This is a genomic window from Pandoraea fibrosis (assembly GCF_000807775.2).
Classification (GTDB): domain Bacteria; phylum Pseudomonadota; class Gammaproteobacteria; order Burkholderiales; family Burkholderiaceae; genus Pandoraea; species Pandoraea fibrosis.
Map to the genome: position 1 here is coordinate 1553391 of NZ_CP047385.1, position 461373 is coordinate 2014763.

Below are 461373 nucleotides of genomic sequence, written 5' to 3' on the forward strand. Positions count from 1 at the left end.
TCGACCGCATCGTGGCGCTGGCCGAACAATACGGCGCGCTCATCATGATCGACGAGTGTCATGCGACCGGCTTCATGGGACCGACGGGGCGAGGCACGCACGAGCATCACGGCGTGCTCGGCAAGATCGACATCATTACCGGCACGCTGGGCAAGGCGCTCGGCGGCGCGATGGGCGGCTTCACGGCGGGCCGTCGTGAGGTGATCGAGACGCTGCGTCAGCGCTCGCGTCCGTATCTCTTTTCGAACAGCCTCGCGCCGGCCATCGTCGGTACGTCGCTCGCCGTGTTCGACGAACTCGAACATTCATCTGCGCGACGCGAGCAACTGCACGAGAACACCGCGTTCTTCCGCAAGGAAGTCGCGGCGCTGGGCTTCACCATCAAGCCGGGCACCCATCCGATCGTGCCCGTGATGCTCTTCGACGCCACGCTTGCCCAGCGATTTGCGCAGCGTCTCTATGAGCTGGGCGTGATCGCTACCGGCTTCTTCTATCCGGTGGTGCCGCAGGGCCAGGCGCGCGTGCGCGTGCAGCTCTCGGCGGCGCACACCCGCGAACACCTGACCCGTGCGCTGGCGGCATTCGCCCAGGCCGGCAACGAACTCGGCATTCTCAAGCAAGGTTGAACATGGAACGCATCCTCATCATCGGCGCGAACGGGCAGATCGGCAGCGAACTCGTCGAAGCGCTGGCGGCGCAGTACGGCAACGAGAACGTCGTCGCCACGGACATTGCGCCGGGACCGTCGCGTCACCCGGTGCACTACGAGACGCTCGACGTGCTCGACGCGTCGCGACTGGCGGCGCTTGTCGAGCGCTTCGGCATCACGCAGATCTTCCATCTGGCGGCGCTGCTCTCGGCCACGGGCGAGACACGTCCGCTTCAGGCGTGGACGCTCAACATGAACGGCCTGCTCAACGTGCTGGAACTGGCGCGCGAGCGCCAAGGGCTGCGAGTGTTCTGGCCGTCGTCGATTGCCGCGTTCGGTCCGCATACGCCGGCCGTCGAAACGCCGCAACTCGCGATCATGGACCCGACCACCATGTACGGCATCAGCAAGCAGGCGGGCGAGCGGCTGTGCGAGTACTACTTCACGAAGTTCGGTGTGGATGTGCGTAGCCTGCGCTATCCGGGCGTGATCAGCTTCAAGACGCCTCCGGGCGGCGGTACGACCGATTACGCCATCGACATCTTTCAGGCGGCGCGTCGCGGGGAGACCTACACCTGCTTCCTGAAAGAGGACGCGACGCTGCCGATGATCTACATGCCCGATGCCGTGCGCGCTACGCTCGAATTGATGAATGCAGACGCCTCGCGGTTGCGGGTGCGTTCGTCGTACAACGTGGCCGGAGTGAGCTTCGACCCGGCAACGCTGGCGGCGGCGATTGCACGTCGTGTCCCGGGTTTCACGGTGAAGTACGCGCCGGACTTCCGTCAGGCGATTGCCGAGACGTGGCCGCACACGCTGGACGACACCCACGCGCGCTACGACTGGGGCTGGCAACCGGCCTTCGGTCTGGACGCCATGGTCGACGACATGCTCGCCAACGTACCGTTGGACTGGCACGCGCCGGCCTTGGGAAATGCGGCCTGAAGCCGCCTGACGGTGAGATTTGCCGCGTCGCTTACTTCGGGTGATGCACCGCGTAGTAGGCGAGTGCGGCGAACACCGCACAGGTCACGGCAAAGGCGCGACGGCGCCAACGGTGGGCTGGAGTGAAGGTGATGGCCCGGTCGCGGCCTGCTTCTTTGGAATGGTAGTAGCTCATGTTGCACCTTCTCGGGTCTGATACACGGTCTTCGCCGCGGAAAGAACCTGCCCAAGCGTGTGTCGATGCGCCCCCCGGCGCAGGACAGGCAGGTTCTGCGTCGATTATGCGACCGCACAAAAACGACTGCTAATCAGTATCTTTACCGATAGGTGTGGCCTTTTTGACACGGTCGCAACGGTCCGTCGCATGTTTCGACGACGGGCTCGACGGCTGACGACATCCCGGTCCCCCCGTCTGCGCCAACGCCCGTGGCCCGCCCCGCAGGCCACCCCGGACAGGTCTCTCGAATCACGAGAGTCTTGCATTGCGAAGGGGCGCAGAATCCACATTTCCCCGCTTGCGCACCGCGTCACGCGCTGAAACAATGCCGGAAAACGGTGACCACGCCGAGGGTCACTGCCGAGCCGTCGTTGAGATCACGCCTGGGGAGGGTCGTGCCATGACGCCGAACACGCGCCGCACCATCGTTTGCGGCCAATGCGCCACCGCCGTCGCGCGCGCCGCATTCGCTTTCATTGCCGCCGGATTCGGTGCGGCTCACGTCCATGCGCAGGAAGCCATGCTGCGCGCCAACAATCAGGTCTGGATCGATGCCGGTGCCCAGCAGTTGCACTACTGGGAGAACATCGCGCCCGGCAAGAGCGATTCCGAACGCGGTACGACCGCTGCTTTCGCGCTGGGCGCGTCGACCCAGCGTCAGTTATTCGGTGTCTCGAATCTCTATTTCAGCGGGTCGGTGCGCGTCGCGCACGGCAATGTCGACTACGGCGGCTATCTGCAAGACTTTGCGGGACGTGTCGTGCAGCCGGACTACCGGATGACGACGCGCTCGACGACCACCGACGTCACGCTCAAGGCCGGCAAAGCCTTCCCGTTCCATCTCGGGACCTGGAATGCGCAGGTGGTCCCATACGTCAGCTACAGTTACCGGGACTGGATTCGCGACAGCAGCCGCGATCCCTACGGTTTCTACGAGCGTTATCGCCATCACGTCATCGGCGGCGGCCTCATGGGGCAACTTGAATTGACCCAGAAGCTGGTGGCCACGGCCGACATCCGGGCGGGCGCCATGGTGGGGGCGTCGATGACGCAGGCCGGCTCGCAGAATACCTTCAGCCTTGGCAACAAGCCGGTCGTCGCTGCGGGGTTCGGTCTCGACTATGCGATCGCGCGCAACTTCCACGTGAACGCGACCTACGAGTGGTCGCGATTTCAGTACGGCCGCTCGAGCGTGACGCAGGTGCAGCCCGGCGTGAACGCCTATGAACCCGATTCGAAGACGATCAACCAGACGTGGATGATCGGCGCGGGCTACGCGTTCTGACAAAAGACAACGCCGCGTGCTCTGACGATGCACGCGGTGTTGCGATTCCCGACGGTCATGCGCTGACGTGCGGCGATCAGGTCGCGCCTTCCACGTCCTCGAGACTGAACGTCTCGGTGTGGTCGTTGTACGAGAAGATCTCGGCGTAACGCCCCCAGTTGATGGCGGTGTCGAGCGTTTCCTGCGCGAGATCGTCCGACATCGAATCTTCCAGTTCCTGCTCGAAGCGAACACGCGGCGCGCGTTGCCCGCGACGCTCTTGCAGCACCGCGCGGATCTTCGCGGCGAGCGGCACATGACGCAGCAGGTGCTCGGCGAACAACACCTTGCGTTCCTGCGTGCTCACGTCCACGAAGCGCTTGCCGGCGGTGGTCAGCAGAATGTCGCCTTCCTTGAGTTCGGCAAAACCCAACTGGTCGAGAATTTCCGCGACAGGGAACAGGTCATCCACTTCGAGCAGCAGCGTCTGAGCGATTTCCGGCAAGTCGGCGCGGCCGTTGTACGGCGGCCCGGCAAGCGCTTCGAGCAGACCGGCCATCAGGTTGGTCGACACCTCGTGCAGCGGACTCGACAACTCCAGCGGCATCTTCTGCGTGGTGTGCGCGTTGCGGCGCGAGGTCATCAGCGCATAGATCTCGTCGACCATCTTGCGGAAGGCCGGATCGAGACGGTTGCGGCGGTGCGCAAACGGCACCTTGATCTCGGCGACCACGCGGCCCGGGTTCGACGACAGCACCAGAATCCGGTCGCACATGAACACGGCTTCTTCGATGTTGTGGGTGACGATCAGGATCGACTTGATCGGCAACTGACGCTGGCTCCACAGGTCGAGCAGATCGGTACGCAGCGTCTCGGCGGTGAGCACATCGAGCGCGGAGAACGGCTCGTCCATGAGCAGCAACGTGGGGTTGACCACGAGGGCGCGGGCAAAGCCCACACGCTGGCGCATGCCGCCCGAGAGTTCGCGCGGATAGGCGTTTTCGAAGCCATCCAGACCGATCAGGTCGATGGCCGCCAGCGCGCGTTTGCGACGCTCCTTCGGCTCGACGCCGAGCGCTTCGAGGCCGGCTTCCACGTTTTGCAGCACGGTCAGCCACGGGAACAGGGCGAAGGTCTGGAACACCATCGCCACGCCCTCGGGCGGGCCTTCGAGGGGCTGGCCGAGATAGCGGATGTCGCCCGAGCTGGGTTGGATCAACCCGGCGATGATGCGCAGCAGCGTCGACTTGCCCGAGCCAGACCGGCCGAGCATGCCGACGATTTCGCCTTCATGCAGTTGCAGGTTCACGCCGTCGAGCACCTGGCGCTCGTCGCCGCCCTTGCGGAAACCGCGGCTGACGTTGGCGAGCGAGAAGATCTCTTTTCCGGCAATCGTGGGGTGGGTATCGTTCGGCATCACGGTCCCTTCAATTCAGGCGAAGCTTGTTTTCGGCAATGGCGTACATGGGGCGCCATAGCAAACGGTTGAACAGTACGACGAACAGCGCCATCACGGCGATGCCCAGCAAAATGCGCGGATAGTCGCCGGCCGCCGTCATTTCGGCGATATAGGCGCCCAGACCATGCGCGGCGAGCTTGTCGTCGCCCCATTGCACGTATTCCGAGACGATCGAGGCATTCCACGCGCCGCCCGACGCCGTGATCGCCCCCGTCACGTAGTAGGGGAAGATGCCGGGCAGCATGATCTGACGCCACCATTGCCAGCCACGAATGCGGAAGTTGGTGGCGGCTTCCTTGAAGTCGTTCGGGAAGGTCGTTGCCCCGGCAATGACGTTGAACAGGATGTACCACTGCGTGCCCAGCACGATCAGCGGCGAGAGCCAGATGTCCGGATTGGCGTGGAAATGGACGATGGCCACCACAAAGATCGGGAACAGCAGGTTGGCCGGGAACGCGGCGAGAAACTGCGCCAGCGGCTGAATGCGCTCGGCGAGCTTCGGGCGCAGCCCGATCAGCACGCCCAGCGGCACCCAGATCACCGAGGCGATGGCGATGAGCACCATCACGCGCACGAGCGTGATGAGACCGAGGCCGAACACGCGCAGGATCTCGGCATAGCCGACTTCGGCCAGCACGAAGGCGCAGATCTTCCACGCGGCGGCCAGTCCGAGCACCACCAGTAGCGCGGCCCATAGCCAGTCGATCACGCGCGAGAGCGGGGTTCTCGACTCGGAATGGATCGCAGCGGGAAGCGAGATCGGCATGCGCATGCGTGCGATCGTGCGCAGCAGCTTGCCGAACGGGCGCAGCAGAAACTGAATTGCCCGGGTGCGTTGAATGACGTTGAGCACCCACGATTCCGGGGTGGCTTGCGAGACGGTGTCTTCCAGACGGAATTTGTCGGACCAGGCGACCATGGGCCGGAACAGGAACTGGTCGTAAATGACGATGACGACAACCATCGCCAGAATCACCCAGCCCACCGCGTGCAGATCGCGCTGCATAATGGCCGTGGCGAGATAGGCGCCAATGCCCGGCAACGTGATGGTCTTGTCGCCGACGGTGATCGCCTCCGACGCCACCACGAAGAACCAGCCGCCCGACATGCTCATCATCATGTTCCAGATGAGGCCCGGCATCGAGTAGGGCACGTCGAGCTTCCAGAAGCGCTGCCACGGCGAGAGGCGCAGATTCACGGCCACTTCCGCCAGATCGCGTGGCTGAGTTCGCATCGATTGATAGAACGAGAACGTCATGTTCCACGCCTGGCTCGTGAAGATCGCGAAGATGGCGGCGCACTCCGCGCCGAGCACGCGTCCCGGGAATAGGGCGAGGAAGAACGTGACGGTAAACGAGATATAGCCCAGCACCGGCACCGACTGGAGGATGTCGAGCATCGGCACAAGCAGCTTCTCGGCCCGGCGGCTTTTCGCGGCAAGGGTGCCGTAGATCAGCGTGAAGAGCAGCGAAGCGACCATCGCCGCGAGCATGCGTAGCGTAGTGCGCAACGCATATTCGGGCAGATTGGCCGGATCCAGCGAGATGACTTCGGTCTGCAGATCGGCAAGCGGGGCCCAGGTTTGACGAATGCCCGACGAACTGACCATCAGAAAACCGATGATGAGCGGGAAGGCAATGAAATCCCAGCGGTTAGGCAGCAGGCGTCGCGCAGTGGCGGGGATGAACGGACGGGCTACGCGCGTCATCAAGACCTCGTGAGGATGAGGGTTCGGACGGACAACAGGACTCGGCGTCGATATGCGACACGGCAGCGACGGTGCTCGTGTGCAGGGACGGCAGCGGATGCTACCAGATTGACCCGCAAAATGATGTTAAAGCGCGGCGGCAGGCCTGGCAAATCGGGGCGTCGATGACCGACTGTGGTTTTTATGCTGCATTGCGGGAGAAGTTGGTTTTGGTAGGCGATACATGGCCGGAATGCCCTGTCGATGCGACGTTTGCGAGGCGAATGAGGTGGGCCCATCGCACGTGACGCCACGGGCAAAATGTTGCGTTGAAGATGTGAACTTTATGGGCGTTGCGAAGACCAATCCCCGCGGCTTGCTTCGCGCCGTGCGGTCGTGTAGTGTGCACCGCTTGATCGGGCCACGGCGCCTGTCGCCGGGGCGGTAAGTCGCTCCGGTGTTCGTGTGGCATGCCGGCCCGTCCCACTCATTCCCAGACAAGCAAGGATGCGCCGCATGACGACGCCATTAGACGCGCGTTGCGAGCGTGCACGACAACTGAGTGCCGCCGGCCGGCTCGACGAGGCGATCGCCGAGTTGCGCCTAGTACTGAAACAATCCCCCGAATTTCTCCCCGCCCTCGAAGGGCTTGCCTACGTTTCGTTGCGTACCAGCGCGTTCGAGTCGGCGGCCGACGCCTTCGATCGCGTGATCGCTCTGGTGCCGCAGCCGGGCGCACAGGCGACCTTCGACGCCGCGATGGCCAGCCTTCAGGCCGGTCGTCAGATGCGTGCCGAGGCGTTGTTCGAAGCCACGGTGCAACAGTCGCCGGACGTCATCGGCACGATGCACACCATTGGCATGACGTGGGCGCAGGCGGGCGACAGCGCCCGTGCGCTGGTCTGGTTCGAGCGCACGGCGGCCAAGGCCCCGGCGCTGTGGCAGGCGCATTTCAACCGTGGGCGTGCCCTCGGCGCGCTGGGCCGCTACGACGAAGAGATCGACGCTTACCGTCTTGCCAACGCCATCGCGCCTCAGCAGCCGGATCCGCTGGTGAATCTGGGGGTGGCGTTGCGCGAGCGTCATGCGTTCACCGAGGCGCTGCAATGCTTTCGCGAGGCCGTGAAGCTCGCCCCCGAGCATGCCGGGGCGCGCACCAACCGCGCGCAGACCAATTTGCTGATGGGTGACTTCGAGCATGGCTGGCATGACTATGAATGGCGTTGGCAGGATGGCGGGCAACGGCGTCGCTTCAGTGACCGGCTCTGGGATGGCCGTGCGCCGCTCGCAGGCAAGACGGTGTTCGTCTATAGCGAACAGGGGTTCGGCGACACACTGCAGTTCGTACGCTTCGTGCCGCGCCTCGTCGAGATGGGCGCCAACGTCGTGTTGTCGGTGCAGGCGCCGCTCGTCACGCTGCTGGGCGGCTTCGCGCGTGGCGTGACGGTGCTTGGCGAACACATGCCGGTACCGTCGTTCGATTGGCAACTGCCGCTGCTCAGCCTGCCGCATTTGCTGAAGGCGGGCGGCAACGTCGCCACCCATTCGCCGTATCTGCGCGCCAGCGCCGGACGGGAGATGATCTGGCGCTCGATGCTCGGCGCCAAGCCGGAAGGCACGTTGCGCGTTGGATTCGTGTGGCGCCCTCGTCCCTTCCCGCCGCATCGCGACGTGGCGCTCGAGCACTGGGCGCCGGTCTTCGGCACGAACGCGCAGTTTTTCTCGTTGCAGGTCGATGCGACCGACGAAGAGCGCGCGGAACTCGCACGGTATCCGAACGTGCGCGACATCGGTGCGAAGCTCAGCGATTTTGCCGAGACGGCGGCCGTCATTGCGCAGATGGATCTCGTGATTTCGGCCGATACGGCCGTGTTGCACGTTGCCGGTGCGCTGGGCAAACCCGTCTGGGGGCTGGTCAACTTCACCCCTGATTGGCGCTGGCAGTTGGCGCGCCGGGACAGCGACTGGTATCCGTCGCTCACACTCTTGCGTCAGCCGCAGCGTGGCGATTGGGACACGGTGATGGCGCAGGTCGGTGCGGATCTCGCGGCGGCGATACGAGGCGAATCGACGACGGACGCGCCGGCGCCGGAGACGGCGCAGTAAGGCGGGGGGCAGCGCGCGAAAGCGAGAGCGCGAGAGAGCGAGGGCCACCCCCGGGTTGGCCCGGGCTCGACGTCGTTCGGTTCAGAAAGGCGCCGAGTCCGCGCGGATCCGGTGGCGGAAAGCGTCACCCGGCATCGGCCTGCGTGTCTTCATCGTCACGCAAGCGCGTGTAGATGTTCCAGCTTGCGATGAACAGCGCAGCGATCAGCGGCCCGATGACGAAGCCGGTCAGGCCGAAAAGCGACATGCCGCCGAGGGTGGAAATCAGCACGACCCAGTCGGGCAGCTTCGTATCCTTGCCAACCAGAATCGGGCGCAGCACGTTGTCCACCAGACTGACGATGGTGCCGCAGAACAAAAACAGCACCACGCCCTTCCAGACGGCCCCCGAGAGCAGCAGCCACACCCCCACGGGCACCCACACGACTGCCGCGCCGACGGCGGGCAGCAGCGAGAGGAACGCCATCACCACGGCGGCGAGCACGTAGCCCTGAATGCCGAGCACCGCGAAGATGAAGCCGCCGAGCGCGCCCTGTGCCACGGCCACGGCGATGTTGCCCTTGACCGTGGCTCGCACGACAGTGGTGAACTGGCGGATCAACAGGTTCTTGTGACGCTCGTCGAGCGGCAGGGCACGGCGCACCATCGCGCCGAGTGCCGTACCGTCGCGCAGCAGGAAGAACAGCAGATAGAGCATGACGCCGAAGCTCACGAGCAGTTGTGCCGTGTTCTGGCCGATGCTCACGAGATACACCGCGACGAAGCGGCCGATCTGTGCAGCGCCGTCGCCGAGCTTTTGCTGGATCGCGTTGACGTCCTGCACGCCGGCCAGGTCCATCACCCGGTGCACGCTTGCGGGCAGGCGGTCGAGCAATTGCTGGAAGGCGATTGTGAGTTGCGGCAGGTCGGTGCGAAAACGAATCAGCGCCGTGCTGACTTCCTGCGTCAGCATGCCGACGACAAGCGTGAGCGGCAAGATCACGATCAGCAGAATCAGCGCAAGCGTGGTGAGGGCCGCCAGGTTCGGACGGCCGCGCATGCGCATCAAGATACGGCGCTGCACCGGTTGAAACAGCACCGCCAGGATCGTTCCCCAGAAGATGGCGCCGAACAGCGGGAACAGAATCCACCCGAACACGATCGTCACGACGAACAGCATGAGGTGGAAGAACTTGCGCTGGTCGCTACGACTTGACATGAGGTTTCCTCGCAGATGGCGGCGGCGCTGACGGCTCGCCAAGGGTTCTTATATCAGAATCGGCCGTTGCGCCGATGTCACGGAGGATTTGTGCCACGAGCGGATGCCCTTCGCCGCGTCGCGATCGAATGGCGTGAATGTCTTCGTAGACGCCGTCCGGGCGGCCCAGCCAGCGCAGGCCGCGCAGCAGCGAGACGTCGCCCGCGCCGGCTTCGCTCAGCGGAAAGACACCCATGCCGCGCGTGGCGAACACCGCCATGAGGGCGCTATCTTCGAATTCGCCGACGATATTCGGGCGAATGCTCTGCGCTTCGAACCATTGATCGAGCCGGGCGCGCAAGGCCGAGTGACCCGTTGGCAACAACACGGGCAGGTCGGACAGGCATTGCGGAAACGCGTCGCGCGAGGCGTTGCGCACGAGTGACGCCGGGCCGTACCAGTCGACCGGCGACTCGACCAGACGCTCGCTGGCCAGCCGCAAGGTCGGGTTGTACGGCGCAGGCTGACTTGCCAGCACCAGATCGAGCTTATGTAGCGCAAGTTCGGCCAGCAACTGTTCATGTTCGCCTTCGTGGCATACGAGCCGAAGCGAAGGCGTGTCGAGAATGGGCGCGAGAATTGCGTGCGCGGCCAGCTTGGAGATACCGTCCGCCAGCCCGACGGCCAGCCGCGCGACCCGCCCGCTCGCGGCTTCGCGGACTTCGTCCGGGATCGACTGACCGAGGCGGAAGATCTCCTCGGCACGGCGGAAAGCGGCCTGTCCGGGTTCCGTCATGGTGACGCCGCGTCCGGCCGGCTTGAGCAACTGGTGGCCCAGCGACTTCTCAAGCTCGCGCACCTGGGCGCTGATCGTCTGCACGGCCATGTCGAGGCGCTGCGCAGCACGAGCGAATCCGCCTTCCTTGACGACGACCCAAAAATAGTAAAGATGACGGTAGTTCAACATATCGGCTGGACTTCGGAAAAACCGAACTGTTTTGAAGTATATAACTGGTTTTTACGAAGCACGAGTTCGGAGATGATGCTGTCCTGAACCCGCATCTCACGTTGGATGCGGAATAACGAAGGGGCATGGCCGTGGTTTGCAGGCCTCGAATGCCCCGATAACCAAACGGAATCTTTGACGCACATATGGACTATCTCCTTGCTTTGGCGGTTGACCCGGCAGTATGGGCGGCGCTTGTCACGCTGGTGGTCATGGAAGTCGTGCTTGGCATCGACAACCTGATCTTCATCTCCATCCTGACCAATAAGTTGCCGTTGTCGATGCGTGCGCGCGCGCAGCGCATGGGCATCGGGCTGGCGCTGGTCATGCGTCTGGCGCTGCTCGGCACCGTGGCGTGGATCGCCAAGCTGACGACGCCGCTCTTCGAGTTGTTCGGTCACGGCTTCTCGTGGCGCGACCTGATTCTGATCGCGGGTGGCCTCTTCCTCGTGTGGAAGGCGACGAAGGAGATGCATCACCATGTGGCGTCGGCCACCGACGACGCGGAGCACGGTGAGGGCGCGTCGACAGCAGGAACGATGGCGACGATCACTACGCGTGCCGCCATCGTGCAGATCCTGATGCTGGACCTCGTGTTCTCGATCGACAGCATCGTGACGGCCGTGGGCATGACCGAGCACATCCCGATCATGTTCGTTGCGGTGATTGCTGCGGTCACGGCGATGTTGTTCATGGCAGGGCCTCTCTCGCGATTCATCGCGGCGAACCCGACGGTCGTGATGCTGGCGCTGGGCTTCCTGCTCGTGATCGGCATGACGCTGATCGCGGAAGGCTTCGGCTCGCATATTCCGAAGGGGTACATCTACGCGGCGATGGCATTCTCGGCGTTCGTGGAGGGGATGAACATGATGACGCGTCGCGCGTCGGCACGCCGCAAAGCGGAGAAGGCTCGCGTGCTGCACTAAGCCATGTGGTGATGAAGAGGTAGGCAAGGCGGCGCCGGGGGACCCTCGGCGCCGTTTTTTTTACATCTGCGAGGTTCGGTTTTTACGAACATTAACGAATGAAAAAGCAGGTTTTTTCGTGGCGCGGAGCCCGATACATTGAGGGCGTTGTCTCATTTACGTGACGGAGCGAAACGATGAAATGTCCTGTATGCGGTACCCCCGATTTGCTGATGACCGAACGTCAGGGAGTGGAGATCGATTACTGCCCGAGCTGTCGCGGCGTGTGGCTCGACCGTGGCGAGTTGGACAAGCTGATCGAGCGCACGGACGACATGGCTGGCCGGCCGGCGCAGACGGCGCGCGAAGGTGCGCTCCGGAGCGCGCATCAGGACGCCCGACATCGAGACCATCGGGATGAATATCAGCAGCGCAACATGCATCACGGCGATGACGCGCGTCGTCGTCACTACGATCAGCCGCGCAAGAAGAAGTCGTTGTTCGAGATGTTCGACTTTGATTGACGTTGAGCGCGCCGAGCGAGCGAAAGAAGCCAGTCGGATGACTGGCTTTTTCTTCAGGGCGGCGTTTTTCTACGACGCGCGCGAGGCGATCACGGCTTGTGCGGCTTCGATGAAGCCTTGGCCGCCGGGGCCGGTGGTGATCCAGTTGGGCGGCACGGGAATGTGTGGCAGATATTCCTTCACGGTGCTCATGCCGACCGTATGTTTGAAGAACGCGAACATCGGTGCGTCGTTGGTCGAGTCGCCCGTGTAGAGCACGGTGTCGCGGTCCTTGTCGATGTCGACGCCATAGACTTCGGCCATGACACGACGCGTCATCGACAGCTTGTCGTATCCGCCGAACCAGCCGAGCACCCAGAGGTTGTTGATCGTGGCGTCGGCGCCGGCGCGTTGCAACTCGCGGAGGATCTGCTCACCGGCCGCCGGATCTGCCGGACGCGAAAACGCGACGCTTGTGAGCCGGAAGACCTGATCGTCTGCCAGTTGTGCGTAGGGGAGGGCGTTGCTAACGGCGCTTGCGGCGGCGTCGAGCTCTTCGGAGACCGACTCGATCTCGGACTCGGCGTGCCAGAACGTCCGTTGAATGCCATGGCCGTCGGGCGTGCGCTGAAGGAACAGGCCGCCGTTTTCGCCGATCACGCCATCGACCGGCCACATGCGCGCCATCTGGTCGCACCAGCCGGCAGGCGCGGCCGTGACGGGAATGACTCGCACTCCGGCTTTCTGCAAGTTCTCCAGCGCGCAATACGTGTCGGCCGCGAGTCTGCCTCGATACGTCAGGGTTTCGTCCATGTCGGTGAGGACGAATCGGACATCCTTGAATTCATGCGCGGCAGCAACGGACAGGTGACGCATAACGTTCTCGATCAGGGGGACGGGGGAGCCATTATGCAATCAACGACGAAATGCCGCCGGGCGTCGCTCGGGGCTGCATGCGTAAGGCAAGGAAAGGGGGAGGGGAGCGCCGGTTGACGATCACATACAACGGCACGGCCGCCTTCTTGTCAGGGAACGACAAGGCCCGGATGTGCGGATTATGATGCTCGCGCCAAAACGTCTTGAATCATGAGGTCGACGTTCCGAATCGAGAAGGCGACGGTAGGGCGAGATCCCCACCCAAATTGGGGTTTCAAATGGTTGCGGAACGATTTTCGGTCGCAAGGCTGGACGTTTTCAAGCGGCTCACGGGGTGTTGAAACGCCCATGTGCAGGCTCTTGTGATCGATGACGTGCCTGGCCAATTCATGCGGCGCGACAGGCACGATACGGCGCTGACGATGGACTTTGCCATTAATGAACGAAAACCGCTCGCAGAACGGCGGCCTTGTGTTACTGCGAACTCTTGGTCTGTCATACGCCGTAAGCGTTTTTGCTGCGCGTCGAAACGTTTCGAGTGTCGACGCATAGTCGGGGATATTCGGAAGTTACTGAAACGCAAGGCTCGGCACTCCTGCGATGATGGATTTAGCCGCTAGGTCGGCTCAATCCACTCACATTTCAGGAGGCTTGGATGAATGATTCAACCCAAAGCGACGGAAAGGATGGAGTAAACGGCGGTGGGGCCGATGACGGGCTCGACCTTCCTAAGTCGTTGGCACGTGAAGGGCATGTGATCTGGTTCCACGAATACAAGAAGTACCTCGGTTACGCTTGGGACGACGCAGCGGGGGAAATCAGGCGAGCGCATGTGTCCAACTCCGAGCACGCGATTTACTTCGAGACGTTCGCGGAGGCGATGGTGGCGACGGATATGTTGATGGGGTCTCACGTCATTCTTCACGCGGCGAAGCGGGGCGAGAAACCAAGGCTGGTGCGCTAACCTTCGTTGCGGCCCATCCATTGCGGTGGGCCGTTATGCACAATCTCCAGATTCACCTTGCCGCGTAGTCCGCGGACGAATCAATTGTGCCGCCGGCGGCTCGGATTTTGCATCCAGCGCGTTTCGGTAGCATCGCTACACAGACGTATCCATAGATTCGAAATCGGAGACTTCACCGCCACGCCGGACGTTCGTGATGGGGCTATCTGGCTCCGACAGAACCAAGACAAGGCAGCGATTGAGAATTTCTGCGTCGGTACGTCCGGCATCGCAAAGGGAAGCTGGTCATGCCGACTAAGTGATCGGTTTGCGGAACGGAACCGTTTTTGCGGAACAAATAAAAACGGCCCCCATCGCTGGGAGCCGTTCTTAAATTTGGTGGCGAATCAGGGACTCGAACCCCGGACCTGCGGATTATGATTCCGTCGCTCTAACCAACTGAGCTAATTCGCCGAAGAAAATGATTATAGGTAGGCCCCTATAGGCTGTCAACATTTTTTTTGCGAGCCGACGAAAATTAACGGCGCGCCGTTCAGGGCAGCCTCCGGAAAGGGCCCCGGAAAAGACAACGCCGGAACCCGAAGGTCCCGGCGTTGACGATCCACTTCAACCTGTCTGGCAGGTCACCCCATCAGTCGTTGGCGTAGATGTCGACGTCCTTGGTCTCCTTGATGAAGAGCATGCCGATCACGAAGGTGATGAGCGCGATCACGATCGGGTACCAGAGGCCGGAGTAGATGTCGCCCTTGGCGGCCACGATGGCGAAGGCCGTGGCCGGCAGGAAACCGCCGAACCAGCCATTACCGATGTGATACGGCAGCGACATCGAGGTGTAGCGAATGCGCGTCGGGAACATTTCCACCAGCATTGCCGCGATCGGGCCGTACACCATCGTCACGAAGATCACGAGAATCGCCAGCAGGATCACGACCATCGGCTTGTTCATCTGGGCCGGGTCAGCCTTCGGCGGATAGCCATCGGCCTTGAGCGTGGCTGACATATCCGTCTCGAACGCCTTGGTCTTGTCTTTTGCGTCCGCTGCCTTGCCGTCTACCGACTGGATCACCTTGTCGCCGATCTTCACCGTCGCCATGGTGCCTGCCGGCGCTGCTTCGTTGTGATAGTTCAGGCCAGCGCGCGACAGGTAGCTCTTCGCGATATCGCACGAGCTGGTGAACTTCGACGTGCCCACCGGGTTGAACTGGAACGAGCACTCGTTCGGATCGGCGATGACCGTGATCGGCGAGCGTGCCGTTGCCGCTTCAAGTGCCGGGTTGGCGTAGTGCGTGAGCGCCTTGAAGATCGGGAAGTACAGCAACGCCGCCAACAAGCAGCCGGCCATGATGATCGGCTTGCGACCGATCTTGTCCGACAGTGCGCCGAAGAACACGAAGAACGGGCTGCCGATCAACAGACCCAGCGCCACCATGATGTTCGCGGTGTTGCCGTCGACCTTCAGCACCTGTGTCATGAAGAACAGCGAGTAGAACTGCCCCGTGTACCACACGACCGCCTGACCCGCCGTCAGACCGACCAGCGCCAGAATCACGATCTTCAGGTTCTTCCATTCGCCGAACGATTCCTTGAGCGGCGCCTTCGAGCCCTTGCCCTCAGCCTTCATGCGCTGGAATGCCGGCGATTCGCTCAGTTGCAGACGAATCCACAGCGAAACCAGCAGCAGCACGATCGACAGCACGAACGGAATGCGCCAGCCCCACTCACCGAACGCCTCTTCACCCATCGCCATGCGGGTGCCGAGAATCACGAGCAGCGAGAGGAAAAGACCCAGCGTGGCAGTCGTCTGAATCCACGACGTGTAGAAGCCGCGACGACCTTGCGGGGCGTGCTCGGCCACGTACGTCGCTGCACCGCCGTATTCGCCGCCGAGGGCCAGACCCTGCAGCAAACGCATGGCAATGAAGATCACCGGTGCGGCAATCCCCCACGACGCATAGCCCGGCAACAGACCGACGACCAGCGTGGACAGGCCCATCAACGTGATGGTTACGAGGAACGTGTACTTGCGGCCAACCAGGTCACCGATGCGGCCGAAAACGATGGCGCCGAACGGACGCACCGCGAAGCCCGCCGCAAACGACAGCAGCGTGAAGATGAATGCCGCGGTCGGATTGATGCCCGAGAAGAAGTGTCTGCTGATGAAAGCGGCCAACGAACCGGCCAGATAAAAGTCGTACCACTCGAACACTGTGCCCAGCGACGACGCGAAGATGACTTTGCGTTCTTCTTTGGTCATCGGCGCATGCGTAGTGGCTGTCGTTGCAGTAGCCATGCGGTTGTCTCCTGTAATGTAAGCACGCCCCTGGGTCGTGCCCGGGCCGTTGCAACTGATTATTGGAGGACAACCTTACCGCCGTCTGACGCCAAACTGACTCGAACCTTACGTGGCTAGGGACTTACCCTCGACTTTGGTGCGAAATCGACCGTATTTCGAGTGTTTTCGTCAAGCATGCGGGTTTTCGATAGGCGCGTCCGCGAGCGGTAACGTCACCCGGATGAGCGTGCCGGTTGCTTCGGGGTGCTGGGCGTCGACATGGTCGAGCACGCTCACGTCGCCGCGATGAATCTGCACGATCTCCCGCACGATGGCGAGCCCCAGACCGCTGCCGTCGCTGTCGCTGCCGAGAATGCGATAGAAGCGCTCGAAAACGCGCGGACGCTCCGCCGCAGGAATGCCCGGCCCGGTGTCTTCCACTTCCAGATGGACGAAGCCGTCAGACGCCTCATGTCGCAGGCGAACCGTCACCTTGCCGCCGGCCGGCGTGTAGCGGATCGCGTTGTCGATCAGATTGTTGAGCAACTCGCGCAGCATTACCGGTTGCCCGGACAGATGCACCGGGAATGGCGGCTCCTCGAAGCCAAGGTCGATCCGTTTGGCGAAGGCCGCCTGGAACCAGTCCTGCATCGCGCTTCGGGCGAGCACGCTGAGGTTGACCGGGGTGAACGCGGCGGCGTCGTTCGCGCTGTTCTCCGCGCGTGCCAATGCCAGCAACTGATTGACGAGACGTGCTGCCTGCTCGGAGCTGACTGCGATTTGCGAGAGCGAACGGCGTAGTTCGTCGGGAGATGTCTGGCGCAAGGCGAGTTCTGCCTGCATGCGCAGCCCGGCCAGCGGTGTCTTGAGCTGGTGAGCGGCGTCGGCGATGAAGCGCTGCTGGAGCTTCATGTTCTGTTCGAGCCGCCCGAGCAGATCGTTCAGCGAACCCACGAGCGGTGCGATCTCCGGCGGCGCCTGACGCGCTTCGAGTGGCGACAGGTCGTCGGGACGTCTGGCGCGGATATGTTCCTGCAACGCGTGCAGCGGCGCGAGACCGCGCGACAGGCCGAACCACACAAGGATGATGGCCAGCGGCAGGATCACGAACTGCGGCAGGATCACGCCCTTGATGATTTCGTTCGCCAGTTGACTGCGTTTGTCGAGCGTCTCCGCGACCTGCACGAGCGCCATGCTGCCCGGTGGCGCCATGCGGGGCAGATCGACATAGGTGAACGCGACTCGAATATCGTTGCCGCCAACGTTCTCGTCGCGAAACTGGACGACACCCGGTTGCGGACGGTCGTCTTCATGCGGCAAAGGCAGATCTGCCGTGCCGGCCACGAGTTCGCCCTTCGCGCCGAGCACCTGAAAGTAGACGTTGTCGGTGGCGTCGGCGCGCAGCAGGTCGCGTGCGGGCATGGGGAGCGTGAGCGTGACTTGTCCGCGATCCGAATGGACTTGCTGCGCGAGCACGTAGGTGTTGGTCTCGAGCGCCCGGTCGAAGGGACCGTTGGCAATCGATTTTGCGACGAGATACGTCACGGCAATGCTCATCGGCCAGAGCAGCAGCAGTGGCGCGAGCATCCAGTCGAGAATCTCGCCGAAGAGCGAGCGTGGTGGCGGCTCGGCCTCGCGTTCGAGCGGCGCGCCGAAGCCTGGGCGCACGAAAGGATCGGCGTATGGGTCGAACGGATCGGTGGCGTCGGAGGGCGAGGCGTGTGTGGGGGAGCCGCGTTGCGCCGGCATGCCGTCTGCCGAATGCGATGAGGCAGACGAGGCGTCCGGGGCCGCAGAGGTGGCGCGATGATGGTGGCGAAAGCTCAGACGCATCGGACGGGAAGACTCAAGAGGCTGGAACGGCTCGCGCCGTACGCGGCGCACTAGGCCGCATTGGCAGGCGCGGCGGCCGGCTTCTCCAGACAATACCCCAACCCACGGATCGTGGCGATGCGCACGCCGCTGGGCTCGATCTTCTTGCGCAGCCGATGCATGTACACCTCGATGGCGTTGTTACTCACCTCTTCGCCCCAGCCGCACAGATGATCGACGAGTTGCTCCTTCGAGACGAGGCGGCCTGTGCGCAACAGCAGCACTTCGAGCAATTCGAGTTCGCGGGCCGACAGGTCGAGCATCTGCTCATGAATGTAGGCGGTGCGCCCGACCTGATCGAAGCTGAGTGGGCCGTGACGGATCACGGTGGAGCCACCGCCTGCGCCACGCCGGGTCAACGCCCGCACGCGCGCTTCGAGTTCGGCCAGTGCGAAGGGCTTGGCCATGTAGTCGTCGGCGCCGAGATCGAGACCCTTGACGCGGGCATCGACACTGTCGGACGCGGTCAGGATCAGCACGGGCAGATGAGAGTTGCGCGCGCGCAGGCGGCGCAGCACTTCGTGACCGGGCAGGCGAGGCAGACCGAGGTCGAGAATCAGCAGGTCGAACGCCTGGGCGGAGAGCGCGGAGTCGGCTTCAAGCCCGGTTTTGACGTGATCGACGGCGTAGCCCCCCTGGCGCAGCGAGCGGGTCAGGGCGTCAGCCAGAATGCTGTCATCCTCTGCGATGAGAATTCGCATGGGCGTGATAGGCTTGTGTAGGCACCGGCGCCTGACGGCAGCGGTGTGTCTCCTGTGATGTTGCGGCGCGTGGTTCGCGGCTTTTTTTGTCGTTTCGGCGCTTTCGGACAACAGGCACTTGCAAAGAGCACTGGTTTTTTATACAGTACTGGCATTCACGCCTCACTCGAGCCGTCTCGCTCATCATATCAAAGGACGATTCATGGAAGAAAGCAAGAAAGGGTCTGCCAATCTGTCGGCCGAGAAAGGCAAGGCGCTCGCCGCCGCCCTCGCGCAGATCGAGAAGCAATTCGGCAAGGGCTCGATCATGCGTCTGGGCGACAGCGAGGTCGAAGCAGACATCCAGGTCGTCTCGACCGGCTCGCTGGGTCTGGACATCGCGCTGGGCGTTGGTGGCCTGCCGCGCGGTCGCGTGATCGAAATTTACGGTCCGGAATCGTCGGGCAAGACCACGCTCACGCTGCAAGTCGTGGCCGAGATGCAGAAGATCGGCGGCACCTGCGCGTTCATCGACGCAGAGCATGCGCTCGACGTCGGATACGCCAACAAGCTGGGCGTCTCGGTGCCTGAGCTGCTGATCTCGCAGCCGGACACGGGCGAACAGGCGCTGGAAATCGCCGACGCGCTGGTGCGCTCGGGCTCGATCGACCTGATCGTCATCGACTCGGTCGCGGCGCTGGTGCCGAAGGCCGAAATCGAAGGCGAGATGGGTGATTCGCTGCCGGGTCTGCAAGCGCGTCTGATGTCTCAGGCCCTGCGTAAGCTGACCGGCACCATCAAGCGCACGAACTGCACGGTGATCTTCATCAACCAGATTCGTATGAAGATCGGTGTGATGTTCGGTAACCCGGAAACCACGACGGGCGGTAACGCGCTGAAGTTCTACTCGTCGGTGCGTCTGGACATTCGCCGTATCGGCTCGATCAAGAAGGGCGACGAGGTTGTCGGTAACGAAACCCGCGTCAAGGTCGTCAAGAACAAGGTGTCGCCGCCGTTCCGCGAAGCCATCTTCGACATCCTTTACGGCCAGGGAATCTCGCGCGAAGGCGAAATCATCGATCTGGGCGTGAACGCCAAGATCGTCGAGAAGGCCGGCGCCTGGTACAGCTACAACGGCGAGAAGATCGGTCAGGGTAAGGACAACGCGCGTGAATTCCTGCGCGAAAATCCGGAGATTGCCCACGACATCGAAAACAAGGTGCGTGCATCGCTCGGCGTGACGGCGATCAACGAAACCGGCGAGATCGAAGAAGAAGACGAGGCCTGATAAGCCCCGTTTCGGAACGGCAACGCGAGGCCACATGGCATCGCGTTGCCGTTTTTGTTTTTCTAGTCCAGTCCGATTGCGCCACGATGACGTCATGATCAATCGCCGTCCTCCCCGAGATCCGAACGCACCGCCGCCCCCACCGGGTGACGAGGCCGTTTCGGTCAAGCGATCACGAAAACCCGTGCTCAGCCTCAAGGCGCGGGCACTGTCGTATCTGGCCCGTCGCGAGTACAGCCGGACGGAGCTGCGCCGCAAACTCGTGCCGTTCGCCGATGCCGAGGATCCCGAAGCGCTCGATCGTGTGCTCGACAGCCTCGAGCAGGAACGCTGGCTGTCCAACGAACGGTTTGCGGAAAGTGTGGTGAACCGGCGCGCATCGCGCCTGGGCACGACACGTATCGTCAACGAACTCAAACAACATCAGGTCGACGCCGAGACGGTCGCTGTGCTCTCGGAGCAGTTGCGCGGTACGGAACTGGCACGCGCCCGCGTCGTATGGCAAAAGAAGTTCGGCGAGGTCGCTACCACGCCCGAAGCTCGAGCCAAGCAGATGCGCTTTCTCGCCTCACGCGGTTTTTCACGTACCGTTATCAGCAAAATCGTGCGCGGTGCAGACGAGTTTTCGGACGATTGTTAACGCGCGTTGCGTCGCTTTCCTGATAGATGTGCGTGCATTCATCGGTAACGCGTCAATGACCGCCACCGTCTGGCAGGCCGCATGGATGCTGGCGTGACATGACGATGAATCTCGCGTGACGCGTCATGCCACAGTTATCGCGATATGGCGTCGCACCATGCGCCAGTCCATCTCGTGATTTTGATAACCCGACCGCCGGGTCGGGTTATTCGGCCTTATGCGGCGGGCTTCTGTTGCGCTGCGGCAGAGTGCGCCGTGGCCTATGCTAGAATCAAGATCTTTCTGCGTTCATGCATTGCACACTCTCGCATGCCGCTCTCTGAGCCTGCCTCTCGTACCTTGCGTCACCGCCGCACGATCGCTGTCGAAGCGTATTCGCGCGAGGATGGCCTATGGGACATCGAAGCCCGTCTAACCGATCACAAAGATCGGGATTTTGCATTGGCGACGGGACTTCGCAAGGAGGGCACGCCGATTCACGAGCTTTGGCTGCGTCTGACCATCGATGAGGACTTCGAGGTGCATGACGCCGAGGCCGTCTCGGACTGGGTGCCGTATCCCGGCATTTGCGATCAGATCGGCCCCGAATACCGTCAGTTGATCGGACTTAACCTGCGACGCGGCTTCCGGCACGCGGTTCGCGAGCGCCTTGGCGGCGCGGCGGGTTGTACCCATCTGACAGAACTTTGCAGTGTCCTGCCAACGGCAGCGATTCAGGCCTTTGCCGGCGTGGTGATTCATACCCCCGATACGGCGCTCAAGGCCGCCAACGATGCCGAGAGTTCGGCGCCTCCTTTCCAACTCGGACATTGTCACGCCTTGCGGTTTGATGGCGAGGCAGTGCGCCGGTTTTACCCGCGCTGGTTCAACGGCCGCGCAAACGATCGAGCGAACGAGCCCACGACGCCCGTCACAACAGAAGCGGTGCGCGATGGTGCCTCGACTCGCAAGCTCGAACCCAAACTTCCAACTCAGCAAGAAGGGAATCACGCATGAAGATTCATGAGTATCAAGGCAAGGAAATCCTCCGAAAATTCGGAGTCGCGGTGCCCCGCGGCATTCCGGCGTTTTCCGTGGACGAGGCCGTGAAGGCAGCCGAAGAACTCGGCGGTCCGGTTTGGGTGGTCAAGGCCCAGATTCACGCAGGCGGTCGCGGTAAGGGCGGCGGCGTGAAGGTTGCCAAGTCGATCGAGCAAGTGCGCGAATACGCCGGCCAGATCCTCGGCATGCAACTGGTCACGCACCAGACCGGTCCGGAAGGCCAGAAGGTCAATCGCCTGCTGATCGAAGAAGGCGCCGACATCAAGAACGAACTGTACGTCAGCCTGGTGGTTGACCGCGTCACGCAGAAGATCGTGATGATGGGTTCGAGCGAAGGCGGCATGGACATCGAAGAAGTTGCTGAAAAGCATCCGGAACTGATCCACCACGTTGTCATCGATCCGTCGGTCGGTCTGACCGATGCGCAAGCTGACGACCTGGCCAAGAAGATCAGCGTTCCCGACGCTTCGATTCCGCAAGCCCGCACGATCCTGCAAGGTCTGTACAAGGCCTTCTGGGAAACGGACGCTTCGCTGGCGGAAATCAACCCGCTGAACGTGAGCAGCAACGGCACGGTCACCGCCCTGGACGCCAAGTTCAACTTCGATTCGAACGCCCTGTTCCGTCACCCGGAAATCGTCGCGTACCGCGACCTGGACGAAGAAGATCCGGCGGAAGTCGAAGCCTCGAAGTTCGATCTGGCTTACATCTCGCTCGACGGCAACATCGGCTGTCTGGTGAACGGTGCCGGTCTGGCCATGGCCACGATGGACACCATCAAGCTGTTCGGCGGCGAACCTGCGAACTTCCTGGACGTGGGCGGTGGCGCCACGACCGAGAAGGTCACGGAAGCGTTCAAGATCATGCTGAAGAACCCGAACCTGACCGCCATTCTGGTCAACATCTTCGGCGGCATCATGCGTTGCGATGTGATCGCCGAAGGCGTGATCGCAGCATCGAAGGCCGTCTCGCTGAAGGTGCCGCTGGTCGTGCGCATGAAGGGCACGAACGAGGACCTGGGCAAGAAGATGCTCGCCGAATCCGGCCTGCCGATCATCTCTGCGGACAGCATGGAAGAAGCTGCCCAGAAGGTTGTCGCGGCTGCCGCAGGCAAGTAACCAGAACAGTCGAAGCCGCAGCGGCGCGCCGCCCCGAGGGGTTGCGCGAATGCTGCCCGGCAACCGGATGAAGGAAATCAAGCAATGTCGATTCTGATCAACAAAGATACCAAGGTCATCACCCAGGGTATTACTGGCAAAACCGGCCAGTTCCATACCCGCATGTGCCGCGAATACGCGAACGGCAAGAACGCGTTCGTCGCTGGCGTGAACCCGAAGAAGGCTGGCGAAGACTTCGAGGGCATTCCCATTTTCGGTTCGGTCAAGGACGCGAAGGCACAGACCGGCGCGACCGTGTCGGTGATCTACGTGCCGCCCGCAGGCGCGGCTGCCGCGATCTGGGAAGCTGTTGAAGCCGACCTGGATCTGGCGATCTGTATCACGGAAGGTATCCCCGTTCGTGACATGATCGAAGTGAAGGACCGTATGCGTCGCGAAGGTCGCAAGACCCTGCTGCTCGGCCCGAATTGCCCGGGCGTGATCACGCCGGACGAACTGAAGATCGGCATCATGCCGGGTCACATCCACAAGAAGGGTCGCATCGGCGTGGTCTCGCGCTCGGGCACCCTGACGTACGAAGCCGTGGGTCAACTGACCGCCCTGGGTCTGGGCCAGTCGACCGCCGTCGGTATCGGTGGCGACCCGATCAACGGTCTGAAGCACATCGACGTCATGAAGATGTTCAACGACGATCCGGATACGGACGCCGTGATCATGATCGGTGAAATCGGTGGTCCGGACGAAGCGACGGCCGCCGAGTGGATCAAGGGCAACATGAAGAAGCCGGTCGTCGGCTTCATCGCCGGTGTGACGGCGCCCCCGGGCAAGCGCATGGGCCACGCCGGCGCGCTGATCTCGGGCGGTGCCGACACGGCCGAAGCCAAGCTGGCCATCATGGACGCCTGCGGTATCAAGGTGACCCGTAATCCGTCGGAAATGGGCCGCCTGCTCAAGGCTGCGCTGTAATTCCCGCCGGATGACCGCATCACGGCCGTCGGAACCGGCGAGCGTGTAATCGGTCAGGAAAAGGGAGCCCGGAACATCGGGCTCCCTTTTTTGCTATTGCAATTCCCAAGTCATTCGCTTCATTCGTTCCCGAGGATATTCCCGCTATGCTTGCGTTTTTTGCCGAGCTGAACTGGGCCGCGGTCCTGCAGATCATCATGATCGACATCCTGTTGGGTGGCGACAATGCCGTGGTGATCGCGCTGGCCTGCCGCAACCTGCCGGCCAAGCAACGGTTGCAGGGAATCATGTGGGGGACGGTTGGCGCCATCGTGTTGCGCGTGATCCTGATCGCGTTCGCCGTGACGCTGCTCGCGGTGCCGTACCTTAAGGCGCTCGGGGGCTTGTTGTTGCTCTGGATCGGGACCAAGCTGCTGGTGCCCGACCATGACGCTCACGACAGTGTGAAGCCGGCCGACAAGCTCTGGACTGCCATCAAGACCATCATCGTGGCCGATCTGGTGATGAGCATCGATAACGTGATCGCGATTGCCGGTGCGGCAGAAAGTGCCGCCGATCATCATCAATTGCCGCTCGTGATCTTCGGTCTGCTCGTGAGCATTCCGCTCATCGTCTGGGGCTCGCAACTGGTGCTCAAGGCCCTCGACCGGTTTCCGTTCATCATCATCGCCGGTGCGGCGCTGCTCGGCTGGATCGCGGGCGGTCTGATCGTCTCGGACCCGGGCATCGGGCACCTGCTGCATTTGCCGGGGGCGGCCGCCGAATACACACATTACGTGGCGTGCGCCATCGGTGCTGTGCTGGTCGTGGTGGTAGGGCTCATCCTCAAGCGACGCAGCGAGGCACGTCAATTGCGTGCAACCTCTTCGGAATAATCGAGTCCATTGCCGGGATCATGGTTCTCGGTCGATGGTGACTTTTCGGGGGAATCACTCCCTCGATCGGACGAATCGTCCTGCCCTGGATTAGGACGATTCTCTCCACCTGTACGGCTCCGCCCGATTTTGATCTACGGCAGGGTGCTCGCCGTTGGGGCTGTGGCATACTCCGCCCACTTCCCCCCGATGTCCCTTTTGTTTTTATTGCTTTCGCAGGGAGTTACACAATGCGTCGTTTCGGCCACCGGACCACCGGTATCGCCAAATCCCGGGGTTTTACCCTGATCGAGCTGATGATCGTGCTGGCGATCATTGGCGTGTTGGTCACGGCAGGGGTTCCGTATCTGCAGAATTATCTGGTGCGCGCACGCGTTGTCGAAGGGTTGGGCGTTGCTGCCTCGGCCAAGGCACTCGTGAGTGAGAACGCCATGCATGGCGCGCCGTTCAACAGCGGCTGGCAGGCGCCGAGCGCGACCGATAACGTGAACTCGGTGAGCATCGACTCGGTGAGTGGCAACGTGACCGTCGCCTACACGCAACGCGCGGGCGATGGTGCGCTCGTGCTGGTGCCGACGAGTGCCGGCGTCGATGGTGCGCCCAAGGCGCTGACGGTCGGCAAGGCACCGGAAGGCCAGATCGTGTGGACGTGTTACGCCCAGGGCCGTGAAGGGGCGCCGAACGGGGCGACTTTGCCGGGTAAGCTGGCGCCGCAGGAGTGTCGCGGCCCGCTGGCCAAGGCGGCCTGAATCCCGTTCGCGGACGGTCGTGACATGTCGCACATCGTCACGCACCGCGATCTGCCGCGATGACGGATTCCATGACGGCGTATTGACGTGCGTCAGGCATGAAATGGCTGCCCTCGGGCGGCCATTTTTCGTTATGCTTGCGCATCTTCCAACCGGTGCACTGCACGGCGGCGATCTTGTTTCCTCCTCTGCTTCTTTCGTTGATCGGGCTCACGGTAGCCTTGATCTGGGCGTTGCCCTATAACCTCGTCAAGCACACCTACCCGATTTCCACGTTCTACTCGGAAGCGCTGACGTTTTCGCTCTTTGGTGTGCTCGGCCTGCTCGCGATGATTGCCGTGTGGCAGCGCGATGGGCGGGTGCTGCGCATGCCGCGCGTTACCTGGATGCCGCTTGCGTTCGTGGCGGTCATCCTGGTGCAGCGAGCGGTCATGCCGACCGAGCTGCCGCAACTGATGATGACGGCGCTGCTCTATGGCGTGGCCATGATCGTGGCAGTGAATGCAGGGTTCTGGCTCGCACAACTTGGCTGGCGCAATGCCCTCATGCGATGGAGCGCGGTGGCGCTCACGCTGGGAGGACTGTATGCAGTGGGTGCGCAGGTCGTGCAGGCGTTTCATCTGGAAGGCAACGTGCCCTGGCTGGTGGCCAGGTACACCGTGACGGTGGCCAGGCGACTGTTCGGCAATATGTACCAGCCGAATCATCTGGCGACGTATTTGTCGCTCGCCAGCGCAGGGGCCTTCTATCTCTGGTATCTCCGCAAGCTACCCGCGTGGCTCTGGCTGATCGCATGCGCCGCGTTCGACATCGGCATCTGCCTGACCGGGTCGCGCACGCCGTGGCTGCAACTGGCGTTGCTGTCGGCATCGGGATTGTGGCTCGTGTGGATGGAGCGTGCCGAGCCGACACGCAACATGCGCCGGTCGATGCGATGGTTCGTGCCGGTGGCGATCCTGCCGTTGCTCGCCCTGGTGACGATGTTCGTCGGCTGGGCGAACGTGGCCTGGGGATTGCAACTCGACGGCAGCGCTGTGGCCCGCATGCAGCAGGCCGGTCAGGTGACGGGGCGACTGAACCTGTGGGAGTACGGTCTGGCGATCTTCCGTGGGCACTGGTGGCTTGGGGCGGGTTGGTCGAACTACATCGACGCTCAGTTTGCTCTCGTCGACAAGCTCGGCCCGGTCGAAATGGCAGACAACGCCCACAACGTGTTGATCGACCTGCTCGCGAAGACCGGCATTATCGGCACGTTGGCGGTACTGGTGCCGCTGGCGTTCTGGTTCGTGCGCGCTGTGCGCGGCATCAAGGCGCCGCCGATCGCGCTCGCGTTCGTTCTGCTCGGCATGCTCGCCATCCATGCCATGCTCGAGTATCCGCAGCACTACGCGTTCTTCCTGCTGCCTGCATTGTTCCTGCTGGGTTTTTGCGAGACGAAGCAGATCGACAGCGTTTCGTCGACGGCGACCGGCGCCATCCATGGCGTGATCCTGTTGTTTGCGTGCGTGGCGATTCCCTGGCTCTTCCAGGACTACCAACGGGTCGAGGTGGCGTATCGGAGTGGCAAGATCGACACGTACCGCACTGATCCGGCACTCTTCTTTGCGCCTTACGGCGATTACGCGGTCACGGGCGCCTTGCTCCTGAGCCGGGATCAACTCGACGAGAAGCTGGCAGCGCATCGCGAGGCGCTGGCGCTGGGTGCAGGGCCGACGATGATCAAACGCTACATCGTGCTGCTGGCGATCGCCGGACGCGACGACGAGGCACTGGAAGACATTCGCCGTCTGAAGAACTACAACTCGGCGATCTTCCCGGGGCAGTACGCGGCACTCGTGCGCATGTTGCGAGCGCAGGGCGACGATCTGGCGCCGTTCGTCAAGCGAGTGATCGAGGTGTGGGGACGGCCGAAGGGCGATGCCGACGACGATGCCATGGTGCCTCTGCGAGGCAAGTCGCGCGTGTCGTAGCCACGCCGATGGCGTGCTGAACCCCCGCTAGCCAAGCAAAACGCCCGCGATACTCGCGGGCGTTTTGTTTTGCGGCATTTCCTGCCGGAGGTTCAGGCTTCGGGGGCGTCGCTTTCCTGATCGGTCTCTTCGCTGCGTGCCCAGAAGAACCGGTCGGGGAAATGGCGTCCCATGCCGGGGCGGAACGCATTTTCCAGCACCTGCTGCAAATACTCCTGTGCTTCGCGCACGGCCTCGGGCACGGCAAGGCCGTTGGCGAGCATGGCCGTGACGGCTGCCGCCAGCGTGTCCATGGCGCCAGCCACATTGTGCGGCGGGCGGTCCCAGGCGTCTTCGCGAACGACGCCGCCATCGGCATACAGCGTGTGCGTGAATTGCGGTGCGTTGCTGTCGCTCACCAAGATGAACTCGCAACCGTTTTCCAGCAGGATGGAGACCGCTTCGTCGAGCGAGATATTCTCGTTTTCGGTGATGGTCTGCGCTAGGGCCACGGCGCTGGCAGGGCTCACGACCAGCACACTGGCTTGCGGTACGAGAAGACTGGCCGTGGCCTCGCGCAACTCGTCGGCCGAGAGCAGATGCTCGCCCGCCAGCCCGAAGTCGGGCGCGACGACCAGAGGCGTCTCGTCGTAATCGGCCACGATCTCGGCAATCGCGGCGACATTTTCGGCGTTAATCGTGCTGCCGACCTTGAAGGCGGCGACCGGCATGTCTTCGAGCAGCATGCGCGCCTGATCGGCGATCCAGTCCGGATCGATCGGCTGCACTTCATCGCACGCGCGTGAGTCCTGAGAGGAGTAGCCGGTCAGCACCGACACGCCGTAGCCACCCATGCTGGCAAAGGTCAGCAGGTCGGCCTGGACGCCGGTTGCCGAGGTGGGGTCGGAGAGCCCGAAGGTCAGAAGAATGGGAGGGGATTCAGTGTGCATGGAGGCAGGATAGACGGCGATCTGGTCAGGCCTTGGGTTCGTTGGTACCATCACGCCTTAAATGCCCGTTTCGGAGCGCTGAAAAGCGCCGTGGGCACCCCCTGTCCGGACAATGCCCCGGCAGGGTTCCCACAACACCGCACGACATCTCTGCCGGCGGGACCCGAAGCGGTTGACAAGCCATTGTAACGGAACGCTCGTCGCTGAAGAAAGAATGGAATACAAGAGCTGGATGTGCCTCATTTGCGGTTGGATTTATGACGAAGAGGCAGGTTTGCCCGACGAGGGCATTGCGCCCGGCACGCGCTGGGACGACGTGCCTATCAACTGGACCTGCCCCGAGTGCGGCGCGCGCAAGGAAGACTTCGAGATGGTGCAAATCTGAGGATGGGCGGCTCAGCCGCCATTTCTCCGAGATGCCCGCGTGTTTGCCGCGCTCCCCGATGCCTGCCAACGCCGTTAAGCCCCGGGTGCGGCACAGCGCTCGACGATCCGCCCGGCCATCGGCCCGGCCGGTGACGCGGCGGATTTCCCGCCCGAATTCACGAAGACCGGCCGCACGGCCAGGAGATGGCCTATGGTGACGCCGCAAACGCCTTCCGACACCACCATCAACACCCCCGGAACTGCAACGCGCGAGACGCGTGACACGACCCCCTTGTGGCGTCTGCCCGAGGTGGCCGAAGCGCTGACCGAGGCGTCCGACGCCTGGTCCAACGGTCCCGCCGCTGCGCTTGGGCCGTTGCGGCGCGCCAATCGTCTGCTCCAGTCGAGCGGTCATGCCGACTGGGCGCTGCACGGCGAGCGTCTTGTGCAGGCGATCGCCGAGGCGGCATATGGGGAGCCGGGCGGCCAGGACGCACAGCGCAACGCGCTGCGCCGGTTCGAGCGCGACATCTGGCAGGCGGGGGCCATCCCTGCCGCCACGCCCGCATCGACGGATGCCGCCGCGCCTTCTGAGAACTGGTCCGGCGCCCCGTCGCCGGGCGAGCTTCGGATGGCGGGATGGGTGGTGGCACAGCCGCGACTACATGGGCTGCCCGTTGGCACTGCACCGCTGCGTGCCGACGTCGAACGCGTTCTGCTGCGCCTGTTGCGTCCAGATGCGGAGGCGACCGATACCACGGCGGCGCTCGCGCAATTGGCCGATCTTGCCGCCGACCTCCACCGCGCCGGGGCGACGGCACCGCTCGACTACTGGCGTCTGGCCGCCGCGTGGCTGCGCTTTGCGCGTGCCCCGCTGAGTCTGGCCGACAAACGCCAGATCGGGCGGATGAATCTGGCGCTGCGTAAGCAATTGACGCGTCCGAGTGCGCCGGGAGACGTTCAGAGCGCATCGTCCGCCGCGGCGGGCACAGGCGCGAAGGGCGGCGGCGAGGCGGTGCCAGGGCACGATCTGCTCGAAGCCCTCGCCACCTGGCATGCGCAGGCCCCCGATAGCTGGTTGGGTACGTTGCTGGCCGACTTCGGCGTGCTGCGCCGTCCCGGTCATTTGCCCGAGCCGTTGGTGGATGCTGCACAGGCGGCGCAGAAGCAGGGCGCGGGCAATAGCTCGCGCGACTGGCTGCGCATCGGCCCGTTGGCGGTGCGGCAGGACGTTTGCCAAACGTTTCTCAGCCTCGCCGATGAGGCACTTCCGAATTTGAACGATCCTGCGGTGGCCGCCAAGGTCGCGGAATACTCTGCGGCGATCGGACTGGCTCCGGTTGCGCGGCTTGCGGCGGCGGTCGCCGCCACGGGCGAGCGACTTGCGGCTTCGCCGCCAGCGGAGCCGGGCGGGCCCGCAGCGCTTGCGATGACCGTCAAGGCGTTGCGCGGCATGCTTCACCAGTTCGCGGCCGACACGTACCCCGAATCGCGACCTGACCTGATCGCCGACATGGCGATGTGGCGAGAGCGCGCGCTGGACGCCAGCGTGTTCGGACAGCGGCTCGTCACCGGGCGCGACGTTCCGTGATAAAGTCGGCGCAAAGGTCGCCTTTGGCGGCCGATCGCCGTACCACGATGCGGAAAAAGTTCGTCCGCTGACCGGCCGCAGGCAGGTGCTGCGAGCCCGCGCGGGGGCCATGCCCCTGCTGCGGAGTGCGACACCGCGCGGCAGACCGTCAAACAGGTTCCGATAAACTTTGGCCCTATGCCGAACGACCGTATCAATCTCACGAATCAGTTCCTTATCGCCATGCCCGGCATGGCCGATCCGACCTTTTCCGGCACCGTCGTGTACCTGTGCGAGCACAGTGAAAAAGGCGCGATCGGGCTGGTCATCAATCGTCCGACCGACATTGATTTGCAGTCGCTGTTCGAGCGTCTCGACCTGAAGCTGGAAATCGATCCACTGGCGCATCAACCGGTGTTCTTCGGCGGTCCGGTACAGACCGAGCGCGGTTTCGTGCTGCACGAGTCGACCGGCACGGCGTATAGCTCGTCGCTGTCGGTGCCGGGTGGCCTCGAGATGACGACGTCGAAAGACGTGCTCGAAGCCGTGGCCAATGGACAGGGGCCGAATCGCTTTCTGCTGACGCTCGGGCATTCGGGCTGGAGCGCCGGCCAACTGGAAGACGAGATCGGCCGCAATGGCTGGCTGACCGTCGCCGCTGACCCGGGCATCGTATTCGATGTGCCGCCGGCCGAACGCTTCGACGCCGCGCTGGCACTGCTGGGTGTGACGTCGTCGATGCTCTCCGCCGACGCAGGTCACGCATGACGGCTGGCAGTGCCACGGTACTCGCCTTCGATTACGGCGAGCGCCGGATCGGCGTGGCGATCGGCAATCTCCTGTTGCGCGAGGCTCGCGCCCTCACCGTTCTTGCCAATCTCAATCGCGAAGTTCGCTTCGCCGAGACCGGCAAGCTCATTGCAGAATGGCAACCCGAACTGATCGTCGTCGGGCTGCCGTGTCATCCGGACGGTACGCCGCACGCGATGACCCAACAAGCCAAGCGCTTCGGGAATCAACTCAACGGGCGATTTGACGTGCCGGTCGTGTGGGTCGACGAACGCTACTCGTCGGTCGCCGCTGCGGCAGCGCTGGCCGAGGCGGGCGTCAAGCTGTCCCAAAAGACATCGCTCGACGCCGAAGCCGCCCGCATCATCCTTCAGCAGTATTTCGACGAGCATGTGCCTGCCTGACCTCCCGGCGGGCATCGCGCCCCGCAGTTTTCTGAGCGACGTCGCGCCACGCGGCGTTGGCAAGGCATCTCCCCTGTATGGCTAACGGAATTCTCGGCCGACGTGGCCATCCCCAGCTCAACCGTCACGGTGAACTGAAGCATTTGCTGACGGTGGAAGGATTGCCGCGCGCCGTGCTGATGCACATTCTCGACACGGCCACGCAGTTCGTCAGCGTGAACGATGCGGACGTCAAGAAGGTGCCGCTGCTGAGCGGCAAGTCGGTCTTCAATCTCTTCTTCGAGAATTCCACGCGTACGCGAACGACGTTTGAGATCGCCGCAGCGCGCTTGTCGGCCGATGTGCTGAATCTGAATATCAACGCGTCGTCGACGAGCAAGGGCGAGACATTGCTCGACACCATCGGCAACCTGTCGGCGATGCATGCGGATCTGTTCGTCGTGCGTCACGCGCAGTCGGGGGCGCCATACCTGATTGCCGAGCATTGCGCGCCGCATGTGCATGTCATCAACGCGGGCGACGGACGGCACGCGCACCCCACGCAGGGTTTGCTCGACATGTACACGATTCGCCATCACAAGGGCGAATTCCAGAACCTGACGGTCGCCATCGTCGGCGACATTCTGCATTCGCGGGTGGCGCGTTCCGATATTCACGCGCTCACTACGCTGGGCGTGCCGGAAGTGCGCGCGATCGGTCCGCGTACGCTTCTGCCCACCGGACTCGAACAACTCGGCGTGCGTGTGTTTCACGACATGGACGAAGGACTTCGCGATGTCGATGTCGTCATTATGTTGCGGTTGCAGAACGAGCGAATGAACGGTGCGTTGCTGCCATCGGCGGCCGAGTACTTCAAGTATTACGGCTTGACGCCCGAGCGCTTGGCACTGGCCAGGCCGGACGTCATCGTCATGCATCCGGGGCCGATGAATCGCGGCGTGGAGATCGATTCGGCGGTGGCCGATGGCCCGCACTCGGTCATTCTCGAACAAGTGTCGTTCGGCATCGCCGTGCGCATGGCGGTGATGAGCATCGTCGCCGCAAACCACGGGTGAGCGCAGCATGAAATTGCATCTGAAGGGTGGCCGTGTCATCGATCCCGCGACGCGAACCGACCGGGTTCAGGACGTTTTCATCGCCGACGGTCATATCGGGGCGCTGGGCGAGGCACCCGCCGATTTCACGGCCGAACGGGTGTTCGATGCGACGGGGCTGGTGGTCATGCCCGGACTCGTCGATCTGGCCGCGCGCCGAGTGACGGCAGCCAGCGAAGCGGCGGCGGCACTCGCCGGTGGCGTGACGCGCGTCGTTTGCCCGCCGGATACCGACCCCGTGCTCGATGAGCCCGACCTTGTCGAGATGCTGCAATTACGTGCTCGTGCGGCTCATCTTGTGCAAGTCCATCCGCTGGGCGCGCTGAGCGTTGGCCTCGCTGGGCGCGAACTCACGGAAATGGCGCAGTTGACGCAGGCGGGCTGCATCGGACTCTCGCAGGCCAACGCATCGATGACCGACCCCCGCACGTTGCTGCGCGCGTTGCAATACGCGGGCACGTTCGGACTGACGGTATGGCTACGCGCACAGGATGCCGCGTTGGCTGCCGGTGGCGTGGCGGCCAGTGGGGCCGTCGCATCGCGCCTTGGCCTTGCCGGGATTCCCGTCGTTGCCGAGACCATTGCGCTCCATACGATTCTCGAACTCGTGCGCGCCACGGGTACGCGAGTGCATCTGTGTCGTCTGTCGTCTGCCGCAGGGTTGGCGATCGTGCGTGCGGCAAAGGCCGAGGGGTTGCCTGTGACGTGCGACGTTGCCGCGCACCATCTCCATCTGACGGACATGGACATCGGTTATTTTGATGTCCAGTACCGGCTCGATCCGCCGCTAAGAGGCCAGCGCGACCGGGAGGCCATCCGGGATGCGGTGCGAGACGGTACGATTGACGCCATCTGCTCCGACCATACGCCGCTGGCTGCCGATGCCCGTCTGGTGCCATTTGCAGAAGCCTCGCCGGGCGCAAGCGGGCTGGAGTTGTTGCTGTCGCTGGTGCTGAAATGGGCCGAGGAGTCGCGCGTGCCGCTGGTCGACGCGTTGGCGCGTGTGACGCACTCGCCAGGGCAGCGTCTCGCGCAAGTCGCGTCGGGGGCTGGCCGTCTTGCGCCGGGACAGCCAGCCGATGTTTGTGTATTCGCGCCGTTGGCGCATTGGACGGTGGCCGCGCCGAATTTGCGCAGCGCCGGTCATAACACCCCGTTTCTGGGATACGAATTGCCGGGGCGCGTACGTCTCACGCTGGTGGGTGGCCGCGTGGCGCACGAAGCCCCTGCCGTTTAGGATGCGATTGCCGTGCTCTTGATCAAAAAACTCCGTCTCGGTCTGCACCTCTCGCGCGGTCTGCTCACTGCGTTGTTGTGCTTCCCGTTTCTGACCGAGGCGGCGAAGCATCGCCGCATTCGCGCGTGGTCGCAGAAGCTGCTGAAGCTGTGCGGCATGCGTCTGGAAGTCGAGCAACACGCGGCGTTGCCCGACAGCGGCGTCATGCTTCTGTGCAATCACGTGTCGTGGATCGACATCTTCGCGATCAATGCGTGGCAACCCGTGCGCTTCGTCGCGAAGGCCGAGATTCGCCATTGGCCGCTGGTCGGTTGGCTGTGCGTGCAGACGCGGACGATTTTCCTGCAACGTGAGCGCCGCGCCGATGCGCGCCGCATCATGCACTACCTGTCGGATTGTCTGCGTGACGGCGACATCATTACGGTCTTCCCGGAAGGCACGACGACGGATGGCCGTAGCCTGTTGCCGTTTCACGCCAACCTGCTGCAAGCCCCGGTGAGTACCGGGAAGCCCGTGCAGCCGCTTTGCCTGTTCTACACCGATGCGTCGAGCGGACGCCATACGATGGCCCCGGCTTACATTGGCGAGATGAGTCTGATCGAGTCCATCGACATGATTCTGCGCGCACCGCCGATGACGGTACGACTGTCGGTCGGCGAGCCGCAATATCCGAGGGATGGGCAGCATCGACGCGAGTTCGCGCTCGGCGCGCAGAAAGCCGTTGGCGACGCGTTGCAGGCCTTCCTGCCGGAAGTGGTGCTTCCGCAGAGTGGTTCGGTCGGTTCGCGCGATGCGGTCTTGGGTGACGAAGAGGGCGATGCCGCACAGGCGGTTCAGGCCTGACGCGAAGTCTGGCGGAACAAAAAACGGCGCGTGAATGCGCCGTTTTTTATTTGATCGAGACGTGAGGCACAGACGTGAGCGGATGGGGCAAGTCCCGCCTCATTCGCCTTTGCGTTTCGCCGTCTTGTCGGCTTTTGCGGGTTTATCGGTCTTGTCGAGCTTGCGTGCGCCCTTGCCGATCTTCTCGGCTTTTGCAGCTTTGAAGGCCTCTTCGGCCTTATCGGCCTTCTTCATCTTGGCGCGCTTCTTGGCGTCGGCCAGCGCAAAAGGATCGCGAATCTGCGGGCAATCGATCTGAATCAGCTCGCGTTCGGCAGGGACGCTGGCGAGCTTCACCGCCGTCAATTTGCCTCCCCAGACGCAGCCGGTATCGAGTCCGAGGACGTTCTCGCGCATGACCAGACCGAGCGCCGACCAGTGACCGAACACCACGGTGACATCGGCCGTGCGGCGGCCCGGCGCATCGAACCACGGCTTGAGCTCGGTGGTCGCGGCATCGGCACCTTCCTTGATCTTGAAGTCGATGCGCCCGTCTGCCGTGCAGAAGCGCATACGGGTCAGCGCGTTGATGGTGAGACGCTGGCGATCCTCGTCGCTCAATCCCTGCTGCCACTGATCGGGCTGATTGCCGAACATGCGCGAAAGGAACGTTTTCCAGTCCGGTCCGCGCAATTGTGTCTCTACGTCACGCGCGAGCGTGATGACCTGCGTGGCGTCCCATTGCGGCAGCACGCCCGCGTGCACCATCAGATGGCCATGCGCGAGGTGTGCAAGCGGCTGATGGCGAACCCAGTCGATGAGGGCGTCGCAGTCGGGGGCGCTGAGAATGTCGTCGATGGTGTCGCTGCCATGGGCCTGACGCACCCCTGCGGCCACCGCCAGCAGATGCAAATCGTGATTGCCGAGGATGGCCGTGACGCGATCGCCCAGCGCGATGACCTGACGCAGCGTGTCGAGCGAACGCGGGCCGCGATTGATGAGATCGCCCGCGAGCCAGAGATCCGCATCCCCGGGCAGGCGTGCGAGCAGTTGTTCAAACGACGTTTGGCAACCTTGCAGGTCGCCGATGGCATAGATGTCACGCATCGCGTAGGTGGCGCTGTCTTGTCTTGTTGTCCCGATCCGGGGGATGTTGTGTGCCGTGGCGACTCACCTTCGGTGCATCACCCCCCGTGGTCGTTCATTTCTTGTAGATCAGCCAGCGTGGTGCTTTGAAGCGCACGATACGGAGGTACAGCCAGACATACGTCGCCATGAAGGCGATGCAGCACAGCGCTAGCACCAGACTATGTCGCCAGAAAACCGTCGCCGGGATCACTGCCAGCAAGCATAGCAGCCAAAGGTACGGTGAGGTCAAGGAGTTGCGTTGCGTCAAGGCGCTTGCCGTACGCGCACCGGCGGCCCAGCGCATCAGTCGCTTGTACACGAGCATGTGCAGATGTACGCCATCGGGAATGCCGGGCGAGATGCCGCGCACGAAGCGTTTGCGATAGATCGAGAAGCAGACTTCGAACGCCGGGTAAATCACCATGAGGGCCGGATACCACGGCGAGACCTGCGGGTTGCGCATGACCAGCAACACGGCGATCTCGGCCAGCATGAAGCCAAGGAAATAGGCGCCGCCGTCGCCCAGGAAAATCAGTCCGCCGGGGAAGTTGAAGATGAAGAAACCGAGAATGGCGCCCACCATGATCATCGACGTGGTGAGCACGACGGGGTCTTGTACCTGGAAGCCGACATAGCCGAGCGAGGCGAACATGATCATGGTGACCATGGCGGCGAGCCCGTTGAACCCGTCGATGATGTTGACGGCGTTGGCCATGCCGGCAACACATAGCACGGTGAGCGGTACCGAGACGGCAGCGAGCATCAGCACGCGGTCGGCCACGCCGATATCGATGCGGGTGACATGGATGTCGAGCACGAGCCATGCCAGCAAGGCGGCGAACATGGTGCAGAGGAGGCGGACCGTCGGCGTGACCTTCTTGGTCAAATCCTCGATGAGGCCGGAAAGGAACGCGGGCAGGCCGCAGGCGATGAGCAGCAGAATATCGCGCGAGACCTTGGGGTAAGAGACACCCAGCGCCGTCGCGGCGACGAGCAGGCCCATGAGGATGCCGACGCCGCCGATGCGTGGCACCGGGCGCACGTGAAACTTCTGCACCCCGGCGACATCGCTATCGCCGGAGAAGCGGGAATGGATGTGCGCGTAGCGCACGATCAGCAGCGTCGCGACAAACGACACGACGAGGGCGATGGCAAGACTCAGCATGATGCAGTGCGATAGTCGGTGATGCGGCTATCGGGAAGAGGACACGGAGAATGTCTTACTTTTTCTTAAAAATGATCCAACGCGGCGAGCGGAACCGTACGATTCGCTGATACAGCCAGACGTACACCACGATGAACACGAGACAACACGCAGCGAGCAAGCCGCTGTGCCGCCAGAAGATGGTCGCCGGGACCACCGCCGACAGACAAAGTACCCACAGATACGGTGACGTCATCGAATTGCGTCGGGCAAGTTGCGCGGCAACTTTTGAGCCAACCGCCCAGCGCAAGACGCGCTTGTAGATGAGCATATGCAGGTGCACGCCATCGGGCATGCTCGGGGAGACGCCTCGCACAAAGCGTCGCCGGTAGATCGAAAAGCAGACTTCGAAAATCGGGTAAATCAGCATGAGTGCCGGATACCAGGGAGAGACCATCGGGTTTCGCATCACCAGCAATATGGCAAGTTCTGCGAGCATGAACCCAATGAAATAGGCGCCGCCATCTCCCAGGAAAATCAGACCGTTCGGATAATTCAGAATGAAAAAACCGAGAACGGCGCCGATCATAATCATTGACGCAGAAAGCACGATGCTATCGCCGACTTGAAACGCGACGTAACCGAGCGAGGCGAACATGAAAATGCTGACCATCGCGGCAAGGCCATTGAAGCCATCGATGATATTGATCGCATTGGTCATGGCTGCCGTGCAGACAACGGTCAGCGCAACCGAGATCAATGGAATCGTGAGAAGACTATCAATCGGTGCAATATCAATTCGATTGATATGAATGCCCAGAACCCAATAGGCAATGAGTGACGACACCATCGCGCACAACAAACGAGTGCGCGGCGAAACGCGTTTGGTGATGTCTTCGATGAAGCCCCCCAGAAACACGGGAGCGGCGCAGGCGGTGAGCAGCAGGGTTTCATCGAGTCGTCCGCCGCGGTAATAGAACGTCGCAAACGTCGCTGCAACGAGCAAGCCGAGCATAATGCCCAGCCCACCAATTCGCGGCACAGGGTGGGCGTGAACCTTCTGAACCCCCTTCGTATCGCTATCGCTGGAAAAATGCGCGTGTACGTGGGCATACCGCACAATAAGCAGCGTAGTGATAAATGAAACCAGCAATGCCAATGTCAGGCTCAGCATAGTACGGACAAGTTAATCGCGTTGCTTAGTTCTTATTTGCGATTGATGTGCACGCCAAATCCCGGTTAAACGTGGGTCGGATGTCGCGGGGCCCTCCTATTGACCTCGCCAAGTATTCTGAAATACTCGGCAATCACCAATCGCTCGTCGAAATTGTGCGCTACTTTAGCACGCCCGGCCTGCCCGACCGCCGCAAGATCACGGGTTGACATGCCCGCGGTTTGCGTCATTTGTGCGGCCAATGCGGTCGAGTCCTGTACCGGCACGACCCATCCTGTCACACCCTCGGTCACCACCTCACGGCATCCATGAACATCGGAGGTGATGACCGGGCGTCCCATGGCACTCGCCTCCAGCAGCGTTCGAGAGAGGCCTTCCCGGTAAGATGGCAGCACGATGCAGTGCGCTTGTGCGATGAAAGGGCGGACTTCCTGCGTCACGCCCAGGTACTCGACGAGACCCTCCCGCTCCCATGCCGCGACCTGTTCTCGTGAAATTGCCGTCGGATTCTCTACGTCGGCGGGTCCCAGCAACTGGCATCGAACGTGCGGCATCGTTGCCTTGAGCGCCCGCGCGGCTTCCACAAATTCCAGGACGCCCTTGTCTCGCAACAGCCGCGCGATCAGCAGAAATCGGAACGAACTGTCGTTTTCCGGCCACGGGGCGAGGGCGAAGTGATCGAGATTGATGCCCTCGCCGGGAAGCAGGCGTGCCTTGCGCATATCGACCAGCCCGCCCCGGACCATGGCGTCGAAGTCCGACTCGTTGAGCAGCCAGTTCTCCAAGGTGTGCCGGAACGCATACCGGTACAGCAGGCGAACGATGTGCGTAATGAACGACTTGTTGATGAAGACGGTGCCCAGGCCGGTCGTGATGGATACCGACGGAACGCCGGCCCAACGCGCTGCCACGGCGCCGTAGATGTTTGGCTTGATCGTGTAATGGAAACAGACGGCTGGACGAATTCGCCGGTACAGGCGGTACAGGCGCATCGTCAGGGCGATGTCCTGAAGCGGATTCTGGCCTTTCGACGCCATCGGCATGATGTGCACCGTGCACCCCATGTCGCGCAGCAGGGGCGAGTAGTCGTCGTCCGGGGCGACGACATGGACCGGGTGTCCGTCGGCGAGCAATGCGCGAATCGGACCGCCACGAAAGTTGTGGATCGACCAGAAGGAGTTCGAGCAGAAAAGAACGGGTGCTTGCATGAGTTTCAGTGGGTTACGGCTCGCGCCGCAGCCAATTGGGCATAGGTCTCGAGCCAACGCGTCACGACGGCGTCGAGAGAATAATGGGCGACGATGCGTTCGCGATTGGCTGCGCCGGTGGCGTGGCGCACGCTCGCGTCGGCGCGCAGTTGTCGAATCAGGGCCTCGCCCAGCGTCCGCGAATCGCCCACGGGTACCAGGGCATTGCCGGGCACATCGCCGATCAGTTCGCGCACGCCCCCGCAATCGGTCGACACCACGGGCAAGCCACTGGCCATCGCCTCGCCGATCACGAGCGGTAATCCTTCCCACGCAGACGACATCACGTAGACGTCCGCCGCGCACATCCACTGCGCAATGTCGTTGCGACGCCCGAGCAATGTGATGGCGCCACCCAGCCCACGGGCATCGACATGTGCCTGAATCGCGGCGCGAAGCGGACCGTCGCCTGCGATGAACAAGTGGGCTTCGGGCCATTCGTGGTGGACGTGCGAGAACGCGTCGACCAGCGTCGGATAGTCCTTTGCCTCGACCATCCGTCCAGCGGCGAAGACGATGGGCCTGTCGCCGGACGGCCCGTCGGACGACCCGGATTCGCGCGTCCGAGCGGCGGCTCGCCACTGCATTCGTGCTTGTACGTCGGGCCGGTAACGCGTTGTGTCGATGCCGTTCGGCACACTCGCGATACGGGCGGCGGGCGCGGCGCGTTGCGCGACGAATGCCGCGACGGCATCGTCGCTGACGTTGGTCGTCAGGTCCGTCCACCGATCGGTCAGCCGGTAGGCCAGCATCCGCAGATGCCCGCCTTCGTGACGGCTGTGAGCGCTCGTCACCAGCACCGGCATGCGCACAAACCAGCGCGCCACGCGCGCGAGCAGATTGGCATGCACCATGTGGGCGTGCACAACGTCCGGCCGCCAGGCACGCAGATGTGAAACGAGCCGCCGCAGCGCACACGCAAGCGACCACGGTGTCTTGCTCGCTTTCAGTTCGACGAGTGTGAGTTGCGGCGATTCCGGTAAGTCGATCGCGCAGTGTCCGGTCAACGAGATCAGGTTGACGTCATGGCCGCGCGCGAGGAACCCCCGGGCGAGATCGGCCACCTGAGTCTCGGCGCCCCCCAGTTGGAGCCCGGTGACGAACAGGACAATCCTCATTGCGTCTCCTCCGTTGCCGAAGTCCCGACATGCCAGAGCGTTTCCCATCGCGCTGCGATGGCCTCGGGCCGGAAATCCTGCGCATGGGCGTAGCCGGCCAATCCGAGCTTGCGGCGCAGCGAGGCGTCGCCGATCAGGCGAGACAGCGCGCCAGCCAGTGCGGCGATGTCGCCGTCGTGCACGACGAGGCTGTCGATTTCATCGTTCAGAAGGGTTCGCGGGCCAGCGTCGGCAGCATAAGCCACTACGGGAACCGCATACGCCTTCGCTTCGATCAGCACCAGCCCAAAGCTCTCACGACGCGATGGCAGGCAGTAGATCGCTGCCCGCGCGTAGTTCTGCGCGATATCCGCGACGGCGGGCAGCACCTCGACACTGTCGCCAACCCCTGCGTCGCGCGCTTGCGCATGCAGGGCATCGCGCAACGCCCCGTCGCCCACGATGCGCACATGCCAACCGGGCGCGTGGTGGGCGATGCGTGACCATGCGTCGATCAGCCGGTCGAAGCCTTTCTCCGGAACGAGACGTCCGACGGCCAGCACGCAGCGATCGTCGTCATGCGCCGGCGGCGTATCGGGAATCGCGATGCCGAGTGGATTGGGCAGCGTGACAAATTGTGCGCGTGCATTCGGATGATGTTGCTGCCAGGCGGCGCGATCGGCATCGGTCAGCACCACGACGGCGTCGTACCTGCATGCCGCCAGCGCCCGCGCCCAGCGACGTGCTCGCCGGCCCAGGTCGCTGGCATATGTGCTGTGCTCCCAGGCGATGCGTCGCAGCGGCAAACCCAGCGTAGCGGGCACCGTGTAGAGGGCAAGCATCGGATCGACATCGATCATCACGTCGATGGCGTGCTGACGCACATAACGCCGTACCTGCTGCACGATGGACAAATAATGATGTTTGAACGGCACGCGCTCGGCGAACATCGCGTGATGCACGACTTCCGGCGTTAGTGGGAAGACGGGCGTATGTCCCCACAGCGAGAGCACATGCACGCGATGTCCGCGCGCGGCGAGCGCATTGGCCAGCGTGGCCGTCGCACGCTCGGCGCCGGCGAAGGCGGCAAGGGTGCCTGTGAAGAGGCAGACGGTGCGCGGTGCGGTGGTGTGCGGCAATGTCATCGCGTCAGTCTCGTCGGAGCAGCCAGACGCCAAGCACCAGCGCGGCCGCGTAGCCAGCGCCGAAGCCAAGCGCCCCGGCAAGCGCGCCGAGTTGAGGCGCGAGCCCACTTACGACGACGAAGGCCACCACGGCAGCGCATAGCCATTTCGCAATGACCCAACGTCCGGCGCCGCGGCGAATCAACGTCAGGTTCAGGGCGGCATCGGCAAACACGAGAATGCCCATGAGGGCCGAGACACGCAAAATCTGCGCCGACTCTGCGAATCCTGCGCCGTAAATCAGATGCACGATCCAGGGCGCGAGCAGCGCAATGGGCACTGCCAGACTCGCACCGGCGGCCACCATCAGCCACACGGCTCGCACGGTGTTGCGCGTCGCGGTGGCGTTGTCCGCCGTCTGGAAGATCAGTTGCGGGGCCAGCGAATTCGCGATGATCGGCGCGACGAGCACGAAGTTTTCCGTGATTTGCATGGCGGCGGCATACGCGCCCAGTTCGGAGAGTGGAATGAGCGGTTTGAGTACGAGCTGATCGACGCGCTTGAAAAGAATCATGAGCATCAACCCGCCCCAGAACGTCATGCCACTTGCGAGCAGATCGAACAGCAGTTTGCGTTGCCAGATCACCGGCGTACTCGGCGAATGTTTCAGGTAGTAGCGCAGGAGCAGCACGGCGGCCACGATGGCCTCGATGGCGTAGACGACCGCAAACGCGGCAACGCTGGCATGCGTGGCGAACAACACGGCCACGAGCGCGAGCTTTACCCCCAGACCGCACAGATTGGCGGTCACGCTCGGGCGGTTGAACGTGCGGGCTTGCAGCCACGCGATCACGATGCCGAACGGCTCGCGGAACCAGAGCGCCACGCCGAGCCACAACGCGACAGCTACCAGATCGGATTCCGCGAAACCGACGATATAGACGGCGAGAATCGTATAAGCGACAGCGGCGGCGGCCAGACGCAACACGAAGGCGTGCGCGATCACCGTGCGTTGATCGGCTTCGGTCTTGCCGACCAGGCGCGGCACCACGACCTCGCTGCCACACAGCAGCGTGAGCGAGGCGGCGAGGAACACAAGGGATTGTGCGTACTGAAACAGGCCGAACTGTGCGGCGCCGAGACTACGGGCAAGAAGGCCGGAGACTGCAATGCCGCCGACGATCTGCGCGCCGCGCTCGGTCAGCATCCAGAGAATGTTGCGAATGATGGTGCGATAGGGCATGTGGCGCTCGCGCGGCTCACTCGTTCTCAAAATAAGCAAAACCGGCCTTGCGAGGCCGGTGCAGATGGACTTCACGCGCTTGTCATGTCGCGCGGCTATGGATTGTAGGCCATGACTGACAAGGGTTTCGGGGTGCGCCGCAGTGCAGCGAAGTCCCGTATAATTTTAGCGTAATGCAGCCGTTCCCGGCCGGGCTTCCTGCCGGGATTTGACGTTTGCGGCGCGGCTGGCATATTCCTCGCGGCCAGAGCGTTCGCAACTTCCGGCCCGTCGCGGGCTCGGGCAGGCAACCTGACAGGCCCACCCGCCACGGACGCTAATTTCTCCCCTCGTTTCCGAGAGACGCTTTCCCATGACGCAAACCACGCAAGTTTCGCCTGCGATTTTCAAGGCATATGACATTCGCGGCATCGTCGGCAAGACCCTGGATGCCAACGTTGCGAACCTGATCGGCCGAGCGTTCGGCACTGCGCTGCGTCGCGAGGGCGGCAATGCCGTCGTCGTCGGCCGCGATGGCCGCCTGTCCGGCCCCGAACTGGTCGGTGCACTCTCCGATGGCCTGCGCGCCGCTGGTGTTGACGTGGTCGATATCGGCGTTGTCGTCACGCCGATGGTGTACTTCGCCACCAACGTCACGCTGCACGGCCGGGTCGTGGATTCCGGCATCATGGTCACGGGCAGCCACAACCCGCCCGACTACAACGGTTTCAAGATGGTGCTGCGCGGCCGTGCGATTTACGGCGATGCGATCCAGGGCTTGGCGAAGCTGATCGAACAACAGGATTTCGAAACGGGGCAGGGCACCTACACCGCCGACGAAATCGGCGAGTCGTACCGCGCACGCATCACGGGCGACGTGCATCTGGCGCGTCCGATGAAGATCGCTGTCGATTGCGGCAACGGTGTGGCAGGCGCCTACGCGCCGGCGCTGTTCCACGCGCTCGGCTGTGACGTCATCGAACTGTTCTGCGATGTGGACGGCACCTTCCCGAACCACCACCCGGACCCGGCACACCCCGAAAATCTGCAGGATCTGATCAAGACGCTGCAAACGACCGATGCCGAAATCGGTCTGGCGTTCGACGGCGATGGCGACCGTCTGGGTGTGGTGACCAAGGACGGCCAGATCATTTATCCGGATCGTCAGTTGATGCTTTTCGCCGCCGAGGTGCTGAGCCGCAACCCGGGCGAGAAGATCATCTACGACGTGAAGTGCACGCGTAACCTTGCGGCGTGGGTGCGCGAGCATGGCGGCGAACCGCTCATGTGGAAGACGGGCCATTCGCTGGTCAAGGCCAAGCTCAAGGAAACGGGCGCACCGCTCGCAGGCGAGATGAGCGGCCACGTGTTCTTCAAGGATCGTTGGTATGGCTTCGACGATGGCCTGTACACCGGCGCGCGTCTGCTTGAAATCCTGTCGAAGGCGGCTGACCCGAGCGCCGTGCTCAACGCGCTGCCCAATTCGATCTCGACGCCCGAGTTGCAGATTCCGCTTGCCGAAGGCGAGAACTTCGCGTTGATCGACAAACTGCGCGAAACCGCCAAGTTCGACGGCGCGCAGGACATCGTCAAGATCGATGGCGTGCGGGTCGAATACCCGGATGGTTTCGGTCTGGCCCGCTCGTCGAACACCACGCCTGTCGTCGTGTTGCGTTTCGAGGCCGATAGCGACGCCGCGATCCAACGTATTCAGGACGACTTCCGTCGCGCCATTCTGGCGGTCAAGCCTGACGCAAAGCTGCCGTTCTGACTGCCGTTGTGACGTCACGCCGGGGGCAGCCCCGGCGGCGCGAGGGGATCGGCAACTCTGTGACGCAAGCGTTGGTCCGGCGCGCGAGATGCCGTGAGGAGGGCGTGAAGAGAACCCGGGCAGGAATGATGTCTGGCGGGCCGGGTCGGGGTAAAATCGCGGTTTTGCTCACGAGGCCCGGCCGAACCGCCGGAGCGTTCGGTTGCAGGTTCTGATCGTCAAAGTCTCGTCGCTCGGCGACGTCGTCCATAACATGCCCGTGGTGCAGGACATCCTGCGCCAGTATCCCGACGCCCAGATCGACTGGGTGGTGGAAGAGGGCTTCGTCGACCTCGTCAAACTCGTGCGCGGTGTGCGCCGGGTCATTCCCTTCGCGTTGCGCCGCTGGCGCAAGAAGCCGCTTGCGGCACGTACCTGGCAGGAAATCGGCACGTTCCGCCGTGCGTTGCGCGAAACCCCCTACGACTATGTGATCGACACGCAAGGTCTGGTCAAGACGGGCTGGATCGCGCGCACGGCGCGCGGTCCCGTGTGGGGGCTGGGCAACCGGACCGAGGGGGCCAGCTACGAGTGGCCGGTGCGCTATCTGTACCGCCACATGGTGCGTATCGAACCGCATACCCATGTGGTGACACGCTCGCGATTGCTGGTGGCCGAGGCGATGGGCTTCAAGGTGCCGGGCGAGATCGACTTCGGCATTGCCACCGAACGGGCCGACCACAGCCAGTGTCCGGCGCGTCCATACGCGGTGTTTGTGCACGCCACGTCGCGCGACGACAAGACCTGGCCGGAAGATGACTGGGTTGCGCTGGGCCGGGATCTGGCATCGCAGGGTTTCCTGATCGTGTTGCCGTGGGGCAGCGCGGCCGAGCATGCGGTATCGGTGAGGTTGGCCGAGGCGTTGGGGAAAGACGCCTGGGTGCCGCCGAAGATGAACCTGTCGCAGGTCGTGGGTCTGATCGATCGCGGCGCGATCACGGTGGGCGTGGACACGGGCCTGGTACATATCGCCGCAGCACTGAACCGTCCCACCATCGAACTATACAATTTCAGCACTGCGTGGCGTACCGGTGGATTCTGGTCGCCGCGCATCATCAATCTGGGCGACGCCGAACATAAGCCAACCCTCGCGCAGGTGCGCGACGCCGTGCGTCAGCTTGCACCGTCGCCCGCGCCTGTGGTGAGTGGCGACGCCGCGTCCCGGGAGGACAGAAGCGCATGAGCGAAACCAACGCAAACAACCAGATCGTCACTGTTGAATCCGGCAATTGGCAGGGCGCAGAACTGTCGATACCGCGCGAGACGCTGGTGGCCGATGTCGAGGCGGGCAAGGTGCTTTACTTCCCGCATCTGGCTTTCGCCATCGACGCCGGGGAGCAACGCCTGCTCGATCCTGCGATTGCCGATCCCAAGCGCAAGAACATCAGCCTCGACCCGAAGACCGACGTGCTCGTCGGTGTGGCCGCCGACGACGCCACGCAGCGGGCAGTGCATGCGCTGATCAAGCGCTATTACACGCAAGCCTGCAGCCTGATCGACGGTCTGCTGCCCGAGTATCGCGGCAAGCTGCGCGCGGCGCCGACAAGCCTGCGTCTGCATCAGGTCGAGACGCGCCAGACGTCGTGGCGCAAGGACGATAGCCGCCTGCATGTCGATGCCTTCCCGTCGCGCCCGAACTACGGTGAGCGCATCCTGCGAGTGTTTACGAACATCAACCCGGCAGGCCAGCCGCGCGTGTGGCGCGTGGGCGAGCCGTTCGAAGACGTGGCCAAGCGTTTTCTGCCGAAGGTGCCGACCCAATGGCCGGGTTCCGCATGGTTGCAGAACGCCGTGGGGATCACCAAGCGTGTGCGCAGCGGTTACGACCACATCATGCTGCACCTGCATGACGGCATGAAGGCCGACATGGGCTACCAGCGCGACGCCGATCAGCAGACCATGCCGTTCCCGCCGGGCAGCGTGTGGGTGTGCTTTTCCGATCAGACGTCGCACGCCGTGATGTCGGGGCAGTTCATGATGGAACAGACATTCTTCCTGCCCGCCGAAGCGATGGTGCACCCCGAGTGCTCGCCGCTGGCGGTGTTGCAACGTCTCACGCATCGTGCGCTGATCTGAATGGCGCTGCGTCTCATCTATCGCGCGCTCTGGTGGATCGTTGCCCCATTGGCGGTGATCCGTCTGTGGTGGCGTGGCCGGTTTGAACCGGGCTATCGTCGTCACATCGGGGAACGCTTCGGCTTCTACGATTCACCGCCATACACCGGCCGCCCGTTGATCTGGGTGCACGCCGTCTCCGTGGGGGAGACGCGCGCGGCGCAGCCATTGATCGATGCGCTGCTCGAACGCTATCCGTCTCACGGCATCCTGCTCACGCACATGACGCCTACCGGGCGCGCGACAGGCGAAAACCTGTTTGGCGATCGTGTGTTGCGTTGTTATCTGCCTTACGACATGGTTGGGCCGATCCGGCGATTCCTGAAGCAATGGCGACCGAGCGTCGGCGTGGTGATGGAGACGGAAGTCTGGCCGAACCTGATTTTCACCTGCAGGGAAAACGGTGTGCCGCTGGTGCTGACCAATGCGCGAATGTCGGCGCGCTCCTTCCGGCGTGCCGCCCGCTTTGGCGACGCGGCGAAGCCCGTCTTCGGCGGTTTCAGCCGTGTGTTCGCACAGAGCGACGCCGATGCCGAACGCCTTCGCATGCTGGGAGCGAACGACGTCGACGTGATGGGCAATCTGAAGTTCGACATGACGCCCCCGCCCGCGTTGCTCGCATTGGGGGCGCGTTGGCGCGAGCGCTTCGGCGATCGCAAGGTCTGGCTGGCAGCGAGCACTCGCGATGGCGAGGAAGCGCTGGTGCTCCAGGCCCGCGCCATGCTCGCGGCCGCCTCGGACGTCGGGCGACGCTCGTTGCTGGTGCTTGTGCCGCGTCATCCGCAGCGCTTCGACGAAGTGGCGACGATGCTCGAGAAGGTGCGTCTCAACTACGTTCGTCGCAGTGCATGGCCCGACGACGATACGCCGCTGCCTGCCGATGTCGACGTCGTGCTCGGCGATTCGATGGGTGAGATGGCCGCGTATTTCTCCGCGGCCGATGTCGCATTCATCGGGGGAAGCCTGTTGCCGTTGGGCGGTCAGAACCTGATCGAGGCTTGCGCGGCGGGCACGCCGGTGGTCTTCGGTCCACACATGTTCAACTTCACGCAGGCCAGCGAAAACGCGCTGACGGCGGGCGCGGCGCGGCGCGTCAGCGATGCCGGCGAACTCGCCACGGCGTTGGCCGATCTGCTGCTCAACGACGACCGGCGTCTTGCGATGCGCACTGCTGCGACGTTGTTCGCGAAGCAGCATCAAGGGGCGACCGCGCGCACTGTCACGGCGTTGGGACGTTGGCTCGACGCAGGCTTGGTGGCTCCGCAGGACTGATCTGTCGAGCGTCGTCCGCGTCGTCCGTTGACGCTTATGCACGTCGATAAACAAAATGCCTCGCATGCCGAACTGGCCATGCGAGGCATTTTGCTATGCGCCTCAGCGCTATCTCAGCGCACCGTCGGTCCGATTAGCGACGCATCGGCGGCGCCGCGATGCCCGGACGGACACCGCGCGCGGGCAACCCCGTGCCGGCACCGGCGGGCGTGGCTTCGCGAGCCCCGGCCATGGCCGCGGAAGCGTCCTGATTTTCGGTGAGCAGCGCGTTGAGCAATTGCAGATCCGTGTCCACGAGGGTGGCGGCGCTGGCCTTCAGTTGAAGGCTGGAGAGCAGCGTGCTGTAGCGCGCTTTGGCGAGATCGCGCCGGGTCGTGAAGAGCTTGTCTTCGGCGTTGAGCACGTCGGCATTGATACGAATACCGACCTGATAGCCGAGCTTGTTCGACGCGACCGACGACTGCGCCGATTGCTCGGCCGCCTCAAGCGCCTTGACCTGCGCGAGTCCGCTGGAAACACCGAGATACGATTGGCGCGCGCTGAAGACGGCAAGCCGACGCGCGTCGTCCAGATCGGTCATCGCTTTGTCTTCGAGGGCGAGTGTCTGGCGCAACTTGCTTTGCACGGCCCCGCCCGAGAAGATCGGAATACTGACCTGAATGCCGATCTGTCCTGCAGAACTCGGTCCTGCGCCTTGACTGGAGGGGCTCGACATCGCCGACGACAACAGACTGTTGGCGTTGCCCACATTCGAGTGTGCGCCGGCGGCGACCAGATCGACCGACGGCATGTAGCCCGACTTTGCCTTGGACGTTTCGCGCCGCGCGGTTTCGAGCGTGAGCGTTTGCAGTTGCACGCCGTAGTTGGCCTGCTCTGCTTGCGCGACCCAGTCGGCGACGTTGTTCGGTTGCGGCGACGGCAGCGTGGCGCCGGCGCGCAGCGTGGCGAGCGAGCCGACCGGATGCCCGACGATTCGCGCAAACGCAGCACGGCGCACGTCGAGCGTGTTCTGCGCGGCAATTTCCTGCGCTGTGGCCTGATCGAAGCTGGCTTGCGCTTCGTTGGCGTCGACGATCGTGGCGTTGCCGACCTCGAAGTTCCGCTTGGCGGAGGCGAGTTGCTCGGCGATCGCTTGCTTGTGCGTGCCGGCGAGCGCCAGATCGTCCTGCGCGGCGAGCACGTCGAAATAGGCGGTCGCCACACGCAGAATCAGATCCTGCTCCGCTTGCGCAAACGATGCCTCCGCACTCGCCACCGTCAGCTTGCCTTGCTGATACGACTGCCAGCTATCCCAGTGGAAGATGGGCTGCGTGAGCGCCAGGCTGTAGCCGCTGCTGACGAACGTGTTCGAAACGTTCCCCGAGCCATAGTGCGTATTGACCGAGCCCCAGCGTGCCGTGACTTGCGGCAGGAGCGCGGCCCGCGCTTGCGGCAGCGCCTCGACATTGGCGAGATAGGCCGAGCGGGCACTGGCGATCAGCGCATCGCGGCTCTGGGCTTCGCTGTAGAGCTGGAGGAGGTCGGTAGCGCCCGCAGGGGCGGCGTGAAGCATGAAGGCTGCGAGCGTCGTCGCCAGGACGAGGGGGCTCGCAGAGAGAGTGCGCCGCGCAGGCGCACGCTTGGCCGCGCGCTCAGGCGCGGCAAGCCTCGGGGGGCGCATGGCCCTCGCTCAGTAAGTCGGCATCGACGGATCGACCTGGCGAGCCCAGGCATCGATTCCGCCGTCCAGATTGAACATCTGGGAGAAACCTTGTTGTTCCAGAAACATCGCGGCGCGCGCACTGCGCATGCCGTGATGGCAGATGCACACGATGGGCGCATCGGCGTCGAGTTCGGTCAGACGCGCGGGCACGTCGCCGAGCGGCACGTTCTTGCTCTGGGCGATGTGGCAGGTCTGCACTTCCCAATCCTCACGCACGTCGAGGAGCGTGGGTTGGCTGCGGTCCCCGTCCGCGAGCCACTGGGCCAATTGCGCCGGTGTAATGTTTTGCATGATGTTCGTGTGTCGTATGGATGGCGTCCGGCTCTCGTCAATTCCCGCACGCATTTGCCCCCACAAAAGGGCGCGGGACCGGTACGCTCGCGGCATTCCGGGAGCGCGCCATCCGTCGCCGGACAACGCATCACCCGGGCGCCGGGCTCAGAACTTGAAGCTCGACGGTTGCGGCGCGACCAGATAGGCCACTTGCGTCTCGAACAGGTTTTCCGTGCGGTACTCGGTCTCGGACATGCGCGTGATGAGCTTCGCTTCCATGACCGGGCTGCCACCGACAAACGCTGCCAGACGACCACCGACCTTCAGTTGGTCGAGGAAGGCCTGCGGCAGTTCGGCAAGCGCGCCCGAGATGGCGATCACGTCATACGGTGCGGCGGCGCTCCAGCCTTGTGCGCCGTCGGCATTGACGACTTCCACATTGGTCACGCCGTTGGCGCGCAGCGTCTGCTGGGCGGTCCGGGCGAGATTGGCGTCGAACTCGACGGTCGTCACGTGATGGGCGTTATAGGCGAGCAGGGCGGCCATGTAGCCCGAACCCGTGCCGATTTCGAGCACGTTTTCGTTCTTCTTCGGCGCCAGCGCTTGCAGAATGCGCGCTTCGACGCGCGGGAACATCATATGCTGGCTCTTGTCGGCGATGGCCGCGCCCGGCAGCGGCAGTTCAACGTCGGTGAAGGCGAGGGCGCGCTGGGCCGTCGGCACGAATTCCTCGCGCTTGACGAGCTTGAGCAGATTGAGCACTTCTTGATCGAGCACGTCCCAGGGACGGATTTGCTGCTCGATCATGTTAAAGCGGGCCTGTTCGTAATTCATCTCGGTTACCGTGGGTAGTAGGCAAACACAACCCGACATTTTACCAGTTCCGGGCGGCAGTCATGATGGCGCGTGAACTTTTGCCGCATCGGCGGCGCAGAGACGGCGCGCACAGCGGCAAAGCGGTGACTATGCCGCGGCTTTGGGGGTGCCCGGTTGGGCGACCCGGAGCAGGTACGCGCCGCACATCGTCGCCATCTGATCGGCAATCTGCCCCGCCAGCGTTTCGTAGCACGCACCGGCGGGGGCGCGGTTCTCCAGAATCGCCTTGATGGGGCCGCTCATCGAGTTCAGGAAGACGAAGGCGACCGTCTCGGGATCGTCGAAATGCGCGTCGTGCGCCGTTTTCAGCATGCCGACCACGGCCCCATGCATGCGTGTGGCCGCCCCGGCGAACACCTCCCGCCCATCCAGATCCTCCGAGAGCCGGTACAGCGCCTGTGCCTCCTCGATGTCCGTCATCTTCGCGCCGACGTATGCCTTGGCAAGCGAGCGTGCCATCACTTCCAGCGGCTGTCCGTGGGCCGACGCGCACGTCGTCTCCACGGTTTCGACGATCCGATCGATATGCCGCCCGAGCACTGCATAGAGCAGCACCTGTTTGTTCTGGAAGTACTGGTACAAGGTGCCGACCGACACCCCCGCACGCTCGGCAACGCGCGTGGTGGTCAATTGACGCCCGCCGTCGAGCAGCAAAACCTGAAGCGCGGCTTCGAAAATGGCGTCGATGGTGACCCGTGAACGCGCTTGCTGCGGCGATTTACGGGGCGTTGCGGGGGCCTGGCTGTCCGGTTTCATATGCGAATGGAAAAGCTGAAGGATTCTTCATAAACTCGATGCTAACAAATTTGCGTGCGGTCAGGCGCAGCACAACAGGGATTTCGACGGGAGCAGTGATGAAACGGGACGCAATCGAGAGCGCGGTACGCGAGGACGCCGAACGTCATCTGGGCAACGTGGCACTGGTAACGGGCGCGACGCGGGGCATTGGGCAAGAAGTGGCGCGGGCGCTGGCCGAGGCCGGCATGACAGTCCTCGTGGGGGCACGAGAGGAAGCGAAGGGTGAAGAGGTCGTCGAACCGCTGCGCAAAGCGGGTTTTCAGGCGGAGACGCTGGTGATCGACCTGTTGCGGCCTGAGACGCTTCACGCGGCGGCCTATCGCATCGGGCGCTATCACGGACGGCTCGACGTGCTGGTGAACAACGCCGGCGTGACCGATCCGCGCGACGACGCGCCGGAGAAGGCGTCCATCGAAGCGGTCGAGCGGGTGTTTGCCACGAACTTCTTCGGCACCTTGCGCGTGACGCAAGCCATGTTGCCGTGGCTGGCGCGCTCGGAGCGGGCGCGCATCGTCAATGTATCGAGTGGCCTCGGCTCGCTCGCGCACAACAGCGATCCGGCATGGGAGCATTCGGCGTTCCGCCAGATCGGCTTCAACGCCTCGAAGGCGGCATTGAACATGTTAACGGTGCAGCTATCGCACACGTTGCGCGAGACGTCGATCACGGTGAACTCGGTCGATCCGGGCGCGCCTGCCGACCTTGCGATCGATGCGAACGGCAAGCGTGTGCGACAAGGGCTGGCCGACGGCGCGCGCAGCGTGCTGATGCTGGCGCTCGGTGAGCGCGGGCCGGTCACCGGCGGGTTCTTCGACGTGGAGGGGCGTTTGCCCTGGTAAGGCAGACGCAGGGCGCCTGCGTCGCCACTCACGGTAGAATGCGCGGCCTGATACCGCGTTGTCCCGAGCGGATGACGCTGCACCTCCCGCATTTTTCCGATTCCCTCATGAATTGCCGACCCCACTGTGCGGCGTGTTGCATCGCGCCTTCCATCTCGACGCCGATTCCGGGCATGCCGCATGGCAAGCCGGCGAATACCCGTTGCGTGCAGTTGGACACCGACGATCGCTGCCGGATTTTTGGCAGCCCTCTGCGCCCGGCGGTCTGTGGCTCGTTGCAGCCGTCGGCCGAGATGTGTGGCGACGGTCGCGCGCAGGCCATCGCATGGCTGTCGCAACTGGAAGCGATGACGGCGCCGATGGCGGCGTGAGTCATGCGTATCGACGCGAATCGGCGCGTGTCGGCCGAATAGAGGCAATGCGGGGCGTGCAAGCGCGTCATCTGCGGGTGCTATAGTCGCGCGTGTCGGGCGCCGGGCGCCCTGTAGCGGAACGTGACATGCCGGATAGCCTCCCTTCAGATCAGTCCATTCTTCAGCAGTGCGAGACGCCTGCTGCACCGTCGACCTCGCACGTTTCGCGCCGTCGTTGGCTCGTGTTGACGGGCGCGGCAGTGATTGCCGCCGGGCTGGCGGCGTGTGCGGGATTGCCGTTCGGCAACGACTACACCTTCTCCGAGAGTCAGTTGCAACGTGCGCTGGAGCGCAAATTCCCGTTCGACCGCCGTGTGCTGGCGGTGCTCGACGTGAACCTCACGCACCCGAGACTGACCCTGCTGCCGGATCGCAATCGTCTGGCGGTGGCGGTCGATGCCACGGTGACGCATCCGCTCGGTGGCGCGCCGCTGACCGGCACGCTCGCCATCGACAGCGCACTCGCCTACGATCCCGCCACCCTGTCGGTGGTGCTGCGCGATCCGGAGGTCGAGACATTCACCATCGATGGCCTGCCCGAGCGCTGGTCGCGGCAACTGAACGCCGCAGGCGCCCTGATCGCGACGCAATTGCTGCAAGGCGCGCCTATCTACACGTTCAAGCCCGAGCAACTCAACATCGGTGGCGTGGCACGTCAGCCGGGCGCCATCACGGTGCTCTCGCACGGCGTGAACGTCAAATTCGATTCGCGTTGACGCGAGCGGCCGTCTGAATCGGCCAACGGCGTCGGCGGGGCTGTCTCTCCAATCCGCTATCACGACTTCTCAGGAACTCATTGCATGGACTTGTTGCTGGCGTTCAAAGCCGTCATTCTCGGTGTGGTCGAAGGTCTGACCGAATTTCTGCCGATCTCGTCGACCGGTCACCTGATTCTGGCGGGCAGTCTGCTCGACTTCAACGACGAAAAGGGCAAGGTCTTCGAGATCGTGATTCAGTTCGGCGCGATTCTTGCCGTGTGCTGGGAATTTCGCGTCAAGATTTCGCAGGTGGTGGCGGGCCTTGGCAGCGATGCAAAAGCGCGCCGGTTTGCAGTGAACGTGATCGTGGCGTGCCTGCCTGCCATCGTGCTCGGCCTGTTGCTCGGCAAGCACATCAAGGCGGCGTTGTTCAACCCGAGTGTGGTGGCCACGGCGTTCATCGTCGGCGGCGTGATCATCCTGCTGGTGGAGCGGCATAACCGTCGAAACGCTGAAGCGGGCAAGCTGCCGCGTGTGAATTCGATCGACGACCTCTCGGTGGTCGACGCGCTGAAAGTGGGCTGTGCGCAGTGTCTGGCCCTTGTGCCGGGCACGTCGCGTTCGGGGGCAACGATCATCGGCGGCATGATGTTCGGCCTTGAGCGCAAGGTAGCCACCGAATTCTCGTTCTTCCTTGCGATTCCGATTCTGTTCGGCGCCACCCTTTACGAACTGTACAAGGCGCGCGCGACGTTGTCGGTCGATGACTTCAGCTTGTTTGGCATCGGCTTCATCGCCGCATTCATCAGCGCCTTCATCTGCGTGCGCTGGCTGCTGCGCTACATCGCATCGCACGACTTCACGGCGTTCGCGTGGTACCGCATCGTGTTCGGACTGGTGGTGCTGGCAACCGGCTACAGCGGGCTGGTCGTCTGGGCTGACTGAGTCGGCGCAAGCCACACACAACGCGCAAAGAAAAGGGGCACCGTGCAGTTCAGCACGGTGCCCTTTTTTCTTTCCAACGATTTCAGCGAACTCGGAGCGCGAGGTCAGCCGCGCTTGCGGAACACGAGATCCCAGACGCCGTGACCGAGACGCAGGCCACGGTTCTCGAACTTCGTTACCGGACGATAATCCGGGCGCGGCGCGTAATCGGCCGCCGTGTTCTCCAGCGTGGCTTCGCCGCCGAGCACTTCGAGCATCTGCTCGGCATATTCCTGCCAGTCCGTCGCGCAGTGCAGATAACCGCCCGGCTTCAGACGCGAGGCGAGTAACGCCACGAACGGCGGTTGCAGCAGGCGGCGTTTGTGATGGCGCTTCTTGTGCCAGGGATCGGGGAAGAATACGTGTACGCCGTCGAGCGAGCCTTCGGGCAGCATGTGCTGAACGACTTCCACGGCATCGTGCTGAATGATGCGCACGTTCGACAGCGGCGTTTCGCCAATGAGTTTGAGCAGCGCGCCTACGCCCGGCTCGTGCACTTCGACGCCGAGAAAATCGTCTGCCGGGCGCACCTTCGCGATATGCGCGGTGCCGTCGCCCATGCCGAAGCCGATTTCGAGAATGCGCGGCGCGTTCGTGCGTGCGAACGCGGTGGGCCAGTCGAGCGGTTCGGGGGCATACGGCAGCACGAACTTCGGACCGAGCAGGTCGAACGCGCGCTTCTGCGCTTCCGAGCTGCGTCCCGCGCGACGCACGAAACTGCGAATGCGGCGCGGGTGCGCTACGCCGTCCGGGCCGACGAACGTCTCGTCATCGCCCGTGGCATGAGGTTGCGGCGCGCCCAGGTCGGCGTCGTCGTCGTGGGCCGGTTGCGCGTCGTCAGCCGGCGGATGTCCGTGGTTCGTCATGGAAACAAAAAGCCGTCTGGGACGACGGCTTGTCGAGGAGTGCTGCGGCGGGCGGCACCTCCGGCATTACTGCCCAAGTCGGCGCCCAACACGATGATTTTTCAAAGGATTTTCCCGCGCCTTGGCGTCGGGAGCGGGCTCGATTATCCACCGGAACCCCCTCCACTGGCAAGTTGACGCCCTGCTCATGCCGGCCGGACGACCTGCGTGTCTTCCGGCGCCACAGGACTGCCGTCGCGGGTGGTGGGCTGCAAATCGGCCAGCGGCTCCCCCGTGCGCGTGTCGATCAGCGTGGAATGAAGCTCGCGTCGCCCGAACCGGTGCTTCTCCCCCCATTGGCGCAGCGCCACGATCAGCGTGAAGAGTTCGCGGCCCTGGGGCGTAAGCACGTATTCCTGATACGACGTGCCGTCCGAGGCGGGTTGTACCGAGAGAATGCCCGCCTCGACCAGCGCCCTTAGACGCGTTGTCAGCATGCTGCGCGCCACGCCGAGGCTGCGCAGGAAGTCGCCGAAACGCCGCACGCCGTCGAAGGCGTCGCGCACGATGAGCAAGCTCCAGCGGTCGCCGATGATGTCGACCGTGCGCGCGACGGGACAGGTGTCGAGTGGCGGGGCGGGGGCTTCGGGGGGCGCTTGCGTCATAACGACCTCGTTTGGCGGTAACGAAATTGGTTTCATTTTAGAACTAGTTTGGCTATGATCCAACAAGTCTTAATTTGAAACCAGTTTGGGAGGCCTCATGTCATCGTGTCCATCGGCAAATGTCGCATGTGCGTCCGCGCCATCGAACGCTCAGCGTGTTGGCTATCGAATGCCGCGCGCGCTCGTCGCGATCTTCGCGTGTGCGGCCGGGCTGAGCGTGGCCAACGTCTATTACGCGCAGCCCTTGCTCGATGCACTGGCTGACGATTTCGGCATTTCGCGCGGCGCGGCGGGCGGCGTGGTCACCGCAACGCAGGCGGGGTGTGCGCTCGCGCTGCTGTTTCTCGTGCCGTTGGGCGACCAGTGGGAGCGACGGCGCCTCATGCTCGTACAACTCGCGCTGTTGACGCTGAGTTTGCTGACCGTGTCGGCGGCGACATCCGCCGTGGCGCTGCTGCTGGGCATGACGCTGGTCGGGATGCTGGGTACGGCGATGACACAGGGTCTGATCGCCTATGCGTCGAGTGCGGCGGGCGAGCACGAACGTGGGCGCGTAGTGGGCGCCACACAGGGCGGCGTGGTCGTCGGTCTGCTGCTGGCGCGGGTCATGGCGGGCGCCATTGCCGACATTGCCGGCTGGCGTGGCGTGTATCTGACGTCGGCGGGCGCCATGCTGGTGCTCGGCGCTGTACTGTGGCGCGCGTTGCCGCGTCAGACGACGTCGGGCGCACAACACCGCTACGCCGTGCTGTTGGTGTCGATGTTCCGGCTGTTACGTGAAGAACGCACGTTGCAAATTCGCGGCACCATCGCGCTGCTGATGTTCATGGCATTCAGTATTTTCTGGAGCGCGTTAGTGCTGCCGCTGTCTGCCGCGCCGTTTCATTTCTCGCATACAAGCATTGGCGCATTCGGGCTGGTCGGCGCAGCGGGGGCGCTGGCGGCTGCGCGCGCCGGGTATTGGGCGGACCGGGGATGGGCGCAACGCACGACAGGCGTTTCGCTCGCCTTGCTGACGTTCTCGTGGCTGCCGCTGGCGGGCTTGCATGCGTCGCTTGGTTGGCTCGTTGCGGGGGTACTGCTGCTCGATCTGGCCGGGCAGGCGATTCATGTCACGAACCAGAGTCTGATCTTCGCCGCGCGCACCGATGCGCCGAGTCGTCTGGTGGGCGCGTACATGTTGTTCTACGCGACCGGCAGTGGCTTGGGGGCGATGGCGGCGACGGCGACGTATGCGGCGTTCGGCTGGATCGGCGTGTGTTGGCTTGGGGCCGGCGTGAGTCTGGCCGCGCTCGCGTTCTGGGCGATGACGTTGCGCTGGATGCCGGGCGTCGACGCTGGCCGCAGATCCTAGCGAGCCTTCGCGCGAGAGGGCTTGGCGGCGGTGGTGGCGCGGGCTACGGGCTTGTTGCCGAGCACACCGGTCGTCTCCATATCTTCCAGCCACGACAGGGCGTCTGCGTGCCGCAGGAAGTGCCGCAGATAGTCGGGCGAGACGTCGTGCATGAGCGAGAGTGCGCGGTGCACGAGATGGCTGGAGTTGAGCGGCCCGGCGTTTTCCGGCACCTGGGCGAGCGACTGGCGGAGATTGCCGTCGGTGCTGAGTTTCGACCAGGTCTCGCGGAAGTATTCGAGGACATCGAGGTCCTCGAAGGCGTCATCTGTGGAGATGACCGTCGGCGTGACGGCAAGGGGCGCCGGCGTGTGCGGTACGGCGGATCGCTTCTGCAGCGTTGATGCCGCGCCCTCCGGTTGAGCGGTCTCGCGCGTCGGCGGGGGCTGGTCGGTCGACCTGGCGACTCGCAATTTGCGAGTCGCCGCCGGGGCGGTGCGCTCGCCTGTGCCGACACGTTGCGTGATGTCGGCCGTCAGTGTGGCGAGGGGCGATGCCGTCTGTGGCGAGGTCTGAGCGTCTTCGCTGGACGTCGCCGCGGGGCTGCCATGCAAACGCACGAATTCTGCGACGAGCGTATTCAACCGGTCGTCGAGCACGCGTCGCACATCGCCTGTGTACGACCGGCTGCGCAGCGCTAACGCCTCGATGCGATGAAACCGCGCAGGATCACGCTTATCGACGCCTTGCGCCCGCCACGCTGCGAGTTGCTCCGCACCCACATCCAGGGCTTCCTGTGCGGGCGCTTCTGCCGAGGCGTCTGTTGCCGCGTCTATCGCCGCGTTCATGGCGGCGGTCCCGGTGCTGTCGTCGCTCATCGCATCATGCATGGGGCTTGCCTGCACTACTGGCGCTGCTGCGCGGCATCGGCGCGATTTCGACACGCCGGTTCTTCGCTCGACCGGTCTCGTCGGCGTTCGACGTGACGGGCTGTTCGGCACCAAACGCCGCCGAGAAAATCGACGATGGCGGCACGCCCGCAGCGATCAATTCACGGGTGACGGTCAGCGCACGCTGGGCTGACAACTCCCAGTTATCGGCGAATCGCCGGTTCGTTTCGCGCACCTGTTGATCGTCGGTGAAACCGCTGACCATGAGGATCTCGTCGCTCGCGCGCAGATAGGCGCTCAGCGGGCCGGCCAGGCTGCGCAGCACCTCACGTCCTTGCGGCTGCAACTGGTCGGAGTTCAGCGCAAACAGCACGTTGCCGCTGATACCGATGCGCCCGTTCACGAGCGTGACGCGGCCACCGGCGAGCGGCCCGGCCAGCGCTTGTTCAAGTGTCTGGCGGCGTTGCGTTTCGGCGCGTCGCTCTTTCACTTCGCGTTCGAGCTTGGCAGACAGTTCGATCTGCACGCCGATCACGCCCAGCATGATGAGGACGAACGCGCCGAGCATCACCGACATCAGATCGCCGAAGACGGCCCACGTCGGCGCTGCGGCGCCTACGTCGCCGCTGTCCGCGATGTCTGCGTCGAAGTCGTCCCTCATGCTGCCACGCTACCCGGTTGTGCCCGCGTTTGCGCCAGTTCCTGAAGGTTCTCAAGGATCTGCTTCTGCGACATCACACTCAGCTCCACCACTTCGCGCGCCTGCGCAACGTAGTAGCCAAGCTGTTCGTCGCTGCGTGCCATCGACTTGTCGAGCGCCGCTTCGATGCGTTGCAGATGCTCGAGCAATTGCGCATTCGATTCACCGAACGATTGCACGGCCGCCCCGAAGGCATCGCCAAGGCTGGCGATTTCCACGGCGCTGCCGGTGACCTGCGCCGACGCGGCGGTGAGCTTCTCGGTCTGCGCGGCGATGGCGTCACCCAGATTCGTGCTGGCACGCTCGAGCAATTGTGCGGAGGTCGTGACCAGTTCATCGACGGCGGCGCGTTGTTCGTTACCGGCGTGCTTGACGGTGTCGAGCAGTGTGCCCAGCGTGTCGAGCAATCGTGAGCGCTCTTCGAGCATGGCGTTATCGCGCACCATGCTGTCCGAGAGCTTCTGACGCAATTCGCCGATGATCTCGGCCGCAGCCTTCGGCGCTTCGGACGCGGTTTGCACGAGACGCGAAATCTCGGCAATCGTGTCGCTGGCATTGGCGCGCGTCTGTTCGGACATTTCCAGCGCGGTGCGTGCGAGTGTGTCGCAGATCGCCTGTTGCTGGCTGGCCGTTTGCGCACCGACCTGCTGCCATTCCGAGCGTAGTGTGGCGAGTGTGCCTTCGAGCGTTTGCGTCCAGGCGGACAGTCGCTGTGTTTCGCGCTCGGCAGTGGCGTCGTGATGGGCGGTGCTGGCGGCGCTCAGGGCTTGCAGCAGCGACGCGCTGTGTTCCGTGAAGGCGTGGGTCGTTGCGGCCACGAGTTGCTGGTTGCCGTCGGCCAGGCGCTCGCTGGTGCGTGCGTGTTCTGCCACGGCGTCGCGCCACGTCTGCGCGACGTTTCCGGACACGGCGTCCATTTGCGCCGAAACACTTTGCAATAGCTGCGAAGCGCGCGTCTCGAAGGTGTCGGCGAAGCGTTCGAGCGCACCGGCCAGATCGCGTGTGAGCGCATCGTTTGCGGACTGTTGCGCGGTGACGGCCTGCTTCCACTCGCCGGACACGACGGCGGCGGTCTCCGACACGTTGTGCATCGCGCCTTCGGTGCGTTGGCTGACGCCGTCGATCAAGTGCGCCGAGCGTTGCTCGAAGGTCTCGGTGAAGCGGGCGAGCGCGGCGGCAAGATCGGTGTTAAGCGTGGCGTTGGCTTGCTGTTGCAGCGCGATCGATTGATCCCACGCCTGTGCAACGCGCTCGTGCGCCCCGGTGACATTTCCGCTGGCGGCATCGAGCTTGGTCGCAACGTCGGCAAGCAAGGCGTCGGCGCGCGATTCGAACGTCTGTGCGAAACGTTCCAACGCTGTGCCGAGATTTTGCGTGAGGGCGTCGTGCGAGCGCTGTTGCTGGGCGAGCGCTTGTTCCCATGCCTGGGCAACGGTGGTCTGCGCCGTTGTGATGCTGCCCGTGGCGCTATCGAGACGCGTGGTGACGTCGGCAAGCAGATCGGCCGAGCGGGTCTCGAAGGCCTGAGCGAATTGCGCGAGCGTTGCGCCAAGTTCCTTGGCGAGCGCATCGTTGGTCTGTTGTTGTGCCGCCAGCGAGGTCTCCCACGTTTGTGCGACACCGGCGTGCGAGGCGGTGACCTGTCCCGTCGCGGTTTCGAGGCGCGTAGCGACCTCGTCGACGAGCCTGGCCGAACGAGTCTCGAAGGTTTGTGAGAATTGAACCAGTGCGCTGCCGAGTTCCTTGGCGAGCGAATCGTTGGTGCGCTGCTGCGCAGCGAGCGAGGTCTCCCATGTCTGTGCGACATTGGCATGGGCGCTGCTGACTTGTCCTGTGACGGTTTCGAGTCGCGAGGCGACATCGTCGACCAGTCGCGCCGAGCGCGTGTCGAACGTGTGTGTGAACTCGCCAAGTGCGGCGCGCAGATCGGTGGCGAGCGATTCATTGGTGCGCAACTGAGCGTCGAGCGAATCCTTCCACACGTTTGCCACGCGTGCCGTGGTCGCTTCGAAGCGCTCGGACAAGCCGTCCATTCGATCCTGCATCGCGCCGGCAACCGTCTGATGCCACGACGCCGTTTCACGTGCGAGGCTCGCCATCGTCGCTTCGACTTCCGGACGGATGGCGGCGCCTGCGGCACTCGCCGTCGTCGCCACACTGTCTTTCAGATACTGCTGCATGGCGTTCGTCAGTTGCGCGTAGGACGCGTCGGTCTTCGCGTGCAGCGCATCCTGATTGGCGACGAGTCGCTCGCCAAGCGCCTGACTCTGACGCTCCATCGCAGCCATCATGTCCTGCAAACGGTCGACGAGCGTCGGCATGACGGTGGCCTGTTGCTGGAGCAGTTGCAACGTGGTTTCGCGTTGGTGCTGTTGCGAGAAGCCGCGCAACGTCGTGACGATACGGGCGTCGAGCGATTGCACGACTTGCGCGCGCTGCTTGCGCGCGAGGGCGGCGAGCAGGCCGAGCATGGCCGAGGTGGCGACCCCGGCGACCGACGTGCCGAACGCGAAGCCGAGGCCCTTCACGGGTGATGCCAGTGAAGCGCGAATCGCCTCGAGATCGGTGGCGCCTTCGAGTGCGAGACCGGTGCCGCGCAGCGTGGCAGCCATCCCGAGGAAGGTGCCGAGCATGCCCAACAGCACGAGCAGGCCGACGAGATACGGCGTGAGGGCGGGGCCGGGCAGGCCGACGCGTTCGCCTTCGACGCGCAGACGCACGGCAGTACGCAGACCGGCCGGGAGCGTGTCGAGCCACGAGGGCAGCGAGGCAGGCGCGGCATTCAGGCCGGAGACAGCATCGGCGAGGGCGTTCGTCGCCTGATGGAAGCGTTTGAGTTCGAGGGCGCCGATGAGATAGACGGCGGCGATCAGCAGGGCAACGGCCAGTGCAAGCGTATTGGTGCCCGCATAACCGATGGCGATCCAGCCGACGACGGCCAGACCTGCGATAAAGGCAACGAGATCAACGAGGTAACGAGTCATGTTGTCCGGGTTCACTAACGTTTTCAACGCGATGCACCGAGGCGAGGGCGGCGATGAGCCCTTCGATCGGTTCAAGGCGGATATCCAGTTCGGCAAGCAAGAGGCTTTGCATGTCCCGGTGGAAGGTGTCGAGCCACGTGCCGGCCGGCGCGAGCGGCGGCGAGCCGGGCACGCGCGGGGCGGCCATCGCCGCCTGTTCCGTGTCGCGCAGTCGCACGAAGTGTCCTTCGAGCAGATTCGGCACGCTGGCGAGCAGTGTGCGCTCACGTGCGCCCATGACACGTTCCATCACGGCGTCGACGCTGGCGAGGCGAGCGGCGTCTGGCGACTGTGAGGCCAACTGCCCGCGCAGACGGGTGCGCAACGCACTGATGGCGGTGTCCATCGTCTGCTGCGACGTCGCATAGCGCTGCCGATAGGCCGGGAATTCCGCGAAGGACGCGGCCCGCTGGCGCTCGGCGGCGCTCAACGCCCGGATCTGCCCACCGGGGGCGGCGGCCAGACCGCAATCGCGAGCGATGGCTGCCGCGAGGTCCGTGCGGACGCGCGCCAGTTCGCCTGCCGGGTCGTGCGCAGCCGTCCGCGCGCCGGGCATGGCGGCAGGCGGTGTGGCTTTGAGGGCCGACGACAGGGCGATGGCGTCGGTCCAGCCCACCCACTGACTCATGCGGTCGGACAGCGACGGCGCAGCCTCGGGCGGTGCGAACGTGCTGAGACGGGCCAGGGAGCGTATGAGGGTGGGGGCGCTGATTACGGGACGCCGTGACACTTGCACCATTCCACTAAGGGGTCAAAAACCCAGCAGTTTACACTGCGCGCGCCTCCCGGCCGCCACCCGCCCCTGGGGCGGGGGCTTGACGGGCGTAACGATAGCGATGTGAGAGCGATATGACGCCTTGTCGCCGTTACCCCGCGCGCTTCCGCCGCCGCATGGCGACCGTGTGACGGCACTATCGCGGTCCCCTTATCTGCCGACGAGCCCAACTGTGATTTATCTCAGTTTTCAGGACCCACCCCGAGGTTTATCTTTCACTCAACCCGCGACGAACGCGGAACAACGAAACAACGACTGGAGGTGTGACATGGGCTGGGGACTGCTTTGCGACGGGCTGGTGACGGTAGGTACGTGGGCAAGCCGGGCTGCTCCGGTGGCCAAGTTCTTCTCGGACATGGCCGATCTTCTGATGTAACTCGCGATGAGCGACATCGAACCAAACGACTAGTGGAGGTGTGACATGGGCTGGGGACTGTTTTGTGACGGGCTGGTGGCGGCGGGTACGTGGGCAAGCCGGGCCGAACCGGTGACGAAATTCCTCTCCGATGTGGCCGGCCTGTTCATGTGAGATGACTCACGAGGTGGAGCTCGCCGTCTCGGGGGCCTGTGCGAGACCCGAACGCAGGTAAGGCAGCAGGCTGGCAAGACCAAGGGCCGCCATTGCGGCACCGATCCACAACGGCGCGCGCATGCTGTAGCCCGCGTCGATCGCGGCGCCTCCGGCCCATGTGCCGAAGGCGAGCCCGGCGGTAATCACCGAGGTATGCATGGTGTTGACGAGTGGGCCAGGGGCCGCAGCACGCATCACGCGGGCCACCATGGCGGGATTGAGCGACACACCCGTCAGACCGATGGCGGCGAACGCGGCGATACCGACCGGCGTGAAGTCGGCCCAAAGCGCGAAGCTGATCAGCGCGAGGGCGAGGACTGACAGGCCGGCGACCAGCACCGTCAGTGTGTGACGGTCGGCGAGGCGTCCGATGACGGCATTGCCGATGATGTTGGCGACACCGTACATCGCCAGAAGATTCGGAATTGCCGAGGCTGAAACGTCGGCGACATTCAAAAAGATCGGCGAGAAATAGCTGAACGCGGCGAACGTCGCGCCGATGATCAACCCGCTCGTGGCAAACGCAGCCCATAGCGGACGATTGAGCAGCGAACGGAATTCGGCGGCGAGGCTAACGGACTCGCGATCCTGCTTCTGGCTCGCGGGGGCCCACAACGCAACGGCGATCGTGCACAGCGCGGCGAGCACGGCGACAAGCCAGAAGCTGGCGCGCCAGCCGTAGTGCTGTTCGATGAACGCCGTGAGCGGCACGCCGACCACGGGCGAGAACATCAGGCCACCGAGAACGAAGGAAGCGGCCCGCCCGCGAACCGACGGGGCAACGAGATCGGCACAGAGCGTCAGCGCGACGCCGAACGTCGCCGAGCTGGCCACACCCATGATGATCCGCGCGAGCGCCATCACTTCATAACGAGTCGACACGGCCGCCAGCACGCCGCCTGCGACGTTGATCGTCAGCAGCCAGACGAGGGCGCGCTTGTGCGGCGTGCGCAACGCGAGCAGCAGGGCGGTCAACACGGGGCCGCCGATGGTCATGCCGAGGGCATAGAGCGAAATCAGATTACCGATGTCACCGATGCCGACGTTCATTGCATGGGCGAGGGCCGGCATCATGCCGGCCACCATGAATTCCGCCGTGGTCATGGCAAAAACGGTGAGCCCTAATAAGTAGACGACGGGTGGCATAGCAGATTTTTGTGACATATTTTTAACGATCATTCCATATTCGGGGATGGGGGGAGAACCCCGAGGGGGTCGGGTAAGGATGTCGGGGGCTTCGGGTGTTGGTTGTGTTGACCGGGTGCGTCGGGTGTCAGAGCTGGGCGAGTGTGCCTTCCATGATGCCTTCGAGGAAGGCGCGGTCGCAGACCGTGCGGCCGAGTGCGCGCAGACCGTAGTAGCTCGACAGGAAGGTGCGTGCGATGACGACGGGAGAGCGTTCGGCGGCGAGTTCGCCATTGTGCTGACCGACGGCGATCAGATGCACGAGCACTTGCTCGAAGCGATTGAAATACGCCTGACTGATCTGACGGACCTTCGGGTCTTTGGCGCCACGCTCGAGTGCGGCGAAAAGGCTCATGCAGCCTCGTTGCTTTTGGGGATCGAGATCCTCGTCGATGCCTTTTTGCATCAGAGCGCGAAGCCGGTCCTTGACGGGGCCGGGCGCATTCAGGATGTCGGCCTGCGTCTGAAGCCCGAGCGTCTGATAGCGCTCGAGGGCTTCGTGATAGAGGTTGAGCTTGCTGCCGAAGGCGTTGTAGAGGCTGCCGCGTCCGAGCCCGGTACATTCGACGAGTGCCTGGGCCGACGTGCCTTCGTAGCCGTTCGTCCAGAAAACATCCATGGCGGCGTCGATGACGGCTGCGTCGTCGAATTCTCTCGGTCGTCCGCTCATGATGATGGGCCTCGCTGATCCGGCGGAAAGGGAATGAGCGATGCGCTTGAGGCAGCACTCGATGGCGTGACTATAGGATATTTTTGACCGATTGTTCAAATAACCGGATATCAGTTGTGGGATTCGCTGAGGGGGATCTTTGAGGCGGGGGCGGGGGCAGAAAACAAAAAAGCCGTCGCGAGGACGGCTTCTTCGAGGATTCTGGAGCGGGCGATGGGAATCGAACCCACGGCTCTAGCTTGGGAAGCTAGGGTATTACCATTATACGACGCCCGCGAAGACCGACATTCTAAGCGGGGTTGGGGGAGTTTGGCAATCTGGGTGTTTCGTAGGTGGGCGCGATTCTTCCCATCACTCATCCAAAAGTCGGGCGTGGCCCCGCACCACACGGCTGCCACCGATCAACTTATGCAGCATCAATGCGCCTGCGGCTCCGCAGGAGATACCTACCAGCCACCAGATGGCGGGCAGCTCGAAGATCGATGCGTCTTCCATGCCGTCCGGAATGCTGATGCTGCTCACGACCACCGCTGTGTTGTAGACCATGTGCAACAGAATGCCCGGGAGGATCGAGCGGGTCCGTTCGTACATCTTTCCCAGAATTAGCCCAAGCACGAGGGCGGCCACGAACTGATAGACGTTCAGGTGCGCCAGCCCGAAGACAGCCGCGGAGTGCGCGATAGCCGTGCCCGGCGGGTATTGCTTCAGGAATCCGCGCAGGATGATGCCCCGGAACAACATCTCCTCGACCACCGGCGCGATGATGCAAACCAGAACGATCGCCCCAAGTCCGGCCTGCCGGTACGCCTCGGCCGCATTGCGCAGTGCGTCCCCCGTCGGGAATATCTGCACGACACCCGCTTCGATGACATTGATGAACAGCAGCAATCCGGGCACGAGCAGCACAACGGGAACGGTAAAGAGACCCAACGTCGCCGGCATTGACAGACGGCCTTCGTGAAACAACTCCCGGTATGTGCGCTGGCTCTTGTGCAGCACGATCGCGAAGACGAGGCCATAGGCTAGTACCCGTCCGATGCTGTATGCCGCCATCGGACGAATGCCGACGACATAACTCAACTGCACAACGATTGAATTCGTGATGAGTTCGAGAAAGAACAGCGCAATCAATACAAAAAACGCGTCCAGCAAACTCGGGAAGCAATATTCCCTGGGCTTGGCTTTCATGACTTGTGCTCTTCTGATCAGTTGTTATTGTTGGTGAACCGCCGGACGTCAATGCGTTCCCGGCGGCAAAGCGCGTTTCTATACCTGAAGCCGGCATGTCGATCGCCGCGTCTGAGATAGACGTCGAAGAACCCCCGCTCTCGAACGTCCTACGGCAAATGGATGGCACCTCCCCGGTTGTACCGGACGATTGTCATGATTTGAAAGAGTTCGAATTATCGCAGGATGAGAGGAATCCCGAAAGATCGATGATTGCGATCCTCCAAATCATTCCCTTTCCTCATGTGCAGTTGCGATCAGTATTTTTGCGTACTGATCGCACGTAGCATTGCGGATTCACCGATGTTTTTTATCGGATATATCTAACCCGTAATTCAAAAGGAGATGGTTAGTTAAACGAAATAGATAAAGGGAGACGTAGATGAAAGGCATATCTCTGCACGCGCGTTGGGTAGCCGCAACCGGATTGGCGACACTGTCCTTCGGAGCGATGTCGGCGGATTCGACAGGCTCGCATAGCCCGTATTGCGAAACCGTCGCGCAATGCGTGAATCCGATGGCCACCGACGGCATGGTCACATCGTCGCACTATCTGGCGACGCAGGCCGGATTGAAAGTGCTTCAGCAAGGCGGGAATGCCGTCGATGCGGCGATTGCCGTCGCGTCCACCATCGCCGTCGTCTACCCCCAGATGAACACCATCGGCGGTGACAACTTCTGGCTCATTTACAACGCCAGAACCCACGAGCTTCGTGCACTGAACGCCAGCGGCCGAGCCGGCGAACGCGCCACCATTCAGTTCTACAGGGACAAGGGCCTGACCACGATCCCGCCACGCGGATATCTGTCGGTCAATACCGTGCCCGGCGTTGTCTCCGGATGGGACGAGGCATATCGATACGCCCACGCCAGCATGGGACGAAGCCTCCCGTGGCGCGACCTGCTGCGAGACGCCATCCATTACGCCAAAGACGGTTTCATCGTCACACCGTCGCTGGCAAAGTGGTCGGCTATCAACGTCGATACCACCGATAAAGTGTTTCGCAACCTTCAACAGTTCGATGGCTTCCGACACATCTTCCTGAAACCCGACGGCAGGCCCTACCAATCAGGAGAGCGCCTCAATCAGCCGGAGCTGGCGAACACGCTCACGCAGATTGCCGAGCAAGGTGCACAGGTGTTCTACAAGGGCGATGTCGCCGAGAAGATCGTCAAGGACCTGCAGGCCAATGGCGGATTGCTCACGCGCGAGGATTTCGCCCGTCATCGCGCCGATTGGGTGAAGCCGATCTCGGTGAAGTACCGTGGTTTCGACGCCTATAATTTTCCGCCGAATACACAAGGGTTTGCCTCACTGGAAATTCTGAACATCCTGAATCGATTCGATGTGAAGGCGTTGGGCGAAGGCTCGGCCGATTACTATCATCTCCTCGTGGAGGCGACCAAGCAGGCCTTCGCAGACCGCGACAAATATCTGGCCGATCCGGACTTCTTCGATATTCCGCTGGCCGACCTGCTGTCTGCCAAGCACGGTAAGGCGCAGGCCGCGCGTATCGACATGCGCCACGCCAACAATGAGTTCAAGCCGATGGACCCGAAGGGCGATACCGTCTGGTTCGGTGTCGTCGACGGGGACGGAAATGCCGTCTCGCTGATCCAGAGCATCTATTACGACTTCGGCTCCGGCATCGTGCCGAAGGGAACCGGCATTCTCCTGCAGAATCGCGGCTCGTTCTTCTCGCTCGACCCGAGCCACATCAATCACCTCGCCCCACAAAAGCGCACCTTCCATACGCTCAACCCCGCCATGCTGATGAAGGACGGCAAGCCGTATCTGGTCTACGGAACGATGGGAGGCGAGGGACAACCGCAGACACAGGCGGCCATTGTCACGCGCATCGTCGACTTCGGCCTCTCGCCGCAGGCCGCGATCAATGCACCGCGCTGGTTGTACGGCCGAACCTGGGGCGTGTCGTCGAACGATCTCAAGATCGAATCGCGTGTACCGGAGGCAGTCTCGGAGGCACTGAGGCAGCGAGGCCACCCCGTCAAGGTCGTTGAACCCTTCACCGATACGATGGGCCACGCGGGTGCAATCCTGATTGACCCGGCCTCGGGCATGCTGCAAGGTGCAGCCGATCCGCGCGGCGACGGATTGGCGGCAGGCTACTGAGCCCAACGCGCGTCGGACCTCGGTATGAAGAGGTCCGGCGCGCGACGCCGATGCTCGAATCATAGGGCGGAAGTGCTTACGATACCGGCAGCCGTCCAATCTGCGTGTTCTGCATGTTCTGTGTTAGGCGAACGGCCATCACTCAAATGAATGATGTGTGCACGCGCATGTGCATTTTAGAATCGCCGTACATAAAAACTCGACACGGGAGGGCACGTATGCGGAACGGTCGCGGGCAACCACTTCGACTTGTGAAGACAGCATGCGTTGCGCTCATATTGGCCGGTTGCGGTCTACCGGGTCCGACTCATAAGGGCGGCGCCCTCGTCGCCTTGGACGGGCGTCCGGATTGCGGCGTGTATGGCGTCTGGGAACGCTACACATGGTCGGGGGAGTGCCAGGGCGGTTTGACCAGCGGTCAAGGCACCTTGCTCGGCTACGGTGGTTCCACATTAATGCTGCGCTACGACGGGGAGATGAAGGCTGGTCTTCGCGATGGCGTGGGCGAAATGTGGATGAACGCCGAGAAGTTCAACGGCGGCCCGACGACGCGATCGGGACGCTTTTCACGCGGCAATCTGATGAGTGGCGCCGAAACGAATAACTACAGCGTTCGCAGCTATGCGGACGGCAAAAACGCCAGCACGGTCTACACCGCTAGCGAAAACGAATCCTCTTCCGGGGTGGGAGGTGCGCTGGCCGTTGTTGGCGCGGTGATGCAAGGTGCTGCTGCAGGGGGTGGCAAGAACGCCGCACAGCTCGCGGCGCTGGGAGGGGCCATGCAGGGTAATACTCAGGCGACAGGCGCGCAAGTTGGCTCGAACAGTGCGATGAGCTCGAACAATGATCTGAATCCTACCGTGCCTACCGTGCCTGCCGTGAATCAGTGCGTACGTACGTCGCGCACGAAATACTCGGTCAATTTCACCAATACGTGCGACTTCCCGATAGCGATCCGTTACTGCTTCACCAGTCTTTCCGGCGCGAGTCAGTTGGACGCCAGCAGCGGGACACTCAAGGACGCGCTCTGTGGTGCGAAGACCGCTTATCCAAGCGCGACGCCGTCGATCTCGCCCGGTGGCAGCGACGCACAGGCGGCGCCGAATAACGCATTGCCGATCCACTTTATCGCTTGTCCATCGAGCGATATCCGGGCGCAAAACAACATTGCGTGGGACGGCAATTCGCTTCGCGGCACCTGCGGCGGCATCATCGGTAAGAACAGTGTGCCGAATGGTTCGAGCAGGAAGGCGGGGGCCGTACGCTAGCGATAGTGCGAGGCGTGTACGCCGGACAAACCCACGACTACGGGCTTTGCCAAGAACCCATTTATCTGCCAGGCATGAAAGTGGCGGACGGCAATTTAGCCGCGATTGTCGATCCAGTCGCGTGCCCAAGTCGATGCATGCCCCAACGCTTGCATTTCGTCTTCGAAATATTCGAGCGCATGGAACGCGTAAGAGGCGGACTCGGTGTTAGCGGCATCGCTACGCACAAGCAGCAGATTGGCGGCAAACCAGCCGTCGGGCAATCGATATGCCGAAGGGGAGACGGAGTACCCGTTGTACTGATGATGATAGTTATTATTTTTCATGGATGAAGCGCGAGCAATGCGCTAGCGAAAGGCGAGCGAAGCACGTATGGCATACGCCATACAGGCGACCGAACACGGATATGGGGGCGGGAGTGAGCTTGTCGAGAGGGCAAACGGAGCGCACGAAAGGGGTGCGGTCAGATCGGGAGCGTTAAGCGCCGAGAGAGGATGCCAGACAAGTCAAGGGCCGGCGAACCGGCCCTTGAACTGCGTTACTGCGGGGTAATGTTTGCTGCCTGCATACCCTTCGGGCCACGCTTCGTTTCGTACGTCACCTTCTGGTTTTCAGCGAGCGTCTTGAAACCATCGCCTCGAACTTCGGAGAAGTGAGCGAACAGGTCGTCGCCGCCAGCGTCAGGCGTGATGAAGCCGAAGCCCTTGCTATCGTTGAACCACTTAACGGTACCGGTATCCATAATAATTCCTTGAAAATAAATCGATAGCCCCGTTGCGGAGCGAGGAAAGCTTCAAGGAGGAGGAGAGGACAGCGAATACTGCGCAGAACGCGCAGAAAAGTGATGATCAGCAATCAAGCTTCTTGAATATTTCTGAATGCACGGTACGGTTATATACCGAGGCTGTCAAGGTATTTATTGAAACGACGCCGCTGCCGAGGGAGAAAGCATTCAGCGCTCGCGTGATGATCGTCGCGTTGACACATCGATGCGCCGACGCGACGCGTGCTACATCCTTGATTCCCCATGCGCGCTCACCGCTCTCTGGGCGCTCGGAATTCATAGCGTCGGCATCATTGCGATGACAGGAGAAACGCGATGATCACCTCGGAAAATTCCTCCGCGAATTCCACATTCGACAGATGCACGGCGGGGAAGGCGTGCAGGCGCGCACCGGGAATGGTGTTCGCAATGACCTCGCCGAAAGTGGCGGCGGTCACCGTATCGTGTTCACCGACAATCACGAGCGTCGGTCGCGTGATCCGTGCGATGTCGTGTCGCAAGTCGGCGCGCTGGACAGCGGCCCACGACCCGGCGAGCCCGTGGCGATTCGTCGCGAGTAACGTCTCCCGAAATGGCACGATGAGCGGATCCTCGGCATCGAGCATGTGCGCCGGGAACCAGTTGCGCAGGAACGTCTGTGTGGTCTCACGCATGTCCCTCGCCTGAAGGACGGCGGCGATGGGGGCATCCCAGACGTCGGCTGGGCCGAGATAGGCGGCGGTGTTGCTCAGCATCAGTCGGTCAATGCGTGATGCCGCATGCACGCCGAGCCATTGTCCGACAATGCCGCCGAGCGAAAGCCCGAGAAAATGCGCCCGCGCGATACCCAGATGATCCAGCAACGCGACGACATCATCGCCCAGTTGTGCCAACGAGTAGGGCCCGGGCGGCACGCTCGATGCCCCGTGCCCGCGCGCGTCGTATCGCAGTACCCGGAAGTGTCGTGAGAACGCGGGGATCTGCGCATCCCACATATGCAGATCGGTGCCGATCGAATTCGAGAGCATCAGCACGGGCGCCTTCTCGGGACCGTCGATCCGATAGGCAATGCGGGCCCCGTCAGGGGTGTCGAAGAATGAAAGGTTGTCCATCGTCGCCTCGGGAAAGCCAGGAAAGGTGAGTTCTTGCCGTTCATTCTGGGTGAGGCGAGAAATGGTTTAAATTACAAAAATAGGACAATCTTTGTAAAAATAAATGACATGGCGGAATTCACCTTGCACGACCTGCAATGCTTCGATGCCGTGATCCGAGAGGGGAGTTTTCAAGCGGCGGCCGACGTGTTGCATCGCACGCATCCGGCTGTGTTTGCCGCCGTGGCGAGACTGGAGCGGCAGACCGGGCTCGCGTTGCTGGATCGCAGTGGCTATCGCGTGAGGTTGAGCGAGGCGGGGCAGGCGTTCTACCGGCGCGCGCAGCCGTTACTTCGCGAAGCGGCGGGCTTGCGACAGCACGCGGCACAGTGGGCAATGGGCGAAGAAAGCGAGTTGAACGTGGTGGTGGGCGACCTCTGTCCGCGGGGTTTGCTTCTGGGGTTGCTTGCGCGCTTCTTTGCGCAGTGCCCTCACACGCGTCTGCAATTGCATTTCGAGACCGTCGGTGGGCCAATGGAACGGCTGAAGGCAGGTGATGCCGATCTCATCTTGCACCGTGTGGACAAGCACGATGCCGACATTGCGTGGATCGATCTGTGCAAAGTGCGGCTTGTCCCAGTGGCGGCGCCGCAAATGCTCACCGCATCATTACCGCGTGTGGTGCGTCCGGCGGATATGCGCGGTTACACCCAGTGTGTGATGCGCGATTCGGCGCGGCAGCCAAGCGGCGAGAGCTTCTTCGTGATCGATGGAGCACATCAGTGCACGGTGGCCGATCAGGCGATGAAGAAAGATGTCATCTTGCACGGCCTCGGCTGGGGGCACTTGCCGATGCATCTGATCGAGGATGAATTACGCAGTGGGGCACTCAAATCCATCGCGGGCCGATATCTGCCGGTGCACACGGAGGATGTTGTGGCAGCGCGGCGCACCGATGGCCCTCACGGGCCGGTGGCGAACCGTCTGTGGGCATACCTCCGTCAGGAGGTGGAAGGGCTCGGTGAGGTCGTCTCGGAGACGGATTGATTCGTCTCCTACATGCGTGGCTGTGGTCAGTATTTTTGCGTATTTGATCTGACGGACCATTTCGTACCCCTGTTGTCTAGATTGACTTGGTACGAAATGTCTCGGACAGGACCGCTGTATTCAAAAGCACGGCAGCGAAGACGACACCAGTGCGCCTCAGTACAGTCCCGCCACGGTGTTCTTTTGCAAGTCGCGGTCGTAAGTTTCCGCGTCGAAATGGCCGCCACTCAATCGTCGGTGCATGGCGCCGGTACTTGGCAAGCACTCCCGCGCGATTTGTGTCGACTGGTCCCATAGCCGGGCGCGCACGATTGCCTTGGCGCAATGGAAATACACGCGATCGATCGACACGACGATGACCGTTCGCGGCAGCTTGCCGCTCACCTCGAAGCGCGACAGCAAATCGGATCTGTCGAGATGCGTGCGTGTCCGTTGACGCGCAACGTTTCGCCGATGCCCGGAATCAGGAAGAGAAGCGACACGCGCGGATCGGCAATGATGTTGCGAAGATTATCGATCCGGTTATTGCCCGGTCTGTCCGGAACTGCCAACGTTCGCTCGTCCAGAATCTGAACGAACCCGGCGGGGTCCCCCTTCGGCGAGCAATCGGTGCCTTCGTCGCCAACGGACGCGAGCACCACGAAGGGACACGCTTTCACAAAGGCCTGATAGTCCTCGTTGAGGTAAGTCAGTTCCTTCCAGACTGCGCGCTCACCCGGTTTGCCGTAAATCGCTTCGAGTTGCTCCACGCTGTTGACATCATGACTCATGTAACACCTCTCAAATTCGAGTGCCGCGCCACAACGCGCGCGTGTTCTATACCGGGTTTGGTACTACGGCGCGCGAGCGGCGCAATTCAACCACCTGCACTTCGCTAACCGCACGGGCGCGCAATTGCCCGCAGCCGCCGTCGACGTCTTGCCCGGCGCTGTTTCTCACTTTGGTCAGTACCCCGCGGCTATGCAGATAGCGGACGATCTCGCGGATGCGTTCACGATCGGGGCGCTGATAGTCGTCACCCTCAAGACTGTTGAAGGGGATGACGTTGAGCACCCCATATTTCCCTTTGAGCAAGCGCACGACGGCGTCGAGTTCATCGTCGCCGTCGTTGATGCCTCTGAGCAGGGTCCATTGGTATTGGATCGGATAGCCGGTGTCGCGGGCGTATTTCTCTCCGAGCTCGACCAGGGCGTCTGGCGCGATTTTCGGCGCGCGTGGCAGCAGATGTGTGCGCAGTTCGGCCTTGGTGGTATGCAGCGATAGCGCCAACGCGGGCTTGATGCGCTGCCGCGGCAGCGCGTCGAACACGCGCAGATCGCCCACGGTGGAGAACACGAGGTTCTTGTGGCCGATATTGCCTTCGGTCCCCAGCAGGTCGATGGCTTCGAGCACGTTTTCAAGGTTGTGCGCGGGTTCGCCCATCCCCATGAAGACGACTTTCTTCACGGTGCGCAGACGTCGCGCTAGCACCACCTGGGCAAGGATTTCCATGCTCGAGATCTGCCGGATCAGACCGCTCTTGCCGGTCATGCAAAAGCGGCAACCGACGGCGCAGCCGACCTGCGTGGAGACGCACAGTCCGTCACGCGGCAGCAGCACGCTTTCCACCATTTGCCCGTCGGCGAGTTCGACGAGCAGGCGCGATCCGTCATGGCCGGCATGCTCGGCGCGCACGCGAGCAAGCGCGTCCAGCTCAGCGGTGAGCTCGGGAAGGGCGTTACGCAGCGCCAGCGGGAGGAAGTGCTCAGAGCTTCGCCGCCGCGTGCCGGTGCCGAGCGCCTGAGCGTTCAGCCAGACGCGAACCAGCCGGCCACGATGGACGGATTGAGCACCAAGTGCGGCGAGCCGTTGATTGAAGTCGGAGAAGCGCATAAGGCACGGATTTTACGCCACCTGAGCCAAGGCCGGCCGAACGCTCGCGACGCCCGACTGGGTATCCGGGCGTCTGGCCGGGGGCGGGAGCCCCCGTTCTCACCACCGATACCGATACCCTACCTGTCCGTACACGTTCCTACGGTACTCGCCGCCCATGTTGCGGGCGTACTTCACACTCGCATACAGCGAAGACGCGCGGCCAAGCGTCGCCTCCAAACCTGCGCCCATCTCGTACCACGTCTTGGCAAGACTGCTGTCGAAGCTTGCGCCTGCCACGCTGGTCGCACCCGGCGACAGGAAGTCGTGCACCACGTCGAACGTCAGATAGGGAGACGCCGACCCAACGCCCGCAACGTTCCCCAGATCCGGGGCATTCACCTTGACGCCCAGACGGCCACGCAACGCATTCGTCGTGTTGCCCGACACCGTCGATACGCTATCGCTGAACCCGTTCAGATGCAGGTACTGATAAGCCAACTGCGCTTGCGGCTCGAGGGTGAAGCCCGAGCCGAGAATCGCGAATCGATGACCGATCTCACCGGACAGTGCTGCCCCGAAACCGTTCTGGGTGGCCCCCACGCCCTGCACGTCGCTGTACTTGTTGCGATAGTGCGAAATCTGCGTCGTCACATCGAGGTAAGCGCCCTGCGGCAAGATTCGCGTCCAGTAGGCACCCACCGACTGGGCCTGCATCGTGACCGAACCGGTGGCCGCCGAGAGCGTCGGGTCTAGCGTGCGTGCGCTGTCCGAGAACGAGGCAGATGCCGTCCCGAAGGTCGCTGTCACGCCCGCACGTGCATCTCCGCCCCAGCCCGACGCCTCGGTATTCAATCGCCACTCACGCCCGAACTGCGCCGCGAACATGCGCTCATCCGCATCGAAGCGCCCTGACATGTTGGCGTCCATCGACTTGCCGTACACGCGACCCCAGACGCCATTTGACGTGTCCTCACTGCGCGCACTGCCTGTGCGTTCCTGCAGGCGGCCCAGCATGGTGAATCCGAAATCGGTGTTCAACTGCGGCGTCATGGCGTAGCCAACCGCCGCTGCGCGGTAAGCGGTTTCGCCCGACGCGTAGGACGTCGACAAAAACCAGCTTGGGTCTCCGCCGGCCGGTCCTATCTTGCGAAGCAGATATTGATACGCGCCTGCCTGAATTGGCCCGTCAAGCTTGAATGCGCTGTCCGAGGCCGTTCCATTGACCTGCACGAGCTGGATACCGCTGCCCGAGGTTGGTGCGCCGCCGCCCGAGACCTTCAGCTTGAGCAGGGTGGTGCCGCTCGCGTTGCCGTTGATGACGAGCTTGTCCGATGCGGCCGTGCCGTCGGCGGCGATGGTGGTGCCCAACAGCGCTGTCCCGTTGTTGCCGACGTAATCGCCGGCAATCGTGAACGTCCCGAGATTGCCCGCGGTGGCGCCCGGCGACGCACTGCCGACGGCGATCATGCCGGCGTTCGTCACGCTACCCAACGTGCCACCGTAACCGGACAGCGTCGCGCCGGCAGCCACCGTCGTCATGCCGCTCCCCAACGTCGCGCTTCGATGCGCAGCATCGCCAACGATGACCGTGGCGCCACTGGCCACCGTCGTCGCGCCGGTATAGGTGCTGGATCCGTTGAGCGTGATCGTGCCGGCTCCCAGCGTCACTGCCGAGAAGTTCGACATCGCACCGTTGTAGCTGAACGCGTTGGCGCTGCCCGGTGTGATGGTCAGCGTGCTGGTGCCCGTGCCGCCGGACACATCGCCGTTCACCAAGGCCGCACCGCCAAGTATCTGGAGGCTGCTGTTGCCGCTGCCCAGGTCCACGGCTTTGCCGCTCTGGTCGGCGGTGATGGTGCCGTAGTTGATCACCGTCGCATCGTTGGCACCGGTATTGACGGCGGCCGCCGTCGCACCGCCGCCTTCCAGAACGCCGCCCGCCTGGTTGATGATCGTCACCGTCATGGCATTGCGAACGCCCGTCACGGCGATGGCCGAGTCGCTCTGACCGCGAATGAGACCGCTGTTGACGATGGTCGAGTTGACGTAGATGCCTTGCGGTGCGATGGGCAGTTTTGTGACCGGATCCTTGTCTACGCCGGCTAGCGTAATGCCGCGCCCCACGCCGCCGGGCGTATTTTCGCCGACGATGGTGCCGCTGTTGACAATAGTGCCACCGCCGACCGTCACACCCTCACTCACGTCATTGGCGGCGCTTGCGCCGCGAATCGTTCCTGAGTTCGTGATGTTGACGACACCGTCGACGTCCACCCCGTCGCCATCGCCTGTCACGCCGTTGCCGATGATCGTGCCGCTGTTGTTGATCGTGACGACTTCCTTGGCGTTGAAGCCGTCGATGTTGACGCCGGAGCCGTTCATGCCCTGAATCGTGCCGCCGGCCTGGTTCGTGATGGAGAGCTTGAACGTGCCGTCCGTGGTGGTGTCGACGCCCCCGGTAATGCCGTGACGTGCGCCCTGGATCAGGCCGGTTGCCGCGTTGACGATGGTGATGCCGCTGTTGGCCTGCGCGTCGATCCCGTCGCTGCTGCTGGTGCTGCCGGGGTTGTTGGTCGAGCGGATGATGCCCGCGTTGTTGACCACGCCGTTGACACCGGGACGCACGGCGTCGGCTTCGTTCGCCTGGATGACGCCGCCGGCAAAGTTGTTCAGCACGTTGGTGCCGGTGGTGATCGCGTTGAAATCGATTGCCTGACTGCCGCCGGCGGAGTTGTTGGTCGAGCTCAGCGTGCCGTAGTTGTTGAAGACGATATTGCTATTCGCCTTATTCATCTGGATCACGTCCGCGTCGAAGGTCGTGATACTGGCGCCGACCCCGTTGGTCACTGTCAACGTCAGGCCGCCGGTGTTGTCGCGGATGGCCCGGCCGGTGCCCGTCATATGGATCGCGCCGTTGTTGACGATGGTGGCGTTACCGGTGGCGGTGATCCCGACGCTGCTACCGCTGACCGACAGGACACCGCCGCTGTCGATCGTGCCGGTTTGCCCGCTGGAGAGCGTCTGCGGCGTGGTGGACGTCAGTCCGTTGGTGATGAGGAAGGTCGCGGCGAAGGCGTGCGGCTCGACGAAGAGCGCGATGACGCCTGCCAGAATGGCAACTGGTTTCATAAACTCCGATGTCCTCTTTGGAACTTGTTCGAAGTCGCCAAGTATTCGTCGGCGTCATGACGGATTGATGAAATGCAGTCAAAAGGTGGGGCAATTGGCGTCAATCAGGTTTCAAACGGTCTTGCCCGTGAGACCGGCGGGCAAGACCGTGCCAGCACAACATTACGTCAGCGCGCACATCACCCGTTTGCTTCCCGCAGCGCCGTCTTCAACACCTTGCCGTAGTGATTCTTTGGCAGCACCTCGACCGAGACATAGCGCTTCGGACGTTTGAACCGCGCGATGTGATCGAGGCAATGGGCGTCCAGCAGACGGCTATCGAGCGCGGCACCGGGTGTGCTCACTACATAAGCGACGACCACTTCGCCCCATTCGGGGTCCGGCTCGCCAATCACCGCGACTTCGGCCACACCGTCTGCCCGCAACAGCACTTCCTCGACCTCGCGCGGGTAGATATTCGTACCACCTGAGATGATGACGTCCTTCGAGCGGTCCTTCAGCGTCAGGAAACCGTCCTCGTCGAGCACGCCGATGTCTCCCGTCCACAACCAGCCGTTGCGAAGCGTTTTCGCCGTCGCCTCCGGATTCTGCCAATACCCTTGCATTACGACATCGCCGCGCACCACGACTTCCCCCGCCGTACCCGGCGGCATGGGCACGCCGTGCTCATCCACCACTTCGACCTCGACCATCGCGTGCGCATGTCCGACCGACGCCAACCGGTGCGCCCAGCGGGGATGCTCGCGCCCGGCAATACCGTCGCGCGGCAACACCGTAATCGTCATGGGCGATTCTCCCTGTCCGTAGATCTGAACGAACCGCGAACCCATCACACAGAGCGCACGTTCGATGTCGGCGGTGTACATCGGCCCGCCCCCGTACACGATCGTTTTGAATCCGTCGGACGACGTTCCTGTGTCCTGTGCATGACGTACAAGCCGGTTCACCATTGTCGGCGCGGCAAAGCATGAGATGGCGCCCAGCGAATCCGCCAGTGCAAACATTTCCTGCGCATCGAAGCCGCCCGACAACGGAAACACGTGTCCCGCTGCCTGCATCATGAAAACCACGCTATACAGCCCGGCGCCGTGAGACATCGGCGCGGCGTAGAGCGTGCGGTCGTCACGGCCGACATTGTCCACATCGGCGATGTAGCACGCCGAGAGCGACCAGAGATTCCGATGCGACAGCATCACGCCCTTGGGACGTCCCGTCGTGCCGGAGGTGTAGAAGATCCACGCCAGATCCCCATTCTCCCGGGAGGCGACCGCGGACGTTGGCGATGCAAGCGCTTCGGTGGCGTTCATCCACACGTCAATTCGGGGATCCTCGGGCGTCACGCGAACGGCGGAGGTCTCGAGATGTTCGGCGATGGCTTCCAGATCCTCCGCCTCTGCGAGCACCACTTCTGCCTGCGCATCGTTGACGATAAACGCCGCCTCGCGCGGGTGCAGCTTCGCGTTGATCGGCACGGCGACCAGACCGGCCCACCAAATCGCATACAGCCACTCGAGATACTCCGGGCGATTGCGCATCCAGAGTGCCACGCGCGCGCCTTCGCTCAGCCCTAGAGAACGAAGCCCGTTGGCGATTCCGACACAGCGTCGAGCCAACGTGGCGTAGTCATACTGCGGTGAATCCCCGAGATAAGTCGCGATGTGATGGGGATGGCGCACAGCGGCGCGAGCGAGTGTATTGGCAATATTCATGATCTTAGTGAGCAGTCGAGCGCGCCGCGCCGGCGGTCGCACGGGCATCTGCATCGGCGGCGCGTCGCGTTGCTACGGTCAGGAACGTGAAGAGCAGCGCACCGTAGAGCAACACCATCACGCCAAGCGTGCTCATGCTCGCACCGTATCCGCCGAAGGTGTCCTTCGCCCAACCCGTGAGATACGGGCCGACGAAGCCGCCGAGGTTGCCGACTGAGTTCACCAATCCGATACCGGCGGCAGCGGCGGCGCCCGTCAGGAACATTGGCACGAGCGGCCAGAAGAGAATGTTGGAAGCCAGAATGCCTGCCGCTGCAATGCACAGTCCCAGAATTCCGACATACGGAGACGTGGCATTTCCCGCCAGCACCAGCCCCACGGCGCCGGTGGCGGCCGGCACGAGAATGTGCCAGCGTCGCTCGCCGGTTTTGTCCGAGTGTCGCGCGTTGATCACCATTGCGATGCCCGCGCACACATACGGCACTGCGCTGAGCAGCCCCGCACGGGTATTGTCGAGGCCGCCGATCCCCTTGATGATCTGCGGCATCCACAAGGTGATACCGAACAGCGCAGTGATGTTGCAGAAAATGGCGAACGCGAGCAGCAGTACCTTGCCGGAAAGCAGCGTCTCCATCACACCGTACTGACGCGCGCTCTCCTTCGCGGCGCGCTCCTGCGCAAGCGTTCGCACCAGCCATTCGCGTTGCGCCTGCGTCAGCCATGTCGCCTTGTCCGGCGAGTTGCCGAGGACGAAATAGGCGATGACGCCGACCACGACGGCAAGTGCGCCTTCGAGCAGGAACATCCACTGCCAGCCACGCAGGCCGGCGAAATCATGAAGCGACGTGAGAATGGCGGTCGACAAGGGCGCCCCGATCAGCACCGCGAGCGGCAAGCCGAGAATGAAGATCGCCGTCGCTCGCGCCATGGCACGCCCGGGGAACCAGAGGCTGAGATAGAGCACGATGCCGGGGAAGAATCCCGCCTCGGCCACGCCCAGCAGGAAGCGCATCACATAGAACGAAGTCTCGCCCGACACGAAGGCGAAGCCGGCGGAGATGAAGCCCCACGTCACCATGATGCGAGCGATCCAGATGCGCGCCCCGACCCGGTGGAGGATCAGATTGCTCGGCACCTCGAAGACGAAGTAGCCGATCGAGAAAATGCCCGCACCGAAACCATAGACGGTTGCGGTGAACCCGAGGTCGCCGTTCAGATGCAACGCGGCGAAGCCGACGTTCACGCGGTCCAGAAACGCCACGATATAGCAGAGGATCAGGAAGGGCAGAATGCGGCGAAATAGCTGACCGATCGTGTCCTGTGCGATACGCGAGTCCAGCGCGGCGGCGTTATCGCCGCTGGTGACCGGTCCGCTCGTCTGTGATGCAAGGGTCGGGTTCAAGGGGTGTCTCCGTCATGATTTTGTGTTGAGTGCTGGTCGCTGCCAGCTGTGTCATACGTCCTGCGTGCTGCACGATCTGCTACCACTGGCTTGCGCCGACGCCCACCGGGCGGGCGTTACTGCTTATAGTCATTCCCATGGCGCTCGAGCTTGCGCAACAACGGCGGCCATTCGCGATCGCCCGAACCGCGCAAGTCCGTCACCCATTGCTCGGCCGTCAGCGCCGCAATCTCATGCGGCGGAATTCGCAGCGCGGCACCGGTCGCCTGTGCCAGCAATTGTGCGCGTGCGGCCTTCTCCAGGTAGAACATTTCCACAAACGCGTGTCCGACGGAACGCCCGACCGTGAGCGTGCCGTGATTGCGCAGGATGAGCGCGGTATGCCCGCCGAGATCGGCCAGCAGGCGTTCGCGTTCGTCGATAGTCAGCGCAATGCCCTCGTAATCGTGATAGCCGAGCCGTCCGACAAAGCGCATGGCGTGCTGGGTGATTGGCAGCAGTCCGTCTTCCAGTGCAGACAGCGCCATGCCAGCCTCGGTGTGCAGGTGCATCACGCACGCGGCATCCTCGCGTGCGGCGTGGATACATCCGTGAATGACGAAGCCGGCCGCATTGGGGCGATACGGCGAGTCGCCGATGACGCGGCCGTCGAGATCGATCTTCACCAGATTCGACGCCGTAATTTCGTCGAACGACAAACCCAGCGGATTGACCAGGAAGTGATGGGACGGTCCGGGCACGCGTGCCGACAGATGCGTGTAGATGAGATCGTCCCAGCCATTGAGCGCACACAGGCGATACGCCGCAGCGAGGTCCTCGCGCACGCGCTGCTCGGCGGGCGTCATGCCGGTATCGGCGAGCGCTTTGCCTACGGGCAGATCAAATGAAGAAAAAACTGTGTCAGACTTTGGCATTCCGTTCTCCCAACCGACGTACCGCTGGCAATGCGGTGGCGATATTTATAAACTAAACGTTCAGTTTAGTATTTGTCCGGACATAACGAATGTCAAGTCAGTTGAATCCCGAATCTGTGACGGCCGGCCGGCGCGGTCGCAAGCGAAGTGTCGAAGCGGAACGTGCCGTGCTCGACGCGGCTTATCGTTTGCTGCTCGAGCAGGGCCTGGCGGCCACAACGATGGAAGCCATTGCGACGGCCGCAGGCGTGAGCAAGGCAACGATTTACAAGTGGTGGCCCAACCGCGCGTCGGTGATCATGACGGCGTTTCTGCGCGAAGCGGGGCAGGCGCTCCCATACCCGGAGGAGCTCAAGCTCGACAGCATTTTTTCCCGGCTGCTCAAGATGGCCGAGGAGTTCTGCGGACCGATGGGCACGATGATCAGTGCGCTGATCGCGGAAGGGCAGTCCGATCCGGAGATCGCGCAAGCCTTCCGCGACGGCTACGTCTCGGCCCGCCGGGAGCAAGGCGTGCAGATCGTGCGCGACGCGGTGGCGCGTGGCCTCATCAAGCCGGGCGACCCCGATGTCGTGCTCGATATTCTTTATGCGCCGCTTTACTACCGTCTGCTCGTGGGGCACAAGCCGCTCACGCGGGCTTTCGTGCGCGAGCACGTCGACCTCGTCATGCAAGGCCTGATTGGCCCGAATGGCACGATTCCCGAACTCTCGGCGAAGCGCACGCGGGTAGCAAAGGACAGTCCGGCGAAGGTGGCGCGCGTCAGGAGCGCAGCAAAAAAATAGCTTGACGCATTCGGCGGGGTTGTGAATAAACTAAACGAATGGTTTAGAAATTAAAACCACAACACAACCTGACGGAGACGCCTGGAATGAACACAACTTCTGGCCGCGCGAAACGCCTTTCATTGGATGCTTTGCGCGATAGCGGACACGCCGTCGTGGTGACGGGCGCGAGCGGCGGTATTGGTCTGACTGTCGCGAACCGTCTGTACGACGACGGCTGGCGTGTGGTGGCGACGGACCTTGATTTGTCGCGGTTGCGCGATGTCTTTGGGGAGCGTGCCGGGCAGTCGCGATTGGAGGTCGCGGCAGTCGATGTGACCGACCACGCGGCCGTCGACGCGCTCGCTGCGTCATTGCGAGAGCGTGGGGGTGTAGCCGGACTGGTCAACGTCGCGGGCTTGCTGCAAGACGTGATGCCGATGCTCGAGATGGATGACGCCATGCAGCGCCGCGTGTGGGACGTGAATTACTTCGGCGCACAGCATTGCCTGCGCGCGTTCGCACCGCTCATGAAGCAGGCGGGCACGGGGGCGGTGGTCAACATCACCTCGATCAACGAGCTACGTCCTCTGCCGCTGCATGCCTACTCGCCGTCGAAGGTGGCGTTGGGGGCGCTTACGCAATTGGCGGCGGGGGAACTGGGCGCGTCGGGCATTCGCGTGAATTCCGTGGCGCCGGGCTTCACGCTCACGCCGATCTTCGAAGACAAGCTCGCGACGGGCAAGCGCAGCGCGACCGCCATCGAGGCGCATTCGGCGTTGGGTCGTCTGGTCGGCACCGATGAAATCGCGGCGGCGGTGAGCTTCCTGATGTGTGACCAGTCGAGCGCAATCACCGGCGTGAGCTTGCCCGTCGACGCCGGCTGGCTGGTCAGTTCACACTGGATGAATTTCCGCGAGTTGGCACATGGCAAGGCGGCATAAGCCGAACGCAGACGAGGCCGCGCCGGTATCTCAAAACCGCTGCTGCAGCCGCAGACTCCCCGTCTGCGACACGAATCGCGAGCCGGCCTGAACCTCGTAGCGTGCGCTCAGCGACAGCAGACGGCTGCGGATCAGCGTGATGCCAAGCGTCAGATCCGCGAGATCGCGCACCGGCGACGCGCCCACCGTGGTGAAGGCCGTCTCACCCGTAACGTCCCCCGCATAGCTCGCGCCCGTGACGGCCTGCGAATTCACGAACTCGTGTATCCACTGCAATTGCGCGAACGGGACAACGTCGCCATAGCGAGTCGAGACTGCTTTTTCCAAACGTGCACCCAATGCGCTGCGAAGCGAACTGGCATGCGAGTTGCCGACGGCGAGTGCAGCACCATTGCCGCCGGTCTCCGTGTAAGCGCTCTGGTGCAGATAACTGTACGTGAGGCTGGCCAGCGGTGTGAGCGTGGCGCTTCCCAGCGGTAACGGATAGCCGAACTCGGTACGAGCCACATACTGTTGCCCGGTGAACGCGCCGTTCGCGGTGCCGGAGAACCCGGTGAAGTCGACCACGCGTGTGGTGCTGTAGCGTTGCTGAACCACACCGCCGGACAGGTTGACGTACCACGGCGAACCGGCATAACTCGCATAGGCGAGCAGGCCGTAACCGTTGACCTGTGTGGTACTACCGGCATTGTCGTCGGAACCGTTGATGCGAGTGTGGCTATAGGAGAATGCGCCGCCGGCCGTCCAGCGTTCGTTGAGCGCGCGGTCGATACCGAACAGCAATCCGCCATAGTTCGCGCTGTAACCGGGGATGGCGTCGATCATGCCCTGACTGGCGTGGCCGCCGAATGCCTGTCCCCACACACCGTAAGCCGGTGCGCCATCTCCCGTCGCAATACCGTTGCGGGCATCGCTTGCGATGCGCAGGCCATCGATACGAGTGCCGAGTAGATTCAGGGCGTCGACGGTTGGGGCGGCCGCTGCACGCGACGCCGCCAGTGATTGTGTCGGCGACAACTGCGCGCCCGCGCGGTTGGCTTCGGCAGTGCTCCCCAGCGCCAGAGACGCATTGTAAAGATTCAGCAATCCGGGGTCGTTGACGCCGGTATAGCTTCGTAGCCCGCCGAGCGATGCGATGGCATTACGTGTTGTCGGGGAGACGGGGGCCGGTGCGGGAGGCACGGTGCCTCCCGGGTCCGGGGGCGTGACGGTATCGGGCAGAAGGTCTCCTACGCGCAGCACGAGGTCGTGATTGCCCGATACGGGGTCGGTCACTTCGGCGCCGGAGACCGAGTATCGCGCGCCGACAATGCCGTAGTTCAACTGGTTCACGTTGTAGTTCGCGGCGCCGGTTGCCTGAACGACCACATAGCGCTGTCCCGTGGCAAAGGCGTAGGCACCGCCGGTGCTGGTCAACTTCACCGTGGCGCCAGGCTCGATCGTCACATCGCCGTAGCGTGGGCCGGAGCCCGGAACTTGACCAGGCTGCCGGTCAGTGACCACCAACCGGCCGTAACCGATGTCGCTTTCGGCGCCCGTGGTCACCGCGCCACTGGAAACGCCGATGAGCAGCGTGCCATTGGCGCGCATCGTGTAGTTGCCAACGATCGTGAGCGGATTGTCCACTCGCAAGCTTCCCGCTTCGCTGAAGAGCGTCATTGACGAGAAAGTGACGAGGTTGACGTGATCGTTCAGGACCTGATTGCCGGTGATAGTGAGATTGCTACGGGCGTTGTCAATCACCCCGATGGCGCCGTTCGGTCCGGTCAGCGTGCCAAACACCGAGCCGGCGCCGCCGACGATGGTCATATCGTGCGGGCTGGTGTTGGCGATATGCCCGGCAATGACGCCGGTGTTCGTGATTGTGGAGAGCGATGCGCCTTCCGGAGGGGAAAATCCGGACATGATGGCTAACCAGGAACTGGATATGACGCCGGTGTTAACGATCGAGCCGATGGACCCGTTAGCGTCGTTGAATATGCCGTAGCTGCTGCCACTAATCGTGCCGCTATTGACGAGTGTGCCGGTGGATCCGAGGTTATAGATACCAATATTGCCCCCGTCAATCCGTCCGTCGTTTCGCAGCAGTGTGATGCTGCCCGAGTTCACAACGCCTGCGCTCGTGGCGCTGATGGTAGCGCCGATGTTGTTGGCCAACGTTCCAATGCTGCTGGCCGTGGCGTTGGCGAAGCCGGTCTGCCCACCAAGATACCCCCCGGTCGCATTGATGAATGCGGCGACCGTGCCCGAGCTTGCAACCGCGAAATTGTCGCTGGAAATGCTCCCGCCGTTCGAGACCGTGCCAACGCTGCTAAGGGTGCCGATAATCTGCAGCCCGATCACGTCCGAAATGTGGATAGCTGCGCCCTGCGCAATCGTGCAGTCTCCCCCCATGACGAGCACCGGGGTTCCCGCCGATCCATTCCAGGTGGCGAGACAATTCGCGGGTGGCGCGGCCATCGTCTCTTGCGGCGCACAGTTCGCGGCGAACGCGGAAATGGCAAGTGCCAAGGCTTTGCGCCTAGGCTGGAAGGTTTTGGGTGGCATCGGGTCTACCGTCGAGAGTCATGAGCGTCGCGACGAAATGCCCGACCAACCTGTCGTCGAAGGGGGGCCGATGCGTCTCGTCGCTTGTGAACACAGGCTAGCGTCGTGTCCGGGCGGGCACCATGGACTAAAGTCGTAGTTCGACGTATTTATTTTCAACCGGCCCCTGGCCTTGCCGATCAGATACTACTTCCGGGAGTCGATGCGCTTGATGCAACCCCAGTGTTTCGCCTAACCACCTTCGGAAAACCGCAACCCGGCGATCCCCACAATCGTCAGTACGAGAAACCCAACACGGCTCCAGGGGAGCGATTCGCCAAACCAGAGCACGCCGACGATCAATAGTCCGACCGTGCCGATGCCGGTCCATATCGCATAGGCCATGCCGACCGGCAATGCGCGCAGTGCGAGTGCCAGCAAGTAGATGCTGGCCAGCGCCGCGACCACGGCCATTGCGCTGGGTAACACACGGGTCCAGCCGTCGTTGAGCTTGAGCGCCAGCCCCATCGCAATTTCCAGTCCCGCCGCGAGCAGCAAATAGATCCAGGCCATGGCATTACGCCTCCGGTTCAAGCGTCAATCCCCAATCCCCGATTTGCCGCAATGCCGGACGCTACTGCCGGACGCGCGTCGATGGCGGCCAGCCAGCGTTGCACGTTGGCAAACGGTGTGAGATCGAGGCTCAGTTCACGATGCGTGCGCAACCACGCGAATGCGGCGATGTCGGCAATCGAGTACTCATCCGTGGCGAGGTAAGCCAATCTCGCCAAACGCGAATCGACTACGCCGATCAGGCGCAACGACTCCTTTCTGTAGCGTTCGATGGCCTCGCGGTTGTCGGTCTTCGACCCGTGAAGGAACCACCACAATTGACCGAGCATCGGGCCGATGCCGCCGATCTGGAAGTGCAGCCACTGATTCACCGCGAGGGCTTTCGCTGGTGTCATCGGTTGCAGCACGCCGGTCTTCTCGGCGAGGTAAGTCAGAATCGCGCCGGATTCGAACACCGTCACGTCGCGCTCGTGGTCCACGATGACGGGGATTTTTCCATTCGGATTGCGTTGCAGGAACGCAGGTTGCTTTTGCTCGCCCGCAGACAGATCGACGTTCACCTGTCGATACGCAAGCGATGCCTCGTGAAGATACAGACTGACCTTCAGGCCGTTCGGCGTGTCGGCCGTATAGAGCGTGAGTGCCGGATTCATGGGGATCCTCGGAATGTTGTCCTGCTTATAAATTGCAATTACAATCATTGCAATTGCAATCGTATGATTTTTCCAAGAGATCCACAAGGGGGCGTGATGATCGCGACGCCAGGCCGGAACCGTCCGGTGGAGATAGCGCAAAGGCACCGGGCGGCGCTCGCGTGCATCGACAAGGTGAAAGCATGGCGGGATTCGGCGCACAGGGCTGCATCGCCATCGGGGGCGTTGACACATATCGCGAGCGCTCTGACGCAAGAGGACACGCGCGATCAGGTGTGGATCGTCGACGCGGACAGGATCGCCGAGCCGTCGCCCTCGCGCAGCACGAAACGCAATCGGGCGCCCGAGGCGAGAACCGGGCCATTACCGAGCGTCGTTGCGACGTGGTTCCGTACAACACCGTCCTACGAGCGCCCGTTGTTGTATCTGCTTCATTCGCCGACATTACGTGGCGTGCTGGCGGCAGCGGTCGAAGCGACGGGCATACGGCTCCCGTCGGAGGGCGACGTTGCAGGTCGCGGCATCTTCCTGAATGACGCAACGCTTTCATCGCCCGACCGGCAACGCCGGGTCCGGCCAGAGTTGCCGTTGTGGCTCGCGGCGCAGCCGGCGTGGCTGCCTTACGATCCTGCGTCGGCGCAGGAGCTGCAAGCGTTGCTATGCGCAGCGCTCGACGCGCTGTACGTGCGCGGCGAATCCGGCTTCTGCTATCTGAGTGCGCACGATGTGCCCTCTACTGCCACGTCACCGTTAAGCCCGCAAGAGGCGTGCGACGCGTTCCGAGGCATGTATCGCCTGCGAGCGCTCCCGGACACCCATCCTCCCTATGCCATACGGCTGTGTGGCGCGGGAAGCGCGCTGGCGAGCGTATTGGAGGCGGCCCGCTGGCTTCAGCTCGATTGGGGTGTGGCGTGCGAAGTGTGGAGTTGTCCCAGTTACACGCGATTGGCGCGCGAAGCGGCAGAGGTCGAACATCGGGCGCTACGGGGCCTCGACGTACCGGCGCAGGAAGCCCACCTCACCCGCTGCCTCGCAGGGGGGCGCGCCCCGGTGCTGGCAGTGACCGGCTACGCACGCCACATCGCGAATCAGATCGGTGCTTTTGTTCCGGCACGCTTTCTGGCGTTGGGCAGCGACGACAGGGATGGCGACGAGGGTTCCGGCAAGGACGTGACTGCCGGTCATGTACCCGGTGTGCGATGGATTGTTCTCAACGCACTTCGCTTGCTCGTCGAGGACGGCGCGCTGCCGCGCGCTCGCATCGCCGATGCAACGCGCCGGTACGGGCTGGCATGAGCGTACCGACGCTTCGGCTTACCGCTTTGTCTCGGCCAGAAACGATCGTGCCGCTTCGGTCGCGCGGTCCAGCGATTCTGCCACCGGACGCACATCGCGCTCGCGAAACTGGCTGAGGAACAGCTCGGACACGGTGGATTGATACACCTTCCACATCTGCTTTCTTAGCGCGCGGCCCTTGTCGGTGATCGTGGCGTAGGCCGCGCGTCCATCGTCCGGATCGCGCATGCGCGTGACCAGCTCCTCCTGTTCGAGCCGGTCGATCAGACGCGTGAGGTTGTAGCGCTCGATGGCGAGCACATCCGCCAGCTCGTGCATGCGTCGCGTGCCTTGCGGGCCGCTCTCCAGTCCCCACAGCGCGTCGTACCACGCATAAGCGGGCAGCCCGGCCTGCGCCAGACGACGCTCGATCTCGCGAATCATCGTGCGGTGCGCACGCACGAAAGAAAACCAGAGATCGGGTTCGGTCGTACTCATGGGTGTCCTTGTCGAATTCGGATGTCAGTTGCAGTTGCAATTGTACATGGCTAGAATGCTCCTCAATACGATTGCAATTGCAATCGATCTGTTGCCCTATTTCAAGGAGGCATGTCATGACTCAACCGCCCGTGGTGGCCGACGCCGCCATGCATTCCCCCGCTGCTGGGACCGACACCGATATTCAGGAGACGCGCGAGTGGCTCGACGCGCTGGAGGGCGTCACCACGGTGGAAGGTCGTTCGCGTGCGCATTTTCTGATCGACCGGCTCGCCGCCTGGGATTTCGCGCGGCACGGCGACTTTCACGGGCGGGTGACAACGGATTACGTCAACACGATTCCAACGTCGCGCCAGCCGGCTTACCCGGGCGACCTCGCCATCGAACGTCGCCTCAACGCCTACATTCGCTGGAACGCGATGGTGATGGTGTTGCGTGCCGGCAAGCACTCGAACGTCGGCGGGCATATCGCGACGTATCAGTCGGCTGCCGTGCTCTACGACGTGGGTTTCGACCACTTCTTCCGTGGCCGCACCGACACGTTCGACGGCGACATGATCTACATTCAGGGCCACTCCGCGCCGGGCATTTACGCCCGTGCCTTCGTCGAGGGACGCATTACGCAGGCGCAGCTCGACAACTTCCGTCGGGAAGCGGGACGTCAGGGCATTTCGTCGTATCCGCATCCGCGCCTGATGCCCGAGTTCTGGCAGTTCCCGACGGTGTCGATGGGGCTCGGTCCGCTCACCGCCGCGTATCAGGCGCGCTTCATGCGCTATCTCGAGTATCGCCACCTCAAGCCGCATCAGGGCCGCAAGGTGTGGGCGTTCCTCGGCGATGGCGAGATGGATCAGCCCGAAGCGCTCGCCGCGATTTCGTTGGGCGGACGCGAGCGGCTCGACAACCTGATCTTCGTCGTGAACTGCAATCTGCAACGTCTCGACGGTCCCGTGCGTGGCAACGGCAAGGTGATTCAGGAGCTGGAGGGGACCTTCCGCGCGGCGGGCTGGAACGTCATCAAGGTGATCTGGGGCAGCGGCTGGGACGCCTTGCTCGAGCGCGATACGCACGGCCTGCTGCGCGAGCGCATGATGGCCTGCGTCGACGGCGACTATCAGACGTTCAAATCGCAAAGCGGCGCATACGTGCGTGAGCATTTCTTCGGCACGTCGCCGGAATTGCTGGCGATGGTTGCGCACCTGAGCGACGACGACATCTGGCAACTCGCCCGCGGCGGCCACGACGCGCTGAAGGTGTATGCCGCCTACGCGCAAGCGATGCGCACCGAAGGGCGACCTACGGTGATTCTCGCAAAGACGGTCAAGGGCTATGGCATGGGCGAAGCGGGCGAGGGACAGAACGTCAACCATCAGTTGAAGAAGATGAGTGCCGACGCCGTGCGCGCGTTCCGCGACCGATTCGACTTGCCTGTGAGCGACGATCAACTGGCAGAGATGCCGTACCTTCGCCCCGAGCCGGACAGTCCCGAAGGCCGTTACTTCGCGGCCCGGCGTGCCGCGCTGGGCGGACACTTACCCGCACGCTTCGGCCTGCGTGCGCCACTGGCGATTCCGCCGCTCAGCACGTTTGCCGCGCAACTGAAGGACTCGGGTGAGCGGGAAATGTCAACGACGATGGCGTTCGTGCGCATTCTCACGACGTTGCTCAAGGACCCGGAGATCGGCAAGCGTGTGATTCCGATCGTGCCTGACGAATCGCGCACGTTCGGCATGGAGCCGTTGTTTCGCCAGATCGGCATTCATTCCCATATGGGGCAGCGTTACACCCCGCAGGACGCCGGGCAGCTCAGCTACTACAAGGAAGCGCTGGACGGGCAGATTCTTCAGGAGGGTATCAATGAATCGGGGGCGATGGCGTCGTGGATAGCGGCGGGCACGTCGTATAGCACGCACGATTTCGCCACGATCCCGTTCTATATCTTCTATTCGATGTTCGGATTGCAACGCGTTGGCGATCTCGCCTGGGCCGCCGGCGACGCGCGCACACGCGGCTTCCTGCTCGGCGCGACGTCAGGGCGCACGACGCTCATGGGCGAGGGGTTGCAACACGATGACGGCCACAGCCATGTGCTGGCCTCGGTGATTCCAAACTGTGTCGCCTTTGATCCCACGTTCCAGTACGAGTTGGCCGTGATTCTGCAAGACGGCATGCGACGCATGTACGTCGAAGATGAGGACGTCTACTACTACGTCACGCTGCTCAACGAGAATTTCGCGCATCCGGCGATGCCCGAAGGTGCGCAGGCCGGGATTCTCAAAGGGTTGTATCTGTTGCGTGAGGGCGTGGAGGAAGAGGCACAGGCGCCGCGAGTGCAACTGATGGGCAGTGGCGCGATTCTGCGGGAGGTGATGGCTGCCGCCGATCTGTTGCGCGAAGACTTTGGCGTGCATAGCGACATCTGGAGTGCGACGAGCCTGACCGAGGTGCGGCGCGAAGGGCTGTCCGTCGAGCGTTGGAATCTGTTGCATCCAGAGCAGGCACCGCGCGTGCCCTACGTTGAGCAGTGTCTTGCGGGACACAAGGGGCCTGTCGTGGTGGCCACCGATTACATGAAGATCGTCGGGGACCAGATCCGGCCGTTCGTGCGCGATCGCCGCTTCGTCACGCTGGGCACCGATGGCTTCGGTTGCTCGGACACGCGCGAATCGCTGCGCACGTACTTCGAGGTGGACCGGCACTTCATCGTGTTGGCTGCGCTGGGTGCGCTGGCGGACGAGGGGGAGGTACCGCGCGAGCGCGTGGCCGAAGCGATTCGCAAGTACGGGATCGATCCGGAGAAGCTCGATCCGGCAACGGTTTGAGGGGGCGGGGCTGATGGAGAGCGCCGGGGCTGGCCCGGCGCTCTCCATTCAGTCATCCATGCCCGCTTTTTCGATAGCGGGCGAGTCCGCCGACACGACGGCCAGCGCGGCAGACTGTGGCGCTGGCCGTTAGCCAATATGCGCGGCGTAGCCCGTCTGGCCGACGGCGATATCGTCCTTGAGCGTGAGTGCAGGAATGTCGTAGGCCCCGTGGTTCTGCCGGCGATAGGGAATCGGCGCCGTGGTGGCGAGCGTGTCGAGACGTTCGCCAAGCTCGCGCTCGATCCGGGCAAAACGCTCGGCATCAACCCGGCCGGTACGGAAGGCGACAAATGGCGGCAGCACATCGAACCCGGGATAGAACAGCATGCCGTGCTGAATCGGAAACAACACGTCGTCGATGGGCCCATTGATGCCGCGTGCGCTGTAGTGCGAGTCCCAGCCGCCGGTCGTGACAATCAACATCGCACGCTTGCCCGCCATCGATCCCTCGCCGTAGCGATCGCCCCAGTGCGTGTCCGAGTGTTCGCCCACGCCATAGGCAAAGCCGTAGGCGTACACGCGGTCGATCCATCCTTTCATGATCGCGGGCATCGAGAACCACCACAGTGGGAATTGCAGGATGACCGTATCCGCCCAGCGCAACTTCTCCTGTTCCCGGGCGATATCGGCGCGCTGTGTCCCGCGCTCGAACGCCTGCTTCGAGTCGAGCGATGCGTGAAACGGCTCGCTCGGGTCACGCTCCGGCGCGTCGTGCTCGTCGATGGTGGTCTTCCATTGCATGGCATACAAATCGGACACCTGTACGTGATGCCCGCCAGCTTGCAGACGTTGCACGGCAAAATCCCGGATCGCGCCGTTGAGCGATTGCGGTTGCGGGTGGGCGTAGACGATCAGCACATTCATTTCAAACTCCATGGCCATTCGGCACATTCGATTCAGGGAACGAGTGCAGAGTAGGCGTGCGGAAGGTATATTGGAAATGAATTCCTGATATGCCAGGTATAACCATGGTTAATTTGCGCCGTATCGATCTGAATCTGCTTGTTACGCTCGACGTTCTGTTGGCCGAGCAGAACGTCACGCGCGCCGCCGAGCGTTTGTTCATGTCGCAGCCGGCCGTCAGCGTGCATCTGGCGAAATTGCGCGACTTGCTGGACGATCCACTGTTGCTGCCGGGGCCGCGCGGCATGCGTCCGACCGCGCGCGCCGAGGCGTTGCGCGAGCCGCTGCGCGACGCGCTCGAATCGCTTTCGCGGGCAGTGGCACCCGCAGCGCCCTTCGAGCCGGCGAACGCCGACCTGACCTGGCGCATCGCCGCGACCGACTACACCGAATCGACGATCGTCCTGCCGCTGTTGCAACGCCTGCGCTCGGAGGCGCCGAACACGCGGCTTGCCGCTTTCGACCTGGCGCCGTCGCGGCTGACACGGCAAGCGGAGCAGGGCGTCATCGACATCGCCTTTCACACCACGGAGAACGCACCGGAAGGGCTGCGGCGTCAGGCGCTGTTCACCGAGCGTTATGTGTTGGTGGGACGCCAGGGACATCCAAAGCTCAAGCGGCGTCCGAGCGTCCGGCAGTTCTGCGAATTGGAGCACGCCATCGTTTCACAAGACGGTGGCGGCTTTCACGCGAGCACGGACGACGCACTCGCGCAGCTCGGGGTGTCGCGCCGCGTCGTGCTGTCGGTGCCGCATTTTCTATTTCTGCGCGCCGCGCTTGCGAACACCGATCTGGTCGCCATGGCTCCCGAGCGGCTGGTGCGTGGCGATCCTGCCTTGCAAGTGATGGCCCCGCCCGTGGACGTCGCCGGTTTCGAGATCTCGATGTACTGGCATGAGCGCGTGCATCGCGATCCGGCGCATGACTGGCTGCGGGCGTGCATCGCCAGCGTCGTGTAGCGGATTCAGTCCGGGTGTCGGGGTGTCGCCGGGATCGTCAGCGAGGACGAATGAGCGTGCGGCGCTCGTAATCGAGCGATCCCATCTCTGCCAGACGACTGATCGTGCGCGACAGATCGCGCCAGTCGCTCAGGGTGTCGAGCGCGGGGATGAGCGGTGCGTCCGAGGCGATCAGCAATGTACGCTGCCGGTCGTAACCGATGTCGATCAACCACAGAAATCGTTGCAACGTGTCCGGACGTTGCAAGCGCTCGACGTGCAGGTCGTCGACAATCAGCGATTGCCAGTGCTCGGCAAGCGCAAGGTAATCGAGATGCGACCGGTGGGCGACGCACAGGTCGTCGAAGCTCGTCCACAGCACATGCTTTCCTGCGCTTCGCGCGGGCAGAGGGCGGCCGGCCAACGTGACCTCCGACGGTGCCGACGCAGGCATGCCTTCCAACTCGGTGTACCGCATTGGCAAGACGTCGCGGGCGACATCCAGCGGCGCGATCCAGCGCGGCAGTCGTGCCGCTTCGCCGCCCATGCGGTAATCCGTCGTGCCATCGAAATGAATGATCGCAAAGTGTTGCAGAATCACCGCGATGGTCGGCTCGAAGCGCTCGTGAAACTCGGGGTCGGGCAGCAACTGCTGCGGTGCATAGTTTGACGTCAGCACCAGCCGCACGCCGCGCGCCAGCGCAATGTCGAGAAAGCGCCCGATCAGGAACGCGTCGGCAATGTCGTGAACGTGAAACTCGTCGAAGCAGAGCAATTCCACTCCTTCGAGCCAGCGATTGGCGACAGCGGCGAGCCGGTCGTCGCATGTCGGTTCCCGCACCAACTGGCGATGAACGTCACGCAGGAATTCATGGAAATGCACGCGCCGCTTTTCGCACACGGCCGCAGTGAACGCCGCGTCGACAACGAGACTCTTGCCACGTCCGGGTAAGCCGTAGCAATACACACCGTCGAACGCGGCTCGAGGCGTGCCTGCGCCCGTGAACTGGGTCAGTGCGGCGATAGCTTCGCGTTGTCGAAGGTCGGGGTGAAGGTGGCGCTCGGCCAGCGCTTGCGTTACGCGCGCGGCGTCGATCATGAAAGGGAGACTCCGGAATAGCAGGGCAGACGTAGGGTCGGCCGACGAGCGCCACTATACCGGTGCCGCGCAGTGCCGGCCAATACGGAATTCGGCACGCGGCCATCGCATTTTGGCATCGCCGGTCGGCTGTCTGGGGTACGAGAAATGCTGCTAGAATCGCCGCAAGGCCGATGTTGCCTGCCGCTCGCACCCGGTTGCCGGGCACGGTGAAAGCATCGCAGGAATCGCATGTCCGTCCCGTTCATCAGGCGACGAGCATCAGTAACGCGAGCGCTGATCGAATTCGTCGCTGCCGAACGTTATCAAGGATGGCAAACATGCGAACCTATCTCGACGCCAAAATCATGGCCAAGTCCCTGCGCGAGCGTCTCGCCCGCGAGGGCATCGACATCTCCCACGCACAAGCGCTGGAATCCGTTGCCGCCCAGTTCGGCTTTGCGGACTGGAATGTGCTCGCCGCGAAGCTCGCGTCTGTCGAGGGCGACGGCATCGTCTTCGACACCGTAGCGCCGATCCATCGCATCTTCGACGAAGCGAAGGCGCGCGAATTCTATGTGGACTTTCTGGGCTTCCGGCTCGATTGGGAGCATCGTTTCGCGGATGGCATGCCGCTCTACTGCCAGGTGTCCCGTGCCGGTTTGACGCTGCATTTGTCGGGCCATTTCGGCGACGCAAGTCCCGGTGCCACGACGTTCGTCTTCATGCGCGGGGTTGAGGCGTTTCAACGCGAGCTGTCCGGCAAGCGCTATCCCAATATGAATCCGGGGATCGAGTCGCTCGACTGGGGCAAGCAGATGACGGTGACCGACCCGTTCAATAATCACATCCGCTTCTGCGAACGCGACGACTGAGCGCGTCGGCGCTTGCGACCGGTCGTCGCGCCGGATGGCGATGACCGTCGTTACCTTTCGCGGTTATTCCCCGTAGCGCGGACCATCCCAGCCATCGAGGTATTTGGGCAGATCGTCCTGCACGTCCAGCACGCGGTGTCGATAGAACAGATGCATCGTCGGTTGCAGGCTGGCGGGCAGCGCTGCGTCGTGAGCGCGTGCGAGCAACGCGTTCGGCACGACGTACATCTCCAGACGATTGGTGCCGTGCAGCGTTTCGCCGCAGTCGGCACAGAAGCGCCGCGTCATCTTGCGCGACGGGTGGGCAAACGTTTGGATCGTGCCCGTCATCGATATTTGCGAGGGCGCCCAGGCGGTTGCGGCCAATATCGGGCTGCCGTAGAAGTCGCGGCAGGCGTTGCAGTGGCACAAGGCGCGCGCGGCGGGCTCGCCGGTCAGCGACATCGAGACCCCGCCGCATTGGCAGGCTACGGTGATCGTTGTGTCTGGCGGGGTTTTCGTGACTGTCATGGAAGCCTTGAATGTCCCCGCGATTACCGGGGTAGTGCGCAAGGATACGACGAATGCGCTAACGTATGTGCTCTGCGTATGTCCGCATCCCGAACGAGGAAGTCAGGCATGTCTCATCCCTTCGATCCAGAGCGCTATTTCCGGCGTATTGGCTATACCGGTCCGCGTGAAGCGACGCTCGACGTCCTGCGTGCCGTGCACTCGCTGCACCCGTTGGCGATTCCGTTCGAAAATCTCGATCCGATTCGCGGGCGGCCGGTGGCGGTCGACTTGCCGTCGATCGTCGCCAAATTGCTCGACGGTGGGCGCGGAGGCTACTGCTTCGAGCAGAACGCGTTGTTCGCCAACGCGCTGATGCATCTGGGGTTCGTCGTGACCCCGTTGATCGGACGCGTTGCCTGGGGGCGTTCGTTCGACGTGGAAGCGCCGCTCACGCATATGCTGTTGCGCGTCGATCTGGATGGCGAGGCCTGGCTGGCTGACGTGGGCTTCGGTTCCGTCACACTCACGGCGCCGCTGCGTCTGCACTCGGCAGAACCGCAATCGACGAAGCTGGAAACGTTCCGTTTGGAAACGGTCGGCGGGGACGATGGCGCGCCGCCGGGCGAATACCGCCTGAGCGTGCGTTCGGCACAGCGATGGCTGCCTGTGTATCGCTTCACGCCGAAGCCTGCCGAGTGGATCGATTACAAGCTGGGCAATTGGTACACGTCGAGTGCGCCGGATTCGATCTTTCTGAATCAACTCATCGTGTGCCGTGTACTGCCTGAAGGGCGGATCGCGCTGCTCAACACAACGCTCACCGAACGTTCCGCGCAGGGCGAATTCGTGGCGGAAACCAATATCGCGTCGGGCGCACAACTCGCACAGATACTGCGCGAGCGATTCGGTCTGTCGCTGGACGGTATCGATACCGATGCGTTGCACGACCGGGCGAGTGCGTGCGCGGCCAAGGCGGCCGGCTGAGCCACGTCGCTGGCACGTTGACGTCAAAAGAAAAGGCTGCCTCGCTCGGGAGGCAGCCTTTTTCGTTTGCGTTGCCTTAACTCCGGCCGCGCATCAGGGCATCAGTGTGCCGAGGTTGTGCCCGGCCACATCCGCACAGTCAGAGCGCCGAGGGCGGCCAACGTGGCGAGCGATGCCACGCCCGTCCAGCCCCAGAGTGCTAGTGCCTGCGCCCCGAGGGCGGCGCCAATCGACATGCCGATGAACACGCCCACGAACAGCACCGCGTTCAGACGGCTGCGGGCGGGGGGCTCGATCCCGTACACGATGGTCTGATGTGAAACCAGCGCCACCTGTACTCCAAGATCGAAACCGATGGCGCCCAGACCGATCAACCACAACTGCGCATGCGCGCCGAGCAACGGGGCGAACAGCATGGCGGCGAATGACACGGCCACCAGACCGGCCCCTAGACGCGTCACGATCTGCGGTCCTTTGCGGTCGGCGATCCGACCGGCCAACGGTGCGCCCAGCGCCCCCGCAGCCCCCGCCAGACCGAAGGCGCCCGCCGCAGCGGCGCCGAGATGGAACGGGGCTTCGTGAAGCATGACCGCCAGCGTCGACCAGAATGCGCTGAAGCCGACTGACAGCAAGCCCTGCGCCACGGCGGCACGGCGCAGCGCCGGATGACGACGCCACAGGCTGGCGACTGAGCCGATCAATTGACGATAGGTCATTTGTGTCGTCGGATGGAACGACGGCAGGCTACGCCATGCCACCACGCCAAAGCCCGCCACGCTGATGGCGGCCACGACGTACATCGCGCGCCAGCCGAAATTCTGCGCGACGAAACCCGAGACAACCCGCGAGAGCAGAATGCCCAGCAACAACCCGGTCATGACCGTGCCGACCACGCGACCCCGGATCGATTCGGGCGCGATGGCAGCGGCGGCGGGCACGATGTCCTGTGCCATCGTCGCGGTCAGACCGATCGCCAGACTGGCGACGAGCAGCGTTCCGATGCCCGGTGCGAACGCGGCGAGCAACAGCGCGAGCGTCAGAATCGCACCCTTGACCAGCACGATGCGACGGCGGTCGACGATGTCGCCCAGCGGCACCAGCAGCAAAATGCCCAGTGCATAGCCGAGCTGCGTGAGCGTGGGCACCCAGCCGACAGTCGTATTGGCCGCGTGGATGTCGTCGGTCATGATGCCGAGCATCGGTTGGGCGTAGTACAGCGAGGCGACGGTCAGGCCCGTGCCGGTGGCCAGTAGCAGGATCAACCGGGCGGACAACTCGGGCTGCGCCTTGGTGGCAGCCGGCGGGGGGCTGTTCGTGTCGGCCGCGTCGCAAGTTTGAGCGGAACGCATGTGAGGGACTCCAGTAGCGATGTGTGGGGCGTAGTGTCCCGCTTGGTGCGGTGCAGCGGTAGACCTATAATCCGTAGAACCTTTATACGTGTGACGTATGACAGAGCCCTTTCAACCCCTGCCGCCCAGTGCCGACGCCTCCGCCAGCCGGGGCGGTGGCGCCGACCGTGTCGAACTGATGCAGACGTTTGTGCGCATTGTCGAGGCCGGGAGTCTGTCGGCCGCCGCCGCGCTGCTCGGCACCACGCAACCGACCGTCAGCCGGCGACTGCAAATGCTTGAGCGTTCGCTGGGGCTGAGATTGCTCCAACGCTCGACACACCGCATGAAGCTCACCGAAGACGGCGAGCGTTGCTTCGCGCGGGCGAAGGAGCTCGTGACAAGTTGGGCGGCGTTCGAGGCCGATCTGCGTGGCACGGGCGAGGATCCGGAGGGCACCTTGCGCGTGCTGGTGCCGCATGCGTTCGGGCAGGAAATGATGGTCGGACCGCTGGCGGAGTTTCTTGAGCGCTATCCGGGCATGAAGGTGCAGTGGTTCTTGCAGGACCGCGAGCCCGATTTCATCGCCGAAGGACTCGACTGCGCGATACACGTGGGCGAGCTGCGAGACCCATCGAACGTGGCGATCTCGTTGATCGATGTGCCGCGCATCGCCGTAGCGTCGCCCGAATTACTCGCAGGATATGCGCCGCCCGCGCACCCCTCGGATCTCACGACGTTGCCGTGGCTCTCGCACTCGACGTTCTATCGCAACGACATCACGCTCACCCATGACACCACGCGGGAATCGGTCCGCATCACATTCGATCCGCGCATGAGTACCGACAATCTCTATGCATTGCGCAGTGCCGCAATGCGCGGGCTTGGGGTCTGTGTGTGCTCCGCCTGGGTGATGGCCGAGGACGTGGCGCAAGGGCGGCTGATCCAGCTCCTGCCGCAATGGCGTCCGACGCCGTTGCCGATGTACATCATCTATCCCTACGCGAAGTATTACCCGGCACGCCTGCGCCGTTTCATCGAAGCGATGCGCTGTGCCATTCCCCCCGTGATCGACGCCGAGCAGCGCAAGGTTCGCTGATCAGCGCCACTGAAGTTGCCCGGCGGTGCCTTGCAACAGGGCGTCGTTGCGCTGCGCTGCGTCGCGCAGATAGTCCCATAGCACCGTAATGCGCTTGAGGGTGCGCAACTCTTCGTGGCAGTAGATCCAGAAGCTGCGCGTGACGACCACATCGTCGACCAGCAACGGCACCAGCCGAGGGTCTTGCGCCGCCATGAAGCAAGGCAGGATCGCTAACGCCTCGCCCTGCAATGCCGCCTGATATTGCGCAATGACGCTCGTGCTGCGCAGCACGACATCGCATCCGGGCACGATGTCTTCCAGATACCGCAATTCGTTACTGAAGCTGAGTTCGTCGACGTAGCTGATGAACCGACGTCCACGCAGATCCGCGAACGTGGCGACGTTGCCGTACTGCTTGAGATAGCCGGGCGTTGCATACAGCAGCAAACGGTAGTCGCACAGCTTGCTGCACACATACGGCCCGCGTTGTGGCCGCTCGATGGTGATCGCCAGATCGGCCTCGCGCTTCGAGAGGCTCACGAAGCGCGGCACGGGCAAGACGTCGAAATCGATGGCGGGGTATTCGCGTTGGAAGCGTGAAAGCACGGGCGCGATGAAGTAGGTGCCGAACGCTTCGGTCGACCCGATGCGCACATGACCCGAGAGCGTTTGTCCCAGTCCGGCGACTTGCTCGCAGGCCGATTGCAGCGCTGTCTCCATCTGCTCGGCGTGCACGAGAAGCTGCTGACCTTCGGGCGTGAGGGCGAAGCCCGCGTTGCGCGATTTGTCGAACAGCAGGGTGCCCAGCGACTGCTCCAGCGCGCGCACGCGCCGCGAGACGGTCGTGTGATCGACCCCCAGACGCTGCGCTGCCGCACTCACTCGCTGCGTTCGCGCGACCTCCAGAAAGTACCGGAGATCGTCCCAGTCGGGCCGCGGTTCTGCGCTCGAAGCGCCAACGATGCCCGACGGGCGTGTTGCTGCAATGCGAGCCATCGCCCGGTCTCCTATGTGCATTTATGCACAAAGTAGATGCAGATTTTCGCTATGTAAAGCAAATTCGCACAAATACAATTTATGAGCGCCACGCATAGACGATGGCGACGAAAGCATAAGAGACCTGAAAGGACCTGAAGGAGACAAAGCGATGAAGATCAAGCCGTGGCTGCTCGCGCTGGGACTCGGCGCGGGCTTGGGGTTGACGTCGGTATCGGGGATGGCGGAACTGCCGAACCGTGCGGTGAAGGTGGGCGTGCTGACCGACATGTCGGGCACGTATTCCGCAATGGGGGGCGCCGGTTCGGTCGTGGCCGCGCAGATGGCCATCGACGATTGTCTGGCGGCCGAATGCAAGGGCATGAAGATCGATCTGGTCTCGGCCGACAATCAGAACAAGGCCGACGTCGCCGCCAACAAGGCGCGCGAATGGTTCGACCGCGACAACGTCGATGCGATTGCCGACCTGACGAATTCCGCTGCCGCACTTGCCGTCCAGAAACTGGCGATGGACAAGCAGCGTGTCGTGCTGTTCTCGGGCCCGGCGACCACACGTCTGACGAACGAAGATTGCTCCCCAACGGGCTTTCACTGGATGTTCGACACGTATTCCCAGTCGGCGGCAACCGCACGCGCGGTGGTCGGCGATGGCGGTAAGTCGTGGTACTTCATCACCGTCGACTACGCCTTCGGACATTCGCTGGAGAAAGACGCCGCGGATATCGTGAAGACGCTCGGCGGCACGGTGGTGGGCCAGTCGCGGCACCCGCTCAACGCGTCCGACTATGCGTCGTTCCTGTTGCAGGCGCAAAGCTCGAAGGCGCAGGTCGTGGCACTGGCGAACGGCGGGCAGGATACCGTCAACGTGCTCAAGCAGGCGCGTGAATTCGGCATCGTGCAACGCGGCCAGAAGCTCGCCGCACTGCTGGTGTTCCTGTCGGACGTGCATGCGCTGGGACTGAACACGGCGCAAGGCCTGATGTTTACCGATGGCTTCTACTGGGATTTCGACGACGCCTCGCGCGCCTGGTCGGCACGCTTTCAGAAGAAATACAAGGATCTGAAGCCGACGATGGTGCAGGCGGGCGTGTATTCGAGCGTGCTGCATTACCTGCGCGCGGTCGCTGCATCGAAGAGCGTGGATGCCAAGGTCGTCGCGCAGAAAATGCGCGAAATGCCGATTCGCGATCCGATCATGCATAACGCGTCGATTCGCCCGGACGGCCGTGTGATCCACGACATGTACCTGTTCCGCGTGAAGTCGCCCGCCGAGTCGAAAGGCCCGTGGGATTACTACACCAAGGTCGCGACGGTGCCAGCGACGGAGGCCTTCCAACCGTTGTCGAAATCGACCTGCTCGCTCGTGAAGACGAGCACGGCAGCGAAGTGAGCCTCGGCGAATCGCCATGGCGCAGGCGATTGCCTATCTTGTAAGTGCCGGCGGCGCTGCGTGCTCACTCGCCGCAGCCCGCCATTCCCCGAACCCCGAAGTGGCATAAGCCCCAAGGGCTAGCTTGCTTCCCGCATTCGTATCGCTCTGGAGAGTCTGTCATGTCCCTACCCACCATTCCGCTGCTCATCGACGGCAAACGTGTCGAGTCGAAGTCCTCGCAGTGGCGCGACGTTGTGAACCCGGCGACGCAGGAAGTGGTCGCCCGCGTGCCGTTCGCAACGCCTGAAGAACTCGAAGCCGCCGTGGCGTCGTCCAAGGCGGCTTACAAAAGCTGGCGCAATACCTCGCAAGCGAACCGCATGCGCGTGATGCTGCGCTTTCAACAACTGCTGCGCGATCACACAGGTGAACTCGCTGCGCTCATCACGCGCGAGCACGGCAAGACGTTGCCCGACGCCGAAGGCGAAGTCGGACGTGGCCTGGAAGTCGTCGAACATGCTTGCTCGATTGCGTCTCTGCAATTGGGCGAGTACGCGCAGAATGCCGCCGGTGGCGTCGATGTCTACACGCTGATCGAACCGCTGGGCGTTTGTGCAGGCATCACGGCTTTCAACTTCCCGGTGATGCTGCCGTGCTTCATGTTCCCGCTCGCGGTAGCCACGGGCAACACGTTCGTACTCAAGCCGTCGGAACAAGATCCGAGCGCATCGCTGCGCCTGGCGGAACTGGCGTTGGAAGCCGGGTTGCCGCCGGGGGTGCTCAACGTCGTGCATGGTGGCCCGGACATTGCCAACGCCATTTGCGATCACCCGGATATCAAGGCGGTGTCGTTCATCGGCTCCACGCATGTCGGCACGCATATCTATCGTCGCGCGTCGGAAGCGGGCAAGCGTTGTCAGGCGATGATGGGCGCGAAGAACCATTGCGTGATCCTGCCGGATGCGGATCGCGAGCAGGCCATCAATCATTTGCTGGGCGCGGCGTTCGGTGCGGCGGGGCAACGTTGCATGGCAACGTCCGTTGCCGTGCTCGTGGGTGAGGCGCGCGAGTGGGTGCCCGAATTGGTCGAGCGCGCCCGCGCACTCAAGGTGGGGCCGGGTACCGATCGCAAGGCGGATCTGGGCCCGGTCGTGTCGAAGCAAGCGCGTGCCCGCATCGAGAAACTCATCGGCGCCGGCGTGGAAGAGGGGGCAAAGCTGCTCCTCGACGGTCGTGGTCACACGGTCAAGGAAGCGCCGGAAGGCAATTTCGTCGGCCCGACCATTTTCGATGGCGTGACGGCCGACATGTCGATCTACCGCGACGAGATTTTCGGACCAGTGCTGTGTATGGCGGGCGTCGATACGCTCGACGAAGCGATCGCGTTCGTCAATGCCAATCCGAACGGCAATGGCGTGGCGCTGTTCACGCAGGACGGCGGCGCCGCGCGTCAGTTCCAGAACGAGATCGATGTCGGTCAGGTCGGCATCAACCTGCCGATTCCGGTGCCGGTCGCCTGGTTCAGCTTCACCGGTTCGCGTGGCTCGAAGCTCGGCGATCTGGGGCCGAACGGCAAGCAGGCCATTCTGTTCTGGACGCAGACCAAGACCGTGACGGCCCGCTGGCAGGCCCGGGGAACAGGCCCGTCGGGCGTGAACACCACGATCACGCTGAAGTAACGCACGCTCGGAGACCGACGATGGCTACAGAGACTCAACAAGGAACACAAGGGGCGTTGCGTGTCGCGTTCATTGGCCTTGGCAACATGGGCGGGCCGATGGCGGCCAATCTGGTCAAGGCCGGACATGCGGTGCGTGGCTTCGATTTGTCCGGCAGCGCGGTGGACCGACTGGCCGCGGCCGGCGGGCATGCCGCGACGTCCATTGCCGACGCCGTGCGCGATGCGCAGGTGGTCATCACGATGCTGCCGGCGGGAGAGCATGTGCTGGCCGCCTACGACGGTCCGGACGGCGTGCTCGCGAATGCCGCGCCCGACGCCGTGCTGATCGACAGCAGCACGGTGCCGCCGGAAATTCCCCGTCAGTTGGCGAAGCTCGCGCGACCGGGCACGCGACTGCTCGACGCGCCCGTCTCAGGCGGCACGGCGGGGGCAGCCGCCGGCACGCTCACCTTCATGGTGGGGGGCGACGCGGCGCTCGTCGAGCGCATGCGTCCGCTGCTCGCTGACATGGGGCGAGCGATCCATCACGGCGGTCCGCTGGGCGCCGGGCAGACGCTCAAGCTGTGCAACAACATGTTGCTGGGCATTCTGATGGCGGGCACGAGCGAAGCGCTGCGTCTGGGCATTGCCAACGGGCTCGACCCGAAGGTGCTCTCGGCGGTCATGCAGCAAAGCTCGGGCCGCAACTGGACGCTGGAGGTTTATAACCCCTGTCCGGGCGTGATGGAGAATGCGGCGTCCTCGCGCGGTTACACGGGTGGCTTTGCCACCGATCTGATGGCGAAGGATTTGCGTCTGGCGCACGGGGCGGCCGAGGCCAGCGATGTGGCCACCCCACTGGGCGATCTGGCACGGCGCATCTTCGAGGTGCATCGCGCTAACGGCCATGGGGCACTCGACTTCTCAAGCATTTTTCAGGACCCGGTGACGCTGGCGCAGGCACTCGATGTGAAGTAATTCTCGTCGGGTCAGGCGGACCAAACGCCCGTCGGCTTTGCGGCCGACGGGCGTTGATTTTTGCAGATGGTCCAGACCGTTGGGGCGGACGCCCCCGATACGAACCGATACGAACCGACCCGAACCGGTATCTGCCGTGAGCGCCGGTCCGTAAGAGATCATATGGTGCGAGACGTTCATGATCGTGATTGGCCCGAGGCGCGCCACGACAGCGTATTGGCATTCTCGCCACGCGTGCGCACACCGGATGGCGATGTTTCAATCGGTTGCAACCATTTCAAACCCGCCAATATGGGCGTATCATCGCGCCGCAGCGGCTTCCCCCACAGCCGGTCTTCGCGCGCTTGCGAGCGCCTTTTGTTGCCATGATCGTTCGACCCAATCTGCACTGGCTGCGCATGCTCTTCGTCGTGCGCGGCTCGATCTTGCCCAAGATCGCCCCGCAGCTCATCTTCACCACGATCATTTCGATTGTCGTCACGCTCGCCCACGGGCGCATCTTCGAATGGAAGATTCCGCTGACGTTCATCCCGTTCTCGCTGATCGGTATTACGCTCGCGATCTTTCTCGGCTTTCGTAACACCACGAGCTACGCCCGTTACTGGGAAGCCCGCATGCTCTGGGGCAGCGTGCTCAACGAGACGCGCGCCTTGGCCCGCCAGTCGATGACGCTGGTGTCGGATACCTCGGATTCGCCGCGCTTCGTTGCTTATCTCATCGCCTTCGTGCACGGTATGCGCCATCAATTGCGCGGTACCGATCCCCGTGCCGACTTCGAGCGACTGCTCGGCACGGAAGACGTGGCGTGCCTCACGCGCAAGCAGTTCAAACCGATCACGATCCTCCTCATGGCGGGCGAATGGCTGCGCGAGCGCCGCAGGCAAGGGCAGATCGACGCACCGCTTGCTCAGGTCATGGAAATGCATCTGGACCGCCTCGGCGAAGCCATCGGGGGCTGCGAGCGGATCGCGACCACGCCGATTCCGTTCACCTACGGCGTGATCCTGCATCGCGTCACTTACCTCTACAGTCTGCTGTTGCCGTTCGGGCTGGTCGACTCCATTGGTCCGATGACCCCGGTGATCGTGGCCTTCATCTCGTACACCTTCTTTGCGCTCGAAGCGGTCAGCGCCGAGATCGAGGAGCCGTTCGGGCTGGAGCCGAACGACCTCGCGCTCGACGCCATGTCCGAGACCATCGAGCAATCGCTGCGCGAAGTCCTTCACCGTCAGCACACCGCCCAGGTACGGCCGCGCGATCACCACATCATCACTTGAGGCGTCGATACTAAAGTTCTTGCTTTAGTTTTTTGAACGTCTATACTCAAGCACATGCTTGACCATGACAACGCCCTCGATCTGACCTTTCAGGCACTGGCCGACGTGTCGCGCCGCGCAATGCTCGTGCGGCTCGCGCAGGGGCCGGCGTCGGTGAGTGCGCTTGCCCAGCCGTTGGCGATGTCGTTGCAGGCAGTCATGCAGCACCTGGCCGTGCTCGAGAGTGCGGGGCTGGTGCGAACGGAAAAGGCCGGCCGTGTGCGCACGTGCCGGATCGAACCCCAGGCGCTGAGCCTTGCCGAACGATGGATCAACCAGCGCCGTCACGAGTGGGAAGGTCACCTCGACCGTTTGGGCGAGTATCTGGCCAGCCTGCCCCCCGAAGGAGCGTTTCATGAGGACAGCAAGTGAAACCCAGACTGCGGCAAAGCCGCAGCCGCTAACGGTCGGCCGGACTTACGCCACCTCACGGGAAACGGTATTTCGAGCCTGGACAACGACCGAGGCGGTGAAGCGCTGGTTTTGTCCAACGGGCTACACCGTCCCGGAAGCGAAGATCGAGGCCCGCGTGGGCGGCGCTTTCGACCTGAAAATGGAATCGCCGGAAGGCGAAGCGCACTGGATTCGAGGACGTTTCCTGGAGATCGATGCGCCCCGGCGCCTCGTGATCGACATGGAAGTGACCGATGCCAAAGGGCTGGCGCTGTTCGGCGCACTCACGACGGCATCGTTCACCGATGTGGCGCAAGGTACGCGTCTGGACGTCGAGCAACGCTATACCGTGCACGATCCTGCCTATGCCTGGATGCCCGAAGGCGCGAGCGCCGGCTGGACGCAGACGTTGGACAAACTCGGTCGCGAAGTCATGCGCGAGGCTGGGGAGCCAACGCAGCGCAGTGTGGTGCACGCGACTTTCCGCATCGAGCGTCAGTACCCCGCTTCTCCCGCCCGCGTCTTTCGGGCGCTGACCGAGCGCGAAGCGAAGGATCGCTGGTTCGCCAGCAGTGAGGGGCTCACGGTGCTGGAGCGCTCGATGGATGCCCGGCCCGGCGGACGGGAGCGTGTGAGCGGGCGCTGGACAAGCGGTATGGTGTCGACGTTCGATGCGGTGTATTTCGACGTCGTGCCCGATACGCGGCTTGTTTATTCCTACGAAATGCATCTGGATACCCGCAAGATATCGGTGTCGCTCGCGACGATTGATCTTCGTGCGCACGACGGCGGCACGCATCTCGTCATGACCGAGCAAGGTGCCTTTCTGGATGGCTACGACGACGCCGGTTCGCGCGAGCGTGGCACGCAGTTCCTGCTCGACGCCCTCGGCGCATCGCTCACAGACTGAGCCGTCACCCTCTCCCTTTCTTTCGTGTCGTTGACGCCGCTTTCCCCTCGGTTTCGTGAGGGGGAGCGGCGTTTGTCATGAATGAGCGCACCGATTTGGTGCGATCGATTCTCATCGAACGACGCAATAGTTCCTCGACAAATATCGCGTTTTTCATTACTGCGGCGAGTTCTAGACTTCCTTCCATCGACGGCGCAATTCAAAACAAAGTCGTCGCAACTAGACAGGAGTTAGGAAAATGAACCGCAAGAACATCGCAATCGCCCTTATCGCCGCCGTGGCCTCGCTCGGTGCCGTTGCCAGCAACGCAGCAGAAAATGGCAACAACTATCCTGAAGTCGCTTCGCAAGGTCAGCCGCTCACGCGTGCTGCCGTGCTGGCCGATCTGGCACAGGCCCGTGCTCAAGGAGTGATCCCGCACGGCGACGCCGACTATCCGGTGTATGTCGCTTCGGGCCCGGCCAAGAGCCGCACCGACGTGAAGGCCGAACTGGCTCAGGCACGTGCGCAAGGCCTGATGGCACAGAACGACGTCGACTACCCGATCGTCGCTTCGCAAGGTCCGAGCGTGTCGCGCGCCGAGGTGAAGCAGGAACTGGCCCGCGCCCGCGCCGCCGGCGAACTGGACGTCAGCCAAGGCAGCTAATCAGCCAATCGTTCGCTGGCTGTCGTAGCAAAGTCAAAAGCCGTCCCGAGTGAGAAACTCGGGACGGCTTTTTTACATGGGTACGACCGTGGCGAGGCTCAGGCTTTCATGAACCGCAGCGCGATGCGCGCGAGCCTGGGCACGAAGGTCGGGCGCAACAGGCGCTTGTCGTAGCCGTCCATGCGTCGTGCATCTTCTTCCAGGCACAGGGCGATAAGATCGCGCGGCTTGAGCGACTCGCCGATGTCGGCGGTGCCGGTCGCGGGGAAATTGGCGTCTCGCGCCACACCATCGGTATCGATGCCGCGTGCAATCGCCATGCGATCCCAGATCAACGTGACCCAGACCGCCGCGACGCGTGCATAGAACCACGGTCGCTTCCAGAAAGGCAGATTGCGCCGGTGCCACGCCACCCAGTTCGCGAAGAACAGAATGTGGCGGGCTTCTTCCTGAATGACGGGCTCGAAGGTCTCGACCAGTGCCTCCGGAAAGTAGCCGGAGCGTTGGGCCGAACGGAACAGACCGAAGGCCACGAAACTGTCGATGCACTCGCTAAAGCCGGTTTTCATCCATGCCCATTCGGCGTCTTTGGGCGGCGGATAGGGCGGTTCGGGTGCGAGTTCGATGCCGTAGGCTTCGACCAGCTTGGAGAGTACGACCTTGTGGCGTGCTTCTTCCTCGCCATCCATGACGAGCGCCTCGCGCAACAGCGGGTCCTGAATCGTGCCGGCGTAGGTGGCCACGCGTATCGACGCACGGCCTTCGGTCTGCACGGCAATGTCCCAGATGGGCAGGGCAGTCAGCCGCTTGAGCGCATCGGCAGGCAGCGTCGGCCAGTCGATGACCGAAGGCTTGTAAGGGTTGTGGGACTCGAGCAGCATGCGGCAGAACATGCGTTTGTGGGAGTCCGAACCAATTGCCACAGGACCATCGACATCGTATTGCCAATGGCGCATGACATGGTCAGCTTCCGCGACGGCTACCGCTAGCGTGTCGGACATCTGGTCGGGATATCGCATGAGGTATGAATCTTGTCAGCGTCGGCAAAAATCATACCATCAAGCGATGGCCGGGCGTCGTGCAGGATCGCTGCCCATCGCGCCCGGCATGCTTGAACGGCGCGTCAGAACAGATACATGCCGGCGATGAAAATGACGCCCGAAAACAGCAGGGCCGTGACGCAATAGCCCATGATGTCGCGCACGCCCAACCCGGCAATGGCGAGTGCAGGCAATGCCCAGAACGGTTGCGCCATGTTCGTCCACGCTTCGCCGTAGGCAATCGCCATCGCGGCCTTGCCCATGTCGGCCCCCAGCGCTTGCGCGGCGGGCATCACGAACGGCCCTTGCACGACCCAGTGGCCACCGCCCGAAGGCACGGCGAAGTTGATCACGGCCGAGCTGAGGAAAGCGAGCAGCGGGAACGTATGCGCGTTGGCGATCTCAATGAACCAGTTCGTGATGACGCCGGCGAGTCCCGAGTGATCCATGGTTGCCTGAATGCCGGCGTAGAACGGAAACTGGATCATGATGCCGGACGCGCCGCGTGCCGCATTCGCCACGGCGCGCGCGTAGGCCATCGGCGTGCGGTGCAGCAAAATGCCGATGCCGAGGAATGCGATGTTCACGGTGTCGATATCGAGCGAGAAGCCCTTGGTGAGGGTGCGCAGTATGAGGTACCCGGCGATCAGAACGAAGACCAGCAGGGAGAGCAGGCGGCTTTCCTCGAGCTTTTCGGCGAGCGTGGCGTCGGGGCCAAGCACGCGCTCGTGGGTCGGTTCGTCGACCAGCAACTTCGGATCGACCGATACCACTTCGTTCGGGCGCGGCATCATCGCGCGCGCGAGCAACGGCAGCATGACGATCAATCCGATCGTGATGAAGGCGTTGTATCCGGTGAAAAGCGTTTGTGAGACGGGAATCAGTCCGACGACCTTTTCCATCGGATTGCCATGCGTTGCCGCTACGAGTGGTACCGAACCGGACAACCCGCCGTGCCACGTCAGAAAGCCCATATAGGCGCATGCGACGAGCAGACGATAATCGGTGCCCTTCACCTGGCGCGCGACTTCACGCGCGAACATGGCGCCGAGCACGAGGCCGAAGCCCCAGTTGATCGCACACGCCACGCCGGCGAGCAACGCGACCATCATCGTCGCTTGTGCCGGCGATCGCGCCGCGCCGGCCAGCGCGGCCATGGCACGCTTCATCGGCGCGGAGCTGGCGAGGGCGTGACCGGTCACCAGAATCATCGCCATCTGCATCGAGAAGGCGAGCAGATTCCAGAATCCCGAGCCCCACAACAACACGAGATCGCCCGGCGTCTTGGGAGTGAAACCCAAGGCCAACGCGAAGGTCATGATGGTGAGAAAAATCGCAAAGATGAGTGGGTCGGGCAAAAAGCGATGCACCACTTGCGTGAAAAAAAGGGAAATACGCTTGACCACAGTTGCCTCTTCCTTATTGTTAACATATTAATTTCGGCATTCTGCCACGCCCTCCCGGCAAGGACATGACGTAAAACTGCGTAATGCCAAAGCGGCAGCGCGTGTGGCATGCGCGCGTGACGGCGCTGTGATCCCGGTCGTGAAATATTTGGTAATTGTTGCAGTGCGTGCAACGCAGGTATTCGCCGGAGAACGTATATCGGCGACACACAGATGCTTAGACTGTGGAGTCCGCTGTGGCTGTTTCGCAGCTTTTCGTACTGGACTCATCATGACGCTGACCCTTGAGCAACTCTTCCCGCAGCATCGTCCTGAAGGTGACGCCGTAGCGACGGCGCTCGACAGCCACGCCGTCGTGCAGGCGCTGTCGCTGGCCTGTGCCGAGCATCCGCTTGTCTTGCTGCGCATGATGTACCCGGCGACCGATGCGAACACGCACCGCAGCCGCGACGAGCTGGCGGAAGTGCTGCATCGCCACGGGCTGCATCAGGTTGCGGGGTTGATCGAAGAGGAATCGCCGTATCTGATGTTCACGTCGGCCGAGCACGCGCATCTCACGCTCGTGGAAATCCGCCGTTACTCGGCGGCCATCGCCGTGCATCTTTACTATCGTGGGCTGGCTGGCAGCGATGCTGAAGCGCGCCTGCGTGCGGATGCGACGGCGCCGGCCGAAGGACATTTCCGTCCGTTCGACGGTTTCGCCCGCGCGATGTAAGCGAATCCGCAGGCACGGGCAAAGTGCCCCGGGGGCGCTGCCGGTCTGAGGGCCTGTGAGACTCAGGTGCGGCTGTCGTCCGGGGTGGGCGGATTGCCGGAAGGCCGGGACGTTACGGATGCCGATGGGTTGGACGGGGCGGGTGCCGGTGTCATGTCGGGTGCCGTTTCGCCGTCCCAGCCAAACGTGACCTGCCGCTGAGCACGACGCTGCTCGCGCTCGCGCGTCATCTGTTCCTCGAATTGACGGCGGCCTTCCTTGGCCGTGGCGATCATCTTGTTGCGATCCTGATAGGCCGGATACATCTCGTCGGTGAGTTGCAGATTGGCGCGACGAAACGCCATCGTCGCCTCGCGGGCTTCGGCAGCAGGCCAGCCCAGTTCCTCCAGCACCGAGCGCGCGCTGCGCAGCGACGACTCGAAGACCTCCCGCTCGATGTGTTTCACGCCGCGATCACGAAGCTGGAACAAGTGGCCGACGTTACGCGCCCGCGCCACCACCGGAACGTTGGGGAAGTTCTCGCGCATCAGGTCCACGATCTCCAGCGACTGATCCACATCGTCGACCGCCACGACAACGGCGCGCGCCTGCGCGACCCCCGCGATGCGCAGCAGATCGAGACGCGTGGCGTCGCCATAGAACACGCGAAAGCCGATCTGACGCAGGCTCTCGATGGTGTCGGGATCATGGTCGAGCACCGTGACCGACACGCCTTGCGGCACCAGCGCCCGGCCGACGATCTGGCCGTAGCGTCCGAAACCGCAAATCACGACGCTGGCTGACTGCGGCTCGGCAATTTCTTCCATGAGGGGCGATCCCTTCAGGCTGTAGCGCGGCAACAGCCATTTGTCGATGGCCACGAGCAGCAGTGGCGAGATCAGCATTGACAGTGCAACGGCGCCGATCAGGAACGACGACACAGCCGGCGGCAAGACTTGCGGTCCTGCCGATTGGAACACCACGAAAGCGAATTCGCCGCCCTGCGCGAGCAGCAGCGTGAAGATCGGCCGTTCCTGATAGGGCAGTTGCATCAGTCGCGATACCCCGTAAATGGCCAGCCCCTTCAGCGCCATGAAGCCGACGACCACGGCGATCATGCGAAGCGGTTGCGCAAGCAGAACACCGAAGTCGATGCTCATGCCCACGGCAATGAAGAACAGGCCGAGAAGCAGGCCCTTGAACGGCTCGATGTCGGTTTCCAGTTCGCGCCGGTATTCGCTCTCGGCGAGCAGCACACCGGCGAGGAAGGCGCCGAGCGCCATCGACAGGCCGACCCACTGCATCAGGGCGGCGATGGCGACGACCAGCAATAGCGACGCCGCAGTGAATATCTCGGGGGTGCGGCTGTTGGCGATCCAACGCAGCAACGGGCGCAACGCGAGGCGCCCGCCGAGGATGATCGCGGCAATCACGCCCACGATCTTCAATGCTTCGAGCGCACGCGCGGTGCCCGTCATTACGTGGCTGTCGACCGAGTTGGCGAGCAGCGGCAGCAGCGCGAGAATCGGGATCGCGGCCACGTCCTGAAACAGCAGGATCGAGAAGCCGGCCTGACCGCTTGGCGTGGCGAGCAGATTGCGCTCCGCCATCACTTGCAAGGCGATCGCAGTGGACGACAACGCGAGGCCGAGAGCTGCCACGAGAGCGATGCGCCACGGCGCGCCCACCACAATGGCCACCGCGAAGAGCAGCACAGCGCAGCCCAGCACCTGCGCCGATCCCCATCCGAAGATCGGTCGTCGCAAATTCCACAGTCGTCGCGGTTCCAGTTCGAGGCCGACAAGGAACAGCATGAGCACCACGCCGAACTCGGCGAAGTGCAGCACGTCTTCCACGCGCGAGACGAGACCGAGACCCCACGGGCCGATCGCGATGCCCGCGGCGAGGTAACCGATGATCGCGCCGAGCCCCAGAGCACGGGACAGCGGCACGACGATGACGGCCGCTGCGAGGTAGATCAGACTGGCGAGCAACCAGGCGGGCACATGTTCCATCAGGCGGCGCTCCCTGTGTCTGCGGTGGTGGTGGGGGCGCTGTCTGTCGCGCCACCCGGACGATCCGTTGCCGGAATGTCCTGACATTCGGGCGCGTCCGCCATCGAGATCAGCGTCGGCCACAGCGGATACGTTGCCAACCGGCCGGCGAACTCGCTCACATGCGCATCGAGGGTGGCATCGTCGCTGCGTCGCGCCCCATGAAACACATGCGGCGGGAGGAAGCGCATGCCGCACAGCCGTGCCGTTTGTTCGTAAGCGGGCAGGAAGGCCGAGAAATCATGCTGGTTGTAGCCCTCGGGGCGGTAGCTCGATGCCGGGCCGCCCGTGCTGGCCACGAGCCACAGGTCCTTGTTGGCGAGTGCATGGCCGTCGTGGCCGTAGGCCCAACCCCACGACAGCACTTCATCGAGCCAGAGCTTTTGCAGTGGCGGCATGCTGTACCAATAGATTGGATGGACCAGCACGATCAGGTCGGCCCGGGCGACACGTCGTTGTTCTGCCGCGACATCGATGCTGAAGTCGGGGTACGTCGAGTACAGATCGTTGACGTCGACACCGGCGATGCTGCGAGCGGCATCGAGCAGGCGGCGATTCACGCGTGAGTCGCGCCAGCGCGGATGCGCCACGATGACATAGATGGGACGATCCGCACCGGCATGGATCGCGGCGTCGGAGTTATGGGAAGCGCTCGAGAGGCGGGTGGATGCGGGGGCAGTCATGCCGGGGAGAATACCGCATTCGTGTGACTCCCGACATCGCTGCGTTGAGTCCGGTGATGCCGGGCAGAGGCGGTGCCGGGTTAAAGACTGCGGTAGCGAAAGCCGTTAAGTGTGGATAAGCTCAGGTCAGCAAGATTCAGCTTTCGAGGGACGCGATGCGCCGCCGGGCGCGTCGTGGTCAAAAGGACAAATAACAAGAACCTTCGCGTCAGCGCGGCTTCAACGCTCGCGCCTTCGCCATACCGACATGTCGCCGCAAGCCTTTCGTACTACCGTCAATCTGATCTATCACGGCCGCAACGTGGCGCTCGCGCTGTTGCTCGTGGCGTTGCTCTACAACCAGACGTTCTGGGTTTTCGTGAGCGCTGTCGCGGCCGCGATCTGTACCGGTGCGCTGCAAGAGGCCGCGCGCATGCCGGAAGACGACGACCTGCCGCCGCGTCCGCTTGTCATTCAGGTGTTGCGCATTTCCGTGCCGCTGCTGCTCACCATGTTCGCGATCGGCTACGGCGCGGTCTGGCTCAATCGCAATTTCGGCTAACCCAGGCAGAAGGCGGCCAGACGCAGGCGCGCGTGGCGCACAAGCACGATTTCCGGCCCGTGCGCCACGCGTGTCGCACCGTTATTTGACGAACTGGATATCGTTCGGCGCCTGAGGCGGGAGCTTCACAGCCAGCACCTTGAACTCGCCACTGGTGTTCTGCGACCCCGCGTGCACCGTGCCGCGCGGGATCACGATCAGGTCACCCGGATGCACCTCGCGCTGCTGGTCGCCCAGCCAGAAGGTGCCACTGCCGGAAATTACATACTGAATTTCGTCGGCTTCCTGGTGGGTGTGACGCGGCACGTTGCCGCTTTGCACCGCAATCGTGCCGTTGGGCGTGGCGACCAGGGTACGTGTACGCAGCGTGCCGACATTGGGCACGAGCTTGCCGATCTGGTCGTCGGTCATGGCGCCGACGTCGATGATCTGGGCAGTCAGCGCAGCGGCTTGTGCCATCGCGCCGGGCATCAGGTGGTCGGAGAGGAAGCCCGCAGCGAACGCGGCGGGTACGGCGGCAAGCAGGACATAGCGACGCATGTTCTTTTTTCCTTTGCAGGGACGTGATGAAACGGCAGCAAGGGGAGCTACGGACGAACGACTTGCGTGAAGCGAGATGCGGGAAGGCAGCGCCCGTCGTCATGACGGGGAAGGCTCGCGGCACAGCGAAGTGTGCGGCGAGCCCTGTGACGGACTATACGCGCTCTCGCGCCGGGGCGCGAGACGGCGCAGTCGATGTAACGACGATCAGGATGGCGTGTGCTGTGCGTCGCCGCGCTTGTGCAGCAGGGCGTTGCGACGGGCATACGTGAAGTAGATCACCATGCCGATGACGAGCCACACGACGAAGGCGATCCACGTGGTCGCTTGCAGGTGGGCCATCAGGAACAGGCACAGACCGGCGGAGATGAGCGGCACGACCGGCGCGCCCGGCACACGGAACGCGCGGGGCAGATCCGGACGTGTGCGACGCAGCACCAGCACGGCTACCGACACCAGCGCGAACGCGGACAGCGTGCCGATATTGATCAGCTCGGCGAGCACGCCCAGCGGCACGAAGCCGGCGATGACGGCGAACACTACACCGATGATCCACGTGCCCGCGAACGGCGTCTTGTGCTTCGGGTGAATGCTCGAGAGCATCGGCGGCAGCAGACCGTCGCGCGACATCGCGTAAGTGATGCGTGTCTGGCCGTAGGTCATCACCAGAATCACGGTCGTCATGCCGAGAATCGCCCCCAGATCGACGAAGCCCGCGACCCAGTTTTGCCCGGCGTATTGCAGGGCCAGCGAGACCGGATGGTCGACGCCCGCAAACTGCGCGAAGGGCACGATACCGGTCATGATCGCGGCGACCGTCACATACAGCAGCGTGCAGACGATAAGCGAGCCGATGATGCCGATGGGCAGATCGCGCCCCGGGTTCCGGACTTCTTCGGCGGCCGACGTCACGGCGTCGAAGCCGATGAAGGCGAAGAACACGAGGGCCGCCGCGTTGAACATGCCGCTGGTGCCAAACGGCATGAATGGCGTCCAGTTGGCGGGCTTCACGTGCCAGACGCCCACGGCGATGAACAGCAGCACCACACCGATCTTGATCGCCACCATCACGTTGTTGATGCGGGCGGACTCACGCACGCCGTATGACAGCACCCACGTGATGAGCAGCATGATGACGACGGCCGGCAGGTTGATGAACGTCGAGACGCCCGGCACGCTGCCCGGTGCGGCCGTGATCGCCGCCGGCAGTTGCAGACCGAAGCCTGCCGCGAGCGACTGGAAGTAGCCCGACCAGCCGACCGACACGGCGGACGATGCCAGACCGTACTCGAGCATCAGATCCCAGCCGATGATCCACGCGACGATTTCGCCAAGTGTGGCGTAGCTGTACGTGTAGATCGAGCCGGAGACCGGAATCGTCGACGCGAATTCGGCGTAGCACAGGGCGGCGAAGCCGCAAGCCATGGCCGCGATGATGAACGAGACGGTGAGCGCGGGGCCGGCAGTGAGGGCGCCGGTGCCTGTCAGGACAAAAATGCCGGTGCCGATGATGGCGCCGATGCCCATCAGGACGAGATCGACCGGCCCCAGCACTTTCTTGAGACTGCCGGTGCGGCTCGCGACCAGCATGTTCTCGATGTTTTTGGTTCGAAAAAGACTCATGACCTGCTAAAGGTTCCTGCAACGTGTGCCCCTGGCGTTCGCGTTGTGCGCACCATGGGGGGAATTCGCGGGAGACGTGTCCCGCGACCTGGCTGCAAGGGCACCCCGGGCTTGTGGCCGCTCGTTCCCATGCCTGGCGAATCGCCACAGGGCTTCACGAACCACGTCACTGAGCTAACGCCGCCGGTGCGCGAGGCACAGGCGTTCGGGCCGTCATCGGCGTGCGCGGATGGCGCGTGCCGGATGTGGCATGGCGATAGGCAACCGCGACGTGCGAAGGGCACGCCGGGCGGGACGAACACGATCGAGACTGACGGAGGATCCTGCCGGACTGCCGTGACCGTCGCGGTTTTCGCAACGGCACACCGGAGAAAGTGGTCTGCAATGTGAGGGCCACGTCGACGCGGGGGCGTCGGTCGGGCCAAGGCTCGCTGTCCTGCGGTCCGGCCATCGGTACCTGATCGGCACCTTCGCCTGGCCGGAATTGCTCACATTTTAAGCGTTTTTCCTAACGCTCGTGCAGCGGTTGCTGAATTTGGGGTCATATTGCCCGGGAATGGCGATGAAGCGGGAGGCCGGGCAAGCGGCGGCGGCCGTTCGCGTCGCGCTGGGGCGACACTTGCGGCCGTTCGCGTCAGCGATTCTGCCCGCCGGGGCCACCGCCCCCATGTCCGCCCCCGCCGGGTGGGCGTCCCCCATGGCCGCCTCCATGGCCACCTCCATGTCCGCCTCCATTACCACCTCCATTACCGCCACCCCCGGGAGGGCGCGGGCCGTGCCCCCCGCTGCCGCCCGGCGGGCGTGGGCCAGGCCCGGCGCCATGGCCCGGAGGCCGCGGCCCTGGGCCTGCACCATGTCCCGGTGGGCGTGGGCCGGGATAGTGTCCGGGCGGACGGGGTCCCGGTCCCGGGGAGTGACCGGGCGGGCGGCCGCCGCCCCACGACGGCGGACGAGGGCCGGGTGGCGGGCGATGCCAGTAGCGCTGATCGTGGTACCACGGGCGATTGCGGTAATAGTTGCTCCAATACGCACCGATGGAGAAGGTCACGATCGGCAGGCCGATCATCGTGCCGTAGTTGAGCACCGGCACCGGATTGCCCTGGTACGGATAGCTGAGAAGCGCCGCATAGATCCAGCCGCGTGTACCGGGCAGGCCGATGTCGCACCAGGAGTAGTCGGACAGACAGCCGTAGACCGTCACCGGCATTCCCGACCCGGCCTGAGCGACGACCGGATAGTCGGCTGCCGGACCCGCCCGCACATTGGCGGACGAATTGATCACCGCCTGTCCCGACTGCGCCGACGCCACGTCCGGCAGCGCGACCAGCGTCGTTGCGCCCGCGAGCACGAGCGGCAAAGTCCATTTGTTCATCTTCGTCTCCCTGTCATGACGCCGCACCGATGCCGCCATGCGCAAGGCCCGGCGAGCCTGTCGCGTGAGCAAACGCAGCGCATCTCTACCTGCATGCCGGTTCGACTGATCGTATCGGCTGTTGGTTTGCCGTCACACGTAACAAAACCGGCCGGCAATATTGGCTCGCGTTACGGCGCTTACAAAATACGCGGGACGCGCATGTCAAAACATCTGGCGGAAGACCCAGTACAGGCCGCCGGCGAGCAGAATGGCGGCTGGCAGGGTCAGGACCCACGCCAGTAACAAATTGCGGATGGTGTCCCACTGCAAGCCCGACCCATTGATGGTCATGGTGCCGGCAACACCGGAGGACAACACGTGGGTGGTCGAGACCGGCAGGCCGTACAGATCGGCCGCGCCGATGGTCAGCATTGCCACGACTTCGGCCGACGCCCCCTGTGCGTAGGTGAGGTGTTTCTTCCCGATGCGCTCGCCCACCGTCACGACAATGCGCCGCCAGCCGACCATCGTGCCGAGGCCCAGCGCGATAGCGACCGATACCTTGACCCAGAAGGGGATGTACTTCGTCGCTTCATCGAGTTTGCTGCGAAATGTCCGAAGCTCGCGCGCGGTGTCGGCATCGAGCTGCCCATCGCGACGGCGTTCGACCAGCCGAATGGTCTCTGCCGCGAGGTACATGTCGTTGCGCACGTTGGCGACCGACGCCGCCGGCATGCGCGCGAACGAACCGTGACCGGCCACTTCGCGGGCAATGTCGCCGGTGAGTTCCGATAGTGCCGGCATCACGCCGGGCACGAGTTGCTCGGTGCGTACAAACGTCGCCAGGACGTCGCGTGCCGGGGCTGCCGGCGCCGTGTCCGTCGTGACTGGCGCGTGTGGTGGGTGCGCGGCGAGTGCGCGCTGCGCAGCTTGGGCGCTGGCGGCAAATTGCGCGACCTGTTCGTCGGGCATGGCGTGATTGAGCGCGTAGGCAATGGGCACGGTGCCGACCAGAATCAGCATGATCAGGCCCATGCCCTTTTGCCCGTCGTTGGACCCGTGGGCGAACGATACCCCCGTGCAGGTGAGGATCAAGATTGCGCGAATCCACCACGGCGGTGGCGTGCGCGGTTCGGGCGAGGCGTAGAGCGCGGGGTTGCGCACGCAGAATTTCAGCGCGACGAAGAGCGCGGCGGCCAGCCCGAAGCCGATCATCGGCGAGAACAGCAGCGAGTAGCCGACGGTGGCGACCTGATCCCAGTCGATGCCGCTGGTGCCATCGCGCCCGTGCATGAGGGCATTGGCGATGCCAACCCCGACAATCGAGCCGATAAGTGTATGCGACGACGAGGCGGGCAGGCCGAGCCACCACGTGGCGCCGTTCCAGACAATGGCGGCGATAAGCAGCGCAAACACCATGGCGAAGCCCGCCGACGAGCCGACTTGCAGAATCAGTTCGACCGGCAGTAGCGACACGACGCTGAACGCCACCGCTCCGCTTGAGAGCAGCACACCGAGGAAGTTGAACAGGCCGGACCACATGACCGCGAGGCTCGGCGGCAGCGAGTTGGTGTAGATGACTGTGGCGACGGCGTTGGCGGTGTCGTGAAAGCCATTGACGAACTCGAAGCCGAGCGCGATCAACAGGGCGACGACGAGCAGCAGGAAGGGCAGCAACGTGATCGCGTGCTCGCCGGCGCGGCCAACATCGCGCACGAGACTGGCGGTCGTGAAGATCAGCCCTGCGACGAGCAGCGTCAGGAAGAGGGCAAGGCGAATGCGATGTCGCCGGCGGCGTGCCTGCGCCAGCGGCCCGCCGGCCATGCCGGCAGGGTCGTCGGGCGGGTCGAGCACGCCGCCGCGTGTCATGCGATCAGTACAGCACGACCGAGCGGATCGACTCGCCGCGCTTCATCAGATCGAAGCCTTCGTTGATCTGATCGAGGCGCAGGGTGTGCGTGATGAGGTCGTCGATATTGATCTTGCCTTCCATGTACCAGTCGACGATCTTCGGCACGTCGGTGCGTCCGCGGGCGCCGCCAAACGCCGACCCCTTCCACTCGCGCCCCGTCACCAGTTGGAACGGACGCGTGCTGATTTCCTGACCGGCGGCCGCCACACCGATGATGAACGACTGGCCCCAGCCCTTGTGGCAGCACTCGAGCGCCTGACGCATGGTCGTCACGTTGCCGATGCACTCGAACGAGTAATCGGCGCCGCCATCGGTCAGTTGCACGATGGTGTCGACAACGTTCTCGACGTCCTTCGGGTTGATGAAGTGGGTCATGCCGAACTTCTTGGCGAGTTCCACGCGCCCCGGGTTGATGTCGACACCGATGATCTTGTCGGCGCCGACCATCTTGGCGCCCTGAATCACGTTCAGGCCGATGCCGCCGAGGCCGAACACCACGACGTTCGCACCGGCTTCGACTTTCGCCGAATAGACGACGGCGCCCACGCCGGTCGTCACGCCGCAGCCGATGTAGCAGACCTTGTCGAAGGGCGCGTCCGAGCGCACCTTGGCGACGGCGATTTCCGGCACCACGATGTAGTTCGAGAACGTGGACGTGCCCATGTAATGGAAGATGGGCTTGCCGTCGATCGAGAAGCGCGAGGTGGCATCCGGCATCAGGCCTCGGCCCTGCGTGCTGCGGATCGCCTGACACAGGTTGGTCTTGCGCGACAGGCAGAACTTGCACTGGCGGCATTCCGGCGTGTACAGCGGGATGACGTGATCGTCTTTCTTCAGTGTGGTCACGCCCGGGCCGACGTCGACGATGACACCGGCGCCTTCATGGCCGAGGATGGCGGGGAAGATGCCTTCCGGATCGGCGCCGGAGAGTGTGTAGTAGTCCGTATGGCAGATGCCGGTGGCCTTGACCTCGATCAGCACCTCGCCGGCGCGCGGCCCTTCCAGATCGACTTCCTCGATGGTCAGGGGTTTGCCCGCTTCCCAGGCAATGGCGGCTTTGGTTTTCATGGCGATATTCCTCGTTGCAACGTCGTTCGGGGGAATCCCTTCGCGACGTACCATACCGCGTTCTAAAGTCGCGCGCGAGTCTTGACACGCCATGTCGACGGAAAAAGCGGGGCTAGACGCAAGAATTGCCGGCCTTGCGCCTACGAGGGCCGGGCCGTCGGCTCGTAGATCGTGAGCGGCCCGCAGTTCTCCTCGGTGACGAAAAACGCGAGCAGCCGCGCCGGATGCGCCGGATCGGGGTTCTCCGCCATCGTGTGCAGCGTGCCCGGTGGCTCGAACCACGTCTGATTGGCATGGTAGGTGATCGGGACTTCCGCGTTCAACTGCGAGCGAATCGTGCCCTCGAGCACGACAGCCGTGACCGCGCCGGGATGGCGATGCGCTGGCGCGAACGCGAGCGGCGGAAATTCGACGATGGCGGTGGTCACCGACTTGCCGGGTGCGTTGGCAAGCGGCTCGCACGACAGCGGTTTGACCGTCGTGGCGGGACGGGCTGCTGCGTTGCCACCGTTCGCGGCTGCCGCCGCGGTCGTCGTCGCCATTGTTGCCATCGACGCATTGCGTGGCGGCGTCGCGCCGGACGGCGAGAAGCGTTCCGAAATCGTGTGGTTGGCACTCATCGTCAGGGAGCACAGGGCGTCGAACCAGCCCGGCAGGGCGCGTTGTGCGGGCGGGGTGAGCGCGAGACCGACGGCAGCCACGCTCAGCGCAGCGAGTGTGGCGGCGGTACGGTTGGCCGGGAGACTGGCCGGGAGACTGGCCGGGCGCAGCGGACGCGGCAGTTTGGGTTTGGGTAAGGACAGCATGGCGATTCCTCCGAATGGGACTTCAGCTTAGGGAAGCGATGTCCTGTCCGGTAGCGCCAAAAATTGGCAAGTCAACTAGGCCATTCGAAGCGTCCTGCCCGTGTGTCTCAGCGGCGGGCGCCACTGCCCAGTGGCGCCACGATGTGATAGAAGCCGTGGATGTCGACGGGGCGTGCGAACCAGTAGCCCTGTGCCTCGTCGCAGCCCAATTCCGTGAGCCGTCGCGCCTGCGCTTGCGTCTCCACGCCCTCGGCCGTCACGCGCAGTCCGAGAGAGTGGGCCATGGCGATGACCGCGCTCACGATGGCATGGCTCGGCGCGTGCGTCAGCATGTCGCGCACGAAGGTCTGATCGATCTTCAGGCGATGGACGGGAAAGCGTGTCAGGTAGGCAAGGCTGGCGTAACCGGTACCGAAGTCGTCGACGGCGATTTCCACGCCCATGTCGTGCAGCGAGTGCAGGCAACCGACGGCGGCGCTGGAGTCGCCGAGCAACACGGTTTCCGTGATTTCGATTTCCAGATAGCTTGGCTCCAGCGCATGGGCGTTCAGGGCACGCTCGATCAGGCCGACGATATCCTGTCGTGCGAACTGCTGGGCCGAGACGTTCACGGAGATGCGTGGCAGTTGCCCGGATCGCCGCAACAAGCGGCTCGCTTCACGGCAGGCCGTGTGAATGACCCACTCGCCCAGCGGCAGAATCAGCCCGGCGGTTTCTGCAATCGGGATGAATTCGGTCGGGCCGACGGGGCCCAGCGATGGGGGGCGCCAGCGCAGCAGCGCCTCGGCGTTGCGAATCTCACCGGTCGCCAGACTGACCTGCGGCTGATACACCAGATGCAGTTGCGAATGCGCCTGCTCGTGCACCGCCACGCGCAGCAGGTTTTCGAGTTCGTTGCGGCGTCGCGCCTGCGCGTCCATCTCGCTGCTGAAGAAGCGCAATCCGCCTCCGGCAGCGCTGGCAACGCCGAGCGCGACGTGGGCACGACGCAGCAGGGTTTCGGGCGTATTGCCGTGGTCGGGGTAGCTGACTGCACCGATGCTCGCGTCGAGGGCGACGGAATTCTGGTCGTCCACCCACTGAGCGAGCCTTGCCTGTATCCGTGACGCCAGCAATCGTGCGCCATCGCCCGTCTCGTTGGTGACAATGACGAACTGACTGCCGCCCAGGCAGGCGAGAGCGTCTTCGGGACCGCTCGCTTCGCGCAGCCGTTCGGCGGCGATGCGCAACGCCAACTCGGCAGTGGGCGGGCCAAAGGTGCTGCGGAGTTTGCGCAGGTGGTCGAGCTCGACAAGCAGGACCGTCAGCCCAACCTGTTGACGTGCACAACGATGGATCGCCAGTTCGAGACGCTCGTTGAGCAGGGTCTGGTTGGGCAGACGGGTGACCGGGTCGTGGTGCGTGACATACCAGAGCCGCGACGCCACCTGTACCTGTTGCGAGAGGTCGAGCACGATGCCGACCCAGCGTCGCTCGCCGGGGGCATGTTCGACGCAGGAAAGCGCCAACCGGATCGGCAGCCAACTGCGCAGATGGGTGAGCAGATGCCATTCGTCGTCGTATGGCACGGCTTCGTTGGCCGACAGGCTGGCCAGCGCGGGCAACCGACGGCGGGCGAGTTCCGAGGGGTCGAGCAACGAGAGGAAGCTGCGTTTGCCCAGCAGATCGGTCGGTTGGTAGCCCGTCAGACGCGTGAACGCCGTATTCATGCGCTCGATCATGCCGTCGTCTGTGCAGACGAACATGGCATACGGCGCGCTGTCGAGCGCGGCACGGCTCAACTCGGCCTGGACGTCGGGCACCCGACGAGGCACCGGATCGTTCATGTCGGTGCCCCCCGAATACCGGCCCGGCCGGCGTTCCGGAACGTCATGCAACACCTCCCTGGCGTCGCGATTTTTATCTCGATAATCGAGCGATCGGCTCGCGCGATTCCCGTTGTTTATCAAATGGTTATGGGCAACATTCTGCCACGTCGAGAGTGCGCGTGGGCAAGGGAAAACATGGGGGGAGAAGGGGTTCCGAAAACGCCTTTGCGCGTGCATGCTGTGCATGGGTGTCCGACAGCGAAACGGCTTGAACGGCAGTCACGAGCGAAGGCAGTTTGCCCGCGCAAGCCGGTTCAGGCCATCTCATTCATATAGCTTGGCGGCGGGCCCTTCGGTATCATGCGGCCTGATTCGAGCGGGGGAGACGGTGCGAAAGCACACGCCGGACAGGGCGCTACCTGTCTGCCCGGCCCACATTTCGGCAAAGGAAGACAGCGTTGCATTGCGTCCGGACATCGACAAGCGGTATGGCGGAAGGCCACTGGCGAGAACGCCGGTCGCCTCGTCTGCACGCGCGTCTGGCGTGCCTGCTGTGGCTCGTTTGCTGGGCCGCGCTCGGCAATCTCGGGAATGCCCTCGCACAGACGTCCGAGGCTCCCGCGTCTGCCAACACGCGCGAGGGCAACGTGCGCCAAGTGGTGCTCGGCATCATCAGCTTCACCCGCTGGCCGACACCGCCGGCCAAAGTGCGCCTGTGCGTGAGCGGCAACACCGACTACGCGCGCGATCTGCTCTCTGGACCGTTACCGGGCAGTGGCCTGCCGGTCGAGGCGCAACGCATGTCCGTCGCCGAGCCCGCGATTGGTTCGCAGTGCGACGTGTTGTATCTCGGTGTCATGACGGACGCCGAGCGTCGGCAAGTGCTGGCGAACATTGCCGGTCACCCCATTCTGACCATCAGCGAGCGAAACGACTCGTGTACAGTGGGAACGATGTTCTGTCTGAACGTCGATCCCGATCGGGTGACCTTCGACATCAACCTCGACACCGTCGCGCGCAGCGGTGTACGTGTCCACCCTAACGTGCTGAAGCTGGCACGAAAGCCGGGGACACCATGACGACTCCACGCCCTCCGGCCCCCCCTATGTCTCCTGGTCCAGGCGAACCCGTTGCCGGGCTCCTGCCGCCCCATATTCCGCCCGACGCACCGGTCGGTGGCGATCATGAACCGCCCACCGCCGCTCGGCCAGCCATGATGCACGCGTCAACCCGCCGCCGTCGGCCGTCGTTGCAGCGCGTGCTGCGCCGGACCCACTTGCGTCTGGCGGTCTCCGCCGTGGTGCTCGCCGCCGTGGCACTCTCGCTCGTGGCGTGGCTTGCCTTGCGCGCGTATGCCGAAAACAATCTGCTGCTCATCGGGCGCTCGCTCGCGTATACCGCAGAGGCCGCCGTGGTGTTCGCAGACCGCGTGGCCGCACAGGAAGCGATTGCGATGATCGCCAACGATGAAGACGTCTTTCAGGTGCGCGTGCTCGACGCGAGCAACGCGCAGGTTGCCCTGTGGCGCAGGCGCGATGGTGGTACGCTGGCGCAGGTCGAGCGCATGGTGGCCGACGTTGCGCTGCCGGGGCCTGTCACGCTGCCGATACGTCATGATGGCAAGGTCGTCGGTTACGTCGAAGTACAGGGCGAGGGACATCAGTTCTTTGTCTTCCTGCTCAGTGGCGTAGGCGGGATACTCGCCTGTCTGCTGGTCACGTTTGCGGTGTCGAATGTGCTCGCGAAGCGAATGCATCGCGATATCGTCAAACCGCTGCGTGCGCTTGCCGAGGTGGCGCACGCGGTGCGCCGCGAGCGAGCCTTCCACCAGCGGGTCGCGGCCACGCCGCTGGCCGAACTCAAGGAACTCGGCGACGACTTCAACGCGCTGCTCGACGAATTCGAAGGATGGCAAAATCACTTGCGTGCGCAGAACGCCACGCTCGCGCATCAGGCCAATCACGATCCGTTGACGGGGCTGCCGAACCGATCGTATTTCGAATCGAAACTTGCGCAGGCGCTGGCCGACGCGCGCGAGCTTGGCACGCACGTCGCGCTGCTTTACCTCGATAGCGACCGTTTCAAGGAAGTCAACGACCAGTTGGGGCATGATGCCGGCGATGCGGTGCTGGTGGCGATTGCCGAGCGTTTGCGCCAGCCGCTGCGCGAGGGCGATCTGGTTGCGCGTCTGGGCGGCGACGAATTTGCCGTCATGCTGCCGGGAGTGCGACAGACGTCGAATGCGGTGCGGCTCGCGCAGAGCTTGCTCGTGGCGATGGAGAAGCCGGTGACGCTGCCCGACGGCGGCGAAATCGTCACGTCGATGAGTATTGGCGTGGCGCTGTACCCGACGCATGCCAACGACGCCCTCACGCTGCTGCGCGTGGCGGACGCGGCGATGTATCAGGCCAAGCGTGCGGGTGTCGGCACCTGGCATGTTGCGGAAAGCTCCAAGAGATAAGGCGGCGCGCAGCACCTAGTCTGAAAGACACCATAAACATAAATGACGACCGGATTACACAACGCAATGGGGAATTTGCATTGGACTTCGCTGTTGATACACACGACTCATCTTCACGCCGGCTGAGCCACGTGCTCGCGGTTTTCTTCGTTCGTGCCATCGCCCGGTGGATGCCCTCGGCGCGCAAGCTGCTGGCCGTGGTTTGCCTCGTGGGCTTCGGGGCGCTGGCCGGGTGCCAGACTACGCCGGTTCACGGGCTGACGGCGGAGCAGATCGCGGCGCTGAAGGCCGAGGGTTTCAAACAGACCGACGAAGGCTGGGAGTTCGGCATGTCCGACACCGTGCTCTTCGATACGGACAAGTTTGTGGTGCGCGAAGCGGCGCGGGAGACGGTCTCGCGTATCGGCAAAACGCTGGTGAAGGTTGGGCTGAACGAGGTTCGTGTCTACGGATACACCGACTCGGTGGGAAGCGACACCTACAACGAGCAGCTCTCGGCACGCCGCGCCGATGCCGTTGCCGGTGTGCTGGTCGATGCGGGCATGCAACGCGCCGGTATTCAGACGATCGGCGCCGGCAAGCGTAATCCTGTCGCGGATAACAGCACACCCGCGGGACGAGCGCAAAACCGACGCGTCGCCATCGTCATTTCGACACGCTGAGTGTTGTCGGGACGCCGGGTTTCGACACGTCAAACCGCGTGTTGCCCGGCATCGACGCAAGGCATGCCGATCCTTGCCATCGGCCACAATCAGGCACAATGGCGGCTGTCGCCGGACGAATCCGGCCGAATAGCCTACGTTGTCCCGATGCTCCCGACGTCTTTGATCCCCCGGTTCTCCTGTGCCGACGGTATGCGCCGAACGCCTCACGGACTTCACGTGCCTCGCGCACTGAGTACTGTACTGAGCAGCGCATGCTTTGTTGCGGCGATGATGGGCGTGCCGTCGTCGGTCCTCGCGCAGACCACGCGTGTTGGCGCATGGGCCACGGCGCCTCAGGCCGTGGCGCAGCATCCGGCCGCGCCCTCGTTCAATCGTGCCCCGGCAGTGGGCGGACGCACGGTCCGTCAGATCCTCTATCCCACTCTGTCGGGCAACGACGTTCGCGTGCGCTTTTCCAACGCTTACGGCACCCAGCCGCTGGTGATCGAGCGCGCGAGTCTCGCGACGTCGATGCGGGGCGCGGCGATCGACGCCACCAGTGCGCGTGCGCTGACATTCGGTGGCCAGCCGGTGGCGCGGATTGCCCCCGGCGCTTCCCTCGAGAGTGACCCGCTGCCCTTCGCTGTGCGTGCCGGAACGCCGCTGGCGGTCAGTCTCTTCACGCGTGAAGCCCAACCGCCGACGACGTGGCACAAGATCGCGCAGCAGACGGCGTTCCTGAGTGGCGCGGGCGATTTCGTCGAGACGGGACAGGCATCGGCCTTTCCCACGCGCTTCACGAATACGCTGTGGCTCGCCGGGCTCAGCGTGGTGCCGGAGCGTCCCGCGCAGGCCATTGTCACCATCGGGGACTCGATCACGGACGGCATGCGCAGCACGTTGAACGCCAACCGGCGGTGGCCGGACGGACTGGCGCGGCGTCTGGAGAGTGCCGGGCGACGCGATATCGCGGTGCTCAATCTCGGCATCAGCGGCAATCGTTTGCTGCACGATTCGGCCTGTTATGGCGAGCGCCTGGTGGCGCGCTTTCGGCGCGATGCGCTGGAGCAGCCGGGCGTGCGAACCGTCGTTGTGCAGATCGGCATCAACGACATCAACTTCGGATACGTGCCGCCCCACGGCGGCCTCGACTGCGACGTACCCCATGTGATCGTGACCGCGCCCGAGATGATCGCTGGCTATCAGTCGCTGATTGCCGCTGCACGCTCGCGCAACGTCCGCATTCTCGGAACGACGATTCCGCCGGGCAAGTTGCCGCCCGAGCGGGAAGCCGTGCGCGAGGCCGTCAATCAATGGGTGCGCACGGGCGGGGCTTTCGATGGGGTGATCGATTTCGACGCCGCCTTGCGCGATCCGGCGCAGCCTACGCGCATGTTGCCGCGTCTGGACAGCGGCGACGGCACGCATCCGAGCGACGCGGGTTACGCCGCGATGGCCGATGCCGTCCCGCTGCCGCTCATTCTCGGTGGTGCGAAAGAAAAATAGCGCTGAAATCGCGCCGAATCAGGCGCGTCAGCGTTCGCGCCGGACACCGACCGTGACTTGCTGCAAGCGCGCCACTTCGGGCGAACGCAGCCATTCCGGGTGCGTGAGACAGTGGCGGAACAACGCCGTGGCATCGTCGCCCCAGTAAAGCTCCCCGTCATAAGCGAACGTCGGCACGCCAAATACCCCGGCGGCAATCGCCGTTTCCGTGTTCGAGCGCAAGGCTGCCTTGGCCTCGGGCGCTTCGGCCCGGGCGATGGCCTCGTCGGTAGAGAGGCCGAGGCGCTCGCTCAGGTCTTGCCAGCCTTGCGCATCGGTGACGTCGCGTCCTTCCGCCCAGATAAACCGGAAAATCGTGCGCACGACGTCATGCGTGGCGCCAAGCGCGACCGCCAGACGCAATACCCGTATCGGATGAAACGGGTGTACCGGCGGCATGCGAAACGCGATGCCGTCCTGCTCGGCGCGAAACTGCGCCATGCGGTACGTGAAGATGCGCTTATGCGGGGTCTCGGCCGGCCCCTGCGTCTGCAAATGCGCGAGGATCGCGCCCAGCACGATCGGCTTGAGGTCGATGGCGAGCGAGCGCGGCAACGTGTCGAAGCGCTCGAATTGCAGATAGGCGAAAGGGGAGGCGAAATCGAAATACCACTGCGCGTGGCGCACGGCGGTGTCGGCAACTTGTGACATGAGGCACGGTCTCCGGATCGGGATTCTGGACGCTCTTTCTGGCGGCTTCGAAGAGTGTAGCGGGCCGTAAGTGACGGTTGTAGCCCCGATCCTCCGGGTTGCACGTGAAAAACCCTATAGATTCAGTTGGTTACGTGGCAGACAAATAAGTATCGGTTATTTGGATATATTTTATTCGATATAACGATTTTTATTATTGAAGCGGAGTTTTTAGACTTGCAGTCATTCAAGAGGAGTGCCTGCAATGACCGCAAAAACGCATACCACCCGCCCCGCCACCGCCGTTCGACCCGATACGCTGGTGCCGGATCAGCAGAATCCGTGGGCCGGTCTGGTGCTCTCGACGGTGATCGCTTTTGTGGCGTTGTTGCTCGGTCGTCAGATGCCGATCATCGGTGGCCCGGTATTCGGCATCCTGCTTGGCATCGTCGTTCGTAACGTCTTTTCGCCCGGTGTTCGCTACGAAGCGGGTATCAAATTCGCCTCCAAGTATGTGCTGCAGTGGTCCATCATCGCGCTTGGTTTCGGCCTGAGCCTGTCGCAGGTGGCGCATACGGGCCTGGAATCGCTGGCGGTCACGGCGGTCACGATTACCACTGCCGGCCTGTCGGCCTGGGGGCTGGGGCGCTTGCTGGGGGTGGGCGACAAGCTCAAGCTGCTCATCGGCGTGGGCACGGCAATCTGTGGCGGATCGGCCATTGCAGCGGTCACGCCCATCGTCAAGCCGGACGACCACGAAACGGCGTTCGCCATTTCGACCATCTTCCTGTTCAATATTGCGGCTGTGCTGCTGTTCCCGATGCTCGGTCACATGCTTCACCTGTCGGACCTCGGCTTCGGCATGTGGGCGGGCACGGCGATCAACGATACGTCGTCGGTGGTGGCCGCCGGCTACAGCTATAGCAAGGCGGCGGGGGATTACGCGACCATCGTCAAGCTCACGCGCGCCACCCTGATCATTCCGATTTGCCTGACGCTGGCGGCGATCGTGGCGTACCGCGCCAAGCGTGCCGGTGCCGGCAACTTCAGCCTGGCCCGCATCTTCCCCTGGTTCATTCTCGGCTTTCTGATCGCATCGGGGGTTCGCACGGCCGGTCTCGTGCCGGCAGAACTGCAACCCTGGATTCACGACGCAGCGGAGTTCCTCATCATCGTTGCCCTGACGGCAATCGGTCTGTCGTCGAACCTTCGCCGCATGGCATCGACCGGTGTGCGTCCGATTCTGTTGGGGCTGGGCGTGTGGGCCGCCGTGTCGGTCAGCAGCCTCGTGGTGCAACTGGCGATGGGCCAACTCTGATGCCTCCGACGTCGCTGCCGGGCCGGGCCATGAGAGACACCTCAGCCTAGGGCAGACCCGGCGGGAAAGCCGGGGCCGGTCGCCTACAATGAAATCACGGATGACCGTTGGTCGTCCGTGAAGCATTTTCCGGAGGCCGTGATGGCAACCTCATTCGGTGAGATCTGGTACACGATCGGCGCGCTGGTCGTCATTGCGCTGCTGGCTGGCATGGTGTGGGAACTGGGTGTCTGGTGGACGCGACATCCCGATCACCGTGCGGTGCAACGTCTCGAGCACGCGTGGGAGAAGATTCGCCACCCGCGTCATTGATTGCCCGCAGCAGGGCATCGTGAGGGCGGTGGGCAAGGCGGCTGACGGGTATCAGCCGGAGGGAAGGTACGTGCCGCGTGGTAAGTGGTGTGTCTGCCGCGTCGCTCAGTCGAGCTTCAGATGGCGCGGTACGTCGGTATCCCAGCGCTCGAGATCCTCGAGCGGATACGGCTTGCTGCCATGTAGTGCGCGCTTGATGCGGCTCTTGCCGCTTGGCCGGGGAACGTTGGGCAGGGAGGCACCGGCCGGCGTGCCCGCCAGATCTAGATAGTCACGCTTGAACTCCGCCTGCGTCATTCCCCACTTCATCAGAAACTCGCGGCTGCCGCGATTTTTCACGACGCGGCCGGTCGACCGGCAGCCGAAGTGATACACCACGCTCTTGCCGACAATGCGGAACGTGCGGCAGCCGACGAGCCACAACTTCATGAGAAAGTCGTCGTCGCTGCTCATCCCCGGTCCGAACTCGATGCTGTAACCGCCCACGAGATGCCACAGACTACGGCTCACGAGGGTCGGCTGCGTGGGCACACCGTTGACGTCCTGACGCTTGAGCGAGGCCGCGAAGGCGAGCAGGGCGGTTTCGTCGAACGTTTCCGTCGTCGTACCGAAGTCTTGCGAGACCACTTGTTTGCTGACACCGGCATTCGGTTCGATCATCACCGACGAGAGGTAGTACACCGGCGTGTCGAGCGCGCGGGCGGCGTCGATGAGCGCGGTATCCCAACCGGGGGTAACGAACATGTCGTCGTTCAGAAAGAGCAACTGATCGTGCGAGGCGAGCGGCGCCAACTGATTGAGCGCCAGACAAACCCCCACATTGCCGCTGCTGTGCGTGTGGCGCAGACCCTGTTCCCGAACCCATTCGAGCGTACCGTCGCTGCCATCGTTCACGTGAACGAGGATTTCGTGCGCCTCGCCGGAGTGACGGCGAACGCTATCGATGCACAACTGGAGGAACGGCAGATTGTTCCAGGTCGGGATCAGAATGCTTAGCATGTGGGGAACAGCTTGATTACCGGGTGGCAGGCGTGTCGTGGTCGATCGTGTCGACCGAATTGCCGACAGGATATGCGAAGGCAGCGAACAGAGCCACCATCGTCGAATAGAAGGCGACGGTGACCTTCAGATTGAACGTCTCCACCGTCAGACCGAAGATGGCGAAAGCGACCGCCGTCATCAGACCCATCAGCGCAGCGCGATGCTCTCGGGGGCTATGGCGGATCTTGGCCGATCGGATGAAGAAGTAGGCAGGGCCTACGTAGACACCAAGAATGCTGAGCAAGCCGAATATGAGCCCGTAGTCGACGACGTAAGCAAGGATTTGGTTATGCACCTCGCCTTTCCCGTAGTCGGCGGCCAGAGGCGTTAAAACGCCCGTCGCCGACATGGCGGGCATGGCATCGCGAAAACCGTGAGCGCCCAATCCGAGCAAAGGTTTCGCCTCGATGAGTTTCCCAGCGGCTTTCCACAGTTCAAGCCGGATACCGGTTGACGAATCGGGTTGTCCCGCATATAGGCTGGTGATATCCGTTCGAATGGCCTCGAAGCGTTCCCGCACCAGGGATGAAGCGAAGGCACTCGCCAACAGAACCACTGCGATAGCGGCAATGGCTATGCGCCGCCCGGTACTGATGGGGTGTTTGTGCCAGAAGAACCATACTGCCAGCAGGCACGGTAGTGCGACCCAGCCGCCACGCGACTGGCTCGCCCAAGATGCGTAACAACCGGCCGCGCCCCCAAGAATCTTGAAGGCAACGATCCACGGTTTGTCATGAGATAGCCAGTGAATCGAAACCAGCGACAGGATGCCGAGCAGGAGTGCGATGTCTCCGAAATGAATCGGATTCAGAAATGAGCTTTCGGCTCTCACTGCGAGAAGGTCTGTGGTTGAATACAACGCCATGATGGCGGCGCAGATGGCTCCCACCCCGAACGTCAGATCGACCCATTTCGGAATGACATTGACGATTCTGCGCAGGCTGAAAAATACGATGGTGGCGAGCACAAAACGCACGGGCGAATCGAGCGTATTCGCAACGATCTTCCCGTGGAGCACCTCGACCAGCAAAATCGCGAAGAACGGCAGAAACATCGCCAGGATGAGCACCCGGACGTGAGGGCTGGCCTTGAGCAGCGGCAAAATCTCGCCTCGCTGACGATCCACTAAAAGGATGGTCGCGCCAAGCGCCACTGTCAGGAACACAACAGTGTTTCCCCCGCGCGGGACAACAAGCGCGGCAGCAGGAAACAACAGGATCAGGATGCCGAAAATCTTGGCAAAAAGATGTCGGCTCGGAATCATTGCCGACGCTTTAGACTTACTCATTGGCTTGCAGGCGGACTTCGCAGTTTTCTTTGCACGAAGTATGCCAGAAATGCTTGCGCCAACGGGTTTTCGTAGGCTTTGTGTAACTCCCTATGGATGATCGCGGAATTGCGCGGCGTCCACGCTACAAATTCATCGCCCCCAACACCCCGCACAGATGCAGCGCCACGTGGGTCCAGGCCGCTTCATCGTAGGAACCCCCTTCACGGGCTAGCTGTTGTGCCTCGTGAAACGCGCGCCACAGGGCGGCAGCGCTCGACGGGGTGCCGCCCGCCAGTTGATATTGGCGCTGAAGTGCCTCGGCCAGCCACGGTTGGTCGTGGGCACAGGCTTCGGCATAGGCCTCGACAGCGACCCGCGCGTAGGGGTCGCCCGCCGGGTCGAGCACCACCGGGTGACTGGCGCTCGAGCGCGGCAAAGCGGACAGGGCGTGGCGCTCGACGGCGCTGTGGCGTGTGTGGTGATGTTTCATGAGGGTCTCGTCTCGTGGGGCCGAGCCAGGGCCGCTGGCGCGGAATCGCTTGCGTGGACTCAGTCGTTTTCCATATCGCGGATGAACAGCATGGCCGCGTGCTTGGCCTGATCGATGCTCGAGAACGTCCGGCCATCCATCGGCCAGACGTCGACCAGTACGGCATAGTTGCCCGGCTGATCGGCCTGCATGATGCGGATGTAGTGCTGCCGGAACACGCAGCGTGCGAGTTCCACTGTCGGGTGCGGTCGGCGGAAGTGGGCGGTTGCCATGACAGTCTCCAGAAATTCGGCCCTCCGGCCTCGACGGGCCGTTGACTGTCATTCAGCAATTCGCGTGCCAGATATCTTGAAGTGGCTAACTATATGATTTGTAAGGAGGTCGCCGGCGCATGTCCGTCACGTTCGTTGAAAAACGTTACGAAAACGAAACATGACAGGAACGTCAGCCGTAACGGACGCCGCAGCGCAACCCGGATGCCCTCGCCAATCGGCGCTGCGTCGCCGTTTTTCTGTTCCCGCTAAAATGAGACACGCTCCCGGCCGGCCCCCTCGCTCCCCATTTCCCCGATCTCCGGTACCCCCCGCATGAATCTGCGATTTCTCGAAACCTTCGTCTGGCTCGCCAAGCTGCGTAATTTCCGGCTCACGGCGGAGCGTCTGCATACGACGCAGGCGGGGGTGTCGAGCCGGATCGCGTCGCTGGAGCAGAGCTTCGGCGTGCGCCTGTTCGACCGGAGTGCGCGCGAGGTGACGCTCACGGCCGCCGGACAGAAGGCGCTGGCATATGCCGAGCGCATCGTCATGCTCGGGCAGGAGATGAAGCGGGAACTGAGCGATCCGGACATGCCACCGGGGGTGCTCAAGATCGGTGTCGTCGAGTCGATCGTCCACAGTTGGTTTCCGGATCTGGCGGCACGCATTCACCACGAATATCCGCAGCTCGAAATCGAAGTCACGAGCGAGACGACCATCAATCTGTGCAAACAACTCGAAGCGGGCACGCTCGACCTCGTGTTGCAGACCGACGTCCAGCATGGCGCGGGGATTGAAAACGTGGCGCTCGCCGAATTTCCGATGCGTTGGGTAGCGAGTCCGAAGCTCAATCTCGAAGGGGAGACGCTCGATGTGGCCGATCTGGCGGCGTACCCGCTGGTGAGCTTTTCGCGCAACTCTGGGCCGCACAAGACACTCGAGCGGATGTTTTCGGTCGCGGCGGAGCGGCCGGTGCGTGTGAATTGCATGACGTCGGTGGCGGCCATCATCCGGCTCGTGGCCGACGGCTTCGGTGTGGCCATGCTGCCCCCCGCGATCATTCAGCGCGAACTGGGGGAACACAGCCTGCATTTGCTTCGCGTGAACGCCAATTTTCCCAATCTGCCGCTCGTCGGGTCGTTCCGAACCGGGGCGCTGCTCGCCGAAAACGTTGCCCGCCTCGCGCAACGTACTGCCAGCGAGTTCGCGCTGAACATGGGGCCGGACATTGCCATTCCGCCCGCCGCCGCCATGACCGCGCCGACCTGGGGGGCGTCCGACGCCTGAGCCGTCGCCTGCCCTCCGGCCGTTATCAGGCGCCAAGCCTTCCCTCAGCCCCGTCGGGCAACGCTCACACGCTGGTCATAAGAATTTGCTGTCGCGGCGAATTTGATTTCTTGTTGGACGCCCTTCCGCCTGTTTTGCACACTCGGTCAGACGGTTGGCCCCTATGCATTTGCGCACTTGCGCATTGCGTGCGGGTCGATCCCCCGATTGTCGAAACCGATGGATTGCCTCATGACTGCCACTGCCCCCCGCGCCCAACTCTGCATCTGGACGAATATCGATCCGGCCTTCGAAGCCGACTTCAACCGTTGGTACGACCGCGAACACATGCAGGAGCGTGTGGCGATTCCGGGCTTCCAGTTCGCGCGCCGCTTCAAGGCCCTGCATGACTGTGCCCGTCCTTATCTGGCGCTCTACTGCACTCAGGACGCCGCCGTCTTCACCAGCGAGCCCTACGCTCAGGCCTTTCACCATCAGACGGAATGGTCGCTGCGCAACTTCGCACGCATGCAGGGCACGCAGCGCCGCGTGGGCACGCTCGATGTCGAAGCGGGCGAGGGCCAGGGTGGCATGCTCGCCGCGTTCGTATTGACCGAGGCAGTCGTGGCCCGGGGGCGTGCGCGTCTCGAGACGCAACTCGCCGAAGTGGCGCAGGGCGACGGCATCGTGCGCGCCACGCTGCAAGTCACCGTGCCGACGTTGTCCGTCTCGCTCACCGCCAAGGACGCCCCGTTGCCCCCCGCCGACGCTGTCGTGCTGATCGAAGGCACCGACCCCGACGCCGTGCGCATCGCCGCCGAAACGCTCGCCGCCGCCCACGGCGTGCCGGCCGGCGAAGTCACCCGTTTCGCCATGCTCTGGCGCCTTGGCGCCAACGACGACTGACGTCCCGCTGCCCTCTCGCGAGGCCCGGCCGAATGCCGGATCTCACGGACACCCTGGAGACATCCATGACAACGTATTCGAATACCCGCGACGCACGGGAAACCCCCGCCACCGCCGGCAAGTCGCGCACCCACAAAGGTCGTCTGGCAACGGCAAGCATGGTGGGCACCACGCTCGAGTGGTACGACTTCACCGTCTACAACACGCTTGCCGCGCTGGTTTTCAATCATCTGTTCTTCCCGTCGGTCGATCCGCTGGCCGGCACGATCCTGGCTTTGTCGACCTACGCGGTGGGCTATGTCTCGCGCCCGCTCGGCGGCTTCGTGTTCGGCAACCTCGGCGACAAGATCGGTCGGCGCGCCGTACTGGTCCTCACGCTTGTCGTGATGGGCCTGACCACGGGGCTGATGGGTCTGCTGCCGACGTATGCATCGATCGGCATCTGGAGTCCGGTGCTGCTCGTCGCACTGCGTTTCGTGCAAGGCGTGGCACTCGGTGGCGAATGGGCCGGCGCGGTATTGCTGTCCGTCGAGCATGGCGATCAGCACAAACGCGGGCTGAACGCGTCGTGGACGCAGGTCGGGCCATCGTTCGGCACGCTGCTGGCGACCGGCCTCATTGCGCTCATCACGTTGTCGATCTCGCCCGAGGACTTTCTGACCTGGGGATGGCGCGTGCCGTTCCTGCTGAGTCTCGTGCTGGTGGCCTTCGGTCTGTGGGTGCGCCGCGGCGTGGAGGAAACGCCGATGTTCGAGGAGATGCAGCATTCGGACCGTCAGGCGGAAATGCCGATTGCCGACGTTTTCCGTTCGCACTGGCGCAACCTGTTGGTCGCCGGTGGCTCGCGCATCGGCTCGGACGTGCTCTATGCGCTAATGGTGGTCTTCACGTTGACGTATGTCACGGGCACGCTGCATTTGTCGCGCCCGCTCGCACTGACGGCCGTGTTGGTCGGTACGGCGTTCAATGCGTTGACGGTGCCGCTGTTCGGCGCGCTCTCGGACAAGCTGGGACGCCGCCCCGTGTACGGATTCGGCGTGCTGTGTGCCGTGATCTGGGCGTATGGCTTCTTTGTGCTGCTCGATACCGCCAGCCCGGCGCTGATCGTGTTGTCCGTTGTGATCGGACTGGTGATTCACGCGATCATGTACGGCCCGCAGGCGGCCTTTGTCACTGAACAATTCCCGACGCGTGTGCGTTACGCCGGTTCGTCGCTCGCCTACACGCTCGCGGGGATTCTCGGCGGAGGCTTCGCGCCGCTCATCATCGTGAGCCTCTACAAGGAGTTCGGTACGACGGTGTCGGTGTCGCTGTATGTGACCGCAGCCCTCGCGATAACGGCCATCGCACTACTTGCCGCGCGCGAAACGGCGCACAAACCGCTCAAGGACTGATCGGCAACGGGACTTACGTCCGACCTCCAGACGGCGGCATGCCGCAGGGCATGCCGTTGTGGTTTGCAGAACGGCTCGCTGAACCACTTACGTCAGAGGCGCTGCGCACAACTCGGCCAGTCCGGCGAGATCGCCGCGCTGTGCGAGTTGATGGACGTGCCGGGCGAAGCCGTCGAATTGTGGCGATTGATCGCTCAGGTCGCGCGCCCAATCCATCAGGTCGGTAATCGCGCCCATGGCGATCAACTGCCGGGCCTGCACCAGATGGTCGCGCGACGGACGCAGCAGGGGGCCGTCGTGCGGATGACCGGCGTCTGCACGATCCTGCGCGCCGGCGAGGGCATCGTCGCGATGCAGATTGAGCAGGCGAGCGAGCGTGTTGCGCAGGTCGGCCAGTTCGATGGGCTTGAGCAGACACGCATCGTAGCCACTGCCAGCAACGATCTGCGGCGACGCCGAGATCGCCAGCACCGGCATGTCGGGCCAGCGGCGGCGTGTCGCGCGTGCGACCGCGAGACCGTCGGCATTGGGCATCATGTGATCGGTGATCACGAGATTCGGTCGCGTCGGCTCGGGATTGCCCAGTTCGGCGATGAGCGCTACGCCATCGCTGAACGTGCGCACCGTGAAGCCGAGACTGGCGAGTTCGTCATGCAGAAACTGCCGGATCTCGGGCGAATCTTCGGCGAGCCAGAGGTGGTGTCCGCTGCCGTCGAGCGGCGGCAAGGCGTGGGTCGCGCCCGCCAGCGACTGCGGCACGAGATCCGCCTCGCGCGCCACGCGCAACGGTAGCGTGAACGCGACACGTGTGCCCACGTCTGGCGCGCTGTCGAGCGTAATGGTGCCGTCCATGCGCTCGACCCATTGCTGCACGATGGCCAGCCCGAGGCCCACCCCCGGCACGCGTCGCGCCCGGTCGAGCCGCGCGAACGGTTCGAACACGCGAGGCAGATCGTCGCTGGCGATGCCGCAACCGGAATCTTCCACACAGAAGCGCACATGCAACATATCGGCGCGCGTCACGTCCGGGGTGGCCGAGACCGACAGCGTGATCGTGCCGTTGGCGGTGTACTTCGCGGCGTTGTCCAGCAGGTTGCCAAGGACCTGACGCACGCGTTTGGCATCGAACGCGAGCAGCGCGGGCAGCGGCGTCCGCACATCGAGCAGGAATGCGTTGTTGTGCTTGCGCGCGAGGCTCATGCCTTCGTGCGCCATGCCGTCGATGAACGCGTGGATGTAGACCGGGGCGACGTGCAGCGCGTCGGCCGCGCCGCCACCCGCATATTCGATCAGGTCGTTGACCATGGCGAGCATGTGATGCGCGCTGCGGCGGATGATGCGTCCCCGGTCGGCGTCTTCACGTCCGCCCGATTGCACCAGATCGGCAAAGCCGATGATCGACGTGAGCGGGGTGCGCAGGTCGTGACTGATACGGGCGAGGAAGTCGTTCTTCGCGCTGTTCGCTTCGTCGGCGGCGATGAGCGCGGCTTGCAATTCCCGCGTGCGCATATCGACGGCGTTGGCCAGTCGGGTCTGCTCTTCGCGACGCGTCTGGAGTACCTCGTGCTGTGCCGCGCGTTGTTCGCGCACGAGTTCGCGTGAGCGTCCGGCCACGATGATGGTGAGCATGAGCAGTACGGCGATGTTCGTGCTCCAGGCCATCGCGGTATTGGCGAGCCATTCCTCCGGCAGCAGGCCCTTGATGATCGCCAGCCGCCAGAACAGGACCGCGCAACCGGGGGAGAACGACAGCAGGCAGAGCCGCGCGTTGGCCAGGCCGCGCCGCCAGCCGTCGGCCAGGGAGACGACCCAGAGCACGTTGAAGGCGGTGAGCAATTGCAGGTGCGTAAACGCGGCTGCCCGGTGGTCGCCAAACGCGACCCAGAGGGCCATGCACGCCATCGCGGCGATCATCACGCGATAGGTCCAGCGCCATAGCGTGACGCGCCGCAGGCCGGTGAAAGCCAGCACCATCGCGCTGAAGAAGCCTGCGGTCAGCGTCGAGAAGAAGCTTGGCGCGCGCACGATGAATTCGCCGCCTTGCGTGAGCAGGTAGCGATACAGGAAGCCCTGAAATGCCATGTCTTGCGCGACCTGCGTGACCGTGGTGAGCGCGAGCAGGACGAACACCGCGTCGCGTCGGGCAATACCGAGCACGAAGGCGTAGAGCGCGATGGAAATCATCGAGCCCGCGAGCAGCATGGCGATCATCGCGTTGCGCGATTCGGCGACGCGGAAGTCGTCGGGACGCCAGAGCTGCGGCACGATGCTCACCGAGGAGCGTGTTTCGACGCGCAAGAGGAAAGTCATCCGCTCGCCGGGCGCGAGCGTGACCGGGAAGACCGACGTTTCCGACATGATCGGGTGACGCTCGAGCGGCACCGTGTGCCCCGCGAGCATCGCGATGGACGGTTGTGTGCTGCCTGCGGGTATCGCATAGAAACGCACATCTTCCAGCCGCACGATGCCAACACTCAGCCAGCGGGTGATGGATTGTTTTCCCGGGTTGACGAGGCTACCTTGCAGCCAGAACGCCGAGCGGCTGTAGCCGGGGTTGAGCATGCGCGGCACAACGTCGCGCCAGCCGTAAGCGGCGAGGGCCTGTGTGGCGTCGAGGCGTGCGGAAGGGTCTTCCAGCAGGCGCAGTTGGCTGTCGAGTTTGTACGGCGAGGGCGCGCTCGCGAGGTCGACGGGCGAGACCGTTGTCGCGGTCGATGCCGACGCCGGAACGCTCGCGGCGGGGGCGACGGGGGCTGCAAAGGCGAGCACGCCGTGCAGCAGCAGCGTCAGAAGGGCGACGACCAGAGCCATGCAGGTCATTCGCGACCGGCGCAGATCGCGCGTCGGCATGTCCGATGGCGCAACGCTCATGGCGAGGGCGCTGCGCCCGACGCCTCGGGAACCGGCGTGTTTTGCGCGCCAAGCTCACGGAAACCGCTCGGTGGCATGCCGAAGCGCTCGCGAAACGCCGTGGCGAAATTGGCGGCGCTTGCAAAGCCGACGGCGCCGGCAATGTCCTGCACGTCGAGCGACGTCTCGGAGAGCAGGCGGCGTGCCTCTTTCATGCGTTCTTCGCGCAGGAAGTCGAATACCGTCACGCCGACGCAGCGTCGAAACGCCAGATTCAGGCGACGCGTGTTGGTGCCGACGGCGCTCGCGAGGCCGGCAAGTTCGGGCGTGATGTCGAGCCGATCTAGCAGCAAGGCGCGCGTGGCCCGGAACAGGACGGCGTCGAGCGTGTGCGCCTGCACGGGCAACGGCGCCAGCTTGCCTTTTTCGCTGGCGTCGGAAGCCAGTGGCGCGGGTGTCGTCGCCTTCAGGTGAATCGACAGCCGCAGGCGTACCTCTTCGAAGTCGTAGGGCTTGGCGACGTAATCGACGGCACCCGCCGAGAGGCCGGCAACGCGCTCGCCGGGCAAGGCGGCGGCCGTCAGGAAGATCAGCGGGATGTGACGGGTGCCTGGGTCGGCCTTGAGCAGCCGACAGGCGCCGAGGCCGTCGCACACGGGCATGCGGATGTCCATGAGGATCAGGTCGGGCTGCACCGTGCGGGCTTTCGTGTAGCCGTCGCGGCCGTCTTGCGCGATGTAGACGCGGCACCCCTGCTGGCTGAGGAAGTCCATCAGCAGCATGCGGTCTTCCTGATTGTCGTCGACGACAAGCACGCGCACGCCCGACAACTGGCGGGCATGCGGCGAAGTGGGCCACGTCGCTCCCGAGGGATGGGGCGTGGCAGGCGGCTGCGCAGGCAGGGGACGATCGCTCATGATGGTCGCCATTCTTTCACATTCGCCTGGCTGCGCTTCGCCCGGGTGGCGCGAATTCCGGCACCCGGGAAATATTTTTCCTCCGGGCAAACATCACATGCCGTCGGGCAAAGGTGCGGTGATTTCGGGCGGGATCGGCTCAGGTAAGGTCAGCCGTCGGGTTCGCCGGGGTGAGGATCGGTGCGTGGGCGATCGGGGGGTCGTCTGCCGCCGGCGTGCCCCGTCTGGCGAACCCGGCCCCCCCGGGGGGGCGGTTACCGGCACGAGAAGAACAAGATGCGGGTGACTTACTCGGGCGTGGTCCAGACGACGTTCGCCCCCACCGAGCACAGATTTTCGACGAAGCGCGGGTGTGCACGCCGGATTGGCTGGGCGTTCTTGATGGTCGACTGGCCATCGATGCTGGCCGCCACCATCAGCAGCGCAATCGCCACGCGGATGATGTACGGACTTTCCACGACGGCCGGCGTGAGCGGCACGCCGCCAAACGTGATCAGCCGATGCGGATCGGACTGGAACACGTGCGCACCGAACTTCGACAACTCCGTCGACCAGCCCATGGCGCCGTCGTACACCTTGTTCCAGAACATCGCACTGCCTTCTGCCTTCACGCCCAGCGCGATGAAGATCGGCAGCAGGTCGACCGGGAAATACGGCCACGGTGCGGCTTCCACCTTCGTCAGAATGTTCTGCGTGAACGGCGCCTGCACCTTGAGCTTGCCTTGGGCCGTTGCCGTCGACCAGCCGTCGCGGTGCTCGACCTTCACGCCGAACTTGGCGAATGTGCGGTCGATCAGCGGGAATTGGTCCGGTGCCGTGTTCTTGACCGTGATTTCGCCGCCGGTGATCGCGCCGAGGGCGAGGAACGTGGTGATTTCATGGAAGTCTTCGGCGAAGCGGAATTCGCCGCCGCCGAAGCGCTCCACGCCTTCGATGGCGAGTTGCGACGTGCCGACGCCTTCGATGGGCACGCCCAGCATCTGCATGAAGCGGCAGAATTCCTGCACGTGCGGCTCGGACGCCGCGTTATTCAATTGCGAGCGACCCTTGGCCGAGGCTGCGCACAGCACGAAGTTTTCCGTCGTCGTCACCGACGCGTAATCGAGCCAGTGGTGGATCGCCGGGCGCGTCTCGTCGCCGTGGATCAGCAACGAGCCTTCGGTGCGTTCGACACGTCCGCCGAAATGGCGCAGCACTTCGATATGCGGGTCGATCTCGCGCACGCCGAGGGTACAGCCCTTGATGTTGTCTTCGATGCGCGCCACGCCAAAGCGTGCGAGCAGCGGCGGCACGAGCATGATCGACGAGCGCATTTCTTCCGGCAGATGGTCGGTGCGCGGGTCGAACTTCGTATGACGGTGATGAATGTCGAGCGTGCCGGCCTCGAAATCGACGCTCACATCGCTACCGAGCTGGCGGAAGATATCGAGGATCTTGCGAACGTCGGTGATCTCGGGCACGCCGATAAGGCGCACGGGCTGGTCGGTGAGCAGCGTGGCGCACAGCACCGGCAGAACGGCATTCTTGTTGGCGGAGGGGATGATGCGGCCGCGTAGGGGCTGACCGCCGTGGACTACCAGATGGGACATGGGCTTCCTTCGGGCTTCGTGCCTTCGTGCTTTCGTGTATCGGGCGGGGGGCGAAAGTGGCAGGCGGGCCGCAGGCCCGTCGCAAACAGGCGAAATATACCCCCGAATGCGGGGTGTGTGCCATGCGACCCCCACGCCCGTGGTGGGATTGCCGCGTCGCTTGACGGGCGACAGGCTCGTGGTACCGGCGAAGCGCGACGACCGGATCGCGTTGCGGTTCAGGACGTCTCGCCCGCAAACGCCTCGGCGAAGATGGCGCGAAAATCAGGCGTCTCCGCGGCGGCCGCACGGGTGAGCACGCGTGCTTCCAGTTCGTCGAGATGCGCTGCCGCGAGGGTAATGGCGGCCTGCGTCTTGTCATCGCGCAACTGGCTGACGAGTTGAGCATGCTCGGTCGGCGCGCAATGCATGAATTCCGCCGGGTCGTAGAGGGCCTTGTATAGCTCGGTCTTGGCGACGAGCTGTCGCGCGAACGCGTCGAGTTCGGCGCTGTCCGCCATACCGATCAACTTCAGATGAAATTCGCCCGCGAGGCGGATTGAACGCTCGTGCGTGCCGTCGGCATGCGAGCGGGCTTCGGTGGCGACATGCGCGTCGAGCACTGCGAGTTGCGATTCGTTCAGATGACCGCAAATGCTCGCGATCACCCCGGTTTCCAGCACGCGTCGCGCACGGTACGTCTGGCGGATGTCGTCGAGCGAAGGCTGCGGCACAAACGCCCCGCGGTTGGGTTCGAGCACCAGCTTGCCCTCGAAACCGAGCCGCGCGAGCACTTTGCGCACCGCGCCGCGCGTGCAGTCGAGCGCCTGCGCGAGATTGCGCTCGCGCAGTGGCATGCCCGGGCGAAGCTTGCCCGAGAGCAGCGCTTGCGAAATCGCCTGATAGACGCGCGCCTCGATCTGCTGTCCCGCGCTGGCCGACGAGCCATCGCCATCGGCCATGAGGTTCGGGGCCGTGTCGGGCGCGGCCTCGGTGCGGGACGCGTCGCGCGGCGACGCGGGTGCTGCGGTGCGGCTCAAGCCTGATCTCCTCGAGGGGCGCGGTTCGCGAAAGTGTGGGCCGCATTGTACCCGGCCCCCTCGAACTCCCGGCGCCCCTCCCGGAAAACCCTCGGTTCCGCCCGTCCCGGCATCGCGACCTTGCATTTCGGCAATTCGTTGCCGATAATGGTCAACAAAAATGGTTAACCATTTTATTGTATTTGGTTGATGATATGGCAAATCGATGCGATATGCCATGGCCGGACACCATCGAAGTGGTCAAGCCGTGGGGCCGCCCCGAACGTAGTCGAGCGGCCGACTGTTGAATCCTTTTTGGGTCTGGAGACGTCATGAAACCTGTACATTGCCTGGCTGCGCTTCCCATCGCGGCCTTTTACAGCGGCGGTTGGCTCGCCGAACACGTGGGTACCCGATTGGCCGGGCTGCCGTTCCTGATGACGTGGAATATCGTCTGGTTGCTGCTCACGTCGGTGGTAATGGTCGTGATGTTCCGCTTCGACGGATCGCGCGACACGGCGAGCGCTTCGGCGAAGGATCTGCGCGAGCACGACGGAGCCGCGTCATGAATGCCGCTCTGGCCGTTATCGCGGCGTTTCTCGCCTTTGCGTTGTTCGTGGGATTGCGCGCACGGCGCGGTCGCACGATGAGTCTGGAACAGTGGGCGGTGGGCGGGCGTGGCTTCGGTACGCTGCTCGTTTTCCTGCTCATGGCCGGGGAGGCCTTCTCCACGTTCACGTTCCTCGGCGCGAGTGGATGGGCGTACAGCAAAGGCCCCCCTGCGTTCTACATCCTCGCGTATGGCGCGCTGGCGTACCTGCTCGGCTACTGGATGCTACCGGCGGCGTGGCGGCATGCCACGCGGCATGGGTGCGTGTCGTTCTCGGACTTTTTCGCGACGGCATATGGTTCGCGTGCGTTGGGTGTGGTCGTCTCGCTGGTGGCCGTGCTCGGCATGACCGCGCTGCTCATCATTCAGTTGCGCGGGCTGGGCATCATCGTCTCGGAGTCGTCATACGGCACGATTCCGCCGGCCGTGGCGATCTGGTGCGGGGCTATTGCGATGGTGCTGTACATCACGGTCTCGGGCATTCACGGCTCGGCGAGCATTGCGATCTATAAAGACGTCCTGATTCTCGTGATCGCGGTGTTCCTCGGCATCTATCTGCCGTTGCATTACTTCGGCGGCTTCGGTGAAATGTTCGACCGCATCGAGGCGGCGCGTCCGGGTTTCCTGCAAATGCCCACCAGCGGGCTGACGCTGTCCTGGTACAACTCGACGATCCTGCTCACGTCGCTTGGCTACTACCTGTATCCGTATGTTTTCACATCGGTGTATGCGGCCAAGAGCGAGAGCGCGGTGCGCAAGAACACGATCCTGATGCCGCTGTATCAGATGGTCATCGCATTCATGTTCTTCGTGGGCTTCGCGGCGATTCTGCAGGTACCGGGCCTCACGGGTGCCGATTCCGATCTGGCCCTGCTGCGTATCGTGAAGCAGACATTCTCGCCGTGGTTCGTGGGCGTGATCGGTGGCGTTGGGGTGTTGACCGCGCTCGTGCCGGGCTCGATGATCCTGCTCAATGCGTCGACGCTGATCGCGAAGAACATTTATCGCGACGGCTTCGCGCCGCAGGCGAGCGAGGCCTTCGTGGGCAAGCTCGCCAAGCGTGTGCTGCCGGTCTTCGGTCTGGTGGCCGTGTTCTTCGTGTTGCGAGGCGGTGCGACGTTCGTGGCGCTGGCGCTCTTCGCATCGAGCCTGTTGACGCAACTGTTCCCGTCGTTCGTGGCGAGCTTGCTGCCGCGTCCGTTCGGTAATAAATATGGCGCGTTTGCCGGGATCGGTGCGGGCGCCATCGTGCTGGCGGCGGCCGTGGGATTCGACGTCAATCTGCGCACGCTGCTGCCCGGCGCGCCGGATACCGTGGGGTCGATCAACATGGGCCTCGTGGCATTGGCGGTCAATGCGGTGACGTTCGTGGTGGTGAGCCTGCTCACGCGCTCGCGCAACGTCGCCACGGAAATCAATTTGAGGAAGGCATGACAACACTGGACATACGCAACGCACGCGGCCTTGACGGTGCACCGGTCGAGGTGCGCGTCGAGAACGGGCGGATTACGGCCATCGCGCCGACGTTGCCCGTTGCTCAAGCGGCCGCGATTCGCCAAATCGACGCAGGCGGTGCGTTGCTGCTGCCCGGTCTCGTGGAGTCGCACACGCATCTCGACAAGACAGTGTGGGGCATGCCGTGGTACGTCAACGAGTGCGGTTCGCGATTGATCGATCGCATCGATAACGAGCGCCGGTGGCGTGCCGAGAGCGGGCACGATGCGCGCGCCGCGTCGCTCGCGCTGGGGCGGGCGTTCCTCGCGGCGGGCACCACGCGTCTGCGCACGCACGTCGATATCGATACCGACGCGGGTCTGCGCCATCTCGACGGCGTGCTCGCTACGCGCGAGGCGCTGGCGGACATGCTGGACATGCAGATCGTCGCATTCCCGCAGTCGGGCGTGCTGGATCGCGAGGGCACCGTGGCCTTGCTGGACGATTCGCTCGCGCGCGGCGCCGATGTGCTCGGCTGGCTCGATCCGTGCGCCATCGACCGCGATCCGAAGGCGTCGCTCGACGCCATGTTCGCGCTGGCCGACAAGCACGGTTGCCCCGTCGACATTCATTTGCATGAACCGGGCGAGATGGGCGTGTTCTCGCTTGAATTGATGCTCGAGCGCATCGTGGCGCTGGGGATGCAGGGCAAGGTCGTCGTGTCGCACGCGTTTTGTCTGGGAGAGTTGGACGCTGCGCGTGCCGATGCGTTGCTCGCCCGTCTGGCAGATGCCGGGGTTGCGCTGATCACCACGGCGCCGCCGTCGCGCGTTGTGCCGCCACTCATGGCGTGCCGCCGCGCCGGCGTTGCGCTCGCCGGCGGGAACGACGGCATTCGCGACACGTGGACGCCCTATGGCACGCCCGACATGCTCGAGCGCGCCATGATGATCGGTCTGCGCTACAACCTGCGCCGCGACGACGAGTTGGACATTGCGCTTGACTGCGTCACCCATCAGGGCGCGAGGGCGTGCTGGTTCGATGATTACGGCCTGCATGTCGGGGCACGCGCCGATCTCGTGCTGGTCGACGCGCTCAATGCCGCGCAGGCCATCGTCACGCGCGCGCCACGTCGCTGGGTGGTGGCGAACGGCCACGTCGTGGTGAGCGAGGGCGTGGTGGTATGACCCTTTGGCTGGCCATCGTCGCGGTCGGGCTGACCCTGCGACCGACGCTCACCTCCATCAGCCCGCTGTTACCGCAGATCCGAGACGCCACCGGGATGACCTATCCGGTAGCGGCATTGCTCACCTCGCTGCCGGTGCTGGCGATGGGCGCGGGGGCGTTTGCAGCCAATGGACTGACACGCCGCTTCGGCGAGCGTCGTGGCGTGTTGCTCGGATTGGCCGCGTTGGCGCTGGCCTGCGGCGCGCGATTCGTGGCCGACGATACCGTGACGATGATTGCCACGGCGCTCGCGTCGGGCATGGGCATTGCGATTATTCAGGCGTTGCTGCCCGGCGTGGTGAAGGCGAACTACAGTGCCGCGCGCATGACGGCAATGATGGGGCTGTACTCGGCGGCGCTCATGGGCGGTGGTGGACTGGGCGCGGCGGCGAGTCCATGGGTGGCATCCGAAACGGGGGACTGGCGCGTCGGTCTGGGCATGTGGCTTGCCCTGGTGTGCCTGGCGGCGCTTGCGTGGTGGCGAGCGCCGTTGGCCCGGGCGGCGGCGCATCCGCCTTCCGCGACGATGAGCGCGGCGGATCTGCGCACCGCGTGCCGCAAGGCGAGCGAGCGGGTCGCGTCGGCGGGCAACGGCGCGCCGTCCATGCTTGAGCTGCTGCGCAAACCTCGCGCCTGGACGCTTGCCGTCTACTTCGGCCTCATCAACTGCACATACACGACGATGGTCGCGTGGCTGCCACCGTTCTATCAGCAGCACGGCATGAGTGCAACGCGCAGTGGGGCGTTGCTCGCCGGACTGACGGCGTGTCAGGTCGTGGCGGCGTTGACACTGCCGTGGTTTGCCCGGCGCAACGTCGACCGTCGACGCTGGCTGACGCTCGCGCTCGTGGCCACGCTGGGCGGACTGACCGGATTGGTCGTCGCACCGGACGCGGCGGCGTGGATGTGGATCGGCGCCATCGGGTTCGGGCTGGGCGGTACGTTCTCGCTCGGACTGGTGCTGGCGCTCGATCACCATGCGCACCCGCGCCATGCGGCGGCGCTCGCGGCGTTCATGCAAGGCGTGGGTTTTTGCATCGCGGCATTGGCGCCGTTCGGTGCCGGCGCGGTGTTGGCGGCGACCGGCAGTTTCGTGCCGTCGTGGATCGGACTCATCGGACTCAACGTCGCGCTGATTGCCTTGACGTGGCGCTTCGATCCGGCGGGCTATGCGTCGGCGCTAAGCCTTGCACGCGACATACAAGACAGCCGCGGCGGCCGCCATCAGCGCGCCTGATGTGCGCAATGCGGGCGGTATCGCGTGCGGGCGTTGCGCACGCGAGACAGGTCTCCCGCACGCAAAATTCATGCGAGTCCCTACGCAATCCGCGCTAAGATGATCCATCGTGTGATGTCGCAGCGGGGCTTCGGCGCGAGACCGTTGTTCCCGGCCCGGCCGATAAGGCGCGGGTGGCGGTGTGCTGCCAGATACCAAGGGAGAACGGATGCTCGGAATGTCGCGCAGGGCCGTGGGACGATCGTTTGCGACGATGCTCGTCGCGCTCGGCGCCTGCAGTCTCGGCATCTCCTTGCTGGCAGCGTTTCCTTCCCCCGCCCTGGCGGCCGATACGATCCCGCCTGCCAAACCGGTGGCGACGCCTGCACCTGCTTCGGCAACCGTGTCAGCTTCCCCACCGAACGCCACGTCAGGCCCTGCGCCGACCGGCGTCGACCAGCGAGTGCTGCGTAGCGACGGCGGGTACACCTATCTCCATGTCTTCCGACCGTCATCCGCCTGTAGTGGGGTGGTCGTGCTCAGTCCCGGCGCGGGTGACGACCGCGACGCGCTGGCGTGGCTCGGTCGGGCGCTCTCCCAATACGGCTGGCTGACGCTCACCATGGCCCACAAGGAGAGTGGGCGAGACTCCTTGCGCGATCGCGTGCGCAATGGCGGATTGCGCGACGGAATGCTCGCGCTCATTACGGATCCCGAAGCGTATGACGACCGGCTCGAAGATGTTGGTGCGGCGCTGCACTGGGCGCGCACGCAGTGCCGGTCCGGGCCGGCGGTCTTTGCGGGGCACTCGATGGGGGCGATTACCGTGATGATCGAGGCGGGCGCGAAGAACAAGCTCGGGCTCGACAGCGATGACCGTTTCGACGGTTACATTGCACTGTCGCCGCAGGGGCCGGGGCCGATCTTTCCGGCGGGCGCATGGCATGACATTCACAAGCCCATGTTGCTCGTGACCGGTACACGCGACGCGCCGCTCGACGGGAAATGGCAGACGCGCACCGAGCCCTACGCGGACTTGCCCGCCGGGTGTCATTGGCTTGCCGTGGTCGATGGCGCCACGCATTTCAACTTCGCGGGTTTTGGTTACGGGCACGGCGACATCGAAGCCAAGGTGCTGCCGCTGATCCAGCGCTTTCTCGACAACCTGCGCTCGCATCGATGCGCGGTGCCCGCGCCGGCGTCCGGCGTAAAGTTCGACACCAAATAGGGCGACCATGGCCGAACAGGACCTCACACGCGGCCCCATCGGCAAGACCTTGTTCTGGTTCTCGTTGCCGGTACTTGGCAGCAACGTGCTCCAATCGCTCAACGCCTCGATCAATGCCATGTGGATCGGGCACTACCTTGGCGAGTCGGCGTTGACGGCGGCGTCGAACGCCAACATTCTGCTGTTCTTCCTGCTGGGGGTGGTGTTCGGCATCAGCATGGCGAACACCATTCTGATCGGCCAGTCCATCGGGGCGAAGAATCACGTGCTCACGCAGCGGATCGTGGGCACGAGCGCGACATTTTTCGTGTTGATGTCGACCGCTGTGGCTGTCTTCGGCTACATCTTCACGCCAGAACTGCTGAGTGCGCTGGGCACGCCGAGCGATGCGCGCGCGTTCGCCGTTGCGTATCTGCGCATCATCTTCGTCGCCTTGCCGGTGATGTACTTCTACAACTTCGTGATGATGGCGCTGCGTGGTGCGGGAGACGCACGAACACCGTTCCGTTTCATGCTGCTCTCGGCGGGGCTGGACGTGGCCCTCAATCCGCTGCTGATTTTCGGCTGGGGACCCGTGCCCCCGTTCGGCATTGCGGGCTCGGCGGGCGCAACGCTCATTGCGCAGACGATCAGTCTGGCCGCACTCATGTACACGCTATACCGTCGCCGCGATCCCTTGTGGCTGTCGCGCAAGGACTGGAAGTACCTGCGCATCGATCCGGGTCTGTTGCGACTGATCGTCGTCAAGGGGTTGCCGATGGGGTTGCAGATGGTGGTGATCTCGTCGTCGGCCATGGTGATGATGGGATTCGTCAACGGGTATGGCTCGCAAACCACGGCGGCTTACGGGGTGGCCTCGCAACTGTGGACATACGTTCAGATGCCGGCGCTCGCCATTGGGGCGGGGGTGTCGTCGATGGTGGCGCAGAACGTGGGGGCGGGATTATGGGATCGCGTCTCGCGCATTGGGCGCGTGGGCGTCGGACTGAACTTCGTCATGACGGGGACGTTGGTCGTGGCCATCCTGCTTTTCAACCGTCAGTTCATGAACGCCTTCCTGCCTGACGATGGCTACGCGATCTCCGTGGCCAAGCACATCAATGCCGTGGTGGCATGGTCGTTTGTGCTGTTCGGGGTGACCATCGTCCTTTTCGGGGTGGTGAGAGCGACGGGCGCTGTGACGGCGCCGCTCGTCATCCTGTTCGTCTCGCAGTGGGTGATCCGGTTGCCGTTCGCGTGGCAGATGCAGAAGTCGTGGGGGGCGGAGGCGATCTGGTGGAGCTTCCCGCTCGGCTTTGCCGTGTCGCTGGTCATGGCGCTCGCGTACTACCGTTGGGGGCGTTGGCGGGGTGTTCGTATGCTGCCCAAGGGTGGCCCACCGGTTATCGCCCCATTGGGCGACGGTGTGAATGCGGCCGCCGGACCGCCACCGGCGCCGCTATCGCCGCCGGCGGCGACACCTGCTACGCAGCCTGAGCGCGCGCCGGACGACCGCCGCCCTTGAGCGGCAGGTGGGGGGGACGGGGGGCTGTCAGCCGGCCTCAACGCGTGTCGTGTGAAATCCATGTCGCTGCCGATTCCGCGAGTGCGGTGCGCAGCCATTGCAAGAGTGCCGCGCATGCCGGGTTCGTGTCGAACGGTTCTCGCGCGAGCGCGACATAAGCGGACCCGTCGCGGACAAAGCCGTGGGGGGCGACGAGGCGTCCGGCGTTGAGTTCGTCGCTCACCATATACACAGAGCCGATGGCGGTTCCCAGCCCGGCGCCTGCAGCCTGCAAGCTCAAATAAAAGTGTTCGAACGGTGGTGTTGTCGGCGCGCTTGCGTTGGCGGCTGGCTGTCGGGCGGCGCGTTGCCAGTCCTGCCATGCCCCTGGGCGTGTCCGGGTATGGAGTTGCGTGGGGTGGGGCAAATCGAAGGCGGAGGCCAGTCCGACGGGGCCGATCCATTCCTCGGCCAGTGTTTCGGCGACCAGCGTATGTCCCCAGAAAAAATCATTGCGACGGATAGCAACGTCGACGCCGGCGGAGGCCAGATCGAGGGGGCCGCCAGCCGAGTGGAGATGAAGGGCGATGTCGGGGTGAGACTGGCCGAAGGCGCCGAGGCGGGGAATGAGCCAGCGCATGGCGAGGGTGGGTTCGCAGGAGACGACGAGCGTGCGCGAGGGGGACGCGGGGCGAAGGTTGGCGACGGTCGAGGCGAGCTGTTCGAACATTTGCCGGGTGGTGGCGTGGAGGCGTTCACCGGCGGGGGTGAGGAAGACGGCGCGATTCCGGCGTTCGAAAAGCGGCAGGCCGAGGGCGTCTTCGAGGGTACGAATCTGGCGACTGACGGCCCCGTGGGTCACGAACAGGCGGTCGGCGGCGCGGGCGAAGCTGAGTTCGTTGGCGGCGACGTCGAAGACGTGGAGGGCGTTGAGTGGCAGCGATCGATTCATGGGTGAGAAATTATCACGAATCACCGTGCACAAAGATCGTTTTTAAGGACAAAAAAATCCCCGGAAAATAGCAAAAAACGGGGGCGCAATAAGCAAGACAGTGCCCGAATAGCCAAATGAGACGGATCGGGGCCCTGTTCTGCCGCGAGTTGGGTCTATGTCTGAGTGGCGGAACAGGGCCCCGGTCCGTCGGGGCGGTAATCGGAAAATAAGGTGAGCAAAAGTCATGCAAGAGTTACTCGCAGTAATGACGATCACGATATTGGCGGTGATCAGCCCGGGCGCAGATTTCGCGATGGTGACGAGAGCGAGTTGGCGGCATGGTCGGCGGGCGGGATTATGGTCGGCGGTGGGGATTGCGGCGGGGGTGCAGGTTCACGTTCTGTACACGCTGGTGGGTGTGGGGTTATTGATCACGCAAGTGCCGTGGCTCTTCACGTTGATCAAGTGGATAGGCGCGGCGTACTTGATGTACATCGGTTGGCGGACATGGACGGATCGTTCGCCGGTGGCCGATGTGATGGCGGAGCGCGTGGATGCGGTGGCGGGCGGGGCCATGTCGGACAGGCGTGAGCCGAACGCATCCGAGCGCGCCCCGTGGCAGGAAGCGGTGAGTGCCTTCCGAACGGGCTTCTTCACTAACGCCTTGAATCCGAAGACCACGTTATTCGTGGTGAGCACGTTCACGCAGATTATTCATCCGGGGACGGGATGGGCGCTTGGGCTGGCGTATGGCGCGTTCATGTCGTTTGCGCACTGGGTGTGGTTCAGTCTTGTCGCGCTGGGATTCTCGGCGGGCTGGATGCGCGCGGCGATGGTACGACGACAGCATATTGTTCGACGCACCATCGGTGGGGCGCTTATCACGCTTGGCGGATTGTTGGCGTTGGCGAACCGATAAGCGCTTCGTCGGACAAGAGAAGAAGAATCCACCTCCGAATGGCGCAAAAATGGCGTGAAAATGACTTGAGGATGACCCGAACCGGGCTGAAAAGGGAGTGAAACCTTTCCATTTTGCCCATTGGTCACAAATAGTCACAAATTTATGACTCCCGGGGAGCGGCGTCCCAGCGGACGATTGGGGTAATGTGAGTGCCCGCTTCGAAGGTTTTGCCGATGCATCTTTAGTCAATCGGTGAATGAACGGGTAAAATTGCGCGTTCGGCGCACGCTGACTGCGGTCAGTACGCGCGTTACACGCTATCCCCACTGCCGATGGAATTCCTGCCCAACGCGGTTCCCCGCATGATTTCCCACCGTGCTGTGCGCCTGGCGCTCGCCAGTGTGCTGAGTCTTTGCGCGCTCGTCAGCGGCACCGCGCATGCTTTCTCGTTCGATGATGTCGCCAAACAGGCGCGCACACTTGCGAACAGCCGCTACAAGCCGAAAGACCCGAATCTGCCCAAAGAGCTGCAGAGCCTCAGTTACGACCGCTATCGCAATATTCGCTTCAAGCCCGAGAAGGCCTTGTGGCGTGCGCAGAAGCTGCCGTTCGAGCTGATGTTCTTCCACGAAGGTTCGTACTACGACCGCCCGGTCAAGATCAACGAACTCTCGGGCAACACCGTGCGCGAGTTGCGCTATAGCCCCGACATGTTCGATTTCGGCGCGCTCAAAGTCGATCCGAAGCAACTGCGCGGTCTGGGCTTCGCGGGATTCCGCGTCCACTTCTCGGTCAACACGCCCAAGTACAAAGACGAAGTGATGGTGTTCCTCGGCGCGAGCTACTTCCGCGCGCTGGGCAAGAACCAGACATACGGTCTGTCTGCGCGCGGGCTGGCGCTCGACACCGCGCTCAATTCCGGCGAAGAGTTTCCGCGCTTCACCGAATTCTGGATTCAACGTCCGGCCCCCGGCGCCAAAGAGCTGACGATCTACGCGTTGCTCGATTCGCCGCGCGCCACCGGTGCGTATCGCTTCACCTTGCGTCCCGGCGTGGACACCACCGTCGATGTGAAGGCCGAATTGTTCCTGCGCGAGAACGTGACCAAGCTGGGCATTGCACCGCTCACCAGCATGTTCTTCTTCGGCGAGAACCAGCCGGCAGCCGTGGCCGACTATCGTCCGGAAGTGCACGACTCCGACGGTCTCTCGATCCAGTCGGGCACCGGCGAATGGATCTGGCGTCCGCTCGTCAATCCCAAGCGTTTGCTCGTGTCGTCGTTCTCGTTGTCCAATCCGGCCGGCTTCGGACTGGTGCAACGCGACCGGGACTTCAGCAACTATCAGGATCTCGAAGATCACTACGAACTGCGCCCGAGCGCCTGGGTCGAGCCTAAGGGCAAGTGGGGGCAGGGCCGAGTGGAGTTGGTGCAAATCCCGACGCCCGACGAGACCAACGATAATATCGTCGCGTATTGGGTGCCCGACGCGCCACCCAAGCCCAAACAACCGTATTCGCTCGAATACCGGCTGTCGTGGCAAAAAGATAACGACAAGCGCCCGCCGATGGCGTGGGTGTCGCAAAGCCGGCGTGGGCACGGCTACCGGGGAAAACCAGACGACAGTCTGCTGTTTGCGCTCGACTTCGAAGGCCCGGCGCTCAAGAAACTGCCGGACGACGCCAAGGTCGAAGGGAACGTGTCCATCGACGGCAATGGCAAGATCCTGGAAGTGCAGACACAGCGCAATGACGTCACGGGAGGCTATCGCGTCATGCTCCGCATGCGCCGCCTCGATTCCGAGAAACCCGTCGAAATGCGCGCTTACCTGCGCAACGGCAGTAACACCCTATCCGAAACGTGGAGCTACCTGTTACCCCCCGAGTGAGCGACCGCTCCGACATTCCGGTCGACGAGCTTTACGTCGACCGGTTGCCCCTGCCCGCCGAGAAACGTCGCGCGCTGCTTGCACAAGCGCAGCGCGACGGCGGCGATTCGCTCGACGTTCTCACCCGCTTGCAGCGACTGCTCGCCACGCGTGTCACGAACGGCACGGGCGACGCGTTGCCGTCGACGGACGATACGTCCAATACGTCTGGCGGGGTCGATACCTCCGATACCTCCGATACCTCTGATACCGCAGAGGCTTCCGGTACGTTGGCGGATGCCGGCGATGTGACCGCGCCAAGCTACGCTTCAACCGCGTCCTCCGCCGTGACGGCCACCGTGTGGCATCCGCACGATATCGCCGAGATCGAATCCGACAGCGACGCTGTGCTCGCCTCGCAACCGGTGCGTCTCGCGATCACCGAGGGCGGATCGCTGGCGGCGGCTGCCGGATTGAAGGAAGTCCGCGGCGTGCAGACATTGCGCATCGCACCGCCGGTGCGCCGCGCATCGCTGATTCCGCGTGCCTGGTCCCTCAATCCGCTCACGCGGTTGTGGCGCAAGCTGATCGGCCGCAAAGACCCCGACCCGCTCGTGCGCGACGCGCCCGATCCCAAGGGCAAGTGGTCGCAGGCCGGTCGCCGCCGTCGCTGGATGCTGCTCACGCTGATGATTGCGCAGACGGCGCTGGCCACGCACTTCATGGCCTCCGTGCTGCCGTATCACGGTGCCGATCCGCTCGAATTCTCCGTGCTGGTGCTGTTCGTGCTGCTCTTCGGCTGGGTCTCCGCCGGATTCTGGACGGCGATCTTCGGCTTCTTCGTTCTGCTGTTCGGTGGCGAGCGCCACATGATCTCGAAGATGGCGGCGGGCGATGCCCCCATCGAGCCCGACGCACGAACCGCCATCGTCATGCCGATCTGCAACGAAGACGTCGGCCGCGTGTTCGCCGGATTGCGCGCGACCTATGAGTCGCTGGCGAAGACCGATTCGCTCGAGCGCTTCGACTTCTTCATCCTGTCCGATTCGAACGAGGCCGATAACTGCACGGCCGAAGTCGACGCATGGCAGGCGTTGTGCCGCGAGGTCGGTGGCTTCGGCCGCATCTTCTACCGTCGGCGCCAGCGTCGCGTGAAGCGCAAGAGCGGCAATCTCGACGACTTCTGCCGCCGCTGGGGGAGCGATTATCGCTACATGATCGTGCTCGACGCGGACAGCGTGATGAGCGGTGAGTGTCTGACGAAACTCGTGCGCATGATGGAAGCGCATCCGAGCGCCGGATTGATTCAGACTGCACCGCTCGCGGCCGGTCGCGAAACGTTCTATGCCCGCCTGCAACAATTCGCCGGTCGTGTGTATGGCCCGTTGTTCACCGCGGGCCTGCACTACTGGCAGTTGGGCGAATCGCATTACTGGGGCCACAACGCGATCATTCGTCTGAAGCCCTTCATGGAACATTGCGCGCTCGCCCCGTTGCCGGGCAAGGGCGTGATGTCCGGCGCGATTCTCTCGCACGACTTCGTCGAGGCGGCGCTCATGCGGCGTGCAGGATGGGGCGTCTGGATTGCCTACGACCTGCCGGGCAGCTACGAAGAAATGCCGCCGAACCTGCTCGACGAACTCAAGCGCGACCGACGCTGGTGCCAGGGCAACCTGATGAACTTCCGCCTGTTCCTGGCCGAAGGCATGCATCCGGTGCATCGGGCAGTGTTCGTCACGGGCGCGATGGCCTATGTCTCCGCACCGCTATGGTTCATCTTCCTGATCCTCTCGACGTGCCTGCTCGCCAAGCACACGCTGGTCGTGCCCGAGTACTTCACCACGCCGCGTCAGCTATTCCCGGTCTGGCCCGAATGGCACCCTGAGCGAGCGCTGGCGCTGTTCTCGGCAACGGCGACACTCCTCTTCCTGCCGAAGATCCTTGCGGTGCTGCTGATCTGGGTGAAGGGCGCCAAGCGTTTCGGCGGCGCGTTCGCGGTCACGGTGAGCATGTTCATCGAGATGGTGTTCTCCGCTGTGCTCGCACCCGTGCGGATGCTGTTTCACACGCAGTTCGTGCTCGCCGCGCTGACGGGAATTGCCATTCAATGGAAGTCGCCGCCGCGTGAAGACGCCGAGACGCACTGGGGCGAAGCGATTCGCCGTCACGGTTTGCAAACGTTGATCGGGTTAGGGTGGGGCGGTGTCGTCTATTGGCTCAACCCGGATTTCATCTGGTGGCTGATGCCGATCGTCGGCTCGATGATGATTTCGATTCCCGTCTCCGTGTTCTCCAGCCGCGTGTCGCTCGGACGCGGCCTCAAGCGTGCCCGTCTGTTCCTGATTCCGGAAGAGTCGTGGCCGCCGAAAGAGCTGCGCATGACGGAGAAGTACACCGACGAAGCGGCCAAGCGTATCGACTTTGTCGACGCGGTGATCGATCCGATGGCCAATGCGCTGATGGCGGCGAGTGTGGTGCCCACCCTCGACGATGCGAAGCGCGACGCCGTGCGTGCCGGCCGTGTCGAGACTGCGCTGCTCAAGGGGCCGGCCAAGCTCACGAACACGCAGAAGTGGGAGTTGCTCAACGATCCGCGAGCCCTCGCCGCACTGCATTTGCTCGTGTGGACCGACCCGCGTGCCCATCGCGATTGGCGCGATGCGCGCGCCAACGGACTGTCGCAAGGCTTTCTCGCGTCGGCCTGACCGGGCACGGGCTTCGGGGGGAGGCCCCCGGTAAGCGACTTCGGTACGCCCATGGCTTGCGGGCTCGCGCAATGAAAAACGGCAAGGCATCGTGCCTTGCCGTTGTTGTTTGCGGCGTTCGTCCGTGAAGGTGATGCCGGGGCGAGCCGATCAGCGAGACGGCAGGAAGTCGCGCGGATTGAACGGCGTGCCCTTTTGACGCACTTCGAAGTGCAGCTTCACGGTCCCTTGCGAGTCGGTGTCGCCCATCTCGGCAATCTTCTGACCCTTGCTGACCGAGGCGCCTTCCTTCACGAGAATGGCGCGATTGTGGGCGTAGGCCGTGAGATAGCCGTTTTCGTGCTGCACCATCACAAGGTTGCCGTAACCGCGCAAGCCATTTCCGGCGTAGACGACCTTGCCCGCGGCGGCGGCATAGATCGGATCGCCCGCCTTGCCGCCGATATCGACCCCCTTGTTGCTGCTGCCGTTGTAATTCGCCAGCACGGGGCCGTCTGCGGGCCAGACCATCGGAATCCGGTTGGTCGCCGTGCGCGGCGCCACCGGCGCGGGCGTGGCCTTGGGGGCCGGTTTGGCTTGTGTGCTCGGCCGGGCGGCACCCCCCGACGACGCAGCCGCAGCGGGGGCGCTGGACGCGCCGGCGGGCGGCACGACACGCAGCACCTGACCGACCTCGATCTTGTCGGGATCGGTCAGGCCATTCCACCGCACCAGGTTGGCTGTGCTGGTGCTATTGCTGCGCGCAATGCCGTAGAGCGTGTCGCCGGATTGCACGCGATAGCTGCCCGCAGGTACCGGACCATAGGTGGGCGACCCGGCGCAGGCGGCGAGCGTGGCGCAAACGGCCAGACTCAGCGCATGCGTGCGCAAACGGGCGAGCCAATGCGGTTGGCTTGACTGATTCACTTCAGATTGCGGCCTCGAAGGGCGCATGAGACGGGTAGGCTCCATCCGTTGGCAAGTTAGAGGCCCAATGGCGGTCGCTGAAAGTGCCGGTTAGGCAATGCGTCAGGCAATGCGCGTCGAATAGGGGAAAACCACAGGAAAGCGGTTTCAGACAGCACAAAACACGGGTAAGACGCGCGACAACGGCATGGGCACGGGACAAAACGCCCATTGTACGGGCAGCGGCACCCGGTCGGACACCTGAAGAGTGCCCAAATTCCCCGCTATTTGCGGAAATTGTTACTTAATTTGCGGTATTTACCCTGTTGACAAGCGTCGGCGCTACACGTATAAAACCAACTGCAGATTGTCAAGCCGCGAAGTTGTTGTCAGACGTAGTTTTCCTGCTTCTCGCTGGTTTCTAGTCCTTCATTTTCCCTTGATTGTCAGCGCTGGAGGGGTCATTCCGACCCTAGGCTATTGTTTTATTAGGAAAAAACATGGAAACCGGTATTGTTAAGTGGTTCAACGACGCAAAGGGCTTCGGCTTCATCACCCCGGACGCCGGCGGTGAAGACCTGTTCGCTCACTTCTCGGAAGTGAAGGTTGACGGCTTCAAGTCGCTGCAAGAGAACCAACGCGTGTCGTTCGAAGTGAAGACTGGCCCGAAGGGCAAGCAAGCTGCGAACATCAAGCCGATCTAAGCGGCTTCATCGCTTTCACGTGATGCTGCATCAGCCTTAGGGCGAGGCAGCGTCCCGCGACCAACAGGCCCGATGACGAAAGTCATCGGGCCTGTTTGTTTTCCGATGCCTTTTCGTTTCGCATAAGACGTGCACGCGAACGGTGTCACCGTCACGGTTCGACGCTACAATGCCTGATCGAATTCGCGTAAGCATTTTTCCGGGGCAATCATGAGCCTGCAAACGTGGTGGCTATACGTAGTCACCGTTTTTTTCGTCTCGGCGACACCGGGACCGAACATGTTGCTCGTCATGACGCATGGCGCGCGTCATGGCTTGCGCCCGTCGTTGGGGACGATGGCCGGCTGCATGACCGCACTCATCGCGATGATGTCGATTTCGGCGGCTGGCCTGGGAGCGGTGCTCAAGGCATGGCCGATGCTGTTCGACACGCTGCGCTACCTCGGCGCGGCCTATCTCATTTATCTCGGTTACAAGAGCTGGCGCTCGCCGGTGGACACCAAGGAAGCGGCTGCCAATCTCGGCGTGCCTGCACAGGTGGCTGACTCGAGCTTCGGCAAGCTGTTCAAGGCGGGCTTTCTGGTGGCAGCAAGCAATCCGAAGGCCATTCTGTTCGCCGCGGCGTTCCTGCCGCAGTTCATCGACCCGACGGTCGCCAAGCTGCCGCAATTCTCGATTCTGCTCGGCACCTTCGCCGTGGTCGAGATGAGCTGGTACATGGTCTACGCCACGGGCGGACTGCGCATTGCGCCGTACTTGCGCGAAGCGCGCGTGCTCAAGGCATTCAACCGCATTAGCGGCGGCGTGTTCATGGGCTTCGGTGCGTTGATGGCAGCGGTGCATCGCTGATCCGGCGACATCGGCAGCAAGGGCGCGCGAGCGCGCCCAGGGGTGTGGCGCACGGCACGGGGAGCAGTAGGTTCGTGCGCCGGAGCACTCAATATTTACGGCCGGCGACCGTTAACGTTCATGACCAGATGCATGAAACGGCGAGTGAGTACCTGGGGGTACGCCTCGCGCTGTGAGGCTGCAAGGTGTCATGGGTCGCAAAGGCTTTAATGCGTACGGCTTGCGTGGACTCGCGTGGCCGTCACGGGGACAAATAGAAGATCAGGTATGGAAACGACAGAACCGCAGGTGACACCGGCGCCCACGGACGAAGAGTCTCAACTACATGACTCGTACCGCATCACCAATCCGCTGGAGATCGGCGGCGTGCTGCGTCATCTGGCAACGCGTGGTGACTTCATGACGGTGTACTTCGCCAACGGCCAGCGTCAGCTCGTCACGCGTCTGCTCAAGGTCGAGCCGCAAGCCCGCGGCTTCTATTTCGACTGGGGCGGCATCGAGACCGAAAATCGGGCTCTGCTCGCCAACAAGCGCGCGCTGTTCGTCGGCGTGCCGGAAGGCATTCAGGTGCACTTCCCCATCGGCGACGTGGAAGAGCGCGAGTACGAAGGCTATCCCGCGTTCTATTCGTCGTATCCGGAAACGCTCGTGCGCTTGCAGCGCCGCGACTACTTCCGCGTGAAGACGCCGATCCTCGATCCCTACCAGTGCACGGTCAAATTCCCGGACGACACGCCGATGCGTCTGTCCGTATTCGATCTTTCATTGGGCGGTGTGGGCTTGCGCACGAAGTCCGATCTGGCCACCGAGATCCCGAAGGGCTCGATGCTCATGCACGTCGAGATCGAATTGCGCGATTACGGCACGGTTCAGGTCGATCTGGAAGTGTGCGCCATTCGTAGCGTGCCGCTCGCGAAGGACGTCGAGTATCACATCGGCTGCCGCTTTATCGCGCTCTCGCGCACCGCCGAGTCGCGTCTGCAAAAGCTCATCACGCAACTCGAACTCAATCGCAAGGCATTCGCGCGCGGTTGAGCGTTTGGCGCGTCAACCCGGCGCGTGAATCTTCAATGCCGGAATGGCGTGCAGCAAGCGGGTGAGGTCGGCCTGACGCCGGCATCCCGTCTTGTCGAAGATATGCCGCAACTGGGTGCGCGCCGTGTTGATCGCCACGTTGGCGTCTTGTGCGTACTGCGTCAGTTCGCGGCCTTCGGCCAGCGCCTGAGCAAGACGTGCCTCTGCGGGCGACAGGCCGAACAACACCTTCAGCGTATAAGGCCCAAGCGTCACGCGCCGGTCCAGCTCACCAATGGTGAGCATGACCATCGGGCGCTGCCAGGGCGCAGCGCAGGCATGCGATTCGCGCAGCGGCAGCGCCGTGATCACCCAATGCTGTTTGTCGCCATGCAGGCGATGGGTGCCGGCCACTGGCATCGGCGCCGTCGCGTTCGCAATCAACCGGCGCACCGCCTGGTCGTCGCTGGGCAACAGTGCCGTGAATTTCCCGCTGCGAATGCTGACATTGCGTGTCGCACCAAGCTGCTGATGGGCCGCCACATTCAGGTAATGTGCGTGGCTCGTCTCGTCGGTGATGACGATGGCCATCTCCAACTGATCGAGCACCGCCATGCCCATGGCCGCCTGCGCCTGCAGGTGACGCGTACCGGCCCGCAGACGCGCCGCCCGGGCGATATGCCGGGTGATGATCTCGAGCTCGGGCGTGGTGTCGGCGTCTTCAAAGGGAGAATGGTCGGGAGCACGCAGGATCGCCAGCAACTCGCTGGTGCCATCGGCGCCGTCGAGATGCAAGCCGTAGGTGTAGCGCACGCCGTTGGGAATCAGGAAGTCGTTGTACAGCTCGCTGCGCGCCACGTAGCGATCGCTCAGATGATGATGGCATCGCATGGCGTGCCCGACCGGCTGGCGCAGCATCAGAGACACGCGGGGATCGGTGGGCGCGAGCTTTTCGACAAACTCGCGAATGAGATCGGGCGAGGCTTCCAGAGAGTGAGAGTCGCGCGTGGCGCAGTGACGCGCGCGATCCCATGTCACCGAATGGAACCCCATGCCACCGGCCCACTGATTGAAATCGCGCAATGCCTGATCCCAACGCGCTTCATCGAGCACGCCGTCGTAGCAAGTGCTGATCAGCGCGTCGAGAGACAACTTCCCCGTGTCGTCCACCATCGCCTCCCCTGGCTCTGTTCCGACGAACCTTCATGTGTTGCCTTGTGCCCGCTTGCCCGCTTCAACCCTTCGCGCTTTCGCCTCTGAGGGGCGTGGTGCGCATAGCGCGTATTCTGGCAAGCGACATCATGGGGATCAATCCGGTCTTACTCGTCGCGTTGCTGCACCGCCACATGGTCTGGCGGCTCGCCACGGGCTTCGCGCACGCCATCCGGGTAGATACGCACGAGCACGATCCGGGGGCCTTGCATCTTCTTGACGACCACGGAGAAGCCGTCGAAGTCGATCTTCTGGCCTTCGTGGGGCAGATAGGCCAACGTATCCATGATGAGACCGCCCACCGATTCCGCGCGCTCGCTCGGGATCTCGATGCCTAGCGAGCGTTCCAGCGTCAGGATCGGCAAGCTGCCGCGCCCGATGAGGGTGCCGTCTTCCATGCGGGTCCAGTCGTCTTCCGTCTGACGGAATTCGTCGCGGATCTTGCCGACCAGCGCAGAGAGCAGATTGTCCAGCGTCAGGAAGCCGATGGGCTTCTGGTCCGGCCATCCCACAATGGCAAAGTGCGGCGCGCCTCGGCGGAAACGGCCGAACAGCTCGCGCGCGGGCATGTCGGGGCGCACTCGCTCGACCGGGCGCGCCATGCTGCCGAGATCCTTGATGGACTGGCCGTGATGCTCGGCGAGGAACAGATCCTTCAGGTGAACCACCCCAAGTACGGTCTCGCCATCGTTATCGAAGAACGGATAGCGGCTGTAGCGGTGGCGGTAGGCCGTGTCCATGTTCTGCTCGAAGGTCGCATTGCGGCGGAACGCAGCCACTTCGCTCATCGGGTGCATCAGATCGGATACGGTCAGGTCGCTGAAGTCGATGGCATAGGCCACCACGTTCCAGTCGTCGCGCGAGAGTTTTTCGCTCGACGCGCCACGGCGCATGATCAGCTTGATTTCATCGGCGGAGTAATGCGCGTCGGCGCCGTGCGACGGGTCGAGACCGGTCCAGCGCAACAGGCGGTTGGCGCTGTGGTTGAGCACCCAGATCGCCGGGTACATCAGCCAGTAGAAGGCGTAGAGCGGTGCTGCCGTCCAGATGGAGACGGCTTCCGGCACGCGTAGCGCCATCGACTTCGGGGCGAGTTCGCCCACGACGATGTGCAGATACGAAATCGTGAAGAACGCGATGAAAAAGGCCAGCGCGTGAATCAGCTCGGCCGAGCTGACACCCAACGCGGCGAACAGCGGCGTGAGAATGCGCGCGAATGCGGGTTCACCGATCCAGCCCAGACCGAGCGAGGCGAGGGTGATGCCGAGTTGGCAAGCCGAGAGGTAGGTATCGAGTTGGCCATGCACCTTGGCCAGGATACGGCCGCGCCAACCGCGTTGGCGGGCAATCACTTGAACGCGCGTCTGGCGCAGTTTGACGAGGCCGAATTCCGCCGCCACGAAGAAGCCGTTGAGAAACACCAGCAGGATCGCAGCGACGATCAGTAAAAGATTTTCCAAAATATATGAAATGGGACAACAGGCCCGTCAGTATAAGTGACATTTGCCCAAGGTCATAAATAACCGTGACGTTCCGGTGTTTTGCCAGCCAGTTGCCGGTGAATCGCGGGGATTTCGCGGCGGATGCAGGCAAGTCTGCGCTCGTCAGTGTCGGTCGATCGCCCGCCAGCCGGGCATCGCGAAGGCTTCGACCAGGAAATCGATCAGGGCGCGAACCTTGGCGCTCAGATATTTGCGCGAGGGATAGACCACGTAGATACCGGTTTCGGCCTGTGTGTACTCGGGCAGGAATTCGACGAGTTGGCCGCTGCGCAGCGCGTCCTGCACGAGGAATGCCGGTTGCAGCAGGATACCCGCGCCGGCGACGCCCGCAGCGAGGCAGGTGTCGCCGTTATCCGCGATGAGCCGTGCGTGGGTGCGCACGGAAACCGGGCCGTCGGGGCCGTCGAAACGCCATTCCCGCCGATGCGAGAAATAGCTGTAGCCCACCGTCTCGTGATGCGCGAGCTCGCTGGGGTGTTTCGGCGTGCCGTGTTGCGCGAGGTAGCCGGGCGAAGCGCACAGCACGAGCCGGGTGCCGGCCAGCCGGCGATGCACGAGCGACGAATCGGGCAGGCGCGTGATGCGGATCGCGAGATCGTAGCCTTCCTCGACGATATCCACGAGGCGATCGCTCAGTGTGATGTCGAGCGATACCTGCGGGTGCTGAGAGAGGAACGTCGGCCACAGCGGCGCGAGATGGAGGACGCCGAACGTGTGCGGGGCGTTGATGCGCAGCGGGCCGGCCGGCTGGCCGTCGTGTTCGCCGGCCATGGCGTCGGCCTCGTCGAGTTCCGCGAGGATCTGACGGCAGCGCTCGACATATCGTTGTCCCGGTTCGGTGAGCGACAGGCGTCGCGTGGTGCGCTGGAGCAGACGTGTGCCCAGACGCGCCTCGAGATCGGCGACATAGCGCGAGATGGCTGTCTTCGAGATACCCAGCACTGCTGCGGCCTTCACGAAGCTGCCCGATTCGACGACGGCGATGAAGCATTCGATCTCGCGAAGTTTGTTCATGCCGGGGCGGGACTCCTCAAAGATACGTATGTCGATCCGTTGTCAGGCCGAGCGGTCGCGGGCGAGGGGAGGTGCCGCCGTCCGCGGCCAGGCCATCGGATGCCAATGCCGTTATTGTGCCAGCGCCTTCACCTCAGCGAGCGTTGGAGCGGCGCTGCCGAATGCAAAGGCATCCATGCGCAGGGCGCCGTAGGTGGCGCCGGTGTCGAAGTGCGTCTGACTGGCGGCGCTATCGGCCGCGCCCAGCGCGATGTAGAGCGGCAGCAGATGCTCGTCGGTCGGATGCGCGCGCTCGGCATGCGGTGCGCGGGCACGGTAGTCGAACAGGGCGTCCAGATCCATGGTGGCGAGATGCTCAGTGAACCATGCGACGAACTCGGCCAGATAGGGCGCTTCCGCACGATCTTCGGACGGCGCGCGGAATACTTCGTGAAGATTGTGCGTGAAGCTGCCCGAGGCCAGGATCAGCACACCTTCCTGCGCGAGCGGCGCGAGTTGCTGACCGATCCGGTAGTGGTACTCCGGGCGCATGTGTCGTTGCAGCGACAACTGCGTGACGGGCACATCCGCGTCGGGATACAGATAGCGCAGCGGCACCCACGCACCGTGGTCGAGACCCCATTGGTCGTCGGTCGCGGCAGGCAGGCCCGCATCGCGCAGCCGCTGTACGGTGCGTTCGGCCAGTGCGGGGGCGCCGGGTGCCGGGTATTCCAGTGTGTAAAGCTCGCGCGGGAAGCCACCGAAATCATGGATCGTGCGCTGTTGCGCCAGACTGCCCACGCGCGGTGTCGGCGTCGACCAATGCGGCGAGATCACGAGAATCTCGCGCGGACGCGGCACCGCACGCCCCAGCGCCGTCAACAACGGGCCCGTGCGGCCCGGATCGACCGCGAGCAGCGGTGAGCCGTGGGAGACGAAGAGGGTGGGAAGGGCAGACATGGTAATCACTCCGGCAAAAGAACGTGAAGAGGCGTGACAGTACGTGAGCGGATCAGCCCGCGCGAGCACGGCGAATGGCGAAGGCGCCATCCCCGAGCAGGGCGAGCACCAGCAGCCCGGCCACCCAGAACGCCGGGAATTCCCAGCCGCCACCCTTGTTGGTGAAGAGCCAGCCGTTGTGGCCATGCACCGAGACGATGGTGCCGAGCATCAGGGCCGCCAGCGGGAGCGCGGCCCAACGGGCATAAAAGCCCGTGATCAACATCAGACCGCCGACGAGTTCCAGTGCCATCGTGACATAGGCGACGAACGGCGGCAGGCCAAGCGAACCCATGAACCCGACGAAGCCGGGCACGGTGAACACGAATACCTTGAGCGACAGGTGGGCGAGGAAGAGGATGCCCAGCGACACGCGCAGCAGCAGTGCGGCGTAAGGGGCGGTTTTGGTATCGATCATGACGGGCTCCGGTGAGAGATCGAGGTAAGGGGGCTCAGCCATCCACGGGATCGCTGACTTACCCTCGATTCTAGGGAGCGGGATCGTACAGATAAACGAGCACGTCAGGGATTGATTGTCCCGTGTGTAGGGACAATCAATCGTGGCGACGATGCAAGTGCCCTGGCGTCGCGGCGGGCCGGTGCTCAGGCCGAGGCGATCATCCGGTCGAGCAATTCGACCCAGTGTTGCACCGGAGCGTGGTCCCGGGCGTGCTCGCCCTTGGCGGTCGCCTGCAAATGGCAGATGCACCCGACGTTGGCCGAGACGACCAGCTCCGGCTCCAGCGCGTCGAGTGCCTTCCATTTGGCGTCGCGCAACTGATGCGACAGCGCCGGTTGCGTGACCGAATAGGTGCCGGCCGAGCCGCAGCAGATGTGGCTGTCCTGCGGCAGCATGACGTTCACGCCCACGCCTGTGAGCACTTTCTCTACCACGCCCTTGAGTTGCTGGCCGTGTTGCAGCGTGCAGGGCGGGTGATAGGCCACCTTGCCGGTCTTGCGATTCGGCACGCGTCGCTGCAACGCTTCGAGGTTATCGAGTAGCACTTCCGAGAGATCGCGCGCGAGTTCGGAGACGCGCTGCGCCTTGCCCGCGTATTGCGGGTCATGACGCAGCAGATGACCGTATTCCTTGACCGTTGCGCCACAGCCGGACGCGTTGATCACAATCGCTTCTGCGCCGGCTTCGATCTCGGGCCACCAGGCGTCGATGTTGCGGCGGGCGTCGTCGAGGCCGTCGTCGTGATAGTTCAGGTGAAGACGGATGGCGCCGCAGCAACCGGCTGCCGAAGGGCGCACCATTTCGATGCCGAGTGCATCGAGCACGCGCGCGGTGGCCTTGTTGACGTTGGGCAGCATGGCCGGTTGCACGCAGCCTTCGAGCATCAGCATGCGACGCGCGTGTTTGGCCTGAGGCCAACTGCCGGAGCGTTGACGATGCGGCACCTTCTCACGCAGCGAGCGGGGCAGCAGTCCGCGGAATTGTTGGCCCAGACGCAAGGCGGGTGAGAACAGCGAGCGATTGGGGAGGACGCGGGCAAGCGTCCAGCGCAGCGCGCGTTCACCGGCGGGGCGACCGACCTTGGCGTCGACATGACGGCGTCCGATGTCGGCCAGGCGGCCGTATTGCACACCCGAGGGGCACGTCGATTCGCAACTGCGGCAAGTCAGGCAACGGTCCAGATGGCGCTGCGTTTCACGCGTCACGGGCTGGCCTTCGACCATCTGCTTGATGAGATAGATGCGTCCGCGCGGCCCATCGAGTTCGTCGCCCAGCAACTGATAGGTCGGACAGGTCGCGGTACAAAATCCGCAATGGACGCATTTGCGGAGAATGGCTTCGGCTTCGTCGCCGTCCGGCGTGTGACGGAGGAATTCTGCGAGGTTCGTTTGCATCGTCTTTTTTAGCGGTACAGCCGATGGCGGTTGAAGATGCGGCTCGGATCGAAAGCTTGCTGAAGACGCTTGCCGATCGCGTCCAGCGCGGCCGATTGCGGGGTAAATACGCCGGCCGACTTATCGCCGTGGCGAAACAGCGTAGCATGCCCGCCCACTGCTGCGGCAATCGCGCGGACTTCGGCGGCGCTGCGCGAGGTGATCCACCAGCGCTGCGCACCGCCCCATTCGATCAGATGTTCGTCGCCGTGCGCGAGCGGCGGCGTGGTCGGCGGTACCGACAGACGCCACAACGGCTGGCCGTCTCCCGCGACGGGCGCAGCCGCGAAAAACGGATGCGTCTGCTCGCGCAGGGCCTGCCAGAAGCCATGCGCTTCGATGGCATCGACGGATTCGCCGCCCATGGCGGCGCGTGCGGCGTCGATGGCCGCTGCGGCGCCGCCAAGGCGCACGCTGAGCAAGCCGTTGTGCCAGGCCGAGCCCATGAGCGGCAGCGGTTGTCCGCCCCATCGGTTGAGTTGATCGATGGCCTGTGCCTGGGGCAGTTCGAAGCGCAGGGTGGCTTCGGCCACGGGGCACGGCAACACCTTGATCGAGAGTTCGAGCAGCACGCCCAGCGTGCCGAGCGAGCCGGCGAGCACGCGTGAAACGTCGTAACCCGCAACGTTCTTCATCACCTGTCCGCCGAAATGCAGCACCTGAGCTTGCCCGTTCATCACAACGGCGCCGAGTACGAAATCGCGCGGCGCGCCGACATGCGGGCGGCGCGGACCGGCAAGACCGGCAGCGATACAGCCGCCGAGCGTGGCGCCTGGGCCAAAGTGCGGTGGCTCGAACGGCAGGATCTGCGCGCGTTCGGCCAGTGCCGCCTCGATCTCGGCAAGCGGCGTACCCGCGCGAGCGGTGATCACGAGTTCGGCAGGATCGTACGAGACGATGCCGCGATACGTGCCCATGTCGAGTGGCTCGCCTTCAGGCGTCTGACCGTACCAACGCTTGGTGTTGCCGCCTTGAATGTCGAGCGGCGTGCCGTGCTCGGTCGCGGCGAGCACGCGCTCGCGAATGGCGGCGAGGGCTTGTGCTGCCGTTTGTGGAGCGGCGTCGTGCACCGGAGTGTGGAGGACTTGCGACATCAGAACCTCGGCAGATCGGGATGGGGCAGCAAGCCGCCGCGCACATGCATGCGACCGTACTCGGCGCAGCGCGCACGGGTGGGAATGGCCTTGTCCGCGTTGAGCAAACCGGCGGGATCGAAGGCGCGCTTCACGGCGAAAAACGCGTCGCGTTCTTCCGGCGAGAACTGCACGCACATGGAGTTGATCTTCTCGATGCCGACACCATGCTCGCCCGTCACCGTGCCGCCCAGTTCCACGCAGGCCTCGAGAATGTCGCTGCCGAAGGCTTCGGCGCGGTGCCATTCGTCGAGATCGTTGCCATTGAACAGAATCAGGGGATGCATGTTGCCGTCGCCAGCGTGAAAGACGTTGATGCAGCGCAGGCCGTATTGCGTTTCCATCGCTTCGATACGCTTGAGCAGCGTGCCGATGGTTCGGCGCGGGATCGTGCCGTCCATGCAGTAGTAATCCGGCGAAATGCGGCCGGCAGCGGGGAACGCATTCTTGCGTCCCGACCAGAAGCGCAGTCGTTCCGCCTCGGAAGTGGACACCTGAATGCGGGTGGCGCCCGACGCGCGCAGCACCGCCGACACGCGCGCGATTTCTTCCGCGACTTCTTCGGGGGTGCCGTCGGATTCGCACAGCAGGATCGCGGCCGCGTTAAGGTCGTAGCCCGCATGGACGAACTCTTCCACCGCCTGCGTGGCCGGCTTGTCCATCATCTCCAGACCTGCCGGAATGATGCCTGCCGCAATGATCGCGGCCACGGCGTTGCCGCCCGCCTCCACGTCGTCGAAGCTTGCCATGATGACTTGCTGAACTTGCGGCTTCGGCACCAGCTTGACGGTGATTTCCGTGACGACGCAGAACATGCCTTCGCTGCCGATGAACACGGACAGCAGATCGAGACCGGGGACGTCGAGCGCGTGCGAGCCGAATTCCACGATCTCACCGTCCATCGTCACCGCGCGTACCCGAAGCACGTTGTGCACCGTCAGACCGTACTTCAGACAATGCACGCCGCCGGAATTCTCCGAGACGTTGCCGCCAATGGTGCAGGCGATCTGCGACGAGGGGTCCGGCGCGTAGTAGAGGCCGAAAGGCGCAGCCGCTTCGGAGACGGCGAGATTGCGTACGCCGGGCTGCACCGTGGCTGTGCGGGCGTAGGCGTCGACGTCGAGAATGCGCTTGAATCTGGCGAGCGAGAGCACGATGCCGTCGGTGATCGGCATGGCGCCGCCGGACAGGCCGGTGCCCGCACCGCGCGGCACGACCGGGACGCCATGCGCGTGACACGCCCGCAAAATGCGGCAGACCTGATCTTCATCGGCCGGCAGTACGACAGCGAGCGGCAGCTTGCGATAAGCGGCCAGACCGTCGCATTCATAGGGCGTGATCTGCTCGCGGTCGGTGAGCCACTGCACGTCGGGCACGGCGTCTCGCAACGCCGAGAGGCGGGCGGCGCGGGTGCCATCGTCGAGCGTCTCGAAGACGGGCTCATTGCCGGGGGATGCCGGTGCCGACAGCGGCGAGGATGCCTTCGCGGATACCGGCGGCTGAGGGCTCAGCAGCGGGGGCGAAGTTGGCGAGTGGGGCGACGCATGCGATGCCATCGGGCTTGCTCTCGAACGTTCGTTGACGTGTAATGTGTCTATCTGGTTGATTGGTCTACTGGTAGACTGGTCGACCAGATGTCGGATGACGTCATCGTAAAGGGAATGATCCGATTTCGACTACCGGGTTAACCCTTATTTAGAAGCCGATCTTCCAGCGATACCGGGCGATGGGCCGGCCCGCTGCCCTGAGCGAAGCGCCATCCTGTATCGTGGCGTCTGTGATTTTTCTGTCGAGAACCCAAGCCGACATGTCGTCCAACGAGTCGTCCCTGCCTATGTCATCCCTACCTGCCAGCGAATCCCCGGGCGCTGTTGCGAGTTTCGCACCGGTGACGCCGCCGCCGCGGCTGCGCCTGTCCGACATGGTGTACGAGCAACTGGAGACGATGGTCGTCGAAGGCCGGCTCGCGCCGGGCTCGGCGCTACCGTCCGAGCGCGATCTCGCGCAGCAGATGGGCGTGTCTCGTCCCTCGCTTCGCGAGGCGCTACTGCGGCTGGAGTCGCGTGGCCTGATCGTGGGGCGCGCCGGCGGCGGCTATCTGGTGGCGAATGCCAGCCAGCCGTTGCTCGCCGAGCCGTTGTCGCAATTGATGTCGCGGCACAGCAAGACGGTCGACGACGTTCTCGAAATGCGCGAAGTGCTCGAGGCCAAGGCCGTGGAACTGGCTGCCGAGCGTGCGACGCCCGAAGACATTGCCCGGCTCGCGCAGGCACTTGAAGCCCTTGAGGCTGCTTTTGCTGCCGGGCGAGACGGCCTGGACGGGGAGGGGGAGGCCCGCGGGCAGTCGCTGTTGACCCGGGTGCCCGAACTTGACGCCCACTTCCATCTCGCCCTGGCCGAAGCCACACACAACCTGGTGCTGGTGCATCTGATGCACGCAATCTTCGAATTGCTGCGCGGGTCGGTCGTCGACAACTACCGGGCGATCGTCGGTCATGGCGCCGATCTGGCCGAGTTGATCGATCAGCACCGTCGCATCTTCACCGCCGTGGCGTCGCACGATGTCGGTAGTGCCCAACGTTCGCTGCGCGAACATCTGTCCTTCATCCGCAACAACGCCGGCGACGTCGAGGCAGTCTGACCCCGATTTCCGCTGTCTGACGGCGCCCGCGCCAGCGGGCAAATCGACCCCGTCAAAACGTCATCGTTTTCCCTGACCCTACGGTGCGCGGCGCCCTGCCGTGCAAGCGTGGGGTCGTCTGCGTTCTGGCATGCAACACCTTCCAACGCCATGATTTCCCTGCGTTTACCGGTTATCGAGCGCTCACCTCGGGTGGGTGCCCGCCGGCCTCAAACGCCACTCAACACCCGAGATGCGGGCGTTCTCGGGTTGACAGTGCCCCAGCCATCGACTAATTTTGGAACCATAAAAAATACTTAATTCGATATATTGAATCTTGTATATCAGATTCAAAGCGCCGAATCGGCTCCATCAAGACCCGTGAATCGAACCGGGCAGGTGCCGACCCGACGCGGGATTCATCGGAGACATCAGTTGGGTAAGCACAAATTTCCTTTCGGGCAGGCCGCATGCGACGGTTCCTTCGCATGGCCTGTCCAGTCGTATCCGCCGCAGGTGTCCGACGTTGTGGGCCGGGTGCTGCGGTGTTCCTCATCTCCCTGCCGCCTGTTGTGGGCAGGCGATCTGGCGATCACGCGTCCGCGAGGCGCGCCCGCCTGAGTGATAGGGCCCTGATCTGCGGAGGGATTCACGGAAATTCATCGTGACCTGAATAACGCAGACCGGTCCGCACTCGAATTCGTTACCTCGTCACCCTTCGGCAGCCGGCAACTTGCCGGCGCGGGCCTGAAAAGCCTGCGTCGCCGCGCCGAAGCGGGGGCCGGAAGTGTCCTTTGGCGCTTTCGAAAGTCAGTCAGCCGGGGCTCAAGCCCTGCGAGCGCGCCGCCAGGCAGCGCTCCGCGATCAAGCGGCCACGCATGAGCCGCACGTAACGCCAGGAGGCGTGCCGTATCCGCGATTCCCCATGTCGGGACGCACCACGGCACGCGATGACGGCAGGCACCGCACAACGCGCGCGGGCCGCCGCCAATCGTCTGACAGGTATAGGAGGCAAGTCATGCAAGCAGCTGCGCAACCGGAGGAGAAGACCTCTTTTCTGGGAGGGCGCTGGTCACAACTGGTGATCGGCATCATATGTATGGGCCTGGTGGCCAATCTGCAGTATTCGTGGACGTTGTTCGTCGAGCCGATGCAGGCGAAGCACCATTGGGGCATCGCGGCCATTCAGGTGGCGTTCTCGATCTTCATCGTGGTGGAAACATGGCTGGTGCCGATCGAAGGCTGGCTGGTCGATCGCTTCGGGCCCCGGCCGGTGGTGGCGGGTGGCGCAATCTGCGTGGCGCTGTCGTGGATCATGTACTCGTATGCCGAGACGCTGGCAGTGCTGTACACGGCGGCGGTCATTGCGGGTATCGGTGCCGGTTGCGTGTACGGCACCTGCGTGGGTAATGCGCTCAAGTGGTTCCCGGACAAGCGCGGTTTGGCCGCCGGTCTGACGGCGGCAGGTTTTGGCGCCGGTGCGGCGATCACGGTCATTCCGATCGCCAACATGATCCGCGAGTCGGGCTACGAGGCAGCGTTCTTCAACTTCGGCATTGTGCAGGGCGTGGCGATCTTTATTCTCGCGTTGCTGCTGGTCAAGCCACGTGCGCCGAAGGGGGTGAGCGTGTCGCGCCGCAATCTGGCGACGAAGGTGGACTACACCTCGGGCCAGATGATTCGCACGCCGGTGTTCTGGGTGATCTACGTCTGCTTCGTTGCGGTGGCCGCTGGTGGCCTGATGGCAACGGCGCAGATCGGGCCGATCGCGAAGGACTATGGTATTGCGTCGATGCCGATGACGTTGTTCGGTGCCACGCTGCCGCTGCTGACCATGACGCTGTCGATCGACAATCTGTGCAACGGCTTCACGCGTCCGCTGTGTGGCTTCGTCTCGGACAAGATCGGTCGTGAGAACGCCATGTTCATCATCTTCCTTGGGGAGGGGGTGGCGATGCTCGGCCTGATGCACTTCGGTCAGAACCCGTACATGTTCGTGTTCTTCGCCGCGATGACCTTCCTGTGCTGGGGCGAAATCTTCTCGATCTTCCCGGCACTGTGTGCGGACACGTTCGGTAGCAAGAATGCGGCATCCAATGCCGGCACGTTGTACACGGCCAAGGGCACGGCGGCGTTGCTGGTGCCGCTGGCCTCGGTGCTCGCCATCGGTGGTCATTGGGATCGTGTGTTCATCGCGGCGGCGATCATCAGCATCACGGCGGCAGTCGCGGCGAAGTTCCTGCTCGCGCCGATGCGTCGCCGCTGGATCGAGAGCGTGAACAACAACGAAGTGCAAGCGTCGGCAAAGCCCTCGGTTGCGATGAGTGCGCCTGCGAGCGAGTAAGTCAGTTTGCCTGTAGAGCGGTGCGTGAACGGATCACTATTCACGCATGGCTCGGGAGGCGACAGGGCGGGGTGTCGGAAGCGGCACCCCGTTTTTTTCATGGGGCGACAAAACACTGTCGACGGAGGCATCGACGCCGGACACATGGCGTAGGCGAGGGGGGATGGTGTCGGATCTGGCGCTGACGGCGCAAAAACAAAAAAGCCTTGCCGATCGGCAAGGCTTTTTGCATTTTGGCTCCTCGACCTGGGCTCGAACCAGGGACCTACGGATTAACAGTCCGGCGCTCTACCAACTGAGCTATCGAGGATCAAACTCGTGTGTCATACATCGTTGCGACGACGTATCGACTAAAACAAAAGCCTCGCGTGCGCGAGGCCATCGCTTCGGTATTCTTGGCTCCCCGACCTGGGCTCGAACCAGGGACCTACGGATTAACAGTCCGGCGCTCTACCAACTGAGCTATCGGGGATCAAAAGAGAAAGCGATTATAGTGGTGCTTTTTGCACGCTGTCAACACTGCGCGCGCATTTTTTCTGCACCAATGGGACGAAGTCCGCCAATAACGCTCGTGATTTAGCGCTCGAGCAGATGCAGCTTCTCGGTGACGTCCTTCCACTGGTCCGCATCGTCCAGGGACGCCTTGGTCTTCGTGATGCTCGGCCAGTTAAGCGAGAGCTCGGCGTTGAGCGCGATGAAGGCTTGTTGGTCGCCCGGCACGTCCTCTTCGGCATAAATGGCGTTCACCGGACATTCGGCCACACAGACAGCGCAATCGATGCACTCGTCCGGGTCGATGGACAGGAAGTTCGGGCCCTCGCGGAAGCAGTCCACGGGGCAAACGTCCACACAGTCGGTGAATTTACATTTGATGCAGCTTTCAGTGACAACGTGCGTCATGCCAACTCCAGAGTAGGGCGCGAAACGGCTTCGAACGGCCGTTAAAACGCGTATTGTAACGCAGCCCGCCGTCGTCGGTGCGAGAGCCGAAAGGGGGCCGGGGCAAGGCATCCTGTCATCACGCAATCTGCCGCGATGTCATGCGTGACACCGCTTTGCGGTACGATGTTCGCTGTTCCCGTGCGCCGCCGATACGGCCGTTGGTCGATCGGCGGCGTTCGCTGCTTTCTCGTGCGTGCTCCTTGCGGGGCCTGTCGTCATGATCATCACGTCGCTGCTCGATACCGATCTCTACAAGTTCACGATGATGCAGGTGGTGCTGCATCATTTTCCCGCCGCACAAGTGGAGTACCGCTTCAAGTGCCGTACCGAAGGTGTCGACCTGACGCCCTATGTCGAAGAAATTCGAGACGAGATCCGGTTGCTGTGCGGCCTGCGCTTCACCGAGTCCGAACTGCGTTATCTCGGTGCGATGCGCTTCATCAAGAGCGATTTCGTCGACTTTCTCGACCTGTTCCATCTGAACGAGAAGTACATCACGGTGCTGCCGTCGCCGAAGGGCAACGGCGAGATCGACATCACGATCCGCGGCCCTTGGCTGCATACGATCCTGTTTGAAATCCCGGTGCTTGCGATCGTCAACGAAGTGTATTTCCGCAATACGCAGCGCGCGCCGGCTTATCAGGAAGGCCGTCAGCGGCTCAAGGACAAGATCTGCATGCTCGCCGAGCGCGTGGACTATCGCGAGTGCAAGATCGCCGACTACGGCACGCGTCGCCGCTTCTCGAAGGAATGGCACGAAGAGGTGATTCTCACGCTGCGCGACGAACTGGGCGAACAGTTCGCGGGCACGAGCAATGTGTATTACGCGTCGAAGCTTGGCCTCACGCCGCTTGGCACGATGGCGCACGAGTACCTCCAGGCATGTCAGGCACTTGGCCCCCGTCTGCGCGACTCGCAGATCTTCGGTTTCGAGACCTGGGCGAAGGAATACCGTGGCGATCTGGGAATTGCCCTCTCCGATGTGTACGGCATGTCCGCATTCCTGCGCGATTTCGACATGTATTTCTGCAAGCTCTTCGACGGCGCGCGCCACGATTCCGGCGATCCGTTCGCGTGGGGCGAGCGCTTGTTGGAGCACTACGCGCAAAACCGTGTCGATGCGCATACCAAGACGATGATTTTCTCGGATGGCCTCGATATCCCGAAGGTCCTCCAGCTTTTCGAGCGCTTTCGCGATCGCTGCAAACTGGCGTTCGGCGTGGGCACGAACCTCACGAACGATCTTGGCTATCAACCGCTGCAGATCGTCATCAAGATGGTGCGCTGTAACGGCCAGCCAGTTGCCAAGCTGTCGGATTCGCCGGGCAAGAACATGTGCGACGACGACGCGTATCTGGCCTATCTGCGTCAGGTTTTCGAGATTGCACCGGAACCGGCCGCCGGCATCTGAGGCGCCGCGACAGCGGTGCAGTCCTAGCGCCGGGACAGACCATTCCGATAGTGCGCGAACGCCCGTCGCCCCGACTGGGGCAACCGCTATAATTGCGCATCGCCCGCCGGACTTATTCCGGTGGCTTCGAGAGACGACAAGCGACGCCGCCGGCGATAGACCGGCGCGTTGGCTTCACAGGACAGCTCATGGATACCTCCGACGCCCGCAATCGCATCTTTGCCCGTATTCGTAACGCACAGCATCGTCCCGATGTGGCGCGTGCGAATGAGCAGGCGGCGGCTGAGGACTATCTGGCGCGGCATCCGCAAGGGCCGCGTCCGGCAATGTCCGCCGATCTCATTGCGACGTTCATCGGCAAGGCCGAAGCGCTCTCGAGCACGATCGCGCGCGTGCCGGACATGCGCGATGTACCGGCGGCTGCCGCGACCTATTTGCAGGCTAACGGCCTCACCATGCAGGCGGTGGCTTGGCCGACGTTACGCGAGCTTGACTGGACTCGGGCCGGCTGCGACGTGGCCTTTCGCAAGCCGCACGGCGACGATATGGTGGGCATTACCGGCTGCTTCTGTGCCATTGCAGAGACCGGCGCGCTGATGATGATGTCCGGGCCGGAGACTTTCGCTTCGGCGACATTGTTGCCCGAGACGCATATCGCCATCGTGCCGGCTTCACGTATCGTCGCTGGCCATGAAGATGGCTTCGCCCTCATGCGTAGCGAGCGCGGCCAACTCTCTCGCGCGACCAATTTCATTGCCGGACCCTCGCGTACCGCCGATATCGAACAAACGCTGGTGCTGGGCGCGCATGGCCCCTACCGCGTTCACCTCATCATCGTCGACGGCGCCTGATGCGGGCGTAGTCGCCGCAGCGGCGACGTCGGGCCCGACACCGAATGCCTTCACCCATCCGCGCGTGTGTCAATTCGCGGTGGGGAGCCGTCTTTCGAAAAACGACCGACAGCTTTGGGATTCGATAGGGCGGTGGTACGCAATTTTTGTATGGGAAATCTCCCAAGCTGGCGTCATTCCGGGCACTCGGCGGCCCACGGCGACTCGTAAGGAGTTGACCATCAATCAACAGGAACCATAAACAATGCTTAAGGGGATTTGGGGAGCCTTGGTTGCGGCGGGGCTGGCATTGGCGAGTCCTGCGGCGTTTGCTGCCGGACCGGACGGCGCACAACTCATCGCCTGGTGGGGCTTGCCATTCGCAGGGCTGTTGCTCTCGATCGCGCTCGGGCCGTTGCTCGCGCCGGCGTTCTGGCATCACCACTTCGGCAAGATCGCGGCATTCTGGGGCGCAGCGTTTCTGGTGCCCTTCGCGCTCGTGTTCGGCGTGGGGGCGGCCTGGTATGGCGCGGTGCATGCCGTTGTCGCGGAATATATTCCTTTCGTCGTGTTGCTCACGGCGTTGTTCACGACGGCCGGCGGCATTTGCGTTCACGGCAATCTGCGAGGTGGACCGTGGCTCAATACGGGCCTGCTGCTGCTGGGCACGGTGCTGGCGAGCATCATGGGAACGACGGGCGCGGCCATGCTGCTGATTCGTCCGCTCATTCGCGCGAACGACAACCGCAAGCACAATGTGCACATCGTGGTGTTCTTCATCTTCCTAGTCGCGAATGCCGGCGGCTCGCTCACGCCGTTGGGCGATCCGCCGCTCTTCCTCGGTTTCCTGCAAGGAGTGGACTTCTTCTGGACGACGGCCCACATCTGGCCTGAGACGCTGTTCATCTGTGGCGTGCTGCTGGTGCTGTTCTTCCTGATCGACAGCTATTACTTCCGCCAGAAGGGCGAGCGTCAGATCGAAGAACTGGATCCGACGCCGCACGCTGCGCCGTTGCGACTCGAAGGAAAGCGCAATTTCGTACTGCTCGCAGCGGCCGTGGGCCTTGTGCTGATGAGCGGCGTCTGGAAGCCGGGCGTCACGTTCGACGTTTTCGGAACGCCAGTCGAACTGCAAAACATCGCGCGCGACGTCGGACTGATCGTGGTGACATTGATGTCGCTGGCGATTACGCCGCGCACGGCACGCGAGGGCAACGACTTCAACTGGGAGCCGATGAAGGAAGTGGCCAAGTTGTTCGCCGGCATCTTCCTGACGATCATTCCGGTAGTGGCCATCCTGCGCTCGGGCGAAGCTGGCGCACTCGGCTGGGTGATCCGTCTGGTGACCGGGCCGGGCGGCGTGCCGGACGACGTCATGTATTTCTGGGCGACGGGGCTGCTCTCGTCATTCCTCGACAATGCGCCGACGTATCTGGTGTTCTTCAACACGGCAGGCGGCGATGCGGCAACGCTGATGACCGCGGGGGCAACCACGCTGGCAGCGATTTCGGCAGGGGCGGTATTCATGGGCGCGAACACCTATATCGGTAATGCGCCGAACTTCATGGTGAAGGCCATCGCAGAGCAGCGCGGCGTTCGCATGCCGAGCTTCTTTGGCTATATGCTGTGGTCGGGCGCGATTCTGCTGCCGCTGTTCGTTGTGACGACCCTGATATTCTTCTGAGCCGCGATATTGCCAAGCGGCCAACCTTTGCGAGACCACTGGTGAAACCGAAGATCCTGGTAGCCCGAGCCATTTTCCCGGACGTGATCGAGCGTCTGGCGCAGTATTTCGATGTGGAGCGCAACGACGCCGACACGGTGTATTCGAGTGACGAATTGCGCGCCCGTCTGGCCGACAAGGCCGGGGCGATCACAACGGCGAGTGAGCGCATCGATGCGTCGGTGCTTGCCGGTGCACCGCATCTGCGGGTGGTGGCGAACATGGCCGTGGGCTACAACAACTTCGATATCGAAGCGATGACCGCCGCAGGCGTCATGGCAACGAACACCCCCGACGTCCTCAACGAGACAACGGCCGACTTTGGCTGGGCCTTGTTGATGGCGACGGCGCGTCGCGTGACCGAGTCGGAGCGCTGGTTGCGGGAGGGGCATTGGGATAAATGGGCCTACGATATGTTCCTCGGGGCCGACGTGCATGGCAGCACGCTGGGCATCATCGGCATGGGGCGAATCGGACAGGCGATTGCACGCCGGGCGATGGGTTTCAACATGCGTGTCGTGTATCACAACCGTTCGCGTCTCGACGATGCGACGGAAGGGGCCTGCAAGGCGAGCTATGTGGACAAGGACACGCTGTTGCGCACGGCGGATCACATCATTCTGGTATTGCCGTACTCGACGGCAACCCATCACACGATCGGCGCCGCGGAGCTGGCCGTCATGAAGCCGACGGCCACGCTGGTCAATCTGGCGCGTGGCGGCATTGTCGACGACGCCGCCCTTGCTGCTGCCCTGACGAAGGGGCAGATCGCAGCGGCGGGTCTCGACGTCTTCGAGGGAGAGCCGAAAGTGCATCCCGATTTGCTGAAGGTGTCGAATATCGTGCTGACGCCGCATATCGCCAGTGCCTCGGCGGCAACGCGTCGTGGCATGGCGAGTCTGGCGGCCGACAATCTGATCGCCGCACTGGGGTTCGGGGCGGCCGCCGGCAAGCCGCCGTGCCTGCTGAATTCTGCGGCACGCAAGGCGTAATCGCGAGCCATGGCGAGTCTCGGCCAGTCATGACTCGCGCGGCCATGCCAGCCTTGATGACGATGATGGCCGCTGCTGTACAAGGTTAGTTCAGGAAGCAAGACAGGAAGGCGTCTACGGGAGTCGCAACGCGATGGTGGAGATGGTGTTGATAGCGCTCGCAGCGCTGAATCTGTTGGTGATGATCGCGATTGCGGTGAAGGTTTGGCAACGCAACGGCGATACGTCACTGCGCGAGACACTCACCGGCTCGCTCACGCATGTGCGAGACGACCTGCTGCAGGCTGCCGATCGCAGCGAGCGCGGACTGCGTCAGGAGTTCGCCGAGATCGCGCGTGCCGGACGTGGCGAACAGAGCGCACAAATGGCCCAGTTCCAGCAGACGTTGGCAGCGCAAATGACCAGTGTGGCCACGGTGCAGAACAACCAGATCGACGGTTTCGCGCAACAACTGGCCAAGCTCACCGAGTCGAATGCCGCACAGCTCGAGGCGGTGCGGCAGAGTCTGGTGCTCAACGGGCAACAGATGCGCGAAGAGCAGACGTCGGCGTTGCGTCGCTTCGGCGAGGCCCAGCACCAACAACTCACGCAACTCGCCGAAGGCAACGAACGGCGGCTGGTGGAAGTGCGTGCCACGCTCGAACAAAAGCTCAAGGACATCGAGGTCAACAACGCGGCCAAGCTCGAAGAGATGCGTCGTACCGTTGACGAGAAGTTGCATGCCACGCTCGAGCAGCGGCTTGGCGAATCGTTCAAGCTGGTCTCGGACCGTCTGGAGCAGGTACATCGTGGTCTGGGCGAGATGCAGACACTCGCCGCCGGGGTGGGCGATCTGAAGCGCGTGCTGACCAACGTGAAGACACGAGGCATCTGGGGGGAAGTCCAGTTGCAGGCGTTGCTCGAACAATTGCTCACGCCCGACCAGTTTGCCAAGAACGTTGCGACGAAACCGGGGAGCGCCGAGCGAGTGGAATTCGCAATTGCGCTGCCGGGACAGGGCGGAGACAGCAACACGCCGGTCTGGCTGCCCATCGATGCGAAATTCCCGCGCGAAGACTACGAGCGTTTGCTCGACGCGCAGGAGCGCGCCGATCCGGTGGCCGTGGAAGAGGCGTCGAAAGCGCTGGAGACGCGTATCCGTCTGGAAGCGAAGACGATTGCCGACAAGTATCTCGCGCCACCGCACACGACCGACTTTGCCCTGTTGTTCCTGCCGACGGAAGGGCTTTATGCCGAAGTGCTGCGGCGTCCGGGACTCTCGGACATGTTGCAACGCGAATATCGCGTGACGGTGGCTGGTCCGACAACGTTGACCGCACTGCTCAACAGTTTGCAGATGGGCTTCCGCACGCTTGCCATCGAACGCCGTTCCAGCGAAGTCTGGCAGGTGCTCGGTGCCGTCAAGACGGAGTTCTCCAAGTTCGGCGACGTGCTCGCGAAGACCAAGGCGCAACTGGAGACCGTGACGCGCTCCATCGACAAGGCCGAGGTGCGCACGCGCGCCATGGCGCGCCAGCTCAAAGCGGTAGAAGCCCTGCCCGGTGAGCAGGCCGTCGAATTGCTGGGCGTGGAGTTGGACACCGACGACGAGGCCTGATCGCTCAGGCGCTCACGCGCTCACGCTATCGAGGGCAGAGGCGTTGTCAGTCGCCCTTGGCGAACCGGCCGAGCGCCTCGCCCGCCATGCGCACCACGCGCCAATCGGGCAATACCGTCGCGCCCTGCGACGTGTAAAAGTCAATCGCCGGCTGATTCCAGTCGAGCACTGTCCATTCGAAGCGCCCGCATTGTCGTTCTACGGCGATCCGGGCGAGCCGGCGTAGCAGCGCTTGCCCGACCCCTTTGCCTCGCATCGACGGCTGGACGTAGACGTCTTCGAGATACAAGCCGCGCCGTCCGAGGAAGGTCGAGAAGTTGTGGAAGTAAAGGGCATAGCCGACGGGCTTGCCATCCCACTCGGCGATCAGACACTCGGCCGCCGGGGCATTCCCGAACAGCGCCTCGTGCACGCTCTGCGGCGTTGCCTCGAAGATATCCAGCAGCTTTTCGAAAACCGCCAGTTCCTGCATCAGGCTGTGAATGGTGCCGACGTCCTCGGCGGTGGCTGGACGAATATGCAAAGACATGGGGCTAGGGTGTGAGAGGCGGCGCTGCCGTCGGCAGGGTGCACCGAACGCTAGCCACCGCGGGTCAGAGGGTCAATATTCGTCTTCGGGCGCGTCGCTCAGGGCGACTTCGATGCCGCCAAATCGCTCGGCCACCCAGTTGTACGCGTGGCACGCGACCCAGAGCAGCACAAAGCCGACGATGGCATTGAGCACCAGCGCGGAAATGAACGCGAGCCCCGGCAGGTCGCCATAGCGGAGGAATGCCGCCAGGAAGGCGAGCAGCACCAGCGGAATACTAAAGGTGAGATAGACCAGCACCAGCGCTTTGGCCGTCTGGCCGGGACTGATGTACGTGATCTGCTTTTTCGTTGTCATTGACGTGTGCTTTCGGTTTGTTGCCATCATCGTCGAAGCGCCGATGACGGCGATATCGTGCTGTTGCGTGGTTTCGTTGCTTCGTTTTTTGGGGACATCGGGAGCGGTGTTCGCGCTAAACCAGTCCGTCGAACACAATGACGTCGACCAGTTCGCCGGCCGCCACGTCACCGCGCGCGGTGCCAAGCGTGACGAAGCAGTTGGCTTCGCTCATCGTGCGCAGAATGCCGGCGCTTTGGGCATCGGCGACCGTGACTTGCCAACGGCCCTGAGCATCGGCGGCAAGCACGCCGCGCAGGAATTCGGTGCGGCCGGGACGCTTGGCAATGGCCGTCGTCGTCGGCACGGGCAAGCTCGGTGTGGCTTGCGGCTCGGCGCCCATCAGCGCGAACAGCCCATCGCGTACCAGATGGTAGAACGACGCCATGACGGCGGCCGGATTGCCCGGCAGTCCGAACAGCAACGCGCGTTTACCGTCGCTCTCGAGTTCGCCGAACGCGAACGGGCGGCCCGGGCGCATCGCCATTTTCCAGAACACCACATTGCCCAGACGCGTCATCATCTCGCGCGTGAAATCGGCCTCGCCAACAGAGACGCCGCCTGACGTGATGACAGCGTCTGCCTCGCGGCAGGCAGTGCGCAACGTGTCTTCGATTGCCTGTGGGTCGTCGCGCACCACGCCCAGATCCAGCACCTCGACACCCAGCCGTTGCAGCATGCCGAAGAGCGTATAGCGGTTGCTGTCGTACAGATTGCCGGGGGCGAGCGGCTCGCCGACCGAACGGAGTTCGTCGCCGGTCGAGAAGAATGCCACGCGAATGCGGCGGCGCACAGGCACTTCGGCAATGCCCAGCGACGCGAGCAGACCGAGGGCTGCGGGGCGCAGGCGCTTGCCGGCATGCAGCGCGGCGTGTCCCGTCGCCAGATCTTCGCCCACATGGCGCACGTGGCGGCCTGCGGTGACGGCGTTGGCCGCAAAGGAAATGACTTCCGTGTTGCCCTCGCGCCGTACCTGTTCCTGTGGAATGACGGTATCGCATCCGGCAGGCAGCAATGCGCCGGTCATGATGCGCACGCACTCGCCCGGCGCCGCGACACCATCAAACGGATGGCCGGCAAACGAGTGGCCTGCCACGCGCAAACGGATCTCGCCGTCGGTCGCAAGCGCGCTGCCGGCGAAGGCATAGCCGTCCATCGCAGCGTTTTCGAAAGCGGGCACGTCGAGCGGAGAGATCACATCGCGGCCGAGTACGCGGCCCAGCGCACTGCGCACGGCCACCTGCTCGATGGCGGATACCGGACAGGCGGTGCGCACAATGACCGCACGCGCCAATTCGACTGTCATGTCGTTGGGGTCGTAGTCCGGCAAGCCGGCCAGGGCTTCGTCTAGTGTTGTCATGGGTATGGCGTCGTCATCCGGCACATATCCGGTACATATCCGGCATGAATCCCGTTAAAGCGGTGGCGACGGATCTGGCCGCGTCGATGCCCGGACTTTCAGGGGGCGCGCGGCGTATCGGGATGGAGGTCGTCCAGCGTGTTGACATTGTAAAACGGACGCTCGTCGCCGAAGTGAACTTGTACGGCCTTGTGGCGTGCCAGCCACGTTCGCACGCGGTGCTCGCCGCACGCCAGCGTCGCGGTCAGATCGTCTGCCAGCGAGCGATGCAAAAGGGCGAAGACCGGATGCGGGCCACCGGTGGTGGCGGCATAGGCGGCCAATGACGGCGGGGCGCCCGTATCGGCGAGCGAAGCGCCGATCGCCGCGGTGAGTCGTTCGCCGAGGTCCTCTGGAAGGTATGGGGCGTCGCACGGTGCGGTGAGGACATAATCCGTACATGCCGCGCGCAATCCGGCGAGCATGCCGGCGAGCGGTCCCGCAAAGTCCTGCGTCTCATCGCTCACGACCGCCGCGCCGAACGCCGCATAGGCATCGCGGTTCCGATTGGCGCTGATGAGTAGCGTACCGACCTGTGGACGTAATCGGTCGGCGACATGTGCAGCCAATGGCCGGCCGGCGAACATCTGCAAGCCCTTGTCGCGTCCGCCCATGCGTTGCCCACGCCCGCCTGCAAGGATCAGACCGGTGATCGCGTGGCGGGGAATCGGAGCGGCAGTCATGGGCGTGAATTCCTGCGCGGTGGGAACGTGTGGATGTTGCTAGGAGCGATTCAAACCGATGACGCGGCCATTGGCATCGAACCAGACCGCACCGTCGCCGAGCATGACGCCCTGATCGCGGGCGAACATCAACCGGGGGACGGCGGCGCCGATGGTGCGAACGTAGCCGTCGGTGAAGATCTCGTTGTAGCGCGCGAGCAACGACTTCGGGTTCCGAAGGATCAGCGTTTTGCCACGCAGCGACACATGCAACGGATAACGGATGGATTGTGCGACGACGTCGCGGCGATCGTCGAGCACACCTTTTCGGAACTGCGTGGCGGCACGGTTGACGGTTTCATCGTCGTTCACGCCGGCCACCCCGTAGAGATGATCGATCTTGCCGTTCTGGATGCTCGTCAGCGCCAGTTCGAACGGTACCGAACGGCCATTGCGCAGATCCTTCCATTGACCGGAAATGACCTCGCAGGTGGACGACGCGCCGCGCTGGCGATTGACGTCCTCGTTGGAGGAAAACTCGCCTTCGAAGGTGGCGCGAGGCATGCCGCCGGCGTCAAACTCAGTCAGGTGCAAGCGAGACTTGGCTTCCAGCTTTCCTGTGAGATACGTATCGCTTTGCGATGACGCGTTGGCATAGCGACCTTCGAGCTTGCCGCCGGATGTGGGGCGCAACACCAGCCGCAGCGGATTGCGCTCGCCAAGCTGGCCGCTATAGGTCATCAAATGGTTCGCAATGTCGCGAGCCGACGGATCGCAATCCGCATGCGCCATCGACGGCGCAAGGGCGCTCAGCAACAGCGTCAGGGCGCTCAGGCCTACGGCGATCGGACGCCGCAGCTGGAAACGCACGCCGAGCCGCGAGGTACGTTGGGGAGCCGGCAGAGAGTCTCGGACGCGGTGAGCGTCCGGGGCAACAGGGATCATGAGTCGAGATGGAATTCGATAGTTCGAAAGCGTGCGGACGAACGAACGGGCACAACGCCCGGGACGTTCAACCGCCGATGTAGGACATCTCCACTTTCGGGGGGGCGTCTTCCGGCAGGCCAGTGGCTGCCGTTCGCAATGCTGAGTAACGGTCGGTGCGACCTTGCCAGATGTCCCCGATGACGGTCGAGATCTGGGCATCGCTCGCGCCGTTGCGCAGCAACGTGCGCAGGTCGTACCCGGCGCTGGCGAACAGACACAGGTACAACTTGCCTTCCGTAGACAGGCGTGCCCGGGAACAAGTGCCGCAAAAAGCGCGCGTCACCGATGAAATGACGCCGACCTCGCCACCGCCGTCGCGATATTGCCAACGCTGCGCGGTCTCGCCGGGATAGTTCGGCTCGAGCGGTTCGACCGGCAGCGCCTCGTTCAGACGGGCGATGACGCTGGCCGACGGCAACACGTCGTCCATGCGCCAGCCGTTCGACGTGCCCACGTCCATGTACTCGATGAAACGCAATACCACGCCGCTGCCATGGAAATGCCGTGCCATCGGCACGATCTCGCTGTCGTTGGTGCCGCGTTTGACGACCATGTTGACCTTCACCGGGCCGAGGCCGACGTGCTGCGCTTGCGCAATACCTTCGAGCACATTGGCGACAGGGAAGTCGACATCGTTCATTTGCCGGAAGATCGTGTCGTCGAGACTGTCCAGGCTGACCGTCACGCGTGTGAGCCCGGCGTCCTTGAGCGATTGCGCCCGGCGCGCGAGCAGCGATCCGTTGGTCGTGAGTGTGATGTCCAACGGTTTGCCCGACGGGGTGCGCAAACGGGCCAGCATCTCGATCAGACGTTCGATGTGCTTGCGCAGCAGCGGCTCGCCGCCGGTCAGGCGTAACTTCTCGACGCCATGTTCGACGAACAGGCGCGCAGCACGCTCGATTTCTTCGAAGGACAGCAGGGACGATTGCGGAAGGAAGGTGTAGTCCTTGTCGAACACATCCTTCGGCATGCAATAGACGCAACGGAAGTTGCAACGATCCGTCACCGAAATACGCAGGTCGTGCAGCGGCCGCGCCAGCGCATCTTCGAGCTGGCCGGTGGCTGCGCGCACTTGTGCGGGAATCTGCGGGGCGTGCGTTGCATAACGCGCGTCGCTACGCAGATCGGTGAGTCGGATGATCGTTTCAGTCATGGTGGGGCCTTAGCTTGCGTCTCCATTCTAACGAATTGGGCCGTTTGCCGCCGATGCCGACCCTTTAGGCATCGGATATCGGTACCAAGGCATTCGTTGGGGACGTCAAGCCCTTACTACGCCACAAGATACGGGCGGGGCCGTGCGGGCACAAGTCGGGACAACGCGGAGTTGCAGAGGAAAAGGCGATCCCCATGAAGTCAAAAAGGAGGCCGAAGCCTCCTTTTCTGGCATCACTTGACGTTGGGCGGTGCCTTGCCGTGAGGCAAGAACCGCCCGAACGTTACGCGCAGCCTACCTTATGCAACGTGATCCGACGAGGTGCGCGTTTCCACTTGCTCCATCGGGCCGCTGTTGATCGGCGTGGACGGACGGCGTTCGCGGCGCACTTGCGGTGCCGGTGCGGTTTGCGCCGCCGCTTCCTTGGCGGCACGATGCTTGTCGGCATCCGTGTGGACCCAGACCAGACCCACGCTTGCCAGCGTCGATTCCAGGGCGCCGCGTTCCAGCGTCGGGGCGACCGCCACCGGGGCCGGCTTGTGCGTCACGACTTCCGTGACAGCCGCTGCGGCTTCCGGCACGACCGGCACCGCTTGCACCGGCGCGGCGGGCGCCAGCGTTTGCACGGGCTTCACCGTTTCGACCATCTCGATCGGCGTGGCCGGAGCAACCGGAGCGACCGGAGCAACCGGAGCGACCGGTGCTGCGACTTCGGCAGGCGCCGTCGGCGCGGGGCTGACGTCTGCCGGGGCGCTGGCTGCGGCTGCGGTGGCGGCAATCTCGGTCAGCGCTGCGGCCGGCACCGAGGGCTGTGCCGGGCTCGGCGTTGCCACCGGCAGCGGTGCGCTGACCGGCGGGACCACCGGTGCAGCCGCGACTTCTGCTACGGGCAGCGGTGCCACGTTGACCGGGGCGACCGGCTCGGCGATCACGGGGGCGGGGACTTCCGGCGTTGCCACCGGGGCGGCTTCGCTCACGGTCACGACCGGTGCGGCGGGAGCCGGGGCTTCCGCTTGCACGGCGGGAACCTGGACCGGGGCCGACGTCGGCTCGGCTTGCGCGGCAGGTGCCGGGGCCGGCGTGGCCACGACATTTGCTGCGACGGCCGGCGCGGCAGCACGGACCAGTGCGTCGGTTGCCGCGTTTTCGCTGGCTTCGTCCGTCAGCACCGGAGCGCGCACGCCTTCGATGTCATCCGACGCTGCGCCTTCGGCCTGTTCGCCATCGGCACCCTGTTGCTGCTCATTGGCTTCACGCTCGCGACGGCCACCACGACGACCGCGACGGCGGCTGCGGCGGCGTTCTTCACCGCCTTGCTCGCCTTCTTCGCCTGCGGATACCGTTGCCCCGTCCTCGACTTGCGCCGTCAGACGATCCTGCTCGAGTTCCTCGTGTTCCGCGGTAAGCGATGCGGCCGCTTGTGCCACGCGTTGCGGTGCGGCTTGCTGGCCATCGGTGCCATCCGGCTGACGACGTTCGCGGCGCTCGTTACGATCACGACGGTTACCGCGTTCGCGACCTTCGCGCGGCTCGCGACCCTCTTCGGTGCGCACGTCTTGTGCCGGCTGACGCTGCGCGTCGTCGCGTTCGCGCTTGTCGCGGCCTTCCTGACGCTCATTGCGCTCATTACGCTCGCCACGTTCATTGCGCTCGTTGCGCTCAGCGCGTTCGCCACGTTCTGCACGTTCCGGACGCGCACCACGACCCTCGCGGCCTTCACGTGCGGGTTGTGCGGCGTTGTCCTTGCCTGACTTGTTCTCGTCGCGGGCATTACCGCGGCGATTGCGGTTTTGCTGATGCGGACGGTCATGACGTTCGCGCGGCGGGCGTGCAGTCGGCTTGGCCGGCTCTTCGACCTTGACCGGTGCTGGCGCAGCGGGTTCGAGACCCAGCAGACGCTTCACGAAGCCGATAAAGCCACCGCTGCGTGCGGGGGCTGCGGCGGCCGGTGCTGCGACAGCGACAGGTTCCGGGCGCGGTTGTGCGGCCGGGGCCGGCTGCTCGGGCGTAATGCCCTTGACGGCGGCTTCCTGGCGCGGACGCGCATCTTCCTTCTTCTTGCTGTAGCCGGCCGGATCTTCTTCCAGCGAGCGGGCCGCTTCTTCGGCGAGGGCGTAGCTGGCCTTCGGTGCATCCAGACGCGGATCGTCGAAGCGCAGGCGCTCGAGCTTGTAATGCGGCGTTTCGAGATGCTTGTTCGGGATCAGCAGCACGCCAACCTTGAAGCGCGCTTCGATCTTGTTGATTTCCTGACGCTTTTCGTTGAGCAGGAAAGCAGAGACTTCGACCGGCACCTGGCAGTGGATCGCTGCCGTGTGCTCCTTCATGGCCTCTTCCTGGATGATGCGCAGGACTTGCAGCGACGACGATTCGGCGTCACGGATGTGGCCGGTGCCGTTGCAACGCGGGCAGGTCACGTGCGTGCCTTCCGACAGCGACGGACGCAGGCGCTGACGCGACAACTCCATCAGGCCGAAACGCGAGATCTTGCCCATCTGGACGCGGGCGCGGTCGTGTTTGAGCGCGTCCTTCACACGTTGTTCGACTTCACGCTGGCTCTTGGCCGACTCCATGTCGATGAAGTCGATCACGATCAGACCGCCGAGGTCGCGCAGACGCAACTGGCGTGCGACTTCGTCGGCAGCTTCCAGGTTGGTGCGAAGGGCGGTTTCCTCGATGTCGGCGCCCTTGGTGGCGCGCGCCGAGTTGACGTCGATCGAGACCAGCGCTTCGGTGTGATCGATCACGATCGCGCCGCCCGACGGCAGCGGCACCTGACGCGAATACGCCGTTTCGATCTGATGTTCGATCTGGAAGCGCGAGAACAGCGGCACATCGTCGCGATACTGCTTCACGCGGTTCAGGTGGTCGGGCATGACCACTTGCATGAAGTTGCGCGCCTGTTCGGAGATTTCTTCCGTGTCGATGAGGATTTCACCGATGTCGGGCTGGAAGTAATCGCGGATGGCACGGATGACGAGGCTCGACTCGAGATAAATCAGCGCCGAGTCGCGCGGCAGTTCGATGTTCGAGGCGGCACCTTCGACGGCGCGCCAGAGTTGCAGCAGATAGTTCAAGTCCCACTGCAGTTCTTCCGCCGAGCGGCCGATGCCAGCGGTGCGGGCAATGATGCTCATGCCTTCCGGCAGTTCGAGCTGCGCCATCGTTTCGCGCAGTTCCTGACGGTCTTCGCCCTCGATGCGGCGCGATACGCCACCGCCGCGCGGGTTGTTCGGCATCAGCACGAGATAACGGCCGGCCAGCGAGATGAACGTGGTGAGGGCAGCGCCCTTGTTGCCGCGTTCTTCCTTTTCGACCTGAACGATGAGTTCCTGGCCTTCGGAGAGGGCGTCCTGAATGCGCGCATTGCGCACATCGGCACCTTCGCGGAAGTACGCGCGGGCGACTTCCTTGAACGGCAGGAAGCCGTGGCGACCTTCGCCGTAGTTGACGAAGCAAGCTTCGAGGGAGGGTTCGATACGGGTGATGACACCCTTGTAGATATTGCCTTTACGCTGTTCGCGGCCGGCCGTCTCGATATCGATGTCGATGAGTTTCTGCCCATCGACAATTGCCACGCGCAGTTCTTCCTGCTGCGTGGCGTTGAACAACATGCGTTTCATGAAAACGACTCCCACCCGCCGCAGTTGCCAATGCGCAGTGCGTCGGGCACGTATCACTCGAGTTATCCAACACGCGAGGTTCGAGCCGGAGGTGGAAGAATTGCCGGGGGGTCCGGGCGATGAGGCCCACGGACGCAAAGGCGCCTGCAAATACGTTATCGCGCTCACCCGGAACCGCCGAGACACCGGAAAACTCCGGCCCAGCGCAGATCACTTCGGGCTTGCAGTCCATACCAATAGAAACTGGACGAGAAACTTCATCAGCGTTTTCTCGGGGCGCCTGCCGACACTTATTCTTCTTGTGACGGCGCCTCACTATGACTATGTGCGCGAACAATATTCACAAAGCGATCAGCTCGAGCAATGGAACCCGGGCTGATCACCAAAAAATTCTATAACCACCAACTCTATCCGCGTCCCGCGCGCTGCGACCGAAGCGGCCTATGGGCCCACTTCCTGCCGACGCTGCGTGACGTGCGTGCGCTCGCTGCTCCAGGGTCACCGGACGAGCAGCCTGCCCGGGGTGCTATAAAATACCGTTTTGGGGTATGCACCGACAGAGGTGGGGATTTGGCATGATTCCCGCTACCGCCATCTCTGTTGGGCAAATTATATTCATAATGAATGAGTTAGGCAAAAGTCGGCAGAAAATGGTTTCGCCGGCATCCACACCGCAGGTTCGTCTCGTCGAGGTTGACGACGGCTCAGCCGGCCAGCGAATCGATAATTTCCTCCTGCGCGAATGCAAAGGCGTCCCGAAAAGCCACGTCTATCGCATATTGCGTAGTGGCGAAGTGCGTGTAAATAAAGGGCGTATAGACGCTTCCTATCGACTGGTTCTTGGCGATATCGTCAGAATTCCCCCCGTTCGCGTGGCCACTCCCTCCGAGGCGCCGGCCCACGTGCCTGCCGCGACCTTCCCGGTTCTGTTCGAAGACGATTACCTGATGGCGATCGACAAGCCCGCCGGCGTTGCCGTGCATGGGGGCAGCGGCGTGTCATTCGGTGTGATCGAACAGTTGCGCCGGGCTTTGCCGCATTTGAAGTTTCTCGAACTGGTCCACCGTCTTGACCGTGAGACGTCCGGTATCCTGCTGCTCGCCAAAAAGCGGGCCGCGCTCGTCGGCATGCATGAGCAGATTCGCCACAACCGGATGGACAAACGCTATCTGGCCTGCGTCACGGGGGAATGGCACGACCGTCAGCGTGCGGTCAAGGCGCCGCTGTATAAGTACGTGACGTCGGAGGGCGAACGGCGTGTGCGGGTGCAAGAGGACGGACAAGCCTCGCACACCATATTTCGCATGATGGAATCGCTGCCGCCTTATACGTTGCTCGAAGCGGAACTGAAAACGGGACGAACCCATCAGATCCGCGTTCACCTGGCGCATTGCGGTACGCCGATTGTGGGCGACGACAAGTACGGTGACTTCACGCTGAACAAGACGCTCGCCCGTCCTGGCACACGGCCTGGAATCAAACGGATGTTCCTGCATGCTTGGCGACTGAAGTTCACCCACCCTGTGTTGGATACGCCGATTGCGTTGCAAGCGGCGTTACCGCCAGAATGTGAGCAATTCCTGAATCAACTTCGAGGCGCTTCCGCCGATGCCAAGCCCTGAGTTCGACTTGGTCGTTTTCGACTGGGACGGGACGTTGATGGACTCGACGCCCACTATTACCCGTTGCATCCAGGCGGCCTGCCGCGACCTGGGCCTGCCGGTGCCATCCGATGAGGTGGCCAGTCATGTAATCGGCCTCGGTCTGCGCGACGCCCTGCAAATGGCTGTGCCGTCGCTCGACCCTGCGCACTATCCGCGCTTGTCCGAGCGCTATCGCTTTCACTATTTGATCGGTGACAAGGAAACCGTGTTGTTCCCCGGCATTCGCGAGCTGCTCGACGAATTGCGTTCGCGGGGGCGTTTCCTTGCCGTGGCGACGGGCAAGTCGCGCGTGGGCCTGAACCGGGCGCTCGAAGCCGCGGGCCTGATGCGGATGTTCGACGCGACCCGTTGCGCCGATGAGACATTTTCGAAGCCCCATCCCGCCATGCTTCAGGAACTGACGCGCGAACTCGGTCAGGATCTGGGCCGCACGGTCATGATCGGCGACACCACACACGATTTGCAGATGGCGCGCAGTGCCGGCACGGCCGGCGTGGCCGTCGCCTATGGTGGCGCACATCCGCGCGAGCAATTGATGGCGCTGGAACCGGCGTACTGCGCAGGGAGCGTGCTCGAGCTGCGCGACTGGCTGCTGGAGCGCGTGTGAGCGACGCTGTGCCGCTGCCGATCTGTCCGGGCTCGGCGCTCGAGGATGGTGGTCGAGGCGTTCGTTTTGAAGTGCTCGTCGGCGGTCGTCGCACGCCCGCGTTCGTCGTTCGCTATGACGGGCAGGTTTATGGCTATCTCAACCAGTGTGCGCATGTGCCGATGGAGCTGGACTGGTCCGAGGGCCAGTTCTTCGAGGCGTCCGGCTTATACTTGATGTGCGCGACGCATGGCGCGACATACGAGCCCGATACCGGTCACTGCGTCGGTGGTCCGTGTCGTGGCGGTGCCTTGCAGCCGGTACGTGTCGAAGAGCAACCCGCCGCCACGCAGGATGCGGATGGCGGGGGCCACACGACCGTTGTCTGGTGGCCCGACGCGTACATCGAAGCCCCCGAGCCTTCGGGGCACTGACGATGCCGCATCCCGATATCGAGCGCTTCTTTTGACCCGTTCGCCGCATTCGTGTCTTTCGCCTTTTACCCAAGTTCTCTGGATAACGTATGGCTGATTCCCTGCCGCCCGATTCGCCTCGCACCGAACCCGGTTTCCCACCGCCGGGGGGGCGTCCGCCGTCTGGGGGCGGTGCCGCAGGGCGTGATCCCCACGAGGTGAAGCTGTGGGAGCGCGAGATGCTGGAAAAGGTATTGATGGCCGGCATTCGCGAGCAACGCGCCGCACGTCGGTGGAAGATTTTCTTCCGTCTGCTGTTGCTGGCGATCTTCGCGTTTGTTGTCTGGTCGGTCTTCGATTTCGATGGCAGCACAACGTCGACGGGCTCAAGCTCTGGCAAGCACACGGCGCTCGTGACACTGAACGGCGAGATTTCGTCTGACGGACAGGCAAGTGCCCAGAAGATCAACGCGGCGCTGGAATCGGCTTTCGAAGACTCGTCGGCTGCCGGCGTGATCTTGCGTATCAACAGCCCGGGCGGCAGCCCGGTGCAAGCCGGCATGATTTACGACGATATCGCGCGGTTGCGGGCGAAATACCCGAAGAAGCCGCTTTACGTTGTGGTCGAGGAGATTTGCGCCTCCGGTGGCTATTACGTGGCGGCAGCGGCCGACAAGATTTACGTCGACAAAGCGAGCGTTGTCGGCTCCATTGGCGTGCTGATGGACGGGTTCGGTTTTACCGGTCTGATGGATAAGCTCGGGATCGAGCGGCGATTGCTGACGGCTGGCCGGAACAAGGGCATCCTCGACCCGTTCTCGCCGCAGACCGATCAGCAGAAGACCTACGCACTCGACATGCTCGAGCAGGTGCATCAGCAGTTCATTGGCGCCGTGAAAAAGGGACGTGGCGATCGCCTGAAGGACGATCCGGACCTGTTCAGCGGCTTGTTCTGGACGGGGCAGCGCTCAGTCGAACTCGGGCTGGCGGATGGCCTCGGGACCGTCGATTCAGTCGCTCGCGACGTGCTCAAGGCGCCCGATCTGGTCGACTACACCGTCAAGGAGAACTTGCCCGAGCGCGTGGCACGGCGCTTCGGTGCGGCCGTCGGTGCCGCTGCCATGAAGACGATGATGATGGGCTCGGGGTTGTCGTTGAAGTAAATCAGGCGGCGTTCGAAAAGACAAAGCCCCACGGAAAGTCAGATTTCCGTGGGGTTTGTGATTTTCGCGCGACGTTTTTGGCGTTATTGGCCCAAAAACAGAAAAATCGCGGGCCGTTTGTGTAGCTCGACACTCGTCTGAGGCCATCCCTTGACCCGATGCGTGACGATTTGCTCGGCTTCCTGGGTGACGTCGACGGCGACGCAAAGCAGGGTGGAGGCGTCGCAACTCTGCAATAGCGCATCGAGCATGGCCTTGTTGCGATAAGGCGTCTCGATGAAGATCTGCGTCTGTTTTTCCTTGCGCGAGCGCTGTTCCAACTCCCGTAACCGTTTGGAGCGCTCTGTCGCATCCGTCGGCAAATAGCCATGGAACGCGAAGCTCTGCCCGTTCAGGCCACTGGCCATCAACGCCAGAAGAATCGAACTCGGGCCGACGAATGGCACGACCCGCACCCCTTTCTCGTGGGCGCGCCGCACCAGCAGCGCGCCGGGGTCCGCGACGGCAGGGCAACCCGCTTCGGACACGAGCCCGCCATCTGCGCCCGCGAGAATCGGGGCGAGGAGGGCGTCGATGGCCGCCTCCGGCGTGTTGACGTTCAACTCGCGGATGTCGATTTCCTGAATCGGCGTCCGCACGCCGGCCAGTTTCAGAAAGGCTCGCGTGCTCTTGGCCTGCTCGCCGACGAAATAGGTCAGGCCGGCGGTGACCGCGCGGACGTCTTCGGGCAGCACGGCAGGCAGACCGCCGCGGGTGTTGGCGCCCAGCGTATTCGGGATCAGATACAGCGTGCCGCTCATGCCGTCACTCCCGTCGCGCCGGGGCCGGGCAGGGCAATGCCGGCGTGCATCAGCATGGTCGTCAGCGCGATCAACGGCAGGCCGATGAGCGCGGTGGGATCGTCGTTTTCGATGGTTTCGAGCAGCATGATGCCCAGCCCTTCGGACTTGGCGCTCCCGGCGCAATCGTAAGGCGTCTCGGCATGAAGGTAGGCGGCGAGCACCTCGTCGGGCAGATGGCGGAACTTCACTCGCGTTACCACGTCTCTGGCTTGGCTCTGGCCGTCACGGGCGTCGTAGACGCACAGCGCCGAGTGGAATTCGACAACCTTGCCGCGCATGTCGCGTAACTGCGTCATGGCGTTCTCGAAATTGCCGGGCTTGCCGATCTGGCGGCCTTCAAAGGTCGCTACCTGGTCGGAGCCGATAATGACGGCGCCCGGTTGGCGGGCGGCAACGGCTTGGGCCTTCTCGCGCGCCAGCCGCAGCGAGGTGTCATGCGGTGTTTCGCCGGGGGTTGGGGTTTCGTCGATGTCCGGTACGTCGACCGAGAACGGCAAGCGCAGGCGCTCGAGCAGCTCGCGGCGATAGCGCGATCCGGATGCCAGGATCAGCGGTGGCAGGGGTTGTGCGGTCATCGGGTTTAAGTGTTTGACGAGAAACGAAAAACTATTTAGAATTCACGGCTTTTGCAATCTGGCGCTCGGTCCCGCCAGTCTGCGCGATACAGGTTCGAACGCCCGAAAATGGCGTCAGATCAAGGCGCTGCGGGTGGCAAGGGACGTTGAAAAGCAGTCAGATGCGCCAAGGCAAGGATGAGCGTGATGAACGAATATATCGTCGATCTGTTCGAATTCGCGCGTACCGGCCGGGTGGCGGAAGGTGGCGTGCAACTTGCGGCGTTGCCGCGCATGGTAACCGAAGTGCCTGCCGAAGTCTCGGCGTCGGGGCGTGCAGAGGGGGTCTTCCACTGGCGCGCCGAAGGGGCGGAAAAGCAGGTGCTGCGTGCGGATGGCAAGCCCACCGTGGCCCAGTTCCTGACGCTCTCGGTGCAGGGCCCGATGTGGCTTGAGTGCCAGCGCTGCCTCACGCCGTACCAGGAGCCGCTCGATTCGGAAACGACTTTCGAGATCGTGCGCGACGAAGCTGCGGCGGAAGATCGCCCCCTCGATGAAGACGAACTCGAGGCGCTGGTGGGCTCCAAACATTTCGATTTGTGCGAGCTGATCGAAGAAGAATTGTTGCTGGCTTTGCCGATCGTGCCGAAACACGAGGTGTGTCCGAGTGTGCACGAGAGTCTGGCCACGGGTGAGGATGGATTGGCTGAGCCGGTCCCGGAGCCTGAAGAAGAGGATAAGCCGTCTCCGTTCGCGGCGCTGGCAGCGCTCAAGCGCTCGCCGGACAAGGACGGAAAGTAATGTGCGGCCGGGTTTCCGGCTCACCAAAGTACATGTTTGCGTTAGTCGCACAGGTCGGGCCGACAGGCCGACACCGTAGGGCGGCGCTCGAACTGTGTTAAAATTTCGCGATATTTTGAGGAGTTATCATGGCCGTTCAACAGAACAAGAAGTCGCCGTCGAAGCGCGGCATGCACCGTTCGCACGATTTCCTGACCGCACCGGCGACCGCCGTCGAGCAGACGTCGGGTGAAACGCATCTGCGTCACCACATCTCGCCGAACGGTTTCTACCGTGGTCGCAAGGTCATCAAGACCAAGAACGACTAACTCGGCCTCCCAGGCGACACGCGCCCATCATGGCGCTGTTTGATCGTCCGATGTGGCAAAAGCGGCACTTATCCTGCCGCTTTTTTTGTTACCTGTACCGCAAGCCAATCACGTCGACATGACAGTCACCCTGACGATCGATTGTATGGGCGGGGACCACGGCCCATCGGTGACGGTGCCGGCCGCGGTTCACTTCGTGCAATCCACCGACGATGTCGAACTTGTGCTGGTCGGACAGCAGGAGATCATCAACGCGCAGCTCGCGAAGCTGCGTGTGACGGATCACCCACGCCTGTCCGTAGTCAATGCCAGCGAAGTCGTTGCCATGGACGACTCCGTCGAGACCGCCCTGCGCAGGAAGAAAGATTCCTCGATGCGCGTGGCGCTCAATCTGGTCAAGGAAGCGCGCGCTCAGGCGTGCGTTTCCGCCGGAAATACCGGTGCCCTGATGGCCGTCTCGCGCTATGTGCTCAAGACGCTGCCGGGTATCGAGCGGCCCGCCATTGCGACGGTGCTGCCGAACGAGAAGGGCGGCTACACCACGATGCTCGATCTGGGCGCGAATGTGGACTGCGAGCCAACGCACCTTCTGCAATTTGCCGAAATGGGCCATGCCCTCGTTGCAGCGGTGGACGGTAAGGATCGTCCGTCGATCGGCCTGCTCAATATTGGCGAAGAAGTCATCAAAGGCAACGACGTCATCAAGCAGGCGGCCGAGCTGCTGCGCGGCTCCACGCTGAACTTCTACGGCAACGTGGAAGGCAACGACATCTACCGCGGCACGACCGACATCGTCGTGTGCGACGGATTCGTCGGCAACGTCGCACTCAAGACCTCCGAAGGCCTGGCGCAAATGCTTGGCGACATGATCCGCGAAGAGTTCTACCGCACGTGGTGGACGAAAGTGATCGCCGTCATTGCCCTGCCGATTCTCACCCGCTTCAAGAACCGCGTCGATCATCGCCGTTACAACGGCGCTGCGTTGCTCGGACTGCGTGCGCTCGTGATCAAGAGCCATGGCTCGGCCGATGCCTACTCGTTTGAATGGGCCATCAAACGCGGCTATGATGCAGTTCGCAATGGTGTGCTGGACCGTCTGTCGCACGCCATGGAAGAGAATCAGACTCAGCTCAGGGACAACAAGCCGGTCAGCGCCATTCCAGCGCTTTGATGCCGGCGGCTGCTCTTGGCGCCCTAACCGACCATAAGATGACCCAGTCCGCGATTTATTCCCGTGTCATTGGTACCGGCAGCTACCTGCCGGCGCGACGCGTGACCAATCAGCAGTTGGCCGACGAGCTTGCTACCCGCGGCATCGAGACGAGCGACGAGTGGATCGTTGCGCGTACCGGTATCAAGGCGCGCCATTTCGCCGCCCCTGATCAGACGAGCAGCGACATGGCGGTCGAAGCCGCGAAGCGCGCGCTCGACATGGCGGGCCTGAGCGCCGATCAGCTCGACCTGATTCTGGTCGCCACGTCGACGCCCGATTTCGTGTTTCCGAGCACCGCCTGCCTCGTGCAGCACAAGCTCGGCATCAAGAACGGCTGCGCAGCCTTCGACATTCAGGCGGTTTGCTCCGGTTTCGCCTACGCCATGGCGACGGCCGACAACTTCATCCGCTCCGGCGCGTATCGCAACGTGCTCGTGATCGGTGCCGAAACGTTCTCGCGCATTCTCGATTTCAACGACCGCACAACGTGCGTGCTGTTTGGCGACGGCGCGGGCGCGGTCGTGCTGCAAGCATCGAACGAGCCGGGCATTCTGTCGACCGCATTGCATGCGGATGGCAGCCACTCGAACATCCTGTGCGTGCCGGGCAATGTCAGCGGCGGCGCGGTGCAGGGCGAAGCGTTCCTCTATATGGATGGTCAGGCGGTGTTCAAGCTGGCTGTCAAAGTGTTGGAAAAAGTGGCCCACGAGGCCCTTGAGAAGGCCGGATTGGAGCAGTCGGCGATCGACTGGCTGATTCCGCATCAGGCCAATCTGCGCATCATGTCGAGCACGGCCCGCAAGCTGGGGCTTTCGGAAGAGAAGATGGTTGTGACCGTCGACCAGCATGGCAATACCTCTGCCGCTTCGATTCCGCTCGCACTCGACGTCGCGGTTCGCGACGGCCGTATCAAGCCGGGCCAGAACGTCATGATCGAAGGCGTGGGTGGCGGCTTTACGTGGGGCGCCGTGCTGTTCCGCATGTAAGCGCCCCGGCGGCCGGAGCGTCACGCGTCATGATGGGGCTCGTTTGGGGCGCTGCGCGTGGCAACGCTCCTGAGCGCGTCATGCGGGGGGCGCGACAGTGCGCCGCAATGTTTCTGAATCTGACTGCAAAACCAGGCGCTATGACATTCGCTTTCGTTTTTCCGGGACAAGGATCCCAATCGGTGGGCATGCTCGACGTTTTCGCGGACAACGCCGTCGTGCGCGAGACCCTTGCCGAAGCTTCGGATGCCCTCGGGCAGGATATGGCCAAGCTGATCGCCGCTGGCCCCGCCGAAGAACTCAACCTCACCACCAATACCCAGCCGGTGATGCTCACCGCTGCCTACGCGATGTACCGCGCGTGGCTGGCTGAAGGCGGTGCCAAGCCTGCGTTTGTGGCGGGGCACAGCCTCGGTGAATACACGGCGCTGGTCGCCGCCGGCGTGATCGCATTCAAGGATGCCGTGCCGCTCGTGCGTTTTCGCGCGCAAGCCATGCAGGAAGCCGTGCCCGTCGGGCAGGGTGGCATGGCGGCCATTCTTGGGCTGGACGACGATACCGTGCGCAATGTGTGCGCAGAAGCATCGGCGGCCGGCGTGGTCGAGGCCGTCAACTTCAATGCCCCGGCGCAAGTTGTGATCGCGGGCGCGAAGGCCGGTGTGGAGAAGGCCTGCGAACTGGCCAAGGCGGCCGGTGCGAAGCGCGCGCTCGTGCTGCCGGTGTCGGCGCCGTTCCATTCGTCGCTGCTCAAGCCGGCGTCAGATCGTCTGCGCGAGTATCTGGCGGATGTGACGTTCAACGCGCCGCAAATCCCGCTCGTCAATAACGTCGATGTGGCTGTCGAAACCGACGTGGCTCGCATCAAGGACGCGTTGGTGCGTCAGGCTGCAGCGCCGGTGCGTTGGGTCGAGTCGGTGAAGTGGCTTGCCTCGCAAGGTGTGACGCAGGTGGTCGAGTGCGGTCCGGGCAAGGTGCTGACCGGCCTGACCAAGCGCATCGACGGCAATCTCACGGGGCTGGCGATCACCGATCCGGCGTCGCTCGCCGACGTGCGCGCCCAACTCTCGTAAGCAATAGGCAAGGGTATTTCTCTCATGAGCAAGCAACTCGACAATCATGTGGCGCTGGTGACCGGCGCCTCGCGCGGTATCGGTCGTGCCATCGCCCTCGAACTCGCTCGCCAGGGCGCGACGGTCGTGGGCACGGCCACCAGCGACGCCGGCGCGCAAGGCATCAGCGATTACTTCGCGGCGGAGGGGGTGACCGGTAAGGGCATCGTCCTGAACGTGACCGACGCCGAAGGCGTTGCCGCTGCGCTCGACGACATTCTCAAGCAGTACGGCAAGCTCGACATCCTCGTCAATAACGCCGGCATCACGCGCGATAACCTCGCCATGCGGATGAAGGACGACGAGTGGGACGACGTGATCGACACGAACCTCAAGGCGATCTTCCGTCTGTCGCGCGCGGTCATCAAGCCGATGATGAAGGCGCGTAGCGGCCGGATCATCAACGTGACCTCGGTTGTCGGCTCGGCCGGTAACCCGGGCCAGGCCAACTACGCGGCCGCGAAGGCGGGCGTTTCCGGCATGTCCCGTTCGTTGGCCGCCGAGATCGGCAGCCGAAACATCACCGTGAACTGTGTTGCGCCGGGTTTCATCGACACCGACATGACCAAGGCGCTGGGCGAAGCCCAGCACGAAGCGCTCAAGGCGCGGATTCCGCTGGGCCGTCTCGGCGCACCGGAAGACATCGCCAATGCGGTGGCATTCCTTGCGTCTCCGCAGGCGGGCTACATCACCGGCACGACGCTTCACGTGAATGGCGGCATGTTCATGAATTAAGGGGTGATCGTGGAAATTGTGTTGGATTTGCACGGTTTTGAGCGATATTGAACATTATTTGGCGCAGGCTAACTTTGCTTGGCAAACCTGTTAAAATGCGCGCACTTGTCTGAACTAACTACCCCGGAGGGTTTGAATGGATAACTTTGAGCAACGCGTCAAGAAGATCGTCGCGGAACAACTTGGCGTGAACGAAGCCGACGTCAAGAACGAATCCAGCTTTGTGAACGATCTCGGCGCTGACTCGCTCGACACGGTTGAGCTGGTGATGGCATTGGAAGAAGAATTCGGCACGGAAATCCCGGACGAAGACGCTGAAAAGATCACCACGGTGCAACAGGCCATCGATTACGTTCGGGCCCATTCGGATCAGGATAAGGCCTAAGGGCCGGCGAATCGCCTGGCTGGCCGGGGTGCCGACCCGGTTCCCGGTGCCAGGTACGCCTGTCAGCCGCAGGGAGCACAGGGGCGGACCCTGTTGCCTCTGTGGCTTTTGTTTTGTATGACCCAGCAGAAGAAGGGGAGTATCGTGAGTCGTCGTCGCGTCGTCATTACCGGTCTGGGCCTGATCTCGCCGGTCGGCAACACTGTTGCCGAGGGTTGGGGAAATCTGGTCGCAGGTCGTTCGGGCATCGCCAACATCACGAAGTTCGATGCGAGCAACCATCGGGTGCACTTCGCCGGTGAAGTGAAAAACTTCGATACCGAGAAGTACATTTCCGTCAAGGAAGCCCGCCGTATGGATACGTTTATCCATTACGGAATGGCTGCCGGTATCCAGGCGTTCGAGGACAGTGGTCTGCAGATCACTGAGCAGAACGCGGAGCGCGTTGGTGTGCTGGTCGGGTCGGGGATCGGCGGTTTGCCGATGATCGAAGATACCGATAAGGCGCTTATCGAGGGTGGTCCGCGCAAGATCTCCCCGTTCTTCGTGCCGGGTTCGATCATCAACATGATCTCCGGCCATCTGTCGATCAAGTACGGTCTGAAGGGGCCGAATCTGGCGATCGTCACGGCTTGCACGACGGGGCTGCACTGTATTGGCCAGGCGGCGCGCATGATTCAGTATGGCGACGCCGACGCGGTGCTCGCCGGCGGCGCCGAATCGACGGTGTCGCCGCTGGGTATTGGCGGTTTTGCGGCCATGAAGGCGCTCTCGGAGCGAAACGACGATCCGGCGACGGCCAGCCGTCCGTGGGACCGCGATCGAGACGGTTTCGTGCTGGGCGAAGGCGCTGGCGTGATGATGGTCGAAGAGTATGAGCACGCCAAGGCGCGCGGCGCGAAGATCTACGCCGAGCTGACCGGTTTTGGCATGAGTGCCGATGCCAACCACATGACGGCGCCCTGCGAGGACGGCGATGGCGCACTGCGCGCCATGACGAACGCGCTTCGCGATGCCGGTCTCAATGCCGATGCCGTGAACTACGTGAATGCGCATGGCACGTCGACCCCGCTGGGCGATATCGCCGAGACCATTGCTGTCAAACGCCTGATGGGCGATGACGCAAAGAAGGTCGTGGTGAATTCGACCAAGTCGATGACCGGCCACCTGCTGGGTGGCGCGGGCGGCCTGGAATCGGTGTTCACCGTGCTGGCCGTTCATCACCAAAAATCGCCGCCGACGATTAATATCTTCAATCAGGATCCCGCTTGCGACCTGGATTACTGCGCAAACGTGGCTCGCGACATGAAAATTGATGTCGCATTGAAGAACTCTTTCGGATTCGGCGGGACTAACGGCACGCTGGTCTTCCAGCGCGTCTAAGTTCGCGGGACGCCGCGCAGGCGTCCCGTCCCGCTGACCCACGCTCCGGTGAGTGTGCCCGGGCGTGCGGCGTCAAAGACACTTCCAAGCCATGGCAGCAAGTGCTGCCGTGGTGCAATCGGGCTCGATCAGGGCCTGGCAGCCAGAGAAAATACGGATCCAAATCAGGTGAGTGAACGAGAAATCGACCAAGCGCTCGTCGAGCGCGTGCAAAAAGGCGACAAAGCCGCCTTCGAGCTGTTGGTCGCGAAATATCACCGCAAGATCATCCGCCTCGTATCGCGGCTCGTACGCGACGCCGCCGAGGTCGAGGATGTGACGCAGGAGGCCTTTATCAAGGCCTACCGTGCTTTGCCGCAGTTCCGCGGTGAGTCGGCGTTCTATACCTGGCTGTATCGTATTGCTGTCAACACGGCGAAGAATCACCTGGCAACGCAGGGGCGCCGTGCACCGACTTCGACTGAAGCGAACGCTGAAGAAGCGGAAACTTTTGCCGAGGCCGATCAACTAAGGGATATCAACACGCCTGAGTCGATGCTGATGAGCAAGCAGATTGCTCAAACGGTCAACACAGCGATGGAGGCTTTGCCCGATGAACTTCGAACGGCAATTACCCTGCGGGAAATCGAGGGTTTGAGCTACGAAGAGATCGCCGAAGCCATGGGGTGCCCGATCGGAACGGTCCGTTCGCGAATTTTCCGGGCGCGTGAAGCGATTGCCAGCCGGCTCAGGCCGCTGCTGGACACGCCTGACGGTAAGCGCTGGTGAGCGCGCCGCCGGGAAAGTTATTTTCGTTGGGGGATATCATGGGATCAGCGACGGTGCAAACGCAGCGGGGGCTGCAAGCCGAGCGGATTTCCGCGTTGATGGACGGGGAATTCGATCCGGACGAACTGGCCGCCCTGCTGGACGAGGCGGACACCTCGGGCCGGCCTTTGTGGGACGACTACCATCTGATCGGCGACGCACTGCGTTCCGATGAACTGACGCTGCCGCGTTCGGAGTCGGCCTTTATGGCTTCCTTCGCCGCGCGTCTCGACGCCGAGCCGCATCTGCTCGCGCCGGCCGCACTGGCCGACGCCCAGGCAAGCACCGCACAGGGTGCCAAGACGGCGGGCTCGCGAGTGACTCGCATCAACCCGTTCCTGCGTGTGCGCCGTGTGTTGCCGACGGCCGCTGCTGCCGCTGCGGTAGCCGCACTGTCGTGGGTCGTGGTGCCGCGTCTGCAGGATCATCCGGCAGGTGGCGCGCAAACGCAGGTGCTTGCGCAGAGCGCTGCGCTGGCGACAACTGCCGGTGGTTCCAGTCTCACTCGCGTAGCGCTTTCGCAGCAGCCCCAGGCCGCTGTGGCAGCCAACGGCGCGAGCGCAGGTGTCCCGAACGATCTGATCGTGCTGCGCGACGCGCGTCTCGACCAGTATCTGGCAGCACATCAGCAATACGCCCCGACCCCGATCGGCCAGAGCGTCTCCCCTTATATGCGAGCCTCGGCGCAAGCGGACGAATAAATGCAGCGCCTGAGTATCGAATCCTTGCCGCGTGCGCCCATGGGGCGCACTTTCTTCCTGTTCGCTTTCCTGCTGGCGACCACGCTGCAAACGCAAGCGTGGGCGCAGGCTTCCGCACCGACGGTCGATCCTCTGATCGAGCGGCGCGAAGTCAGTGCGTGGCTCAACAAGATCCATCGTGCGGCGCAGACGCAAAACTACATTGGCACCTTCGTTTACCAGCGTGGTTCGACCATGCGTTCGTCGAAGATCAGTCACTTCGCCGACAAGGGTAACGAGTACGAAGAGCTGGAGACGCTGGACGGACGTCAGCGCCGCATTCTTCGTCAGAACGAAGATGTCTACACGCTCATTCCCGAGCAAAAGACCGTCTTCCAGGAAAAGCGCGAGAGCAAGGATTCTTTCCCTGCGTTGCTCGCGACGCCCAATCGCGACGTCCTTGATTTCTATGCGCCGAAGGTGCTGCCCAACGAACGCATGGCAGGCTTCGATTGCATGGTGATCGAACTCACGCCGAAGGACGACTACCGTTTCGGCTACCGGTTGTGGGCCGATCGCAACACGGGCTTGCTGCTACGTGCGCAGACACTCGACGCGGAAGGTCACTTGCTGGAGCAGGCGGCATTCTCGCAAATATCGATTGGCGTGCCGAGCGAGAAGGCGCGCATCGCGCATGCGATTCAGGCCACGCATGGCTGGCACGTCATCAAGCCGCAGATTACAGCGACGAAACTGTCCGACGCCGGCTGGAGTATCGACGTCGACAAGAAGGTGCCGGGATTCAAGGCGGTGCGTGAGGTGCGTCGAACGATGCGTTCAACGGCCGACGGGAAACCGCTGGAAGTGCAGCAGGTGGTATATTCCGACGGCATGGCGGGACTTTCGGTGTTTATCGAGCCGGCCACGCGTGAACGCAAGGAAGGCCATGGCAACGCCGGTGCGACGAACATCCTCATCAAGCGCTACGGCGATTACTGGTTGACCTTGCTCGGCGAAGTGCCGCAGGCCACCTTGCAGCAGTTCGCCTCCAGCATCGAGTACAAACAGCCGGCGAAGTGACCGGCTGTCGGGTGGGTCATGACCGGCAACGGCGTGGCCCGGGCAGCGAGGCGCATATGAGACGCGATGCCGTGTCGGGTGCCGGACTGTCCTCAAGGATTCCGAGACTATCGCGCACCACGATCTTCCAATGAAGAAGACTCTCCTGCTTCGTGTCATCCTCGGCGGCGCCATTGCCGCTCAATTGGCGGGAGCGCCTGCCGCCTTTGCCGCTCCGGCCTCGGCGTCGACCGCACCGCTCGTGACCAATCTTCCCGATTTCACTCAGCTCGTCGACCGTGTCGGCCCGGCTGTCGTGAATATTCGGACGACCGAACGCGTCAGCCGCAATCAGCGTGGCCTGCCACCCGGTATGGACGACGATATGGCGGAGCTGTTCCGCCGGTTCTTCGGCGTTCCGATGCCGCAGCCGGGACCGAAGGGTGGCACGCCGCGACGCGGCCAGCCTCAGCCGGATGAAGAACAGAACAGCGGTGTCGGTTCGGGCTTCATCGTGTCGGCCGATGGTTACATCCTGACCAACGCGCACGTTGTCGACGGCGCCGACAGTATTTACGTCACCCTCACCGACAAGCGCGAGTTCAAGGCGAAGCTGGTCGGCGCGGACAAGCGTACCGACGTCGCGGTGGTCAAGGTCGACGCCAAGGATCTGCCGACCGTGCCGGTGGGCGACTCCAACAAGCTGCGTGTCGGCGAGTGGGTGGTGGCTATCGGTTCGCCGTTCGGCCTGGAGAATACGGTGACGGCGGGTATCGTGTCGGCCAAGGGCCGCGATACCGGCGATTATCTGCCCTTCATCCAGACCGACGTGGCCGTGAACCCTGGGAATTCGGGCGGTCCGCTCATCAACATGCGCGGCGAGGTGGTGGGCATCAATTCGATGATCTACAGCCAGACCGGCGGCTTCATGGGCATTTCGTTTGCGATTCCGATCGACGAAGTCATGCGCGTGGCCGACCAGCTCAAGAAGAGCGGCAAGGTAGTGCGAGGCCGGATCGGCGTGGCGATCAGCGAGGTCAGCAAGGACGTGGCCGATTCGTTGGGTTTGCCGCGTGCCCAGGGCGCGCTCGTGCGCAGTATCGAGCCGGGCAGCCCGGCCGAGAAAGCCGGCGTGCAGCCGGGCGACATCATCATGAAGTTCGAAGGCCGCGCCGTCGATCACGCCACGGATCTGCCGCGCATGGTCGGCGAGACGAAGCCGGGTTCGACTGCAACGTTGCAAGTGCTGCGCAAGGGCAAGAACCAGGATCTGCGCATCACGATCGCTGAAGCGGATACGGATGCGCCGAAGGCATCGAAGGCGCAGAGCGGCAGTGCCGATACGCCGCATCCGAACGCACTGGGTCTGGTGGTTTCCGATCTGACCGAAGCGCAGAAGAAGGACATGAAGTTGCGTGGTGGCGTGCAGGTCGAGTTGGCGGAAGGCCCGGCGGGCCGGGCGGGGCTGCAGCAGGGCGACATCATCCTGCGAGTGGGCGATGCCGACATCGTCAGCACGAAGCAATTCGAGGAGGTAGTCAAGGCGCTGGATCCGAAGCGTCTTGTGCCGATTCTCGTGCGTCGCGGCGACGCCACGCAGTTCGTGCCGCTGCGCCCGCGCGCATCCGGCAAGTAAGATCGCGGCAGTATGACCGCGCCGGCGCTGACCCTCTACGGCCGCAAGTGGTGTCATCTTTGCGATGACATGCTGGCGGCGCTGGAGGCGATGCGTCCGGCGTGGAATTTCTCGGTGACGGTCGTCGATGTCGACAGCGACCCGGCGCTCGAGGCGCAATACGACGAGATCGTGCCGGTGCTTGCACTGGGCGGGCGCGAGCTGTGCAGGTATCGTTTCGACGCAGCGGCGGTCGCTGCCGCATTGCAATCGGATTGACGTTACGCCACACCACATTCCTCGAACGACCTCAGAACCCTCCCGCCATTCCCGATGTAGCGCCGTGATCCGCGCGATTCCAGCCGGAATCGGTGCACTTTCGGCTAAAATGTCGTGTTTGCCGATTCTCTCGAAAGCCGCTGCCGAGCCGAATCCGATGGCACCGACTTTTCTATAGCCCCGCCTCATGGACCATATTCGCAATTTTTCGATCATCGCCCACATCGACCACGGGAAATCCACCCTGGCCGATCGCATCATCCAGTTGAGCGGCGGTTTGTCCGATCGTGAAATGGAATCCCGAGTCCTCGACTCGATGGACCTTGAGCGTGAACGTGGCATTACCATCAAGGCTCAGACTGCCGCGCTGCAATACAAGGCACGCGACGGCAAGATCTACAACCTGAACCTTATCGATACGCCGGGACACGTCGACTTCTCGTATGAAGTGAGCCGCTCGCTGTCCGCATGCGAAGGCGCGTTGCTCGTGGTCGACGCGTCGCAGGGCGTGGAAGCGCAGACCGTCGCGAATTGCTACACGGCCATTGAGCTGGGCGTGGAAGTCGTGCCCGTGCTCAACAAGATCGACCTGCCGTCCGCCGAGCCGGAAAACGCCATTCAGGAAATCGAGGACGTCATCGGCATCGAGGCAGTCGACGCCGTGCGCTGCTCGGCCAAGACGGGCTTCGGTGTGGAAGAGGTACTCGAATCTCTCATCGCCAAGGTGCCGCCGCCCAAGGGTGATGCGAGCGCCCCGCTGCAGGCACTGATCATCGACTCGTGGTTCGACAACTACGTGGGCGTGGTGATGCTGGTGCGCGTGGTCAACGGCACGCTCAAGCCCAAGGAAAAGATTCAGTTGATGGCCACTGGCGCCACCTATCCGGTCGAGCAGGTCGGCGTGTTCACGCCGCGCTCGCAACAGCGCGATTCGCTGTCGGCGGGTCAGGTGGGCTTCATCATCTCGGGTATCAAGGAATTGCACGCAGCCAAGGTCGGTGACACCGTGACGCACGCCGTCACCACCACGACCAAGCCAGCACCGGAACCGCTGCCGGGTTTCAAGGAAGTGAAGCCGCAGGTGTTCGCCGGCCTCTATCCGGTCGAGGCGAACCAGTACGATGCACTGCGCGAATCGCTCGAAAAGCTCAAGCTCAACGACGCTTCGCTGCAATATGAGCCGGAAGTCTCTCAGGCACTCGGCTTCGGTTTCCGTTGCGGGTTCCTCGGCCTGCTGCACATGGAGATCGTGCAGGAGCGTCTGGAGCGCGAGTTCGACATGGACCTCATTACCACGGCACCGACCGTGATCTATGAGGTGATCGAGCGCGATGGCACGCTGACGACGGTGGAAAACCCGTCGAAGATGCCGGACCCGGGCCGCATCGAAGAAATTCGCGAGCCCATTGTCACGGTCAACCTGTATATGCCGCAGGAATATGTGGGCGCCGTGGTTACGCTGTGTCAGCAAAAGCGCGGTGTGCAGATCGACATGCAGTACCACGGCCGTCAGGTCCGTCTGATTTACGAAATTCCGATGGCCGAAATCGTGCTCGATTTCTTCGATCGACTGAAGTCGGTGTCGCGCGGCTACGCGTCGATGGACTACGAGTTCAAGGAATACCGCACATCGGATGTGGTGAAGGTCGACATGCTGATCAACGGTGACAAGGTGGATGCCCTGTCGATCATCGTGCACCGTTCGGAGAGCCGTCGTCGCGGCAATCAGGTGGCGGCGAAGATGCGCGAAATCATTCCGCGTCAGATGTACGATGTGGCGATTCAGGCCGCCATCGGCGCGAATATCATTGCCCGTGAAAACATCAAGGCATTGCGCAAGAACGTGTTGGCGAAGTGCTATGGTGGCGACATCACGCGTAAGAAGAAACTGCTCGAGAAACAGAAGGAAGGTAAGAAGCGCATGAAGCAGGTGGGGAGCGTTGAGATTCCTCAGGAAGCGTTCCTTGCTATTTTGCAAGTCGAAGACAAATAACGTAGCGACAGGTCCCGCATGAATTTCGCCCTGATTCTTTTGATCCTGGTGCTGGTGACCGGGGTGGCCTGGGTGGCCGACAAGTTGGTGTTTCAACCGGCGCGCCGCCGGGCAGCACAGGACGCCGTGGCGCAATTCGATCAGCAACAGCTCTCACTGCAGGGGTCCGGTGTTCAGGGCTCTGGCACGCAAGAGGGCAATGCGCTCGCGAGTGCGCGCTCGAAGGTGCGTGACGACAAGCTGCGTCAGCCGTGGTGGCTCGAGTATTCGGCGAGCTTCTTCCCGGTGATTCTGGCGGTGTTCGTGCTTCGTTCGTTCGTGGTCGAACCGTTCAAGATTCCGTCCGGCTCGATGATCCCGACGCTGCTCGTCGGCGACTTCATCCTCGTGAACAAGTTCGACTACGGGATTCGCCTGCCGGTGATCAACAAGAAGATCGTCGAACTGGGTGAGCCGAAGCGCGGCGACGTGGTAGTGTTCCGCTACCCGAAAGATGAGTCGATGGACTACATCAAGCGAGTGATCGGTGTGCCGGGCGACGTGGTGGCATACGAGAACAAGAAGCTCACGGTGAACGGTCAGCCGGTGCCCGAGACGGCGTTGCCGGACTACTTCGACGACGAGCACATCGCTTACTTCAAGCAGTTCGAAGAGACGGTGGGCGGCGTGAAGCACCGGATTCTGAACGATCCGAATGTGCCGCCGTACATCATGGGCGCCGACGACTTCCCGAACAAACAGAACTGTCAGTACAACAGCCAGGGGGTGATCTGCAAGGTGCCGCCGGGCAACTACTTCATGATGGGCGACAACCGCGATAACAGCGCAGACAGCCGCTACTGGGGCTTCGTGCCCGAGCAGAACATCGTGGGCCGGGCATTCTTCATCTGGATGAACTTCTCGAACCTCAAACGCCTGGGCGGCTTCCAGTAAGCATCTGGCTCACCGGGGAGGACATCTCGCCGGATAGGGTAGGGTTTGATTAATGCGGAAATTGACGTAAAAATGTCAATTTCCGCATTATTGTTTTCAAAAATAAAACAATCGATGCGGCGGGTGGGGACCTTGAGGGAGATCGATACGTCGTTGCTCCGGAAATGTCCGATCCAGGCCCCTCTCGCGAGTCCGAAAAGCCCGCCGGACGGCGGTCAAGCCCGTCGTTTCTTGGCGACGACGCGCGCCGGGGCGGGAGCGCCGCGCTATACTTGCGCCATGTCTCAAACACTGAATCAACTGGAAGAACGTCTCCAGTATCGCTTCCACGATGCGGAATTGCTTCGCCAAGCCCTGACGCATCGTAGCCATAGTGCCGCCAACAATGAGCGGTTGGAGTTTCTCGGCGATTCCATTCTGAATTGTTCGGTGGCGGCAATCCTGTTCCGTCGCTACGGCAAGCTCGACGAAGGCGACCTCTCGCGTGTGCGCGCCAACCTCGTCAAACAGCAGTCGTTGTACGAAATTGCGCAGACGTTGGGCGTGTCCGATTTCCTGCGCCTGGGCGAGGGCGAGTTGAAGAGTGGTGGTTTCCGCCGTCCATCGATTCTGGCCGACACGCTTGAAGCGCTGTTCGGCGCGATGTATCTCGATGGGGGTTTCGACGCGGCGTATGCGGCGATCGAGCGTTTGTACACGCCGGTCCTCGAGCATGTCGACCCGAAGACCTTGGGTAAGGACGCCAAGACGCTGCTTCAGGAATATCTGCAAGGCCACAAGATCGCGTTGCCGCAGTACACGGTGATTGCAACGCATGGTGCGGCACACAACCAGCAATTTGAGGTTGAGTGCACTGTGCCGAAGCTCGACATCAAGGTCGGTGGCTCGGGCGCAAGCCGGCGTGCCGCCGAGCAGGCGGCGGCCAAGAAGGCGTTGGAGGAAGTGCAGAAGATGCCGGCGCTTGCCAAGCCAAAGGCCGAGAAGAGCGCCAAGGCGGCAAAGAAGCGTGCGGCGAAGGCTGCGGCATCCGAGGCAAAGAAGGCGGGGCAGATGAGCACCGCACAGCCGGGCGACGCGCGGGAGCCGAAGGACGCGAAAGACACGAAGGACAACAAGGATGCCAAAGAGCCCAAGGACACCCGAGACGCCGTCACCGGCGCGGGCAGTGTTCCGGCCATGACGGCGTCCGTCAGCAACGGCGCGGGCCGCACAGCGGCGGCCCCTGCGGAGAAGAGCGCAGAGAAGACCGCCGAGAAGACCGACGCCGCCAAGCAACCCCCGGCAGCCGCCTGAGCCCCATTCGAGGGGAAGGCGCGAGGCGCCGGCCCCCTATCAAGAGAGTTTCCAACCATGAACGATAAGACGGATTTTCGCTGCGGTACCGTGGCGATCGTCGGGCGTCCGAACGTCGGTAAATCGACGATGCTCAATGCCCTCGTCGGTCAGAAGATCAGCATTACGTCGCGCAAGGCGCAGACGACACGCCATCGCATTACCGGCATCTGCACCACGGACGATGCGCAATACATCTTTGTCGACACGCCGGGTTTTCAGACGCGTCATGCGACCGCGCTGAACCGCTCGCTCAATCGCGCTGTGACGTCCACGCTGTCCAGCGTCGACGTTGTGCTTTTCGTCATTGAAGCGGGTAACTTTGGCCCGGACGACGAGAAGGTAATGAACTTGCTGCCCGATAACACGCCAGTGCTGCTCATCGTCAACAAGCTCGATCGCATGGCCGATAAAGCGAAGGTGTTGCCGTTCCTGCAGTCGATGGGCGAGAAGCGGGATTTCCGCGAGATCGTGCCGCTCTCCGCGAAGCGCGCGGACGACATCAAGCATCTGCTGGGTGTGTTGCGTCCGTATTTGCTCGAGGGCGATCCGATCTATGGCGAAGACGATCTGACCGATCGCAGCGAGCGATTCATGGCGTCGGAAATCCTGCGCGAGAAGGTGTTTCGCTGGACCGGCGACGAGTTGCCGTACACCAGCACGGTTGTCATCGACAAGTTCGAGCAGGAGGGAAATCTCCGCCGGATCTTCGCGACGATTCTGGTCGATCGCGACAACCACAAGGCGATGATCATCGGCAATAAGGGTGCCAAGCTCAAGCAGATTTCCTCCGATGCACGCGTCGATATGGAGAAGCTCTTCGACGGCCCGGTGTATCTGGAAGTGTGGATCAAGGTCAAGGGCGGTTGGGCCGACAACGAGGCCGGCCTGCGGGCGTATGGCTACGAGTGAACTCGACACTGCCAATGACGAAGTTGCGACGCCAGCAGACGTAGCGCAGGCGGCAAGCAACACGCCGGTCGCCGACACGTCGCCTGTGTCGCGCCCGCCCCGTGCGCTGCGCACCGGCGCCACCGGAGCGCGTCCGGCGCGCCAGCCGCGTAGCGCACGGACTCGCGCTGTGGACGACGAGGCATCGGAAGCGTTTCAGGAAGCCGAAGCCAACACCGAAACCGTCAAGCGCGACATCAAACGCGCGCGGCGGGCACCTTCGCCCGCCCGGTCGGCAGAGCGCGAACAAAGCCGAATTGCCGAACAACCCGGCTTCGTACTGCACAGCTATCCCTATCGCGAAACCAGCCTGATCATCGACGTGCTCACGCGCGATCACGGTCGCATTGCGCTTGTGGCGAAGGGCGCCAAACGCCCGCACTCTGCATTGCGCGGCGTGCTCCAGACATTCCAGCCGCTCTCGCTCGCATGGCTGGGCAAGGGCGAGTTGCGCACGCTGACCAAGGCCGAGTGGGTGGGCGGTCTGCGTCCGCTAGAGGGCGACGCGTTGCTCTCGGGCTTTTACCTGAACGAATTGCTGGTCAAGTTCTGTGCACGCGACGACCCACACGACAAACTGTTCCAGCACTATCTGACGACGCTGCATCATCTCGCGCACGGCGAACCGGCGGGCATCATTCTGCGGGCGTTCGAGCGCGTGTTGTTGCGCGAGACCGGATATGCCGTCGCGTTCGACCGTTGCACGCAGACGCGTGGCAAAGTCGTGTCCGAGCGCCGTTACGTGTTTCATCCCGACTGGGGCGTTCGCCCGGCGCGCGGCGACGAGCCGCCCGATTGGCCGGTCGTCATCGGGCAGACCTTGCTCGACATGGAGCAAGACGATTACTCCCGGGCGCAGACCGTGCAGCAAAGCAAGCTGCTCATGCGCTTTCTCCTCAACCACCATTTGGGCGGTGTTCCGCTCAATACCCGGCAGATCCTGCTCGACCTGCAAAAACTATGAGCCTCTTCTTCCACGGCAACCCCATCGACCTTGGGGTGAACATCGATCATGTCGCGACAGTGCGCAACGCGCGCGGCACGGCGTATCCCGACCCGATCAAGGCGGCGCGGCTGGCCGAAGAGGCGGGGGCGGATGTCATCACGCTGCATCTGCGTGAAGACCGTCGCCATATTCGCGACGCCGATGTGACGAATCTGCGCAACCAGTTGATCACGCGCATGAACCTCGAATGCGCCGTGACGGAAGAGATGCTGGCGATCGCCTGCCGCGTGAAGGCGCACGATGTGTGCCTGGTGCCGGAGCGTCGTCAGGAACTGACCACCGAAGGCGGGCTGGATGTCGTCGGTCTGTACGATCAGGTGGCGGCCGCCACGCAACGGCTTGGCGAGGCCGGCAGCCGCGTGTCGCTCTTTATCGACCCGGACGAAGCGCCGATCCGCGCTGCCGCTCGCATGGGGGCGCCGGTCGTTGAACTGCACACGGGCCGCTACGCCGAGGCGCACGACGAGGCGACGCGCGAGGCTGAATTTGCTCGCATCGAACGTGCCGTCGCCCTCGGCCTGTCGCTCGGGTTGCGAGTCAATGCCGGTCACGGTCTGCATTATGAAAACGTGCAGCCGATTGCCGCCATCGAAGGCATCTCCGAACTGAACATCGGACACGCCATCGTCGCCCACGCCATCTTTGCCGGCTGGGAGAACGCCGTGCGCGAGATGAAAGCGATCATGGTTGCCAGCCGCATTGCGGCGCGTGGTTGAGACACTCTGTCTCGCTCGCCGTCTCTTCATCAGGCACCGTCCATGAGCGATCCGACGTCACCGTCGTCTTCGTCACCCAATCACCGTCCGGAGACGTCGCCGCAAGGCGATAACACCCTTGCGCCCGTACCGGGAGCGACGGCAATCTTCGGCGTGGGGACCGACATTCTTCAGATCAGTCGTGTCGTAGGCGTGATGACGCGCACGAACGGACGGTTTGCCGAGCGTGTGCTGGGGCCGGAGGAACTCAAGGTCTATTACGCTCGTCAGAAACGATCCGAAGTTCGCGGGCTCGCGTATCTATGCACGCGCTTCGCCGCGAAAGAGGCGGTGTCCAAAGCCATCGGGCTGGGCATGCGCTGGCCGATGACATGGCGTGCTGTACAAACGCTCAACGCGCCATCCGGCAAGCCGGTCGTGGTGGCGTCGGGCGAGTTGGTGCAGTGGCTGGCCGAGCGGCAACTGTCGATCGAGATTTCGATCACGGACGAGAAGGAATACGCGGTCGCGTTTGCGATCGCATCACGTAACTTAGGCAACATTCGCAGTATTGCATCGGAGAAAACGCAATGACGAAGCGCAGGCCGGGCCCGGTGATGCTGGACGTCGTCGGGCTGACCCTCAGCGAAGACGACATCCGCCGTATCGACCATCCGTTGACCGGGGGTGTCATCCTGTTTGCCCGTAACTTCGATGACCGCGCGCAACTGTGCGCGCTCACGAAGCAGATTCGCGACGTGCGCGACGACATTCTGATTGCGGTCGACCATGAAGGCGGGCGCGTGCAGCGTTTCCGTACCGACGGCTTCACGCACTTGCCCGCGATGGGCAAGCTGGGCAAGCTCTGGCATGACGACGTGTTCAAGGCGACGCGTGTGACGACGGCCGTAGGCTATGTGCTTGCGTCGGAATTGCGCGCGTGCGACATCGACCTGAGCTTTACGCCGGTGCTCGACCTGGACTACGGCACGTCGGCAGTGATCGGCGATCGTGCGTTCGACGCCGATCCGCGCGTGGTGGCCATGCTGGCCAAGAGCCTGAATCACGGCCTGCTGCTCGCCGGCATGGCGAACTGTGGCAAGCACTTCCCGGGGCATGGTTTCGTGGCCGCCGACTCGCATCACGAAATTCCGGTCGATGAGCGCTCGCTCGACGAAATCCTCTCGATCGACGCCCAACCGTATGACTGGCTCGGCATGTCGCTGGCGGCAGTCATGCCGGCGCACGTGATTTATCCGCAGGTCGATCCGAACCCGGCGGGTTTCTCGGCGAAATGGCTCAAGGAAATCCTGCGCGGCAAGTACGGCTTCGATGGCGTGATCTTCAGCGACGACCTGTCGATGCAGGGCGCAAGTGCGGCAGGGGATGTCGTCACGGCAGCGCATGCCGCGCTGGACGCTGGCTGCGACATGGTGCTTATCTGCAACAGCCCTGAGAAGGCGGATCGCTTGTTGCGTGAAATGAAGGCGGCGCCCGATACTGTCTCGCAGCGTCGGATCAAGCATCTGAAGGGCCGCGGCAAGGTGCATGGCTGGGAAAAGATGCTCGCGCAGCCGGAGTATCAGGCGGCGAAGCGCCTGATCGCGGAGACGTTCGGCGGGTAAGTGTCGAACGTTAGGCGTCAGGCGATAGCGGACGCATCCGTTAGCCAATCGCCGGACGTCCGGCCCAAACAAAAAGCGCTCGACCCCGAGGGGACGAGCGCTTTTTTGTTACCTGACGGCCGCTTCGTCCGAAGACGTCGCGGCGGCCCGCCGTCGCTTAGACGCGGCTGCGGTATTCGTCAGTACGCGTATCGATTTCGATCTTGTCGCCGGTGTTGACGAACAGCGGCACCTGGATTTCCAGCAGATCGTTGATCTTGGCGCTCTTCAGAACACGGCCCGACGACGTATCGCCCTTGACGGCCGGTTCGGTGTATTCCACAACGCGCACGAGCGAGGTCGGCAGGTCGACCGAGATGGCCTTTTCATTGTAGAAAACGACTTCGCACTGCATGCCGTCTTCCAGGTACTTGATCGCGTCGCCCATGTTTTCGGCTTCGACTTCGTACTGGTTGTAGTCGGCGTCCATGAACACGTACATCGGGTCGGCGAAGTACGAGTAGGTCACTTCCTTCTTGTCGAGCACGACGACGTCGAACTTGTCGTCAGCCTTGTACGAGAATTCGCCACGACCTTCGGTCAGCAGCTTCTTGTACTTCATCTTCACGACGCTGGAGTTACGGCCCGACTTGACGTATTCGGTCTTCAGCACGACATTGGGCTCACCGTCGATCATGACGACGTTACCGACGCGGAGTTCTTGAGCGGTTTTCATAAAAAACGAGATCCTGTGACGAAATAAGCGATTTGCCGCTTGTTTGAGCGCTTCCATACGCTCATTCGCCGCTTGATTCCCGCGTCCGCCCGGAACATCCGGGGCAGCAGGTTCAGCAGCAAAGCGTTGAAAAACCAGCTATTTTACCTGAATTTCCACGAAGCTTGCCAACTGTCGCGCTAGATCCGGGTGGGCCGCCTGCGCGTTTGCCCACGCACGGGCGTGGCGACCGAGTTCGGGCAGCGCGTTAGCCAGCGCCGGCCAATCGGGTGCGGTGCTGGCGTAGCCATTCCAGAGATGCCAGAAGGTGCGCAACGCCTCGCGTGCGCCGTGCGAAAGCGAGGCGGCATTGAGGGGGCTGGACGTATCGTCTTGCCGATCCGCCAGATATCGACCGAGAAAGGCATCGAGCTTCCCATGATGGGCATTCTCGTCCTGAGGATAGATGTGCCAGACGAACGGCTTGGCCGCCCACTGCGCGCGCACGAATGAGTCTTCTCCCCGGACGAAATTGAGGTCGCAGGCCCAGAGCAGGGTGTCGAATTCAGCTTGCGGCACGAAGGGCAGGCCGTACACCGTCAGTGCGCCTCGGGTCGCAGACTCCCTCGGCGCGAACGCCTCGCGGCCGAACCATTCGCCGACGGCAGGCGCGATGCGGCCTTGCGGGACGAGGCAGACGACAGGCGTCGTGCTGTCGGCCCACTGCGTGAGCAATGCCGGAAGTGCCGCGTTCTCATACGCAAAGAGCGATACCACCAGGGTGTCCTTCAGGGCGGCGGGCAGGCCGAGCGTGCGTTGCCACCAGGTGTCGCGCAACTCGGGCGACGCGAGGAAGGCATCGCGCCGGGAGAATAACTCCCGCTCTCTCGTCAGTCCGCCGGTGCGTTCGGTAAATCCGGGGAAAAAGAACGTTTTGAGAAGTCCCAACTGCGGATGCAGTGACTTTTGCAGATGACAGTCGTCCACCCAGTCTTCCGCGCTCAAATACTCGAGATTGATCCATACCGGCGCATTGCCTGCCCTTTTACGCGCATGCATTGCCTGAACGCAGACCTCGGGGATATGGCAGGCAAAGGCTTCGATGACGATATCGCCTGGCGCATTGTCGTCGGTGATGGGGCCGAAGTCGGCCTCCCAACGGCGCACATCGACGCCGTCGCAGCGTTGGCGGGCCAACGACGGATCGATGTCGGGGCGCAGATAACGAAAGCTCGCGAGATCGTCGACCCACAGCCGGACCGACCAGCCGTGCTCGCGCACGAGTTGCCGGGCAAGCCGCCAGCACACCCCGATATCGCCAAAGTTGTCGACGACGGTGCAGAACAGATCGCAACGCGGCACGAGTGGACGCGCACTCGATGCGGGAGAGGATGCAGTGGGCAGGGACATTGAGAAGCGGCGACGCGGATTGGTCTAAACTTCGGATTTTAGTCCCTGCGCCGCGCGACGATGTGATCGCGCAAGCGATGAACGGTGCCATGCCTGCCGCCGTTGCCTCGGGGACGCTCCGATTGCCAGAGTTCATGACCGAAGACGCCAACGACGTCACGCCCCCGCGCAAGTCCCGCAAAGCGAAAACCGCCCCCGGTGCGGACGTCGCATCGCCCTCGTCGCCGACTGCTCCGGCGCACGCCGACACGCCGGCCGAGGTGGCGAGCGTGCCGTCGGACACGTCGGACAAGCCAGCCAAGGCCATCAAGACCCCCAAGGCAGAGAAGACGAAGCGTACTCGCCGCCGGGACGATGACGCCGTGCCCTCCGGCGACAGGGGCGAAACCGATGACATCGCCGACAAAGCACCGTTCGACGCGCGCAAGGTACTCGCCCAGTTGCCGAATCTGCCCGGCGTCTACCGCTATTACGACGCGTCGGGCAACGTGCTGTACGTGGGCAAGGCGCGCAATCTCAAAAAGCGTGTGTCGAGTTACTTCAACAAGACACAGCTGTCTCCACGCATCGCGCTGATGGTCGCGCGCATCGCGAAACTGGAGACGACGGTCACCCGCTCGGAAACCGAGGCGCTGCTGCTTGAGAACAATCTCATCAAGGCGCTGCACCCGCGTTACAACATCCTGTTTCGCGACGACAAGTCGTATCCGTTTCTCAAGCTCACGCAGCACAAATATCCGCGCATGGCGTACTACCGGGGATCGGTGGATCGTCGCGGGCAGTATTTCGGCCCGTTCCCCAGTGCATGGGCGGTGCGCGAAAGTATTCAGATTCTGCAGAAGGTGTTCCAGTTGCGGACCTGTGAGGATTCGGTATTTGCGAATCGCACGCGCCCGTGTCTGTTGCATCAAATCGAGCGATGCAGCGCGCCGTGCGTGGGCGCCATTCGCGACGAGGACTACACGCGCGACGTGAATAACGCCGCGGCGTTCCTCTCCGGACGTCAGAACGAAGTCCTCGGGGCGCTCGAACAAAAGATGATGACCTACGCAGAGGCGCTACAGTTCGAGCAAGCGGCCGTCGTGCGCAATCAGATGCAGGCGCTGTCCGGCGTGCTCCAGCAGCAGTCGGTCGAGACGGCGGGCGACGTGGATGCCGACATTCTGGCCGTCGTCTATGCGGGTGGTCGCGCGTGCGTGAACCTGGCGATGGTTCGGGGTGGGCGTCACCTGGGCGATAAGGCCTATTTCCCGGCGCATGTGGAGCGAGGTGTCGAAGGCGGCATCGCAGACGAATTCGAGGAAGACGAGGTGCTTGCAACGGCGGCGTCCGAAGTCGATCCGGACGATTCCGTCGCGACTGCCGGCGACATGTCGAGCGACATGCCCTCGGACACCCCGTTGGCATCGCTCGAATCGCGACTGCTCGAGGCCTTCGTCGCGCAGCACTATCTGGGGCAATCGGTGCCGCCGGTGCTGGTCGTGAGTCACCCATTGCCGAGCGACGAATTGCTGACGGTCTTGTCAGAGCAGGCCGGCCGACGCATTGCGCTGGTGCGTCAACCGCAGGGGCAGCGACGCGCGTGGCTCGACATGGCGCAGCAGGGGGCGCAACTCGCGCTGACGCGTCTGTTGACCGAGCAGGGCAGCCAGCAAGCGCGCACGCAGGAATTGGTGCAAACCATCGGGCTCGAGATCGACGACCCGGCGTTGTTGCGCGTGGAGTGCTTCGACATCAGCCACACGCAGGGGGAGGCCACGCAGGCGTCGTGCGTGGTGTTCCATCACCACAAGATGCAGACGAGCGAGTACCGCCGTTACAACATCACCGGCATTACGCCGGGCGACGACTATGCGGCCATGCGTCAGGTGCTCACGCGCCGTTACGGCCGGCTGATGGAGGCCGCCGCCGCGACAGTGAGCGACGCCGCAGATCCGTCGTCCGTGGCGGCCGATGTGGCGCGCGCCGAGGCCGATACCGTCGTGCTGCTGGATAGCGAGACAACGACGCAAGCCGGTGAATCCACCGAGGCCGGGGCGCCGGCTGCTGCCGCACCGGAAGCGTCGGATGTGGAAGCGAATCTGCCGCAGTTGGTGCTGATCGACGGCGGCAAGGGGCAGGTCGAAGTGGCGCGTCAGGTGTTCGTCGAACTCGGGATCGATATCGGTCGGCTGGTCGGCGTGGCGAAAGGCGAGGACCGCAAGGTGGGGCTCGAGACGCTGATTTTCGCCGACGGGCGCGCGCCGCTGGAGCTGGGGCGAGAGAGTGCGGTGCTGATGCTGATCGCGCAGATTCGCGACGAGGCGCACCGCTTCGCGATTACGGGCATGCGGGCCAAGCGCGCGAAGGCGCGTCAGACGTCGCGACTCGAGGAGATCGAGGGCATTGGGGCGAAGCGTCGCCAGCGATTGCTCATGCGGTTTGGCGGGTTGCAAGGCGTGGCGTCGGCCAGCGTCGACGAACTGGCGAGCGTCGAAGGCATTTCGACAACGCTTGCCGAGCAGATCTATCGTCAATTGCACTGACAGCCTGACCTGCGCCTGCTACGCCAACCACACCGACCTTATTAGCACCCACGGCGATTCACGTATCGCCGTGGAACAGCAGACGCATGACGGTCTCGTTGTCGACGGTTTCACCGGATAGCGTGCGAGCGAGGAGTTCGCCGCCAACGACGGGCGGCGCAAAAATCATATCCGGCTGAACCCGCTTGAGCTTGCTCAGATGCTTGCTGTCGTTGACCGATGCGATGGTGCGCACGGTCGGCGCGATTTCCTTCGAGGCGAGCACGATGAAGGCGTTTTCCGAGTCGTCGGCGCGCAGGGCGAGCACGGCCTTGGCGTGTTCGATACCGGCGTGGGTGAGCACGGTGTTGTCGCTGGCGTCGCCATGCATGACATCGGCATCTTCCGGATAGGGATTGTCGACGCCGCTGGCGATGATGACCGTGACTGGCCAGCCTCGCTTGGTGAGTTCGTGGTGCACGTTGATGGCGAGCGGCGATGCGCCGGCCACGATGAAGTGGTTCTTGCGTATCACGTGAGTGAACCTCCCCGCGAGAATTTTCTTAAGGTTGCCGCCAACGAGCGGGCCGATGACGACGGTCAGCGACGTCGCAAACACACTGATTCCGAAGATGATGACCGATGCGGTGAAGAGTCGCGCGTCGGTAGAGTGCGGCACGATGTCGCCGTAGCCGACGGTCGTCATCGTCACGATGGAGAAGTAGAACGCCGTTGCCAGATCGGTAACGGGCGGTACGAACTCGCGCCCGAGATACATGGTGCCGAACGTGGCGTAGACCAGCAGCGCGAACACGGCGACGAGCGTGTAGAGCGTCGCGGCGGCGAAGCTCGCCCGGTCGAACTCGCGCCAGTACCAGAGCAATAGCGCGATACACACGAGCGAGAGGACGAACGTCAGATCGAAGCGGATGTCCAGGTGAAAATTGATCGCGGCGGCCAGCGCGAGCATGACGAGCGTGAAGGCCCAGGCCGTGCGTGCCCGGATGACCAGCCCACAGGCGAGCGTGACCAGCGCCAACCCGGCGAGCGCGCGGGGCAGGTGCGAGAAGTCGATGCGCTCGATGGCGTTCAGGCCGAAGAGCAGCCGGGGCAGATGCGTGGCTTCGATGTGTTCGAGCGCAGAGAGGTCGCCCCGGACGAAGAGATCGATGAGGCGTGAGCCGGGCACGCGCAGCAGCACGGAGGCCACGAGCAGCAGGCCGTCGATGCCGACCAGTGCGGCGATGATGACATGAGGGGGCAGCAGCGGTCGTCGCAGAGCGGGCAAGGGCCAGGGCAGTTTCACGAGATCGGTGCTATTGGCGGGGTGTTGCGAGCAAGATAGGGGCACACTGGCGCACATGTCAACCGCTGTGCGGTGCCTCGGCCTTGTGGCTACGGGGCATACACGGCACAATGCGGGTCTGGTACGGCTGCCGAGGGCGCCGTGTGTCGACCGCCGTTTGCCGAACTCATGCTGCCATGCCTTTTAATGTCCCCATATTCCTGACCTGGCTCCGGATCGTGCTGATCCCGCTGGTGGTCGGCGTCTATTACTTGCCTGCGACCTGGTTGTCGTCGGTCGAGATGAATTGGGTGGCGTGCGGCGTATTCGTGCTGGCGGCGCTGACCGACTGGTTCGACGGCTTTCTGGCGCGTCGCTGGAATCAGACATCGGCCTTCGGGGCGTTTCTGGATCCGGTGGCGGACAAGCTGATGGTGGCGGCGGCGCTGTTGATGCTGCTGCAGATGGGCCGGATCAACGCGTTGGTGGCGCTGATCATCATTGGCCGCGAGATCACGATTTCGGCGTTGCGCGAGTGGATGGCGCAGATTGGCGCGTCGCGCAGTGTGGCGGTGCACCAGTTGGGCAAGATCAAGACGGCGGCGCAGATGGTGGCGATCCCGTTGTTGCTCTTCAACGGCACGGTGGCGTGGAATGGATTGCGTTTCGACTCGCGCTTCTGGGGAACGTGGCTGATTTACGTGGCAGCCGTTCTCACGCTGTGGTCGATGCTGTATTATCTGCGCCGCGCATGGCCGCAGATTCGGGAGCGTGGTGCGGGCGAGATGTGAGCGTAAGTCTCTGAAGACGCGGGATTTGCGCGGTGGAGGAGAAAAAACTTCACAAATTTTCGGCGCAGGTGCTTGACACTGAATCACGGTTTCGACATAATCTCCTTCTCGCTGCTACGGCGCTAGCCCAGCAGCGAAGTTTTGAGAAGTGGTTGGATTGGTAGTACGCATGACAATGCGGGAGTAGCTCAGTTGGTAGAGCGCAACCTTGCCAAGGTTGAGGTCGCGAGTTCGAGACTCGTCTCCCGCTCCAGTTTTCACACTGGACATTAAGTGAGTTGATCCTTGGTGTTCGGTGTCATGCGGGAGTAGCTCAGTTGGTAGAGCGCAACCTTGCCAAGGTTGAGGTCGCGAGTTCGAGACTCGTCTCCCGCTCCAAATCCAGAGGGAAGCCTGGCTTCCCTTTTTATTTGCCGAAAAGCCCACGGCGATCGATCCGACGGGCGCCCTCGATGGCAACAGCGAGCGGTTACAATGCGGCATGCCAAATGGCGGGATGGCAGAGTGGTCATGCAGCGGCCTGCAAAGCCGTGTACGCCGGTTCGATTCCGACTCCCGCCTCCAAAATTCAAAAGCCCTGACTTGTCAGGGCTTTTTCTTTTTGTCGCCAGGGTTTTCGCTTGAAGACTTCGGACTGCGATACTTTTTCTTGCCGACCTCGCGACTTCGCGACCTCGGCGGCAATCGCATCGACGTCGGCGAATCCGTCACCCGCGACGGAATGTCGGTGGCTCAAAAGCCAAGCTGCCTGACGAACGCATCGACGGACCTCGACCACATTTTTCCGCCGTAGGTGAGCAGCAAATGGCCGTCATGGCCGGGCAGGTCTTCCGTGTGAACGAATTGTGCGGGACTGCCCGCTGCGGCGAATGCATCGAACCATTGCCTAGGCGCGTCGGGCCCCCAGTACTGATCGTTGTGCGCGTAAAGCCAGAGACCGGGGATCTTCGTTGTCTTGCCGAATTCGCCGTAGACGGTCTTCATTTGCTCGGGATCGCAACTGTGCCCCGGGGCGCGCTCGGGCATGCCGCCCGCGCCACCCGAGAAGTTGATGTAACCCATCACGCCGGGTGGGTTGGTCGCAGCCGTCGCCACCGTGGTGAAGCCGCCGACCGAGCGGCCTTCGAGCACGATGCGATCCTTGTCCGCCCACGGTTGTGCGCGAACCCACTTTACCGCCGCAAGGTTCGCTTGCGCCGTGACCTTGCTGAGCTTCTCGAAGTCGGGGCGGCGTGTGCACCGACCCTGCATGTCGAACGACGCGCCCGAGTTCTCCCGATCCGGCCCGCCCGTCGCGCCATAGCCCACGCGAACCGGTGCGACGATGGCGAAGCCCTTGGCGAGCCAGTAGCGCACATGTCCCTTGGGAATCGGTTGACTGAGCTTGGCCCGCACGAGGGCGTCGGAGGCGCGGCCGTGTTCGAAGATGAGCACCGGGAACGGCCCGTTGCCCACGGGCCTGTAGACCTCTGTGTGCATGGCCACATCGCCACCGAAGGTGCCCGCACCTGACACCACGATGGAGACGATTTCCGGTGTGGGATCTGCGGCAGCCGCCGGTGCAGGCGTTCCCGCTTCGGTGGCGGCGTCGTCGCTGGCGGCCATCGCCGTCGACGCGCCGCAGAAGGGCGTCGTCAGAAGAAGCGCGCAAAGCGTTCCTGCGCAGAATCGTGAGCGTGCGATCAAGCGTGTCATGGTAATGAGGCGGTCCCCGTATCGTGGCGCGTCAGTGAGGTCCGGGCGTCGGGCTGCGATCCCCGTTCGGCGCTCGGGCTGGCGCTCATACTACTGCGCGGTACACGAGCGCGGCACTCATGCGAATGACCGATAGACAGGGGCGGAACGGCCGACGTGGCTCGCTTCGCGTTTCACTCGGTGGCATCGATGCGCTCGGTCGAATCGGCGGCGAAGTATCGTCCCGGTGTCGTGTGAAACGTGCGACGAAATAGAGCAATGAAGGCGCTCGCGTTGTCGTACCCGAGGTCGAGCGCGACGGTGCCGACAGGCTGTCCCGAGGCTAGCAACTCCAGTGCGCGCAGCAGCCGCGCTCGTTGCCGCCACGCCGTGAACGTCAACCCCGTCTCTTCGACGAAGCGTCGGCTGACGGTGCGGGGTGCGGCGTTCGCCCATGCGGCCCACGCGTCGAGGGTGCGGGTGTCGGCAGGGTCGTCGATGAGTGCCGCCGCAACGCGTCGCAAACGCGCGTCGCTCGGCATCGGCAGACGAAACACGTCGGCGGGACTGACGGCGATCTCGTCGAGTATCACGTTCATGACGTTGGTCTGCACCCGATCGGGCGCCCTCAGATCCCACTGCGCCGCGCGTACGACGCCTTCCCGTAACAACCCCGACACCTCGATGGCACGCGGTTGCTCAGGCAGCCCCGCACATCGGTCCGGCCGGACATACACCGCCCAGCCGTAAAACGGCCCGTGAGAAAACGCAGCATGCGGGCAGTTCGGGGGCACCCATACGGCGCGTGTTGTCGGAATCACCCACGCGCCGAGGCTGGTGCGAACCGTCAGCAGGCCGTTGAACGAGCCGAGCAATTGACCCGACGTGTGTTGGTGTGTCTGGGAAACGCGCGGCTCGCTCTCGCGCCCGACCATCGCAATCAACGGCGGATCGTCGGGTGTCATGCGTTGCACGCGATCCATCTTCGGTTTCAGGTGCTCCGGCAAACTCATGGCGTAATTGCGCTATCAAATGGCATCAATAGTCTATCAGCGCCATGGGCGAGCGGGATATGCTCGGCGCGTGTCTCTGAAGGAGCGTTCCCATGTCTCAAGCCAATCAGCCTTCCTCGCCCGCCGTCGATCTCGACCAACTTTACGATCCACCGTCGGAGATGATCGTCAAAGGCGTCATGCCGGCACTGCTTCCGTTCCATGTCGCCTACCTCGATGTGGCCACTTTCTTTTGTCTGGCGACGGGGAGCGCGCATGGCCTCGACGCGTCGCCGCGCGGCGGTGAGCCGGGCTTTGTGCAGGTACTCGACGAGAAGAGCGTGGCGTTCGCCGACTGGCCTGGCAACAATCGCATCGCGTCGTTGCGCAACCTGACTGAGGACGATCGCGTCGGCATGTTGTTTCTGTTCCCTGGACTGGAGGTCTTCATGCGCATCAACGGTCGTGCGCAGATTCGTGTCGAACCCGCGTTGCTTGAGCGATTGAAGGAGGGGGAGCGCACGCCGAAGACCGCCATCGTCGTGACCATCGACGAGGTGCTGTTTCACTGCGGCAAGGCGATCAACCGCGCGAAGCTATGGCGAGCCGAGTTGCAACTCGATCGCAAGGCCGTGCCGTCGATGGGGGAGATGAAGGCGGCGCTCACGGGCATGGACAAAGCCCGCGCGAGCGAGATGGACGAAGGGTACTACCGCGCGATGCGCGGCGATCTCTACTGAGTTTGCCGGGGCCGACGTGACGGCTGCCGCTGGTTTTCGCCAGCTAGGGGCTTAGCTCTGCGGGTTCGCCGATTCCTGCGCGCGGCGCAGGCGTTCGCGGCTATTGGTGAGGTGTGTGCGCATCGCTGCGCGAGCCGCCTCGGGGTCACGTCGCGCAATGGCGTTGTAGATGTCTTCGTGTTCGCGATTCACGCGGTTGAGATACGACACCTGATCATCGTCGGCCAGCGCGGCGGAATTCACGCGCGTGCGCGGAATGATCGTATTGCCGAGCTGTTCCAGAATGTCGTGGAAATAGCGGTTGCCGGTCGCGCTGGCCACTTGCAGATGGAACGCGACGTCGGCGGTGACGGCATTGCCGGTGCGTTGACGAACGTGCATTTCGAAGTCGTCCAGCGCCTGGCGCATCAGCTTGAGCTGCGTATCGGTGCGGCGATTCGCCGCGAGGCCTGCCGCTTCCGTTTCCAGCGAAATCCGCAGTTCCAGAATGGCCATCACGTCGAGCATCGTCAGAATGCTGTTGGTGTCGACCTGCAGGGAATTTTCGCGCGGGGCTTCGAGCACGAACGTGCCGATACCGTGACGTGTTTCCACCAATTGGCCCGCCTGCAGTCGCGAGATCGCTTCGCGCACGACGGTGCGGCTCACCCCAAGGCTTTCCATGATGGCCGACTCGGTCGGCAGCTTGTCGCCCGGGCGGAACGTGCCGCTGCGAATCTGCTCGGACAAGGCGCTCACGACCTCTTCCGTGAGGCTGCGAGACTTGCGGCGAGGACGTGCGGGCAACGGGCTGGTCATGGACATGGCGTCGGTGAAAAGGGTGGGTGACAAAAAACGCCCCCAGTTTACCTTATCGACCGTCGCATACATACGACAACCGATAAGAATCGACCGCCAATGCCTCACCCCAATCACTGCCGGGCATCGGCGGTCCAAAGCACAACCTCGTGCGACTTCTCGCGACCACTCATCACTGTCCGGGCGGACATCCCAGGGGGTGCCCTTCCGGACAGCTTTTCTACATGCGCAAGGCGTCAGAAATCGACGCGAATCCCCAACATGCCGACGAACTGCGAACTCGTCGACGACGGCGTGCTGTTCTGCGAGTCGCCCACCACCGGACCGGCGTTGATGATGCTCGTGGCGTTTGCGCCGAGCGTCTTGCCGTTGGCGTGCTGCCACGCTTCGAGGGCGTAAAGCGAAGTGCGCTTCGAGAGCGAGTACACCTGCGCGAGCGAGACCTGATGATAAGTGGCGGAGTCGTTGATGCCGTTCGCCTTCGACGCCGCCGTGTAGCTGTACGCCGCGGCCAGACGCCATTGCGGCGCCACGATCCACGACGCATGCACGCCCGCCGTATTGAAGATCGCCGTATCGTGGAACAGCGACGCAGCGCCCGGCTTGTACTGCACATTGCTGTAGCTCGCGCCCAGCGTCACGCTGCCGATGGTATAGATACCGGCAAACGCGATGTGTTGCAGCGCGTCGGCAGACAGATAGCCCTGATTGACCGCGGACGAGCCCGGCGTGCCTGTGGATGCACCGTTCCAGCTCGTGCCCGTGCCGCCGACGTTGTTCATGCGCAGATAGCCGGCTGCCAGCGAGATCGGGCCGCCGTCGTAACGCAGGGCGCCGGAGTAGGTGTTGCCCTTGCTGAACGCGCCGGCCTGACCGCCGAAGCCGTATTGCAGGCTGGCCGTCACGCCCCACAGGACCGGCGAGGTGTATGTCACCGAATTGTTGATGCGGATGGTGGTGTCGAGACCGTCGATATCGCCCGGGTGAGCGCCGGTCGCGCCCGTCACGTAGGCGACGGGGCCGATGGTGCCGACCATCAGGTAGTAAGGCGAGTACTGACGACCGATGGTCACCGTGCCGACCTGGTCGTTCTTCAGACCCACGAATGCCTGACGGTTGAACATCACGCCCGAGGAGCTGAACGCGCCGCTATTGACGTCGAAACCGTTCTCCAACTGGAACAATGCCTTGGTGCCGCCACCGAGATCTTCGGTGCCGCGCAGGCCCCAGCGGCTGCCCGCGAGGTTGCCGTTACGCAGGTAGGTGTTCGACTTGCCGTTCTGATTGCTGCTGTAGGTCAGTGCATCGTCGACGATCCCGTACAGCGTCACGTTCGACTGCGCGAACGCCGGCACGGCGCCGGCGGCGAGACCGGCCAATGCTAGCCCGGCAAACAGTTTCGAATGTCTCACGACTTCTCCTCTTGTGATGTGTTTTGTTGGACTTCGCTTGAAACCTTGCTGCGTGCCACTGGTGCTAAAAACGAGGTGCCTTGCCGCTCCAGTCGGGTTGGTATTTGCGCATCTGAACCGCGTCGTTACGGGTGCGCAGTCCGCAACGCAGGTATTGCTCGTGGAGCTTGGCCAACTGGTCCCGGTCGATGTCGAGGCCGAGTCCCGGGGCCTTTGTCACGGCGACCGTGCCATTGCGGATCGCGATCTTGCCGCCGCGCACGACTTCTTCGTCGGCGGCTTGCCACGGGTAGTGCGTGTCGCAGGCATAGGACAGACGCGGCACGCTGGCGGCCAGATGTGTCATCGCCATCAGACTGATGCCGAGGTGCGAGTTCGAGTGCATCGACAAGCCGAGATCGAACGTCTCGCACATGCGCGCGAGCAGTTGCGTGTCGCGCAATCCGCCCCAGTAGTGGTGATCGGAAAGGATGATTTGCGCGCCGTTCAGACGCACGTTCTCGCGGAATTGCCGCAGGTCTGTGACGACCATGTTGGTGGCGAGCGGCATGCCCGTGGCGCGGTGCAGTTCGGCCATGCCTTCGAGCGTGGGCGTGGGGTCTTCGTAATACTCGAGATCGCCCGCGAGTTCGCGCCCCATGGCAATCGCCGTGGGTAACGACCAGTTGCCGTTCGGATCGATGCGCAATGGCTTATCGGGAAACGCGCGCTTGAGCGCCTTGAGACACTTCACTTCCTCGGCGGGGTCGAGCACACCGGCCTTGAGCTTGATGCTGCCGAAGCCGTAGGTATCGATCATCGTGCGGGCTTGCACGACGAGTTGCTCAGCGCTCAGCGTTTCGCCCCAGCCATCCTGCGCATAGCCGGTCACTGGGGCGTCGATGTGCTGTGCGTATTTGAAGAACAGATACGCGCTGTACTGCACTTCCTGACGCACGGCGCCACCGAGCAACTCGACGAGCGGAATGCCCAGATGACGCGCCTGCAAATCGAGGAACGGCACTTCGAACGCGGAGTAGATTTTCTCCGCGTCCTTGCGCGGATCGGTGCCCGGTGCGAGTTCGTATTCGACGCGCTCGCCGCGAACCCCCTGACGCACCACGGCCGCTACGCGGGCGCGCAGCCCGTTGGTGTCGAACGGGTCCATCCCGATCAGATGCGAGCGAGTGTTTTCGAGCAATGCCAGCACCGGCGCATCGCCATACGTTTCACCCAATCCGACATGCCCGTTATCGGTCTCGATTTCGATGATCGAGCGCAATGCAAAGGGCTCGTGAATGCCGGCGGCATTGAGCAGCGGCGGGTCGCGAAAAGCAATCGGAGTGATCGTGATGCGTTGAATTTTCACGGCGGAGGATTCCCTTTCTCGGTAGGCGCGGGCAACTAGCGGATACGCAATTTGCATTGCGTAACACCACCTTTGTGTGACTTTTACGTCATCGTATGACTGGCCGTAATTTAGGTGACGCATAGGGCGTCTCTCTATCGGTGTAATCCCTGATGAATGGCTCGGCATCCTGATGAAATCGCCTGAAAACACGCGGTAAAGCGCGAATATCTCCATTTCTAAGGGAAATCTCTGAGGTGGTTTGGCATGTCTCCTGATTGCAAATTCACCATTCGAGTCATATGATGACTTACGAGAAATTCCACTCAAAAGAGGAGACAGCATGGCCTTCAGCCGCAGGGGATTCTGGCAACGCACGCTTGGCGCACTGGCGTGTGCCGCTGCATTGGGAAGCATGGCGAGTACCGCAACCGCTGCGCCGGTCGCGCTGAACATCGTTGACGTCGCGGGCAACCTCGCGCTCACGCAGAAGGGCTTCGAGGCGTTCCGCGACAAGTACCCGGATCTCGTCTCCAAGATCACCTTCACCAATGCACCGGCCCCGCAATTGCCGGGCAAGATCAAGGCCATGCAAGCCGCCGGGCGCTCCGACATCGATATCGTGCTGACCGGGACCGATGCCCTTGCCGCCGGTATCCAGCAAAACCTCTGGCAACGCCTGCTGCCCGAGTACAGCGCGAAGTTTCCGGGCGTGCTCGACAAATACGCGCCGAACGTGCGCGCCATGCAGGAACTCTCGAAGGGCTACGGTCTGGCCGTGACGTTCATGCCGGCAGGCCCGCTCGTGGAATACAACCCGGCCAAGGTGGCCAACCCGCCGAAGTCGCCCGCCGAACTGCTGGCGTGGTGCAAGGCGAATCCAGGCAAGCTGATTTACGCGCGTCCGGCCAACTCAGGTCCGGGCCGTACCTTCCTGATGGGGCTGCCGTATCTGCTGGGCGACAAAGACCCGCATGACCCGATCAAGGGATGGGACAAGACATGGGCGTTCCTGAAGGAACTCGACGCCTGCATTCCCTACTACCCGGGCGGCACGTCGGCCGTGATGAAGGAGTTGGGGGAAGGTAGCCGCGACATGACGCTGACCGTCACGGGCTGGGACATCAATCCGCGTGCGTTGGGTATCGTGCCGGCGACCTTCAAGGTGCAGTCGTTCGACAAGTTCACGTGGGTCAACGACGCGCATTACATGGTTGTGCCCAAGGGCGTGCCGAAAGAGAAGATGGACGTTATCGTCAAGCTGATCAACTTCATGCTCGAGCCCGCACAACAGGCCCTCACGTATGACGACGGCTACTTCTATCCGGGCCCCGCGGTGAAGGACGTGCCGCTGTCCGCCGCCCCGGCGAAGAGTCAGGAAGTGATCGCGAAGTATGGCCGTCCGGAATACGCCAAGCTCATTGCCGATTTCCCGCACGCCGTGCCGCTCGACGCCACGGCGATGGTGGCGGCGTTCCAGAAATGGGATGCCGAGATCGGCTCGCTCAAATCGAAGTGACCGGAGGGATCGGAGCCGCGTATGAAGCATAACTTTCAACACCTGCGCCTCGACAACGTAGCGCGTAGTTTCACCAATGCGGAAGGGCAGTCCGTCGCCGCGCTGAACGGCCTGGATCTGAGCATCGAGCGAGGTGAATTCATTGCGTTGCTGGGGCCCTCGGGATGCGGCAAGTCGACAGCGCTCAACTGTATTGCCGGACTCACGCCGCTCACTGGCGGCGCGATCTGGCTCGACGACGAGCGTATCGACGTGCTGCCGAGCGAGAAGCGTGGCTTCGGTATGGTCTTTCAGAACTATGCGTTGTTTCCGCACATGAGCGTGCTCGAGAACGTGGGCTTCGGCCTGCGTATGCGCGGCACGCCGCGTGCGGAGATCGAGAAGCGCGCCCGCGAGGCATTGCAACTCGTGCAACTCGTAGGACATGAGCGCAAGCTGCCCGGCCAGCTCTCCGGCGGGCAGCAGCAGCGCGTGGCGATTGCCCGTGCCATCGTGATCGAGCCGCCCGTCGTGTTGATGGACGAACCGCTCTCGAACCTCGATGCCAAGCTGCGCATCGAGATGCGCGCGGAGATCCGTCGCATTCACGGCAAGCTCGATCGCGCCACGATCTACGTCACGCACGATCAGGACGAGGCCCTTTCCATGGCCGATCGCATCGTGGTGATGAAAGAGGGCGTCGTGCAGCAGATCGGCGCCCCGCGCGACGTGTACTGCCGTCCGCGCAATTTGCATGTCGCGCGCTTCATGGGCTATCGCAACGTGCTCGACGTGTCGATCACGTCGGCGCAGGGGGAGCATGCCCGCGTGTCGTGTGGCGGCGCTTCGTTCGACGGCGTGCTCATGGAGTCGCCCGGCAGCGAAGGCAAGGTCAGCGTGGCGATTCGTCCCGACGATTTCGAGCGCGCTCAGGCCGCTAACGACAACGCTTTCGAAGCAGTGGTGGAGACCGTCGAGTACGGTGGTCGCGATTCGTTGCTGCGTGTGGCATCGCCGTTCGGGCCGCTGTATGCGCGCCTGCCCGGCGACTACGCGGTCGGCGAGCGTGTGCCGCTTCATGTGCCGGCCGATCGCACGCTGGTCTATGCGGGGGAGCGCGCATGAGTGCCGCCGCAACGTCCGCATCGTTGACGCCGGCCGCGCGATTCGATCGCCGCAGTTGGCTGGTCGCACCCGCGCTGGTGTGCCTGATCGCGATGTTCGTGTACCCGTTTGTCTATGGCCTGTTCCTGTCGTTCGAGCCGATGGAGGGCGGTGGCGTCTTCGCGAACTATGTGAAGTTCTTCACCGAACCGACGCTGTGGCCGACGGTACTGATCACGCTCAAGCTCGCCGTGCCTGCCACGCTGATCAACGTGGGCGCGTCGGTGCCGGCGGCCTTCGCGCTGCGCAGAAGCACCCGGGCATCGAAGTTCGTGACGATGCTGCTCGTCGTGCCGGTTACCCTCGGCACGGTGCTTATCGCCGACGGCATGCTGACCTACTACGGTCCGAACGGCTGGTTCCCGCAGGCGCTGCACGCCTTGCATCTGTACAGCGACGAAGTGCGTCTGACGCACAACTACTGGGGCGTGTTGATCTCGCTGGTGATCTCGGGCTTTCCGTTCGCGTTTCTGTTGATCCTGTCGTATGTGACGGGCATCGACCCGACGCTCGCACGCGCTGCCGGCACGCTCGGCGCAGGTCCGTGGCAGCAGTTCCGGCTGATCTATCTGCCGTTGCTGGTGCCGGGCCTGACGATGGCCGCGTGTCTGTCCTTCGTGCAGGCGTTCTCGGTGTTTCCGTCGGCCGTGCTGCTCGGTGTGCCGGCCGGGGCGACGCGCGTGGTGTCGATTGCGGCGTATGAGGCGGCCTTCGAGAGCTACGACTACTCGCTGGCGTCGTGCGTTGCGATTGTGATGGGCTTCGTTCAGTTGCTGATCGTGGCGGGCATGCTCGGCGCGCGTCGGGCGTTTTACAGCGGTCCCACCACGGGAGGCAAGGGATGAGCGGTACGAACAAGCATCTGGCCGGAACGCTGGCCGCGCAGAAGGGGGATTTCATGACTTCGCCTTCGCCCGTGAGTCCGGCAACGGCGGCGGGCGCGACACGTCGCAAGCGGCGTCGCGAGGGGCCGGGCTCGCGTCTGTGGCGCGCGATGGTGTGGGGCGCGATGATCTTCTTCCTCGTGAACGTCGGGCTGATGATCGCCACCGTCACGATGAATTCGTTCGCCACCCGCTGGTTCGGCACACCATTGCCCGAGGGCTTCACGCTGCATTGGTACGCGCAGGCATGGCAGGACTTCCAGCTTGCGCAAGTGCTGTGGGTCACGGTCGAAGTGGTGGGCGCCGTGGTGTTGCTGTCGATCGCGCTGGGCGTGCCCGCGGCCTATGCGCTGGCGCGCGTGCAGTTCCCCGGCAAGCGGCTCGCGATGCTGGTGTTTCTGCTGCCGATGATGGTGCCGCCGGTCACCTACGGTATTCCGATGGCGACGGTGCTCTACAAGGTCGGGCTGGGAGGCACGCTCACGGGCGTGATACTCGCGAACCTCGTGCCGTCGTTGCCGTTCGTGATTCTGGTGATGACACCGTTCATCGAACAGATCGACCCGAATCTCGAAGCGGCTGCCCGCATCTTCGGCGCCAATACGGCGAAGTACTTCCGTCATGTGTTGCTGCCGCTGCTGGTGCCCGGCATCCTCGCGGCCGGACTGCTGACGCTGGTGCGCACCATCGGCATGTTCGAGCTGACGTTCTTCACGGCGGGGCCCGACACGCAGACGCTGGTTGTGGCGCTTTACTACGCGGTCTTCTCGACCGGGGTGCGAGCGCCGCAGTCTATCGACGCGATGGCCATGATCTACATGGCGATCACGCTGCTGTGGGTGCTCATCGCGCTCCAGTTCGTGAGTCCTACGCAGTTGGTAAGCCGCGTCAAGGAAGCGCCCAAGGGGGAGTAAGGCGCCAGCGGGTGCCGCAAGCCTTCGTCGTCGGAAGGCTCGCGCGGCATCCGCCATTTTGCGATTCCGCCGTATCGCTGGCCCGCCATCGTCGTCAACGATCCATTGAGGCGGCACGCACGAGCATGCGTTGTAAAGCGAAGACGGTTGCCCCCGATTGCTGCGCCGCAACGAAAAATATCGTTCGAATTCAGGGGAATTCGATGGAATAAGGCGTGGGGGCCAGGCGTTCTGAGAGTGTCGTCACCGACATTTCACTCAGGAGCCAATGTCATGAACCAACGTCATTCGATGTCCGCCGTGCTTACCGCTGTCGTGGCCGCTGCCGGTCTCTTCGCTGCTGCCGCCGCCCACGCCCAGACGCCGCTCAAGGCCATGGGCGGCATGCTGGTCGATGGCCAGAACCGTACCGTCTACACGTTCGACAAGGATGTGGCAGGCAGTGGCAAGAGCACCTGTAATGGCCCGTGTGCCGAAGCCTGGCCGCCGGTGATGGCGGCCCCCGGCGCCAAGGCCGAAGGTGACTACAGCGTGATCACGCGCGACGACGGCAAGATGCAATGGGCTTACAAGGGCAAGCCGGTCTATCTGTTCACGAAAGACGCCGCCCCGGGCGAGATGAAGGGCGACGGCTTCAAGGACGTGTGGCACGTTGTCAAGCCCTGAGCGCACGCCTAGGCAGCACTGACGGGGAGCAAGAGGGTGTTGGCGTTCCGGCCGGCCGCGCGGCGTGAGGCAAAGTCGCGGCGGCTCAGTATAATTTCGCGGCAGGCGCCGGCGGCATTCGCCGGCCATGCCTCGGACTGGCTTGCCGCCACGCACCCTCCGCCAGGAAATTTGCCGATGACCGGTCAGGATTTGCCCAGCTTGCTCCCGGGCTTGCTGCCACGCCTCTGGGCGTTCGCGCTGCGCATTGCGGGCGATCGTCACGATGCCGAGGATCTCGTGCAGCGTGCTTGCGTGCACGCGCTCGAGCGCGTGCATCAATGGCAGCCGGGCACCTCGGCATTGAGCTGGATGTACAGCATCGTGCATACCACGTGGATCAACGAGATCCGGGCGCGCCGTGTTCGTTCGCGCGGCAGCCTCGCGTGGGACGACGCCGATGTCGAAGCGATCCCCGATCTTCAGGCGTCGACGCCGGAGGACCTTGCCAGTTATCACCAGGTGTTCGGTGCCGTCGACCGTTTGCCTGAAGCACAGCGATTCGTGGTGCTGCTGGTCGCTGTGGAGGGGTTGAGCTATCAGGAGGCGGCGCTCGTGCTCGACGTGCCCATCGGCACGGTGATGAGCCGCCTGTCACGCGCGCGCCGTACCATCGGCGAGCAGTTTCGCAACGCCGAGGGGCAACCCCGCCGCACCGACGCTGTCGGCCCCGCATCCGGCGCACGTGAGGAGGATGCGTGATGAACGAAGACGATATCCGCCTGCTCGCCTACGTCGACAACGAACTCGCCCCGGCCGAGCGTGCCGAAGTGGAAGCGGCCGTGGCTGCCTCGCCGGCGCTGGCCGATGTGGTGGCCTCACTGCGTGCGTCGCGCCTGCCGTATCGCGAAATGTTCGCTGCTCAAGCCCTGCCCCCCGTTCCCGAAAACCTGAGCGCCAATCTCGACGCGCTGCTCCGCACACATGCGCAACGTCAGCAGACGGGGACGGTGCTGGCGGGTGAGATGCCGCGAGCGAATGCCCCTGTCGCAAACGATGCGCAGGTCGCATCGTCGACGTCGGCGAACGTGCCGGCACCTGGGCGCCGCGTGCGTTCGTGGTGGCTGGCAGCGGCGTTTGCGGCAGGCGTCGCGGTGAGCGCCGTCACCCTGCCGTTGCTGCCGGGCGTGCTGCAAAAGGCTGGACTGGGCGGCCCGGTGCTGACCGGTGCCGCGACGCCCCCGCCAAAGTCGCCGCAGGGCGTAACGTGGGTGCGCGCGGCAGCCGAATATCAACAGCTTTATGCGCGCGACACGGTGGCGTCGATCAATGTGGATGCCAGCGACACCGCGCGCACGGTGGCCGATATTCAACGCGACGATCAACTCGATATCCGCGTGCCCGATCTGAAGGCGCAGGGACTGACGTTCAAGCGCGTGCAGCGCTTGCGCTGGCAGGATCGTGCATTGGTGCAGATGGTGTATCTGCCGGAGAAGGGCGACCCGATTGCCCTATGCGTTGTGAAGGATCCGCGCCCCGATCAGGGCGTGGCCGAGCAGCATATCGACCGCATGGGCGTGCTCACGTGGCGCAAAGGGCAAGTGGGTTACGCGCTGATCGGGGCACCCGGTTCGGTCGATCTGAAGGCCGTGGCGAATTCTCTGGCGCAGCTTTAAAGCGCCAGAATGTCGGGGAGCAACGGCCGGCTAAGCCGCTGGCTCCACCACTTCAACGCCTCGCCCATGCGCTCGGTGCGCCACGCCAGCCAGAAGGTCTCCGGCGGGCGTGGTTCCTCGACCTGCAATTCCACCAGCGCACCGCGCTTGAGTTCCGCACACACGCAGGCGCGCGGCAGAAATCCGTGCCCCAGCCCTGCCAACTGCGCCGCGATCTTCGCCTGCATGCTGGGCACCGTGATCCGGCGCTGGCCCAGCAACAGCCCCACTGAGCGATCGACCAGAGAGCGCGCCCCGTCGCCCACGACGATGGCGGTGTTCTCCAGCAGATCGTCCCGCGTGAGCGTGCGCCCCAGCTTGGTGAACGGATGGGTGGCGCTCACGCAGAACGCGAAATCCAGCGTACCGACCGCCACGGCCTTGTAGCCACCGCTGGCCGGTCCTTCCCCGGCGGCCACGACCAGATCGGCGCGGCCTTCGCGCAACAACTCCCATGTGCCCGTGAGCGTCTCCGTGCCAATGCGCAGGCGCGTGCCGCAGCTCAGGTCTTCGAAGGCGCAGATATCGGGATTGAAGGCGCTCGTGGGGATCAGCGAATCGTGGACCAGCCGGATTTCCGCCTCGAAACCGGTGGCGATTTGTCGCATGCGCGATTCGAGCTGGTTCGCCGCCGCCAGCAGCCACCGACCCTCCTTGAGCATCTCTTGCCCCGCGTCGGTGAGCGTGACCCTCGGGCCGTTGCGAACGAATAGGGCAAGGCCGAGCTGATCTTCCAGCTTGGAGACGGCGTAAGAAATGGTCGACGGCACTTTGTGCAGCCGTTCGGCCGCCGCGGCGAACGAGCCATATCGCGCAATGGCATCGACGATTTCGATGGCTTCCAGAGACAGCTTGAGCACGGATGAGTCTCCAAAAAGTCGATCATCGAAATTTTCGATGATAAGTCGCTAAAACCTTCAACCTTGCGTGCCTTGATTCCGACGAAACTTCTTCCAACGCGGCAGGAAACACAGACGAAAGCATACATGAGCCGCAGAGTTTGATTTAGTGAATTTTATCGAACAGTAAGACGCAATTTTCCGTTGCTTTTTATCTTTTTTGTCATTTAACGCTATCAAGGAGACTTACCATGGCCCTCAACAAACCCGTCGCCGTCGCCAAGCCCGGTTCGCTGCTGCTCACGCCGCAAGACCACACGCTGATCATGATTGACTTCCAGTCGCAGATGGCTTTCGCTACGCACTCCATCGACGCTGTCACGCTGCGCAACAACGCCGCGCTGGTCGCCAACGCTGCCGCCGGTTTCGGTGTGTCGACCATTCTCACCACCGTGGCCGAAAAGAGCTTCAGCGGCCCGATGTTCGAAGAAGTGACGGCACCGTTCCCCGGTCAGGCGATGCTCGATCGCACCTCCATGAATACGTGGGAAGACGAAGCCGTGATTCACCGCGTGAACGAGATCGGCAAGTCGCGCATCGTGCTCGCGGGCTTGTGGACGGGCGTGTGCATCGTGGGCCCGGCCCTCTCGGCGATCGATCAAGGATTCGAGGTGTATGTGATTACCGACGCCAGCGGCGACGTATCGACCGAAGCCCACGAGCGCGCCGTCGAGCGCATGGTTCAGGCCGGTGCCCGCCCGATGACGGCATTGCAGTATCTGCTGGAGTTGCAACGTGACTGGGCGCGCACCGACACGTACGACATGACCACGGGGATTGCGAAGAAGTGGGGCGGTTCTTACGGGATCGGCATCCACTATGCCAAGACGATGTTCAACGCTCACGAAGGATAAACCGGAGTAAGACGATGAAGCCCTACCTGCTGTCACTGGCGCTCGGTGTCGTTGTTGGCGTGATCTATGCGCTGTTCCACGTGCGCTCCCCGGCCCCGCCGGTCGTCGCGCTGGTGGGGCTTCTCGGGATCTTGCTCGGTGAGCAGATCCCGCCCCTGATCAAAGGCTGGGTCAAGCCCGACAGCGTGCAGACGTCGTGGCTGCGCGAGCAGGTCAAACCGCATGTGTTCGGCGAACTGCCGCAATGCGCCAAGACCGACATCGCAGCGACGACCCCTGCCAAAGAAGAGCGCACGTAACCCGTGTGCCCGGTGCCGCGCTCGCCATGATGGCGAGCGCCTTGTTCCCAGAACCGAGACGTCCACTCCGCCAAGCCAAGGAAGCCAGACATGACCGCCACTCACGCCTCGAGCGCTGCTCCCGACGTCATCCTGCACAACGGGCGCTTTACCACGCTGGATCGCACCAATCCCACGGCGAGCGCCGTGGCCATCAAGGACGGCCGCTTCGTGCGTGTTGGCCGTACCGAAGACGTCCTGCCGCTGGCGGGGAGCGCCACCCGGGTGATCGATCTGAAGGGCAAGCCCGTGCTGCCCGGCCTGATCGACAACCACCTTCATATCATTCGCGGTGGCCTGAACTTCAATCTGGAATTGCGCTGGGACGGCGTGCGCAGCTTGGCCGACGCGATGAGCATGCTCAAACGTCAGGTGGCGATTACGCCCGCACCGCAATGGGTGCGCGTGGTCGGCGGCTTCACCGAGCATCAGTTTGCCGAGAAGCGCCTGCCGACCATTGCCGAACTCAATGCCGTTGCGCCCGACACGCCGGTCTTCATCCTGCACTTGTATGACCGCGCCTTGCTCAACGGTGCCGCGCTGCGCGCCGTGGGTTACACGCGCGATACGCCTGCACCCCCGGGGGGCGAGATCGTGCGCGACAGCGCGGGCAATCCTACGGGATTGCTGCTCGCCAAGCCCAATGCTTCCATCCTTTACGCCACGCTGGCCAAAGGCCCCAAGCTGCCGTTGGACTATCAGGTCAACTCGACGCGCCACTTCATGCGCGAGCTCAATCGTCTTGGCGTGACCGGCGCCATCGATGCGGGCGGCGGCTTCCAGAACTACCCCGAGGACTATCAGGTGATCCAGCAGTTGGCCGATGCCGGTCAACTCACGATTCGCCTCGCCTACAACCTGTTCACGCAAAAACCGAAGCAGGAGAAGGAAGACTTTCTGAACTGGACGGCGACGTCCAGGTACAAGCAGGGCGACGATTACTTCCGCCACAACGGTGCGGGCGAGATGCTGGTGTTTTCCGCCGCCGACTTCGAGGACTTCCGTCAGCCGCGCCCGGACATGGCGCCGGAGATGGAAGGCGAACTCGAAGAGGTCGTGCGTGTGCTCGCCCAGAACCGCTGGCCGTGGCGTCTGCACGCGACCTATGACGAAACCATCGAGCGGGCGCTCGATGTGTTCGAGAAGGTGAATCAGGACACGCCGCTCGAAGGGCTGAACTGGTTCTTCGATCACTGCGAAACGATCTCCGAGACATCGATTGACCGCATTGCGGCACTCGGCGGCGGTATCGCCGTGCAACACCGGATGGCTTATCAGGGCGAGTACTTCGTCGAGCGTTACGGCGCAGGCGCTGCGCAGGCAACGCCGCCGGTCAAGCGCATGTTGGAGAAGGGCGTGAATGTGTCGGCCGGCACCGACGCGACGCGCGTGGCGAGCTACAACCCGTGGGTGTCGCTGTCATGGCTGGTCACAGGCAAGACGGTGGGCGGCATGCAGCTCTATGCGCAGGCCAACTGTGTAGATCGCGAGACGGCTTTGCGCATGTGGACCGAGAAGGTCACGTGGTTCTCGAACGAAGTCGGCAAGAAGGGCCGCATCGAAGCGGGTCAGTTGGCCGACCTGATCGTGCCGGATCGCGACTTCTTCGGCTGTGCCGAATCGGATATTGCCGACACCACGGCATTGCTCACCATGGTCGGCGGCAAGGTGGTCTACGGTGCGGGACCGTTTGCGCCGCTCGACGAAGGCACGCCCCCGGTGGCCATGCCCGACTGGTCGCCCGCACGCACTTTCGGCGGTTACGCGGGCTGGGCTGACAAGGAGACGTCGGCACAAGGCACACCGATGCACAAGGCACTGCACAATGCCGCAGCCGCCTGTGCCTGCGCCAACAACTGCAACGTGCACGGTCACCGGCATGCGACCGCGTGGAGCAGCAAGCTGCCCGTGTCCGATCTGAAGGGCTTCTGGGGTGCGTTGGGCTGCGCGTGCTGGGCGGTGTGACGATGAACACGCGAATCATGACGCGCTGGCAACCCGCGCCCGCACTTCGGTGGATCGCGCTGCTGTTGTTGTGCGCCGCCTATTTGCAGGGCGGCCTGGACAAGGCGAACGATTTCAACGCCGCAATCGCCGAGATGCAGCACTTCGGCGTCTCGCCTGCGGCGCCGATGGCGGTTGCCGTCATCGTGCTCGAGTTGGGCGCCTCGGTGCTCATCCTCACCGGCTTTTACCGGTGGCTGGGTGCCCTGGCGCTGGCGGGGTTCACGTTGTTCGCCACTTTCGTGGCGCTACGTTTCTGGGAGATGCCGCAGCCCGAGCGCTTCATGGCCGAGAACGCATTCTTCGAGCATCTCGGTTTGGTCGGTGGCTTTTTGTTGGTGGCATGGCACGATTGGAAGGCCCGTGCGGATGCCTGAACGATCGAGAAATTTTCATGACACCTATGACGACCCCCATTCAGGTACAAGACAATCCGGCGAAGCACCGCTTCGAGTATTCGGTGCAAGGCGAACATGCCGTCGCGATCTATTCGATGGAAGGCAACGTCATCACGTTCATTCACACGCTTGTGCCCGACGCGTTGCGTGGCCAAGGCATCGCCACGAAGCTGGTGCTCGCGGGGCTGGCCTCGGCACGGGAGCGTGGTTTGCGCGTCATTCCGCAGTGCCCAGTGTTTGCGGCCTATATGCGCGCACATCCCGAGACGCACGACTTGCTGGCCGATGAAGGCCGCGCTTTGCTCGGTCTGTAACGACATGGAGCCGTCATGACATCGCCCGCCGCTACCGATTCGATTGACAATCCGCGCCCCCGCGTCCGCCTGCTCGGACTCGCGATCTCTGCCCGCGCTTTCGAGATTCGCGATTTCCTGAGTCGAAGCGTCGTCACCTTCGACTGGGTCGAGCTGGATGAGGCAGCGGCGCGTCGCATTCCCGGCATTCGTGGGCTCGACGATCCCGGGCTGCCGGTGTGTGAGTTTCCCGATGGCACCCGATTGTTCAATCCAAGCGTCGCAGACGTTGCCCGCCGGCTGGGATGGGTGGAAAAGCCTCGGCGACGGGCGTATGACGTGTCCATCTACGGTGCCGGGCCGGCCGGGTTGAGCGCGGCGGTGTATGCCGCTTCGGAAGGATTGAGCACGGTGCTGGTCGAGCGCGATGCGGTCGGGGGGCAGGCGGGCAACTCGTCGTTGATCGAGAACTACCTGGGGTTTCCGCAGGGGATCAGCGGTGGCGAACTCGCCGAGCGCGCCCGTCAGCAAGCCGTGCGCTTCGGTGCGGAAATTCTCCGGCTGCGCGAGGGGGTGTATGCCGTGTTCGCCGAGGGGGGCATTCATGTCGATCTGGCCGACGGGACACAGCTTTGCGCAAGCACCAACATCTGCGCGACCGGTATCGAGTGGCGGCGCCTTGGCCTGCCGGACGAAGCGCGGTTGCAGGGGTTGGGACTATTCTATGGTGCAGGCGCCAGCGAAGCCCCGATGTGTACCGGCGAGACGGTGTATGTGGTCGGTGGCGGCAATTCGGCAGGGCAGGCCGCCATGCATCTGGCGGCCTACGCCCGCGAAGTTGTCATGCTGGTGCGCGGCGCACGCTTGGCCGACACGTTGTCCGATTACCTGATTCAGAAGATTCAGGGCACGTCCAACGTCCGGGTAGTCACGAGCTGCGAGGTGAGTGCGTTGCATGGCGATCGCTTTTTGGAGGCGATCACGGTGCGCGAGCGCGAGAGTGGTGAGCAGCAGGTCTTGGCGACGCATCACCTGTTTGTCTGTATCGGTGGTCTGCCCAATACCGATTGGGCACGCGACACCGCGATCGCGCGCGATGGTTCCGGGTATCTCGTTACCGGACCGGATCTCACGCCGGCGATGTTGACGGCGGCGGGCTGGCCGCTCGCGCGTGCCCCGTTTCCGCTGGAAACGAGCGTGCCTGGTTCGTTCGCCGTGGGCGACGTGCGGCATGGCTCGATGAAGCGCGTCGCGTCCGCAGTGGGCGAAGGCGCAATGGCAGTCGCGTTTATCCATCAGCATCTCGCAACCTCTTGAGGAGAGATCGCCATGTCCAAACGTTGCACGCATACCGACAGCATTCAACACGTAACGCCCAGCGCACTCGGCTGCGAGGAGTGTCTGAAATCCGGTAGCCGCTGGGTGCATTTGCGGCTGTGCCGCACCTGCGGCCATGTGGGGTGCTGCGACGATTCGCCCAACCGCCACGCCAACGCGCACTTCCACGAAACCGGCCATCCGATCATCGAGGGCTACGACCCGCCGGAAGGTTGGGGCTGGTGTTATGTCGATCGCGTCATGCTGGATTTGGGTGACGATACGACGCCGCAAAACGGGCCGATTCCCCGCTACGTCTAAGTCACGATTCGAAGAGGATCTCATGCATCAAGCTGAAACCTCGGCGTTCGCCGATTCCGTGGATCCGCGCGACCCCTCGTTGCGCAGCGCCTCACTGGGTGATCTGTCGGCACGCAGTTTGCCGCGCCCCGAGAGCGTGACGGCGGTCATCGAGCATCATGTGCGAGCGCAGGCTGTCGCCGCCTACGAGGAATGGCTCAAGCGGATTGTGCCGATCGCGGAGCGATTCCCGGGTCATCGCGGGGTGCATGTCATTCGTCCCGTGTCGGGCTCGACGGTCTACACCGTGACGTTGCGTTTCGACTCGCTGGCGCATGCGGAGGATTGGTTTCAGTCGGACGCGCGGCAAACGTTGCTAAGCGAAGTGATGCCTTTTCTGGCGAGTGACGAGCGGCGTCAGACAGTGACCGGACTCGAGTTCTGGTTTCACCCGACACCGGGGCAAAAGCCTGCCAGGCGCTACAAGCAGTTTCTGCTGACGCTGTCGGTGATCTTTCCGCTCACGGTGGTCGTGCCGCTTCCCGTGCATTGGCTGGCGTCCAGCCTGCCCTGGCTGACCAATACGATCCTCGCGAAACTCGTGGTCGCCGCCATCATCGTCGGGTTGATGACCTATGTCATCATGCCGCGTGTAACGCGCCTCGCGTCACGATGGCTGTATGAATGACGCGAGGCGCGTTTCGGGAAACGTTTTGAACGACTACGCTTCCCGGAGCGCCCCTCGCGGGCCCCACATCACGTCGGTATTATGCTGGCTTTAGCGCGCCGTCGACCAGACGCCACAAACCGAGCGGATTATTCTGGCGCAACGCTTCCGGCAGCAGCGCGTCGGGCAGATCCTGATAGCACACCGGGCGCAGGAACCGGTCGATGGCGGTCGCGCCCACCGATGTGAACATCGCGTTCGACGTGGCCGGGAACGGGCCGCCGTGCACCATCGCATGACACACCTCCACGCCGGTCGGAAAGCCGTTCGCGAGAATGCGTCCGGCGCGGCGCTCCAGACTCGGCAGCAAGCGGCGTGCCGTAGCGGTGTCGCCTGCATCGAGTTGCAGCGTTGCCGTGAGCTGGCCTTCCAGACGCTCGGTAATCGCAATCATCTCGTCGACCGTATCGCAGGCGATCACGACCGATGCCGGGCCGAAGACTTCGTCGTGCAGTGCCGGCGTGGCGAGAAACGCGGCCGCCGTCGTGCGGAAGAGGGCGGCTTGCCCCTGACATCCACTGCCGGCCTGACCACGCGCAAGCACCGACACGTTCGGTTCGTCGGCCAGTCGCGCCACGCCCTTGTCGTAGGCCTGATGAATGCCCGGCGTGAGCATCGTGCCAGCGGCCTTTGCCGTGAGCGCCTCGGTCGCGGTGCGGCAGAAGCGTTCGAGCGCGTCACCTGTCATGCCGAGCACCAGACCGGGGTTCGTGCAGAACTGACCGACACCCATCGTCAGCGAATCGACGAAGCCCCTGGCAATCGCGTCGCCGCGTGCCGCAAGCGCTTCGGGCAACAGATAGACCGGGTTGATGCTGCTCATCTCGGCATACACGGGGATCGGTATGGCACGCGTCTGAGCGATGCGTTGCAATGCGAGCCCACCGTTACGCGACCCTGTGAAGCCCACAGCGGCGATCGCCGGATGCGCGACGAGCGCTTCGCCCACGGCACGCTCGCCGACCAGCAACGAGAACACGCCCTCGGGCAGTCCGAGTTTTTGCACCGCAGACCGCACGGCGCGAGCGACAAGTTCCGACGTGCCCAGATGGGCCGAATGCGCTTTGACGATCACCGGGCAGCCGGCAGCAAATGCCGATGCCGTATCGCCGCCCGCCACCGAGAACGCCAATGGGAAGTTACTTGCGCCAAAGACGGCAACGGGACCAAGACCGATCTTCGCCAGACGCAAATCGCTGCGTGGCAGCGGTTCGCGCGCGGGCTGTGCGGGGTCGATGGTCGCGCCGAGGAAATGACCGTCGCGGACCACGCGGGCAAACATCCGCAATTGACCGACGGTTCGCCCGCGCTCACCTTGCAGGCGAGCGACTGGTAAGCCGGTCTCGGCATGCGCGCGCTCGATGAGGGCGTCGCCCAGATCGAGAATCGCCTGTGCCACGGCTTCGAGAAACTCGGCGCGCTTGGCCAGCGGCGCCGCACGGAACGGATCGAACGCGGCCCCCGCCAACTGGCATGCGCGCTCGACGTCCTGCACGGTGCCTGCACCGAACACCGGTGTCAGCCGCTCGCCGCGCGACGGATCGAACGCCTCGAGCGTTCCCGCACTGCCGCGCACGTCGGTGCGACCTATCAACATCTCGCCGGTGATCTGCATGCGAACTCTCCTTAGCCTTCGACTTTCTTGATCAACGCATCGAGCGCGTCGAGTTCATCCGGCAACAGGTCGGTCAGCGGCGCACGCACCGGACCGGCGTCGTGACCGACGAGCTTGGCACCCGCCTTGACGATGCTCACGGCGTAACCCGCGCGGCGATTGCGAATCTCCAGATACGGCAGGAAGAACGTATCGAGCAGATGGCCCATCGTCTCCTGATCGTTTTCGCACACGGCGCGATAGAACGTCATCGCGGTCTTCGGAATGAAGTTGAAGACCGCCGACGAGTACACCGGCACGCCCAGCGCACGATAGGCGGCGGCATAGACCTCAGCGGTCGGCAGACCTCCCAGATAGGAGAAGCGATCGCCCATGCGGCGGCGGACTTGTACCATGCGCTCGATGTCGCCCACGCCGTCCTTGAAGCCGATCAGGTTCGGGCACTTCTCGGCCAGCCGTTCAAGCTGGTCGGCGCCCAGCTTCGAGTTGGCGCGGTTGTAGACGATCACGCCGATGTTCACCGCACGGCAGACCTGTTCGACGTGAGCGGCAATGCCGTCCAGGCTCGCTTCGGTCAGGTAGTGCGGCATGAGCAGCACGCCCTTGGCGCCAAGGCGCTCGGCTTCCCGCGCGTAATCGATGGCCATGCGCGTCGGACCACCCGCGCCGGCCAGAATCGGCACCTTGCCTGCGCAGGTGTCGACCGCCGTCTTGATCACGGCGCTGTAGTCCTGCGGCGTGAGCGAGAAGAATTCGCCCGTGCCGCCCGCCGCGAAGAGCGCCGTCGCGCCGAACGGTGCCAGCCACTCCAGACGCGCCGCATAGCCGCGCGCATTGAAGTCGCCATTGGCGTCGAAGTCGGTCACGGGAAAAGACAACAAGCCGTCGGAGACGATCTGCTTGAGTTCTTGAGGTGCAGTCATTTCAAGAGTTCCTGTCGGCCGAAGGGCCGGATTCGATGATGAAAAAGGGCGCTCAACCAGCGCTTGGCGCTGAGTTATATGTCATCGTATAACATGTGATGAGGTCGGACAAGAGGGTGGATGTTGGAATGGCAGTGGGATAAACCCGCAAAAGGCAGAGAAAGGGTTTATCCCGATTCCGTCAACGCCCTCGGGACACGCCTATAATGGCGCCTCAAGAGGTATGATGACGCATAAGTGACGGGGGGTTGAACCCACGTCAACGACGGTCAAAGGGAACGGGGCTTACGCGTTCAGGCGTGCGACAAATCGACGGCGTTCGCAAGCGTCGCATCGCGTCTCGTGAGGACAGCAGGAGGGGAAGAAGTGAGCAACATGGCATCGAAGTCGAATACGGAAGCGCCCAACGATATGCCGCGCTACATCCGGATGCAGGCGGAGGATAACGTCGCCATCGTCGTGAATGACGGTGGTTTGGCTGCGGGGCGCCAGTTTGCGGACGGGCTCACGCTCGTTGACGCGGTTCCGCAAGGGCACAAGGTCGCGCTGGTGAATCTGGCCGAGGGCGCCGCGGTGGTGCGCTACGGCGTGGTGATCGGCTACGCTGCGCGGGCGCTCCCCGCGGGTAGCTGGGTCAACGAGCGCAATCTGAACATGCCCGAAGCGCCGTCGCTGGATCGTCTGCCGATCGGCACGCGCGTGAACGCAGCGTTACCGCCGCTCGAGGGCTTCACGTTTCAGGGCTATCGCAACGCCGACGGCTCGGTCGGCACCCGCAACATCCTCGCGATCACGACCACGGTGCAATGTGTAGCCGGGGTGGTCGAATTTGCCGTCAAACGCATCAAGGACACGCTGCTGCCGCAGTATCCGAACGTCGACGACGTGGTCGCGCTGGAGCACACCTACGGCTGCGGTGTCGCGATCGATGCCCCGGACGCGATCGTGCCGATTCGCACGTTGCGCAATATCGCCACGAATCCGAATTTCGGCGGCGAGGTGATGGTCGTGAGTCTGGGTTGCGAGAAGCTCCAGCCGGAGCGCCTTTTGCCGGCGGGCAGCATCCCCATCGGCAGTGCCGGGGAGGATGGCAAGCCAGACACCGTTTGCCTGCAAGACGATGCGCACGTCGGCTTCCTCTCGATGATCGATTCGATTCTCGCGATGGCCCGCACACATCTGGAGCGGCTCAACGCACGGCAACGAGAGACGGTGCCGGCCTCTGAGCTGATCGTCGGTGTGCAGTGCGGCGGCAGCGACGCGTTCTCCGGCGTGACCGCGAACCCGGCCGTAGGCTTCGCCACGGACCTGCTGGTGCGCGCGGGCGCGACGGTCATGTTCTCCGAAGTGACGGAAGTGCGCGATGGGATCGATCAACTCACGTCACGCGCCGCCACGCCGGAAGTGGCGCAAGCGATGATTCGCGAGATGGCCTGGTACGACGCGTATCTCGAGCGCGGCCGCGTGGACCGCAGCGCCAATACGACACCGGGCAACAAGCGCGGCGGCTTGTCGAATATCGTCGAAAAAGCGATGGGATCGATCGTGAAGTCGGGCACCGGGCCGATTCACGGTGTCGTCGCGCCGGGCGCCAAGCTCGATCGTTCGCATCAGCGTGGACTGATTTACGCCGCAACGCCGGCGAGCGACTTCATCTGCGGCACGCTGCAACTCGCCGCGGGTATCAATCTGCACGTCTTCACGACGGGCCGCGGGACCCCCTATGGGTTGGCTGAGGTGCCCGTCATCAAGGTGGCGACGCGCTCCGATCTGGCGCGCCGCTGGCACGATCTGATGGATGTCGACGCGGGCCGCATCGCCACGGGCGAGGCCACGATCGAAGACATCGGCTGGCAGCTCTTTCACCTGATGCTCGAGGTGGCGAGCGGCGAAAAGACATGGGCCGAGCGATGGGGGCTGCACAACGCACTGACGCTGTTCAACCCTGCGCCGGTGACCTGACCCGGCGGGGGGGGGCTTCAGAGTTCGGCCTGCGTCTGCGCCAGTCCGAACTCGAGCATGGCCGGCACGAAGCAATGATTGAGCGTGTCGCGGCGCGAGAGCTTGGTGAGGACATACCGACGGAACGGGGTGAGCGTGGCCCAGTCCCCGATGTCGGGTGGCAGCAGATCCGCCAACTCACATTGCCTGAGCAATCCCGGCGGCAACGCATTCGAGTCCTGCCATGCCGTAGGCGCCGGATCGACGCTGCGCTCGACCGCTTGCCCGAGATGGTCGCGGGCAATCTCGTCGAGGCGTGCGGCGAAATCATCGTCGCCCGGCACACATGACGCCAGTGTCTCGCGAGCTTCCTGAGGCAGCCGCTGCCAATCGGCCAGCGACAGATGCTGGCCGTTGCGGTCCAGGTTGAAGCGGATCGCCATCGTGATGAACTTCAGGTTCTCGCAGGCTTCGATCTCGAAAACGAAGATAGGCAGACGCTGATAGAGATGCATGAGAGTCGCTCCCGGGAGCCCCATCGGAAACATTTATGGTACTTCAAGTGAGCGGTCTCATTACGGCATTCCGGGGCCCGCGATTCAGTGGCCCGTGTAGCGAAGCTGCGCATTCGGCCCGACGGGCAGTTCCAGCCCGAAGACCCACAAACAGAAGAACGCCGTCCACGCGAGCGTGAAGACAATGGCGTAGGGCAACATCAGTGCGAGCAACGTGCCCACGCCGGCATCGCGCTGATAGCGCGTGGCCACCGCAAGAATGAGCGCGAAGTAGCTCAGCATCGGCGTGACGATATTCGAGACCGAGTCGCCGATTCGATACGCGGCCTGCACAACTTCCGGTGCGTAGCCAAGCAACATCATCATCGGGACGACGATGGGGGCCATGAGCGCCCATTGCGCCATGCCGGAACTGATCATGAGATTGACGGCGGCGCAAAGCACGATGAGTCCGATGAACAACAACGGCCCGTTATCGGCAACGCCGCTGAGCCAGCCCGCGCCCTTGATCGCGAGAATGGTCCCCAACCCGCTGCGGCCGAACAGTGCGACGAACTGCGAAGCAAAAAACACAAGCACGAGGTATTGACCAAGGCTGCCCAGCGACTTCGACATGGCGGCGATGACATCGCGGTCGTTTCGGTACGCGCCGGTCATCGCGCCGTAGAGCAACCCTGGCACCGCAAAGAAGATCACGATGAACGCCACCACACTGCCGAACAGCGGTGCGCGGCTGCCGTATTCGCCGGCCGCGTCGCGAAGCGGCGAACCGTCGGGCCACGCGATCGCGAACAGTGCGGCGCCGCATGCCAGCATGCCGCCGAGTGCAGCCCGCAAGGCACGGCGCTCGGCGAGCGTGATGGGGCGGTGCGTGTGCGCGTCGGGGGAGAGTGCCTCGGGGTCGCCGTCTCGCGGATGCCAGGCACCCAGTCGCGGTTCGATGACGCGTTCGGTGACCCATGTGGCGGCCAACGTGACGAGCAACGAACTGGCGGCCATGAAGTACCAGTTGGCCACCGCGCTGACGCTGTACTCCGGCGCGAGCAATTGTGCCGCCCCTTGCGTAATGCCGCCGAGCAACGGGTCAGAGGTGCTGAGCAACAGATTCGCGCCGTAGCCGCCGGACACCCCGGCGAACGCGGCCGACAGCCCGGCGAGCGGATGCCGGCCCATCGTCGCGAAGAGCATGGCGGCCAGCGGCAGAACCACCACGTAGCCAAGATCCGAGGCGACATTCGAGATCACCGCGGCAAAGACGATTGCCATCGTGATAAATCGGCGCGGCGCAGCCACCACCAGCGCCCGGAGCGCGGTCGCCAGCAAGCCGGAATGCTCGGCGATCGAGATGCCCAGCAGGGCGACCAACACCGTTCCCAACGGTGCGTAGCCTGTGAAGTTCGAGGTCACGGTACTGGCCCAGCGCACAAGTTCGGTGCCGGTCAGCAGGTTCGTGACGTGCATGACGTCACCCGCGTTGGCCGGGCGCGGGTCGGCTGCCGACACACCGATCCATGCACTGATCGACGACAGGGCGATGACCGCCACCGTCATGAGGGCAAACAGCGTGACCGGGTGCGGGAGCGCGTTACCCAGCCATTCGACCAGGCCGAGGGCGCCACGCAGGCGGGTTTTGGCATGAGGCCTGGCGGTGCCAGGCGCGTCTGCCGAGTGGGGAGGGGCGTCGGGCATACGTAGCATCTCTGCGTTTGAACTCGGAATGCCCTAGCGTAGGGGCGATTTCCGGTATTGATACCCAAAGACGCCCATTTTTGGGGTAACCCTCGGTTCACTTTGAGCGGCCGGCTGAAGTTATCCGGCTGGCGCTCTTTGCTGCGAATACGGGAAACGCGTCGAGGAGCGACTGCGTAGCCCCGCAGCGATGCGTCTGGTTCTTGGGAATAGTCTCAAAATCGCCCGTCGTAGAGCGAATGTGGGCATTTGCCGTTCACGATGGCGACCAATACTGAACGTTCACCCTCTCGCGGGGCGCTACCGGTGGATTCCGTCACGCTGGTGGAATAACGAGGCACGAAATGACAGCGATGTGACAACGCTGTTCGCGTGCTGCTGTAGCCTCCGTTCGTTTCCGACCCCGTGAGGGATTCCTAAGGTAGACGTTTGACCCGCAGGCGTCTGCGTTCATGCCCGGCATGGCATGCGCGGCCTGTGCGGCAGTCTTTGCACCGCCTTATCCGTATTTCGAAAGGAGCCGACATGCCGTCCAATGCGCCGCCGTCACCTTTTCCTTTTCTTCCTGTCGTGCTTGAGTCGCCCGCAGGGGCACAAGGTCGCGCACGGCCCGCCGCCGAGCGCACAGGCCGTTCCTCCGACAAGGCCACGCCTGAGATATCGCGCGGCAAGGGGCGCGCGACCTGCCGTGGTGTCGCCGGCGTCGTGCAGAGCGTGCCCGGTCTGTCTCTGGACGACGGGGCTGAGGCGCTTCGTGTGGAGATCGTCCGGCGTCTCGATCCCGCAGGGGTGACCTTGCTCGGGGCCATCGTCCGATGAGTGCCTCGGTCATGTCATCGGTCACCTACCCGGCGTCCCCCTTGTCGTCCACGCCGGAAGCCTCGACCAGGGCGGTATGGGTCATCGTGTCGCCACATGCGCAATGGACGAGCGAGGCTCAGGCGGTCACTGTCTCGTCGCACGAGGTGTCGTGCACCTTGCATGGGGCGCCCGCCGATATTGCCGTCTGGCTCGACCGTCTGCGGCACGGGGTGTTGCTCGCCGAAGCGCCGGTGGCGGGCACGTGGCTCGCCACGCTCGTCGACGAATCGCTGGCGCATGTGTTGCCGGCGACGCGTCGCGATATCGTTCCCGCCTTCGGAAAGATCTGCGACGACTGGGTGCGCGGTATTTTTGCCGCCCCCTTCTGGGCACGCTTTCTGGCGGGCGAGTCGAGCGACATTCAGGTGCTGGCGTTTCTCGCGCAGCATTATCATCGCGCCGCCGGGGCGGACGTTCACAATCGCATCGCCGTCGAGCGTTGCACCGATGCGGCGCTGCGCCCGTTGCTGTTGCGCCAGTATCGCGAACAACGCGGGCAGGCGACGATGCTCGCGGCCGGACTGCTGCGCTGCGGTCCCACCGCGCGCACGTTCCTCGACAGCGGCGCGTTCGATGCGACGCACGCGCTGATCGACTTCATCATCGACGCGGCCAGCGACATGCCGACGTATGTCGGATGTTGTGCGCTCAGTCAGGCCCCGGCGACGGTGCGCGCTGCCAGCGAGATCGAAGCCCAGTTCGACGCCATGGCGCAGCGGTATCCGTCGGCTGCCGAAGGGTTTGCGGCGGTCGGTGCGCACGCGCGGCACGATGCGAGCGTGTGCGGCGGCACGTCGCTGCTCTCGCAATGGGTAGAGGAGGCCGGCGAGCCCGACGTTGCAGCTCGCTTGCGCATGTTGCGCGGCGCCTATGGGGTGGCCGCCGCCTACCGTGTGATGTTCGACGCATTGCACCGTCTCGACGAAGATTTCTGAGGTCAGCGCGGACATGCCCCCGAATGGGGCATGTGACTCGTATAATGGCGTCCCAACGGCGGGGGCGGTTGCGGCCCTGAGCCGTCCGCCCCCTGACCATGACAACCCAACTCGCCTACGTCGCCGCGCTCGGTGCCGCCCTTTGCTGGGCCTGTAGCGGCATGATCGCCATCACGCCTGTGCGCCAGGCAGGTTCTTTCCCCTTCAACTACGCCCGCATGTTGTTGGTTTTCGCGATGCTGCTTGTCGCGCTGGCGGTGCTGCGCGGCTGGCCGTCGCTTACGCCGGAGCAGTGGCTGCGGCTCACGGCATCGGGGCTGATCGGCATTCTCGTAGGCGACACGATTCTCTACACGTCGCTCGGCCGGCTCGGGCCGCGCCGCAACTCCATCATCTTCGCAACGAATGCGCCCATGACCGCCGTGCTCGGCTACTTCTGGCTTGGCGAGGCCTTGGGTTGGCGTGCCGTGGCAGGCGTCGCGCTCGTCACGGCGGGCGTGGCGTTGGCCATCGCGTTCGGTGGGCGTCGTGAAGACGCGCATCACTGGGAGTCCGTGCGCGGCGACGTGCGCGTGGGCATCGCCATCGGTCTGACGGCGGCCTTGTGCCATTCCATCGGCACATTGATCGCCAAGCCGGTCATGGCGGCCGGCGTCGATCCGGTGGGGGCGTCGGCGGTACGCGTGGGGGTGTCGGCGCTCGGGCTCACGATGGTGGCCGCCCGGCGCGGGCGCAGTCTCTTCTCGGCCTTCACGCCGGTCACGCTGGCCCTCACGGCCGCTTCCGGCTTTGTCGGTGTGGCGGTCGGTATGACATTACTGCTCTACGGCATGGGGCACGGCAACACGGGCGTCATTGCCACGCTCTCGGCGACTACGCCGGTCATGGTGTTGCCGTTGCTGTGGCTTCGCACCCGTCAGCGTCCGGCGGCGGGCGCGTGGTGGGGCGCACTGATCGCGAGTGCGGGTGTCGCGTTGATCTTCAATCGGTGAGGGTCGCGCCGCCCGGTCGTTCGTGTCAGCGCGTGAGGGGCGATTGCAGGGTGTCGGCGTTCGGATGCGAGGCGTCGACGCTCGCACTGGGCGACGGCGTCTCCTGCGCCGCTGCCGCGCGCGGCATGGACGGTGTCAGCAGACGTCGTAACCATGCGGCAAGGCGTTCGAAGACGCTCGGGTCGTCGTTGAACAGCTCGGGACGCAGCACGCGCAGGTAATCCAGAATCTGTTCGGCTTCCTGAGTACCGACCGAGCCATAGATCACGGCCAGATCGAGGAGCGCCCGCAGTTCGCCGAGGCGCTCGCGTGCTTGTAGCGACCGGGCCGTTTCCACGCTGCGTTTGGCATCGAATACACGTTCGCGCAGCACCGATGCGGTGCGCCACGCCGGGGTCTGCAACGTCGCCTCGAGTGTGCGCAGGTCTTGTGCCGAACTGACGATCTGCCCCGCGAGCGATTCGACGATGCGCTCCTCGCCCTTGGCTTCGCGCACAATCCCTTCGGCCCAGCGGCTCGCCTGACGCGACATGTCTTCGCGCGTCCATTCGGGGCGCGACACGAAATAGAACCCGTGCTGGCGTGCCTGATTCAGGATGATCGAGACGACATCCGGGAATTGTTTGTCGAACGTGCGTTTGGCCCAGGCGTAATGACCGCCGGCGAGCAGTTGCGCCACGGCGGCTTCGGTGAGCGGTACGGTGCTGTCGAGCAGACGTGCGCGCAGGAAGTCGTCGAAGGGGGGCGGTGTGAAGTGACGGTCGACTGCGGCGGAGATGCGCACGAAGGCGTCGAAGTCCTTTTGCAGATCGGCCAGTGCGGTGTCGGAGAGGGTCAGCGAAATGCGGCTCATCGTGGCAGGCTCCCCGACGTCGTGACAATGGCGCGAAGCCACGGCGCGTGCGAGCGCACGCCTGCCAGTCGAGCGTCTGTGCGAGTGCGGCGAGCCTCGGGCGCTAACGCCGAAGCTCGTGCCACGTGCATCCCCATTGCGCGTGAAGTCATGTGCAGCGATACGTCGTGTCAACGGTGCGCTGCGGTCGTGGCCGCGCGCTGTGAAGATGGCCCGTAGGGGGCACCGGCGTGCCGATGCGTTTGGTCCCCGGGCGTTTATGGCGGCGATTCTAGCGTATCCGTCGCCTGTGAATCGCCGCGCTGCTGCCGCGCCCGGCAGAATTCACCAGAATCCAAATTTCGCGGCGCGCACAGCAGAGCTCTGCATGCATCAACGGCAGGATGGTGGCAGAACTTTAGCCGTGCGCTCGAAAAATTCACATTCTCACGTTGGACGAACGGCGCTGTGGCATCGGGCGGATGCAGCACGCGGACGACGTCGGCGATAAAGACGTCGCAACGTCGCCCGCACTGCGTTCGATGGGGGCAATGCGCGCGGGGTCAGCCGCCGCTGACAGGGCGTAGCAGATAGACGGCGAAACGCGAACGAGCGTCGAGCCAGACACGTTCGACATCCCATCCCGCAGAACTCGCCAGGGCACGGAACTCGGTTTGCCCGTACTTGTAGGAATTCTCGGTGTGGATGGATTCGCCCGTCATGAACGTGAAGCGATGGCCGAGCACGCTCGCCTGAAACGGGCGCTGCGCGACCAGATGCATCTCGATACGGCTCGCCGCCGCGTTGAAGCGGGCTTCGTGGCGGAAGGCGTCGAGCGGCAGGTCGCCGTCGAGTTCGCGATTGATGCGAACGAGCACGTTCAGATCGAACTGTGCCGTGACGCCGCGCGCGTCGTCGTAGGCGGGCAACAGCACGGCCGGGTCTTTGCACGCGTCCACACCGACGACCATCCGGCGACGTGGCCCGAGCATCTTGCCGACGTGCGCGAGAAACGCGGCCGCTTGCCCGGGGGCGAAGTTGCCGATCGTCGAGCCGGGGAAGAAGCCCAGGCGTGGCCCCTGCGTGGCCTGCAATTGCGGCGGCAGGCGGAACGGTCGGGTGAAGTCGGCCCGCACCGGCAACATCAGAATGCCGGGACAACGGCGTGCCAGCGTGGCGACCGCGTCGTCCAGGAAATCGCCGGCAATGTCGACCGGCACATAGGCGCGCGGGGTGACGAGGGCGTCGAGCAGCAGTGGTGTCTTGCGGCTCGAGCCGCTGCCGAATTCGACGACGACCGCATCCGGGCCGACAACATCGGCAATGGCGGCGGCACATTCGCCGAGCAGCGCCGTTTCGGTGCGCGTCTGATAGTACTCGTCGAGGCCGGTGATCTCTTCGAACAGTTCACTGCCGCGTTGATCGTAGAGCCAGATGCTGGGCAGCGACTTCGGCGTATGACCGAGGCCGGCGAGTACATCGGTGGCGAAGGCGTTTTCCGGCAGTGACGGACAAACGAACGCCGTGGCTTGGGTAGCTTGCGACATCAGCGGTCCTCCGCGAGCCTCAGGCCGCAGAATTGCCAGCGCTGATGCGGGTAGAAGAAATTGCGATACGTAGCGCGTGCGTGTCCCGGCGGCGTGGCGAGCGACCCGCCGCGCAGCACGAACTGACCGCACATGAACTTGCCGTTGTATTCGCCGACGGCCCCCGCTGCCGTCCGGAATCCCGGGTAGGCGACGTATGGACTTGCCGTCCATTGCCAGACCGGGCCATAGCATTGCGTCATCGCATGCGGCGTTGGTGCGGCGGCGTTGGCGGCCACCTCCCACTCTTGTTCTGTTGGCAGACGCTTGCCCGCCCAGCGAGCATAGGCATCGGCTTCGAAATAGCTGACGTGCCGCACGGGCGCATCGTCGTCGACGGGTTGCATGCCGGCGAGCGTCATCGACTGCCATTCGCCGTCGTGCAGCTCCCAGTACAGCGGATGGCCCCAACCCTCGCGTTGCACTGTCGCCCAGCCATCGGACAACCAGAGGCCCGCCATGCGATAGCCGCCGTCTTCGATGAAAGCGCGCCACTCGCCGTTCGTGACCACGCGCGATGCGATCGCAAACGGGCGCAGCAACACATCATGCGCGGGCGTTTCGCAATCGAACGCGAAATGCCCGCTCGATGCATTCGATTCCACCGGATGACCGATGCGATGCTGGCCGCCGTCATGGGCAATCCAGCGTAGCGGCGCGGCGATCTCGCGCACGGACGGCGGGTGACGATGCGCGGGGCGCAGCGGGTTCTGCGCGAACAGATGCAGCAGGTCGGTGTGCATCAGTTCCTGATGCTGCTCTTCGTGATGCAGACCCAGCGTGACGAGGGCGCGAACGTCTGGCGGCAGGTCGGCATGCAACAGCCGTTCGTGCATCGCGGCGTCGACGTGTTGACGGTAGCGCAGCACATCGTCGAGCGTGGGCCGCGTGAGCAAGCCGCGGTGGGGGCGCGGATGGCGCGGGCCGGCGGCTTCGTAATACGAATTGAAGAGATAGGCGAAGCGCGGGTCGAAGGGGCGGTAGCGTCCGCCGGACAGCGCCTCCGATTCCCCGAGCAGAAACGTCTCGAAGAACCAGGTGGTGTGGGCGAGGTGCCACTTGATGGGGCTTGCGTCGGGCATCGACTGCACGGTGGCGTCGGCGTCGGAGAGGCCTTGCGCAAAGGCCACCGACGCTGCGCGCACCGCGTCGTAGCGCGCGTGCAACGGTTCCGGCGCCGTCGGCACGTGAGCCGGCGGGCCGTCGCGTGCCGTGCGCGAGCGGGGGGTGTTCTGGGAGGTGCCGGAGGGCGCCTCGGCTTGCGACGTACAACAGGGGAGGGTCATGGGACACACCGTGTTGTGAAACGTGCTGCCTATTGTAGACCGGTTGTCGGCCTCCGTCTGTGACGGTTCGTAACCGTGGTCGGCCGGCCGGACTACGCCTTACATCAGCCAGCCGGTGAGGCCGAGCAGGCTGCCGGCGGCGATCAGCCACAGCGGATTCCAGCGAGTGCGCAAGGTGATGACGACGGCCGCGAGCGTCACGAGGGCACGCGCGACGTTGACGTCGATTTCGCGGGCGAGCACGGCGCTACTGGCGGCGAGCAGCCCGACGGTGATCGGCGCGAGGCCCGCGCGCACGGCGCGCACCCATGGGGAGCGTTCGTGCCGGTCGACCCATCCGCCGACGAGATAGGCGAGCAGCGAACTTGGCGCGCATTTCGCGAGCGTGGCGGTCAGCGCGCCGGGCAGTCCGGCGGCTTGCAGACCGATCAGCGTGACGGCCATGCCGTTGGGGCCGGGCGCGGCCTGAGCGAGCGAAAAGAACGTGACGAACTGGGCGTCGGTGATCCAGTGGCGGGTTTCGACGGCGTAGCGGTGAATATCGGCCAGCGTGACGTTGGTGCCGCCAACGGCCAGCAGCGACCAGAGCGAGCCGTGCAGGAACAGGTCGATGAGCGTGCTCATGGGGCGGGTGGTCGCAGGCGGGCCAATCGATAGGCGGTGAGAATCGCACAGGGGCCGAGCACGCCGAGCACGAGCAGCAGGGGCAGGCCGAACACGAAGCTGGCGATGAATGTTGCGGCGGCGAAGGTCAGGGTGCTCCAGTGCCGTTCCAGCCCGGCGAGCAGGCGCATTGCCGTGGCGATCACCAGCCCGGTGGCGGCGGGCATGAGGCCGGAGAGCAGGTGCTGTACGACCTCGGTTTGCCCCCATTGGGCGTAGGCGAAGCCGATCAGGATGATGACGATAGTTGGGCAGAAGTAAAGACCGGCGACAGCAGCGGCGGCGCCTTGCGGTCCACGGAACCGGCGTCCGAGAACGGTGGCGATGTTGGCGACATTCGGCCCTGGCAGCAGTTCGGCGAATTCCCGATCGGTCAGCCAGCGGCGTTGATCGACCACCATCCGGCGCGCCCAGGGCAGTACACCGCCGAAGCCTGTGGCGCCGACAGTGCCGAAGGCGACGGCGAGTTGCCAACAGGTGGGGGGACGCACGGCGGCGGCGGTGTCGTCGTCAGGCGTGTGCGACGCCGGATTGGCGTGACGATCAGGATCGGCGGACATGGAGACGAACGGGAGGCTGAACGAGGGGCATCGGTGTCGTGCACATGATGCGGGCATTGGCGCATGACCACGGCGACGCGCGACGGGCGGGCGCGTCGGCGCGTAGGGTCGGTTGCGCCGGATGGGCGCTACGTTTTACCCGTTGCCGATAGGGCCGTGGAGCTCGTGTTCGAGACGCACGACTTCCTGGGCGACGAGCGCGATGGCGTTGCGAATTTCCATGAGCGCGGTGTATAGCGCTTGCGCGTTCTGGGGGGATTGCAGGGCAACGTCGCGGGCAGCGGCTTCGATGGCGTCAAGCGACAGGGCGATACGGTCGAGATTCTCCAGCATGGATCGATCTCCGTGGGTGCGCGCAGTGCGGGCATGTCCCCATGATACCTAACTGACGTATCTCGGTGGGGGATGTTAGAATGCGTGCCCTTGCCGGGGTGATGAAATTGGTAAACATAGCGGACTTAAAATCCGCCGCCTTCGGGCTTGCCGGTTCAAGTCCGGTCCCCGGTACCACTTAGGCTTTTCGCCTTGTCAACCGACACACCGTCAACGCCATCGCGTTCTCGGGGGTGCGCGCTGACCTGAAGGGCTGCTCGAGATGGCGCGACCTTGCCGTCTCCATACTCCTTCAGCACTTTCGAAATCACGACGCGATAACCATCGAGCCAGCGCGACTGGTTCGCCTTCGCTTGCGCGTGAGTGGGATGCTCGATCAATTGGCGCATCGACGCTTCCGATTCCCAGTAGTAGACATTCTGGATCAGGCCCTCGGCGTTTTCCCACGTCTCTTCCCCGAGGTAACCAGGTATGGCTTTGGCAATGGCCGCGATACGTTGATCGAGTCGATGGAAATCGTCGTCGTACTGACCGGGTTTAAAGATGAATGTCGATGTGTACATGATTCGCTGCACTCAATTTGCTATCGTTCGATCGCGCTCGCAGTGCGCATGTTCTCGCATGCCAGACACCCGAAATCACTGAATAAACGCCGTAATGGCGGCCATGGTTGCTTGCGGTTGTTCTTCCATTAACCAGTGGCCGGCATTCGGAATGACAACGCCTTGCACGTTGCTCGCCGCCGCTCGGGCGACCGTCTCCATCATGGTGCCAAACGACTTCTCTCCGCCGATAGCGAGTACCGGCATTGGCAACGGTCCTTGGGTCAGGAACGCCCGATTGTCGATCACGTCCTGATCGAAGGCGTGAAACTGCTCGAAGCCGGAATGCATGGCACCGGGCAGCGCATAGAACCGCGTGTAATGCTGACGCGAAGCCTCATTGAAATTTTTGGGGTCCGCCGAGAACTCGTTCCAGAATCGGTCGAGGTAAATGCGCTCGCGTCCCTTGACCAGCCGCTCCATATCGGGTCCGCCGAAACGGAAATGCCATAGGAGCGGGCTCTTCAGAATGTCCTCCCACGGACCGACGCCGGGGATGGGGGCATCCATGAGGACGAGCTTTGTCACGCGCTCAGGCTGCTCGGCGGCAAAGGCGTAGGCCACCATATTGCCGATGTCGTGAGCCACGACATCGACCTTGCCGATCCGAAGCGTATCCAGTACCCCCGCAATATCGCGTGCTTCGTTCTTCTTGTCGTAGCCCGTAGGTGGATGGTCGGAAAGCCCCATGCCGCGAAGGTCGGGGACGACGACCGTGTGATTTGCCGCGAGCTTCGCAGCGAGTGGCGCCCACATGTCGCCGGTCTCACCATAACCGTGCAGCAAGACGACCGCAGGTCCGTGACCGCCGACGCGCACATGAATCCTGGCGCCATTGGTCGCGATGGTCTGGTGTTTGAAATCGGCGGGAAATGAAAAGACGTCGGCCGCCGCCGGGAACGCGTGAAGCGAGACGATCAACAACAGAAACGAGAGAAGCTTCCGCATGTCTGACTCCCAAAGGTTGATCAAGCCGATCTGCCAGTGGTGCGGATAGCCTCACAAATGACTATCGACGCACCAGCGCCACCACGTACACACAGGGTTGTTTCCCTGCGTTAAAGAAAGTGCACGGCGCAGGCGGTCCGAGCTGAAGACAGTCGCCCTCCGACAACGCATACGTCAACTCTCCTTCCTCGAAAGTCAACGTGCCCTGACGCACCCAGATTTGTTGATGCTGAAACGTAAATGCCGACGACGGATACGCCACGCGCACGCCCGCCGGTAGCGTGACCTCGAGCAATTCCAGCATGCCGCCGTTGCGCGGCGACACGGCGCGGCGCAGATAGCCCGTCTCCGGGTCTTGCCAGACCAACTGATCCGCTTCGCGGCTCAGCCGCTCGCCTGACTGCTCGGCCAGCGAGAGCAACATCGACAATTGCAACCCGAATGCGCCGGACAGACGCCCCAGCAGTGCCGCCGTCGGACTGGCGGCGCCGCGCTCGATCTTGCTGATCATCGCCTTCGACACGCCAGAACGATCGGCAAGGTCGCCCAACGACCATCCGCGAGATTCGCGCTCGATACGGATGCGGTGAGAAATCGCAGGGGTGGGATCGACCATCGGGGGAGGCATGCCGTGATTCCATGGGTTCGGGTGCCGGAATTATACAAGTCGCCTCTCTCTCAGTCCGTATTCCGACGCGCCTCTCCTGCCAAAAACCCCCGACACGCCACGGCATCGACACCGCGCTATCCCCTCGAGGGACGACTCGAATCTCAGTGTTAACCCTTGTGTGAAATATTTTTGATCGTAGTCAATCGTCTACTATAGTAAACGGCAACGACGGTTGATTCCGTCCTCAATCTGTTGCAGACAAGGAGTAGACATGCCCCGTGAAATCCGACTCAACGCCTTCGAGATGAACTGCGTGGGCCACATCCAGCAAGGTCTCTGGACGCATCCTCGCGATCAATCCACCCGCTACGGCGAGTTGCAATACTGGGTCGACTACGCCAAGAAGCTCGAGAAGGGACTCTTCGACGGGATGTTCTTCGCCGACGTGGTCGGTGTCTACGACGTCTATGGCGGCAACGCCGACGCTGCGCTTCGCAACGCGGTTCAAGTGCCGGTCAACGATCCGCTGATGCTGATCCCGGCGATGGCCGCCGCGACCCAACATCTCGGCTTCGGTGTGACGGCCAACCTGACTTACGAGCAACCGTTCCTGTTTGCTCGCCGCATGTCCACGCTCGACCATCTCACCGGTGGGCGCATCGGCTGGAACATCGTGACGGGCTATCTCGACAGCGCGGCGCGCGCCATCGGCATCGAAGGCCAGATTGCCCACGACGATCGCTATGACCTGGCCGACGAGTACATGTCGCTCGTCTACAAGCTTTGGGAAGGCAGTTGGGATGACGATGCCGTTGTCGCCGACCGCGCGGGCGGTGTCTACGCCGACCCGTCGAAGGTTCGTGTCATTCATCACCACGGCAAACAGTACAAGGTCGACGCGATGCACCTGTGCGCACCGTCGCCCCAGCGCACCCCCGTGCTCTATCAGGCCGGCTCGTCGCCGCGCGGTTGCCAGTTCGCGGCAACGCATGCCGAATGCGTCTTCGTGAATGGCCAGAAGATGGATGGAGTGAAAGAGATCGTCGGCACGATTCGCGCGCAGGCCACGCAGTTCGGCCGCAATGCTGACGACGTCAAGATCTTCATGGGCGCCACGCCGATCGTGGGCCGCACCGACGCCCAGGCGCAGGAGAAGTTCGAGGAGTACCGCCGTTATGTCAGCTCGGAAGGGGCGCTTGCTCACGCCGCGGCGTCGCTCGGCATCGACTTCGCCAAATACGACATCGACGAACCCATCGATACGGGCAAGAGCCAGGCCATCGTGTCGAACGTTACGGCCATGACCCGTGCCGCCGGTCCGCAATGGACGCGCCGCAAACTGCTTGAGCAGATGGTGTTGGGCAGCCGTCAGACGCCGTGGGTCGGCTCGGCAGAGACGATCGCCAACCAGATGATGGCGTGGAGCGAAGCGACCGGCATCGATGGCTTCAACCTGTCGCGCACGGTCGTGCCGGAATGCTTCGAAGACATGATCGATCTGGTCGTGCCGCTGCTTCAGGAGCGAGGCGCCTACAAGACGTCGTATCGCGAAGGCACCTATCGCAAGAAACTCTTCGATCGTGATCGTCTGCCGCAAACGCACACCGCAGCCCAGTATCGTGCGGGCGCCAAATGAGCGTCATTCCGAATCTGAACGGTCAAGTGTGAAGCGAGTTGAGTGAGGTATCGGACATGGACAGGATCACGATGGACAAATCGATCTTCCGCGAAGCAATGGCGGGCCTCGGGGCTGCCGTCAACGTCATCACCACGAACGGCCCCGGCGGCCTCGCGGGCTGCACGGCTTCGGCCGTCTGCGCGGTGACTGACGATCCGCCGACATTGCTGGTGTGCATCAATCGTGCGAGCCGCAACAATGCCGTGATGCGCGAGAACGGCCGCTTGTGCGTGAATGTGCTGTCGGCAGATCAGCGCGACATCGCCATGCAGTTCGCGACGAAGGATCTGTCGATCGAGACTCGCTTCGCGAGCGGCGACTGGGACCAGATGGAGACTGGTGCGCCGTCGCTGCGCGGCGCGGTCAGCGCGCTGGACTGCGAGGTGGCGTCGGTCACCGAAGTCGGCACGCACACGGTGTTCTTCTGCGAAGTCAAAGCGGCACGCACCACCGATGCGCTCGATGGGCTGATCTATTTCGCGCGCGGCTTCCATCGCGTCGGACTGGCCGCACAGCCCGTCGCCGCCTGAGGAATGCCACAGCATGGAACGTGTGTCGAAGGGGGCCGATTCGCAACAGGGCATCCGGCAAGGTGCGCCGCGCGGCAGGGTAGCTTCGCTGGTGATCGTTCTGCTGGCGCAGGTGGCCGCGATGGGCGTCTGGTTTTCGTCGACGACTGCCGTGGCGCTCATCAAGCGCACGCAGGAGATCGCCTCGGCGGACGAGGCCATGCTCACCGGCGCGGTGCAACTGGGCTTCGTCATCGGCACGGTGATCTCGGCGACGCTGGCCTTGCCTGACCGTTACGACCTGCGCCGGATCTTCGCGGCGTCTGCGCTGATGGCGGCGCTGTCCACCGGCGCACTCGCCGTGTTGCCGCCGACCGGTCCCGCCGTCGTCCTGTTGCGTTTGATGACGGGCATGTGCATGGCCGGCGTGTATCCCGTGGGCATCCGGCTCGTGACGACGTGGGCCAATGCGGACCTCGGTCTGCTGATCGGCTTGCTGGTCGCGGCGCTCACGCTCGGGTCGGCCAGTCCGCATCTGGTGGGCGGGCTGCCCGAGCTCGACTGGCACTGGGTGTATCTGGTGGCGGCGCTGTTGGCGGTGGCCGCCGGTATCGCCATCGGCTTCGCCAGCATCGGGCCGAACATCAAGCGCGCCGCACGCGTCGATCTGTCGAAAGTCACGCAGGCATGGCGCAACCCGGCCGTCCGGCTGGCGAACCTCGGCTACCTCGGTCACATGTGGGAGCTGTACGCGATGTGGGCGTGGCTGGGCTTGTTCCTTCAGTACACGCTGTCGTCGCATGGCGTGAGCGACTTCCGCGAGAAAGCCGAAATGCTGACGTTTGCAGTGATTGCGTTCGGGGCACTCGGCGCCTGGGCAGGCGGTCTGCTGGCGGATCGCGTGGGCCGCACGCTCGTCACGATCGGTGCGATGGCGTTGAGCGCGACGTGCGCGGCCACCATCGGCTGGATATCCCACGCACCGCTCGCGGTCGTCGTGATCGTCGCCTTCGTGTGGGGGGCTTCGGTGATCGCGGATTCGGCGCAGTTCTCGGCCGCAGTCGCGGAGTTGTCCGATCCGACATCGGTCGGCACGTTGCTCACGGCACAGACCTGTGCCGGGTTCCTGATCACGCTGGTGAGCATCCGGCTGGTGCCGGTCGTTCAGGCGCACCTCGGGTGGCCGGGTGGCATGGGGCTGCTCGCCATCGGTCCGGCGCTTGGCTGCGTAGCGATGTGGCGCCTGCGTCAACACCCGGAAGCCCGTCGCATGGCCGGTGGAAAGCGATAGCGCCGGCTGTGCGGCACCTTGCACCTTCTGATCGTCCTTTCATCACGTAATTCGAGACGTAGACATGTATTCCTATCCAGACATCAAGATGCTGATCGGTGCCGAGTGGCGTAGCGCGCCCGGCCAACCGGTGACGAACCCGTCGGAAGGCACCGTGATCGGCACGGTACCGGTCGCCGGCGTTGCCGATCTCGACGACGCGCTCGCGGCCGCCGCACAAGGCTTTAAGGTATGGCGCCGCGTGCCGCCCGCGCAGCGCGCCGAAATCATGCTGCGCGCGATCGCGTTGCTCAAGGAGCGGGTCGAAAGCATTGCGTTCGCCATTTCGCTGGAACAGGGTAAGACGCTGGCGCAAGCGCGCGCCGAAGTGCTGCGCGGTTGCGATCTGATGACGTGGGACGCCAACGAAGGCAAACGACTCTACGGTCGCGTCATTCCGGCCGAGCCGGGCATGCGCCACACGGTGATCCGTGAACCGGTCGGGGTAATCGCCGCTTTCACGCCGTGGAACTTTCCGATGAGTTCGCCGGCCCGCAAGGTCGGCGGTGCGCTCGCCGCGGGTTGCTCGATCATCCTGAAGGCAGCGGAAGAGACGCCCGCCGGTGCGGTGCTCATGGCACAGGCGTTCCGCGATGCCGGATTGCCCGATGGCGTGTTCAATCTCGTGTTCGGCGATCCGGCCATGATTTCGTCGCACCTGATTGCCAGTCCCGTGGTGCGAGGCATCACGTTCACGGGATCGACGCCGGTGGGCAAGCATCTCGCCGGACTGGCGGCGCAACACATGAAGCCCGCCATTCTCGAGCTTGGCGGTCATGCCCCGGTCATCGTTTGCGAAGACGCCGACCCCGAGGCGGCCGCGCTCGCTTGCGTCAAGGGCAAGCTCAACAACGCAGGGCAGGTGTGTGTCGCACCGACGCGCTTCTTCGTGCACCGCAACGTGTACGACGCCTTCGTGGCCGCCTTCGCCCGGCATGGTGGCGCGATTCGCGCCGGTCACGCGCTGGAGTCTTCCAGCGACATCGGCCCGGTCGTGAACGAACGCCGTCTCGCGGCACTGCACTCACTGGTCGACGACGCCGTGGCGCGTGGCGCGCGCGTGGTCTGCGGCGGTCAGCGTCACGAGGGACCCGGCTATGTGTTTCCGTTCACCGCACTGGCCGACGTGCCGGCCGACGCGCGCACCATGCAGGAAGAGCCGTTCGGCCCGCTGTCGCTGATCGTGCCGGTCGACAGTCTGGATGAAGCCATCGAGCGCGCCAACAGCGTGCCGTATGGCCTCGCAGGCTACGCCTTCACGCGTTCGGCGGCCAACGCCTACCGACTGGGCGAGGCCCTCGAAATCGGCAACCTGGCCATCAATCATCTGGTCTCGGCCGTGTCGGAGACACCCTTCGGCGGTGTCAAGGACAGCGGTTACGGGCGGGAGGGCGGGACCGAGGGACTCGAGTGCTACACGCACGTCAAGAGCATCTCGCATCTCATGGATCCGGCGTAACCCGACGGCGGATCAGGCGCGGTGATCGTACGGGACACGCTTCACCGCATTCGTGACGAGCCAGAACGCCGGGCGTCAATTCCGACGCCCCGGTGTCCGGTTCGATAAGCAGACGGGAATAATCTGGAGACAGTTGATGCGGCCTGTATATCTTTTAGCACTCCTACCAGTGTTGGCGGTTTTGGTAGGTCCGTTTTTCGTCAACAGGGTCACGCCCTACATTCTCGGCATGCCGTTTCTGCTGGTGTGGCTGTCGGGGGCACTGGTGATGACGTCGGTGGTGATGGCGATCATTTTCTACGCCGACAAGGCACGCCTCGAGTCCGGCAGCGCCGGGCGCGAAGGAGTCTGACCCATGAACAGCGCACTGATCTTTATCTTTCTGGCCATTGCGGTCGCCCTGTTCCTGGGGATTCGCGCGCGTCGCGGCAAGGACATGAGTCTGGAGCAATGGGCCGTTGGCGGTCGCGGCTTCGGCGCGGCTATCGTGTTCCTGCTCATGGCGGGCGAGATCTACACGACGTTCGTGTTTCTCGGCGGTAGCGGTTATGCCTACGGGCACGGCGCAGGCGCGTATTACCTGCTCGGCTACGGCAGCCTGCCGTTCATTCTGTCGTATTTCCTGTTGCCGCCGATCTGGCGTTATGCCAAGGAGCGCGGCCTGATTTCACAGCCCGACTTCTTTGCCTCGAAGTACAACAGCCAGAAGATGGGCGTGCTGGTCGCGATTGTCGGCTTCGCTGCCCTGATTCCCTATCTCGTGCTGCAACTCAAGGGGCTTGGCATCATCGTCAGCGTGTCGTCGTATTCGGCCCTCTCGGCGAATCAGGGCGTGCTGATCGGTGCGGTCGTGGTGGCGGTGTATGTCGCGCTCTCCGGCGTGCATGGCTCGGCCTGGACATCGGTGGTGAAAGACGCGCTCGTCATGTTCGTCGCGATCTTCCTTGGCCTCTATCTGCCGTATCACTACTACGGCGGCGTGGGCGAGATGTTCGCGGCCATCGAGAAGGCAAAGCCGGGCTTCCTTGCGCTTCGCGATGTGGGGGAAAGCCCGGTGTGGATGGTCTCGACGGTGATTCTCTCGACGTTGGGCTTCTATATGTGGCCGCACATGTTCATGGCGGTCTACACGGCCAAGCGCGAAGAGGTGCTGCGTCGCAATGCGTTCGTGCTGCCGATCTACCAGCTCATGCTGCTGTTCATCCTGTTCGTCGGCTTTTCCGCGGTGCTCGCGGTGCCGGGCCTCACGGGGGGCGACATCGATCTGGCGCTGTTCAAGGTGTCGCTCCAGACGTTCGATCCGTGGTTCGTGGGCGTGATCGGTGCGGCAGGGGTGCTCACGGCGCTGGTGCCGGGCTCGATGATCCTGATGACCTCGGCCACGCTGTTGGCGAACAACGTGTACCGTCCGCTGCGTCCGCAAGCGACCGATGCGCAGGTGGCGCGTGTGGCCAAGTGGCTGGCGCCGGCGGTCATGGCGCTGGCGGTGTTGTTCACGCTGAACGGCGGCCAGACCATCGTGGCGCTGTTGCTCATGGCGTATGCGTTGGTGACGCAGTTGTTCCCGGCGTTGCTGGCCAGTCTCTTCACAAAGAATCTGGTGACGCGTCCGGCGGCCTTCGCCAGCATCATCGTTGGCGAAGCGACGGTGGCCTGGGTGTCGCTCACGAAGAAGTCGGTGGCCTCGCTGTTCCCGTTCCTGCCGGACGCACTGAAGGACCTCAACGTCGGCATCGTCGCGTTGGTGTTCAACGTGGTGACGCTGGTGGTCGTAACGCTACTCACGCGTCGCACGGCGACGGCAGCGCAATTGGCGGCAGACGCTTCCTGAGGCCGACGGCATGAAGCGCGCGAGTGTCGTGTGCCCGACGGGCGCGGGGCGCTCGCGCGAACGACTAGACATGATGAATTCCTTCGACATTTCCCGCATCGCGTTCGTGCAGGCCGGTTGGCATGCCGACTTGCTCAACGGCGCACGCGATGCGTTTTTTTCCCGGATGGCGGAACTGGGTGTGCCCGATGGGCGGATCGTCAGTTTCGATGTGCCCGGCGCGTTCGAGATCCCATTGTTTGCGCGTCGGCTTGCCGTGACCGGCGAATACGACGCGATCGTCGGGGCGGCATTGGTCGTCAATGGCGGCATCTATCGACACGAGTTCGTGGCGCAGGCGGTCGTCGACGGACTGATGCGCGTGCAACTCGACACCGACGTGCCGGTGTTCTCGATGTCGCTCACGCCGCACCACTTCCACTCGCATGACGAGCACGACACTTTCTTTAGAGAGCACCTGCGGCACAAGGGGCGCGAGGTTGCAGATGCCTGCGCCGGGATGTTGCGCGCGCTTTCGGCCATCTCGCCCGACGCTGGCCGGGCCGGCACGGACTGACACGCATTTCACGGAATATCAGACATGAAGCCTTTGAGCGATCTGGACGCGCTGCTCGCCGGTAGCGACGAAGCGCTGCGCACCTTGCGCCGCGATCTGCATGCCAACCCCGAACTGCGTTTCGAGGAGCGTCGCACGGCCGACGTCGTTGCGCGTTTTCTCGATGAACTGGGCTACGTCGTCGATCGTGGCATGGCCGGCACGGGCGTGGTGGCGAGCCTGCCCGGCCGGGACCCGTCGCGCGGGATTGTCCTGCGTGCAGATATGGACGCGCTACCGATTCAGGAGGCGAATACGTTTTCGCACGCGTCGTGTCATCACGGCGTGATGCATGCCTGCGGGCACGACGGTCACACCACGATGTTGCTGGGAGCGGCCAAGATGCTCAGGCAATTGCCGCAACTGCCAGGGTCCGTGCATTTCGTTTTCCAGCCCGGCGAGGAAGGCGGTGCGGGGGCGCAGAAGATGATCGACGACGGGCTGTTCGAGCGGTTCCCGACGGAGGCCGCGTTCGGCATGCACAACTGGCCGAGCCTGCCCGCAGGCGAGTTCGGGCTGCGCACGGGGCCGATCATGGCCGCCGGGGTGCGCTTTCGGATCACGGTGCGAGGCAAGGGCGCGCACGCGGCCCAACCGCACCTCGGACTCGATCCGATTCCGCTCGCATGCTCACTGGTGCTTCAGTGTCAGACGCTCGCCGCACGCCATAAAGATCCGGTGGCGCCGGCAGTGGTGTCCGTCTGCATGATGCATGCCGGGGATACGGACAACGTCATTCCGGACACGGCGGAGTTGCGTGGCACGATTCGCACGCTATCGTCGGCGGTGCTGAATCAGTTGCAGGACGACATCCGCCGGATCGCGGGCGGAATGGCAACGGCCTACGGCGCGGTCATCGACGTGGAGTTCTTCCAGTACTACCCCGCGACGGTGAATTCGGCGCAGGCGGCCGGACTTTGCGAACGGGTGATTCGCCAAACGTTCGGCGATGCCGCGACACATGCCGACGTGCCGCCGAACATGACGTCGGAGGACTTCGGCTTCATGCTCGAAGCCAGGCCGGGTGCCTACGTGCTGATCGGCAATGCGCCGCGCGGTGAGGCCGCAGTGGGTCTGCACCATCCGGCTTACGACTTCAACGACGACATCATCCGCGATGGCGTGCGGTACTGGGTGGCGTTGGCGAAGGGGTATTTCGAGGCGTATCCCGCAGCGCTTGTGTAACGATGTGCTGGCCGGTGGCGCGAGTGCGTGCTGCCGCGCCTCACCTCACGTCATCTCATTTGAACGTGTACAGGTAGGCGATCAGATCCGCGACCTTGCGTTCGTTGCCGATGCCCCAGAAGCGCATCTTCGTACCGGGCACGGTCTTGCCGGGGTTGGCGATGAAGGCGGCAAGCGTCTTGTCGTCCCACACGATCCCGGACTGTTTCATTTCCTTCGAGTAGTCAAAGTCTGGCAGGCTGCCGGCGCGGCGGTGGGCCAGGCCGTTGAGCTGTGGGCCGAACCCCGACGCCGCCATCGGACCGACCGAATGGCACGACGCGCAGCGCGACGCGAACAATGCCTTGCCCGCCTCGATATCCGGTGCAGCGAAGGCCGAAGCGGCGAACGTCGCTAACGCAAACGTCAATGCGCCGGCTCGCACGCGTGCGACAGGGGCGGTGTGGCGCAGAAGAGAGGCCGATAGGAGCAGGGCGAGGGAGCGGGCGGTCATGGGTGGATGGTCAGTCGGGACGCTTTTTGACAGCAAGCCGCTAACTTACCGTTTTCCGCCAGACACGACCAGTGGGACCCGCACGCCCGGGTGCGACATCGTGTCGCGAGTGCCGGGGCCTGGCACCCGGCACGCAACGGTTGAATCGATGCCGTGGCGGGAAACGCCGCCACGACACCGGCTGGCAACACGCGCGAGCCACCTGTCGCTACGCGTGTTGCCAGCGTCCATGCGAAGCGCTATTACGCTGCGCCCTTCGTCACGCTATCCGGCAGATCGCGGCCGTGATACTTCTTGTAGATCGCATTGAGCTTGCCGTTCTTCAGATTGGTCTTCACCCAGTTGTTGATCCAGTCCTTGAGCGCCGGCTGATTCCTGTTGAGTGCGATACCCAGATCAAATTCCTTCTGCGCAAACTTCAGTTCGAGGTTCTTCTCCGGTGCGCGCTTGATCATCTCGCCAAGGTTCGACGGCGTACTCGAGAATATGTCGACCTGACCCGTCACCATCGACGTGATCAGTGTGGCGTCGTCTTCATAGCGAACGATCTGCGCGCCCTTCGCATTCTGCGTGGTGAGCGTGTCGTTCACCGTCGCGCGGGTGAGGCCAATGCGTTTGCCGTTCAGGTCCTCATAGCCTTTGATGTTCATGCTCTTGGGCCCGCCGACGATAATCGAAATGACGGCGTAAGGAACCGAGAAGTCGATCACCTGCGCACGTTCCGGTGTGATCGAGAGATCGGCCACCACGATGTCCGCGCGGTTCGCTTGCAGCGTCGGCACGCGCGCGGCATTCGTGACGGACACGATATCGAGCTTCACGCCCAGATCCTGTGCAAGCAACTTGGCGGTGTCGACGTCCGAGCCCGCCGGTTGCAGATTGGCATCGGCAAACGAATACAACGGCGTACCCATGGCGATGGCGACGCGAATCTTGCCCGCTTTCTTGATGTCGTCGAGCTGATCGGCAAAGGCAGCGTGCGCCATCGCGCCGAGCAGGACTGCGGCACAGGTCTGGGTAAACAACGCCTTGAACGTCTTGAGTTTCATGCAGTGGTCTCCTTGGAATGATGTGTTGTCGTGACTGTGCGCTTACAGCCCGTTGGCGAGGAATGCGCGTAGTTCGGGCGTTTGCGGGTTGTCGAGCATCTCGCCCGGACCGACTTCCCACACCTTGCCCTGATGCATGTAGATGATTTGATCGGCCACACGCTTGGCAAATGCCATTTCGTGCGTGACGAGCAGCATTGTCATGCCGTCGGCGGCAAGATCTTCCATGACGCGCAGCACTTCGCCCGTGAGTTGCGGATCGAGTGCCGACGTCACTTCGTCGAACAGCATGACTTTCGGCGACATGGCGAGCGAACGTGCGATGGCCACGCGTTGTTGCTGGCCACCGGAGAGCTGCTCGGGATAGCTGTCGGCCTTGTCGGAGAGGCCCACTTGCGCGAGCACGCGCTTCGCGACTTCCTCGGCTTCGCTGCGCCCGAGACGCTTCACATGACGCAGCGCGAGCATGATGTTCTCGCGCACGCTCAGATGTGGAAAGAGGTTGTAGCTCTGGAAGACGATGCCGACTTCGCGGCGCAGTTGATGCAGGTCGATCTGCGGATCTTCCACGCGAATGCCGCACACTTCGATGGAGCCTTCGTCGATGGTTTCCAGACGGTCGATACAGCGCAGCGCCGTGCTCTTGCCCGAACCGCTTGCGCCAATGATGGCGACCATCTTGCCGCGCTCCACTTCGAACGACACGCCCTTGAGCACCGGGTTGTCGCCGAAGCGTTTGTGAATCTGGTTGACCTTAACGATTGCCGACATTGAGCCTGTCCTCCAGTGATGCGCTCCAGCGCGAGAGCGGGTAGCACAGCACGAAATAAAACACCCCTACCAGCGAGAACACGAGGAAGGGCTGGAAAATCGAGTTGTTGATGATCTGACCGGCTCGGGTGAGCTCCACGAAACCGATCACCGAGGCGAGCGATGTCATCTTGATGATCTGCACGAGGAAGCCGATGGTCGGCGGCAGCGACAGACGCACGGCCTGCGGAATGATGACGAGACGCAGCGTCTGCCAGCGCGAGAACGACAGGCACTCGGCGGCTTCCCACTGTGCACGCGGCATCGCTTCGACGCATCCACGCCAGATGTCGCCCAGATAGGCGCTGGTGTAGACCATCAGCGCGAGGGCGGCCGCCACGATGGCGGGCAACTCGAAGCCGTATACCGACAGGCCGAAGTAGACGATGAACAGCAGAATCAGCAGCGGAATGCCCTGAATCGCTTCGATGAACACTTGCGCGGGCAAGCGCAGCCAGCGACGCGGCGAGATGCGCGCGAGCATCACGAGAAACCCACCGGCACTGCCCAGTACGAACGCGATCAGCGAGAGCACCAGCGTCCAGCCGATGGACTGCACCAGATACCCGAAATAGGTCCAGGAAAAGTTGCCGATCATGAGGCACTCCGTTGTGCGGTATTGCTGCCCGTGGTGCCTGTTGCGCCCGTGACGCTCACGCCCGCGGTACGCGAGGCGGCGGCGCGTCGGCGCGCGGCCTGTACCGTCTGTGCGGCGGCGCGTCGCACGACACGGCGGCGTCGGAAGAAATACTCGCCGGCGGCCCACGCCACGAGCTTCACCAGCAGTGACAGACCGAGGTAGAGCGCGGCCACGACGATGTACGTCTCGAGCGAGCGGAACGTGTCCGACTGCACGGTGTTGGCGACGGCGGTGAGTTCTTCGGCGGAAATCTGCGATGCCATGGCCGAGGCCTGCATCATCAGAATGAATTGCGTGGTGAGGGCGGGGTACACCTTCTCGATGGACGGTTGCAGCATGACATGCCACGCAATGCGCCACTTCGACAGCCCCAGACATTCGGCGGCTTCGATCTGACCGCGTGGCACCGACTCGAGCCCGGCGCGAATGATCTCCGCCGCATAGGCCCCGATGTTGATCACCATCGCAATGACCGCCGCGGCGAACGTCGGCATGTGCACGCCAAGGCTGGCGAGACCGAAATAGAGCAGGAAGATCTGAACGAGGAAAGGGGTGTTGCGGACCGACTCGATGTAGATGCTGCAAAGACGAACGAGCCAGCGATGACGGCTACGCTTGGCAAAGGCGACCAGCGTGCCGGCAGCGGTGCCGATCACGACCGAGAGAGCGGTCATCTTGAGCGTGAGCCACGCGCCTTCGAGAAAAACTGGCCAGTAAGGCACCAGCGGAGCGAAATTCAACGAGAAATGCATGGCAAACGCCTGTCTCCGGTGACGTTCGGGGCCGACGCGCCAGGCAGCTTGCGTTGCGGTTATGACATCCGCGGTTGCCGTGGAGGGTCTTTCTTGTACGTCGTCATATAAGTGATGTGATTTTGCGCATCGCTGATCGGCGTTGTCAATAGCCAGCGGTTGGGGGGATACCCTTGTCTATTGCCTTGATAGAACAAGGGTTATAGGGCGATTTGAATCGAGTGGCGGGCTGCCGCAGCTTGCGTGAGGCGGCCTCAACGACCGGTTGATGGTGGCGGGTCGAGTCCCCTTGTCATCGTATCTCTTGCTGTTGGCGATGACGGAGGGCGTCCCGTGCGATGGCTGGTTTTATAATCGCGCTTGGCCGAGCGTCTGCCTCGCTCGGCATCTCTCGATGGAAGACCATGCAACCGATCAACGAGTGCAGCGTTGGCGCGACATCGCGCGATTCAGACATGCGGTGCCGAGATGACCACTTCCGAAAAAGGGGGGCCGCCGCCCGCGTTATCGGGATTCGCGAACGTACCCGGCATGCCGCGACGTTCCAGGGTAACGACGACTCGCGGGGCGACGCCCGATGACATTGTCCACGACGGCACTCGACGAACTCGACCGTAATCTGCTCGCACTGCTGCGAGTGAATGCGCGCGAGAGCACGGCCAATCTCGCGCGCCGCCTCGGGGTGGCGCGCACGACTGTGGTGGCCCGCATCGGTCGGCTCGAACAGGCCGGCGTTATCGCCGGTTATACCGTGCGACTCGGGCAGGATGCGGCCGGCGGCGGGTTACAGGCCTGCGTCGGTATCAGTGTGCAGCCGCGCTCCGGGCGCGACGTGATGCGGCGTTTGAACAAGATGCCGGAGATCCACCTGCTGTGTACCGTCAGCGGTGAGTTCGACTATGTGGCCTGGTTGCACGCGGCGTCGCCGGATCAGCTCGACGGGCTGCTCGATACGATTGGCGAGATCGATGGGGTGACCCGCACGACGACGTCCGTGGTGCTGGCCCGGAAGATCGACCGGGGCGGCGTGCTGCCGTGAACGGTCGGTGACGTCCGGTAATTTTCCGTAACCAGTCGCTAAGAATGGTCGCGCACCCCCGTCGGTGCTCGCGCAACCCTCGAATTTCCCGTTTATCCCCGTGATGCCTTGACTTCGCTCGTTTGTCTGGCGGTGGCGAAGGTGCTAAACTTATTGAGAATTGTTTGCATTAACTTCTTCATCCATCTGGAGTGCGTATGCGCGTGAAATCCCTCGTGGCAGCGGTGTTGCTTGCCGGTGCGGCCACCATGGCTCAGGCCGCCGAGTTTCCTATCGGTAAACCGCTGAATGTGGCGGGCATGGAAATCAACACGGTGTATCTCCAGCCGATCACGATGGAACCGGCCGGCATGATGCGCGATGCTGCCAAGTCGGACATCCACCTCGAGGCCGATATTCACGCGATCGCCAAGAACCCGAACGGTTACGCCGAAGGCGACTGGATTCCGGGGCTGGAAATCACGTACAAGCTGCAAAAAGTGAACAAGGACGGCAAGCCGGACGGCGCTGCCATCGAAGGCCTGATGATGCCGATGGTTGCGAGCGATGGCCCGCACTACGGCGATAACGTCAAGTTGGCAGGTGTCGGCAAGTACAAGCTGACGATGGTCGTCAACGCGCCGGGCACGCTTCAGGAATTCGGTTGCAAGATGGGGGGCGCGCCGGCCGCTGGCGCCCACGCCGCGCATGGCGGCATGGGCCCGTGGTGTTTCGGCCGTCACGTCGACAAGGAAACGGGCGTGGGTCCGTGGTTCAAGCCGATCACCAAGGAAGTCGATTTCACTTTCTCGGGTATTGGCAAGAAGGGTGGCTACTAAGCCCGTATAACTCTGATGCAGCGTTGGCCAATGGGCCAGCGCTGTTTTCGTTTGGAGCAGAAGGATGAATCAGCGCATCGCGCGCCTGCTGGCCACGATGGCGGCCCTGGTGGTGACTCTGTTGGCGTTGGGCGCACCGTCGCTTGCCCGTGCCGATGACTTGCCGACCTTCAGGCTGGAAATGAACAACGGCAAACTCAATCCGGCGCGCATCGAAGTGCCGGCCGGCAAGCGCATCAAGATCGAGGTACACAACACCGGAACGAATGCCGTCGAGTTTGAAAGTCTGCAACTGCGCAAGGAAAAGGTGCTGGCACCGGGCGCACAGTCGTTCGTGGTGATCGCACCGTTGCAGCCCGGCGAGTACAAGTTTTTCGACGATTTCCATCAGCAGGCGCAAGGCGTGATCGTCGCCAAGTAAGCCACGCGGAAGTCGTTTCAGTCACACGGTAAGACACGCATCACGAGAGGAATCACACGATGGGTCAGGTCATGTTCATCGTCTGGCGCGAAAGCGTCGAGGCATTGCTGGTCGTAGGCATTCTCCATGCCTGGCTGGCCAACCCTGAGCACGGCGCCAAGCGCGGCCTGCCCTATCTTTGGGCCGGTGTCGCGCTCGGGATCGCCGCCGCCGTGGCGCTGGGCGCCGCGCTGGTCGGTTTCACCGAAGTGCTGTCGGGCGACGCGCAGGATTACTTCCAGACCGCCATGGTGCTGATCGCCTGCGTGCTGATCGTGCAGATGGTCTTCTGGATGAAGCGCCACGGGCGAACGCTCAAGCGCGATATGGAGTCGTCGTTACAGAAGAATCAGGATCGGGGCACATGGTGGGGCGTGCTGGTGCTGGTGGCGCTGGCGATTGCCCGCGAAGGCAGCGAGACGGCCATCTTTCTGTACGGCATCGGCTTCGGCCAGCAGGGCAGCGTGCCACTGACCATGTGGCTCGCCGTGCTGATCGGTTTCGTGCTGGCGCTGCTCACGTTCTGGTTGTTGCAGTTGGGCGGCAAGATCTTCTCGTGGCGTCTGTTCTTCCGCGTCACGGAAATCATGCTGTTGTTTCTGGCGGCGGGGCTGCTCGAGTCGGGGCTGGACCGCCTGATCTCGCTGGAGTTTGTGCCGACGCTGGTCGACCAACTGTGGGATACTTCCGCGATTCTTGACGACGCCAGCCCGTTTGGCAGCCTCGTCGCCACCCTGACGGGGTATCGCGCGCATCCGTCCGGCATGAATTTGTTGGTGTATGCGGTGTATTGGGCCTTCATGTGGGCGCTGCTCAAGCGGGCAGGCGCTCCGGCCAAGCAGGTCAAGCCCGCCTGAGCGGGCCAAGCGCACCGGCCGGAGTCACTCCCGGCCAGTGCGTCGCAACGGTCTAAACGGACGCGCGGGGCAGGATTCACAAACGCCTGCCATATCGAAAAGCGCCGTTAGCCAGTAAGTCATCCCCCGACGTACGAGTTGAGCATGAGCATCGCCATACCTGTCCCGAACCGACTGGCCCGAGTGGGCCTTTGGATGCAACGTCACGGCAAGCTGATACGTGGCGTGCAGTGGGGCGTCGTGCTGGTTTATGCGTTTCTCATCTGCGTGCCGGTCTTGATGCCGTTGCCTGACGAGACGGCCCACATTCTCGATAACCTCACCGTCTTTGCGCAGTTCACGTTCTGGGGCATCTGGTGGCCGTTCGTGCTCATCAGCATGGTGCTCATGGGACGTGTCTGGTGCGGGGTGCTGTGCCCGGAAGGCACGCTCTCGGAATTTGCGAGCCGTCACGGGCGCGGACGCGCCATTCCCCGCTGGATGCGCTGGGGCGGCTGGCCGTTCGTGGCGTTTGCCGGCACGACGCTGTACGGCCAGATGGTCAGCGTCTACCAATACCCGAAGGCGGTGTTGCTGGTGCTCGGCGGCTCGACCCTCGGCGCGATGGTGATCGGCTATTTCTACGGGCGCGACAAGCGTGTGTGGTGCAAGTATCTGTGCCCGGTCAATGGCGTGTTCTCGCTGCTCTCGCGTCTCGCCCCGTTCCATTTCAAGGTCAACGAAGACGCCTGGCGTCGCTCGTATCACACCAACGGCCGCAAGATTATCCCGATCAATTGCGCGCCGCTCGTGCCGCTGCGCAATATGAAGGGCGGTGCGGACTGCCATATGTGCGGCCGCTGCGCCGGGCATCGCGACGCCATCGAACTGTCGAGCCGCTCGCCGAGCGAAGAGATCGTGAAGTTCGGTGCGACCGATCACAACAGCGTCTGGGACAGCGTGCTTCTCATGTACGGCCTGCTCGGCGTGGCCATCGGCGCGTTCCACTGGACGGTGAATCCGTGGTTCGTCGCCACCAAGACCTTGCTGGCGACGTGGCTCATCGATCACGACATCATGTGGCCGTTCGCGACGAACGCGCCGTGGTACGTGTTCACGAATTACCCGGATCAGAGCGATGTCTTCACGTGGCTCGACGGCGGCATGGTCGTCACGTACATCCTCGGCAACGGTCTGCTGCTCGGTCTGGCGTTCACGATCATCTTCGCGCTGGCCAACCGGGCGATGGGGCCGTGGCAAACGTCACGATTCAATCATCTGGTGCAATCGTTGATCCCGATTGCCGGGGCCGGTGTGTTCATCGGCCTGTCGGCCACGACGATCAGCCTGCTGCGCGCCGAGCATCTGCCGGTGTACTGGGCCAATGACGTTCGCGCGGCCATCCTCGTGGTGACCACGCTGTGGAGTCTGTGGCTGGGCTGGCGTGTGACGGGGCGTCATGCCCGATCGTTCGGGCGGCGTCTGGCCGGCATGGCTGGTGTTGTGGCGGCGCTGGCGCTGGTCAACTGGCTCTGGTTGCTGATGTTCTGGATCTGGTAATGCCGGGGGCGCCCATGGCAGCCATGGCGCCCCGATTGGCGAGCATCCGGCCCGTGGCCTACAATGTCGCCACAAGTCTTTCTGTGTGACGCCCATGTTGCTCGCTCAACGCCTCCCGCTGTATTTCCGCCTCGTTCGCCTCGACAAGCCGATCGGCACCGTGCTGCTGTTGTGGCCGACGCTCGCGGCGTTGTGGATCGCATCGAACGGGCATCCCGATCCGCTGTTGCTCGTGATCTTCACGCTCGGCACGTTCCTGATGCGCTCGGCGGGTTGCGCCATCAACGATTACGCCGACCGCGACTTCGACAAGTTCGTCAAACGCACGAAAGAGCGTCCGATTACCTCGGGGCGCATTCGCGCCTGGGAGGCAGTTGCCGTGGCCGCCACGCTCGCGCTGGTGAGCTTCCTGCTGATTTTGCCGCTCAACGCGCTGACCAAGTGGCTGTCGATCCCGGCACTGTTCGTGGCGGGCACCTATCCGTTCACCAAACGCTTTCTGGCGATTCCGCAAGCCTACCTTGGTGTGGCGTTCGGCTTCGGCATTCCGATGGCGTTCGCCGCCGTGCAGGATCAGGTGCCGGTCATCGCATGGGTGCTGCTGCTCTCGAACGTGTTCTGGTCGGTCGCGTATGACACCGAATACGCGATGGTCGATCGCGACGACGATCTGAAGATCGGCATCAAGACGTCGGCCATCACGTTCGGCCGTTTCGACGTGCTGGCGATCATGCTCTGCTACGCCGCCGCGCTTGGCATTCAGGCGGGCGTCGGTGCATATCTGGGCTTTGGCTGGCCATTCTGGCTGGGCATGGCCGTGGCAGTGGGCTTCGCGATCTATCACTACTTCCTGATTCGCGGACGCGAGCGCATGCCTTGCTTCGCGGCGTTTCGTCACAACAACTGGCTCGGCGCCGCTGTGTTCGCCGGCATCGCCGGACACTATCTGCTGACGGCCTGAGCGCGGCGTCTGAGCGCCTGACCGACGACGTCAGGAACGGTACCAAACAAAACGGCCCGCATGCGGGCCGTTTGTCGTGAGTGGGGGGCGGGCGCTTGTCAGCGATCCGCTATCAGCTATCAGCTATCAGCTATCAGCTATCAGGCGTCGCCCAACTCGTCGCCGAGTTCCCGGGCGCGGGAGTTGGCGGCGTGCACGCCACGCACGATCGCGGCCTTGATGGCGTCGCGATCGAACGAGCTGAGCGCGGCAAACGTCGTGCCGCCCTTGGACGTCACGCGCTCACGCAGCACGCTCGCCGGCTCGCTCGACTGCGCCGCCAGTTGCGATGCGCCGGTGAACGTGGCGATGGCCAGTTGGCGACCTTGCTCGGGCGTGAAGCCCAATTCCTGAGCGGCTTGCTCCAGCGCTTCGATGAAATAGAACACGTAGGCGGGGCCGCTGCCCGAGATTGCCGTCACGCCGTCGAGCTGGCTTTCCTTTTCGACCCAGACGATCTGACCTGCCGCACCCAGCACGTTTTCGGCACGCTTGCGTTGGTCCGAATCCACGCCCGAGAGCGCGGCCAGGCCGGTAATGCCCATGCCGATCAGCGCGGGCGTGTTCGGCATGCAGCGCACGATCTGGTTGTGACCGCCAAGCCAGCGCGCCAGATCGGAGGCGCGAATGCCTGCCGCAATGCTGATGACCAGTTGGCCATTCAGGTGCGGCTGAAGCGCTTGTGCGACGTCCTTGAGGACTTGCGGTTTGACGGCCAGCACGAGCGTGTCGTAATCGCGCAGACGGTCGTTGGGTGCGCTGGCGGTCTCGACGCCATACTGCTTGGCGAGGCCGTCACGGGTCGATTCGTTGACGTCGATGGCGAGAATGTCGCGCGGGGCCGTGCCGCGTTTGACGAGTCCGCCGATCAGGGCGTTGGCCATATTGCCGCCGCCGATGAATGCAATTCTCATAACCATCCTTTGCGTTGCGTATGTCATTACTTCTTGCTGCGGCGAGCCGTCATGAGACGCTCACCGCGGGGGCACGCGCCGATCACGCCCGGGGGCCGTAGTCGCGCGCGCCGAAAATCGCGGTGCCAATGCGCACCATTGTCGCACCCTCGGCAATCGCTGCCTCGAGATCGCCCGACATTCCCATCGACAGCGTGTCGAGCGCCAGTCCATCGGCGCGTAGCGCATCGAATAGCTCGCGCACTGCCTTGAACGGCGCCCGTTGGCGTGCCGGATCGTCTTCGGGTTCCGGAATCGCCATCAAGCCGCGCAATTGCACGTTCGGCAGCGCAGCGATGGCGCGCGCGACGGCCGGGACGTCGGCAGGCGCAACGCCGCTCTTGCTCGCCTCACCGCTGATGTTCACTTGCAGGCAGACCTGTAGCGGCGGGAGGTTCGCGGGCCGTTGGGCGCTCAGGCGTTCGGCGATTTTCAGCCGATCGACGGAATGCACCCAGTCGAAGTGCTCGGCCACCGGTCGCGTCTTGTTGCTTTGCAATGGGCCGATGAAGTGCCACTCCAGCGGCGCGCCATCGACGGTCTCACCCGCCAGGGCGGCGATCTTGTCGAGCGACTCCTGCACGTAGTTCTCGCCGAAGGCCCGCTGCCCGGCGGCGAGCGCATCGCGCACGGCGTCGGTACCAAACGTCTTCGAGACGGCGAGCAGGCGCACGCTACCCGCCGGGCGGCCGGCATCCGCAGTGGCACGGGCAATCCGGGAGAGAACGTCGTCGAGGTGTGCGGCAATGGTCGACATGAGGCTGGTTCGGGCGTCGGTCAAGCGGTGCCGTCGAGCGCGGGGGCGTCGCAACGGCGGTGGATCGGTCAACGATTATAGCCGTGCCCGCACGAGAGGTGCTACCCCGGAAAAACAAGGTGCTACCCGTGCCGGTTGTGCCGTACCGCCGTCCCGGTGTATGCCGATCGGTCAGGGCGCGCGGCTTGTGGCAGACTGCGCGGTGCCAACATCCAAAGGGAGCCCGAGATGAGCGCCAATTCGCAGCAGGTGTACGATTTTTCCGTCCAGACGCTATCGGGCGAGACCGTCAGCCTGTCGCAGTATCGCGGCAAGGTGCTGTTGATCGTCAACACGGCGAGCGAGTGCGGTTTCACGCCGCAATACGCCGGTCTGCAAGTGCTTTACGAACAGCTCGGTCCGCGTGGCTTCGAGGTGCTCGCGTTTCCGTGCAACCAGTTCGGCAAGCAGGAGCCGGGGGATGCGCAGGCCATTCGCAGCTTCTGCGATCTGCGCTTTCACGTGACGTTTCCGATGTTCGCCAAGGTCGACGTGAAAGGGCCTGACGCGGCACCGCTCTACGCCTATCTCACACAGGAGAAGCGTGGCGTGCTGGGCACGAAGGCGATCAAGTGGAATTTCACGAAGTTTCTCGTCGACGCGAAGGGCAACGTGGTGGCACGTTATGCGCCGACGGCGAAGCCTGAAGCTATCCGTGCCGATATCGAGGCGCTGTTGCCGGCCTGACCGGCGGCTGCCCGTCGACTGACGCCAGCGGACAGCCGTGTCGACTCACGCTCCGAATAGCGAGCGGATGATTTGCCGCAGACGCGAGGGGAGCGCCCGCCGTTGAGCAGGACCAGGCACGGCGGCGACGTGTTCACGCAGCGTTACGCTGGCGCCCGCGTCGGCGCTCAGCGTCAGCCAGCCGGATGTCTGGACGACGTGGACCTGCCCGGTGTTCAGCAAGACAGCGCCTCGCCAGATGCTCGCCGCCAGCCAGTGCGGCGCTGCGGTGAGTGCTACCTCCCCTCGTTCGAGATGGATCACCGTGCCACGGCCGACATACGCGTAAAACGATTGCCCACGTGCCAATGTGAGGTGTGACGGGAGCCGGGCGGGCGCCTCGCTGTCGGTGGCGGCCGGCAGGGCAGTGGATGTCCGGCTCAATGGCGCGTCGGCGCGCCCGACATCGCCGGTCTCTCGGGCGAGCCTCGAATCGGGGGGGAGGAGGGGCGGAATGGACGGAATCGACGAAAGGGGCTTTGCCATGACAGGCTCCGGGCGTTGAACAGATGAGTACAGCGTATCGATCACCGGCACCGCCCGGTAGGCACACAGATGCGCTGTTTCGCCCATAACAGAACGGCTCCTGGTAATCTGTTACGATGCCGATTCAACGAATCTGTATCTGTTATGGTCGCGTGCAATGCCCGATCATCTGCGCATGGACGCCTTCAGCCCCCCTCTCGCTCTGCCCGAGGCCACGACGCCACTCATAGCGGACGCCCCGGACGCCCCTGACACGTCTCCCGCCGTCATCTCGACATCTACGGCCTCGGAGGATCGCACGCCTCTGTATCGTCAACTTGCCGACCATTACCGCCAGGCCATCGAGGCTGGCACCCTTGCGCCGGGTGACCGGATGCCGAGTGTGCGCACGTTGATGGAGCGGCATCAGGTCAGCCTGTCGACGGCCTTGCAGACGTGTCGTCATCTGGAGGCGCAGGGGATTCTGGAGGCGCGTCCACGCTCGGGCTACTTCGTTCGTACCTCTGCCCGGGCGAGTCTCGTGCCGGTGGACGAGCCGCGTCCGTGGGTCCCCGATCTGACGCAGTACGTGGGCATCAATCAACGCGTGTCGTCGATTCTGGCGAGAGGCCTTCAGGCGAGCGTCAACGTCAATTTCGCGGTCGCACACGGTTCGCCGTCGCTCTACCCGGTCAACGAATTGCGTCAGGCCACTCTGCGTGCGTTGCGAGACAACCCGCTGCTCTACGGTACGCCACCGCCCGGTGGCGGGGATGCGCGCTTCCGTTCGGTGATTGCCCGCCGGGCACTCGAAGCGCGCATGAACATCAATCCCGACGAGATTGTCGTGACGCACGGCTGTATCGAGGCGATCAATCTTGCGTTGCGTGCGGTCGCGTCTGTGGGGGATGTGGTCGCGGTCGAATCGCCGACGTACTACGCGCTGCTGCAAACGCTGGAGAGCATGGGCATGCGCGCGCTGGAAATTCCCACGAGTCCGCAAACGGGAATTTCACTCGAAGCACTGCAACTGGCGAGCGAGACCTACGACAACATCAAGGCGATCATCGTCGTGCCGCATTTCCAGAATCCGCTGGGGTCGGTGATGCCTGACTCGCACAAGGCGCAACTGGTGAAGTGGGCGGCGTCGCGCGGCATCGCGATCATCGAAGACGACACTTACTCGGCGCTGGGCGACGACGGCAATATGCCGGCCGCCATCCGCTCGTGGGACACGTCGGGCAACGTGATTCACTGCGCGTCGCTGCACAAGACGATGGCGCCGGGCATGCGGCTCGGCTGGATCGCCGGTGGCAAGTGGCAGGGGCGAGTGGAGATGCTGAAGTACGCGCAGACACGTCCGAACGAAGTGCTGGCACAGATCGCGATGGCCGAGTTCATGGATTCTCCTCGCTACGATCGACATCTGCGCCGCCTACGGGCGCAGCTACGCGAGCATCGCGCGGCGATGGCCGAAGCGATCGCCACGCATTTTCCAGCGGGCACCCGTCTGACACTGCCGGCGGGCGGTTTGAGCCTGTGGGTGGAAATGCCGGGAGGTGTCAGCTCGGAGCGGCTGTTCGATGCTGCGCTCGCGAAGGGGATTCGTGTCGCACCGGGGAGTCTGTTTTCGAACTCGTCGCGCTACGACCATTTCCTGCGCATCAACGGTGGACAACCGTTCACGCGAGACGTCGAGCAGTCGGTGCGCATCCTGGCGACCGAAGTGTCGCGCTTGCTGGATACGACCGGTTGAGCGTTGGCGAGGCCAAGACCGGGTGCGTCCCGGCGTGCTGTCGCTAAACGTTGGAGCACGAGAAGTTCGCCGGGTGAGAAAGACTGGGTAGCCGCGCTAGCCGCGATGCCAGCCCTAAAGGCTAAAGCGCATCGCGGACCCTGATGCTCAGAACTCCGGATACATCCGTCCCGGATTGAAGATACCTGCGGGATCGAACACGGACTTGAGATTGCGGTGGATGCGCATGAGCGGCGCGGGCAGGGGAGTGAAGACCCCCACGCCGGGCTCGCCATAGCGGAAGAGTGTGGCGTGGCCCCCGTCTTGCCGCGCAGCCGAGCGCACGATTTGCGCGTCGGCGTCGGTAATCCACCAGCGTTGCGCGCCGCCCCACTCGATCAGTTGTTTGCCCGGCAGACGATGCGGTTCTGCGGTCGACGGCACCGCGAGACGCCACAGCGCTTGTCCCGGCCCGGCATCGGCGAAGAAGTTGTCCGTTTGCTCGCGGATCGCGTGCCAGAATTTGGCGGCGTGAATCGCATCGACCAACTCGCCGCCCATCTTCACACGTGCGGCCTTGATGGCCGCCGACGCGCCGGCCAGACGGATCACCAGCAAATCGTTGCGCCAGGCACTGCCGGTGATCGGCAGCGGCTGCCCACCCCATTCATTGAGCTTGCGCACGGCGTCGACGGCGTTCATTTCAAACTGCAGCGTGAGTTCGGCAAATGGTTGCGGCAGCACTTTGATCGACACTTCCAGCACCAGGCCCAGCGTGCCGAGCGAGCCGGCGAGCATGCGCGAGACATCGTAACCGGCGACGTTCTTCATCACCTGACCGCCGAAATTCAGCACATGGCCGCGTCCGTCCATCAACTTGGCACCGAGCACAAAGTCGCGCACGGCACCCACGGCACTACGGCGAGGTCCGGCGAGGCCGGCGGCCACGGCACCGCCAATCGTCGCCCCCGGCCCGAAGTAAGGTGGCTCGAACGGTAGCAACTGATTGCGCTCGGCGAGCGCCGTCTCGATATCGGCCAGCGGCGTGCCGCAGCGCGCCGTGATGACCAACTCTGCCGGATCGTAGGCGACGATGCCGCGGTAGGCGCGGGTGTCGAGCACGTCCCCCACACGCTGCTGGCCGTACCACGCCTTGGTGCCGCCGCCACGGAGCTGGAGCGGCGCCCGGCGTGCCGTGGCATGTTCGATGACGGCGCGGAAGGCCTCGAGAGTGTCGTTCGTGTCGGTCATCAGCTCGGCTCTGGCGGCGTTGGCGTGTCGGATTGGTAGGGAGCCAGCTCACTGCCGCAGTGCTTGCAGTAGGACGCATCGGCGTCGTGCCCTTCGGTCAGGCATTGCTGGCAGGTGCGCGTGGTGACGGCATTCTTGCGCATGGCCGAATGAATTTCGGCGCCCATGATGCCTGTGGGAATCGCAATCACGCTATAGCCCAGCAGCATCACGAAGCCGGTGATCGCCTTGCCCAGTCCGGTGACGGGCACCACATCGCCGTAGCCGGTGGTCGTGAGCGTGACGATGGCCCAATAGATTCCAACAGGAATGCTCGTGAAGCCATGCTCCGGCCCTTCGATGATGTGCATCAATGTGCCGAAGATCACCACGATGATCGAGATGAAGCCAAGGAACACGAGGACCTTGCGGCGCGCGTTGTAGAGCGCGATGCTCAGCACGCCGGCTTCATTCACATAGGCCGTGAGCTTGAGAATCCGGAACACCCGCATCAGGCGCAGCAGCCGCACGTCGATCAGCCCATGCAGCTCGGGCACGAGAATCGCGAGATACGTCGGCAGGATGGCGAGCAGATCGATAATGCCGTAGAAGGACAGCGCATAGCGCAGCGGCCGATGTGCGCTCAGCAGTCGCGCGATGTACTCGGCGGTAAAAAGCAGTGTGAAGAACCACTCGAGAATCGCCATCGGCAGCAACGCCGTGTCTCGAACGGCCGGTATGCTCGAGACGATGACCGTGAGCACCGACAGCACGATGGCGATTAGCAGGGCGATGTCGAACAATCGCCCTTCGCGCGTATCGGCCTCGAAGATGATGATGTACAACCGCTGCCGCCAATCGTGCGGCAGCCAATCTGACAGCGGGCGCATGTCAGAACCTCGGTAGGTCAGGATGCGGTAACAAGCCGCCGCGCACGTGGAGTTTGCCGTACTCGGCGCAACGCGCTCGCGTAGGGATGCCCTTGTCCGGATTCAGCAACCCGACCGGATCGAACGCGCGCTTCACGCCGAAGAACGCGTCGCGCTCCTCGGCCGAGAACTGCACGCACATCGAGTTGATCTTTTCGATGCCCACACCGTGTTCACCCGTGATCGTGCCGCCGAGTTCAACGCACGCTTCGAGAATGTCGCAACCGAAGGCTTCGGCACGGTGCCATTCGTCGAGGTCGTTGCCGTTGAAGAGAATGAGCGGATGCATATTGCCGTCTCCCGCATGAAAGACGTTAATACAGCGCAGTCCGTATTGTTGTTCCAGACCCTCGATACGTTTGAGTAACGTCCCAATCGCCCGGCGGGGAATCGTACCATCCATGCAGTAATAATCCGGCGAAATGCGTCCGGCGGCAGGGAAGGCATTCTTGCGTCCCGACCAGAAGCGCAGACGCTCCTCTTCGCTGCGGGAGATTTGCAACCGTGTCGCCCCTGACGTGCGCAGCACATGGGAAATCCGCATGACCTCCTCGGCGACTTCCTCCGGCGTACCGTCCGATTCGCACAGCAGGATCGCGGCGGCGTCGAGGTCGTAACCGGCGTGGACGAATTCCTCGACCGCTTGCGTGGCCGGCTTATCCATCATTTCCAGTCCGGCCGGAATGATGCCGGCGGCGATGATCGCGGCCACCGCGTTGCCGCCGGTCTCCACGTCGTCGAAGCTCGCCATGATGACCTGTGCTGTCTGCGCCTTGGGCACCAGCTTCACCGTGATTTCCGTCACCACGCCGAACATCCCCTCACTGCCGATGAAGACCGACAGCAGGTCCAGTCCCGGCGCATCGGGGCCGAGCGAGCCGAATTCGATGGCTTCGCCGGACATCGTGATGGCGCGCACGCGCAGCACGTTATGCACCGTCAGCCCGTACTTCAGGCAGTGCACCCCGCCGGAGTTCTCGGCCACGTTGCCGCCGATGGTGCAGGCGATTTGCGACGACGGGTCAGGCGCGTAGTACAGACCGTAAGGCGCTGCCGCTTCCGAGATCGCCAGATTGCGAACGCCCGGCTGAACGGTCGCGGTGCGCGCATAAGGATCGACCTCGACAATCTTCTTGAACTTGGCCAGCGAGAGCACCAGTCCGTCGGAGATGGGCATCGCACCGCCCGAGAGGCTGGTGCCCGCGCCGCGCGGCACGACGGGAATGCCCAACTGATGGCATGCCTGCAAAATGCGCTGGACCTGCGACTCGGACTCGGGCAGCACCACGGCGAGCGGCACGCGGCGATACGCGGCGAGACCGTCGCACTCGTAAGGTGTGGTGTCTTCGCGGCGATGCAGAATGCAATGCGGCGGCAGGATCTGGGTGAGTGCGTCGAGCAACTGACGCTGACGCGCCAGGAGGGCGTCGGCGTCACCGGACGCAGCACCCGCCTGAAGCGGGCCGGATTGACCTTGCGGGGTGGCGGGCGCGTTCATGCGGCGCTCAGCCCGCCGAGCGCAACCGGAAAATCTTGCCCGGATTGAGCAGGTTGTGTGGATCGAGTGAGGTCTTGATCGCACGCATGACATCGATTGCGTCTTCCCCGTGTTCGGTCACAAGGAACCCCATCTTGTGCAGGCCCACGCCGTGCTCGCCGGTGCACGTGCCGCCCATGCGGATCGCGCGCTCGACAATGCGCTGGTTGAGCACTTCGGCTTCCTCGATTTCTTCGGGCTTGGCCGGATCGATCAGGATTGCCACATGGAAGTTGCCGTCGCCCACGTGCCCCACGATCGGGCACGGCAGGCTCGATGCCCGCAGGTCTTCCTCGGTTTCGCTGACACACTCCGCCAGGCGGGAGATCGGCACACACACGTCGGTGGTAACCGCGCGGCAGCCCGGCTTGAGCTGGAGCATCGCGAAGTAGGCGCTATGACGCGCGCCCCACAAACGGTTGCGATCTTCGGTGCGCGTGGCCCATTCGAAGCCAGTGCCACCGTTTTCCTTGGCCAGTTCCTCGACGGTCTCCGCTTGTTCTTTCACGCCCGCATCGCTGCCGTGGAATTCGAAGAACAGCGTTTGCGTCTCGGGCAGTTCCATCTTCGAGTGCTTGTTGATGGCGCGCACGGCCAGCGCATCGACGAATTCGACACGCGCCACCGGCACGCCCAACTGAATCGTCTGGATGACGCAGTTCACAGCGTCCGTCATGCTGGGGAACGAGCAGATCGCGGCCGACACGGCTTCCGGCTGCGGATACAGACGCACGGTCGCCTCGGTGATGATGCCCAGCGTGCCTTCGCTGCCGACGAACAGGCGCGTCAGGTCGTAGCCGGCCGAGGACTTGCGGGCGCGCGTGCCCGTGTGAATCACGCGGCCGTCGGCCAGCACGACGGTCAGCGCCAGCACGTTTTCGCGCATGGTGCCGTAACGCACGGCGTTCGTGCCCGAGGCGCGCGTAGCGCACATGCCGCCAATGCTGGCGTCGGCGCCCGGATCGATCGGGAAGAACAGGCCGGTGTCGCGCAGGGCTTCGTTGAGGGCCTTGCGGGAGATCCCCGGTTGCGTGGTGACGGTCAGATCTTCCGCATTGATCGCGACGACCTGATTCATCTCGGAGAGATCGAGCGACAGACCGCCCTCGACGGCGAGCAGGTGGCCTTCGAGCGACGAGCCTGCGCCATACGGAATGATGGGGACGTCGTATTTGGCGCACAGCTTGACGATCTGCGAGACCTCTTCGGTGCTGTGCGCGAAGGCAACGGCGTCGGGCAGCATGGGATCGAACGGAGACTCGTCTCGGCCGTGATGCTCGCGCAGCGCCTCCTTGGTGCTCACCCGCTCGCCCAACAGGGCTTGCAACTCGGTGAGCAGGGCGTCCGGGAACGGGCGCTTGGCGGCGAACGGCAGATGGGGGTGATTCACGGCTTTCTCCTTCGGGTCTCCGGGCGGCCAGCGCCGGTGGGCGATGGCAGGCTCCATATCGGGGCGGGGTCTCGGGTATGGACTGGCAACTCCGGAACGCGCAATGGTCCGGCGCGCCCATCTCCTGACACCTCATGAGCGGGGATTTTACGCCGGGACGGCGTTTTTCCCCACCCTTTGCGTCATATCATACGGACTTGTCCTCCAGACGCGCCATCGGAATTGCCTGAAAAACAGGCAGTGGGTGTGGAGGCAGTCAACTTCAATCAAAGAAGGCAGGTCGTCCGGCGGCCGAATGGGGCGCCGGCGGGCAAGATATGCCGCAAGGGGTAGGTGTCAGAAGATGGGGAATCGTTTGAGCAAGATCGTCACCCGCACGGGCGATGGCGGTAAGACTGGCCTCGGGGACGGGGCGCGCGTCGACAAGTTCAGCCTGCGCATCGTCGCCATCGGCGAGATCGACGAAACCAATTCGCACATCGGCGTATTGCTGTGCGAAGACCTGCCGCCGGAGGTGCGCGCCTTGCTGCTCGACATCCAGCACGATCTGTTCGATCTGGGTGGGGAACTGAGCATGCCGCGTCACACGCTGCTTGGTGACGCCCAGGTCGCCAAGCTCGACGACTGGCTGGCGCGTTACAACGCGGATCTGCCGCCCCTGAAGGAATTTATCCTGCCGGGCGGCACGCGTGCGGCGGCGCTGGCGCATGTGGTGCGAACCGTATCGCGCCGGGCGGAGCGCGCCATGGTGGCGCTCGGCGCGGAAGAGACGGTGGCACCTGCGCCCCGTCAGTACGTCAACCGCCTGTCCGATCTGATGTTCGTTCTCGCCCGTGTGCTGAACCGTGCGGGTGGCGGCACCGATGTGCTGTGGCAGCGCGACCGGGCCGAGGGCGGAGCGAATTGACATCGCTTCCGGCATGCCGAACCTAGGCCTCGGTACGGTACGTCGTTAAAGGCAGGGCGGACCGAGGACTCCCCCGGCCGCCCCCTGACATCAGTTGCCTGCGCCGCGCGCCAGCCGGCGTGCACGCACGGCGTCGGCCAGCGTGTCGAGCACCTTCAGGCTGTCTTCCCAATCGATGCAGGCATCGGTGATGCTCTGACCGTAGGTCAGCGGCTTGCCCGGCACATGGTCCTGACGGCCAGCCACGAGGTGCGACTCGACCATCACGCCGATGATGCGGTCGTCGCCGCCGGCGATCTGGCGGGCGATGTCTTCGCACACCGGGATCTGATTCTCGTGCTTCTTCTGGCTGTTGGCGTGCGAGGCGTCGATCATCACGCGCGCGGCCAGACCCGACTTGGCGATGTCGTCACAGGCGGTCTGCACGCTGGCGGCGTCATAGTTCGGGGTTTTGCCGCCGCGCAGAATCAGATGGCAGTCCTCGTTGCCCGACGTCGACACGATGGCCGAGTGGCCTCCCTTGGTCACCGACAGGAAATGGTGCGGCTGCGACGCGGCCTTGATGGCGTCGACGGCGATCTTCACGTTGCCGTCCGTGCCGTTCTTGAAGCCGACCGGGCACGACAGTCCCGACGCCAGTTCGCGGTGCACCTGCGATTCGGTGGTGCGTGCGCCGATGGCGCCCCACGACACGAGATCGGCGATGTACTGCGGGCTGATCATGTCGAGGTATTCCGTACCGGCGGGCAGTCCCAGCGCATTGATCTGAGCAAGCAGCTCGCGCGCGAGGCGCAGGCCGTCATTGATCTTGAAGCTGTTGTCCATGTGCGGGTCGTTGATCAGCCCCTTCCAGCCCACGGTCGTGCGCGGCTTCTCGAAGTACACGCGCATCACGATCTCGAGTTCGCCCTTCAGGCGTTCGCGCTGTTCGACCAGTCGCGCGGCGTATTCCAGCGCCGCCTTCGTGTCGTGAATGGAGCACGGGCCGATGATGACGACGAGGCGATCTTCCATGCCATGCAGCACGCGGTGAATGGCGCCACGCGAGCGATGGATGAGGTCCGCGCTCTGCTCCGAGCAGGGGTATTCGCGAATCAGATGCGCCGGCGGCGTCAGTTCCTTGAGCTCACGAATACGGACGTCATCGGTGTTGTGGGGAGGCATGGTTTTTCTCCTGGGCAGTTCGGACTGCGGTTCGATTCTCGGGATGCGGGTCAAAAAAAAACCGCCAGACTCGCTGGCGGTTTTTCAGGATTCGTTTCGGTGCTTACTGCTGCAACTCCCCCTCTCCTTCCGCCAGCGGTGTGAGATTCGCAAAAAAGTAAAAATAAAACTTATTGGCGGTCATGAGGGATGTCGTTGACATTGCGTTGCAGGCGTTTGCCGTGCACAGAAACAACTTTATACGCCTAATCGAATGACGCTGCAACCGTGTAAGACCGCCGAATGGCAGGAAAACGCGCGGAAATATCGCATTTTAATCACGAGATTTGCGCTGAAAATACGTGATTTTCAAAAATCATGCGAAAACGCCCGGTTTGGCCCGGGCGTTTTGCTATGCTTTACGCATTTTTTGCGGTGCGCCATCCGATGCGTGATGCCGGATGTGCTGCCTGCCGACGTGCCAACCTTACGCCGTGCCGCCGACCGTCATGTTTTCCATGCGCAGCGTCGGTTGGCCGACACCCACCGGCACGCTCTGGCCTTCCTTGCCACACACGCCCACACCTGAATCCAGTGCCATGTCGTTGCCGATCATCGTGACGTCCTTGAGCGATTCCGGACCGTTGCCGATCAATGTCGCGCCCTTGACCGGGTACGTGATCTTGCCGTCTTCGATCATGTACGCCTCGGACATCGAGAACACGAACTTGCCGTTGGTGATGTCGACCTGACCGCCGCCGAAATTCACGGCGTAGAGACCGCGCTTGACCGACGCAATGATCTCTTCAGGGTCCTTGTCGCCACCGAGCATGTACGTGTTGGTCATGCGAGGCATTGGAAGCGCGGCGTAGGATTCGCGGCGGCCGTTACCTGTGACCGGCATCTTCATCAGGCGTGCATTCAGGCTGTCTTGCATGTAGCCCTTCAGAATCCCGTCTTCGATCAGCGTGGTGCACTGCGTGGCATTGCCTTCGTCGTCGATGTTCAGCGAGCCGCGGCGGTTCGACAGCGTGCCGTCGTCGACCACGGTGACGCCCTTGGCTGCCACTCGCTCGCCGAGGCGGCCGGAGAAGGCCGAGGAACCCTTGCGGTTGAAGTCGCCTTCCAGCCCGTGGCCGACGGCCTCGTGCAACAGCACGCCAGGCCAGCCCGGGCCGAGCACGACGGTCATGGCACCGGCGGGTGCCGGGCGGGCATCGAGCTTGACGATGGCGCCATCGACCGCTTCCTTGACATACTTTTCGAGGAGGTCGTCGGTGAAGTAAGCGTAATCGAGGCGTGCGCCACCGCCGCTGTTGCCGATTTCGCGGCGACCGTTGGACTCGACGATCACGGTGACCGAGACGCGCACGAGCGGGCGCACGTCGGCAGCAATCACGCCGTCGCTGCGCGCCACCAGCACGACATCGTATTCGCCGGCCAGTCCGGCCATGACTTGCTGCACGCGCGGATCGCGTGCGCGGGCCAGCTTTTCGATACGTTCAAGCAACGCCACTTTGCCGTTGGCGTCGAGCGAGGCCAGCGGATCGGACGGCAGATAGAGCCCGTGACCGGTGGCGTTGGCCAGTTTGTTGCCGACTTTCACGCGTCCGCGTCCGGCCGTGGCAATGCTGCGCGTGGCGGCGGCCGCGTCCTTCAGGGCGATCTCGGAGATGTCGTCGGAGTAGGCGAATGCGGTGCGGTCGCCCACGATGGCGCGCACACCCACGCCCTGATCGATCGAGAACGAACCCGATTTGACGATGCCTTCCTCGAGGCTCCACGCTTCGCTGCGCGTGTACTGGAAGTACAGATCGGCGTAATCCACGCGGTGCGTGAAGATATCGCCGAGGGCGCGTTGGAGATGGCTTTCGTCGAGGCCGTAGGGCGTGAGCAGCAGCTCGCGGGCCGTGGCCAGGTTCTGGATGCCGGTGTCGATGATTTTCATGCGGTGTCAGGCCAAGGAAATGTATTCGGTAGATGAGGGCGGACTCGGGGAAATCAACCTTGCAGCACGCGGTGTCGCCACGCTGGCAGGCTCTGCCGCACGCCGGCCAGCCGGGCCGGGTCAATATCGCCGACGACCACGCCGGCGCCTTCCGCTTCTCGCTGGGCGACGATATCGCCCCACGGGTCGATCAGCATGGAATGCCCCCAGGTGCGCCGCCCGTTCTCGTGGTGTCCGCCCTGCGCGGACGCCAGCACGTAACACTGGTTCTCGATAGCTCGCGCGCGCAGCAGCAACTCCCAGTGCGCGCGGCCCGTGGTGTAGGTGAAGGCGGCGGGTACGACCATGAGCGTACAGTCGCCCATGGCACGGTACAACTCGGGAAAACGCAGGTCGTAGCAGACCGACAGTCCCACGCGGCCAAACGGCGCTTCAAACGTGCGTACGGCATCGCCCGGGCGGATGGTGCGTGCTTCGTCGTAGGCTTCTTCTCCTTTGACGAAATTGAACAAGTGAATCTTGTCATAGCGGGCCGCCGGGGCGCCGTCGGGTGAGAAAACCAGCGTGGTGTTGAGCACGCGCTCCGGTTCGGGCGCTGCCAGTGGCAGCGTGCCGCCGATGAGCCACACACCGTGACGACGGGCCGTCTCGGCGAGAAAGTCCTGAATCGGTCCGTGACCCGGCGTCTCGCGCAGGGCGAGCTTGTCGGTGTCGCGCTGGCCCATGTAGCAGAAGTACTCGGGCAGCAGCACCAGTTGTGCGCCGGCGTCTGCCGCCTCGGCGACCAGACGGCCGGCCTCACGGAGATTGCGCTCGACGTCGGGGGCGCTCACCATCTGCGCCGCTGCGACGCGCACCGGGGCCCCCGTGCTTGCTGCGGACGTGGCAGATGCCGATATGGCGGCTGACTTTGTGTCGGGACTCGTCATGTATTAGCTGGATTCGGAGCGGATTACCGTGTCGTGCCGGGTGTCATGCGAAGTGTTGCGGACGCTTCGGAGGCGCTCAGTTGCCGCGCATTCCGACCGGCGGGACGCTGTTTTGCGCCTCAGGCCGGTCGACCGGGGATGCGTTGATCTTACTCTTATTGCCGCTGCCCTGTCCGATGACCGGATTGTCCCAGGAGCCGGTCACGTGATAGGTCGTCGAGAGCGTGCGGGAGAGCTGATCGCCCAGCGCCAGTTGTGCGAAGAACGTGCCGATGCCCAGCGCCGGGTTGATGATGGCCCACGCGAGCGACGCCGACGCCGCGTTGATCTTCGGCAGTACCAATACGTTCAGGTCCTGCGTCTCGTGGGCGAGATCGGTGTGGCCGTCGATCTTGATCGTCGCCGCACTGGAGTTGATCGTCAGATCGTCGGTGTTCGCGACACCGGCCTGCATGGTGGCGTTGCCCTCGATGCTATCGAACGGCAGCCCGCTGCCGATCACGCTGTTGAAGTCGAACGTGAGGATCTTGGCGAGGGTCTGCACCGACAGAATGCCCAGCAGCTTGGCCAGTCCCGGGTCGGCCTTCAGGATTTGCCCGCGCTTGAGATCGATGGCGACCTTGCCGCCGAGCGTCGGGTAATCGATGGCGTCGGGGCCGCCGCGCCAGCCGAAGCGGCCCGAGACCGTGCCCGCGCCATCCTTGAGGGTCTTGGGCAGTCCCAGACGATCGAGCAGGCCGCCGGCGTCCTTCACTTCTAGGTTGAAGTCGAGCACGGTGCGTCGCGGCACGTCGTCGTTGCTGCCCGTTGCGGCGGCGGCCGCTGCCCGGCGGCGCGACGTGCGCCAGTTGCCCTTCACGTCGAGCGTGGCGGCGCTGTTGCTCAACTCCAGTTTGGTCAATTGCCACACGGGCACGCCGTCTTCGAGATCGTTGTGCGCATTCAACTGCAGGCGACCCAGCGGCTTGTCGCGCAGCACGAAATCGTTCGCGACGACATCGATGGCAGGGAATTCGTCGCTAGGTTCGTCGAGGACTTGTGTGAGCACATCGCTGCCGTGCTCTTCGCGCGGAATGACCAGTTTCGCCAGGCGTGCCCGGACGGTGCCAGACGGGTTCTTCGCATCGGGAGCATGCCATTGCGCGAAGCCGGAAACGAGATCGGACGCGAGGCTCACCTGCCAGTCGCGGTCGTTGCGTTGCGCTCCCACGACCAGTTCCGGCCACAGACGCGACATCAGACGCACTTGCTTCGCGTGCAGCGCCAGACGCGTCGGCAGGTAGGGGGTCAGCGCGCCGAACTCGTCGCGCGCAGCGGCTGCCGTGGCCGCAGGGGCGGGCGGCGAGCCTTGTGTGCCGGGCGTGACGGCGTCGCTGCCGAGCGACGCGATCACGCTACGCCAGGCGTCCACGTCCAGCATGTCGAACTGGGCGGCGACCTGCACGCCTTCGCGCGGTGCGGGCACGGGCTGGTTGATGCCGATGCCGCCACGCAGCACGTCGACGTGTCCGCTATTGCCCGCCGCGTGCTGTTGCACGTAGTTGCCCTGCACGCTGCCGATGGCGAAATCGAGCGTATCGATGCGACGCCCGCCCGGATTTGCCTGAGGGCGCAAGGTGAAGCGCGCGGGCAGCGCCGTCTCGGCGCTCTTGCCGAGCGGGGCAGGCAGGTTCACGGCCAGACCGGCGAGGGTGGATTGTACGGCCACGTCGGTCATGCCCTGACGCACCGTGACCGCCGCCGTGTAGGGCGTGCTGCCCGTCATGCGTTTGGCAAGCTGTGCGAGGGTGGCGTTTTCACGGTTCTCGCGCAGCCCCTGCGCGCTCATCGTTCCATTGATATTCAGGGCGATGGTGCCATCGTCGCGGCTGCCACCCGAGGCACGCACGTCGCCGCCAAGGAACGTGCCGCGCAGATTGTCCAGCGAGATGCCACGCTCGGTGAAGGCCAGTTCACCTTCCACCGCGCCGAAGGTCGGCAGCCCGCTCAGCAGCGTGACGTCGTTGCGCAGGAAGCGCGCGCGTCCCGTGACCTTCGAGCGGTCGGTGTGCTCCAGCGGCATCGAGAGCTGCATCGCCAACTGGGTGGTGCCGTTCGCGCGCGTGTCCTCGGTGAAGTCGCCGATCCAGTGCCCCACCGGGCTGCCGTTCAGGTACTTCACGAAGTCGGTGGCCGGGCCGCGCGCGTCGCCCTTGAGCGTCAGCACGGAACTGTCCTGGCCAATCTCGTTGATGTCGCCCACCACTTGCGTGAGCGTCACACCGAAGACCGAGCCGCTGTCGATGGCGATATGCAGCTTGTCGGCATCGAAGCGCAGATTGCCGCGCACTTTCTCGAAGGCGGGCCACACTTCCGTGTGTCCGGGGCGCAGCGGCGAGGGGTTGAAGGTGACGTCCACCAGCGGGATGTCGAGACGGAACTTGCCGCCCCCCTTGCCGTAAGGAAAGTCTTCGAGATCGCCCTGGACGGTGAACGGGGCGTTCTGCACCGTGCCTGCAAGCAGGGCGCGTTGCAGATAGTCGCGCACGCTTGCGCCAATGTCCGTCGGCAGATAACGCGGCACCGCATTGGCATTTGCCCGCACGATGCTGCCCTTCAGGTCGACGATGCCGTTGCCCTTGCCGCCGTTATGCCAGGTGCCGCTCACGTCGCCGGTCAACTCGGGGTTTTGCAGATGCAGGGCGTCGACACGGACCTGCACGTTGGCCGGCGCGTCGGGCTTGGTCGCGGCGTGCGAGACTCGCCACGACGTGCGCGCGCTCATGACGTCGAGGTCGATGCGCGGCTGGTCGAAGCGGCCGGGGAAGTCGAGCGTGGTGTTCTTCGCGTCCAGTGTCAGGCTGCCGCGCGACTGATCGGCATCGATGTGACCGCTCAGATTGGCGAAGCCGGGGCGCCCCGCGTTGGGTGAGCCGGGCGTCGTCGGGGGATGCTGGCTTGGCGCACTGTCGACCCCCAGCGCTTCGAAATCGGCCACGACGCGATACCGGTCGCGCTCGGGCGGCAGTTGCTTGATACCCGGCAAATCGCGCCAGTTGCCCGGACCGTGGGGCTTTGGCGCCTGATAGTTGACATCGAAATTGGCCAGACGGCCGCGCGGCCGGAAGCTCGCGAGCGTATCGCGCGTCTGCGAATCGATCGGCAACGACGGCACGAGCGCCATGGCGGCGCCGATGTCGAAGCGTGGGCCTGCGAGGGCCACATGCAGGCCGGTCGTCTCGTTGCCGGGGGCGTAGGTGCCGCGCAGATCGGGAACATCGAGGGTCGGACGGCCGGCCGCCTGCAACGTCAGGTCGCGGGCGCGCAGATTCCAGCCGGCGTCGGGCTGTGCCCCTGCGCGGGTAAGGTCGATCCGGCCCTGCGTCGCGTCGAAGGTGAGCGGCGGCAGGTCGTCGGCCAATTGCACCGAGGTGTTCTCGCCGGCAGCGCGCAGCGTGGCGCCTGTGAGCGCACCGCTGTCGAAGTCGACCCAGGCACGGGCAGCCACGCGGCCACGCGAATCCTTGCCGGGCAAATCGACGTATCGTGCCAGCTCGGCGACATCGAGCGTGCCGACATCGGCGTAGATCTGACCGCGCCAGCGTTTGACTTCACCGGGACGGGCGAACAGCGGATTGGTGAAGCGCGCGCGAATATCGAGTGGCGCGACGATGCCCTGCGGCGGATTTGCCTGCATGCCGAAACGATGCTCGAAGCCGCGATTGCGGAGCATCGCATTGACCTTCGAGACGACGACTTCGGGCACATCCCGCGAGGCGTCACGCCAGCGCACGGTGCCATTGCGAACGACGACGCGGGCCTGACGCATCAGCCAATCGATCCCGGTCGCGTCCGTCGTGTTGCCATTGCCGGTCACGGGCATGCCTGCGGCGAGGATCGTCCCGTCGGCGAGTCGCTCGACGGTGAGGTCCGGTTCGTAGAGCGTGAGGCTCGACAGACGCAGATCGAAATGGATCAGGCTGGTCCACGAGAGCACGGCGTCGAGACGGTGGAGCGTCAGGCCGGGTTCGACCGGCGGCGGCGCGCCGGGCGGCCCATAACGCACCACGGGCGGATTGTCGGACGCGGCAGGCGTTGATGCCGCCGGGGCGCTCGAAGCGACTGAAGCGCCCGATACCCCGGACGCCCCCGACGGGACAGTCTGACGCGTGGGCTTCACCGCGGCGACCACCCGGGCAACCGTCGAGGCTTTGGGAGTCGCGCTGGGCGTGGCGCGCATGATGCGCACGTCTTCGAGCGTGAGGTAAGGGTGCCAGCCGCGCCAGACAGCATCGACGCGGCCGATGGTGACGGGCAGTCCGATCGCGCGTGTGGCGGCCGCTTCGATCTGAGGGCGGTAATCCGAGACACGCGGGAGGATGATGTACCGGGTCGCGAGGACGACGGCGCCCAGTCCGAAATAACCGATGACGATAAGCGCCAGCAGCCATTCCAGGCCCAGGCGCAAGCCACGCGGCAGTGACGAGAACCAGGACCGGGTCGCAGTCGGCGAGGCGGGCGGCTTACGGTCGGTCATGCTGCGCGTCTACGAGGGAATGTGGTAGTTTCTGTGGCAAAGACTGTAACACAAGCCCAAGACCCTCCGAAGGCTCGGCCGTAGGAGAAATAGACATGTGATCCGGCGTTTCATCGCGCATCGGTAAGCATGCGAAAGTCTCTTCATTCTCATTGCTGACCGGAACCCCGCCAGTGAGTTCACCCGAAAACCCGATCGAAATCTCGTCGTACTCGCGCTATGCGGCGCGTATGCTCGCCAGCCGTCCGGCCCTCGCCGAGGCATTGCCCGACCTGGCGGCCCACCCCGTTGACGCCCGCTGGCTCGCCCGCCGCTTCGAGGCCATCACCGGCACCGTGCTTTCGCCGCCCGAGCAGGCCTCGGGGGTGTCGGGTGTCGACGAAGCCGGTCTTGCACGGGCGCTGCGGCTCTTGCGCATCGAGGCGCTGTGCGCCGTCATGCAGCGGGATCTGGACGGCCGCGCCGAGTTGTCCGAAGTCACCGAGGCCATGACCGCACTGGCCGAGTTCGCCATACAGGCGGGCATCGCAGTCTTGTCGCGCGAACTCGAGGCCATCCACGGCGTGCCGCGCAATGCCGAAGGCGAGCGTCAGACGCTGGGCGTGGTCGGCATGGGCAAGCTCGGCGGGCGCGAGCTGAACGTCTCGTCGGACATCGATCTGATCTTCCTTTACGAAGACGACGGCGACACGTCGGCGCCCGACGACGCCGATTCGTCCGTCGCGAGCCGTCTGCGGTTCCTGTCCAATCACGAATTCTTCACCAAGCTCGGCCGCAAGCTGATCGGCATGATTTCCGAACTCACGCCGGACGGCTATGTGTTCCGCGTGGACATGCGCCTGCGTCCCAATGGCGATTCGGGGCCGCTCGTTTGCAGCCTGCCGATGCTCGAAGAGTATTTCTACGTGCAGGGGCGCGAGTGGGAGCGTTACGCCTGGATCAAGGGGCGTCTCGTCTCGGAGCTGGCAAGCGAGCCCGGCAAGCGTATCGAGCGGTTGCTGAGTGCGCTCGTTCAGCCGTTCGTGTTCCGCCGCTATCTCGATTACGGCGTAATCGGCGCGATTCGGGCGCTGCACGAGCAGATCCGTCATGAGGCGGAGCGGCGCGCACGCGCCAAGCCCGCTCGCATCAACGACATCAAGCTCGGACGTGGCGGGATTCGCGAGGTCGAATTCTCGGCGCAGGTGTTCCAGTTGATACGAGGCGGTCAGGAGCCGGAACTGCGCGTGCGCCCGACGTTGGCGGTGCTCGGTGTGGCGGCCCGTCGTGGCTGGCTTTCGCAGAACGTCGCCGACGAACTGGCGAACGCCTATGTGTTCCTGCGCAAGCTCGAGCACCGCATTCAATATCTGGACGATGCCCAGACGCACATTCTCCCGGGCCCCGGCGAGGATCGTCTGGCGGTTGCCCGCGCGATGGGCTTCCCCGACGAGGCGACTTTCATGACGGTGCTCGACGAGCACCGCGAATTCGTGGCCGCGCAGTTCGACGAGATTTTCGCGGACAAGGCGGGCAGTAGCGGACAAAAGGGCGGAAAGAAGGGGGCGTCCGGCACGGGCGACTGCGAATGCCCGCCCGAGTTGTGGAGCGAATGTCTCGCCGACGAGGCGCAGACGGGCGATCTCGGCAATCAACTCACACGGCTCGGATTCACCGACGCCGAAGGCGCACTCGACCGGTTGCGCGCGGTGTGGACGTCGTCACGCTACAAGGCGCTTGGCGAGATCAGCCGGCGGCGCTTCGACCAACTCGTGCAGCGCGCAGTGGAAGGCGCGGCCGGCACGGGAGAAGCCGACGCCGTGCTGGCACGCATGCTCGATCTGCTCTCGACCATCAGCCGCCGCAGTTCGTATCTGGCGCTTCTCACGGAGTATCCACGCGCGCTGGAACGTGTGGTCAAGGTGCTGGCCGGTTCGCGTTGGGCCGCGGGCTACCTGATCAGCCATCCGCAACTGCTTGACGAACTGCTCGACGACGAGGCGCTCGCCGCGCCGTTCGACTGGCCGTCGTTCAAGACGCAATTGCTGTTGAGCCTGAATGCCGCCGGTGCGTCGGGCAATGTCGAAGTGCAGATGGATATTCTGCGGCGTGCGCATCACGCCGAAGTGTTCCGCATTCTGTTGCTCGACTTGCAGGGGACGCTGTCGGTCGAGGCGATTGGCGATCGTCTCTCGGAACTGGCGGACATCATTGTCGATGTCACGATCTCCACCGTGTGGCCGCATGTGGCCACACGCCACCGCGAGGTACCGCAGTTCTCCGTCATTGCCTACGGCAAGCTCGGTGGCAAGGAATTGGGCTACGCATCGGACCTCGATCTGATCTTCCTTTACGACGATGACGACGAGCGCGCGCCCGATGCGTATGCGGCGCTCGCTCGCCGCTTCGTGACGTGGCTGACCACGCACACGGGGGCCGGCATGCTCTTCGACGTCGATTTGCGACTGCGGCCGAATGGCTTGTCCGGCCTGCTGGTTACCAACATCGAGAGCTTCCGCCAGTATCAGTTCCGCGAAGGCAATGCGAATACCGCGTGGGTCTGGGAGCATCAGGCGCTTACCCGGGCGCGCTTCTGCGCCGGCGACGAAACCATTGGCGCGGCGTTCGAGAACATCCGTGCGCAAGTGCTGGCCACGCCGCGCGAGGCCTTACCGCTCGCGCAGGAAATCGTGGCGATGCGACGCAAGGTGCTCGAAGGACATCCGAACCCCGGCAACCTCTTCGATCTGAAGCACGACCGGGGCGGCATGGTTGACATCGAGTTCACCGTGCAGTATCTGGTGCTGCTGTATTCGGGGGCGCATCCGGCACTGTTGCGCAACGCGGGCAATATCGCGCTGCTGCGCGAAGCCGCTCAACTCGGATTGATCGACGCGAAGCTGGCCGACGATGCCGCCGCCGCTTATCGGACGTATCGCAAGCGTCAGCACAAGTTGCGGTTGGATGGAGTCGAAGCGGCGCGTGTGCCCGTTGCCAATGTCGAGGCCGAGCGCGAGGCCGTCATGGCGTTGTGGGATTCGGTGTTCTCGGAGGCGGGGCCGGTCTGATATCGATCCGGGGATGAACACGGGCGGGCGCCGTTCGCTACCCGTGCCGCCCGTGCCACCCGTGCATGGCAGAGGCTCAGAGAGCGAGCATCTCCCGCGCGTGCTTGCGCGTGGTCGCCGTAATCTCGACGCCACCCAGCATCCGCGCAATCTCCTCCACACGCTCGGTGCGGCCGAGCGGCTCGATTTCACTCATCGTCGTATCGCCGTCGCTGCGCTTCTTCACGCGCAGATGCTGATGGCCGAGCGCGGCGACTTGCGGCAAGTGCGTGACGCACAGCACCTGTCGCCCCTGACCGAGTTCGCGCAGCAGGCGGCCGACCACTTCGGCCACCGCGCCGCCGATGCCGGAATCCACCTCGTCGAAAATCAGCGTCGGCGTGAGGCTCGCGCTGCTGGCGATGACTTGCAGGGCGAGGCTGATACGTGCGAGTTCGCCGCCCGAGGCCACTTTGGCCAACGGCCGGGTCGGCACGCCGGGATGGCCCGCGACGAGAAACTCTACCGTTTCCAGACCGAACGATTGTGGTTCGGGCGTCGCGCTGAGGGTGACGTCGAAGCGTCCGCCCGGCATGGAAAGATCCTGCATGGCGCGCGTGACTTCGCGCGAGAGCGAGGCCGCCGCTTTCGCGCGCGCCTTCGACAACGCCTTTGCCAGCTTGAGATAGGTCGCGTGGGCGTCGTCGGCGGCCGCCTGCATGGCCGCCATGTCTTGCGAGGCCGTCAGTTCTTCGAGCTGGGCGCGTCGCTCGGCATGCTCGGCAGGCAATTGTTCGGGCGTGACACGGAACTTGCGCGCGGTCGAATGCAGCGCGTCGAGCCGCTGCTCGACCACGGCGAGGCGTTCCGGATCGAGGTCGACACGTTGCGCGTAATGCGTGAGCGAGTGCACGGCTTCGCGCAACTGAATCTCGGCAGGCTCCAGCGCAGCCAACGTGTCGGCGAGGCCCGCGTCGATCTCCGCCAGTTCGCGAATCTGATGCACGACATGACCCAGTGACGGGACGATGGCCCCGTCGGCTTCCGCCAGCGTGTCGAGCGCGCCTTGCACGCCATTGATGAGACTGGCGGCGTGCGAGAGACGACGATGCTCGGCGCTCACCTCATCCCATTCCCCTTCCTGCGGATTGAGCTTGTCGAGTTCCGACGTCTGCCACTCGAGCCGTTCGCGCTCCAGTTGCAACTCGCGGTCGCGTCCGTGCGCTTCTTCGCACCGCTTGACGAGGCGCCGCCATTCCTTGTGCGCCGCAGCAGTGTCTGTCGCGAGCTGCGTGGCGCCGGCATGCGAGTCGAGCAGACGGCGTTGTGCGTCGGGACGCAGCAATTGCTGATGCGCGTGTTGACCGTGAATGTCGACGAGCATTTCGCCAAGTTCGCGCAGTTGGGCGAGGGTGGCGGGCGTGCCGTTGATGAAGGCGCGCGAGCGGCCGCCCGAGTCGAGGACGCGGCGCAGCAATACGCCGCCGTGCTCTTCCAGCGTGAGCGCCTGCGCCTGCAACCAGGCTTCGAGGTCGGGGCGGGCTTCGGCGTCGGCAGCGAACTCAGCGGTGATGTCGGCACGTGTCTGGCCGTTGCGCACCATGCTGATGTCGCCGCGCTCGCCCATTGCCAGCGCCAGCGCGTCGATCAGGATCGATTTGCCCGCGCCGGTTTCCCCCGAAAATACGGTGAAACCGGCGGAGAATTCCAGGTCGAGACGATCGACGATCACGAAATCGCGAATCGAGAGACTGCGTAGCATCGGATATCGGGGGAGGCGTGGATCAGTTCTGGGGCGTATCTTCGTCGGAGATATGCTCGTTCCAGTGCAGTTTGCGGCGCAACGTCGCGTAGTAGTTGTAGCCCACCGGATGCAGGAACGTCACCTGATGCTCGGAGCGGCTCACCAGAATCCGGTCGCCCTGACGCAGTTCGGCAAAGGACTGCATGTCGAAGTTGGCGCCAACTTCACGCCCGCCGGTAATCGTGATGACGATGTCGCTCGAGTCCGGCAGCACAATCGGGCGATTCGAGAGCGCGTGCGGTGCGATCGGCACCAGAACCACGCCCCCCAGACGGGGATGCAGGATCGGGCCGGTGGCCGAGAGTGCATAGGCCGTCGAGCCGGTCGGGGTGGCGACGATCAGGCCGTCCGAGCGTTGCTTGTACATGAAGCGGCCGTCGACATCGACGCGCAGCTCGACCATGCCGGAGATGCCCGAGCGGTTCACGACCACATCGTTGAACGCGAGCGTCTCGAAGAGCGTCTGCCCGTCGCGCTCGATGCGCGCGGCCAGCAGTGTGCGCTGCTCGCCTTCGAAATGACCTTCGAGCATGGCCGGCACGACCTGGCGCATCTCGTCGAGCGGAATATCGGTGATGAAACCGACGCGTCCGTGGTTCACGCCGATCAGCGGCACCTTCGACGCCGCAAGCTGACGGCCGACGCCAAGCATCGTGCCGTCGCCGCCAACGACCACGGCCACATCGACCTGCGTGGCAATTTCCTGGATGTCGAGGGTGCGGTACGGATCGGCGGCAGTGCCAATGTTATGCGCGGTGTCGCGCTCGAAGACAACGTGATGCCCGCGCTGGGCAATACATGCCGCCAGCGTGAGCAACGGTTCGGCAACGCCGTCGGCATGGTATTTCCCGACGAGCGCTACGGTCTTGAAAGGGCTCCCTGTTTTCATGCCGCCATTACACCATAAGTCGATGACAGCAACCATCGGCATGCACCGCGTGGTGCGGTTCTCGCCTTGGGGTTCACCGCACGCCGCGTATGCACATTTCGCGTTACAATTTTTGCCATGCTAGATCAACGTGCGCAAGCTCTCCTCAAAACCCTGATCGAACGGTACATCGCTGATGGCCAGCCGGTCGGTTCGCGCACGCTTTCCCGTTACTCGGGGCTCGACCTGTCCTCGGCGACGATCCGCAACGTCATGGCGGATCTCGAGGCGCTCGGCTTCGTCTCCAGTCCGCATACGTCCGCCGGTCGTGTGCCCACGCCGCGTGCCTACCGTCTGTTCGTCGACACCATGCTGTCGGTGCGTCCCCTTGAAAAAGAGGCCGCGCACCTTCTCGCGTCTCACGTGCAGACCCGCTTGCAACCGGCCGGGCCGCAGCAACTGGTGGCTTCGGCGGCGCAGGTGCTCTCGAACCTCTCGCAATTCGCGGGCGTGGTGCTCACCCCGCGCCGCAGTCAGATCTTCCGGCAAATCGAATTCCTGCGTCTGTCGGACAAACGCGTGCTGCTCATCATCGTCACGCCCGATGGTGACGTGCAGAACCGCATCATCCTGACCGAAAAGGATTATTCCCCGGCCCAATTGGTCGAAGCGGCGAACTATCTGAACGCGCATTTCGGCGGCCAGAGCTTCGACGACGTGCGTGCTTACTTGCGTGGTGAGCTCGACGCCCTGCGCTCCGACATGAGCGCGTTGATGCAGGCCGCCGTGCAGGCGGGCAGCGACGCCATGGCCGACACCACGCGTGAGAGCGTGCTGATTTCGGGCGAGCGCAACCTGCTGGGCGTGGAAGATTTGTCGTCGAACATGGAACGGCTGCGCCGGCTGTTCGACGTCTTCGAGTCCAAGACCGGTCTGCTGCAACTGCTCGACGTCTCGAGCCGCGCGCAGGGCGTGCAGATCTTCATCGGCGGCGAATCGAGTCTCGTGCCGATCGAAGAGATGACGGTCGTGACCGCACCCTACGAAGTCGATGGCGAAGTTGTCGGCACGCTGGGCGTGATCGGCCCGACCCGCATGGCTTACGAGCGCGTGATTCCCATCGTCGATATCACGGCCAAGCTGCTTTCCAACGCGCTCAGCCAGCATTGACCGGTGCCTGGGCGATGCCGAGGAAACCGCTTGGCCTCGGTTCCCCGCGCCTGCGCCATGTCCCGTTACAACCCCGTAGCATTCCTTTACACGCTGTCACACACGGCAGGCTTACGCTCGAAGTGTCACTTATGGCGACGTTGCGAACATCGCGTTCGTCAAAGGATTCGGACAGAACAATCAGGTAGCGCGTCCAACGCAACGCTTGGCGCGTGAACCCGAAGGGCCCGGAGTGTTTATGAAATCCCTGATTTCCTGGCGGACGATGGTCCGTTATCTCGGCGTCGGGCTTGCGCTCGGGGCGTTGGGCGCGACTGGCTTGCCCGCGCTGGCACAGGCGCAGAGCGCCGATCCTCCGGGGCGGGTGGCCCGTCTGAGCGAATTCGACGGCACCGTCACCTATGCCCCGGCCGGCGCCAGCGACTGGCGCTACGCCGACCGCAACCGCCCGCTGACCACGGGCGACGCAGTCTGGGTCGATCGCAACGGCCGCGCCGAGATGCATGTCGGCGGTACGGCGGTGCGCATGGGGGCGTCCACGAGTGTCGCGCTGTCGGCCGTGACCGACCAGAATGTGCAACTGAACGTAACGCAGGGCACGCTCGGCCTGCGTCTGCGCAGCTTCGATCCGAATCAGCCTTACGAGATCGATACCCCGAATCTGGCCTTCGTGCCGCAACAGGCGGGCGAATATCGGATCGATGTCGACCCGAACGGGGTCACGACGGTGAGCGTCTGGCGCGGTGCGGCGACCGTGTACGGGCAGGGCGCCTCGGTGCCGCTGCAACAAGGACAGCGGGTGGCGTTCGTCGGTCAGAATCTGACGCAGCAACCGACCAGCCCGCTCGTGGCCGACACCTTCGATCAGTGGGTACGCCAGCGCGACGCTCGCGAAGACGCGTCGGTTTCCGCGCGCTATGTGCCGCGCGACATGACCGGTTTTGAAAGTCTGGACGACTACGGTGCGTGGCAGGAGACCCCGAACTACGGTGCCGTGTGGGTGCCGTCGAACGTGCCGTCGGGGTGGGCGCCGTACCGCACGGGTCACTGGGCCTGGGTCGATCCGTGGGGCTGGACGTGGGTCGACGACGCGCCGTGGGGCTTCGCGCCTTATCACTATGGCCGGTGGGCGTATGTCGACGCGCGCTGGTGCTGGGTGCCGGGGCCGGTTGCCGTGCGTCCGGTGTACGCGCCGGCGTTGGTCGGCTGGGTGAGCGGTAGCAGCGGCGGGAACCAGTGGGGCATCTCGTTTGCCGCCGGCGGCGTGGGCCTCGCCTGGTTCGCGCTCGGCCCGCACGATCCGTATCGTCCGGCGTATCGCGCCAGTTCGTCGTATGTCACCAACATCAATCGGTCGACGACGGTGATCCAGACGAACAACATCACGAATATCAACAACGTGTACGTGAACCGCAATGTGCGCGGCGCCGTGTCGACGATGCCCGCACAGTCCTTTGTGCAAGGGCGTCCGGTGGGTGCGCCGGTGGCGTTGGCCGCACCGCGTGCGGGGCAGTCGTGGCGCGTCGGCAATACGCCGGGCGTGGCGCCGGTGCAGCAAAGCGTGTACGGCAACAGCCGCCCTGCGGCGGGCACGCCACCGGCGGGGGTGTTCAACCGGCAGGTGCTGGCTACGCGTGCGCCGGCGGGCCGAGTGATGCCGTCGCGCGAACTGACCAGCAACCTCCATCCGGTGCCGAACGCTGGCGGAGCGCCGTTGGTTTTCGGCCAGAACGCCCAACAAGTCCAGAATACGCGGCCCGGGGCGCCGAACGCGCAGGGGCGCGTGCAACCGCGCGTGACGGTCGTGGGCACGCACGGGCCGGTCGGCGCGCCGATCGGTGTGAACGGCGCGACACCTGCCCAGCCTGCGCTCGGCGCGACCGGTGCCGAGCGCGCCATGCCGGGGCACGGTGGGCTGCCGCCGACGGGCGCTGTGCCGTCGATGCACGGCGCGCCGGGCGTTCCCGGCCAACCCGGCGTGCCGGGAGCCCCGGGGCGCCCGGGTGTGCCGGGGGAACCCGGTGTGCCGGGAGCGCCAGGCGTTCCGGGAGAACCGGGTGTGGCCGGCTATGGGGCGCGCGGCGTTTATCAGAATCGTCCGGGTCAACCTGCGCCGCAAGCCCAGCCGCCGGTGCGTGGCGAGCAGGCGGCGCCGTCTGGCGTTCCCCATCCGCCGGGGATGAACGCGCCGGGGCAGTCCCCAGCGCGTGGCGAAGCCCAGCCGACGGTGCCGCAACCTGGGCATGAGGCAGCGCAACGCGATATGCAGATGCGTCGACCCTCGCCGCAGGCACCGCAATCGCAGGTTCCGCCGGAAACGCGCAATGCGCCGGCACCGCAGCGCGCCCAGCCCGACGAGGGCGAGGCCGCCCGCCGAGCGCAGCAGTGGCAGTCGCACGCACAGCCCCTAGCCCAGCCACCGCAGCGACCCCAGCCGCAAGCGCAACCGCGTCCGCAGCCTCAGGTGGAGCGCCCGCAGCCGCGTCCGGAACCGCAAGTCGAGCGGCAGCCGGTAGCCCCAAGGCCTCCGCCTGCGCAGGAGCGCCCGCAGGCAGCACCTCGTCCTCAACCGCAAGAGCACCCTCACCCGCAACCGGCGCCGCGTGAAAACAAGCCGGAAGGCGCACGCGCACCGGTGCACGAAGCGGAGCATCCGAGCGCCGCGCATCGTCCGGCAAAAGGCGACGAGCATCCGCACGGCTGAGCGTCGAACGGCTTGTCATCCCTTGCGCCGACCTTGGTTGGCGCAAGGGGGAGCACATAGGGGCGCTGCCCGCACCGGTCTGAAGGCGGCCCGGTTTGCGGTAAAGTACGATCCATGCGCTTCGATCCTGAACCTACTTCGCATGGCCAGTCCGGCAAGACCGCCGTTCTGCTGATCAACCTTGGCACGCCCGACGAGCCGCGTCCTGCGGCCGTGCGTCGCTATCTGCGCGAGTTCCTGTCGGACCCGCGCGTGGTGGAAATTCCCTCGCTGGTGTGGCAGCCGTTGCTGCGACTGGTGATTCTGCCGTTCCGCTCCCGTCAGTCCGCGCAGAAATATGCGACGGTCTGGACCCGCGAAGGCTCCCCGCTCAAAGTGAATACCGAGCATCAGACGACCGCCTTGCGCGCGTTGCTGCATGCGAACGACTACGACGTGGTCGTCGACTACGCGATGCGCTATGGCAATCCGTCGATTCCCGAGCGCATTCGCGCGCTGCGGCAAAACGGCGTCGAGCGCATTCTGGTCCTGCCGCTCTATCCGCAGTACTCGAGCAGCACGACGGCCACGGCCAGCGACGCCGTGTTCCGCGTGCTCGGCCACCTGCGCAATCAACCCGATGTGCGCACGGTGCGCGACTATCACGATCATCCCGCCTATATCGAGGCCCTGCGTCAGCAAGTCGAGGGCTACTGGCAGCAGCACGGCCGTCCGGATTTTTCGGCGGGCGAGCGGCTGTTGCTGAGCTTTCACGGCGTGCCGCGCCGCACGCTCGATCTGGGCGATCCGTACCACGATCAGTGCGTGAAGACGGCGCGTTTGCTGGCCGCCGCGCTCGGGCTCGATGAAACCACCTGCCGTCTGACGTTTCAGTCGCGTTTCGGCAAAGCTGAGTGGCTTCAGCCCTACACGGCCCCGACGCTCGAAGAACTGGGCCGCGGCGGCACGCCGCGTGTCGACGTGTTCTGCCCGGGCTTCACCTCCGATTGCCTCGAGACGCTCGAAGAAATCAATATGGAAGGTCGTCACGCGTATTTGTCTGCGGGCGGCAAGGCGTTCCACTTCATCCCGTGCCTGAATGGCGCGAGCGCCTGGATCACGGCGCTGGGCGAGATTGCGGCGCGTCATCTGCAAGGCTGGCCGGTGCTCTCGCCGGAGGGGACCGCACAGGCGTCAGCGGCTGCGGTGGCGTCGACCCGCCAACGGCAAGTCGCCGCCATGGCGGCCTTCGACGAAGCGGCGGCGGCCGCCGCTGCCACGGCCGCTACAGCGGCTGCCGAGTCAAACGCGCCGGGAGCCAGCACGTGACGGTCAAGGTTGACGACTCCCCGCAAGCCGCCACGCGTATCGACAAATGGCTGTGGGCCGCCCGTTTCTTCAAAACCCGTTCGCTCGCCACGCAAGCCGTCGACCGCGGCCGGGTGCTGTGCAACGACGCTCGCGTCAAACCGGCGCGCGACGTGCGTCCAGGCGATATTGTCTCGATCGATAACGGCAGCACGCGCTGGGAAGTGCGGGTGAAGGCCATCGCAGAAGTCCGGGGTTCCGCGCCCGTCGCACAGTCGCTGTACGACGAAACGGAAACCAGTATTCGCGCGCGTGCCGACGAAAGTGAGCGCCGACGTCTGTTTCAGGAGCCCGCGGCACAGATGCACGGGCGTCCGACGAAGCGCGACCGGCGGCGCCTCGGCGGGATTGGCGAGTAGCCTGCACCGGTCCCGAGGTTTCCCGACTTGGCCTCATCAACGGTTTTTCAACGCCGGAATGAACGCCGCCGCTGGCGAAGTGCGCAGCGGCGGACGTAGGGTGGAGCGGTGTTCAAGCTGTCCCGCGAGACGCGGAACGAACCGGGAGAGCGGCTTCGCACACGACGGCACATGTCGTGTGCACCCGGGGCGATCAGCGCGAAGGGATTCCGGTGTTGGACGAATGCACCGGCATGCCCGGCATTTCGACGAAATGATGCAGTACCGCCCGCACGCCACCGTATTCGGTGTCGCGCCGCGTGACTGCGCCGGACAAGCAGATCGTAATCGTTACCGTCGTCACCAACGCAAGGATGAAGACAACAGCCAGTGGCAGCTTCATGATGCGCTCCTGAAAGAACACTACGCCGGACGGGGGGTGTCCGGCGAGCGGCCGGGTCCAGCACGGCACATCCATCAACTGGACCGTTATTCATGTTAGGTCGCAGCAACGGCCGATACAATAGAGGACTCGTAACGCGTGTAACCGGATATTTGCCGGCACGCCGCGCGCACCGACATGGCGCACAGAATGCCCGCCAGCTCTTGAAAACGGTGTGAACGCCCCTACTATCCAAAGGGATTTGAACCGGTGGCGCATCGTCGTGGTGCGCTGCAAGAACCTTTTGACGACTCAAGCTCATGACTGAACAGCAAAACACCCCCGACCAGCCGATTCCGTCTCAGGCCGAAGCGGCCCCGAACGACGCTGAGCTCGCGAACGACGCGCTGCCCTCGGTCGAGGCGCAACTTCTGGCCGCTCAGGCCGAAGCGGCGAGCCTGCGCGACGACGCGTTGCGTGCCCGCGCCGAGATGGAGAACGTGCGCCGTCGTGCGGAAGATGAAGTGGCCAAGGCCCGTAAATTCGCCGTGGAAAGCTTCGCAGAGAACCTGCTGCCGGTGATCGACAGCCTGGAAGCCGCCGCCGCCGACAAGAGTGGCGACGTGGCCAAGCTGCAGGAAGGCGTGGCCCTGACGTTGCGCCAACTGGTCTCGGCGCTCGAGCGCAGCAAGGTGTCGGTCATCGACCCGGCAGGCGCGAAGTTCGATCCGCATCAGCATCAGGCTATCTCGATGGTGCCGGCCGATCAGGAACCGAACACCGTGGTTGCCGTGCTGCAAAAGGGTTACCTGATTGCCGACCGCGTACTGCGCCCGGCGCTCGTGACCGTCGCCGCCGGCAAGTAACCGTATTGCCATGACATCATGGAAAGCTTCGGCCTTCCGCCTGCTGTCCGGTGGTGCGAGGCGCAGGCAAGACGTGGCAAGCCGCCAGCGTCAGCATTGACGGGGGCGGCAGGAAGCCGCAGGAAGCAGCAATCGGCAGGCATCAGCAAGGATCAGCGATCATGGCAGGCGATCTTCCGGGCATGGCAGGTGTGGACGGCACGGCATTCGAAGCGTTTTCGATGCAGGCGCTGACGACCGAAACGTTCGATGAAGGGCTGCGTGAAGCGGGCGACGCGCTGGCAGTGGTGTTTTTCTGGGGCGTCGACTGTTTCAACTGCGAAGTCGCCAAAAAGACCATGCTCGCGCAGCGTGAAGCCATCGATGCCTTGGGGCTGCGCTGGTTTCACGCCAATGTGTACGCCGATATGGCGCTGGCGAAGCGCTTCGCGCTACACGGCGTGCCGACGTTTTTCTTCTTCCACGAAGGCAAGAAGCTGGGCCGGGCGACCGGCTGGCACGGCTTGCCCCAGTTCCGGCTGGCGGTGGCTGCCGCCCGCGAGAAAATCGCGGCGGCGGGGGGCAAAACCGGACAACAAGAAGGGTCTTGAAATGTACCGGGCTGCACCCATATGTCGTGCAGATCAATGAATTGAATGGGCCGCAGGCCCGACGCAAAGACACAAAGGACGCTAGGAGAAATTCAAATGGGCAAAATTATCGGTATCGACTTGGGCACCACGAACTCGTGCGTGGCCGTCATGGAAGGCAATCAGGTCAAGATCATCGAAAACGCGGAAGGTGCCCGCACCACGCCGTCGATCATCGCCTACATGGACGATGGTGAGATTCTCGTCGGCGCACCGGCCAAGCGCCAGGCGGTGACCAACCCGAAGAACACGCTGTACGCTGTCAAGCGCCTGATCGGCCGTCGCTTCGAAGAAAAGGAAGTGCAGAAGGACATCGGCCTGATGCCGTACAAGATCATCAAGGCCGACAACGGTGACGCCTGGGTGGAAGCGCGCGACCAGAAGCTGGCCCCGCCGCAGATTTCCGCCGAAGTGCTGCGCAAGATGAAGAAGACCGCCGAAGACTATCTGGGCGAGCCGGTCACGGAAGCCGTGATCACGGTGCCGGCGTACTTCAACGACAGTCAGCGTCAGGCCACGAAGGACGCAGGCCGCATCGCCGGTCTGGAAGTCAAGCGCATCATCAACGAGCCGACCGCTGCCGCACTGGCTTTCGGTCTGGACAAGAAGGAAGGCGGCGACCGCAAGATCGCGGTGTATGACCTGGGTGGCGGCACGTTCGACATCTCGATCATCGAAATCGCGGATGTGGACGGCGAACACCAGTTCGAAGTGCTGTCGACCAACGGCGACACGTTCCTGGGCGGCGAAGACTTCGACCAGCGCATCATCGACTACATCATCGCCGAGTTCAAGAAGGAGCAAGGCGTCGATCTGTCGAAGGATGTGCTCGCGCTGCAACGCCTGAAGGAAGCGGCGGAAAAGGCCAAGATCGAACTGTCGTCGAGCCAGCAGACCGAAATCAACCTGCCGTACATCACGGCTGACGCCTCGGGTCCGAAGCACTTGAACCTGAAGATCACGCGCGCCAAGCTCGAAGCGCTGGTCGAAGAGCTGATCGATCGCACGATCGAACCCTGCCGCATGGCCATCAAGGATGCCGGCGTGAAGGTCAGCGACATCGACGACGTGATTCTGGTCGGCGGTATGACCCGCATGCCGAAGGTGCAGGAGAAGGTCAAGGAGTTCTTCGGCAAGGAACCGCGCAAGGACGTGAACCCGGATGAAGCTGTGGCCGCTGGTGCCTCGATTCAGGGTTCGGTGCTTTCGGGCGACCGCAAGGACGTGCTGCTGCTCGACGTGACCCCGCTCTCGCTCGGTATCGAAACGCTGGGCGGCGTGATGACGAAGATGATCACGAAGAACACCACGATCCCGACGAAGCACTCGCAAGTGTTCTCGACGGCGGACGACAACCAGCCGGCCGTGACGATCAAGGTGTATCAGGGCGAGCGCGAGATGGCCGCCGGCAACAAGTCGCTGGGCGAGTTCAACCTCGAAGGCATTCCGCCCGCCGCACGTGGCACGCCGCAGATCGAAGTGACCTTCGACATCGACGCCAACGGCATTCTGCACGTCGGCGCGAAGGACAAGGCCACGGGCAAGGAAAACAAGATTGTCATCAAGGCGAACTCGGGCCTGTCGGACGCCGAGATCGAGCAAATGGTGAAGGATGCCGAGCTTAACGCCGAAGAAGACAAGAAGGCTCGCGAGCTGGCCGATGCCCGTAACCAGGGCGACGCCCTGGTGCACAGCACCCGCAAGGCGCTGACCGAGTACGGCGACAAGATCGAGGCTTCGGAGAAGGAAGCCATCGAGTCGGCCATCACGGCACTGGAAGGCGCACTGCGCGGTTCGGACAAGGCAGATATCGACGCCAAGGCCGAAGCGCTGGGTACCGCCAGCCAGAAGCTCGGCGAGAAGATGTACGCCGACATGCAGGCACAAGCCGGTGCTGCGGGTGCCGCAGGTGCCGAGCAGGGCAAGCCGCATGACGATAACGTGGTTGACGCTGAAGTGAAGGAAGTCAACGACAAGAAGTAAGGTGTGCATGGCGCGCGGCGCACCCCGTTGTGCGCTGCGTGTAGGCCGGGTATCGAAGTTCTCTGCAAAGGGAATCTCGACCCGGCTTTTTGCCTGATGGCGACATGCGCCAACATTGGAAAGACTTATGGCCAAACGTGATTACTACGAAGTCCTTGGCGTTGCCAAGAACGCCACCGACGACGAAATCAAGAAGGCGTATCGCAAGCTGGCGATGAAATACCATCCGGACCGCAATCCGGACAGCAAGGACGCCGAAGAAAAGTTCAAGGAAGTCAAAGAAGCCTACGAGATGCTCTCCGAGGCGGAGAAGCGCGCTGCATACGACCAGTACGGTCACGCGGGCGTCGACCCGAACATGGGCGGCTTCGGCGGTGCAGGCGGACAGGGCTTCGGCGGTTTCGCAGATGCGTTCGGCGACATCTTCGGCGACATCTTCGGTCAGGGCGGCCCCGGTGGCGGTCGCGGTGGCCGGGCGGGCCCGCAGGTGTATCGCGGCGCGGATCTTCGCTACAACATGGAGATCACGCTCGAGCAGGCGGCGAACGGTTTCGACACGCAGATTCGTGTGCCGAGCTGGGAAGAATGCGAGGTCTGTCACGGCAACGGCGCGAAGCCGGGCACGAAGCCCGAGACTTGCCCGACCTGTAACGGTTCGGGGTCGGTGCGCATGTCGCAAGGCTTCTTCAGCATTCAGCAGACCTGCCCGAAGTGCCATGGCACGGGCTCGTACATTCCCGAGCCCTGCACGAACTGCCACGGGTCGGGCAAGATCAAGAAGACCAAGACGCTGGAGATCAAGATCCCGGCGGGTATCGAAGACGGCATGCGCATCCGCTCGTCCGGCAACGGGGAGCCCGGTGTGAACGGCGGTCCCGCGGGCGACCTGTATGTGGAAATCCACATCAAGGCGCACAACGTGTTCGAGCGTGACGGCGACGACCTGCATTGCCAGATGCCGATTTCGTTTGCGACGGCAGCGCTGGGCGGCGACATCGACGCACCGACGCTGCACGGCAAGGCGACCTTCGAAGTGCCGGAAGGCACCCAGACGGGCAAGACGTTCCGCCTGCGCGGCAAGGGCATCAAGGGCTTGCGCGCGAGCTATCCGGGCGATCTGTACGTGCATGTACAGGTGGAAACGCCGGTCAAGCTTAACGACGCGCAAAAGCAGATGCTGCGTGACTTCGATGCCTCCCTGAAGGAAGGCGGCGCGCGTCACAGCCCGCAATCGAAGGGATGGTTTGATCGTGTGAAGCAGTTCTTCGAGTAATTCCATGCAAAGTGAAGCGCCCCTGGCCGCATTCGCGCTGTTGGACGACAGCGCGGACCCGGCCGGCGGGGCGCGTCTGTATACCGGGCTCGTTCGTGAGGTGACTTGCGACGAGCCCGGTGTGCTTTCGGACGCGCTCCGCGAAGTGGAAGACGCTACGCGTCAGGGTTGGCATGCCGTCCTGCTGACGGACTACGAATTCGGCGTGCGTCTGGGCGGTGTGCACACGGTGACGACACGCCGCGCGCCGGGCCAGTTTCGTGCGCTGCTGTTTCGCACGTTGCAGCGGCTCGACGCGACTCAGACACAGACGTGGCTGTCGCGGCAGGAAGCGGCGTATGCCGATACCGATGCCTATGTGACCGCGCCCTCCGATACCGGCGCCAGCGACGACATTCGCCCGCCTGGCGTTGCCGGTGTCGCGGCGCTGCAAGGCGACGTGAGCGACGCCGCCTTTGACGACGCCATCGCGCGTATCCACGATTGGCTCTCGCAGGGCGAGTGCTACCAGATCAACTACACCTACCGTCTGAATTTCGACGCGTTCGGCTCGCCTGTCGCGCTGTATCGCCGCTTGCGCGCGCGTCAGCCGGTGCCGTATGGGGCGCTCGTCATGCTGCCCGGCGCGCGAGGTGTGGCGGGCCGCGCGATCCTCTCGCTCTCTCCCGAACTCTTCCTGCGTCACTCGCGCGGCCGGATCGAAGCTCGACCGATGAAAGGCACGGCGCCGGCGTGTGGCGACCCGGCAGAAGACGCCAAACGCAGTGCCGCGCTCGCGGCTGACGAGAAGAATCGTGCCGAGAATCTGATGATCGTCGATCTGCTGCGTAACGATCTCGGACGTATCGCCACATCGGGTTCGGTCAAGGTGCCGAAGCTCTTCGAGGTGACGCGCTTCGCAAGCGTGTTGCAGATGACGTCGACCGTTACGGCGACGCTGCCGCCCGCCACGTCGTTTGCCGAGGTGTTGCGCGCGTTGTATCCGTGCGGCTCGATTACGGGGGCGCCGAAGCATCGCACCATGCAACTGATCGGTGAACTGGAAGCGTCGCCGCGCGGGTTGTACACCGGCGCGATCGGCTGGCTCGATGCGCGCGAGGACGACCCGCAGGCGCTCGGCGACTTCTGCCTGTCCGTCGCCATTCGAACGCTGGAACTCGACGCCCCGGATGCGGGCGGACTGCGGCGCGGCCGACTCGGTGTGGGGGCCGGCATCGTGCTCGACAGCAAGGCGGAAGAAGAGCGCGAAGAGTGCAAACTCAAGGCGCGGTTTCTGAGCGCGCTCGATCCGGGCTTCGAACTCTTCGAGACGATGCAGGCGACGCGCGGCGGTGGTGTGGCGCATGTCGAACGCCATCTCGCGCGTCTGGCGGCGTCGGCGACGTACTTCGGCTTCCGTTTCGACGGTGCGGCGTTACGCGCGCAACTTGATGCCGTTCTCGCAACCCTCGTCGGAGATACCGTTCACCGGGTGCGTCTGGCGCTTTCCCACGATGGCACAGTCGCGCTCACGCATGCCGTGCTGGCGCCGTTGCCGAGTGACACGGTGACGGTGTTGCTCGCGCAGGACGCCAGCCATACGCGCGCGGCAGACCTTTTCCTGCGCCATAAGACCACCGTGCGTGCGCAATACGACGCCGCATGGCGCGACGCCGAAGCGAAGGGCGCTTTCGACAGACTGTTCTTCAACGAACGGGGCGAGTTGACCGAAGGCGGTCGCAGCAATGTGTTCGTCAAGCGCGACGGTATCTGGATGACGCCGCCGTTGTCGTCCGGTGTGTTGCCGGGCGTGATGCGCGGCGTGATGCTCGACGATCCGGCGTGGTCGGCGGTGGAGGCCGTGCTGACGCGAGACGACCTCGTGAATGCGCAGGCGATTGTCGTGTGTAACGCTTTGCGAGGCGCACTTCCTGCGGTCATCGCGACGGCCGCAGACGAGTGACGCCGATCAGGGACGAGCGTTAGTCCTCCTGCTGGAGGAAAGCCGCGCCCCGCGGTTCGTGCATTGGGCGACACCGCAATGCACTGGGAAAATTCTCAATGGAGCGCTCTTCTGCCTCCGCGTTATGCGGGGTTCCTCGCGTCTGCTGCCATCGCTCGTCGTTGCCGGAGCGGTCCGTATTTCACCTCTGAGCAGGGCGGTGATGGCGGAAAAATTGATCCCTCGCAAGTAGAAGTCGACCTTCTTCGATAGTCATTGGGCTGTCGGAGAGTCGGCGCGCCAATACATTTTTCGCACAGAATCCTTTGAGCCGGCATCCGATGTTTGTTTGACTCTCTAGGAGCGAAAAACATGAACGAGAACGATCTGGAACTGCAGCTCAACGAAGACCAGATTCGCCATATTCAGGCGATGACCGGACAGCGTATCGGGGCGATTCGAGTGGTGTCGAATTTCCCGGGGCTTCAGGGGGTACAGGGGGCGCAGGGCGTGCAGGGTATGCAAGGCGCGCAAGGTATGCAGCCTCTGGGAATGCAAGGCCCGCAGGGCGTTCAAGGTGTGCAAGGTCCGCAAGGCATGCAGTGGCCGCAAGGATATCAGCCCGCGCAAGGTGTGCAGGGCCTGCAAGGGGTTCAAGGCATGCAGGGCGCTCAAGGTGTGCAGGGGCCGCAAGGCATGCAAGCGGCTCAGGGCATGCAGGGTCCGCAGGGATATCAGCACGCGCAAGGTATGCAGGGTCCGCAAGGATATCAACACGCCCAAGGTGTGCAGGGTCCGCAAGGCATGCAAGGGGTCCAAGGCATGCAGTGGCCGCAAGGTTATCAGCACGCGCAAGGCGTGCAAGGACCGCAAGGTATGCAGGGGGCTCAAGGCGTGCAAGGTCCGCAAGGTATGCAAGGGGTTCAAGGCATGCAAGGTCCGCAGGGATATCAGCATGCGCAAGGTGTGCAGGGTCCGCAAGGCATGCAGGGCGCTCAAGGCATGCAGGGTCCGCAGGGATATCAACACGCCCAAGGTGTGCAGGGTCCGCAAGGCATGCAGGGCGCTCAAGGCATGCAGGGTCCGCAGGGATATCAATACGCCCAAGGTGTGCAGGGTCCGCAAGGCATGCAGGGCGCTCAAGGCATGCAAGGTCCGCAGGGATATCAACACGCCCAAGGTGTGCAGGGCCCGCAAGGCATGCAAGGGGTTCAAGGCATACAAGGTCCGCAGGGATATCAACACGCCCAAGGTGTGCAGGGTCCGCAAGGCATGCAAGGGGTTCAGGGCATGCAGGGTCCCCAGGGATATCAGCACGCGCAAGGCGTGCAGGGCCAGCAAGGTATGCAAGGAGTTCAAGGCATGCAAGGTCCGCAGGGATATCAGCACGCTCAAGGCGTGCAAGGCCCACAAGGCATACAAGGCCCACAAGGCGTTCAAGGGCCGGAGCATGCTCAGGGCATTCAAGGCTCCCAGGGGTTGCATTGATCGCAATGCCGCGGTCGACGGCGCGAGCGTGTGCAGAGGGTTCGCGCGCTAGTGTGCTCGTTGACTAACTGTGCGGCTCGGCAGTCGATTCGCCGAGCCGCGAATCCCTGATGAGATATCGCTTTCGATAGCTCGTACTGGAGTTGCGATCATGTCGTCAACCCTCATGAATCTGTCGGCGGAGCAACGCGCAACGTTGTTCGAAGCCACAGGCGCGCCATTGCGCAGACTTCGTATCGACGCTGTTAGCGGCACTGCACAGGCGATCGATCGCTATTGCCACCGGTGTCTGCTCACGGAGGACCTGCCTGGCGTTCACATCGCACAGGACGGCATCTGCGATGCCTGTCACGCGTTTGCAGAGGAATCCGCCCGCGGCGATTACACGCAGCGCAAACTGCTCGATGTCGTGGCCGAATGCCGGGGCGCGAGCACACCGGATTGCGTGCTGGCGTACTCCGGGGGGAAAGACAGCGCCCTGACGCTACTGCTTGCGGTGAAGGAGCTGGGCCTGCACCCGATTGCCGTGCTCGTCGACAACGGATTCATTCCCGATGAAGTGAAGGCGAATGCGTCGTCGTTCTGTGCTCAGTTCGGCGTCTCGCTCGTGATCGAAAAGATCGATATTCGCAGGATTGCCCGCGAGTCGCTTCAGTCGGGTTCAGGGCGTATTCCCTGTTCCTCGTGTATCAGCGGGGTCTTTGCCGCGATGGCAAAAACCTGCCGATCACACAATCTTCGCCTCATTCTCAGTGGTCATCGATTCCCGCCGCTGGCCTATCCCGTGAGTGGTTTCACGAAGCGTGAAGCGGACAACGGCTTCATCTGTGCTTCGCCACTTCTCGCCAGACAGCTTACGGAAGCAGAGCAAATGCAATGGATTCGAGAGGCGGGCTGGAAACCGGTGGCAATGGCCGGCAACACGTCGAACTGCAAACTGATCGGCGTGGTGGAACAGCATCTCTACGACGTGCAAGGCTTTAACCCGCACATCTACGAGGTCTCAAAGGAAATTCGAGCCGGCTTCTATGACCGCCGGGCGGGCTTCGGGAAAGTCGACCGTCCGGAGATCACACCGGAACATCGGCAGTGGGTTCTTGACCGGATGCAGGCCGATACCCCAGAGGTCTCTGATAAACCAGAGTGAGTCATATGCACGATTCCATCATCGTTACCGATAACTTCTATCGCGACCCGGATGATGTCCGGACGTTTGCACTGGGTCAGGCGTTCACGGTCAAGGGCAACTATCCCGGCGCCCGCACAGCGCCGTTCCTGCATGACGGCGTGAAGGACGCCATCCAGAATATCGTCAAGTCACCGATTACGTATTGGCCACCGGACACGTACAACGGCGCGTTTCAATACAGCGTCAAGCAGGACATTACATGGGTGCATGCGGATCACACCACCGTATGGTCAGGCGTGGTCTACCTCACACCGAACGCACCCCCTCAAGCCGGAACGGCGTTCTACCAGCATAACGAAACGGGCTTCGATCTCTACCCCGACGATGAGAGGCAGCGCGCGTCGTGCGATGCCGACGCGACTGCCTGGGAGCGCTGGACGGTGACCGACCGGATTGCCAACCGCTTCAATCGCCTGATCTTGTTCCGAGGTCGTCGCTTTCACGCAAGTCAGGGGCATTTCGGCGACTGCAAAGAGAACGGTCGCTTGTTCCAGACATTCTTTTTCAACACGCATTTCTAACACGTATCTTTTACCTGACGGAGGCAATGAGATGGCAGCTTCGGAACTGTTTTTCCCAGTGGGCTCGCTCGGTCTGAGCAAGGAGCAGTCGGCGAAGATCAAGACGGCGTTCGGACACGAGGTCGAGAGCGTGCCGCTGTATCGCGTGGTGCCGGTGTCATCCGAGGACCGCTTCGTGCCGTTGGCCGACGTGCCGGGATTGCCTGGCATACTCGTGCACTATGGCGACGCGGCTGCACCGGCCGGCATCAATATCATTGCGTCGGTGATTTCGGATATGGCAAGGGGAACCGACGACTCGGCAGTCTTCGCCGCGCATACGAAGCTCATGGCTCCCCATCCTGACGAGGGTGCCACCAAGGCGCGTCCGCCTGCGGCCAGTAAAGCGAAGTGAATTGACGAAGCCGTCTCGATGACCCCACACAGTGACGATAAGGGCGATGTCGCTTCAGGCGGCGCGGGCGACCTTCTGGTGATGGTCAAGGTCGCCGAGCGCTGCAATATCGATTGCGACTATTGCTACATGTACCGGGGGGTCGATCAAGGTTGGCGGCAACGCCCCAAGTTCCTGAGCGAGCCTCATCTCGACCAGTTGGTCGAACGTCTGATCGAGCACCGCCACGCGTTTCCATCGGCACGAATGACGTTGGAGATTCACGGGGGAGAACCGCTGTTGCTCGGCCAACGTCGCACAGCCCGATTCTTCAAGCATCTGCGCAATCGTTTGACCGAAGCCGAATTGGCTATCGTGACGCAAAGCAATGGTGTGTTGATCGACACGTCATGGCTGGACCTGTATGCCGAGTTTGGCGCCACGCTCGGGATCAGTTGCGATGGCCCTCCCGCGCTGCATGATCGACATCGATTCGATTTCGAGAAGCAAGGCACAGGGGCTCGCGTCGAGCACGCGATTCGCCTGTGCCTCTCTTACCCGCAGTCGCGGCGCGTGTTCAATGGCGTGCTGGCGGTCATCGATCCCAACAACGATCCGGTCAGCATCCTCGACTACTTTCGCGCATTGGGGTTGAGCGACGTCGACTTTCTCCTGCCCGATGCCAACTTTGCCGCCCCTCCACGACACATTCAGGCATATACGCACGCGCGTTTGCTGGCTTTCCTGTGTCGGGGGTTCGATGCGTGGTTTGCGCTGGACGATCCGGCGTTTCACGTGCGCATCTTTGAAACGTTCATCCGAGGCGTGCTGGGCCGTCGTTCCGAACTCGACGCATTTGGTGGCGCGTTGGCGCCGATCGCAGTCGTCGAGAGCGATGGCGGCTATCGGCTGTTGGACGTGCTCTCCATCTGCAAGACCGATGCAAGTTACACCGGGCTGTGTCTTGAGACACATAAGCTTCAGGACTTCGTCGACCTCGCGCGCACTCGCTATCCGGAGGTTCACGCGGCATGTCGTGAATGTGAGGCGTTTGTCGCGTGCGGTGGCGGCTATGTCGCCCATCGCTTCGATGGCGAAAGTTATGACAATCCCAGCTTCTATTGCGACGCGCTTGTCGGCTTCTATCGACATGTCCGCGCACGCGTGAACAACCTCTCGAAGGCAACGCAGGTCAGACGGTAATGCCCCCCTCGGCGCCTGTCTGCGGGGGGGATTAACCCGATAGGCCGGGTGCATTCAATGACGGGCGCGACTTCGACGCGCCCGCCAGGGGCCACCAGATGCTCAGCTTCCCTGACGCCCGGCCATTTGCGGCACGAACAGATCGCTCCACTTCGCCGGACGCGTCTTGATCGTGCCCGCGCGGCCCATGAACTCGACGTATTGCATCAAGCCGTTTGGCGTCGTGGTGAATTGCAGACCCGGGTCGGCAATCATCTGCTCGATCTCGGCTTGCGGCAGATTCATCTTCGACACTCGCAGGAACGTCTTCGCCGCGCCCACGTGATCCTTCGCGATGTACGCTGCGGCCTCTTCCTGCGCGTCCAGAATTGCCTGCACCAGCTTCGGGTTCTGCACGGTGAACTGTTTCGGCGCGAACACCACGTCGATGGTGATGTTGCCGAGCACATCGGTCGAGTTCAGCACGCGCTTGATGCGCGGGTCCTTCAGTTCCTGATACGAGAACGGCGGCGAGGTGAAGTGCGCCGTGATTTCCGTCTTTCCCGAGAGCAGGGCGCTCAGCGCTTCCGGATGGCTCAGGCTGACAGTTTGCGGATCGAGCTTCGCGTAGTTCTCGATACCGAACGTCTTCGCCACCGCCATTTGCAGCAGCACGGCGGAGAGCGACGTCTTGATGCCCGGAATCGCGATCTTGTCCTTCGGCGTGAAGTCCTTGAGCGATTTGATGTTCGGGTTGTTCGTATTGAGCCAGAGCGGGCCGGTCGACAGTGCCGACAAACCGATCACTTCCGAGCGCGGAATGCCGTGCGCTTTCGACCACAGCGTGACGAAGCCCGGCGCTCCCGTGCCCGCGACATCGAGATTGCCGGCGAGCATCGCGTCGTTGATCACATTGCCGCCGTCGAGAATGGTCCACGTGGTCTTCACATCGCCGAGCCCCAGCGCCTTCGCATGCTTCTCGACGAGTTGCTGGTCGCGCATGACCATCAGTGGCAAATAGAGAATGCCGTAGCCGTGCGAGAGGCGAACGGTGCTGGCTTCTGCGTGGGCGGCATTGCCGAGCGTGGTGAGGGCCGTTGTGGCGGCGAGCGTCAATGCGCTTGCCCAGCGAGCAAAATGGCGTCGGTTCATGGTGTTGTCGTCTCCTGGATAGTTGGAATTATTCATGCCCCCGAAGGGGCGTCAATCAGACACAGCCGCAAAGTTGCGCGTCGCGACAGTTCTCAGTGCTGCATTCCCCAGCGATGCAACGTGCGTTTCTCGATGCGGGCGAACAGCAGGTTCTCGACCGCCAGCCCGATCAGAATCACGAAGAACAGCCCCGCGAAGACGTTGGCCGTCTCGAGCGAATTGCGATTCTCGAAGATGTACCAGCCGAGGCCGCCCGAGCCGGAGGACACGCCGAACACGAGTTCTGCGGCAATCAACGTGCGCCACGCAAACGCCCAGCCCACCTTCAGACCTGTGAGAATGCTCGGAAACGCGGCCGGAATGAGCACGTGCCGAACCAGCGCGAATCGCTTGAGCCCGTAGTTCTGACCGACCATGCGCAAGGTCTTCGACACGCCGCGAAAGCCGCTGTGGGTGTTGAGCGCCACAGCCCACAATACCGAGTGCACCAGCACGAAGATCACACTGCCGTTACCGAGTCCGAACCAGATCAGCGCGAGCGGCAGCAGCGCGATGGCCGGCAGCGGATTGAACATGGCGGTGAGTGTCTCGAGCAGGTCGTTGCCGATCTTCGAGCTGATCGCCACGGTCGTGAGCACGGCGGCGAGCGCAATGCCGATGCCATAGCCGACGAGTAGCGTCTTGAGCGAGATCGCGGCGCGCAGCAGCAGCACGCCGCTCGTCAGACCGCTGGCGAATGCGCCGAGGGTGTCGGTGAAGCTCGGGAACAGCAGCGCGTTGTCGAGCCAGCGGCCGTAAATTTCCCAGATGATGGCGAGCACGCACAGGATCACGGTCTTGCGCAGCCAGCTAAGACGGTAGAGCGTCTCGAAGGTCGAGAGCGGGCGCTGAATCGAGGAGAGTTCGGCAGGGGTGGGCTCCAGCACGATCTCGGGCCGGTACACCGGCTCGATGGGCGCTTGTGCGCCGGACGTCGTATGTTGCGGGGCGATGGCGTTCATGGACGTCTCCTCAGTGGGCCGCGAACAGCAGTTGATCGATGCGCGTCTCGAGCGCGCTCTGGTGTGCCGTGCCGAGCTGATCGGGCGCAATGCTATTGAGTTCGGCCTTGACCTGACCGGGGTGCGGGGAGAGCAGCAGAATACGCGTGCCGATCCGGATTGCCTCGTCGATACCGTGTGTCACGAACAGCACCGTGAAGCGCGTGTCGTCCCACAGGCGCAGCAGTTCGTCCTGCATCTTGCGACGCGTGAGAGCGTCGAGGGCGGCGAAGGGTTCGTCCATGAGCAGGACATCGGGCTCCATTGCCATGCCGCGTGCGATGGATACGCGCTGCTTCATGCCGCCCGAGAGCGTATGCGGATAGCTGTCGATGAATTTCGCCAGTCCGACTTTCTCGATGTAATGCGCGGCACGCTCGGCGGCTTCGCGACCTTTCAGGCGGCCGCTCGCGGTGAGGGCGAATTCCACGTTCTGACGCACGGTCTTCCACGGCAGCAGTTGGTCGAACTCCTGAAAGACCATCATGCGATCGGGGCCGGGCTCGTTGATCGTGCGGCCTTTGAGCCGAATCTCGCCGCTCACCGGCGGAAGATAGCCGCCAATGGCCTTGAGCAACGTCGATTTGCCGCAACCGGACGGGCCGAGCAGCACGAACCGGTCGCCCGGATAGACGTTGAAGCTGACTTGTTGCGCGGCGGTGACGAGGTAATCGTCGGTTTTGTATTGCAGCGTGACGCGATCGATTTCGAGCAATGGCGGCACCGCGGGCGAAACTGTCCCGGCGGCGCCCGCAAGGGGGGCGTTTTGCATTGCGTGTCTCCTGAAGGATGCTTTTATAATCGGCCCGATACTAAGCAGCGAAGCTGTAGCGAAGCTGACATGCCGGGTGGACGGCACCCGAATTCAGGGGAAACACCGAGGAAGTTGCCGACGATTTCCGAGAGAATCGCGGGCATACGCCGGGAGATTCGCGGCGCGGCGTCCAGGCAGGGCGCTTCACGAGCGGCGAAACAGGGAAGGAGACTCAGGAACCATGCGCATCATGCTGGTGGAAGACACCGCCGATGTCGCCGAAGCGATTGCAACCCAATTGCGCAGGCTTGGCCATGCGCTCGATTGCGAGTCGGACGGTGCGGCTGCAGCGGCACGCATCGGCGACGATTATGACCTGTTGATCCTCGACGTCATGTTGCCGCACGTCGACGGCTTCGAGTTGCTCAAGCGAGTGCGTGAGCGTGGGCTATCCACCCGCGTACTGATGCTCACGGCCTGTGCCGAGATCGAAGAGCGGGTGCGTGCCCTCGATCTCGGCGCCGACGATTACCTCACCAAACCTTTCGACTTCCGCGAGCTGGAAGCGCGTGTGCGCGCCCTCATGCGCCGCACCGGGCAGGACGCCACGAACCGGCTCACCTGCGCCAATCTCTCGCTCGATCGCAAGAGTCGCGGCGTCGAAATCGATGGGCAGCCGATCGAACTTACGCGCCGCGAAGTGACGCTGCTGGAAATCCTCGCGGCGCGTCCGGGACGCATTTTCGGCAAGGACGAACTCATGGACCGTCTCTACGGCGATGAGCCCGCACCGAATGCAAACGCCATCGAGCAATATGTCGCGCGTCTGCGCAAGAAACTGGCGGCTGCGCAATTCCAGATTCGCACGTTGCGCGGGCTGGGCTACCAACTCGTGCTGTCATGATCGTTCCCGGCCGGTCACTGTATCTGCGGCTGGTCGTGCGCATGGGCGCCGTGCTGGCGTTCGCCGTCGCCGCCGTGCTGCTGGGTATCTGGTTCTCGACGCGTTCGGCCGTCGACCGCGCGTATGACCGTTGGCTGCTCGGCAGCGCGTTGCAAGTGGCGGAGAACACCTGGTATCAGAACGGCGAGGTGAATGTCGACGTGCCGCTCGCCGCGTTTTCCGCGCTCGCGCCGGGCGATCAGATCTTCTACACCGTGCTCGATCCCGATGGCCGCTCGGTGGCGGGCGATTCCGAGTTCCGTCCGGTGATTCCGTGGGACAAGCTGGCCGACGGTCCTCTCGTTGTCGATGGCACCTATCAGGAGATGCCGATCCGTATCGCCATCGTCGGGCGCCGGATGCCGGTGGCGGCGCCGCACCCGTGGGCCGTCGTGGCGCTCGCGCACACCCAGAATGCCCGGGTCCGGTTCACGCGCGGGCTGGCGGACAACACACTGCTGATCACCATCGCGACGGGAGTGTTGACGATGCTGGCGGCCCTATGGACGTTGCGTCAGGCGCTGCTGCCGCTCAAGCAGATCGAGGCGGCGATCCGGGCGCGCGATTCGAACGACCTCGTGCCGCTGGCGGTCACCGTGCCTGCCGAAACGCTGGCGCTCGTGGGGGCGATCAACGACTTCATGCAACGGCTCGCGACGTCGCGTGCGTTGATGCGGCGTGTGATCGGCGACGCGGCGCATCAACTCCGCACGCCAGTGACGGCACTCACCGCGCAGGTGGAAATGCTCACGCAGACGCAGGATGAAGACGCACGCCAGACACACATCGCACGCATTCAGAAGCAGGCACGCGGCCTGGGTGGACTCATTCACCAACTGATCAATCACGCGATGGTGCAGCATCGCGCCAACAGCGTGGCGCCGGTGCCTGTCGATCTGAACGAGTTGTTGCCAACGGCGATGCGCGAGACGCTTTCCTATGCCACGCGCGATATCGATGTCGCACTCAACGCGCCGGACACAGCGTGCATGGTGCTCGGCGATCCGCTGAGTCTGCGCGAAGCGGTCAAGAACGTGCTGGCCAATGCGCTGGCCTACGGTGCGCCGCATCGGCTTCACGTCGATGTGACGCGTGCGGACGGTCAGTGGCGTTTGCGTTTCTTCGACGACGGACCTGGCATTCCGGAGGCCGAGTGGCAGCGCGTGCGCACCCCGTTTTCGTCTCGTTCGGATGGTCGCGATGGTGCGAGTCTGGGACTCGCCATGGTTGCCGAAGTCATTCACGCTCACGGCGGGCAGATGACGTTCGAGCGGGTGGAAGGCGAAGGCTTTGCCGTGGTGCTGACGCTGCCGGTGGCGACATGAAAAAAGCGGTTCGTTACCGAACCGCTTTTCGTCACCACCCGACGTTCGGGGCAATGCTCAGAACGAATGCTCTTGCGTTGGGAACGTGCCGTGCTTGACGGCTTGCACATACGCTTCGATGGCCGCGGCGATGCTCGGTTGGCCGTCCATGAAGTTCATCGAGAACTTCGGCGACTTGCCCGGGAACACGCCCAGCATGTCCTGCAAGACAAGCACTTGTCCGTCGCAGTCGGAACCGGCCCCGATGCCGATGGTCGGCATCGTCGGCACTTCCGGCGTCACGCGTGCTGCGAGGGTGGCCGGAATCGCTTCGAGCACGACCAACTGCGCGCCCGCCGCTTGCAGCGCACGGGCATCGTCGAGCAAACGCGCCTGCGCAGCATCTTCCCGTGCCTGTACCTTGAAGCCGCCGAAGGCGTGCACCGACTGCGGCGTCAGCCCCAGATGCGCACACACGGGAATGCTGCGCTCGACCAGAAAGCGCACGGTCTCGGCGAGCCACTCGCCGCCTTCGATCTTCACCATCTGCGCACCGGCCTGCATGACGGACACGGCGCTTTGATACGCCTGCTCCTTCGTGCCATACGTGCCGAACGGCAGATCGGCCAGCACCAACGCCTTGTTGACGCTGCGCGCCACGCATTCGGTGTGATAGCAGATGTCGCGCAGAGTGACGGGCAGCGTGGTGCCCTGGCCCTGAATCACGTTGCCGAGCGAGTCGCCAATGAGAATGGCATCGACACCCACACGGTCGAGCAGCGCGGCAAAACTCGCGTCATAGGCGGTGAGCATGGCGATCTTCTCGCCACGCTCGCGCATCTGGGCAAGTCCGGGAACGGTCACGGCCTTGCGATTGGATTCTTGCAGATAACTCATGTCAGCCTCGGTTCAGGAGGGTTCGCTGGGGCGACGAGCGCAATGGGCGGAGCGGGAGACGGTCAGGGGCGCGCGCCCTTGACGAAGACTTCCTTGCGCCCGCGCATCTGATCGATGCGTTCGACCAGCAGGGCAAAGTCGCTGTCGTTGTGTGCCGGGTCGAATTGTTCCGTGTCGACAGTCAATACCGGCGCAGCGGCGTAATGATAGAAGAATTCACCGTAGATGTCGCACAGCGCGCGCAGATAGGTGTCCGGAATCTGTTGCTCCATCGGAATCGCACGCTTCTGAATCCGGGCGAACAGCGTCTCGGGACTCGCTTGCAGATGAATCACGAGATCGGGGGCACGGTGTGGCCGTTCGATGTGCGTGACGAGCTTGCGGTACAAGTCCAGCTCGTCGGCCGCGAGTGTGAGCCGGGCAAACAGGCCGTCCTTCTCGGGAAGGAAGTCGGTGAAGATGGGTTTGCCGTCGGTATCGCGTCGCGCAATTTCCGTTGCTTCGTCCACGCGTTGCAGACAGAACGACAACTGCGCAGGCAGCGCGTAGCGCGCACTGTCGCGGTAGAAACGTTCGAGAAAGGGGTTGAGCGCGGGCTGTTCGAGCATCAGGTCGGCGCCGGCGGCATCGGCCAGGCGACGTGCGAGCGACGTCTTGCCAACTCCGATGGGACCTTCGACGGCCAGATAGCGGAAACGCCCGAGGACGGGCGATCTCATGATGCGTAGGCGCGCTTCGTCGGGCAGCAGCACTGCGCGACGCGTTCGATGCGCTGATCGGCGACATCGGCCAGCAGGGCGCTCACGCGCCCCACACCGGGAATTTCAAGGTCAGGCGCGAGATCCGCGAGTGGGCGCAGCACAAAGGCGCGCTGCGCAAGACGCGGATGCGGCACGATCAGATCGGGCTCGGTAATGCGTTCGTCGCCATACAGCAACAGATCGAGATCGAGGGTGCGCGGTGCGTTCTTGTACGGCCGCTCACGCCCGAAATGCAGTTCGATCTTCAGGCACAGCGTGAGCAACTGGCGCGCAGTCAGATGCGTCTCGACGGCGACGGCGCAGTTGAGATAGTCCTCACCGCTCGATTCGATGGGAGCGGTGCGATACAGGTCGGACTTGGCCGTGATAGTGACGCCAATCTGCTGTGCAAGACAGACGATGGCGTCCTTGATCGCTTGGCGGGCGTCGCCGAGATTCGCGCCGAGCCCGATATAGGCAACAGTCATGAAGCACCTTCGGAACCATGCTGTCGCGATGATACCCGCTTGCCCTGATTTTCGCTGGTAGCGTTTTCATTGCCGCCACCCCCGTCGCCACGCTCGCCGCTCGAGCCTTCACCGCCCCCGCCACCCGAAGGCTTGCGCCGACGGCGACGGCGCTTCGCGGCCGGTGTCGAGCTGCCCGATCCGCTGCCTTGCGCGAGCAGTGCGTCGCGCGTTGCGGGGTCGCCTTCGAGGAAGTCCGTCCACCACTGACCGACGTCGGCCGGAACTTCGCCAGACTCGCAGCGCAGCAGCAGGAAGTCGTAACCGGCGCGCAGGCGCGGATGCTCCAACAGACGCAGCGGCGTGCGGCCCACGCGCTTGTCGAGTCGCACCTGCAAGCCCCAGATTTCCTTCATGTCGGCGACGAAACGGCGCTGAATGGCCAGCTTGCCGGTTTGCGCGTCGAGCACGTCGTCCATCGCCAGATGCAACGCCGGAATCGGATATTCGCCTGCGCTTTGATAGGCCTGCCACTTTTCCAGCACGAGGTGCCAGAGCAGTGCGGCGAACAGGAAGCCCGGCGAGACCGGCTTGCCAGCGCGGATGCGCGCATCGGTGTTGGCGAGCGCCAGCGTCACGAACTTCTCGCCCAGCGGTTGCTCCAGCACCACGTCGAGCAACGGCAGCAGACCGTGATGCAGCCCTTGCGTGCGCAGTTGCTGCACACACGCCCAGGCATGGCCCGAGAGCAGCAGCTTGAGCATTTCATCGAACAGACGCGCCGCCGGCACGTTGTCGATGAGCGGGGCCAATTGCGGAATCGGGGCGGCGGTGGCGTCGTCGATCTTGAAGCCGAGCTTGGCGGCGAAGCGCACCACGCGCAACATGCGCACGGGGTCTTCGCGGTAGCGCGTGGCCGGATCGCCGATCATGCGCAGCACGCGCTTCTGAATGTCTTCCCAGCCGTGGTGATAGTCATGCACCGTCTGGGCTGCCGGGTCGTAATACATGGCGTTGACGGTGAAGTCGCGCCGTGCGGCGTCTTCGTCCTGCTCGCCCCAGACGTTGTCGCGCAGCACGCGGCCCGACTCGTCGGTCACGTGTGTCTTGCGATCGAGTTCGCCTTTTTTCGGACGACGCGTACCGATCTGCTCGCTGTCGACGGCATCGACCAACGCCCGGAACGTGGAGGTCTCGATGATCTCCTGTCCGAACTGAACGTGCACGATCTGGAAGCGACGGCCGATGATGCGCGCGCGCCGGAACAGGCGCTGAACCTGTTCGGGGGTGGCGCTGGTGGCGACATCGAAGTCCTTCGGGGCGATGCCCAGCAGCAGGTCGCGCACGGCGCCGCCGACAATGAAGGCCTTGAAACCGGCTTGCTGCAACGTGTCGGTCACACGCACGGCATTCTTCGAGAGCAGGCTCGGATCGATGCCGTGGACGGAGACGGGGATGACGACCGGCAGACCGGTGGCGGGCGGGTTGCCCGTCGCACTATCGGACTGGCCGTCTTTGCCCAGCAGTTTCTTGATGAGTTTGCGGATCACTGGAACAACTCGAGAATGGGCCAGCGACGCGCCAGCGCAATACTGCGCAGCGCCTCATCGGGGTTCGTTGCCACCGGATGGTTGACCTTCTCCATCAGGGGGACGTCGTTGGCGGAATCGCTATAGAAAAAGGCGTGGTCGAAATCGCTCCACGTTTTGCCCAGGCTCGCAAGCCAGGCTTCGGTGCGCGTGATCTTGCCCTCGCGGAAGCTCGGTGTGCCGACGTATTCGCCGGTGTAGCGCGCATTCGGGTCGTCGCCGGCGGTGGCCGGCTCGGTGCCGATCAGATGATCGATGCCGAACGCCCTGGCGATCGGCCGCGTGACGAACGTATTGGTGGCCGTCACGATGGCGCACAGGTCGCCTGCCTTGCGGTGCACGTCGAGCAGTTCGAGCGCTTCGGGGCGAATGTGCGGCAGGATCGATTCTTCCATGTACTGCGCGTGCCATGCGTCGAGCTGGTCGCGCGGATAGCGGGCGAGCGGCGCGAGGCAGAAACGCAGATAGGCCGGCATATCGAGCCGGCCTGCACGGTAGTCCTGATAGAAGGCCTCGTTGGCCTGCGCGTACGAGTCACGCTCGACCGCGCCCTGGCGCACGAGGAAACGGCCCCACTCTTTGTCGCTGTCGGTGGGCAGCAGGGTGTGGTCGAGATCGAAGAGAGCTAAATTGGTCATTGCGCGAATTTTACCTGAAGCCAGGGGTTGCCTAGTTTTTACCGTCGGGGGTGGCGGGATCGGTGTGGGTGAGCATCTGGCGCAGCAACGGCAAGGTCACCGCGCGTTTCTGTTCCATCGAAAAACGATCCAGGCGGTCGAGCAATGCCATCAGACTCGACATGTCGCGCTGGAAGTGAGTGAGCAGGTAGGCGGGCACGTCGGCCGCCAACTGCAAGCCGCGCTCGCGGGCGGCGTTCTGTAGGGCCTGCTTCTTGCCGTCGTCGTCGAGTCCCACAATGTGAAAAACGAGACCCCAGCCGAGCCGGGTGCGCAAGTCCTCTCGCAGCGGCATGTCGACTGGTGGCTGCGACCCTGCCGCCACGAAAGCGCAATGCGGACGGGCACGCGTTTCGTTGAACAGATTGAACGCCGCGATCTGTTGCGTGGGCGAGAGGTTGTCGCAATCGTCGACGCAATAGACCGTACTCGTCTCGTCGAACGTGAAGGCCGCCAGTGGGCTGTTCGGGCGTAGATAGCGTGCGCCAGGGCCGACGGCATGGCACAGCGCCTCCATCAGGTGGGTGCGGCCGGACCCGGCAGCCCCCCAGAGGTAGATGCCGCGGTCGCGTGCCGTCCCGGCCGAGAGTTCGGCATTCAGGCCGGCGAGCGTCAGCGCCGGCTCGCGATTGGGCCCGACAATGAAATTGTCGAACGTGGCGGGCGGCGGTGTGCCGAGGTCGAGATACAGTTGCTGGATCACGAACGAAGAAAGCCGGCGGAAGGCCGGCACAGAACGGTTTGCAGGGCACGACGGCCTTCGCCGGCGTCCGATATCCGGTTTGCGTGCCGAAAGGACACGCGCATCGGGTAAAATCGCATTTTACCGAACCTTGATGCATTCCCGTCATGTCACACCCTAACGAAACTTCCGGCCTTTCCTATCGCGACGCTGGCGTCGACATCGAAGCGGGCGACGCATTGGTCGAAGCGATCAAGCCGTTTGCCAAGAAAACCCTGCGCGACGGCGTGCTGGGCGGCATCGGCGGCTTCGGCGCGCTGTTCGAAGTACCCAAGCGCTACAAGGAGCCGGTACTCGTTTCGGGGACCGACGGCGTGGGCACCAAGCTCAAGCTGGCCTTCACGCTGAACAAGCACGACACGGTGGGCCAGGATCTGGTCGCCATGAGCGTGAACGACATTCTGGTCCAGGGCGCCGAGCCGCTGTTCTTCCTCGACTACTTTGCCTGCGGCAAGCTGGACGTGGCCACGGCCGCGACCGTCGTCAAGGGCATTGCCCAGGGCTGCGAACTGGCCGGTTGCGCCCTGATCGGCGGCGAAACGGCAGAAATGCCGAGCATGTACCCGGACGGCGAATACGATTTGGCCGGTTTCGCGGTCGGCGCGGTCGAAAAGAGCAAGATCATCGACGGTACGACCATCGTGCCGGGCGACGTCGTGCTGGGGCTGGCCTCGTCGGGCGCTCACTCGAACGGCTACTCGCTGGTTCGCAAGATCATCGAAGTCGCCAAGCCGGATCTGGACGCCGACTTCCACGGCCAACCGCTGCGCGATGTATTGATGGCGCCGACGCGCATCTACGTCAAGCCGCTGCTGGCGCTGATGCAGACGCTGCCGGTCAAGGGCATGGCGCACATCACGGGCGGCGGCATCGTCGAGAACATTCCGCGTGTGCTGCAAGATCATCTGACGGCCGACATCTCGAAGGACGCCTGGACGCTGCCGCCGCTGTTCCAGTGGCTGCAAGCGCACGGCAAGGTGGCCGACGCCGAAATGCATCGCGTGTTCAACTGCGGTATCGGCATGGCGGTGATCGTGTCGAGCGCCGACGCCGATGCGGCCGTCAAGCACCTCGAAGCCTCGGGTGAGACGGTCTATCGTCTGGGCACGATCCGCGAGCGTAAGGCAGGCGAAGCGCAAACGATCGTGTCGTAAAACACGGGGAGGGCGGTGCCCTCCCGGCGTCAGGAATGCACGCAAAGCCCGCCGGGGGATTTCCCCGGCGGGCTTTGTCTTTCGTGCACTGACGCGCTTCAGGGCATGGCGATGCCCGGATCCGTGTCCTCAGTGGCACCGAAACCGGATGCTGTAGCCCGCAAGCGATGGTGTCGCCTCAGCGCTTCATCCGCGCTTCCACGGCTCGCATGACATCGTCGAGCGTGGTTTCCATCACGCGAACGAGGTCGTCGAGTTGCGCACTGGGCGCTGCGGCGCGCGGGGTGATGCGCAGCGTATGAAACGGCATCGACGGTTCGAAGCGGCGCAACACGAGATCGGAGTCGAGAAAGTCGTAGGCGGAAACGGGGTGCAGCAAACCGATGCCGACGTTCTCCTTGACCATCGTGCCGATGTTGACGGAGTAACGAGCCGTGGCGACGACCTGCTGATGCAGATTGCCTTCGGCGAAGAGTTGATCCATGCCCCAGCGCACCATGTCGGTCGGCTCGTAGGAGAGAATCGGCTGCCCCTTCAGATCCGCCAGACGGATCACCTTCTTGCGCGCGAGCGCATGGCCCGACGGCAGTGCGCAGATCGCATCCAGCTTGGCGAACGAGACGGCGTCGGTTGCGGCGACATCGATGGTGTCGGTCACGAGACCCAGCGCGAGTTGATGCGTGACGACCTGATCGCGAATGAGATCCGACGCTCCCGTGGTGAGCGCGAGTTGCACACTCGGGTGCTGCGCGCGATAGCCTGCCATGACCCGGGCGAAGAATCCGAGGCCGAACGACACCACGGACCCGACACGAATGACGGCCTTGTCGGGGTTGCGCAGATTGAGCGCGAATTCGCGGATGTTATCGAGCCCGGCGTAGCGGCGCTCGACTTCCTCGAAGAGCGCGAATGCCTCGGCCGTCGGTTCGAGCCGGCCGCGTGCGCGGTCGAACAGCGTGAGACGCGTCGAGCGTTCGAGATCGGCCACGAGACGGCTGACCGCCGACTGCGAGGTGCCGAGCACCTGTGCCGCTTTGGTGGTCGTGCGCGTGAGCATCAGCGCCCGAAAGGCGTCGACGTGCCGGAAATCCATCGATTCTCCACGGAGAGGGTTGCGCTTGCGTCGCACTGCGTGCGGCACTCGCCTTACAGCGCGAAAGCGTGGATTTTACCGCCCTTCATCACCATCGGAATCCGCTCCCCTTGGCCGAGCAGACAGTCGAGCGATCTGAGCGGATTGCCGTCGACGATCAGCACATCGGCATGCGCGCCGGGCACGATCTCACCCAACTGTCCCGACTGGCCGAGCACCTCGGCGCCGATGACGGTGGCACTTCGCAGAATCTCGGCCGGCGAAAGCACTTCGGCCCGCAAACGGAATTCATCGCTTTGCAGACGCTGCGACTCGCCCAGCAGATCCGAGCCGTAGCCCATCTTCACGCCGGCTTCCCGGAAGATCTCCAGCGAGCGTAGACCGGCCGCATGCACATCGGCAATCTTCGCGACGCTGTCGTCGGGCAGACCGAGCGACTTGCCTTCGTTGGCGAGGGCGTCGTATGTCACCAGCGTGGGCACGACGTAAGCCCCCTGATCGGCCATATAGCGCGCGGTCGCGGCGTCGACGAGATTGCCGTGCTCGATGGTGCGCACACCGCAACGCACGGCACGCTCGATCGCCTGTGCCGTGTAGGCATGGGCAAGCACATAAGTGCCGCGGGCGCGCGCTTCGGCGACGATGGCGCGGATCTCGTCTTCGGAGTAGCCCCATGCGCCGACGGGGTCGGTGGGCGAGGCCACGCCGCCCGAGGCCATGATCTTGATCTGGTCTGCGCCCATCTGCAATTCTTCGCGCACAGCGCAGCGCACTTCGTCGACGCCGTCGGCCACACGCGACAATGCGCCCACACGCACGCAGCAAGGGCAGGGCCCGTCGGTCCCGATGTAATCGGTGCGGGGGCGCCCGTCGCCGTGCCCGCCGGTCTGGCTGATCGCGCGGCCCGACACGAACAGGCGCGGCCCCTCGGCCAGGCCGCTATCTACGGCTTGTTTGATGGCGTAGCCTGCGCCGCCCGCGTCGCGCACGGTGGTGAACCCTCGACGCAGCATGCCTTGCAATATCGGCACCGACTTGAGCGTGACGAGTACGTTCGGCAGATGCGCCTGCGCAGACAGATTGAGCTGCGTGGCGTGAACGTGCACATGCAGATCGATCAGTCCCGGCATCACCGTGCGGCCGGCGGCGTCGATCTCGCGCGCGGACGGCGCACGAATCGGCTTGTCGGACACTTCCTTGATGCGGCCGTCCTCGATCAGGACGGCGTGGTCTTCGCGCAACTCGCCCTTGAGCGGGTCGAGCAACGCACAATTCGACAACAGAATCGACTCCATGACCTCTCCTCCGGGATGATGTGTCTGGTTTTCTACTCAGGCGACGCTGGTACGCGTGCCTCGCGTTCAATCGATCGTGGCGTGAGCGAGCGTGCGCGGCGTGTGGGTGAGCATCACGGGCGTGTCGCCGGTCACGACGGAATCGTCCAGACGGAAGCCGCCAAGGCCGTAGACGTAGATGCCCGGCTCGGCCGAATAGACTTCGTTGGCGAGCAACGCACGGTGGTTGAACGCCATGTCGTCCGGGTATTCATGACCGATGATGCCCATGCCGTGCCCCGTGCGGTGACGGATGTACTCGCCGCAACCGGCTTTCTCGATGACGGCTTGTGCGGCGGCGTCGATGCCGGACACGGGCTTGCCGGTGACGGCGGCGCTCACCGCAGCTTCGTTCGCCGCACGCGCCACTTCATAGAAGCGCGCCTGTTCGCTCGACGGCTTGCCGCAGAACCACGTGCGTTCGTTTTCGATGACGAGCCCGTTCAGACGCGGGATGACGATGTTGACCATGCCGTCGCCCTCGCTGATGCGCGCGCCGCACGAGGCGCCGTCGCCGTGAGGGGAGGCCGACGCGGGGCCGGACAGGGTCCAGCAGCGCATCACTTCAAGGTTCTCGCCGGGGAAGCGCTTTGCACCTTCGGTGACCATCAACGCGGCCATCGAGTAATCGAGTTCCTGCACAAGACGGCCCGGGTGGATGTTCTCGCGGTAGCGATCCTGCACCCAGTCGGCCAGTTCGGCCGCCGCACGCATGATGGCGATCTCCTCGTCGTGCTTCACCCATCGCAACGCGCGCATCTCGGCGAGCATCGGCACGAGCTTTGCGTCGGGCAGCAACGCAGCGGCGCGCGCGAGCGGACCGCCGGCCGCGTCGACGCCGATACGCGACCCCGTGAGGCCGGCGGCGCGTAACGTGTCGGCGATCAATGCGGGAACTTCGGCGAGCAGCGGCTGGCGTTGCGTGACGCGCGGATGCTCGGCATAAAGCGCCACCCGATCCAGATCGAGCCACAGATGACCGCGTTCGCGCGCCATCATCAAATGGTGCGTGGACAATTCGTTCATCACGGCGAAGGGTTCGCCATTGCGCGGCACGCAGACGGCAATCGGGCGCTCCCATGTCTGCACATCGACGTGAAAGTTGGTGGCCCACTGGAAGAAATCGGCGGCGGTGAACACGAGCGCATCGACACGCATGCGGTCCATCAGGTCGTTCATCAGACTACGGCGGTATTGATGCGTGGCGTGAGAGAGAGTCGGCATGGCGAAGTCCTTATCGGCAAAATGTTGCGCAATGTCAGGGAGCGCAGGCGCGACGCCCGGCGAGACGTCGCCCGGGCAGCGAGCGCAGTCGGGGACGTCAGGTCATCATCGTCTTTGCGTAGCGGCGGTGGATGACCCAGTGCGAGGCGATGGCCAACGCGAATGTCACGACCATCGACACGAGGGAGAGCACCGCGCCGAACGGCCAGTTGTTCGCTTTCGCAATCTGGTCGTAGATCGTGGGCGTCATCATCGTGATGCCGGTGCCGCCGAGCAGCACGGGCGTGGCATAGGCGTTCATGCAGAGAATGAACACGAGCATGGTGCCCGCTGCGATGCCTGGCGCCGCCATCGGCAGGATCACCCGCGTGAGCGTCTGTCGGAACGTTGCGCCAAGATTGCGGGCGGCTTCCTCGACGGAAAAGTCCATGCCTTCGAGCACGCTTTGCAACGTGAGGATCATGTAGGGCAGCACCACGGCGGTGGTCCCGATGACGACGGCGAAAGGCGTGTAGAGCAGGCGAATCGGTTGCGGCACGATGCCAAGCGACACGAGCAGCGAGTTGACGAAACCGGCATTGCCGAGCATGACCATCCAGCCGGCGGCGCGCACCACGTTGCCCACGAGCAGCGGGAAGACCAGCAACATCACGAGCAGGCTCTTGAAACGGCTTTGCGTGCGGGCAAGCACATAGGCCACGGGAAAGCCGAACACCAGGGCAAGCACGGTACACAGCGACGCGACCTTGATCGTCGTCCACAACACCGACAGGTAATACGGGTCAGTGAAGAACTTGAGATAGTTCTCGCCTGTGAATGCCGCCTGCATCAGGTCGACGGGATCGAATCGGTTCAAGCTGTAGCGCACCAATTGCAATCCGGGCAGCACGATGATGAGCAACACCACGAGCGTGGCCGGCGCCGCAAGCGAGCCGCCGGTGAGCGCGCCGCGCACCGCGCGTGCGGTGGCGGCGCGCGAGGCGTGGGAGGCTGGCGTGTGCGCCGTCATGTCGGGCTCCGGGGTGTCGGCAACGTTCACAGACCCACCTTGAATTCCTTGTTCCAGAAGTCGAGCAGCGCGGGCTTGTCGGCGGTGAATTTCGCATAGTCGAGTTTCACCATCCGGTCGAGTTCGGCGCTTGTGAAGCCCACGCTCTGTTGCAGCGACGGCGGCAGGTTCGCGTTCTTCACCGTCGGCGCGTAGCCCATCGTCTCCGCAAAGCCGATCTGCGCGCGCGGATCGAGCATGGCGTTCAGATAGTTGAAGCCGCACGGTTTGGACTGCGAGTTCTTCGGCACCGCGGCCTCGAACGTCACCGGCACGGCACCTTCCTTGGGCACCACGTAGTCGATCGGCACGCCGGCCTTCTTCCATTGGAGTGCGCGCGCCTTCCACATGCAGGTGAACCAGATATCGCCGCTCTTGAGTGCGGAGGCCACGGCCTCGTTCGACGGATAGACCTTCGGTTGTTGAGACTTGCGCAACTCGCGCAGGAACTGCATGCCACCGGCGGTATCGCCGTCCTTGTGGCCTGCGGCGAGCGAACTGCTCACGACATTGAAGTTGTAGAGGATGTCGGAGAAGCCGACTTTGCCCTTGAGCTTCGGATCCAGTGCGGCCATGAACGAATCGGGTTTGGTGCCGAGCTTCTCCGGGTTGTAGACGATCACCATCGCGCTGAAGATGTGTGGAATCGAGTACGGGCGACGCAGCGCTTCGAGCGTGTTGCCCAGGTTCGGCACGAGCTTCGCATCGACGGCTTCGAGAATGCCGGAGCGGTTGATGTCGTACATATCGAGATCGGCCAGACACGCCACGTCGAGCGTGCCGCGACGCGACGCCTTCTCGGCGCGCAGCTTGGTCATGCGTTCGACTTGCCCGGCCGAGTCATAAGTGACCTTGCCGCCCGCCGCCTCGATGATCGGCTTGCCAATGTTCTGCTCGAGCAAATTGAGGTAGTCGCCCCCCCAGGTGCCGACCACCACGTTCGGGCAGGCGTCGGCCGCATATGCCGACAGCGCGTCGAGGCCTAGCGCGGGAGCGATCACCAGACCGGAAGCGGTCTTCAGGAATGTGCGGCGGTTCAGGGCGTGCGTCATGTCGTTATCCTTCAAAACGTGGGCCACGAGGGTGGCCGGTACATGGGCCGAAGCGAGGAGGCGGTGGTGCGTTGTCGTCAGGCGTTGAAAAACAGGCAATCGGTACTGGCAAAGCAGGCATTGAGCGTGCGGCCCGGGGCGTAGCGTCCGGCATCGTCGCGTGCGGTGTTTTGCACGTGCGCCACGAGCGTCTCGCCTTGAGGACTTTTCAGACGCAGTTCGAGCGTGGAGCCCAGATAGATCGTCTGGTCGACCGTGACCGCCAGCGCCGTTTCGTCGCGCGCGGGCGCGTCCGTCAAACGCAGGCGTTCGGGGCGGATGCCGAGCGTGGTGGCGTCGGGCGAGGCGGCCGGCAGCGCCAGTCGCTCGCCCTTCGCCGTGACGAAGTGACCTTCGGTCATTCGGCCCGCGAGGAAATTCATTTTGCCGAGGAAGTTCGCGACAAACGGGTTGGCGGGGCGTTCGTAAAGCGCGTCGGCGGTGCCGATCTGCTGCACGCAACCGTCGTGCATCACGGCCAGACGGTCGGCAATCGCGAGCGCCTCTTCCTGATCGTGGGTGACGAAAATCGTCGTGAGTCCGAGTCGACGTTGTAACGCTCGGATCTCTTCGCGTACTTCTGTGCGCAATTTGGCGTCGAGATTGGAGAGCGGTTCGTCGAGCAGAAAGACGTCGGGACGAATGGCGAGCGCGCGGGCAATCGCCACGCGTTGCTGCTGCCCGCCCGAGAGCTGGCGAGGGTAGCGATCCGCCAGCGGCGTGAGGCGCACCATATCGAGGGCCTCACGAATGCGCGTGGTGCGCTCGGCGCTCGATACGTGGCGCATTTCAAGTCCGAATGCGACGTTCTCTGCCACCGTCATGTGCGGAAAGAGCGCATAACGCTGGAACACCATGCCGGTATTGCGACGGTTCGGTGGCAAGCGCGAGACTTCCTTGCCGCCGATCCAGATTTCACCGGCCGTCGGTTCGACAAAGCCTGCGACCATGCGCAGCGTCGTGGTCTTGCCGCAACCGCTCGGGCCGAGGAACGCGACGAGTTCGCCTTCGGCGATCTCCAGCGAAAAGTCTGCCACCGCAGCGGCGTTGCCGTATTGCTTGCGCAGTCCGCGAAGGGAAACGTTGGCCATGTCAGATCACCTGGCTGAGTTTGACGAAACGATCGGTGATCAGCATCACGATGCCGAGCAACACAATCTGCGCAGCGGAGACGGCTGCAATCGTCGGGTCGAGGTTGAATTCGAGGTACTGCATGATCGCGATGGGCAGCGTGGTCTTGCCCGGTCCGACGAGCGGCAGCGTGAGTTCGAGGTTCTCGAACGACACGATGAAGCTGAACAGTACGGACGCCACAATGGCCGGGCGCAGCATCGGCAGTGTGACGCGCCAGAGCGTGCGCCACGCCCCTGCGCCGAGGTTGCGGGCGGCTTCCTCGATGGTGTCGTCGATCTGCGCGAGACTCGCGCCCACGAGGCGCATCGTCCACGGAATGGTCAGGCAGATGTGAGCGACGACCAGGCCACCGAAGGTGCCGACGATGTCTACGTCGAGCGTGTTCTCGGCGCGCAAGTAGAAGAGATAGGTCGCAATGCCGGCGACGATGCCCGGCACCACGAGCGGCAGCAGCAGGACATTGCCCAGTGTGCGGCGCCCCGGAAAGCGATAGCGCGCAAGAGCGAGTGAGGCGGCTACGCCGAGGATCACGCCGCCGATGGCCGCGCAGGCGGCGAGCTGCAAGGAGAGCAGGAAGCCGTTGGCGAACGCCGCGTTTCGCCACGCATTCAGATACCACGACACCGTGTAGCCGCTCGGCGGGAACGTGATGATCGCGTCTTTGAAGAAGCTCAGCCAGACGACGAATATCAGCGGGCTCAGCATGAACAGATAGATCAGCGTGACGCCGGCGCGCACCGCCCATTTGGCGACCGGCACGCGTCGAGGTCCGCCTGCCGGCAGCCGCAGCACATCGCCCGTCATCCCACTTGGCTCCATCGAAGTCTGCGTCATTGGCGTCCTTCCCGGTATCGTGGATTTGATGCAATTTTGCATTGATCAAAACGTTGATATGCAAATTAGCATATCAAAATCGTCATGCAAACCGGAAAGCTGTCAGGGTTTCAACGGAGACGGGCGCGACGTTTGTGAGGCGCTCGAGGTGAGGCAGGCGTGGTGGCCGGATGGGGAAGTCAGGGAGGCGAGTGGGGGGAGGGCTGCGCAGGAAGGACGCTTCACCGCGATGGCAGCGAAGCGTCGAAGGCCGTTCTCAGGGTTGCCAGAGGGCGCGAACCGTGGCGAGGACGCGTTGCGGAGCATCGTCCGAGGTGCAGTCGACGATGTGGCGCTCCGGCATCGAACGCAGCCATGTGAGTTGGCGTTTGCACAACTGACGGGTCGCGAAAATGCCTTTGTCGCGCATGGTGTCGTAGTCGGTATCGCCGTCCAGGTATTCCCACACCTGACGGTAGCCGACGCAGCGCATCGACGGCAGCCCGGGGTCGAGATCGCCGCGTGCGCGCAGGCGTTCGACTTCTTCGATGAAGCCGGCCGCGAGCATCAGACGAAAACGTTCGGCAATCCGCGCGTGGAGCACGGATCGGTCGCTCGGCTCCAGCGCGACGGGCACGAAGCTATGTGCCGATGGCGCATCCGGTGTCTGCGCTTGTTCGGCCAGCCATTGCGACATGGGCTTACCCGACAGTTCGAAGATTTCCAGTGCGCGCTGAATGCGCTGCGAGTCGTTCGGCGCGAGGCGTGCGGCGGTCACGGGATCGACGCCTGCGAGCCGGGCGTGCATCGCGGGCCAGCCGTCGCGGGCAGCGTCTTCGTCGAGTCTCGCGCGTACCTCGGCGTTGGCCGAGGGCAGGGGCGAGAGGCCCTGCGTGAGCGCTTTGTAGTAAAGCATCGTGCCGCCCACGAGCAACGGACGACGCCCGCGCGCCGTGATGTCGTCGACCAGTCGCAGCGTGTCGTCGCGGAATTGGGCGGCCGAGTAGGCATCGCGCGGATCGATGATGTCGATCAGATGGTGCGGCACGGCGGCCAATTCGGCCGCGCTGGGCTTGGCCGTGCCGATATCCATCTCGCGATAGACGAGCGCGGAGTCGACGCTGATGATTTCGAGCGGTGTGTCCTGTGCCAGCGCGAGGGCGGCGGCGGTCTTGCCGGAAGCCGTCGGGCCCAGCAGACAGACGATCGGGGGATTGGCCTTCATGAACCGCTCAACGTCCGCGCATGAACAATTTGTCGAGGTCGCCAAGCGTGAGCTGGTACCAGGTGGGACGTCCGTGGTTGCACTGATCGGCGCGCTCGGTGGCTTCCATCTGACGCAGCAGGGCGTTCATTTCCTCATGCGTGAGGCGCCGGTTGGCACGCACCGCCGTGTGGCACGCGAGCGTGCCCAGCAGTTCGTGCTGACGCTCCGTGAGCACGCGCGACCCTCCGTACTGACGCAGATCGGCAAGCACGGCACGCGCAAGCGCCTGTGCGTCGGCACCGTCGAGCAGCGCGGGGATAGCGCGCACGGCGAGCGTGGTCGGCGACATGGCCGCGAGATCGAAGCCGAGTGCGGTGAGCGTCTCCTGATGCTCTTCGGCGGTGCCGATTTCCACCGGGTCGGCGAAGAACGTCACCGGAATGAGCAGCGGTTGTACCGGCACGCTGCGCTCGACCAGCGCCTGCTTGAAGCGTTCGTACAGAATGCGCTCGTGCGCCGCGTGCATATCGACGAGCACAAGACCGTTAGCGTTTTGCGAGAGGATGTAGATGCCGTGCAACTGGCCCAGCGCGAAGCCCAGAGGATGTTCGAGCGACATCGCGTCGGCGGTGCCATTGGCGCCGCTGGCGAGCGCGGCGAACGCATCGGGTCCTGCCGTGAGCGCGGCACTGTCTTGTGTGGCGCCGGCGTTGCCGTAAGCCGGCGACGGCGCGTCGGTCACGCCCGGCTGACCGTAGGGACGCGGCGCGGGCGGTGCAGTGCGTCCGAAAAGATTGTCGTAGACGGACATCGGTTGGACCATCGGCAGCGAGCCTTGCTGCATGCGCGGATTCCAACTGCTGCCGCCCGGGGTACCGAAGCCGGCAGCCGGACGGGCTGCCATGAAGCCGTTTCCACCCACCGCGCCAGGCCCGGCCGCGAGACCACCGCCATCGGTCAGGTGTGCCGAGTGCGTGGCGCCACCACTGCCCGCCGCTCGCGCGAGCGCACGTTGTACGGCGTGGAACACGAACTGGTGGACGCTGCGGGCATCGCGGAACCGCACTTCGATTTTCGACGGATGAACGTTCACGTCGACCAACTGCGGCGGCAGTTCGAAGTACAGCACGTAAGCAGGGTAGCGGTCGCCGTGGAGCACATCTTCGTAGGCGGCGCGCACGGCGTGCGTGAGCAGTTTGTCGCGCACGAAGCGCCCGTTCACGAAGAAGAACTGCTGGTCGGCACGGCCCCGGCTGGCGGTCGGCAAGCCGACGAAACCGGACAGGCGAAGCTCGGCCGCGCCCTCATCGAGCGCGAGGTGCGCGTCGGCGAAATCATTGCCGAGCACGCGCGAGACGCGTGTGGCGGCGTCTGACGCATTCCAGTGCTCGACCGCCCGGTTGTTGTGCAGAATCGAGAAGCCGACGTCCGGGCGCGCCAGTGCGCTGCGCCGGATGACGTCCATGCAATGACCGAATTCGGTCTGCTCGGTCTTCAGGAATTTGCGCCGCGCGGGGGTATTGAAGTACAGGTCGCGCACGTCGACCGTCGTGCCCACGGGGCCGGCGGCGGGCGTGAGCGCCCCGGTGTTGCCGTCAATCGCGGTCGCATGCGGCGCATCGGCCTGTCGGCTCGACAGAGTGAGCTGCGCGACCGACGCGATGGAGGCGAGCGCTTCCCCCCGGAACCCGAGGGTGAGCACCGATTCCAGCTCGTCGAGCGTGCGGATCTTGCTCGTGGCATGACGGGTCAGCGCGAGCGGCAATTGTTCGGCGGACATGCCGCCGCCGTCGTCGGTGATCGCGATGCGGCGCACGCCGCCTTCCTCGAGCTTGATCTGAAGGGCGCCCGCGCCTGCGTCGAGCGCATTTTCGAGCAATTCCTTGACGACGGATGCAGGACGCTCCACCACCTCGCCGGCGGCGATCTGGCTGATCAACTGATCGGGAAGGACACGGATGGCGCGAGCCGGTGCAAGGCCTGCCGGCATGGGGCCGGGGCGGCGCACGGGCGCGTCGGTGCTGGCGTCGCCGGGCAAGGCGCCCGGGTCTTGCGCCTCGGGGGCGGAGGTCGGGGTGGCAGACATGGGAACCATTATAAAGGTTGCCCTCAAAGACATAAGTCGATCGACGTTTCAGCCTGCGAGACCCATCAAAAATACGACTACTTCCCATCATGGGAATGGTCGGGGGTTGAGGCGGCGGACGACGCCCCCGGCAGGTCGATGCCGACTGTCACGGGGACTTAACGACGCCCGACGTTTGCGCTGGTATGATGCGACTCGTCGTGCGCCCGCGGGGACGGGCCGGCGTCCTTTATCTTGAGGATTCGTCTTGGATACTTTGGTGCAATTGCTGGAGATGGTGCTCCACATCGATAAACATCTGGGGGTGTTTATCGATCAGTACGGAAACTGGGTGTATCTGTTCCTGTTCATGATTGTGTTCGTGGAAACAGGATTGGTGCTCTTTCCGTTCCTTCCGGGCGATTCCCTGTTGTTCATCGGTGGCGCGTTTGCCGCGACCGGCGCCATGGACCCATGGCTGCTTGGCGTGCTGCTGTTCATCGCGGCCGTGACGGGTAACACGCTCAACTACTGGATCGGCTCGAAGATCGGGACTCGTGTGTACGAGAAGAACTGGCGTTTCCTCGATCGCGATGCCTTGCGCAAGACCCATGATTTCTACGAGCACCACGGCGGCAAGACCATCGTGATGGCGCGCTTCGTGCCGGTCGTGCGCACGTTCGCACCGTTCGTCGCGGGCGTGTCGGCCATGTCGTGGACGCGCTTCCAGCTCTACAACGTGCTGGGTGCGGCGATCTGGGTGGTGCTCCTCGTGGGGGGCGGCTACCTGTTCGGCAACCTGCCGATCGTCAAGCAGTACCTGAACATCATTGTGCTGGTCGGGATCTCGGCGGCTGTGGTGCCGATCGCTCTCGGCGCCCTGTGGAAGCTCTTCACGCGCGGCCGCCGCCGCGTGGCACCGGGCCGGAGCGAGTAAGTCCGACGTCGTTAATGGCCAAGAAAGGCCAAGAAAAATGGCGCGCCCCGGGAACGGGACGCGCCATTTTCATTTGAGGCACTGTCAGTCGGCGGTGAGCCGCGATCAGGCGGTGCGATTTTTTGCGATAGGCGGATTCTTGGCGAAGTACGCCTTGATGCCCTTGAGCAGCGCGTTGGCGAGGCGGTCCTGATAGGCCGGATCGTTCAGGGACTGCTCTTCCTTGGGGTTGCTGATGAACGCGGTCTCGACCAGCACCGACGGGATGTCCGGTGCCTTGAGCACCGCGAAGGAGGCCTGTTCGACGTTCTTGCTATGCAGCCGGTCGGCGACCGTGCCGATCTCGGCGAGCAGTGCCGATCCGAACACTTTGCTGTCGCGAATCTGTGCGGTCGTCGACATATCGAGCAGCGCATGCGCGACGGCACGGTCGTTGGTCTTGATGTTGACGCCACCGATCAGGTCCGAAGCGTTTTGCGTCTTTTCCAGCAGACGGGCCGTCGCACTCGTGGCGCCACGCTCGGACAGCGCGAACACCGATGCACCGTTCGCCGACGGCGAGGTGAAGGCGTCTGCGTGAATCGACATGAACAGGTCGGCATCCACTCGGCGGGCCTTCTGCACGCGCACGCCGAGCGGCACGAAGAAGTCGGCGTCGCGGGTCATCATCGCGCGCATGTTGGGTTGCGCGTCGATCTTCTCGCGCAGCCGTTTGGCGATCTGCAACACCACCACTTTTTCGTAAGTGCCACTGCTGCCGATGGCGCCCGGATCTTCGCCGCCATGGCCCGGATCGAGCGCGATAGTGAGCAGGCGCGCTGTCTTCGGGCCGCGTGACGGCAGTGGCGATGACAGAGCGTCATCGTCGTCGCCCTTGCGCTGGGCGAGAGGCGGTGTCTTGTCCGGTGCAGGCGTCGGTGTGGGGCCCGGACGCGACGGGCGCGACCCTTGCTCACGCTGCGCATAGCGCTGGAAGAACGCTTCGCTTTCTTCCGTGCTCGGTGTGCCCGCGCCCGCCGAGGGCGAGGCAGGCGAGGTCGATGACGCAGGGGGCGTGTTCTGGGCCAGCGCTTCGGCCTTGTGTCCGGACTTGGCGAGCAGTTCCATGAGCGGATCGGGCTCGACCGCCGGATACAGATCGAACACGGTGCGGTACTTGTAGCCCGCGACCGGCGGCAACGTAAAGGACTGCGGTTTCACGCCGGCCTTCAGGTCGAAGACCATGCGCACGACGCCCGGTTTGAACTGACCCACCCGCACCTGCATGATCTGCGGGTCGTTCGGTTGAATCTTCGAGACGAGGTCGCGCAGCGCAGGATTCAGATCCACTTCGTCGAGATCGATGACGAAGCGGTTCGGACTCTCCATCAGTTGTTGCTGAAATTTGACCGGATTGTCGGTCTCGAGCGTGACGCGTGTGTAGTCCCTGGCCGGCCAGACACGCACCGCCACGATGGCATTGGCGAACGCGAAGCGGGGGCCGGTGAGGGCGAGAATCAGTGTCGATGCCCCGGCGCGCAACGCGCGGCGGCGGCCGGCATTGGGCGATGAGGCGTCGTCGGTACGGGCGAAGCGTTTGATCAGCATGAGTTCAGGCAGGCAAGACCGGCAGGCGTGTAGGCGCTCGTCGTCAGACGGCGGCTATTGCCCACAGGTTCCAGCCAAAGGCTCAAATCGGGGGTGCCCAGGAGACCTTCGGCTTTCTCCGGCCACTCGACGAGGCACAGGGCGTCGCCGGCAAAGTGCTCGCGAAAGCCCGTGTCATGCCATTCGGCCGGATCGGCAAAGCGGTACAGGTCGAAATGATAGACCGGCAACACGCCTTGTGGTGTGTCGATGTTGTATGGTTCACACAGCGCGTAAGTCGGGCTTTTGACGCGACCGGTGTGGCCCAGCGCACGCAGCAGCGCCCGCACGAGCGTGGTTTTGCCCGCGCCGAGGTCGCCCGAGAGCTGCACATGCAGCCCTGCGTGTGCGGCGTCGGTGTGTGCCATGCGTTCCACGATGGCGCGCGCAAGCGCTGTGGCGAAGGCCTCGGTGGCGGCTTCGTCCGGCAGCGCGAAGATGCGCTCGCCCAGTGGTGATGGCGTCGAAGATTCGGGCATTGCGTAAAATGGAGTCAATGAAAGCTTCCGTGATTTTCCCCGCTACCGCCGCACAAGTCGAGCTATCGACGCCTCCGAATCCCTCGGAAGTGTCGCCCTCGCGCGACAATGCGACGCCTCAGACGCTCGATGCACAGCGTCTGAATGCCCTTGCCGGTCAAATTCGCGAGTGGGCGAGTGAGCTGGGTTTCGGCCGTATCGGCATCACGGACACCGATCTCTCGCACGCCGAAGCGGGGCTGCAACAGTGGCTGGACGACGGCTGCCATGGCGATATGGACTACATGGCCGCGCATGGCATGAAGCGTGCGCGTCCTGCCGAACTGGTACCTGGCACGGTGCGCGTCATCAGTGCGCGCATGAACTATCTCCCGAGCGACACCGATATGGCGAGTTGGCGCCAGCGCGAAGCGGCGCGTGCGGCGATGCCCGCCGAGGCGATCGTCTCGGTCTATGCGCGTGGCCGGGACTATCACAAGGTCGTGCGCAATCGGCTACAGCAACTGGCCGATCGCATTACGCAGGCCATCGGACCGTTCGGCTATCGTGCGTTCACCGATTCGGCGCCGGTACTCGAAGTCGAACTCGCGCAGAAGGCCGGGTTGGGCTGGCGCGGTAAACACACCTTGCTGCTTTCGCGCGACGCAGGCTCGCTCTTCTTTCTCGGCGAGATCTTTGTCGACGTGCCGCTCCCGGTGGATGTCGATACCGATACCGATACCGACGCGGCGCCGGGGGACGAGGCGCGCGGCATGCAACGCGGCGAGCACTGCGGGCAATGCGAACGATGCCGCGAGGTCTGCCCGACGGGCGCGATCACCGAAGCCTTTCGGGTCGACGCGCGCCTGTGCATCTCGTATCTGACGATCGAACACAAGGGCGCGATTCCCGAGGCCTTGCGCGCGAAGATGGGCAACCGCATTTACGGGTGTGACGATTGTCAGCTCTATTGCCCGTGGAACAAGTTTGCGCAGCCGTCGCCCCTCACCGATTTCGCGCCCCGTAATCGGCTCGACTGCGCCTCGCTCATCGAACTCTTTGCATGGAGCGAAGCGGATTTCATGGACAAGTTGGCGGGCAGCCCGATTCGTCGTATCGGCCACGAAAGGTGGTTGCGTAATCTGGCCGTCGGGCTGGGCAATGCGCTGCGCGACACGGGGGATGCCAATGCACGCAAGCCGTTGCGCGACGCCTTGCTGGCGCGACGCGCGCACCCCTCTGCGCTGGTGCGCGAACATGTCGAGTGGGCATTGGCCCAGGAAGGAGCCGCGGTTTGAGCACGCGTGCACGCAAAACGACTGGCAACGACGCGTTGCCGGACGAGATCGACCCCCTGAACGAGGCTGCCGATGCGTTCGACGACGCCGACGAGCCGTTCGAACAGGCGGCGCTCGATGCCGCTCGTCACGACACTGACGATAGCCGCCACGATCCATCGGTCCCGCTCGAATTCGATCCCGACAGTGCCGTGTTCGTGTGCAGCGTCACCCTGATCGACCAGTTCTGCGACACGATCTGGCTTGAAGACGGTCTCTCGCGCAACACGCTCGACGCTTACCGTCGCGATCTGCGTCTGCTTGCGCAGTGGCTGGCAGCCAAGCGCGAGACCGCGCTCGATGGCGTGGACGAGGCGGCGCTCTCGGCCTATCTCGCGTGGCGTCGCGATAGTCTGGCGAGCAGCGTGAATCGCCGTCTGTCCGTCTTCAAACGTTTCTATCAATGGGCGTTGCGCGAACACATCGTGCAACAGGACCCGTGCCTGCGAATCGCCTCGGCCAAGCGTGCCCAGCGATTGCCCTCGACGCTATCCGAAGCGCAGGTCGAAGCGCTGCTCGCGGCGCCCGATCTGACGCAGCCGCTCGGGTTACGCGATCGCGCCATGCTCGAGTTGATGTACGCGAGCGGTTTGCGCGTGTCGGAGCTGGTCGCGCTCAAGACCATCGAAGTGGGATTGAACGAAGGGGTGCTGCGCATTTTCGGGAAGGGGGCCAAGGAACGGCTGGTCCCGTTCGGCGAGGAAGCCAATGGCTGGCTCACGCGCTATCTGGCCGAGAGCCGGGGCGTGCTGCTGGCAGGCCGTGCCTGCGACACGCTGTTCGTCACGCAACGTGGCGAGGGCATGACGCGGCAGGCGTTCTGGTATCTGATCAAACGCTACGCCTTGCAGGCCGATATTCGTGCACCGCTCTCGCCGCACACGCTTCGCCACGCGTTCGCGACGCATCTGATCAATCACGGCGCCGATCTGCGCGTGGTGCAGTTGCTGCTCGGCCACTCGGATATTTCCACCACGCAGATTTACACGCACGTCGCGCGCGAGCGTCTCAAATCGCTACACGCGCAACATCATCCTCGCGGGTGATCGCGCCGCCAGCCGCCGGCCGACGTGCGACGCGCAGGGCCATCACAGCAGCGCTTTGAGCTTGTGCTTGAGCACCTTGCCGGTCGACGCGGCGGGCAGGGCGTCAAGCACCCGAATCTGCGCCGGACGCTTGTACGGTGCGAGGCGCGTGGCTGCCCACGTGGCCAATGCCGGGACATCGATGGTGTGACCGGGGCGCGCTTCCACAAACGCGATGACCTGCTCGTTGCCGTCTTCGGCGCGGCCGAGGACCGCCGCCTGAAGCACATCCGGATGGCTCGTCAGCGCTTGCTCGACTTCGAGCGGGTAGACATTGAAACCGGAGTGGATGATGAGTTCCTTGGCGCGTCCCGCGAGGAAGAGCGCACCGTCGGCGGCGCGACGGGCGAGATCGCCCGTGCGCAGCCAGCCATCGGCTGTCACGGTCGCGGCGGTGAGGTCCGGTGCACGGTAGTAACCGAGCATCACGTTCGGGCCGCGAACCCAGAGTTCGCCCACCTCGCCGTCGGGCAGATCCCGTGCGTCATGCCCCACGATGCGCACCTGCACACCCGGAATGGCTGGCCCGACGGCGCAATCGTCGCGAGGCGCGTCAAGCAGCGTTTGCGAGACGGTCGGGCTGCTCTCCGTCAGTCCGTAACCGTTATGAATCGGCAGGCCGTAGAACGCTTCGACACGGGTCTTGAGCGCCGCGTCGAGCGGCGAGCCTCCCGAGTAGACGAACCGCAGACGCGGCGCGATGAGCGACGTGCCTTGCGTCGCCACGTAAGCCATCAGACGCGCGTGCATCGCCGGGACGCCTTGCAGGATCGTTAGCCCGTCATGGGCTAGCGAATCGAGCACCGCCTCGGGGGTGAAGCGCGCGGCGAGACGTAGTGTGGCGCCGGCGTACAGCGTGCCGAGGCATACCGACGTCAGGCCATAGACATGCGAGATCGGCAGCACACCGTAGGCGATGTCGTCGGCACCGACGCGTCGCAGTGTGCTGGAGACTGCGGCAATGAACATCAGATTGCGATGCGAGAGCCGAACGCCCTTGGGCGTGCCGGTCGTGCCCGTCGTATAGATCAGCGCCGCGCATTGCGCCGCCGGATCGGTCTGCACCGGTTCGGCAAGGCTGTCGGGATCGACGTCGGATGCCGCAATGGCGCCCAGTCCGAGTTCGGTCCAGACGACCTGAGCGGCATCCGCGCGCGCGTGCGCAGCGGCGTCGGGCGACGCGTCGACCGTGTAGATCGTGCAGCGCGGCCGTGCGTGATCGCGGATAACGCCCAACTCCGTCGGCGAGAGCCGTGCATTGCTCAGCAGCGGCCACGCGTCGAGCGATGCCACGGCGAGCAGCAATACCACGTAGGCAATGCCGTTCTCGCCGACGATCATCACGCGGTCGCCGCCCCGCACGCCATGCGCGCGCAGGCGTGTGGCGCAGGCGGCGACGACGTTGGCCAACTCGCCATACGTCAGACGGCCGAAGTCGTCGATCAGGGCGATGCGCTCGGGGGTTTGCGCGGCAATCCGCGCAGGCAGGGTGTCGATGCGTGCGGGCAGACTCGCCAGCAAGGTGGCGGCGAAGGTGTCCTGAGACGAGGGGGCGGGAGGGGCAGACATGGCCGCATTGTAATGCGGGTGCTGTCGTGAGGCAGCGGAGCGCCGATCCGGTGCGGTGTGTCGCGCATTCCGGGACCGCAGCGGCGACGCGTTTCATTACAATAGGCGCCCATGAGCAAGACCAAACACGTCTCGGAAACGCCGGCCACGCAGTTTCTGAAGCAAAAGAAAGTGGCTTTCACGGAACACGTCTACGAGTACGTCGATCATGGCGGTACGGGCGAATCGGCACGCCAGTTGGGCGTAGACGAGCATGCCGTCGTCAAGACCCTCGTCATGGAAGACGACAAGGCCCGGCCGTTGATCGTGCTGATGCACGGCGACCGAACCGTCTCGACGAAGAATCTCGCGCGCCAGATTGGCGCCAAGCGCGTGGAGCCCTGCAAGCCGGAGGTCGCGCAGCGTCACTCCGGCTATCTGGTGGGCGGCACGTCGCCGTTCGGCACCAAACGGGCGATGACGGTGTATGTCGAGGCATCGATTCTGGATCTACCGCAGATCTTCATTAACGGCGGACGGCGTGGCTACCTCATCGGCATCGCCCCGCCCGTGCTGCTCAATACGCTGGCTGCCAAACCGGTGTCGTGTGCGTTGAGCGACGAGTAGCACCCGTTTCCCCCTGATCGGCTGGCCGCCCGCCCGGCACTTTGCTCACCGGCGCAACCCCGTGTTTGCCAGAATGGGGCGACCGGGCGGCTCAAGTAGAATGGCGGCCAACGCAAATCCTGCTCATCAACGAAGTTCCTGGGAAGTTCATGGCCACACTGGTTTTTATCGTTCTCGCGTATCTGATCGGCTCGGTGCCGTTTGCGGTGATCGTCAGCCGCACGATGGGGCTTGCCGATCCCCGCAGCTACGGCTCGGGTAATCCGGGCGCCACGAACGTGCTGCGCTCCGGCAACAAGAAGGCCGCCGTGCTCACGCTGATCGGCGATGCTTTCAAGGGTTGGTTTGCGGTATTTCTCGCAGAACGATTGGCCGACGCCTGGGGCGTGGGCGACTTCGGGCTGGCGGCCGTGGCCCTCGCGGTCTTCGTCGGCCATCTGTACCCGATCTTCCTGCGCTTCAAGGGCGGGAAGGGGGTGGCGACGGCGGCGGGCGTGCTGCTCGCCATCGATCCGATTCTGGGGCTGGCGGTGCTCGCCACGTGGCTGATCATCGCGATCTTCTTCCGCTATTCGTCGCTTGCCGCGCTGGTGGCCGCCGTGTTCGCGCCGCTGTACTACGTGTTCATGTTCGGTTTCGGGCCTTATGCCCCGGCGGTGGCCGTGATGGCTGTTCTGCTGATCTACCGGCACCGTGCGAATATCGGCAAGCTGATGGCGGGCAAGGAAAGCCGCATCGGGCAGAAGAAGTAAGTCCGGTTTCGGGCAATAAAAAACCCGCAGCGAGTCTGCGGGTTTTTTTGTGCCTGCCGCGCGCGTCAGTCGCGGAAGTTGTTGAAGTCGAGCGGAGTGTCGGTCACTTCCTTGCGCAGCAGCGCCATGGCGCTTTGCAGGTCGTCGCGCTTGGCACCCGCGATGCGCACGCTGTCGCCCTGAATGCTCGCCTGGACCTTCATCTTGCTGTCCTTGATGATGCGCACGATCTTCTTGGCCAGATCGCCCTCGACCCCTTTCTTGATCTTCACGACCTGCTTCACTTTGTCGCCACTGATCTTTTCGACCTTGCCGTAATCGAGGAAGCGCACGTCGACGTTGCGCTTGGCCATCTTGGCGACGAGCACTTGCGTGGCCTGATCGAGCTTGAAGTTGTCGTCGGCGAAGAGCGTGAGTTCCTGCTCCTTGTGCTCGACGCGCGAGTCTGATCCCTTGAAGTCGAAACGCGTCGAGATTTCCTTGTTGGCCTGCTCGACGGCGTTCTTGATCTCTACCATGTTGGCTTCACTGACCACGTCAAACGATGGCATCTGGCTCTCCTGAAATACTAAGGGTTCGTGAAAATGGCACGCCGGGCGTGCCGCGTTGACTCGGCAGCGGTGGCGCGCCCCGTCCGGGGTTGCCGGACGGCGCGGGGTACGGCCGCGCGGCCGGTATAATGATGCGCAAAATTCTTTCGCCCGACATTGTAATTCAGCCGTCGGTCCCGCGTCCCTTCCCGGCGATGTCCGGCACGGCGGCGCCCACCGACTTCTGCCCACTGCCTTCTTCCTTTCCATGCCCCAGCTGCAACGCGACGTCAGTCTGCGCGACCTCAATACCTTCGGCCTGACGGCTAACGCTCGTTTTGTCGTGACGATCGACAGCGAGGCGGCGCTGATCGAGGCGCTGGCCATGCCCGAACTCGCGGGCTTGCCGCGTCTGGTGCTCGGCGGCGGCAGCAACGTCGTGCTCACACGCGACTTCGATGGGGTTGTGTTCCGCATGGCCATTCGCGGGCGCGAACGGCTCGCCGACGATGCCCAAGCACGCTATGTGCGTGGCGGTGCGGGCGAGGTCTGGCACGATTTCGTCGACTGGACGCTCTTGCAGGACTGTCCCGGCCTGGAGAACCTCGCCCTGATTCCGGGCACGCTCGGCGCGGCGCCGATTCAGAACATCGGCGCCTACGGTCTGGAACTGGCCGAGCGCTTCGCCGAAGTGCGTGCGTTCGATACGACGACGGGGGCGTTCGTCACGCTCACGCGGGAAGCCTGCGCGTTCGGCTATCGCGATTCGCTGTTCAAGCGCGAACCGGGGCGTTTCATCATCGTGGCCGTGACGCTGCGTTTGCCACAGCCGTGGCAGCCCGTAACCGGCTATGCGGACGTGTCGCGCACGCTTGCCGAGGCGGGCATCGAGCAGCCGGACGCCCGGCAGATCTTCGACGCGGTGGCAGACATTCGTCGTCGCAAGCTGCCCGATCCGCTCGAACTCGGCAATGCGGGTAGCTTCTTCAAGAATCCCGTGGTGGATGCCGCAACGTTTGCTGCGCTGCGCGAGCGCTTCCCGCAAACCGTCGGCTACGCCCAGCCGGACGGCTCGTGGAAGGTCGCCGCGGGTTGGCTGATCGACCAGTGTGGCTGGCGTGGCAAGTCGCTCGGTCAGGCGGGCGTGCATGAGCGGCAGGCGCTGGTGCTGGTGAATCGCGGCGGCGCGAGCGGGGCCGATATCGTGGCGCTCGCGCGTGCCGTTCAGGCCAGCGTGCAGGAGCGCTTCGGCGTCGCCCTCGAGCCCGAACCGCTCATGCTTTGATGGCGGTGGCGTCGGGAAGACGCTGTAGATAGTCGCGTCGCAGGTCGACGGTGGAGCGCACGCCGACATCGGCGAAATGCGCGTCGAGCCATCGGCTCGCCGCCTCACGGCCACGGTCTCGCAGTGTCGTGAGGAAATTCCAGTCGGTGACGAATTTCGTCGACGAGGACAAGTCGTACAGCTCCTTGTCGGCGCGAATCGAGTGAATCAGCGGGTACTTCAGACGCTTGCGGAATTCCGGTTTGAGCCAGCCTTCGTCGAGCAGCTTGTGCACGAAAGAGATGGCGCGGAATTCACGCTGAAGCGACGCATTGAACGTGATTTCATTCACACGATTCATGATCTGTCCCGGCAGCACCGGCTTTTCCTTGCGCTCGATCGGGTTGATGTGCACGATCAGGATGTCGCTCGTGAGCGTCTCGTAATAGAACGGATAGAGCGGTGGATTGCCCAGATAGCCGCCATCCCAGTAAAAGTCTTCGTCGATCTTCACCGGTTTGAAAAGCCACGGCAGACACGCCGACGCCATGGCGACGTCGAGCGTGATTTCATGCGTGCGGAAGATACGGATGTTGCCCGTTCGGATGTTGGTCGCCGACACGAACAGGTGCGTTGATGTGCTTTCGCGCAAACGCTCGAAATCGACCTGCGCTTCGAGCACGGTGCGCAGCGGGTTGATTTCGGCAGTGGGCTGCGAGAACGGCATCATCCATTGCTGCATGCTCTGCATCCAGTCGTGCCAGACCGGATATTCGGTCGGACGGCCGTTGAGCCAACTGAAGACGGTCTGCGCCCACGCGGTGGCCGACGAGCCGGCTTGCGACACGCCTAGCCAGAAGCTGTGCAGGGATTCGCGCGCCTTCTCGCGCGGATCGACGCCCGGACGATCGAGCAGGCCGTGCGCGAGCACGACGGCGTTCATCGTCCCGGCGGATGCGCCGCTGATGCCCTCGAATTCGAGACGCCCGTCTTCGAGCAACTTGTCGAGCACGCCCCAGGTGTACGCGCCGTGAGCGCCACCCCCTTGCAGACCCAGGTCGATGCCTTTTCGCTTCGCGCTGCCGCTGCGGGCGCGCGCGGATTTCGTGGATTTGCCCGCCGCCGGGGAGCGTGCGTCTTCGGACGATGCCGCGCTGCCTTTGGCGGCGACGGTGTCGTCGGTGTCGCTGCGCTTGCGTGCGCGAGGTGTGGTCGATTTTCCGGGCGCTTTGCCGGATTTCGCCGGCCGGGTGAGGCCATCCGGAGGAAGCAGCGGTACGTCGGTGGGCTCGAGATCGGTGCTGGCGCCATTGGCGGGCGCGGCATCGATGTCGACCCGGGCCGTCAGCGAGGGCGGGAAGACGGTGCCCGCATCGGCAGGCTTGGCGGAAGGCGTGTCGCCGGCAGCATCGTCGGCGGATTCGGGGGGCAGACGCGACATAGTGAGTAGCGGCGCCGGGCCGCGCTGAACCGGCCGAGTGGGCGAGGGCGCGGAAGATGCCGCGCCGTCGCGATGCTGGCCAGTCGGTTAGCCGTAATGGCAGACGTAATCGAGCGTCTCGACGACCTCGATATCGAACTTGCTATTGCCCGGCACGGAGAACTGCTGACCCGCGGCATAGTCCTGCCATTCGGTCTGACCGGCCAGGCGGATGCGGCAACGGCCGCCGGTAACTTCCATGATTTCCGGTGCATCGGTACCGAACTGAAGCGTGGCCGGGAAAATCACGCCCAGTGTCTTGCGTGTGCCGTCCGGGAACAGCACGGTGTGGGAAACACACTTGCCGTCGAAATAGGTGTTGGCGCGCTTGATTACGGAAACGTTGTCGAACTGCGTTGCGTTTTGCGTCATGACCGAATGCGGTGTCGAATGCGATGGAAAGTCGCGATGGAAGGTCGATATGCCGGCCCCGGCGGGACAGGCGTGAATTCATGCTAGCACGTTTCGGACGTCCACCCGGCGCACTTTTGTGCGATGCACAACGAATTTGCCCAGTGATGGTGCAAATTGCGAAATGTTCTGACGGACGATCCTGACTGCGGCGTGCTGTCATGAAGCGCGCGTCGATGAACGACAGCGGCGCGTCAGCGATGATAGCGGAACGCGAATCGCGGCGGGCGATGGCGGTAGCGAGGCGAGGGGAAGCGGAGCTGCCGGATGGTGGGATGGCGGGAGGCGAAAGTTTGGCTCCGGGGGAGCCGCCGCGGACGATAGCGTGTTCGATATCGTCCGGGCGAGGCTGAGCCTGCGCTGTTAAACGCGGCCCAGCATCAGGTATTCCATGAGGGCCTTCTGGACGTGCAGACGGTTCTCGGCTTCGTCCCAGACAACGCTTTGTGCGCCATCGATCACGTCGGCCGACACTTCCTCGCCACGGTGAGCGGGCAGGCAGTGCATGAACAGGGCGTCGGCCTTGGCTTGTTGCATCAGGTCGGCGTTCACGCACCATTGAGCGAAAGCGGCCTTGCGGGCTTCGTTTTCCGCTTCGTAACCCATGCTCGTCCAGACGTCGGTCGACACGAGGTCGGCGCCTTCGCAGGCCTGACGCGGATCGTCGAATTCACGCACGAACGGACGACTCGATTCGGCCACCATCGCCTGATCCAGGCGGTAGCCCGGCGGCGTGGAAATGTTGAACTGGAAGCCGAAGATCTCGGCGGCCTGAATCCACGTGTACGACATGTTGTTCGCGTCGCCGATCCACGTCACGGTCTTGCCCTTGATGGGGCCGCGGTGCTCGTAGTACGTGAAGATGTCGGCCAGGACCTGACAGGGGTGGTACTCGTTGGTCAGGCCATTGATCACGGGGACGCGCGAGTGTTGCGCGAAACGTTCGATGATTTCCTGACCGAACGTGCGGATCATGATGATGTCGGTCATGCGCGAGATCACCTGAGCGGCATCTTCGATCGGTTCACCACGGCCGAGTTGCGTGTCGCGCGTGTTCAGGAACACGGCGTGGCCGCCTAACTGGTGAATACCGGCCTCGAACGACAGACGTGTGCGAGTCGAGCTTTTCTCGAAAATCATCGCCAGCGTGCGGTCGTGCAGCGGATGGTAGGTCTCGTAGTTCTTGAATTTCTTCTTGAGGATGCGGGTACGTTCGAGCACGTAGTCGTACTCGTCGAGCGTCAGATCCGAGAATTGAAGGTAATGCTTGATGGGTTTGGCGGTGGTCATTTGGATGTTCTGCTGGAGGCCGATATCGCGGGAATTCGCAGGGAACTCGCTCGCTTACGGCACGACGAACAAGCCTTGAGGCCTGTCCCCCGGTCAGGCTCGTGAAGGTGTTCTACCGGTTGCTGGCTTCAGGGGAACAGGCCCTAGTCTACCAAATCGTTTTGTCGTCACACGAAAAGCGTATGATCGAGCCCGCTGCAGCCCAGCCAAAAATAGGTGGGAAGACCGAAAAAAACATCTGCGGCAATGGAGGGGACGGGTTTGAGTCTTATATAAGATATAATACTGTCTCTGTCGGCTGCGCTACCCGCGGTATGGCCGTCCAGGTGTTTTTTGAGGTGATTGAGCGATATGACCGACCAGGTTTCCGCGCGCGAGTATTTCATCCAGGGGCTCACCCGGGGTGGCAAGAAGTTCCGGCCGAGCGATTGGGCCGAACGTCTGTGCGGCGCCGTGTCGTTCTGCGGCCGGAGCGATACCGGCCCGAACGCATACATGCAGTACTCCCCTTATGTGCGCCCGATTATGGTAGGTGACATCAAGTGCGTCGTGGTTGACGAGCGACTGCGCGACATCGAGCCGATGGCTTTCGATTTCGTGATGAATTTTGCCCGCGACAACGATTTGCAGTTGACCGAAGCCTGCTTCGTTCCTGACGTCAAGTAATTCCCCTTGGCCGTTTTCGGCCAGACGTGAGTGCCGGGCCTTTGGCCCTGACTCACCGTCGACCCGTCACATTTCTCGCCGCTCGGCACGTTTTCTTCTGTAAAACTCCCCCATCGCATGCCGTCGACTTCGCGCGTGGCCGTGCCCGGTGCCCGTTCGTCCTCCTGCGGGCGACGCTGAAGGGGGCATATGCTTCGATAGGCGCGTTCAGCCTTGTCTCGCAAGCCGAAACAGCGAGGAGGGATGGTCGGAGACATTGGGGAAAAGCGAGGCGGGCGCACAACGGACGGCCCAAAGAAAAAAGCCCGCGTGAAGCGGGCTTTTTAGTGTTCCGACCGGAGTCGGAACCGGCAAGCAACTTGTTCTGCTTTGCAGCTTGCGCTGTCTTAGGCAGCAGCCGACATCGCCTTGATGGCGGCCGACAGGCGGCTCTTTTGACGAGCAGCGGTGTTCTTGTGAACGATCTTCTTGTCAGCGATGATGTCGATCGTCTTGGCCGACGTGCGCAGGACTTCCTTCGCAGCAGCCTGGTCGCCAGCGGCGATAGCCTTGCGGACAGCCTTCACAGCCGTGCGCAGACGCGAACGCAGCGCCGAGTTGTGGGCGTTGATCTTAACGGTTTGACGCGCGCGCTTGCGTGCTTGTGCGGTATTTGCCATGTTCGGTGAATTCCTTGAATTGCTCCGCCTGATGCGGCTTCTATGCAGTTTGGCTCGGCTCCCTGGGAGACACGGTGGCCAGGAAGCAATCCATTGACTTCGAAACCGTCGATTATAGCCGAAGGCCAACGGAAATTGCAACTTCTTTGCTGCAATGCTGTGCGTATAATACGCGCAACATGAATTTGCTCAAAGCTCTCGCTACGGTCAGCGGTTTTACGATGCTTTCGCGCATCACCGGTCTGGTCCGTGAAATTCTTATCGCGCGCATGTTCGGCGCCGGTCCCATGACCGACGCCTACAACGTCGCGTTCCGCATTCCCAACCTGCTGCGCCGCTTGTCCGCTGAAGGGGCGTTTTCGCAGGCATTCGTGCCAATTCTGGCCGAATTCAAGTCCCAACGGAGCGAAGAAGAGACGAAAACCCTCGTCGATTCGGTCACGACGGTCCTGTTCTGGGTGCTGCTGTCGATTACGATTGCCGGGGTGCTCGGCGCGTCCGGCGTGGTCTACGCAGTGGCCACCGGCCTCGCGCATGAGAACGGCACGTTCGACGCGGCGGTCTTCATGACCCGCGTGATGTTCCCTTACATCACGCTCATTTCGATCACGACGCTCGCCGCCGGGGTGCTCAACACCTGGCGTCAGTTCTCCATGCCGGCGTTCGCACCGGTACTGCTCAACGTCAGTTCGATCATTGCGTCGCTCTGGGTGGCCCCTCATCTGGAAACGCCGGTGTACGCGCTGGCCTACGCCGTGATCGTCGGCGGCGTGTTGCAACTGCTGATCCAGATCCCGGCGCTCGCGCGAATCGGCATGATTCCGCGCATCACCATCAATGTGGCGGCGGCCCTGCGCAACGCCGGTGTGAAGCGCGTGCTGGCGAAAATGGTGCCGGCCACGCTTGCGGTGTCGGTCGCGCAGGTGAGTCTGATCATCAATACGAACATTGCGTCGCGTCTGGCGCAGGGCAGCGTGTCCTGGCTGGCGTATGCCGACCGATTGATGGAATTTCCGACGGCGCTGCTCGGGGTGGCGCTCGGTACCATCCTGCTGCCGAGCCTGTCGCGTGCCCATGCCGACGGCGATGGCGCGGAGTATTCCGCACTGCTGGACTGGGGCCTGCGTCTGACGTTCCTGCTCGCGATGCCGAGCGCTGTCGGGCTCTTTGTCTATGCCGAGCCGCTGACCGCTACGCTCTATCAATATGGCCGTTTCGATGCGACCGACGTCACGATGACGGCGCACGCGCTCACGGCCTACGGCGTGGGGCTGGTCGGTCTGATTCTCATCAAGATTCTGGCACCGGGCTTCTATGCCAAGCAGGACATCAAGACGCCGGTGAAGATTGCCGTCGTCGTGCTGATTGCCACGCAGCTCTCGAACGTGCTGTTCGTGCGCTGGTTTGCCCATGCCGGGCTGTCGCTGTCGATCGGTGTCGGGGCGTGCATGAATGCCGCGCTCCTGTTCGCCGGACTGTATAAGCGCGGCATCTATCGACCGGCGCCCGGCTGGCGGTTGTTCTTCGTGCAATTGCTGGGGGCGTGCCTGCTCCTGGCGGGCGTGCTGCTGTGGTTCACCCAGAGTTTCGATTGGGTCGCGCTCGGCGCGCGGCCGCTTTCGCGCATTGCGCTGCTTGGCGCCAGTCTGGTCCTATGCGCCGTAGTGTATTTCGGGGCATTATTCCTCATGGGTTTCAATTTCTCGTTCTTCCGTCGACGCACTCGCTAAGGCTTCATTAGCGCACGGCCGACGCGGCAGAATTCACGGATACCGCATGGCAAATCGAATGCTCGAGTATTTTGCTGCGCTGGTTGCGTCCGACGACGGCTTGCCGCTGACCGAAGCGGCCATCGCCATCGCGCAAGACGTTTATCCGGATCTCGACGTGCAGGACACGCTGACCCAAATCGATGCGCTTGCCGCACGTCTGGCCAAGCGCCTGCCGCCGGATGCCGGGCCGCTGCAAAAGCTCCAACTGCTCGACCATTACTTCTTCCGCGAGCTCGGGTTCTCCGTCAATCAGAACGACTATTACGATCCCGACAACAGCCATCTGCATGTCGTGCTGGATCGTCGTCGCGGCATTCCTATCTCGCTGGCCGTGCTTTGCATGGAAATCGGCCACCAGATCGGCCTGCCGCTGCGCGGCCTGTCGTTCCCCGGCCATTTTCTGCTGCGGCTCGCCGTGCCTGCCGGTGACGTGGTCATCGATCCGATCTCGGGCAACTCCCTCTCGCCGCAACGGTTGCTTGAAATGGTCGAGCCGTATCTGAAGCACTATCGCGACGAAAGCGCCGAGCCGATTCAGGAACTGGCATTGTGGGCGCTGTTACATCCGTTTCTGGAGCCTGCGACCCCGCGCGAAATCCTTGCCCGGATGCTGCGAAACCTGCGCGCCATCTACACGCAGAGCGAACGATGGGAACGTCTGCTGGCGGTGCAAGAGCGCATGGTGCTGGTCTTGCCCGACCAGCCCATCGAGAAGCGGGATCGTGGGCTGGCTTATGCGCGTCTCGGACTGGTGCGTCCGGCGCAGGACGATCTTGAGCTTTATCTGGGCAAGCGTCCCGATGCAGAAGACGCCGACGCCATCCGGCAGGTGCTCGACGATCTGAGTCGCCGCCCAGGCAGCCACGGGTAATAAGGGCCAGTCGCCCCTTTTGTTTTGCCGAATAAAAAACGCCAGCCCTGTCGGCTGGCGTTTCGACCGTTTCGATCGTTTCGACCTTTTGTGTCGATGATTTCACACCGACTGTGCAGCAAGCTCCTGAACCCGCCGTTGCAAGCCCGGTTTGTAACCGAAATGGAAGAACACTTCGGCCATCAGGAACATCGGTGCGATAAAGATCTGGAACAGATTGTCGAGCAGCGCGGGCTTACGGCCCTCGAAATGATGCCCGATCAGTTGAACGATCCAGCCCCCGAGGAACAGCACACCAAAAACCGTCAGCGCCCACGGCCACGGCAGTCTGGCCAGGTGCTGCGTCACGGCCAGCAACACGGCGAAAAAGGCGGTCATCGCCAGCGCCAGCGGGACATCGAGCAGGAAGTAGTACATCAGCAGTACCAGCACGATCACATGCGTGGCATTCAGGCCACTCGGGCCAAGCGGCACCCACGAGAACGCTTGCATCACGGCAAGGATAATCATGGGAACGCCAAAGAAATGGGTGAGACGATTCTTGGGACTGCGGTGATAGCGCTGGTAAAACGACATCTGTTGCGCCAGTGATTTCATGCCAGCCTCCTGCCTCGGGGACGGGGACACTGCTTGGGCGCCGGCGACGGAACCGGCGTCTGCGCCGGCCGCAACAGGCGGCCGGCATTCCATTGTAGTCACAGTCGGAACGACATTTTGCTGCGCCGCGTCAAAGTGACGCTGCGCGCAAATCGGTCGTCGGCGGGCGAGCTGTCCTATTTCGGCTGCATGCGAATTGCGCCATCGAGCCGAATGACTTCGCCGTTGAGCATCGGGTTGCGGACGATCTGCTCCACGAGCATGGCGTATTCCGCGGGTTTTCCCAGCCGGGGCGGGAACGGCACCATTTGCCCGAGCGACGCCTGCACGTCGGCCGGCATGGCGAGCATCATGGGCGTCTCGAAGATGCCCGGTGCGATGGTCATCACGCGAATGCCGCTGCGCGAGAGGTCGCGTGCCACCGGCAACGTCAGGCTCGCAACGCCGCCTTTGGAGGCCGCATACGCTGCCTGGCCCATCTGACCGTCATACGCTGCCACCGAGGCAGTGTTGACGATCACGCCACGTTCGCCTTCGCCATTCGGCTCGCCCTGACTCATGGCGGTCGCCGCCAGCCGAATCATGTTGAACGTGCCGATCAGATTGATCTGGATGACGCGGGAGAAGGTGTCGAGGGGATGCGGCCCGTCGCGGCCCACGGTCTTGCTGCCAATCGCGATGCCCGCGCAGTTGACGAGGCCGCGTAGCGTGCCGAGTGCGCTTGCCGCTGCCACGGCAGCTTTGCCGTCGTCTTCGCGTGTGACATCGCATTTGACGAACTTGCCCCCGAGCTTCTCTGCGAGCGCTTCACCCTCATCGACATTCACGTCCGCGAGCACGACCTTCGCGCCGAGCCCGGCTAGCCAGCGCGCGGCGGCCGCGCCAAGCCCCGAGGCGCCACCGGTGATCAGAAACACATTGCCCTGAATTTCCATGCGTCATCCTCCTTTGGCAAAAAAGGCGGCGCAGTGTGAACTGGCCGCCTTTTTCTAAAGCGTCATGCGTGCCGACCTGACCGGGAATGCAGCGTACCGCATCGGGTCACGATGGCGACGATCGTGGGCTTACTTCAGTGCGTCGAACACACGGGCGCGGATTTCATCCACGCTGCCCTGGCCCGAGATCTTGCGATACTGCGGTGCCTCGACGATCGCGCCCGGGCTGCCATGCTTCGCCCAATCCGAATAATAGGCGACGAGCGGCTTGGTTTGCGATTCGTACACGGCGAGGCGCTTCTTGACGGTTTCTTCCTTGTCGTCGTCGCGCTGCACCAGCGGTTCGCCGGTGACGTCGTCCTTACCTTCCACCTTGGGCGGGTTGAACGTGACGTGATACGTGCGGCCCGATGCCGGGTGCGTGCGACGCCCGCTCATGCGAGTAATGATTTCGTCGAACGGCACATCGATTTCGAGCACGAAGTCGATCGCGACGCCGGCGTCTTTCATGGCTTCGGCCTGGGCAATCGTGCGCGGGAAACCGTCGAACAGATAGCCGTTCTTGCAATCGTCGGCGGTCAGGCGCTCGCGCACCATGCCGATGATGACGCCGTCCGGCACGAGGTCGCCTGCGTCCATGAAACGCTTGGCTTCAAGACCGAGTTGGGTGCCTTCCTTGATCGCGGCGCGCAGCATGTCGCCGGTCGAGATTTGCGGGATGCCGAATTTTTCTTTGATGAAAGTGGCTTGGGTGCCCTTGCCGGCCCCGGGTGCCCCCAACAAAATCAGACGCATCGATGACTCCTGAAAGTTTGTGATTTGTGAATGCTGTGCGTGCGGCAGGCAGGTGTGTTGCCGGCGATCGGCAGCGGTTGCGGGTCCTGTGACCGGCCAACCGTGCTGCGCGCAGACGACGCGCTCGGCAGGGCGCGACGCGCGCGACCGGGGGTCTGCTCGCGAGAATCAGAGCGATTATGCCACGACGTGCCCGCCCGGCGGCGTTTTGCCGAGTTGCGAAAATCGTGGCGTTGCGATTTCCGGGACGCTCGCGCGTGCTTTTCGCTAGCGCGGCAGCCCTGAGATTCGTGCGGGATCCGACTTCAGTTTTGCAGCAATGCGCGCACGCGTTCGAGATCGTCGGCGGTGTCGACGCCCGGGAGGGGCGCATCGTCCGTCACCAGCACCGCGATACGTTCACCATGCCAAAGCGCCCGGAGTTGCTCGAGCGATTCGGCGGTCTCGATCGGCGCTTGCGGCAGGCTCGGATAGCTGCGCAGAAACTTGGCGCGATAGGCGTAAAGCCCGATGTGACGGAAGATGGGCGTGGTGGCCGCAGGCAAGGTTGCCACGTTGGCAAGCCCGGCGGACCAGGCGTCGCGCGACCACGGAATCGGCGCGCGCGAGAAGTAGAGCGCCCGGCTATGCACGTCGAGCACAACCTTGACGACATTCGGAGAAAAGATTTCCGCGTTGTCGGTGATGGGGTGTGCGGCCGTCGAAAGGGCGCATTCCGGGTGTTCCGCCAGATGTGCGGCCACGGCATGCACAAGGCGCGGATCGATGAGCGGTTCGTCGCCCTGCACATTGACGACGATCGTGTCGTCGGACCATCCCTGTTGCACGGCCACTTCGGCCAGACGATCGGTACCCGTCGGGTGATCGGCTCGCGTCAACACGACGTCGAAGCCGTGGGCCGCAACGGCCTCGACCACACTTTGCGCATCGGTGGCGACCACCACCTGACGCGCGCCCGATTCACGCGCGCGTTCGGCCACGCGAACGACCATCGGCTTGCCGCCGATGTCGGCGAGCGGCTTGTTGGGCAGACGCGTCGACGCGAGGCGCGCGGGCACCACGGCAACGAAGTCGACGGTAGGGACCGATTGGCTCACGATGCGGACTTGTCGTCGTTCAGCGGCACAGGCGTGCCTTCGACAGACTGGCGTGCTTCATCGGCCAGCATGACGGGAATGCCGTCGCGAATCGGATAGGCGAGCTTGTCTGCGTGGCAAATCAGCTCCTGGGCTTTCTTGTCGTACTCCAGGGGGCCCTTGCACAACGGGCAGACGAGAATCTCAAACAGTCGGTTGTCCACGCAATTTCTCCACTACCAGTGATACGAGGCTCGCATCGAGCGCTGCCTCGGCAGGCACGGCCCACACTCGTGGGTCGGACCAGGTGACGCATTTTACTGCATCCTTTTCGGTGATCAGGATGGCATCGGCGGCAACGCCGTCGAACGGATTCGTCGCAAAGTCGTAATGATCGGGCAACGCCAACGTTTCGATTTGCAGGCCGGCGGCACGCAGCGCTGCGAAGAAGCGCTCAGGCGCGCCTATGCCCGCGGCGGCCAGCACGCGCTTGCCGGCAAAGTGCGAAAGCGGGCGAGTCAGTGACGGCTGGCTCACGCACCAGGCATCGCCCAACGTGAGCGTCAGTCGCCAGGTATTCGGCCAGTCGGGCAACGTTTTGCCGTAGGGATCGTTGACGAGATTGGCGTCGCGCCCACGCGACAGCGGCTCGCGCAACGGTCCGGCGGGCAGCAGAAAGCCATTCCCGCCCAAGCGATGATCGAAAACGGCGATCTCGACGTCGCGTGCCAGTGCGTAATGCTGAAGGCCGTCGTCGCAAATGATGACGTCACATGCCGGATGTGCGGCGAGCAGCGCCTGGCCGCCTTCGACCCGCGACGGCCACACCCACACGGGCGCGCCTGTGCGTTTCGCGATCAGCAGCGGTTCATCGCCAACGTCTTCCGGCCTTGCCATCTCGCTGACTTCGGTTGGGCGAGACAGTGTCGCCCCGTAGCCGCGGGAGAGCACCCCGGGCGTATAGCCTTGCGCGCGCAGTGCACCCGCGAGCGCGATGACGGTCGGGGTCTTGCCGGTGCCGCCAACGCTCAGGTTGCCGACCACGACAACCGGGACCGGCAGACGTGTCGACGTTTTCCAGCCTTGCCGAAAGCTGAGACGCCGCCAGGCGGCGATGGCCCCAAAAATCCATGACAGGGGCCACAACAACCAGGCGAGGAGTCCTCGCCGTTGCCACTGCGCGCCGACCCAATGCACGAGCGAGCCCGACAGGCGCGGCACCAGTGCGCGCGAGCGTGCTCCCTTGGGCTGGTCAGAGGGGGACGAGGGCGTCGTCATCGGGACCGGGCGGTGCCCTCACCGTGGGCGGCCGTCGAGCGCGCAGCGAAAGTCAGGCGCGACAGGCCTGCCTCACGGGCGGCTTCCATCACGTTGATCACCGACTGATGGGAACTCTTGGCGTCGGCGTTAATGATGATGACCGGCGATTCAGCGCCGCTATTCGCGGAACCTGCGGCTTGACGTAGCGCAGCCGTCAGACTGGCGACGTCACGCTGTCCGAGCGCGTGACGGTCGATCGCGTAACTGCCGTCCGCACCGACCGAAATCACGATCTGACGCGGCGGCACGACCGCCTTTTCGGCATCGGCCGTCGGCAGGTTGACCTTGAGCGCGGTGTAACGCGTGTAGGTCGTGGTGACCATCAGGAAGATCAGGATGACGAGCAGCACGTCGATGAGCGGGATCAGATTGATCTCCGGCTCGTCGCGTGTGGAGAGACCTCGACGGAAATTCATCGTGCGTCTCTCGAATCAGTGCCGCGGTAGCGTGGCATCGAGGAAGTGGACCGCCTGCGTTTCGAGTTCGACCAGAAAGGCATCGACGCGCGTGCGGTAGTAGCGATAGAAGATCATCGCGGGAATCGCGATCATCAAACCGAAGCCGGTGTTGTACAGCGCCACCGAAATGCCGTGCGCCAGTTGCGCCGGGTCGGTGCCGGTGGCGTCCTGCGCGCCGAAGATCTCGATCATGCCGATGACCGTGCCGAACAGCCCCATCAGCGGTGCGACCGAGGCAATCGTGCCCAGCGCGGGCAGGAAGCGCTCGAGTTCGTGCGCAACGGCACGCCCGGTCTCTTCCAGCGCCTCTTTGGCGCCTTCCCTTGGCCCCTGAGGGTTGTACGCGACGAAACGAACCCCGGTGGCAAGCACGCGCCCGAGCATCGAGCCACGCGCCAAGGCTTCGGTGGCGTCCTGCTTGGCCGAGCCTCGGCGGGCCAATGCAATCGCGTTTTCGAGGACACCGTTTGGCAGCACGCGTGCGCGACGCAGCGACAGGGCGCGCTCGACGATCAGGGCGAGGGCGATAACGGAAGCGATGAGAAGGGGCCAGATGGGCCAGCCGGCGGCCTGGATGACGGCGAACAAAGACGACCTCTTGCTTGTTGCGGGGATGGGCAAACGAGTCCGCACTGTAGCGTGCAGGGGGGGGATGGGCAAGCACCGTTTTCCACATCATCCGAGCACAAGGATGTGGACAACCTTGGGATACGTTCGACAACTCTTTGACCCGACGGTACTTTTTAGTTCGTGATGAAAAAATGGGCAATCGATCGTTTCAGAAATGAACACCGCCGCAAGCTCACGATTCCCAGGAAATGCCGGACAGCCTGTGGATAACTATGTGCACATGTCGTCTCCCCAGCATATATCTTGGCGATCCGCCCGGAATGGCCGTGTGACAGCCTTGTGATGCCGCCCGCAAAGCCAGATAAATCAAGGGTTTGGCATGTGGATGTAGGAAAAATAGGGCGCCCGGGCGCGAAAACCCTTAAATTAGCGGGCCTGTGGACAGTTTTTCGTCAGCGAACACGCATGAACCTATCTTTCGACGACGCCCGGCCCACTGGTGGCACGGATCGCGTGCTAAGTGTTTCGGATTTGAACAAGGCCGTTGCCGGCGTGCTGGAGCGGAGCTTTCCGCTCGCGTGGGTCAGCGGCGAAATCTCGAACTTCACGCGCGCGGCGAGCGGCCACTGGTATTTCTCGATCAAGGACGCGCAAGCGCAAATGCGCTGTGTGATGTTCCGTGGCCGCGCGCAGCACGCCGACTTCTCGCCCAAAGAGGGCGATCGGGTCGAAGTTCGCGCATTGCTCTCCATGTACGTCCCTCGCGGGGAGGTCCAGCTCAATGTCGAGGCGATCCGCCGCGCGGGGCAGGGCAATCTGTACGAGGCGTTTCTGAAACTCAAGGAGAAGCTCGCCGCCGCCGGATTGTTCGATGCCCAGCGCAAGCGTGCGTTGCCGAGGTACGCCCGCCGGGTGGGTGTTGTCACCTCGTTGCAGGCCGCTGCCTTGCGCGACGTGCTGACCACGCTCGCGCGTCGGGCACCGCACGTCTGCGTCGTGGTTTATCCGGCGCCCGTGCAAGGGGCCGACGCCGCCACACGGCTGGCCGCGGCGCTCGATATCGCCAATACCCGCCGCGAGGTCGATGCCATTCTGTTGTGCCGTGGCGGCGGTTCCATCGAAGACCTGTGGGCGTTCAACGAAGAAGTGCTCGCGCATGCCATTGCGCGCAGCGAGCTTCCCGTGGTCTCCGGGGTGGGGCATGAGACCGACTTCACGATTGCCGATTTTGTGGCCGACGTGCGTGCACCCACGCCGACGGCGGCTGCCGAACTGATCAGTGCAGCCCGCGACGAGTGCCTGCGCGAGGTCGACCGGGAGCGCCAGCGACTGAGTCGGGCAATGTGGCGCATGCTCGAGCAACGGGGCCAGCAGCTCGACAGTCTGTCGCGCGCGCTGGTGTCGCCGCGTGAGCGTCTGGCGCGTCAGCGCGGCGAACTGGCGCACCTGAGCGACCGCATGCGCCATGCGCTGGAACGCCCGCTGGCCCAGCGCCGCGGACGTTTCGAGATGTTGCGTCTGCGTCTGACGCGGGCGGTTCCCGATGTCGCGTCGCAACACGAACGTGTCGCGCTACTCTCGCAGCGCATGCAAAACACCATGTCGCGCCGCGCAGAGCGCGCCAGCCAGCGGCTGACCGATGCCGCAGCGCAACTCGAGTTGCTCAATCCGCGTCGCACCTTGCAGCGTGGCTACGCTGCTGTGCTCGATGGAAGGGGCCAGCCGGTGCGAGACCCGAGAAAACTGCAACGAGGCCAGCAAGTGACGATGCACCTGGCCGAGGGGGCCGCCGATGTCGGCATTGGTGATGTTCAGGTCAGGCTAGACGATACTTTTTAGCGGCACCCGGTTCGGCAATCCTGACAAATCGCAGGCATCGTGCGTCGATTAGCCGAGATTAGCCAACAATCGTCACAGAGATATTGCATAGTGCGGAAAATCAAGTAACCGTGCGGTTTGCGGGGTTTTCGCATCTGCCCTAGAATCGATGGCTCCGGATAATGCAAAATCGGGTTCCCCTCAGAGCACAAAGGACAATTGCCATGGAACACAAGCTCCCTGAACTGCCGTACGCCATCGATGCACTGGCGCCGACCATCTCCAAGGAAACGATGGAGTATCACTACGGCAAGCATCACCAAGCCTATGTGACCAACTTGAACAACCTGATCAAGGGCACCGAGTTCGAGAACGCCAGCCTCGAAGACATCATCAAGAAGTCGTCGGGCGGTGTGTTCAACAACGCGGCACAGGTGTGGAACCACACCTTCTTCTGGAACACCCTGTCGCCGAAGGGCGGCGGTGCACCGACGGGCGATCTGGCCAAGGCCATCGACGCCAAGTTCGGCTCGTTCGACGCTTTCAAGGAAACCTTCTCCAAGTCGGCCGTGGGTAACTTCGGTTCGGGCTGGACGTGGCTCGTGAAGAAGGCCGACGGTTCGGTCGACATCGTGAACACCAGCAACGCTGCCACGCCGCTGACCGGCGCCGACAAGCCGCTGATCACGATCGACGTGTGGGAACACGCCTACTACATCGACTACCGCAATGCCCGTCCGAAGTTCGTCGAGGCATTCTGGAATCTGGTCAACTGGGAATTCGCCGCGAAGAACTTCGCGTAATCGAGCCTCCCGGAGTTTGCTGGCCGATAACATCGACTTCGGCGACACCCACCGAAGGGAACGTCAGATGCCCGACCCGAGCGTCTGGCGTCGCCGGCAAAACGAAAACCCACCGCTTGCGGTGGGTTTTTTGTTTTCAGCAGCTGCAGGATCGCGGACGTCTGCGTATGAGTTGATCGCCATCAACGTTGGGGTGTGTCGACGTCGTTAGAGTGAACGCTTCAAACTGAACGGATGACTTATGCCTGACCCCGCGCCAGCACGCAAGATCTGCGCCGCGACCTGTTCCTTTGCCCCGGACGCCATGCGCGATACCGGCGGCGCCGAAGTGCCGGCCGACCCTGTCGATGTTCGTGACGGTACCGCCCCCCGCTACTGGCTCGCCGATGCCCGGCTCATGCGCAGCCTGCCGCCGGCCGCGTGGACGCTTTTCCGGCTGGCCGAGCACAAGCGCGGTGGTACGGCCACGCACATGTGGCGCGTTGGCTCGCTGGCCTGGCGTTTCGCGCAAGCGCTCGGTATGTCGGCCGTCGAGGCGCAGGCCCTCGGGCTGGCCGCAGCGCTGCACGACACCGGCAAGCTGTGTATAGCGAACGCGATACTGGAAAAGCCGGGCAGACTCACACCCGATGAAATGCGGGTGATGCGGATGCACCCGCAATTGGGCGCCGATATGTTGGGTGCCATCGGGGGCGCGGCATGCGAGCTGGCGGCCGTCGTCGCTCGCACGCACCACGAACGATATGACGGCGGTGGCTATCCGTACGGACTGTCGGGCCATCGCATTCCGTTGGCGGGCCGGATCGTCGCACTGGTCGACGTATTCGACGCGCTGGCCAGCCACCGTCCGTATCGCGCGGCACTCAGTCCGGCGCAGATCGTTGGGGCGATGCTTGCCGAGCGCGGACGGCATTTCGATCCTTGGCTACTGGATCGCTTTCTCGAGCGCTCACTTGAGCCTGCGCTGGAGATATCGAGTGGCGCACGCTGAGGGATGCGCGCGCGCCGTCAACGGCTGAGGTGGGGGCCGTGAGCGCTCAGCTCAGCGCGGCAGGCCCGAAATCTTCGCGCCCGGGCCGAGGTTCTTGCTCTTGAACCAGCCCTGATTCATTTCCAGCGCATAACGCACTGCGGCACGCGGGCAGTGGTTGTCTTCGGTCTGCGGCGCCATGTCTTCGATGTTCACGATCGTGCCGTCGTCGGCGAGAAACGCAATGGACAACGGAAGATTGGTGTTCTTCATCCAGAAGCAGTGACCGGCTCTCTGTTCGAACACGAAGAGCATGCCGGCGTTGGCAGGCATGGTCGTGCGATACATCAGTCCCTGTTCGCGGTCTGCCTCATTGGCGGCGACTTCGGCCTTGATGAGGTACATGCCGGCGGAGAGCTGGACGGTCGGGAACTGTCCGGGCTGCTTCATTTGCGCGGCGGCGCTCGCGGGCACGAGCGCCATGACGGCAGCGGTGGTGGCAAATGCGGCGCTGGCGGCGAGCGCGGCCAGTTGACGTGAAATCCGGATCACAAACGGCTCCTGGGAAGATCGGGGGAACGTCAGATAAGTGGCGGATCATTGTAGCCGCCGGACGAAAAAAAAGCAGGTTGCGTGAGCAACCTGCTTATTACCGTACGTTGCGCGGCGAGCCGCGCAGCGCGGTACTTACTTGCTGGCAGCGGCCGGCGCTTCAGCAGCCGAAGCCTTCTTAGCCGACTTCTTGGTCGACTTCTTGTGCGACGACTTCTTCTTGGCAGCCGGCTTGCTAGCAGCGGCCGGAGCAGCAGCAGCGTCCGTTGCCGGAGCAGCGGCTTGGGCGAAAACGCCAGTGGCGAACAGGCCAGCGACCAGGGCAGCGATCAGTTTTTTCATGAGATTCCTCGTTGAAGCTCGATGTTTGGGTGGTGTACTCGTTGACCCGCGAAGTGAGTCATCTCCTTTAACGTCCGTTCAGGACATTGGTTGACAACTCCCCCGCGGATTTTTTGCAAAGCCAGTATTACGGCTTGTTACCGGTGGGCGGCTGGCTCATCGCCTTCTTGCCCGACTTCTTGTGATGATGCTTCTTGTGCGTGGTGGCCTTCTTCGCCGGGGCAGCATGATCAGCAGGCGCTGCTGCTGCCGGCGCCGCCGGAGCGACAGGCGCCGTAGCCGGTGCCGATTGTTGGGCCATCGCGGCGCCGGACACAATCAGGCCGGCGGTCAGTGCGAGCAGCAGTTTGTTCATGACTTGGTTTCCTCGTTTCAGTTAGTGGTGCGTATGTTGCGCACCTGTTCCCTCAACGGGATGGACGACTGCGAGGTTGACCGGAAAGTGTAAGTATTTGTTGCGGTAGCTCGCACCATTGACCGGGTGCGAGGTTCAACGAAAAGACGTCGACCGGACCGATGGCGACGCGTACCAGCCGAAGTGTCGGTTTGCCCACGGCCGCGGTCATGCGCCTGACCTGACGGTTCTTGCCTTCCACGAGGGTGATTTCGAGCCAATGTGTCGGGATGCTTGCCCGAAAGCGGATCGGCGGGTTGCGCGGCCAGAGATGGGGCGGCTCGGGAATTTCGCGCGCTTCGCACGGCCGCGTAACGAAGTCGCCCAGATCAAGACCGCTGCGCAGCCGGGCGACGGCCGCCTCGTCGTAAGCCCCTTCCACTTGCGCCCAATAGGTCTTCGGCAGCTTGCGCTCGGGCTCGGCGATGCGCGCCTGCAGGCGGCCGTCGTCGGTCAGCAGCAGGAGCCCTTCGCTGTCGGCATCGAGCCGTCCTGCCGGGTAGACGTCCGGAAGTGTCACGCATTCGGCGAGCGTGGGGCGCGTCGGATGCGGAGAAAACTGGCAAATCGTACCGAAGGGTTTATTGAGTGCGAGAAGTGTCATACCGGGGGAAGAAAATCAGAAATTGCCGAGGCAGCGCCGTGCGATATTGCAGCGCGTCGCGAAATACCCGAACGGATGATGCGGCCACTCGCCGCGCTGTCCTCTGGTCAGCCCCGTGATGTTAATGCATAATCGAAAACATCAGTCTTATGTCTTATATAAGACTAAAGCCGCGCCATACGCATCCCATGGCGCTGTGACTACAATAGGGCGGAAATGCGTCGAGAGCTCACCCCTCATCGGGTTCGATGCGCGCAGTCCGATCCATCCATTGGAGCCCCACCATGTCGTATCAGCACATCAAGGTCCCGGCAGGCGAGAAGATTTCCGTCAACAAGGATTTCTCACTGAACGTGCCGGACAATCCGATCATCCCGTACATCGAAGGCGACGGCACGGGCGTGGATATTACGCCGGTAATGCTCAAGGTTGTCGATGCTGCCGTGGAGAAGGCATACGGCGGCAAGCGCAAGATCAGTTGGATGGAGATTTATGCGGGTGAAAAATCGACCCGGATCTACGGCCCGGACGTGTGGTTGCCCGACGAGACGCTTCAGGTCGTGAAGGACTACGTTGTGTCGATCAAGGGACCGCTGACAACGCCGGTGGGTGGCGGTATCCGCTCACTCAATGTGGCATTGCGTCAGCAACTCGACCTGTACGTGTGTCTGCGTCCGGTGCAGTACTTCAAGGGGGTGCCGTCGCCGGTGCGTCAGCCTGAGAAGATCAACATGGTGATCTTCCGCGAGAACTCCGAAGACATTTATGCGGGGATCGAGTGGGAAGCGGAATCGGCGGGTGCGAAGAAACTGATCGCGTTCCTGCAAAACGAGATGGGCGTGAGCAAGATCCGCTTTCCGCAGACGTCGGGTATCGGCGTCAAGCCGGTGTCGCGCGAGGGTACGGAGCGGCTGGTGCGCAAGGCGATTCAGTACGCGATCGACAACAACCGCGACACGGTCACGCTCGTGCACAAGGGCAACATCATGAAGTTCACGGAAGGGGCGTTCCGCGATTGGGGCTACGCACTTGCCAAGAACGAATTCGGCGCGACGGAGATCGATGACGGTCCGTGGTGCAAAGTGAAGAACCCCAAGACGGGCAAGGACATCATCATCAAGGACTCGATTGCCGACGCCTTCCTGCAACAGATTCTGTTGCGTCCGGCCGAGTACGACGTGATCGCCACGCTTAACCTGAACGGCGATTACATCTCCGACGCGCTCGCCGCACAGGTGGGTGGCATCGGCATCGCGCCGGGGGCGAACCTGTCCGATTCGGTAGCAATGTTCGAAGCCACGCACGGCACGGCGCCGAAGTATGCGGGCAAGGATTACGTGAATCCCGGCTCGGAAATCCTCTCGGCAGAAATGATGCTGCGGCATATGGGCTGGACCGAAGCCGCGGACCTGATCATCGCGTCGATGGAGAAGTCGATTCTGTCGAAGAAGGTGACCTACGACTTTGCGCGCTTGATGGAAGGGGCGACACAGGTGTCGTGCTCCGGCTTCGGTCAGGTGATGATCGAGAACATGTAAGGCCTCACGGCTCACGCGCCCAACGGCTGTGCTGTCAAAAGCCCCCGGTGTAGCGATGCTCGCCGGGGGCTTTATGTTTTGCGCTACTGCACCACGACCGTCGTGGTCACGCGATGGTCGCCTGTGCCTGGCACGCGGCTGGTGAACTCACGTGGGAATCCGACCGTCCAGACGACCACGTCGGTGCCCGGTGTCTGCCCCGCCTGATACCACACGATCATGCCGGGAAAGCGCATGGTCTCGCAGCGCTGGCCGTCAGGCACGGTGTAATCGATCCATTCCGGTAAGACCTCACCGAGCGTCGGCTTCGAATCAAGTTGGAATGTCGGCTGGCCCAGCGAGCGGCATAGCACGCTGTAGTTGGGCTGTACCCAGATCGCGACCTTCTGGCCTACGGCAACGCTGATGTCGATGCTCGGCGGAGGGTATGCCGCTTGCGCCTGCGCAGCGCCCGCGCCCATCACGCACGCGACGAATGCCATCGTGCGCCATGCGATTCCTGTGGTGTCCATGACGGACCTCCCGCCCCCCTCGGCGGCCGACGCATAGCCTTCTCCTGACCGGAACAAACCGTCGGCACAACGCTTTCATTACAGTGCATCCGCTAGCACAACGCAAGGAACGGTGGGCGTTGGCTGTGCGTGCTACGCTGCTCGCGTGTTTTCGTGCGCGACTCACGGGAGGATGAGGATGAAGGTCAATCGCATCGTTGCTAATATCGCCGCACCGTCGGCGCAGACGTTACAGGCGGCACAACGCTTTTACGGCGAACTGCTCGGACTGGATCTGCTGATGGATCACGGCTGGATTGCCACTTACGGCAATGCATCGAAGATGAGTGTGCAGGTCAGCATCGCCACGGAGGGCGGCAACGGCACGCCCGTGCCGGACCTTTCGATCGAGGTCGACGATGTGGACAGCGCGCTGGCATGCATGCGCGACGCTGGCGTGGCTATCGAATACGGACCTGCCGACGAACCCTGGGGTGTGCGACGCTTCTATGTGCGCGACCCGTTCGGCCGTTTGCTCAACATCCTTTCGCACCGGTAAGCGCGGGTCGCCAGCTGCTCACCGTCCATCGCTGAGCGCCGAACGATCCTCATTCACGCGGGCCATCTCGCCACGGCACCGCAGCACCGTCTCACCGTCCATCGAAACAGGCCGCGAGGCGTTGCTGTTCAAACGCCTGGACAACGTGGTCCACGAATACGCGCGTTCGCAGCGGCAACAGCTTTTTGTTCGAGTAGTAGATGAACACCCCGCCGTACTCATCGAACCAGCCGGGCAGCAGTCGTTGAATGCGCCCCGTCGCCAACAGCGGCGCTGCATGCGGCATGGGCAGTAACGCTACGCCGTAGCCCAGCGCGACGGCGTGCGCCATCGCTTCCGGATCGTCGAAGATCATGCGGGTGCGCGCTTCGATGTTGACGCGCTCACCGACGGCGTTGCGAAGGTCCCATGCGCGCAGTCGCCCCGACATGCCGGAGCGCCGCAGGATCGCGTCGTAGGTGGCGAGCTCCGATGGATGCTTCGGGGCCTTGCGTCCGGCCATGTAGTCGGACGATGCGCAAATGACGGCATACGTCGGGGCGAGCCGCCGCGCGATCACGCCGGGCGTGAGTTCGATGCCGCCGCCAATCGCGGCGTCGAAGCCTTCGGCCACCACATCCACGCTTCGGTTGTCGAACCGCCAATCCGGCACGATGTCGGGATATCTGGCGAGGAAGTCGCCGAGCAACGGCACGAGGTACAGACGGCCGAACGCGTGCGCCACGCTTACCCTGAGCACGCCAGACGGCTTTCCCTCGCCCTCGGCTGCGCGCGAGAACGCGTCGGTCAGCGCGGCGAACGGCCCGTCGACGTCGAGCAGGAACCGCTCGCCGCCTGCCGTCAACGTGAGGCTCCGGGTACTTCGATGGAACAGCCTCAGGCCGAGTTGCGTCTCCAGACGCGCCACATTCTTGCTCACCGCCGCAGGCGTCATTCCCAGTCGCCGCGCGGCGGCCGAAAAACTTCCCGCGCGTGCACTGAGGACAAAGGCTTCGATCAGATGCAATGCGTCCATTTCATCTGTTCCATTTGGTTGAAATTGATGATCGATATTATGGTCTAGTTGCGATGTAATTCAACACCGATACTGGCTTCACTTCTCAACCAGTGGAGCAACATCATGGCAACGAGTTTTCAAGGCAAAGTGGCATTCGTCACGGGTGGTTCACGCGGTATCGGCGCGGCGATCGTGCAGCGGCTGGCCGATGGCGGGGCGACGGTGGCCTTCACTTACAAGGGTTCGAAAGCGGCAGCGGAGGAGCTCGTCGCCCGCATTCAGGCGTCCGGGGGACGTGCGAAGGCGCTGCTCGCCGACGCCAGCGATGCCGCAGCGTTGACCCAGGCAGTGAACGACGCCGCGCAGCAATTCGGCAAGATCGACATTCTCGTGAACAACGCCGGCGTGTTCACGCTGGGATCGGTCGCCGACCTGGCGCTGGAAGACTTCGATCGCATGCTGAACGTGAACGTGCGCGCCGTGTTCGTGGCATCGAAAGCCGCGCTTGCGCACATGGGCGAGGGCGGACGCATCATCAACATCGGCTCGTGCAATGCAGAGCGCATCCCGTTCGAGGGCGGCGCGACTTATGCCATGAGCAAGGCGGCGCTGGTCGGTCTCGTCAAAGGCATGGCGCGCGATGTCGGCCCGCGAGGCATTACCGTCAACAACGTTCAGCCGGGCCCGACGAACACCGATATGAATCCGGCGCAGGGGGACTTCGCCAAATCGATGCACGACATCATGGCGCTCAAGTATCACGCCCGTCCGGAAGACATCGCCGCGATGGTCGCCTATGTCGCCAGCGAGGAAGCCAGCTTCGTGACCGGGGCGAGCCTGACCATCGATGGCGGCTACAGCGCGTGAGCTTCGTCTGAATTCCTGACGAACGCGGTGTGACGGTAAGCGTAAGAAATGCAACGGCGCGAGCGCTATTGAGTGACTTTCCCGAGAGATCTGCGAGGCTTGCCGATCCCGGGCAACCGCCCGATCTCCCGCGCCGTTGCTGTCTTTCGTCATTCCCAAGACGACAGCGGTGCCGCCATATCCTGGGTTACCGGTGTAATGGCGTGTAAGTTGCGCCGTCTGTGGACGTCAACCTGCGCGCAGCGCAGCCACCTAGACTGCGCGGATGAAGGTCGTTCACCTCTCCCATACGCCGGTGGCCGGCAGCCCGGGCAACATTGTCTCGGCGCTGAACCGGCACACCGACATTGCCGCGCGCCACGTCGTCTACGACGCGGCGGCCTATGCGTCGCGGACCTTCGCCGTCGATCTCGACTGGCAACGTCACCGCGAAGAAGCGCTCGATGTCATCGCGGCCGCCGATGTCATCCACGTCCATCAGATATTTCCGATGGAGACGACATTCGGCGCCGACTTTCCGAACCGTTTCGGCAACAAACGATGGATCCGTCAGTTTCACTCCGCACCGGAGCTATGGTGTCGCGACGACGCCGTCATGCGCGAGCGCATCATCAACGATCCCTTGCCTCAGTTGGTCATCGGCCAGGGTCCGGAGCGCTTCTACCCCTTTGCCCGCGTGGTGCCCAACATCGTGCCGATCGACGACGCGCGTTACCTGCCGAAACCGGAATCTCCGGGCGAGACCGGTCGTCCTCTGGTCGTATTCTCACCGAGTGGCGCGTCGTCAGGCTGGCGCAAACGCTGGGAGACCAAGGGCGCGCCGCAGACGCTGCGCTTGCTGCGCCGGCTCGAACGTCGCGGGCTGTGCGAGGTGCGCCTCATCATGGGAGTACCGCACGACGAATGTCTGCGACTGAAGCAACGGGCGGCGGTGGCGCTGGACGAATGCGTGACGGGCAACTATCACCTCTCCGGGCTCGAGGCGTTGTCGCAGGGTAAGCCGACGCTCGGTCACCTTGACAATCGCGTGCAGTCGCAACTTCGCCGCCTGACCGGGGCTTGCGAACTGCCGTGGGTCGATGTGCCGCTGGAGGCGGCCGAAGCGCCATTGGTGGAGTTGCTGGAGAGCGCGTCGCTGCGCGCGCAGATCGGCGCTGCATCGCGTCGATGGATGGAGACTCACTACCGCGACGCCGCGATGGTGCAGTACTACCGTCAGGCATATCTCGATCTTTTCAACGCGCCGCACCGCTTCGGCGAGCGCCGCATCGACGCCGCCGATCAGTGGCTAGGGGTCTCGCTGCCGAATCTGCGCTGGCGGGCGCGTCGCAACGCCAACGCATTCTGGCGCGGGCTATGGGAAACGTGGCATGGCCGCTAAGCGGCGAGCGTCACTCCGAAAACAGATCGAATAGCAGCGTGCGCATCCACTGACTTGCGGGTTCCTGGTGATAGCGGGCATGCCAGAACAGATTGATCTGCACGTCCGGCAAATCCAGCGGGTGGTCGACGTAACGCAATCCGAAGTGCTGTGCGCTGCGCTGGGCGAACTTTTCCGTGACGGTCGCAATGAGATCCGTGGCGTGCAGAATGTCGGCGAGCGCCACGAAATGCGGCACGCGCAACCGGATGTTGCGTTGCACGTGGGCGCGTGCCATGAAGTCGTCGACCTGTCCGTGTCCCGTGCCCGCCGCGATCACCATGACTTGCTCCGCCCGCTCGAAATCCTCGCGCGCCATGCGCGTCGTCTTCGGTTTGTCGAGCGGATGGCCCGGGCGGAACATGCACACATACTTTTGCCGGAACAGGCGTCGCTGAAAAAACTCGGCGGTCAGATCGGGCAGATGCCCGACGGCGAGATCCACCTGACCCGCGGCCATCTCTTCATGCAAATTGACGGCCGTGTTGCGCACCGTACTGACCGTAATGCCCGGCGCCTGATCGCCGAGGGCATGCATGAGCCTCGGGAGAAAGTGCACTTCGCCGATATCCGTCATGGCGATCTGAAAGGCGCGCTGGCTCGTTGCTGGGTCGAAGGCGAGTTGACGGTTGAACACGCCGTGCAAGGCGTCCAGGGCGGTCGCTACCGGCTCGGCCAGTTCGATCGCCATGGGCGTTGGCAACATACCCCGCGACGTGCGGACGAATAGTTCATCGTTGAACAGCTTGCGCAGACGCGCCAGCGAATTGCTGACCGCGGGCTGCGTCACGCCAAGCGCTTCGGCAACGCGGGAAACGCGTCTCGCGTTGTACAGATGCTGGAAAACCACCAGCAGGTTCAGGTCGACAGCATGCAGGTCCATGGGGACACGTCTCGGCGATCAGTGAAATCACTGAAATTTATAGGAGATATAAGCGAGATTCTATTGGTTTATATCGCGGCTTGCGCGAAGCTTCTTGCAAACGGCGTCCGAACGCCGGAGGCAGTGCCCGGCGGGTGCTGTCATCACGGAGACAATCCCCATGCAAGTTCATGTGCAGCCGCTTGGCGAGCGCCTCGACGTCGTGCCCGGCGACAATCTGCTGAAAGCGCTGACCGATCGCCAGATCCCGATTTCGTACAGTTGCCTGTCCGGGCGCTGCGGCACCTGCCGCTGCCGGGTGATTTCCGGCGATGTTCAAGAGGCCGACGGTGTCGAATATCGCCATCACGACGACGGCACGGACCCCACGCGCTATGTGCTCGCCTGCCAGTCCACGGTGCAAGGTGACTGCGAAATCGAGCTGCCGGAGATGGATGAAGTCGTCGTGCATCCGGCCAGGATTCTCAAGGCGACCGTGCTCGCGATCGAACCGCTCACGCACGACGTCAAGCGTCTGTTGCTCAAGCCCGCGAAGCCGCTCAGTTTTTCTCCCGGTCAGTACGCCACGCTGCAATTCACACCCGCGCACATCCGTCCCTATTCGATGGCCGGACTCGACGCCGACGATACGCTCGAATTCCATATCCGCCGGGTGCCGGGCGGCGCTGTGACCGGCTATGTCGACGAACAACTCAAGGTTGGCGATGCCGTGCGGGTGTCGGGGCCGCTTGGCACTTCCTATCTGCGGACACGTCACGAGGGACCGATGCTTTGCGTAGCCGGCGGCACCGGGCTCGCGCCGGTGCTGTCGATCGTGCGTGGAGCACTCGCCCGTGGCATGCGTAATCCGATCCACCTCTATGTCGGTGCGCGTTCGCCGGCAGACGTGTACGGCCTCGCGTGGTTGCGCGAACTCGCGTCGCACCACGACGGTATTCGTTTGCATGTCGTGACGACCACCGACGCGCCGGGGCGGGCGGACGATGCGTTCCGGCTCGGTCATGTCACCGACGCACTCGCCGCCGACCACACCGGGGCAGAGGCGCTTGCCGGCTGGCGCGCGTACCTGTGCGGCGCGCCGCCGATGGTCGACGCGGCCACGCGGCTACTGCGCGCGCGCGGCATCGATGGCGCGCATATCTACGCCGACGCGTTCTACGCCAAGGCCGCGTGACGAACCTATTGCCCGCATTCCTAGCATTTCCAGCATTCCCCTCAGGAGACGATCGTGAGTACAACCCCGCAGACCGGCTTCGATCCGGCGCATTCCGCCGGCGCTCAGCCGTCGGAGCTTTGGCCCAACGAGGGCTCGAGCCGGATTCCGTTTCGCGTCTATACCGACGAGCAACTCTATCGGCGCGAACTTGACGAGTGCTTCTACCGCCGGCATTGGAACTACGTCGGACTGGAAGCCGAAGTGCCAAACCCGGGAGATTTCAAGCGCACGGTGATCGGTGAGCGCTCCGTCATCGTGACGCGCGATGCGTCCGGCGAAATCAATGTGGTCGAGAACGTCTGCGCGCATCGCGGCATGAAGTTCTGCCGCGAAAAACGCGGTAATCGCACGGACTTCCATTGCCCGTATCACCAGTGGAACTACGACCTCAAGGGCAATCTGCAAGGGGTACCGTTCCGTCGCGGGGTGAAGCAGGACGGCAAGGTCAACGGGGGGATGCCGAAGGACTTCAGGCCGGAGGATCACGGCCTGACCCAACTGAAGGTCGCCACCCGCGGTGGGGTGATCTTTGCGTCGTTCGATCACGACGTCGAGTCGCTCGAAGACTTTCTCGGGCCGGAGATCTGCGCGTACTTCGACCGCCTGTTCGACGGCCGCAAGCTCAAGCTCCTCGGCTACAACAAGCAGCGCATTCCGGGCAACTGGAAGCTGATGCAGGAGAACATCAAGGACCCCTATCACCCGGGCTTGCTCCACACCTGGTTCGTCACCTTCGGGTTATGGCGTGCGGATAACAAATCGCGTCTGGTGATGGACGCGCACGGCCGTCACGCCGCGATGATCTCCACGCGCGGACAGGGCGGTGGCGGAGAGGTCACGTCGGGCGTGTCGAGCTTCAAGGCGTCGATGTCGCTGAACGACATGCGCTTTCTCGACATCGTGCAGGAAGACTGGTGGAAAGGGCCGACGGCCGTCCTCATGACACTCTTCCCCAGCGTGATCCTGCAACAGCAGGTCAACTCCGTGTCGACGCGTCACATCCAGCCGCGCGGTCCCGATTCGTTCGATTTCGTCTGGACGCATTTCGGTTTCGAAGACGACACCGAAGAGATGACGCAGCGCCGTTTGCGCCAGGCAAATCTGTTCGGCCCGGCCGGTTTCGTGTCGGCGGACGACGGTGAGGCGATCGAGTGCTCGCAGGAGGGATTCACGCAAAAACCGTGGCACCGCGTGATCGCCGAGTTGGGCGGCACCGGGGTGGAAAACACCGAGCACATGGTGACGGAGACCTTGATTCGCGGCATGTACGCCTATTGGCGCCGCGTCATGGGCGTTTGAGGAGACGACACGATGGTGGATTTTGCAACATTTCAGGCGGTGGTCGAACTCAATGCCGCCTATGCGGCAGCACTCGATACCCAGCAATGGGATGCCTGGCCCGAGTTCTTCCTCGACGCGTGCGTCTACCGCATTCAGCCGCGCGAGAACTTCGAGATGGGGCTGCCGCTGGCCACACTGTCGTTCGAAAGCCGGGGCATGCTGCGCGATCGCATCTACGGCATTCGCGACACGCTATTTCATGACCCGTACTACCAGCGCCATGTGATCGGATTGCCGTCGATCCGTCGGCTCGACGACGACACGCTGCACGTCGAAGCCAACTACGCAGTGTTTCGCACCAAACCGGATCAACTGACCGACATTCTCTCGGTCGGGCGCTATCTGGACATCCTCAAACGAACCGACGACGGATGGAAGTTCGCGTCACGCCAATGCATTTTCGACAGCGAGATGATTCCCAACTCGCTGATCTACCCGATCTGAAGCGAGGGACATCATGAGCAGTAACTGGATTGAGGCGACGTCGCGCGACGCGATTCCCGAGGACGACGTGATCGGCCTGATTGTGGGCGGACGGGACATCGCCTTGTATGGCGTGGACGGCGAGGTGTTTGCGACCGATAACGTGTGCACTCACGGGAACGCGCGCCTGTGCGACGGATTCCTGGATGGGCATGAGATCGAGTGCCCGTTGCATCAGGGCAAATTCGACGTCCGGACGGGAGCCGCCCTGTGCGCGCCGCTCATCGAGGCTGTGAGAACCTATCCGATCCGCATCGAAGCCGACAAGGTCTACGTCGATCTGGGCTGAGTGTCGCCACATTAGGGGGAAGTGTCCAAACGGGCTGCCTGCGGGCGGCCCGTCGCATTTTGCCGACAGGCAACGCCCACGGGGGGGCGCGGCCCGGAAGACGTTCCCTCGGGCATGAGGGGCAAACGGAGCGCACGGATCATTTGTGCGATTCTTGAAACAAGTGGTTTTTTTGCCGGTTCGCAAGCGGCGTCGATTTCGCTTTCGGATTCGTTAAAAGCCTATTAATTTCCGATGCTTGGCGAATGACTTCGGCATGCCGGTTGACCGGGCGGCTGCGTAGGAATACTTAGTCAATTCGGATAATTGCGTAATTGGTTTCCGCAACCGAGAGTGTCAGAGGGAGTATTTTAATAACTGAGTGGAATATTGCGGTGATTGAAACTTTATAAGAAATTAAACGCAGTTAAATTCCGGGAAGCTTCGCGCATGGAGTGGAAAGTTGCGTTCGATTTTGCATTCAAAAACGGATCCAAAATGTTTCACTATGGTGCGCGCATTGCTGCGGTGCAATAAAAAACCCGGCCGAAGCCGGGTTTCCAATGCATCGAACGGCGCTACTCTCAGGCAGCAGCCTGGATGTTCGAAGCCTGCTTGCCCTTCGGGCCTTGAACGACCTCGAACTGCACCTTCTGACCTTCCTTGAGGGTCTTGAACCCGTTCATCTGGATCGCCGAGAAGTGAGCGAACAGATCTTCGCCACCCTCATCCGGCGTGATGAAACCAAAACCCTTGGCGTCGTTAAACCATTTGACCGTACCGGTTGCCATACAAACTTCCCCTAAACAATTACGACTACTACATATCACCGCAACAACGAGCACATCTGAAAAACCCGCCGGCTGGCGGCGGCTTCTTAGGCTCACCCAGGCATCTTTTCTTTTAAAACACTTATAGAGGAAAAGCGCCACGATGATTGTTTTCGCTAACTGCCAATAGTGTCAAGCCCTTTTTGAGTGATAGAAGTTGTGTTCGATCAGGTTTTACCCTTATATCTCGGAGGGTATAAGGGGTGCAGAGACACGCTCTTGAAATTTGGGTTAAGCTGACTCATATGGGTGTGGCACCCCCGGTGGTCGGGGCTGCAGCGCCTTGCTGGACAACGCACGCGCTGATGAGAACGAGTGTTGGCATTCCGGTGGAGAACCGGACGGCAGGCGGCAATAGGGGCTCCGATTGCTTCCTGTACCCGGGAGTTGTTTAGAATCCACGTATGGCAACCTTACCGACAACGCATGACGACACCGTACAGGAGCGGCAAGAGCAACAGCTCAAGCCGCCATCGATGTACAAGGTGGTACTGTTGAACGACGATTTCACCCCGATGGAGTTCGTGGTGATGGTCATTCAGGAATATTTTAATAAGGACCGGGAGTCTGCAACGCAGATCATGCTCAAGGTTCACCGTGAGGGCAGGGGAGTTTGTGGGGTCTTTACGCGCGATGTCGCGGCGACCAAAGTTGAGCAAGTTGTTAGCCATGCAAGGCAGTCCGGGCACCCGCTGCAGTGCGTGATGGAGGAAGCATGATTGCCCAGGAATTGGAAGTCAGCCTGCACATGGCGTTTATGGAAGCGCGCCAGGCGCGACACGAATTCATTACGGTCGAGCACCTGTTGCTCGCCCTTTTGGATAACCCGACCGCTGCCGAGGTGTTGCGCGCCTGCGCGGCAAATCTCGACGATTTGCGGCAGAACCTGCGCAACTTCATCGCCGACAATACGCCGACGGTGCCGGGGAGCGACGAGGTCGACACACAGCCCACGCTCGGTTTCCAGCGCGTGATTCAACGCGCCATCATGCACGTGCAATCCACTTCCAACGGTAAGAAGGAAGTCACGGGTGCGAACGTGCTGGTCGCCATCTTCGGCGAGAAGGACTCTCACGCCGTCTATTACCTGCAACAGCAGGGCGTGACGCGTCTGGATGTCGTCAATTTCATCTCCCACGGCATTACCAAAACCGGCGCGGCCGGCGAGTCGGCCAAGGCCGGCGAGGGGAGCGTGGAAGGCGAAGAGGGCGCCAACACCAAGGAAAGCCCGCTCGCGCAATACACCCAGAACCTTAACCAGATGGCGCGTGACGGCAAGATCGATCCGCTCATCGGGCGCGAATCGGAAGTCGAGCGCGTGGTGCAGGTGCTGTGCCGCCGTCGCAAGAACAATCCGCTGCTCGTCGGCGAAGCCGGGGTGGGCAAGACGGCCATCGCCGAAGGCCTTGCCTGGCGTGTCACGCGCGGCGAAGTGCCCGAGATTCTGCAGGACGCCACGGTCTATTCGCTGGACATGGGCGCGCTGCTCGCCGGCACCAAATATCGCGGCGACTTCGAGCAACGCCTGAAGGCCGTGCTCAAGGAACTCAAGGAGCGCAACAACGCGATCCTGTTCATCGACGAAATTCACACGCTGATCGGCGCGGGCGCCGCGTCGGGTGGCACGCTCGATGCCTCGAACCTGCTCAAGCCGGCGTTGTCGTCGGGGCAGCTCAAGTGCATTGGCGCGACGACCTTCACCGAGTATCGCGGCATCTTCGAAAAGGATGCGGCCCTGTCACGCCGTTTCCAGAAGATCGACGTGAACGAGCCGACCGTCGAGCAGACGGTGCAGATCCTGCGTGGCCTGAAGTCGCGTTTCGAAGAGCACCACGGTGTGAAGTATTCGTCGAGCGCACTCTCGGCGGCTGCCGAACTGTCGGCGAAGTTCATTACCGACCGCCATCTGCCTGACAAGGCCATCGACGTGATCGATGAAGCCGGTGCCGCTCAGCGCATTCTGCCGAAGTCCAAGCAGAAGAAGACGATCGGCAAGGGCGAGATCGAAGAGATCGTGTCGAAGATTGCACGTATTCCGGCACAAAGCGTGTCGGCGGACGACCGCGGCAAGCTTCAGACCCTCGACCGCGACCTCAAGAGCGTGGTGTTCGGACAAGACCCCGCTATCGACGCGCTGTCGGCGGCGATCAAGATGTCGCGTGCCGGGCTGGGCAAGACGGACAAGCCGATCGGTGCGTTCCTCTTCTCCGGTCCCACCGGTGTGGGCAAGACCGAAGTGGCCAAGCAGCTCGCCTTTACGCTCGGCATCGAACTGATTCGGTTCGACATGTCGGAGTACATGGAGCGTCACGCGGTGAGCCGTCTGATTGGCGCGCCGCCGGGCTACGTCGGCTTCGATCAGGGTGGTTTGTTGACCGAGGCGATTACGAAGAAGCCGCACTGCGTGCTGCTGCTCGACGAAATCGAGAAGGCGCATCCGGATATCTTCAACGTGCTGCTCCAGGTGATGGATCACGGCACGCTGACGGACAACAACGGTCGCAAGGCAGACTTCCGCAACGTCATCATCATCATGACGACGAACGCGGGTGCCGAGACGATCAACCGTGCGAGCATCGGGTTCACGAACGAGCGTCAGGCCGGCGATGAAATGGCCGACATCAAGCGCATGTTCACGCCGGAGTTCCGCAACCGTCTCGACTCGATCATCAGCTTCAAGCCGCTCGACGAGCAGATCATCCTGCGCGTGGTCGACAAGTTCCTCATCCAGTTGGAAGATCAACTGCACGAGAAGAAAGTCGAAGTGGTCTTCACCGACAAGCTTCGCACCTATCTCTCGAAGAAGGGCTTCGATCCGCTCATGGGCGCGCGTCCGATGCAGCGTCTGATTCAGGACACGATCCGTCGTGCCCTGGCCGACGAATTGCTGTTCGGTCGTCTGACCAGCGGTGGCCGCGTCACGGTGGACCTGGACGAGCACGATCAGGTGCAACTGTCCTTCCCCGAGGATGGCAACACCCGTGCACAGCCGGAAGCTGCCGAAGTCGAATAGTCCGAAGCGTCGGCAAGGTCTCTTGCCGCAATAAAAAAGCGCCGCTTCATGCGGCGCTTTTTTCATGACGGCTTGCGATGATGCCGTTGCGTGATGTCAGTGCTTGCCGGTGCTGCCGAATCCCCCCGCACCGCGATCGCTTTCGGGGAATTCATCCACGAGATTGAACTCTGCCTGCACGACCGGCACGATCACCAGTTGTGCGAGACGCTCGAACGGATTGAGTACGAACGGTTCGTTGCCGCGATTCCAGGTCGAGACCATCAATTGCCCCTGATAATCCGAATCGATCAGCCCGACCAGATTGCCCAACACGATGCCGTGCTTATGGCCGAGGCCCGAGCGCGGCAGGATCAGTGCGGCGTAGCCCGAATCGGCCAGATGGATGGCCAGGCCGGTGGGGACGAGCACGGTCTGGCCCGGTGCGATGGTCAGCGGTGCATCGAGACACGCGCGCAGGTCGAGTCCGGCGCTGCCCGGCGTGGCGTAGGCGGGCAACTGCGAGCGCAGGCGTTCGTCGAGAATCTTGACGTCGAGTTTCATGGCGTTATGGCGTTGGATAGGGCGGAATCGGTCGAAAATTCGGTCGGGGAAGCAGGCAGCTCGACGCTCGCTCAATGGCTGTCGGCGGCGCGCAGCGAAAACGCCTGCGCGAGCAATTCGTGAGAACGCAAACGGGCTCGGTAGCTGCCGGCCACCGTCAGCACAACGATTTCGTCGGCCTCGAACTGCTCCTGCAATTCCATCACGCGCGCGGTGACGCGCTCCGGGGTGCCGATGATACTACGCGGCTTCTCGCGCGCGATGACGGACAACTCCCGGTCGCGATATTGCGGCTTCGCCTCGGCCCCTTGTTCGAGGCTGGGAATCGGCTCGTTCATGCCGTAAGCCATTTGCACCCGACGCAGATCCACCCCGGCTTCGAGCGCTTCCGCCTCGGCGTCGGTGTCGGCGCAGATGACGAAGAGCGCCACCGAGCAATAAGGCTTCGCCAGTTGCCCCGGTGTGAAGCGTTCGCGATACGCCTGCGTCACGCGATGACCGTAGTGGGCGTTGATGAAGTGCGCGAAGCAGTAGCGCAGGCCAAGCTGCGCGGCGAGCAAGCCACCGAACTCACTCGAGCCCAGCACCCACAGCTCGGGGCGCGTTTGCACGGCCGGTTGCAGCAATACCCCACGGTAAGGATGATCGTCGGCCAGCGTGTCGTTGAAAAGGCCGGCCAGCTCGGCGACCTGTTGCGGGAAGTGCTCGCCCGCATCGTATGGCCCTTTCGCGACGGCGCGCGCCGTGCGCATGTCGCCACCGGGGGCGCGTCCGACACCGAGGTCGATGCGATTCGGAAACAGCGCTTCGAGCATCAGAAACTGTTCGGCCAGCTTGAACGGGCTGTAGTACGGCAGCATCACACCGCCGGATCCGACCCGCAGGCGTTTGGTCACGCTGGCCAGCCGCGCGATCATGACCTCTGGCGCCGGGTTCGCCACACCGCGCAGACCGTGGTGCTCTGCGCACCAGTAGCGCGTGTAGCCGAGGTCGTCGGCCGCTTGAGCCAGTTCGACGGTTGCCGCAATGGCGTCCGCCACGCTATGGCCGTGAATCACGGGCGTTTGATCGAGAATCGACAGCTTGATGCGTGCAGAAGACGTTTGTGCCATGAGTACGATGCTCCAGTTCGACGACCGCGGGCCCTCGACACACAGTCTTGAAAATCAGTGGCCACTCCCGGCGGACGAATCTGCCGGTGTCGTGCCGGGGCCTGCATGCGGCAGGCGCGCAATCATCAGGATGGCCACGATCCCGCCGAGTGCGCCGCACAGGAAGATCGAGGCGTAGCCGAAAAAGTTGGCGACGAGTCCGGCCATCGGCCCGATCAATCCGAGCGCCAGATCGAAGAACGCCGAATAGGCCGCCAGCGCCGCCCCCCGATTTTGCGGCGGCACCTGGCGCAGCGCCTCCACGCCCAGGGCGGGGAAGACCAGCGAGAAGCCCACGCCGGTCAGCCCGGCGCCAACGAGCGCCATGTGCGGACTCACTGCACCCCACAGCAGGAACTGACCGATGGCGCTGAAGACCAGCGAACACATGGCGACGCGGCGTCCGCCGAAGCGATCGACCGCATGTGCGAGCAGAATCCGCATGCCGATGAAGCAGGCGCTGTAGAGCGTGAGCGCATACGCCGCGCCCGACCAGCCGTGGCTGGCATAGTAAAGCGTGATGAACGCGGCAATGACCGCGTAGCCGATACTCCCCAGCGTCATGGCCAGACCGGGGCGCCACACGAGGCCGACGACACGCAGGAACGGCAGACGATGTCCGCCCACCGGGGCGGCTGCCGGCAGACGCAGCGCGATGGCGAACGCCACGGCGGGCAGCGCGATGTTCACGAGCGAGACGACCGTAAAGCCAGCCGATTCCAGCAGGTAGGCGCCGAACGGGGCGCCGGTCGCGAGCGCTGTGTACATCGACACGCCTTGCCACGAAATGGCTTTGCTCGCGTGCGCCGCACCCAGCAGGCCGATGCCCCACGACATGCCGCCGGTCAGAATCAGGCTTTCGCCGAAGCCGAGCACCACGCGTCCGGCGATGAGGATGCCCAGCGCGAGCGCAGGGTCCGGCACCATCGATGCCACGAGATACAGTACGCCCGCCGCCGCGCAGCCGCACAGCCCGGTGAGTACCGCGCGGCGCGGGCCACGTGTGTCGACGGTGCGTCCGGCGTAGGAGCGCAGCAGCAGCGTGACGACTGACTGGATGCCGATGGTGACGCCGACGACGAAGGAGCCGTAGCCGAGCGTTTCATGGACGTAGACCGGCAGCACGGGCAGCGGCATGCCAATCGTCATGAAACCGAAGAACATGATCGCGGCGAGCATGCTCAATGTCCCGTAGACACTGACAGCCGGCCGGGCGGTCGTAGGAGGTTGCGTCATCTTGATGGTTATCGTGTTGCGATGGCCCGAAGGCCGAAAGGCTATGGCGTCAATGTGTGACGCCGTCATGCGGTATTGCGTTGGTTCGGTCAAGCCGTGAGCCGGATGGTTGTGCCCGTCTGCCAGCGTTGCCGGACCACGACGATAACAGGCGGGCAGTCGGGTGATATGGGCGGACGGTGAACGACGCGTGCGTCAGCCGGGCGCGCGCGACGGGAGTCGTGCGGCGATTTCGATGATCAGGCTGCGGGCGAGCGATTGCTTGTCGGCGCGCGGCAGGCGTTTCTGCCCGGCATCGTCGAAGAGAATGACTTCGTTATCGTCTTGCCCGAACGTGGCAGGACCGAGATTGCCTACGAGCAGCGGCACCTGCTTGCGCCGGCGCTTTTGTGCGCCGTGCGTCTCCAGATCGCCTGATTCGGCAGCGAAGCCCACGCAATACGGCGGCTTCGGCAACTGCGCCACGGCCGCGAGAATGTCGGGATTCTGGACGAAGTCGAGCGTCGGCACGTCGGCGTCACCGGTTTTCTTGATCTTGTCATGCGCCACTTCGCGCACGCGCCAGTCGGCCACGGCAGCCACCGCGATGAAGACGTCGTTGTGCGCCACGTCGGCCATCACCGCGTCGTACATCTGCTGCGCCGTTTGCACGTTGCTGCGCGTCACGCCATAGGGCGTGGCCAGTGCTGTCGGGCCAGCGACGAGATGCACGTCGGCGCCTGCCTGCGCGGCGGCACGGGCAAGCGCAAAGCCCATCTTGCCGCTGGACAGATTGGTCAGGCCACGCACCGGGTCGATGGGTTCGAACGTCGGGCCTGCGGTGATCAGCACACGGTGTCCGGCAAGGCGTTTGGGCTGGAAGAAGCCAACCAGGGCCTCAAAAAGTTCTTCCGGCTCGAGCATCCGCCCGTCGCCGATTTCACCGCACGCCTGATCGCCGCTGCCGGGACCGAGGATCGTCAGGCCATCGCCGCGCAGCGTCGTGGCATTGCGCTGGGTCGCCGGGTTGGCCCACATCTGACGATTCATGGCGGGCGCGACCAGCAGCGGGCAGTCTCGCGCCACACACAGCGTGCAGAGCAGGTCGTCGGCCATGCCGTGCGCGAGCTTGGCGAGGAAGTCGGTGGAGGCGGGGGCGATGATGATGGCGTCGGCCTCGCGCGAGAGGTCGATGTGCGCCATGTTGTTGTCGACGCGATTGTCCCACTGGCTGGTGAACACCGGACGCCCCGAGAGCGCCTGCATCGTGAGTGGCGTGATGAATTGCGTGGCGGCTTCGGTCATCACGACCTGCACCGTCGCGCCGGCCTTGATGAGCAACCGGGTGAGTTCGGCCGACTTGTAGCAGGCGATGCCGCCCGTCAGGCCGAGAACGATGGTCTTGCCCGCAAGTTCACCGCGTTCCATAGAAAGTGCCTCCTCCAAAGTGCCGCGCGGCGCCTCCGGGGCGCCGCGACGGTGTTGGCTGCGAATGACCGGGTGCGCTATTTGCCGCGCCGCACGCGTCGCAACTCGTCGATCACCAGCAGCACCGCGCCCACGCAAATGGCCGAGTCGGCCACGTTGAACGCCGGCCAATGCCAGCCGCCGACGTGAAAGTCCAGAAAGTCGACCACATGACCATAGATCACACGATCGATCACGTTGCCCAGCGCGCCGCCAAGAATCAGCGAGAGCGACAGGCAAAACATTTTCTGGCCGTTATGACGCTTGAGCAGCCAGATGATGACGGTGGCCGCCACGATCCCGAGCAGCGTAAAGAACCAGCGTTGCCAGCCGCCGGCGGCCGCCAGAAAACTGAATGCCGCGCCCTTGTTGTACACCAGCACCAGATTGAAGAACGACGTCAGCGGGCGGAACTCGCCGTACTGGAATGTCTTCAGAATCGTGAGCTTGGTGACCTGATCGAGCAGGATCGCCACGATCGCAATTCCAAGCCACGGGGCCAGACCGTAAGTGGCACCCCCACGGGCGCCACCGTTGCTGCGTCGCGCGCCCGTCCGGGCGCCTGCTTTGCTTGCCATTATGCCGCGCTCCGGTGTTCGCCGCTGCCGAACAGGTTCGACACACAGCGGCCACAAAGGGTCGGGTGAGCGGCGTCGGCGCCCACGTCTTCACGATAGTGCCAGCAGCGCTCGCACTTCTGATGCGTCGACGGCGTGACGACCACGCCTTCCTCCGCTTCGGTGGCAACCTGCGTGACGGCGGCCGCCGACGTGATCAGCACGAAACGCAGATCGTCGCCGAGGCTGGCCAGCACCTCGAACTTGCGGCCCGAGACACGCACGTCCACTTCGGCCTGCAACGACGAGCCGATCTGTTCGGCCGCACGAGCTTCTTCCAGCGCCTTGGTGACGTCGCTGCGCACCGCGCGCAGCAGATGCCATTTCTCGAGCAGACGCGTGCCTTGCGCGACTTCCGGATAGGCGTAGTAGGTCTCGGTGAAGATCGTGTCGTTGCCCGGCTGGAACACTTGCCACGCTTCTTCCGCCGTGAAGGACAGGAACGGCGCCATGAGCTTGAGCAGGCCGTGCGTGATGTGATACAGCGCGTTCTGGGCGGCGCGGCGGGCCGGGGCGTCCGGCGCGCTCGTGTACAGACGATCTTTCAGGATGTCGAGGTAGAAACCGCCGAGATCTTCCGAGCAGAACGTCTGAAGCTTGGCCACGACCGGGTGGAACTCGTAGCGGTCGTAGTGGCCCAGCACTTCGGTTTGCAGCGACTGTGCCAGCGCCACGGCGTAGCGGTCGATTTCCAGCCATTGGTCCGCCGGCAGCGCGTGCTTCGCATGGTCGTAATCGGCCAGGTTCGAGAGCAGGAAGCGCAGCGTGTTGCGGATACGGCGATACCCTTCGGTCACGCGCTTGAGGATCTCATCCGAGATCGACAATTCGCCCGAGTAGTCGGTCGATGCCACCCACAGACGGATGATTTCGGCGCCGAGCTTGTCCGCAACATCTTGCGGCAGGATCGTGTTGCCGATGGACTTCGACATCTTGCGGCCCTGACCGTCGACCGTGAAGCCGTGCGTGAGCAGCGCCTTGTACGGCGGACGGCCATCGAGCATCGAGGCGGTGAGCAGCGACGAGTGGAACCAGCCACGGTGCTGATCCGAGCCTTCCAGATACAGGTCGGCGGGGAAGCCCAGCTCATGCGCGTGCGAGCCGCGCAGCACATGCCAGTGCGTGGTGCCCGAGTCGAACCACACGTCGAGCGTGTCGCGGTTCTTCACGTAATCCTTGGCCTCGTCGCCGAGCAGTTCCACCGGGTCGAGCGTTTGCCACGCTTCAATGCCTTCGGTTTCCACGCGCTTGGCTACGGCTTCGAGCAGTTCCGGGGTACGCGGGTGCAGCGCACCGGTTTCCTTGTGCACGAAGAAGGCCATCGGCACGCCCCATTGGCGTTGACGCGAGAGCGTCCAGTCCGGGCGATGCGCGATCATGTTGTGCAGGCGCTGCTTACCCCACGCCGGGAAGAACTCGGTGGCCTCGATGCCGGCGAGTGCGATCTCGCGCAGCGTCTTGCCGTCGCCCGGCGCACCGTCGACCGGCTTGACGTCCATGCCCGCGAACCACTGGTTGGTGGCGCGGTAGATGATCGGGGACTTGTGACGCCAGCAGTGCATGTAGCTGTGCGTGTACTTGAACGAGTGGAACAGCGTGCCGGCCTCGCGCAGCGCTTCGACGATCTGCGGGTTGGCGTCCCAGATCGACTGGCCACCGAACAGCGGCAGGCTGTCCTGATAGCGCCCGTCGCCCAGCACGGGCATGCGGATATCCGCGTCGGGCATGTCATGCGCCTTGCACGAGACGAAGTCCTCCACGCCGTAGGCAGGCGCCGAGTGGACGATGCCGGTCCCCGTGTCGGTCGTCACGTAGTCGCCGAGGTAGATCGGCGAGGTGCGCTCGTAGCCGGCGTCAGCCGTCGAGAGCGGGTGACGGAAGCGGATCAGCGAAAGCGCTTCGCCCTTCGTGCGGGCGATGATTTCGCCGTGCAGACCGTAGGTCTTCAGGCAGTCTTCCACGCGCTCGGTCGCGAGAATGAGCAGACCGCGCTCGGTCGAGACCAGTGCGTATTCGACTTCCGGATGCACGTTGAGCGCCTGATTCGACGGGATCGTCCACGGGGTCGTCGTCCAGATGACGATGTGGCCGTCTTCACGCGGCAGCTTCGCCAGACCGAAGGCCTTCGCGACCTTCTCCGGCTCGGCGAAGGCGAAACCGACGTCGATGGCCAGATCGGTCTTGTCCTTGTACTCGACTTCCGCCTCGGCGAGCGCCGAGCCGCAATCGAAGCACCAGTTCACCGGCTTCAGGCCACGGTAGACGTAGCCGTTCTCCATGATCTTCGCGAGGGCACGAAGCTCGTCCGCTTCGTTCGAGAAGTTCATGGTTTTGTACGGGTTGTCCCAGTCGCCCAGCACGCCCAGACGCTTGAAGTTGGGCTTCTGACGCTCGATCTGTTCGGCCGCGTAGGCGCGCGCCTTTTCCTGCACTTCGCGCACCGGCAGATGCTTGCCGAACTGCTTTTCGATCTGGATTTCGATGGGCATGCCGTGGCAGTCCCAGCCCGGCACGTAGGCGGCGTCGAAGCCCGCAAGGCTGCGCGCCTTGACGATCATGTCCTTGAGGATCTTGTTGACCGCGTGGCCGAGGTGGATGTCACCGTTGGCATACGGCGGGCCGTCATGCAGGATGAACTTCGGACGGCCTTTGCTGGCGGCGCGGATCTTGTCGTAGATCTTCTTTTCCTGCCATTGCTTGACCCACTGCGGCTCGCGCTTGGGCAGATCGCCGCGCATCGGGAACGGCGTGTCCAGCAGGTTGACGGGATATTTGCTCGGGGCTTTCTTTTCGCTCATGGTGCGTCGCTACGAATTTGGAATGTCGGGTGTGGGGCGCTCGCGCCGGTCGCGTTGACGTCTGGCCTTGTGGGCCGGGAGGTGCAACGCCCGGGCAGGTGCCAGTGGCGCAGGCGGGCCGCGCGCAAGGCGCTGGGCGCCGGCGCACGCGGGCGAAGATCAACTAATTCGGTCGGTAGCGGAGGTAGCGAAGTCGCGTCGCGCGCTCGGGCCATTGGCGTCGAGCGCGTGGGCGAAGTAGGCGCGGGCCTCGCGCGTGTCCTGCGCGATGGCCGCTTCGAGTTCGGCCAGGCCGTCGAATTTGGCTTCGTCGCGCAGCTTCTGCAAGAACTCCACGCGCACCAGCTTGCCGTAGCAGTCGCCCGAAAAATCGAGCAAATGCACTTCGAGCAGCACGCGGCCGGAGTCGTCGACCGTCGGGCGCAGGCCCAGACTGGCGACGGCGGGCAGTGGCTTGTCCGCCAGACCATGCACCTGCACCACGAATATGCCCGTGAGGGCCGGATGTTTGTGGGCAATGCGCAGATTGAGCGTGGGGAAGCCCAGCTTGCGGCCGAGCTTCATGCCATGCACGACGTGACCGGTGATGGCGTAGGGACGGCCGAGCAGCGCGTGCGCGCGCTCGAAGTTGCCGTCGGCAAGGGCGGCGCGCACTTCCGAGCTGGAAATGCGCACGCCGTCATGCGCAATGGTCGGCATCTGCTCGACGACGAAGTCGAAACGGCGCCCCGCCTCGCGCAGATAGTCGATGTCGCCCGCGCGTTTCGCGCCGAAGCGGAAGTCATCGCCGACGAGCAGCCAGCGGGTGTGCAGGCCGTCGACGATGATGTTGCGCACGAAGTCTTCGGGCGACTGGCCCGCGAAATGGGCGTTGAAGTGTTCCACCACCAGACGGTCGACGCCTTGCGAGCGCAGCGCCTCGAACTTGTCGCGCAGATTGGAAATGCGCGCGGGCGCCCGGTCGGGCATGAAGTACTCGCGGGGATGCGGCTCGAACGTCATCACGCACACCGGCAGGCCGCGCGCAGCCGCTGCGGCGCGCACGCGCGCGAGCAGTGCCTGGTGGCCCAGATGCACGCCGTCGAAATTGCCGATCGTCAGCACGCAGGGCGCTTTGCTTTGCGCGTTGGGTAGACCCCGGAAGACTCGCACGATAAAGGAAGCGTCAGTACAGGACGTTGAGTGAGCGTTGGTGGAGGAACCGTGCGGCACAGCGGGGGGACCCGGTGGCCTGCGATGGCGGGCGAGGCCCGGTGCGCAGGACGGCCGATCCGACATTGCGGCGCCGCAGAACGTTGAATTATAAACGCTTCGGAGCCATCGCGGCGCGGATCGGCTGTCTGGTGCGCCGCGCCAATGATAAAATCCGGCGATGAAGAACATTGTCATCCTGATTTCCGGACGAGGCAGCAACATGCAAGCCATCGTCCGGGCCTGTACCGCAGAAGGCTGGCCGGCCCGCGTGGCCGCCGTCATCGCCAATCGCCCCGAGGCCGACGGTCTCGGATTTGCGCAGGAAAACGGTATCGCCACGGCCGTGGTGCCCAGTCGCGGCAAGACCCGCGAGGCATTCGATGCCGAACTTGCCGCTGAGATCGACCGTCACCAGCCCGATCTGGTCGTGCTCGCCGGCTTCATGCGCATTCTCACCCCGGAATTCACCGAGCGTTACGCCGGCCGGCTCATCAACATCCACCCGTCGCTGCTGCCCGCCTTCCCGGGCCTGCAAACGCATGCCCGTGCGCTGGAAGCCGGCTGCAAGGTCGTGGGCGCCACGGTGCATTTCGTGACGGCCGAGCTCGATCACGGCCCGTATGTGCTGCAAGCGGCCGTGCCGGTGCGCGCAGGGGACACGCCCGAGGCACTGGCCGAGCGCATCCTGCCGCTGGAACACATCATTTATCCGCGCGCCGTGCGCTGGTTCGTGGAAGACCGTCTGATCGTGGCCGATGGCCGCGTGACGGTGACTCCCGCGGCCGACGGCACGCCCGATCCGCAATGGCTTTTTGGTGAGGACGCATGAGCACCCGCCCGACACAGCGCCGCGATGGCGCCAATTCATCCGCTCACCGCTCCGGCGGCCGATCGACCGATACCCGTCAACCGTCCAAGGGCGGCCAGCCAGGGGAGCGTCAGGAACGCTATGTCCGCCCCGACCGCTACGACCGTTCGCGCAACGATCGCCGCCCGGAGGCTCCGCCCGCCGAGACGGCCCGCATGCGCGGCGAGCACCTGTCGCCCGCACTTTTCGAACATACCCAGCGCCTGCTTGGCAGCGTGCTGACGTTCAGTGGCCCGGCCGACACGCTCGTGAGCACGTACTTCCGTGCCAACGCGAAGCTGGGTCATCGCGAGCGTGGCGTGCTGGCAGAGACGGTGTTCGCCATCCTGCGCCGCAAGCTCGAATTCGGTCAGCACGCGGGAAGCGGCTCCGGGCCGCTGGAGCGCCGTCTGGCACTGCTGGGACTGGCGTTCACCCGCGGTCTGGCGTCGGTCCAACTGGTGGCCACCCCCGATGAAGTCACATGGCTCGAACATGTCGGTCAGATCGATCCGGCAAGCCTTTCGGCACGCGTGCGCACGAATTTGCCGGAATGGCTCTATGAGCGTCTGGCCAAGCGGTTCGACGCCACCGAACTCGAAGCGCTCGCCGCCGCACTGAACCAGCCGGCACCGCTCGATTGCCGCGTGAACCTGATCAAGTCGAATCGCGACGATGTGCTTGCCAAGCTGCGTGAAGACGGCTTCTCGGCGGAAGCGACACCGTTCGCGCCCAATGGCATCCGTCTGTCGGGCAAGCCGGCGCTGCAAAAGCACCCCCTGTTCATGTCGGGCGCGATCGAAGTGCAGGACGAGGGCAGCCAGTTGTTGTGCCAACTGGTCGCGCCGCGTCGCGGCGAGATGATCGTCGACTTCTGCGCCGGGGCCGGCGGCAAAACACTCGCCCTCGGGGCGCAAATGCGTTCCACGGGGCGTCTGTATGCGTTCGATATTTCGGAAAAACGCCTGGCCAAGCTCAAGCCGCGTCTGGCACGCAGCGGCTTGTCGAACGTCTATCCGGTGATGATCGACAGCGAGAACGACAGCAAGATCAAACGACTGGCGGGCAAGATCGACCGCGTGCTGGTCGACGCGCCGTGCAGCGGGCTGGGCACGTTGCGCCGCAATCCGGATCTGAAGTGGCGTCAGTCGCCGCAGTCGGTTCAGGAACTCACGCAGAAGCAGGCGTCGATTCTGGCGAGCGCTGCCCGGCTGGTGAAGGTGGGGGGCCGTCTCGTGTACGCTACGTGCAGTCTGCTTACCGAAGAGAACAGTGCCATTGCCGAGGCGTTCGCGGCCGCGCATCCCGATTTCGTCCTGTTGCCGGCGAACGAGTTGCTCGCATCGCAGAAGATCGACCTCGATACGGGCAAGTATCTCGAGCTGCTGCCGAACCGCAACGCGACCGACGGTTTCTTTGCCGCCGTGTTCGAGCGTCGCCCGGCGTAAGGCGTTTCCGGGCGTCAGCGAACAACAAGAAGAGAGATAGCGATGCAGGAAAGTCCGGCTTTCGCGAAGTTGGTGCGGGACGTCGTTCGCGACGTCGGCGACCCGCAGATCATCTGGCAGATCGCGGCCCTTGTCGGGGCGCTCGCCGTCGCCTTCGTGCTGCGGCGCTGGATGATCGGCCGGCTCGATCGTCATTTCGAGCGTGTCGCCCCTTCGCGCCGCGCGGGCTCGTCGAGCCTGCGCCGCTCGTTCTTCCCGATGTTCGGCTGGATGTGCGTGGCCCTGACGCGCGTGGTGCTTCAGGAGCATATGCGCGTCTCGCTGCTGCGGTTGGCCGAAGTGCCGCTGTTCGGCACGGCGTTGATTTATCTGGCGTTCTACTTCGCGCGGCGCCTGTTTGCGTCGTCGCCGCAGACCTACGGGCTGTTGAAAATCTTCGAACGCGTGTTCACCGCATTCGCCTGGCTGTCGATGCTGGCCTATGTGCTGGGCGTGCACGACGACATCCTCAGTTGGCTCGCCAGTGTGCGTTTCGCGGTCGGATCGAGCCATCTGACGTTGCTGTCGATTCTCTCCGGTCTGCTCTGGATCGGCGTGACCCTCGTGTTGGCCATGTGGGTCGGGTCGCTGATCGAAGACCGGATCATGCGCACGACTACGCTAGACGGCAACCTGAAAGTGGTGATGTCGCGGCTGGTCAAGGGGGTGCTGACGCTGATTGCCGTGCTCGCGACGTTGTCGTTCGTGGGCATCGACATCACCGTGCTTGGGGTGTTCGGCGGCGCGCTGGGCGTGGGGCTGGGATTCGGTTTGCAGAAAATTGCGTCGAATCTGGTCTCCGGCTTCATCATCCTGCTCGACCGTTCGGTGCGCATCGGCGATCTGATTACGATCAGCCCGTATCACGGCACTGTTTCGCAGATCAATACGCGCTATACGGTAGTTCGCGGGCTGGATGGCGTCGAAGCGCTGGTGCCGAACGAGCAACTGGTGACGAATGTGGTGCAGAACCACTCGTTTACCGAGACGCGCGGCCGGGCCAAGGTGAACGTGCAGGTGGCCTACAGCGCCGACGTGGGGCTGGCAATGTCGCTGATGCTCAAAGCGGCGGAGGACGTTCCCCGGGTGCTGACGGACCCGCCGCCATCGGCCTTGCTGCTTAACTTCGGGGCCGATGGGATGGACCTCGAAATGGGCTTTTGGGTGCAAGATCCGGCCCAGGGCAGCGGCGCTATCCGATCGACGATAAATATGCGGATTTGGCGCACTTTTCGCGAGCACGGTATTGAAATTCCGTATGCGCAGCGCGAAATACGCATTTTGAACGATTGGGCCGATGGTGTGCCCGTTGCAAGCGTCGATCGCCCGGATTTGCCTGCGGATACCTCGAAACCCGCGCTAGCACAGGCGCAAGACGGCGAGAAGAAGCCTTCGTAGACCGTTTTGCCCAGGCCCACGGGTTGACCTGCGACAAAATGCGTGGCGGGCAGGCTACACACGGGCAACAGTCCGTCAGGTAAAATGCCCGGCAAACCAATAAGAAACCCACGTTCACCGGCACGTTTTCCGCCCATCTCGCCCCGGCATTCAGCAACTTGCCGAACTCCAGCGAATCCAAGCGTCAAGCGAGCGTAAGAACGAGACCTGACGCGACGGCGATCGATGCCGCATCGGCCCGACAAGACAAGACACGGCGGTGTTGCCGTGATTGCTACCGTATTGATTAGTTTGGAGTGATATTTTGCTGGACAGTCTCCTTGGATTTATCTCTAACGGCCTGCTCGACTGGAGCGGCTGGGAGATCACGTTGTTCACGCTGGCCGTCACGCATGTGACGATCGCGGCTGTGACGATCTACCTGCACCGTTGCCAGGCGCACCGCGCCCTCGACGTGCATCCGATCGTCGCCCACTTTTTCCGTTTCTGGCTCTGGATGACCACAGGCATGGTGACCAGCGAGTGGGCTGCGATCCACCGCAAGCACCACGCCAAGTGCGAAACGCCGGAAGATCCGCATAGCCCGCAAACGCGCGGCTTGTGGAAGGTGCTCGCCGAGGGCGCCGAGCTGTATCGCGCCGAGGCGAAGAACGAAGAAACGATTCGCAAGTTCAGTCACGGCACGCCGAACGACTGGCTCGAGAACCACGTCTACCGTCGCTACCCGATTCTGGGCGTGAGCTTCATGATGATCATCGATATTGCGCTGTTTGGCGCGATCGGGCTGACCGTCTGGGCCGTGCAGATGGTGTGGATTCCGTTCTGGGCCGCCGGTGTGGTCAACGGTCTGGGCCACTACTGGGGCTATCGCAACTTCAACTGCGCCGACGCGTCGACGAACCTGCTGCCGTGGGGCATCATCATCGGCGGTGAAGAACTGCACAACAATCACCACACTTACGCCACGTCGGCCAAGCTGTCGAACAAGTGGTACGAGTTCGATATTGGCTGGTTGTACATCCGCCTGTTGTCGATGGTGGGCCTGGCCAAGGTGAAGAAGATTGCACCGACGCCGAAGCTCGCGAAGAGCAAGGCAGCGTGCGACGATGACACCTTGCAGGCCGTGCTCTCGAACCGCTACGAAGTGATGGAGCGTTACGCCAAGACCTTCAAGCGTGCCTATGGCCAGGAACTGGCACGCTTCAAGGACAAGCGTCAGCATGGCGAGTACCAGTTGTTCCGGGGCGCGCGTAAGTGGTTGCATCACGATGAAGCGTCGCTGCAAGAGCCGCAGAAGCAGCAACTGGGCGAGATCTTCGCGCACAGCAACGCCGTGAAGACGTATTACGAACTGCGCCGCGAACTGGCCGGTATCTGGGAGCGTTCGAACGCATCGCGCGAACAGCTTTTGAGCCAGTTGCAGAACTGGTGCCATCGCGCCGAGCAAAGCGGCATTCACGCGCTGCAGGAATTCGCTTCGCGTTTGCGCCGCTACGCGTGAACGGGCGAAGCCGGAAATCCGTTTTTGACGCATAATCGAAACCCCGCCACGGCGGGGTTTTGTCATTCCCGGCCTTCCCACGGGCCAAGCGAAAATGAATGCCTCACTCAAATCCGTAGAATTCGAGCGCCCCGCACCGAGCGGCGCCACGTGCGTTGCCCACGCCTGGGCGCGTGTCCCGGATGCGCCGTCGCAGGAGGAACGCGTAGCGCTCAAGGCCCGGATCAAGCGTCTGCTCGTCGAGCAGAACGCCGTGCTGGTGGCCCATTACTACGTTGACGCCGATTTGCAGGACCTCGCCGAAGAGACCGGCGGGTGTGTGGCCGACTCACTGGAGATGGCGCGTTTCGGCCGCGACCATTCGGCCAAGACGCTGGTGGTGGCCGGTGTGCGCTTCATGGGCGAGACGTCGAAGATTCTCAGTCCCGAAAAACGCATTCTGATGCCGGATCTCGACGCGACCTGTTCGCTCGATCTGGGCTGCCCCGCCGACGAGTTCGCGGCATTTTGCGATGCACACCCTGACCGCACGGTCGTCGTCTACGCGAATACGAGTGCGGCAGTGAAGGCTCGCGCCGACTGGATGGTGACCTCGTCCATCGGTCTGGAAATCGTGGCCCATCTGCATGCGCAGGGGAAAAAGATTCTCTGGGCACCGGATCGCCATCTGGGCAGCTACGTGCAGAAGCAGACCGGTGCCGACATGTTGTTGTGGCAGGGCGCCTGTCTGGTGCACGACGAATTCAAAGGCACCGAACTTGAATTGCTGCGCCGCGAGTTTCCGAACGCCAAGGTGTTGGTGCATCCGGAGTCGCCGGCGTCGGTCGTTGAGCAAGCGGATGTGGTCGGCTCGACATCGCAGATGATTGCGGCCGCGCAGACGATGGACGCGACCGAGTTCATCGTGGCGACGGACAACGGCATTCTGCACAAGATGCGCGCCGCAGCGCCGGGCAAGCGCTTTATCGAAGCCCCGACGGCCGGTAACAGCGCCACCTGCAAGAGCTGCGCGCATTGCCCGTGGATGGCGATGAACAGCCTGCAGAATCTGGCCGACGTACTGGCGTCGGGCAGTAACGAAATTCACGTCGATGCAGAGATTGGCCGCCGTGCCCACACATGTATCGACCGTATGCTCAAGTTCGCTGAAGCGCGCAAACAGAATGTGCGCGCCAGCGGTGATTTCGCGCGCGATGGCGCGCTGTTTGCCGGTGTAGGTCCCGCATAATGACGCAACCCAATACGCTGAGCACCGACGAGGCGCTCTCCCCGGATTTCGCCGCGTTCGGCGAGCCGCTTGAGGCGGCACTCTCGCGCAACGTGCGCGATGCCCTCGCCGAAGACATCGGTAGCGGCGATCTGACAGGCCTGCTCGTGCCGTCCGACGAGATGGCGCATGCCCGCATCATTGTGCGCGAATCGGCCGTGCTGTGCGGCGTGCGCTGGTTTGAGCGCTGCATGAAGGGCGTGAATGCCGAGGTCCGTGTGCAATGGCATTACCGTGAAGGCGACCGCATGTCGCCTGATTCGGCGGTGTGCGATATCTACGGACCGGCGCGCGCGTTGCTGACAGGCGAGCGCACGTCGATGAACTTCCTCCAGTTGCTCTCCGGTGTGGCAACGGCTGTGCGCCGCTATGCCGATATCGTCGAAGGCACGAAGGCAAGCGTACTCGACACACGCAAAACGTTGCCGGGCCTGCGTCTCGCGCAGAAGTTCGCGGTACGCGTGGGCGGGGGAGCCAACCAGCGCCTCGCACTCTACGACGGGATCCTTATCAAGGAGAATCACATCGCGGCGGCTGGCGGTATTCGTCAGGTGCTGGCGAACGCCGATCGTCTCGCCGATGGCGCGCCAGTGCAGATTGAAGTGGAGTCGCTTGAGGAGCTCGAAACGGCGCTTGAGTGCGGTGCGACGTCGATCCTGCTCGATAACTTCACGCTGGACATGATGCGTGAGGCCGCGCGCGTCGCCGATGGGCGCGCTGTGCTGGAGGCGTCGGGCGGCATCAATCTCGAAACGCTGCGTGCGATTGCCGAGACGGGGGTGGACCGGATTTCGGTGGGGGGACTCACCAAGGACGTTCGCGCCACCGACTTCTCGATGAGGATTCTCGAGACGGTAGGGTAAGCGCAGCGATTCGTTCGCGCTGTTGCAGCAGAATACGAAAGGCCGCAGGGGAAAAACCTGCGGCCTTTTGTTTGATTTGTTGCCGGGGTGTTACGGTGTTATCGCATTGGGCCCGACGCCGGATTAGCGAACGTGTCTCGGCAATGCCGGCGACAGTACGGTTGGTAGTGCTTTCGGCAGGGTGTCCGGAAAGTCCCGGGAGAAGTGCAGTCCCCGGCTCTCGTGACGCTCCAGCGCACTGTCGACGATCAGCGATGCCACGTCGACCAGATTCCGAAGCTCGAGCAAGTCACGGCTCACGCGGAAATTCGCGTAGTACTCGGTGATTTCTTCGCGCAGTAGCGCGATTCGGTGCTGAGCCCGCTCAAGCCGCTTGGTCGTGCGGACGATGCCGACGTAATTCCACATCATGCGGCGCAACTCGTCCCAGTTGTGCGCGACAACGACTTCTTCGTCGGCATCGGAGACACGACTTTCGTCCCAGGCGGGAACATCCGTTGCGCCGGGGTGCGTCGATTCGCCGCGCTGAATATCCTCCGCGGCGGCTTTGCCGAGCACGAGGCATTCGAGCAACGAATTGCTGGCGAGGCGATTGGCGCCATGCAGTCCGGTGTAGGTCGCTTCGCCGACGGCATAGAGCCCGGGCAGATCCGTTTTGCCGTGCATATCGGTGACGATGCCGCCGCAGGTATAGTGCGCTGCCGGGACCACCGGGATCGGCTGTTTGGTGATGTCGATACCCAGTTCGGCGCATCGCGCCAGAATCGTGGGGAAATGTTCGCGCAGGAATTCGGGGCTCTGATGGCTGATGTCGAGATACACACAGTCCAGACCGTGCTTCTTCATCTCGAAGTCGATGGCGCGCGCGACGATGTCGCGCGGCGCCAGTTCGGCGCGCGGGTCGTGTTGCAGCATGAAGCGCGTGCCATCCGGCAATACCAGACGTCCGCCTTCGCCACGCACCGCTTCCGTAATCAGGAACGACTTGGCGTAAGGATGATAGAGGCAGGTCGGATGAAACTGGATGAACTCCATGTTCGCGATGCGGCAACCGGCGCGCCAGGCCATGGCGATACCATCGCCGGTCGCGGTGTCGGGGTTCGTCGTGTACAGGTAGACTTTGCCCGCGCCGCCGGTGGCCAGCACGGTGTGCCGTGCCGTCATGGCGTGCACTTCGCCGGAGGCGAGATCCTGAACATACAGTCCCTGGCAATGACGTCCGGCCGTCGGTGCCGAGTCGGCCCGGTCCGATGTAATCAGATCGACCGCGAAATGATTTTCAAAGAGGGTGATATTCGGATGCTGACGCACGCGCTCGGTGAGCGTAGCGATCACGGCGTGCCCGGTGGCGTCGGCCGCGTGAATGATGCGTCGATGGCTATGGCCGCCTTCGCGTGTCAGGTGGAAGCCGAGTTCGGCAGCGTCGTCGCGTGTGAAAGGCACGCCCTGCGCGATGAGCCACTCGATGGCTTCCCGGCTATGCTCGACGATGAATCGCGTGGCTGCCTCGTCGCAAAGGCCGGCACCGGCAATGAGGGTATCGGCTACATGCTCGTCGACGCTGTCGGTCGAGTCGAGTACGGCGGCGATGCCGCCTTGTGCCCAGTCGCTTGCGCCTTCCGGCATCGGACGCTTGGCGACCAGCGCCACACGGCAGGTACTGGCCAGATGGAGGGCGACAGACTGGCCGGCGAGCCCGCTGCCGACAATGACGACATCGAAATTCATGATACGCGCTGTCTCTGGAATCGCCGCCACAAGGCGGGCGCGATTCTTGTTATGGAGGTGAGCCAGTATAGCGAGTCAATACGCGCGTGACACACGACCCTATGCGCACTTCGATGAAATTGTGTCTTGCGTCACTACGCATAGCGTAGCGCTGCAAATTTCGGGACGCCCAAACGAAAAACCCCGCCAATGGCGGGGTATCGAACGCAGCAGCGGACTGCTACGAGAAAACCTGTTGATCTTATTTGATCTTGGTTTCCTTGTAGGGCACGTGCTTACGAGCCACCGGATCGAACTTGCTGATTTCCATCTTTTCCGGATGGGTACGCTTGTTCTTGGTGGTCGTATAGAAATGACCCGTACCTGCGGTCGATTCCAGCTTGATCTTGTCGCGAGCGCCTTTTGCCATGATGAGCTCCTAAACTTAGACTGCGTTGCGCGAACGCAGATCTGCCAGAACGGCATCGATGCCGTTCTTGTCGATCAGGCGCAGGCCAGCTCGCGAAATACGAAGACGAACAAAGCGGTTTTCACTTTCAACCCAGAACCGGCGATTTTGCAAGTTCGGGAGAAAACGGCGCTTGGTTTTGTTGTTGGCGTGGGAAACGTTGTTGCCGACCATCGGCGCTTTCCCGGTCACTTGACATACGCGTGCCATGAAGCACTCCTAACCCAGAATTCTGTGTAAAAAAAGGTGAGTCGAAAAGACAGACCGCGATGATACCACAAAAATCCCAGACAAATCAATCGCTTTAGTGATTAGGATGCGAGTCCCTGGCGGGAAACGTCTGTCGGAGATTCGGGGAAGGGACGGATTATAGCGCAAGCATTCCGCGAGCGCGACCCGAATGCCAAAATCTTGGGCAAATGTTGTTGCCAGCCATCACAGCCCACCGTTCTCGGCAAGCGAGTACACGCTGTCGCCCGCCACGATGAAATGGTCGAGAAGACGGATCTCGAGCAGCGCCAGGGCGTCGCCTAGCTGACGCGTCAGCGCCAGATCCGCCGCACTCGGGGTGGGCACTCCGGAGGGGTGATTGTGCGCGACGATCACGGCGGCGGCGTGCACGTCGAGGGCCGCACGCACGATCTCACGGGGGTAGGCGCAGGTTTGCGTCAGTGTGCCCTCGAACATCACGCGGGTGCTGACGAGCCGGTGCGCAGCATCGAGGAACAGGCAGGCGAAGCGCTCGCGCGAGCGGTCCTGGAGCGTGAGGCGTAGATAGTCGCGCACGCGCGCCGGAGAGTCGAGCAGGCTGCCCGACTGCATGCCTTCCCCCAACATTCTGCGCGCCACTTCCAGGGCAGCCTGAAATTGAAGGGATTTGGCCTGACCCAGTCCGGGAATCTGGCGCAAACTCTCGAACGGCATGGAGAGCAGCCGGGAGAGCGATCCGCTGCGGGCGATCAATTCGCGCCCGAGATCGACGGCGTTGCGTCCCTGCGAGCCGGTGCGCAGCAAAATCGCCAGTAACTCGGCATCGGATAGCGCATTGGCGCCTCGGGCCAGCATTTTTTCGCGGGGACGCTCGGCGAGCGGCCATTGGGCGATGGACATGACGACTCCTGAACCGGACACCGTCACGCGCATGATCGCGGGTGCCACTAATAAGAAACACTGCCGTCGACAGGAAAAAATCGGGGCTGCTTTGCTGGGGAGCCGGACGCGCAACGCGACGTCATTTACAATATTAGCTTGACCTTGCTGTGAGACCCCCATGAGTTCTGTTGCAACCCCCGTGGTTCAAGACGATTCCTATCTGACGCTCCACTACCGGATCGCCGCGCCCGATGGCGCTGACATTGTCAACACGTTTGAAGGCACGCCGGCCACGCTGCAGCTCGGGGGCGGCCAGATGGCTCCGACCCTGGAGCAGGCGCTGCTGGGGATGACGGCGGGGGAGCGTCGCCGGGTGGAACTGGCGCCCGAACAGGCCTTCGGCCCGCGCAATCCGGAACTGCTGCAACGCGTCTCGATGAAGACGCTGCAGGAAAACAGCAACTTTGGCGAAGCATATAGCGTTGGCGATCTGGTCGAGTTCAACGCGCCGAGCGGTGGCCGCTATGCGGGCATCCTGCGCGAACTGGGCGACGGCTGGGCATTGTTCGACTTCAACCATCCGCTGGCAGGCCAGCCGATCGTGTTCGAAGTCCAGATTATCGGCATTCTGTAGGGATCGAAATGAGCGCCACCCAAGTCGTAGCACCGACCTTGTCGGATGCGGAAATCCTGCTGGCTCAGCCGCGTGGCTTTTGCGCGGGCGTTGATCGTGCCATTGAAATCGTCGAGCGTGCGCTCACGATGTATGGCGCGCCGATCTACGTGCGCCACGAGATCGTGCATAACGCGTATGTCGTCGAGAACCTGCGCAAGAAAGGCGCGATTTTCGTCGAGGAACTGACGGACGTGCCGTCGGGCAACACGCTGATCTTCAGCGCCCATGGCGTGTCGCAAGCCGTGCGTACCGAAGCGGAAGCCCGTGGCCTTCGTATTTTCGACGCCACATGCCCGCTCGTCACGAAGGTGCATGTCGAAGTGGCGAAGATGCGCAGCCAGGGGCTCGAGATCATCATGATCGGCCACAAGGGTCACCCGGAAGTGGAGGGCACGATGGGCCAGTCGGGCGAGGGCATGTTCCTCGTCGAGACGATTGAAGACGTGCTGGCCCTGCAGGTGGCGAACGAAGACAAGCTCGCGTATGTGACGCAGACGACGCTGTCCGTCGACGACGCTGCCGAGGTGATCAACGCGCTCAAGCAGCGCTTCCCGCGGATCACAGAGCCCAAGAAGCAGGACATTTGCTACGCGACGCAGAATCGTCAGGACGCCGTGAAATTCATGGCGCCGCAGTGCGATGTGGTCGTGGTCGTCGGCAGCCCGAACAGCTCCAATTCGAACCGCCTGCGCGAAGTTGCCGAAAAGATGGGCGTCCCCGCCTACATGATCGACTCGCCGGATCAGCTCAAACCGGAGTGGTTCGACGGCAAGCGCCGGATCGGTGTGACGGCGGGCGCTTCGGCGCCGGAAGTGCTGGCGCAATCGATCGTGTCGCGTCTGCGCGAACTGGGTGTCAATCAGGTCAAGGTGCTTGAGGGCGTGGAAGAAAACATTGCTTTCCCGCTGCCCAAGGGCCTCGCGCAAGTGGCCGTCGGATAAGCGTCGTCCGCGCAACCAGACCAAACGGCCAGCGGCAACGCCGCATGGCTCGCAAACCGGGTGCCGCATCGAGCGGCCCCGGTTTTTTATCGCCTCATTCCCGCTTCCCCCTTCTGCGCATACCGCCCCGTGCGCGGCCATCCTCAGGCGACCGATGCAATCGGTATCCACCTGCCTTCCCAGTCGTACCAAGTCGTGAATTCGACTGCGGCGTTTGTGCATTCTCTCCACATTTTTTGCAAAAATTCTGCGCGACGATTTTTCTTCTTTTTGACGTCTCATCAGCCAAAACTCATGACGTCAATTAATAATTCAACGAATAAAGAATTTGGACAAATTCAGGCTGTCTGGTTTTCCAGAATCTAATTATTTATATATTCACTTAATTAGAATGGCTGCTCCAATTGTTATAGGCATGCTAATTGCTTATTAGCTTGATGTGGCGCTCAAGCCCATCAATGGTGCATTGGTTGCACCATCAAGCCGCCCGGGCCGGTGCGCCTGGGTGCGTAAAACCTTTAACAAATCCGGGGTTGCGCTTTTGAAAAATTAGGGTTGCACAAGTCGGTATAAAACCTTAGTCCTCCATTATGGAAAACCCTGTGGCGGCGGGCGTCGCAGCCGCAAAGAATGGAGTTACAATGCGCGCGTTTCGCATACGAAACATCGAATTGGCGTTTTTGGCGTTATTAAACCGCCGACAATCAGGAGATAATCAAATGCAACTCAAGTTCGCGAAGGTACTGCCCGTAGTCGCCGCAGTGACGCTGTTGGCGGCCTGCGGTCAGAAGGAAGAAAAGCAGGCCGACTCGGGTGCCGCTTCTGCACCTGCCGCGACGACTGCCGCCAGCGGGGGCGGCGATGCGGTTGTAATTAAGATCGGGCACGTTGCACCGTTGACGGGCCAAATTGCTCACTTGGGCAAAGATAACGAAAATGGTGCACGCCTGGCTGTCGAAGAGGCCAACAAGGCTGGCCTGACCATTGACGGCAAACCGGTCAAGCTGGAACTGGTGGCCGAAGATGACGCCGCCGATCCGAAGACCGCAACGCAGGTTGCCCAGAAGCTCGTCGACGAGAAGGTTGTCGCCGTGGTGGGCCACTTGAATTCCGGTACGACGATTCCGGCATCGAAGATCTATAGCGATGCGGGCATCGTGCAGATCTCGCCGTCCGCCACCAACCCGGCATACACCCAGCAGGGCTTCAAGACCACCTATCGTGTGGTCGCGACCGACGCTCAGCAAGGTCCGGCACTGGCCAACTACGCCACCAAGGCGCTGGGTGCCAAGTCGGTGGCCATCGTCGACGACGCGACGGCCTACGGCAAGGGCTTGGCCGACGAGTTCGAGAAGACCGCCAAGGCCAACGGCCTGAAGGTGCTCTCGCACGACGCGACCAACGACAAGGCCACGGACTTCCGCGCCATTCTGACCAAGATCAAGGGTGAGCGTCCGGACATCATCATGTACGGCGGTATGGATGCCACCGGCGGCCCGTTCGCCAAGCAGTCGAAGGAACTGGGTATCGGTGCCAAGGTGCTGGCCGGCGACGGCGTGTGTACCGACAAGGTGGCCGAACTGGCTGGCGATGCCATCGACAACATCGTTTGCTCGGAAGCGGGCATGGCGCTGTCGAAGATGGAAGGCGGTGCGGACTTCTCCAAGCGCTACGAAGCCCGTTTCAACCAGCCGATCCAGATCTACGCCCCGTTCACGTATGACGCCGTCAACGTGATCGTCGACGCCATGAAGCGCGCCAATTCGGCCGATCCGGCGAAGATCCTCGCAGCGATGCCGGCCACCGACTACAAGGGTGTTATCGGTCACATCGCCTTCGACAGCAAGGGCGACATGAAGGAGCCGGTGATCACGCTCTACAACTACAAGGACAAGAAGAAGAGTGTGCTCGACGTGGTGAAGATGTAACTCCCAGGCGCTTGCGCCATGAAACGGCACCGTTGCCTACCCGTTCGGTGCCGTTTCTTTATCTGCGGAACGATGTCGTGCCTGCATGACGGGCACGGCCCCCCTCCTGACACAGGATTACGCCTCATTACCCGCAGTTCTCTCGACCCCCTCGCGTGCCCTATCGGACAAGCGTGTCGAGAGCCCGTTTTCGGGACAAGGAGTTAGCTTCATGGATATTTTTATCCAACAAATCTTGAACGGCCTGGTGCTTGGTAGCGTCTACGCGATCATTGCGCTGGGATATACGATGGTCTACGGCATTCTGGGCATCATCAACTTTGCCCACGCCGATGTGATGATGATTGGCGCGATGGTCGCGCTATCTACCATCAACCTGTTGTTGAAAGTCGCACCGGACATGAATCCGGCGCTGATGCTGGCCATCGCCACGCTCGTGTGTATGCCCGTGTGCGCCCTGGCCAATTTCGTGATCGAGCGTGTGGCCTACCGGCCGTTGCGCAATGCACCACGTCTGGCGCCCCTGATCACGGCCATTGGTGTGTCGTTGCTGCTGCAGACGATCGCCATGCTGATCTGGTCGCGCAACCCGCTCTCGTTCCCGCAACTGCTGCCGACCGACGCCATGACGATTATTCCGCAACGCGGCGATCATCCCGGCGCCGTGACCAACGGCACCGGTATCGTGATCGTGGTGGTCGCGTTCCTCGTGATGTTCGGCCTGACGCAGCTCGTGAACCGCACCAAGCTCGGACGCGCCATGCGCGCGACGGCGGAGAACCGCAACGTCGCGGGTCTCATGGGCGTGAACCCGAACTTCGTGATCTCGGCGACGTTCGCCCTGGGCGGTGCCCTCGCAGCGCTCGCGGGCGTCATGATGGCGTCGAACTACGGCAATGCCCACTTCTACATGGGCTTCATTCCCGGCATGAAGGCGTTCACGGCGGCGGTGCTCGGCGGTATCGGCAACCTGCAAGGCGCCATGGTCGGGGGTGTGCTGCTCGGCCTGATCGAAGCGCTCGGTGCGGGCTACATCGGCGATCTGACCGGTGGGGTGTTCGGTAGTAACTATCAGGACGTGTTCGCTTTCGTCGTTCTGATTATCGTGCTGGTGTTCCGTCCAAGCGGTCTGCTTGGCGAGCGCGTGGCCGATCGTGCATAAGCGGGGAGACGTCACACCATGAATCAACCTGTGCAAACCTCCGCGCCGGCCACGCAGATTTCAGCGGCGGCCGCGACACGCAAGGCCTATCGGGGCCTTGCGATCTTCCTGATCGGCGCCATCGTCGCCCCCGTGCTCGTGGGCTACGCCGGTGGCAATTACTGGGTGCGCGTGCTCGACTTCGCGCTGCTCTACATCATGCTCGCGCTGGGTCTGAATATCGTGGTGGGCTTTGCCGGCCTGCTCGATTTGGGCTACATCGCGTTCTATGCCGTGGGCGCATACGTCACGGCGTTCCTCAGCTCGCCTCACCTCACGACACAGTTCGAGTGGATCGCGCATCTGTTCCCGGGCGGCCTGCATGTGCCGGTGTGGTTCACGATACCGATAGGGGCGGCGGTCGCGGCGATCTTCGGCATCTTGCTGGGCGCGCCGACGCTGCGTCTGCGCGGTGACTACCTGGCCATCGTGACGCTGGGCTTCGGCGAAATCATCCGTATCTTCATGAACAACCTCGACCGTCCGGTGAACATCACCAACGGCCCGAAGGGGATCACCGGCATCCAGCCCGCCTCGCTGTTCGGCTTTGATTTCTCGAAAGCGCACGAATTTTTCGGGTTCAAGGTCAACTCGGTGTACATGTACTACTACCTGTTCGTGTTCCTGGCACTGCTCATTGCATTCATCTGCGTGCGCTTGCAACACTCGCGCATCGGACGTGCGTGGGTCGCCATTCGCGAAGACGAAATCGCCGCCAAGGCGATGGGTATCAACACGCGCAATATCAAGCTGCTGGCGTTTGCCATGGGCGCGTCGTTTGGCGGCGTGGCCGGTGGCATGTTCTCGGCGTTCCAAGGCTTCGTCTCGCCCGAGTCGTTCACCTTCTGGGAGTCGATCGTCGTGCTCTCGATGGTGGTGCTCGGCGGCATGGGCCACATTCCGGGCGTGATTCTGGGCGGTGTGCTGCTCTCGGCGTTCCCCGAGATCCTGCGCTCGACCATGGGCCCGTTGCAGATGAAGTTGTTCGGCAACGTCATCGTCGATCCCGAAGTGATTCGGCAATTGCTGTACGGTCTGGCCATGATTCTGATCATGCTGTACCGTCCGGCCGGCCTGTGGCCGTCGCCGCGTCCGGAAGAGCGGACTCTGTAAGCCGAGGGAGACGAATTCAAGATGAGCGAACAAATTCTTCTGTCCGTCAAGGGCGTGAACAAGCGCTTCGGCGGTCTGCAGGCCCTCACGGATGTGGGGCTGGAGATCAAGCCGGGGCAAATCTATGGGCTGATCGGCCCGAACGGTGCCGGCAAGACCACGTTCTTTAACGTGATCACCGGCCTTTACACGCCGGACTCCGGCGAATTCACGCTCGACGGCAGCACCTACAAGCCGACCGCAGTGCATGAAGTGGCGCGCGCGGGCATTGCCCGCACGTTCCAGAACATTCGCCTGTTCGGCGGCATGACCGTTGTCGAGAACGTGATGGTGGGCCGTCACGTGCGCACAAAAATGGGCGTGATCGGTGCGATTGTCCGTTACCCGGGCGCGAAGGCCGAAGAGCGCGCCATTCGCGATCGTGCGATGGAGTTGCTCGAGTACGTGGGCGTGGCGAAGTACGCCAACTACACGGCGGCGAATCTCTCGTACGGCCACCAGCGCCGTCTGGAGATTGCGCGTGCGCTGGCGACCGATCCGAAGTTGCTCGCGCTCGACGAGCCGGCCGCCGGCATGAACGCGACCGAGAAGGTCGAGTTGCGCGGGCTGCTCGACAAGATCCGTAGCGACGGCAAAACGATCCTGCTCATCGAACACGACGTGAAGCTGGTGATGGGCTTGTGCAACCGCATGACGGTGCTCGATTACGGCAAGGTGATTGCCGAAGGTTTGCCGCAGGATGTGCAGAAAAATCCGGCGGTGATTGAAGCGTATCTCGGTGCAGGAGGCCATTGATGAGCGCAATGTTGACGATCAAGGGCCTGAAAGTCGCTTACGGCGGGATCAAGGCGGTCAAGGGGATCGACCTGAATATCCAGCCGGGCGAACTGGTCACGCTAATCGGCGCGAACGGTGCGGGCAAGACGACCACCATGAAGGCGATCACGGGGCTGCTGCCGTGGGCCGATGGCGACATCGAGTATCTGGGCAAGTCGATTCGTGGCGTGAAAGCGTTCGATCTGCTCAAGCAAGGTCTCGCCATGGTGCCGGAGGGGCGCGGCATTTTCACGCGCATGACCATCCTCGAGAACATGCAGATGGGCGCGTATTTGCGCAACGACAACGCGGGCATCAAGCAGGACGTCGACAAGATGTTCGGCATTTTCCCGCGGCTCAAGGAGCGCAAGGACCAACTCGCCGGCACGCTCTCGGGCGGTGAGCAGCAGATGCTGGCCATGGCGCGTGCGCTCATGAGTCAGCCCAAGCTGTTGCTGCTCGACGAGCCGTCGATGGGCCTCTCGCCGATCATGGTCGAGAAAATCTTCGAGGTCGTGCGCACCGTGTCGGGCGAAGGCGTGACGGTGCTGCTCGTGGAGCAGAACGCGCGTCTGGCGTTGCAAGCGGCGCACCGCGGCTACGTGATGGACAGCGGGCTCGTCACCATGACCGGCGACGCGAAAGACATGCTCGACGATCCGAAGGTGCGCGCCGCCTACCTGGGAGAATGAGCCGGGGAGCCAGTCCCTCGCCATCCTGAACGTCTGACGCAAGCCAGACGACAAGCCAAGGGCGCCGGAGGCAACTCCGGCGCCCTTTTTCTTTCCCGTCGCACTATGGGCGGGGGCAGGGCAATTGCGGCATGACGCGAGCGCGATGCCTTACGGCGACATCGACGCGTTGCGCGTCGTGGCCAGCGGCAGCCGTTTGCCGAGACTCACGACATCGTCGGCTGCATAACCGTGCGCGGTGTAGAACGCCAGCGCCTCGCGCGATTGGGTGAGCACTTGCAGATTGAGCTTGAGGCAACCGCGTTTGGCCAGCGCGACTTCCGCGTGACGTAGCAACGCGCTCGCCACGCCGCGACGGCGCAGTGCCCGCGCGACCGCCAGCGAGTAGACCCAGCCGCGATGACCGTCGTACCCGGCCATGACCGTACCCACGATCTTCTTGTCGCGCACGGCGACGAAGAACAGCCCGTCGTGCATGGCGACCTTATTGGCGATCGATCGACGCGGTTCGCGATGCGGCTTGTCCGAGGCGTTGTATTCGGGAAACGCCTCGCGCCAGAGCGCGATTACGGCATCGGTATCCGCGTCGTCGAATGTCCGGAGGTGAATGTCGGCGGGCGTGGCGATCATGGCGCCTCCTGTTTGCCGGTGTAGATGTCGGGGCGATGGATCTGCATCATCTTGTTCTCTGCACCGAGCGGCTCGAAGCCGTAACGGGCGTAGAGACCGGCCGCGTCGGTGGTGGCGAGCAGAAAGCGCCGCAGTTGTTGCAGCGCCGGGTGAGCGAGCACGCTCTCGCACAGCCGCTTACCGATGCCCAGTCCGCGCATCGACGGATCGACGAACACGTCGGCCAGATAGGCAAACGTGGCGCGGTCGGTGATCACGCGTGCGAACCCGACCTGATGGGCCGGGCCGCCTTCTACCTGTGTCGCGTAGGCGCCGAAGCACAGCGAGTGGGAGATGGCGCGCATGAGCGTGTCTTTGGGAATGTCCCTGGCCCAATGCGTTTGCGTCGAGAGGGCGTGATGGATGAAGCCGATGTCGAGCCGTGCCGGATCGGCGGAAATTTCGACGATGGCGTCGGCGGGCGGTGTCGGGTGCCCGTGGCTCAGATCGTTCATGGAAGGTGTCTCCTAATCGATAGCGCACGCACTGCGTGGCCGGAAGGTTGGCGCACATGCGGCAGGCGTCTGTTCGGCCCAGGTTTGGCCCATGTCCGGTGTAGTCGCCGGACGTTCTCATGGATTCGTCAAACGTGTTTGGCGAGCAACGTGTCGAGCATCGAGAGCATCTGATCGATCTCGTCGCGGCTCACGTTCAGCGCGGGCATGAAGCGCAGCAGGCCGGGGCGTGGCGAGTTGAGCAACAACCCGTCGGGCGTCGCCTCGCGTGCGGCTTCGACCAGTTGCGGCCCGATGTCGCGCCCGAGCAGCAGCGCGCGCAGCAAACCGGCGCCGCGCTCGCCCTCGCCGCCATAACGCGAGGACAGATGCTGCAACCCGGCGCTCAGATAATCGGCCTGTGCCCGAACGAATTCGAGAAAACCCGGGGCGCTGACCGTGCGCATGACCGCAAGACCCACGGCGCACATGAGCGGATTACCGTTGTATGTGCCGCCCTGATCGCCTGGCTGGAAGACGGCGAACTCGTCGCCGCACAGCATGGCGGCCAGTGGCACGCCGCCGCCGATCCCTTTGCCGAGCGTCATGATGTCCGGAACGATGCCGGCCTGCTGATGCGAGAAGAGGGTACCCGTGCGTCCGCAACCGGTTTGCACCTCATCCACGATGAGCAACAGCCCGCGCGCTTTCGTGAGTGCGCGCAATGCCTTCATGAACGCTTCGGTGGCCGGCACGACGCCGGCTTCGCCCTGAATCGGCTCGAGCATCACGGCGACGGTGTCCGGGCCGATGAGTGCCTCGACCGACGCGATATCGTTCATCTCGGCCTTCGGGAAGCCCGGCACCTGCGGGGCGAAGATCGTGTCCCAGCCCGGTTTGCCGCTCGCGGACATGGTGGCGAGCGTGCGGCCGTGGAAGGCGTTCTTGAACGTGATGATCTCGAAGCGGGCGTTGCCCGAAGCGCCCGGATGCAACTGCCCCCACTTGCGCGCGAGTTTGATGGCGCTCTCGTTGGCCTCGGCGCCACTGTTCGCGAAGAAGACCTTGCCGAGTCCCGAGAGGTTGGCGAGCAGGTCGGCCAGCTCGATCATCGGCACGTTGTAATACGCGGGGCTGGGGTTGAGCAGCATCGCGCCTTGCGCGGCGAGGGCGTCGCGCATGACCGGGTGGCAGTGGCCCAGGCTGTTGACGGCCCAGCCCTGAATGAAGTCGAGATATCGCTTGCCGTCGTGGTCGTACAGCCAGCCGCCCTTGCCATGGGTGAACACGAGGTCCGGGCGCGACGTGATGGGCAGCAACGCCTGCGTGGCGAACGCTGAGAACTTGGCGTTGCGCGCCGATTTGGACGAGGTGGACGACGCAATGGCTGACGAGTTTGACGAAGGGGCAAGCGACATGACGGTCTCCGAAGGGCGAAGGTGAGCGAGACGGGAAATAAAAAAAGCCACGGGGGTTGCCCGTGGCTTCGCTGTGCTTGAGAACTTGCGTGTTATCGCAGTCGATAGCGTGCCGCGCGGCATCCCGGTTGGGGCAGCGTGCGGCGACGTCGGATCGAGGCGATTGCAATCAGGTTCATGTCGGCAAGCATAAGGGGCGCACGCGGCGCTTGTCAAAGGATATGCACGCACTGTGGCGTGCATGCATCTTTGCGGCGGGTGCGCGTCGCCGGTTCACTGCCCGGCGCCAGGGTTGTCGGCTTCGGTGGTGAAGGCGTCGGCGAAGAACGCGTCCTCCGGCAAATGGTGATGCGCAATGAAGTCGCGGCGCGCGGCTTCCACCATCACGGGGGCACCACAGGCGTAGACTTCGTAGCCCGACATATCCGGCAGATCGTCAGCCACGGCACGATGCACGAAGCCCGTGCGACCCTGCCAGTGATCTTCCGGCGCGGCTTCGGAGAGGACCGGCACGAACCGGAAGCCCGGAATATCGCGAGCCCACTGTTCGGCCAGTTCGCGCAGGTAGATGTCCTTCAACTGACGCGCGCCCCAGTAGAGCGTCATCGGCCGGTCGAGACCCTTATGCGCCGCATGTTCGACGATGGCCTTGATCGGTGCGAAGCCGGTGCCCGAGGCGAGCAGTACGATGGGCTTGTCCGAGTCTTCGCGCAGGAAGAAAGTCCCCAGCGGCCCTTCGAAGCGCAGGATCTCGCGCTCCTTCATGGTGTTGAAGACGTGATCGGTGAACACGCCGCCGGGCATGTGGCGCAGGTGAAGTTCGAGGAAGCCTTCCTCATGCGGTGCGGTCGCCATCGAATAGCTGCGACGCTTGCCGTCTTTCAGGATGAATTCGATGTATTGCCCGGCGAGGTACTGGAAGCGCTCGTTGGCGGGCAATTGCAGACGCATCACGATGACATCGTCGGCGCGCCGCTCAAGGGCGTTCACGCGGCACGGCAGGCGTTTGACCGGAATGTCGCCGATGCCTTTGACCTCGCGTGATTCGATGACGAGGTCGCCTTTGGCGTGGGCGCAGCACAGCAAGGCAAAGCCGCGTGTCTCTTCGTCTTTCGTGAGCGCGGACGTGGAGTGTGCACCGTGTTCGACGCTGCCTTCGACCAGTTTCGCCTTGCACGACCCGCAGCCACCGTTCTTGCAGCCGTAGGGCAGGCCGATGCCCTGACGCAACGCCGCGGAAAGTACGGCCTCGCCGTCTTCGACCTGGAACTCGCGCCCGCTCGGCACGAGGGAAACGTTGTAAGCCATACTACAATCCGAAAAATGAAAAATTCGTCGAAATCCTTCGGTCGTCCGCGCCTGTTGGTCGTGGGCTGCGGCGACGTCGGCATGCGTGCGTTGCCCGCCCTCGTCAAACGCTTTCGCGTCTTTGCCGTGACGTCCAGCCATGCCCGTCATGCGGCATTGCGCGCCGCAGGAGCGATCCCCGTCGTCGCCAATCTGGACGACGCGGCGAGCCTGCATCGCGTGGGCCGTCTGGCCCCGCGGGTGCTGCATCTCGCCCCACCCGCCGGGGTTGCCGGCAGTGGCTCGCAGGACCTGCGCACGCGTCGCTTGCGCGCGGCGCTGGCACGCCCGCCGAAGCCCGTTATTGTACCCGAGGGGGGGCATCGCGCCCGGTTGCGCCTGCCCCGCGCACCCCGGCGTGTGCTGGTCTACGCCAGCACCAGCGGGGTCTATGGCGACTGCGGCGGCGCTATCGTGGATGAGACCCGCGCGCCGCGCCCGCGTTCGCCGCGCGGGCAGCGGCGCGTCGATGCCGAGTCGACGATACGCGCGCTCGGGCGTCCCTCGGCGCACTCGCGTGCGGTTCGCCGTTTGCTGGCGGCCGGCCCGGCTCGTGCACGGGTGCCAGTGGCGACGGGCACGCGGGCGGCGTGGCGGTACCCCGAGTACGCCCGAACCCCTTGGCGGGCCTCTATCGTGCGAATTCCGGGCATTTATGCGGCGGATCGTCTTCCCGTTGCGCGTTTGCAGCGCGGCACACCGGCCTTGCAGGCGTCCGACGACGTTTTCACCAACCATATCCACGCCGACGATCTGGCCGCCATTCTGATTCGCGCGATGTGGCGCGGTAAGGCGCAACGGGTCGTGCACGCGAGCGACGACACCGAGTGGCGCATGGGGGAGTATTTCGACCAGGTGGCCGACGCGCTCGGCCTGTCTCGCCCGCCGCGCATCTCGCGCGACGAAGCCAGCCATGTACTGGAGCCGACGCTGCTGTCGTTCATGTCGGAGTCGCGTCGGCTAGCCAACACGCGTCTCAAGCGCGAGCTGGGTTATCGGTTGAAGTATCCCGACGTGGCGGCGTTGCTCGCAACGTTACCGCCTTTGCCGCCGGCGAGCGAGGTGGCGTGAGCCCCTGGTATTCGTGCCGGGGATTCGCGAGTCAGCCTTCGATCCCGTCAAACCCCAGCGTACCGCCCAGCGCTTTGACGAGTGAGATCGTCGCGTCAATCTGATCGAGGCGTGACTGCGCGGCGTTGCGGCGCGCCTGACGGGCAAGTCTTTGCGCGTCGAGCCAGCTTTGCAGATCGACATCGCCGGCGCGATAGCGGGCGCCGGACAACGTGGCCGCCCGCTGTGCCAACGCCGCCGCACTGGCAAGCGAGGTGTATTGCGCCGTCGTGCGCTCGCGCGCCGAGAGTGCATCCTCGACTTCGGTGAGCGCGGTGAGCAGCGTACTTCGGAACGTGGTGACGGCTTGCTCGTAGTCGTTGCGGGCGAGCGCAGTGGTGAAGCGCGCCGTCTGCACTTGCAGGAACGGCATGGCAAGGGTGGCGGCGAGCGTTCCCACCGGGTTGGCCAACAAGCGCGAGAGCGAATCGCTGCTGGTGGCGGCCGTGCCGCTCAGCGTGATCGATGGATAGAACGAGAGCCGTGCGGCGTCGACATCAGCCAATCGCGCACGCACGCGGGTCTCGGCAGCGGCGAGATCGGGCCGTCTGGCGAGCAGCGACGCCGGTAAGCCCGGCGCGACGTCGGGCAGATGCGCAGGCGCGAGCGACGCGCTTTCGGCGAAACGTGTCTGCGCTGGCAAACCCAATGCGTTGGCCAGCGCGTGACGTGCGAGGTCGCGCAGGCGCTCCCACTCCGCCAGTGCTCCGGCCACGGCGTCGCGATCCTGCTGCGCTTGTATCAGATCGAGTGCCGACACGGCTCCGGCGCGTCGGCGTGCCTCGACCAGCGCGACGGCCCGCTCAGTGGCGGCGAGATCCTCGGTAGCGCTGCGCACATTCTCGTTCAGATACGCCACGCGCCAGTAGCTGGAGGCTACCTGACTCGACAGCGAGAGCGCGGCCGCGCGCCGATCCCATGCGCTGGCGGCGGCTTGCCACCGAGCGGCGTCGCGTTGCGCGGCGAGCTTGTTCCAGAGATCGATCTCGTAGCTGATGCCGATGCTGGCACCGGAGGTCGTTTGCGTCTGCCCTTGATAGGCGAGCGCGGCTTTGCCGCCGTCCAGCGCGCGCGACTTGGCGCCGGTCACGGTGCCTGAGAACTGTGGCCAGCGGTTCGCGCCGGTCAGGCCGGCCTGGAGCGCGTCGCGATCCGCTTGCAGGGCCTTGAGTGCGAGGCCGGGGTTAGCGTCCAGCGCTTGTCTGACGAGCGCGTCGAGCTGCGGCTCGCGGAATGCTTGCCACCACGGATCGATGCCGTCGTCGGTGTGCCGGGACGCGTTGCTGCCGGTGCCTGGCGTGCCATCGAGTGGCGTGCCGAATTGCGCGGGGACGGGCAGCGAGGGGCGTTCATAGTCCGCGCGCGTCAGGCTGCATCCGGCGAGCACGATAGCGACGGCCATCGCACCGAGCGACGGCAGCATCGGTGCCCTGGCCTGCAAGGTGTGCGCGTGAGGTGGTCTGGAAATTCTGGGGAAGCGGGTCATCGAATCGGTCAAAAAGACCCCCGCGCGCGACACCGAATCGCGCGCGGGGTATAAAACCATCCCGAGCCAGAGGGGGGCGCCGCGGGACGGTTGGGGGGCAAATCATTCGCGTGCCAGCGCATCGACAGGGTCGAGCCTTGCGGCACTGCGGGCAGGCCACCAGCCACTGACCACACCGATGGCGCTCGCGCACATCACTGCGGCGGCAAACGTACTCGGGGAGAACACAACGGCGACGTGCGGCACGAACGTCGCCACGAGCCAGCCGATGGCGTAGGACAGCGCCACACCGACGGCGCCGCCCATCAGGCAAACGAGCACGGCTTCGATCAGGAACTGCCGGAGGATGTCCTGACGACGCGCGCCGATGGCACGCCGAATGCCGATCTCGCGGGTGCGCTCCGTGACCGACACCAGCATGATGTTCATCACACCGATACCGCCGACCACGAGCGAGATCAGCGCCACGAACGAGAGCAGCAGCGTGAGCATCTGGCTGGTGCGCGAGATCGACTTCACGATGGTGTCCATGTTGAACGTGAAGAAGTCTTTCTGACCGTGCGCCTGTGTGAGCACGCGGATGATGCCGGCCTCGGCGGCCGCCGGCGGATGCCCGTCGAGAATGCGCACCGTGATCGACTCCAGATGTTGCTGTCCCGCCAGACGACTCGCTACCGTCGTCCACGGCACGTAGACGTTGAGCGAACGGCTCACGAACATCGACGAGCGGTCGCGCACTACGCCGATGATGCGCAGCGGCAACGACCCGGCGAGCACGATCTGACCGATGGGATCGCCCCCGTTGGGCATGAGCTTCCTGAGTGTGTTCTCCCCGATCAGCGCCACCTGCGCCTGCCGCTCGACTTCAGACGCGTCGAAGCTGCGCCCGCGCGCAAGTGTCAGGCCGTTGGCACGCATGAAATCGGCGCCTTCGCCGTGCACTTGCGCGTCGGTATCGAGACGTCCGAAGCGCATGCGCGCCGTGCGCGGGCCGACTTGCGGCGTCACGCTGTCGGTGTACGGCTGTGCGGCGAGCAGCATGGCGTCGCGCGGCAGCAGTGTGCGAATCTCGGCGGCCTTGTCGTCGTTGAAATCCTTGCCGCGCAGCACGGTGATGGTGTTCGGCGCGATGTTGCCGATGTCGTTGAGCACGCGCCGCTTCGTGCCTTCACCGATGGCCGAAAGTGATACCACCGAGGTGATGCCAATGATGATGCCGAGCATGGTCAGCCCGGTGCGCAGCCGATGCGACGCCAGCGCGTGCCACGCCATCGACAGGCTTTCCGAGAACGTCGGCCAACCACTCAGCCAGCCGGTCAGGCGTCGACGGCGAGGGGCGTCGGCAGTGGTTGGGACAGGGCTTTGCGACGGGGCGCGGAGGCCGTCGCACAAGGTTTCGCCCGGCGGGGCTTTCACCGTCCCGGCCAAGGCGACTGGCGCCGTGTCGCTCTTGTCGTTCGGAGGATTCATGCGATCGCACACGATCCGGCCGTCGGCAATCTCGATGACGCGTTGCGCCCACGCCGCGACGCCGGGATCGTGTGTGACGAGAATGATGGTGTGCCCGCTGGCATGCAGTTCGCGCAGGATCTGCATGACCTCGAGACCGCTATGGCTGTCGAGCGCGCCGGTCGGTTCGTCGGCGAGGATGATGTCGCCGCCGTTCATCAGCGCCCGCGCAATACTCACGCGCTGCTGCTGGCCACCCGACATTTGCGATGGGCGATGCGACAAATGTTTGCCCAGGCCGAGGCGTTCGAGCAATGCCGCCGAGCGTGACGCGCGACGCGTCTTCGACGTGCCGGCGTACACGGCGGGGACTTCGACATTGCCCTGTGCGGTGAGGTGCCCCATCAGGTGGTAGCGCTGGAAGATGAAGCCGAAGGACTCGCGCCGCCTTGCCGCGAGCGCGTCGTCCGAGAGCGCTGCCACATCCTGAGCATCGATCTCGTAGCGGCCGCTGCTGGCCCGGTCGAGACAGCCGAGCACGTTCATCAGCGTCGACTTGCCCGAGCCGGACGGCCCCATAATCGCGACCATTTCGCCCCGTGCGATGTCGAGTTCGACATCCCGCAATACGGTGACGGCGCCCACGCCCTCGCCGAATGTGCGGGAGATGCCCGTGAGGCGCAGCAGCGGGGCGGCGGTGTTCGTCACAGCAGCGCTCCGGTATCGCCGCTGCCGGACGGCGGCGCATCGGTCGGATCGGCGGTCACGACCCGATCGCCTTCGGACAAGCCGTCGAGCGCCTGTGCCGTGAGTCGGTTATCGAGTCCGACCTTCACCCAGCGAGCGTGCGCCTCGCCGTGCCTGTCGAGCACGCGCACGCGATAGCGGCCGTCGGCGCGTTTTTCCCCCAGGGCGACGGACGGAAACGTCAGCGCATTCTCGACGTGTGCGCGCACGATCGAGACCTGTGCCGTCATATCGGGACGCAGCACGCCGTTCGGATTCGGTACGTCGAAAAGCGCATTGAAGAAGATCGCGTTGTTGATCTTCTCGGGCGACGGCTGAATGACGCGCAACTTGCCCTCATAGCGCGTCTCGGGTGCACCGAGAATCGTGAAGTACACGCGCTGGCCTTCGCGGATACGCACGACGTCGGCTTCCGACACCTGCGCGCGAACGGTCATCATCGTCAGGTCGGCGATCTTCAGAATGGTCGGGATCTGATAGATCGCGGTCACCGTCTGGCCTTCCTGCGTGGTGATAGCCGTGACCGTCCCGTTGATCGGTGCCGTGATGCGGGTGTACGACAGGTTCGTGCGCGCTTTGTCGACCTTCACATTCTGCTGACGAATTTGCGAGTCGAGCGAGGCAAGCTCGGCCGTCAGCGCGTCTGACTCGGTGCGGGCCTTTTCCAGATCGCGTGGCGAAGTGGCGTCGTCGCGCGCCAACTGACGCTGACGTGCCAGCTCTCGCTCGGCCTGCGCCTGACGAATTGCCTTGGCGCGACGATCTGCCGCGAGGGTAGTGAGCCCGGCGTTGGCTTCGCGCAGATCGTTGTCGCTTGACGTCGGATCGATTTCCGCGAGTAGTTGCCCCTTGGTGACCGGGTCGCCGAGCACCACCTTGAGCGAGCGCAACTGTCCGTTGGCTTGCGAGCCGACCTCCACCTGTTTGATGGGTTGTAGCACGCCCGTGGCAAGCACGGCGTCTTCGAGATCGCCGCGCGTGACTTTCGCGCTGAGGTACGCGGGAGGCTTCGGGTGTGGCCACAGCCAGATGGAGAGACCGCAAACGACAGCGAGAACCCCAACGCCGATCTTGCGGCGGCGGGTAAGGAGATGCGGGGGAAATGCCGGGAAACGCTTCATCGATCAGGAAATAGGCCAATAGCTTCCGCAGTGCGCGGACCTGTAGCGATCCTAATCAAAGGGGGCGTTGCAAACTGTTTTCAGTTGTTGGGACTTTGTGAACAGAGTTGACCGGGCGGCGGTGTCAGGGCAATGGACGGGCGCCGGCGGGCAGATCGGGGTGTTCGGGTGTCGGGTAGGTCAGGCGCGGCATGGGCGCCCCCGGACGACGCACGACGACCTGATCGACCACCGCTTCCACATCGGCCGTCTCGCCCAGCGCCTTGAGGAATTTCGCAAGGGCGAAGCCGGGGGCGATGCACCCCTGCACGACGACGATGCGTCGTTGAAACGTCAGCCAGAGCGATGTCTGCGTGGCCCACGCGATGTCGGCGGCAATGCTGGAAAGCCGTCGTTGTGCGGCCTCGGCGATCTCTACGTCGTAGCGATAGCTGTTCGACAGCCGGCAACGCCCTTCCAGCCAGCAGTGGTTGCCTTTCTCGATGCGGTGATGCGCGTCGGCCAGCCAGTCGGATTCGCGCATGGCGGGTCCGAGTGGGGTGGGACAGTCGGCAATGGCCGTGGAAATGTGGAGGAAGGGATCGTGGCCGAAATTCCGCACGGTGGTGGCAGTCGGTGTGCCGGAACTCGTACTGGATGCGGCGTCAGGCGCGCCGGACAAGGCGTTCGGCGCGGCGGGAGCGGCGGCGCTCAACGAGAGCGCTGTTGTCAGGACGGTCGCGAGGCGACTGCACAGTGTGAAGATTGCGCGGCACATGCTGCCTCCCATGCCCGTTGCGGGCGATGTGGACAACGCCGTGGCGTCGGCGGGTATGCGGCAAAATCTATATAATTTCGCGCTATATCGCCCAACGTCGCTGAAATTGCGATTTTCTCAGTGGGTGGCGCTTTGCCGGGCGGATCTCCGGCATCGGTCAACCTTACCGATCCTTTCTGAAATAAGGATTAGGCGCCATTCTATAAGATGCTTCGGCAAACGCGAGACTGGACGGGCGCGCAAACTGCGGTGTATTTCGACACCGAGGGAGCTTGAATCATGTCCATGGGCATTGGTGCGCCGAATGTGGCGCTGCATCGCGCCTGGCGTTTGCCGGGGCAGGGAGCGGCTGCGACGGTGGGTACCCACCGGGCAACGTCGTCGCCGGATCGATTTACGAATGCGCTGAGGGCGCTCTCCAGTACGCCGGAGACACCCGTCGTGACGCAGGACAGTGCCGTGCAACTGTCGCAAGGCGCGAGCGCACCGCGCCCAACTTAAATTACCGAGAGAATTTCATGAGTCTGCATGTTCTTCTGGTCGACGACGATCCTGTCGTTCGCGACCTTTTGCGTGAATTGCTGCATGCCAATGGCATGCAGGTCTCGGTGCTTCACAACGGTGCGTCGCTGTTGCGCCGGCTCGAACTTGAGCGGCCTTCGGTGATTCTGCTCGACATCATGATGCCGGAGCGCGATGGCCTGCGGGCCTTGCAGGATTTGCGCGCGGCCGGCGAAGACATCCCGGTCATCATGCTCTCGGCGCGTGGTGGCCCGCTCGATCGGGCGCTCGGACTGGAGTTGGGCGCCGACGATTACCTCGTCAAGCCCTTCGATCCGCGCGAGTTGCTTGCCCGCATTCATGCGGTGCTGCGCCGTCGTGGACCGGTGGCGGCCAGTGCGCCCGATGCGCGCGCCCCGTATCGCTTCGGCCCGTTCGAGCTCGATTTCTCGCTGCGCACCTTGCAGCGCGAGGGCGAGCGTTTGCCGCTGCGCGATACGGAATTCGCCATGCTCAAGGCGTTCACGCAACATCCCATGCAGGTGCTGCCGCGCGTGAAGCTGCACGCCATGCTCTATGGCGACGGCATCACGTTCCGCGATCGCAGTCTGGACGTGCCGGTGTGGCGCCTGCGGCGTCTCATTGAAACCGACCCGTCGGAGCCGCGTTATATCCAGACGATTCGCGGCAAGGGCTATGTTTTCGTGCCCGGCGGCGAATTGTCCGAAGGGGCGACGTCCGACGCACGCGAGCGCTCCGGCGGCGTGGGCGGTGGTGGCGACGACGCGTTGTCGCTTGCCCCGTCGGCATCGGTCGGTAAGCGCGCGGTGCGCGGCTGGCGGGAGTCGGTTGCGTGAATCTGCGAAGGCTGTTGCGCGACTCCCTGTTCGCGCGCATGGCATGCCTGGGCATTGCCGTCTTGCTGGTGATGCATCTGGTGTGGAGTGCGCTGGTGTTCTATCAGCGTCCGCGCCAGCAGGTGGACGGCTTTGCACGTGGCCTGCTCGTGGCGATTCAGAGCGTGGATCAGCGAGCGGTCGCGCCCGGCAGTCTCGCGCCACCGCACGGCATTCGGCGTGTGCCACTGGCCGACGCCCCGGCGTTTGCCGATGGCGCGGACGACGAGCGCGCCGCCCGTCTGCGTCAGGAACTGCTCTCGCGATTGCCACCGGGCACGCAGTTGCACATGATCAACGAGCGCAAGCGCGGCAGCTTGTGGGTCTTGCTGCCGCAGCATCACGAGTGGATCGTCATCGGCATCGACTTGCCGCCGATGCCGCCGTTCGTGCGCGAGACGGTGGGCATTCTGATCGGCGCGGTGTTGCTTGCGTTGCTGATGGCGTGGCAGATGCAACGGCCGATTGCGCGAGTGGCACAGGCGGCGCGTGTGATTGCGCGAGGGCGTCGTCCGGCCTTGCTGCCGGAGCAGGGGCCGCACGAGTTGCGCGATCTGGCGCACGCGTTCAACGACATGGCCAAGCGGCTGGCCGAAGCGGAAGACAATCAGGCGATCATGCTCGCCGGCATTGCGCACGATCTGAAGTCCCCGCTCACGCGTTTGCGTTTGCGTGCCGATCTGATCGACAACGACAATTCACGCGATGGGTTCGTGCGCGATATCGCCTCCATCAATCACATCGTTCAGCAGTTTCTCGCTTACGCGCGCGACGAAGCCGATACGAGTCCGCTGGTGAGCGTCGATGCCTTCCTGCGCGAGCAGTTTCCGGCAGACGAGGATGATGGTGCGGCGAGCGCCCCCGTCGCTGCGGAACCGGACGCGCTGGCGGAGGCTTCGCTATTCGTTTGCGATCTGCGGGCGGGTCCGGGCTTCGTGCTGCCGCGCACGTTGCTCGACCGGGTGATGTCGAATCTCGTGGACAACGCGCTGGAGCACGGCGAACCGCCGGTCCGTCTGGCAACGTGGTGCGAGGGTAGCGAGGGATGTATCGAGGTGAGCGATTGGGGCGCGGGAATCCCCGACGATCAGGTGGCGCTGGCGATGCGTCCGTTCGTGCGTCTCGACGCATCGCGCGGCGGAGAGGGCCACTGTGGGCTGGGGTTGTCGCTGGTCGGGCGCCTGATCGAGGGACTGGGCGGCACTGTGCGTCTGGACAAGGCGCAGGGGGGCGGCCTGCGGGTCACGCTGCGCTTGCCACTGACATCGGTATCGGAACAGGTGTCTGGTCCCGCGAGCGTTCGGGCTGCCGTTCGGGTGGCCTGATGACGAAGGCTGAATGCTGGACGATGGACGATGGCACTGGCTCAGGCATCGCTCGTCGCTGCCTGAGCCATCGTCGCGCGAAGGTCGTCAGTAAATCTCCGGCACGATCATTTCATCGGGCACGGGGTGACGCATGTAATCCTCGTTGCGCGCGCGCTCGGGCAGCACCACCGGTGAGCGCTCCACGTCGTGATACGGCACTTGCGCCAGCAGGTGATGAATGCAATTCAGACGCGCACGCTTCTTGTCGTCCGCTTGCACAACCCACCACGGCGCTTCGGGAATGTGGGTGCGTTCGAGCATCACTTCCTTGGCGTGCGTGTAGTTCTCCCAGCGACGACGGCTCTCCAGATCCATCGGGCTGAGTTTCCACTGCTTGAGCGGATCCTGAATGCGGGCGAGGAAGCGCGCTTCCTGCTCTTCGTCCGAAATCGAGAACCAGTACTTGACGATCTGGATGCCGCTGCGCACGAGCATCTTTTCGAACTCCGGCACCGAGCGGAAGAACTCTTCGTACTCGCTTTCGGTGCAAAAGCCCATCACTTTTTCCACGCCTGCGCGGTTGTACCAGCTACGGTCGAACAGCACGATTTCGCCGGCGGCGGGCAGGTGCTGGACGTAACGCTGGAAATACCACTGCGTGCGCTCGCGATCGTTGGGCGCGGGCAGGGCCGCCACGCGGCACACACGAGGATTCAGACGTTGCGTGATGCGCTTGATCGCACCGCCCTTGCCGGCGGCGTCGCGACCTTCGAAGATCACCACGAGCCGGTGACGGCTGCGCATCACCCAATCCTGCAATTTGACGAGTTCGCCTTGCAGGCGGAACAGCTCGCGGAAGTATTGCAAGCGGTCGCTGCGCGCGGCGTCGGTCAGATCGGTCAGGCCGGGCATACGAAGATCGTCGATCTCCATCTCGATCTCTTCGTCGTAGCTGTCGATCAGATCATCTTGGAGACGCCGGGCAAGCGAGGCGTCGTGGTCGGCGTCGGAATCGAATTTGGTCATGGCGACGATCTCTTACGGGCCAGAAAACACAAAAGGCACCCATACAGCGTGGGTGACGGCAGGCAGACGCTGCGAAATACCGTGTGCAGGGCGCGCCCGAGGGTGAAGCCAAGTATGCGACGATTTTATGACACCCGCATGGCGTTGATGAATACCGCCGGGCCGAGTTCCCCGCTGCGGCCCGCCGGGCGGGCATGAGCGGTGACAGCGGTGTGGGGTGGGGTTGTCATGAAAATGAAATATGACATTGTCATGATGGCCGATCCCACCGCGCTGCGGTGCGGTTCACGCCATTCCCCACGTCCGTTCCGACACAGCGCGCATGTTCGCCGACCTAGTTCATAACGCTTACGGCTGCGATCAGGCTGGCCTGATCTACGGCTACCGCTTCACCGACGGGGCGCCGCCCGAACCGATCGATTCGGCCGAGGCGCTCGGATGGCTGGCGCAAGGTGAGCGCGCGCAAGGCTTTCTCTGGCTGCATTTCAATTTCGCACATGCCGCTTGCGAGAAGTGGCTCCAGCAACACCTGAGCCTGCCTCACGAATTCTACGAAAGTCTGGGGGCCGGGTCGCGTTCCACGCGCATCGAGCATTCCGACGATTGGTTGCTCGCCGTGATCAACGACGTCATTTTTGCGTTCGACATTGCGCAGTCGGAGATCTCCACGCTACGCGTTGCGGCCAATGCTCGCCTGCTGGTGACGGGCCGCGTGAAGCCACTGCGCTCGATCGACAAGCTGCGCGCGTCGGTCAAACGCGGCGATGCGTTCCGCTCGCCGTTGGCGTTGCTGGTGCACCTGCTGCGCGATCAGGCAGACGTGCTCGAGCGCATAGTGCGTGAGACGAGCCGTCGTGTGGATACCGTCGAAGATCGCCTGTTGCAGCAGCGTATCGAGAGCAATCGCGCGGATCTGGGGTCATTGCGACGGGTGCTTGTGCGGTTGCAGCGGTTGCTGGCGCCGGAGCCTGCGGCGCTGTTCCGGCTGCTGAGCCGTCCTCCCGTGTGGGGGCATGCCGAGGACGTGCAGGAATTCCGTCAGGCGACGGAAGAATTTGCCGTGGTGCTCAGCGATCTGTCGGCGTTGCTCGAACGGATCAAGCTGCTGCAAGAAGAGATTGCAGCGATGGTCAGCGAGCGCACCGAGCGCACGATTTACACGCTGACGGTCGTGACCGTGCTCGCCTTGCCCATCAATATCGTGGCGGGCTTTTTCGGCATGAACGTGGGCGGCATACCGCTCGCCGACCATCCGCACGGTTTTTGGGTGCTGGTCGCCATTGTGGCGACCGGCACTGCTGCCGCTGGTTGGTGGGCGTTCCGGCGTCGCCCGGATTGAGCGGGATCAAGCGAGATCAAGCAGCGCAAGATGGGTTGACGCCCGAGCGGGCCGACGTTGATCGCGGATCTCGACGAAGCGCGATTCAACGAGTAGGCCCGGTATTGGGTAACGGTCGTCACCTGAGTGCGACGACCGGCTTACGCCGTGCCCTGCGGCGCCTGAATCATCTTCCAGCCGTTGCCCGCCGGGTCGCGGAACCCGGCGTCGACGCTGCCATAACGCTCGACCGGTGCTTGCGTGAATTCGACCCCACGGGCCTTCAGCCGGGCGTAGCTCTCCTTGCAGTCGCTCACATGCAGTACCAACGGCGGCATTGCGCCTTTGGCGACCATCGCACGCAGCGTTTGCGCCGTGGCCTCGTCGTGAATGGGCGGTCCGGGCGCGAACAGGCCAAGCTGGAACGACGGCTGATCCGGATGCTGCACCGTGAGCCAGCGATAAGGGCCATTACGCACATCGGTGTGCACGTGCCATCCCAGCTTGTCGACGTAGAACCTGAGCGCTTCGTCCTGATCGTCGACGTACACGCCCACCACATTGATACCTTGATTCATATGACCTCCTTGGTTGATGGAGGGACTGTAGCGTTGCCCGCGCGGCGGCGCTTCTCCAAAACTGCGATGTTGAGATCCGGGCGTTGCGCCGCTTTCAACACGCACGCCGGCACACGATCGAGCGGGTCGGCGCAAGCTCGTGCTTCGCGCCGTCGCTCGCTGGGGCTGCGGCCAGTGATGTCGCGAAAAATGCGCCCGAAGGTTCCCACGCTCTCCCAGCCGGTGGCGAAGGCGATATCGGTGATGCTGAGATCGGTGTCGCGCAACAACGTGTTGGCCTGCTCGATGCGCCGGGACAGCAGATAGCGATGCGGGGGAATCCCGAATGCGCGCTTGAACGAGCGGGCAAAATGCGCTTCCGACGTACCGCTGATCGCCGCCAGACGTGCGACAGGCCAGGCTTCGTGCGACGCCGCATCCATATGATCTTTCGCGCGCAGCAGACGGCGCAGCAAGGCCGGATCCAGCAACGGCGTCGCAGCCGTGGTGGCGGGAGGGGCCGTGGACGAGTCAAGCGATGAGTGGCTGCGGCGTTCGCGAGAGGCCATGACTGACAAGAACGCTTTGGGATATGCGCGCAGTGTAAGCGCAATGGGAATACCCGCATAGCGGTGGGCACCGGGCCCCTCGCTGCCGGCAAAGTCAGCGCGAGACGTGCGCTCCCACCCCTGCGGGCATCCGATCCACTGCGGCCAATACGTCCTCGGGGCGGATCTCCCGGGAGCACTCGAACGCCCGCGCGGTGCCCTTGTGCCGGGGACACCAATGAAAGTCGTCGTGGTCGTAACGCAGCGACGGGTCGTGCCAGCAGCCGGTGCACACGTCGCGCGCGCTGACACGATACGGTGTGGCGAACTCGTTATGCGGCAGCGTGAAGCCGGAAATCAGCACCGTGGGGGTGCCCATTGTCCACGCCAGCCAGGCCAGCCCGCTCGACAAACCGATGAACGCATTCGCGTGCATGAGCCAGCGCGCGCGCTCGGTCAGCGGCAGATCGCCCGTCGCATCGATGGCACCTTCCGGAATCGCTTGCCAAAAATCCCCTTTGCCATGCCGTGACTTCTGATCGATGCAGACGACCTGCACGCCGCGCTCGCGAAGGCCTGCCACGACGGTGTCCCAGCCCTGCGGCCGGTTCCAGTACTTGCATTGCGCCGTGCTCTGGACGGCGATACACACATACGGCTCGGCCATCGGTCGCGACACGTCCGGCAGTGCCGTATTCGCCGGCGTTTCCGCGTCGTCGACGCCAAGGATGTGGGCGGCCGTCCGGTGCAATCCGGTCTCGCGGAAGTCGCGGGGCTGCTGAGTGAGTTCGTGGTCGTCGAAGAACAGGCCCACGTTGTACGTCGCGTAGTACTTGCGCCGCTCGATCTTGTCTTGCGCGACGAAATCCACGCCGGGATACGCGTCGCGGAACAAGGCGGCCACCGCAGGCGTGACCACGCAGGCCAGCCGGCAACCGTGGGTATCGGCAAATCGCAGCGCGTAGGGCAGCCAGCCGAGCACGTCGCCGAGCGCCGCGAGTGGGAATTGCACGAGCACGTCCTGATCGCGGGCCTCAAAGCGATGCTCGAAGACCACCACGTCGTTCAGCCAGATCGTGATGCCATACGGTACGAAGTACTTCGCAGGGCTGCGCACCACGCCCGACGACAGCGACACGTCGGCAAGCGTCGCGTCGTCGCGCAAATCGCTGATTCGCACGCGCCACGGCAACGGCTGGCCGAAATCGGGGATGACAACACGGGCGCCGTCGTTGAAGTCGAAGCGCAGACCGGCGGGGCCGACCTGCGTGGGCAGCAGGGCGGGCGCGAGAAAGATCTGGTGCGGCGACGCGACAAAGGGTGTGACCACCGGCGCGGGGCCAGTGGGCGTCGTGTCGATATGAGGGGAGGCTGGGACGGCATCGTTCATGCACGACACCTTACGCCGGACGGCACGTCGGCAATCGCTCGGCAAACGTGCCGAAAAGGGCCCAATTCGCGAAATTGCCTGGTTTTGCCGTCAGAAGCCCTTTCAATGCCTTTCCGCGAGACGCGAAAACGCTCAGGTCGTGCCGGTCATGGTCTGGTATTGCGTGCGCAGCGCCTGCGTGAAAAGCCGGTGCGTCTCGCGCGGGTTTTCTCGACGTGTGAACATCGCGACAGGGGGGAGCGTCCAGCTCAACGACCAGGGCACGACGGCCACACCCGCCACGCGCACGAGTTCTTCGGCAATATCGGCGGGCAGCAGGGATACTGCGCGCTCGCTGCTCGCGAGCAGCTCTCCGGTCAGACGCGACGAGAAACTCTCGACGACCGGCACGGGTGGCACCACGCCTGCATGCAGGAAGAGATCGGACAGTTGATCGCGCATCGGGGTATTCGGCGCGCCCATGACCCAGTCGAGCTCAGCCAGTTGCGACCACACGGGCGCACTGCGTCCGAGCCGGGCGGCCAGACGGCGGCTGGCCACCACACGCGGCATCTGGTGATGCAGGACTTCGAATTGCACCTGCGAGAGATCGACGCTGGCGGCGGCGCGCCCGATCACGACATCCAGCGTGTGATCGCGCAGTTGCGCCATCAGTGCTTCGCTCGTGCCTTCGTGCAGGGTGACGGTCAGCCGCTGGGGAATCTGGGCGAGGGTCTGCTGAATGGCGGCGGCAAGGGTTTTGCCGGAAATGTAGGGGATCACCCCCACCTGGAGCCTGGCGGCGTGCCCGGCCATCACGGCCTCGATGTCGCGGGTCAGATGGTCCAGATCGTGCACCATCGCCTGTGCCCGGGCGAGCACCACGGCGCCCAGCGGCGTCGGTGTCATGCCGCGCGGGGTGCGGTCGAACAGCGCGCCGCCCAGCATGCTTTCCAGTTCCGCGAGGGCGCTCGTGACCGCCGGCTGACTCGTCGCCATATGCTCGGCCACCCGAGTGAGCGAGCCGTGCTGCTGAATTTGCAGCAGCAGCACGAGATGACGCATCTTGAGCCGGGTCGTCAGTCGCCGAACCGCTTCCCCCGTATCGAATGGCACCGCCCCCATCTGTCCTCAATCCCCTGAAACCCCCGATGCTCCGGGCTTATATCGAAAATATGATGCCCCCATAGTAATTCAGAATCGTCCCCCGCTGGCGGCTGCCTAGAATGGCCTGACATCTGATGCGCCAGGGCGGGAACCGTCTTCAGAACGGTCCGCAGCGCCACGCAGAGCTGAGACATTCATCGAGGACGACACGCCATGAGCAACAACAACGATCACCAGGCCGCCCTGGAATACCACCAGTTCCCGACGCCGGGCAAGATCTCCGTGACGGCCAGCAAGCCACTCGTCACGCAGCGCGATCTGGCGCTCGCCTATACCCCGGGCGTCGCGATTCCGTGTCAGGAAATCGCGGCCGATCCGGCGCAGTCGTTCAAGTACACGGCGCGCGGCAATCTGGTCGGTGTGATCACGAACGGCTCGGCCGTGCTCGGTCTGGGCAATATCGGTGCGCTCGCCTCCAAGCCGGTCATGGAAGGCAAGGCCGTCCTCTTCAAGAAGTTCGCCGGGATCGATGTGTTCGACATCGAAATCACCGAGAGCGACCCGGACAAGCTCGTTGAGATCATCGCGAGCCTCGAAGCCACGTTCGGCGGTATCAATCTGGAAGACATCAAGGCTCCCGAGTGCTTCACCGTCGAGCGCAAGCTGCGCGAGCGGATGAAGATCCCGGTCTTCCACGATGACCAGCACGGTACCGCCATCACCGTGAGCGCCGCGTTCATCAACGGCCTGAAGGTCGTGGGCAAGGACATTCGCGAAGTGAAGGTCGTGACCTCGGGCGCCGGTGCTGCCGCACTCGCCTGTCTGGACCTGATGGTCGATCTGGGCCTGCCGGTCGAGAACATCTGGGCGACGGATATCGACGGGGTGGTCTTCGAGGGCCGCACGGTCGGCATGGACCCAGACAAGGCGCGTTTCGCACAGAAGACCGACAAGCGCACGCTGGCGGAAGTGATCGACGGCGCCGACGTCTTCCTCGGTCTGTCCGCCGGTGGCGTGCTCAAGCCGGAGATGTTGAAGACGATGGCGTCGCGCCCGCTGATTCTGGCGCTGGCCAATCCGACGCCGGAAATCTTCCCGGAAGAGGCGCGCGCCGCGCGTGACGACGTGGTGCTGGCCACGGGCCGTTCGGACTTCCCGAATCAGGTCAATAACGTGCTGTGCTTCCCGTACATCTTCCGTGGCGCGCTCGACGTGGGCGCCACCACGATTACGCGCAGCATGGAAATCGCTGCGGTTCACGCAATTGCCGGACTCGCGCAGGAAGAACCGAACGACTCCGTGGCAACCGCCTATGGCGCATATGACCTGTCGTTTGGCCCGGAATACCTGATTCCGAAGCCGTTCGACTCGCGTCTGATCGTGCGTATCGCACCGGCAGTGGCGCGTGCCGCGATGGAGGACGGTGTGGCCACCCGCCCGATCGCCGACTTCGACGCCTACGCCGAGCAACTGCAACAGTTCGTGTACCACTCGGGCGCATTCATGAAGCCCATCTTCTCGGCCGCCAAGCAGTTGGTGCGAGACGGCGGCAAGGCTCGCATCGTGTTCGCCGAAGGCGAGGAAGAGCGCGTGCTGCGCGCCGTGCAGGTGATCGTCGACGAGAAGCTGGCTCGCCCGATTCTCGTGGGCCGTCCGGAAGTGCTGCTCGCCCGCATCGAGAAATTTGGTCTGCGCCTGCGCCTGGGCGAAGATGTCGAAGTCACCAATCCGTATTACGACGAGCGTTTCCATCAGTACTGGACCAACTACTGGGAACTGCGTTGCCGCGACGGCATTACGAAGGAGATGGCGCGCGTCGAGATGCGCCGCCGTCTCACGCTGATCGGCGCGATGATGGTGCGTCTGGGCGATGCCGACGGCATGATCTGCGGCACGGTAGGGGCGTACCACGATCACCTGCGCTTCGTTGACGAAGTCATCGGCAAGCAACCGGGGGCGAACACCTACGCGGCAATGAACATTCTGCTGCTCGACAAGCGCACCGTGGCGCTGGTGGACACGCACGTCAACGACGATCCCACGGCCGAACAGATCGCCGAGTTCACGCTGGCAGCCGCCAAACAGATGACGTGGCTCAACCTCAACCCGAAGATCGCGCTGCTCTCGCGCTCGAACTTCGGCTCGGGCAGTGCGGCGTCGGGCACGAAAATGCGTCGTGTGCTGGAGATGGTCACGGCGCAAGCGCCGGAGCTCGAAATTGACGGCGAAATGCATGGCGACTGCGCGCTCGATGAAGGCCTGCGCAGCCGCATCCTGCCGCATTCGCGTCTGAAGGGCGCCGCCAACCTGCTGGTGTGCCCGAACGTCGACTCGGGCAACATCGCCTACAACCTGCTCAAGACGGGCGCGGGCAGCAATGTCGCCGTGGGTCCGTTCCTGCTGGGGGTAGGCGCACCGGTGAACGTGCTGACGTCCAGCTCGACCGTGCGACGCATCATCAACATGACGGCCCTCACCGTCATCCAGGCCAATCGTGACTGAAGTCCACACGGCGTTCGCGCTGGGGCAACGTTCCCGGCGCGTGACGCTGGTCTGGCGGGGCAGGGCGATCCAGCCTGTCGCGATGGCCAGATCGGTTCAGGTAGTGCCCGAGCCCCGGTAAGCGTGGCAGACGCATCGACGTGATGCGCTGCCAGCCGCGCCGGGGCTTTTCCATTTCCGCGAGGTCTGCCTCCGGGCGCAGCGGCTTGCCGAGCAGTGTGGTGCATCCCCATTCGAGCGCGCTGCACATCACGAAGTAGATCAGTGCGACGAACGCGAACACTTCGACCGGATAGACCATCAGGCGGCTGTTGACCTGGGTGGCGACGAAAGACAATTCCGCCACGCCGACGATGTACGCGAGCGAGGTGTCCTTGACCAGCGACACCCACTGATTGATGAACGACGGCGTCATGATGCGCAGTGCCTGCGGCAGTACGATGTGGCGCAGCGTCTGCGCGCGCGTGAGTCCGAGCGACATGCCCGCCTGCCACTGCGCGATGCCCACGCCGCGAATCCCGGCGTAGACCGTATGCGAGAGGTACGCGCCGCCGATCAACGCGAGCGCGCAGGCTACGGTAGCGAGTCCGGGCACGTTGACGTCGAACAGGATCGGCAACAGGAAGTATGTCCAGAAGATCAGCATCAGCACGGGAATCGCACGGAAAAAGCCGATCACGAAGGTGAGTATCCAGCGGGCCGGGCCACCGAGCATGGCGAGCGCGATGCCACCCGCCAGTCCCAGCATCCCTGAGGCGAATGCACTGATCGTGGCGAGCACGAGGGTGAGCGCGGCGCCCGAGAGTGGGCCGTCGGGAAAGTCGCCCCACAGCAGGTAGGGCAGGTTGTCGAATACGGCGGAGAAATGCATGGCGAGGGTGTCCGGGAGGGCTCTGTGTCGTCTGTCTCAGCGCGACGGCGCCGCCGCATGGCGATGCGTGGTGGCGACGCTCACCGCCTCGATCAGCGCAATCGCGCCGATATAGAGCAGCGTAGCGATGCCGAATGCCTGAAACGTCTTGAACGTTTCGGTCTCCACTTGCCGGGACGCATACGACAGTTCAGCGAGCCCGATCGCCATTGTCAGCGACGAATTCTTCACCACATTCATGTATTGGCCGAACAGTGGCGGCATGGCAATGCGCACGGCCTGCGGCAGCACGACATGACGAAAGACGGCGAAGCGGCTCAGCCCGAGGGCCGCCGCCGCTTGCGTCTGCCCGGCGGGCACGCCGCGCAGTCCGGCGCGAATTTCCTCGCCGATGAAAGCGGTCGTGTAGATCGTGAGGCCGACGAAGCCGGCGAGCGTCTCGAGCGTCGGCCAGCGAATGTCGAACAGCACCAGATGCCAGCGATGGGGCTGGGAGAGCCACAGCACGGCGTCGGCCGGCAGCAGCGCCGCTACGCCGAAGTACCAGAAGAACAATTGCACCAGTAGCGGGGTGTTGCGCATGAGCGCAACGAACGCGGTGGCGGGACGCACGAGCAGTGCGTTACGCGAGTTGCGCGCCAGTGCGAGTCCGAAGCCGAACCCGGTGGCGGCGGCGCTCACGGCAATCGCGAGGGCGAGCGTGACGCCGAAGCCTTGCAGCAGCCAGCCGACGTATTTCGGGGCGAGCCAGTCGATCATGACGGTGTTTCCAATGCAAAACGCCGGGTGCGCACGAGGGGTTCCCCTCGTGCGCCCCGGCGAGGCCGACGGGCAAGCGTCAGGCCTTGTCGCCGATCTTGAACAGTCGCGGCAGCGGTTGGGCCGTGTTCGGGCCGAACCAGCGGTCGTAAATGTTGGCGGCGGTGCCGTCCTTTTCGAGCCCGCGCAGCGTGTCGTTCACGAATGCCGTCAGGCGTGCTTCCCCCTTGGGAACGCCCACGCCCATGTAGTCGTTCGAAATCGTGAACGCCGGGATTTCGTAGTTCTGCTTGTCCGGCACGTTGGCGAGCAGACCGACGAGCTTCGGACCATCCTGTGTGATCGCCTGGACGGTGCCGGTGCGCAGCGCGGCGAATGCGAACGGCGTGTCGTCGAATGCGACGATCGTTGCATTCGGGAATTTCTCGCGCAACGTGATTTCGTTGGTCGTGCCCTTGTCGGCGCCAATGCGCAGCGCGCTCAGTTGGTCCGGCGACGACAGCGTGCCCTTCTTCGCGAGGAATTGCTGACCCGATGAGAAGTACGGAATGCTGAAGTCGATCTGCTTGGCACGCTCGTCCGTGATGGTGAAGTTCGCCAACACGAGGTCGACTTTCTTCGACGTGAGGAACGGAATGCGGTTGGCCGGATTCGTCGGCTGAATTTCAAGCTTCACGCCGAGCTTGTCGGCCAGCGCCTTGGCGTAGTCGACGTCGAGACCGACGATCTTGTGCGACTTCGCGTCGACATAGCCGAACGGCGGATTGCTGTCGAACGTGGCGACGCGAAGCACACCGGCTTTCTTGATGTCGTCGAGTTTGTCGGCGTGCGCGGCGAGCGGCGCGAGGGCCACCACGGAAAACAGGGCGGCGGCGAGGGTGGAAACAGCGAGTCGTGCGCGTGGTTGGCGAGTCTTGTTGTGCATGGCCTGTTGGGCTCCGTTGTGCGTAGATCCGTCTCGAGGTCCCGGTCTTGCCAACGCAAACGTCGGACAGACGTTGGCGGGGACCGGCCGCGGGTAGCAGCGAGCGGGTTCTCTACGATAACGGCGCACCGTCGCGCGCCCAACCAATCGATTTTTCTTAGCAAAACGCCGGCGCTGATAAGCGCCGGCGTTTGTGTGGATCCGATGCGTCACACGAATGTGACGCGGATCAGCCGTGGTGATCGTGGCCGTGGTCGTGATCACGATCGTGATAATCGTCACGATGATCGGGGCCATGACCGTGATCGCCATGATCCCAGCCGCCACGGTTCAATTCCCAGCCGTGCGGACCCTGATGCCAGGCCGGCGAGCGATACGCGTAGCCCGGACGTTCACGTTCCCAATGACCACCGCGCCACTCGTGGCGATGGCCATCCCAGTCCCAGAAGCCCGGTGCCCACACATACCCCGCGCGCGGCGGCGGGACCGGCTCGTAACGCGGCGGCGGCGGTGCGCCGATACTGATGGAAACGCCCACCTGAGCGTGGGCCGGCACCACGGCGATACCGCCGAGCGTGGCAGCCACGAGCGCAATGGTCAAAGTCAGTTTTTTCATATTCGCCCCCTTGAAAGCGATGTTTTGGTACGTCTTCATCCTACGAGGGGAATGGCGCGATGACGAAGCAAATAGTCGTAAAAAAGTGTTGGAAATGTTTCGTTCCATTCGCTGAAAAGCCGCATGAACCGGACGTTCGCACAGTCCGGCAAGCGGTCGGGATTGCTTGCCGGACAGGGCGAGAGGCGAATCTCATGCTTTTGACGCGTGTTGATGCCGATATTCCTGTGTCCGTCCGCCGTAACCGTAGGCGGCTGCGCGGGCGTCGATCACGTGAATGTAAGAGCAAGGATGCACGTTACCCAGCAGCCCGGACAGGGTTTCGAAGACTTGCGCAATGAACTGCGCCTTCTCCGCTTTCGTGTTCGTCTCGTCCGTCACGCTGATATCCAGATGGAATGCGTTTTTGCCTTGCTCCGAGAGTGGTGCGCCACCGATGAACCAGCGCTCGTGAGGAAGGTAATCGACGGTCACGGCAATGACTTCCGGCGCCTTGTGCAAGGTATCGACGGTCAGTTGCGACACAGCGCGCACGGCCTCGCGGGACAGCGTGTCGTTGGGCGTGCCAGAGAGTTGCAGAACGATGTGCGGCATGGTGTGACTCCCAAACGTTGAGTGAAGTGTGAAGACAACGACACCAGTCTAGGGAGATGATTGACATCGGAAAAGCGGGAATTTACGATGCCATCCATCGGTTTCTTAAATGGGTGTGTCATGGTGCCGGGATTCGATTTCGATCAGTTGCGTACCTTCGTCGCCGTGGCCGAGGCGGGGAGCCTGTCGGCGGCCGCACCGCGTGTCTTCCTGTCGCAGTCTTCGGTGAGCGAACAGGTCCGCAAGCTCGAGGAGCGTGTTGGTGTGATGTTGTTCACCCGCGGCAAGCAAGGGGTCGCGACGACGCCGGCGGGCGAGCGCCTTCTGACGCATGCACGGCAATTGATCGCGCAATCCGAGCGGGCATGGCATGACGTGCGTGGCTTTTCGCTTGCGGGTGAACTACGGCTGGCCATCACGGACTATTTCCGGCCTGGCGATGTGGCGCGCATGCTGCGGCACCTGAGCGTGGCGTATCCGTCGCTGCGCATTCACGTCACGATTCTGAAAAGCGGGGTGATCGAGTCGGGTTACGACGTTGGCGACTTCGACATCGGTTTGTCGATGCGCGTGCTTGGCAAGGCGCTCGGCCGCGACGCGGTCGCGGACACCCGCCCACTGGGGCGCGAGTCGCTTGACTGGGTCGCGTCGCCGGATTTCGTGCTGGAGGAGGGGGTGCCGCTACCCCTGTTGGTGCTCCCCGATACCTGCGCGCTTCACCGCTTCACCACGCAATGGCTCGACGAGCATCGCGTGCCTTACACGATTGCACATGTTGCGTCAGGCGTTGCGGGATTGCAGTTGGCGTTGAACGCGGGGCTTGGGGTGGCGTGTCTGAATGCATCGGCGGCCGGCCCGGCGCTCGCACGTATCGAGACGTTGATGCCCGGGCGGCGTTTGCCCCGGCTGCCGGATGCCGAGTTCCATCTGCTGCCCGCGCGCCGTGGCGAACCCGAATGGGTGACGCAGGCGCGCGATGCGTTGGCCGAACAGCTTACAGCGCGTTGAGCGGGATCTTCAGATAGCGCGTACCGTTGGCCTCCGGCGGGGGCATGTCTCCGGCGCGGATGTTGACTTGCACGGCGGGCAGAATCAGCGTGGGCATGTCGAGCGTGCGGTCGCGGGCTTCGCGCATGGCGACGAAGGTATCTTCGTCGATGCCATCGTGCACATGGATGTTCGCGCGGCGCTGTTCACCAACGGTCGTTTGCCAGTTCGCGGCGCGTCCCGAGGGCGGATAGTCGTGGCACATGAACAGACGTGTCGATGCCGGCAGTGCCAGCAAACGGCGAATCGAGCGGAACAGCGTGTGGGCATTGCCGCCGGGAAAGTCGCAGCGCGCGGTGCCGACATCGGGCATGAAAAGCGTGTCGCCGACAAAGACGGCATCGCCTACGCGATACGCCATGTCGGCCGGCGTATGGCCCGGCACGAACATCGCCTCGGCCTGCAAGGCGCCAATGGCAAACGTCTCGCCATCTTCGAACAGATGGTCGAACTGCGAGCCGTCCGGCGGTACATCGGCACCCAGATGGAACAGCTTCTTGAAGACGTGCTGAACATCGCGGATGTGCGTGCCGATGGCAATGCGCCCGCCCACGTGCTCCTTGAGCCAGCGCGCCGACGACAGATGATCGGCATGCGCGTGCGTCTCGAGGATCCAGTCGACAGTGAGCTTCTGTGCTGCGACGTATTCGAGGACACGCTCGGCCGACCCCGTATGCGTGCGGCCAGCCTTCGGGTCGTAGTCGAGCACGGGATCGATGATCGCCGCGTGACCGCCCGGCGCATCGAACACGACGTAAGTCACCGTGGCGGTGGCAGTGTCGAAAAAGGCTTCGATGTTTGCTGGCGTGGCTGACATGGACCGGCTCCTGCGAAAATTTATCAATTCATATATTATAAATCAGTAAAGTGTACGCAATGGACGTGACATCTCGTCGCGCCGTGACTTTCTGATTCGTATCGATCCTGCCATGCCCCGAGTGACTGCGCTATCCCCTGTCGAGCGGGCGAGCGTCCGCGCGGACGTCGCCCCGCTGGATATTGCGCGACTGCGAACCGCCGCGCGCGACGCCACGGCACTGCTGCGTGCGCTCGCCAACGAAGACCGTCTGCTGATCCTGTGCCAGCTCACGCAGGGGGAGTTGTCCGTCGGCGAGCTGGAAGCGCAACTCGACATCCGGCAACCGACGCTCTCGCAGCAACTCGCCGTGCTGCGCACCGAGGCGCTGGTGAATACGCGTCGCGATGGCAAGCGCATCTACTATTCGGTCGCGGATGGGGCCGTGCTTGCGGTGCTGGCTTGCCTTTACGATCAGTTCTGTCCGAAATAGAGGGACACCCCCAATGCATCTCGACACGCTTCACTTCACCCCCTGGACCGCATTGGCCGGTGGCGCGCTGATTGGACTCGCGGCCGTCTGGCTGATGCTCGCGGTCGGACGCATCGCAGGCATCTCCGGCATCGTCGGCGGCTTGTTGCGGCCTCGCGGCGGCGATGTGGGGTGGCGCATCGTCTTCATCGTCGGCATGATGGCGGCGCCCTGGGGGTACCGCGCGGTGGCCGTCGTGCCCGAGGCGCAGATCGACGCCGGCACGGCCATGCTCATTGTGGCCGGCTTGCTGGTGGGTTTCGGCACCCGGCTGGGATCGGGATGCACTAGCGGTCACGGGGTCTGCGGTCTGTCGCGCTTGTCGTGGCGATCGCTCGTCGCCACGTTGTGCTTCATGGCAACGGGTGTCGCGACGGTGTTCGTCGTGCGCCATGTCCTGAACGTGGGAGGTGTCGCATGAAGAAGCTGTTTTTCGCATTCATCGGCGGCCTCGTGTTCGGGCTTGGGCTGATCCTTGCGGGCATGGCGAATCCGGCGAAGGTGCTGGGTTTTCTCGACATCGCCGGCAAGTGGGACCCATCGCTGGCCTTCGTGATGGGCGGGGCCATCGCTGTGGGGCTGGTCGGGTTCCGTCTGGCGCACAAGCATGCACTCGCCTGGACGGGCGAGCCACGCGTTTGGCCCGCTTTGCATGGTCTGGACAAACGGCTGGTGTTCGGCGCGTTGCTGTTCGGTATCGGCTGGGGGATCGCCGGCATTTGCCCGGGCCCGGCGCTGGTGCTGCTGGGTGCGGGGTCCGGCAAGGCACTGTGGTTCGTGGCCGCGATGGTCGCGGGTATGGCGCTTCACGTGTTGCTCTCCCGCGTGAGCGCGAAGTCGGACGAAGCGAAATAAGGCGCGCAAGTCAGCGCGTCAGGACGCAAAGCAGGGCACTGGGCAAGGCAGATTCGACGCCGTGCCTGCCGCTCAGTGCTTGCGTGCCAGCTCTGTGCCCGCGTCTGCAGGCAACTGCCGGGTGACGGGGATCGACAGCCAGGAGAACAGCCCGATCACGAGAAATGCCGGAAGAAAGTCGCTGGCCGTCAATTGCTCATGGCCCGCTAGCCGGCTGCTTGCCTGTAGCACCATCCCCGAAATCGTCACACCCAACCCAAGCGATAGCTGCTGCACAACGCTGGCAAGACTTGTCGCGCGGCTAGCGTCGGCACTGGCAATGTCGGCGTACACGATCGAATTCAGGCAAGTGAATTGCAACGACGGGAAGAAGCCACCGAACGCCACTACGCCGAGCATGACGAGGACCGGCGTGTTGTGCGTGAACAGCCCGTAAGACGACAACGCCAATCCGGCGAGTGCCGCATTGACGATCAGCACCCGGCGGAAGCCGAATTTCGCCAGCACCCGTTGCGCAATCGCCTTCATGAAAATCGCGCCAAACGCGGACGCGCAGGTGATCATGCCGGACTCGAACGGGTCCATATGCAACCCTTCCTGCAAGGCCAGCGGCAGCAGAAATGGCACGGCGCCCAGGCCGATACGGAAGAGCGAGCCGCCAACGACACTGGCGTGGAACGTAGGAATGCGCAGGAGACGGAAGTCGAGCAGCGGCGCTTGCACGCGATTGGCGTGCCGCCAGTAGGCGTAGGCAAACAGGGCGCCCAGCCCACACATGGCGATCACGACACTGTCGGCCACCTGATGTTCGCCAATCATGGCCAGCCCGAGCATGAGCAGGCCGCTCCCCAGTGCGGAGAGCACGAAGCCGAGTGTGTCGAGGCGTCCCGCGTCGCCGCCGCGCTCGTTGTCGATGTACTTGCCCGCAAGGTAGATGCCCAGCAGGCTGACCGGAATGTTGATGAAGAAGATCCAGCGCCAGTGCAGATAGGCCGTGATGGCGCCGCCAAGCGGCGGGCCGATGACCGGACCGAGCAGAGCGGGCATCGTGAGATAGCCGATGGCCTTGACCAGGTCGTGCTTGGGCACGGCGCGGAAGATCACGAGACGCCCGACCGGTACCATCATCGCGCCGCCGACGCCCTGCAGGAAACGGGCGAAGACGAACGTCGGCAAGGAAAACGACAACGCGCACAGAATCGAGCCGGCCATGAAAATGCCGATCGCGGTACGAAAGACGTTGCGCGCACCGAAGCGGTCGGACACCCAGCCGCAGATCGGAATGAAGATGCCGAGCCCGACCACGTAGGCGGTGAGCGCCATCTTCAGCGAGATCGGGTCCTGATGGAGGTCGCGTGCCATGGCGGGCAGCGAGGTAGTGATCACCGTCGCGTCGATGTTCTCCATGAACAGGGCGCAAGCGATGATGAGCGGGATGATGACGGCGCGCGACACGATGGGGGGACGGCTGGCGCAAAGACTCGGATTGTCCCACGAATTAAGCGCATGCTTCAATCGCGAAGGCGACGCTCACCGCTTGTCGGGCGCCAATTCGTTGGCGTCGAGTCGATACAGGACATGACGGCGAAGGCGATGACCCGTCGGAATCAAGGGGTGCAGGAAGTCTTCGTCGGGGCAGTGGCGCATGCCGATACGTTGCATGACGGCTCTCGAGCGCACATTGGCGGGAACGGTGAACGAGACCAGCCCGTCCAGACCCAGCGTGCCAAACGCGAACTGCACCGCCGCGTTTGCCGCTTCCGTTGCATAGCCCTTCGACCACCACGCGGATGCCAGCCGCCAGCCGATCTCGACGGCCGGTACGAAAGGGGCGTCGAAGCCGACGCGCATCAGGCCGACGAAACCGGCGAACGGCGTCACCCCCGGAATCTCCAGCGCCCACGGGCCATAACCATGCGTCTCGAGATGTCGCGCCAGCCGCAGGGCGACGGCATCGCTCTGTGCCCGATCGAGCGTCGTTGGAAAGTGGCGCATGACGTCGCGATCGGCGTTGAGCGCGGCAAAAAGCGGCAGATCGTCGGTGCGCCACTGACGCAGGATCGTACGTTCGGTGGTGAGCGTCGGGGCGGGGGAGCCGAAAGGCGAGTGCGAATCTGCGGCAATGGTCGGCGTCGTCATGCGTTCAAAATTCCTGTTGAATCAGTTCGAATTCAGATGGCAATTGCCGATCATGGCAAATCAGGATTTGCTTAATTTCATCGATGCGATCGCTATTTTTTTGCGGGGAGCCTGACACCACGGGCATCGACGAGACATTGCATACCGATGAATTGTCTTATCTTACGAAAACTCTTTCGATTCGGGAAATGACATCGGCGCATGAGAGTGACGTATACGTCAACAAATGGGAAAGCGTGTCGCTTTGTCCCGATTTATCGGTATCCCGTCTCGCGGATGGCGACCGAAAGCCTATTGCCCGTGATATTCGCAAAACGCACATTGCGAGCAAAGATGCGTGAGGCGTGTGCCGATACCAATCGGGCGTCGGACCAAAGCCGCCTAATTCCCAGGGCCAATTCTCAACTCGAGCTATCCGTAAATCTTCGCGACGGATGCGAAAAGTCCGAATGGGCAGACTGCTTCGGATCACAGAATGATCGGATTGCACTTAAATATTTTTGATCGTATATCTTGAGGCGTCGAGCGATCAAAATGTCGACGCTACGGGCGAGGGAGCCCTAGCCCGGCAAATCCTTACCAAATCTTGCAGGATGGCGCGTGAACCTATAGTGCCGCGTGGAGTCCTGATCACTGTGCGCAGAATTCCCTTCCCATTGCGAGGGAATTGACACCGCTTATCGAGGGATATCGGCAACGCGGGCGCCGTGGTAATCGTGGATTGATGCCCCGATCCTGTGCATTTTCTGAAGTTCAGATCGGACAATTCAATGAAATTTGTGCGTTCTCAGACTCATTTCACGGAAATGCTGTTTTCCAATTATTAAAACTCGTGCTATTTTAAGTGGCGATCCATTTTAACAACGTAAGGACACGCCAGATGGCAAGCTATAAGGAACTCGTCGCGCAACGCGAAAAGATCGAAAAGCAAATCGAAGAGGCCCGGACCCGCGAAGTGGCCCAGGTCATCGCCGAAGTCAAACAGAAGATCCAGGAATACGAACTCACCGCGAAGGATCTGGGTCTTGCCACGACGGACGGCCGCCGCCGCGCTGCTCGTGCACAGATTGCGCCGAAGTATATGAATCCGACCACTGGCGAAACGTGGTCGGGCCGTGGCCGCGCGCCGAAGTGGGTCGGGAAGAACAAAGAGAAGTTCTTGATCAAGTAATTTGCCGGCGAGAGCCGGACTGGCATTGCCGGTCACATGCCAGGGAGGTCGGGGAGCCGACAGTCGCTGTGACACCCTAAGGTCATAGCGCTTTGCCATCTCCACCGTGTCCCTGAGAGCAGTAAAGCAGCAGCCCAGTTATCGTTTTGCCCCCCAACCTTGGATCGCCTGGCTGTGGCTTGATGTGATGCAGTGCCTGAAATGACAAAACCCGCCGTTCGTTTATCGACGGCGGGTTTTGTCATTGTGCGGGAATTCACGCGCGCGACGCGCGGTGCAGCAACGCCGGTCGCCCGATCTGGCCTGCGCGCCCACCTCGAACGGCTGGCGTTGACGGGCGTGTTGCGCGGCTTACTCTGCGCCCGGGTCGTCCGGCGGGAACATCAGCGTGACCTGCAAACCACCCGTGGGCCGGTTGGTGAACGAGACGCACCCCCCCAATTGCTGGGTCAGTTTGTCGACGATGGCCAGTCCAAGCCCGCAATGGGCGTTGCCGCCACGCGCCGGATCTAGGCGCACGAAAGGCCGCACGATCCGGTTGATGTCGTCATTCGGAATTCCCGGCCCGCTGTCTTCGATAACGAGACGCCAGCCGCTGGCATCTTGCGACGTGCGAATGGCGAGCGGAGCCCGGCCGTATGTCACCGCATTGTCCAGCAGGTTGTTCACGATCCGCTCGAGGTAGGTCTGGCGCAGCCTGAAGCCGGGGCCGGCCTGCAAATCCAGTTCGATGGCGTAGCCCTGATCGAGGAACGGTGCAATCAGCGCAGGAATGCGCGCTTCGACCGGCGACGCCGCGCTATCCATCTCAACGCCACGCGCAAACAGCAGGAACTGATCGACGATGCGGGTCATCGATTCGGCGTCGCGCGTGATGCCCTCGCTCATCTGCACGTCGTCGAGCATTTCGGCGCGCAGTCTCAATCGCGCGAGCGGTGTCTTCAGATCGTGGGCGATACCGGCCAGCATCGTATTGCGCTCGCGGTCGGTCTGGACGATGTCGTGACTCATGCGATTGAAACGCTCGGTCAACTGGCGAAGCTCCAGCGGGCCTCGCTCCTTGACCTGCGTTCGAACACGATGCGTCGCGAGTTGTTCGGCCGCGGCGGCCATATCCCGCACCGGCCGCTGCAACTGCCAGGCGGCAAACAGCGCAAAGATGACGGTAATCCCCAGGACCGCAGCCAGCCCCGGCAGAATCGTGGCCGTGCCCGGCGGGTTGCGCACAGACAATACCGGCGTGGCGATCCAGTAATCGCGACCCGGCAGACGCGCCCAGATGCGCGGCGGCGGTGTGCGTTCGACGCGCAATTGCGTGCCGGCGGGCAGACGCCGGGCAAGCTCGGTCGTCAGACGGGCGTTCTTGCTGGTCGGCTCGAACACGTCGCCATGGGCGAACGAGACCGGCACGACCTGCACGAGATCGGGCAGCGAGAGCGTCGAGTTGCCGTCGTGCACTTCCGACGCGGCTTTGATGATGAACGCCATTTGCTCGGCGGCGTTTTGCACGCGCGTGTCGTCATGATCGCTGCGCAGGATCGTGAGATACGAGAAATGGCTGATGACCAGCGCAGCAATGATGAGCAACGCCAGTCGGCCAAACAGGGTGTCGAAACGGCCTTTCATACGATGCTCCGCATGTGGGCCGGGATAAGCGGTGTCGGCGTCATGCCGGAGTCCTTCTCAGACCGGAAGAAAATGCCTTCGAACGGGACGACGGCGATGCGTCGCGTCCGGTACCGGTCGATCAACCGGTGGCCATATCGGCGCGTTGGCCGTCAGGTACGAAGATGTAACCACGCCCGCGCACGGTCTGGATAAAGCGCGGGCTCTGTGCGTCCTCGTCGAGCAGACGGCGCAAGCGCCAGATCTGCACGTCGATGCCGCGGTCGTTGACGTCGCTGTCGGCGCCGTAGAGCAGTTCGATGATGCGCTCGCGCGAGAGCACCTGCATGGCGTGGTTCACCAGCAGGCGCAGCAAGCCGTATTCGCCGTCCGAGAGCGTGAGCAACTGCGCATCGCGGGTCAGCGTGCGGCTGCGGAAGTCGAGCACGAACGGGCCGAACGTGTAGTTCTCGCGTTGCTCGGGCACAGCGGCGTCGGGCGTCTTGCGACGGCGCAGCACGGCGTTGATCCGGGCCAGCAACTCGCGCGGGCTGAACGGTTTGCCGAGGTAGTCGTCGGCACCGATTTCCAGTCCCACGATGCGGTCGATCTCGTCGCTGCGCGCCGTGAGCAGGATGACCGGCACATCGTCGTTGCGTGCACGCAGATCACGCAACGCCGTGAGGCCATCGACCTTGGGCATCATCAGGTCGAGCACGATCAGGGCCGGACGCTCACGCTCGAGGCGTGCCGCTAGCCCGTCGCCATCGTGCATCACCGCGACCGAGAAGCCGTGGCGGCTCAGGTATTCGCGCAGCAGATCACGCAGATCGGGATCGTCATCGACAACAAGAATCTTCATATTCGTTCGGACAGGTAGTGTCGTCATGATAGTGGCCTCCCCGCGCGGCTTGACACGCGTTTTGTTTCCGGACATTACAGTCTTGGTCGTCTGTAACGATGCGTAATAATAGAGCCAGCTTCGGTTACGCACGAATTTCGTCCTCATCACGTAAGCTTCGCTCTGCTCAATACGCGGTCGTTCGCGGCAGTTTCGCGACTGTTTTGCAGGGGCCTGGCTGCAATTTCACTGCCGTGCGAGCGGCAGATTCCGCACACCCAATCGCACCTCTCGCACCGCGAGAGCGCTGCGACAAGGCATTGCAGGGAATGCCGACGCTGCCAGACACGTCGCACCGAGGGCGGCGCGAACCATCGGCCGCGCCACCGGTCTCTCAGCAGCGAGCTTTTCGCTTATCTGCACGGAAAGCCGATGTAATCAGCGATCGCATCGGGCTTTCACGACGGTCTGCTATGCTGATCAGCCAAGACCGGCGCAAGGCGCCGCCCGGAGCGATTCCAGGGGCTGCCGAGCCATTTGCCGCGCCGCAGCAATCAGACAAAAAAAGTATGTCGTCCGCATCGGACGAATCCGCTAACTACTCCGCTGTTACGAGGAAGTCATGACCGAGCACGGTCCCCACGGTTCGGAACCACCGAACGGTTCTGATCGGCCCACGCCACCCAATCCCGGGGCGCAACGCAGCACAGGGGCAGTCCAGGCGTCTTCACGCACGCGCCGCTGGCTCGTGCCCGGCGTCATCGGGCTGATCGTCGTGCTCATCGCGGGCGGTGTTTACTACCGGCTGCATTCCCAGAACGCGCAAGGGCCTGCCCAGGCGGGCGGTCGGCGCGGTGGCCCCCCGGCCGGCATGGCCGGGGCTGGCGCACCTGCCACGCCGGTCACGGCGGTCGAGGCGAAGACGGGCGATCTGCCGGTCTTCCTCAACGGATTGGGCACCGTCACCCCGACGCGCAGCGTCACTGTGCATTCGCGCGTCGACGGTCAGCTCATGAAGGTGCACTTCAAAGAGGGCGACATGGTCAAGGAAGGCCAGTTGCTTGCCGAGATCGATCCGCGCCCGTTCCAGGTACAGGTCACGCAGATGGAAGGGCAACTTGCCCACGATCAGGCATTGCTCAAGAACGCCCAACTCGATTTGGCCCGTTACGAGACCCTCCTCAAGCAAGACTCGATCGCCGGACAGACGGTCGACACGCAACGCGCACTCGTCAAGCAGTACGAAGGGACGGTGAAGTCCGACGAAGGCCAGCTCGGCAATGCGCGTCTGCAATTGAGCTACGCGAGCGTGACTGCCCCCGTCTCGGGGCTGGCAGGCCTGCGTCAGGTCGATCCGGGCAATATCATTCACGCGTCAGACACCAACGGTATCGTGATCATCAATGAGGTCACGCCGATCACCGTCGTCTACACCATTCCCGAAGACAACCTGCCGAAGGTGGTCAAGCGTTCGCGCGGCGGCGAGACGCTGCTGGTCGAAGCCTTCGACCGCGCCGGCAAGATCAAGCTCGCGAGCGGCAAGCTCGCCTCGATCGACAACCAGATCGACACGACGACCGGCACCGTGAAGCTCAAGGCCGAGTTCGCCAACAACGAGGGCCTGCTGTTCCCGAACCAGTTCGTCAACGTGAAGATGCTCGTGGACACGCTCAAGGGCGCCACGCTGATTCCGAGCGCGGCCGTGCAGCGCGGCACGCAGGGCAGCTTCGTCTACGCCGTACAGCAGGATCAGACCGTCAAGCTCAAGACGGTGAAGCTCGGGCCGACCGATGGCACCAATGTGGCGGTGGAGTCGGGCGTGGCGCCCGGCGAGAAGCTCGTGATCGACGGCATGGACAAGCTGCGTGACGGCGCCAAGGTCGAGGTGATCACGGCCGAGAGTCGCGCGGCGGCCGTCGCACCGCGTGCCCCGGGCGAAAAGCGCAACGGCAACGGCGGGCATCGCCGTCCGGCGCAATAGGACGCCGTCGCGTGATCTCACGCGACGCCATCGCGCTCATGCCCGACCACGCCCCCAGAGACGCCCTTCGACGTAGCCAATGAATCCGTCCCGCCCGTTTATTCTTCGACCGGTCGCCACATCGTTGCTGATGCTGGCGATCCTGCTTGCCGGTTTTGTCGCCTACCGGTTGCTGCCGCTCTCGGCGCTGCCGGAAGTCGACTATCCGACCATTCAGGTGGTCACGCTCTATCCGGGGGCGAGTCCGGACGTGATGACCTCGTCGGTCACGGCCCCGCTGGAGCGTCAGTTCGGCCAGATGCCGGGCCTGAACCAGATGTCCTCGACCAGCTCGGGCGGCGCGTCGGTGATCACGTTGCAGTTCTCGCTGGACCTCGGGCTGGATGTCGCCGAACAGGAAGTGCAGGCCGCGATCAACAGCGCCAGCAACCTGCTGCCGAGCGATCTGCCGATGCCGCCGATCTACAGCAAGGTCAATCCGGCCGACACGCCGATCCTGACGCTGGCGATCATGTCGAAGACCATGCCGCTGCCCAAGCTGGAAGATCTGGTCGACACGCGTGTCGCGCAGAAGATCTCGCAATTGCCGGGCATCGGTCTGGTGAGCATTTCGGGTGGCCAGCGTCCGGCCGTGCGCATTCAGGTCAATCCGCACGCGATTACATCGTATGGGCTGAACATCGAAGACGTTCGCACCTCCATCGCGGCGGCCAACGTCAATCAGGCGAAGGGGAGTTTCGACGGCCCGCTGCGCGCCTCGACCATCGACGCCAACGATCAGCTTGCCTCGGCCGATGAGTATCGCAATCTCGTGATTGCCTATAAGAATGGCGGCCCGATTCGTCTGTCCGACATTGCCGACGTCATCGACGGCGCAGAGAACACCAAGCTCGCCGCCTGGGCCGACACCACACCGGCCATCGTGCTGAACGTGCAGCGCCAGCCGGGCGCGAACGTGATCGAGACGGTCAACAAGGTCAAGGCGCTGCTGCCCCAGTTGCAGGCGGCGTTGCCGGGCAGTATCGACGTCAAGTTGCTCACCGACCGCACGACGACGATCCGCGCCTCGGTCTCCGACGTGCAGTTCGAACTCATTCTCGCCGTCGCTCTCGTGGTGATGGTGATCTTCCTCTTTCTGCGCAACGTCTCGGCGACCATCATTCCGAGCGTGGCCGTGCCGCTGTCGCTGGTCGGCACGTTCGGCGTGATGTATCTGGCGGGCTTCTCGATCAACAATCTGACGCTCATGGCGCTCACCATCGCGACCGGCTTCGTGGTCGACGATGCCATCGTGATGATCGAGAACATTGCGCGTTACATGGAGCAGGGCGAAAAGCCTTTGCAGGCGGCGCTCAAGGGCGCAGAGCAGATCGGCTTCACCATCATTTCGCTCACCTTCTCGCTGATCGCCGTGCTGATTCCGCTGCTGTTCATGGGGGACGTGGTCGGCCGCCTGTTCCGAGAATTTGCGATCACGCTGGCGGTGTCGATTCTCATCTCGGCCGTGGTGTCGCTCACGCTCACGCCCATGATGTGCGCGAAGCTGCTGCGTCATGTGCCGGAAGAAAAGCAGGGCAAGTTCTATCGCAAGACCGGCGAGATCTTCGATCGCATCATCGCGAAGTACGGCGAATGGCTCACGTGGGTGCTCGACCGCCAGCCGGCAACGCTGCTCGTGGCCCTCGGTACGCTCGTGCTCACGGTGCTGCTGTATCTGTGGGTGCCCAAGGGCTTCTTCCCGGTGCAGGACACGGGGGTGATTCAGGGCATCTCCGAGGCGCCGCAGTCGATCTCGTTCGCCGCCATGGGCGAGCGGCAACTCGCGCTGGTGGCCAAGGTGCTGGAAGATCCGGCCGTCGAGTCGGTGTCGTCGTTCATCGGCGTGGACGGGGTGAATGCCACGCTCAACAGCGGGCGTCTGCTCATCAACCTGAAGGAGAAGGGCGTGCGCGGGCTCGACGCCTCGGAGGTCATCCGCCGCATTCAGCCCGAAGCTGCGAAGGTGCCGGGCATCACGCTCTACATGCAGCCGGTGCAGGATCTGACCATCGAGGACCGCATCAGCCGCACACAGTATCAGTTCACGCTGCAAGATCCGAGTCTGGATACGCTCGGCATCTGGGTGCCCAAGCTCGTCGACAAGTTGCAGCACGTGCCGGAACTGGCCGACGTCACGAGCGATCTGCAAGTCAACGGATTGCAGGCGTATGTGGAGATCGATCGCGATACGGCGAGCCGTCTGGGCGTCACGCCGTCTGCCGTCGACCAGACGCTTTACAGCGCGTTCGGCCAACGGCTGATTTCGACGATTTACACGCAGGCGTCGCAATACCGCGTGGTGCTCGAAGTCGCAGACGACTTCCAGCGCGGGCCCGATGCGCTCAAGGGGATTTACGTCGCGTCGTCCTCGGGCGTGCAGGTGCCGCTCACGTCGTTTGCCAAGATCGTGGAAAAGCCTACACCGCTGGCGATCAACCATCAGGCGCAGTTCCCGTCTGCGACGATTTCGTTCAACCTCGCCAAGGGCGCGTCGCTGGGTGATGCCGTGAAGGCGATTACGGCTGCGGAAGCGTCCATCGATCTGCCTGTGAGCACGCAAACGACGTTCCAGGGGGCGGCGCAAGCGTTCCAGGCATCGCTCTCGAATACGCTGTGGCTGATTCTCGCGGCGGTCGTGACGATGTATATCGTGCTCGGCGTGCTGTACGAGAGCTATATCCACCCGATCACGATTCTGTCGACGCTGCCGTCGGCCGGTGTGGGCGCGCTGCTGGCGCTCATGGTCTCGGGCAACGACATCAGCATCATTGCAATCATCGGCATCATCCTGCTGATCGGTATCGTGAAGAAGAACGCCATCATGATGATCGACTTCGCGCTCGAGGCGGAGCGCGAGCACGGCATGGCGCCGCGCGAGGCGATCTATCAGGCGTGTCTGCTGCGTTTCCGTCCGATTCTGATGACGACGATGGCGGCCGTGCTGGGTGCGCTGCCGTTGATGCTGGGGTCGGGCGTGGGCTCGGAGTTGCGTCAGCCGCTGGGGATCACGATGGTGGGCGGGCTGATGGTCAGTCAGGTGCTCACGCTCTTCACCACGCCGGTGATCTACCTGTGGTTCGACCGTTGGGCCGCGCGCGCGCGCGCCTGGCGTGAGCGGCGCTTCGGCACGTCGGACGATCACGAGCACGGCGACGATGGCGATCACGGCAAGCCGGGCGGCAGCACTGGCCCGGCCACGACGGACGGCCCGACGCGATGAACCTGTCGGCCGTCTTCATCCGGCGCTCGGTCGCGACCGTTCTGCTCACCATCGGGGTGACGCTGGCAGGCATCGTCGCGTTCGGGTTGCTGCCGATCTCGCCGCTTCCGCAGGTCGACTTCCCGACGATTTCCGTCTCGGCGTCGCTGCCGGGCGCCAGCCCCGAGACGATGGCCGCGAGTGTGGCCACGCCGCTCGAACGCTCGCTCGGCCGGATCGCCGGCGTGACGGAAATGACGTCGAACAGCTCGTTGGGCTCGACCCGCATCACGCTGCAATTCGATCTCTCGCGTGACATCAACGGGGCCGCCCGCGATGTACAGGCGGCCATCAACGCGGCGCGCAGTCTGCTGCCGTCGGGACTGCCGAGCAATCCGACCTACCGCAAGGTGAACCCGGCAAGCGCGCCGGTGATGATCATTGCGCTGACCTCGGAGAGCATGACGCGTGGGCAGATGTACGACGCGGCGTCGACCATTCTTGCGCAGAAAATCTCGCAGCTCGAAGGCGTGGGCGATGTGACGGTGGGGGGCAGTTCGTTGCCGGCGGTGCGCGTCGAGCTCAACCCGACGGCGCTCAACAAATATCAGATTCCGCTGGAAACGGTGCGCACGGCGATTCAGGCGGTCAACGCGAATCGCCCGAAGGGGGCGCTCGAAGACGGCGACCGGCGCTGGCAGATTCTGGCCAACGATCAGGCGAAGACAGCGAAGGAATACCTGCCGGTCATCGTCACGTATCAGGACGGCCGGCCGGTACGTCTGGCCGACATCGCCGACGTGGTCGATTCGGTGCAGGACGTGCGCAATGCGGGGTCGGCCAACGGCAAGCCGTCGGTGCTGCTCATCATCACGACCCAGCCGGGCGCGAACATCATCGAGACGGTCGATGGCATCAACAGGATCCTGCCGAATCTGCGGGCGTCGATTCCGAGCGCGATCAATCTCGACGTGGTGATGGACCGCACGCCGACGATTCGCGCGTCGCTCAGGGAAGTCGAGCGCACGCTGCTGATCTCGATTGCGCTCGTGATCATGGTGGTGTTCCTCTTCCTGCGTAACTGGCGTGCCACGCTGATTCCGAGCGTGGCCGTGCCGGTCTCGCTGATCGGTACGTTCGGGGTGATGTATCTGTGCGGTTTCAGTCTCGATAACCTGTCGCTTATGTCGCTCACGATCGCGACGGGGTTCGTGGTGGACGACGCCATCGTGGTGCTGGAGAACATCTCGCGCCATATCGAAGAGGGACTGAGTCCGTTCGCGGCGGCGCTCAAGGGCACGCGCGAAGTGGGTTTCACCGTGCTCTCGATGAGTATTTCGCTGGTGGCGGTGTTCATTCCGTTGCTGCTGATGGGCGGCATCGTGGGGCGTTTGTTCCGTGAATTCGCAGTCACGCTCTCGGCCGCCATCATCGTCTCGCTGGTCGTTTCGCTGACGACCACGCCAATGATGTGCGCGCGCCTGCTCAAGGGCAAGCCGGCGCCGGGCGTGCCGCCCGGCACGGCGCCTCTCGCGCCGGAACCGCCGCCGCGGCCGTCCATCTGGACACGCATGGGCAACTGGACCGAGCGCGGCTTCGACGCCATGCTGCGCGAGTACGAACGCTCGTTGTCATGGGCGTTGCGTCACGGGCCGCTGATGTTGCTGATCCTGCTGGCGACGATCTGCCTGAACGTCTGGCTCTACACCGTGGTGCCGAAGGGCTTTTTCCCGCAGCAGGACACGGGGCGGATGATTGGCTTCATTCAGGCCGATCAGGCAATCTCGTTTCAGGCGATGGAGAAGAAGCTGGCCGACTTCATCAAGATCGTGCAGGCCGACCCGGATGTCTCGACCGTCACGGGCTTTACCGGCGGTTCGAATCGCAACGGCGGCTCGATGTTCGTCACGCTCAAGCCGCTGGGCGAGCGCAAGGTTTCGGCCGATCAGGTCATTGCGCGCTTGCGTGGCAAGCTGGCCAAGGAGCCGGGGGCGATGCTCTACCTGCAATCGGTGCAGGATATTCGCGTGGGCGGGCGCTCCAGTAACGCGCAGTATCAGTACACGTTGCAGGCAGACGATCTTCAGCAGTTGCGCGAGTGGGAACCCAAGGTACGCAACGCCATCTCGCGGCTGCCGAATCTCGTGGACGTGAATACCGACCAGCAGGACAAGGGACTGCAGACGACGCTCGACGTCGACCGCGATCAGGCCTCGCGGCTGGGGCTCACGATGAGCCAGATCGACAACGTGCTCAACGATGCGTTCGGGCAGCGTCAGGTCTCCACCATCTACAACCCGCTCAATCAGTACAAGGTCGTGATGGAGGTGGCGCCGCAGTGGTGGCAAAGTCCCGAGTCGCTCAAGGACATCTATGTCGTGACGTCGGCCGGGGCGCAGGTGCCACTCTCGGCGTTCGCGCGTTACCGTCCGACGAACACGGCGCTGGGTGTCTCGCACCAGGGGCAATTCGCGGCGAGCACGATCTCGTTCAATCTGCCGCCGGGTGTCTCGCTGTCCGAGGCGCAGGCGTCGATCAACGACGCCGTGGGCCGGCTCGGCATGCCCACGTCCGTACAAGGCAGCTTCCAGGGCACGGCACAGGCCTTCCAGTCGGCACTGTCGTCGCAACCCATTCTGATTCTGACGGCACTGCTCACGGTGTATATCGTGCTGGGCGTGCTCTACGAGAGCTACATCCATCCGCTCACCATTCTGTCGACGTTGCCCTCAGCGGGTGTGGGAGCGTTGCTGGCCCTGCTGCTGTTCAATACCGAGTTCAGCATCATCGCGCTGATCGGCGTGATTCTGCTGATCGGTATCGTGAAGAAGAACGCGATCATGATGATCGACTTCGCACTCGATGCGCAGCGGCGTCAGAACATGCCGCCGCGCGAGGCGATCTATCACGCGTGCGTGTTGCGCTTCCGTCCGATCATGATGACGACGATGGCGGCCATGCTGGGGGCGATTCCGCTGGCGCTGGGCACCGGCGACGGCGCGGAGCTGCGTCAGCCGCTGGGGATCTCCATCGTGGGTGGCTTGCTGGTCAGTCAGGTGCTCACGCTTTATACGACGCCTGTGGTGTATTTGTATCTCGACCGTGTGCGCTCGCGCTGGGCGCGATGGCGCGCGCGCGGCCGGGGCGACCAGGGCGATCAGCGCGACATTGGGGAGGTGGGACATGGCTGATGCCATTCGTTGCCTGCCCCGCTTGCGCCGCGTGCTTTCATGTGCGCTTCCCCGTGCGTTTTCCGAAACTTTTGTCCCGGCCGATGGGCCGATGTCTGCCATGTCCCGACCTCAGAATCGTCAAATGTTCACCGTTCGTTCTCACGCGGGAACCGCCGCGGCAGCGGGGCGAGGGCGTGGCCTGTCGGGATCTGCGCGCATGCGCCGCACGGCCACATTCCTTGCGGCGAGCGCCGTGTTGTGGCTCGCCGGCTGTGCCGTGGGGCCGGACTATGTACGTCCGGACATCGACACGCCGGCGGCATTCAAGGAAACGGGCGACTGGAAGCTCGCCGAGCCCAGCGACGCCGAGTCCAAGGGCGAATGGTGGGCGATTTATCAGGACCCGGTGCTCTCCGAGCTGATGGCGCAGGTCGACGTCAACAATCAGAACATCAAGGTGGCCGAAGCGAACTACCGGCAAGCGCTGGCTGTGGCCTCGCAGGCGCGTTCCGCCTTCTTCCCGACGATTGGCGCCGACGCGGGGCTCACGCGCGCCAGTTCGCGTGTGAGCAGCACCGCCGTGAGCGGATCGGGGGTAGGCGGCATTTCGAATAGCTACAGCCTGTCGGGCACGGCAAGTTGGGAGCCGGACATCTGGGGCAGCGTGCGGCGTTCGGTCGAGGCGGGCAACGCCAGTGCCGACGCGAGTGCAGCCGATCTGGCCAATGCGCGTCTGTCGGCGCAGGCGCTGCTCGCGCAGAATTATTTCGACCTGCGCGTGACGGACGCACAGCGAGCGCTGCTGGAGCGCACGGTTGCAGCGTACGAGCAGACGCTCAAACTGACGCAGAACCAATACGCTGTAGGCGTGGCGCAGCGCTCGGACGTGATTCAGGCGCAAACGCAGTTGCAATCGGCGCAGGCGTCCGCCATCGACATCGAGGTCACGCGTGCACAACTCGAACACGCGATAGCGCTACTCGTGGGGAAAGCGCCGGCCGCCTTTACGCTGACGGCGGCCCCGTTGCGCGCCGCGTTGCCGCCGGTGCCGGTGAGCTTGCCGTCGACATTGCTGGAGCGCCGGCCGGACATTGCGTCGGCCGAGCGTTCGGTGGCGGCGGCCAACGCGAAGATCGGTGTGGCCAAGGCGGCCTTCTTCCCGACGCTTTCACTCGCGGCCACGGGCGGCTTTCAGAGCGGTAGCTTCGCCAACTGGCTGACGTTGCCGAGCCGCTTCTGGTCGGTTGGCCCCGCGCTGGCAGCCACACTCTTCGACGGCGGCTTGCGCCGCGCGCAGACCGATGCCGCCATCGCGGCCTACGACGCACAGGTCGCGACCTATCGTCAGACCGTCCTGTCGGCGTTCCAGGCGGTGGAAGACAATCTCGCCGCGCTGAACTATCTGGGACGCGAGTCCGTCGTGCAGAATCAGGCCGTACAGTCCTCGCGCGAAGCGCTGCAACTGATCCTCAATCAGTACAAGGCGGGCACGGTCGGCTTTCAGAACGTGTTGACGGCGCAGGCGACCGCGTACACCACAGAGCGTACGGCGCTGACGATCCTCGGCCGTCAGTTCACGGCGAACGTTCTGCTCGTGACGGCACTCGGCGGCGGCTGGCATGGCTTGCCATCCGAGGGTGCAAGCCGCGGTGCAACGCAAGCCACGACAGCTTCCGGCGCCGTCAGCCCGGCCCAGAGCGGCGGCACGCAGGAGTAGCGCACCCCGTCGGATGGCCTCGCCGCTGGCCGATCGAATGCGGATTCGATCGGTCGCGCCTGCGCGTCTCTCGTTGTCCGACTACGCATTTTCCGAAGCTCACAACGCGCGGATCACCAAATTCGATCTCGGTGTTTAAGGTAATTCCGAACTTCACATTCGGACTGTCGGAAACCCTCGCCGCGAATCCTCCGAATGCCGGTAACGCGAGTAGCACGAACGGCGCTTTCGCGCGGCTAAGCAATTTCACCTCTGAACGAGTCCCGTCAAGCCGTTTCGCGGCAGTGCCCGCTCTATCAGGCAGCATGCGGGCGTCTCGCGCGTTGACCACGCCGCGTGGCAAGCGTGCCCGTCCGAATCGACTATGTGATGTTTCCCACCCGGTCGGCATGAATCCTTTTTGCCAGAATGAACGCGCTTCGATGCGATGACAGGCACGAAGCACCGTGCGCACCTTGCGGCGGTGACGGTGCTGTCAGATGACGAAAAAGAGAGGGGGGAACGATGACGATCAATGTTGTGGTCGCGGACGACCATCCGATTGTGCGTTATGGAATACGACGTCTGCTCGAAGAGCGGGAAATGATCCATCTGGTCGGCGAAGCGGCCAATTCTTCGGAACTCGTGAACTTGCTGGCAAAGTCGCCTTGCGACATTCTGGTGACGGACTTTTCGATGCCAGGTGGGAATTTCAAGGACGGGCTTTTTCTTATCGGCTATGTGCGCCGGTACTTTCCCAACATCAAGATCATCGTAGTGACGATGCTTGAGAATCTGGCGATTCTTCGCGGCATGCTCAAGCTCGGCGTGCATTCGATTCTCTCGAAGCTCGACGAGCAGAGTTCGATTGCCGACATCGTCTGTGTGGTGGCCGACGGTAGCCGTTACATTCCGGCGGGGCTGGCGACCCGTCTGCACGACTCGGTGGTCGACGACGCCGAGATCGACGCGTCGAAGCTCTCGGGGCGCGAAGTGGAGGTCGTGCGGTTGTTCGTCTCGGGGCTCACGATCAGCGAAATCGCGTTCCAGCTCAGCCGTAGTGTGAAGACGGTCAGTTCGCAGAAGACCAACGCGATGCGCAAGCTCGGGCTGGACCGTGACGTCGATCTCTATCACTACGCCACGCGCACGGGGATTACCTGATATCGCGTGATACCCCTCTCTCGAGAAAGGGCTGCCGGCCGGATGCCTCGCGCGTCACGCCGGCAGTCGAATCCCCCGCATGTCCCGCAAAATCAACTCGCCCGCCCGAAGCATCTGTTTGAGTTGATGCACCACCTGCCTGATTTCCTGAACGTGAGTCTCGGACGCATCGGCTTGCTGCTCCTGCGCGACCACCAGCGCATCCAGACGCCGCGTGTAATCGCGCATCGCCTCGCTCGCCGCCTGGGCATCGGTCGGCACCGACGCGGCGGGCGCGGCGACTGCCTGCGAGAGCAGGTCGCTGATTGCGGAGACCACCTGTGCCAGCTCGCCACTCTTGTCGGCCGCAATCTGCCGCGGCAACACATCGGCCATGCCGGTGATGTATGACGCCATTACATGGTTTTGCACCAGTAGATCGTTGAGTTCGCCCACGCAGACCTGCTTCGATTTCGGCTCCAGCATCATGCGCTTGAACGCTGCGCCGAAATTCCCGAACGCGATGTGCATGTCCTTGCGCGCCATGCGATAGGCGAAGTCGTCTCGTTTGCCTTCACGCCCGGCACTCGACTCGAGATAGGCGCGCGTGGACTGCACCGCCTGCCGGATGAGCGGCCCCATCAGCCGGTATTCCCAGTACGGGAACAGATACGAGCACACCAGCGCCACGGCCGACCCGATGAGCGTGTCGATGGCGCGCTCGCCGATCACGGACAACGACCCGGGCAGCAGGAAGTGGAACAACAGCAGCACATACGACGACATGAACACGACCGACAGGCCGTAATTGAACAACGACAGACTGTTGCCCATGACCATGCAGAAGAACATGAGGGCGAGCAGTATCCAGGGCTTGTGCACGAACGACAGAATGACCAGCACGCTGACGCAACCCAGCAGGGTGCCGGTCAGACGCTGGGCATTTTTCTGCTTGGTCAGACTGAAGCCGGGCTTCAGAATCACGATGATCGTGAGCAATACCCAATAGCTGTGTGCCTGCCCGGCAAGCAGCGACCAGTTCTCGCAGATGATGAGCCCGGCCGTAATGGCGATGGTCACACGCAACGCGTGGCGAAAACTCGGCGAGGAGAAAGTCAGATTCTTCCAGAGTAATTTCGGAGAAAAGCTCTGCCGCGACGTGAAGCGCTGGAGTGCCTGATCGATCTGCATCTCGGTGGCGGTGCCCGCGGTCGCGAGATTCGTGTTGCGGTGCATGCGCTCCACGATCCGGGTGCTGCTCCACACGCGGCGGAAAGTGCTGGTGAGGGCCTGATACGCCTCGGGTGCTCGATCGGGAAGCGCCTGCTTGCGCATCAGCTCGATTTCATACTCGATGGCGCGGAACTCCGCGCGCCAACTGCGCTGGGCGCGTGACGGTTCGTTGGTTGCGATGGCGTATCCGATGGCATCGACTTCGTTCGCGATCTTGCGGATCATGTCGCGGAAGAACAGGAGCACGTCGTTGTTGGCGAACTCACGGCGCAGCATCGGATAGTCGGTGTGGACCGACACCACTACCTCATGCAGATCGACAATGTTGATGAAGAGATTGAACAGCATCGTGCGACGCGGTTCGAGCGTGCCGGTACGCAGGCGTGGCAGATTGCGCAGAATGATTTCGCGCGCCGCCTGTTGCTTTTCCACGACGTTGACCTGCGCGGCGATCAGTCGCCGGTAGCAATCGTCGATATCGGTCGACGTGTCGTAGAACGCCGCCTTCGCCTCGAGATACTGCGCGGTGACAAAGAAGCATTCCGCGAGCGTCTGCTGTTCGATGCGAAACCACCAGACGCGACAGACGATGAGGCTGAAATAGGTGTACCAGAGACCGCCCGCGAGGACCGCCCCCGCATCGAGCACGGCCTGATGACGCGTGAGATCGGCTTCGACGTTGAGCACCATCATCATCAGACAGGCGAAGCTCACCAGCGACGCGCGATAGCCGTAGACCACGAGCATCGACAGGCCGAAAGTCAGAATCAGCGACGTGATCCAGAGCTGCCACGGCTGCGCAGCCGTGGCCATGCCGGTGATCAGGACGGTAAGCGCGCCGAGCAGCGTGCAACTGAGCAGCTCCGTGTGCTTGTGGCGCAGCGGCCCGTTGATATCGACTACGCTCGCGCACAGGGCGCCCGAGGCGACTTCGATGCCGAGCAGGTGCTGGTCCATCCCCCAGAAGAGCACGAGGGCGGGCAACACGACGCCCACTGCTTGACGGGTGCCGCTGAAAAAGTAATGGCTATAGAGAAACTTTTTGATATCGGTCTGATAGTCCATGCGTCGGGTGCGAGTGGTCCGCAGCAAAGCCGGCCGCGCGATGGGGTAGGGCGCGGCGCAGACAGAGTCTAGCCGAAGGCCCGGGCGACGCGAAGAGGGGATACCGCCGGTTACATGCCGCACGCGGACGTGCTTGCCCGACGGTGCAGCGCCGGCGGTACTCATGAAGGGGCAAGTTTTCGGATCTGCCCGATCGGCTTTGCTACGGGGCATTTGTTATGCTTGCGAACAGACTCGCTCAGCCGCCACGCCCGCATGCTCCACCTATTCTTTTCCAACCGGTTCACGACGCTCGAAGCCGCGCTGCTGCGCGATCTTGCCCAGGCGCCCGGCGGTGCCGGTGACGCCGGCAATCCCTTCGAGACGGAAACCATCGTCGTGCCAAGCGTGGCGGTGCGGCGCCGGCTCGAACTGGACTATGCCGATGTCTTCGGCGTGTGCGCCAATGTCCGTCTGACCTATCTCGCCCAATGGCTGTGGGACATGGCGGGCAAATTGCTCACGGTGCCGGAGAGTTCGCCGTTTGCCCCGGATCGCCTGGTCTGGCCGCTGTATCAATGTCTGGCCCAGCCGTGGGGGGAGACGTCACCACGTCTCGCGGGCTATCTGGCCGGGGCGGACGACGTCATGCGCTTCGAACTGGCCGATCGTCTGGCGCACATTTACGACCAGTACCTGACCTACCGGCCGAACTGGCTCGAACGGTGGCAAGCCGGCGAAGTCATCGCCCCGGGCGCTGCGACAGGCTGGGGCGAGGTTCAGCGTGACGACGAGGCGTGGCAGAGCGCGTTGTGGCGGCAGGTGCTGGCGCATCTGGAGATTCGTGAGCGTCACCCGACCTTGCGCGCTATCGACCGGATCGAACAACTGACGCCTGAGACGGTGCCCGCCGGATGGCCATCGCGTGTTTCGGTGTTCGCGTTGTCGTCAATGCCGCCGCTGTCGATGGCGTTGCTCAAGGCGATGTCTCGCCTGATCGATGTCCACCTGTATGTCCTGAATCCATGCGAGAGCTACTGGTTCGACATCGTGCCGCCGTCGCGCCTGTCGTATCTGACGCGTCGCGACGGGGCGGCGCACCGGGAGGTGGGGCATCCCTTGCTGGCCGAATGGGGGCGGCAGACGCAGTCGCATATCGACGCTCTGTATGCCGATCTGGCGCCACAGGCGGTGGAGGATCGGGCGCTGTTTCAGCCCAATCCTGCGCCAACGCTGCTCGCGGCCCTGCAAAACGGCATTCTCACGCTGGACGACGGCCGCTACGGTCTGCCCGAGGGTGTCGGTGCCGACGGTTCGGTGCAGGTGCATGTCTGTCATAGCCTCGCGCGTCAGATCGAAGTGCTGCACGACAGACTGCTCGCCTGCTTTGACGAGATTCCCGATCTGCGTCCCGACGATGTGCTGGTTACCGTGCCGGATCTGGGCAGGGCAGCACCGCTCATCGATGCCGTGTTCGGTACCGCAACGCCCCGCATCCCCTATCTGGTGACGGGGCTGCCGCCCACGCGGACCAATCCCGTGGCCCGCGCGTTTGCCTCGATTCTGGCGTTGCCGCAGCAGCGTGTTGCGGCGTCGAGTCTGGTGGAACTGGCGCGCACGGAGGCCGTCGCGCAGCGCTATGACCTCGGGGGTAACGTACTCGACGCCATTCAGAACTGGTTGCACGCCGCAGGAGCCCGTCGTGGCTGGCGTGGCGATGCGCTGCTACGCCTCGACGGCCCGCGTGCGGGGACGTCGCCGGAAGGCGCCGCGGGCGTCCCATCCGCAGCGCCCGCGCTGGAGCGGCACACCCTGGGTGACGCCATGATGCGGTTGTTCCTCGGTTATGCACTGCCCGACGAGGCGATGCCCGTGGACGACTGGCTTCCTGTCGGGGGGATCGAAGGTGGGCGCGCCGAATTGCTGGGACAGCTCGCCCGACTGGTCGACGACCTCGATGCGACCGCCGTGACCTTGCAGACCGAACGCACCGGGCTCGCGTGGCGCGATCAGTTGCTGGCCATGCTGGAGCAGTTTTTCTCGGACGAACCGCGTTTCGCCGACGACGTTGCGGAAGTGCGCATGGCCATCGAGCAGATCGGTTCGGCCATTGCCGACGGCGCGCCCGAGGTGCGAGTCCCTGTCGAGGTGGTGGCGCGCGTGCTGGCCGGTGCGCTCGACGATCCGACGCGCGGCGGTGTGCCGTCGGGCCGGGTGACGTTCGCGGCGATTCCGAGTTTGCGTCTGCTGCCGTACCGCGTGGTGTGCATGATCGGGATGGACGACGGTGTATTGCCGGGGCGTGTGCGTGCCGACGAATTCGATCTGATGCGTGCACTGCCGCAGCGGGGGGATCGCCAGCGTCGCGACGACGAGCGCAATCTCTTTCTCGATCTCATGTTGAGCGCGCAAGATCGTTTTCTGATGACCTACACGGGGCGAAGCGTGCGCGATAACGCACCGTTGCCGCCCTCGACGGCCGTGGACGAACTGCTCGACTTCACCGGGCAGTTGCTCGCGCCAGTATCGCAAGGGCACAGCCTCGACGAACAGCGCGAGGCACGGGAACGTCTCGTCGTGCAGCATCCGTTGCAGCCATTTTCTCCGGCCTATTTCGACGGGCACGATGCGTCTCTCTTC

The 461373-nt window shown here is 63.4% G+C and carries 414 protein-coding genes, 8 tRNA genes and 6 pseudogenes (2 of these 428 running past the window's edge); 218 read left to right on the top strand and 210 right to left on the bottom strand.

The window, feature by feature from the left end; translation table 11 throughout:
• Both kbl and PI93_RS06935 read left to right on the top strand, forming a co-directional pair.
• Positions 1 to 626: the 3' portion of a glycine C-acetyltransferase gene (gene kbl / locus PI93_RS06930; protein ID WP_039370990.1), read on the top strand. 592 nt of this gene lie to the left of the window's left edge; the window shows 626 of its 1218 coding nt (coding positions 593-1218); its start codon lies beyond the left edge, outside the window; the stop codon is at positions 624 to 626.
• Between the two features lie 2 nt (positions 627 to 628).
• Entirely contained in the window at positions 629 to 1594 is a 966-nt protein-coding gene (locus PI93_RS06935) for an NAD-dependent epimerase/dehydratase family protein (protein WP_201278432.1), read from the top strand.
• Positions 1595 to 1625: 31 nt separating this feature from the next.
• Here the strand turns inward: PI93_RS06935 and PI93_RS06940 are convergent, their stop codons facing one another.
• Positions 1626 to 1769, bottom strand: a complete 144-nt coding sequence (locus tag PI93_RS06940; RefSeq protein WP_158453320.1) for a hypothetical protein — start codon at positions 1767 to 1769, stop codon at positions 1626 to 1628.
• A 442-nt stretch (positions 1770 to 2211) separates the two neighbouring features.
• On the opposite strand from PI93_RS06940, the gene PI93_RS06945 reads away from it, so the two are divergent.
• Positions 2212 to 3096 (top strand): hypothetical protein, encoded by an 885-nt coding sequence (locus tag PI93_RS06945; RefSeq protein WP_039370984.1) that lies wholly within the window; start codon positions 2212 to 2214, stop codon positions 3094 to 3096.
• A gap of 76 nt (positions 3097 to 3172) precedes the next feature.
• Here PI93_RS06945 and PI93_RS06950 read toward each other — a convergent pair whose 3' ends face one another.
• Together PI93_RS06950 and PI93_RS06955 are read right to left on the bottom strand one after the other, a co-directional pair.
• Positions 3173 to 4492 carry an ABC transporter ATP-binding protein gene (locus PI93_RS06950; RefSeq protein WP_039370981.1) on the bottom strand — a complete coding sequence of 440 codons (1320 nt, stop codon included), beginning with the start codon at positions 4490 to 4492 and terminating at the stop codon, positions 3173 to 3175.
• Positions 4493 to 4502: 10 nt separating this feature from the next.
• Complete coding sequence (locus PI93_RS06955; RefSeq protein WP_039370978.1) at positions 4503 to 6242, bottom strand: ABC transporter permease; 1740 nt, start codon at positions 6240 to 6242, stop codon at positions 4503 to 4505.
• Between the two features lie 495 nt (positions 6243 to 6737).
• On the opposite strand from PI93_RS06955, the gene PI93_RS06960 reads away from it, so the two are divergent.
• Positions 6738 to 8327, top strand: a complete 1590-nt coding sequence (locus PI93_RS06960) for a tetratricopeptide repeat protein (protein ID WP_052240697.1) — start codon at positions 6738 to 6740, stop codon at positions 8325 to 8327.
• Positions 8328 to 8451: 124 nt separating this feature from the next.
• Here PI93_RS06960 and PI93_RS06965 read toward each other — a convergent pair whose 3' ends face one another.
• Positions 8452 to 9525: an AI-2E family transporter gene (locus PI93_RS06965; protein ID WP_039370975.1), complete on the bottom strand. Its 1074-nt coding sequence runs from the start codon at positions 9523 to 9525 to the stop codon at positions 8452 to 8454.
• Positions 9512 to 10471: a LysR family transcriptional regulator gene (locus tag PI93_RS06970; RefSeq protein ID WP_039370973.1), complete on the bottom strand. Its 960-nt coding sequence runs from the start codon at positions 10469 to 10471 to the stop codon at positions 9512 to 9514. The genes PI93_RS06965 and PI93_RS06970 overlap by 14 nt, the downstream gene beginning before the upstream one ends.
• A 185-nt stretch (positions 10472 to 10656) precedes the next feature.
• Here PI93_RS06970 and PI93_RS06975 point away from each other — a divergent pair, with 185 nt between their 5' ends.
• Together PI93_RS06975 and PI93_RS06980 are read left to right on the top strand one after the other, a co-directional pair.
• Positions 10657 to 11436, top strand: coding sequence for a TerC family protein (locus PI93_RS06975; protein ID WP_039370971.1), 780 nt, complete (start codon positions 10657 to 10659; stop codon positions 11434 to 11436).
• Positions 11437 to 11612: 176 nt separating this feature from the next.
• Positions 11613 to 11939, top strand: a complete 327-nt coding sequence (locus PI93_RS06980) for a TFIIB-type zinc ribbon-containing protein (RefSeq protein ID WP_039370969.1) — start codon at positions 11613 to 11615, stop codon at positions 11937 to 11939.
• Positions 11940 to 12008: 69 nt separating this feature from the next.
• Here PI93_RS06980 and PI93_RS06985 read toward each other — a convergent pair whose 3' ends face one another.
• Complete coding sequence (locus PI93_RS06985) at positions 12009 to 12794, bottom strand: HAD-IIB family hydrolase (RefSeq protein ID WP_039370967.1); 786 nt, start codon at positions 12792 to 12794, stop codon at positions 12009 to 12011.
• A gap of 655 nt (positions 12795 to 13449) precedes the next feature.
• Here PI93_RS06985 and PI93_RS06990 point away from each other — a divergent pair.
• On the top strand, positions 13450 to 13758 hold the full coding sequence (locus tag PI93_RS06990) for a hypothetical protein (protein ID WP_039370964.1): 309 nt from the start codon (positions 13450 to 13452) through the stop codon (positions 13756 to 13758).
• A gap of 376 nt (positions 13759 to 14134) precedes the next feature.
• Here the strand turns inward: PI93_RS06990 and PI93_RS06995 are convergent.
• The 4 genes from PI93_RS06995 to PI93_RS07010 form a co-directional block, all read right to left on the bottom strand.
• Positions 14135 to 14211, bottom strand: a tRNA-Met gene (locus tag PI93_RS06995).
• 178 nt (positions 14212 to 14389) lie between these two features.
• Positions 14390 to 16048 carry an MFS transporter gene (locus tag PI93_RS07000; RefSeq protein WP_039370962.1) on the bottom strand — a complete coding sequence of 553 codons (1659 nt, stop codon included), beginning with the start codon at positions 16046 to 16048 and terminating at the stop codon, positions 14390 to 14392.
• Positions 16049 to 16219: 171 nt separating this feature from the next.
• Positions 16220 to 17779, bottom strand: a complete 1560-nt coding sequence (locus PI93_RS07005) for a sensor histidine kinase (protein WP_039371132.1) — start codon at positions 17777 to 17779, stop codon at positions 16220 to 16222.
• Between the two features lie 134 nt (positions 17780 to 17913).
• A complete protein-coding gene (locus tag PI93_RS07010; RefSeq protein WP_039370958.1) occupies positions 17914 to 18603 on the bottom strand; it encodes a response regulator transcription factor in 690 nt (229 codons plus the stop codon).
• Between the two features lie 202 nt (positions 18604 to 18805).
• Here PI93_RS07010 and recA point away from each other — a divergent pair, with 202 nt between their 5' ends.
• From recA to PI93_RS07050, 8 genes are all read left to right on the top strand, one after another.
• The gene (gene recA / locus PI93_RS07015) at positions 18806 to 19870 is read left to right on the top strand and encodes a recombinase RecA (protein ID WP_039370955.1); all 1065 of its coding nucleotides are present in this window, start codon (positions 18806 to 18808) and stop codon (positions 19868 to 19870) included.
• A gap of 184 nt (positions 19871 to 20054) precedes the next feature.
• Complete coding sequence (recX, locus tag PI93_RS07020) at positions 20055 to 20510, top strand: recombination regulator RecX (protein WP_039370950.1); 456 nt, start codon at positions 20055 to 20057, stop codon at positions 20508 to 20510.
• Between the two features lie 309 nt (positions 20511 to 20819).
• Positions 20820 to 21506, top strand: coding sequence for a DUF2889 domain-containing protein (locus tag PI93_RS07025; protein ID WP_039370948.1), 687 nt, complete (start codon positions 20820 to 20822; stop codon positions 21504 to 21506).
• A complete protein-coding gene (sucC, locus tag PI93_RS07030) occupies positions 21503 to 22669 on the top strand; it encodes an ADP-forming succinate--CoA ligase subunit beta (RefSeq protein WP_039370944.1) in 1167 nt (388 codons plus the stop codon). The genes PI93_RS07025 and sucC overlap by 4 nt, the downstream gene beginning before the upstream one ends.
• Before the next feature lie 84 nt (positions 22670 to 22753).
• Positions 22754 to 23635, top strand: a complete 882-nt coding sequence (sucD, locus tag PI93_RS07035; protein WP_039370940.1) for a succinate--CoA ligase subunit alpha — start codon at positions 22754 to 22756, stop codon at positions 23633 to 23635.
• Between the two features lie 146 nt (positions 23636 to 23781).
• Positions 23782 to 24510, top strand: coding sequence for a TerC family protein (locus PI93_RS07040; RefSeq protein ID WP_039370938.1), 729 nt, complete (start codon positions 23782 to 23784; stop codon positions 24508 to 24510).
• A gap of 230 nt (positions 24511 to 24740) precedes the next feature.
• On the top strand, positions 24741 to 25259 hold the full coding sequence (locus PI93_RS07045) for a pilin (RefSeq protein WP_039370936.1): 519 nt from the start codon (positions 24741 to 24743) through the stop codon (positions 25257 to 25259).
• 98 nt (positions 25260 to 25357) lie between these two features.
• Positions 25358 to 27229 carry a PglL family O-oligosaccharyltransferase gene (locus tag PI93_RS07050; protein WP_052240696.1) on the top strand — a complete coding sequence of 624 codons (1872 nt, stop codon included), beginning with the start codon at positions 25358 to 25360 and terminating at the stop codon, positions 27227 to 27229.
• Positions 27230 to 27321: 92 nt separating this feature from the next.
• On the opposite strand, the gene thiD is transcribed toward PI93_RS07050, so the two are convergent.
• Positions 27322 to 28158, bottom strand: coding sequence for a bifunctional hydroxymethylpyrimidine kinase/phosphomethylpyrimidine kinase (thiD, locus tag PI93_RS07055; protein WP_039370933.1), 837 nt, complete (start codon positions 28156 to 28158; stop codon positions 27322 to 27324).
• A 214-nt stretch (positions 28159 to 28372) separates the two neighbouring features.
• Here thiD and PI93_RS07060 point away from each other — a divergent pair, with 214 nt between their 5' ends.
• The 7 genes from PI93_RS07060 to PI93_RS07090 all read left to right on the top strand — a co-directional run bounded on the left by PI93_RS07060 (position 28373) and on the right by PI93_RS07090 (position 34461).
• Positions 28373 to 28543 (top strand): rubredoxin, encoded by a 171-nt coding sequence (locus PI93_RS07060; RefSeq protein WP_039370930.1) that lies wholly within the window; start codon positions 28373 to 28375, stop codon positions 28541 to 28543.
• A gap of 192 nt (positions 28544 to 28735) precedes the next feature.
• Positions 28736 to 30115, top strand: a complete 1380-nt coding sequence (locus tag PI93_RS07065) for a hypothetical protein (protein ID WP_039370926.1) — start codon at positions 28736 to 28738, stop codon at positions 30113 to 30115.
• 177 nt (positions 30116 to 30292) lie between these two features.
• Complete coding sequence (locus PI93_RS07070) at positions 30293 to 30862, top strand: YqgE/AlgH family protein (protein WP_039370922.1); 570 nt, start codon at positions 30293 to 30295, stop codon at positions 30860 to 30862.
• Positions 30859 to 31287 (top strand): Holliday junction resolvase RuvX, encoded by a 429-nt coding sequence (gene ruvX, locus PI93_RS07075; protein ID WP_039370919.1) that lies wholly within the window; start codon positions 30859 to 30861, stop codon positions 31285 to 31287. Before PI93_RS07070 ends, ruvX begins: the two co-directional genes overlap by 4 nt.
• A 77-nt stretch (positions 31288 to 31364) precedes the next feature.
• Positions 31365 to 32342 carry an aspartate carbamoyltransferase catalytic subunit gene (locus PI93_RS07080; RefSeq protein ID WP_052240695.1) on the top strand — a complete coding sequence of 326 codons (978 nt, stop codon included), beginning with the start codon at positions 31365 to 31367 and terminating at the stop codon, positions 32340 to 32342.
• Between the two features lie 7 nt (positions 32343 to 32349).
• Positions 32350 to 33618 carry a dihydroorotase gene (locus PI93_RS07085; protein WP_039370914.1) on the top strand — a complete coding sequence of 423 codons (1269 nt, stop codon included), beginning with the start codon at positions 32350 to 32352 and terminating at the stop codon, positions 33616 to 33618.
• Positions 33619 to 33630: 12 nt separating this feature from the next.
• Positions 33631 to 34461, top strand: coding sequence for a lysophospholipid acyltransferase family protein (locus tag PI93_RS07090; protein WP_039370912.1), 831 nt, complete (start codon positions 33631 to 33633; stop codon positions 34459 to 34461).
• A gap of 99 nt (positions 34462 to 34560) precedes the next feature.
• On the opposite strand, the gene PI93_RS07095 is transcribed toward PI93_RS07090, so the two are convergent.
• The 7 genes from PI93_RS07095 to PI93_RS07125 all read right to left on the bottom strand — a co-directional run bounded on the left by PI93_RS07095 (position 34561) and on the right by PI93_RS07125 (position 42597).
• Entirely contained in the window at positions 34561 to 35547 is a 987-nt protein-coding gene (locus PI93_RS07095) for a symmetrical bis(5'-nucleosyl)-tetraphosphatase (RefSeq protein WP_039370909.1), read from the bottom strand.
• Positions 35548 to 35641: 94 nt separating this feature from the next.
• Positions 35642 to 36733 carry an MraY family glycosyltransferase gene (locus tag PI93_RS07100; RefSeq protein ID WP_039370906.1) on the bottom strand — a complete coding sequence of 364 codons (1092 nt, stop codon included), beginning with the start codon at positions 36731 to 36733 and terminating at the stop codon, positions 35642 to 35644.
• A gap of 55 nt (positions 36734 to 36788) precedes the next feature.
• Positions 36789 to 37886: an MraY family glycosyltransferase gene (locus PI93_RS07105; RefSeq protein ID WP_039370902.1), complete on the bottom strand. Its 1098-nt coding sequence runs from the start codon at positions 37884 to 37886 to the stop codon at positions 36789 to 36791.
• Between the two features lie 65 nt (positions 37887 to 37951).
• Complete coding sequence (locus tag PI93_RS07110) at positions 37952 to 39094, bottom strand: glycosyltransferase family 4 protein (protein WP_052240694.1); 1143 nt, start codon at positions 39092 to 39094, stop codon at positions 37952 to 37954.
• 5 nt (positions 39095 to 39099) lie between these two features.
• Complete coding sequence (locus PI93_RS07115) at positions 39100 to 40251, bottom strand: glycosyltransferase (RefSeq protein WP_039370899.1); 1152 nt, start codon at positions 40249 to 40251, stop codon at positions 39100 to 39102.
• Complete coding sequence (locus PI93_RS07120; protein ID WP_039370896.1) at positions 40248 to 41375, bottom strand: glycosyltransferase family 4 protein; 1128 nt, start codon at positions 41373 to 41375, stop codon at positions 40248 to 40250. Before PI93_RS07120 ends, PI93_RS07115 begins: the two co-directional genes overlap by 4 nt.
• A gap of 4 nt (positions 41376 to 41379) precedes the next feature.
• Complete coding sequence (locus PI93_RS07125; RefSeq protein ID WP_039370894.1) at positions 41380 to 42597, bottom strand: oligosaccharide flippase family protein; 1218 nt, start codon at positions 42595 to 42597, stop codon at positions 41380 to 41382.
• Positions 42598 to 42949: 352 nt separating this feature from the next.
• Between PI93_RS07125 and PI93_RS07130 the strand changes: the two genes are divergently transcribed.
• From PI93_RS07130 to waaA, 4 genes are all read left to right on the top strand, one after another.
• Positions 42950 to 44347, top strand: coding sequence for a phosphomannomutase/phosphoglucomutase (locus PI93_RS07130; RefSeq protein WP_039370890.1), 1398 nt, complete (start codon positions 42950 to 42952; stop codon positions 44345 to 44347).
• Between the two features lie 253 nt (positions 44348 to 44600).
• The gene (gene waaC / locus PI93_RS07135) at positions 44601 to 45569 is read left to right on the top strand and encodes a lipopolysaccharide heptosyltransferase I (RefSeq protein ID WP_236105883.1); all 969 of its coding nucleotides are present in this window, start codon (positions 44601 to 44603) and stop codon (positions 45567 to 45569) included.
• Positions 45566 to 46462, top strand: coding sequence for a Kdo hydroxylase family protein (locus tag PI93_RS07140; RefSeq protein WP_039370884.1), 897 nt, complete (start codon positions 45566 to 45568; stop codon positions 46460 to 46462). The genes waaC and PI93_RS07140 overlap by 4 nt, the downstream gene beginning before the upstream one ends.
• Positions 46463 to 47773 (top strand): lipid IV(A) 3-deoxy-D-manno-octulosonic acid transferase, encoded by a 1311-nt coding sequence (gene waaA / locus PI93_RS07145; RefSeq protein ID WP_039370880.1) that lies wholly within the window; start codon positions 46463 to 46465, stop codon positions 47771 to 47773.
• A 133-nt stretch (positions 47774 to 47906) separates the two neighbouring features.
• Here waaA and PI93_RS07150 read toward each other — a convergent pair whose 3' ends face one another.
• The 4 genes from PI93_RS07150 to PI93_RS07165 all read right to left on the bottom strand — a co-directional run bounded on the left by PI93_RS07150 (position 47907) and on the right by PI93_RS07165 (position 51380).
• Positions 47907 to 49325 (bottom strand): TolC family outer membrane protein, encoded by a 1419-nt coding sequence (locus tag PI93_RS07150; protein WP_080759204.1) that lies wholly within the window; start codon positions 49323 to 49325, stop codon positions 47907 to 47909.
• A gap of 117 nt (positions 49326 to 49442) precedes the next feature.
• The gene (locus tag PI93_RS07155; RefSeq protein ID WP_039370877.1) at positions 49443 to 49766 is read right to left on the bottom strand and encodes a rhodanese-like domain-containing protein; all 324 of its coding nucleotides are present in this window, start codon (positions 49764 to 49766) and stop codon (positions 49443 to 49445) included.
• Positions 49767 to 49913: 147 nt separating this feature from the next.
• Positions 49914 to 50582, bottom strand: a complete 669-nt coding sequence (locus PI93_RS07160; protein WP_039370874.1) for a protein-L-isoaspartate O-methyltransferase family protein — start codon at positions 50580 to 50582, stop codon at positions 49914 to 49916.
• A gap of 129 nt (positions 50583 to 50711) precedes the next feature.
• Positions 50712 to 51380 carry a TetR/AcrR family transcriptional regulator gene (locus PI93_RS07165; RefSeq protein ID WP_039370870.1) on the bottom strand — a complete coding sequence of 223 codons (669 nt, stop codon included), beginning with the start codon at positions 51378 to 51380 and terminating at the stop codon, positions 50712 to 50714.
• A gap of 98 nt (positions 51381 to 51478) precedes the next feature.
• Here PI93_RS07165 and PI93_RS07170 point away from each other — a divergent pair, with 98 nt between their 5' ends.
• The 4 genes from PI93_RS07170 (at position 51479) to PI93_RS07185 (ending at position 54317) form a co-directional block, all read left to right on the top strand.
• Positions 51479 to 52261, top strand: a complete 783-nt coding sequence (locus tag PI93_RS07170; RefSeq protein ID WP_052240693.1) for an SDR family NAD(P)-dependent oxidoreductase — start codon at positions 51479 to 51481, stop codon at positions 52259 to 52261.
• A gap of 107 nt (positions 52262 to 52368) precedes the next feature.
• Positions 52369 to 52632 (top strand): YkgJ family cysteine cluster protein, encoded by a 264-nt coding sequence (locus tag PI93_RS07175; protein ID WP_039371119.1) that lies wholly within the window; start codon positions 52369 to 52371, stop codon positions 52630 to 52632.
• Between the two features lie 128 nt (positions 52633 to 52760).
• Positions 52761 to 53390, top strand: a complete 630-nt coding sequence (locus PI93_RS07180) for a DUF1439 domain-containing protein (protein ID WP_080759203.1) — start codon at positions 52761 to 52763, stop codon at positions 53388 to 53390.
• An 84-nt stretch (positions 53391 to 53474) separates the two neighbouring features.
• The gene (locus PI93_RS07185; protein WP_039370867.1) at positions 53475 to 54317 is read left to right on the top strand and encodes an undecaprenyl-diphosphate phosphatase; all 843 of its coding nucleotides are present in this window, start codon (positions 53475 to 53477) and stop codon (positions 54315 to 54317) included.
• A 104-nt stretch (positions 54318 to 54421) separates the two neighbouring features.
• Here the strand turns inward: PI93_RS07185 and trmB are convergent, their stop codons facing one another.
• Positions 54422 to 55222 (bottom strand): tRNA (guanosine(46)-N7)-methyltransferase TrmB, encoded by an 801-nt coding sequence (trmB, locus tag PI93_RS07190; RefSeq protein WP_052240692.1) that lies wholly within the window; start codon positions 55220 to 55222, stop codon positions 54422 to 54424.
• 185 nt (positions 55223 to 55407) lie between these two features.
• A complete protein-coding gene (locus PI93_RS07195; protein WP_039370864.1) occupies positions 55408 to 55866 on the bottom strand; it encodes a winged helix-turn-helix transcriptional regulator in 459 nt (152 codons plus the stop codon).
• 97 nt (positions 55867 to 55963) lie between these two features.
• Between PI93_RS07195 and PI93_RS07200 the strand changes: the two genes are divergently transcribed.
• Positions 55964 to 57220, top strand: coding sequence for an MFS transporter (locus PI93_RS07200; protein WP_407945348.1), 1257 nt, complete (start codon positions 55964 to 55966; stop codon positions 57218 to 57220).
• Here the strand turns inward: PI93_RS07200 and PI93_RS07205 are convergent.
• From PI93_RS07205 to PI93_RS07240, 8 genes are all read right to left on the bottom strand, one after another.
• On the bottom strand, positions 57217 to 58089 hold the full coding sequence (locus tag PI93_RS07205) for a DUF2894 domain-containing protein (RefSeq protein WP_052240691.1): 873 nt from the start codon (positions 58087 to 58089) through the stop codon (positions 57217 to 57219). The two genes, PI93_RS07200 and PI93_RS07205, sit on opposite strands and share 4 nt — an antisense overlap.
• Positions 58082 to 58750: an OmpA family protein gene (locus PI93_RS07210; RefSeq protein WP_039370858.1), complete on the bottom strand. Its 669-nt coding sequence runs from the start codon at positions 58748 to 58750 to the stop codon at positions 58082 to 58084. Before PI93_RS07210 ends, PI93_RS07205 begins: the two co-directional genes overlap by 8 nt.
• Positions 58747 to 61773: a DUF802 domain-containing protein gene (locus PI93_RS07215; RefSeq protein ID WP_039370855.1), complete on the bottom strand. Its 3027-nt coding sequence runs from the start codon at positions 61771 to 61773 to the stop codon at positions 58747 to 58749. The genes PI93_RS07210 and PI93_RS07215 overlap by 4 nt, the downstream gene beginning before the upstream one ends.
• On the bottom strand, positions 61754 to 62551 hold the full coding sequence (locus PI93_RS07220) for a DUF3348 domain-containing protein (protein WP_052240690.1): 798 nt from the start codon (positions 62549 to 62551) through the stop codon (positions 61754 to 61756). Before PI93_RS07220 ends, PI93_RS07215 begins: the two co-directional genes overlap by 20 nt.
• A 571-nt stretch (positions 62552 to 63122) precedes the next feature.
• Positions 63123 to 64262: an MFS transporter gene (locus PI93_RS07225; protein WP_236105643.1), complete on the bottom strand. Its 1140-nt coding sequence runs from the start codon at positions 64260 to 64262 to the stop codon at positions 63123 to 63125.
• 169 nt (positions 64263 to 64431) lie between these two features.
• On the bottom strand, positions 64432 to 65013 hold the full coding sequence (locus PI93_RS07230; protein WP_039370851.1) for a TetR/AcrR family transcriptional regulator: 582 nt from the start codon (positions 65011 to 65013) through the stop codon (positions 64432 to 64434).
• 202 nt (positions 65014 to 65215) lie between these two features.
• Positions 65216 to 65289 (bottom strand) — tRNA-Gly (locus PI93_RS07235).
• A gap of 75 nt (positions 65290 to 65364) precedes the next feature.
• Positions 65365 to 66201, bottom strand: coding sequence for a CPBP family intramembrane glutamic endopeptidase (locus PI93_RS07240; protein ID WP_039370847.1), 837 nt, complete (start codon positions 66199 to 66201; stop codon positions 65365 to 65367).
• A gap of 421 nt (positions 66202 to 66622) precedes the next feature.
• On the opposite strand from PI93_RS07240, the gene ggt reads away from it, so the two are divergent.
• Both ggt and PI93_RS07250 read left to right on the top strand, forming a co-directional pair.
• Positions 66623 to 68374, top strand: coding sequence for a gamma-glutamyltransferase (gene ggt / locus PI93_RS07245; RefSeq protein WP_052240689.1), 1752 nt, complete (start codon positions 66623 to 66625; stop codon positions 68372 to 68374).
• 407 nt (positions 68375 to 68781) lie between these two features.
• Entirely contained in the window at positions 68782 to 69642 is an 861-nt protein-coding gene (locus PI93_RS07250) for a hypothetical protein (RefSeq protein ID WP_144400307.1), read from the top strand.
• Positions 69643 to 69737: 95 nt separating this feature from the next.
• Here the strand turns inward: PI93_RS07250 and PI93_RS07255 are convergent, their stop codons facing one another.
• The 3 genes from PI93_RS07255 to pcaD all read right to left on the bottom strand — a co-directional run bounded on the left by PI93_RS07255 (position 69738) and on the right by pcaD (position 71517).
• Positions 69738 to 69968 carry a hypothetical protein gene (locus PI93_RS07255; protein WP_039370842.1) on the bottom strand — a complete coding sequence of 77 codons (231 nt, stop codon included), beginning with the start codon at positions 69966 to 69968 and terminating at the stop codon, positions 69738 to 69740.
• A gap of 212 nt (positions 69969 to 70180) precedes the next feature.
• Positions 70181 to 70384: a cold-shock protein gene (locus PI93_RS07260; protein WP_010805203.1), complete on the bottom strand. Its 204-nt coding sequence runs from the start codon at positions 70382 to 70384 to the stop codon at positions 70181 to 70183.
• Between the two features lie 332 nt (positions 70385 to 70716).
• Positions 70717 to 71517, bottom strand: a complete 801-nt coding sequence (gene pcaD, locus PI93_RS07265; RefSeq protein ID WP_039370839.1) for a 3-oxoadipate enol-lactonase — start codon at positions 71515 to 71517, stop codon at positions 70717 to 70719.
• Between the two features lie 108 nt (positions 71518 to 71625).
• Between pcaD and PI93_RS07270 the strand changes: the two genes are divergently transcribed.
• Positions 71626 to 72543 carry a LysR family transcriptional regulator gene (locus tag PI93_RS07270; RefSeq protein WP_052240688.1) on the top strand — a complete coding sequence of 306 codons (918 nt, stop codon included), beginning with the start codon at positions 71626 to 71628 and terminating at the stop codon, positions 72541 to 72543.
• 156 nt (positions 72544 to 72699) lie between these two features.
• Here PI93_RS07270 and PI93_RS07275 read toward each other — a convergent pair.
• The 6 genes and pseudogenes from PI93_RS07275 to PI93_RS07300 form a co-directional block, all read right to left on the bottom strand.
• Positions 72700 to 73313 (bottom strand): annotated as a pseudogene (locus tag PI93_RS07275) (pyridoxamine 5'-phosphate oxidase family protein).
• A 46-nt stretch (positions 73314 to 73359) separates the two neighbouring features.
• Positions 73360 to 74415, bottom strand: coding sequence for an RNA methyltransferase (locus tag PI93_RS07280; protein WP_039370836.1), 1056 nt, complete (start codon positions 74413 to 74415; stop codon positions 73360 to 73362).
• A gap of 99 nt (positions 74416 to 74514) precedes the next feature.
• Positions 74515 to 77523, bottom strand: a complete 3009-nt coding sequence (locus PI93_RS07285; protein ID WP_052240687.1) for an autotransporter family protein — start codon at positions 77521 to 77523, stop codon at positions 74515 to 74517.
• A 179-nt stretch (positions 77524 to 77702) separates the two neighbouring features.
• The gene (locus PI93_RS07290) at positions 77703 to 79232 is read right to left on the bottom strand and encodes a class I adenylate-forming enzyme family protein (RefSeq protein ID WP_039371094.1); all 1530 of its coding nucleotides are present in this window, start codon (positions 79230 to 79232) and stop codon (positions 77703 to 77705) included.
• 4 nt (positions 79233 to 79236) lie between these two features.
• Positions 79237 to 80634, bottom strand: a complete 1398-nt coding sequence (locus PI93_RS07295) for an MFS transporter (protein ID WP_144400305.1) — start codon at positions 80632 to 80634, stop codon at positions 79237 to 79239.
• A gap of 116 nt (positions 80635 to 80750) precedes the next feature.
• Positions 80751 to 81548 (bottom strand): class II aldolase/adducin family protein, encoded by a 798-nt coding sequence (locus PI93_RS07300; protein ID WP_201278433.1) that lies wholly within the window; start codon positions 81546 to 81548, stop codon positions 80751 to 80753.
• 89 nt (positions 81549 to 81637) lie between these two features.
• Between PI93_RS07300 and PI93_RS07305 the strand changes: the two genes are divergently transcribed.
• Together PI93_RS07305 and PI93_RS07310 are read left to right on the top strand one after the other, a co-directional pair.
• Positions 81638 to 82333 (top strand): TetR/AcrR family transcriptional regulator, encoded by a 696-nt coding sequence (locus PI93_RS07305; protein WP_052240685.1) that lies wholly within the window; start codon positions 81638 to 81640, stop codon positions 82331 to 82333.
• An 86-nt stretch (positions 82334 to 82419) separates the two neighbouring features.
• Positions 82420 to 83256 carry an SDR family NAD(P)-dependent oxidoreductase gene (locus PI93_RS07310; protein WP_080759201.1) on the top strand — a complete coding sequence of 279 codons (837 nt, stop codon included), beginning with the start codon at positions 82420 to 82422 and terminating at the stop codon, positions 83254 to 83256.
• Between the two features lie 30 nt (positions 83257 to 83286).
• Here PI93_RS07310 and PI93_RS07315 read toward each other — a convergent pair whose 3' ends face one another.
• The 3 genes from PI93_RS07315 to PI93_RS07325 form a co-directional block, all read right to left on the bottom strand.
• Entirely contained in the window at positions 83287 to 85767 is a 2481-nt protein-coding gene (locus PI93_RS07315; protein WP_052240683.1) for an autotransporter family protein, read from the bottom strand.
• A gap of 267 nt (positions 85768 to 86034) precedes the next feature.
• Entirely contained in the window at positions 86035 to 86355 is a 321-nt protein-coding gene (locus tag PI93_RS07320; protein WP_039370834.1) for a DMT family transporter, read from the bottom strand.
• 17 nt (positions 86356 to 86372) lie between these two features.
• Entirely contained in the window at positions 86373 to 87014 is a 642-nt protein-coding gene (locus PI93_RS07325; protein WP_407945357.1) for a glutathione S-transferase family protein, read from the bottom strand.
• Positions 87015 to 87425: 411 nt separating this feature from the next.
• On the opposite strand from PI93_RS07325, the gene PI93_RS07330 reads away from it, so the two are divergent.
• Complete coding sequence (locus tag PI93_RS07330) at positions 87426 to 88304, top strand: transketolase-like TK C-terminal-containing protein (protein WP_144400304.1); 879 nt, start codon at positions 87426 to 87428, stop codon at positions 88302 to 88304.
• 18 nt (positions 88305 to 88322) lie between these two features.
• Here the strand turns inward: PI93_RS07330 and PI93_RS07335 are convergent, their stop codons facing one another.
• Entirely contained in the window at positions 88323 to 88781 is a 459-nt protein-coding gene (locus PI93_RS07335) for a MarR family winged helix-turn-helix transcriptional regulator (protein ID WP_039370829.1), read from the bottom strand.
• Positions 88782 to 88930: 149 nt separating this feature from the next.
• Here PI93_RS07335 and aceE point away from each other — a divergent pair, with 149 nt between their 5' ends.
• Complete coding sequence (gene aceE, locus PI93_RS07340; RefSeq protein ID WP_039371072.1) at positions 88931 to 91603, top strand: pyruvate dehydrogenase (acetyl-transferring), homodimeric type; 2673 nt, start codon at positions 88931 to 88933, stop codon at positions 91601 to 91603.
• Between the two features lie 129 nt (positions 91604 to 91732).
• Here aceE and PI93_RS07345 read toward each other — a convergent pair whose 3' ends face one another.
• A complete protein-coding gene (locus tag PI93_RS07345) occupies positions 91733 to 92509 on the bottom strand; it encodes an NAD(P)H-dependent oxidoreductase (protein WP_039375847.1) in 777 nt (258 codons plus the stop codon).
• A 104-nt stretch (positions 92510 to 92613) separates the two neighbouring features.
• On the opposite strand from PI93_RS07345, the gene PI93_RS07350 reads away from it, so the two are divergent.
• Positions 92614 to 93507, top strand: a complete 894-nt coding sequence (locus PI93_RS07350; protein WP_236105642.1) for a LysR substrate-binding domain-containing protein — start codon at positions 92614 to 92616, stop codon at positions 93505 to 93507.
• Between the two features lie 37 nt (positions 93508 to 93544).
• Here the strand turns inward: PI93_RS07350 and zapE are convergent, their stop codons facing one another.
• Positions 93545 to 94585: a cell division protein ZapE gene (zapE, locus tag PI93_RS07355; protein ID WP_039375799.1), complete on the bottom strand. Its 1041-nt coding sequence runs from the start codon at positions 94583 to 94585 to the stop codon at positions 93545 to 93547.
• A 320-nt stretch (positions 94586 to 94905) separates the two neighbouring features.
• Between zapE and PI93_RS07360 the strand changes: the two genes are divergently transcribed.
• The gene (locus PI93_RS07360; protein ID WP_039375852.1) at positions 94906 to 95439 is read left to right on the top strand and encodes a glyoxalase superfamily protein; all 534 of its coding nucleotides are present in this window, start codon (positions 94906 to 94908) and stop codon (positions 95437 to 95439) included.
• Positions 95440 to 95502: 63 nt separating this feature from the next.
• On the opposite strand, the gene PI93_RS07365 is transcribed toward PI93_RS07360, so the two are convergent.
• On the bottom strand, positions 95503 to 95949 hold the full coding sequence (locus tag PI93_RS07365; RefSeq protein WP_039375803.1) for a GFA family protein: 447 nt from the start codon (positions 95947 to 95949) through the stop codon (positions 95503 to 95505).
• 108 nt (positions 95950 to 96057) lie between these two features.
• On the opposite strand from PI93_RS07365, the gene PI93_RS07370 reads away from it, so the two are divergent.
• On the top strand, positions 96058 to 96915 hold the full coding sequence (locus PI93_RS07370) for an arylamine N-acetyltransferase family protein (protein ID WP_039375807.1): 858 nt from the start codon (positions 96058 to 96060) through the stop codon (positions 96913 to 96915).
• A gap of 101 nt (positions 96916 to 97016) precedes the next feature.
• On the opposite strand, the gene PI93_RS07375 is transcribed toward PI93_RS07370, so the two are convergent.
• The gene (locus PI93_RS07375; protein ID WP_039375813.1) at positions 97017 to 98264 is read right to left on the bottom strand and encodes an MFS transporter; all 1248 of its coding nucleotides are present in this window, start codon (positions 98262 to 98264) and stop codon (positions 97017 to 97019) included.
• Positions 98265 to 98361: 97 nt separating this feature from the next.
• Between PI93_RS07375 and PI93_RS07380 the strand changes: the two genes are divergently transcribed.
• Positions 98362 to 99342 (top strand): LysR family transcriptional regulator, encoded by a 981-nt coding sequence (locus tag PI93_RS07380; RefSeq protein WP_080759522.1) that lies wholly within the window; start codon positions 98362 to 98364, stop codon positions 99340 to 99342.
• Here the strand turns inward: PI93_RS07380 and PI93_RS07385 are convergent, their stop codons facing one another.
• Positions 99343 to 100320 carry a LysR family transcriptional regulator gene (locus tag PI93_RS07385; RefSeq protein WP_144400302.1) on the bottom strand — a complete coding sequence of 326 codons (978 nt, stop codon included), beginning with the start codon at positions 100318 to 100320 and terminating at the stop codon, positions 99343 to 99345.
• A gap of 151 nt (positions 100321 to 100471) precedes the next feature.
• Here PI93_RS07385 and PI93_RS07390 point away from each other — a divergent pair, with 151 nt between their 5' ends.
• The 7 genes from PI93_RS07390 (at position 100472) to PI93_RS07420 (ending at position 107595) form a co-directional block, all read left to right on the top strand.
• Positions 100472 to 101710, top strand: a complete 1239-nt coding sequence (locus tag PI93_RS07390) for an ABC transporter substrate-binding protein (RefSeq protein WP_039375818.1) — start codon at positions 100472 to 100474, stop codon at positions 101708 to 101710.
• A 161-nt stretch (positions 101711 to 101871) separates the two neighbouring features.
• Positions 101872 to 103371 carry a CoA-acylating methylmalonate-semialdehyde dehydrogenase gene (locus PI93_RS07395; RefSeq protein WP_039375824.1) on the top strand — a complete coding sequence of 500 codons (1500 nt, stop codon included), beginning with the start codon at positions 101872 to 101874 and terminating at the stop codon, positions 103369 to 103371.
• Between the two features lie 20 nt (positions 103372 to 103391).
• Complete coding sequence (mmsB, locus tag PI93_RS07400; RefSeq protein ID WP_052241147.1) at positions 103392 to 104330, top strand: 3-hydroxyisobutyrate dehydrogenase; 939 nt, start codon at positions 103392 to 103394, stop codon at positions 104328 to 104330.
• A gap of 365 nt (positions 104331 to 104695) precedes the next feature.
• Positions 104696 to 105607, top strand: a complete 912-nt coding sequence (locus tag PI93_RS07405; protein ID WP_039375836.1) for a bestrophin family protein — start codon at positions 104696 to 104698, stop codon at positions 105605 to 105607.
• Positions 105608 to 105661: 54 nt separating this feature from the next.
• A complete protein-coding gene (locus PI93_RS07410) occupies positions 105662 to 106018 on the top strand; it encodes an ArsR/SmtB family transcription factor (protein WP_039375842.1) in 357 nt (118 codons plus the stop codon).
• Positions 106002 to 106949 (top strand): SRPBCC family protein, encoded by a 948-nt coding sequence (locus PI93_RS07415; protein WP_039375845.1) that lies wholly within the window; start codon positions 106002 to 106004, stop codon positions 106947 to 106949. The genes PI93_RS07410 and PI93_RS07415 overlap by 17 nt, the downstream gene beginning before the upstream one ends.
• Positions 106950 to 107187: 238 nt before the next feature.
• The gene (locus PI93_RS07420) at positions 107188 to 107595 is read left to right on the top strand and encodes a DUF4148 domain-containing protein (protein ID WP_039375846.1); all 408 of its coding nucleotides are present in this window, start codon (positions 107188 to 107190) and stop codon (positions 107593 to 107595) included.
• 98 nt (positions 107596 to 107693) lie between these two features.
• Here PI93_RS07420 and PI93_RS07425 read toward each other — a convergent pair whose 3' ends face one another.
• Positions 107694 to 108596, bottom strand: coding sequence for a hypothetical protein (locus tag PI93_RS07425; protein ID WP_039374824.1), 903 nt, complete (start codon positions 108594 to 108596; stop codon positions 107694 to 107696).
• Between the two features lie 122 nt (positions 108597 to 108718).
• Positions 108719 to 110041 carry a TIGR00366 family protein gene (locus PI93_RS07430; RefSeq protein WP_039374794.1) on the bottom strand — a complete coding sequence of 441 codons (1323 nt, stop codon included), beginning with the start codon at positions 110039 to 110041 and terminating at the stop codon, positions 108719 to 108721.
• A 271-nt stretch (positions 110042 to 110312) separates the two neighbouring features.
• On the opposite strand from PI93_RS07430, the gene PI93_RS07435 reads away from it, so the two are divergent.
• Positions 110313 to 110756, top strand: coding sequence for a hypothetical protein (locus PI93_RS07435; protein ID WP_042112920.1), 444 nt, complete (start codon positions 110313 to 110315; stop codon positions 110754 to 110756).
• A gap of 62 nt (positions 110757 to 110818) precedes the next feature.
• On the opposite strand, the gene kefC is transcribed toward PI93_RS07435, so the two are convergent.
• Together kefC and kefF are read right to left on the bottom strand one after the other, a co-directional pair.
• The gene (gene kefC, locus PI93_RS07440; RefSeq protein WP_052241053.1) at positions 110819 to 112750 is read right to left on the bottom strand and encodes a glutathione-regulated potassium-efflux system protein KefC; all 1932 of its coding nucleotides are present in this window, start codon (positions 112748 to 112750) and stop codon (positions 110819 to 110821) included.
• Positions 112750 to 113472, bottom strand: coding sequence for a glutathione-regulated potassium-efflux system oxidoreductase KefF (gene kefF / locus PI93_RS07445; RefSeq protein ID WP_080759462.1), 723 nt, complete (start codon positions 113470 to 113472; stop codon positions 112750 to 112752). The genes kefC and kefF overlap by 1 nt, the downstream gene beginning before the upstream one ends.
• A gap of 247 nt (positions 113473 to 113719) precedes the next feature.
• Here kefF and PI93_RS07450 point away from each other — a divergent pair, with 247 nt between their 5' ends.
• Positions 113720 to 114013, top strand: coding sequence for a hypothetical protein (locus tag PI93_RS07450; protein ID WP_039374792.1), 294 nt, complete (start codon positions 113720 to 113722; stop codon positions 114011 to 114013).
• A gap of 81 nt (positions 114014 to 114094) precedes the next feature.
• Here the strand turns inward: PI93_RS07450 and PI93_RS07455 are convergent, their stop codons facing one another.
• From PI93_RS07455 to PI93_RS07485, 7 genes are all read right to left on the bottom strand, one after another.
• Positions 114095 to 114553, bottom strand: coding sequence for a cupin domain-containing protein (locus tag PI93_RS07455; protein ID WP_039374790.1), 459 nt, complete (start codon positions 114551 to 114553; stop codon positions 114095 to 114097).
• Between the two features lie 207 nt (positions 114554 to 114760).
• Positions 114761 to 116176, bottom strand: a complete 1416-nt coding sequence (locus PI93_RS07460) for an amino acid permease (RefSeq protein WP_039374789.1) — start codon at positions 116174 to 116176, stop codon at positions 114761 to 114763.
• A gap of 634 nt (positions 116177 to 116810) precedes the next feature.
• On the bottom strand, positions 116811 to 117548 hold the full coding sequence (locus tag PI93_RS07465; protein ID WP_080759461.1) for an SH3 domain-containing protein: 738 nt from the start codon (positions 117546 to 117548) through the stop codon (positions 116811 to 116813).
• Between the two features lie 204 nt (positions 117549 to 117752).
• Positions 117753 to 119354 carry an inorganic phosphate transporter gene (locus tag PI93_RS07470; protein ID WP_144400504.1) on the bottom strand — a complete coding sequence of 534 codons (1602 nt, stop codon included), beginning with the start codon at positions 119352 to 119354 and terminating at the stop codon, positions 117753 to 117755.
• Between the two features lie 49 nt (positions 119355 to 119403).
• Positions 119404 to 120510: an S-(hydroxymethyl)glutathione dehydrogenase/class III alcohol dehydrogenase gene (locus PI93_RS07475; protein WP_039374785.1), complete on the bottom strand. Its 1107-nt coding sequence runs from the start codon at positions 120508 to 120510 to the stop codon at positions 119404 to 119406.
• Positions 120511 to 120650: 140 nt separating this feature from the next.
• Positions 120651 to 121316 (bottom strand): cupin domain-containing protein, encoded by a 666-nt coding sequence (locus PI93_RS07480; protein ID WP_236105641.1) that lies wholly within the window; start codon positions 121314 to 121316, stop codon positions 120651 to 120653.
• A gap of 107 nt (positions 121317 to 121423) precedes the next feature.
• Positions 121424 to 123142 carry a putative bifunctional diguanylate cyclase/phosphodiesterase gene (locus PI93_RS07485; RefSeq protein WP_052241051.1) on the bottom strand — a complete coding sequence of 573 codons (1719 nt, stop codon included), beginning with the start codon at positions 123140 to 123142 and terminating at the stop codon, positions 121424 to 121426.
• A gap of 470 nt (positions 123143 to 123612) precedes the next feature.
• Between PI93_RS07485 and PI93_RS07490 the strand changes: the two genes are divergently transcribed.
• The 4 genes from PI93_RS07490 (at position 123613) to PI93_RS07505 (ending at position 127735) form a co-directional block, all read left to right on the top strand.
• Positions 123613 to 124203 carry a YfiR family protein gene (locus PI93_RS07490; protein ID WP_080759460.1) on the top strand — a complete coding sequence of 197 codons (591 nt, stop codon included), beginning with the start codon at positions 123613 to 123615 and terminating at the stop codon, positions 124201 to 124203.
• Between the two features lie 134 nt (positions 124204 to 124337).
• Positions 124338 to 125585 carry a diguanylate cyclase domain-containing protein gene (locus PI93_RS07495; protein ID WP_039374784.1) on the top strand — a complete coding sequence of 416 codons (1248 nt, stop codon included), beginning with the start codon at positions 124338 to 124340 and terminating at the stop codon, positions 125583 to 125585.
• Positions 125586 to 125665: 80 nt separating this feature from the next.
• Complete coding sequence (locus PI93_RS07500; protein ID WP_236105640.1) at positions 125666 to 126247, top strand: OmpA family protein; 582 nt, start codon at positions 125666 to 125668, stop codon at positions 126245 to 126247.
• 270 nt (positions 126248 to 126517) lie between these two features.
• Positions 126518 to 127735 carry an SGNH/GDSL hydrolase family protein gene (locus tag PI93_RS07505; RefSeq protein ID WP_052241050.1) on the top strand — a complete coding sequence of 406 codons (1218 nt, stop codon included), beginning with the start codon at positions 126518 to 126520 and terminating at the stop codon, positions 127733 to 127735.
• A gap of 27 nt (positions 127736 to 127762) precedes the next feature.
• Here the strand turns inward: PI93_RS07505 and PI93_RS07510 are convergent, their stop codons facing one another.
• The gene (locus PI93_RS07510) at positions 127763 to 128425 is read right to left on the bottom strand and encodes a 2-hydroxychromene-2-carboxylate isomerase (protein WP_039374782.1); all 663 of its coding nucleotides are present in this window, start codon (positions 128423 to 128425) and stop codon (positions 127763 to 127765) included.
• Positions 128426 to 128669: 244 nt separating this feature from the next.
• Here PI93_RS07510 and PI93_RS07515 point away from each other — a divergent pair, with 244 nt between their 5' ends.
• Both PI93_RS07515 and PI93_RS07520 read left to right on the top strand, forming a co-directional pair.
• Positions 128670 to 129722 carry a YeiH family protein gene (locus PI93_RS07515; protein WP_039374780.1) on the top strand — a complete coding sequence of 351 codons (1053 nt, stop codon included), beginning with the start codon at positions 128670 to 128672 and terminating at the stop codon, positions 129720 to 129722.
• A 141-nt stretch (positions 129723 to 129863) separates the two neighbouring features.
• Positions 129864 to 130034 carry a hypothetical protein gene (locus tag PI93_RS07520; protein ID WP_158453314.1) on the top strand — a complete coding sequence of 57 codons (171 nt, stop codon included), beginning with the start codon at positions 129864 to 129866 and terminating at the stop codon, positions 130032 to 130034.
• A 105-nt stretch (positions 130035 to 130139) separates the two neighbouring features.
• Here the strand turns inward: PI93_RS07520 and PI93_RS07525 are convergent, their stop codons facing one another.
• From PI93_RS07525 to PI93_RS07540, 4 genes are all read right to left on the bottom strand, one after another.
• Positions 130140 to 131033 (bottom strand): glycosyltransferase family 2 protein, encoded by an 894-nt coding sequence (locus PI93_RS07525; RefSeq protein WP_039374778.1) that lies wholly within the window; start codon positions 131031 to 131033, stop codon positions 130140 to 130142.
• A 16-nt stretch (positions 131034 to 131049) separates the two neighbouring features.
• A complete protein-coding gene (locus tag PI93_RS07530; RefSeq protein ID WP_080759458.1) occupies positions 131050 to 132363 on the bottom strand; it encodes an O-antigen ligase family protein in 1314 nt (437 codons plus the stop codon).
• 124 nt (positions 132364 to 132487) lie between these two features.
• Entirely contained in the window at positions 132488 to 132835 is a 348-nt protein-coding gene (locus PI93_RS07535) for a hypothetical protein (RefSeq protein WP_052241048.1), read from the bottom strand.
• Positions 132836 to 132894: 59 nt separating this feature from the next.
• Positions 132895 to 133107 (bottom strand): hypothetical protein, encoded by a 213-nt coding sequence (locus tag PI93_RS07540; protein ID WP_039374776.1) that lies wholly within the window; start codon positions 133105 to 133107, stop codon positions 132895 to 132897.
• 315 nt (positions 133108 to 133422) lie between these two features.
• On the opposite strand from PI93_RS07540, the gene PI93_RS07545 reads away from it, so the two are divergent.
• The 3 genes from PI93_RS07545 (at position 133423) to PI93_RS07555 (ending at position 136655) form a co-directional block, all read left to right on the top strand.
• Positions 133423 to 134376, top strand: coding sequence for a LysR family transcriptional regulator (locus PI93_RS07545; protein ID WP_039374774.1), 954 nt, complete (start codon positions 133423 to 133425; stop codon positions 134374 to 134376).
• A gap of 231 nt (positions 134377 to 134607) precedes the next feature.
• Complete coding sequence (locus PI93_RS07550; RefSeq protein WP_039374808.1) at positions 134608 to 135261, top strand: DUF4286 family protein; 654 nt, start codon at positions 134608 to 134610, stop codon at positions 135259 to 135261.
• 65 nt (positions 135262 to 135326) lie between these two features.
• Entirely contained in the window at positions 135327 to 136655 is a 1329-nt protein-coding gene (locus PI93_RS07555; RefSeq protein ID WP_236105637.1) for an MFS transporter, read from the top strand.
• An 87-nt stretch (positions 136656 to 136742) separates the two neighbouring features.
• Here the strand turns inward: PI93_RS07555 and PI93_RS07560 are convergent, their stop codons facing one another.
• From PI93_RS07560 to PI93_RS07575, 4 genes are all read right to left on the bottom strand, one after another.
• Positions 136743 to 139466 carry a hybrid sensor histidine kinase/response regulator gene (locus PI93_RS07560; protein ID WP_236105636.1) on the bottom strand — a complete coding sequence of 908 codons (2724 nt, stop codon included), beginning with the start codon at positions 139464 to 139466 and terminating at the stop codon, positions 136743 to 136745.
• 56 nt (positions 139467 to 139522) lie between these two features.
• Positions 139523 to 140287, bottom strand: coding sequence for a response regulator transcription factor (locus PI93_RS07565; RefSeq protein ID WP_236105878.1), 765 nt, complete (start codon positions 140285 to 140287; stop codon positions 139523 to 139525).
• A gap of 422 nt (positions 140288 to 140709) precedes the next feature.
• Positions 140710 to 142011, bottom strand: a complete 1302-nt coding sequence (locus PI93_RS07570) for a UDP-N-acetylglucosamine 1-carboxyvinyltransferase (protein WP_039374772.1) — start codon at positions 142009 to 142011, stop codon at positions 140710 to 140712.
• Between the two features lie 218 nt (positions 142012 to 142229).
• Positions 142230 to 143030: a GntR family transcriptional regulator gene (locus PI93_RS07575; RefSeq protein ID WP_039374770.1), complete on the bottom strand. Its 801-nt coding sequence runs from the start codon at positions 143028 to 143030 to the stop codon at positions 142230 to 142232.
• 311 nt (positions 143031 to 143341) lie between these two features.
• Here PI93_RS07575 and PI93_RS07580 point away from each other — a divergent pair, with 311 nt between their 5' ends.
• From PI93_RS07580 to PI93_RS07605, 6 genes are all read left to right on the top strand, one after another.
• Positions 143342 to 143578: a DUF3311 domain-containing protein gene (locus PI93_RS07580; protein WP_039374768.1), complete on the top strand. Its 237-nt coding sequence runs from the start codon at positions 143342 to 143344 to the stop codon at positions 143576 to 143578.
• Positions 143575 to 145053, top strand: a complete 1479-nt coding sequence (locus tag PI93_RS07585; RefSeq protein WP_039374766.1) for a sodium:solute symporter family protein — start codon at positions 143575 to 143577, stop codon at positions 145051 to 145053. Before PI93_RS07580 ends, PI93_RS07585 begins: the two co-directional genes overlap by 4 nt.
• On the top strand, positions 145050 to 146240 hold the full coding sequence (locus tag PI93_RS07590) for an amidohydrolase family protein (protein WP_039374765.1): 1191 nt from the start codon (positions 145050 to 145052) through the stop codon (positions 146238 to 146240). Before PI93_RS07585 ends, PI93_RS07590 begins: the two co-directional genes overlap by 4 nt.
• Positions 146237 to 147517, top strand: a complete 1281-nt coding sequence (locus PI93_RS07595; protein ID WP_052241046.1) for an MFS transporter — start codon at positions 146237 to 146239, stop codon at positions 147515 to 147517. The genes PI93_RS07590 and PI93_RS07595 overlap by 4 nt, the downstream gene beginning before the upstream one ends.
• 232 nt (positions 147518 to 147749) lie before the next feature.
• Complete coding sequence (locus PI93_RS07600; protein ID WP_144400503.1) at positions 147750 to 148724, top strand: alpha/beta hydrolase; 975 nt, start codon at positions 147750 to 147752, stop codon at positions 148722 to 148724.
• Positions 148725 to 148731: 7 nt separating this feature from the next.
• Positions 148732 to 150228, top strand: coding sequence for an MATE family efflux transporter (locus tag PI93_RS07605; protein WP_080759456.1), 1497 nt, complete (start codon positions 148732 to 148734; stop codon positions 150226 to 150228).
• Positions 150229 to 150265: 37 nt separating this feature from the next.
• Here the strand turns inward: PI93_RS07605 and PI93_RS07610 are convergent, their stop codons facing one another.
• Entirely contained in the window at positions 150266 to 151159 is an 894-nt protein-coding gene (locus PI93_RS07610) for a LysR substrate-binding domain-containing protein (RefSeq protein WP_039374763.1), read from the bottom strand.
• A 226-nt stretch (positions 151160 to 151385) separates the two neighbouring features.
• On the opposite strand from PI93_RS07610, the gene PI93_RS07615 reads away from it, so the two are divergent.
• The 3 genes from PI93_RS07615 (at position 151386) to mdoH (ending at position 156612) form a co-directional block, all read left to right on the top strand.
• Entirely contained in the window at positions 151386 to 152060 is a 675-nt protein-coding gene (locus PI93_RS07615; RefSeq protein WP_039374762.1) for a LysE family translocator, read from the top strand.
• Positions 152061 to 152404: 344 nt separating this feature from the next.
• On the top strand, positions 152405 to 153928 hold the full coding sequence (locus PI93_RS07620; protein ID WP_052241044.1) for a glucan biosynthesis protein G: 1524 nt from the start codon (positions 152405 to 152407) through the stop codon (positions 153926 to 153928).
• Positions 153929 to 154254: 326 nt separating this feature from the next.
• A complete protein-coding gene (gene mdoH / locus PI93_RS07625; RefSeq protein WP_407945358.1) occupies positions 154255 to 156612 on the top strand; it encodes a glucans biosynthesis glucosyltransferase MdoH in 2358 nt (785 codons plus the stop codon).
• 150 nt (positions 156613 to 156762) lie between these two features.
• Here mdoH and PI93_RS07630 read toward each other — a convergent pair whose 3' ends face one another.
• The gene (locus tag PI93_RS07630; RefSeq protein ID WP_080759455.1) at positions 156763 to 157545 is read right to left on the bottom strand and encodes a peptidoglycan DD-metalloendopeptidase family protein; all 783 of its coding nucleotides are present in this window, start codon (positions 157543 to 157545) and stop codon (positions 156763 to 156765) included.
• Between the two features lie 452 nt (positions 157546 to 157997).
• Between PI93_RS07630 and PI93_RS07635 the strand changes: the two genes are divergently transcribed.
• The 3 genes from PI93_RS07635 to PI93_RS07645 all read left to right on the top strand — a co-directional run bounded on the left by PI93_RS07635 (position 157998) and on the right by PI93_RS07645 (position 160085).
• Positions 157998 to 158201, top strand: coding sequence for a cold-shock protein (locus PI93_RS07635; RefSeq protein ID WP_010805153.1), 204 nt, complete (start codon positions 157998 to 158000; stop codon positions 158199 to 158201).
• A gap of 210 nt (positions 158202 to 158411) precedes the next feature.
• Positions 158412 to 159050, top strand: a complete 639-nt coding sequence (locus PI93_RS07640) for a LysE family translocator (RefSeq protein ID WP_039375556.1) — start codon at positions 158412 to 158414, stop codon at positions 159048 to 159050.
• Between the two features lie 267 nt (positions 159051 to 159317).
• Positions 159318 to 160085, top strand: a complete 768-nt coding sequence (locus PI93_RS07645; RefSeq protein ID WP_039375558.1) for a flagellar brake protein — start codon at positions 159318 to 159320, stop codon at positions 160083 to 160085.
• 12 nt (positions 160086 to 160097) lie between these two features.
• Here PI93_RS07645 and PI93_RS07650 read toward each other — a convergent pair whose 3' ends face one another.
• The 8 genes from PI93_RS07650 to PI93_RS07685 all read right to left on the bottom strand — a co-directional run bounded on the left by PI93_RS07650 (position 160098) and on the right by PI93_RS07685 (position 169352).
• The gene (locus PI93_RS07650) at positions 160098 to 161237 is read right to left on the bottom strand and encodes a helix-turn-helix transcriptional regulator (RefSeq protein WP_039375559.1); all 1140 of its coding nucleotides are present in this window, start codon (positions 161235 to 161237) and stop codon (positions 160098 to 160100) included.
• Positions 161238 to 161383: 146 nt separating this feature from the next.
• Positions 161384 to 162736 carry a hemolysin family protein gene (locus PI93_RS07655; protein WP_052241127.1) on the bottom strand — a complete coding sequence of 451 codons (1353 nt, stop codon included), beginning with the start codon at positions 162734 to 162736 and terminating at the stop codon, positions 161384 to 161386.
• Between the two features lie 144 nt (positions 162737 to 162880).
• A complete protein-coding gene (locus PI93_RS07660; protein ID WP_039375562.1) occupies positions 162881 to 163792 on the bottom strand; it encodes a LysR family transcriptional regulator in 912 nt (303 codons plus the stop codon).
• A 111-nt stretch (positions 163793 to 163903) separates the two neighbouring features.
• Entirely contained in the window at positions 163904 to 164731 is an 828-nt protein-coding gene (locus tag PI93_RS07665) for a dioxygenase family protein (RefSeq protein ID WP_039375564.1), read from the bottom strand.
• Positions 164732 to 164783: 52 nt separating this feature from the next.
• The gene (locus PI93_RS07670) at positions 164784 to 165188 is read right to left on the bottom strand and encodes a DoxX family protein (protein ID WP_039375565.1); all 405 of its coding nucleotides are present in this window, start codon (positions 165186 to 165188) and stop codon (positions 164784 to 164786) included.
• 185 nt (positions 165189 to 165373) lie between these two features.
• Positions 165374 to 166624, bottom strand: coding sequence for a glycolate oxidase subunit GlcF (gene glcF, locus PI93_RS07675; protein ID WP_039375568.1), 1251 nt, complete (start codon positions 166622 to 166624; stop codon positions 165374 to 165376).
• Positions 166625 to 166632: 8 nt separating this feature from the next.
• A complete protein-coding gene (glcE, locus tag PI93_RS07680; RefSeq protein WP_052241128.1) occupies positions 166633 to 167757 on the bottom strand; it encodes a glycolate oxidase subunit GlcE in 1125 nt (374 codons plus the stop codon).
• A complete protein-coding gene (locus PI93_RS07685; RefSeq protein ID WP_236105633.1) occupies positions 167757 to 169352 on the bottom strand; it encodes an FAD-linked oxidase C-terminal domain-containing protein in 1596 nt (531 codons plus the stop codon). Before PI93_RS07685 ends, glcE (PI93_RS07680) begins: the two co-directional genes overlap by 1 nt.
• A gap of 278 nt (positions 169353 to 169630) precedes the next feature.
• Here PI93_RS07685 and PI93_RS07690 point away from each other — a divergent pair, with 278 nt between their 5' ends.
• Both PI93_RS07690 and oxlT read left to right on the top strand, forming a co-directional pair.
• Positions 169631 to 170437, top strand: coding sequence for a FadR/GntR family transcriptional regulator (locus PI93_RS07690; RefSeq protein ID WP_158453256.1), 807 nt, complete (start codon positions 169631 to 169633; stop codon positions 170435 to 170437).
• A 997-nt stretch (positions 170438 to 171434) separates the two neighbouring features.
• The gene (gene oxlT / locus PI93_RS07695) at positions 171435 to 172760 is read left to right on the top strand and encodes an oxalate/formate MFS antiporter (RefSeq protein WP_039375573.1); all 1326 of its coding nucleotides are present in this window, start codon (positions 171435 to 171437) and stop codon (positions 172758 to 172760) included.
• Positions 172761 to 172994: 234 nt separating this feature from the next.
• On the opposite strand, the gene PI93_RS07700 is transcribed toward oxlT, so the two are convergent.
• The 3 genes from PI93_RS07700 to fdxA all read right to left on the bottom strand — a co-directional run bounded on the left by PI93_RS07700 (position 172995) and on the right by fdxA (position 173660).
• Positions 172995 to 173070, bottom strand: a tRNA-Asn gene (locus PI93_RS07700).
• Positions 173071 to 173156: 86 nt separating this feature from the next.
• Positions 173157 to 173232: transfer RNA gene (locus PI93_RS07705), tRNA-Asn, on the bottom strand.
• Between the two features lie 104 nt (positions 173233 to 173336).
• Positions 173337 to 173660 (bottom strand): ferredoxin FdxA, encoded by a 324-nt coding sequence (gene fdxA / locus PI93_RS07710; protein WP_039375574.1) that lies wholly within the window; start codon positions 173658 to 173660, stop codon positions 173337 to 173339.
• A 259-nt stretch (positions 173661 to 173919) separates the two neighbouring features.
• Between fdxA and pncB the strand changes: the two genes are divergently transcribed.
• The 5 genes from pncB (at position 173920) to rmuC (ending at position 180255) form a co-directional block, all read left to right on the top strand.
• Positions 173920 to 175113, top strand: coding sequence for a nicotinate phosphoribosyltransferase (pncB, locus tag PI93_RS07715; protein ID WP_039375575.1), 1194 nt, complete (start codon positions 173920 to 173922; stop codon positions 175111 to 175113).
• Positions 175114 to 175301: 188 nt separating this feature from the next.
• Positions 175302 to 175964: a LutC/YkgG family protein gene (locus PI93_RS07720; protein ID WP_039375577.1), complete on the top strand. Its 663-nt coding sequence runs from the start codon at positions 175302 to 175304 to the stop codon at positions 175962 to 175964.
• 244 nt (positions 175965 to 176208) lie between these two features.
• Entirely contained in the window at positions 176209 to 177627 is a 1419-nt protein-coding gene (locus PI93_RS07725) for a sodium:proton antiporter (protein ID WP_039375579.1), read from the top strand.
• A 38-nt stretch (positions 177628 to 177665) separates the two neighbouring features.
• Complete coding sequence (locus PI93_RS07730) at positions 177666 to 178658, top strand: 2-hydroxyacid dehydrogenase (RefSeq protein WP_039375627.1); 993 nt, start codon at positions 177666 to 177668, stop codon at positions 178656 to 178658.
• 133 nt (positions 178659 to 178791) lie between these two features.
• Positions 178792 to 180255: a DNA recombination protein RmuC gene (rmuC, locus tag PI93_RS07735; RefSeq protein ID WP_456238605.1), complete on the top strand. Its 1464-nt coding sequence runs from the start codon at positions 178792 to 178794 to the stop codon at positions 180253 to 180255.
• A 46-nt stretch (positions 180256 to 180301) separates the two neighbouring features.
• On the opposite strand, the gene PI93_RS07740 is transcribed toward rmuC, so the two are convergent.
• The 7 genes from PI93_RS07740 to PI93_RS07770 form a co-directional block, all read right to left on the bottom strand.
• Positions 180302 to 180784 carry a GNAT family N-acetyltransferase gene (locus tag PI93_RS07740; protein ID WP_039375580.1) on the bottom strand — a complete coding sequence of 161 codons (483 nt, stop codon included), beginning with the start codon at positions 180782 to 180784 and terminating at the stop codon, positions 180302 to 180304.
• A 72-nt stretch (positions 180785 to 180856) separates the two neighbouring features.
• Positions 180857 to 181141, bottom strand: a complete 285-nt coding sequence (locus tag PI93_RS07745; protein WP_039375582.1) for a hypothetical protein — start codon at positions 181139 to 181141, stop codon at positions 180857 to 180859.
• Between the two features lie 115 nt (positions 181142 to 181256).
• On the bottom strand, positions 181257 to 182540 hold the full coding sequence (moeA, locus tag PI93_RS07750; RefSeq protein WP_039375585.1) for a molybdopterin molybdotransferase MoeA: 1284 nt from the start codon (positions 182538 to 182540) through the stop codon (positions 181257 to 181259).
• Positions 182541 to 182638: 98 nt separating this feature from the next.
• Positions 182639 to 183262 carry a molybdenum cofactor guanylyltransferase MobA gene (gene mobA / locus PI93_RS07755; protein WP_039375587.1) on the bottom strand — a complete coding sequence of 208 codons (624 nt, stop codon included), beginning with the start codon at positions 183260 to 183262 and terminating at the stop codon, positions 182639 to 182641.
• 39 nt (positions 183263 to 183301) lie between these two features.
• Positions 183302 to 184111 (bottom strand): hypothetical protein, encoded by an 810-nt coding sequence (locus PI93_RS07760; RefSeq protein ID WP_039375588.1) that lies wholly within the window; start codon positions 184109 to 184111, stop codon positions 183302 to 183304.
• A gap of 142 nt (positions 184112 to 184253) precedes the next feature.
• Complete coding sequence (moaA, locus tag PI93_RS07765) at positions 184254 to 185381, bottom strand: GTP 3',8-cyclase MoaA (protein ID WP_039375590.1); 1128 nt, start codon at positions 185379 to 185381, stop codon at positions 184254 to 184256.
• A gap of 299 nt (positions 185382 to 185680) precedes the next feature.
• Positions 185681 to 189004, bottom strand: coding sequence for an Rne/Rng family ribonuclease (locus PI93_RS07770; RefSeq protein WP_039375592.1), 3324 nt, complete (start codon positions 189002 to 189004; stop codon positions 185681 to 185683).
• Between the two features lie 620 nt (positions 189005 to 189624).
• On the opposite strand from PI93_RS07770, the gene PI93_RS07775 reads away from it, so the two are divergent.
• The 4 genes from PI93_RS07775 (at position 189625) to PI93_RS07790 (ending at position 192830) form a co-directional block, all read left to right on the top strand.
• Positions 189625 to 190626 (top strand): RluA family pseudouridine synthase, encoded by a 1002-nt coding sequence (locus PI93_RS07775; RefSeq protein ID WP_039375594.1) that lies wholly within the window; start codon positions 189625 to 189627, stop codon positions 190624 to 190626.
• A complete protein-coding gene (locus tag PI93_RS07780; RefSeq protein ID WP_039375596.1) occupies positions 190613 to 191275 on the top strand; it encodes an HAD family hydrolase in 663 nt (220 codons plus the stop codon). Before PI93_RS07775 ends, PI93_RS07780 begins: the two co-directional genes overlap by 14 nt.
• A complete protein-coding gene (locus tag PI93_RS07785; RefSeq protein ID WP_039375598.1) occupies positions 191272 to 191688 on the top strand; it encodes a Rieske (2Fe-2S) protein in 417 nt (138 codons plus the stop codon). Before PI93_RS07780 ends, PI93_RS07785 begins: the two co-directional genes overlap by 4 nt.
• A gap of 89 nt (positions 191689 to 191777) precedes the next feature.
• Complete coding sequence (locus PI93_RS07790) at positions 191778 to 192830, top strand: S49 family peptidase (RefSeq protein ID WP_039375599.1); 1053 nt, start codon at positions 191778 to 191780, stop codon at positions 192828 to 192830.
• An 83-nt stretch (positions 192831 to 192913) separates the two neighbouring features.
• Here the strand turns inward: PI93_RS07790 and PI93_RS07795 are convergent, their stop codons facing one another.
• Both PI93_RS07795 and PI93_RS07800 read right to left on the bottom strand, forming a co-directional pair.
• Positions 192914 to 193630: an SAM-dependent methyltransferase gene (locus tag PI93_RS07795; RefSeq protein WP_039375601.1), complete on the bottom strand. Its 717-nt coding sequence runs from the start codon at positions 193628 to 193630 to the stop codon at positions 192914 to 192916.
• Entirely contained in the window at positions 193627 to 194247 is a 621-nt protein-coding gene (locus PI93_RS07800; protein WP_039375602.1) for a Maf family nucleotide pyrophosphatase, read from the bottom strand. Before PI93_RS07800 ends, PI93_RS07795 begins: the two co-directional genes overlap by 4 nt.
• 177 nt (positions 194248 to 194424) lie before the next feature.
• On the opposite strand from PI93_RS07800, the gene PI93_RS07805 reads away from it, so the two are divergent.
• From PI93_RS07805 to nagZ, 22 genes and pseudogenes are all read left to right on the top strand, one after another.
• Positions 194425 to 195027, top strand: coding sequence for a DUF177 domain-containing protein (locus PI93_RS07805; RefSeq protein ID WP_039375604.1), 603 nt, complete (start codon positions 194425 to 194427; stop codon positions 195025 to 195027).
• Between the two features lie 128 nt (positions 195028 to 195155).
• Positions 195156 to 195335 (top strand): 50S ribosomal protein L32, encoded by a 180-nt coding sequence (gene rpmF / locus PI93_RS07810; protein ID WP_039375606.1) that lies wholly within the window; start codon positions 195156 to 195158, stop codon positions 195333 to 195335.
• A 118-nt stretch (positions 195336 to 195453) separates the two neighbouring features.
• The gene (plsX, locus tag PI93_RS07815) at positions 195454 to 196506 is read left to right on the top strand and encodes a phosphate acyltransferase PlsX (protein ID WP_052241129.1); all 1053 of its coding nucleotides are present in this window, start codon (positions 195454 to 195456) and stop codon (positions 196504 to 196506) included.
• A gap of 38 nt (positions 196507 to 196544) precedes the next feature.
• Entirely contained in the window at positions 196545 to 197534 is a 990-nt protein-coding gene (locus PI93_RS07820; RefSeq protein ID WP_039375607.1) for a beta-ketoacyl-ACP synthase III, read from the top strand.
• A 140-nt stretch (positions 197535 to 197674) separates the two neighbouring features.
• A complete protein-coding gene (fabD, locus tag PI93_RS07825) occupies positions 197675 to 198604 on the top strand; it encodes an ACP S-malonyltransferase (protein WP_039375609.1) in 930 nt (309 codons plus the stop codon).
• Between the two features lie 24 nt (positions 198605 to 198628).
• Positions 198629 to 199378, top strand: a complete 750-nt coding sequence (fabG, locus tag PI93_RS07830; protein WP_039375611.1) for a 3-oxoacyl-ACP reductase FabG — start codon at positions 198629 to 198631, stop codon at positions 199376 to 199378.
• A 136-nt stretch (positions 199379 to 199514) separates the two neighbouring features.
• Positions 199515 to 199763 (top strand): acyl carrier protein, encoded by a 249-nt coding sequence (gene acpP, locus PI93_RS07835; protein WP_039375613.1) that lies wholly within the window; start codon positions 199515 to 199517, stop codon positions 199761 to 199763.
• A gap of 144 nt (positions 199764 to 199907) precedes the next feature.
• Positions 199908 to 201146 (top strand): beta-ketoacyl-ACP synthase II, encoded by a 1239-nt coding sequence (gene fabF / locus PI93_RS07840; RefSeq protein ID WP_039375632.1) that lies wholly within the window; start codon positions 199908 to 199910, stop codon positions 201144 to 201146.
• Positions 201147 to 201314: 168 nt separating this feature from the next.
• Entirely contained in the window at positions 201315 to 201914 is a 600-nt protein-coding gene (gene rpoE, locus PI93_RS07845) for an RNA polymerase sigma factor RpoE (RefSeq protein WP_010805230.1), read from the top strand.
• 38 nt (positions 201915 to 201952) lie between these two features.
• Complete coding sequence (locus PI93_RS07850; protein WP_039375614.1) at positions 201953 to 202654, top strand: sigma-E factor negative regulatory protein; 702 nt, start codon at positions 201953 to 201955, stop codon at positions 202652 to 202654.
• Entirely contained in the window at positions 202655 to 203713 is a 1059-nt protein-coding gene (locus PI93_RS07855; protein WP_039375616.1) for a MucB/RseB C-terminal domain-containing protein, read from the top strand.
• A gap of 130 nt (positions 203714 to 203843) precedes the next feature.
• On the top strand, positions 203844 to 205328 hold the full coding sequence (locus tag PI93_RS07860) for a DegQ family serine endoprotease (RefSeq protein WP_052241130.1): 1485 nt from the start codon (positions 203844 to 203846) through the stop codon (positions 205326 to 205328).
• A 12-nt stretch (positions 205329 to 205340) separates the two neighbouring features.
• A complete protein-coding gene (locus tag PI93_RS07865; RefSeq protein ID WP_039375618.1) occupies positions 205341 to 205586 on the top strand; it encodes a glutaredoxin family protein in 246 nt (81 codons plus the stop codon).
• A gap of 187 nt (positions 205587 to 205773) precedes the next feature.
• Positions 205774 to 207579, top strand: a complete 1806-nt coding sequence (gene lepA / locus PI93_RS07870) for a translation elongation factor 4 (RefSeq protein WP_039375619.1) — start codon at positions 205774 to 205776, stop codon at positions 207577 to 207579.
• A gap of 18 nt (positions 207580 to 207597) precedes the next feature.
• A pseudogene (locus tag PI93_RS25060) lies at positions 207598 to 207730 on the top strand (signal peptidase I); the annotation flags it as partial.
• A 71-nt stretch (positions 207731 to 207801) separates the two neighbouring features.
• Positions 207802 to 208512, top strand: a pseudogene (lepB, locus tag PI93_RS07875) (signal peptidase I); the annotation flags it as partial.
• Positions 208513 to 208791: 279 nt separating this feature from the next.
• Positions 208792 to 209805, top strand: a complete 1014-nt coding sequence (rnc, locus tag PI93_RS07880; protein ID WP_080759054.1) for a ribonuclease III — start codon at positions 208792 to 208794, stop codon at positions 209803 to 209805.
• A 57-nt stretch (positions 209806 to 209862) separates the two neighbouring features.
• Positions 209863 to 210756 (top strand): GTPase Era, encoded by an 894-nt coding sequence (era, locus tag PI93_RS07885; protein WP_039366994.1) that lies wholly within the window; start codon positions 209863 to 209865, stop codon positions 210754 to 210756.
• Complete coding sequence (gene recO / locus PI93_RS07890; protein WP_039366997.1) at positions 210743 to 211759, top strand: DNA repair protein RecO; 1017 nt, start codon at positions 210743 to 210745, stop codon at positions 211757 to 211759. Before era ends, recO begins: the two co-directional genes overlap by 14 nt.
• Positions 211756 to 212517, top strand: coding sequence for a pyridoxine 5'-phosphate synthase (gene pdxJ / locus PI93_RS07895; protein WP_039367002.1), 762 nt, complete (start codon positions 211756 to 211758; stop codon positions 212515 to 212517). The genes recO and pdxJ overlap by 4 nt, the downstream gene beginning before the upstream one ends.
• A 195-nt stretch (positions 212518 to 212712) precedes the next feature.
• Positions 212713 to 213090, top strand: coding sequence for a holo-ACP synthase (gene acpS, locus PI93_RS07900; protein ID WP_236105876.1), 378 nt, complete (start codon positions 212713 to 212715; stop codon positions 213088 to 213090).
• The gene (gene nagZ, locus PI93_RS07905; protein WP_039367008.1) at positions 213087 to 214121 is read left to right on the top strand and encodes a beta-N-acetylhexosaminidase; all 1035 of its coding nucleotides are present in this window, start codon (positions 213087 to 213089) and stop codon (positions 214119 to 214121) included. Before acpS ends, nagZ begins: the two co-directional genes overlap by 4 nt.
• Positions 214122 to 214278: 157 nt before the next feature.
• Here the strand turns inward: nagZ and efp are convergent, their stop codons facing one another.
• Together efp and earP are read right to left on the bottom strand one after the other, a co-directional pair.
• The gene (gene efp / locus PI93_RS07910) at positions 214279 to 214836 is read right to left on the bottom strand and encodes an elongation factor P (RefSeq protein ID WP_039367721.1); all 558 of its coding nucleotides are present in this window, start codon (positions 214834 to 214836) and stop codon (positions 214279 to 214281) included.
• A gap of 138 nt (positions 214837 to 214974) precedes the next feature.
• Positions 214975 to 216219 carry an elongation factor P maturation arginine rhamnosyltransferase EarP gene (earP, locus tag PI93_RS07915; protein WP_407945359.1) on the bottom strand — a complete coding sequence of 415 codons (1245 nt, stop codon included), beginning with the start codon at positions 216217 to 216219 and terminating at the stop codon, positions 214975 to 214977.
• Positions 216220 to 216314: 95 nt separating this feature from the next.
• On the opposite strand from earP, the gene uvrC reads away from it, so the two are divergent.
• The gene (uvrC, locus tag PI93_RS07920; RefSeq protein ID WP_236105632.1) at positions 216315 to 218750 is read left to right on the top strand and encodes an excinuclease ABC subunit UvrC; all 2436 of its coding nucleotides are present in this window, start codon (positions 216315 to 216317) and stop codon (positions 218748 to 218750) included.
• A 58-nt stretch (positions 218751 to 218808) separates the two neighbouring features.
• Here uvrC and kch read toward each other — a convergent pair whose 3' ends face one another.
• Complete coding sequence (kch, locus tag PI93_RS07925) at positions 218809 to 220035, bottom strand: voltage-gated potassium channel protein (protein WP_224785972.1); 1227 nt, start codon at positions 220033 to 220035, stop codon at positions 218809 to 218811.
• A 176-nt stretch (positions 220036 to 220211) separates the two neighbouring features.
• Here kch and pgsA point away from each other — a divergent pair, with 176 nt between their 5' ends.
• The 4 genes from pgsA (at position 220212) to PI93_RS07945 (ending at position 221369) form a co-directional block, all read left to right on the top strand.
• A complete protein-coding gene (gene pgsA, locus PI93_RS07930) occupies positions 220212 to 220805 on the top strand; it encodes a CDP-diacylglycerol--glycerol-3-phosphate 3-phosphatidyltransferase (RefSeq protein ID WP_039367014.1) in 594 nt (197 codons plus the stop codon).
• 177 nt (positions 220806 to 220982) lie between these two features.
• Positions 220983 to 221058 (top strand) — tRNA-Gly (locus tag PI93_RS07935).
• Positions 221059 to 221107: 49 nt separating this feature from the next.
• Positions 221108 to 221183: transfer RNA gene (locus tag PI93_RS07940), tRNA-Gly, on the top strand.
• Between the two features lie 112 nt (positions 221184 to 221295).
• Positions 221296 to 221369 (top strand) — tRNA-Cys (locus PI93_RS07945).
• Between the two features lie 168 nt (positions 221370 to 221537).
• Here the strand turns inward: PI93_RS07945 and PI93_RS07950 are convergent.
• Both PI93_RS07950 and PI93_RS07955 read right to left on the bottom strand, forming a co-directional pair.
• The gene (locus PI93_RS07950; RefSeq protein WP_080759055.1) at positions 221538 to 222500 is read right to left on the bottom strand and encodes an alpha/beta hydrolase family protein; all 963 of its coding nucleotides are present in this window, start codon (positions 222498 to 222500) and stop codon (positions 221538 to 221540) included.
• A gap of 173 nt (positions 222501 to 222673) precedes the next feature.
• Entirely contained in the window at positions 222674 to 223492 is an 819-nt protein-coding gene (locus PI93_RS07955) for an AraC family transcriptional regulator (protein ID WP_201278434.1), read from the bottom strand.
• A gap of 92 nt (positions 223493 to 223584) precedes the next feature.
• Here PI93_RS07955 and PI93_RS07960 point away from each other — a divergent pair, with 92 nt between their 5' ends.
• Positions 223585 to 224211 carry an MSMEG_1061 family FMN-dependent PPOX-type flavoprotein gene (locus tag PI93_RS07960; RefSeq protein WP_039367017.1) on the top strand — a complete coding sequence of 209 codons (627 nt, stop codon included), beginning with the start codon at positions 223585 to 223587 and terminating at the stop codon, positions 224209 to 224211.
• A gap of 51 nt (positions 224212 to 224262) precedes the next feature.
• On the opposite strand, the gene PI93_RS07965 is transcribed toward PI93_RS07960, so the two are convergent.
• The 3 genes from PI93_RS07965 to PI93_RS07975 all read right to left on the bottom strand — a co-directional run bounded on the left by PI93_RS07965 (position 224263) and on the right by PI93_RS07975 (position 227769).
• Positions 224263 to 225009 (bottom strand): FadR/GntR family transcriptional regulator, encoded by a 747-nt coding sequence (locus PI93_RS07965; RefSeq protein ID WP_039367735.1) that lies wholly within the window; start codon positions 225007 to 225009, stop codon positions 224263 to 224265.
• A 236-nt stretch (positions 225010 to 225245) separates the two neighbouring features.
• Positions 225246 to 226421, bottom strand: coding sequence for a porin (locus PI93_RS07970; protein ID WP_039367019.1), 1176 nt, complete (start codon positions 226419 to 226421; stop codon positions 225246 to 225248).
• Between the two features lie 64 nt (positions 226422 to 226485).
• Positions 226486 to 227769, bottom strand: coding sequence for a glucarate dehydratase family protein (locus PI93_RS07975; RefSeq protein WP_039367024.1), 1284 nt, complete (start codon positions 227767 to 227769; stop codon positions 226486 to 226488).
• Positions 227770 to 228163: 394 nt separating this feature from the next.
• Here PI93_RS07975 and PI93_RS07980 point away from each other — a divergent pair, with 394 nt between their 5' ends.
• The 7 genes from PI93_RS07980 (at position 228164) to PI93_RS08010 (ending at position 234529) form a co-directional block, all read left to right on the top strand.
• Positions 228164 to 229267 carry an extracellular solute-binding protein gene (locus PI93_RS07980; protein WP_224786015.1) on the top strand — a complete coding sequence of 368 codons (1104 nt, stop codon included), beginning with the start codon at positions 228164 to 228166 and terminating at the stop codon, positions 229265 to 229267.
• 21 nt (positions 229268 to 229288) lie between these two features.
• Positions 229289 to 230371, top strand: coding sequence for an ABC transporter ATP-binding protein (locus tag PI93_RS07985; protein WP_039367027.1), 1083 nt, complete (start codon positions 229289 to 229291; stop codon positions 230369 to 230371).
• Entirely contained in the window at positions 230368 to 231255 is an 888-nt protein-coding gene (locus tag PI93_RS07990) for an ABC transporter permease (RefSeq protein WP_039367029.1), read from the top strand. Before PI93_RS07985 ends, PI93_RS07990 begins: the two co-directional genes overlap by 4 nt.
• A gap of 53 nt (positions 231256 to 231308) precedes the next feature.
• Positions 231309 to 232208, top strand: a complete 900-nt coding sequence (locus PI93_RS07995; RefSeq protein WP_052240492.1) for an ABC transporter permease — start codon at positions 231309 to 231311, stop codon at positions 232206 to 232208.
• 273 nt (positions 232209 to 232481) lie between these two features.
• Positions 232482 to 232874 (top strand): COG4315 family predicted lipoprotein, encoded by a 393-nt coding sequence (locus tag PI93_RS08000; protein WP_080759056.1) that lies wholly within the window; start codon positions 232482 to 232484, stop codon positions 232872 to 232874.
• 177 nt (positions 232875 to 233051) lie between these two features.
• Positions 233052 to 233615, top strand: coding sequence for an RNA polymerase sigma factor (locus PI93_RS08005; RefSeq protein ID WP_039367035.1), 564 nt, complete (start codon positions 233052 to 233054; stop codon positions 233613 to 233615).
• Positions 233615 to 234529 carry a zf-HC2 domain-containing protein gene (locus PI93_RS08010; protein WP_039367037.1) on the top strand — a complete coding sequence of 305 codons (915 nt, stop codon included), beginning with the start codon at positions 233615 to 233617 and terminating at the stop codon, positions 234527 to 234529. Before PI93_RS08005 ends, PI93_RS08010 begins: the two co-directional genes overlap by 1 nt.
• Here the strand turns inward: PI93_RS08010 and PI93_RS08015 are convergent.
• Positions 234526 to 235428, bottom strand: a complete 903-nt coding sequence (locus tag PI93_RS08015; RefSeq protein ID WP_039367040.1) for a LysR family transcriptional regulator — start codon at positions 235426 to 235428, stop codon at positions 234526 to 234528. The two genes, PI93_RS08010 and PI93_RS08015, sit on opposite strands and share 4 nt — an antisense overlap.
• Positions 235429 to 235658: 230 nt before the next feature.
• Here PI93_RS08015 and PI93_RS08020 point away from each other — a divergent pair, with 230 nt between their 5' ends.
• From PI93_RS08020 to PI93_RS08055, 8 genes are all read left to right on the top strand, one after another.
• Positions 235659 to 236321 (top strand): isochorismatase family protein, encoded by a 663-nt coding sequence (locus PI93_RS08020; RefSeq protein WP_039367043.1) that lies wholly within the window; start codon positions 235659 to 235661, stop codon positions 236319 to 236321.
• A 14-nt stretch (positions 236322 to 236335) separates the two neighbouring features.
• Entirely contained in the window at positions 236336 to 236620 is a 285-nt protein-coding gene (locus PI93_RS08025) for a DUF1427 family protein (RefSeq protein WP_039367045.1), read from the top strand.
• Between the two features lie 90 nt (positions 236621 to 236710).
• The gene (locus PI93_RS08030; RefSeq protein ID WP_039367049.1) at positions 236711 to 238624 is read left to right on the top strand and encodes an amidohydrolase; all 1914 of its coding nucleotides are present in this window, start codon (positions 236711 to 236713) and stop codon (positions 238622 to 238624) included.
• A gap of 2 nt (positions 238625 to 238626) precedes the next feature.
• Positions 238627 to 239040 carry a DoxX family protein gene (locus PI93_RS08035; RefSeq protein ID WP_039367742.1) on the top strand — a complete coding sequence of 138 codons (414 nt, stop codon included), beginning with the start codon at positions 238627 to 238629 and terminating at the stop codon, positions 239038 to 239040.
• A 17-nt stretch (positions 239041 to 239057) separates the two neighbouring features.
• Positions 239058 to 239375, top strand: a complete 318-nt coding sequence (locus tag PI93_RS08040) for a GNAT family N-acetyltransferase (protein ID WP_236105631.1) — start codon at positions 239058 to 239060, stop codon at positions 239373 to 239375.
• Positions 239376 to 239390: 15 nt separating this feature from the next.
• Entirely contained in the window at positions 239391 to 240671 is a 1281-nt protein-coding gene (locus tag PI93_RS08045) for an NAD(P)/FAD-dependent oxidoreductase (protein WP_039367054.1), read from the top strand.
• A gap of 12 nt (positions 240672 to 240683) precedes the next feature.
• Entirely contained in the window at positions 240684 to 240992 is a 309-nt protein-coding gene (locus PI93_RS08050) for a UBP-type zinc finger domain-containing protein (protein ID WP_039367056.1), read from the top strand.
• A 22-nt stretch (positions 240993 to 241014) separates the two neighbouring features.
• A complete protein-coding gene (locus PI93_RS08055; RefSeq protein ID WP_052240463.1) occupies positions 241015 to 241659 on the top strand; it encodes an antibiotic biosynthesis monooxygenase in 645 nt (214 codons plus the stop codon).
• Between the two features lie 79 nt (positions 241660 to 241738).
• On the opposite strand, the gene PI93_RS08060 is transcribed toward PI93_RS08055, so the two are convergent.
• Positions 241739 to 243313, bottom strand: coding sequence for an aldehyde dehydrogenase (NADP(+)) (locus tag PI93_RS08060; RefSeq protein WP_039367058.1), 1575 nt, complete (start codon positions 243311 to 243313; stop codon positions 241739 to 241741).
• An 11-nt stretch (positions 243314 to 243324) separates the two neighbouring features.
• Positions 243325 to 244236 (bottom strand): 5-dehydro-4-deoxyglucarate dehydratase, encoded by a 912-nt coding sequence (gene kdgD, locus PI93_RS08065; protein WP_039367059.1) that lies wholly within the window; start codon positions 244234 to 244236, stop codon positions 243325 to 243327.
• A 375-nt stretch (positions 244237 to 244611) separates the two neighbouring features.
• On the opposite strand from kdgD, the gene garD reads away from it, so the two are divergent.
• Entirely contained in the window at positions 244612 to 246198 is a 1587-nt protein-coding gene (garD, locus tag PI93_RS08070) for a galactarate dehydratase (RefSeq protein WP_052240464.1), read from the top strand.
• Between the two features lie 17 nt (positions 246199 to 246215).
• Here the strand turns inward: garD and PI93_RS08075 are convergent, their stop codons facing one another.
• Together PI93_RS08075 and PI93_RS08080 are read right to left on the bottom strand one after the other, a co-directional pair.
• Positions 246216 to 246692, bottom strand: coding sequence for a nitrate reductase associated protein (locus PI93_RS08075; protein WP_052240493.1), 477 nt, complete (start codon positions 246690 to 246692; stop codon positions 246216 to 246218).
• Between the two features lie 84 nt (positions 246693 to 246776).
• The gene (locus PI93_RS08080; RefSeq protein WP_080759057.1) at positions 246777 to 248381 is read right to left on the bottom strand and encodes an AbgT family transporter; all 1605 of its coding nucleotides are present in this window, start codon (positions 248379 to 248381) and stop codon (positions 246777 to 246779) included.
• A 525-nt stretch (positions 248382 to 248906) separates the two neighbouring features.
• On the opposite strand from PI93_RS08080, the gene PI93_RS08085 reads away from it, so the two are divergent.
• The 3 genes from PI93_RS08085 to PI93_RS08095 all read left to right on the top strand — a co-directional run bounded on the left by PI93_RS08085 (position 248907) and on the right by PI93_RS08095 (position 251169).
• Complete coding sequence (locus PI93_RS08085) at positions 248907 to 249200, top strand: hypothetical protein (RefSeq protein ID WP_039367065.1); 294 nt, start codon at positions 248907 to 248909, stop codon at positions 249198 to 249200.
• Between the two features lie 11 nt (positions 249201 to 249211).
• Positions 249212 to 250177 carry a hypothetical protein gene (locus tag PI93_RS08090; RefSeq protein ID WP_039367067.1) on the top strand — a complete coding sequence of 322 codons (966 nt, stop codon included), beginning with the start codon at positions 249212 to 249214 and terminating at the stop codon, positions 250175 to 250177.
• 98 nt (positions 250178 to 250275) lie between these two features.
• Complete coding sequence (locus PI93_RS08095; protein WP_039367068.1) at positions 250276 to 251169, top strand: DMT family transporter; 894 nt, start codon at positions 250276 to 250278, stop codon at positions 251167 to 251169.
• Between the two features lie 25 nt (positions 251170 to 251194).
• On the opposite strand, the gene PI93_RS08100 is transcribed toward PI93_RS08095, so the two are convergent.
• The 6 genes from PI93_RS08100 to PI93_RS08125 form a co-directional block, all read right to left on the bottom strand.
• Complete coding sequence (locus PI93_RS08100) at positions 251195 to 252022, bottom strand: DUF4088 family protein (RefSeq protein ID WP_039367070.1); 828 nt, start codon at positions 252020 to 252022, stop codon at positions 251195 to 251197.
• Between the two features lie 542 nt (positions 252023 to 252564).
• On the bottom strand, positions 252565 to 253548 hold the full coding sequence (gene egtD, locus PI93_RS08105) for an L-histidine N(alpha)-methyltransferase (RefSeq protein ID WP_052240465.1): 984 nt from the start codon (positions 253546 to 253548) through the stop codon (positions 252565 to 252567).
• Positions 253548 to 254873 (bottom strand): ergothioneine biosynthesis protein EgtB, encoded by a 1326-nt coding sequence (egtB, locus tag PI93_RS08110; protein WP_080759058.1) that lies wholly within the window; start codon positions 254871 to 254873, stop codon positions 253548 to 253550. The genes egtD and egtB overlap by 1 nt, the downstream gene beginning before the upstream one ends.
• A gap of 99 nt (positions 254874 to 254972) precedes the next feature.
• Complete coding sequence (locus tag PI93_RS08115; RefSeq protein WP_039367074.1) at positions 254973 to 255497, bottom strand: chromate transporter; 525 nt, start codon at positions 255495 to 255497, stop codon at positions 254973 to 254975.
• Positions 255494 to 256096: a chromate transporter gene (locus tag PI93_RS08120; RefSeq protein ID WP_080759059.1), complete on the bottom strand. Its 603-nt coding sequence runs from the start codon at positions 256094 to 256096 to the stop codon at positions 255494 to 255496. Before PI93_RS08120 ends, PI93_RS08115 begins: the two co-directional genes overlap by 4 nt.
• A 135-nt stretch (positions 256097 to 256231) precedes the next feature.
• Positions 256232 to 256429, bottom strand: coding sequence for a hypothetical protein (locus tag PI93_RS08125; protein ID WP_039367075.1), 198 nt, complete (start codon positions 256427 to 256429; stop codon positions 256232 to 256234).
• 92 nt (positions 256430 to 256521) lie between these two features.
• Here PI93_RS08125 and PI93_RS08130 point away from each other — a divergent pair.
• Positions 256522 to 256606 (top strand) — tRNA-Leu (locus tag PI93_RS08130).
• A 77-nt stretch (positions 256607 to 256683) separates the two neighbouring features.
• Here PI93_RS08130 and PI93_RS08135 read toward each other — a convergent pair.
• From PI93_RS08135 to PI93_RS08145, 3 genes and pseudogenes are all read right to left on the bottom strand, one after another.
• A pseudogene (locus PI93_RS08135) lies at positions 256684 to 256992 on the bottom strand (antibiotic biosynthesis monooxygenase family protein); the annotation flags it as partial.
• A gap of 75 nt (positions 256993 to 257067) precedes the next feature.
• Positions 257068 to 257979, bottom strand: coding sequence for an alpha/beta fold hydrolase (locus tag PI93_RS08140; RefSeq protein ID WP_039367077.1), 912 nt, complete (start codon positions 257977 to 257979; stop codon positions 257068 to 257070).
• 61 nt (positions 257980 to 258040) lie between these two features.
• Positions 258041 to 258607: a helix-turn-helix domain-containing protein gene (locus PI93_RS08145; protein WP_039367079.1), complete on the bottom strand. Its 567-nt coding sequence runs from the start codon at positions 258605 to 258607 to the stop codon at positions 258041 to 258043.
• Between the two features lie 253 nt (positions 258608 to 258860).
• Here PI93_RS08145 and PI93_RS08150 point away from each other — a divergent pair, with 253 nt between their 5' ends.
• The 8 genes from PI93_RS08150 (at position 258861) to PI93_RS08185 (ending at position 267176) form a co-directional block, all read left to right on the top strand.
• Positions 258861 to 260225, top strand: coding sequence for an LLM class flavin-dependent oxidoreductase (locus tag PI93_RS08150; protein WP_039367080.1), 1365 nt, complete (start codon positions 258861 to 258863; stop codon positions 260223 to 260225).
• A 71-nt stretch (positions 260226 to 260296) separates the two neighbouring features.
• Entirely contained in the window at positions 260297 to 260797 is a 501-nt protein-coding gene (locus PI93_RS08155) for a flavin reductase (protein WP_039367082.1), read from the top strand.
• 13 nt (positions 260798 to 260810) lie between these two features.
• On the top strand, positions 260811 to 262067 hold the full coding sequence (locus PI93_RS08160; protein WP_052240466.1) for an MFS transporter: 1257 nt from the start codon (positions 260811 to 260813) through the stop codon (positions 262065 to 262067).
• 64 nt (positions 262068 to 262131) lie between these two features.
• Positions 262132 to 263565 carry an NAD-dependent succinate-semialdehyde dehydrogenase gene (locus tag PI93_RS08165; RefSeq protein WP_039367084.1) on the top strand — a complete coding sequence of 478 codons (1434 nt, stop codon included), beginning with the start codon at positions 262132 to 262134 and terminating at the stop codon, positions 263563 to 263565.
• 181 nt (positions 263566 to 263746) lie between these two features.
• Positions 263747 to 263917, top strand: a complete 171-nt coding sequence (locus PI93_RS08170) for a DUF3311 domain-containing protein (RefSeq protein WP_236105630.1) — start codon at positions 263747 to 263749, stop codon at positions 263915 to 263917.
• A 3-nt stretch (positions 263918 to 263920) separates the two neighbouring features.
• Positions 263921 to 265396: a sodium:solute symporter family protein gene (locus PI93_RS08175; RefSeq protein ID WP_039367088.1), complete on the top strand. Its 1476-nt coding sequence runs from the start codon at positions 263921 to 263923 to the stop codon at positions 265394 to 265396.
• A 70-nt stretch (positions 265397 to 265466) separates the two neighbouring features.
• Positions 265467 to 265952, top strand: a complete 486-nt coding sequence (locus PI93_RS08180) for a 6,7-dimethyl-8-ribityllumazine synthase (RefSeq protein WP_080759082.1) — start codon at positions 265467 to 265469, stop codon at positions 265950 to 265952.
• A 24-nt stretch (positions 265953 to 265976) separates the two neighbouring features.
• Positions 265977 to 267176 carry a M20 aminoacylase family protein gene (locus PI93_RS08185; RefSeq protein ID WP_052240467.1) on the top strand — a complete coding sequence of 400 codons (1200 nt, stop codon included), beginning with the start codon at positions 265977 to 265979 and terminating at the stop codon, positions 267174 to 267176.
• A 55-nt stretch (positions 267177 to 267231) separates the two neighbouring features.
• Here PI93_RS08185 and PI93_RS08190 read toward each other — a convergent pair whose 3' ends face one another.
• From PI93_RS08190 to PI93_RS08210, 5 genes are all read right to left on the bottom strand, one after another.
• The gene (locus tag PI93_RS08190) at positions 267232 to 267669 is read right to left on the bottom strand and encodes a c-type cytochrome (protein WP_080759060.1); all 438 of its coding nucleotides are present in this window, start codon (positions 267667 to 267669) and stop codon (positions 267232 to 267234) included.
• A 242-nt stretch (positions 267670 to 267911) separates the two neighbouring features.
• A complete protein-coding gene (locus PI93_RS08195; RefSeq protein WP_039367090.1) occupies positions 267912 to 268718 on the bottom strand; it encodes a transporter substrate-binding domain-containing protein in 807 nt (268 codons plus the stop codon).
• Between the two features lie 42 nt (positions 268719 to 268760).
• Complete coding sequence (locus PI93_RS08200) at positions 268761 to 269489, bottom strand: amino acid ABC transporter ATP-binding protein (protein ID WP_039367092.1); 729 nt, start codon at positions 269487 to 269489, stop codon at positions 268761 to 268763.
• The gene (locus PI93_RS08205; protein WP_039367094.1) at positions 269473 to 270126 is read right to left on the bottom strand and encodes an amino acid ABC transporter permease; all 654 of its coding nucleotides are present in this window, start codon (positions 270124 to 270126) and stop codon (positions 269473 to 269475) included. Before PI93_RS08205 ends, PI93_RS08200 begins: the two co-directional genes overlap by 17 nt.
• On the bottom strand, positions 270123 to 270920 hold the full coding sequence (locus PI93_RS08210) for an amino acid ABC transporter permease (RefSeq protein ID WP_052240468.1): 798 nt from the start codon (positions 270918 to 270920) through the stop codon (positions 270123 to 270125). The genes PI93_RS08205 and PI93_RS08210 overlap by 4 nt, the downstream gene beginning before the upstream one ends.
• 577 nt (positions 270921 to 271497) lie before the next feature.
• Here PI93_RS08210 and PI93_RS08215 point away from each other — a divergent pair.
• The 6 genes from PI93_RS08215 (at position 271498) to ubiA (ending at position 276594) form a co-directional block, all read left to right on the top strand.
• A complete protein-coding gene (locus tag PI93_RS08215) occupies positions 271498 to 271959 on the top strand; it encodes an Lrp/AsnC family transcriptional regulator (RefSeq protein ID WP_039367097.1) in 462 nt (153 codons plus the stop codon).
• Between the two features lie 197 nt (positions 271960 to 272156).
• A complete protein-coding gene (locus PI93_RS08220; RefSeq protein WP_039367099.1) occupies positions 272157 to 272777 on the top strand; it encodes an iron transporter in 621 nt (206 codons plus the stop codon).
• A gap of 97 nt (positions 272778 to 272874) precedes the next feature.
• Entirely contained in the window at positions 272875 to 273198 is a 324-nt protein-coding gene (locus PI93_RS08225; protein WP_052240495.1) for a cupredoxin domain-containing protein, read from the top strand.
• 59 nt (positions 273199 to 273257) lie between these two features.
• The gene (locus tag PI93_RS08230; protein WP_039367102.1) at positions 273258 to 274094 is read left to right on the top strand and encodes an FTR1 family iron permease; all 837 of its coding nucleotides are present in this window, start codon (positions 273258 to 273260) and stop codon (positions 274092 to 274094) included.
• Positions 274095 to 274238: 144 nt separating this feature from the next.
• Positions 274239 to 275633, top strand: coding sequence for a 4Fe-4S binding protein (locus PI93_RS08235; RefSeq protein WP_191623343.1), 1395 nt, complete (start codon positions 274239 to 274241; stop codon positions 275631 to 275633).
• 94 nt (positions 275634 to 275727) lie between these two features.
• On the top strand, positions 275728 to 276594 hold the full coding sequence (gene ubiA / locus PI93_RS08240) for a 4-hydroxybenzoate octaprenyltransferase (protein ID WP_039367108.1): 867 nt from the start codon (positions 275728 to 275730) through the stop codon (positions 276592 to 276594).
• 140 nt (positions 276595 to 276734) lie between these two features.
• On the opposite strand, the gene proC is transcribed toward ubiA, so the two are convergent.
• Complete coding sequence (proC, locus tag PI93_RS08245) at positions 276735 to 277547, bottom strand: pyrroline-5-carboxylate reductase (protein ID WP_039367111.1); 813 nt, start codon at positions 277545 to 277547, stop codon at positions 276735 to 276737.
• An 82-nt stretch (positions 277548 to 277629) separates the two neighbouring features.
• Entirely contained in the window at positions 277630 to 278343 is a 714-nt protein-coding gene (locus tag PI93_RS08250) for a YggS family pyridoxal phosphate-dependent enzyme (protein ID WP_039367114.1), read from the bottom strand.
• A 228-nt stretch (positions 278344 to 278571) separates the two neighbouring features.
• On the opposite strand from PI93_RS08250, the gene PI93_RS08255 reads away from it, so the two are divergent.
• Positions 278572 to 279069, top strand: a complete 498-nt coding sequence (locus PI93_RS08255; RefSeq protein WP_039367117.1) for a glutathione peroxidase — start codon at positions 278572 to 278574, stop codon at positions 279067 to 279069.
• Between the two features lie 45 nt (positions 279070 to 279114).
• Here the strand turns inward: PI93_RS08255 and PI93_RS08260 are convergent, their stop codons facing one another.
• Entirely contained in the window at positions 279115 to 279594 is a 480-nt protein-coding gene (locus PI93_RS08260; protein ID WP_144400548.1) for a hypothetical protein, read from the bottom strand.
• Positions 279595 to 279751: 157 nt separating this feature from the next.
• Between PI93_RS08260 and PI93_RS08265 the strand changes: the two genes are divergently transcribed.
• Positions 279752 to 281329 (top strand): aminotransferase-like domain-containing protein, encoded by a 1578-nt coding sequence (locus PI93_RS08265; RefSeq protein WP_236105629.1) that lies wholly within the window; start codon positions 279752 to 279754, stop codon positions 281327 to 281329.
• 147 nt (positions 281330 to 281476) lie between these two features.
• Here PI93_RS08265 and glcE (PI93_RS08270) read toward each other — a convergent pair whose 3' ends face one another.
• From glcE (PI93_RS08270) to PI93_RS08285, 4 genes are read right to left on the bottom strand one after another with little or no spacing between them, the layout of a single operon-like run.
• Positions 281477 to 282559, bottom strand: a complete 1083-nt coding sequence (gene glcE, locus PI93_RS08270; protein WP_039367123.1) for a glycolate oxidase subunit GlcE — start codon at positions 282557 to 282559, stop codon at positions 281477 to 281479.
• A complete protein-coding gene (locus tag PI93_RS08275; protein ID WP_039367126.1) occupies positions 282559 to 283428 on the bottom strand; it encodes an ion transporter in 870 nt (289 codons plus the stop codon). Before PI93_RS08275 ends, glcE (PI93_RS08270) begins: the two co-directional genes overlap by 1 nt.
• Position 283429: 1 nt before the next feature.
• Entirely contained in the window at positions 283430 to 284965 is a 1536-nt protein-coding gene (locus PI93_RS08280; RefSeq protein ID WP_039367129.1) for an FAD-linked oxidase C-terminal domain-containing protein, read from the bottom strand.
• A gap of 7 nt (positions 284966 to 284972) precedes the next feature.
• Entirely contained in the window at positions 284973 to 286394 is a 1422-nt protein-coding gene (locus tag PI93_RS08285; RefSeq protein ID WP_039367780.1) for an FAD-binding oxidoreductase, read from the bottom strand.
• A 343-nt stretch (positions 286395 to 286737) separates the two neighbouring features.
• On the opposite strand from PI93_RS08285, the gene PI93_RS08290 reads away from it, so the two are divergent.
• Positions 286738 to 287301, top strand: coding sequence for a cob(I)yrinic acid a,c-diamide adenosyltransferase (locus PI93_RS08290; protein ID WP_039367132.1), 564 nt, complete (start codon positions 286738 to 286740; stop codon positions 287299 to 287301).
• A gap of 90 nt (positions 287302 to 287391) precedes the next feature.
• Here the strand turns inward: PI93_RS08290 and aroG are convergent, their stop codons facing one another.
• The 4 genes from aroG to PI93_RS08310 form a co-directional block, all read right to left on the bottom strand.
• Positions 287392 to 288465, bottom strand: coding sequence for a 3-deoxy-7-phosphoheptulonate synthase AroG (aroG, locus tag PI93_RS08295; RefSeq protein ID WP_039367135.1), 1074 nt, complete (start codon positions 288463 to 288465; stop codon positions 287392 to 287394).
• A 466-nt stretch (positions 288466 to 288931) separates the two neighbouring features.
• On the bottom strand, positions 288932 to 290392 hold the full coding sequence (gene tldD / locus PI93_RS08300) for a metalloprotease TldD (RefSeq protein WP_039367138.1): 1461 nt from the start codon (positions 290390 to 290392) through the stop codon (positions 288932 to 288934).
• A 53-nt stretch (positions 290393 to 290445) separates the two neighbouring features.
• Positions 290446 to 291228 carry a carbon-nitrogen hydrolase family protein gene (locus PI93_RS08305; RefSeq protein ID WP_236105628.1) on the bottom strand — a complete coding sequence of 261 codons (783 nt, stop codon included), beginning with the start codon at positions 291226 to 291228 and terminating at the stop codon, positions 290446 to 290448.
• A gap of 169 nt (positions 291229 to 291397) precedes the next feature.
• A complete protein-coding gene (locus PI93_RS08310; protein WP_039367140.1) occupies positions 291398 to 295837 on the bottom strand; it encodes a YhdP family protein in 4440 nt (1479 codons plus the stop codon).
• A 230-nt stretch (positions 295838 to 296067) separates the two neighbouring features.
• On the opposite strand from PI93_RS08310, the gene glnE reads away from it, so the two are divergent.
• A complete protein-coding gene (gene glnE, locus PI93_RS08315; RefSeq protein WP_052240496.1) occupies positions 296068 to 298884 on the top strand; it encodes a bifunctional [glutamate--ammonia ligase]-adenylyl-L-tyrosine phosphorylase/[glutamate--ammonia-ligase] adenylyltransferase in 2817 nt (938 codons plus the stop codon).
• 76 nt (positions 298885 to 298960) lie between these two features.
• On the opposite strand, the gene recN is transcribed toward glnE, so the two are convergent.
• Positions 298961 to 300625 (bottom strand): DNA repair protein RecN, encoded by a 1665-nt coding sequence (gene recN, locus PI93_RS08320; RefSeq protein WP_039367146.1) that lies wholly within the window; start codon positions 300623 to 300625, stop codon positions 298961 to 298963.
• Positions 300626 to 300647: 22 nt separating this feature from the next.
• Entirely contained in the window at positions 300648 to 301556 is a 909-nt protein-coding gene (locus tag PI93_RS08325; protein ID WP_039367785.1) for an NAD kinase, read from the bottom strand.
• Positions 301557 to 301673: 117 nt separating this feature from the next.
• Between PI93_RS08325 and hrcA the strand changes: the two genes are divergently transcribed.
• The 4 genes and pseudogenes from hrcA to PI93_RS08345 all read left to right on the top strand — a co-directional run bounded on the left by hrcA (position 301674) and on the right by PI93_RS08345 (position 307115).
• A complete protein-coding gene (gene hrcA, locus PI93_RS08330; protein WP_039367148.1) occupies positions 301674 to 302705 on the top strand; it encodes a heat-inducible transcriptional repressor HrcA in 1032 nt (343 codons plus the stop codon).
• 238 nt (positions 302706 to 302943) lie between these two features.
• Complete coding sequence (locus PI93_RS08335) at positions 302944 to 305409, top strand: DUF6600 domain-containing protein (RefSeq protein WP_144400549.1); 2466 nt, start codon at positions 302944 to 302946, stop codon at positions 305407 to 305409.
• Between the two features lie 114 nt (positions 305410 to 305523).
• Positions 305524 to 306555 (top strand): annotated as a pseudogene (gene hemH, locus PI93_RS08340) (ferrochelatase); the annotation flags it as partial.
• Between the two features lie 158 nt (positions 306556 to 306713).
• Positions 306714 to 307115 carry an RNA-binding S4 domain-containing protein gene (locus PI93_RS08345; protein ID WP_052240471.1) on the top strand — a complete coding sequence of 134 codons (402 nt, stop codon included), beginning with the start codon at positions 306714 to 306716 and terminating at the stop codon, positions 307113 to 307115.
• Between the two features lie 193 nt (positions 307116 to 307308).
• Here PI93_RS08345 and PI93_RS08350 read toward each other — a convergent pair whose 3' ends face one another.
• Entirely contained in the window at positions 307309 to 307497 is a 189-nt protein-coding gene (locus tag PI93_RS08350; protein WP_306439095.1) for a hypothetical protein, read from the bottom strand.
• Positions 307498 to 307796: 299 nt separating this feature from the next.
• On the opposite strand from PI93_RS08350, the gene grpE reads away from it, so the two are divergent.
• From grpE to PI93_RS08400, 10 genes are all read left to right on the top strand, one after another.
• Positions 307797 to 308342 carry a nucleotide exchange factor GrpE gene (grpE, locus tag PI93_RS08355; RefSeq protein ID WP_039367151.1) on the top strand — a complete coding sequence of 182 codons (546 nt, stop codon included), beginning with the start codon at positions 307797 to 307799 and terminating at the stop codon, positions 308340 to 308342.
• Positions 308343 to 308503: 161 nt separating this feature from the next.
• Complete coding sequence (locus tag PI93_RS08360) at positions 308504 to 308932, top strand: thioredoxin family protein (RefSeq protein ID WP_039367797.1); 429 nt, start codon at positions 308504 to 308506, stop codon at positions 308930 to 308932.
• Between the two features lie 96 nt (positions 308933 to 309028).
• Positions 309029 to 310954, top strand: coding sequence for a molecular chaperone DnaK (gene dnaK, locus PI93_RS08365; RefSeq protein WP_039367154.1), 1926 nt, complete (start codon positions 309029 to 309031; stop codon positions 310952 to 310954).
• 127 nt (positions 310955 to 311081) lie between these two features.
• Entirely contained in the window at positions 311082 to 312227 is a 1146-nt protein-coding gene (gene dnaJ / locus PI93_RS08370; RefSeq protein ID WP_039367156.1) for a molecular chaperone DnaJ, read from the top strand.
• A gap of 4 nt (positions 312228 to 312231) precedes the next feature.
• Complete coding sequence (locus PI93_RS08375; RefSeq protein WP_039367157.1) at positions 312232 to 314169, top strand: chorismate-binding protein; 1938 nt, start codon at positions 312232 to 312234, stop codon at positions 314167 to 314169.
• A 351-nt stretch (positions 314170 to 314520) separates the two neighbouring features.
• Positions 314521 to 315636 (top strand): collagen-like domain-containing protein, encoded by a 1116-nt coding sequence (locus PI93_RS08380; protein ID WP_052240472.1) that lies wholly within the window; start codon positions 314521 to 314523, stop codon positions 315634 to 315636.
• Between the two features lie 151 nt (positions 315637 to 315787).
• Positions 315788 to 316783 (top strand): adenine nucleotide alpha hydrolase family protein, encoded by a 996-nt coding sequence (locus PI93_RS08385; RefSeq protein WP_039367163.1) that lies wholly within the window; start codon positions 315788 to 315790, stop codon positions 316781 to 316783.
• A 5-nt stretch (positions 316784 to 316788) separates the two neighbouring features.
• Positions 316789 to 317346, top strand: a complete 558-nt coding sequence (locus tag PI93_RS08390; RefSeq protein ID WP_039367164.1) for a DUF6445 family protein — start codon at positions 316789 to 316791, stop codon at positions 317344 to 317346.
• 31 nt (positions 317347 to 317377) lie between these two features.
• On the top strand, positions 317378 to 317740 hold the full coding sequence (locus PI93_RS08395; protein ID WP_039367166.1) for a hypothetical protein: 363 nt from the start codon (positions 317378 to 317380) through the stop codon (positions 317738 to 317740).
• Positions 317741 to 317758: 18 nt separating this feature from the next.
• Positions 317759 to 318922, top strand: a complete 1164-nt coding sequence (locus PI93_RS08400) for a radical SAM protein (RefSeq protein ID WP_052240473.1) — start codon at positions 317759 to 317761, stop codon at positions 318920 to 318922.
• A 102-nt stretch (positions 318923 to 319024) separates the two neighbouring features.
• On the opposite strand, the gene PI93_RS08405 is transcribed toward PI93_RS08400, so the two are convergent.
• The 3 genes from PI93_RS08405 to PI93_RS08415 all read right to left on the bottom strand — a co-directional run bounded on the left by PI93_RS08405 (position 319025) and on the right by PI93_RS08415 (position 321865).
• Complete coding sequence (locus PI93_RS08405) at positions 319025 to 320053, bottom strand: ABC transporter substrate-binding protein (protein ID WP_039367168.1); 1029 nt, start codon at positions 320051 to 320053, stop codon at positions 319025 to 319027.
• Positions 320054 to 320145: 92 nt separating this feature from the next.
• Positions 320146 to 321054 (bottom strand): ABC transporter permease, encoded by a 909-nt coding sequence (locus tag PI93_RS08410; protein WP_224785963.1) that lies wholly within the window; start codon positions 321052 to 321054, stop codon positions 320146 to 320148.
• A gap of 10 nt (positions 321055 to 321064) precedes the next feature.
• On the bottom strand, positions 321065 to 321865 hold the full coding sequence (locus PI93_RS08415; protein ID WP_039367171.1) for an ABC transporter ATP-binding protein: 801 nt from the start codon (positions 321863 to 321865) through the stop codon (positions 321065 to 321067).
• Between the two features lie 223 nt (positions 321866 to 322088).
• Between PI93_RS08415 and PI93_RS08420 the strand changes: the two genes are divergently transcribed.
• Entirely contained in the window at positions 322089 to 322751 is a 663-nt protein-coding gene (locus PI93_RS08420) for a response regulator transcription factor (RefSeq protein ID WP_039367175.1), read from the top strand.
• Positions 322748 to 324115 carry a sensor histidine kinase gene (locus PI93_RS08425; RefSeq protein WP_039367178.1) on the top strand — a complete coding sequence of 456 codons (1368 nt, stop codon included), beginning with the start codon at positions 322748 to 322750 and terminating at the stop codon, positions 324113 to 324115. The genes PI93_RS08420 and PI93_RS08425 overlap by 4 nt, the downstream gene beginning before the upstream one ends.
• Before the next feature lie 57 nt (positions 324116 to 324172).
• Here the strand turns inward: PI93_RS08425 and panB are convergent, their stop codons facing one another.
• The 6 genes from panB to hda form a co-directional block, all read right to left on the bottom strand.
• Positions 324173 to 324991: a 3-methyl-2-oxobutanoate hydroxymethyltransferase gene (gene panB / locus PI93_RS08430; RefSeq protein WP_039367182.1), complete on the bottom strand. Its 819-nt coding sequence runs from the start codon at positions 324989 to 324991 to the stop codon at positions 324173 to 324175.
• A gap of 62 nt (positions 324992 to 325053) precedes the next feature.
• Positions 325054 to 325710, bottom strand: coding sequence for a deoxynucleoside kinase (locus PI93_RS08435; protein ID WP_039367807.1), 657 nt, complete (start codon positions 325708 to 325710; stop codon positions 325054 to 325056).
• Entirely contained in the window at positions 325707 to 326219 is a 513-nt protein-coding gene (folK, locus tag PI93_RS08440) for a 2-amino-4-hydroxy-6-hydroxymethyldihydropteridine diphosphokinase (protein ID WP_039367185.1), read from the bottom strand. Before folK ends, PI93_RS08435 begins: the two co-directional genes overlap by 4 nt.
• Entirely contained in the window at positions 326216 to 327748 is a 1533-nt protein-coding gene (gene pcnB, locus PI93_RS08445) for a polynucleotide adenylyltransferase PcnB (protein ID WP_039367188.1), read from the bottom strand. The genes folK and pcnB overlap by 4 nt, the downstream gene beginning before the upstream one ends.
• Positions 327745 to 328425 carry a histidinol-phosphatase gene (locus PI93_RS08450; protein ID WP_039367193.1) on the bottom strand — a complete coding sequence of 227 codons (681 nt, stop codon included), beginning with the start codon at positions 328423 to 328425 and terminating at the stop codon, positions 327745 to 327747. The genes pcnB and PI93_RS08450 overlap by 4 nt, the downstream gene beginning before the upstream one ends.
• 31 nt (positions 328426 to 328456) lie before the next feature.
• Positions 328457 to 329167 (bottom strand): DnaA regulatory inactivator Hda, encoded by a 711-nt coding sequence (hda, locus tag PI93_RS08455; protein WP_039367810.1) that lies wholly within the window; start codon positions 329165 to 329167, stop codon positions 328457 to 328459.
• Between the two features lie 146 nt (positions 329168 to 329313).
• On the opposite strand from hda, the gene purM reads away from it, so the two are divergent.
• Positions 329314 to 330360 (top strand): phosphoribosylformylglycinamidine cyclo-ligase, encoded by a 1047-nt coding sequence (gene purM, locus PI93_RS08460; protein ID WP_039367194.1) that lies wholly within the window; start codon positions 329314 to 329316, stop codon positions 330358 to 330360.
• A 178-nt stretch (positions 330361 to 330538) separates the two neighbouring features.
• Here the strand turns inward: purM and PI93_RS08465 are convergent, their stop codons facing one another.
• From PI93_RS08465 to mutL, 9 genes are all read right to left on the bottom strand, one after another.
• The gene (locus tag PI93_RS08465; RefSeq protein WP_039367196.1) at positions 330539 to 331453 is read right to left on the bottom strand and encodes a LysR substrate-binding domain-containing protein; all 915 of its coding nucleotides are present in this window, start codon (positions 331451 to 331453) and stop codon (positions 330539 to 330541) included.
• A gap of 53 nt (positions 331454 to 331506) precedes the next feature.
• A complete protein-coding gene (locus PI93_RS08470; protein ID WP_039367199.1) occupies positions 331507 to 332748 on the bottom strand; it encodes a metal-dependent hydrolase family protein in 1242 nt (413 codons plus the stop codon).
• Between the two features lie 66 nt (positions 332749 to 332814).
• Positions 332815 to 334011: a M24 family metallopeptidase gene (locus PI93_RS08475; RefSeq protein WP_039367202.1), complete on the bottom strand. Its 1197-nt coding sequence runs from the start codon at positions 334009 to 334011 to the stop codon at positions 332815 to 332817.
• 97 nt (positions 334012 to 334108) lie between these two features.
• On the bottom strand, positions 334109 to 335050 hold the full coding sequence (locus PI93_RS08480) for an ABC transporter permease (protein ID WP_236105627.1): 942 nt from the start codon (positions 335048 to 335050) through the stop codon (positions 334109 to 334111).
• A complete protein-coding gene (locus PI93_RS08485; RefSeq protein WP_039367205.1) occupies positions 335047 to 336111 on the bottom strand; it encodes an extracellular solute-binding protein in 1065 nt (354 codons plus the stop codon). The genes PI93_RS08480 and PI93_RS08485 overlap by 4 nt, the downstream gene beginning before the upstream one ends.
• Before the next feature lie 77 nt (positions 336112 to 336188).
• Positions 336189 to 337241 (bottom strand): ABC transporter ATP-binding protein, encoded by a 1053-nt coding sequence (locus PI93_RS08490; RefSeq protein ID WP_039367224.1) that lies wholly within the window; start codon positions 337239 to 337241, stop codon positions 336189 to 336191.
• 1 nt (position 337242) lies between these two features.
• Positions 337243 to 338088 (bottom strand): ABC transporter permease, encoded by an 846-nt coding sequence (locus PI93_RS08495; RefSeq protein ID WP_370834255.1) that lies wholly within the window; start codon positions 338086 to 338088, stop codon positions 337243 to 337245.
• A 286-nt stretch (positions 338089 to 338374) separates the two neighbouring features.
• The gene (miaA, locus tag PI93_RS08500) at positions 338375 to 339322 is read right to left on the bottom strand and encodes a tRNA (adenosine(37)-N6)-dimethylallyltransferase MiaA (protein ID WP_039367259.1); all 948 of its coding nucleotides are present in this window, start codon (positions 339320 to 339322) and stop codon (positions 338375 to 338377) included.
• 7 nt (positions 339323 to 339329) lie between these two features.
• The gene (mutL, locus tag PI93_RS08505) at positions 339330 to 341294 is read right to left on the bottom strand and encodes a DNA mismatch repair endonuclease MutL (protein WP_052240498.1); all 1965 of its coding nucleotides are present in this window, start codon (positions 341292 to 341294) and stop codon (positions 339330 to 339332) included.
• Between the two features lie 343 nt (positions 341295 to 341637).
• Here mutL and PI93_RS08510 point away from each other — a divergent pair, with 343 nt between their 5' ends.
• Positions 341638 to 342306, top strand: a complete 669-nt coding sequence (locus tag PI93_RS08510; RefSeq protein WP_039367263.1) for a VTT domain-containing protein — start codon at positions 341638 to 341640, stop codon at positions 342304 to 342306.
• Between the two features lie 105 nt (positions 342307 to 342411).
• On the opposite strand, the gene PI93_RS08515 is transcribed toward PI93_RS08510, so the two are convergent.
• Together PI93_RS08515 and tsaE are read right to left on the bottom strand one after the other, a co-directional pair.
• Positions 342412 to 343905, bottom strand: a complete 1494-nt coding sequence (locus tag PI93_RS08515; RefSeq protein WP_144400414.1) for an N-acetylmuramoyl-L-alanine amidase — start codon at positions 343903 to 343905, stop codon at positions 342412 to 342414.
• Positions 343887 to 344411, bottom strand: coding sequence for a tRNA (adenosine(37)-N6)-threonylcarbamoyltransferase complex ATPase subunit type 1 TsaE (gene tsaE, locus PI93_RS08520; protein WP_039367268.1), 525 nt, complete (start codon positions 344409 to 344411; stop codon positions 343887 to 343889). Before tsaE ends, PI93_RS08515 begins: the two co-directional genes overlap by 19 nt.
• A gap of 8 nt (positions 344412 to 344419) precedes the next feature.
• Between tsaE and queG the strand changes: the two genes are divergently transcribed.
• Together queG and xerD are read left to right on the top strand one after the other, a co-directional pair.
• Positions 344420 to 345688, top strand: coding sequence for a tRNA epoxyqueuosine(34) reductase QueG (gene queG, locus PI93_RS08525; protein ID WP_080759063.1), 1269 nt, complete (start codon positions 344420 to 344422; stop codon positions 345686 to 345688).
• Between the two features lie 191 nt (positions 345689 to 345879).
• Positions 345880 to 346773 carry a site-specific tyrosine recombinase XerD gene (gene xerD, locus PI93_RS08530; RefSeq protein ID WP_052240500.1) on the top strand — a complete coding sequence of 298 codons (894 nt, stop codon included), beginning with the start codon at positions 345880 to 345882 and terminating at the stop codon, positions 346771 to 346773.
• 42 nt (positions 346774 to 346815) lie between these two features.
• Here the strand turns inward: xerD and PI93_RS08535 are convergent, their stop codons facing one another.
• Positions 346816 to 348381, bottom strand: a complete 1566-nt coding sequence (locus PI93_RS08535) for a class I adenylate-forming enzyme family protein (protein ID WP_039367271.1) — start codon at positions 348379 to 348381, stop codon at positions 346816 to 346818.
• A 111-nt stretch (positions 348382 to 348492) separates the two neighbouring features.
• On the opposite strand from PI93_RS08535, the gene ybaK reads away from it, so the two are divergent.
• Entirely contained in the window at positions 348493 to 348987 is a 495-nt protein-coding gene (gene ybaK / locus PI93_RS08540; protein ID WP_039367274.1) for a Cys-tRNA(Pro) deacylase, read from the top strand.
• 149 nt (positions 348988 to 349136) lie between these two features.
• A complete protein-coding gene (gene plsY, locus PI93_RS08545) occupies positions 349137 to 349739 on the top strand; it encodes a glycerol-3-phosphate 1-O-acyltransferase PlsY (protein ID WP_039367277.1) in 603 nt (200 codons plus the stop codon).
• 65 nt (positions 349740 to 349804) lie between these two features.
• Here plsY and PI93_RS08550 read toward each other — a convergent pair whose 3' ends face one another.
• Positions 349805 to 350290 (bottom strand): YajQ family cyclic di-GMP-binding protein, encoded by a 486-nt coding sequence (locus tag PI93_RS08550; RefSeq protein ID WP_039367280.1) that lies wholly within the window; start codon positions 350288 to 350290, stop codon positions 349805 to 349807.
• A 247-nt stretch (positions 350291 to 350537) separates the two neighbouring features.
• Between PI93_RS08550 and murB the strand changes: the two genes are divergently transcribed.
• On the top strand, positions 350538 to 351554 hold the full coding sequence (gene murB / locus PI93_RS08555; RefSeq protein WP_039367283.1) for a UDP-N-acetylmuramate dehydrogenase: 1017 nt from the start codon (positions 350538 to 350540) through the stop codon (positions 351552 to 351554).
• Here the strand turns inward: murB and PI93_RS08560 are convergent.
• The 3 genes from PI93_RS08560 to argF all read right to left on the bottom strand — a co-directional run bounded on the left by PI93_RS08560 (position 351544) and on the right by argF (position 354714).
• Positions 351544 to 352974 carry a patatin-like phospholipase family protein gene (locus tag PI93_RS08560; protein WP_144400412.1) on the bottom strand — a complete coding sequence of 477 codons (1431 nt, stop codon included), beginning with the start codon at positions 352972 to 352974 and terminating at the stop codon, positions 351544 to 351546. The genes murB and PI93_RS08560 overlap by 11 nt on opposite strands.
• An 87-nt stretch (positions 352975 to 353061) precedes the next feature.
• A complete protein-coding gene (gene ppnP, locus PI93_RS08565) occupies positions 353062 to 353385 on the bottom strand; it encodes a pyrimidine/purine nucleoside phosphorylase (protein WP_039367286.1) in 324 nt (107 codons plus the stop codon).
• A gap of 402 nt (positions 353386 to 353787) precedes the next feature.
• Positions 353788 to 354714: an ornithine carbamoyltransferase gene (gene argF / locus PI93_RS08570; protein WP_039367289.1), complete on the bottom strand. Its 927-nt coding sequence runs from the start codon at positions 354712 to 354714 to the stop codon at positions 353788 to 353790.
• Positions 354715 to 355065: 351 nt separating this feature from the next.
• Between argF and PI93_RS08575 the strand changes: the two genes are divergently transcribed.
• Positions 355066 to 355380, top strand: a complete 315-nt coding sequence (locus PI93_RS08575; protein WP_010807145.1) for a DUF3579 domain-containing protein — start codon at positions 355066 to 355068, stop codon at positions 355378 to 355380.
• Positions 355381 to 355766: 386 nt separating this feature from the next.
• On the opposite strand, the gene rpsT is transcribed toward PI93_RS08575, so the two are convergent.
• A complete protein-coding gene (gene rpsT, locus PI93_RS08580; protein ID WP_039367301.1) occupies positions 355767 to 356039 on the bottom strand; it encodes a 30S ribosomal protein S20 in 273 nt (90 codons plus the stop codon).
• A gap of 179 nt (positions 356040 to 356218) precedes the next feature.
• On the opposite strand from rpsT, the gene murJ reads away from it, so the two are divergent.
• Positions 356219 to 357769, top strand: a complete 1551-nt coding sequence (gene murJ / locus PI93_RS08585; protein ID WP_052240501.1) for a murein biosynthesis integral membrane protein MurJ — start codon at positions 356219 to 356221, stop codon at positions 357767 to 357769.
• Positions 357770 to 357815: 46 nt separating this feature from the next.
• Positions 357816 to 358682, top strand: a complete 867-nt coding sequence (locus PI93_RS08590) for a SirB1 family protein (RefSeq protein ID WP_039367307.1) — start codon at positions 357816 to 357818, stop codon at positions 358680 to 358682.
• 102 nt (positions 358683 to 358784) lie between these two features.
• Here PI93_RS08590 and PI93_RS08595 read toward each other — a convergent pair whose 3' ends face one another.
• The 8 genes from PI93_RS08595 to PI93_RS08630 all read right to left on the bottom strand — a co-directional run bounded on the left by PI93_RS08595 (position 358785) and on the right by PI93_RS08630 (position 364451).
• Entirely contained in the window at positions 358785 to 359279 is a 495-nt protein-coding gene (locus PI93_RS08595) for an Mpo1 family 2-hydroxy fatty acid dioxygenase (protein ID WP_039367310.1), read from the bottom strand.
• Positions 359280 to 359455: 176 nt separating this feature from the next.
• Positions 359456 to 360214 (bottom strand): SDR family NAD(P)-dependent oxidoreductase, encoded by a 759-nt coding sequence (locus PI93_RS08600; RefSeq protein WP_039367311.1) that lies wholly within the window; start codon positions 360212 to 360214, stop codon positions 359456 to 359458.
• Positions 360215 to 360343: 129 nt separating this feature from the next.
• A complete protein-coding gene (adk, locus tag PI93_RS08605) occupies positions 360344 to 361009 on the bottom strand; it encodes an adenylate kinase (protein ID WP_039367314.1) in 666 nt (221 codons plus the stop codon).
• Positions 361010 to 361314: 305 nt separating this feature from the next.
• Positions 361315 to 362109 (bottom strand): 3-deoxy-manno-octulosonate cytidylyltransferase, encoded by a 795-nt coding sequence (gene kdsB, locus PI93_RS08610; protein ID WP_407945360.1) that lies wholly within the window; start codon positions 362107 to 362109, stop codon positions 361315 to 361317.
• Positions 362103 to 362309 (bottom strand): Trm112 family protein, encoded by a 207-nt coding sequence (locus PI93_RS08615; RefSeq protein ID WP_010807137.1) that lies wholly within the window; start codon positions 362307 to 362309, stop codon positions 362103 to 362105. Before PI93_RS08615 ends, kdsB begins: the two co-directional genes overlap by 7 nt.
• Positions 362290 to 363306, bottom strand: a complete 1017-nt coding sequence (lpxK, locus tag PI93_RS08620; protein WP_052240502.1) for a tetraacyldisaccharide 4'-kinase — start codon at positions 363304 to 363306, stop codon at positions 362290 to 362292. Before lpxK ends, PI93_RS08615 begins: the two co-directional genes overlap by 20 nt.
• A gap of 53 nt (positions 363307 to 363359) precedes the next feature.
• Positions 363360 to 363821 carry an ExbD/TolR family protein gene (locus PI93_RS08625; RefSeq protein WP_039367319.1) on the bottom strand — a complete coding sequence of 154 codons (462 nt, stop codon included), beginning with the start codon at positions 363819 to 363821 and terminating at the stop codon, positions 363360 to 363362.
• 15 nt (positions 363822 to 363836) lie between these two features.
• Positions 363837 to 364451 (bottom strand): MotA/TolQ/ExbB proton channel family protein, encoded by a 615-nt coding sequence (locus tag PI93_RS08630; RefSeq protein ID WP_039367322.1) that lies wholly within the window; start codon positions 364449 to 364451, stop codon positions 363837 to 363839.
• Positions 364452 to 364898: 447 nt separating this feature from the next.
• On the opposite strand from PI93_RS08630, the gene xseA reads away from it, so the two are divergent.
• The 3 genes from xseA to PI93_RS08645 all read left to right on the top strand — a co-directional run bounded on the left by xseA (position 364899) and on the right by PI93_RS08645 (position 368045).
• Complete coding sequence (xseA, locus tag PI93_RS08635) at positions 364899 to 366272, top strand: exodeoxyribonuclease VII large subunit (RefSeq protein WP_039367325.1); 1374 nt, start codon at positions 364899 to 364901, stop codon at positions 366270 to 366272.
• Positions 366273 to 366475: 203 nt separating this feature from the next.
• Positions 366476 to 367054, top strand: a complete 579-nt coding sequence (sodB, locus tag PI93_RS08640; protein ID WP_039367328.1) for a superoxide dismutase [Fe] — start codon at positions 366476 to 366478, stop codon at positions 367052 to 367054.
• Between the two features lie 241 nt (positions 367055 to 367295).
• Positions 367296 to 368045 carry an HD-GYP domain-containing protein gene (locus tag PI93_RS08645; RefSeq protein ID WP_080759065.1) on the top strand — a complete coding sequence of 250 codons (750 nt, stop codon included), beginning with the start codon at positions 367296 to 367298 and terminating at the stop codon, positions 368043 to 368045.
• A 51-nt stretch (positions 368046 to 368096) separates the two neighbouring features.
• Here PI93_RS08645 and PI93_RS08650 read toward each other — a convergent pair whose 3' ends face one another.
• From PI93_RS08650 to PI93_RS08665, 4 genes are all read right to left on the bottom strand, one after another.
• Positions 368097 to 368507, bottom strand: coding sequence for a DUF192 domain-containing protein (locus PI93_RS08650; RefSeq protein ID WP_407945361.1), 411 nt, complete (start codon positions 368505 to 368507; stop codon positions 368097 to 368099).
• Positions 368508 to 368711: 204 nt separating this feature from the next.
• Positions 368712 to 368918 carry a hypothetical protein gene (locus PI93_RS08655; RefSeq protein WP_039367333.1) on the bottom strand — a complete coding sequence of 69 codons (207 nt, stop codon included), beginning with the start codon at positions 368916 to 368918 and terminating at the stop codon, positions 368712 to 368714.
• A 127-nt stretch (positions 368919 to 369045) separates the two neighbouring features.
• Entirely contained in the window at positions 369046 to 369273 is a 228-nt protein-coding gene (locus tag PI93_RS08660) for a hypothetical protein (RefSeq protein WP_039367336.1), read from the bottom strand.
• Between the two features lie 52 nt (positions 369274 to 369325).
• On the bottom strand, positions 369326 to 369916 hold the full coding sequence (locus PI93_RS08665) for a pseudouridine synthase (RefSeq protein ID WP_039367339.1): 591 nt from the start codon (positions 369914 to 369916) through the stop codon (positions 369326 to 369328).
• A gap of 284 nt (positions 369917 to 370200) precedes the next feature.
• On the opposite strand from PI93_RS08665, the gene icd reads away from it, so the two are divergent.
• On the top strand, positions 370201 to 371454 hold the full coding sequence (icd, locus tag PI93_RS08670) for an NADP-dependent isocitrate dehydrogenase (protein ID WP_039367342.1): 1254 nt from the start codon (positions 370201 to 370203) through the stop codon (positions 371452 to 371454).
• Positions 371455 to 371537: 83 nt separating this feature from the next.
• Here the strand turns inward: icd and PI93_RS08675 are convergent, their stop codons facing one another.
• Positions 371538 to 371966, bottom strand: a complete 429-nt coding sequence (locus tag PI93_RS08675; RefSeq protein ID WP_039367345.1) for a hypothetical protein — start codon at positions 371964 to 371966, stop codon at positions 371538 to 371540.
• 178 nt (positions 371967 to 372144) lie between these two features.
• On the opposite strand from PI93_RS08675, the gene PI93_RS08680 reads away from it, so the two are divergent.
• Positions 372145 to 372504: a VOC family protein gene (locus PI93_RS08680; protein ID WP_039367348.1), complete on the top strand. Its 360-nt coding sequence runs from the start codon at positions 372145 to 372147 to the stop codon at positions 372502 to 372504.
• Positions 372505 to 372595: 91 nt separating this feature from the next.
• Here the strand turns inward: PI93_RS08680 and PI93_RS08685 are convergent, their stop codons facing one another.
• Positions 372596 to 373519, bottom strand: a complete 924-nt coding sequence (locus tag PI93_RS08685) for a LysR family transcriptional regulator (protein ID WP_039367350.1) — start codon at positions 373517 to 373519, stop codon at positions 372596 to 372598.
• Positions 373520 to 373624: 105 nt separating this feature from the next.
• Here PI93_RS08685 and PI93_RS08690 point away from each other — a divergent pair, with 105 nt between their 5' ends.
• Both PI93_RS08690 and PI93_RS08695 read left to right on the top strand, forming a co-directional pair.
• The gene (locus tag PI93_RS08690; protein WP_039367353.1) at positions 373625 to 374368 is read left to right on the top strand and encodes an SDR family oxidoreductase; all 744 of its coding nucleotides are present in this window, start codon (positions 373625 to 373627) and stop codon (positions 374366 to 374368) included.
• Between the two features lie 265 nt (positions 374369 to 374633).
• Positions 374634 to 375749: a glycosyltransferase family protein gene (locus tag PI93_RS08695; RefSeq protein WP_039367356.1), complete on the top strand. Its 1116-nt coding sequence runs from the start codon at positions 374634 to 374636 to the stop codon at positions 375747 to 375749.
• Between the two features lie 10 nt (positions 375750 to 375759).
• Here the strand turns inward: PI93_RS08695 and PI93_RS08700 are convergent, their stop codons facing one another.
• Positions 375760 to 376671: a LysR family transcriptional regulator gene (locus PI93_RS08700; RefSeq protein ID WP_039367359.1), complete on the bottom strand. Its 912-nt coding sequence runs from the start codon at positions 376669 to 376671 to the stop codon at positions 375760 to 375762.
• Between the two features lie 160 nt (positions 376672 to 376831).
• Here PI93_RS08700 and PI93_RS08705 point away from each other — a divergent pair, with 160 nt between their 5' ends.
• From PI93_RS08705 to PI93_RS08720, 4 genes are all read left to right on the top strand, one after another.
• Positions 376832 to 377845, top strand: a complete 1014-nt coding sequence (locus PI93_RS08705) for a 2Fe-2S iron-sulfur cluster-binding protein (RefSeq protein ID WP_039367362.1) — start codon at positions 376832 to 376834, stop codon at positions 377843 to 377845.
• Between the two features lie 144 nt (positions 377846 to 377989).
• On the top strand, positions 377990 to 379186 hold the full coding sequence (locus PI93_RS08710; protein ID WP_052240504.1) for an aromatic ring-hydroxylating dioxygenase subunit alpha: 1197 nt from the start codon (positions 377990 to 377992) through the stop codon (positions 379184 to 379186).
• A 12-nt stretch (positions 379187 to 379198) separates the two neighbouring features.
• Positions 379199 to 379672, top strand: a complete 474-nt coding sequence (locus tag PI93_RS08715; RefSeq protein WP_039367368.1) for an aromatic-ring-hydroxylating dioxygenase subunit beta — start codon at positions 379199 to 379201, stop codon at positions 379670 to 379672.
• A 13-nt stretch (positions 379673 to 379685) separates the two neighbouring features.
• On the top strand, positions 379686 to 380000 hold the full coding sequence (locus PI93_RS08720; protein WP_039367372.1) for a non-heme iron oxygenase ferredoxin subunit: 315 nt from the start codon (positions 379686 to 379688) through the stop codon (positions 379998 to 380000).
• Positions 380001 to 380563: 563 nt separating this feature from the next.
• Here the strand turns inward: PI93_RS08720 and cspD are convergent.
• Positions 380564 to 380770: a cold shock domain-containing protein CspD gene (cspD, locus tag PI93_RS08725; RefSeq protein WP_010807119.1), complete on the bottom strand. Its 207-nt coding sequence runs from the start codon at positions 380768 to 380770 to the stop codon at positions 380564 to 380566.
• A gap of 443 nt (positions 380771 to 381213) precedes the next feature.
• On the opposite strand from cspD, the gene clpS reads away from it, so the two are divergent.
• Together clpS and clpA are read left to right on the top strand one after the other, a co-directional pair.
• Positions 381214 to 381528, top strand: coding sequence for an ATP-dependent Clp protease adapter ClpS (clpS, locus tag PI93_RS08730; RefSeq protein WP_010807118.1), 315 nt, complete (start codon positions 381214 to 381216; stop codon positions 381526 to 381528).
• Positions 381525 to 383822 (top strand): ATP-dependent Clp protease ATP-binding subunit ClpA, encoded by a 2298-nt coding sequence (gene clpA / locus PI93_RS08735; protein ID WP_039367381.1) that lies wholly within the window; start codon positions 381525 to 381527, stop codon positions 383820 to 383822. Before clpS ends, clpA begins: the two co-directional genes overlap by 4 nt.
• 96 nt (positions 383823 to 383918) lie before the next feature.
• Here the strand turns inward: clpA and dut are convergent, their stop codons facing one another.
• From dut to PI93_RS08770, 7 genes are all read right to left on the bottom strand, one after another.
• Positions 383919 to 384365: a dUTP diphosphatase gene (dut, locus tag PI93_RS08740; protein ID WP_039367384.1), complete on the bottom strand. Its 447-nt coding sequence runs from the start codon at positions 384363 to 384365 to the stop codon at positions 383919 to 383921.
• A 71-nt stretch (positions 384366 to 384436) separates the two neighbouring features.
• Positions 384437 to 385477: an LLM class flavin-dependent oxidoreductase gene (locus tag PI93_RS08745; protein ID WP_039367387.1), complete on the bottom strand. Its 1041-nt coding sequence runs from the start codon at positions 385475 to 385477 to the stop codon at positions 384437 to 384439.
• A gap of 54 nt (positions 385478 to 385531) precedes the next feature.
• The gene (locus tag PI93_RS08750) at positions 385532 to 386752 is read right to left on the bottom strand and encodes an MFS transporter (protein WP_080759066.1); all 1221 of its coding nucleotides are present in this window, start codon (positions 386750 to 386752) and stop codon (positions 385532 to 385534) included.
• A 195-nt stretch (positions 386753 to 386947) separates the two neighbouring features.
• A complete protein-coding gene (coaBC, locus tag PI93_RS08755; RefSeq protein ID WP_039367394.1) occupies positions 386948 to 388159 on the bottom strand; it encodes a bifunctional phosphopantothenoylcysteine decarboxylase/phosphopantothenate--cysteine ligase CoaBC in 1212 nt (403 codons plus the stop codon).
• Between the two features lie 77 nt (positions 388160 to 388236).
• Positions 388237 to 388776: a signal peptidase II gene (gene lspA, locus PI93_RS08760; RefSeq protein ID WP_039367397.1), complete on the bottom strand. Its 540-nt coding sequence runs from the start codon at positions 388774 to 388776 to the stop codon at positions 388237 to 388239.
• On the bottom strand, positions 388776 to 391613 hold the full coding sequence (gene ileS / locus PI93_RS08765) for an isoleucine--tRNA ligase (RefSeq protein ID WP_039367399.1): 2838 nt from the start codon (positions 391611 to 391613) through the stop codon (positions 388776 to 388778). The genes lspA and ileS overlap by 1 nt, the downstream gene beginning before the upstream one ends.
• Before the next feature lie 159 nt (positions 391614 to 391772).
• The gene (locus PI93_RS08770; protein ID WP_039367406.1) at positions 391773 to 392765 is read right to left on the bottom strand and encodes a bifunctional riboflavin kinase/FAD synthetase; all 993 of its coding nucleotides are present in this window, start codon (positions 392763 to 392765) and stop codon (positions 391773 to 391775) included.
• A 220-nt stretch (positions 392766 to 392985) separates the two neighbouring features.
• Here PI93_RS08770 and purN point away from each other — a divergent pair, with 220 nt between their 5' ends.
• The 6 genes from purN (at position 392986) to nadC (ending at position 400170) form a co-directional block, all read left to right on the top strand.
• Positions 392986 to 393636, top strand: coding sequence for a phosphoribosylglycinamide formyltransferase (gene purN, locus PI93_RS08775; RefSeq protein WP_039367408.1), 651 nt, complete (start codon positions 392986 to 392988; stop codon positions 393634 to 393636).
• Between the two features lie 194 nt (positions 393637 to 393830).
• Positions 393831 to 395102, top strand: coding sequence for an RsmB/NOP family class I SAM-dependent RNA methyltransferase (locus tag PI93_RS08780; RefSeq protein ID WP_052240505.1), 1272 nt, complete (start codon positions 393831 to 393833; stop codon positions 395100 to 395102).
• A gap of 42 nt (positions 395103 to 395144) precedes the next feature.
• A complete protein-coding gene (locus PI93_RS08785) occupies positions 395145 to 396539 on the top strand; it encodes a mechanosensitive ion channel family protein (RefSeq protein ID WP_080759067.1) in 1395 nt (464 codons plus the stop codon).
• A gap of 304 nt (positions 396540 to 396843) precedes the next feature.
• A complete protein-coding gene (locus tag PI93_RS08790) occupies positions 396844 to 398040 on the top strand; it encodes a DesA family fatty acid desaturase (RefSeq protein WP_039367410.1) in 1197 nt (398 codons plus the stop codon).
• 94 nt (positions 398041 to 398134) lie between these two features.
• Positions 398135 to 399268: a quinolinate synthase NadA gene (gene nadA / locus PI93_RS08795; protein ID WP_039367412.1), complete on the top strand. Its 1134-nt coding sequence runs from the start codon at positions 398135 to 398137 to the stop codon at positions 399266 to 399268.
• Entirely contained in the window at positions 399268 to 400170 is a 903-nt protein-coding gene (gene nadC / locus PI93_RS08800; RefSeq protein ID WP_039367416.1) for a carboxylating nicotinate-nucleotide diphosphorylase, read from the top strand. Before nadA ends, nadC begins: the two co-directional genes overlap by 1 nt.
• Before the next feature lie 123 nt (positions 400171 to 400293).
• Here nadC and nadB read toward each other — a convergent pair whose 3' ends face one another.
• The 4 genes from nadB to radC form a co-directional block, all read right to left on the bottom strand.
• Complete coding sequence (nadB, locus tag PI93_RS08805; RefSeq protein ID WP_039367419.1) at positions 400294 to 401898, bottom strand: L-aspartate oxidase; 1605 nt, start codon at positions 401896 to 401898, stop codon at positions 400294 to 400296.
• Positions 401899 to 402139: 241 nt separating this feature from the next.
• The gene (rpmG, locus tag PI93_RS08810) at positions 402140 to 402307 is read right to left on the bottom strand and encodes a 50S ribosomal protein L33 (RefSeq protein WP_010807102.1); all 168 of its coding nucleotides are present in this window, start codon (positions 402305 to 402307) and stop codon (positions 402140 to 402142) included.
• A 15-nt stretch (positions 402308 to 402322) separates the two neighbouring features.
• Positions 402323 to 402556 (bottom strand): 50S ribosomal protein L28, encoded by a 234-nt coding sequence (gene rpmB / locus PI93_RS08815; RefSeq protein ID WP_010807101.1) that lies wholly within the window; start codon positions 402554 to 402556, stop codon positions 402323 to 402325.
• Between the two features lie 225 nt (positions 402557 to 402781).
• Positions 402782 to 403456, bottom strand: a complete 675-nt coding sequence (gene radC, locus PI93_RS08820; RefSeq protein WP_039367423.1) for a RadC family protein — start codon at positions 403454 to 403456, stop codon at positions 402782 to 402784.
• A 160-nt stretch (positions 403457 to 403616) separates the two neighbouring features.
• Here radC and PI93_RS08825 point away from each other — a divergent pair, with 160 nt between their 5' ends.
• From PI93_RS08825 to PI93_RS08855, 7 genes are all read left to right on the top strand, one after another.
• The gene (locus PI93_RS08825; protein ID WP_039367426.1) at positions 403617 to 404072 is read left to right on the top strand and encodes an FKBP-type peptidyl-prolyl cis-trans isomerase; all 456 of its coding nucleotides are present in this window, start codon (positions 403617 to 403619) and stop codon (positions 404070 to 404072) included.
• 8 nt (positions 404073 to 404080) lie between these two features.
• Positions 404081 to 405055: a 4-hydroxy-3-methylbut-2-enyl diphosphate reductase gene (ispH, locus tag PI93_RS08830; RefSeq protein ID WP_039367429.1), complete on the top strand. Its 975-nt coding sequence runs from the start codon at positions 404081 to 404083 to the stop codon at positions 405053 to 405055.
• Between the two features lie 719 nt (positions 405056 to 405774).
• The gene (locus PI93_RS08835; RefSeq protein ID WP_039367432.1) at positions 405775 to 406983 is read left to right on the top strand and encodes a branched-chain amino acid ABC transporter substrate-binding protein; all 1209 of its coding nucleotides are present in this window, start codon (positions 405775 to 405777) and stop codon (positions 406981 to 406983) included.
• A 211-nt stretch (positions 406984 to 407194) separates the two neighbouring features.
• Complete coding sequence (locus tag PI93_RS08840; protein WP_039367433.1) at positions 407195 to 408145, top strand: branched-chain amino acid ABC transporter permease; 951 nt, start codon at positions 407195 to 407197, stop codon at positions 408143 to 408145.
• Positions 408146 to 408163: 18 nt separating this feature from the next.
• Positions 408164 to 409297 carry an ABC transporter permease subunit gene (locus PI93_RS08845; protein WP_039367436.1) on the top strand — a complete coding sequence of 378 codons (1134 nt, stop codon included), beginning with the start codon at positions 408164 to 408166 and terminating at the stop codon, positions 409295 to 409297.
• Between the two features lie 21 nt (positions 409298 to 409318).
• Entirely contained in the window at positions 409319 to 410092 is a 774-nt protein-coding gene (locus PI93_RS08850; protein ID WP_039367441.1) for an ABC transporter ATP-binding protein, read from the top strand.
• Positions 410092 to 410805 (top strand): ABC transporter ATP-binding protein, encoded by a 714-nt coding sequence (locus PI93_RS08855; RefSeq protein ID WP_039367444.1) that lies wholly within the window; start codon positions 410092 to 410094, stop codon positions 410803 to 410805. The genes PI93_RS08850 and PI93_RS08855 overlap by 1 nt, the downstream gene beginning before the upstream one ends.
• 150 nt (positions 410806 to 410955) lie before the next feature.
• On the opposite strand, the gene PI93_RS08860 is transcribed toward PI93_RS08855, so the two are convergent.
• The 4 genes from PI93_RS08860 to PI93_RS08875 form a co-directional block, all read right to left on the bottom strand.
• Positions 410956 to 411435 (bottom strand): GNAT family acetyltransferase, encoded by a 480-nt coding sequence (locus PI93_RS08860; protein WP_039367447.1) that lies wholly within the window; start codon positions 411433 to 411435, stop codon positions 410956 to 410958.
• Entirely contained in the window at positions 411432 to 411929 is a 498-nt protein-coding gene (locus PI93_RS08865) for a GNAT family N-acetyltransferase (RefSeq protein ID WP_052240475.1), read from the bottom strand. Before PI93_RS08865 ends, PI93_RS08860 begins: the two co-directional genes overlap by 4 nt.
• A 128-nt stretch (positions 411930 to 412057) precedes the next feature.
• A complete protein-coding gene (locus tag PI93_RS08870) occupies positions 412058 to 413326 on the bottom strand; it encodes an acetylornithine transaminase (RefSeq protein ID WP_236105623.1) in 1269 nt (422 codons plus the stop codon).
• 273 nt (positions 413327 to 413599) lie between these two features.
• The gene (locus PI93_RS08875) at positions 413600 to 414634 is read right to left on the bottom strand and encodes a CDP-6-deoxy-delta-3,4-glucoseen reductase (protein WP_039367451.1); all 1035 of its coding nucleotides are present in this window, start codon (positions 414632 to 414634) and stop codon (positions 413600 to 413602) included.
• Between the two features lie 15 nt (positions 414635 to 414649).
• Between PI93_RS08875 and PI93_RS08880 the strand changes: the two genes are divergently transcribed.
• On the top strand, positions 414650 to 415744 hold the full coding sequence (locus tag PI93_RS08880; protein ID WP_039367454.1) for a Rossmann-fold NAD(P)-binding domain-containing protein: 1095 nt from the start codon (positions 414650 to 414652) through the stop codon (positions 415742 to 415744).
• 31 nt (positions 415745 to 415775) lie between these two features.
• Here the strand turns inward: PI93_RS08880 and PI93_RS08885 are convergent, their stop codons facing one another.
• The 4 genes from PI93_RS08885 to PI93_RS08900 form a co-directional block, all read right to left on the bottom strand.
• Positions 415776 to 417269 (bottom strand): efflux transporter outer membrane subunit, encoded by a 1494-nt coding sequence (locus PI93_RS08885; protein WP_158453285.1) that lies wholly within the window; start codon positions 417267 to 417269, stop codon positions 415776 to 415778.
• Positions 417270 to 417371: 102 nt separating this feature from the next.
• The gene (locus PI93_RS08890) at positions 417372 to 419426 is read right to left on the bottom strand and encodes a MacB family efflux pump subunit (protein WP_039367461.1); all 2055 of its coding nucleotides are present in this window, start codon (positions 419424 to 419426) and stop codon (positions 417372 to 417374) included.
• Positions 419423 to 420586, bottom strand: a complete 1164-nt coding sequence (gene macA, locus PI93_RS08895; RefSeq protein ID WP_052240476.1) for a macrolide transporter subunit MacA — start codon at positions 420584 to 420586, stop codon at positions 419423 to 419425. Before macA ends, PI93_RS08890 begins: the two co-directional genes overlap by 4 nt.
• 124 nt (positions 420587 to 420710) lie before the next feature.
• Entirely contained in the window at positions 420711 to 421343 is a 633-nt protein-coding gene (locus tag PI93_RS08900) for a hypothetical protein (protein ID WP_144400409.1), read from the bottom strand.
• A 279-nt stretch (positions 421344 to 421622) separates the two neighbouring features.
• Here PI93_RS08900 and PI93_RS08905 point away from each other — a divergent pair, with 279 nt between their 5' ends.
• Genes PI93_RS08905 through PI93_RS08915 form a run of 3 tightly spaced genes read left to right on the top strand, consistent with a single transcriptional unit; the run spans position 421623 to position 424065 of the window.
• On the top strand, positions 421623 to 421844 hold the full coding sequence (locus PI93_RS08905; protein WP_144400407.1) for a hypothetical protein: 222 nt from the start codon (positions 421623 to 421625) through the stop codon (positions 421842 to 421844).
• Positions 421845 to 421861: 17 nt separating this feature from the next.
• The gene (locus PI93_RS08910) at positions 421862 to 422701 is read left to right on the top strand and encodes a response regulator (protein WP_080759069.1); all 840 of its coding nucleotides are present in this window, start codon (positions 421862 to 421864) and stop codon (positions 422699 to 422701) included.
• Positions 422698 to 424065, top strand: a complete 1368-nt coding sequence (locus PI93_RS08915; protein ID WP_052240478.1) for an ATP-binding protein — start codon at positions 422698 to 422700, stop codon at positions 424063 to 424065. Before PI93_RS08910 ends, PI93_RS08915 begins: the two co-directional genes overlap by 4 nt.
• A gap of 87 nt (positions 424066 to 424152) precedes the next feature.
• On the opposite strand, the gene ppk2 is transcribed toward PI93_RS08915, so the two are convergent.
• Positions 424153 to 425073: a polyphosphate kinase 2 gene (ppk2, locus tag PI93_RS08920; RefSeq protein WP_039367468.1), complete on the bottom strand. Its 921-nt coding sequence runs from the start codon at positions 425071 to 425073 to the stop codon at positions 424153 to 424155.
• Between the two features lie 322 nt (positions 425074 to 425395).
• Between ppk2 and PI93_RS08925 the strand changes: the two genes are divergently transcribed.
• Positions 425396 to 426412: a transporter gene (locus tag PI93_RS08925; RefSeq protein ID WP_039367470.1), complete on the top strand. Its 1017-nt coding sequence runs from the start codon at positions 425396 to 425398 to the stop codon at positions 426410 to 426412.
• 140 nt (positions 426413 to 426552) lie between these two features.
• Here the strand turns inward: PI93_RS08925 and PI93_RS08930 are convergent, their stop codons facing one another.
• The 4 genes from PI93_RS08930 to PI93_RS08945 form a co-directional block, all read right to left on the bottom strand.
• Positions 426553 to 426969 (bottom strand): VOC family protein, encoded by a 417-nt coding sequence (locus PI93_RS08930; RefSeq protein WP_039367472.1) that lies wholly within the window; start codon positions 426967 to 426969, stop codon positions 426553 to 426555.
• The gene (locus tag PI93_RS08935; protein ID WP_039367476.1) at positions 426966 to 427517 is read right to left on the bottom strand and encodes a helix-turn-helix domain-containing protein; all 552 of its coding nucleotides are present in this window, start codon (positions 427515 to 427517) and stop codon (positions 426966 to 426968) included. Before PI93_RS08935 ends, PI93_RS08930 begins: the two co-directional genes overlap by 4 nt.
• Positions 427518 to 427611: 94 nt before the next feature.
• Entirely contained in the window at positions 427612 to 428886 is a 1275-nt protein-coding gene (locus tag PI93_RS08940) for an autotransporter strand-loop-strand O-heptosyltransferase (protein ID WP_039367480.1), read from the bottom strand.
• A 132-nt stretch (positions 428887 to 429018) separates the two neighbouring features.
• Positions 429019 to 429981: a LysR family transcriptional regulator gene (locus PI93_RS08945; protein ID WP_039367854.1), complete on the bottom strand. Its 963-nt coding sequence runs from the start codon at positions 429979 to 429981 to the stop codon at positions 429019 to 429021.
• A gap of 204 nt (positions 429982 to 430185) precedes the next feature.
• On the opposite strand from PI93_RS08945, the gene PI93_RS08950 reads away from it, so the two are divergent.
• Positions 430186 to 432474 carry an NADP-dependent malic enzyme gene (locus tag PI93_RS08950; protein WP_039367483.1) on the top strand — a complete coding sequence of 763 codons (2289 nt, stop codon included), beginning with the start codon at positions 430186 to 430188 and terminating at the stop codon, positions 432472 to 432474.
• 145 nt (positions 432475 to 432619) lie between these two features.
• Here the strand turns inward: PI93_RS08950 and PI93_RS08955 are convergent.
• From PI93_RS08955 to PI93_RS08975, 5 genes and pseudogenes are all read right to left on the bottom strand, one after another.
• Positions 432620 to 433345: pseudogene (locus PI93_RS08955) on the bottom strand (amino acid ABC transporter permease); the annotation flags it as partial.
• A gap of 36 nt (positions 433346 to 433381) precedes the next feature.
• The gene (locus PI93_RS08960; RefSeq protein ID WP_039367486.1) at positions 433382 to 434104 is read right to left on the bottom strand and encodes an amino acid ABC transporter permease; all 723 of its coding nucleotides are present in this window, start codon (positions 434102 to 434104) and stop codon (positions 433382 to 433384) included.
• A 79-nt stretch (positions 434105 to 434183) separates the two neighbouring features.
• The gene (locus PI93_RS08965; protein WP_039367489.1) at positions 434184 to 435029 is read right to left on the bottom strand and encodes an ABC transporter substrate-binding protein; all 846 of its coding nucleotides are present in this window, start codon (positions 435027 to 435029) and stop codon (positions 434184 to 434186) included.
• Positions 435030 to 435258: 229 nt separating this feature from the next.
• A complete protein-coding gene (locus PI93_RS08970; RefSeq protein ID WP_039367859.1) occupies positions 435259 to 435645 on the bottom strand; it encodes a YXWGXW repeat-containing protein in 387 nt (128 codons plus the stop codon).
• A gap of 192 nt (positions 435646 to 435837) precedes the next feature.
• On the bottom strand, positions 435838 to 436239 hold the full coding sequence (locus PI93_RS08975; protein ID WP_039367492.1) for a tautomerase family protein: 402 nt from the start codon (positions 436237 to 436239) through the stop codon (positions 435838 to 435840).
• A gap of 123 nt (positions 436240 to 436362) precedes the next feature.
• Between PI93_RS08975 and PI93_RS08980 the strand changes: the two genes are divergently transcribed.
• A complete protein-coding gene (locus PI93_RS08980; protein ID WP_039367861.1) occupies positions 436363 to 437247 on the top strand; it encodes a LysR family transcriptional regulator in 885 nt (294 codons plus the stop codon).
• Here PI93_RS08980 and PI93_RS08985 read toward each other — a convergent pair.
• Positions 437234 to 438103, bottom strand: coding sequence for an MBL fold metallo-hydrolase (locus PI93_RS08985; RefSeq protein WP_039367495.1), 870 nt, complete (start codon positions 438101 to 438103; stop codon positions 437234 to 437236). The genes PI93_RS08980 and PI93_RS08985 overlap by 14 nt on opposite strands.
• Positions 438104 to 438215: 112 nt before the next feature.
• Between PI93_RS08985 and PI93_RS08990 the strand changes: the two genes are divergently transcribed.
• From PI93_RS08990 to PI93_RS09000, 3 genes are read left to right on the top strand one after another with little or no spacing between them, the layout of a single operon-like run.
• Complete coding sequence (locus tag PI93_RS08990; protein WP_080759071.1) at positions 438216 to 438575, top strand: ArsR/SmtB family transcription factor; 360 nt, start codon at positions 438216 to 438218, stop codon at positions 438573 to 438575.
• 13 nt (positions 438576 to 438588) lie between these two features.
• On the top strand, positions 438589 to 439035 hold the full coding sequence (locus PI93_RS08995; protein ID WP_039367497.1) for a YeeE/YedE family protein: 447 nt from the start codon (positions 438589 to 438591) through the stop codon (positions 439033 to 439035).
• A complete protein-coding gene (locus PI93_RS09000) occupies positions 439032 to 439469 on the top strand; it encodes a DUF6691 family protein (RefSeq protein WP_039367499.1) in 438 nt (145 codons plus the stop codon). Before PI93_RS08995 ends, PI93_RS09000 begins: the two co-directional genes overlap by 4 nt.
• Positions 439470 to 439541: 72 nt before the next feature.
• On the opposite strand, the gene PI93_RS09005 is transcribed toward PI93_RS09000, so the two are convergent.
• On the bottom strand, positions 439542 to 440876 hold the full coding sequence (locus tag PI93_RS09005) for an MFS transporter (protein WP_052240507.1): 1335 nt from the start codon (positions 440874 to 440876) through the stop codon (positions 439542 to 439544).
• Positions 440877 to 440999: 123 nt separating this feature from the next.
• On the bottom strand, positions 441000 to 441608 hold the full coding sequence (locus tag PI93_RS09010; RefSeq protein WP_052240479.1) for a GNAT family N-acetyltransferase: 609 nt from the start codon (positions 441606 to 441608) through the stop codon (positions 441000 to 441002).
• Positions 441609 to 442488: 880 nt separating this feature from the next.
• On the opposite strand from PI93_RS09010, the gene PI93_RS09015 reads away from it, so the two are divergent.
• Complete coding sequence (locus PI93_RS09015; RefSeq protein ID WP_039367503.1) at positions 442489 to 442779, top strand: H-NS histone family protein; 291 nt, start codon at positions 442489 to 442491, stop codon at positions 442777 to 442779.
• A gap of 351 nt (positions 442780 to 443130) precedes the next feature.
• Here the strand turns inward: PI93_RS09015 and PI93_RS09020 are convergent, their stop codons facing one another.
• Both PI93_RS09020 and PI93_RS09025 read right to left on the bottom strand, forming a co-directional pair.
• The gene (locus PI93_RS09020) at positions 443131 to 444405 is read right to left on the bottom strand and encodes an ATP-binding protein (RefSeq protein WP_039367505.1); all 1275 of its coding nucleotides are present in this window, start codon (positions 444403 to 444405) and stop codon (positions 443131 to 443133) included.
• 121 nt (positions 444406 to 444526) lie between these two features.
• Complete coding sequence (locus PI93_RS09025) at positions 444527 to 445246, bottom strand: response regulator (RefSeq protein WP_036663232.1); 720 nt, start codon at positions 445244 to 445246, stop codon at positions 444527 to 444529.
• A 601-nt stretch (positions 445247 to 445847) separates the two neighbouring features.
• Between PI93_RS09025 and PI93_RS09030 the strand changes: the two genes are divergently transcribed.
• From PI93_RS09030 to PI93_RS09050, 5 genes are all read left to right on the top strand, one after another.
• Positions 445848 to 447206, top strand: a complete 1359-nt coding sequence (locus PI93_RS09030; RefSeq protein WP_080759072.1) for an MdtA/MuxA family multidrug efflux RND transporter periplasmic adaptor subunit — start codon at positions 445848 to 445850, stop codon at positions 447204 to 447206.
• A gap of 79 nt (positions 447207 to 447285) precedes the next feature.
• Positions 447286 to 450465 (top strand): MdtB/MuxB family multidrug efflux RND transporter permease subunit, encoded by a 3180-nt coding sequence (locus tag PI93_RS09035; protein WP_039367513.1) that lies wholly within the window; start codon positions 447286 to 447288, stop codon positions 450463 to 450465.
• The gene (locus PI93_RS09040) at positions 450462 to 453635 is read left to right on the top strand and encodes a multidrug efflux RND transporter permease subunit (RefSeq protein ID WP_039367516.1); all 3174 of its coding nucleotides are present in this window, start codon (positions 450462 to 450464) and stop codon (positions 453633 to 453635) included. Before PI93_RS09035 ends, PI93_RS09040 begins: the two co-directional genes overlap by 4 nt.
• A 199-nt stretch (positions 453636 to 453834) precedes the next feature.
• Positions 453835 to 455334 carry an efflux transporter outer membrane subunit gene (locus PI93_RS09045; protein WP_052240480.1) on the top strand — a complete coding sequence of 500 codons (1500 nt, stop codon included), beginning with the start codon at positions 453835 to 453837 and terminating at the stop codon, positions 455332 to 455334.
• A gap of 504 nt (positions 455335 to 455838) precedes the next feature.
• A complete protein-coding gene (locus PI93_RS09050) occupies positions 455839 to 456477 on the top strand; it encodes a response regulator (protein ID WP_039367519.1) in 639 nt (212 codons plus the stop codon).
• Positions 456478 to 456531: 54 nt separating this feature from the next.
• On the opposite strand, the gene PI93_RS09055 is transcribed toward PI93_RS09050, so the two are convergent.
• Positions 456532 to 458754 carry an FUSC family protein gene (locus PI93_RS09055; protein ID WP_039367522.1) on the bottom strand — a complete coding sequence of 741 codons (2223 nt, stop codon included), beginning with the start codon at positions 458752 to 458754 and terminating at the stop codon, positions 456532 to 456534.
• A 255-nt stretch (positions 458755 to 459009) separates the two neighbouring features.
• On the opposite strand from PI93_RS09055, the gene recC reads away from it, so the two are divergent.
• Positions 459010 to 461373, top strand: the 5' portion of a protein-coding gene (gene recC, locus PI93_RS09060; protein ID WP_039367525.1) for an exodeoxyribonuclease V subunit gamma. It continues 1068 nt past the right edge of the window; 2364 of the gene's 3432 nt are visible here — the first part of the coding sequence; its start codon is at positions 459010 to 459012; its stop codon lies beyond the right edge, outside the window.

Bases quoted from the DNA above. Each gene is read 5' to 3' on its own strand.
- PI93_RS07685 (WP_236105633.1), bottom strand. From the start codon at position 169,352: ATGGCATCGCATGCGTCGCCCCACTCGCCAACTTCGCCCCCGCTGCTG.
- PI93_RS08625 (WP_039367319.1), bottom strand. From the start codon at position 363,821: ATGAATTTCCGTCGAGGTCTCTCCACACGCGACGAGCCGGAGATCAAT.
- PI93_RS07665 (WP_039375564.1), bottom strand. From the start codon at position 164,731: ATGTCTGCCCTTCCCACCCTCTTCGTCTCCCACGGCTCACCGCTGCTC.
- PI93_RS08855 (WP_039367444.1), top strand. From the start codon at position 410,092: ATGAGCGCAATGTTGACGATCAAGGGCCTGAAAGTCGCTTACGGCGGG.
- PI93_RS07790 (WP_039375599.1), top strand. From the start codon at position 191,778: ATGGCTGATTCCCTGCCGCCCGATTCGCCTCGCACCGAACCCGGTTTC.
- recN (WP_039367146.1), bottom strand. From the start codon at position 300,625: ATGCTACGCAGTCTCTCGATTCGCGATTTCGTGATCGTCGATCGTCTC.
- PI93_RS08660 (WP_039367336.1), bottom strand. From the start codon at position 369,273: ATGAACAAACTGCTGCTCGCACTGACCGCCGGCCTGATTGTGTCCGGC.
- argF (WP_039367289.1), bottom strand. From the start codon at position 354,714: ATGACCACCGCCAAACCCATCAAGCATTACCTTCAATTCTCGGATCTG.
- PI93_RS08560 (WP_144400412.1), bottom strand. From the start codon at position 352,974: ATGTCGCGTCTGCCCCCCGAATCCGCCGACGATGCTGCCGGCGACACG.
- era (WP_039366994.1), top strand. From the start codon at position 209,863: ATGAACGATAAGACGGATTTTCGCTGCGGTACCGTGGCGATCGTCGGG.
- PI93_RS06980 (WP_039370969.1), top strand. From the start codon at position 11,613: ATGAAATGTCCTGTATGCGGTACCCCCGATTTGCTGATGACCGAACGT.
- PI93_RS07045 (WP_039370936.1), top strand. From the start codon at position 24,741: ATGCGTCGTTTCGGCCACCGGACCACCGGTATCGCCAAATCCCGGGGT.
- PI93_RS07175 (WP_039371119.1), top strand. From the start codon at position 52,369: ATGAATTGCCGACCCCACTGTGCGGCGTGTTGCATCGCGCCTTCCATC.
- PI93_RS08000 (WP_080759056.1), top strand. From the start codon at position 232,482: ATGAACCAACGTCATTCGATGTCCGCCGTGCTTACCGCTGTCGTGGCC.
- PI93_RS07305 (WP_052240685.1), top strand. From the start codon at position 81,638: ATGTCAAGTCAGTTGAATCCCGAATCTGTGACGGCCGGCCGGCGCGGT.
- garD (WP_052240464.1), top strand. From the start codon at position 244,612: ATGGCATCGAAGTCGAATACGGAAGCGCCCAACGATATGCCGCGCTAC.
- PI93_RS08840 (WP_039367433.1), top strand. From the start codon at position 407,195: ATGGATATTTTTATCCAACAAATCTTGAACGGCCTGGTGCTTGGTAGC.
- rpmG (WP_010807102.1), bottom strand. From the start codon at position 402,307: ATGGCAAAAGGCGCTCGCGACAAGATCAAGCTGGAATCGACCGCAGGT.
- glcE (WP_039367123.1), bottom strand. From the start codon at position 282,559: ATGACCGACACGAACGACACTCTCGAGGCCTTCCGCGCCGTCATCGAA.
- PI93_RS07520 (WP_158453314.1), top strand. From the start codon at position 129,864: ATGGCAACCTCATTCGGTGAGATCTGGTACACGATCGGCGCGCTGGTC.
- PI93_RS08405 (WP_039367168.1), bottom strand. From the start codon at position 320,053: ATGAACCGACGCCATTTTGCTCGCTGGGCAAGCGCATTGACGCTCGCC.
- pcaD (WP_039370839.1), bottom strand. From the start codon at position 71,517: ATGGACAACCTTTCATTCTTCGACACCCCTGACGGGGCCCGCATTGCC.
- PI93_RS08220 (WP_039367099.1), top strand. From the start codon at position 272,157: ATGCGCGTGAAATCCCTCGTGGCAGCGGTGTTGCTTGCCGGTGCGGCC.
- PI93_RS08095 (WP_039367068.1), top strand. From the start codon at position 250,276: ATGACAACCCAACTCGCCTACGTCGCCGCGCTCGGTGCCGCCCTTTGC.
- dut (WP_039367384.1), bottom strand. From the start codon at position 384,365: ATGAAACTCGACGTCAAGATTCTCGACGAACGCCTGCGCTCGCAGTTG.
- PI93_RS08005 (WP_039367035.1), top strand. From the start codon at position 233,052: ATGACCGGTCAGGATTTGCCCAGCTTGCTCCCGGGCTTGCTGCCACGC.
- PI93_RS08140 (WP_039367077.1), bottom strand. From the start codon at position 257,979: ATGCGGAAGCTTCTCTCGTTTCTGTTGTTGATCGTCTCGCTTCACGCG.
- PI93_RS08420 (WP_039367175.1), top strand. From the start codon at position 322,089: ATGCGCATCATGCTGGTGGAAGACACCGCCGATGTCGCCGAAGCGATT.
- waaC (WP_236105883.1), top strand. From the start codon at position 44,601: ATGCCCGTGGTGCAGGACATCCTGCGCCAGTATCCCGACGCCCAGATC.
- PI93_RS08590 (WP_039367307.1), top strand. From the start codon at position 357,816: ATGGCAAATCGAATGCTCGAGTATTTTGCTGCGCTGGTTGCGTCCGAC.
- PI93_RS07545 (WP_039374774.1), top strand. From the start codon at position 133,423: ATGAATCTGCGATTTCTCGAAACCTTCGTCTGGCTCGCCAAGCTGCGT.
- PI93_RS07180 (WP_080759203.1), top strand. From the start codon at position 52,761: ATGCCGGATAGCCTCCCTTCAGATCAGTCCATTCTTCAGCAGTGCGAG.
- ppnP (WP_039367286.1), bottom strand. From the start codon at position 353,385: ATGACGCAAAACGCAACGCAGTTCGACAACGTTTCCGTAATCAAGCGC.
- ileS (WP_039367399.1), bottom strand. From the start codon at position 391,613: ATGAGCGAAAAGAAAGCCCCGAGCAAATATCCCGTCAACCTGCTGGAC.
- PI93_RS08410 (WP_224785963.1), bottom strand. From the start codon at position 321,054: ATGAACGCCATCGCCCCGCAACATACGACGTCCGGCGCACAAGCGCCC.
- PI93_RS07165 (WP_039370870.1), bottom strand. From the start codon at position 51,380: ATGAAACCGGACAGCCAGGCCCCCGCAACGCCCCGTAAATCGCCGCAG.
- PI93_RS07630 (WP_080759455.1), bottom strand. From the start codon at position 157,545: ATGCGCCCTTCGAGGCCGCAATCTGAAGTGAATCAGTCAAGCCAACCG.
- PI93_RS08705 (WP_039367362.1), top strand. From the start codon at position 376,832: ATGCAAGTTCATGTGCAGCCGCTTGGCGAGCGCCTCGACGTCGTGCCC.
- PI93_RS08665 (WP_039367339.1), bottom strand. From the start codon at position 369,916: ATGACACTTCTCGCACTCAATAAACCCTTCGGTACGATTTGCCAGTTT.
- moeA (WP_039375585.1), bottom strand. From the start codon at position 182,540: ATGACAACACTAGACGAAGCCCTGGCCGGCTTGCCGGACTACGACCCC.
- PI93_RS07650 (WP_039375559.1), bottom strand. From the start codon at position 161,237: ATGGTGGACGACACGGGGAAGTTGTCTCTCGACGCGCTGATCAGCACT.
- PI93_RS07060 (WP_039370930.1), top strand. From the start codon at position 28,373: ATGGAATACAAGAGCTGGATGTGCCTCATTTGCGGTTGGATTTATGAC.
- PI93_RS07300 (WP_201278433.1), bottom strand. From the start codon at position 81,548: ATGCCAAAGTCTGACACAGTTTTTTCTTCATTTGATCTGCCCGTAGGC.
- acpS (WP_236105876.1), top strand. From the start codon at position 212,713: ATGACGCGCACGAACGGACGGTTTGCCGAGCGTGTGCTGGGGCCGGAG.
- egtB (WP_080759058.1), bottom strand. From the start codon at position 254,873: ATGACCCTCCCCTGTTGTACGTCGCAAGCCGAGGCGCCCTCCGGCACC.
- PI93_RS06945 (WP_039370984.1), top strand. From the start codon at position 2,212: ATGACGCCGAACACGCGCCGCACCATCGTTTGCGGCCAATGCGCCACC.
- PI93_RS08040 (WP_236105631.1), top strand. From the start codon at position 239,058: ATGACACCTATGACGACCCCCATTCAGGTACAAGACAATCCGGCGAAG.
- PI93_RS08720 (WP_039367372.1), top strand. From the start codon at position 379,686: ATGAGCAGTAACTGGATTGAGGCGACGTCGCGCGACGCGATTCCCGAG.
- efp (WP_039367721.1), bottom strand. From the start codon at position 214,836: ATGAAAACCGCTCAAGAACTCCGCGTCGGTAACGTCGTCATGATCGAC.
- PI93_RS07125 (WP_039370894.1), bottom strand. From the start codon at position 42,597: ATGCCCTATCGCACCATCATTCGCAACATTCTCTGGATGCTGACCGAG.
- PI93_RS08930 (WP_039367472.1), bottom strand. From the start codon at position 426,969: ATGAATCAAGGTATCAATGTGGTGGGCGTGTACGTCGACGATCAGGAC.
- glnE (WP_052240496.1), top strand. From the start codon at position 296,068: ATGCTCGCCAGCCGTCCGGCCCTCGCCGAGGCATTGCCCGACCTGGCG.
- lspA (WP_039367397.1), bottom strand. From the start codon at position 388,776: ATGGCAAGCAAAGCAGGCGCCCGGACGGGCGCGCGACGCAGCAACGGT.
- radC (WP_039367423.1), bottom strand. From the start codon at position 403,456: ATGTCCATCGCCCAATGGCCGCTCGCCGAGCGTCCCCGCGAAAAAATG.
- PI93_RS08380 (WP_052240472.1), top strand. From the start codon at position 314,521: ATGAACGAGAACGATCTGGAACTGCAGCTCAACGAAGACCAGATTCGC.
- PI93_RS07610 (WP_039374763.1), bottom strand. From the start codon at position 151,159: ATGAATCGATCGCTGCCACTCAACGCCCTCCACGTCTTCGACGTCGCC.
- PI93_RS08010 (WP_039367037.1), top strand. From the start codon at position 233,615: ATGAACGAAGACGATATCCGCCTGCTCGCCTACGTCGACAACGAACTC.
- PI93_RS07310 (WP_080759201.1), top strand. From the start codon at position 82,420: ATGAACACAACTTCTGGCCGCGCGAAACGCCTTTCATTGGATGCTTTG.
- PI93_RS08490 (WP_039367224.1), bottom strand. From the start codon at position 337,241: ATGGCCAACGTTTCCCTTCGCGGACTGCGCAAGCAATACGGCAACGCC.
- PI93_RS08390 (WP_039367164.1), top strand. From the start codon at position 316,789: ATGCACGATTCCATCATCGTTACCGATAACTTCTATCGCGACCCGGAT.
- PI93_RS08165 (WP_039367084.1), top strand. From the start codon at position 262,132: ATGTATTCCTATCCAGACATCAAGATGCTGATCGGTGCCGAGTGGCGT.
- PI93_RS08255 (WP_039367117.1), top strand. From the start codon at position 278,572: ATGAGCGCCAATTCGCAGCAGGTGTACGATTTTTCCGTCCAGACGCTA.
- zapE (WP_039375799.1), bottom strand. From the start codon at position 94,585: ATGATCGACGCCGCGCGCGTAACGCAAGCGCTGGCCGAGCGCCACCTT.
- PI93_RS08600 (WP_039367311.1), bottom strand. From the start codon at position 360,214: ATGGAAATTCAGGGCAATGTGTTTCTGATCACCGGTGGCGCCTCGGGG.
- trmB (WP_052240692.1), bottom strand. From the start codon at position 55,222: ATGACGAACCACGGACATCCGCCGGCTGACGACGCGCAACCGGCCCAC.
- PI93_RS07965 (WP_039367735.1), bottom strand. From the start codon at position 225,009: ATGACCAGCCCGTTGCCCGCACGTCCTCGCCGCAAGTCTCGCAGCCTC.
- tldD (WP_039367138.1), bottom strand. From the start codon at position 290,392: ATGAAAATCATCGACACCGGCATCCAGAACCTGGCCACGGCCCGCGAG.
- PI93_RS08975 (WP_039367492.1), bottom strand. From the start codon at position 436,239: ATGCCGCACATCGTTCTGCAACTCTCTGGCACGCCCAACGACACGCTG.
- PI93_RS07370 (WP_039375807.1), top strand. From the start codon at position 96,058: ATGTCTCATCCCTTCGATCCAGAGCGCTATTTCCGGCGTATTGGCTAT.
- PI93_RS07590 (WP_039374765.1), top strand. From the start codon at position 145,050: ATGACAACACTGGACATACGCAACGCACGCGGCCTTGACGGTGCACCG.
- PI93_RS08050 (WP_039367056.1), top strand. From the start codon at position 240,684: ATGTCCAAACGTTGCACGCATACCGACAGCATTCAACACGTAACGCCC.
- PI93_RS07530 (WP_080759458.1), bottom strand. From the start codon at position 132,363: ATGAGTAAGTCTAAAGCGTCGGCAATGATTCCGAGCCGACATCTTTTT.
- PI93_RS07120 (WP_039370896.1), bottom strand. From the start codon at position 41,375: ATGACATTGCCGCACACCACCGCACCGCGCACCGTCTGCCTCTTCACA.
- PI93_RS07255 (WP_039370842.1), bottom strand. From the start codon at position 69,968: ATGAAAAATAATAACTATCATCATCAGTACAACGGGTACTCCGTCTCC.
- PI93_RS08715 (WP_039367368.1), top strand. From the start codon at position 379,199: ATGGTGGATTTTGCAACATTTCAGGCGGTGGTCGAACTCAATGCCGCC.
- PI93_RS07860 (WP_052241130.1), top strand. From the start codon at position 203,844: ATGAAGAAGACTCTCCTGCTTCGTGTCATCCTCGGCGGCGCCATTGCC.
- PI93_RS08035 (WP_039367742.1), top strand. From the start codon at position 238,627: ATGAACACGCGAATCATGACGCGCTGGCAACCCGCGCCCGCACTTCGG.
- PI93_RS08030 (WP_039367049.1), top strand. From the start codon at position 236,711: ATGACCGCCACTCACGCCTCGAGCGCTGCTCCCGACGTCATCCTGCAC.
- PI93_RS07495 (WP_039374784.1), top strand. From the start codon at position 124,338: ATGATGCACGCGTCAACCCGCCGCCGTCGGCCGTCGTTGCAGCGCGTG.
- sodB (WP_039367328.1), top strand. From the start codon at position 366,476: ATGGAACACAAGCTCCCTGAACTGCCGTACGCCATCGATGCACTGGCG.
- PI93_RS08970 (WP_039367859.1), bottom strand. From the start codon at position 435,645: ATGAAAAAACTGACTTTGACCATTGCGCTCGTGGCTGCCACGCTCGGC.
- PI93_RS08650 (WP_407945361.1), bottom strand. From the start codon at position 368,507: ATGGCGCTCGTGCCCGCGAGCGCCGCCGCGCAAATGAAGCAGCCCGGA.
- PI93_RS08080 (WP_080759057.1), bottom strand. From the start codon at position 248,381: ATGCCCGACGCCCCTCCCCACTCGGCAGACGCGCCTGGCACCGCCAGG.
- PI93_RS09045 (WP_052240480.1), top strand. From the start codon at position 453,835: ATGCGCCGCACGGCCACATTCCTTGCGGCGAGCGCCGTGTTGTGGCTC.
- ruvX (WP_039370919.1), top strand. From the start codon at position 30,859: ATGACGGCTGGCAGTGCCACGGTACTCGCCTTCGATTACGGCGAGCGC.
- PI93_RS09050 (WP_039367519.1), top strand. From the start codon at position 455,839: ATGACGATCAATGTTGTGGTCGCGGACGACCATCCGATTGTGCGTTAT.
- PI93_RS07525 (WP_039374778.1), bottom strand. From the start codon at position 131,033: ATGCTAAGCATTCTGATCCCGACCTGGAACAATCTGCCGTTCCTCCAG.
- murJ (WP_052240501.1), top strand. From the start codon at position 356,219: ATGAATTTGCTCAAAGCTCTCGCTACGGTCAGCGGTTTTACGATGCTT.
- PI93_RS07395 (WP_039375824.1), top strand. From the start codon at position 101,872: ATGTCCCTACCCACCATTCCGCTGCTCATCGACGGCAAACGTGTCGAG.
- PI93_RS08885 (WP_158453285.1), bottom strand. From the start codon at position 417,269: ATGACCCGCTTCCCCAGAATTTCCAGACCACCTCACGCGCACACCTTG.
- PI93_RS08680 (WP_039367348.1), top strand. From the start codon at position 372,145: ATGAAGGTCAATCGCATCGTTGCTAATATCGCCGCACCGTCGGCGCAG.
- PI93_RS07475 (WP_039374785.1), bottom strand. From the start codon at position 120,510: ATGAAAACCAAAGCCGCCATTGCCTGGGAAGCGGGCAAACCCCTGACC.
- PI93_RS08020 (WP_039367043.1), top strand. From the start codon at position 235,659: ATGGCCCTCAACAAACCCGTCGCCGTCGCCAAGCCCGGTTCGCTGCTG.
- PI93_RS08875 (WP_039367451.1), bottom strand. From the start codon at position 414,634: ATGGCTTACAACGTTTCCCTCGTGCCGAGCGGGCGCGAGTTCCAGGTC.
- tsaE (WP_039367268.1), bottom strand. From the start codon at position 344,411: ATGCCCGAATCTTCGACGCCATCACCACTGGGCGAGCGCATCTTCGCG.
- PI93_RS07050 (WP_052240696.1), top strand. From the start codon at position 25,358: ATGAAATGGCTGCCCTCGGGCGGCCATTTTTCGTTATGCTTGCGCATC.
- PI93_RS08745 (WP_039367387.1), bottom strand. From the start codon at position 385,477: ATGGCACAAACGTCTTCTGCACGCATCAAGCTGTCGATTCTCGATCAA.
- PI93_RS08495 (WP_370834255.1), bottom strand. From the start codon at position 338,088: ATGACGGGCGATGTGCTGCGGCTGCCGGCAGGCGGACCTCGACGCGTG.
- PI93_RS08925 (WP_039367470.1), top strand. From the start codon at position 425,396: ATGTTCGCCGACCTAGTTCATAACGCTTACGGCTGCGATCAGGCTGGC.
- pncB (WP_039375575.1), top strand. From the start codon at position 173,920: ATGATCATCACGTCGCTGCTCGATACCGATCTCTACAAGTTCACGATG.
- PI93_RS07805 (WP_039375604.1), top strand. From the start codon at position 194,425: ATGAGCGTGATGAACGAATATATCGTCGATCTGTTCGAATTCGCGCGT.
- PI93_RS08215 (WP_039367097.1), top strand. From the start codon at position 271,498: ATGACATTGTCCACGACGGCACTCGACGAACTCGACCGTAATCTGCTC.
- PI93_RS07005 (WP_039371132.1), bottom strand. From the start codon at position 17,779: ATGCCGGCGCAACGCGGCTCCCCCACACACGCCTCGCCCTCCGACGCC.
- PI93_RS08750 (WP_080759066.1), bottom strand. From the start codon at position 386,752: ATGACGCAACCTCCTACGACCGCCCGGCCGGCTGTCAGTGTCTACGGG.
- PI93_RS08965 (WP_039367489.1), bottom strand. From the start codon at position 435,029: ATGCACAACAAGACTCGCCAACCACGCGCACGACTCGCTGTTTCCACC.
- PI93_RS07185 (WP_039370867.1), top strand. From the start codon at position 53,475: ATGGACTTGTTGCTGGCGTTCAAAGCCGTCATTCTCGGTGTGGTCGAA.
- PI93_RS07150 (WP_080759204.1), bottom strand. From the start codon at position 49,325: ATGCTTCACGCCGCCCCTGCGGGCGCTACCGACCTCCTCCAGCTCTAC.
- PI93_RS06940 (WP_158453320.1), bottom strand. From the start codon at position 1,769: ATGAGCTACTACCATTCCAAAGAAGCAGGCCGCGACCGGGCCATCACC.
- purM (WP_039367194.1), top strand. From the start codon at position 329,314: ATGTCACACCCTAACGAAACTTCCGGCCTTTCCTATCGCGACGCTGGC.
- PI93_RS08115 (WP_039367074.1), bottom strand. From the start codon at position 255,497: ATGAGCACGCTCATCGACCTGTTCCTGCACGGCTCGCTCTGGTCGCTG.
- PI93_RS08535 (WP_039367271.1), bottom strand. From the start codon at position 348,381: ATGTCTGCCCCTCCCGCCCCCTCGTCTCAGGACACCTTCGCCGCCACC.
- PI93_RS07745 (WP_039375582.1), bottom strand. From the start codon at position 181,141: ATGACAACGAAAAAGCAGATCACGTACATCAGTCCCGGCCAGACGGCC.
- PI93_RS07010 (WP_039370958.1), bottom strand. From the start codon at position 18,603: ATGCGAATTCTCATCGCAGAGGATGACAGCATTCTGGCTGACGCCCTG.
- mutL (WP_052240498.1), bottom strand. From the start codon at position 341,294: ATGCCGGCAGGCCTTGCACCGGCTCGCGCCATCCGTGTCCTTCCCGAT.
- PI93_RS08685 (WP_039367350.1), bottom strand. From the start codon at position 373,519: ATGGACGCATTGCATCTGATCGAAGCCTTTGTCCTCAGTGCACGCGCG.
- PI93_RS07470 (WP_144400504.1), bottom strand. From the start codon at position 119,354: ATGGCCGGCGGGCCGCTGGCGCAGGCACGCCGCCGGCGACATCGCATT.
- PI93_RS06975 (WP_039370971.1), top strand. From the start codon at position 10,657: ATGGACTATCTCCTTGCTTTGGCGGTTGACCCGGCAGTATGGGCGGCG.
- kdgD (WP_039367059.1), bottom strand. From the start codon at position 244,236: ATGACTGCACCTCAAGAACTCAAGCAGATCGTCTCCGACGGCTTGTTG.
- queG (WP_080759063.1), top strand. From the start codon at position 344,420: ATGGAGTCAATGAAAGCTTCCGTGATTTTCCCCGCTACCGCCGCACAA.
- PI93_RS06935 (WP_201278432.1), top strand. From the start codon at position 629: ATGGAACGCATCCTCATCATCGGCGCGAACGGGCAGATCGGCAGCGAA.
- PI93_RS07580 (WP_039374768.1), top strand. From the start codon at position 143,342: ATGAAACCTGTACATTGCCTGGCTGCGCTTCCCATCGCGGCCTTTTAC.
- PI93_RS07985 (WP_039367027.1), top strand. From the start codon at position 229,289: ATGAAGCATAACTTTCAACACCTGCGCCTCGACAACGTAGCGCGTAGT.
- PI93_RS09055 (WP_039367522.1), bottom strand. From the start codon at position 458,754: ATGGACTATCAGACCGATATCAAAAAGTTTCTCTATAGCCATTACTTT.
- PI93_RS07285 (WP_052240687.1), bottom strand. From the start codon at position 77,523: ATGAAACCAGTTGCCATTCTGGCAGGCGTCATCGCGCTCTTCGTCGAG.
- kefC (WP_052241053.1), bottom strand. From the start codon at position 112,750: ATGGAACATGTGCCCGCCTGGTTGCTCGCCAGTCTGATCTACCTCGCA.
- PI93_RS08185 (WP_052240467.1), top strand. From the start codon at position 265,977: ATGAAGCCTTTGAGCGATCTGGACGCGCTGCTCGCCGGTAGCGACGAA.
- glcF (WP_039375568.1), bottom strand. From the start codon at position 166,624: ATGCAAACGAACCTCGCAGAATTCCTCCGTCACACGCCGGACGGCGAC.
- PI93_RS08260 (WP_144400548.1), bottom strand. From the start codon at position 279,594: ATGGCAAAGCCCCTTTCGTCGATTCCGTCCATTCCGCCCCTCCTCCCC.
- PI93_RS07980 (WP_224786015.1), top strand. From the start codon at position 228,164: ATGGCGAGTACCGCAACCGCTGCGCCGGTCGCGCTGAACATCGTTGAC.
- PI93_RS08085 (WP_039367065.1), top strand. From the start codon at position 248,907: ATGCCGTCCAATGCGCCGCCGTCACCTTTTCCTTTTCTTCCTGTCGTG.
- ybaK (WP_039367274.1), top strand. From the start codon at position 348,493: ATGAGCAAGACCAAACACGTCTCGGAAACGCCGGCCACGCAGTTTCTG.
- PI93_RS06955 (WP_039370978.1), bottom strand. From the start codon at position 6,242: ATGACGCGCGTAGCCCGTCCGTTCATCCCCGCCACTGCGCGACGCCTG.
- PI93_RS07335 (WP_039370829.1), bottom strand. From the start codon at position 88,781: ATGAGTACGACCGAACCCGATCTCTGGTTTTCTTTCGTGCGTGCGCAC.
- PI93_RS07540 (WP_039374776.1), bottom strand. From the start codon at position 133,107: ATGGCAACCGCCCACTTCCGCCGACCGCACCCGACAGTGGAACTCGCA.
- aceE (WP_039371072.1), top strand. From the start codon at position 88,931: ATGCATTCCCCCGCTGCTGGGACCGACACCGATATTCAGGAGACGCGC.
- fabD (WP_039375609.1), top strand. From the start codon at position 197,675: ATGACATTCGCTTTCGTTTTTCCGGGACAAGGATCCCAATCGGTGGGC.
- PI93_RS07200 (WP_407945348.1), top strand. From the start codon at position 55,964: ATGTCATCGTGTCCATCGGCAAATGTCGCATGTGCGTCCGCGCCATCG.
- PI93_RS07515 (WP_039374780.1), top strand. From the start codon at position 128,670: ATGACCGCAAAAACGCATACCACCCGCCCCGCCACCGCCGTTCGACCC.
- PI93_RS08415 (WP_039367171.1), bottom strand. From the start codon at position 321,865: ATGCAAAACGCCCCCCTTGCGGGCGCCGCCGGGACAGTTTCGCCCGCG.
- PI93_RS07960 (WP_039367017.1), top strand. From the start codon at position 223,585: ATGTCTCAAGCCAATCAGCCTTCCTCGCCCGCCGTCGATCTCGACCAA.
- oxlT (WP_039375573.1), top strand. From the start codon at position 171,435: ATGCAAGCAGCTGCGCAACCGGAGGAGAAGACCTCTTTTCTGGGAGGG.
- PI93_RS07660 (WP_039375562.1), bottom strand. From the start codon at position 163,792: ATGAACAAACTTCGCGAGATCGAATGCTTCATCGCCGTCGTCGAATCG.
- PI93_RS07040 (WP_039370938.1), top strand. From the start codon at position 23,782: ATGCTTGCGTTTTTTGCCGAGCTGAACTGGGCCGCGGTCCTGCAGATC.
- PI93_RS07635 (WP_010805153.1), top strand. From the start codon at position 157,998: ATGGAAACCGGTATTGTTAAGTGGTTCAACGACGCAAAGGGCTTCGGC.
- PI93_RS09035 (WP_039367513.1), top strand. From the start codon at position 447,286: ATGAATCCGTCCCGCCCGTTTATTCTTCGACCGGTCGCCACATCGTTG.
- nadC (WP_039367416.1), top strand. From the start codon at position 399,268: ATGACGCAACCCAATACGCTGAGCACCGACGAGGCGCTCTCCCCGGAT.
- nadA (WP_039367412.1), top strand. From the start codon at position 398,135: ATGAATGCCTCACTCAAATCCGTAGAATTCGAGCGCCCCGCACCGAGC.
- ubiA (WP_039367108.1), top strand. From the start codon at position 275,728: ATGTTGCTCGCTCAACGCCTCCCGCTGTATTTCCGCCTCGTTCGCCTC.
- PI93_RS07225 (WP_236105643.1), bottom strand. From the start codon at position 64,262: ATGACCACGGCGGAATTCATGGTGGCCGGCATGATGCCGGCCCTCGCC.
- PI93_RS07210 (WP_039370858.1), bottom strand. From the start codon at position 58,750: ATGAGGGACGACTTCGACGCAGACATCGCGGACAGCGGCGACGTAGGC.
- PI93_RS08310 (WP_039367140.1), bottom strand. From the start codon at position 295,837: ATGACCGACCGTAAGCCGCCCGCCTCGCCGACTGCGACCCGGTCCTGG.
- PI93_RS09030 (WP_080759072.1), top strand. From the start codon at position 445,848: ATGACCGAGCACGGTCCCCACGGTTCGGAACCACCGAACGGTTCTGAT.
- PI93_RS07130 (WP_039370890.1), top strand. From the start codon at position 42,950: ATGACGCAAACCACGCAAGTTTCGCCTGCGATTTTCAAGGCATATGAC.
- PI93_RS08785 (WP_080759067.1), top strand. From the start codon at position 395,145: ATGCAGGAAAGTCCGGCTTTCGCGAAGTTGGTGCGGGACGTCGTTCGC.
- nagZ (WP_039367008.1), top strand. From the start codon at position 213,087: ATGACGAAGCGCAGGCCGGGCCCGGTGATGCTGGACGTCGTCGGGCTG.
- ggt (WP_052240689.1), top strand. From the start codon at position 66,623: ATGAAAGGCATATCTCTGCACGCGCGTTGGGTAGCCGCAACCGGATTG.
- PI93_RS08700 (WP_039367359.1), bottom strand. From the start codon at position 376,671: ATGGACCTGCATGCTGTCGACCTGAACCTGCTGGTGGTTTTCCAGCAT.
- mmsB (WP_052241147.1), top strand. From the start codon at position 103,392: ATGGCTACAGAGACTCAACAAGGAACACAAGGGGCGTTGCGTGTCGCG.
- PI93_RS07490 (WP_080759460.1), top strand. From the start codon at position 123,613: ATGGCGGAAGGCCACTGGCGAGAACGCCGGTCGCCTCGTCTGCACGCG.
- PI93_RS08120 (WP_080759059.1), bottom strand. From the start codon at position 256,096: ATGTCCGCCGATCCTGATCGTCACGCCAATCCGGCGTCGCACACGCCT.
- PI93_RS07800 (WP_039375602.1), bottom strand. From the start codon at position 194,247: ATGACCGCACAACCCCTGCCACCGCTGATCCTGGCATCCGGATCGCGC.
- PI93_RS08160 (WP_052240466.1), top strand. From the start codon at position 260,811: ATGGAACGTGTGTCGAAGGGGGCCGATTCGCAACAGGGCATCCGGCAA.
- PI93_RS09005 (WP_052240507.1), bottom strand. From the start codon at position 440,876: ATGGAGAACATCGACGCGACGGTGATCACTACCTCGCTGCCCGCCATG.
- plsY (WP_039367277.1), top strand. From the start codon at position 349,137: ATGGCCACACTGGTTTTTATCGTTCTCGCGTATCTGATCGGCTCGGTG.
- PI93_RS08060 (WP_039367058.1), bottom strand. From the start codon at position 243,313: ATGCAGATCACCGGCGAGATGTTGATAGGTCGCACCGACGTGCGCGGC.
- PI93_RS09010 (WP_052240479.1), bottom strand. From the start codon at position 441,608: ATGACGACGCCGACCATTGCCGCAGATTCGCACTCGCCTTTCGGCTCC.
- PI93_RS07420 (WP_039375846.1), top strand. From the start codon at position 107,188: ATGAACCGCAAGAACATCGCAATCGCCCTTATCGCCGCCGTGGCCTCG.
- PI93_RS08175 (WP_039367088.1), top strand. From the start codon at position 263,921: ATGAACAGCGCACTGATCTTTATCTTTCTGGCCATTGCGGTCGCCCTG.
- PI93_RS08425 (WP_039367178.1), top strand. From the start codon at position 322,748: ATGATCGTTCCCGGCCGGTCACTGTATCTGCGGCTGGTCGTGCGCATG.
- lepA (WP_039375619.1), top strand. From the start codon at position 205,774: ATGGACCATATTCGCAATTTTTCGATCATCGCCCACATCGACCACGGG.
- PI93_RS08360 (WP_039367797.1), top strand. From the start codon at position 308,504: ATGGCAGGCGATCTTCCGGGCATGGCAGGTGTGGACGGCACGGCATTC.
- PI93_RS07535 (WP_052241048.1), bottom strand. From the start codon at position 132,835: ATGAAACATCACCACACACGCCACAGCGCCGTCGAGCGCCACGCCCTG.
- PI93_RS07280 (WP_039370836.1), bottom strand. From the start codon at position 74,415: ATGCGCTTCTCCGACTTCAATCAACGGCTCGCCGCACTTGGTGCTCAA.
- PI93_RS08045 (WP_039367054.1), top strand. From the start codon at position 239,391: ATGACATCGCCCGCCGCTACCGATTCGATTGACAATCCGCGCCCCCGC.
- PI93_RS08400 (WP_052240473.1), top strand. From the start codon at position 317,759: ATGACCCCACACAGTGACGATAAGGGCGATGTCGCTTCAGGCGGCGCG.
- dnaK (WP_039367154.1), top strand. From the start codon at position 309,029: ATGGGCAAAATTATCGGTATCGACTTGGGCACCACGAACTCGTGCGTG.
- recO (WP_039366997.1), top strand. From the start codon at position 210,743: ATGGCTACGAGTGAACTCGACACTGCCAATGACGAAGTTGCGACGCCA.
- PI93_RS07170 (WP_052240693.1), top strand. From the start codon at position 51,479: ATGAAACGGGACGCAATCGAGAGCGCGGTACGCGAGGACGCCGAACGT.
- PI93_RS07025 (WP_039370948.1), top strand. From the start codon at position 20,820: ATGCCGCTCTCTGAGCCTGCCTCTCGTACCTTGCGTCACCGCCGCACG.
- PI93_RS07105 (WP_039370902.1), bottom strand. From the start codon at position 37,886: ATGCTGAGCCTGACATTGGCATTGCTGGTTTCATTTATCACTACGCTG.
- rpmF (WP_039375606.1), top strand. From the start codon at position 195,156: ATGGCCGTTCAACAGAACAAGAAGTCGCCGTCGAAGCGCGGCATGCAC.
- PI93_RS07100 (WP_039370906.1), bottom strand. From the start codon at position 36,733: ATGCTGAGTCTTGCCATCGCCCTCGTCGTGTCGTTTGTCGCGACGCTG.
- PI93_RS07220 (WP_052240690.1), bottom strand. From the start codon at position 62,551: ATGGTGCAAGTGTCACGGCGTCCCGTAATCAGCGCCCCCACCCTCATA.
- PI93_RS07510 (WP_039374782.1), bottom strand. From the start codon at position 128,425: ATGTCACAAGTTGCCGACACCGCCGTGCGCCACGCGCAGTGGTATTTC.
- PI93_RS08025 (WP_039367045.1), top strand. From the start codon at position 236,336: ATGAAGCCCTACCTGCTGTCACTGGCGCTCGGTGTCGTTGTTGGCGTG.
- PI93_RS08075 (WP_052240493.1), bottom strand. From the start codon at position 246,692: ATGCATCTCTATCAGCGTCTGCCTATCTTCGTTTTCGAGATCGAAGCC.
- coaBC (WP_039367394.1), bottom strand. From the start codon at position 388,159: ATGGAACGCGGTGAACTTGCGGGCAAGACCATCGTTCTCGGCCTGACG.
- PI93_RS08995 (WP_039367497.1), top strand. From the start codon at position 438,589: ATGCATCTCGACACGCTTCACTTCACCCCCTGGACCGCATTGGCCGGT.
- PI93_RS07095 (WP_039370909.1), bottom strand. From the start codon at position 35,547: ATGCGTGACATCTATGCCATCGGCGACCTGCAAGGTTGCCAAACGTCG.
- PI93_RS07570 (WP_039374772.1), bottom strand. From the start codon at position 142,011: ATGTCCCATCTGGTAGTCCACGGCGGTCAGCCCCTACGCGGCCGCATC.
- PI93_RS08150 (WP_039367080.1), top strand. From the start codon at position 258,861: ATGCCCCGTGAAATCCGACTCAACGCCTTCGAGATGAACTGCGTGGGC.
- PI93_RS07770 (WP_039375592.1), bottom strand. From the start codon at position 189,004: ATGAAACGCATGTTGTTCAACGCCACGCAGCAGGAAGAACTGCGCGTG.
- pdxJ (WP_039367002.1), top strand. From the start codon at position 211,756: ATGAGCCTCTTCTTCCACGGCAACCCCATCGACCTTGGGGTGAACATC.
- recA (WP_039370955.1), top strand. From the start codon at position 18,806: ATGGAAGAAAGCAAGAAAGGGTCTGCCAATCTGTCGGCCGAGAAAGGC.
- PI93_RS07795 (WP_039375601.1), bottom strand. From the start codon at position 193,630: ATGAGCGGCACGCTGTATCTGATCCCGAATACGCTGGGCGCCAACACC.
- PI93_RS08155 (WP_039367082.1), top strand. From the start codon at position 260,297: ATGGACAAATCGATCTTCCGCGAAGCAATGGCGGGCCTCGGGGCTGCC.
- rnc (WP_080759054.1), top strand. From the start codon at position 208,792: ATGTCTCAAACACTGAATCAACTGGAAGAACGTCTCCAGTATCGCTTC.
- PI93_RS08205 (WP_039367094.1), bottom strand. From the start codon at position 270,126: ATGATCGGCAACTTTTCCTGGACCTATTTCGGGTATCTGGTGCAGTCC.
- ispH (WP_039367429.1), top strand. From the start codon at position 404,081: ATGAGCGCCACCCAAGTCGTAGCACCGACCTTGTCGGATGCGGAAATC.
- PI93_RS07410 (WP_039375842.1), top strand. From the start codon at position 105,662: ATGCTTGACCATGACAACGCCCTCGATCTGACCTTTCAGGCACTGGCC.
- PI93_RS07140 (WP_039370884.1), top strand. From the start codon at position 45,566: ATGAGCGAAACCAACGCAAACAACCAGATCGTCACTGTTGAATCCGGC.
- PI93_RS08190 (WP_080759060.1), bottom strand. From the start codon at position 267,669: ATGACCGCCCGCTCCCTCGCCCTGCTCCTATCGGCCTCTCTTCTGCGC.
- PI93_RS07725 (WP_039375579.1), top strand. From the start codon at position 176,209: ATGCTTAAGGGGATTTGGGGAGCCTTGGTTGCGGCGGGGCTGGCATTG.
- PI93_RS08335 (WP_144400549.1), top strand. From the start codon at position 302,944: ATGAAATCCCTGATTTCCTGGCGGACGATGGTCCGTTATCTCGGCGTC.
- PI93_RS07425 (WP_039374824.1), bottom strand. From the start codon at position 108,596: ATGTCCGACACGCTAGCGGTAGCCGTCGCGGAAGCTGACCATGTCATG.
- PI93_RS08350 (WP_306439095.1), bottom strand. From the start codon at position 307,497: ATGAAGCTGCCACTGGCTGTTGTCTTCATCCTTGCGTTGGTGACGACG.
- PI93_RS07480 (WP_236105641.1), bottom strand. From the start codon at position 121,316: ATGCTGTCCTTACCCAAACCCAAACTGCCGCGTCCGCTGCGCCCGGCC.
- PI93_RS07065 (WP_039370926.1), top strand. From the start codon at position 28,736: ATGGTGACGCCGCAAACGCCTTCCGACACCACCATCAACACCCCCGGA.
- PI93_RS08655 (WP_039367333.1), bottom strand. From the start codon at position 368,918: ATGAAAAAACTGATCGCTGCCCTGGTCGCTGGCCTGTTCGCCACTGGC.
- PI93_RS08835 (WP_039367432.1), top strand. From the start codon at position 405,775: ATGCAACTCAAGTTCGCGAAGGTACTGCCCGTAGTCGCCGCAGTGACG.
- PI93_RS08145 (WP_039367079.1), bottom strand. From the start codon at position 258,607: ATGCCTCCCCCGATGGTCGATCCCACCCCTGCGATTTCTCACCGCATC.
- PI93_RS08985 (WP_039367495.1), bottom strand. From the start codon at position 438,103: ATGTCAGCCACGCCAGCAAACATCGAAGCCTTTTTCGACACTGCCACC.
- PI93_RS08550 (WP_039367280.1), bottom strand. From the start codon at position 350,290: ATGCCATCGTTTGACGTGGTCAGTGAAGCCAACATGGTAGAGATCAAG.
- PI93_RS08675 (WP_039367345.1), bottom strand. From the start codon at position 371,966: ATGGACACCACAGGAATCGCATGGCGCACGATGGCATTCGTCGCGTGC.
- PI93_RS07455 (WP_039374790.1), bottom strand. From the start codon at position 114,553: ATGCGTCGCTATGTCCTGCTTGCCGCCGTACCCGCCGCGTTCGCTGCG.
- PI93_RS08870 (WP_236105623.1), bottom strand. From the start codon at position 413,326: ATGTCGCTTGCCCCTTCGTCAAACTCGTCAGCCATTGCGTCGTCCACC.
- PI93_RS08905 (WP_144400407.1), top strand. From the start codon at position 421,623: ATGTCCATGGGCATTGGTGCGCCGAATGTGGCGCTGCATCGCGCCTGG.
- PI93_RS08395 (WP_039367166.1), top strand. From the start codon at position 317,378: ATGGCAGCTTCGGAACTGTTTTTCCCAGTGGGCTCGCTCGGTCTGAGC.
- PI93_RS07645 (WP_039375558.1), top strand. From the start codon at position 159,318: ATGGAAACGACAGAACCGCAGGTGACACCGGCGCCCACGGACGAAGAG.
- PI93_RS07850 (WP_039375614.1), top strand. From the start codon at position 201,953: ATGGGATCAGCGACGGTGCAAACGCAGCGGGGGCTGCAAGCCGAGCGG.
- PI93_RS08850 (WP_039367441.1), top strand. From the start codon at position 409,319: ATGAGCGAACAAATTCTTCTGTCCGTCAAGGGCGTGAACAAGCGCTTC.
- PI93_RS08210 (WP_052240468.1), bottom strand. From the start codon at position 270,920: ATGCATTTCTCGTTGAATTTCGCTCCGCTGGTGCCTTACTGGCCAGTT.
- PI93_RS07375 (WP_039375813.1), bottom strand. From the start codon at position 98,264: ATGCGTTCCGCTCAAACTTGCGACGCGGCCGACACGAACAGCCCCCCG.
- PI93_RS07405 (WP_039375836.1), top strand. From the start codon at position 104,696: ATGATCGTTCGACCCAATCTGCACTGGCTGCGCATGCTCTTCGTCGTG.
- rmuC (WP_456238605.1), top strand. From the start codon at position 178,792: ATGGTGGAGATGGTGTTGATAGCGCTCGCAGCGCTGAATCTGTTGGTG.
- PI93_RS07195 (WP_039370864.1), bottom strand. From the start codon at position 55,866: ATGACGCAAGCGCCCCCCGAAGCCCCCGCCCCGCCACTCGACACCTGT.
- PI93_RS07230 (WP_039370851.1), bottom strand. From the start codon at position 65,013: ATGAGCGGACGACCGAGAGAATTCGACGACGCAGCCGTCATCGACGCC.
- PI93_RS07955 (WP_201278434.1), bottom strand. From the start codon at position 223,492: ATGAGTTTGCCGGAGCACCTGAAACCGAAGATGGATCGCGTGCAACGC.
- PI93_RS08385 (WP_039367163.1), top strand. From the start codon at position 315,788: ATGTCGTCAACCCTCATGAATCTGTCGGCGGAGCAACGCGCAACGTTG.
- mobA (WP_039375587.1), bottom strand. From the start codon at position 183,262: ATGACTGCCGCTCCGATTCCCCGCCACGCGATCACCGGTCTGATCCTT.
- PI93_RS08195 (WP_039367090.1), bottom strand. From the start codon at position 268,718: ATGAAACTCAAGACGTTCAAGGCGTTGTTTACCCAGACCTGTGCCGCA.
- PI93_RS07390 (WP_039375818.1), top strand. From the start codon at position 100,472: ATGAAGATCAAGCCGTGGCTGCTCGCGCTGGGACTCGGCGCGGGCTTG.
- PI93_RS06950 (WP_039370981.1), bottom strand. From the start codon at position 4,492: ATGCCGAACGATACCCACCCCACGATTGCCGGAAAAGAGATCTTCTCG.
- adk (WP_039367314.1), bottom strand. From the start codon at position 361,009: ATGCGTCTGATTTTGTTGGGGGCACCCGGGGCCGGCAAGGGCACCCAA.
- sucD (WP_039370940.1), top strand. From the start codon at position 22,754: ATGTCGATTCTGATCAACAAAGATACCAAGGTCATCACCCAGGGTATT.
- macA (WP_052240476.1), bottom strand. From the start codon at position 420,586: ATGAAGCGTTTCCCGGCATTTCCCCCGCATCTCCTTACCCGCCGCCGC.
- PI93_RS08880 (WP_039367454.1), top strand. From the start codon at position 414,650: ATGAAAAATTCGTCGAAATCCTTCGGTCGTCCGCGCCTGTTGGTCGTG.
- sucC (WP_039370944.1), top strand. From the start codon at position 21,503: ATGAAGATTCATGAGTATCAAGGCAAGGAAATCCTCCGAAAATTCGGA.
- icd (WP_039367342.1), top strand. From the start codon at position 370,201: ATGTCGTATCAGCACATCAAGGTCCCGGCAGGCGAGAAGATTTCCGTC.
- PI93_RS07865 (WP_039375618.1), top strand. From the start codon at position 205,341: ATGACCGCGCCGGCGCTGACCCTCTACGGCCGCAAGTGGTGTCATCTT.
- PI93_RS07205 (WP_052240691.1), bottom strand. From the start codon at position 58,089: ATGCATGATGCGATGAGCGACGACAGCACCGGGACCGCCGCCATGAAC.
- PI93_RS07415 (WP_039375845.1), top strand. From the start codon at position 106,002: ATGAGGACAGCAAGTGAAACCCAGACTGCGGCAAAGCCGCAGCCGCTA.
- PI93_RS06970 (WP_039370973.1), bottom strand. From the start codon at position 10,471: ATGTTGAACTACCGTCATCTTTACTATTTTTGGGTCGTCGTCAAGGAA.
- PI93_RS07380 (WP_080759522.1), top strand. From the start codon at position 98,362: ATGACAGAGCCCTTTCAACCCCTGCCGCCCAGTGCCGACGCCTCCGCC.
- PI93_RS08250 (WP_039367114.1), bottom strand. From the start codon at position 278,343: ATGTCGACCATTGCCGCACACCTCGACGACGTTCTCTCCCGGATTGCC.
- PI93_RS07450 (WP_039374792.1), top strand. From the start codon at position 113,720: ATGTCGCCGCAAGCCTTTCGTACTACCGTCAATCTGATCTATCACGGC.
- ppk2 (WP_039367468.1), bottom strand. From the start codon at position 425,073: ATGACCAAATTCGATTCCGACGCCGACCACGACGCCTCGCTTGCCCGG.
- PI93_RS07465 (WP_080759461.1), bottom strand. From the start codon at position 117,548: ATGAACAAATGGACTTTGCCGCTCGTGCTCGCGGGCGCAACGACGCTG.
- waaA (WP_039370880.1), top strand. From the start codon at position 46,463: ATGGCGCTGCGTCTCATCTATCGCGCGCTCTGGTGGATCGTTGCCCCA.
- PI93_RS08090 (WP_039367067.1), top strand. From the start codon at position 249,212: ATGTCATCGGTCACCTACCCGGCGTCCCCCTTGTCGTCCACGCCGGAA.
- PI93_RS07505 (WP_052241050.1), top strand. From the start codon at position 126,518: ATGATGGGCGTGCCGTCGTCGGTCCTCGCGCAGACCACGCGTGTTGGC.
- PI93_RS07270 (WP_052240688.1), top strand. From the start codon at position 71,626: ATGGCGGAATTCACCTTGCACGACCTGCAATGCTTCGATGCCGTGATC.
- acpP (WP_039375613.1), top strand. From the start codon at position 199,515: ATGGATAACTTTGAGCAACGCGTCAAGAAGATCGTCGCGGAACAACTT.
- PI93_RS06960 (WP_052240697.1), top strand. From the start codon at position 6,738: ATGACGACGCCATTAGACGCGCGTTGCGAGCGTGCACGACAACTGAGT.
- hrcA (WP_039367148.1), top strand. From the start codon at position 301,674: ATGCTAGATCAACGTGCGCAAGCTCTCCTCAAAACCCTGATCGAACGG.
- PI93_RS09015 (WP_039367503.1), top strand. From the start codon at position 442,489: ATGGCAAGCTATAAGGAACTCGTCGCGCAACGCGAAAAGATCGAAAAG.
- PI93_RS08825 (WP_039367426.1), top strand. From the start codon at position 403,617: ATGAGTTCTGTTGCAACCCCCGTGGTTCAAGACGATTCCTATCTGACG.
- PI93_RS07775 (WP_039375594.1), top strand. From the start codon at position 189,625: ATGAATGAGTTAGGCAAAAGTCGGCAGAAAATGGTTTCGCCGGCATCC.
- PI93_RS08695 (WP_039367356.1), top strand. From the start codon at position 374,634: ATGAAGGTCGTTCACCTCTCCCATACGCCGGTGGCCGGCAGCCCGGGC.
- PI93_RS08845 (WP_039367436.1), top strand. From the start codon at position 408,164: ATGAATCAACCTGTGCAAACCTCCGCGCCGGCCACGCAGATTTCAGCG.
- PI93_RS09025 (WP_036663232.1), bottom strand. From the start codon at position 445,246: ATGAAGATTCTTGTTGTCGATGACGATCCCGATCTGCGTGATCTGCTG.
- PI93_RS08465 (WP_039367196.1), bottom strand. From the start codon at position 331,453: ATGGATTTCCGGCACGTCGACGCCTTTCGGGCGCTGATGCTCACGCGC.
- PI93_RS07565 (WP_236105878.1), bottom strand. From the start codon at position 140,287: ATGCTGCTGATGGACTTCCTCAGCCAGCAGGGGTGCCGCGTCTACATC.
- clpS (WP_010807118.1), top strand. From the start codon at position 381,214: ATGGCAACCTTACCGACAACGCATGACGACACCGTACAGGAGCGGCAA.
- rpmB (WP_010807101.1), bottom strand. From the start codon at position 402,556: ATGGCACGCGTATGTCAAGTGACCGGGAAAGCGCCGATGGTCGGCAAC.
- PI93_RS08325 (WP_039367785.1), bottom strand. From the start codon at position 301,556: ATGAAAACAGGGAGCCCTTTCAAGACCGTAGCGCTCGTCGGGAAATAC.
- glcE (WP_052241128.1), bottom strand. From the start codon at position 167,757: ATGTCGCAAGTCCTCCACACTCCGGTGCACGACGCCGCTCCACAAACG.
- cspD (WP_010807119.1), bottom strand. From the start codon at position 380,770: ATGGCAACCGGTACGGTCAAATGGTTTAACGACGCCAAGGGTTTTGGT.
- PI93_RS07640 (WP_039375556.1), top strand. From the start codon at position 158,412: ATGAGCCTGCAAACGTGGTGGCTATACGTAGTCACCGTTTTTTTCGTC.
- PI93_RS07215 (WP_039370855.1), bottom strand. From the start codon at position 61,773: ATGACTCGTTACCTCGTTGATCTCGTTGCCTTTATCGCAGGTCTGGCC.
- PI93_RS07555 (WP_236105637.1), top strand. From the start codon at position 135,327: ATGACAACGTATTCGAATACCCGCGACGCACGGGAAACCCCCGCCACC.
- PI93_RS07820 (WP_039375607.1), top strand. From the start codon at position 196,545: ATGACCCAGTCCGCGATTTATTCCCGTGTCATTGGTACCGGCAGCTAC.
- PI93_RS07780 (WP_039375596.1), top strand. From the start codon at position 190,613: ATGCCAAGCCCTGAGTTCGACTTGGTCGTTTTCGACTGGGACGGGACG.
- PI93_RS06985 (WP_039370967.1), bottom strand. From the start codon at position 12,794: ATGCGTCACCTGTCCGTTGCTGCCGCGCATGAATTCAAGGATGTCCGA.
- PI93_RS08865 (WP_052240475.1), bottom strand. From the start codon at position 411,929: ATGAACGATCTGAGCCACGGGCACCCGACACCGCCCGCCGACGCCATC.
- PI93_RS08910 (WP_080759069.1), top strand. From the start codon at position 421,862: ATGAGTCTGCATGTTCTTCTGGTCGACGACGATCCTGTCGTTCGCGAC.
- rpsT (WP_039367301.1), bottom strand. From the start codon at position 356,039: ATGGCAAATACCGCACAAGCACGCAAGCGCGCGCGTCAAACCGTTAAG.
- PI93_RS08375 (WP_039367157.1), top strand. From the start codon at position 312,232: ATGCAAAGTGAAGCGCCCCTGGCCGCATTCGCGCTGTTGGACGACAGC.
- grpE (WP_039367151.1), top strand. From the start codon at position 307,797: ATGACTGAACAGCAAAACACCCCCGACCAGCCGATTCCGTCTCAGGCC.
- PI93_RS07350 (WP_236105642.1), top strand. From the start codon at position 92,614: ATGGTTAATTTGCGCCGTATCGATCTGAATCTGCTTGTTACGCTCGAC.
- PI93_RS07085 (WP_039370914.1), top strand. From the start codon at position 32,350: ATGAAATTGCATCTGAAGGGTGGCCGTGTCATCGATCCCGCGACGCGA.
- PI93_RS07080 (WP_052240695.1), top strand. From the start codon at position 31,365: ATGGCTAACGGAATTCTCGGCCGACGTGGCCATCCCCAGCTCAACCGT.
- PI93_RS08055 (WP_052240463.1), top strand. From the start codon at position 241,015: ATGCATCAAGCTGAAACCTCGGCGTTCGCCGATTCCGTGGATCCGCGC.
- PI93_RS07240 (WP_039370847.1), bottom strand. From the start codon at position 66,201: ATGAAAGCCAAGCCCAGGGAATATTGCTTCCCGAGTTTGCTGGACGCG.
- PI93_RS06990 (WP_039370964.1), top strand. From the start codon at position 13,450: ATGAATGATTCAACCCAAAGCGACGGAAAGGATGGAGTAAACGGCGGT.
- PI93_RS07550 (WP_039374808.1), top strand. From the start codon at position 134,608: ATGACTGCCACTGCCCCCCGCGCCCAACTCTGCATCTGGACGAATATC.
- PI93_RS07260 (WP_010805203.1), bottom strand. From the start codon at position 70,384: ATGGATACCGGTACCGTTAAGTGGTTCAACGATAGCAAGGGCTTCGGC.
- PI93_RS08645 (WP_080759065.1), top strand. From the start codon at position 367,296: ATGCCTGACCCCGCGCCAGCACGCAAGATCTGCGCCGCGACCTGTTCC.
- PI93_RS07995 (WP_052240492.1), top strand. From the start codon at position 231,309: ATGACTTCGCCTTCGCCCGTGAGTCCGGCAACGGCGGCGGGCGCGACA.
- plsX (WP_052241129.1), top strand. From the start codon at position 195,454: ATGACAGTCACCCTGACGATCGATTGTATGGGCGGGGACCACGGCCCA.
- fabG (WP_039375611.1), top strand. From the start codon at position 198,629: ATGAGCAAGCAACTCGACAATCATGTGGCGCTGGTGACCGGCGCCTCG.
- fdxA (WP_039375574.1), bottom strand. From the start codon at position 173,660: ATGACGCACGTTGTCACTGAAAGCTGCATCAAATGTAAATTCACCGAC.
- PI93_RS07110 (WP_052240694.1), bottom strand. From the start codon at position 39,094: ATGCAAGCACCCGTTCTTTTCTGCTCGAACTCCTTCTGGTCGATCCAC.
- PI93_RS06965 (WP_039370975.1), bottom strand. From the start codon at position 9,525: ATGTCAAGTCGTAGCGACCAGCGCAAGTTCTTCCACCTCATGCTGTTC.
- panB (WP_039367182.1), bottom strand. From the start codon at position 324,991: ATGAGTTATCTGCAAGAATCCAATCGCAAGGCCGTGACCGTTCCCGGA.
- PI93_RS08450 (WP_039367193.1), bottom strand. From the start codon at position 328,425: ATGACCAATTTAGCTCTCTTCGATCTCGACCACACCCTGCTGCCCACC.
- PI93_RS08200 (WP_039367092.1), bottom strand. From the start codon at position 269,489: ATGTCGGCAATCGTTAAGGTCAACCAGATTCACAAACGCTTCGGCGAC.
- pgsA (WP_039367014.1), top strand. From the start codon at position 220,212: ATGCCTTTTAATGTCCCCATATTCCTGACCTGGCTCCGGATCGTGCTG.
- PI93_RS09020 (WP_039367505.1), bottom strand. From the start codon at position 444,405: ATGAAAGGCCGTTTCGACACCCTGTTTGGCCGACTGGCGTTGCTCATC.
- PI93_RS08435 (WP_039367807.1), bottom strand. From the start codon at position 325,710: ATGAGATCGCCCGTCCTCGGGCGTTTCCGCTATCTGGCCGTCGAAGGT.
- PI93_RS07000 (WP_039370962.1), bottom strand. From the start codon at position 16,048: ATGGCTACTGCAACGACAGCCACTACGCATGCGCCGATGACCAAAGAA.
- PI93_RS08960 (WP_039367486.1), bottom strand. From the start codon at position 434,104: ATGATCGACTGGCTCGCCCCGAAATACGTCGGCTGGCTGCTGCAAGGC.
- PI93_RS08950 (WP_039367483.1), top strand. From the start codon at position 430,186: ATGAGCAACAACAACGATCACCAGGCCGCCCTGGAATACCACCAGTTC.
- PI93_RS07365 (WP_039375803.1), bottom strand. From the start codon at position 95,949: ATGACAGTCACGAAAACCCCGCCAGACACAACGATCACCGTAGCCTGC.
- PI93_RS08125 (WP_039367075.1), bottom strand. From the start codon at position 256,429: ATGCTGGAGAATCTCGACCGTATCGCCCTGTCGCTTGACGCCATCGAA.
- PI93_RS08990 (WP_080759071.1), top strand. From the start codon at position 438,216: ATGCCCCGAGTGACTGCGCTATCCCCTGTCGAGCGGGCGAGCGTCCGC.
- PI93_RS07670 (WP_039375565.1), bottom strand. From the start codon at position 165,188: ATGATCGATACCAAAACCGCCCCTTACGCCGCACTGCTGCTGCGCGTG.
- PI93_RS09000 (WP_039367499.1), top strand. From the start codon at position 439,032: ATGAAGAAGCTGTTTTTCGCATTCATCGGCGGCCTCGTGTTCGGGCTT.
- PI93_RS07160 (WP_039370874.1), bottom strand. From the start codon at position 50,582: ATGAATTACGAACAGGCCCGCTTTAACATGATCGAGCAGCAAATCCGT.
- PI93_RS07605 (WP_080759456.1), top strand. From the start codon at position 148,732: ATGGCCGAACAGGACCTCACACGCGGCCCCATCGGCAAGACCTTGTTC.
- PI93_RS07155 (WP_039370877.1), bottom strand. From the start codon at position 49,766: ATGCAAAACATTACACCGGCGCAATTGGCCCAGTGGCTCGCGGACGGG.
- PI93_RS07320 (WP_039370834.1), bottom strand. From the start codon at position 86,355: ATGGCCTGGATCTATTTGCTGCTCGCGGCGGGACTGGAAATTGCGATG.
- PI93_RS07345 (WP_039375847.1), bottom strand. From the start codon at position 92,509: ATGAATGTGCTGATCGTCTACGCCCACCCGCAACCGCAATCGCTCAAC.
- dnaJ (WP_039367156.1), top strand. From the start codon at position 311,082: ATGGCCAAACGTGATTACTACGAAGTCCTTGGCGTTGCCAAGAACGCC.
- aroG (WP_039367135.1), bottom strand. From the start codon at position 288,465: ATGCCTCCCCACAACACCGATGACGTCCGTATTCGTGAGCTCAAGGAA.
- PI93_RS08225 (WP_052240495.1), top strand. From the start codon at position 272,875: ATGGCGGCCCTGGTGGTGACTCTGTTGGCGTTGGGCGCACCGTCGCTT.
- PI93_RS07585 (WP_039374766.1), top strand. From the start codon at position 143,575: ATGAATGCCGCTCTGGCCGTTATCGCGGCGTTTCTCGCCTTTGCGTTG.
- PI93_RS07740 (WP_039375580.1), bottom strand. From the start codon at position 180,784: ATGTCTTTGCATATTCGTCCAGCCACCGCCGAGGACGTCGGCACCATT.
- PI93_RS07485 (WP_052241051.1), bottom strand. From the start codon at position 123,142: ATGAACGATCCGGTGCCTCGTCGGGTGCCCGACGTCCAGGCCGAGTTG.
- nadB (WP_039367419.1), bottom strand. From the start codon at position 401,898: ATGAATTTCGATGTCGTCATTGTCGGCAGCGGGCTCGCCGGCCAGTCT.
- PI93_RS07690 (WP_158453256.1), top strand. From the start codon at position 169,631: ATGTCATCCCTACCTGCCAGCGAATCCCCGGGCGCTGTTGCGAGTTTC.
- PI93_RS07290 (WP_039371094.1), bottom strand. From the start codon at position 79,232: ATGAATATTGCCAATACACTCGCTCGCGCCGCTGTGCGCCATCCCCAT.
- PI93_RS07435 (WP_042112920.1), top strand. From the start codon at position 110,313: ATGACGCTGACCCTTGAGCAACTCTTCCCGCAGCATCGTCCTGAAGGT.
- miaA (WP_039367259.1), bottom strand. From the start codon at position 339,322: ATGAAGGCCAATCCCCCGATCGTCTGTCTGCTGGGCCCGACGGCTTCC.
- PI93_RS08470 (WP_039367199.1), bottom strand. From the start codon at position 332,748: ATGGAGTCGATTCTGTTGTCGAATTGTGCGTTGCTCGACCCGCTCAAG.
- PI93_RS07615 (WP_039374762.1), top strand. From the start codon at position 151,386: ATGCAAGAGTTACTCGCAGTAATGACGATCACGATATTGGCGGTGATC.
- PI93_RS07460 (WP_039374789.1), bottom strand. From the start codon at position 116,176: ATGAGTCTTTTTCGAACCAAAAACATCGAGAACATGCTGGTCGCGAGC.
- PI93_RS07595 (WP_052241046.1), top strand. From the start codon at position 146,237: ATGACCCTTTGGCTGGCCATCGTCGCGGTCGGGCTGACCCTGCGACCG.
- uvrC (WP_236105632.1), top strand. From the start codon at position 216,315: ATGCCTGCCGCCGTTGCCTCGGGGACGCTCCGATTGCCAGAGTTCATG.
- PI93_RS08290 (WP_039367132.1), top strand. From the start codon at position 286,738: ATGGGGAATCGTTTGAGCAAGATCGTCACCCGCACGGGCGATGGCGGT.
- PI93_RS08475 (WP_039367202.1), bottom strand. From the start codon at position 334,011: ATGCCGACTCTCTCTCACGCCACGCATCAATACCGCCGTAGTCTGATG.
- egtD (WP_052240465.1), bottom strand. From the start codon at position 253,548: ATGTCGCAAGCTACCCAAGCCACGGCGTTCGTTTGTCCGTCACTGCCG.
- PI93_RS08690 (WP_039367353.1), top strand. From the start codon at position 373,625: ATGGCAACGAGTTTTCAAGGCAAAGTGGCATTCGTCACGGGTGGTTCA.
- PI93_RS07990 (WP_039367029.1), top strand. From the start codon at position 230,368: ATGAGTGCCGCCGCAACGTCCGCATCGTTGACGCCGGCCGCGCGATTC.
- proC (WP_039367111.1), bottom strand. From the start codon at position 277,547: ATGAGAATTGCATTCATCGGCGGCGGCAATATGGCCAACGCCCTGATC.
- PI93_RS08780 (WP_052240505.1), top strand. From the start codon at position 393,831: ATGCGCGGCGAGCACCTGTCGCCCGCACTTTTCGAACATACCCAGCGC.
- PI93_RS08595 (WP_039367310.1), bottom strand. From the start codon at position 359,279: ATGAAATCACTGGCGCAACAGATGTCGTTTTACCAGCGCTATCACCGC.
- PI93_RS08860 (WP_039367447.1), bottom strand. From the start codon at position 411,435: ATGATCGCCACGCCCGCCGACATTCACCTCCGGACATTCGACGACGCG.
- murB (WP_039367283.1), top strand. From the start codon at position 350,538: ATGCCCCAGCTGCAACGCGACGTCAGTCTGCGCGACCTCAATACCTTC.
- PI93_RS07385 (WP_144400302.1), bottom strand. From the start codon at position 100,320: ATGGCTCGCATTGCAGCAACACGCCCGTCGGGCATCGTTGGCGCTTCG.
- PI93_RS08900 (WP_144400409.1), bottom strand. From the start codon at position 421,343: ATGTGCCGCGCAATCTTCACACTGTGCAGTCGCCTCGCGACCGTCCTG.
- PI93_RS07070 (WP_039370922.1), top strand. From the start codon at position 30,293: ATGCCGAACGACCGTATCAATCTCACGAATCAGTTCCTTATCGCCATG.
- PI93_RS08275 (WP_039367126.1), bottom strand. From the start codon at position 283,428: ATGCGCCCGCTGTCAGATTGGCTGCCGCACGATTGGCGGCAGCGGTTG.
- PI93_RS07560 (WP_236105636.1), bottom strand. From the start codon at position 139,466: ATGGCTCTGGTCGTCGCCCTTCTGACGCTGCTGCTGCACGGCGTGCTC.
- PI93_RS08230 (WP_039367102.1), top strand. From the start codon at position 273,258: ATGGGTCAGGTCATGTTCATCGTCTGGCGCGAAAGCGTCGAGGCATTG.
- PI93_RS08935 (WP_039367476.1), bottom strand. From the start codon at position 427,517: ATGGCCTCTCGCGAACGCCGCAGCCACTCATCGCTTGACTCGTCCACG.
- PI93_RS07620 (WP_052241044.1), top strand. From the start codon at position 152,405: ATGATTTCCCACCGTGCTGTGCGCCTGGCGCTCGCCAGTGTGCTGAGT.
- PI93_RS07720 (WP_039375577.1), top strand. From the start codon at position 175,302: ATGGATACCTCCGACGCCCGCAATCGCATCTTTGCCCGTATTCGTAAC.
- PI93_RS08305 (WP_236105628.1), bottom strand. From the start codon at position 291,228: ATGGTGAGCGCCCCCGACGTCGAGCGCAATCTCCGTGAGGCCGGCCGT.
- PI93_RS08100 (WP_039367070.1), bottom strand. From the start codon at position 252,022: ATGAGCCGCATTTCGCTGACCCTCTCCGACACCGCACTGGCCGATCTG.
- PI93_RS08280 (WP_039367129.1), bottom strand. From the start codon at position 284,965: ATGAACGCGCCCGCCACCCCGCAAGGTCAATCCGGCCCGCTTCAGGCG.
- xseA (WP_039367325.1), top strand. From the start codon at position 364,899: ATGAACCTATCTTTCGACGACGCCCGGCCCACTGGTGGCACGGATCGC.
- kefF (WP_080759462.1), bottom strand. From the start codon at position 113,472: ATGACTGCCCCCGCATCCACCCGCCTCTCGAGCGCTTCCCATAACTCC.
- PI93_RS09040 (WP_039367516.1), top strand. From the start codon at position 450,462: ATGAACCTGTCGGCCGTCTTCATCCGGCGCTCGGTCGCGACCGTTCTG.
- PI93_RS07360 (WP_039375852.1), top strand. From the start codon at position 94,906: ATGCGAACCTATCTCGACGCCAAAATCATGGCCAAGTCCCTGCGCGAG.
- clpA (WP_039367381.1), top strand. From the start codon at position 381,525: ATGATTGCCCAGGAATTGGAAGTCAGCCTGCACATGGCGTTTATGGAA.
- PI93_RS07855 (WP_039375616.1), top strand. From the start codon at position 202,655: ATGCAGCGCCTGAGTATCGAATCCTTGCCGCGTGCGCCCATGGGGCGC.
- PI93_RS08180 (WP_080759082.1), top strand. From the start codon at position 265,467: ATGATGAATTCCTTCGACATTTCCCGCATCGCGTTCGTGCAGGCCGGT.
- thiD (WP_039370933.1), bottom strand. From the start codon at position 28,158: ATGCACACTGAATCCCCTCCCATTCTTCTGACCTTCGGGCTCTCCGAC.
- PI93_RS08235 (WP_191623343.1), top strand. From the start codon at position 274,239: ATGAGCATCGCCATACCTGTCCCGAACCGACTGGCCCGAGTGGGCCTT.
- moaA (WP_039375590.1), bottom strand. From the start codon at position 185,381: ATGACTGAAACGATCATCCGACTCACCGATCTGCGTAGCGACGCGCGT.
- PI93_RS07950 (WP_080759055.1), bottom strand. From the start codon at position 222,500: ATGACACGCTTGATCGCACGCTCACGATTCTGCGCAGGAACGCTTTGC.
- PI93_RS08575 (WP_010807145.1), top strand. From the start codon at position 355,066: ATGACCGACCAGGTTTCCGCGCGCGAGTATTTCATCCAGGGGCTCACC.
- folK (WP_039367185.1), bottom strand. From the start codon at position 326,219: ATGACTGTTGCCTATATCGGGCTCGGCGCGAATCTCGGCGACGCCCGC.
- PI93_RS08485 (WP_039367205.1), bottom strand. From the start codon at position 336,111: ATGACGCACGCCCTGAACCGCCGCACATTCCTGAAGACCGCTTCCGGT.
- PI93_RS07115 (WP_039370899.1), bottom strand. From the start codon at position 40,251: ATGAGGATTGTCCTGTTCGTCACCGGGCTCCAACTGGGGGGCGCCGAG.
- purN (WP_039367408.1), top strand. From the start codon at position 392,986: ATGAAGAACATTGTCATCCTGATTTCCGGACGAGGCAGCAACATGCAA.
- PI93_RS08940 (WP_039367480.1), bottom strand. From the start codon at position 428,886: ATGAACGATGCCGTCCCAGCCTCCCCTCATATCGACACGACGCCCACT.
- PI93_RS08265 (WP_236105629.1), top strand. From the start codon at position 279,752: ATGCCCGATCATCTGCGCATGGACGCCTTCAGCCCCCCTCTCGCTCTG.